General features: G+C 71.8%; 404 protein-coding genes, 1 tRNA gene, 21 pseudogenes and 1 riboswitch (2 of these 427 cut by a window edge). Of the genes and pseudogenes, 229 read left to right on the top strand and 197 right to left on the bottom strand.

Annotated elements, in window-relative coordinates:
• A protein-coding gene (locus AB5L52_RS43025) for a hypothetical protein (protein WP_369368508.1) crosses the window boundary here: on the top strand, positions 1-1,146 show its 3' portion. It extends 72 nt beyond the left edge of the window; the window shows 1,146 of its 1,218 coding nt (coding positions 73-1,218); its start codon lies beyond the left edge, outside the window; the stop codon is at positions 1,144-1,146.
• A gap of 176 nt (positions 1,147-1,322) precedes the next feature.
• On the top strand, positions 1,323-1,757 hold the full coding sequence (locus tag AB5L52_RS43020) for a VOC family protein (RefSeq protein WP_369368507.1): 435 nt from the start codon (positions 1,323-1,325) through the stop codon (positions 1,755-1,757).
• Between the two features lie 24 nt (positions 1,758-1,781).
• Here the strand turns inward: AB5L52_RS43020 and AB5L52_RS43015 are convergent, their stop codons facing one another.
• The 4 genes from AB5L52_RS43015 to AB5L52_RS43000 are packed head-to-tail and all read right to left on the bottom strand — an operon-like array spanning position 1,782 to position 6,667.
• Complete coding sequence (locus tag AB5L52_RS43015) at positions 1,782-2,810, bottom strand: GNAT family N-acetyltransferase (protein ID WP_369368506.1); 1,029 nt, start codon at positions 2,808-2,810, stop codon at positions 1,782-1,784.
• Complete coding sequence (locus tag AB5L52_RS43010) at positions 2,807-4,186, bottom strand: MFS transporter (RefSeq protein ID WP_369368505.1); 1,380 nt, start codon at positions 4,184-4,186, stop codon at positions 2,807-2,809. Before AB5L52_RS43010 ends, AB5L52_RS43015 begins: the two co-directional genes overlap by 4 nt.
• Positions 4,183-5,433 carry an acetyl-CoA carboxylase biotin carboxylase subunit family protein gene (locus tag AB5L52_RS43005; protein ID WP_369368504.1) on the bottom strand — a complete coding sequence of 417 codons (1,251 nt, stop codon included), beginning with the start codon at positions 5,431-5,433 and terminating at the stop codon, positions 4,183-4,185. Before AB5L52_RS43005 ends, AB5L52_RS43010 begins: the two co-directional genes overlap by 4 nt.
• 1 nt (position 5,434) lies before the next feature.
• Complete coding sequence (locus AB5L52_RS43000; RefSeq protein ID WP_351027274.1) at positions 5,435-6,667, bottom strand: ATP-grasp domain-containing protein; 1,233 nt, start codon at positions 6,665-6,667, stop codon at positions 5,435-5,437.
• A 285-nt stretch (positions 6,668-6,952) separates the two neighbouring features.
• On the opposite strand from AB5L52_RS43000, the gene AB5L52_RS42995 reads away from it, so the two are divergent.
• Both AB5L52_RS42995 and AB5L52_RS42990 read left to right on the top strand, forming a co-directional pair.
• Complete coding sequence (locus AB5L52_RS42995) at positions 6,953-7,468, top strand: hypothetical protein (RefSeq protein WP_369368503.1); 516 nt, start codon at positions 6,953-6,955, stop codon at positions 7,466-7,468.
• Positions 7,465-8,559, top strand: a complete 1,095-nt coding sequence (locus AB5L52_RS42990; RefSeq protein ID WP_369368502.1) for a DUF1152 domain-containing protein — start codon at positions 7,465-7,467, stop codon at positions 8,557-8,559. Before AB5L52_RS42995 ends, AB5L52_RS42990 begins: the two co-directional genes overlap by 4 nt.
• A gap of 149 nt (positions 8,560-8,708) precedes the next feature.
• Here the strand turns inward: AB5L52_RS42990 and AB5L52_RS42985 are convergent, their stop codons facing one another.
• The 5 genes from AB5L52_RS42985 to AB5L52_RS42965 form a co-directional block, all read right to left on the bottom strand.
• On the bottom strand, positions 8,709-9,233 hold the full coding sequence (locus AB5L52_RS42985) for a transglycosylase SLT domain-containing protein (protein ID WP_351027269.1): 525 nt from the start codon (positions 9,231-9,233) through the stop codon (positions 8,709-8,711).
• Between the two features lie 621 nt (positions 9,234-9,854).
• The gene (locus AB5L52_RS42980) at positions 9,855-11,087 is read right to left on the bottom strand and encodes a cytochrome P450 (protein WP_369368501.1); all 1,233 of its coding nucleotides are present in this window, start codon (positions 11,085-11,087) and stop codon (positions 9,855-9,857) included.
• A 291-nt stretch (positions 11,088-11,378) separates the two neighbouring features.
• Positions 11,379-12,245, bottom strand: a complete 867-nt coding sequence (locus AB5L52_RS42975; protein ID WP_369368500.1) for an acyl-CoA thioester hydrolase/BAAT C-terminal domain-containing protein — start codon at positions 12,243-12,245, stop codon at positions 11,379-11,381.
• 365 nt (positions 12,246-12,610) lie between these two features.
• Entirely contained in the window at positions 12,611-13,756 is a 1,146-nt protein-coding gene (locus AB5L52_RS42970) for an RNA polymerase sigma factor (protein ID WP_369368499.1), read from the bottom strand.
• Positions 13,757-13,773: 17 nt separating this feature from the next.
• The gene (locus AB5L52_RS42965) at positions 13,774-14,181 is read right to left on the bottom strand and encodes a YciI family protein (protein WP_369368498.1); all 408 of its coding nucleotides are present in this window, start codon (positions 14,179-14,181) and stop codon (positions 13,774-13,776) included.
• Between the two features lie 194 nt (positions 14,182-14,375).
• Here AB5L52_RS42965 and AB5L52_RS42960 point away from each other — a divergent pair, with 194 nt between their 5' ends.
• From AB5L52_RS42960 to AB5L52_RS42950, 3 genes are all read left to right on the top strand, one after another.
• A complete protein-coding gene (locus tag AB5L52_RS42960) occupies positions 14,376-15,338 on the top strand; it encodes a PLP-dependent cysteine synthase family protein (RefSeq protein ID WP_369368497.1) in 963 nt (320 codons plus the stop codon).
• Positions 15,339-15,418: 80 nt separating this feature from the next.
• On the top strand, positions 15,419-15,712 hold the full coding sequence (locus AB5L52_RS42955) for a hypothetical protein (protein ID WP_351027259.1): 294 nt from the start codon (positions 15,419-15,421) through the stop codon (positions 15,710-15,712).
• Positions 15,713-15,825: 113 nt separating this feature from the next.
• Positions 15,826-16,056 carry a hypothetical protein gene (locus AB5L52_RS42950; protein WP_351027257.1) on the top strand — a complete coding sequence of 77 codons (231 nt, stop codon included), beginning with the start codon at positions 15,826-15,828 and terminating at the stop codon, positions 16,054-16,056.
• Between the two features lie 36 nt (positions 16,057-16,092).
• Here AB5L52_RS42950 and AB5L52_RS42945 read toward each other — a convergent pair whose 3' ends face one another.
• On the bottom strand, positions 16,093-16,914 hold the full coding sequence (locus AB5L52_RS42945; protein WP_351027255.1) for a helix-turn-helix domain-containing protein: 822 nt from the start codon (positions 16,912-16,914) through the stop codon (positions 16,093-16,095).
• Between the two features lie 180 nt (positions 16,915-17,094).
• Here AB5L52_RS42945 and AB5L52_RS42940 point away from each other — a divergent pair, with 180 nt between their 5' ends.
• Positions 17,095-18,414 carry a S53 family peptidase gene (locus AB5L52_RS42940; protein ID WP_351027253.1) on the top strand — a complete coding sequence of 440 codons (1,320 nt, stop codon included), beginning with the start codon at positions 17,095-17,097 and terminating at the stop codon, positions 18,412-18,414.
• Positions 18,415-18,564: 150 nt separating this feature from the next.
• Here the strand turns inward: AB5L52_RS42940 and AB5L52_RS42935 are convergent, their stop codons facing one another.
• Complete coding sequence (locus AB5L52_RS42935) at positions 18,565-18,807, bottom strand: Smr/MutS family protein (protein ID WP_369368495.1); 243 nt, start codon at positions 18,805-18,807, stop codon at positions 18,565-18,567.
• 176 nt (positions 18,808-18,983) lie between these two features.
• Here AB5L52_RS42935 and AB5L52_RS42930 point away from each other — a divergent pair, with 176 nt between their 5' ends.
• Positions 18,984-19,997: an urea transporter gene (locus AB5L52_RS42930; protein WP_351027250.1), complete on the top strand. Its 1,014-nt coding sequence runs from the start codon at positions 18,984-18,986 to the stop codon at positions 19,995-19,997.
• A gap of 113 nt (positions 19,998-20,110) precedes the next feature.
• On the opposite strand, the gene AB5L52_RS42925 is transcribed toward AB5L52_RS42930, so the two are convergent.
• Positions 20,111-20,773, bottom strand: coding sequence for a hypothetical protein (locus tag AB5L52_RS42925; protein WP_369368494.1), 663 nt, complete (start codon positions 20,771-20,773; stop codon positions 20,111-20,113).
• Positions 20,774-20,956: 183 nt separating this feature from the next.
• On the opposite strand from AB5L52_RS42925, the gene AB5L52_RS42920 reads away from it, so the two are divergent.
• Positions 20,957-21,394 (top strand): VOC family protein, encoded by a 438-nt coding sequence (locus AB5L52_RS42920; RefSeq protein ID WP_369368493.1) that lies wholly within the window; start codon positions 20,957-20,959, stop codon positions 21,392-21,394.
• A 69-nt stretch (positions 21,395-21,463) separates the two neighbouring features.
• Here AB5L52_RS42920 and AB5L52_RS42915 read toward each other — a convergent pair whose 3' ends face one another.
• Together AB5L52_RS42915 and AB5L52_RS42910 are read right to left on the bottom strand one after the other, a co-directional pair.
• Entirely contained in the window at positions 21,464-22,189 is a 726-nt protein-coding gene (locus AB5L52_RS42915; RefSeq protein ID WP_351027246.1) for a hypothetical protein, read from the bottom strand.
• 154 nt (positions 22,190-22,343) lie between these two features.
• On the bottom strand, positions 22,344-22,835 hold the full coding sequence (locus tag AB5L52_RS42910; protein ID WP_351027245.1) for a peptidylprolyl isomerase: 492 nt from the start codon (positions 22,833-22,835) through the stop codon (positions 22,344-22,346).
• Positions 22,836-23,425: 590 nt separating this feature from the next.
• Here AB5L52_RS42910 and AB5L52_RS42905 point away from each other — a divergent pair.
• Positions 23,426-24,238 carry an amidohydrolase family protein gene (locus AB5L52_RS42905; protein ID WP_351027243.1) on the top strand — a complete coding sequence of 271 codons (813 nt, stop codon included), beginning with the start codon at positions 23,426-23,428 and terminating at the stop codon, positions 24,236-24,238.
• A 48-nt stretch (positions 24,239-24,286) separates the two neighbouring features.
• Here AB5L52_RS42905 and AB5L52_RS42900 read toward each other — a convergent pair whose 3' ends face one another.
• Entirely contained in the window at positions 24,287-24,955 is a 669-nt protein-coding gene (locus tag AB5L52_RS42900) for a hypothetical protein (protein WP_369368492.1), read from the bottom strand.
• A 76-nt stretch (positions 24,956-25,031) separates the two neighbouring features.
• Here AB5L52_RS42900 and AB5L52_RS42895 point away from each other — a divergent pair.
• Positions 25,032-25,946: pseudogene (locus AB5L52_RS42895) on the top strand (gluconate permease); the annotation flags it as partial.
• A gap of 435 nt (positions 25,947-26,381) precedes the next feature.
• Complete coding sequence (locus tag AB5L52_RS42890) at positions 26,382-27,527, top strand: DUF2993 domain-containing protein (RefSeq protein WP_369368491.1); 1,146 nt, start codon at positions 26,382-26,384, stop codon at positions 27,525-27,527.
• A gap of 147 nt (positions 27,528-27,674) precedes the next feature.
• Here the strand turns inward: AB5L52_RS42890 and AB5L52_RS42885 are convergent, their stop codons facing one another.
• A complete protein-coding gene (locus tag AB5L52_RS42885) occupies positions 27,675-28,652 on the bottom strand; it encodes an asparaginase (RefSeq protein ID WP_369368490.1) in 978 nt (325 codons plus the stop codon).
• A 151-nt stretch (positions 28,653-28,803) separates the two neighbouring features.
• On the opposite strand from AB5L52_RS42885, the gene AB5L52_RS42880 reads away from it, so the two are divergent.
• Positions 28,804-29,226 carry a hypothetical protein gene (locus AB5L52_RS42880; RefSeq protein ID WP_351027236.1) on the top strand — a complete coding sequence of 141 codons (423 nt, stop codon included), beginning with the start codon at positions 28,804-28,806 and terminating at the stop codon, positions 29,224-29,226.
• 86 nt (positions 29,227-29,312) lie between these two features.
• Here AB5L52_RS42880 and AB5L52_RS42875 read toward each other — a convergent pair whose 3' ends face one another.
• Positions 29,313-30,674: an aminopeptidase C gene (locus AB5L52_RS42875; protein ID WP_369368489.1), complete on the bottom strand. Its 1,362-nt coding sequence runs from the start codon at positions 30,672-30,674 to the stop codon at positions 29,313-29,315.
• A gap of 212 nt (positions 30,675-30,886) precedes the next feature.
• On the opposite strand from AB5L52_RS42875, the gene AB5L52_RS42870 reads away from it, so the two are divergent.
• The gene (locus AB5L52_RS42870; RefSeq protein ID WP_369368488.1) at positions 30,887-31,729 is read left to right on the top strand and encodes a lipocalin-like domain-containing protein; all 843 of its coding nucleotides are present in this window, start codon (positions 30,887-30,889) and stop codon (positions 31,727-31,729) included.
• Positions 31,730-31,800: 71 nt separating this feature from the next.
• On the opposite strand, the gene AB5L52_RS42865 is transcribed toward AB5L52_RS42870, so the two are convergent.
• Positions 31,801-32,970, bottom strand: coding sequence for a glutamate--cysteine ligase (locus tag AB5L52_RS42865; RefSeq protein ID WP_369368487.1), 1,170 nt, complete (start codon positions 32,968-32,970; stop codon positions 31,801-31,803).
• Between the two features lie 458 nt (positions 32,971-33,428).
• On the opposite strand from AB5L52_RS42865, the gene AB5L52_RS42860 reads away from it, so the two are divergent.
• From AB5L52_RS42860 to AB5L52_RS42850, 3 genes are all read left to right on the top strand, one after another.
• Entirely contained in the window at positions 33,429-35,771 is a 2,343-nt protein-coding gene (locus AB5L52_RS42860; protein ID WP_369368486.1) for an ArnT family glycosyltransferase, read from the top strand.
• Positions 35,772-35,880: 109 nt separating this feature from the next.
• Complete coding sequence (locus tag AB5L52_RS42855; protein ID WP_369368485.1) at positions 35,881-36,006, top strand: DUF4177 domain-containing protein; 126 nt, start codon at positions 35,881-35,883, stop codon at positions 36,004-36,006.
• Between the two features lie 270 nt (positions 36,007-36,276).
• Positions 36,277-38,682, top strand: coding sequence for a SpoIIE family protein phosphatase (locus AB5L52_RS42850; protein WP_369368484.1), 2,406 nt, complete (start codon positions 36,277-36,279; stop codon positions 38,680-38,682).
• Positions 38,683-38,804: 122 nt separating this feature from the next.
• On the opposite strand, the gene AB5L52_RS42845 is transcribed toward AB5L52_RS42850, so the two are convergent.
• From AB5L52_RS42845 to AB5L52_RS42830, 4 genes are all read right to left on the bottom strand, one after another.
• Positions 38,805-39,152, bottom strand: coding sequence for a DUF1330 domain-containing protein (locus AB5L52_RS42845; protein ID WP_369368483.1), 348 nt, complete (start codon positions 39,150-39,152; stop codon positions 38,805-38,807).
• Positions 39,153-39,313: 161 nt separating this feature from the next.
• Entirely contained in the window at positions 39,314-40,201 is an 888-nt protein-coding gene (locus AB5L52_RS42840) for an alpha/beta hydrolase (protein WP_351027224.1), read from the bottom strand.
• Positions 40,201-40,419, bottom strand: a complete 219-nt coding sequence (locus AB5L52_RS42835) for a hypothetical protein (protein WP_351027223.1) — start codon at positions 40,417-40,419, stop codon at positions 40,201-40,203. Before AB5L52_RS42835 ends, AB5L52_RS42840 begins: the two co-directional genes overlap by 1 nt.
• Before the next feature lie 354 nt (positions 40,420-40,773).
• Entirely contained in the window at positions 40,774-41,391 is a 618-nt protein-coding gene (locus AB5L52_RS42830; protein WP_369368482.1) for a TOPRIM nucleotidyl transferase/hydrolase domain-containing protein, read from the bottom strand.
• A 171-nt stretch (positions 41,392-41,562) separates the two neighbouring features.
• Between AB5L52_RS42830 and AB5L52_RS42825 the strand changes: the two genes are divergently transcribed.
• The 3 genes from AB5L52_RS42825 (at position 41,563) to AB5L52_RS42815 (ending at position 43,766) form a co-directional block, all read left to right on the top strand.
• The gene (locus AB5L52_RS42825) at positions 41,563-42,063 is read left to right on the top strand and encodes a winged helix-turn-helix transcriptional regulator (protein ID WP_369368481.1); all 501 of its coding nucleotides are present in this window, start codon (positions 41,563-41,565) and stop codon (positions 42,061-42,063) included.
• Positions 42,064-42,201: 138 nt separating this feature from the next.
• The gene (locus tag AB5L52_RS42820; RefSeq protein ID WP_369368480.1) at positions 42,202-42,708 is read left to right on the top strand and encodes an SRPBCC family protein; all 507 of its coding nucleotides are present in this window, start codon (positions 42,202-42,204) and stop codon (positions 42,706-42,708) included.
• Positions 42,708-43,766 carry an LLM class flavin-dependent oxidoreductase gene (locus AB5L52_RS42815; RefSeq protein ID WP_369368479.1) on the top strand — a complete coding sequence of 353 codons (1,059 nt, stop codon included), beginning with the start codon at positions 42,708-42,710 and terminating at the stop codon, positions 43,764-43,766. The genes AB5L52_RS42820 and AB5L52_RS42815 overlap by 1 nt, the downstream gene beginning before the upstream one ends.
• Positions 43,767-43,839: 73 nt before the next feature.
• On the opposite strand, the gene AB5L52_RS42810 is transcribed toward AB5L52_RS42815, so the two are convergent.
• Together AB5L52_RS42810 and AB5L52_RS42805 are read right to left on the bottom strand one after the other, a co-directional pair.
• Positions 43,840-44,583: an SDR family NAD(P)-dependent oxidoreductase gene (locus AB5L52_RS42810; RefSeq protein ID WP_351027214.1), complete on the bottom strand. Its 744-nt coding sequence runs from the start codon at positions 44,581-44,583 to the stop codon at positions 43,840-43,842.
• A 32-nt stretch (positions 44,584-44,615) separates the two neighbouring features.
• The gene (locus AB5L52_RS42805) at positions 44,616-45,290 is read right to left on the bottom strand and encodes a VC0807 family protein (protein ID WP_351027213.1); all 675 of its coding nucleotides are present in this window, start codon (positions 45,288-45,290) and stop codon (positions 44,616-44,618) included.
• Positions 45,291-45,541: 251 nt separating this feature from the next.
• On the opposite strand from AB5L52_RS42805, the gene AB5L52_RS42800 reads away from it, so the two are divergent.
• The 7 genes and pseudogenes from AB5L52_RS42800 (at position 45,542) to AB5L52_RS42770 (ending at position 51,712) form a co-directional block, all read left to right on the top strand.
• Complete coding sequence (locus AB5L52_RS42800; protein WP_369368478.1) at positions 45,542-46,855, top strand: sensor histidine kinase; 1,314 nt, start codon at positions 45,542-45,544, stop codon at positions 46,853-46,855.
• Complete coding sequence (locus AB5L52_RS42795) at positions 46,795-47,451, top strand: LuxR C-terminal-related transcriptional regulator (protein ID WP_369368477.1); 657 nt, start codon at positions 46,795-46,797, stop codon at positions 47,449-47,451. The genes AB5L52_RS42800 and AB5L52_RS42795 overlap by 61 nt, the downstream gene beginning before the upstream one ends.
• Before the next feature lie 35 nt (positions 47,452-47,486).
• Positions 47,487-48,068, top strand: a pseudogene (locus AB5L52_RS42790) (ROK family protein); the annotation flags it as partial.
• 415 nt (positions 48,069-48,483) lie between these two features.
• Positions 48,484-49,041, top strand: a pseudogene (locus AB5L52_RS42785) (carbohydrate-binding protein); the annotation flags it as partial.
• Position 49,042: 1 nt separating this feature from the next.
• Positions 49,043-49,685, top strand: a pseudogene (locus AB5L52_RS42780) (glycoside hydrolase family 95-like protein); the annotation flags it as partial.
• 36 nt (positions 49,686-49,721) lie between these two features.
• Positions 49,722-51,005 carry an SGNH/GDSL hydrolase family protein gene (locus tag AB5L52_RS42775; protein ID WP_369368476.1) on the top strand — a complete coding sequence of 428 codons (1,284 nt, stop codon included), beginning with the start codon at positions 49,722-49,724 and terminating at the stop codon, positions 51,003-51,005.
• 110 nt (positions 51,006-51,115) lie between these two features.
• Positions 51,116-51,712 (top strand): phosphotransferase, encoded by a 597-nt coding sequence (locus AB5L52_RS42770; RefSeq protein ID WP_369369067.1) that lies wholly within the window; start codon positions 51,116-51,118, stop codon positions 51,710-51,712.
• On the opposite strand, the gene AB5L52_RS42765 is transcribed toward AB5L52_RS42770, so the two are convergent.
• The 4 genes from AB5L52_RS42765 to AB5L52_RS42750 all read right to left on the bottom strand — a co-directional run bounded on the left by AB5L52_RS42765 (position 51,694) and on the right by AB5L52_RS42750 (position 55,499).
• Complete coding sequence (locus AB5L52_RS42765) at positions 51,694-51,816, bottom strand: hypothetical protein (protein WP_369368475.1); 123 nt, start codon at positions 51,814-51,816, stop codon at positions 51,694-51,696. The two genes, AB5L52_RS42770 and AB5L52_RS42765, sit on opposite strands and share 19 nt — an antisense overlap.
• Before the next feature lie 155 nt (positions 51,817-51,971).
• The gene (locus AB5L52_RS42760; protein ID WP_369368474.1) at positions 51,972-53,276 is read right to left on the bottom strand and encodes a methyltransferase domain-containing protein; all 1,305 of its coding nucleotides are present in this window, start codon (positions 53,274-53,276) and stop codon (positions 51,972-51,974) included.
• A 262-nt stretch (positions 53,277-53,538) separates the two neighbouring features.
• Positions 53,539-54,531 (bottom strand): XdhC family protein, encoded by a 993-nt coding sequence (locus AB5L52_RS42755; protein ID WP_369368473.1) that lies wholly within the window; start codon positions 54,529-54,531, stop codon positions 53,539-53,541.
• Between the two features lie 218 nt (positions 54,532-54,749).
• Positions 54,750-55,499, bottom strand: coding sequence for a class I SAM-dependent methyltransferase (locus tag AB5L52_RS42750; protein WP_369368472.1), 750 nt, complete (start codon positions 55,497-55,499; stop codon positions 54,750-54,752).
• Between the two features lie 138 nt (positions 55,500-55,637).
• On the opposite strand from AB5L52_RS42750, the gene AB5L52_RS42745 reads away from it, so the two are divergent.
• The gene (locus tag AB5L52_RS42745) at positions 55,638-56,225 is read left to right on the top strand and encodes a TetR/AcrR family transcriptional regulator (RefSeq protein WP_369368471.1); all 588 of its coding nucleotides are present in this window, start codon (positions 55,638-55,640) and stop codon (positions 56,223-56,225) included.
• 101 nt (positions 56,226-56,326) lie between these two features.
• Here AB5L52_RS42745 and AB5L52_RS42740 read toward each other — a convergent pair whose 3' ends face one another.
• The gene (locus AB5L52_RS42740) at positions 56,327-57,493 is read right to left on the bottom strand and encodes an FAD-dependent oxidoreductase (RefSeq protein ID WP_369368470.1); all 1,167 of its coding nucleotides are present in this window, start codon (positions 57,491-57,493) and stop codon (positions 56,327-56,329) included.
• Position 57,494: 1 nt separating this feature from the next.
• Complete coding sequence (locus tag AB5L52_RS42735) at positions 57,495-57,965, bottom strand: hypothetical protein (protein WP_351027197.1); 471 nt, start codon at positions 57,963-57,965, stop codon at positions 57,495-57,497.
• Between the two features lie 73 nt (positions 57,966-58,038).
• On the opposite strand from AB5L52_RS42735, the gene AB5L52_RS42730 reads away from it, so the two are divergent.
• On the top strand, positions 58,039-58,632 hold the full coding sequence (locus AB5L52_RS42730) for a PadR family transcriptional regulator (protein WP_369368469.1): 594 nt from the start codon (positions 58,039-58,041) through the stop codon (positions 58,630-58,632).
• An 87-nt stretch (positions 58,633-58,719) separates the two neighbouring features.
• On the opposite strand, the gene AB5L52_RS42725 is transcribed toward AB5L52_RS42730, so the two are convergent.
• Positions 58,720-59,664 (bottom strand): LysR substrate-binding domain-containing protein, encoded by a 945-nt coding sequence (locus tag AB5L52_RS42725; RefSeq protein ID WP_369368468.1) that lies wholly within the window; start codon positions 59,662-59,664, stop codon positions 58,720-58,722.
• Positions 59,665-59,833: 169 nt separating this feature from the next.
• Between AB5L52_RS42725 and AB5L52_RS42720 the strand changes: the two genes are divergently transcribed.
• The 3 genes from AB5L52_RS42720 to AB5L52_RS42710 are packed head-to-tail and all read left to right on the top strand — an operon-like array spanning position 59,834 to position 63,992.
• Entirely contained in the window at positions 59,834-61,006 is a 1,173-nt protein-coding gene (locus tag AB5L52_RS42720) for an NAD(P)/FAD-dependent oxidoreductase (RefSeq protein ID WP_369368467.1), read from the top strand.
• A 50-nt stretch (positions 61,007-61,056) separates the two neighbouring features.
• Positions 61,057-62,466 carry a DUF1338 family protein gene (locus AB5L52_RS42715; RefSeq protein WP_369369066.1) on the top strand — a complete coding sequence of 470 codons (1,410 nt, stop codon included), beginning with the start codon at positions 61,057-61,059 and terminating at the stop codon, positions 62,464-62,466.
• Positions 62,463-63,992: an aldehyde dehydrogenase family protein gene (locus AB5L52_RS42710; RefSeq protein ID WP_369368466.1), complete on the top strand. Its 1,530-nt coding sequence runs from the start codon at positions 62,463-62,465 to the stop codon at positions 63,990-63,992. Before AB5L52_RS42715 ends, AB5L52_RS42710 begins: the two co-directional genes overlap by 4 nt.
• 63 nt (positions 63,993-64,055) lie before the next feature.
• Here AB5L52_RS42710 and AB5L52_RS42705 read toward each other — a convergent pair whose 3' ends face one another.
• Positions 64,056-65,390 (bottom strand): alpha/beta fold hydrolase, encoded by a 1,335-nt coding sequence (locus tag AB5L52_RS42705; protein ID WP_369368465.1) that lies wholly within the window; start codon positions 65,388-65,390, stop codon positions 64,056-64,058.
• Positions 65,391-65,469: 79 nt separating this feature from the next.
• Between AB5L52_RS42705 and AB5L52_RS42700 the strand changes: the two genes are divergently transcribed.
• The 3 genes from AB5L52_RS42700 to AB5L52_RS42690 all read left to right on the top strand — a co-directional run bounded on the left by AB5L52_RS42700 (position 65,470) and on the right by AB5L52_RS42690 (position 69,725).
• Complete coding sequence (locus AB5L52_RS42700; protein WP_369368464.1) at positions 65,470-66,087, top strand: TetR/AcrR family transcriptional regulator; 618 nt, start codon at positions 65,470-65,472, stop codon at positions 66,085-66,087.
• Positions 66,088-66,493: 406 nt separating this feature from the next.
• Entirely contained in the window at positions 66,494-68,260 is a 1,767-nt protein-coding gene (locus AB5L52_RS42695) for an ABC transporter permease subunit (RefSeq protein ID WP_351027183.1), read from the top strand.
• Positions 68,261-68,294: 34 nt separating this feature from the next.
• Positions 68,295-69,725, top strand: a complete 1,431-nt coding sequence (locus AB5L52_RS42690) for a nitrate/sulfonate/bicarbonate ABC transporter ATP-binding protein (RefSeq protein WP_351576140.1) — start codon at positions 68,295-68,297, stop codon at positions 69,723-69,725.
• Positions 69,726-69,734: 9 nt separating this feature from the next.
• Here the strand turns inward: AB5L52_RS42690 and AB5L52_RS42685 are convergent, their stop codons facing one another.
• Positions 69,735-70,148, bottom strand: coding sequence for a metalloregulator ArsR/SmtB family transcription factor (locus AB5L52_RS42685; protein ID WP_351576137.1), 414 nt, complete (start codon positions 70,146-70,148; stop codon positions 69,735-69,737).
• A 303-nt stretch (positions 70,149-70,451) separates the two neighbouring features.
• Here AB5L52_RS42685 and AB5L52_RS42680 point away from each other — a divergent pair, with 303 nt between their 5' ends.
• Both AB5L52_RS42680 and AB5L52_RS42675 read left to right on the top strand, forming a co-directional pair.
• Positions 70,452-71,180, top strand: coding sequence for an MgtC/SapB family protein (locus AB5L52_RS42680; RefSeq protein ID WP_351576134.1), 729 nt, complete (start codon positions 70,452-70,454; stop codon positions 71,178-71,180).
• Positions 71,177-71,455 (top strand): hypothetical protein, encoded by a 279-nt coding sequence (locus tag AB5L52_RS42675; RefSeq protein WP_351027177.1) that lies wholly within the window; start codon positions 71,177-71,179, stop codon positions 71,453-71,455. The genes AB5L52_RS42680 and AB5L52_RS42675 overlap by 4 nt, the downstream gene beginning before the upstream one ends.
• Positions 71,456-71,500: 45 nt before the next feature.
• On the opposite strand, the gene AB5L52_RS42670 is transcribed toward AB5L52_RS42675, so the two are convergent.
• Entirely contained in the window at positions 71,501-72,022 is a 522-nt protein-coding gene (locus AB5L52_RS42670) for an N-acetyltransferase family protein (protein WP_369368463.1), read from the bottom strand.
• On the opposite strand from AB5L52_RS42670, the gene AB5L52_RS42665 reads away from it, so the two are divergent.
• The 4 genes from AB5L52_RS42665 (at position 72,021) to AB5L52_RS42650 (ending at position 74,430) form a co-directional block, all read left to right on the top strand.
• Positions 72,021-72,611: a helix-turn-helix domain-containing protein gene (locus AB5L52_RS42665; RefSeq protein ID WP_351027173.1), complete on the top strand. Its 591-nt coding sequence runs from the start codon at positions 72,021-72,023 to the stop codon at positions 72,609-72,611. The genes AB5L52_RS42670 and AB5L52_RS42665 overlap by 2 nt on opposite strands.
• Before the next feature lie 41 nt (positions 72,612-72,652).
• Complete coding sequence (locus AB5L52_RS42660; protein ID WP_369368462.1) at positions 72,653-73,234, top strand: MFS transporter; 582 nt, start codon at positions 72,653-72,655, stop codon at positions 73,232-73,234.
• Positions 73,215-73,778 carry a hypothetical protein gene (locus tag AB5L52_RS42655; RefSeq protein ID WP_369368461.1) on the top strand — a complete coding sequence of 188 codons (564 nt, stop codon included), beginning with the start codon at positions 73,215-73,217 and terminating at the stop codon, positions 73,776-73,778. The genes AB5L52_RS42660 and AB5L52_RS42655 overlap by 20 nt, the downstream gene beginning before the upstream one ends.
• 79 nt (positions 73,779-73,857) lie before the next feature.
• Entirely contained in the window at positions 73,858-74,430 is a 573-nt protein-coding gene (locus AB5L52_RS42650; RefSeq protein WP_369368460.1) for a DinB family protein, read from the top strand.
• Between the two features lie 141 nt (positions 74,431-74,571).
• On the opposite strand, the gene AB5L52_RS42645 is transcribed toward AB5L52_RS42650, so the two are convergent.
• The gene (locus tag AB5L52_RS42645) at positions 74,572-75,021 is read right to left on the bottom strand and encodes an Lrp/AsnC family transcriptional regulator (protein ID WP_351576898.1); all 450 of its coding nucleotides are present in this window, start codon (positions 75,019-75,021) and stop codon (positions 74,572-74,574) included.
• 120 nt (positions 75,022-75,141) lie between these two features.
• Here AB5L52_RS42645 and AB5L52_RS42640 point away from each other — a divergent pair, with 120 nt between their 5' ends.
• From AB5L52_RS42640 to AB5L52_RS42630, 3 genes are all read left to right on the top strand, one after another.
• Positions 75,142-75,834 (top strand): hypothetical protein, encoded by a 693-nt coding sequence (locus AB5L52_RS42640; protein WP_369368459.1) that lies wholly within the window; start codon positions 75,142-75,144, stop codon positions 75,832-75,834.
• A 73-nt stretch (positions 75,835-75,907) separates the two neighbouring features.
• The gene (locus tag AB5L52_RS42635; protein ID WP_351576904.1) at positions 75,908-76,300 is read left to right on the top strand and encodes a VOC family protein; all 393 of its coding nucleotides are present in this window, start codon (positions 75,908-75,910) and stop codon (positions 76,298-76,300) included.
• A gap of 32 nt (positions 76,301-76,332) precedes the next feature.
• A complete protein-coding gene (locus tag AB5L52_RS42630; protein WP_369368458.1) occupies positions 76,333-76,890 on the top strand; it encodes an alpha/beta hydrolase in 558 nt (185 codons plus the stop codon).
• Here the strand turns inward: AB5L52_RS42630 and AB5L52_RS42625 are convergent.
• Positions 76,868-77,230 (bottom strand): hypothetical protein, encoded by a 363-nt coding sequence (locus tag AB5L52_RS42625; RefSeq protein WP_351576910.1) that lies wholly within the window; start codon positions 77,228-77,230, stop codon positions 76,868-76,870. The two genes, AB5L52_RS42630 and AB5L52_RS42625, sit on opposite strands and share 23 nt — an antisense overlap.
• A 48-nt stretch (positions 77,231-77,278) precedes the next feature.
• Between AB5L52_RS42625 and AB5L52_RS42620 the strand changes: the two genes are divergently transcribed.
• Entirely contained in the window at positions 77,279-77,494 is a 216-nt protein-coding gene (locus AB5L52_RS42620; RefSeq protein ID WP_351027160.1) for a hypothetical protein, read from the top strand.
• Between the two features lie 191 nt (positions 77,495-77,685).
• Entirely contained in the window at positions 77,686-78,381 is a 696-nt protein-coding gene (pyrF, locus tag AB5L52_RS42615; protein ID WP_369368457.1) for an orotidine-5'-phosphate decarboxylase, read from the top strand.
• Between the two features lie 179 nt (positions 78,382-78,560).
• On the opposite strand, the gene AB5L52_RS42610 is transcribed toward pyrF, so the two are convergent.
• Positions 78,561-79,706, bottom strand: coding sequence for an alginate lyase family protein (locus AB5L52_RS42610; RefSeq protein ID WP_369368456.1), 1,146 nt, complete (start codon positions 79,704-79,706; stop codon positions 78,561-78,563).
• A 326-nt stretch (positions 79,707-80,032) separates the two neighbouring features.
• On the opposite strand from AB5L52_RS42610, the pseudogene AB5L52_RS42605 reads away from it, so the two are divergent.
• Both AB5L52_RS42605 and AB5L52_RS42600 read left to right on the top strand, forming a co-directional pair.
• A pseudogene (locus tag AB5L52_RS42605) lies at positions 80,033-80,511 on the top strand (hypothetical protein); the annotation flags it as partial.
• Between the two features lie 106 nt (positions 80,512-80,617).
• Positions 80,618-81,079, top strand: coding sequence for a hypothetical protein (locus AB5L52_RS42600; RefSeq protein ID WP_369368455.1), 462 nt, complete (start codon positions 80,618-80,620; stop codon positions 81,077-81,079).
• A gap of 104 nt (positions 81,080-81,183) precedes the next feature.
• On the opposite strand, the gene AB5L52_RS42595 is transcribed toward AB5L52_RS42600, so the two are convergent.
• Entirely contained in the window at positions 81,184-81,606 is a 423-nt protein-coding gene (locus AB5L52_RS42595) for a CBS domain-containing protein (RefSeq protein ID WP_351027151.1), read from the bottom strand.
• A 236-nt stretch (positions 81,607-81,842) separates the two neighbouring features.
• Here AB5L52_RS42595 and AB5L52_RS42590 point away from each other — a divergent pair, with 236 nt between their 5' ends.
• Positions 81,843-82,520, top strand: a complete 678-nt coding sequence (locus tag AB5L52_RS42590) for a dienelactone hydrolase family protein (RefSeq protein ID WP_369369065.1) — start codon at positions 81,843-81,845, stop codon at positions 82,518-82,520.
• 52 nt (positions 82,521-82,572) lie between these two features.
• Here AB5L52_RS42590 and AB5L52_RS42585 read toward each other — a convergent pair whose 3' ends face one another.
• Together AB5L52_RS42585 and AB5L52_RS42580 are read right to left on the bottom strand one after the other, a co-directional pair.
• Positions 82,573-83,691 carry a CapA family protein gene (locus tag AB5L52_RS42585; RefSeq protein WP_369368454.1) on the bottom strand — a complete coding sequence of 373 codons (1,119 nt, stop codon included), beginning with the start codon at positions 83,689-83,691 and terminating at the stop codon, positions 82,573-82,575.
• 36 nt (positions 83,692-83,727) lie between these two features.
• The gene (locus AB5L52_RS42580) at positions 83,728-84,423 is read right to left on the bottom strand and encodes a class I SAM-dependent methyltransferase (RefSeq protein WP_369368453.1); all 696 of its coding nucleotides are present in this window, start codon (positions 84,421-84,423) and stop codon (positions 83,728-83,730) included.
• Positions 84,424-84,677: 254 nt separating this feature from the next.
• On the opposite strand from AB5L52_RS42580, the gene AB5L52_RS42575 reads away from it, so the two are divergent.
• Positions 84,678-85,712 carry a sphingomyelin phosphodiesterase gene (locus AB5L52_RS42575; protein WP_351027144.1) on the top strand — a complete coding sequence of 345 codons (1,035 nt, stop codon included), beginning with the start codon at positions 84,678-84,680 and terminating at the stop codon, positions 85,710-85,712.
• Between the two features lie 290 nt (positions 85,713-86,002).
• Here AB5L52_RS42575 and AB5L52_RS42570 read toward each other — a convergent pair whose 3' ends face one another.
• Positions 86,003-87,583 carry an alpha/beta hydrolase gene (locus AB5L52_RS42570; protein WP_369368452.1) on the bottom strand — a complete coding sequence of 527 codons (1,581 nt, stop codon included), beginning with the start codon at positions 87,581-87,583 and terminating at the stop codon, positions 86,003-86,005.
• Positions 87,584-87,844: 261 nt separating this feature from the next.
• On the opposite strand from AB5L52_RS42570, the pseudogene AB5L52_RS42565 reads away from it, so the two are divergent.
• The 5 genes and pseudogenes from AB5L52_RS42565 to AB5L52_RS42545 form a co-directional block, all read left to right on the top strand.
• Positions 87,845-87,934 (top strand): annotated as a pseudogene (locus AB5L52_RS42565) (SAM-dependent methyltransferase); the annotation flags it as partial.
• Between the two features lie 119 nt (positions 87,935-88,053).
• Complete coding sequence (locus AB5L52_RS42560; RefSeq protein WP_369368451.1) at positions 88,054-88,959, top strand: rhodanese-like domain-containing protein; 906 nt, start codon at positions 88,054-88,056, stop codon at positions 88,957-88,959.
• Positions 88,956-90,218 carry an MFS transporter gene (locus tag AB5L52_RS42555; RefSeq protein ID WP_369368450.1) on the top strand — a complete coding sequence of 421 codons (1,263 nt, stop codon included), beginning with the start codon at positions 88,956-88,958 and terminating at the stop codon, positions 90,216-90,218. The genes AB5L52_RS42560 and AB5L52_RS42555 overlap by 4 nt, the downstream gene beginning before the upstream one ends.
• Before the next feature lie 231 nt (positions 90,219-90,449).
• Positions 90,450-90,908, top strand: a complete 459-nt coding sequence (locus AB5L52_RS42550) for a cyclic nucleotide-binding domain-containing protein (protein WP_351576937.1) — start codon at positions 90,450-90,452, stop codon at positions 90,906-90,908.
• Positions 90,909-90,947: 39 nt separating this feature from the next.
• Positions 90,948-91,589, top strand: a complete 642-nt coding sequence (locus tag AB5L52_RS42545) for a CBS domain-containing protein (protein WP_369368449.1) — start codon at positions 90,948-90,950, stop codon at positions 91,587-91,589.
• 64 nt (positions 91,590-91,653) lie between these two features.
• Here AB5L52_RS42545 and AB5L52_RS42540 read toward each other — a convergent pair whose 3' ends face one another.
• From AB5L52_RS42540 to AB5L52_RS42525, 4 genes are all read right to left on the bottom strand, one after another.
• Positions 91,654-92,355, bottom strand: a complete 702-nt coding sequence (locus tag AB5L52_RS42540; RefSeq protein WP_369368448.1) for a CBS domain-containing protein — start codon at positions 92,353-92,355, stop codon at positions 91,654-91,656.
• A gap of 143 nt (positions 92,356-92,498) precedes the next feature.
• Positions 92,499-94,220: a GAF domain-containing protein gene (locus AB5L52_RS42535; RefSeq protein ID WP_369369064.1), complete on the bottom strand. Its 1,722-nt coding sequence runs from the start codon at positions 94,218-94,220 to the stop codon at positions 92,499-92,501.
• A gap of 501 nt (positions 94,221-94,721) precedes the next feature.
• Positions 94,722-95,399, bottom strand: coding sequence for a helix-turn-helix domain-containing protein (locus AB5L52_RS42530; protein ID WP_369369063.1), 678 nt, complete (start codon positions 95,397-95,399; stop codon positions 94,722-94,724).
• Positions 95,400-95,486: 87 nt separating this feature from the next.
• Positions 95,487-96,557: a zinc-dependent alcohol dehydrogenase family protein gene (locus AB5L52_RS42525; RefSeq protein ID WP_369368447.1), complete on the bottom strand. Its 1,071-nt coding sequence runs from the start codon at positions 96,555-96,557 to the stop codon at positions 95,487-95,489.
• Positions 96,558-96,883: 326 nt separating this feature from the next.
• Between AB5L52_RS42525 and AB5L52_RS42520 the strand changes: the two genes are divergently transcribed.
• From AB5L52_RS42520 to AB5L52_RS42510, 3 genes are all read left to right on the top strand, one after another.
• A complete protein-coding gene (locus AB5L52_RS42520) occupies positions 96,884-97,285 on the top strand; it encodes an STAS domain-containing protein (protein ID WP_369368446.1) in 402 nt (133 codons plus the stop codon).
• 180 nt (positions 97,286-97,465) lie between these two features.
• Entirely contained in the window at positions 97,466-98,158 is a 693-nt protein-coding gene (locus tag AB5L52_RS42515) for a CBS domain-containing protein (protein ID WP_369368445.1), read from the top strand.
• Between the two features lie 80 nt (positions 98,159-98,238).
• On the top strand, positions 98,239-98,940 hold the full coding sequence (locus tag AB5L52_RS42510) for a response regulator transcription factor (RefSeq protein WP_351576951.1): 702 nt from the start codon (positions 98,239-98,241) through the stop codon (positions 98,938-98,940).
• 30 nt (positions 98,941-98,970) lie between these two features.
• Here AB5L52_RS42510 and AB5L52_RS42505 read toward each other — a convergent pair whose 3' ends face one another.
• The 4 genes from AB5L52_RS42505 to AB5L52_RS42490 form a co-directional block, all read right to left on the bottom strand.
• Positions 98,971-99,414, bottom strand: a complete 444-nt coding sequence (locus tag AB5L52_RS42505) for a universal stress protein (protein WP_351027120.1) — start codon at positions 99,412-99,414, stop codon at positions 98,971-98,973.
• 216 nt (positions 99,415-99,630) lie between these two features.
• Positions 99,631-102,381, bottom strand: a complete 2,751-nt coding sequence (locus tag AB5L52_RS42500; protein WP_369368444.1) for an alkaline phosphatase family protein — start codon at positions 102,379-102,381, stop codon at positions 99,631-99,633.
• Between the two features lie 7 nt (positions 102,382-102,388).
• Entirely contained in the window at positions 102,389-103,771 is a 1,383-nt protein-coding gene (locus AB5L52_RS42495) for an ABC transporter permease (protein WP_369368443.1), read from the bottom strand.
• Entirely contained in the window at positions 103,768-104,778 is a 1,011-nt protein-coding gene (locus tag AB5L52_RS42490; RefSeq protein WP_369368442.1) for an ABC transporter ATP-binding protein, read from the bottom strand. Before AB5L52_RS42490 ends, AB5L52_RS42495 begins: the two co-directional genes overlap by 4 nt.
• A gap of 284 nt (positions 104,779-105,062) precedes the next feature.
• Between AB5L52_RS42490 and AB5L52_RS42485 the strand changes: the two genes are divergently transcribed.
• The 5 genes from AB5L52_RS42485 to AB5L52_RS42465 all read left to right on the top strand — a co-directional run bounded on the left by AB5L52_RS42485 (position 105,063) and on the right by AB5L52_RS42465 (position 108,515).
• A complete protein-coding gene (locus AB5L52_RS42485; RefSeq protein ID WP_369368441.1) occupies positions 105,063-106,337 on the top strand; it encodes a glycoside hydrolase family 88 protein in 1,275 nt (424 codons plus the stop codon).
• A gap of 108 nt (positions 106,338-106,445) precedes the next feature.
• Entirely contained in the window at positions 106,446-107,315 is an 870-nt protein-coding gene (locus AB5L52_RS42480; RefSeq protein ID WP_351027112.1) for an alpha/beta hydrolase, read from the top strand.
• A gap of 28 nt (positions 107,316-107,343) precedes the next feature.
• Positions 107,344-107,634, top strand: coding sequence for a DUF427 domain-containing protein (locus AB5L52_RS42475; protein ID WP_351027111.1), 291 nt, complete (start codon positions 107,344-107,346; stop codon positions 107,632-107,634).
• Positions 107,631-107,984 (top strand): DUF427 domain-containing protein, encoded by a 354-nt coding sequence (locus AB5L52_RS42470; protein ID WP_351027110.1) that lies wholly within the window; start codon positions 107,631-107,633, stop codon positions 107,982-107,984. The genes AB5L52_RS42475 and AB5L52_RS42470 overlap by 4 nt, the downstream gene beginning before the upstream one ends.
• A 51-nt stretch (positions 107,985-108,035) precedes the next feature.
• Complete coding sequence (locus tag AB5L52_RS42465; protein ID WP_351027108.1) at positions 108,036-108,515, top strand: diadenosine tetraphosphate hydrolase; 480 nt, start codon at positions 108,036-108,038, stop codon at positions 108,513-108,515.
• 86 nt (positions 108,516-108,601) lie between these two features.
• On the opposite strand, the gene AB5L52_RS42460 is transcribed toward AB5L52_RS42465, so the two are convergent.
• Positions 108,602-110,008 (bottom strand): hypothetical protein, encoded by a 1,407-nt coding sequence (locus AB5L52_RS42460; RefSeq protein WP_369368440.1) that lies wholly within the window; start codon positions 110,006-110,008, stop codon positions 108,602-108,604.
• A 259-nt stretch (positions 110,009-110,267) separates the two neighbouring features.
• Here AB5L52_RS42460 and AB5L52_RS42455 point away from each other — a divergent pair, with 259 nt between their 5' ends.
• Complete coding sequence (locus tag AB5L52_RS42455; RefSeq protein ID WP_369368439.1) at positions 110,268-111,176, top strand: hypothetical protein; 909 nt, start codon at positions 110,268-110,270, stop codon at positions 111,174-111,176.
• 48 nt (positions 111,177-111,224) lie between these two features.
• Here the strand turns inward: AB5L52_RS42455 and AB5L52_RS42450 are convergent, their stop codons facing one another.
• Positions 111,225-111,740: a hypothetical protein gene (locus AB5L52_RS42450; protein WP_369368438.1), complete on the bottom strand. Its 516-nt coding sequence runs from the start codon at positions 111,738-111,740 to the stop codon at positions 111,225-111,227.
• 185 nt (positions 111,741-111,925) lie between these two features.
• On the opposite strand from AB5L52_RS42450, the gene AB5L52_RS42445 reads away from it, so the two are divergent.
• Entirely contained in the window at positions 111,926-112,975 is a 1,050-nt protein-coding gene (locus tag AB5L52_RS42445; protein WP_369368437.1) for an alpha/beta hydrolase, read from the top strand.
• Between the two features lie 22 nt (positions 112,976-112,997).
• Here AB5L52_RS42445 and AB5L52_RS42440 read toward each other — a convergent pair whose 3' ends face one another.
• From AB5L52_RS42440 to AB5L52_RS42425, 4 genes are all read right to left on the bottom strand, one after another.
• A complete protein-coding gene (locus AB5L52_RS42440; protein WP_369368436.1) occupies positions 112,998-115,124 on the bottom strand; it encodes an FUSC family protein in 2,127 nt (708 codons plus the stop codon).
• Between the two features lie 118 nt (positions 115,125-115,242).
• Complete coding sequence (locus AB5L52_RS42435; protein ID WP_351027098.1) at positions 115,243-116,100, bottom strand: biotin-dependent carboxyltransferase family protein; 858 nt, start codon at positions 116,098-116,100, stop codon at positions 115,243-115,245.
• A complete protein-coding gene (locus AB5L52_RS42430) occupies positions 116,097-116,771 on the bottom strand; it encodes an allophanate hydrolase subunit 1 (RefSeq protein ID WP_351027096.1) in 675 nt (224 codons plus the stop codon). Before AB5L52_RS42430 ends, AB5L52_RS42435 begins: the two co-directional genes overlap by 4 nt.
• Entirely contained in the window at positions 116,768-117,520 is a 753-nt protein-coding gene (locus AB5L52_RS42425; protein WP_351027095.1) for a 5-oxoprolinase subunit PxpA, read from the bottom strand. The genes AB5L52_RS42430 and AB5L52_RS42425 overlap by 4 nt, the downstream gene beginning before the upstream one ends.
• A 170-nt stretch (positions 117,521-117,690) precedes the next feature.
• Here AB5L52_RS42425 and AB5L52_RS42420 point away from each other — a divergent pair, with 170 nt between their 5' ends.
• The 4 genes and pseudogenes from AB5L52_RS42420 to AB5L52_RS42405 form a co-directional block, all read left to right on the top strand.
• A complete protein-coding gene (locus AB5L52_RS42420; protein ID WP_351027093.1) occupies positions 117,691-118,410 on the top strand; it encodes a DUF969 domain-containing protein in 720 nt (239 codons plus the stop codon).
• The gene (locus AB5L52_RS42415; protein WP_369368435.1) at positions 118,407-119,381 is read left to right on the top strand and encodes a DUF979 domain-containing protein; all 975 of its coding nucleotides are present in this window, start codon (positions 118,407-118,409) and stop codon (positions 119,379-119,381) included. The genes AB5L52_RS42420 and AB5L52_RS42415 overlap by 4 nt, the downstream gene beginning before the upstream one ends.
• A gap of 67 nt (positions 119,382-119,448) precedes the next feature.
• Complete coding sequence (pcp, locus tag AB5L52_RS42410; protein ID WP_369368434.1) at positions 119,449-120,099, top strand: pyroglutamyl-peptidase I; 651 nt, start codon at positions 119,449-119,451, stop codon at positions 120,097-120,099.
• Positions 120,100-120,450: 351 nt separating this feature from the next.
• Positions 120,451-120,947: pseudogene (locus AB5L52_RS42405) on the top strand (FAD-dependent oxidoreductase); the annotation flags it as partial.
• Between the two features lie 103 nt (positions 120,948-121,050).
• Here the strand turns inward: AB5L52_RS42405 and AB5L52_RS42400 are convergent.
• Positions 121,051-121,629 carry a hypothetical protein gene (locus AB5L52_RS42400; protein WP_351027088.1) on the bottom strand — a complete coding sequence of 193 codons (579 nt, stop codon included), beginning with the start codon at positions 121,627-121,629 and terminating at the stop codon, positions 121,051-121,053.
• A 307-nt stretch (positions 121,630-121,936) separates the two neighbouring features.
• On the opposite strand from AB5L52_RS42400, the pseudogene AB5L52_RS42395 reads away from it, so the two are divergent.
• Positions 121,937-122,083 (top strand): annotated as a pseudogene (locus AB5L52_RS42395) (epimerase); the annotation flags it as partial.
• A 9-nt stretch (positions 122,084-122,092) separates the two neighbouring features.
• Here AB5L52_RS42395 and AB5L52_RS42390 read toward each other — a convergent pair.
• The gene (locus AB5L52_RS42390; RefSeq protein ID WP_369368433.1) at positions 122,093-123,562 is read right to left on the bottom strand and encodes an ArnT family glycosyltransferase; all 1,470 of its coding nucleotides are present in this window, start codon (positions 123,560-123,562) and stop codon (positions 122,093-122,095) included.
• Between the two features lie 168 nt (positions 123,563-123,730).
• Positions 123,731-124,387, bottom strand: a complete 657-nt coding sequence (locus AB5L52_RS42385) for a TetR/AcrR family transcriptional regulator (RefSeq protein ID WP_369368432.1) — start codon at positions 124,385-124,387, stop codon at positions 123,731-123,733.
• A 141-nt stretch (positions 124,388-124,528) separates the two neighbouring features.
• On the opposite strand from AB5L52_RS42385, the gene AB5L52_RS42380 reads away from it, so the two are divergent.
• Positions 124,529-125,368, top strand: coding sequence for a patatin-like phospholipase family protein (locus AB5L52_RS42380; RefSeq protein WP_369368431.1), 840 nt, complete (start codon positions 124,529-124,531; stop codon positions 125,366-125,368).
• Between the two features lie 283 nt (positions 125,369-125,651).
• On the opposite strand, the gene AB5L52_RS42375 is transcribed toward AB5L52_RS42380, so the two are convergent.
• The 3 genes from AB5L52_RS42375 to AB5L52_RS42365 form a co-directional block, all read right to left on the bottom strand.
• A complete protein-coding gene (locus AB5L52_RS42375) occupies positions 125,652-126,062 on the bottom strand; it encodes a hypothetical protein (protein WP_369368430.1) in 411 nt (136 codons plus the stop codon).
• Positions 126,063-126,148: 86 nt separating this feature from the next.
• A complete protein-coding gene (locus AB5L52_RS42370) occupies positions 126,149-127,261 on the bottom strand; it encodes an ABC transporter substrate-binding protein (RefSeq protein WP_369368429.1) in 1,113 nt (370 codons plus the stop codon).
• A gap of 66 nt (positions 127,262-127,327) precedes the next feature.
• Positions 127,328-127,672 (bottom strand): GNAT family N-acetyltransferase, encoded by a 345-nt coding sequence (locus AB5L52_RS42365; RefSeq protein ID WP_369368428.1) that lies wholly within the window; start codon positions 127,670-127,672, stop codon positions 127,328-127,330.
• 886 nt (positions 127,673-128,558) lie between these two features.
• On the opposite strand from AB5L52_RS42365, the gene AB5L52_RS42360 reads away from it, so the two are divergent.
• The 3 genes from AB5L52_RS42360 to AB5L52_RS42350 all read left to right on the top strand — a co-directional run bounded on the left by AB5L52_RS42360 (position 128,559) and on the right by AB5L52_RS42350 (position 134,043).
• A complete protein-coding gene (locus AB5L52_RS42360; protein ID WP_369368427.1) occupies positions 128,559-130,013 on the top strand; it encodes a benzaldehyde dehydrogenase in 1,455 nt (484 codons plus the stop codon).
• A gap of 479 nt (positions 130,014-130,492) precedes the next feature.
• Positions 130,493-132,043 (top strand): hypothetical protein, encoded by a 1,551-nt coding sequence (locus AB5L52_RS42355; protein ID WP_369368426.1) that lies wholly within the window; start codon positions 130,493-130,495, stop codon positions 132,041-132,043.
• Between the two features lie 35 nt (positions 132,044-132,078).
• Positions 132,079-134,043: a phosphocholine-specific phospholipase C gene (locus tag AB5L52_RS42350; protein WP_369368425.1), complete on the top strand. Its 1,965-nt coding sequence runs from the start codon at positions 132,079-132,081 to the stop codon at positions 134,041-134,043.
• An 80-nt stretch (positions 134,044-134,123) separates the two neighbouring features.
• On the opposite strand, the pseudogene AB5L52_RS42345 reads toward AB5L52_RS42350, so the two are convergent.
• The 3 genes and pseudogenes from AB5L52_RS42345 to AB5L52_RS42335 form a co-directional block, all read right to left on the bottom strand.
• A pseudogene (locus tag AB5L52_RS42345) lies at positions 134,124-134,384 on the bottom strand (GNAT family N-acetyltransferase); the annotation flags it as partial.
• Positions 134,385-134,581: 197 nt separating this feature from the next.
• Complete coding sequence (locus tag AB5L52_RS42340; protein ID WP_369368424.1) at positions 134,582-135,391, bottom strand: trans-aconitate 2-methyltransferase; 810 nt, start codon at positions 135,389-135,391, stop codon at positions 134,582-134,584.
• Between the two features lie 232 nt (positions 135,392-135,623).
• Positions 135,624-136,028 (bottom strand): annotated as a pseudogene (locus AB5L52_RS42335) (cytochrome P450); the annotation flags it as partial.
• A gap of 133 nt (positions 136,029-136,161) precedes the next feature.
• Here AB5L52_RS42335 and AB5L52_RS42330 point away from each other — a divergent pair.
• On the top strand, positions 136,162-136,311 hold the full coding sequence (locus tag AB5L52_RS42330) for a hypothetical protein (protein ID WP_369368423.1): 150 nt from the start codon (positions 136,162-136,164) through the stop codon (positions 136,309-136,311).
• Here the strand turns inward: AB5L52_RS42330 and AB5L52_RS42325 are convergent.
• Entirely contained in the window at positions 136,295-136,831 is a 537-nt protein-coding gene (locus AB5L52_RS42325) for a GNAT family N-acetyltransferase (protein WP_369368422.1), read from the bottom strand. The genes AB5L52_RS42330 and AB5L52_RS42325 overlap by 17 nt on opposite strands.
• Positions 136,832-137,233: 402 nt before the next feature.
• Positions 137,234-138,256: a DNA-directed RNA polymerase subunit alpha gene (locus AB5L52_RS42320; RefSeq protein ID WP_369368421.1), complete on the bottom strand. Its 1,023-nt coding sequence runs from the start codon at positions 138,254-138,256 to the stop codon at positions 137,234-137,236.
• Positions 138,257-138,482: 226 nt separating this feature from the next.
• On the opposite strand from AB5L52_RS42320, the gene AB5L52_RS42315 reads away from it, so the two are divergent.
• Entirely contained in the window at positions 138,483-138,704 is a 222-nt protein-coding gene (locus AB5L52_RS42315) for a hypothetical protein (RefSeq protein ID WP_351023623.1), read from the top strand.
• 745 nt (positions 138,705-139,449) lie between these two features.
• Here AB5L52_RS42315 and AB5L52_RS42310 read toward each other — a convergent pair.
• Positions 139,450-140,196: a phosphotransferase family protein gene (locus AB5L52_RS42310; RefSeq protein WP_369368420.1), complete on the bottom strand. Its 747-nt coding sequence runs from the start codon at positions 140,194-140,196 to the stop codon at positions 139,450-139,452.
• A gap of 49 nt (positions 140,197-140,245) precedes the next feature.
• Between AB5L52_RS42310 and AB5L52_RS42305 the strand changes: the two are divergent.
• The 4 genes and pseudogenes from AB5L52_RS42305 to AB5L52_RS42290 all read left to right on the top strand — a co-directional run.
• Positions 140,246-140,419: pseudogene (locus AB5L52_RS42305) on the top strand (IS701 family transposase); the annotation flags it as partial.
• A 96-nt stretch (positions 140,420-140,515) separates the two neighbouring features.
• Entirely contained in the window at positions 140,516-140,803 is a 288-nt protein-coding gene (locus tag AB5L52_RS42300; protein WP_351578176.1) for a hypothetical protein, read from the top strand.
• A gap of 18 nt (positions 140,804-140,821) precedes the next feature.
• A complete protein-coding gene (locus AB5L52_RS42295) occupies positions 140,822-140,980 on the top strand; it encodes a hypothetical protein (RefSeq protein WP_369368419.1) in 159 nt (52 codons plus the stop codon).
• Between the two features lie 553 nt (positions 140,981-141,533).
• Positions 141,534-143,921 carry a SpoIIE family protein phosphatase gene (locus AB5L52_RS42290; RefSeq protein ID WP_369368418.1) on the top strand — a complete coding sequence of 796 codons (2,388 nt, stop codon included), beginning with the start codon at positions 141,534-141,536 and terminating at the stop codon, positions 143,919-143,921.
• A gap of 37 nt (positions 143,922-143,958) precedes the next feature.
• Here the strand turns inward: AB5L52_RS42290 and AB5L52_RS42285 are convergent, their stop codons facing one another.
• The gene (locus AB5L52_RS42285) at positions 143,959-146,028 is read right to left on the bottom strand and encodes a SpoIIE family protein phosphatase (protein ID WP_369368417.1); all 2,070 of its coding nucleotides are present in this window, start codon (positions 146,026-146,028) and stop codon (positions 143,959-143,961) included.
• A 175-nt stretch (positions 146,029-146,203) separates the two neighbouring features.
• On the opposite strand from AB5L52_RS42285, the gene AB5L52_RS42280 reads away from it, so the two are divergent.
• From AB5L52_RS42280 to AB5L52_RS42260, 5 genes and pseudogenes are all read left to right on the top strand, one after another.
• Positions 146,204-147,172 carry a cyclase family protein gene (locus AB5L52_RS42280; protein ID WP_369368416.1) on the top strand — a complete coding sequence of 323 codons (969 nt, stop codon included), beginning with the start codon at positions 146,204-146,206 and terminating at the stop codon, positions 147,170-147,172.
• Between the two features lie 124 nt (positions 147,173-147,296).
• Positions 147,297-150,116, top strand: coding sequence for a SpoIIE family protein phosphatase (locus tag AB5L52_RS42275; RefSeq protein ID WP_369368415.1), 2,820 nt, complete (start codon positions 147,297-147,299; stop codon positions 150,114-150,116).
• A 122-nt stretch (positions 150,117-150,238) separates the two neighbouring features.
• Complete coding sequence (locus AB5L52_RS42270; RefSeq protein ID WP_369368414.1) at positions 150,239-151,768, top strand: sugar ABC transporter ATP-binding protein; 1,530 nt, start codon at positions 150,239-150,241, stop codon at positions 151,766-151,768.
• 53 nt (positions 151,769-151,821) lie between these two features.
• Positions 151,822-152,859: pseudogene (locus AB5L52_RS42265) on the top strand (ABC transporter permease); the annotation flags it as partial.
• 66 nt (positions 152,860-152,925) lie between these two features.
• Entirely contained in the window at positions 152,926-154,089 is a 1,164-nt protein-coding gene (locus tag AB5L52_RS42260; RefSeq protein WP_369368413.1) for a substrate-binding domain-containing protein, read from the top strand.
• A gap of 7 nt (positions 154,090-154,096) precedes the next feature.
• Here AB5L52_RS42260 and AB5L52_RS42255 read toward each other — a convergent pair whose 3' ends face one another.
• The 5 genes from AB5L52_RS42255 to AB5L52_RS42235 form a co-directional block, all read right to left on the bottom strand.
• A complete protein-coding gene (locus tag AB5L52_RS42255; protein ID WP_369368412.1) occupies positions 154,097-155,305 on the bottom strand; it encodes a PP2C family protein-serine/threonine phosphatase in 1,209 nt (402 codons plus the stop codon).
• Between the two features lie 218 nt (positions 155,306-155,523).
• Positions 155,524-158,808 carry a lectin gene (locus AB5L52_RS42250; protein WP_369368411.1) on the bottom strand — a complete coding sequence of 1,095 codons (3,285 nt, stop codon included), beginning with the start codon at positions 158,806-158,808 and terminating at the stop codon, positions 155,524-155,526.
• Positions 158,809-159,162: 354 nt separating this feature from the next.
• The gene (locus AB5L52_RS42245; protein WP_369368410.1) at positions 159,163-160,221 is read right to left on the bottom strand and encodes a serine hydrolase domain-containing protein; all 1,059 of its coding nucleotides are present in this window, start codon (positions 160,219-160,221) and stop codon (positions 159,163-159,165) included.
• Between the two features lie 195 nt (positions 160,222-160,416).
• On the bottom strand, positions 160,417-160,623 hold the full coding sequence (locus AB5L52_RS42240; protein WP_369368409.1) for a hypothetical protein: 207 nt from the start codon (positions 160,621-160,623) through the stop codon (positions 160,417-160,419).
• A 53-nt stretch (positions 160,624-160,676) separates the two neighbouring features.
• Positions 160,677-161,189, bottom strand: a complete 513-nt coding sequence (locus AB5L52_RS42235; protein WP_369368408.1) for a hypothetical protein — start codon at positions 161,187-161,189, stop codon at positions 160,677-160,679.
• A gap of 789 nt (positions 161,190-161,978) precedes the next feature.
• Between AB5L52_RS42235 and AB5L52_RS42230 the strand changes: the two genes are divergently transcribed.
• Positions 161,979-164,045, top strand: coding sequence for an ABC transporter ATP-binding protein (locus AB5L52_RS42230; RefSeq protein WP_369368407.1), 2,067 nt, complete (start codon positions 161,979-161,981; stop codon positions 164,043-164,045).
• Between the two features lie 241 nt (positions 164,046-164,286).
• Here AB5L52_RS42230 and AB5L52_RS42225 read toward each other — a convergent pair whose 3' ends face one another.
• The 3 genes from AB5L52_RS42225 to AB5L52_RS42215 all read right to left on the bottom strand — a co-directional run bounded on the left by AB5L52_RS42225 (position 164,287) and on the right by AB5L52_RS42215 (position 167,570).
• Positions 164,287-165,498 (bottom strand): polysaccharide pyruvyl transferase family protein, encoded by a 1,212-nt coding sequence (locus tag AB5L52_RS42225; RefSeq protein ID WP_369368406.1) that lies wholly within the window; start codon positions 165,496-165,498, stop codon positions 164,287-164,289.
• A 123-nt stretch (positions 165,499-165,621) separates the two neighbouring features.
• Complete coding sequence (locus tag AB5L52_RS42220; protein ID WP_369368405.1) at positions 165,622-166,611, bottom strand: NADPH:quinone reductase; 990 nt, start codon at positions 166,609-166,611, stop codon at positions 165,622-165,624.
• Positions 166,612-166,682: 71 nt separating this feature from the next.
• Positions 166,683-167,570 (bottom strand): MBL fold metallo-hydrolase, encoded by an 888-nt coding sequence (locus AB5L52_RS42215; RefSeq protein WP_369368404.1) that lies wholly within the window; start codon positions 167,568-167,570, stop codon positions 166,683-166,685.
• A 359-nt stretch (positions 167,571-167,929) separates the two neighbouring features.
• On the opposite strand from AB5L52_RS42215, the gene AB5L52_RS42210 reads away from it, so the two are divergent.
• On the top strand, positions 167,930-169,381 hold the full coding sequence (locus AB5L52_RS42210) for an OmpA family protein (RefSeq protein WP_369368403.1): 1,452 nt from the start codon (positions 167,930-167,932) through the stop codon (positions 169,379-169,381).
• A gap of 293 nt (positions 169,382-169,674) precedes the next feature.
• Positions 169,675-169,851 carry a dihydrofolate reductase family protein gene (locus AB5L52_RS42205; RefSeq protein ID WP_369368402.1) on the top strand — a complete coding sequence of 59 codons (177 nt, stop codon included), beginning with the start codon at positions 169,675-169,677 and terminating at the stop codon, positions 169,849-169,851.
• Between the two features lie 151 nt (positions 169,852-170,002).
• On the opposite strand, the gene AB5L52_RS42200 is transcribed toward AB5L52_RS42205, so the two are convergent.
• Positions 170,003-171,193: an acyl-CoA dehydrogenase family protein gene (locus tag AB5L52_RS42200; RefSeq protein WP_369368401.1), complete on the bottom strand. Its 1,191-nt coding sequence runs from the start codon at positions 171,191-171,193 to the stop codon at positions 170,003-170,005.
• Positions 171,194-171,409: 216 nt separating this feature from the next.
• A riboswitch (cobalamin riboswitch) is annotated at positions 171,410-171,633 on the top strand.
• A gap of 153 nt (positions 171,634-171,786) precedes the next feature.
• Between AB5L52_RS42200 and metE the strand changes: the two genes are divergently transcribed.
• Entirely contained in the window at positions 171,787-174,096 is a 2,310-nt protein-coding gene (metE, locus tag AB5L52_RS42195) for a 5-methyltetrahydropteroyltriglutamate--homocysteine S-methyltransferase (protein ID WP_369368400.1), read from the top strand.
• Here the strand turns inward: metE and AB5L52_RS42190 are convergent.
• Together AB5L52_RS42190 and AB5L52_RS42185 are read right to left on the bottom strand one after the other, a co-directional pair.
• Positions 173,996-174,781 (bottom strand): annotated as a pseudogene (locus AB5L52_RS42190) (FCD domain-containing protein); the annotation flags it as partial. The gene metE and the pseudogene AB5L52_RS42190 sit on opposite strands and share 101 nt — an antisense overlap.
• Positions 174,782-174,948: 167 nt before the next feature.
• Complete coding sequence (locus AB5L52_RS42185; protein ID WP_369368399.1) at positions 174,949-175,716, bottom strand: dienelactone hydrolase family protein; 768 nt, start codon at positions 175,714-175,716, stop codon at positions 174,949-174,951.
• Positions 175,717-176,180: 464 nt separating this feature from the next.
• Here AB5L52_RS42185 and AB5L52_RS42180 point away from each other — a divergent pair, with 464 nt between their 5' ends.
• Entirely contained in the window at positions 176,181-177,362 is a 1,182-nt protein-coding gene (locus AB5L52_RS42180) for a hypothetical protein (protein WP_369369062.1), read from the top strand.
• A gap of 154 nt (positions 177,363-177,516) precedes the next feature.
• Here AB5L52_RS42180 and AB5L52_RS42175 read toward each other — a convergent pair whose 3' ends face one another.
• Complete coding sequence (locus AB5L52_RS42175) at positions 177,517-178,380, bottom strand: NmrA family NAD(P)-binding protein (protein ID WP_369368398.1); 864 nt, start codon at positions 178,378-178,380, stop codon at positions 177,517-177,519.
• A 146-nt stretch (positions 178,381-178,526) separates the two neighbouring features.
• On the opposite strand from AB5L52_RS42175, the gene AB5L52_RS42170 reads away from it, so the two are divergent.
• Positions 178,527-179,273 carry a TetR/AcrR family transcriptional regulator gene (locus AB5L52_RS42170; protein WP_369368397.1) on the top strand — a complete coding sequence of 249 codons (747 nt, stop codon included), beginning with the start codon at positions 178,527-178,529 and terminating at the stop codon, positions 179,271-179,273.
• A gap of 49 nt (positions 179,274-179,322) precedes the next feature.
• Here AB5L52_RS42170 and AB5L52_RS42165 read toward each other — a convergent pair whose 3' ends face one another.
• Together AB5L52_RS42165 and AB5L52_RS42160 are read right to left on the bottom strand one after the other, a co-directional pair.
• Positions 179,323-180,387, bottom strand: a complete 1,065-nt coding sequence (locus AB5L52_RS42165; RefSeq protein ID WP_369368396.1) for a hypothetical protein — start codon at positions 180,385-180,387, stop codon at positions 179,323-179,325.
• Between the two features lie 50 nt (positions 180,388-180,437).
• The gene (locus AB5L52_RS42160; protein ID WP_369368395.1) at positions 180,438-180,587 is read right to left on the bottom strand and encodes a hypothetical protein; all 150 of its coding nucleotides are present in this window, start codon (positions 180,585-180,587) and stop codon (positions 180,438-180,440) included.
• 125 nt (positions 180,588-180,712) lie between these two features.
• On the opposite strand from AB5L52_RS42160, the gene AB5L52_RS42155 reads away from it, so the two are divergent.
• Entirely contained in the window at positions 180,713-181,270 is a 558-nt protein-coding gene (locus AB5L52_RS42155) for a GNAT family N-acetyltransferase (RefSeq protein WP_369368394.1), read from the top strand.
• Positions 181,271-181,472: 202 nt separating this feature from the next.
• Here AB5L52_RS42155 and AB5L52_RS42150 read toward each other — a convergent pair whose 3' ends face one another.
• The 6 genes from AB5L52_RS42150 to AB5L52_RS42125 form a co-directional block, all read right to left on the bottom strand.
• The gene (locus AB5L52_RS42150) at positions 181,473-181,949 is read right to left on the bottom strand and encodes a PPOX class F420-dependent oxidoreductase (RefSeq protein ID WP_351023546.1); all 477 of its coding nucleotides are present in this window, start codon (positions 181,947-181,949) and stop codon (positions 181,473-181,475) included.
• A gap of 7 nt (positions 181,950-181,956) precedes the next feature.
• Entirely contained in the window at positions 181,957-182,325 is a 369-nt protein-coding gene (locus tag AB5L52_RS42145) for a phosphodiester glycosidase family protein (RefSeq protein ID WP_369368393.1), read from the bottom strand.
• Entirely contained in the window at positions 182,322-183,056 is a 735-nt protein-coding gene (locus AB5L52_RS42140; protein WP_369368392.1) for a hypothetical protein, read from the bottom strand. Before AB5L52_RS42140 ends, AB5L52_RS42145 begins: the two co-directional genes overlap by 4 nt.
• Positions 183,057-183,235: 179 nt before the next feature.
• The gene (locus AB5L52_RS42135) at positions 183,236-185,428 is read right to left on the bottom strand and encodes an MMPL family transporter (protein ID WP_369368391.1); all 2,193 of its coding nucleotides are present in this window, start codon (positions 185,426-185,428) and stop codon (positions 183,236-183,238) included.
• A 245-nt stretch (positions 185,429-185,673) separates the two neighbouring features.
• Entirely contained in the window at positions 185,674-186,324 is a 651-nt protein-coding gene (locus AB5L52_RS42130) for a maleylpyruvate isomerase N-terminal domain-containing protein (protein ID WP_369368390.1), read from the bottom strand.
• Positions 186,325-186,416: 92 nt separating this feature from the next.
• A complete protein-coding gene (locus AB5L52_RS42125; protein ID WP_369368389.1) occupies positions 186,417-186,782 on the bottom strand; it encodes a 5-carboxymethyl-2-hydroxymuconate Delta-isomerase in 366 nt (121 codons plus the stop codon).
• A gap of 280 nt (positions 186,783-187,062) precedes the next feature.
• Between AB5L52_RS42125 and AB5L52_RS42120 the strand changes: the two genes are divergently transcribed.
• Together AB5L52_RS42120 and AB5L52_RS42115 are read left to right on the top strand one after the other, a co-directional pair.
• Positions 187,063-187,485 (top strand): septal ring lytic transglycosylase RlpA family protein, encoded by a 423-nt coding sequence (locus AB5L52_RS42120; protein WP_351023531.1) that lies wholly within the window; start codon positions 187,063-187,065, stop codon positions 187,483-187,485.
• 159 nt (positions 187,486-187,644) lie between these two features.
• Positions 187,645-188,751, top strand: a complete 1,107-nt coding sequence (locus tag AB5L52_RS42115) for a glycoside hydrolase family 19 protein (RefSeq protein WP_369368388.1) — start codon at positions 187,645-187,647, stop codon at positions 188,749-188,751.
• Between the two features lie 51 nt (positions 188,752-188,802).
• Here the strand turns inward: AB5L52_RS42115 and AB5L52_RS42110 are convergent, their stop codons facing one another.
• Positions 188,803-189,453 (bottom strand): DUF6518 family protein, encoded by a 651-nt coding sequence (locus AB5L52_RS42110; protein ID WP_351578661.1) that lies wholly within the window; start codon positions 189,451-189,453, stop codon positions 188,803-188,805.
• A 96-nt stretch (positions 189,454-189,549) separates the two neighbouring features.
• Entirely contained in the window at positions 189,550-191,919 is a 2,370-nt protein-coding gene (locus AB5L52_RS42105; RefSeq protein ID WP_369368387.1) for an MMPL family transporter, read from the bottom strand.
• 185 nt (positions 191,920-192,104) lie between these two features.
• Here AB5L52_RS42105 and AB5L52_RS42100 point away from each other — a divergent pair, with 185 nt between their 5' ends.
• Complete coding sequence (locus AB5L52_RS42100; protein WP_369368386.1) at positions 192,105-192,749, top strand: TetR family transcriptional regulator; 645 nt, start codon at positions 192,105-192,107, stop codon at positions 192,747-192,749.
• A 269-nt stretch (positions 192,750-193,018) separates the two neighbouring features.
• On the opposite strand, the gene AB5L52_RS42095 is transcribed toward AB5L52_RS42100, so the two are convergent.
• Complete coding sequence (locus AB5L52_RS42095) at positions 193,019-194,305, bottom strand: hydrolytic protein (RefSeq protein ID WP_369369061.1); 1,287 nt, start codon at positions 194,303-194,305, stop codon at positions 193,019-193,021.
• Between the two features lie 271 nt (positions 194,306-194,576).
• On the opposite strand from AB5L52_RS42095, the gene AB5L52_RS42090 reads away from it, so the two are divergent.
• The 17 genes from AB5L52_RS42090 to AB5L52_RS42010 all read left to right on the top strand — a co-directional run bounded on the left by AB5L52_RS42090 (position 194,577) and on the right by AB5L52_RS42010 (position 215,584).
• A complete protein-coding gene (locus AB5L52_RS42090; protein ID WP_351023521.1) occupies positions 194,577-195,245 on the top strand; it encodes a response regulator transcription factor in 669 nt (222 codons plus the stop codon).
• A 151-nt stretch (positions 195,246-195,396) separates the two neighbouring features.
• Positions 195,397-198,570: a hypothetical protein gene (locus tag AB5L52_RS42085; protein WP_369368385.1), complete on the top strand. Its 3,174-nt coding sequence runs from the start codon at positions 195,397-195,399 to the stop codon at positions 198,568-198,570.
• Positions 198,567-199,301: a DUF4255 domain-containing protein gene (locus tag AB5L52_RS42080; RefSeq protein WP_369368384.1), complete on the top strand. Its 735-nt coding sequence runs from the start codon at positions 198,567-198,569 to the stop codon at positions 199,299-199,301. Before AB5L52_RS42085 ends, AB5L52_RS42080 begins: the two co-directional genes overlap by 4 nt.
• Positions 199,298-201,616, top strand: a complete 2,319-nt coding sequence (locus AB5L52_RS42075; protein ID WP_369368383.1) for an AAA family ATPase — start codon at positions 199,298-199,300, stop codon at positions 201,614-201,616. Before AB5L52_RS42080 ends, AB5L52_RS42075 begins: the two co-directional genes overlap by 4 nt.
• Positions 201,617-201,835: 219 nt before the next feature.
• A complete protein-coding gene (locus AB5L52_RS42070; RefSeq protein ID WP_351023511.1) occupies positions 201,836-203,395 on the top strand; it encodes a phage tail sheath family protein in 1,560 nt (519 codons plus the stop codon).
• 35 nt (positions 203,396-203,430) lie between these two features.
• On the top strand, positions 203,431-203,871 hold the full coding sequence (locus AB5L52_RS42065; RefSeq protein WP_351023509.1) for a phage tail protein: 441 nt from the start codon (positions 203,431-203,433) through the stop codon (positions 203,869-203,871).
• Complete coding sequence (locus AB5L52_RS42060; protein ID WP_351023506.1) at positions 203,868-204,368, top strand: hypothetical protein; 501 nt, start codon at positions 203,868-203,870, stop codon at positions 204,366-204,368. The genes AB5L52_RS42065 and AB5L52_RS42060 overlap by 4 nt, the downstream gene beginning before the upstream one ends.
• A complete protein-coding gene (locus AB5L52_RS42055) occupies positions 204,365-204,523 on the top strand; it encodes a DUF6760 family protein (RefSeq protein WP_351023504.1) in 159 nt (52 codons plus the stop codon). Before AB5L52_RS42060 ends, AB5L52_RS42055 begins: the two co-directional genes overlap by 4 nt.
• A 4-nt stretch (positions 204,524-204,527) precedes the next feature.
• Positions 204,528-207,692, top strand: a complete 3,165-nt coding sequence (locus AB5L52_RS42050; RefSeq protein ID WP_369368382.1) for a hypothetical protein — start codon at positions 204,528-204,530, stop codon at positions 207,690-207,692.
• 24 nt (positions 207,693-207,716) lie between these two features.
• The gene (locus AB5L52_RS42045; RefSeq protein WP_351023498.1) at positions 207,717-208,142 is read left to right on the top strand and encodes a phage tail protein; all 426 of its coding nucleotides are present in this window, start codon (positions 207,717-207,719) and stop codon (positions 208,140-208,142) included.
• The gene (locus AB5L52_RS42040; RefSeq protein ID WP_351023652.1) at positions 208,139-208,861 is read left to right on the top strand and encodes a LysM peptidoglycan-binding domain-containing protein; all 723 of its coding nucleotides are present in this window, start codon (positions 208,139-208,141) and stop codon (positions 208,859-208,861) included. The genes AB5L52_RS42045 and AB5L52_RS42040 overlap by 4 nt, the downstream gene beginning before the upstream one ends.
• On the top strand, positions 208,858-210,681 hold the full coding sequence (locus tag AB5L52_RS42035; protein WP_369368381.1) for a VgrG-related protein: 1,824 nt from the start codon (positions 208,858-208,860) through the stop codon (positions 210,679-210,681). The genes AB5L52_RS42040 and AB5L52_RS42035 overlap by 4 nt, the downstream gene beginning before the upstream one ends.
• Before the next feature lie 66 nt (positions 210,682-210,747).
• Positions 210,748-211,065, top strand: coding sequence for a PAAR domain-containing protein (locus tag AB5L52_RS42030; RefSeq protein ID WP_351023493.1), 318 nt, complete (start codon positions 210,748-210,750; stop codon positions 211,063-211,065).
• A complete protein-coding gene (locus AB5L52_RS42025; RefSeq protein WP_351023490.1) occupies positions 211,065-211,487 on the top strand; it encodes a GPW/gp25 family protein in 423 nt (140 codons plus the stop codon). Before AB5L52_RS42030 ends, AB5L52_RS42025 begins: the two co-directional genes overlap by 1 nt.
• A complete protein-coding gene (locus AB5L52_RS42020; RefSeq protein ID WP_369368380.1) occupies positions 211,487-213,445 on the top strand; it encodes a putative baseplate assembly protein in 1,959 nt (652 codons plus the stop codon). The genes AB5L52_RS42025 and AB5L52_RS42020 overlap by 1 nt, the downstream gene beginning before the upstream one ends.
• On the top strand, positions 213,442-214,005 hold the full coding sequence (locus AB5L52_RS42015) for a phage tail protein (RefSeq protein WP_369368379.1): 564 nt from the start codon (positions 213,442-213,444) through the stop codon (positions 214,003-214,005). Before AB5L52_RS42020 ends, AB5L52_RS42015 begins: the two co-directional genes overlap by 4 nt.
• Before the next feature lie 859 nt (positions 214,006-214,864).
• On the top strand, positions 214,865-215,584 hold the full coding sequence (locus AB5L52_RS42010) for a zinc ribbon domain-containing protein (protein ID WP_369368378.1): 720 nt from the start codon (positions 214,865-214,867) through the stop codon (positions 215,582-215,584).
• 151 nt (positions 215,585-215,735) lie between these two features.
• On the opposite strand, the gene AB5L52_RS42005 is transcribed toward AB5L52_RS42010, so the two are convergent.
• Positions 215,736-216,608, bottom strand: coding sequence for an SGNH/GDSL hydrolase family protein (locus AB5L52_RS42005; protein WP_351023480.1), 873 nt, complete (start codon positions 216,606-216,608; stop codon positions 215,736-215,738).
• Between the two features lie 331 nt (positions 216,609-216,939).
• Between AB5L52_RS42005 and AB5L52_RS42000 the strand changes: the two genes are divergently transcribed.
• The gene (locus tag AB5L52_RS42000) at positions 216,940-217,935 is read left to right on the top strand and encodes an NAD-dependent epimerase/dehydratase family protein (protein ID WP_369368377.1); all 996 of its coding nucleotides are present in this window, start codon (positions 216,940-216,942) and stop codon (positions 217,933-217,935) included.
• A gap of 41 nt (positions 217,936-217,976) precedes the next feature.
• Here AB5L52_RS42000 and AB5L52_RS41995 read toward each other — a convergent pair whose 3' ends face one another.
• Complete coding sequence (locus AB5L52_RS41995) at positions 217,977-219,086, bottom strand: HAMP domain-containing sensor histidine kinase (RefSeq protein ID WP_351578702.1); 1,110 nt, start codon at positions 219,084-219,086, stop codon at positions 217,977-217,979.
• 2 nt (positions 219,087-219,088) lie between these two features.
• Positions 219,089-219,820 (bottom strand): response regulator transcription factor, encoded by a 732-nt coding sequence (locus tag AB5L52_RS41990; protein ID WP_351023475.1) that lies wholly within the window; start codon positions 219,818-219,820, stop codon positions 219,089-219,091.
• Positions 219,821-219,931: 111 nt separating this feature from the next.
• Here AB5L52_RS41990 and AB5L52_RS41985 point away from each other — a divergent pair, with 111 nt between their 5' ends.
• From AB5L52_RS41985 to AB5L52_RS41975, 3 genes are read left to right on the top strand one after another with little or no spacing between them, the layout of a single operon-like run.
• Complete coding sequence (locus AB5L52_RS41985; protein WP_351023473.1) at positions 219,932-220,624, top strand: glycosyltransferase family 2 protein; 693 nt, start codon at positions 219,932-219,934, stop codon at positions 220,622-220,624.
• On the top strand, positions 220,621-221,235 hold the full coding sequence (locus AB5L52_RS41980; protein ID WP_369368376.1) for a DUF2064 domain-containing protein: 615 nt from the start codon (positions 220,621-220,623) through the stop codon (positions 221,233-221,235). The genes AB5L52_RS41985 and AB5L52_RS41980 overlap by 4 nt, the downstream gene beginning before the upstream one ends.
• Positions 221,235-221,987, top strand: a complete 753-nt coding sequence (locus AB5L52_RS41975) for a class I SAM-dependent methyltransferase (protein WP_369368375.1) — start codon at positions 221,235-221,237, stop codon at positions 221,985-221,987. The genes AB5L52_RS41980 and AB5L52_RS41975 overlap by 1 nt, the downstream gene beginning before the upstream one ends.
• A gap of 328 nt (positions 221,988-222,315) precedes the next feature.
• On the opposite strand, the gene AB5L52_RS41970 is transcribed toward AB5L52_RS41975, so the two are convergent.
• Positions 222,316-223,548 (bottom strand): molybdopterin-dependent oxidoreductase, encoded by a 1,233-nt coding sequence (locus AB5L52_RS41970; RefSeq protein WP_351023467.1) that lies wholly within the window; start codon positions 223,546-223,548, stop codon positions 222,316-222,318.
• Between the two features lie 113 nt (positions 223,549-223,661).
• Between AB5L52_RS41970 and AB5L52_RS41965 the strand changes: the two genes are divergently transcribed.
• Together AB5L52_RS41965 and AB5L52_RS41960 are read left to right on the top strand one after the other, a co-directional pair.
• Positions 223,662-224,996 (top strand): hypothetical protein, encoded by a 1,335-nt coding sequence (locus AB5L52_RS41965; protein ID WP_369368374.1) that lies wholly within the window; start codon positions 223,662-223,664, stop codon positions 224,994-224,996.
• Positions 224,997-225,185: 189 nt separating this feature from the next.
• Positions 225,186-228,365, top strand: a complete 3,180-nt coding sequence (locus AB5L52_RS41960; protein WP_369368373.1) for an amidohydrolase family protein — start codon at positions 225,186-225,188, stop codon at positions 228,363-228,365.
• Between the two features lie 53 nt (positions 228,366-228,418).
• On the opposite strand, the gene AB5L52_RS41955 is transcribed toward AB5L52_RS41960, so the two are convergent.
• Entirely contained in the window at positions 228,419-228,889 is a 471-nt protein-coding gene (locus AB5L52_RS41955) for a DNA-binding protein (RefSeq protein WP_351023459.1), read from the bottom strand.
• Positions 228,890-228,967: 78 nt separating this feature from the next.
• The gene (locus tag AB5L52_RS41950; RefSeq protein WP_351023457.1) at positions 228,968-230,461 is read right to left on the bottom strand and encodes a long-chain fatty acid--CoA ligase; all 1,494 of its coding nucleotides are present in this window, start codon (positions 230,459-230,461) and stop codon (positions 228,968-228,970) included.
• A 158-nt stretch (positions 230,462-230,619) separates the two neighbouring features.
• Here AB5L52_RS41950 and AB5L52_RS41945 point away from each other — a divergent pair, with 158 nt between their 5' ends.
• Positions 230,620-231,786 carry a helix-turn-helix domain-containing protein gene (locus tag AB5L52_RS41945; RefSeq protein WP_351570192.1) on the top strand — a complete coding sequence of 389 codons (1,167 nt, stop codon included), beginning with the start codon at positions 230,620-230,622 and terminating at the stop codon, positions 231,784-231,786.
• A gap of 24 nt (positions 231,787-231,810) precedes the next feature.
• Here AB5L52_RS41945 and AB5L52_RS41940 read toward each other — a convergent pair whose 3' ends face one another.
• Entirely contained in the window at positions 231,811-232,554 is a 744-nt protein-coding gene (locus AB5L52_RS41940; RefSeq protein ID WP_369368372.1) for a class I SAM-dependent methyltransferase, read from the bottom strand.
• Positions 232,555-232,766: 212 nt separating this feature from the next.
• Here AB5L52_RS41940 and AB5L52_RS41935 point away from each other — a divergent pair, with 212 nt between their 5' ends.
• Together AB5L52_RS41935 and AB5L52_RS41930 are read left to right on the top strand one after the other, a co-directional pair.
• Positions 232,767-235,298 carry a beta-L-arabinofuranosidase domain-containing protein gene (locus tag AB5L52_RS41935; protein ID WP_369368371.1) on the top strand — a complete coding sequence of 844 codons (2,532 nt, stop codon included), beginning with the start codon at positions 232,767-232,769 and terminating at the stop codon, positions 235,296-235,298.
• A 261-nt stretch (positions 235,299-235,559) separates the two neighbouring features.
• The gene (locus AB5L52_RS41930) at positions 235,560-236,546 is read left to right on the top strand and encodes an epimerase (protein WP_369368370.1); all 987 of its coding nucleotides are present in this window, start codon (positions 235,560-235,562) and stop codon (positions 236,544-236,546) included.
• Here the strand turns inward: AB5L52_RS41930 and AB5L52_RS41925 are convergent.
• The 11 genes from AB5L52_RS41925 to AB5L52_RS41875 form a co-directional block, all read right to left on the bottom strand.
• Positions 236,537-237,472 carry an L-tyrosine/L-tryptophan isonitrile synthase family protein gene (locus AB5L52_RS41925; protein WP_369368369.1) on the bottom strand — a complete coding sequence of 312 codons (936 nt, stop codon included), beginning with the start codon at positions 237,470-237,472 and terminating at the stop codon, positions 236,537-236,539. The genes AB5L52_RS41930 and AB5L52_RS41925 overlap by 10 nt on opposite strands.
• A gap of 75 nt (positions 237,473-237,547) precedes the next feature.
• Entirely contained in the window at positions 237,548-238,747 is a 1,200-nt protein-coding gene (locus tag AB5L52_RS41920) for a cytochrome P450 (protein WP_369369060.1), read from the bottom strand.
• 76 nt (positions 238,748-238,823) lie between these two features.
• Complete coding sequence (gene asnB / locus AB5L52_RS41915; RefSeq protein WP_369368368.1) at positions 238,824-240,650, bottom strand: asparagine synthase (glutamine-hydrolyzing); 1,827 nt, start codon at positions 240,648-240,650, stop codon at positions 238,824-238,826.
• A 38-nt stretch (positions 240,651-240,688) separates the two neighbouring features.
• A complete protein-coding gene (locus AB5L52_RS41910; RefSeq protein ID WP_369368367.1) occupies positions 240,689-241,489 on the bottom strand; it encodes an ABC transporter ATP-binding protein in 801 nt (266 codons plus the stop codon).
• A complete protein-coding gene (locus AB5L52_RS41905; protein ID WP_369368366.1) occupies positions 241,486-242,562 on the bottom strand; it encodes a FecCD family ABC transporter permease in 1,077 nt (358 codons plus the stop codon). The genes AB5L52_RS41910 and AB5L52_RS41905 overlap by 4 nt, the downstream gene beginning before the upstream one ends.
• Positions 242,563-242,564: 2 nt before the next feature.
• Positions 242,565-243,638 carry an ABC transporter substrate-binding protein gene (locus tag AB5L52_RS41900; protein ID WP_369368365.1) on the bottom strand — a complete coding sequence of 358 codons (1,074 nt, stop codon included), beginning with the start codon at positions 243,636-243,638 and terminating at the stop codon, positions 242,565-242,567.
• Between the two features lie 207 nt (positions 243,639-243,845).
• The gene (locus tag AB5L52_RS41895) at positions 243,846-244,454 is read right to left on the bottom strand and encodes a sigma-70 family RNA polymerase sigma factor (protein WP_351023431.1); all 609 of its coding nucleotides are present in this window, start codon (positions 244,452-244,454) and stop codon (positions 243,846-243,848) included.
• Positions 244,455-244,762: 308 nt separating this feature from the next.
• On the bottom strand, positions 244,763-245,521 hold the full coding sequence (locus AB5L52_RS41890; protein ID WP_369368364.1) for a hypothetical protein: 759 nt from the start codon (positions 245,519-245,521) through the stop codon (positions 244,763-244,765).
• Between the two features lie 178 nt (positions 245,522-245,699).
• The gene (locus AB5L52_RS41885; RefSeq protein WP_351023427.1) at positions 245,700-246,242 is read right to left on the bottom strand and encodes a copper chaperone PCu(A)C; all 543 of its coding nucleotides are present in this window, start codon (positions 246,240-246,242) and stop codon (positions 245,700-245,702) included.
• Positions 246,239-248,488: a heavy metal translocating P-type ATPase gene (locus AB5L52_RS41880; protein ID WP_369368363.1), complete on the bottom strand. Its 2,250-nt coding sequence runs from the start codon at positions 248,486-248,488 to the stop codon at positions 246,239-246,241. The genes AB5L52_RS41885 and AB5L52_RS41880 overlap by 4 nt, the downstream gene beginning before the upstream one ends.
• Positions 248,485-248,715 carry a hypothetical protein gene (locus AB5L52_RS41875; RefSeq protein ID WP_351570218.1) on the bottom strand — a complete coding sequence of 77 codons (231 nt, stop codon included), beginning with the start codon at positions 248,713-248,715 and terminating at the stop codon, positions 248,485-248,487. Before AB5L52_RS41875 ends, AB5L52_RS41880 begins: the two co-directional genes overlap by 4 nt.
• A gap of 225 nt (positions 248,716-248,940) precedes the next feature.
• Between AB5L52_RS41875 and AB5L52_RS41870 the strand changes: the two genes are divergently transcribed.
• From AB5L52_RS41870 to AB5L52_RS41855, 4 genes are all read left to right on the top strand, one after another.
• Positions 248,941-249,855, top strand: coding sequence for a TIGR01777 family oxidoreductase (locus tag AB5L52_RS41870; RefSeq protein ID WP_369368362.1), 915 nt, complete (start codon positions 248,941-248,943; stop codon positions 249,853-249,855).
• Between the two features lie 159 nt (positions 249,856-250,014).
• Positions 250,015-250,884, top strand: coding sequence for a class II glutamine amidotransferase (locus tag AB5L52_RS41865; RefSeq protein WP_369368361.1), 870 nt, complete (start codon positions 250,015-250,017; stop codon positions 250,882-250,884).
• Between the two features lie 140 nt (positions 250,885-251,024).
• Entirely contained in the window at positions 251,025-251,600 is a 576-nt protein-coding gene (locus AB5L52_RS41860) for a GNAT family N-acetyltransferase (protein ID WP_369368360.1), read from the top strand.
• 74 nt (positions 251,601-251,674) lie between these two features.
• The gene (locus tag AB5L52_RS41855; protein ID WP_369368359.1) at positions 251,675-251,908 is read left to right on the top strand and encodes a hypothetical protein; all 234 of its coding nucleotides are present in this window, start codon (positions 251,675-251,677) and stop codon (positions 251,906-251,908) included.
• A 77-nt stretch (positions 251,909-251,985) separates the two neighbouring features.
• On the opposite strand, the gene AB5L52_RS41850 is transcribed toward AB5L52_RS41855, so the two are convergent.
• The 3 genes from AB5L52_RS41850 to AB5L52_RS41840 all read right to left on the bottom strand — a co-directional run bounded on the left by AB5L52_RS41850 (position 251,986) and on the right by AB5L52_RS41840 (position 255,713).
• Positions 251,986-253,692, bottom strand: coding sequence for an LCP family protein (locus AB5L52_RS41850; RefSeq protein ID WP_369368358.1), 1,707 nt, complete (start codon positions 253,690-253,692; stop codon positions 251,986-251,988).
• A 346-nt stretch (positions 253,693-254,038) separates the two neighbouring features.
• Positions 254,039-254,401, bottom strand: coding sequence for an ArsR/SmtB family transcription factor (locus AB5L52_RS41845; protein ID WP_369368357.1), 363 nt, complete (start codon positions 254,399-254,401; stop codon positions 254,039-254,041).
• Between the two features lie 205 nt (positions 254,402-254,606).
• On the bottom strand, positions 254,607-255,713 hold the full coding sequence (locus tag AB5L52_RS41840) for a TerD family protein (RefSeq protein WP_351023407.1): 1,107 nt from the start codon (positions 255,711-255,713) through the stop codon (positions 254,607-254,609).
• Positions 255,714-255,956: 243 nt separating this feature from the next.
• Between AB5L52_RS41840 and AB5L52_RS41835 the strand changes: the two genes are divergently transcribed.
• Positions 255,957-256,223: a GlsB/YeaQ/YmgE family stress response membrane protein gene (locus AB5L52_RS41835; protein ID WP_351023404.1), complete on the top strand. Its 267-nt coding sequence runs from the start codon at positions 255,957-255,959 to the stop codon at positions 256,221-256,223.
• Positions 256,224-256,245: 22 nt separating this feature from the next.
• Here AB5L52_RS41835 and AB5L52_RS41830 read toward each other — a convergent pair whose 3' ends face one another.
• Both AB5L52_RS41830 and AB5L52_RS41825 read right to left on the bottom strand, forming a co-directional pair.
• Positions 256,246-256,830 (bottom strand): TerD family protein, encoded by a 585-nt coding sequence (locus AB5L52_RS41830; protein WP_369368356.1) that lies wholly within the window; start codon positions 256,828-256,830, stop codon positions 256,246-256,248.
• 44 nt (positions 256,831-256,874) lie between these two features.
• Positions 256,875-257,450, bottom strand: coding sequence for a TerD family protein (locus AB5L52_RS41825; RefSeq protein ID WP_351570134.1), 576 nt, complete (start codon positions 257,448-257,450; stop codon positions 256,875-256,877).
• 216 nt (positions 257,451-257,666) lie between these two features.
• Between AB5L52_RS41825 and AB5L52_RS41820 the strand changes: the two genes are divergently transcribed.
• Together AB5L52_RS41820 and AB5L52_RS41815 are read left to right on the top strand one after the other, a co-directional pair.
• A complete protein-coding gene (locus AB5L52_RS41820; RefSeq protein WP_351023396.1) occupies positions 257,667-258,050 on the top strand; it encodes a BlaI/MecI/CopY family transcriptional regulator in 384 nt (127 codons plus the stop codon).
• A gap of 7 nt (positions 258,051-258,057) precedes the next feature.
• Positions 258,058-258,990 carry a M56 family metallopeptidase gene (locus AB5L52_RS41815; RefSeq protein WP_369368355.1) on the top strand — a complete coding sequence of 311 codons (933 nt, stop codon included), beginning with the start codon at positions 258,058-258,060 and terminating at the stop codon, positions 258,988-258,990.
• Positions 258,991-259,242: 252 nt separating this feature from the next.
• On the opposite strand, the gene AB5L52_RS41810 is transcribed toward AB5L52_RS41815, so the two are convergent.
• Positions 259,243-259,845 carry a hypothetical protein gene (locus AB5L52_RS41810; RefSeq protein WP_369368354.1) on the bottom strand — a complete coding sequence of 201 codons (603 nt, stop codon included), beginning with the start codon at positions 259,843-259,845 and terminating at the stop codon, positions 259,243-259,245.
• A gap of 406 nt (positions 259,846-260,251) precedes the next feature.
• Between AB5L52_RS41810 and AB5L52_RS41805 the strand changes: the two genes are divergently transcribed.
• Positions 260,252-260,716: a pyridoxamine 5'-phosphate oxidase family protein gene (locus AB5L52_RS41805; protein ID WP_369368353.1), complete on the top strand. Its 465-nt coding sequence runs from the start codon at positions 260,252-260,254 to the stop codon at positions 260,714-260,716.
• On the opposite strand, the gene AB5L52_RS41800 is transcribed toward AB5L52_RS41805, so the two are convergent.
• The gene (locus AB5L52_RS41800) at positions 260,703-261,494 is read right to left on the bottom strand and encodes a TIGR03943 family protein (RefSeq protein ID WP_369368352.1); all 792 of its coding nucleotides are present in this window, start codon (positions 261,492-261,494) and stop codon (positions 260,703-260,705) included. The genes AB5L52_RS41805 and AB5L52_RS41800 overlap by 14 nt on opposite strands.
• Positions 261,491-262,510 carry a permease gene (locus AB5L52_RS41795; RefSeq protein ID WP_351023381.1) on the bottom strand — a complete coding sequence of 340 codons (1,020 nt, stop codon included), beginning with the start codon at positions 262,508-262,510 and terminating at the stop codon, positions 261,491-261,493. The genes AB5L52_RS41800 and AB5L52_RS41795 overlap by 4 nt, the downstream gene beginning before the upstream one ends.
• A 220-nt stretch (positions 262,511-262,730) precedes the next feature.
• Here AB5L52_RS41795 and AB5L52_RS41790 point away from each other — a divergent pair, with 220 nt between their 5' ends.
• Complete coding sequence (locus AB5L52_RS41790) at positions 262,731-263,558, top strand: serine hydrolase (protein WP_351570118.1); 828 nt, start codon at positions 262,731-262,733, stop codon at positions 263,556-263,558.
• Between the two features lie 63 nt (positions 263,559-263,621).
• Here the strand turns inward: AB5L52_RS41790 and AB5L52_RS41785 are convergent, their stop codons facing one another.
• The gene (locus AB5L52_RS41785; protein ID WP_369368351.1) at positions 263,622-265,160 is read right to left on the bottom strand and encodes a nitrilase-related carbon-nitrogen hydrolase; all 1,539 of its coding nucleotides are present in this window, start codon (positions 265,158-265,160) and stop codon (positions 263,622-263,624) included.
• Positions 265,161-265,296: 136 nt separating this feature from the next.
• Here AB5L52_RS41785 and AB5L52_RS41780 point away from each other — a divergent pair, with 136 nt between their 5' ends.
• The 3 genes from AB5L52_RS41780 (at position 265,297) to AB5L52_RS41770 (ending at position 267,598) form a co-directional block, all read left to right on the top strand.
• Positions 265,297-266,523 (top strand): sensor histidine kinase, encoded by a 1,227-nt coding sequence (locus AB5L52_RS41780; protein WP_369368350.1) that lies wholly within the window; start codon positions 265,297-265,299, stop codon positions 266,521-266,523.
• Complete coding sequence (locus tag AB5L52_RS41775; protein ID WP_369368349.1) at positions 266,520-267,197, top strand: response regulator; 678 nt, start codon at positions 266,520-266,522, stop codon at positions 267,195-267,197. The genes AB5L52_RS41780 and AB5L52_RS41775 overlap by 4 nt, the downstream gene beginning before the upstream one ends.
• Before the next feature lie 170 nt (positions 267,198-267,367).
• On the top strand, positions 267,368-267,598 hold the full coding sequence (locus AB5L52_RS41770) for a response regulator transcription factor (RefSeq protein WP_076096164.1): 231 nt from the start codon (positions 267,368-267,370) through the stop codon (positions 267,596-267,598).
• 132 nt (positions 267,599-267,730) lie between these two features.
• On the opposite strand, the gene AB5L52_RS41765 is transcribed toward AB5L52_RS41770, so the two are convergent.
• Positions 267,731-269,536, bottom strand: coding sequence for an alkaline phosphatase family protein (locus tag AB5L52_RS41765; protein WP_369368348.1), 1,806 nt, complete (start codon positions 269,534-269,536; stop codon positions 267,731-267,733).
• A 283-nt stretch (positions 269,537-269,819) separates the two neighbouring features.
• On the opposite strand from AB5L52_RS41765, the gene AB5L52_RS41760 reads away from it, so the two are divergent.
• Both AB5L52_RS41760 and AB5L52_RS41755 read left to right on the top strand, forming a co-directional pair.
• A complete protein-coding gene (locus AB5L52_RS41760; RefSeq protein ID WP_369368347.1) occupies positions 269,820-270,920 on the top strand; it encodes an aromatic acid exporter family protein in 1,101 nt (366 codons plus the stop codon).
• Positions 270,917-272,119, top strand: a complete 1,203-nt coding sequence (locus AB5L52_RS41755; RefSeq protein ID WP_351570100.1) for a PP2C family protein-serine/threonine phosphatase — start codon at positions 270,917-270,919, stop codon at positions 272,117-272,119. Before AB5L52_RS41760 ends, AB5L52_RS41755 begins: the two co-directional genes overlap by 4 nt.
• A gap of 33 nt (positions 272,120-272,152) precedes the next feature.
• Here AB5L52_RS41755 and AB5L52_RS41750 read toward each other — a convergent pair whose 3' ends face one another.
• The gene (locus AB5L52_RS41750; protein WP_369368346.1) at positions 272,153-272,503 is read right to left on the bottom strand and encodes a DoxX family protein; all 351 of its coding nucleotides are present in this window, start codon (positions 272,501-272,503) and stop codon (positions 272,153-272,155) included.
• A 95-nt stretch (positions 272,504-272,598) separates the two neighbouring features.
• Between AB5L52_RS41750 and AB5L52_RS41745 the strand changes: the two genes are divergently transcribed.
• Complete coding sequence (locus AB5L52_RS41745) at positions 272,599-273,495, top strand: LysR family transcriptional regulator (protein WP_369368345.1); 897 nt, start codon at positions 272,599-272,601, stop codon at positions 273,493-273,495.
• A 19-nt stretch (positions 273,496-273,514) separates the two neighbouring features.
• Here the strand turns inward: AB5L52_RS41745 and AB5L52_RS41740 are convergent, their stop codons facing one another.
• Entirely contained in the window at positions 273,515-273,718 is a 204-nt protein-coding gene (locus tag AB5L52_RS41740) for an antitoxin (RefSeq protein ID WP_351023356.1), read from the bottom strand.
• Between the two features lie 305 nt (positions 273,719-274,023).
• On the opposite strand from AB5L52_RS41740, the gene AB5L52_RS41735 reads away from it, so the two are divergent.
• The 8 genes from AB5L52_RS41735 (at position 274,024) to hypA (ending at position 280,316) form a co-directional block, all read left to right on the top strand.
• Positions 274,024-275,469, top strand: a complete 1,446-nt coding sequence (locus AB5L52_RS41735; protein WP_369369059.1) for a hypothetical protein — start codon at positions 274,024-274,026, stop codon at positions 275,467-275,469.
• Positions 275,466-276,533 (top strand): hydrogenase expression protein HypE, encoded by a 1,068-nt coding sequence (locus AB5L52_RS41730; RefSeq protein ID WP_369368344.1) that lies wholly within the window; start codon positions 275,466-275,468, stop codon positions 276,531-276,533. Before AB5L52_RS41735 ends, AB5L52_RS41730 begins: the two co-directional genes overlap by 4 nt.
• 73 nt (positions 276,534-276,606) lie before the next feature.
• Positions 276,607-278,400 (top strand): nickel-dependent hydrogenase large subunit, encoded by a 1,794-nt coding sequence (locus AB5L52_RS41725; RefSeq protein WP_351023351.1) that lies wholly within the window; start codon positions 276,607-276,609, stop codon positions 278,398-278,400.
• Complete coding sequence (locus AB5L52_RS41720; RefSeq protein WP_351570087.1) at positions 278,393-278,944, top strand: NifU family protein; 552 nt, start codon at positions 278,393-278,395, stop codon at positions 278,942-278,944. The genes AB5L52_RS41725 and AB5L52_RS41720 overlap by 8 nt, the downstream gene beginning before the upstream one ends.
• Positions 278,941-279,531, top strand: coding sequence for a DUF5947 family protein (locus AB5L52_RS41715; RefSeq protein WP_369368342.1), 591 nt, complete (start codon positions 278,941-278,943; stop codon positions 279,529-279,531). Before AB5L52_RS41720 ends, AB5L52_RS41715 begins: the two co-directional genes overlap by 4 nt.
• Before the next feature lie 20 nt (positions 279,532-279,551).
• Positions 279,552-279,758: a hypothetical protein gene (locus tag AB5L52_RS41710; protein WP_351023343.1), complete on the top strand. Its 207-nt coding sequence runs from the start codon at positions 279,552-279,554 to the stop codon at positions 279,756-279,758.
• Positions 279,755-279,967 (top strand): hypothetical protein, encoded by a 213-nt coding sequence (locus tag AB5L52_RS41705; protein ID WP_351766353.1) that lies wholly within the window; start codon positions 279,755-279,757, stop codon positions 279,965-279,967. Before AB5L52_RS41710 ends, AB5L52_RS41705 begins: the two co-directional genes overlap by 4 nt.
• 7 nt (positions 279,968-279,974) lie before the next feature.
• Positions 279,975-280,316, top strand: coding sequence for a hydrogenase maturation nickel metallochaperone HypA (hypA, locus tag AB5L52_RS41700; protein ID WP_351023338.1), 342 nt, complete (start codon positions 279,975-279,977; stop codon positions 280,314-280,316).
• Positions 280,317-280,356: 40 nt separating this feature from the next.
• Here hypA and hypE read toward each other — a convergent pair whose 3' ends face one another.
• From hypE to AB5L52_RS41660, 8 genes are all read right to left on the bottom strand, one after another.
• Positions 280,357-281,430 carry a hydrogenase expression/formation protein HypE gene (gene hypE / locus AB5L52_RS41695; RefSeq protein ID WP_369368341.1) on the bottom strand — a complete coding sequence of 358 codons (1,074 nt, stop codon included), beginning with the start codon at positions 281,428-281,430 and terminating at the stop codon, positions 280,357-280,359.
• Positions 281,423-282,568: a hydrogenase formation protein HypD gene (gene hypD / locus AB5L52_RS41690; RefSeq protein ID WP_369368340.1), complete on the bottom strand. Its 1,146-nt coding sequence runs from the start codon at positions 282,566-282,568 to the stop codon at positions 281,423-281,425. Before hypD ends, hypE begins: the two co-directional genes overlap by 8 nt.
• Positions 282,565-282,855, bottom strand: coding sequence for a HypC/HybG/HupF family hydrogenase formation chaperone (locus tag AB5L52_RS41685; RefSeq protein ID WP_369368339.1), 291 nt, complete (start codon positions 282,853-282,855; stop codon positions 282,565-282,567). The genes hypD and AB5L52_RS41685 overlap by 4 nt, the downstream gene beginning before the upstream one ends.
• Positions 282,856-282,858: 3 nt before the next feature.
• A complete protein-coding gene (gene hypF, locus AB5L52_RS41680) occupies positions 282,859-285,201 on the bottom strand; it encodes a carbamoyltransferase HypF (RefSeq protein WP_369368338.1) in 2,343 nt (780 codons plus the stop codon).
• Positions 285,198-285,920, bottom strand: a complete 723-nt coding sequence (gene hypB / locus AB5L52_RS41675; protein ID WP_369368337.1) for a hydrogenase nickel incorporation protein HypB — start codon at positions 285,918-285,920, stop codon at positions 285,198-285,200. The genes hypF and hypB overlap by 4 nt, the downstream gene beginning before the upstream one ends.
• A gap of 73 nt (positions 285,921-285,993) precedes the next feature.
• Complete coding sequence (locus AB5L52_RS41670) at positions 285,994-286,560, bottom strand: hydrogenase maturation protease (RefSeq protein ID WP_369368336.1); 567 nt, start codon at positions 286,558-286,560, stop codon at positions 285,994-285,996.
• Positions 286,557-288,266: a hydrogenase maturation protein gene (locus AB5L52_RS41665; RefSeq protein WP_351023322.1), complete on the bottom strand. Its 1,710-nt coding sequence runs from the start codon at positions 288,264-288,266 to the stop codon at positions 286,557-286,559. Before AB5L52_RS41665 ends, AB5L52_RS41670 begins: the two co-directional genes overlap by 4 nt.
• A gap of 124 nt (positions 288,267-288,390) precedes the next feature.
• Positions 288,391-289,128, bottom strand: coding sequence for an MgtC/SapB family protein (locus tag AB5L52_RS41660; RefSeq protein ID WP_351570063.1), 738 nt, complete (start codon positions 289,126-289,128; stop codon positions 288,391-288,393).
• A 110-nt stretch (positions 289,129-289,238) separates the two neighbouring features.
• On the opposite strand from AB5L52_RS41660, the gene AB5L52_RS41655 reads away from it, so the two are divergent.
• The 3 genes from AB5L52_RS41655 (at position 289,239) to AB5L52_RS41645 (ending at position 291,813) form a co-directional block, all read left to right on the top strand.
• Positions 289,239-289,607 carry an ANTAR domain-containing protein gene (locus tag AB5L52_RS41655; RefSeq protein WP_351023317.1) on the top strand — a complete coding sequence of 123 codons (369 nt, stop codon included), beginning with the start codon at positions 289,239-289,241 and terminating at the stop codon, positions 289,605-289,607.
• Positions 289,608-289,750: 143 nt separating this feature from the next.
• The gene (locus AB5L52_RS41650; protein ID WP_369368335.1) at positions 289,751-290,470 is read left to right on the top strand and encodes a nitroreductase; all 720 of its coding nucleotides are present in this window, start codon (positions 289,751-289,753) and stop codon (positions 290,468-290,470) included.
• Between the two features lie 173 nt (positions 290,471-290,643).
• A complete protein-coding gene (locus AB5L52_RS41645; RefSeq protein ID WP_369368334.1) occupies positions 290,644-291,813 on the top strand; it encodes an AI-2E family transporter in 1,170 nt (389 codons plus the stop codon).
• Positions 291,814-292,170: 357 nt separating this feature from the next.
• Here AB5L52_RS41645 and AB5L52_RS41640 read toward each other — a convergent pair whose 3' ends face one another.
• Positions 292,171-292,728 carry a TetR family transcriptional regulator C-terminal domain-containing protein gene (locus tag AB5L52_RS41640; protein WP_351570054.1) on the bottom strand — a complete coding sequence of 186 codons (558 nt, stop codon included), beginning with the start codon at positions 292,726-292,728 and terminating at the stop codon, positions 292,171-292,173.
• A gap of 118 nt (positions 292,729-292,846) precedes the next feature.
• Here AB5L52_RS41640 and AB5L52_RS41635 point away from each other — a divergent pair, with 118 nt between their 5' ends.
• Entirely contained in the window at positions 292,847-294,004 is a 1,158-nt protein-coding gene (locus AB5L52_RS41635) for an FAD-dependent monooxygenase (protein WP_369368333.1), read from the top strand.
• 513 nt (positions 294,005-294,517) lie between these two features.
• On the top strand, positions 294,518-294,661 hold the full coding sequence (locus tag AB5L52_RS41630) for a hypothetical protein (RefSeq protein ID WP_351570048.1): 144 nt from the start codon (positions 294,518-294,520) through the stop codon (positions 294,659-294,661).
• A 104-nt stretch (positions 294,662-294,765) separates the two neighbouring features.
• Here AB5L52_RS41630 and AB5L52_RS41625 read toward each other — a convergent pair whose 3' ends face one another.
• The 14 genes from AB5L52_RS41625 to AB5L52_RS41560 all read right to left on the bottom strand — a co-directional run bounded on the left by AB5L52_RS41625 (position 294,766) and on the right by AB5L52_RS41560 (position 311,393).
• Positions 294,766-295,275: a hypothetical protein gene (locus tag AB5L52_RS41625; protein WP_369368332.1), complete on the bottom strand. Its 510-nt coding sequence runs from the start codon at positions 295,273-295,275 to the stop codon at positions 294,766-294,768.
• A 561-nt stretch (positions 295,276-295,836) separates the two neighbouring features.
• The gene (locus AB5L52_RS41620) at positions 295,837-296,103 is read right to left on the bottom strand and encodes a hypothetical protein (RefSeq protein ID WP_369368331.1); all 267 of its coding nucleotides are present in this window, start codon (positions 296,101-296,103) and stop codon (positions 295,837-295,839) included.
• 388 nt (positions 296,104-296,491) lie between these two features.
• Positions 296,492-297,328 (bottom strand): lysozyme, encoded by an 837-nt coding sequence (locus AB5L52_RS41615; RefSeq protein ID WP_351023292.1) that lies wholly within the window; start codon positions 297,326-297,328, stop codon positions 296,492-296,494.
• Positions 297,329-297,501: 173 nt separating this feature from the next.
• Positions 297,502-299,373, bottom strand: a complete 1,872-nt coding sequence (locus tag AB5L52_RS41610) for a M1 family aminopeptidase (RefSeq protein WP_369368330.1) — start codon at positions 299,371-299,373, stop codon at positions 297,502-297,504.
• 266 nt (positions 299,374-299,639) lie between these two features.
• Complete coding sequence (locus AB5L52_RS41605; RefSeq protein WP_351023287.1) at positions 299,640-300,296, bottom strand: 1,4-alpha-glucan branching protein; 657 nt, start codon at positions 300,294-300,296, stop codon at positions 299,640-299,642.
• Positions 300,297-300,360: 64 nt separating this feature from the next.
• Positions 300,361-301,023: a spherulation-specific family 4 protein gene (locus AB5L52_RS41600; protein WP_369368329.1), complete on the bottom strand. Its 663-nt coding sequence runs from the start codon at positions 301,021-301,023 to the stop codon at positions 300,361-300,363.
• The gene (locus AB5L52_RS41595; protein WP_369368328.1) at positions 301,020-301,919 is read right to left on the bottom strand and encodes an NAD-dependent epimerase/dehydratase family protein; all 900 of its coding nucleotides are present in this window, start codon (positions 301,917-301,919) and stop codon (positions 301,020-301,022) included. The genes AB5L52_RS41600 and AB5L52_RS41595 overlap by 4 nt, the downstream gene beginning before the upstream one ends.
• A gap of 7 nt (positions 301,920-301,926) precedes the next feature.
• Positions 301,927-302,640, bottom strand: coding sequence for an NDP-sugar synthase (locus AB5L52_RS41590; RefSeq protein ID WP_369368327.1), 714 nt, complete (start codon positions 302,638-302,640; stop codon positions 301,927-301,929).
• Positions 302,641-302,680: 40 nt separating this feature from the next.
• Entirely contained in the window at positions 302,681-303,682 is a 1,002-nt protein-coding gene (locus AB5L52_RS41585) for a GDP-mannose 4,6-dehydratase (protein ID WP_369368326.1), read from the bottom strand.
• A 41-nt stretch (positions 303,683-303,723) separates the two neighbouring features.
• Positions 303,724-305,094 carry a hypothetical protein gene (locus AB5L52_RS41580; protein WP_369368325.1) on the bottom strand — a complete coding sequence of 457 codons (1,371 nt, stop codon included), beginning with the start codon at positions 305,092-305,094 and terminating at the stop codon, positions 303,724-303,726.
• Positions 305,091-306,587 (bottom strand): GT4 family glycosyltransferase PelF, encoded by a 1,497-nt coding sequence (gene pelF / locus AB5L52_RS41575; RefSeq protein WP_369368324.1) that lies wholly within the window; start codon positions 306,585-306,587, stop codon positions 305,091-305,093. Before pelF ends, AB5L52_RS41580 begins: the two co-directional genes overlap by 4 nt.
• Positions 306,588-306,695: 108 nt before the next feature.
• Positions 306,696-308,822 carry a hypothetical protein gene (locus AB5L52_RS41570; RefSeq protein ID WP_369368323.1) on the bottom strand — a complete coding sequence of 709 codons (2,127 nt, stop codon included), beginning with the start codon at positions 308,820-308,822 and terminating at the stop codon, positions 306,696-306,698.
• A gap of 397 nt (positions 308,823-309,219) precedes the next feature.
• The gene (locus tag AB5L52_RS41565; protein WP_369368322.1) at positions 309,220-309,747 is read right to left on the bottom strand and encodes a hypothetical protein; all 528 of its coding nucleotides are present in this window, start codon (positions 309,745-309,747) and stop codon (positions 309,220-309,222) included.
• 410 nt (positions 309,748-310,157) lie between these two features.
• A complete protein-coding gene (locus AB5L52_RS41560) occupies positions 310,158-311,393 on the bottom strand; it encodes a hypothetical protein (protein ID WP_369368321.1) in 1,236 nt (411 codons plus the stop codon).
• 285 nt (positions 311,394-311,678) lie between these two features.
• Here AB5L52_RS41560 and AB5L52_RS41555 point away from each other — a divergent pair, with 285 nt between their 5' ends.
• Entirely contained in the window at positions 311,679-312,596 is a 918-nt protein-coding gene (locus AB5L52_RS41555; protein WP_351023260.1) for an SGNH/GDSL hydrolase family protein, read from the top strand.
• A 77-nt stretch (positions 312,597-312,673) separates the two neighbouring features.
• Here the strand turns inward: AB5L52_RS41555 and pgm are convergent, their stop codons facing one another.
• The gene (gene pgm, locus AB5L52_RS41550; RefSeq protein ID WP_369368320.1) at positions 312,674-314,314 is read right to left on the bottom strand and encodes a phosphoglucomutase (alpha-D-glucose-1,6-bisphosphate-dependent); all 1,641 of its coding nucleotides are present in this window, start codon (positions 314,312-314,314) and stop codon (positions 312,674-312,676) included.
• Between the two features lie 278 nt (positions 314,315-314,592).
• Positions 314,593-315,441 carry a chitosanase gene (locus tag AB5L52_RS41545; protein WP_351023255.1) on the bottom strand — a complete coding sequence of 283 codons (849 nt, stop codon included), beginning with the start codon at positions 315,439-315,441 and terminating at the stop codon, positions 314,593-314,595.
• A gap of 283 nt (positions 315,442-315,724) precedes the next feature.
• Here AB5L52_RS41545 and mgrA point away from each other — a divergent pair, with 283 nt between their 5' ends.
• From mgrA to AB5L52_RS41520, 5 genes are all read left to right on the top strand, one after another.
• Positions 315,725-316,768, top strand: a complete 1,044-nt coding sequence (mgrA, locus tag AB5L52_RS41540; protein WP_369368319.1) for an L-glyceraldehyde 3-phosphate reductase — start codon at positions 315,725-315,727, stop codon at positions 316,766-316,768.
• A gap of 164 nt (positions 316,769-316,932) precedes the next feature.
• Positions 316,933-317,115, top strand: coding sequence for a hypothetical protein (locus tag AB5L52_RS41535; protein WP_369368318.1), 183 nt, complete (start codon positions 316,933-316,935; stop codon positions 317,113-317,115).
• Between the two features lie 206 nt (positions 317,116-317,321).
• A complete protein-coding gene (locus AB5L52_RS41530) occupies positions 317,322-317,807 on the top strand; it encodes a cation:proton antiporter regulatory subunit (protein ID WP_369368317.1) in 486 nt (161 codons plus the stop codon).
• A 5-nt stretch (positions 317,808-317,812) separates the two neighbouring features.
• The gene (locus AB5L52_RS41525; protein ID WP_369368316.1) at positions 317,813-319,066 is read left to right on the top strand and encodes a cation:proton antiporter; all 1,254 of its coding nucleotides are present in this window, start codon (positions 317,813-317,815) and stop codon (positions 319,064-319,066) included.
• Between the two features lie 170 nt (positions 319,067-319,236).
• Positions 319,237-319,857, top strand: a complete 621-nt coding sequence (locus tag AB5L52_RS41520) for a DedA family protein (RefSeq protein ID WP_351023245.1) — start codon at positions 319,237-319,239, stop codon at positions 319,855-319,857.
• A gap of 239 nt (positions 319,858-320,096) precedes the next feature.
• On the opposite strand, the gene AB5L52_RS41515 is transcribed toward AB5L52_RS41520, so the two are convergent.
• Both AB5L52_RS41515 and AB5L52_RS41510 read right to left on the bottom strand, forming a co-directional pair.
• A complete protein-coding gene (locus tag AB5L52_RS41515) occupies positions 320,097-321,761 on the bottom strand; it encodes an MFS transporter (RefSeq protein WP_351570214.1) in 1,665 nt (554 codons plus the stop codon).
• 176 nt (positions 321,762-321,937) lie between these two features.
• A complete protein-coding gene (locus AB5L52_RS41510) occupies positions 321,938-322,360 on the bottom strand; it encodes a MarR family winged helix-turn-helix transcriptional regulator (protein WP_369368315.1) in 423 nt (140 codons plus the stop codon).
• A 277-nt stretch (positions 322,361-322,637) separates the two neighbouring features.
• Here AB5L52_RS41510 and AB5L52_RS41505 point away from each other — a divergent pair, with 277 nt between their 5' ends.
• From AB5L52_RS41505 to nrfD, 4 genes are all read left to right on the top strand, one after another.
• A complete protein-coding gene (locus tag AB5L52_RS41505; RefSeq protein WP_369368314.1) occupies positions 322,638-323,084 on the top strand; it encodes an ATP-binding protein in 447 nt (148 codons plus the stop codon).
• A gap of 40 nt (positions 323,085-323,124) precedes the next feature.
• Complete coding sequence (locus tag AB5L52_RS41500) at positions 323,125-323,346, top strand: hypothetical protein (RefSeq protein WP_351023236.1); 222 nt, start codon at positions 323,125-323,127, stop codon at positions 323,344-323,346.
• Between the two features lie 268 nt (positions 323,347-323,614).
• Positions 323,615-324,625 (top strand): 4Fe-4S dicluster domain-containing protein, encoded by a 1,011-nt coding sequence (locus AB5L52_RS41495; RefSeq protein ID WP_369369058.1) that lies wholly within the window; start codon positions 323,615-323,617, stop codon positions 324,623-324,625.
• 89 nt (positions 324,626-324,714) lie between these two features.
• Positions 324,715-325,611, top strand: a complete 897-nt coding sequence (gene nrfD / locus AB5L52_RS41490; protein ID WP_369369057.1) for an NrfD/PsrC family molybdoenzyme membrane anchor subunit — start codon at positions 324,715-324,717, stop codon at positions 325,609-325,611.
• Between the two features lie 53 nt (positions 325,612-325,664).
• On the opposite strand, the gene AB5L52_RS41485 is transcribed toward nrfD, so the two are convergent.
• Positions 325,665-326,261: a DUF4232 domain-containing protein gene (locus AB5L52_RS41485; protein ID WP_369368313.1), complete on the bottom strand. Its 597-nt coding sequence runs from the start codon at positions 326,259-326,261 to the stop codon at positions 325,665-325,667.
• Between the two features lie 342 nt (positions 326,262-326,603).
• Here AB5L52_RS41485 and AB5L52_RS41480 point away from each other — a divergent pair, with 342 nt between their 5' ends.
• The gene (locus AB5L52_RS41480) at positions 326,604-328,121 is read left to right on the top strand and encodes an MFS transporter (RefSeq protein ID WP_369368312.1); all 1,518 of its coding nucleotides are present in this window, start codon (positions 326,604-326,606) and stop codon (positions 328,119-328,121) included.
• 129 nt (positions 328,122-328,250) lie between these two features.
• Here AB5L52_RS41480 and AB5L52_RS41475 read toward each other — a convergent pair whose 3' ends face one another.
• Positions 328,251-329,150: an MBL fold metallo-hydrolase gene (locus tag AB5L52_RS41475; protein ID WP_369368311.1), complete on the bottom strand. Its 900-nt coding sequence runs from the start codon at positions 329,148-329,150 to the stop codon at positions 328,251-328,253.
• Positions 329,151-329,341: 191 nt separating this feature from the next.
• Between AB5L52_RS41475 and AB5L52_RS41470 the strand changes: the two genes are divergently transcribed.
• Positions 329,342-329,917 carry a TetR/AcrR family transcriptional regulator gene (locus AB5L52_RS41470; RefSeq protein WP_369368310.1) on the top strand — a complete coding sequence of 192 codons (576 nt, stop codon included), beginning with the start codon at positions 329,342-329,344 and terminating at the stop codon, positions 329,915-329,917.
• Positions 329,918-329,999: 82 nt separating this feature from the next.
• Positions 330,000-333,139 (top strand): annotated as a pseudogene (fdnG, locus tag AB5L52_RS41465) (formate dehydrogenase-N subunit alpha).
• A gap of 1 nt (position 333,140) precedes the next feature.
• Here the strand turns inward: fdnG and selD are convergent.
• A complete protein-coding gene (selD, locus tag AB5L52_RS41460) occupies positions 333,141-334,160 on the bottom strand; it encodes a selenide, water dikinase SelD (RefSeq protein ID WP_369368309.1) in 1,020 nt (339 codons plus the stop codon).
• A 37-nt stretch (positions 334,161-334,197) separates the two neighbouring features.
• Between selD and AB5L52_RS41455 the strand changes: the two genes are divergently transcribed.
• Together AB5L52_RS41455 and AB5L52_RS41450 are read left to right on the top strand one after the other, a co-directional pair.
• Positions 334,198-334,290: transfer RNA gene (locus AB5L52_RS41455), tRNA-Sec, on the top strand.
• A 251-nt stretch (positions 334,291-334,541) separates the two neighbouring features.
• Positions 334,542-335,093 (top strand): peptidoglycan recognition family protein, encoded by a 552-nt coding sequence (locus AB5L52_RS41450; RefSeq protein ID WP_369368308.1) that lies wholly within the window; start codon positions 334,542-334,544, stop codon positions 335,091-335,093.
• Between the two features lie 76 nt (positions 335,094-335,169).
• Here AB5L52_RS41450 and AB5L52_RS41445 read toward each other — a convergent pair whose 3' ends face one another.
• From AB5L52_RS41445 to AB5L52_RS41430, 4 genes are all read right to left on the bottom strand, one after another.
• Positions 335,170-336,990 (bottom strand): SelB C-terminal domain-containing protein, encoded by a 1,821-nt coding sequence (locus AB5L52_RS41445; RefSeq protein WP_369368307.1) that lies wholly within the window; start codon positions 336,988-336,990, stop codon positions 335,170-335,172.
• A complete protein-coding gene (gene selA, locus AB5L52_RS41440; protein ID WP_369368306.1) occupies positions 336,990-338,423 on the bottom strand; it encodes an L-seryl-tRNA(Sec) selenium transferase in 1,434 nt (477 codons plus the stop codon). Before selA ends, AB5L52_RS41445 begins: the two co-directional genes overlap by 1 nt.
• A 146-nt stretch (positions 338,424-338,569) precedes the next feature.
• The gene (locus tag AB5L52_RS41435; RefSeq protein WP_369368305.1) at positions 338,570-339,658 is read right to left on the bottom strand and encodes an MASE1 domain-containing protein; all 1,089 of its coding nucleotides are present in this window, start codon (positions 339,656-339,658) and stop codon (positions 338,570-338,572) included.
• An 83-nt stretch (positions 339,659-339,741) separates the two neighbouring features.
• Positions 339,742-340,572, bottom strand: coding sequence for a PP2C family protein-serine/threonine phosphatase (locus AB5L52_RS41430; RefSeq protein ID WP_369368304.1), 831 nt, complete (start codon positions 340,570-340,572; stop codon positions 339,742-339,744).
• 395 nt (positions 340,573-340,967) lie between these two features.
• Here AB5L52_RS41430 and AB5L52_RS41425 point away from each other — a divergent pair, with 395 nt between their 5' ends.
• Complete coding sequence (locus tag AB5L52_RS41425; RefSeq protein ID WP_369368303.1) at positions 340,968-342,131, top strand: Cmx/CmrA family chloramphenicol efflux MFS transporter; 1,164 nt, start codon at positions 340,968-340,970, stop codon at positions 342,129-342,131.
• 15 nt (positions 342,132-342,146) lie between these two features.
• On the opposite strand, the gene AB5L52_RS41420 is transcribed toward AB5L52_RS41425, so the two are convergent.
• On the bottom strand, positions 342,147-343,355 hold the full coding sequence (locus tag AB5L52_RS41420; protein WP_369368302.1) for a hypothetical protein: 1,209 nt from the start codon (positions 343,353-343,355) through the stop codon (positions 342,147-342,149).
• Positions 343,356-343,539: 184 nt separating this feature from the next.
• Here AB5L52_RS41420 and AB5L52_RS41415 point away from each other — a divergent pair, with 184 nt between their 5' ends.
• Complete coding sequence (locus AB5L52_RS41415; protein ID WP_351023195.1) at positions 343,540-344,994, top strand: glyceraldehyde-3-phosphate dehydrogenase; 1,455 nt, start codon at positions 343,540-343,542, stop codon at positions 344,992-344,994.
• Positions 344,995-345,101: 107 nt separating this feature from the next.
• Here AB5L52_RS41415 and AB5L52_RS41410 read toward each other — a convergent pair whose 3' ends face one another.
• The 4 genes from AB5L52_RS41410 to AB5L52_RS41395 form a co-directional block, all read right to left on the bottom strand.
• Positions 345,102-347,060 carry a collagenase gene (locus tag AB5L52_RS41410; RefSeq protein ID WP_369368301.1) on the bottom strand — a complete coding sequence of 653 codons (1,959 nt, stop codon included), beginning with the start codon at positions 347,058-347,060 and terminating at the stop codon, positions 345,102-345,104.
• A 199-nt stretch (positions 347,061-347,259) separates the two neighbouring features.
• Entirely contained in the window at positions 347,260-348,213 is a 954-nt protein-coding gene (locus AB5L52_RS41405) for a LysR family transcriptional regulator (RefSeq protein ID WP_351569944.1), read from the bottom strand.
• Positions 348,214-348,283: 70 nt separating this feature from the next.
• Complete coding sequence (locus tag AB5L52_RS41400; protein WP_369368300.1) at positions 348,284-348,577, bottom strand: pentapeptide repeat-containing protein; 294 nt, start codon at positions 348,575-348,577, stop codon at positions 348,284-348,286.
• 356 nt (positions 348,578-348,933) lie between these two features.
• Positions 348,934-349,821 (bottom strand): NAD(P)-dependent oxidoreductase, encoded by an 888-nt coding sequence (locus AB5L52_RS41395; RefSeq protein ID WP_369368299.1) that lies wholly within the window; start codon positions 349,819-349,821, stop codon positions 348,934-348,936.
• A 64-nt stretch (positions 349,822-349,885) separates the two neighbouring features.
• On the opposite strand from AB5L52_RS41395, the gene AB5L52_RS41390 reads away from it, so the two are divergent.
• Positions 349,886-350,236 (top strand): helix-turn-helix domain-containing protein, encoded by a 351-nt coding sequence (locus AB5L52_RS41390; RefSeq protein ID WP_351023181.1) that lies wholly within the window; start codon positions 349,886-349,888, stop codon positions 350,234-350,236.
• A 138-nt stretch (positions 350,237-350,374) separates the two neighbouring features.
• Here AB5L52_RS41390 and proS read toward each other — a convergent pair whose 3' ends face one another.
• Positions 350,375-351,787 carry a proline--tRNA ligase gene (gene proS / locus AB5L52_RS41385; RefSeq protein WP_351569935.1) on the bottom strand — a complete coding sequence of 471 codons (1,413 nt, stop codon included), beginning with the start codon at positions 351,785-351,787 and terminating at the stop codon, positions 350,375-350,377.
• Positions 351,788-352,160: 373 nt separating this feature from the next.
• Between proS and AB5L52_RS41380 the strand changes: the two genes are divergently transcribed.
• Both AB5L52_RS41380 and AB5L52_RS41375 read left to right on the top strand, forming a co-directional pair.
• A complete protein-coding gene (locus tag AB5L52_RS41380; RefSeq protein WP_351023174.1) occupies positions 352,161-352,730 on the top strand; it encodes a WHG domain-containing protein in 570 nt (189 codons plus the stop codon).
• Between the two features lie 35 nt (positions 352,731-352,765).
• Positions 352,766-353,932: a GDSL-type esterase/lipase family protein gene (locus AB5L52_RS41375; protein WP_369368298.1), complete on the top strand. Its 1,167-nt coding sequence runs from the start codon at positions 352,766-352,768 to the stop codon at positions 353,930-353,932.
• A 39-nt stretch (positions 353,933-353,971) separates the two neighbouring features.
• On the opposite strand, the gene AB5L52_RS41370 is transcribed toward AB5L52_RS41375, so the two are convergent.
• Together AB5L52_RS41370 and AB5L52_RS41365 are read right to left on the bottom strand one after the other, a co-directional pair.
• Positions 353,972-354,670, bottom strand: a complete 699-nt coding sequence (locus AB5L52_RS41370) for a class F sortase (protein WP_351023168.1) — start codon at positions 354,668-354,670, stop codon at positions 353,972-353,974.
• A gap of 220 nt (positions 354,671-354,890) precedes the next feature.
• Complete coding sequence (locus AB5L52_RS41365; RefSeq protein WP_351023165.1) at positions 354,891-355,013, bottom strand: hypothetical protein; 123 nt, start codon at positions 355,011-355,013, stop codon at positions 354,891-354,893.
• Positions 355,014-355,019: 6 nt separating this feature from the next.
• On the opposite strand from AB5L52_RS41365, the gene AB5L52_RS41360 reads away from it, so the two are divergent.
• Together AB5L52_RS41360 and AB5L52_RS41355 are read left to right on the top strand one after the other, a co-directional pair.
• Positions 355,020-355,976 (top strand): hypothetical protein, encoded by a 957-nt coding sequence (locus AB5L52_RS41360; protein ID WP_369368297.1) that lies wholly within the window; start codon positions 355,020-355,022, stop codon positions 355,974-355,976.
• Between the two features lie 549 nt (positions 355,977-356,525).
• On the top strand, positions 356,526-357,428 hold the full coding sequence (locus AB5L52_RS41355) for a hypothetical protein (protein WP_369368296.1): 903 nt from the start codon (positions 356,526-356,528) through the stop codon (positions 357,426-357,428).
• 70 nt (positions 357,429-357,498) lie between these two features.
• Here the strand turns inward: AB5L52_RS41355 and AB5L52_RS41350 are convergent, their stop codons facing one another.
• Both AB5L52_RS41350 and AB5L52_RS41345 read right to left on the bottom strand, forming a co-directional pair.
• Positions 357,499-358,710, bottom strand: coding sequence for a cytochrome P450 (locus tag AB5L52_RS41350; RefSeq protein WP_369368295.1), 1,212 nt, complete (start codon positions 358,708-358,710; stop codon positions 357,499-357,501).
• A complete protein-coding gene (locus tag AB5L52_RS41345) occupies positions 358,707-359,417 on the bottom strand; it encodes a tRNA-dependent cyclodipeptide synthase (protein WP_351023155.1) in 711 nt (236 codons plus the stop codon). The genes AB5L52_RS41350 and AB5L52_RS41345 overlap by 4 nt, the downstream gene beginning before the upstream one ends.
• A 188-nt stretch (positions 359,418-359,605) precedes the next feature.
• On the opposite strand from AB5L52_RS41345, the gene AB5L52_RS41340 reads away from it, so the two are divergent.
• From AB5L52_RS41340 to AB5L52_RS41325, 4 genes are all read left to right on the top strand, one after another.
• Positions 359,606-360,481, top strand: coding sequence for a fructosamine kinase family protein (locus AB5L52_RS41340; protein WP_351569912.1), 876 nt, complete (start codon positions 359,606-359,608; stop codon positions 360,479-360,481).
• 431 nt (positions 360,482-360,912) lie between these two features.
• Positions 360,913-361,104 (top strand): putative ATP-grasp-modified RiPP, encoded by a 192-nt coding sequence (gene tgmA, locus AB5L52_RS41335; protein ID WP_351023151.1) that lies wholly within the window; start codon positions 360,913-360,915, stop codon positions 361,102-361,104.
• Between the two features lie 17 nt (positions 361,105-361,121).
• Positions 361,122-362,105 carry an ATP-grasp ribosomal peptide maturase gene (gene tgmB / locus AB5L52_RS41330; RefSeq protein WP_369368294.1) on the top strand — a complete coding sequence of 328 codons (984 nt, stop codon included), beginning with the start codon at positions 361,122-361,124 and terminating at the stop codon, positions 362,103-362,105.
• A gap of 35 nt (positions 362,106-362,140) precedes the next feature.
• Positions 362,141-363,028 carry a Gfo/Idh/MocA family protein gene (locus tag AB5L52_RS41325; protein WP_369368293.1) on the top strand — a complete coding sequence of 296 codons (888 nt, stop codon included), beginning with the start codon at positions 362,141-362,143 and terminating at the stop codon, positions 363,026-363,028.
• A 230-nt stretch (positions 363,029-363,258) separates the two neighbouring features.
• On the opposite strand, the gene AB5L52_RS41320 is transcribed toward AB5L52_RS41325, so the two are convergent.
• Complete coding sequence (locus AB5L52_RS41320) at positions 363,259-364,167, bottom strand: GNAT family N-acetyltransferase (protein ID WP_369368292.1); 909 nt, start codon at positions 364,165-364,167, stop codon at positions 363,259-363,261.
• Between the two features lie 1,000 nt (positions 364,168-365,167).
• Here AB5L52_RS41320 and AB5L52_RS41315 point away from each other — a divergent pair.
• The 3 genes from AB5L52_RS41315 (at position 365,168) to AB5L52_RS41305 (ending at position 368,669) form a co-directional block, all read left to right on the top strand.
• Positions 365,168-366,274, top strand: a complete 1,107-nt coding sequence (locus AB5L52_RS41315) for a PP2C family protein-serine/threonine phosphatase (protein WP_369368291.1) — start codon at positions 365,168-365,170, stop codon at positions 366,272-366,274.
• 213 nt (positions 366,275-366,487) lie between these two features.
• The gene (locus tag AB5L52_RS41310; RefSeq protein ID WP_369368290.1) at positions 366,488-366,955 is read left to right on the top strand and encodes a hypothetical protein; all 468 of its coding nucleotides are present in this window, start codon (positions 366,488-366,490) and stop codon (positions 366,953-366,955) included.
• A gap of 436 nt (positions 366,956-367,391) precedes the next feature.
• Entirely contained in the window at positions 367,392-368,669 is a 1,278-nt protein-coding gene (locus AB5L52_RS41305; protein ID WP_369368289.1) for a serine hydrolase domain-containing protein, read from the top strand.
• Positions 368,670-368,871: 202 nt separating this feature from the next.
• Here the strand turns inward: AB5L52_RS41305 and AB5L52_RS41300 are convergent, their stop codons facing one another.
• Positions 368,872-370,437: a helix-turn-helix domain-containing protein gene (locus tag AB5L52_RS41300; protein WP_351569891.1), complete on the bottom strand. Its 1,566-nt coding sequence runs from the start codon at positions 370,435-370,437 to the stop codon at positions 368,872-368,874.
• Positions 370,438-371,007: 570 nt separating this feature from the next.
• On the opposite strand from AB5L52_RS41300, the gene AB5L52_RS41295 reads away from it, so the two are divergent.
• The 3 genes from AB5L52_RS41295 to AB5L52_RS41285 all read left to right on the top strand — a co-directional run bounded on the left by AB5L52_RS41295 (position 371,008) and on the right by AB5L52_RS41285 (position 373,936).
• The gene (locus AB5L52_RS41295) at positions 371,008-371,628 is read left to right on the top strand and encodes an L-threonylcarbamoyladenylate synthase (RefSeq protein WP_351023130.1); all 621 of its coding nucleotides are present in this window, start codon (positions 371,008-371,010) and stop codon (positions 371,626-371,628) included.
• A gap of 116 nt (positions 371,629-371,744) precedes the next feature.
• Positions 371,745-372,503, top strand: coding sequence for a dienelactone hydrolase family protein (locus AB5L52_RS41290; RefSeq protein ID WP_351569888.1), 759 nt, complete (start codon positions 371,745-371,747; stop codon positions 372,501-372,503).
• A 233-nt stretch (positions 372,504-372,736) separates the two neighbouring features.
• A complete protein-coding gene (locus tag AB5L52_RS41285) occupies positions 372,737-373,936 on the top strand; it encodes a glycoside hydrolase family 64 protein (RefSeq protein WP_369368288.1) in 1,200 nt (399 codons plus the stop codon).
• A gap of 70 nt (positions 373,937-374,006) precedes the next feature.
• Here AB5L52_RS41285 and AB5L52_RS41280 read toward each other — a convergent pair.
• The 3 genes and pseudogenes from AB5L52_RS41280 to AB5L52_RS41270 all read right to left on the bottom strand — a co-directional run.
• Positions 374,007-374,457, bottom strand: a pseudogene (locus AB5L52_RS41280) (hypothetical protein); the annotation flags it as partial.
• 5 nt (positions 374,458-374,462) lie between these two features.
• Complete coding sequence (locus tag AB5L52_RS41275; RefSeq protein ID WP_369368287.1) at positions 374,463-374,795, bottom strand: hypothetical protein; 333 nt, start codon at positions 374,793-374,795, stop codon at positions 374,463-374,465.
• 18 nt (positions 374,796-374,813) lie between these two features.
• The gene (locus AB5L52_RS41270) at positions 374,814-375,482 is read right to left on the bottom strand and encodes an HAD family hydrolase (RefSeq protein ID WP_369368286.1); all 669 of its coding nucleotides are present in this window, start codon (positions 375,480-375,482) and stop codon (positions 374,814-374,816) included.
• A 114-nt stretch (positions 375,483-375,596) separates the two neighbouring features.
• Here AB5L52_RS41270 and AB5L52_RS41265 point away from each other — a divergent pair, with 114 nt between their 5' ends.
• Positions 375,597-376,397 (top strand): alpha/beta fold hydrolase, encoded by an 801-nt coding sequence (locus AB5L52_RS41265; protein ID WP_369368285.1) that lies wholly within the window; start codon positions 375,597-375,599, stop codon positions 376,395-376,397.
• Positions 376,398-376,408: 11 nt separating this feature from the next.
• Here the strand turns inward: AB5L52_RS41265 and AB5L52_RS41260 are convergent, their stop codons facing one another.
• Positions 376,409-377,209 (bottom strand): HisA/HisF-related TIM barrel protein, encoded by an 801-nt coding sequence (locus tag AB5L52_RS41260; protein ID WP_351569878.1) that lies wholly within the window; start codon positions 377,207-377,209, stop codon positions 376,409-376,411.
• Positions 377,210-377,390: 181 nt separating this feature from the next.
• Between AB5L52_RS41260 and AB5L52_RS41255 the strand changes: the two genes are divergently transcribed.
• The 3 genes from AB5L52_RS41255 to AB5L52_RS41245 all read left to right on the top strand — a co-directional run bounded on the left by AB5L52_RS41255 (position 377,391) and on the right by AB5L52_RS41245 (position 378,682).
• Positions 377,391-377,585 (top strand): hypothetical protein, encoded by a 195-nt coding sequence (locus AB5L52_RS41255; protein WP_351569876.1) that lies wholly within the window; start codon positions 377,391-377,393, stop codon positions 377,583-377,585.
• Positions 377,586-377,649: 64 nt separating this feature from the next.
• On the top strand, positions 377,650-378,162 hold the full coding sequence (locus AB5L52_RS41250) for a hypothetical protein (RefSeq protein WP_369368284.1): 513 nt from the start codon (positions 377,650-377,652) through the stop codon (positions 378,160-378,162).
• Between the two features lie 52 nt (positions 378,163-378,214).
• Positions 378,215-378,682, top strand: a complete 468-nt coding sequence (locus AB5L52_RS41245; RefSeq protein WP_369369056.1) for an isochorismatase family protein — start codon at positions 378,215-378,217, stop codon at positions 378,680-378,682.
• Positions 378,683-378,741: 59 nt separating this feature from the next.
• On the opposite strand, the gene AB5L52_RS41240 is transcribed toward AB5L52_RS41245, so the two are convergent.
• Entirely contained in the window at positions 378,742-379,206 is a 465-nt protein-coding gene (locus AB5L52_RS41240) for a winged helix-turn-helix transcriptional regulator (RefSeq protein WP_369368283.1), read from the bottom strand.
• A gap of 100 nt (positions 379,207-379,306) precedes the next feature.
• On the opposite strand from AB5L52_RS41240, the gene AB5L52_RS41235 reads away from it, so the two are divergent.
• The 5 genes from AB5L52_RS41235 (at position 379,307) to AB5L52_RS41215 (ending at position 384,349) form a co-directional block, all read left to right on the top strand.
• Positions 379,307-380,539, top strand: coding sequence for an MFS transporter (locus tag AB5L52_RS41235; RefSeq protein WP_369368282.1), 1,233 nt, complete (start codon positions 379,307-379,309; stop codon positions 380,537-380,539).
• Between the two features lie 110 nt (positions 380,540-380,649).
• Entirely contained in the window at positions 380,650-380,952 is a 303-nt protein-coding gene (locus AB5L52_RS41230; RefSeq protein WP_369368281.1) for a hypothetical protein, read from the top strand.
• Positions 380,953-381,261: 309 nt separating this feature from the next.
• The gene (locus AB5L52_RS41225; RefSeq protein WP_369368280.1) at positions 381,262-381,471 is read left to right on the top strand and encodes a hypothetical protein; all 210 of its coding nucleotides are present in this window, start codon (positions 381,262-381,264) and stop codon (positions 381,469-381,471) included.
• 191 nt (positions 381,472-381,662) lie between these two features.
• Positions 381,663-383,165, top strand: coding sequence for a metallophosphoesterase (locus AB5L52_RS41220; protein WP_369368279.1), 1,503 nt, complete (start codon positions 381,663-381,665; stop codon positions 383,163-383,165).
• Between the two features lie 155 nt (positions 383,166-383,320).
• On the top strand, positions 383,321-384,349 hold the full coding sequence (locus AB5L52_RS41215) for an LLM class flavin-dependent oxidoreductase (protein WP_351023104.1): 1,029 nt from the start codon (positions 383,321-383,323) through the stop codon (positions 384,347-384,349).
• Between the two features lies 1 nt (position 384,350).
• Here the strand turns inward: AB5L52_RS41215 and AB5L52_RS41210 are convergent, their stop codons facing one another.
• A complete protein-coding gene (locus AB5L52_RS41210) occupies positions 384,351-385,325 on the bottom strand; it encodes a TauD/TfdA dioxygenase family protein (RefSeq protein ID WP_369368278.1) in 975 nt (324 codons plus the stop codon).
• Positions 385,326-385,845: 520 nt separating this feature from the next.
• A pseudogene (locus AB5L52_RS41205) lies at positions 385,846-386,587 on the bottom strand (LacI family DNA-binding transcriptional regulator); the annotation flags it as partial.
• A 94-nt stretch (positions 386,588-386,681) separates the two neighbouring features.
• On the opposite strand from AB5L52_RS41205, the gene AB5L52_RS41200 reads away from it, so the two are divergent.
• Positions 386,682-387,512 (top strand): aldo/keto reductase, encoded by an 831-nt coding sequence (locus tag AB5L52_RS41200; RefSeq protein ID WP_369368277.1) that lies wholly within the window; start codon positions 386,682-386,684, stop codon positions 387,510-387,512.
• 30 nt (positions 387,513-387,542) lie between these two features.
• Here AB5L52_RS41200 and AB5L52_RS41195 read toward each other — a convergent pair whose 3' ends face one another.
• Positions 387,543-388,418, bottom strand: a complete 876-nt coding sequence (locus AB5L52_RS41195) for a helix-turn-helix domain-containing protein (protein ID WP_369368276.1) — start codon at positions 388,416-388,418, stop codon at positions 387,543-387,545.
• A 180-nt stretch (positions 388,419-388,598) separates the two neighbouring features.
• On the opposite strand from AB5L52_RS41195, the gene AB5L52_RS41190 reads away from it, so the two are divergent.
• The gene (locus AB5L52_RS41190; protein WP_369368275.1) at positions 388,599-389,462 is read left to right on the top strand and encodes an oxidoreductase; all 864 of its coding nucleotides are present in this window, start codon (positions 388,599-388,601) and stop codon (positions 389,460-389,462) included.
• A gap of 57 nt (positions 389,463-389,519) precedes the next feature.
• Positions 389,520-390,128: a DNA polymerase ligase N-terminal domain-containing protein gene (locus AB5L52_RS41185; protein WP_369368274.1), complete on the top strand. Its 609-nt coding sequence runs from the start codon at positions 389,520-389,522 to the stop codon at positions 390,126-390,128.
• A gap of 94 nt (positions 390,129-390,222) precedes the next feature.
• Here AB5L52_RS41185 and AB5L52_RS41180 read toward each other — a convergent pair whose 3' ends face one another.
• The gene (locus AB5L52_RS41180) at positions 390,223-392,550 is read right to left on the bottom strand and encodes a SpoIIE family protein phosphatase (protein ID WP_369368273.1); all 2,328 of its coding nucleotides are present in this window, start codon (positions 392,548-392,550) and stop codon (positions 390,223-390,225) included.
• A 79-nt stretch (positions 392,551-392,629) separates the two neighbouring features.
• Entirely contained in the window at positions 392,630-393,097 is a 468-nt protein-coding gene (locus AB5L52_RS41175; RefSeq protein WP_369368272.1) for a peroxiredoxin, read from the bottom strand.
• 309 nt (positions 393,098-393,406) lie between these two features.
• On the opposite strand from AB5L52_RS41175, the gene AB5L52_RS41170 reads away from it, so the two are divergent.
• The 3 genes from AB5L52_RS41170 (at position 393,407) to AB5L52_RS41160 (ending at position 395,447) form a co-directional block, all read left to right on the top strand.
• Positions 393,407-393,694 carry an antibiotic biosynthesis monooxygenase gene (locus tag AB5L52_RS41170; protein WP_351023083.1) on the top strand — a complete coding sequence of 96 codons (288 nt, stop codon included), beginning with the start codon at positions 393,407-393,409 and terminating at the stop codon, positions 393,692-393,694.
• 208 nt (positions 393,695-393,902) lie between these two features.
• Positions 393,903-394,472, top strand: a complete 570-nt coding sequence (locus AB5L52_RS41165) for an SH3 domain-containing protein (RefSeq protein WP_369368271.1) — start codon at positions 393,903-393,905, stop codon at positions 394,470-394,472.
• A gap of 189 nt (positions 394,473-394,661) precedes the next feature.
• Positions 394,662-395,447 carry an XRE family transcriptional regulator gene (locus AB5L52_RS41160; RefSeq protein WP_369368270.1) on the top strand — a complete coding sequence of 262 codons (786 nt, stop codon included), beginning with the start codon at positions 394,662-394,664 and terminating at the stop codon, positions 395,445-395,447.
• 25 nt (positions 395,448-395,472) lie between these two features.
• Here the strand turns inward: AB5L52_RS41160 and AB5L52_RS41155 are convergent.
• From AB5L52_RS41155 to AB5L52_RS41145, 3 genes and pseudogenes are all read right to left on the bottom strand, one after another.
• A pseudogene (locus AB5L52_RS41155) lies at positions 395,473-395,628 on the bottom strand (PIG-L family deacetylase); the annotation flags it as partial.
• 12 nt (positions 395,629-395,640) lie between these two features.
• Positions 395,641-395,817, bottom strand: a pseudogene (locus AB5L52_RS41150) (GntR family transcriptional regulator); the annotation flags it as partial.
• A gap of 19 nt (positions 395,818-395,836) precedes the next feature.
• Positions 395,837-396,694 carry a LysR family transcriptional regulator gene (locus AB5L52_RS41145; protein WP_369368269.1) on the bottom strand — a complete coding sequence of 286 codons (858 nt, stop codon included), beginning with the start codon at positions 396,692-396,694 and terminating at the stop codon, positions 395,837-395,839.
• Positions 396,695-396,840: 146 nt separating this feature from the next.
• Between AB5L52_RS41145 and AB5L52_RS41140 the strand changes: the two genes are divergently transcribed.
• Positions 396,841-397,653 carry a DMT family transporter gene (locus AB5L52_RS41140; RefSeq protein ID WP_369369055.1) on the top strand — a complete coding sequence of 271 codons (813 nt, stop codon included), beginning with the start codon at positions 396,841-396,843 and terminating at the stop codon, positions 397,651-397,653.
• 303 nt (positions 397,654-397,956) lie between these two features.
• On the opposite strand, the pseudogene AB5L52_RS41135 reads toward AB5L52_RS41140, so the two are convergent.
• Positions 397,957-398,124: pseudogene (locus tag AB5L52_RS41135) on the bottom strand (TetR/AcrR family transcriptional regulator); the annotation flags it as partial.
• Between the two features lies 1 nt (position 398,125).
• Between AB5L52_RS41135 and AB5L52_RS41130 the strand changes: the two are divergent.
• The 3 genes and pseudogenes from AB5L52_RS41130 to hemC form a co-directional block, all read left to right on the top strand.
• A pseudogene (locus AB5L52_RS41130) lies at positions 398,126-399,064 on the top strand (MFS transporter); the annotation flags it as partial.
• Between the two features lie 316 nt (positions 399,065-399,380).
• Positions 399,381-400,361 (top strand): ATP-dependent DNA ligase, encoded by a 981-nt coding sequence (locus AB5L52_RS41125; RefSeq protein WP_369369054.1) that lies wholly within the window; start codon positions 399,381-399,383, stop codon positions 400,359-400,361.
• Between the two features lie 18 nt (positions 400,362-400,379).
• Positions 400,380-401,321, top strand: coding sequence for a hydroxymethylbilane synthase (hemC, locus tag AB5L52_RS41120; RefSeq protein ID WP_369368268.1), 942 nt, complete (start codon positions 400,380-400,382; stop codon positions 401,319-401,321).
• A gap of 105 nt (positions 401,322-401,426) precedes the next feature.
• Here the strand turns inward: hemC and AB5L52_RS41115 are convergent, their stop codons facing one another.
• The 4 genes from AB5L52_RS41115 to AB5L52_RS41100 all read right to left on the bottom strand — a co-directional run bounded on the left by AB5L52_RS41115 (position 401,427) and on the right by AB5L52_RS41100 (position 404,691).
• Positions 401,427-401,951: a hypothetical protein gene (locus AB5L52_RS41115; protein WP_369368267.1), complete on the bottom strand. Its 525-nt coding sequence runs from the start codon at positions 401,949-401,951 to the stop codon at positions 401,427-401,429.
• A gap of 189 nt (positions 401,952-402,140) precedes the next feature.
• Positions 402,141-403,001, bottom strand: coding sequence for an ABC transporter permease (locus AB5L52_RS41110; protein WP_369368266.1), 861 nt, complete (start codon positions 402,999-403,001; stop codon positions 402,141-402,143).
• Positions 402,961-403,725, bottom strand: coding sequence for an ATP-binding cassette domain-containing protein (locus AB5L52_RS41105; RefSeq protein ID WP_351023626.1), 765 nt, complete (start codon positions 403,723-403,725; stop codon positions 402,961-402,963). The genes AB5L52_RS41110 and AB5L52_RS41105 overlap by 41 nt, the downstream gene beginning before the upstream one ends.
• A 480-nt stretch (positions 403,726-404,205) precedes the next feature.
• Positions 404,206-404,691: a MarR family winged helix-turn-helix transcriptional regulator gene (locus AB5L52_RS41100; RefSeq protein ID WP_369369053.1), complete on the bottom strand. Its 486-nt coding sequence runs from the start codon at positions 404,689-404,691 to the stop codon at positions 404,206-404,208.
• Positions 404,692-404,958: 267 nt separating this feature from the next.
• On the opposite strand from AB5L52_RS41100, the gene AB5L52_RS41095 reads away from it, so the two are divergent.
• Positions 404,959-405,750 carry an RNA polymerase sigma factor SigF gene (locus AB5L52_RS41095; protein WP_351023062.1) on the top strand — a complete coding sequence of 264 codons (792 nt, stop codon included), beginning with the start codon at positions 404,959-404,961 and terminating at the stop codon, positions 405,748-405,750.
• An 87-nt stretch (positions 405,751-405,837) separates the two neighbouring features.
• Here the strand turns inward: AB5L52_RS41095 and AB5L52_RS41090 are convergent, their stop codons facing one another.
• Positions 405,838-406,152 carry an ANTAR domain-containing protein gene (locus tag AB5L52_RS41090; protein ID WP_369368265.1) on the bottom strand — a complete coding sequence of 105 codons (315 nt, stop codon included), beginning with the start codon at positions 406,150-406,152 and terminating at the stop codon, positions 405,838-405,840.
• Between the two features lie 128 nt (positions 406,153-406,280).
• On the opposite strand from AB5L52_RS41090, the gene AB5L52_RS41085 reads away from it, so the two are divergent.
• Positions 406,281-407,093, top strand: coding sequence for a VOC family protein (locus AB5L52_RS41085; RefSeq protein WP_351023057.1), 813 nt, complete (start codon positions 406,281-406,283; stop codon positions 407,091-407,093).
• A 48-nt stretch (positions 407,094-407,141) separates the two neighbouring features.
• On the opposite strand, the gene glgX is transcribed toward AB5L52_RS41085, so the two are convergent.
• On the bottom strand, positions 407,142-409,286 hold the full coding sequence (glgX, locus tag AB5L52_RS41080; protein ID WP_369368264.1) for a glycogen debranching protein GlgX: 2,145 nt from the start codon (positions 409,284-409,286) through the stop codon (positions 407,142-407,144).
• A 197-nt stretch (positions 409,287-409,483) separates the two neighbouring features.
• Positions 409,484-409,951: pseudogene (locus tag AB5L52_RS41075) on the bottom strand (pep a2); the annotation flags it as partial.
• Between the two features lie 339 nt (positions 409,952-410,290).
• On the opposite strand from AB5L52_RS41075, the gene AB5L52_RS41070 reads away from it, so the two are divergent.
• The 10 genes from AB5L52_RS41070 (at position 410,291) to AB5L52_RS41025 (ending at position 425,865) form a co-directional block, all read left to right on the top strand.
• Positions 410,291-410,590, top strand: a complete 300-nt coding sequence (locus AB5L52_RS41070; RefSeq protein WP_351023051.1) for a DUF5133 domain-containing protein — start codon at positions 410,291-410,293, stop codon at positions 410,588-410,590.
• 106 nt (positions 410,591-410,696) lie between these two features.
• Positions 410,697-412,688, top strand: a complete 1,992-nt coding sequence (locus tag AB5L52_RS41065; RefSeq protein WP_369368263.1) for an alpha-1,4-glucan--maltose-1-phosphate maltosyltransferase — start codon at positions 410,697-410,699, stop codon at positions 412,686-412,688.
• Positions 412,685-414,403, top strand: a complete 1,719-nt coding sequence (gene treS / locus AB5L52_RS41060; RefSeq protein ID WP_369368262.1) for a maltose alpha-D-glucosyltransferase — start codon at positions 412,685-412,687, stop codon at positions 414,401-414,403. The genes AB5L52_RS41065 and treS overlap by 4 nt, the downstream gene beginning before the upstream one ends.
• Before the next feature lie 28 nt (positions 414,404-414,431).
• Positions 414,432-415,796, top strand: a complete 1,365-nt coding sequence (locus AB5L52_RS41055) for a maltokinase (protein ID WP_369368261.1) — start codon at positions 414,432-414,434, stop codon at positions 415,794-415,796.
• A gap of 4 nt (positions 415,797-415,800) precedes the next feature.
• The gene (gene glgB / locus AB5L52_RS41050; RefSeq protein WP_351033131.1) at positions 415,801-418,044 is read left to right on the top strand and encodes a 1,4-alpha-glucan branching enzyme; all 2,244 of its coding nucleotides are present in this window, start codon (positions 415,801-415,803) and stop codon (positions 418,042-418,044) included.
• Positions 418,045-418,133: 89 nt separating this feature from the next.
• The gene (locus tag AB5L52_RS41045; protein ID WP_351033186.1) at positions 418,134-419,222 is read left to right on the top strand and encodes a glutamate--cysteine ligase; all 1,089 of its coding nucleotides are present in this window, start codon (positions 418,134-418,136) and stop codon (positions 419,220-419,222) included.
• Positions 419,223-419,403: 181 nt separating this feature from the next.
• On the top strand, positions 419,404-421,302 hold the full coding sequence (locus AB5L52_RS41040; RefSeq protein WP_369368260.1) for a long-chain fatty acid--CoA ligase: 1,899 nt from the start codon (positions 419,404-419,406) through the stop codon (positions 421,300-421,302).
• A 138-nt stretch (positions 421,303-421,440) separates the two neighbouring features.
• The gene (locus AB5L52_RS41035) at positions 421,441-421,872 is read left to right on the top strand and encodes an ATP-binding protein (RefSeq protein ID WP_351033134.1); all 432 of its coding nucleotides are present in this window, start codon (positions 421,441-421,443) and stop codon (positions 421,870-421,872) included.
• Positions 421,873-422,108: 236 nt separating this feature from the next.
• The gene (locus AB5L52_RS41030; RefSeq protein WP_351033136.1) at positions 422,109-423,473 is read left to right on the top strand and encodes an NAD(P)/FAD-dependent oxidoreductase; all 1,365 of its coding nucleotides are present in this window, start codon (positions 422,109-422,111) and stop codon (positions 423,471-423,473) included.
• Positions 423,474-423,642: 169 nt separating this feature from the next.
• Entirely contained in the window at positions 423,643-425,865 is a 2,223-nt protein-coding gene (locus AB5L52_RS41025; RefSeq protein WP_369369052.1) for an FUSC family protein, read from the top strand.
• A 19-nt stretch (positions 425,866-425,884) separates the two neighbouring features.
• On the opposite strand, the gene AB5L52_RS41020 is transcribed toward AB5L52_RS41025, so the two are convergent.
• Positions 425,885-426,742, bottom strand: coding sequence for a SigB/SigF/SigG family RNA polymerase sigma factor (locus tag AB5L52_RS41020; protein WP_369368259.1), 858 nt, complete (start codon positions 426,740-426,742; stop codon positions 425,885-425,887).
• Positions 426,743-427,288: 546 nt separating this feature from the next.
• On the opposite strand from AB5L52_RS41020, the gene AB5L52_RS41015 reads away from it, so the two are divergent.
• Positions 427,289-427,747, top strand: coding sequence for a cyclic nucleotide-binding domain-containing protein (locus AB5L52_RS41015; RefSeq protein WP_351033141.1), 459 nt, complete (start codon positions 427,289-427,291; stop codon positions 427,745-427,747).
• 1 nt (position 427,748) lies between these two features.
• Here AB5L52_RS41015 and AB5L52_RS41010 read toward each other — a convergent pair whose 3' ends face one another.
• Complete coding sequence (locus AB5L52_RS41010) at positions 427,749-429,083, bottom strand: MFS transporter (RefSeq protein WP_351033143.1); 1,335 nt, start codon at positions 429,081-429,083, stop codon at positions 427,749-427,751.
• Positions 429,084-429,177: 94 nt separating this feature from the next.
• Positions 429,178-429,795, bottom strand: a complete 618-nt coding sequence (locus AB5L52_RS41005; RefSeq protein ID WP_351033144.1) for a LysE/ArgO family amino acid transporter — start codon at positions 429,793-429,795, stop codon at positions 429,178-429,180.
• A 67-nt stretch (positions 429,796-429,862) separates the two neighbouring features.
• On the opposite strand from AB5L52_RS41005, the gene AB5L52_RS41000 reads away from it, so the two are divergent.
• The gene (locus tag AB5L52_RS41000) at positions 429,863-430,750 is read left to right on the top strand and encodes a LysR family transcriptional regulator ArgP (protein ID WP_369368258.1); all 888 of its coding nucleotides are present in this window, start codon (positions 429,863-429,865) and stop codon (positions 430,748-430,750) included.
• 334 nt (positions 430,751-431,084) lie between these two features.
• Positions 431,085-431,336 carry a WhiB family transcriptional regulator gene (locus AB5L52_RS40995; protein WP_369368257.1) on the top strand — a complete coding sequence of 84 codons (252 nt, stop codon included), beginning with the start codon at positions 431,085-431,087 and terminating at the stop codon, positions 431,334-431,336.
• A gap of 467 nt (positions 431,337-431,803) precedes the next feature.
• Here the strand turns inward: AB5L52_RS40995 and AB5L52_RS40990 are convergent, their stop codons facing one another.
• Positions 431,804-433,231 carry a M1 family metallopeptidase gene (locus AB5L52_RS40990; RefSeq protein WP_369368256.1) on the bottom strand — a complete coding sequence of 476 codons (1,428 nt, stop codon included), beginning with the start codon at positions 433,229-433,231 and terminating at the stop codon, positions 431,804-431,806.
• Between the two features lie 171 nt (positions 433,232-433,402).
• Between AB5L52_RS40990 and AB5L52_RS40985 the strand changes: the two genes are divergently transcribed.
• Positions 433,403-433,750 (top strand): DUF488 domain-containing protein, encoded by a 348-nt coding sequence (locus tag AB5L52_RS40985; protein ID WP_369368255.1) that lies wholly within the window; start codon positions 433,403-433,405, stop codon positions 433,748-433,750.
• An 18-nt stretch (positions 433,751-433,768) separates the two neighbouring features.
• Here the strand turns inward: AB5L52_RS40985 and AB5L52_RS40980 are convergent, their stop codons facing one another.
• Both AB5L52_RS40980 and AB5L52_RS40975 read right to left on the bottom strand, forming a co-directional pair.
• On the bottom strand, positions 433,769-435,442 hold the full coding sequence (locus AB5L52_RS40980; protein WP_369369051.1) for an FAD-binding dehydrogenase: 1,674 nt from the start codon (positions 435,440-435,442) through the stop codon (positions 433,769-433,771).
• Positions 435,443-435,542: 100 nt separating this feature from the next.
• Positions 435,543-436,205 (bottom strand): TetR/AcrR family transcriptional regulator, encoded by a 663-nt coding sequence (locus AB5L52_RS40975; RefSeq protein WP_369368254.1) that lies wholly within the window; start codon positions 436,203-436,205, stop codon positions 435,543-435,545.
• Positions 436,206-436,269: 64 nt separating this feature from the next.
• Between AB5L52_RS40975 and AB5L52_RS40970 the strand changes: the two genes are divergently transcribed.
• The 3 genes from AB5L52_RS40970 (at position 436,270) to AB5L52_RS40960 (ending at position 439,021) form a co-directional block, all read left to right on the top strand.
• A complete protein-coding gene (locus tag AB5L52_RS40970; protein ID WP_351033158.1) occupies positions 436,270-436,899 on the top strand; it encodes an alpha-ketoglutarate-dependent dioxygenase AlkB in 630 nt (209 codons plus the stop codon).
• Positions 436,900-437,007: 108 nt separating this feature from the next.
• Positions 437,008-437,754 carry an MBL fold metallo-hydrolase gene (locus AB5L52_RS40965; RefSeq protein WP_351033159.1) on the top strand — a complete coding sequence of 249 codons (747 nt, stop codon included), beginning with the start codon at positions 437,008-437,010 and terminating at the stop codon, positions 437,752-437,754.
• A gap of 31 nt (positions 437,755-437,785) precedes the next feature.
• The gene (locus AB5L52_RS40960) at positions 437,786-439,021 is read left to right on the top strand and encodes a DUF4032 domain-containing protein (RefSeq protein ID WP_369368253.1); all 1,236 of its coding nucleotides are present in this window, start codon (positions 437,786-437,788) and stop codon (positions 439,019-439,021) included.
• A gap of 1 nt (position 439,022) precedes the next feature.
• On the opposite strand, the gene AB5L52_RS40955 is transcribed toward AB5L52_RS40960, so the two are convergent.
• Complete coding sequence (locus AB5L52_RS40955) at positions 439,023-439,889, bottom strand: universal stress protein (protein ID WP_351562248.1); 867 nt, start codon at positions 439,887-439,889, stop codon at positions 439,023-439,025.
• Positions 439,890-440,101: 212 nt separating this feature from the next.
• Between AB5L52_RS40955 and AB5L52_RS40950 the strand changes: the two genes are divergently transcribed.
• From AB5L52_RS40950 to AB5L52_RS40940, 3 genes are read left to right on the top strand one after another with little or no spacing between them, the layout of a single operon-like run.
• Positions 440,102-441,778: an FAD-dependent oxidoreductase gene (locus AB5L52_RS40950; RefSeq protein WP_369368252.1), complete on the top strand. Its 1,677-nt coding sequence runs from the start codon at positions 440,102-440,104 to the stop codon at positions 441,776-441,778.
• Positions 441,775-443,253, top strand: a complete 1,479-nt coding sequence (locus AB5L52_RS40945; RefSeq protein ID WP_351562254.1) for an ATP-binding protein — start codon at positions 441,775-441,777, stop codon at positions 443,251-443,253. The genes AB5L52_RS40950 and AB5L52_RS40945 overlap by 4 nt, the downstream gene beginning before the upstream one ends.
• Complete coding sequence (locus AB5L52_RS40940) at positions 443,250-443,600, top strand: UBP-type zinc finger domain-containing protein (protein ID WP_351031470.1); 351 nt, start codon at positions 443,250-443,252, stop codon at positions 443,598-443,600. Before AB5L52_RS40945 ends, AB5L52_RS40940 begins: the two co-directional genes overlap by 4 nt.
• A gap of 30 nt (positions 443,601-443,630) precedes the next feature.
• Here AB5L52_RS40940 and AB5L52_RS40935 read toward each other — a convergent pair whose 3' ends face one another.
• Together AB5L52_RS40935 and AB5L52_RS40930 are read right to left on the bottom strand one after the other, a co-directional pair.
• A complete protein-coding gene (locus AB5L52_RS40935; RefSeq protein WP_369368251.1) occupies positions 443,631-444,848 on the bottom strand; it encodes an SGNH/GDSL hydrolase family protein in 1,218 nt (405 codons plus the stop codon).
• Positions 444,849-445,038: 190 nt separating this feature from the next.
• The gene (locus AB5L52_RS40930) at positions 445,039-446,817 is read right to left on the bottom strand and encodes a M4 family metallopeptidase (RefSeq protein ID WP_351031472.1); all 1,779 of its coding nucleotides are present in this window, start codon (positions 446,815-446,817) and stop codon (positions 445,039-445,041) included.
• Positions 446,818-447,182: 365 nt separating this feature from the next.
• Here AB5L52_RS40930 and AB5L52_RS40925 point away from each other — a divergent pair, with 365 nt between their 5' ends.
• From AB5L52_RS40925 to AB5L52_RS40900, 6 genes are all read left to right on the top strand, one after another.
• Entirely contained in the window at positions 447,183-448,949 is a 1,767-nt protein-coding gene (locus AB5L52_RS40925; protein WP_369368250.1) for a CAP domain-containing protein, read from the top strand.
• Between the two features lie 56 nt (positions 448,950-449,005).
• Entirely contained in the window at positions 449,006-449,683 is a 678-nt protein-coding gene (locus AB5L52_RS40920) for an AIM24 family protein (protein WP_369368249.1), read from the top strand.
• Between the two features lie 188 nt (positions 449,684-449,871).
• Positions 449,872-450,912 carry a tetratricopeptide repeat protein gene (locus AB5L52_RS40915; RefSeq protein WP_351031480.1) on the top strand — a complete coding sequence of 347 codons (1,041 nt, stop codon included), beginning with the start codon at positions 449,872-449,874 and terminating at the stop codon, positions 450,910-450,912.
• Positions 450,909-451,928, top strand: a complete 1,020-nt coding sequence (locus AB5L52_RS40910) for a polyprenyl synthetase family protein (protein ID WP_369368248.1) — start codon at positions 450,909-450,911, stop codon at positions 451,926-451,928. Before AB5L52_RS40915 ends, AB5L52_RS40910 begins: the two co-directional genes overlap by 4 nt.
• Positions 451,929-452,030: 102 nt before the next feature.
• Complete coding sequence (locus AB5L52_RS40905; protein WP_369368247.1) at positions 452,031-452,996, top strand: threonine/serine dehydratase; 966 nt, start codon at positions 452,031-452,033, stop codon at positions 452,994-452,996.
• A 207-nt stretch (positions 452,997-453,203) separates the two neighbouring features.
• Positions 453,204-453,621 carry the beginning of a protein kinase gene (locus AB5L52_RS40900; RefSeq protein ID WP_369368246.1) on the top strand. The gene runs 1,166 nt beyond the window's last position, so 418 of the gene's 1,584 nt are visible here — the first part of the coding sequence; it begins with the start codon at positions 453,204-453,206; the stop codon falls past the right edge of the window.

Below are 453,621 nucleotides of genomic sequence, written 5' to 3'. Positions count from 1 at the left end.
CTCGCCTACGGCGGCGGCGCGGAGCAGAGCGTGCGGGTTCCGCTGGCTCGCGAGGGCTGGTACGACCTCGCGGTCGGGATCGCGGGCGAGCCGTTCTTCCGGCGCCACTGGGCCGGGCGTGTCCCAACCTCGCTGCAGGGCGTGACCGATCCGGCGATGGGTCTGCCCGACGCCCTCGGCGTCACCGTCGCCCTCGCCGCCGCCTCCGCCACGATCGACGAGGCGGTCCTCGTCCCCGGGCACACCGCCCGGATCGGCGTCGAGCTGAGCGCGCGGGAGAAGGTGACCGCCCTGGAGGTGGCTCCCGTCGTCCCGCCGGGCTGGCCGGTGCGCACCGTGACCGCGCCGCCCGTGTCGCTGGCCGCCGGCGCCTCGGCGAAGGCCGTCTACGCCATCTCGGTCCCCGGCGATGTCACCGGGGACGGGCACCGGTTGCTCGTCACCGCGCGGGGCCGGACCGGAGAGCGGTATGTGCTGGCCGACGACGAGATCAGTGCCCGCACCGCCGTGTCCGTCGCGGGCCATCCGCTCGGCGAGGACTTCGAGTCCGTCGCCAACGCCCTGCAGCCGTCGGGCGGCGTCCTCGGCTGGACAGCAACCGCCCCGTCCGGCTGGAAGGTGGTCAACGCCGCCGGTATGCCGCGGGGCACGCCGCGTCTGCAGGGCTGGACCTTCCACACCAAGCGGCTGTGGCAGACCGGTGGGCAGGACCGCGCCGACTTCACTCGCGCGCTCGGGGTCGTCGCCGTCGCCGACCCGGACGACTGGGACGACAGCGGCTCGCCGTCCAGCAAGGGCCGCTTCGACTCCTCACTCGTCTCCCCGCCGGTCGAGCTACCCGAGGGCGCCACCAGGCTGTATGTCTCCTTCGACTCCCACTACCGCCAGGAGGCCCCGCAGGAGGCGGAGTTGACCGCCGCCTTCGACGACGGAACCACCGTACGACTGCTCCACTACTCCTCGGCCACGTCCGGCAACGACAACCTCGGCAAGGACGCGGAAGACACCTACGTCGCCCGCGACACCGCCATCCCCGCCGGCACCCGCTCGGTCACCCTGACCTGGCGTGTCTTCAACGCGGCCAACAACTGGTACTGGGCCGTCGACCACGTCCGCGCCGACGTGACCCCGCTGCCGCGGTACTGAGGCGCGCTGGCGGCGCGGCGGTGGGAGAGGTGCGGTGCCCGATTGGCAGGTAGCCGAGAGACAGCCCCGCTAGGGAAATTTTGAGTGGCTTTAATGTGGGCGCAGACCTGGATCGTCATCAACGCGCTTGTCATCACGGGGAATTGAGCAGCAGAGACCCTTGCTATGGTGGACCGATGGCATCCGTCAAGCAATTCCAAGTCACCTTCGACTGCGCAGAACCTGAGCGCGTCGCTCGCTTTTGGTGCGAGGTGTTGGGGTACGTCATCCCGCCGCCACCGAAGGGGTTTGCCACTTGGGACGATTTCGACCGCTCGCTGCCGCCTGGGAATCAGGGTTCATGGTTCGCATGCATTGATCCCTCAGGTGTGGGACCGCGACTGTTTTTCCAGCGCGTTCCCGAAGGCAAGGTCGTCAAGAATCGGCTGCATCTTGACGTGCGGGTCGGCACCGGACTCGTGGGGGAAGAGCGGGTGGCCACGCTTGAGGCCGAATGCGCACGACTGGTCGCGCTCGGCGCGGTACGCGTGCGACTGCTGCTTGCCGATGACGACAACGAGTCGTGCCTCCTTATGCAGGACATCGAGGGCAACGAGTTCTGTCTCGACTGAGCATCCTCCGAGACGGGGAGGTGTTCAGGAGCGCCCCGGGCTGTCCGCTCCCCCAGGCCCCTCGATCGCCCAGAGCGGTGAAGTGACCGCTCCCCGGAGGGTCTTGGCGCGGAGGGACTCCATGCCGAGGTGGAGGGCGGTGGCGCCGTGGGTGTAGGCGTACTCGATGGGGAGGTAGTAGACGAGGTTGAAGTACTCGTGCGCTCCCCGCAGTTGGGCGTAGTCGTAGCCGGTGGCACGGAGCCAGACGGTGTCCGCGTGGCGGTAGAAGAGGCTGAAGGCGACCATGCGGTCTTCGGTATAGGCGGCGAGGACGGTTCCGCTGTCGGCCATGCCCTCGGCCTGGTCGCGCAGCAGGCGGGCCATGGCGGAGGGGTCGGCCGGGTGTCCATGGCGCTCCTGGAGCTGGGCGAGGAGTGCGCCGGCGGGGTCGGCGCACTCGGAGAGTCGTAGGGTGCGCAGCTCGTATCCGGCTTCGACGAAGGCTCGGCGTTCGCGGCGGATGGCGACCCGTCGTTTGGACGGCAGGCCGGCGAGATAGTCGTCGAACCTGGTGCCGGGCAGGGGGATGCGGGCATCCTCGCCCAGCCGCACGGGTTTGGTGCCGCAAGCATCGGCGAGTTCGGCGGCTGCCGTATCGGTGACGTACAACCACCATGGCTGCGCCTTGTGGACGTCAGCGAGCGAACTGGCGGCCTTCACCAGTGCGTTCAGGGCTCCGTGCCGTCGGTCGGGGGTGAGGCGGGGGTGCAGGAGTGGGCCGTTGAGGTAGCCGCGGCGGGCCCCTGCGAGCAGGGTCCTGACCGGTGTGCGGTCGGGGATGAGGGCGTGGACGCGGTAGAGGGCGTTGGGTTCTGCGTCGACCGCGTACAGCGGTGCGGCGGCGATCAGTCGGCCGTCGTCGTGGACGAGGGCGTAGCGGACCTGGGCGGTGGGGTCGTGCTGCTGGGCGGCGAGCCACTGGTGGGAGAGGTAGAGGCCCGCCTCGGCGGCGAGGGCGTCCCACTCGGCGGCGGGGACCTCCATGATGTCCTGGACGAGGGTGAGGATCACGGCTGAGCTTCCTCCCGTTCGGGTGGGGCGAGGGCGTGGGCTGCGGGGACGGCGAGCACGCTGAGGGAGGTGAGGAGCAGCCAGGGCAGCACGGGTTGCCGGCTCAGCAGCGCGGTGAGGACGACGGGAGCGGCGGCGCCGCCGATGGACCAGGACAGCTGGAAGGCGACCTGGTGGCGGCCGTTGGCCGCGGTGGGGGCCAGGGCGACAGAGAGTTCGCTCAGTGCGGGAGAGCTGAGGATCTCGGACAGGGTGAACAGCAGCGTCGCCACCACCAGGACGGCGGCCACGGTCCAGCGGGGGGCGCCCTGCAAGGCGAGGGGCGCGGCGAAGAGGGCGAAGGAGACGGCGCCGACGAGGAACCCGCCGGCGATCGCGCGGTGCGGGCGGTGGCGTGCCGAGCGGCGGGTGATGGCCGGGGTGAGGACGGCGACGACGGCCGTGTTGACGACCAGGAGGGTGCCGGGGATCCACGCGCCGGCGTGCAGGGTGCCGGTGACGTACACGGCGAGCAGGACCGGTGGGACCATCTGCGCGAGGACGAAGGCCAGGTTGGTCGCGACGAGCAGGAGGTAGCGGCCGTCCCGGAGAACCGCCTGCCGGCTGCCCTGCCGGTTCGCTTGCCGGCTGCCCCGCCGGGCCGGCCCGCCGCTGTCCTGCGCCGGGCCGGAGGTGTCAGGCGTGCCGCCGTCCCCTGCGGCGCCGGAGATGTCCGGCCCGGCCGGGCTTCTGGTGGGCTTCCAGGTGAGGAACAGGAGCGCCGCGCACAGGAACGTGCCAGCGTTCGCGGCGATGAGCGCGTACAGGCTGTCCGGGCCGAACAGGGCCAGCGCGACGGCGGAGACGGCCGCGCCGACACCGATGCCGAGGTTGCGCAGCGAGGAGATGAACCCGAACCAGAGCCGCTCCTCGCCGGGCAGGCAGGCCAGGGGCACCAGGTTGCGGGCGGCCGTCCAGTACAGGTTGATACCGGCCTGTACGACGAGGTAGGCGAGGCTGATCTGCCACGCGGAGCGGGCGACGAGGAACGCCGCGAATCCGGCGGCGGAGACGAGGTTGGCGAGCGCGACGACCGTCTTCGGGCCGCAGCGGTCCAGGAGGATCCCGCCGAGTGCGGGGACGGGCAGTGCGAGGAGGTTGCCCAGGGTGAGGGACGCGCCGATCTCCGCGAGGGAGAGGTGGGTGGCGTGGGTGAGGTAGACGACCGTGAAGGCGAAGACGAGCCCGGTGCCGAGGCTGTCGACCGCGTGAGCGGCGACGAAGCGGCTCGCTCCGGTGAGCGCGGGCAGCCCGGCCCGAGCCCGCAGTCCGCGGCGCCGGCCGGGGCCCGGCGGGGCGCCGCGGCGGGCCGTTCGCCTGCCGGTGGGGATGTTCACCGGCCCGCGGGGGTCAGCAGACGGCGGATCTTGTCGAGCCTGGCGGCCGTGATGAAGCCGGTCCGCTCGTACAGCCCGGTGAGTTCCTTCACCGCCCGCTGCTCGTCGCCCGGGTTCACGGTGAACGTGAGGATGCCGCCGTGGTCGTGGCCGTCGATGATCAGGTCGTGGCAGGTCACGAGGTCGATTCGGGCGCGGAGTTCGGCGAGGAGGGCGGGGGTGGGGTTCGCGGTGAGGCACTCGATCGCGAATCGCTCGGCCGGGGCGCCGGTCCGGGTCGGCCAGGTGCCGTGGAGGATGTCGAGGAGGGCGGCGAAGGTGTTGAGTCCACTGGCGGCGATGGACAGGGTGGTGGCGCCGCCGATCCGGGGGTTGATCTCCAGGACGTGGTAGGCGCCGTCGGCGTAGATCATGTCGACGTTCACGGACCCCTCCACACTGAGCGCCGTGCACAGGTCCACGAGGCGCTGCGCGGTGGGCCGGAAGTCGTCGCCCGAGGCGGGGTGGACGTAGCGGAGGTCTTCGAAGGTGAAGGCGGGCGGGCCGCCCGCGGTGCCGGTCCAGATGAGCGGCATGACGGTGTAGTGGCCGCCGGCGCCGACGATGTCGACCGAGCAGAGCCGGCCGCTGACGCACTTCTCGAGGACCGCGTGTGCCGTCGGCCGGGCGGCGAGGTGGCGGTCGAGGGCGGCCGGGTCGGGGAGGAACTCGATGCCCATGCTGGTGGAGTCCCACAGCGGCTTGGCCATGAGGGGGTAGCCGAGATCCTGGGCGGCGAGGCGGACGGCGTCCGGGTAGGCCGGGACGGGCAACGCGCGGTCGTTGAGGAGGTCACTGTCGACCAGGACGGCGGGCGGGGTGGTGAGGCCGTGCGCGTCGAGGGCCCGCTTGGTCTCCCACTTGTCGCACAGGACGCGCGTGGCGGCGAGGGGGGTCATGACGGTGCGGATGCCGAGGGCTTCGAGCTTGGCCTTGACGACGGCGTCACGCAGGGCGTTCTCGTCCGGCAGGGAGATCGCCACGGCCGCGTCGGCCCCCCAGGCGCGCACGCGCTCGACGAACTCGTCCGGTGTGGCCGCGGGGTCGAGCCGTTCGCTCGTGCCCGGGAACAGGTCCGGGCCGCAGTCGCCGTGGGTGTGGAAGAGGCGGGCCTCGGCGCCGAGCCGCGCCAGGGCGGGGGTGATGCCGTGGATGTACGGGTCGGCGCGCTGGATGTCGACGGACCGGAGGAAGGCGATGCGCTGCATGTCAGCTCACTTCTATGCGGGTGTGGGCGAGTGCGCGGGCGGCGTCGGCGTTGACCTGCGCGGGCGTGGCGGCGGTGAAGATCAGGTGGCCGATGCGGGCCGAGTTGTCGTGGGCGCTGCCGACGACGGCGCCGGGCGGGGTGGTGATGTCCCCGTCGACCAGGCCGTCGTGCGGTCCGTCGATGGTCACCCCGTGGAAGGTGCCGGCGCGCGGCGGGGTGAGGAACCGGATCGCGCACGCCCCTTCCCGGGGCGCGGGTACGTCGGGCTTCTCGTCGAGGACGGCCTGGAGGTAGGCGCGGGCCTCGTCGATGCCGGAGGCCCGGCGTACGACGTCCACGAGGTGGTCTCCCGGCAGGCGGGCGCCGACCTCGATGACGACGGGACCCGTGTCGGGTGAGATCTTGAGTTCGGTGTGGGCGACGCCGTTGCGGATGCCGAGCGCCCGGAGCGCCCGTTCGGCGGCGGCCCGCACGGCGCTCAGCTCGGCGGCCGGCAGAGCGGCGGGGCAGGTGTGGCCGGTCTCGGCCCGGTAGGCGCCGGCGGTGGTGTGCTTCTCGACCGGGGGCAGATGGAAGTACGCGTCGCGCCAGACGACGGTGTCGAGGCTGAACTCGGGTCCGGGGACGTACTCCTGGACGACGACGCGCTGATCCATGGCCAGGCCGTGCGGGGCGGCGATCGGCCAGGACTGGGCGTGTTGTACGGCGGTGTCGAGCTGTTCGGGGCTCTCGACGACGCTGACGCCCCAGGAGCCGCCCTGCTCGGCGGGTTTGACGACGACCGGGAATGCCATGCCGATGCGGCCGAGGGCACGTGCCGCCTCCCCGGCCGTGCGCACGCTGATCGTTGCCGGCGCGGGCACCTGGCCCGCGTAGAAGGCCTGGGCCATCTCGGCCTTGTTCCGGCATGCCTGGGCGAGCCGGGGGTCGTTGCCGGGCAGCCCCAGGCGCTCGGCCAGGTGCGCGACGAGCGGGGTGAAGAACTCCCAGCAGCCGGCCACCGCGTCGATCTCCGTCGCCTCGGCGAACCCGGCCAGGTCCGCCAGCGCCCGGTCCGGGTCGGTGAGGTCGGTGAACACCGCGCCGTGGATCTTGTCGCGCAGCGCGGCGGGGTAACTCTCGTAGACGTCCTCGTGGGTGGCGACGAAGACATGCGCGCCGAGTTCGCGGGCGGCATCCAGCACATAAGGGCCCGAGTTTGCTAGCGCCTCGATCAGCAGGATCTTCTTCACGCCGCGCAGTAGACCGCACCCGCCGGGCCAGGGCCATGAACGTAACAACCAGAGCAGGACAGTGATTTCGCGACAACGGTTGTAGCAAGCTCCAGCAACCCGTCGGGGCACGGATCCTAGGGGTTTCGTCTTTGCGGAAGCGACCTTTCCGGTGGAGTTCGGGTCATCGCACAGGAGTGTGCGCTCCCAACGGGCCCGGGTTCGTGGGGACCGGGCCTGGGTCCCGGCCGCCGATCGCGGATTGACTCTCGGACGAAGCCCGGCCGCGGCGGCTACAAGCAGAAGGTGCTCACCTTCCACGGCGTGCCGCTGCTCGGGCTCGGCGTCGGCGCCCGCTCCTACACCGGCGTGCTCGACTACATGGTGGGCTCCGTCAAACCGTCCATGACCGAAGTCGCCGACTACATCAGCAGGGCCGAGGCCCACGCGCTGCGGCCCGTCACCGGGTTCGTCCTCGATGACGAGGAGATCATCCGCAAGCGCCTCGTCCTGGACACTTTCGACCTGGACCTCGCCGAACTGGACCGCTTCGGCTACCGGGACAAGGCCCACCTGTTCGAGCCGATCCTGGACGCCGCCGAGGAGACCGGGCTGCTGCGCCGCCTCGGCCGCCGCGTGCAGCTCACCCCCGAGGGCTTCAAATACCGCGACATCCTGTCCTGGATGTTCTTCTCCGACAACGTCGTACAGCTCGACCGCGACTACTACGAGCGCCTGCACCAGCAGAATCAGCGCGCCCGGAAGCACATGGGTACGCCGGTCGGCATCTCGGGGATCCGCACCGCGCGGGCGGCTTCGTGACCGAGCTGTTCATCGCGGCGGGCGGCGGCGGTGATCCGATCGGCACGGCCCTCACCCACGCCACGCTGGGCGCCGACGCCGATGCCGTCGTCCTCACCTACGCCTGGGAACGGCTCACCGTGGATCCGCTTCCCGGCCCCCTCGCCCCGCACGACTTCACCGGCCTCGACCGCGACACCCTGCCGGTGCCACTCGTCACGACCGGATCGCAGCCGCGCGGGCCACGCGGATGCACCCTCCCCCGACTGGCCGGAGACCTGCCGACGAGGCTCGCGCTCCTCGACCCCTACGCCGGAGTCGCGGGGCTCGCCGAGCAGATCGGGCGGACCGCCCGCGCACTCGGCGCCGACCACATCAGCGTCGTGGACATGGGCGGCGACATCCTCGCCCATGGCGACGAACCCACCCTCGTCAGCCCCCTGCCGGACGCGCTCGCCCTGGCGTCCTGCCAGCTGGCCGGCGTCCCCGCCACCGTCTACGTCGCCGGCCCCGGCCTCGACGGCGAGGTGCCCGAAGCAACCCTGCTGACCCGTGTCGCAGGCGACGGCACGGACCTCGACGGCACCCTCCCCATGTGGGCGGCGACCGTCTTCCGCTGGCACCCGTCCGAGGCCAGCACCCTGCTCGCCGCAGCCGCTGCCGGGCTGCGCGGTCCCTGCCTCACGAGGGAAGGCGCGGGCCCGATACCGCTCACCGACCGCAGCGGCCGCTTCTGGGACCTGCCGCTCACCCGGGCCCTGGACCACAACCGCCTCGCCCAAGGCCTCCTGGAGGCCCGCCCCGACACCCTGACCGGCGCGGAGGACGTAAGTCTAAGGCTGTACGGATTCAACGAGGTCGAACGCGAGCGGCAACGCGCGATCCGTCGCCACACCGCCCGCGACCTCATCGACGACGAGACCTTCCTAAGCGAACTGGACAGCTGGCTCCACGTACAGCGCGCCGGCCACCCCGACGCGCGGTACGTGAGCGTCCGTTGCGCAGTCGAGTCCCTGGGCTACGACTGGCGCCTGACCGAACAGGTCCGGGACCTGCTGACCAAGCACCGTCCCGGTCTTGACGCCTTCCCGCTCCTGTCACTGACGAACTGACCGACCCGAGCACGCGCGAGAGCGGCCCCCGGTGACGGGGGCCGCTCTCAACGTGGTTGCCGTGCCCTGCTCGTAGGCCGCCGGCCGCTGTCAGCGGCTGGATGCGACGGCCTAGAGGGGCAGTGGGTCGACGCTCGCCTGAGTCCGGGTCAGTACGCGGAGTTGACGTTGTCGATGGAGCCGTAGCGGTGGGCGGCGTAGTTGGCGGCCGCGGTGATGTTGGCGACCGGGTCGGTGATGCTCTGCGCGGTGCCGGAGACGTGGTAGGCGTGGAAGGTGGGGTCGATGACCTGCAGCAGGCCCTTGGACGGGGTGCCCTGCTTGGCGTTGACGTCCCAGTTGTTCTGCGCGTTGGGGTTACCGGCGGATTCGCGCATGATGTTGCGCTTGAGGCCCTCGTAGCTGCCGGGGATGCCCTTGGACTTCATGATCTGCAGAGACTGCTTGATCCAGCCGTCGAGGTTGTTGCCGTAGCCGGTCTTCTGCCCGGAGGTGGCGCGGCTGTCGCTGCCGGAGACCTTGACCACGGAGGAGGCGTGCACCTGCGTTGCTTCGGCGGCCTGTGCGTTCGTCGGCATCAGGGTGATGGCGGCGGCTGCGGCACCGGTCGTGGCGATGCCGGTGAGGCCGAGGGTGCGGAGACGAGCGATGCGGGTGCGAGTGGTCATGGTCATGCGAAAGGGACTCTCCGTTGGGGGACGTCGTCATTGCCGGCTGCTGCCGGCGGCGGCGTGGGGCGGAGCCCCGCGCTGCGGACGGGAGCGGACAGACCTCGCAGGAATTCACTCGGTCCGTCGCCGTGCTCCCGGCAACGACAGCAATGGTTAGCGGCGGACGCGGCGGGGCGCAATGATGTGACGTACTATCCCACTTCGGAGTAATGCCTGAAATAGACCCTTATGACAGCTTTCCGTGCTGTTCAGGGCGCTCTGTACCTACGATGCCGCTTAGGATGTGATCCGCGCCCTATGGGTGGCGTCACTCCTGCAGGCCCCTTGAACGGCCCTTTTGGACGCGCAATCGGGAAGACGGAGGGGGCGGCGCCGGGCCGGCGCGCGTACTCCGGGTCGGCGGTCAGGAGGCTGCGCCGCAGCGGGCACGCGCGGCCAGCAGGTCGGCTTCGTGGGCGACCGCCCGTTGCCCGAGCGCGATCAGCGGTTCCGCAGTGAACGGCCGAGGCCGGTCAGGGCGTACTCGGCTCGTGGAGGTGCACCTCGCTCGCCCGTGCGTAGTCCTGCCCAGCAACAGCCGGGACGGACACATCGGCCACATCACTCGGCCGACCAGGGTGGAGTTCAGGTTGTCCGGTCGCCCAGGGGCGCGAACGTGACGGGCAGCTGCACCGGGCCGCGGAGACCGCCGGGCCGCCGGCGCAGCTCGGCCGGAGGGACGGCCAGAGCCAGGTCCGGGAGGCGGCGCAGCACCGTCCCGATGGCGATCTGGCCCTCCAGCCGGGCGAGCGGTGCGCCCAGGCAGTAGTGGATGCCGTGCCCGAAGGCCAGGTGGCCGTTGTTCTGCCGGGTGATGTCCAGCCTGTCGGGGTCGGGGTACCGAGCCGGATCACGGTCGGCGATCGCGGACGCGATCAGCACGGTCGCCCCGCGTGGGACGGTCACGCCCGCGATCTCGACGTCTTCGCGGGCGAACCGGGCGATGCCCGGGTTGACCGGGCCGTCGTAGCGGAGGCACTCCTCGATCGCGTCGGGCAGCAGTTCCGGATGATCGCGCAACAGGGTCAGCTGGTCGGGGTGGGCGAGCAGCGCCGCGATGCCACCGCCGATCAGGTTGACCGTCGTGACGTACCCGGCCACCAGCAGCAGGAAGGTCATGGCAATCAGCTCGTCGTCGTTCAGCCGCCGTTCCTCATCGTGGGCGCTGATCAGCGCGCTGAGCAGATCATCCCCCGGCCGGGCGCGTTTGGCTTCGAGCTGCTTCGTCACGTACGCGCGCATGTGTTGCCAGGCCTCGTTGACGACGACAGGGTCGGGCATCGTCTCACCGCGCACGAGCATGGCGTCGGTCCACCGCTGGAAGTCCTGTCGGTCGTCCACCGGCACGCCGAGCAGCTCGCTGATGACGGTGACCGGCAGCGGCAACGCGAAGTCCGCCACGAGATCGGCCCGGCCGGCCGGCACCACGGCGTCGAGCAGCCGGTCGGATATCTCCTGGATACGGGGCCGCAGCTCGGCGACCCGGCGTGCGGTGAACGCCTTCGACACCAGGCGGCGCAGCCGGGTGTGGTCGGGCGGGTCGGAACGGAGCATGTTGCTGATCATCGACTCGCGCTCGAACTCGGGCAGCTGCTCGATGAGGCGGGGGTCCGAGGCATCACGCACATCGCTGCTCAGCCGGGGGTCGGACAGGGCGGCGAGCCCGTCCTCGTAGCGCGTGACCAACCAGGCGTCCAGGCCCCCGGCGATGACCGCGCGCCGGACCGGGCCGTCCTCGCGCAGCCGCCTGTAGAGGGGGTAGGGATCCGCCACGAAGCCCGGATCGGCGTAAGGAAGAAGGACCGGCTGCTGGCTCATCATGCCTCCCGGGGGCAGCGTCGACCGCACTCGTCCCTCTGCTGACATCCAGGGGGCATATACCCAGATTGTCCGACCGGGCAATCGTCATGGCCGGGCGGGCACGGGCATCGGCCGCTTCCGGCAGGGCAGGTGAAACCGGGGTGAGCCGTGAATTTCCCGTGGTGCGTCATGACGACGGTGCAGAGGCCTTGCCCAGGGTCATGCTCAGGGTCATGCCCGTCCTCAGGGTCATGCCCGTCGTGGCCGCCGCTCAGCCTTACGCAGCCCGGTGCGTCGTCGCGGTCGCGATCAGACGTCCGCGCCGCGCACCGCCCGCAGCACATGCGGCCAGGCCGCCGCGCCGAGTGCCGCGCCGGCTTCGGCTGTCCCGCCGTGGTCGAAGTGCACGGACGCGGGCGGCGCCACCTCGCCGGGGAACAGGGTGCGGTGGCCCGCGTCCTGCCTGGTGACCAGCCGCACCGGGCGCCCGGCTGCCGTTCGCCGGTCGGCCAGCTCGCGGGCGAAGGACAGCGCCGGCCACATGCGGTCGGCGCCGCCCGCGACCAGGACGAGGTCGCCGGCTGCCTTCTCCACCGGGATGGCCGCGGCGGCCAGTCGGTCGGCGTAGGTTGCCAGGCTGCGCTCGTACCAGCCCAGCACCGACACAGGCGCGCCCTCCGGCTCCGTGGGGGTCCAGGTGTCGTCGTAAGGGACGAAGGGCAGGGGCTGCCCCCGCCAGGTCCAGCAGGAGCGGTACGGGCGATCCAGGCCATCGCTGCCGGGGCCGACGTTGGCCCAGGTGACCGAGGTCGGGGCGAGCGCGATCACGGCGTCGGCGCAGTCCGAGAGGACGGACAGGTGCAGCGCCGCCTCGGCGCCCTTCGAGACGCCGAGGACGCTGACTCGCCGGGCGCCACGATCACGCAGCAGCCCGGTCGCGGCCACGAAGGTCTCCAGCGGGATCTCGCAGATGCCCGGTGACTGGCCGCGGCCGCCGAACCATCGGATCGACGCCGCGATGATGCCCTCACGTGCGAACAGTCGGCATCGCTCGCGTTCGACCCGGCCGCTGGAGCCGGAGAGTACGAGGACGCCGTTACTGCTTCCGGAGGCCGGCTCGACGAGGAAGCTCTCCCACGGCTCAGCCAGCTCATGCTCGGTGATCTCTATGGCCATGCGGCCAACTTACGGCAGACGGTTCTCCGCATCCGCCATGGGCGCGGGTGCGCCCCGTGTATCGCCATACGGCACAGCCATCGCCAACGATCCAACTCCCGCGGCAAGCAAGCAACTTCTTAGACAGGCCGGTCGGTCATCATGCTGGCTTCGCATCGCCGGCTGAGTACAGGCGTCGGCGGCGGCAGCAGTGCTGGTGGGCAAACGCCCGCTCCACGGCCGAGCGTTGGGTGCCCGGTCCGGAGCCGTGCTCGGTGCCCCGGCGGGCCTGGCAAGGCTCGGCGGACAGGTCTCAGGGCTGGACGTGGACAAGCCCGAGTGAGCCGCTTTCGGGCGGCCGGGCGGGGTATTCCGAGCGTGGGCTGTCAGCGGCGTCGGTGGGCGTTGAGTCGGGCCGCCTGGCGTGTCAGGTGGTTGCGCTCGGCGACGTTCGGGGCCTTCTGGGCCGCCTCGGCGTACAGGCGTGCCGCCGTCGCCAGGTCGCCGTCGCGCTCGTGGAGGTACGCCGCCACCGCGGTGTGGCGGGGCAGTGAGTCGTCCAGCGCCGCGAGCGCCGCCAGGCCGGCGCGCGGTCCGTCGGCCTCACCGACGGCGACGGCGCGGTTGAGCCGTACGACCGGGCTGTCACTCAGGCGCGTGAGCTCGTCGTACCACTCGACGATCTGTACCCAGTCGGTCTCCTCGGCGGTGGGCGCGTCGGCGTGGAGTGCCGCGATGGCGGCCTGGGCCTGGAATTCGCCCGGCCGGTCGCGGGCGAGGGCCGACTGCAGGATCTTGACGCCCTCGGCGATCAATGTGGTGTCCCACCGGCCGCGGTCCTGCTCGGCCAGCGGCACCAGGTTGCCGTCGGATGCCGTGCGGGCGGCGCGCCGGGCGTGGTGGAGCAGCATGAGGGCGAGCAACCCCGCCACCTCGGGGTGGTCGACCTGGGCCGCGAGCTGCCGGGTGAGCCGGATGGCCTCGGCCGCGAGGTCGACGTCGCCGGAGTAGCCCTCGTTGAAGACCAGGTAGAGGACGCGCAGCACGGTGGCGACGTCTCCGGGCCGGTCGAACCGTACGCCGGAGACGGTGCGCTTGGCCCGGCTGATCCGCTGGGCCATGGTCGCTTCGGGCACCAGGTAGGCCTGGGCGATCTGGCGGGTGGTCAGCCCGCCGACGGCGCGCAGCGTGAGCGCGACCGCGGACGACGGTGTCAACGAGGGGTGCGCGCACAGGAAGTAGAGCTGGAGCGTGTCGTCGCCGGTGGGCGTGGGACCGGGGTCCGGCTCCGCGTCGAGGCGTTCCTCACGCCGGCGGCGGGCGGTGTCCGCGCGGGTCGCGTCGAGGAACCGGCGCCAGGCCGCGGTGACCAGCCAGCCCTTCGGGTCCCGCGGCGGGCTGGTCGGCCAGACGCGGACCGCCTCGACCAGCGCGTCCTGGACGGCGTCCTCGGCCGCCGCGAAGTCGGCTCCGCGGCGGACGAGGATGCCGAGCACGCTCGGCGTGAGGCTCCTCAGCAGGGCCTCGTCCATCTGAGACACCTGAGAACTCACTCGGTGATGGTGGGCGGGGCGGTCAGGAACGGGCGCACCTCGAGCCACTCGTGGATCGGCTTGCCGCCCGCCCCGGGGGCGGCCGACAGCTCCCCGGCCAGCTCTACGGCGCGCTCGTAGGTGTCGACGTCGATCACCATCCAGCCGGCGATGAGGTCCTTGGTCTCGGCGAACGGGCCGTCGGTGACCGGCGGGCGTCCCTCACCGTCGTACCGGATCCAAGACCCCTCGGGGGCGAGCGCCTGTCCGTCGACGAACTCGCCGGTCTTCTCGAGCCGGGCCGCGAAGTCCTGCATGTACCGCACGTGCGCCGAGATCTCCTCCTGCGTCCACTGGTCCATGGGCACGTCGTTGACCGGAGCCGGAGCGCCGCGGTAGTGCTTGAGCAGCAGGTATTTGGCCATCGTGGTTCTCCTCGGTGCTGGTGCGACCCATTGTGGCCGCATGCACCACGGGGACGGAGCCGGTTACGGGTTCTCGACATCACCGTCCGAATCAGCGCCTGAAATTTTTCACGCCGGCTCACTCCGCTGTTCGGCATGGGACGATGAACGTTCGGCTTGACGAACACCCATGAGTGCGAAACAGAGGATTGACGATGAACGACGTCCTGTCCTCCGCCGTGGAAGCGATCGGGGCGACCCCGCTGGTGCGGCTCGACCGGATCACGAGCGGGCTGGACGGGACCGTTCTGGCCAAGCTCGACTACCTCAACCCGGGCGGGTCCAAGAAGGACCGTGCCGCGAAAGGGATCATCGAGGAGGCCGAACGTTCCGGACTGCTCCGGCCCGGACAACCGGTCGTCGAGCTGACCAGCGGCAATATGGGCACCGGACTGGCCATCGTGTGCGCCGTCAAGGGCTACCCGTTCATCGCGGTGATGTCCAGGGGAAACTCACCGGAACGGGCCCGGATGATGGCCGCGCTCGGCGCCGAGGTGGTCCTCGTCGACCAGCTGCCCGGCTCCGTACCGGGGCAGGTTTCCGGCGGAGACCTGGAACGCGTCGATGCCGCCGCGCGGGAGGTCGCCCGGAGCCGCGGCGCATTCCGCGCCGACCAGTTCCACCGCGCCGGCAACTGGCTCGCCCACTACCACGGCACAGGCCGGGAACTGTGGCAGCAGACGGGCGGCGCCCTCGACGGCTTCGTCGACTTCCTCGGCTCGGGCGGGACATACGCGGGCGTCACCAAAGCCCTCAAGGAACACAACCCGGCCGCACGCTGCTACGTCGTCGAACCGGCCGGCGCCGCGGTTCTGGCCGGACGGCCCCTCAGCCACCCCGATCACCCGATACAGGGCGGCGGCTACGCCATGAGCGACCTGGACTTCCTGGCCGGTGTGCCGATCGACGGCTTCGTCCAGGTCACCGGTGACGAGGCGAGAAGCGCCGCCCGCCAACTGGCCGGCCGGGAAGGCATCTTCGGGGGCTACTCCTCCGGCGCCAACCTCGCCGCGGCCCTGAAGCTGCTCGACGGCGAGATGCGGGGAAAGACCCTCGCCGTCATCGTCTGCGACTCCGGCCTCAAGTACCTGTCCACCGATCTCTGGGCAGATGTCTGAGCCACCGCACGACACCGACCCGCACCCGCCCGGCCGGCGGCGCAGGCATCCCGCTGTGATCAGGCGCGGTTGACTCACTCGTGGCCCACGTGGTCGCCCAGGTCGGCTCCAGTGTGGTCGCCTTGGGCTTGGCGCGGTGGCGAGCCGCACGGTCCAGTGCGCACTGGGCGGCGAGGCAGGCGGCCATCGCCACTCGCTACCGGCGCTTCCCCCACCGCGACGCGCTGATCGCGCAGGTCGTCGTCGACGGATTCGGCATCGTGCTGAACGCCGCCCGGACGGCGGCGACGTCGGCGCGGACGGATCCGCCCGCCGCCGTCCAGGCGTTCCTGCAGAGCGTGGTCGACAGCCGGGACAGCTGGTTCTGCCCCTGATCGGCGGGCCCCAGACCGGCGCCCCCGAGGCGCGTGAACTGCAACGGGACATCGCCGCCGCTCTGGAAGAGATCCCCGAGCAGGGGCGCCGGCGCAAGGTGATCCGTGCGGACGTGACCGCAGTGGACCTGATCACCACGACCGCGCTGCTGTGCCGCCCCCTCCCCCACCTTCCGCCCGAGCAGGCCGCCGCGCTGACCGCACGTCACCTCGGCATCTTTCTCGACGGGCCGCGTCCCGACCCCTCGGTCACCCTGCCCCCACCCCCGAGCCACGAAGAAATGGCCCGTCATCCCCTTGCGGACCCCGCCGAAACCGACAGGGCCCGGAGCGGACAGCGCTGACGGGCCGGGGCACACATCGGCGCCGAGGACATGCGCTTACGGCGCCAGGCTGGACTCCGGAGCGGGGACGGCATCCTTCCAGACCGTGTGGAAGGCCAACCGCAGGCAGCCCGCGAGGGCCGGGTGCTCGATGAAGAGTGTGGTGGTGGTGCCCGCGCCGGCCACCGGATCGGGCATGTCGCACAGGACGAGGGAGGCGTCGGCGATGACGAGTTTCAGGGGTAGTTCGGGAGCGAAGCGGGCCTCCTCCCCGGCGGCGGCGAAGCGCCGTACGTGCTCGACCGTCTCGGGGTCGCTCAGGGCGTCGTCGAGGTAGAGCGCCCGGACGGTACCGCCCGCCCGGTGGAGTCGGCGGACCACCGCCAGGCCCTCCGTGTTCTCGGCGGGGGCGACGAACGGCGGCTTGCAGAAGGTGAGCAGCTCGTGTCGCGCCTGTCGCTGGATGTCGGCGAAGCGCTCGGAGATCGCCTTGGGGTCGCGCAGGATCTCGATGTAGTCCAGCGGATCGGTGTGTTCCCGCCCCAGGGACCAGAGCGGCTGCAGGGCACCGGCCAGCTCCTGGGAGACCCGCTCCAGCCGGTCGACGGACTCGCGTTGCACGGTCATCAGTCGGGCGAGGGCCAGCTCGGGCGTGACGGCGGAGTACGTGGCCACCCGGCCGGGGTGGGCGGTGACCAGTTGCCGTCGTACGAGCGCGTCCAGCACGTCGTACACGCGCTGGCGCGGCACGTCGGCCTCCCGTGCCACCTCGGCGGCCGTGTAGGAACCACGCCTGATGAGCGACAGGTAGACCCGCGCCTCGTACCGCGCCAGCCCAAGTGACATGAGGTCGTTGATGGTTCCATCTTCCAGCTCCATGGCTGCACAAGGTATATGCCCACGCCGAGAAGTTGGAGGCAAAGTTTTCGCAACTGCCTCTGTTCTCTTCGGCAAACAGTCAATAGCCTCGTGTGGAGCCACCACTGACCGTGGTGGCAGCACCAGCAGTATGCCCAGAAGCAGGCTCCGCACGGCTACCCCCAACGGAAAGCGTTTGTCATGTACGCGGCATCGCCGACCGGCCGCCGTCGCGGAGCCACCCATCCCCCCACGGAGGGCAGTTCATTGCATTCTCATCGCAGAAGGAACCCCATACGTCGCGGCGCGCCCGCACTCCTGTCTGCAGCAGCTCTGATAACCGGCGGCCTGGCCGCCGCCTCCTACTCGACGGCCTTCGCGACGACGACCACCACCGCCTCGTCCACGGCCTCCGCGGTGCACACGCACCGGCTCTGTTCGCAGCCGAGCAAGCCCGGTTACATGGCCTGCCAGGCAGAGGTCCGCACCGACCTCGCGCCGCAGAAGTCCCTCGGCCGGCACGACACCCCCAAGGGTTTCGGACCGGCCGACCTGCAGGCCGCCTACAACCTCCCCAAGGACGGCGGCAAGGGCGCCACCGTCGCGATCGTCGACGCGAACGACGACCCGAACGCCGAGAAGGACCTGGCGGCCTACCGCTCGCAGTACGGCCTGCCGGAGTGCAGCACGAGCAACGGCTGCTTCAAGAAGATCGACCAGGACGGCGGCTCCAACTACCCGACGCCCGATGCGGGTTGGGCCGGTGAGATCTCCCTCGACGTGGACATGGTCAGCGCGGCCTGCCCGCAGTGCAAGATCCTGCTCGTCGAGGCCAAGTCGGCCAACATGGACGACCTCGGTGCGGCCGTGAACCAGGCCGTCAAGCAGGGCGCCAAGTACGTCTCCAACAGCTACGGCGGCGGCGAGGACGCCAACAACGCCAAGGCCGACGAACAGTACTTCAAGCACCCCGGCGTCGCCATCACCGTCAGCTCCGGTGACAGCGGTTACGGCGTCGAGTACCCGGCGGCCTCCCAGTACGTGACCGCCGTCGGCGGCACCTCGCTCAAGAAGGACGGCAGCACCCGCGGCTACTCCGAGTCCGTCTGGGGCACGTCCGCCGGCGGCGACGGAGCGGGCTCGGGCTGCTCGCAGTACGACGCCAAGCCGTCCTGGCAGAAGGACACCGACTGCAAGAAGCGCAGCGTCGCCGACGTCGCGGCCGTCGCAGACCCGGCCACCGGGCTCGCCGTCTACGACACCTACCAGGCGAGCGGCTGGAACGTGTACGGCGGCACCAGCGCCTCCTCCCCGTTCATCGCCGGCGTCTACGCCCTCGCGGGCACCCCGGGTTCCGGTGACGTTCCGGCCTCGTACCCGTACGCCCACCCGGACAAGCTGAACGACGTCACCGACGGCGCCAACGGGTCCTGCAGCAACTACCTGTGCAAGGCGGGCAAGGGTTACGACGGCCCGACGGGTCTGGGTACCCCGAACGGTGTCGCGGCCTTCACCAAGTAGGCAGCGCATGATCACAACACAGCGGGCCTGAGCCGACACCAGCGGCCACCGCAGGTCGCTCCAGGCTCCGCAGCGCTTCGCCCCGTCGCTCACCCGGCGGGGCGAAGTGCTGTTTTCAGCGATGCCGGAGACAGGCGTGGCCGCCACGCCTCACTGGAAGTAGACAAGGATGCGTCCGGTGTTTCCCGTGTCCACCTCACGCCGGACGTACAGCTTCCTGATGTGCTTCTGGTCCAGGAACGCGAGAACACGAGCCTTCAGGCGCCCGGACCCCTTGCCCGGAATGATCTCCACGACCGACTCGCCCGTGTGGTTGGCCCTGAAGAGGAACTGGCGCAGCGCCAGCTCGATGTCGCGGTTGTTCCGGAAGATCGGGTGGAGATCGAGCGACATCATGCGGAGCCTCCGGGTGATACGGCACGGGTGAGGGTCACCGCCGTAGAGCCTCCCATGCGGCAGCCGCCCATCAGGCCGTCCCGAGGCACCACTATGCCGCAATGTCGCATTGTGGAATTATGATGCCGCCAAGCGGAAAGTAGGGCTGGGGGGGCTGGGGTATGCGGCGTCGCATGCGGAGACGCGGCCTGGAGTTCGGGGTGTGCGTGCTGCGCGGCCTCGCCCAGGTCATGTTCCTGGACAACGCCTGGTCGGGCGCCGCCTTCGGCACTGTGCTGTTCCTCGCGGACTGGCGGTACGGCACCTACGGCGTGGGAGGCGCCGTCCTCGGTACCGGTGCCGCATCTCTGCTGGGCGTGCCCCGCGACCGGGTGCGGGCGGGGCTGGAGGGCTTCAACTCCTGCCTGACCGCGCTCTGCTTCGCCGTGTTCCTCGATGCGGGCAGGCCGGCCACGGCACTGCTCGCCGCCGCGGCCTGCCTCGTAGTCACGGTCGTCACGGCGGCCGTGAGCCAACTGCTGCGGGTCTGGGACCTGCCGACGCTGACCCTGCCTTTCTGCCTGCTGGCGGGCGCCGTCACCGTTGCCGCGCCCGCCTTCCAGCGGATCCGGGCCCATGGCGGGAGCGGCGCCGCACTCCCCCACACGGCATCCGGGCCCACCGTCCTGGGACCGTACGACGTGGCAGGAGCGTTCTTGCGCAGTCTGTCCCAAGTCTTCTTCATGGAGCAGTGGTACGCGGGTGCCCTGCTGCTCGCGGGCCTCTTCCTGGCGAGCCGGACGGCGGGTTGGGTGGCCTGTTGCGGCAGCGCGACCGGCATCGTGACGGCCTGGGCGCTCGGGGCGCCGGCCGCGCGCATCGCCGACGGCACGATGGGCTGCAACGCGGTGCTCGTCGCGCTGGCGCTCTGCGGGGTGTTCCTGACGGCCACCCGGGCGACGCTGCTGTACGCGCTGCTCGGCGCGGCGACCGCGACCGCCCTCACACCGGCCGCCGCCGCCCTGCTCGCCCCGTCCGGCGGCCACCCGTTCACGTGGCCGTTCGTGCTCACCGCACTCGGCTTCCTGCTGGCCGCCCACCGCTTCCCGCACCTCACCGGCCCGAGCACGCGCCGCAGTCCGGACCGTCCCGCCGCCCCGCTCCGCGACGACCAGACCGCGGCCCGCGGGCAGTTCGGATCCGCCTGAAGAAGGCCCCGCTCGGCTACGCGCGGACAGGCCTGCCCGGCCACGCTCGCCGACGGAGCGGGCGGTCCGCTGGTACGACCCCCGTTCCTGTCACGCCCAGGTGTGACCCCCGGTCACAACCGCCAGGCGAAGACCATCCACCCCACGCCGAAAGCGCCGATCAGCCCGGCCCAGACCAGCTCGGAGACGTCACCGAGCAGGACGCCATGCACGAGCATGCCGAACGGGATGGTCAGCCACAGCCACCCGAAGTTCGGGAACGCGATCAGACCCGACGGGCGCCCGCTCACGACCGCCCACAACGCCAGACCCAGGAACAGCCAGGCTCCGCTGAGCCGCCACGCCATCGAGTCCGAGGACGGCGGAGAGTAGGTCTCGGTGTGGCCGTCCACCGTCATGCGCACCACCGCACCGTGCCAGGTCCGCAGGTCCGAGGGGTCGCCGCGGTGCGCGTCCTCGTACGTGCCGCCGCCGACGCCGAGCCACTGCGTGCGGTCCGGGCGGCGCACCCGGAGCTCGTAGGTGGTGGTGCAGGACTGGACGCCGTTGCTGTCCGTGGTGCAGGACTCGCCGGTGCGCCGGTCGACGACCGTACCCGCCACCGGCGCCAGACACCCGTGGTCCGTCGTGCCATGGCAGACGGAGGCGTGCCGGAAGGCCGTGACGTCGTCGTACTGCCCGGCAGCCCACAGCACACACGCCACGATCCCGCCCGCCGCCACCAGAAGGACCAGCACCCGCACCCACAGCCACAACGGCTCACGCCAGAACATCATCGCCGCGCCCCCCGTGCTTCTTCGCCGACCGGGTCGCCCTCTCTGTCAGATGACGCCCACCGTCCCCGCCCGGTTTCCGGCGTCCGCTTCGCCCGGCCACCACCGGACAGACCAAGCGCCGGTCTCCCGTCGTAGGTCCAAAGGCCGATTCGGCTCTCGGTGGGCGCGTGACAGCATCGTCGCATGTCGCATTCCTGGCCCGACCATCTCGACGTGGGAGCGGTCCGCTTCGCCCGCCCGACCGCCAAGTACGACGATGTACTCGTCTTCTACCGTGATGTCCTCGGCCTGCTGGTTCTCGCCCAATGGCGCGGCCACCAGGGCTACGACGGCGTCGTCCTCGGCCTGCCGGGCACTCCGGTGCACATGGAGCTGCTGCAGCACGGTGACCCGCCCCGCGTCCCCGAGCCGCATCCGGAGAACCAGTTGGTGCTCTACCTTCGCGGCCCCGAGGCCGTCGCCGTCGCCGCCCGGCGGCTCGTCGAGCACGGTCACAGTCCGGTGCCCGCCGCGAACCCCTACTGGCCGGAACACGGCGCCGTCCTCTTCGAGGACCCGGACGGCTGGCAAGTCGTGCTGGCGCCCTGGGTCTTCGGTGAAGAGCCCCCACCGGCCGGTTGAGTGGAGGATCACCGAAGTCCCATACACGGGCGCCCAGTTCGCGCTGACTCCGGCCCGGGACGGGACCGGTCAGGGTGGGCCGCCCGGGTTGGGGCCGCGGTAGCCGGGGCGGGAGGAGGCATCGATGCCGACTTCGTAACGGACGTGGGGGTTCGTCCTATTGGCGTGGACGTGGGCGTTCGTGGAGTGGATGGCCAGGCCCATGGCGTGGTCGGTGGGTGCGGCGAAGGTGTTGCCGGCGATGGTGAGGTGCTGCACGTCCTCGAACATCAGGGCCTGGGACGCTTTCAGGGTCTCGCAGTAGTTGTCGCAGATGGTGAAGTCCAGGGTGTGGCCGTGCCCGTCGCCTTCCCCGTCGTTGGGGCCCTCGGCCATCACACACATGTTGTCGACGTGCTCGCAGCGGTTCCCCTCGATCAGCACATGACGGCTGGGCGGAGTGTCGCTGGCGAAGGTCTGCATGCAGTCGGCGTGACCGTAGCGGTTGGACGTGCCGGGGACCGTGTTGTGCTGGATCTTCAGGTCGTCGCCGAAGAAGCGCATCCCGTCTCCGTCGCCGCCGTGCGGACTGACGAGGGTGTTGTTCCGTACGGTGATGTCATCGCCGGTGATCTCGACGCCGGGCGCCTTGGGCCGGGTGACCCCGTAGTTCTCCACGATCACGTGGCTCGCCACGACCATGATGCCGACGACGCTGCGGCCGTGGCCGTCGTACACGGCCGGGTGTGCGGTGGTGCCGCCGTGGGTGACGACGAGCCGTGGGCGCGCGGCGGCCGACGCTGAGGCCGGGTGCAACGCGGTCGCACCCAGGGCCGCGGCGGCGGTGAGCAGGGCTGCGCGCCGGAGCGCACGGCGCTTGGCCGGCGCTCTGCTCGCCCGGGGGCCGTCGAGGGTGGCATGTGTTCACTGCGTGGCCTCGGCGAGAGGCCACGCAGTGAAGACACTGATGTCAGGCCAGCTGAGCGGACAAGATCGTCACCGGCTCCACCGGCACATCGCCATGCCCGGCTCGGGACGTGGTGGGAACCCCATCGATCTGATCCACGACATCGGTGCCGGCGACGACCTTCCCGAACACCGTGTAACCCCAGCCGTCCTGGCCGGGGTAGTTCAGAAAGTCGTTGTCGCTGGTGTTGATGAAGAACTGCGCGCTCGCCGAGTGCGGATCCGAGGTCCGCGCCATCGCCACCGTGTACTTGTCGTTGCGCAGGCCGTTCTTGGCTTCGTTCTCCACCCGCTGCGGTGCCGGCTTCTGCCGCATGTCGGCGGTCAGGCCGCCGCCCTGAACCATGAAACCGGAGATCACCCGATGGAAGATGGTGCCCTCGTAGTGGCCGGACTTGACGTACTCGAGGAAGTTCGCCACGGTCTTCGGCGCCTTCGACTCGTCGAGCTCCAGGGTGATGTCCCCGGCGGAGGTATTCAACTGAACTGTGGTCATTCGGCCATCGTAGGTCTCCGTCCGGAGGAACCGAGGGAACGGCCCGGAGCCATTCGAGGCCGTGTCCGGTGAGCGTGTTCGCCCGGGGCGGGGCGACCGGTGGAGCGCAGGTCCGGCCCACCCCGACCCCGCGAAGGCGAAGCCCGGCGATGACGGTCCACGCCCCGACCGGACCAACGTGAGCTGGACCACACACCTGTAGGGCTTCCGTCACGAACGAGGGAAGCGTAGGTTCCGGTTACCCCGCAAGAGCGTCCGCAAGGGCGCCGGTCCGCCAGTCCCGGGACGGCGGACCAGCGGGGGCCAAAACCGCACACGCCATCGGGCCGGGCGACAGCCCGGCGGGCCGCCGTTCACCGTGCTCGTGATCCCCACGCACCCTGTTCGCAAAGCGGCCCGGAGCGGGGCTTCGACGCGCCCTGCTCCCCGATCGGCGAGAGATGGGCAGCTCCTCACCGAGCGAAGTTGCCTTGCTACCGCCTCTCAGGGTAGCCGTCGGTGACACACAGCGACTAGGGTTGCGATAAGCGATTGCTCAGCCGCTTTGGGTGCCCCATGGGCGGCGCCGCCAGGAGAGAGGCGAGGAGTCCGTGCCGGTCGTCGACGTATGGATGCAGCACCCCACGCTCCGTCACTCCCGTCACGAGATGTTCGCGTCGTTGCGGCGCTGGACGGGGCAGGCACTCCTGGAGGAGCCATTGCCGGTCGAGGCCACCGTGGCCGCCATGGCCGCGGCCGATGTGGAGATCGGCCTCTCGGCGGCCTGGTACGGCCCACAGGGCCCGCTGATCAGCAATGACGAGGTGGCCGAGTTCGTCGCCCAGTCCGACGGACGGCTGCGCGGGGTCGCCGGCGCGGACCTCACCCGGCCCGTCCAGGCCGTGCGCGAACTGCGCCGGGCCGTTGAGGAACTCGGCTTCATCGCCCTGCGGATCGTGCCCTGGCTGTGGCAACTGCCGCCCACCGACCGGCTGTACTACCCGCTGTACGCCGCCTGCGTCGACCTCGGCATCCCCTTCTGCACCCAGGTCGGCCACACCGGCCCACTGCGCCCCTCCGAAACCGGCCGCCCCATCCCCTACATCGACCAGGTCGCGCTCGACTTCCCCGAACTGACCGTCGTCTGCGGGCACATCGGCTACCCATGGACCACGGAGATGATCGCCGTGGCCGACAAACACGCCAACGTCTACATCGACACCAGCGCCTACACCACTCGCCGCTACCCACGAGAACTGGTCGACTACCTGCGCGGCCGGGGCCGTAGCAAAGTGCTGTTCGGCACCAACTACCCCATGATCACCCCGGCCCAGGCACTGGAACACCTCGATGATCTGGAGCTGGACGAGGAGGCCACCGAGCTTTTCCTGTCCGGGAACGCCCGCCGGATCTTCAGCCTCTGATCAACGAGCTCGGGCCGGCCCGGGACAGGAGGCCGCGTCCCGGCCGGCTCAGAGCCCGAACGCCGTCGTCACCCGCTCAGCGAGATCGTCTTCCGTCATCGTGGTGTCGACCCGGATGGCGCACAGCCGCAGACGCTCGGCTTCCTCCTGGAGGCGTGTCGTGAACATGCGGTCACGCTCGGCGAGATTGCGGCCGGCCTTGGCGGGATCGCTGGTCTTCCCTACAAAGCCTGCGCCAGCAGCGGCACGGCTGCGGAAGGCGGCCGCACGGAAATCAGGCGTGGGAAGCAGCCAGACGGCCTGGTCAGGAGCGGCGAGCAGGGGCTTCACGAGGTGGGGCAGGAGCCGGAAGCCCTCGACGATGACGCAGGGCTCCTGGGGCAGGCGGAGGAGATCTTCGATGATCAGGCCGAAACCTTCCCCTCGAAACCAATGGAATGTCTCCAGCATGACGTGCGGTGAACGGTTCACCCAGCGCTCGTCCATGTCCATGCTCATGAACTGATGCAGCAAGGGAGCCTCCCCTGGCGTGGTCCGCCCCGCGTGATCGCGCATCATGTCATCGGTCGCGTAGAGGCGCCAGCCGTAGTGGTCGGCGAGCCGGCGGGCGATCGTCGACTTGCCTGCGCCACTCCCGCCCCCGATCCAGTAGACGTGCTGCAGCCGTGGCGGCAGCTTTGCGGGGGTTGCCACCTCTTCGGACTGTCCGGGCCGCATACCTCTCCTCTCCGAAGGGGCGAACCAGGCAAGCGTCATCGTGCTCGCCATTGTGGGCGACCAGGGGGACTGGCCCATGCCACTTGTCGTCGTAGCCATCGCCGTGCTGATCCTGCTCTTCCTGATGACGAAGCTGAAGCTCAACGGCTTCGCCGCCCTGCTCCTCGTGGCCGTGGGAGTCGGCCTCGCCCGGGGCATCCCGCTGGAGAAGATCCCCGACGTGCTCTCCGAGGGCATCGGCGGACAGATGGGCGACACCATGCTCACCATCGGACTCGGCGCGATGGTGGGCCGGGTGATGGGCGACTCCGGCGCGGCCCAGCGGATCGCCGGCAGACTGCTCGATCTCTGCGGCCCACGCTGGGTCCAGGTCGCCATGGGTCTGTCCGCCATGCTGACCGGCGTCACGATATTCTACGAGGTCGCCTTCGTCATCATCGTGCCGGTCGCCTTCACCCTCGTACGCGTCACCCGGGCGAATCTGCTCTGGGTCGGGCTGCCGATGTCGATCGCCCTGTCCACGATGCACAGCTTCCTGCCGCCGCACCCCGGTCCGACCTCGGTCGCCGCGACCTTCCACGCTTCCGTCGGACTGACCCTGCTCTACGGCCTGTTCATCGCCGTCCCGGCCGGCGCGCTGATCGCCCTGGTGTGGCCGCGTCTTCCGTTCATCCGGAAGATGAACCCCTCCATACCCACCGGCCTGGTCAGTGACCGCGTCTTCACCGACGAGGAGATACCGGGCATGGGCTGGTCGCTGTCGATGACCCTGCTGCCCGTGGTGCTCATCGCCGGAGCCGCAGTGACCGACCTGGCCACCTCCGGGTCGGGGCCCGTCCCGCACTTCATCGCCTTCATCGGTTCCGCACCCGTCGCGCTGCTGCTCACGCTGGGCGTCGCCATCTGGGCGTTCGGCCCGCGGATCGGCCGCAGCCTGGAAGAGGTCAGCGCCTCCTGCCGGTCGGCCGCCCAGGCGATGGCGATGATCCTGGGAGTCGATCCTGGACGCCCTCACGGTGTGAGCCCAACCGGACATCAGCCGAACGCCTCGCGGACGGCCAAGCCGTCCTCGTACATGTGGTGTGGCACGATCAGTCCGTCCTTCGATCGGGATCCGGTCGACTGACACGGCGGCCTCTCGGGGCACGCAAGTCCCGGCACACGTCACGAGGTGGTCGGCCACGGCGGCGCGGGTCGTGCGGGAGACGAGCCGGCCCACCCACCGGTCGAGCCGGTTCGCGTACCAGTGGTGAAGTGACTCATTTCGCCTCTTACTTCAAGTAGGACTTGCGGACCGGGTGTGACTATGTGATGAAATCTGCCGATGCGTACCCCCCACAAACAGACGCATCAACCTGCTCAGTCGGACGGGCCACCTACCGCTCCGGTTCCGTCCGGCCGCAATCCATACGACGAATTGGCGTCGTTGGCAGACAATCCGCTGGAGGACTTCCTCACCGAGGACGACGAGGACGGCAGGGCGGCCCAGTACGACGACAACGAACCCTGGGAGCCGCCCAATCACCGGCGCGGCAGCCGCCGCCGTAATCGCGCCACCGGTCTGCCCATCATCGTCCGCTTCCTCGTCTGGGTGCTGACCCTCGCCTGCCTCCTCGTCCTGGCCGACAGATGGGCGCTGCTCTACGCCGAGCACAAGGCGTCCGAACGGCTCAAGGCCACGATGCATCTCGCCGCGGCCCCCGAGGTCTCGATCGGCGGGTTTCCGTTCCTCACTCAGGTGGCCGCAGGGCGCCTGGACTCGGTCCGGGTCACCGTCCCCGACATCCCGGCTCACCGCGTCACCCTCACCCAAGTGACCGCGACGGCCAACGACATACGCATCGACGGCGACGGACCGACGACGGTGCGCGGCGCACTCGTTCGCGAGATGCACGGCCAGGTACTGCTCTCCTTCGACGACATGAACCGCGAACTCGGCGCCTCGCAGGTGGCCTTCACGGCCCAGGGACCCGACCGCGTGCAAGCCCACGGCACCCTGCGCATCGCGGGACGCGACCTGAGCGTACGGGCCGATGCCCGCATCCAGCGCGACGGCGAACGCGGCATCGCCACCTCCGTGGACGGCATACGGCTCGACATCGACGACCTCGCGACGTACCGGCCCGGCACCAAGCCCACCGAGGGCCTCCACCTCACCCCCGCCTCAGCGCGCCGGATCAGCCGGGAGGAGGAGCAGATCAAGTCCTTCCTGACGGTCCCCGCGATCGTGCACCGTCTGGGTGTTCCCGACAGCGTCGTGAACGCCGCGCTCCACGACGAGGACAAACTCCATCAACTCACCGGCGCCCCGCGCTTCCTGCACGAGCTGACCAAGATCAACCTCGTGGACGTGGCACTCGCGCACCCGGGCCTTCTCAAGCGGCTGGGCCTCGACCCGTCCCTGCTCACCACGCTGACCAAGCTCACCCGTCCCCAGATCGCCGACCGCTTCTCCTTCGCCTTCCAGCTCCCGAAACCCCCCGGAGGCACGCTGCGCCTACAGAGCGTGACCGTGGGCAAGGACGGCATCCGCGCCGATGTGGCGGGGACGGGACTGCTTCTGGGGCACTGAACGCACCCTCGTACCAGCAGTCACCTCACCCGCACCCGACGGCATTTCGCGACCGCCGCCGTCGGGTGGTTCGCCGTTGGGCGGTTCGCCGTCGGGTGATTTGCGGTCGGGTGGTTCGCCGTCGGACGGTTGCGAGGCAGAGCGGGCTCAGCCGCGCAGGGCGAAGGCTTCCGCGATGTCATCGGGCCCGGCACCGGCCGCCAGCAACAGCCGGAGCAGCACCCGGGCCTTGTACGGGTCGAGGAATCCGCCGTCGATCAGGCCGCGCTGCCGCAGGTCCTGCTCCGAGCCGGGCGCACTGTAGGTGTCCCGCAGGACCGAACCGCTCCCGGTGCGCGAGGCAAGCACGACCGGCATGCGCTCGGCCAGCGCGCCAAGCCGGGGCGCGAGCACACCGGGTACGTGACCGACACCGAAGCCGGCGACGACCAGTCCCCCGTGCGTGGTCTCGAGCCCCTGGAGCTGCATGCCGTCGTCGTCCAGGGTGACCACGTGCAGAGCGACACGCGCGGCCGCGAGCCGCTCCCGGTCCAACCCGGCCGACAGCGGCGCGTGCCGGGGCGGGGCGAGGAGCATCCGGACCCGGCCCTCGACGACGTGCCCGAGCGGACCGGCACTGGGCGAGGCGAAGGTCGCGGTGCTCGTGCTGTGCGTCTTGCGGACCCATCGGGCCGCGTGCACCTCGTCGTTGAGGACGACCAGCGCACCCGCGCCGCGCGCCTCCCGCGCCATGGCGACACGCACGGCGGCGAGTACGTTGGCCGGCCCGTCCGCCCCCGCCATGGCGGGCTGCCGCATCGCACCGGTCAGCACGAACGGCGCCTCGTGCGGCCACACGAGGTCGGCCAGGAAGGCCGTCTCCTCCAGGGTGTCGGTGCCCTGCGTGACGACCACGCCGTCCGCGCCCTCGGCCACGGCCCTTGAAGCGACGGTGACGACGTCGAGGACCTGAGCGAAGGTGAGACTTCCGCTGGGCACGGCCCGCACGTCCCGGACGTCCAGAGGGATCCCCAGCTCCGCCAGGCCCGGTACGGCCGCAGTGATCTCCGCACCGCTCAACCGCGCTCCCCGCGCGCCACCCGGCACCGATATCGTCCCGCCGAGTGCCAGCAGTACGACGCCCAACGCCCGCCTCCTCGCCCGCATTCCGCCAAGCGGAATCCCGCAAGGCAGCCCCCAACCTACTGGTCGACGCGAACATCCGCGGCTGTGTGCAACGTCGATGACATTGGGGCCCGTGTCTCATGCCCTCCCTGTGCCACCTATGATCATGGGCATGTCCGCCCTCCGTGAGCGTTCCGCTCTCAGTCAACTGGCCCCCGGTGAGCAACTCCTGGGGTACGGCTCCGTCGTCCCCGCCAAGAGTGCCAAAGGAATCGGCATCGGCGGGATCATCGCGAACCAGCTGGTCAACAACATCGGCGCGCGGTCCGGCCAGGGCGGCAGCATCGCGGCGGGGATGCCACGCACCTCCGGCGCGCTGCTGCTGCGCGTGACCGACCAGCGCGTCGGACTGGTCCGTCCCCTGGACGGCACCCCCGTGTGGGAGGTGCCGCGGGCCTGGGTGGTTCGGGTCGAACGCCGGCCGCGAACACAGCTGATGGCCCGTTTCCGGCTGCACTACGCCGACGGCTCCTGGCTCGCCTTCCTCACCATGCGGCGCCGCACGCTCGAACAGTTCCGCGCACTCATCGGCTGATCCCCGACCCGAGAGCTTTTCCTCAGCATGGAACGCCGGAAGCCTGCCACCTGAAGGCGGCGTACGAGCCCTCCTCCTCGGCCTTCTCAGTCGGCGAGGGCGCCCATGGGGTCCCAGGCAGGGAGGACGATCGGCGGTTGGTCGAGGGCGGCGGACAGCTCCGGCGGCAGCGCGGAACGCCGGACCGCGATCTCGAAGACATGCTCACCGAACCATGAGTCGTTCATGGTCCAGAAGCCCCTGTCGGCCTTCTCCTCGCCCCAGCTGTTCTCCACCCGCCAGCGACGCGGGCCGCCGTCGACCACGTCGACGCCGGTGAACAGCATGGCGTGGGTCATCTGCGTGTCGTGGTGCAGCAGCCGGGTGGCCTTGTCCATGGTGAAGGGGGTGTCGTAGACGGCCGCGTAGTCGAAGAGCCCGGCGTCCCAGACGCCGGCGTCCGAGCGCATCATTTTGGTCACGTCGCAGCCGAACCACACCGGCTCGCCGCCGACGATCGTGTCCATCGCCAGCCGCTTCAGCAGCTCCATCTCCACGTTGAGGTAGACGACCGGCGGGGCGTCCACGATGTTGCCCAGGTACTCGACGGTGAAGGTACGGCCGACCGGGCTCGACTCCCGCGGGTCGTGCACCAGGCAGACGTACTCGTCCAGCGGGAGCTGCACATACGCGGCGGCGAACTCCGCCGGGGTGAGCCAGCCGTCGCGGTGGAACTGCTTGTCCTTGTCCTCCCACTGCCACAGGAACCGCTGGGGAGGCGTGCCGAGGTGGATGCTGAGCACCCGGTGGACGGCGGCCAGCACCTCCCGCTTGTGCTCCCGCTGCGCTGCGACCCCCTCGGCGGCCCGCCCGCGCAGTTCGTGGGCGCCTTGGCGGAGGAGGGTCTTCAGGGCGCGGTTCATCGCCCGTGTCGCGGAGGAGCTGTCGGTCTCCGGCATGGCCGATTTGGGTACGAGACCGTGCTTGGCGACCAGCGCCACGAACATGTTCCACTGGCCGCCGTCGCCGATCGGGTCCGCCAGCAGGTGCGCGACCGTACGGTCGTCCACGTCACGGTCGGAGGTTTCGATGATCGCCTCGAGGACATGGTTCGCCCGCTCGAACTTGTCCCACCAGAGCAGGTAGTTCTGGGAGAACTCGAAGTCCTTCACTCCCAGCTTCCGCGCGGCGCCGACCCGGAGCAGGTTGAGCCCGGCGAACATCCAGCAGCGCCCGCTCTGCTTCTGGTTGGTGGCCTTCCAGTCGTCCAGGTGGTGGGAGACGGAGTGGTCGATGCCGGTGAGGATCCGACGGTCCAGGGCCACATCGTCCACGGGTGTCTGGGTGACGGCGTTCTGCATCAGCCGGTTCTGCGGACGGGCGGCGAACTCCTTCTCGAAGACTTCGATCTGATCTGACGTCAGACTGCGATCCATGGCCTGGCGGGAGTCGTCGTTTCCGAAGGTCACAGGGTTCAGCCTCCCGTACCGGTGATTCTCGAGAAGAGCGCGCCTTCACCGTTACACGCCGTTCAGTCGGAGTCAACGGAGTATCGGGGGTGAGCCACCGCCGCCGCGAAGTGCCGCCGGGTTCCCGTGGCGCGTGCGCGCCCACTGGTCGGCAGCGGCCCTTTGGTTCAATGAGGTCAGGCGGCAACTACCGCCCGGTGACAGGAGATTCGATGACCACCACCCGCCCCACATTGATCGACGCCGCCCATGGCCTCGCCCCGACCTCCCCCGACAACGCGGACTCCTGGTGGTTCTGTGCCAGGCTGCGGGAGGGTGAGAAGGTCTTCTGGGTGAAGATCCACACGATGACGATGGAGGGTGTCTGTCACAGCACGGTCGCGATGCTCGAGGAAGGCGACGGCCATACCAGCGGCAAGTACGCCGGTGAAGCCGTCGACGAAGTGAAGGTGTCCGCGGATTCTCTCGATGTGCAGACGTCGGTCCTGGCCGTGAGCGGAGACCTGGACCGACTCGACATCTCGGGTACGACGGACACCGCGTCGATTCGGCTCGTCCTTCGGCGCGAGGATCCCGTCCTCTACAACGGCGGCGGCGGAGTCTTCCCCTTCTTCGGCGGGACGACCGGGCAATACGCGCTGCCCGGTCTGATCACGTCGGGAACCATCACCGTCGAGGGCACCACGCATCAGGTCGACGGACGCACCTGGTTCGACCGGCAGTGGGTTGCCGGCATCACCCAGCCGCCGCGCTTCACCTGGCTCGGGCTCGACCTCGGTGCGGGCCGGTATCTGAGTGTCTGGGACACCGTGGGAGACGGCACGTCCTGGCTCACCCAGCTCACTGCCGACGGCTCGCACCTGATCACCCACGCTCAGCGAACCGACCACAACGGGAACTGGGTTCTCGCCATCCCCGCCCTTGACGCCTCCCTCGAAGTCTCGCATCACGCGCTCTCCGACGCCCCGGGCGCCTACACCGGCGCATGTCACGCGACCGGCACTCTCGCGGGCGAGGACATCACCGGACACGGCTTCACCGACGTCATCGGCTGACACGGATGCCGCCGACCGGCTCCGACGCCATCGGCCGGCTCGGACGAGTTCGGATCTACGGATCTACAGATCTACGGAAGCTCTACTGCCAGGTCGTCCACCACAGCCCGTAAGCCGTCCTCATGCTGTCGTGCGACATGCCTCTGCCGCGCGGAGCCTGAGCCTTTGTGCTGGACATCGCTCAGCCAGTCGCCGACGCGCTGGTCGTCGCCGTGCCGGCTGAGGTGTGGCTCGACCCGTTTCCACAGCTCCTCGATCAGCCGGCCGACCGGCAAGGGGGCACAGTCGCGGGTGTGGGTGCCGGGCAGGGTGCCGATGGGCCCCTGCCGGGCGGCCTGCCAGGACGCCGCCCTCAAGAGCAGGTCGGGGACGTCCGGTGCGGGTTCGCCGGCGCGTACCGTCTCGACGGCGTGCGCGACGAGGGCGCGGACGAGCAGCGCGTACGCGGTGGTGATTCCGGCGTCGGGCAGCACGTCCGCGACGCGTACCTCGATGGTGGGCAGGTGCGCCGAGGGGCGCACGTGCCAGTAGAGCATGGCCGGATCCATCGCCGCGCCGCCGGCCACGAGTTGGGCGACGAGCCATTCGTAGTGGGCCACCCCGCGCAGGTAGGGCGGGGGTCCCGCCGAGGGCCAGCGGTTCCAGACCATCGAGCGCCAGCTGGCATAGCCGGTGTCCGACCCGTCGCTGTACGGGGAGTTGGCCGTGAGGGCCAGCAGCAGGGGCATCCAGCCGCGCAGATGGTTGACCGCCTGTATGGCTTCGTCGCGGTCGGTCACGCCGACGTGCACGTGGCAGGAGTTCACACCCTGCCCGTGGACGAGGGGCCCGAAGCGGCGGGCGAGGGCGCGGTAACGTGCCTGGTCGAGGAGGGGCGGTGGCCCGGGACGGCCGAGGACCGGCATGCCGCTGGGCACCAGCAGGCAGTCGTACTCGGCCGCGGCGGCGGCCGCTCCGGTGCGTAATCGCACGATTTCCGCTTCCAGTTCTGCGGCGGTACGACACACCGCGCTGACGGTCTCCAGCTGCGACAGCGAGAGTTCCGGGGTGGCGTGCGGGCCGCCGAGGTGAGCGCGAGCGGCGTCCACGACGGAAGGGGACCTGTAGACGGCCGACCGGCTGTGCCGGTCGGCCAGGACGAACTCCTCCTCGACCCCGACCGTCGGCGGTGCGGGCACCTCCGGTGGGAACCCGGGTCCGCCGACGACGGCAGGAGTCACGGCATCAAACGGCTCTGGCACGTCCAGCCCCTTCCGGAAGGACACAGGACACCGGCATCCGCCCGTCGCGTTCCGCGCGGTCGGCGGCCGGTACGCACACGCTCGGGCGCATGGGCCACTCCCTGCCGAACAACGGGTGGGAAAGGCCATGCTGAGGGTTCGGCGGGGTCGCTGCAAGCGGTTGCCCGGCCACCATCTGAGCGCGCAGACCGCCCGTGACCTGTGCGGCGGCCGTGGGCCAAAGCACCGTAGGTGCACGTGGGGCGAGAGAACCGACTCGCCCGGCTCCTTCTCCGTCATCTGTGTATCGCCTGTTGAATTCCTGTGTACGGATTCATTGTGCGGGAGGCAATGCAATGCACTTCCGGGATATAAGACCGGGCAAGGCCAGTAAAGGACTTCCCTCGATCTGACAAGAATCTTCTTGAAATCCACCACTTCGCCGGGACGGGCTCCGGTGGTGCCGAAGAATGCCGGTCATGGCTACGACAGTTCTCAGGCCGACCGCCTCCCTCCGCATCATGCGTCGCGCCCCTTGGAGGTCGCCGGCGTACCAGCCCGGATATGCGCGTCCGACCCTCCTGGTCATCACCGTGCTCGCGGCCGTGCTGTACACATGGGGTATCGAACACAGCCAATACCACACTTTTTACGCGACCGCCGCACGCAGCATGACGGAGAGCTGGAAGGCATTCTTCTACGGCTCTTTCGATCCGGGAAACTCCATCACTCTGGACAAGTTGCCGGGATTCCTTTGGCCGCAAGCTCTTTCTGCCCGTCTCTTCGGATTTCATCCGTGGGCGCTGGTCCTGCCCCAGGTCCTTGAGGGGGTGGCCGGCCTGTTGGTGCTGCACCGCGTGGTGAACCGCTGGGCCGGTGCCCACGCGGCGCTGATAGCCGACGCGGCGTTCCTGGTGACCCCGGTGGCCGTGGGGCTCTTCCGTACCGCCGTCGAGGACCCCGCTTTCACGCTCTGCGTGCTGCTGGCCGCTGAGGCCACCCAGCGCGCCGCCGTGCACGGCCGGCTGCGTCCCCTGGTGGCCGCCGGTGTGTGGGTCGGCGTCGGCTTCCAGGCCAAGATGCTGGAAGCCTGGGCGGTGCTGCCGGCGCTCGCCCTTGTCTACCTCGTGTCGGCGCCGGTCACCCTGCGGAAGCGGCTGGCACACCTGGCGCTGTCCGCCGTGGTGATGACCGCGGTCTCGGCTTCGTGGATGCTCGCGGTGACGCTCGTCCCGGCCAAGGATCGCCCCTATGTGGATGGCACCACCAACAACTCCGCGTTCAGCATGGTGGTCGGCTATAACTTCCTGAACCGCTTCTCCTCGCTCGGTATCAGCGCCGCTTCCACCGGCAGTGTGAGCGCCACACAGGGCGGCGGCGCGGGCGGGCACGGGCAGGCGTCGCTATCGATCGCCGGAGCCGGCGGTGCCGTGAGCCACAGGGGCGGCTTCGATGGCTCTACCGGGGCGAGCGGGGCCCAGGGGGTGCGGAACTCCGGGGGCCGGGCACTCGGGCCTGCGGCGGGATCCGGGCCGGGCGCCGGGAGCGGGTTCCGCGCCGGTGGCGGGTGGGGCGGTGGCCAGAACGGCTGGTCGAAGATGTTCGGCGCGTCGTTGGCCTCGCAGACCGGTTGGCTGTATCCGATGGGTGCCTTCGCCTGCGTCTGCGGTCTCCTGTGGCGCCGCGGCAAGCCCCTCACCGACCGCTCGCGTGCCGGATTCGTGCTGTGGGGCACCTGGCTGGCGACGTATTTCCTGGTCTTCAGCGCGGGCAGCGTCGGCGGCCACACGTACTACATGGGGGTGATCGCGGTTCCCCTCGCCGCGCTCACCGGTGCCGGTGTCGTGCTGCTGTGGCGCGCCTACCGGGCGGGCGGCCCTCGCGCATGGGCACTGCCCGGAGCGGTGGCGGCGACGGCCGCGTGGAGCGCGTACGTCGCGGACCGGTTCCCGTCGTTCCTGCCGTGGCTGGCGCCCGTGGTGGGCCTGCTCGGTCTCGCCGCCGTTGTCCTGCTGGTGCTGGCGAGGACCGTGCGTGCGGCGTCCGGCGGCCGGCTCGCCCTGGTCGGGCTGGTCGTGTCCCTCGTGGCGATGCTCATCGCGCCCAGTGCATGGGCGGCACAGGTGCTCAGGCCTTCGTACCGGGACTCGGGGATGGGCGCGGTCGGCCCGTCCGGCATGACCCGCGGCCACGGTTCTGTGAGGTCAGCGGGCCGCCCTGGCGGGCGGGTGTCCTGGGCAGGTGGCACGGAGCGCCGCCGGGTGGCAGGAACCGACGGGGCGCGCGGCCTCAGCGATCTCGGCGACTTCAGCGATCCTGCCGGTGCCGGCGACTTCGCCGATGCCGTTGGCTCGGGCGGCTTCGGTGGCCCCAACGCAGACGGCCAACTCACCGCCAGCCAGCGCAAGTTGCTCGCCTACACGTCCGCGCACCGGGGATCGGCCACGTACGTCTTCGCCACCGCGAGTTGGAGCGGCGCGGCTCCCTACATCCTCGCCACCGGGGCCCATGTACTGCCGCTCGGCGGCTTCAGCGGCAGGGTGCCGTTCCCGAGCACGGCGCAGTTCCGGCAACTGGTCGACTCCGGCAAGCTGAAGTACGTGGTGCTGGGCGGCACGGGGCGCGGTGGGGGCGGCATGTTCGGGGAAGCCGGCGGGACTTCGGCCGGCGCGCAGATCACCGCGTGGGTTCAGTCGTCCTGCCGCCGTATCCCGAACGCGGCCTATGGCGTCGCCTCCGGCCTCATCTCCGGCCCCGCTGCCGGCCGTAGCGGCGCCCGTGCCACCGAGCAGGCCCTCTACCAGTGCCGTCCCGGCAGGTGACGGAGAGACGAACGCCGGCGCCTGCCATGCATCTTGGCGGGAGCACGGCCGCGGTTCTGGTCATGGCCGAGCCGCGGACCGTCCTTCTGCTGCGCGACCCGTGGAGAAGGTGCTGAACAAGCATGCCGAGGACGGTTGGGGCCTGAAGGCCATCACGGCCGCCGACGTCAAGGGCCGCATAGGGCCGGGAGCCGTGGAGGGTCTGCTGCTGACCTTAGAGCGTCCGCGCGGCTGACACTCGCGCCGCACCACCGCGCGACGGCTGAATCTCGCGCCGTCGGACCGGCTGCGACGGCTGACGCTCGCGCCGTCGGACCGGCGCCCCCGCGCCTCGTACGGCGGTGCCTGCCGGCCTGCGGCCTGGGCGCATGCCCGGGCCGTCGGTCCGAAGACACTCCCGGGTCCATGTGAGACCGTGGTGTCAGGAAGCCCTCCTGCGGATGCGGCCGACACGATGGATCTCAGGGATCTGGCTGACAAGGACCGGGGCGATCCGTTCGGCATCATGTCTGCCGCCGTCGCCCTCGTGGACGTACACGGTCTGATCCGGTACTGGAGTCAGCGGGCGGAAGACCTTCTCGGGTATCCGGCGTCCAGTGTGCTGGGGCGGTCCGTGGCTTCGCTCCTCGCCAGGGTCCCGAGCGAGGCCCTGAGTGAGCAGTCGGCGACGTCCGTGCCGTCCGCGGCGGAGCGGATCGGGGCGGGCTGGGAGGGTCTGATCACCGCGCGTCACCGTGCGGGTCACCCGGTCGAGCTGGCCGTACGGGTGTGTCCGCTGCACGCGGAGCAGGGCTCCGTCTGGCTCGCCGCGGCGTGCGAAGCCTCCGACTCGCGCCGGTGGGAACTCGATCAGGCGGTGCTGCACGGTCTCCTGGAGGAGTCACCGATCGGTATCGCCGTCCTCGACAGCGAGCTGCGCTTCCAGTGGGTGAACCAGGTGCTGGCTGCCATGGAGGGCCTGCCCGCCCCCCTCGGGGGCCACCGGGCAGCCGGGGCTGCCGGACCGGGCCCGGTGCCGCCGGCCGTGGACTGGCAGGCGCGCCAGGCTCTGCTGTCGGGTCGGGTCACCCCGGCCGTGGAGCATGTGCCGCCCCCGCAGGGCAGGTCTCGCCGGAACTCGCAGGGGCAGCTCCGGCTCCGCTCCTCGTTCCCGCTGCGGGACGGCGACGGCAAGACCCTCGGGGTGTGTCACACCGCCGTCGACTTCACCGCCCAGGACCGGGCACACGAGCGGCTCGCGCTGGTCAACGAGGCGGGACAGCGCATCGGCACCACGCTGGACCTGGACCGCACGGTGCAGGAACTGGCCGAGGTCCTTGTGCCGCAGCTCGCCGACTTCGTGGCGATCGACCTCTTCCAGGGCGTCCTCGCGGCCAGGGACCTCACCCCGGGGCCGGTCACCGGTGGCACGCTGCAGCGGGCGGCACATGTGTCGATCCACGTGGAGCGGCCGGAGGCGATCGTGCCGATCGGGGAGCCCACCGGGTACCCGGCCAAGTCTCCGCAGCGTCGTTGCCTGACCACGGGCCGGCCCATCCTCGATCCGGTGCTGGACACGACGACATGGTGGCTGGCCGACGACCCGCAGCGCCTGGCCAAGCTCGTCAGTCTCGGTGTGCACACCCACCTGGTGGTGCCGCTGCGGGCGCGGGGCACCACCATGGGCGTGGTCAGTCTGCTGCGCTGGGAGAACCCCAATCCGTTCGACGAGGACGACCTGCTGCTCGTGGAGGAACTCGTGGCGCGGGCCGCGGTGTGTGTGGACAACGCCCGGCGTTTCGTCCGCGAGCACCACGCGGCGCTCGCCCTTCAGACCAGTCTGCTGCCCCCGGATCTGCCCGATCACTGCGCCGTCGAGGTCGCCTACCGCTATCTGCCGACCGACGCCGAGGCCGGCGTGGGCGGCGACTGGTTCGACGTCATACCGCTGTCCGGCGCCCGCGTCGCCCTGGTGGTGGGGGATGTCGTCGGCCATGGCATCCACGCCGCGGCCAGCATGGGCCGGCTGCGGGCGTCGGTGCAGACACTCGCCGACCTGGATCTGCCCCCGGACGAATTGCTCGCGCATGTCGACGACCTGGTCCTTCGGCTGGCGGACGAGGCGGAGGCGGCCACGGACGGGCCGGTCGTGATCGGGGCGACCTGCGTCTACGCGGTCTACGACCCGATCTCGCGGAAACTCAATGTGGCGCGGGCCGGACATCCCACCCCCGCCATCGCCCACCTGAGCGAGCCGGTGGAACTGCCCGACGTCCCCGCCGGTCCCCCTCTGGGACTGGGCGGTCTGCCCTTCGAGTCCGCCGAATTCGAGCTGGAGGAAGGCAGCGTCGTCGCCCTCTACACCGACGGCCTGATCGAGGCCTCGGACCGCGATGTCGATGTCGGTTTCGAGCGTCTCTGCTTCGCCCTGGCCCACCCCGACCGGCCGCTGGAGGAGATCTGCGACACGATGGTCCGCATTCTGCTGCCGGACCATCCCCACGACGATGTCGCCTTCCTCATCGCCCGGACTCGCGCCCTGGCGCCCGACCACGTGGTCTCCTGGGAGGTTCCCGCCGATCCGCAGGCGGTGCACGACGCGCGGGACAACGCCACCCGTCAGTTGGCGGCGTGGGGGCTGGAGGACATCGCCTTCACCACCGAGCTGATCGTGAGCGAGCTCATCACCAACGCCATCACGCATGCCTGCGGACCGATCAGCCTGCGTCTGATCCACGAACGGACCCTCATCTGTGAGGTGTCGGACGCCAGCAACACCTCGCCCCATCTGCGCCGTGCCCGCAACACGGATGAGGGCGGGCGAGGTCTCTTCCTGGTCGCGCAGGTCGCCCAGCGCTGGGGCACGCGGTACACGGAGACGGGCAAGACCATCTGGACGGAGCAGCAGCTACCGGCTGACACACCCCGCTGACGGCCGACCGGCCGTGCAGGCACCGGCCGCCGAATTCGCCCGAATCGTAGGGGAGTTCGTGGCGATCGCCCGCTGCCGCAGTCGTACCACGATCAATTCGGCAGGCACTGCCACCTGCCTCGTCAACGGGCGGCAAGCGCCTCCAGCATCGTCTGTGCGGTGTCCGTCGCGTCGTAGTTCTCACTCACGCCCGGGACCAGGACGATGTCGCCCTCGATGTGCCGGGCACGCAGGGGCGCGATGGCCTGGTACGCATCGGAGTCCCACCAGGCGCGTGCCTTCGCGATCGACGGGAAGCCGATCACGACGACCTGTCCGGGCCATGCGCCCTCCTTCACCTCGTGCGCGGAGCCGTGGACGAGGAAGCGGCCGCCGTGCGGCTCGAAGGTGGCGGTGATGCGCGCGATGTACTCGGCGATCTCCGGGTGCGGGGCGGCTTCCCGCAGGTGAGCTATCGCGTAGGCGGTCATGGCGGCGTCCTTCCGGCTGGTCGGCTGCTGATGTCCACGATCCTGCCCCGGGGGCGGGCCGCGGTCGATGACCTGCCGGGTAATCGACGCGAGGGCAGATGTCCGCGCCTGGCACGGCCCGCCCGGTGTGCTCGCCGGGTCATCGGTGCGCAGCAGCCGGATCACCGGGAGTCGAGGAAGTCGACGAGGTGCGTGGCGATCTCGTCCGGGGCTTCCACCTGGGGGTAGTGGCCGACGGCGGGTGGTCCGGCGAGTTCGGTGACGGTGGCGGACGGCATGCGCTGTCTGATGCGGGCGAGGACATGCGCGCCGCTGATCGGGTCGGCGGGTCCCCAGAGGAACAGGGTGGGGCCCGAGTAGCCCTCCAGCGCAGGGACCCAGCGGGCTTCATGGGTGCGCCGCTCGTCGATGTAGCGGAGCAGTCGCGGAGCCAGCAGGCGGCCCCCGTCATGGCTGATGCTCTCCCACATGGCGTGCAGATCGCCGTCCGGGACGGGCCGGCCCAGCACCTGGCGCATCGTCGCGCGGAAACCGCGTTCGGTGACCGCGTGGGCGAGGAGCGGACCGAGCGGGCCGTGGAGCAGCCGCTGCACGCGTACGGGCCGGTGGAGGTCCGGGTAGAGGCCGCCGTTCAACCAAGCCATGCGGGTGATCCGGGCGGGGCCGCGGGCGAGCAGTTCCTGGGCCACGCTGACGCCGTAGTCGTGGGCGACCAGTACGGTGTCGTCGATGTCGAGGTGGCGCCAGATGTCCTCCACCAGGTCGGCCTGTTCCAGCACCGAGTAGGTGTGCCGTCGTGGCTTGTCGCTGTGTCCGAAGCCGAGCAGGTCGAAGGTGATGACCCGGTGCCCCCGCGCCGCCAGCCGGGGCACGATCAGGGACCAGTCGTGGGAGGAGGTGGGAAAGCCGTGGACGAGTGTCACGGGCGGGCCGGCCACGGGACCGTCCTGGCGGACGAACAGTGAGTGCGGCCCCGTGCGGCCGTGAACGGTGATCCGGCTCCCTCCCGTGGCCCAGTGCGCATTGCTGGGCATGGCGTTCCGGGACATCAGCGGCCCTCCGGTGTCGCGGCGATTCCGTCCAGCAGGCAGCACGGCCCGAAGCCCAACTCCCCGCCACCGTCCAGGTAGTTGAGCAGTGACACGTGGGTGGTGAGCAGCGGATGCGTCCGGGCCGGCAGCGAGGCGAACAGGCTGGTCATGGCGGCGCGTCCACCCCCGCGCCCGGCCTCGGTTCCGGCGCGCCGGTCCGGGAGAGCAACATCCACTGGACGCACCTTAGGCGTCCAGTGGACGCGCCACAAGCAAGTGCTCCGCACCCGGCCGGTCTCCGCTCGCCGTTCCTGCCCCGCCCCACGGTTCGGACGGCCGCGGGCCAGCCGGCGAAGACCCTGCCCTGCTTCACGACGTAGTGCGCCGGCTCGGAGCAGCCGATGGACGGTGTGACCAGCGGGCTCACGGTGAGCGGCGCGGGCTCGGTGCTCGCGGTCGAGAACTCACGGAGGGCGCTCGGCCGCTCTCTTCTGCGCGCTGCTGGCGGTGACGGCTCTGCGAGGGCGTACGGTGCGGGAGGGCGGCTCGGGAACGGACGACGGTGCGGAGCGATCGACGTCGCCGAGGGGTCAGAGGCTGGTGAGGAGGCCGTCGAGCGGGGCGGGTACGCGGTCGGGGTCGAGGGCTTCGACCAGGACGCACCCGTAACGGATCTTGCGCCCCTTCTTCGTGCCGAGGAAGCGCCGCAACTGCTGCTGTGCGGTGCGGCCTTGCTGTGCGGGCTGGCGCAGAAAGGTCTGCAGGGCGCGCAAGTCGCCCTCAGCCCGGACGAGTTCCTCCACGCGGGCCACGCCCAGCGCGCGGATCAGCTCCTCCTCCAAGTCCGCCGCGCAGACGAAGAACCCTTGCTCTGCCGCGCCGGCCCGCTCCAAGCCGCGGGCGTAGTAGCGGCGCTCCCGCTCGTCGCACAGTCCCGTGAGGCCGAGCCCCAGGCCTGTCGGCCCGAGAAGGTGCGCGAAACGCCCGACGTTCATCGCACCGCCCATCGGCAGGACACAGACTCCCTCGGCCGCCAGATCCCGGCCGCGACGGGAGGCCAGCGCGTCGAGCGCAGCGACATCGCTGGGTCCTTCGAGCAGGACGACCGTCCGGACGGACAGCCGTACGGCCAGCTCCCGCGCGGGGCCGCCGGTACCGCCGGCCGCCCACGCGGCGACCGCCTCCCGAAACGCCCCCATGCCGGCCATGCAACGAGCCTCCGCCCTTTCCGGCCACCACGCCAGGGGTTTTCCGCCGGACGTGGACCGAGGGGGCCACGAAGACATCGGGTCGTGCCCTGGCCCGGCAGGTCGCGGTGGGTCGGGGAGCGGGGATTCCATCTGCTGAGTTTCTTTGTGAGACTGCCTATCATCGGGAACATGAAACGTACGTCGTTCGCCAGCTGGCCGTGTTCCATCGCTCGCACCCTTGACCTGTTGGGTGACCACTGGACGCCTCTCGTCGTGCGGGAGGCGTTCTACGGCGTTCGCCGGTTCGACGAGTTCCAGCAGGAGCTGGGCATCGCGCGCAATACCTTGACCGACCGGCTGCGTCGCCTGGTGGAGGAGGGGGTGCTGAAGAAGCGGCTCTACGAGAGCGAGCCGCCGCGTTATGACTACGTTCTCACGGAGAAGGGCCGTGACCTGTTCACCGTGCTGGCCGCCATGTCCAGATGGGGCGACCGCTGGCTGGCCGGTGAGGAGGGCGTCCCGGTGGTGTTTCACCATGATGCGTGCGGACACGACAGCAGCGCCGAGGTGGTGTGCTCCGTCTGCCGCAGGCCCCTGGCGGCGCAGGAGACGTCGATGCGGATGGGGCCCGGCTACCCCGAGCGGCTCAGGCGTCGACCGGACGTCGTGCGCCGGTTCGGGGCGGGCTGATCAGTACCGTTGGCCTCTTCCGCTCCACCGCCGACCTCTTCAACTCTACCGCCGAGCTCTTCGGCTGTCCTCTTGACAGGTAAGTCTCATGACGCAACTCTGGAGGTCACACCCCTTATGGCAAGGAGGCCTGTGGACGTGGAGTGGACGGGCGCGCGCTATGCGGACAAACCCACGGTCGAGGTGCGGACCTGGATCGACGCTCCGCCGGCACGGGTGTGGGCCCTGGTCAGTGACATCGCCTTGATGCCGGACATGAGCAAGGAACTCCAGTCCGTCGCCTGGCTCGACGGTGCCGCCGGACCGACCGTGGGCGCCAGGTTCGTCGGTCACAGCAGGCACGAGGCGTTCGGCGCGTGGTCGACCACCTCGCATGTGATCGAGTGCGACCCGGAGCGGGCTTTCGCCTGGGCGGTGCAGGACCCCGCCGAACCCTCCGCGCTCTGGCGCTTCCGCCTCCGGCCAGAGAAGGGCGGCACGGAACTGTCGCAGTGGATGCAGTTGGGCCCGGGGCGCTCCGGACTGTCGGTCGCGATCGACCGGATGCCGGAGAAGGAGCAGAAGATCGTGTTCGTACGGCTGCGTGAGTTCGAGCGGAGCATCGCCTCGACGCTCGAGCACATCAAGAAGCAGGCGGAGGCGTGATGCGCACGGCCACCACGATCGAGGCCTCGGGCGGCGGGAGCTGGGCTCGGCTCGCGGACTTCGTCGTCGAGGCGGAGAAGCTGGGCCTGGACATCTGCTGGGTGGCCGAGGCCTGGGGCTCCGACGCTCCCTCCGCGCTGGGCTACTACGCCGCCCGCACCGACCGCATGCTCCTGGGCTCCGGTGTCATGCAGCTGGGCACCCGTACCCCGGCCGCCCTCGCGCAGACCGCCATCACGTTGTCCAATCTCTCCGGTGGGCGCTTCCTGCTCGGTCTCGGGGCATCCGGCCCGCAGGTGATGGAGGGACTGCACGGGGTGCCGTTCGCCCGGCCGCTGCGCCGTATGCGGGAGACCGTCGAGATCGTCCGGCGGCTCTTCGACGGCGGCAAACTCGCCTACTCGGGAGCGGAGTTCACCATCCCGCTGCCCGGCGGCGAAGCGGTCCCCATGCGGCTGTCGATGCGGCCCGAGCATCGCATCCCCCTGTACCTGGCGGCGCTGTCACCGGCCATGCTGCGTCTCACCGGGGAAGTCGCCGACGGCTGGCTGGGCACCAGCTTCGTCCCCGAAGGCGCGGACGGCGCGTACTTCGCGCACCTCGACGAGGGCCTGGCCCGCAGCGGTCGTATCCGCGCCGACCTGGACGTCTGCCAGGGCGCAGAGGTCGCCTTCGCGCCCGACGAGGACGCCCTCGGTGCGATGACCGCCCGACGCAAGAAGGAACTCGCCTTCAGTCTGGGCGGCATGGGGTCGGCGTCCACCAACTTCTACAACAACGCCTACAGCCGTCAGGGCTGGGCCGAGGTCGCCGCCGAGGTGCGCGAGCGGTGGCAGGCCGGTGACCGGGACGGCGCGGCGGCGCTGGTGACCGACGAGATGGTCTTGGGCACCACGCTGATCGGCACCGAAGCCATGGTGCGCGAACGGCTCCGGGTATGGCGCGCCGCCGGCGTCGACACCGTCCGCCTGTACCCGGCCGGCGACTCCTTGGATGCCCGGCTCACCACCCTGGCCAGGGCGATCGAGCTGGTGCGGGAGGTTGACGGCGCGTCGTGAGCCGGATGGCCCGACGCCGAGCTGGTCGGGTACGACACAGGCAGCGGTCCCGTGCCCGGCTCGCGGACGGCGTTCAGCTGTCGGTACGTACCAGTTCCAGCTGCGGGAAGGCCACAGGCTCGGGGGTGCGGCCCGCCTGCAGCACATACGCACGGCCCGCCTCCTCGCTCGCCGCGATCTCGGCCACCGATGCCGCGATCTCGGCGGGCTCCGCCAGGGCGAAGCCCTCGCCGAGGATGTAGTCGATCGCCTCCGGCGGCAGGATCGGCGTACGCACGAACCCAGGGCAGATCGCGTTGATCCGCACCCCCCGCTCCTGCCAGGTCGGGGCCAGCGAGCGGACCAGCCCGATCACGCCGTACTTGGTCGCCGCGTACACCGGGTCGAAGGGGGCCACGCCGACCCCGGCCATGCTGGAGGTCACCAGCAGCGAGCCACCGCCGTGCGCGGCCAGCGCCGGCAGCGCGGCGTGCAGGCCGGACATCACGCCTTGCAGGTTCACCGCCAGTACCCGGTGCTGGCGCTCCGCGTCGTAGTCGTCCTGGCCGAAGCCGCCGCCGTCGCCGATCCCGGCGTTGAGATGGACGAAGTCCAGCCCGCCGTAGGCCGCCACGGCGGCGTCGATCAGCGCCAGATTGTCCTCCTCGCGCGTGGTGTCGGTACGGACGAACAGCCCGCCCACCTCCTCGGCGACAGCGGAGCCGCCCGCCTCGTCGATGTCCGCCACGACCACCTGCGCACCGAGGCGGCCGAAGTGCCGCGCCACCGCCGCACCGATCCCGCTCGCCGCCCCCGTAACCACTACCACCTGCGCCATGATCCCGCTCCCCTGCTACTTCTGATGGCCCGTCAGGCCGCTGTCGCCGCCGCCGCGGCCTCGTGGTGAATGAGGGTGATCCGGGCCGGCTTGCGTCCGTAGCGACGGCTGAAGACCTCCAAGCCCACGAACAGCGCGACGTACTGGAGCGTGGTCACCAGCATCACCGAGTCGAGGGGCAGCGTGTACGCGAGCACCACCCGTACCACCGAGTCCAGCAGCAGACCCACGCCCCAGACCGCGGTCAGCAGCCGCATCACATGACGGAAGGTCGGCGACGCCTGCCAGTTGTGTTCCAGCTCGGCACGCTTCTCTCCCTTCGTCACGGACGAAAGGACCCGGTAGATGATCGGCTGTCCGCGCAGCGAGGCCAGGAACACCAACCCGACGATCCCCGTCATCCAGCCGTCCTTGGCGAACATGAACCGCGGGCTCCCGGTCACCAGCGACAGCGCCGCGCCCAGGGCCACCATGCCGAGCACCAGGACGCCCAGCATCCCGACGCGCCGCTCCCGCGCCACTGTCAGCACCGCCTCCACGGTCGGCGGAACGGCGCTCGCCAGCACCGCCCACCACAGGCCGGCCCCGGCCGCCCGCAAGCCGTAGAACACGGCCAGCGGCGCGGCGACGTTCAGTACCGCGCTCTGCAGCAGTGGCCCATTCGCCGACGACCCCTTGTGCTTGTTCACGCCTTGCATCCCGGTCATGTCCTTCACCCTGGCCCCTGGTCCGTGATCCGTGTTGGTGTCCGTTCCTGATGTCTTCGACGCTACGGACCTGCGGGGACACGCACATTGGGCTCAGGTGCCGAGTCGGGGTGGGGCTAGGCCCACCCCCGTGCGGGACCCGGACACACCCTGTCCGGCCGCCGGGCGCGGCACACTGGTGCACCGGTGCAGGCGACGAACCGCACGACCCTTTCAGGAGGCAGGCCCGTGATCGCTGGGGAGGCAGGCCCATGACCACGGCTGTCGGACGCGCCGCAGGCACCGCCCTGCGCCGCTTCGGGCGGCGGCACCGGGAACTGGGGTACTGCTGGGCGATCGGCTGGTGCAGCCCGGCGGCTCTGGTGATGCTGTTCGTCTGTCTGCCGGCCCGGCTCTTCACGGCTGGTGACCCGGACCAGGGCTGGCTGCACGCGATGCGCCGGCTGACCGGCATCTACCGCAGGGTGCCCGGGCGCTGGGGCGGTACGGTCATCGTGAGCCCCTATCTCCACGACCGCACCCCGCGCGAGGACCCGGCCAACCGCCGTGACCTGCTCTTCCTCGCGCTGGAGCCACTCGTCGCGGCGGTGGTGCTGCTCGGCCCCAGCGCGATGGTGTGGTACGGCCTCTTCGGCCTGATCACCCCGGGCATCCTCGCGCTGTCCGGCAGCGGCGGCGGCGTGTCATACGCCCCGGTGTTCGACTCGCCGGCCGTGGCGCTGCCCAGCGGCCTTCTGCTCTACTACGCCGGTCTGCGGCTGGCCGCCCCCGCCTCCCGGCTGCATGCCCGCCGCTGGCTGCCCCGGCTGCTCGGCCCGGCCCCGTCCGTCGCCGCCGAGGTGGAACGCCACCGGCTGGCCGAACGGGTCGAGGAGCTGACCCAGACGCGCGCCGCCGCCGTGGACAGCCGCGAGGCGGAACTGCGCCGCATCGAACGCGACCTGCACGACGGAGCGCAGGCCCGGCTCGTGGCGATGGGCCTCGCCCTCGGCGCGCTGGAGACGCTGATGGAGACGGACCCGGACCGGGCGCGTGAGCTGGTGCGGCAGACGCGCGAGAACTCGGCACGGGCCCTGACAGAGCTGCGCGCCCTGGTACGCGGCATCCACCCACCGGTGCTGGCCGAGCGCGGGCTGGTCGACGCGCTGCGTGCGCTCGCCCTGGACGCCCCGCTGGCGGCAGAGGTAGGTGCCGACGGTCTGACCGGCCGTCCGGAGGGGCCGATCGAGGCGGCCCTGTACTTCGCCGTCGCCGAGTTGCTGACCAACGCCGCCCGGCACGGGGACGCGGCACACGCACGCGTCGAACTGAGCCACACCGGTCACGTGTTGCGCTGCACGGTGTGGGACGACGGCCACGGAGGCGCCCATGAGGAGGAAGGGCCCGTACTCGGGGCGGGCGGCAGCGGCCTGCGCGGCATCCGCCGCCGCCTGTCGGCCTTCGACGGTAGCATCGCCATCCAGAGCCCGGCCGGAGGGCCGACCCTGGTGACGATGGAGCTGCCTTGCGTGTTGTCCTCGCCGAAGACCTCTTCCTCCTCCGCGAAGGGCTCTGCACGCTCCTGACGGCACATGGCTTCACCGTGGCCGCCGCGGTGGCCAGCGGGCCGGAGCTGCGCCGCGCGCTGGCCGAGGAGGAGTTGGACGTCGCCGTGGTGGACGTACGGCTGCCGCCCACCTTCACCGACGAGGGTCTGCAGGCGGCGCTGGAAGCCCGCCGCGGCCGGCCGGGACTGCCCGTGCTCGTCCTCTCACAGCACGTCGAGCAGCTCTACGCACGCGAGTTGCTGGCCGACGGCACAGGAGGCGTCGGCTACCTCCTCAAGGACCGCGTGCTCGGCGCCGCGGAGTTCGTCGAGGCCGTACGACGTGTGGCGGACGGCGGCACCGCCATGGACCCGGAGGTCGTGGCCAAACTGCTCGGCGGCCGCCACCGCGACGACCCCCTCGCCACACTCACACCGCGCGAGCGGGAGGTGCTGGCGCTCATGGCCGAGGGCTACTCCAACGCCGCCGTCGCCGCCCGCCTGTTCGTCAGCGAAAGCGCCGTCGGCAAGCACTCGGCAAACATCTTCACCAAGCTCGGCATCACCGCCTCCGAGGAGACCAACCGCCGGGTACTGGCCGTACTCGCCTACCTGAACGGGACCGCCAACCCCTGACCCGCCGTCAGCCCAAGTATCGGCCAGGTCAGCACTGGTTCGGGGCCGGTGTCGGACTCTCGGACTTCGCCCTGGTGACGGTGGGCGCCGGTATCGGTTGTGGCCTGGTGGTGTACGGGCGAGTGGTGTCGGGCGCGCACGGCGTGGCCGGCGAGACCGGGTACCTGTCGCTCGACCCGCACGGCCCACGGTGCCACTGCGGCAACCGGGGGTGTGTGGAGGCGATCGCGTCGGGCCCCGCCATCCTGCGCGCGGTGCGCGCGGCCACGGACCAGCAGGTGACCGATGCGGCCGATGCGCTGGCCCTGGCCCTGGCCCACAAGGGAGACCCCGCTGTCAGAGGAGTCTGCGCACGAGCCGACGAGGAGATCGGCCAGGCCATCGGCTTCCTGGTGAACATCCTCGGTCCCGAGCGGGTGATCATCTCCGGAGAAGGCCTGGCCGCCTACGGACTGGTCCCCGAGGGCATCCGGGACGCGTTCGCCGCGTCCGCCTTCGGTACCGCCGCCGCGCAGTGCGATCTGACGACACGTCCCCTGCCCTTCGAGGAGTGGGCGCGCGGGGCCACGGCCACCGCCATCCAGTCGTTGATGGGCTCGGGTGCGTGGGAGGAGTAGCGATGAATGATGCCGTAGAGCCGCGGATCGCTGACCGCCGCAGGGGCAGGGCGCCCAACGGTGCTCCGGGTGCCGCCCGGTGTCGGGCCGAGGCCGGCGCCGTGGCCGTGCCACTCCCGACGCCTGCTGCGCGGGGGGGCCGGGTCCGGTTACAAGGCGGTGACCGAACCCACCTCATCGCGGCAGGTCCGCCCCTCACGGCGATTCCGTCGCTCCTCATGTGCCTCACGCTGCGGCGATGGCTCAACAGTGGGCCGAACGGCGGGCTCACCATCGGCCCGGCGGCGGCTGAGCCACCGGTGCGGCTCCCTGGTGGTCGCCCGCACACCGACCGCCTCTCCCCCGGCGTCCAGCCGCCAAGTCCACGACCCCGGCCGCCGCCTCCGCCGCGACCACCGACGACGGCTCCTCCGGAATGGCGGCCAAACCGTACATGGGCTGGTCCAGCTGGAGCATGCAGTCCTCCCACTACCCGGGCCTGGAACTGGACCTCCGAGTTCGACCAGTTCGGCCGGCAGACACCCGACCCGGTCCGGTTTCCCCACGGGATGAAGTCGGTCGCCGACCACATTCACGCCAAGGGTCTCAAGGCCGGTATCCACCTGCCCGTCGGTTTGGAGAAGGGGGCGTACGGAGACGGCAAGGTTGCGCACAGAAGTACATCGACTCGCAGGCGCAACTGCTCGCGGACTGGGGGTACGACTTCCTGAGGCTGGACGGCGTGGGCCCCGGCTCGGCCAAGTCCGGTGACAACTACGACAACGTCGCGGACGTCGTGGCCTGGCACCAGGCCATCACCGCCACCAGCCGCCCGATCCACCTGGAGATCTCCTGGTCGCTCGATATCGCTCACTCGGCCGACTGGAGGAAGTACGCCAACGGCTGGCGCATCGACACCGACGCCGAGTGCTACTGCAACACCCTGGTCACCTGGGAGAACTCGGTCAACGACCGGTGGAACGACACGCCCGCCCTGGATGGCCGACCGCGCCGGACTCTCCCACTGCTTCGACGCCTGCGCGAACTGCTGCCTCGCCCAGCTGCCTTCCTGGACGGACGTCACACAGCGGCTGCTCAACAGCCCGGCCAACACATAGCGCAACTCCTCTGGGAGGATCACCGGTTGGACCGTCACCATCTCCTCGGCGAGACCATGCACCGGCATCTCTCTCCTCTCTCTCCGCTCTTCGGTCTCTTCCCCGGTGACCGGATCCGCCCGGACGGCTCCACGCCGAAGGGCATCCTCGCGTGGGCGGCGGCAACGGCAGCACGCCGAACCTCTTCGACATCATGGACATGGGGCAGGACCGCGGCATCTTCCAGGTGGAAGCGAACTTCGGCACCCTCTCCGCGATGCTCGAGATGCTGGCCTATTCACGGCCGGGCCACGTCGAGTTGCTGCCCGTGCTGCCCGCCGCATGGGCGGCTTCCGGCCCGGTGTCGGGCGTCGGTGTCCGTGGCGGCTTCGTCGCCGGTGTCAGGTGGAAGAACGGAAGTATCACGCAGGTGACGCTGACGAGCGTCGGCGGCCGTGACACGACCGTGTTCGCGGGCGCCGCCTCACGGAGCGTCAGCCTCAAGCCCGGCGAGTCCATCGCGCTGCGCACCTTCGACTGAGACCGGGTCGGCACACAGAGACTGGAGGGATCGAGGATGTCCCCGAAGAAGGAAAGAACGGCGGCCGGCCGCCGACTGCGTCGCAGACCCTTGCTGTCCGTGCTCGGTGCCGTGACCGGCATCGCCCTGACGGTCGTTCCGCTGAGCACCGCCCACATGGCGAGCGCCGCAACGTCGTCGGCGCAGGCCAAGGGCAGGCGGGTCAGTGCCTGGTCGCCCAGCATGACGACCGGCGGCCGGTCCTTCCACGACCAGACGATTCGGATGGTGGTGCACAGCAGCGTCCCGGGCTCGGGCGCCCGCATCACCCTGTCCAACCGGTACGGCACCACCCCACTCGTGGTCGGTGCCGTGGACGTGGCCGTCCAGGCGCGCGGTGGCGACGCGACGCGCGGCACCATCCGGAACGTCACCTTCGGCAAGTCCCGGCGTCTCACGATCCCCGCCGGCGCGGAGGAGGTCAGCGACGTCGTCCCGATCTCGGTCGGCGCCGGGGAGAACCTGCTCGTCAGTCTCTACCTCCCCGGCCGCACGGGGATCTCGACCTGGCACTCCGACGCGTTCGACACCACCTACCTCGCCTCCGGCAACCACACCGGTGACACCGATGCCGCCGCGTTCGGCACCACCACGTCCTCCTGGTACTACCTGGCCGGGCTGGACGTCGTATCAGCGACCGCGAAGGGCACCGTCGTCGCGTTCGGCGACTCCATCACGGACGGCTACCGCTCCTCGACCGGCACCTACAGCCGGTGGCCGGACTTCCTCGGACGCCGACTGGGCGCCGGACCCGGCCCGCAGCGGCTGAGTGTCGTGGACGCCGGTATCGGCGGCAACCGGGTCCTCACCGACGCCCCGATCCTGTGGCGGGGGGTCAGCGCCCTCAAGCGCTTCGGCCACGACGCCCTCGGCCAGCCGGGCGTCAAGAACGTCATCCTCTTCGAGGGCATCAACGACATCGGCAACAACGCCGGGCCCGACGGACAGCCGCTGACCGCCCAGGATCTCATCGACGGGTACCGCATCCTGATCACCGAGGCTCATGCCGACCACGTGCGCATCATCGGCGCGACCCTGATGCCCGACGAGGGCAACAGTTACTACACGCCTGCCGCCGAGGCGATCCGGCAGGACGTCAACCACTGGATCCGTACCAGTGCCGCCTTCGACGGCGTCATCGACTTCGACCGGGCCATGCGTGACCCCGCCGACCCGGCCGCCCTCTACCCGCCCTACGATTCGGGCGACCATCTCCACCCCGGCGACGTGGGCATGAAGGCGTTGGCCGACGCGATCGACCTGCGTCTTCTGCGTGCCTGACGTGCCTGACGTGCCTTCGGGGCTGGTGCCCGGCACCAGCCCCGGGGCCATCCGCAGGCCTGAGCCGACCCGGGGAAATACGATTGCCGGCCACCATGCCCGCTGACACGATGGCGGGCGTGCATACGGCTGAGAGACCGGACTGTCTGATCGTGACCGGGATGCCGGGGGCCGGGAAGTCGACGGTGACCAGGCTCATCGCCGATCGTCTGCCCCGCTCGGCCCGGCTCGACGGCGATTTCATCAGCAGGCTCGTCGTCAGCGGTCGCGTCGGAGCGCTGGGCGAGCCCGCCGAGGAGGCCGCGCGGCAAGTCGAGTTGTGCAACCGCAATCTGTGCACGCTGGCGAACAACTTCTCCGACGCCGGGTTCACGCCGGTCGTCGACTGGGTGATCCCCGACGGCGCTCAGCTGGACTTCTTCGTCTCCCTCCTGCCGGCTCGCCGGGTCCTGTTCGTCGTGCTCGCGCCCGGGATCGACGTGTGCCGGTACCGCAACACCCTCCGTGATCCACGGGAGCGGTTCGACTTCGACGGCTACGAAGATCTCGAATCCGCCATGAAGCGCGAACTCGGCGATGTGGGTTGGTGGTTCGACACCTCGGCGCTTTCTCCGGAGCAGACCGCGGATCGCATCGTCCGGGAAGCAGGTGTGAAGGCCGCCACCGGGCAGCGGCGGCCGCCAGGGGGTCACTGGGTGACCGAGTAGAAGTGCGCGCCGGTTCCGATCAGGGCGCTGCCGGCGGCTGTCGCGCGGGCGAAGTGGCGCTCCCGGGCGAGCGCGACGAGGTACTCCGGTTGGCGCAGCAGCATGCGCGGCCTCCCAGTCGGGGTGCCGCGGTGTTCACGCACAGCGTCGCGTGACGCCGGAAGGGTCTCTGAGCGATCGGCGCGCTCGGTGTCCGAGGGATTCCGGGTTCGCGGCTGGCTGCGAGCTGCGGCGCGGGGCTGTCGGTGGGGCGTCGGAGTCAGGCGTCTTGGCGGGACGCGTGCGCCAGGAAGTGGTGTGGGCCGTCCTCGTAGGACGTCAGGTCCCAGCCGGCGGTCAGCAGTGCGGGGCGCAGGTTGTCCTCGGCCAGCGAGTCGTCCGGGTCGGGGGGATACCCGTGGCGGGCGGCGCGTTCGGCGCGGCCGGAAGGGTGGAACAGCAGGAGCACGCCGCCGGAGGTGGTCACCCGGGCCCACTCGCGCAGTGCCGCGGCGGGATCGGGCACGTGGTTGATCAGGCCCGCGCTGAAGACGCCGTCCATCGCGCCCGCCGGCAGCGGCAGCCGACAGGCGTCGGCCAGCAGCAAGGAGCCGTCGCCGGCACGGCCTTCGCGGACCGCGGCCGTGAGCATCGCCGGTGTGAGGTCGACTCCGACGACGACACCCCGGTCGCCGACTTGGGTGCGCAGTGTGGGCAGGACCCGTCCGGTGCCGCAGCCCACGTCCAGGACGCGCTGGCCGGGGCGCAGTCGCATCCGCTCGGCGGCGGCCGCGTACCTGGGGGCGTCGTCGGCGAAGCGTTCCTCCCAGGTGGCTGCCCGCCGGGTGAAGAACGCGCGGATCGTGGTCTGTTCGGCCCGCTCCGCGACGTACGCGGCGAAGCACGTGAGCACGGTGTCGCGGTGCCGGGTCAGGGCTGCCCGTGCCATCGGCTCCGTCGGCGCGGCCGTCGTCGGCGCGGCCGCCGTCGGGTCCGCAGCCGAGGCCGCTCCTTCCGGGTGAGCCCCGGCCAGGGCGTATGCCGCCGCCGCGGCCGCCTCCAGGGGGAACGGGATCCCCCATGCCGAGCCACCGATCCGGAACGCCTGCACCGGGTGGTGCTCGCAGGACGCCAGCAACGTCGCCGTCGCCGGAAGGTCCACCGTGCCGCCGCTGTGCCAGTGTGGCACCCGCAGCCGCTGCGGCACGGCCGCGAACAGGGGGTCGGTGAGCGCGGCAGCTGTCGTGCGTACGTCACCCCAGCCGATCCGCGCGCCGGTACCGGGCCGAGCGGCGCCGCCCGCCGCGATCGCCAGCAGCTGAGCGCCCAGGCACACGCCGAGCACGGGTACCTCGGCCGCCAGCGCGGCGCGCAGCAGCGCCAGTTCCGCACCATGCCCTACGGTGTCCGCGTCGACGGAGTCCGGGCCGCCCATCACCACCAGGGCCACCATGTCGTCCACCCGGTCCGGTACCCGATCCCCGGCCCAGGTCCGGCAGACCTCGACCGGCAACCCGGCCCTCCCGAGCGTGGTGCCGACGGCGTACGGCCCTTCCTGCGGTGTGTGCTCCACGACCTGGATCACCGGCCACCACCTCCCGCTCGACCGTACCCGGACAGCGGGATCGGACAAACGCAGATGCGAGAACGACAACCCGAGACGGGGTGTATTTGCGGAGTCTTCTCTCAGTACCACCCGGCAAATGCGCTCGGCATCGCGCGCGGACGCAAAGCGGCAGGCCAACACCCGGCCCAGCAGCCTGCCTTCTTCTGTGCGGCGTCTCGCCAGGGCTCAACTCCTGGCCGGAGGCGTGCCGTCCGGTGGCCGGTGTGAGGGTGGGCGCCGGTCAGGCGTTGATCGGCCCGTCCGCCTCGCGCAGCACGCGGGCCTCGCGCCCGTCGAGCGCGGCGAGCACCTCGGCGCAGATGGCGAGCGCCGTCTCGGCCGGGGTGCGGGCGCCCAGGTCGAGGCCGATGGGGCCGTGGACAGACGCGAGTTGCTTCTCGTCGAGGCCGGCTTTGACGAGGTCTGCAGCTCGTCGGGCCTGGGTGCGGCGTGAGCCCAGCGCGCCCACGTAGGGGATGCCGCTGGTCAGCGCGGCGGACAGGACGGGGACGTCGACGTCCGGTTCATGGCTGAGGACGATGAGGCAGGCGGCGGCCGGGCGTTCGGCGAGCCGCCGGACGGCGTCCTGAGCGGCTGTCTCCACCGTGGCGTGCCAGCCCAGCAGGTGGGCCTGTGCGGTGAGCAGGTCGGCGAGTTCGCCTCCGCCCACGACGACCAGGTGGGGTACGGCCGGGAACGTCTCGATGAGGACGAGTCCGTCGTCCGTGTAGCGGGCGTCCCGACCGGCCCGGCGGCGGGTGAGCAGTTCCCGAGCGCGTTCGACGGCCTGGGCCGGCCCGTCACCGCCCTCCGGCGCGGTCGTCGCCACGGTGCTGGCCACCTGGGTCTGCTGCTCGTCCAGCTGGGTGATCAGCGCGGCATCGGCCCCTTCGGCCAGCAGGTCCCACCAGCGGGCGGGCACGGTGTGCAGGGACTGCAGCAGTACCTCGGCCTGGCCGCCGCAGGTCATGCCCGCCCGCTTCACGTCGTCGTCGTGGACGGACACCTCACGCACGCACGCGGTGTGCCCCGCGGGCAGGGCGGCGGCTTCCGCGGCCAAGTAGTCGTCGAACACGCCGCGGTACAGGGTGCCGTAGCACTGGCCGTCCTGGTCGATCAGGACCGCGTCGGCGGGGTGCCGGGGGCCGAAGCCCTGCTCGGTGAGGGGGCGGGCCAGAACGCCCGTACGTCCCTGTGCCGCCCACCGCCGTGCCGTCTCCGCCAGCTCACGCATGATCGCGGCCCTCCTCGTTCAAGGCGTCGGCACCGGGAACCGCCCGCTCAGCGGCGGCACCGTTACGCGAATTGTAGTGAGGCGCCCCGGACCGCGACCGGCACGCCCCGGTCAAGCTCCGCAGCCGCTCAGCCGACGGCGGTCGGCAGTTCCCGCAGCTCTTCGCGCTGCGCCGCGCCCGCCTGGTACGGTCCGAGGGCGGTCGAGGCCGAGTCCGCTCAACGCACGCTGGTGAGCACCAGCGCGGTGTAGTGCATGGTGAAGCTGCCGCCCATCGCGTCGATGGCGTCTGCGAGGCCGGCGAGGAGCGCGTCCAGCTCGGCCGGGGGAAGCCGGCCGTGGCCGCCGAAGGTCGGCACCTGGTCCAGCCATGCGTCGCGGGTGTAGCGGCGGTCCCAGTCGAAGTGCCACTGCTCGGGTGCGTCGAACGCGCCTGACCGCGCGAGCCCGTCGGACATCCTGGCGACCATGCCCGCATAGCTCTCGGGACCGGCCATCGCGCGCTGATAGATCGGCGAGGCGGGCAGCACCCGGGCATAGACCGCGGCGAACGCCTCGGCCACGTCGCGGGTGGGCCGGAAGGCGTTCCAGAACAGCGCCAGCCGGCCGCCGGGGCGCAGCGTGCGGGCCGCCTTGGCGGCGCCGGCCACCGGGTCGATCCAGTGCCAGGCCGTCCCGGCGATCAGCGTGTCGAAGGTCCGGCCGGCCGGGTCCCAGTCCTCGAAGGTGGCGACCTCGACCTCAAGTCCCTTGCGGCGGGCGAACTCTGCCATCCGCGGGTCGGGTTCGACGCCCAGCACCCGGCAACCGGCGGCCTGGAAGGCCAGTCCGGCGATACCGGTGCCCGCGCCCACGTCGAGGACGTCGCGGCCCTGGCCGGCGGCGATGATGCGCTCCACCATGGCGTCGGGGTAGCGGGGCCGGGTCCGGTCGTATCGTTCGGCGTCCGTGCCGTACGACTGCGCCACGTGCCGCTGTGTATGTGCCTCGTGCTCGGTAAGGCGCCCATCGTGCGCCGGAGGTAGAGTGGGCATGCGCCCACTCTAAGTGGGCACGTGCCCACTCGACAACGGACGGGCGCGTTTTCGTGAGAAGTGAGGTGTGCGGTGCCGACAGGGATCGCTCTGCGCGACGCCCGTGCGCAACTGTTCGCCGCCGCGGAACGCGTGCTGCTCCGGGACGGGGCGAACGCGCTGACCAGCCGGGCGGTCACCACCGAGGCGGGCGTCGCCAAAGGCCTGTTGCACCGGCACTTCGCGGACTTCGACGACTTCCTCGTCCAGTTCGTCCTGGACGGCATCGGCCGGGTCGAGGCTCAGGCCGCCGCGCTGTGCGAGTCCGCCGGCACCGGCACCGTCGTCGCCAACGTGACCCGCGCGCTGACCGACCTCTTCGCATCGATCGCCCTGCACATCGTCGGCCTGGTCATCTCCCGCGACGCCGTACGCACGAGGCTGCGCGAGGTCACCGGCGCCGGTATTCCGGTGCTGAGGGAGGCCACCGACATGATCCGCTCCTACCTCGAAGCCGAGCGCGAGCGGGGTCGCTTCGCAGCCGACGCCGACATCGACGCGCTCGCACCCACGCTGATCGGGGCCGCCCATCTCCTGTTCGCCGGCCGGGAAGGTACGCCACCGGCGGCCGACGAGGTCGAAAGGGTCGTCACCACGGTCATCACCGATGCCGTGACCTAGGCCGCTTCCTCCGCAACGGGTTGCCCCCGGCCGCAGTCAATCGTCCGTCCCCGCGGCACGGTCGCGGACACAACGCCGTCAAGTGATGCGTCAACGCGTCGTCATGCGGCGAGGGGGTCCTCCCAGCGGATCCGGTGGTCGTACTGCCAGGCCATCTTCTCGGGCGTGGAGAGGCGGGCGAACAGCGGCAGGAGAGCGTCCCGGACCAGCCGGCCCACCGGCCCGGCAGCCTTGCCGCTGTTGCTGCGGGCGCCCAGGGCGATCACTCGCTCGACGCGGGCGCGGCGAACGCCCTCGTAGGCCGCGAACGCCTGGGGATACGGCAGGTCCCGCAGCGCGCGGGCCAGTTCGACGGCGCTCTCCGCGGCCAGCGAGACGCCCTGGCCGGAGCTGGGCGAGGTGGCGTGGGCGGAGTCGCCGACCAGCACCATGCGGCCGCGGTGCCAGTGCGGGACGTGCGGGAGATCCTCCATGGGACCGGCGGTGATCAGCGCGTCGGGCGAGGTGCGCCGCAGCAGTTCCAGGGCGGGGACGCTGTCCCCGGCGAAGGTCTCGCCCAGCCGGTGCAGCCACTCCTCGTTCGAGGTCTGCCGCACCTGCTGCCAGGTCAGGTAGGGATGGGGGAGGTTGGCGAACCAGACGCCGGTGCCGTCGTCGAACGACTGGTAGCCGAAGAACGCCCGGCGGCCGAAGGCCATGTACATACGGTCGCCGGTCGGCGGCAGTCCGGCGCCGTGGACCTCGGCGCCGAAGCCCAGCAGTCCCGAGTAGCGCGGCTGGGGCGCCTGAGGGTCGATCAGCCTGCGTACGGTGGAGCGCAGGCCGTCGGCGCCGATCAGCACGTCGGCCTCTGCGCTGGTGGTGCCGTCGGCGAAGACGGCCCGGATGCCGGTGTCGCTCTCGCGTACGTCGACCAGCTGATGGCCGTGGTGCACTTCGACGCCCTGGCTGAGAGTCAGGTCGTAGAGCCGTCGGTACAGATCGGTGCGCCAGCTGAACTGCATGGGCTGGCGGATCTCGGTGATGGTCCTGCCCTTGTGGTTCTGCAGCACGATGGCGTTCATCGGGGCGCCGACCCGGTCGAGTCCGACCAGGCCGAGTGCGGCACGGCCGTTGGGTGCGATGCCGAGGCCGCCGCCGACGCCGTCGGCGGTCGTCGCATAGGACTCGTGCACGGTGGCCTCGATCCCGGCCCGGCGCAGCGCGAGGGCTGCGACGGGGCCGGCGATGCCACCGCCCACGACGAGGGCGGTGCGGGTGCGGGACATGTCAGTGGGTCCTCTCACGGGTGGGGTCGTCGATGACGGGCAGGCCGCCCTCGCGGTGGGCGCGGCGCAGGTCGTCCAGGTAGGCGCGGGAGCACATGGCGGTGAGCTGGGCGGAGCCGGCGCGCCGGACCCGGATCTCGCCGTCGGTGACCGCTCCGAGCAGTCGCAGCAGCGCCGGACCGGTACCGGGCTGGGCGTCCTTCACCCGCCCACGGCGGACGAAGGCGAGGTCCCAGCCGTCCACGGCGACGCCTTCGGGCAGCAGCAGGGTGACCGCGGCGGAGACGAGAGACAGTCGCACGGTGACCGGTTCGTCCCAGCCGATCCGGGGGGAGCGGAGGTCCAGGACGACGCCGGCGCGGCGGGCGCGTACGTCGAACCCGGTGGCCTCGGTCCAGTGACCCAGGTGCTTCACGTTGGCGTGGTCCGCGTGGATGCGCTCGGCGGACTCGAGCGGAGTCGTTGTCGTCACGCCGAGATAGTTGCAGTGAAACTAGTCTCCAGTCAACTAGTTCTCCTGAGAGTGGTTCCGGTAGGCTCTGGGCATGCGCAGCTCCCCTCTCGGCCTCACCGTTCTCTCGCTGCTGCACCTGCAGCCGCTGCACCCGTACGGCATCCAGCGGCTGATCAAGCAGTGGGGGAAGGACCAGGTCGTCAACGTCAGTCAGCGGGCGAGCCTGTACCGGACCATCGACCGGCTGCTCGAGGCGGGGCTGATCGCCGTACGCGAGACCAGCCGGGATCAGCAGTACCCGGAGCGCACGGTCTACGAGGTGACCGACACGGGCCGTACGGCAACGCGCGAGTGGCTGCGGGAGATGCTGGTCGCGCCACGGGCGGAGTACCCGGAATTCCCCGCCGCGCTCTCCTTCACCATGATGCTGCTGCCGCAGGAGGTGGCGGCCGATCTGTCCGCCCGCGCCGGACAAGTACGCGCCCGGCTGGCCGAGTTGGAGGCCGCCGCCGAGGGAGCCCGCCAACTCGCCTTGCCACGGGTCACCATGCTGGAGGACGAGTACCGCCGCGCCGTACTGACCGCAGAGCTCGACTGGCTCGACGCGGTCACCTCCGACCTCCGTTCAGGCGCACTCACCTGGGACTTCGAAACCCTGGCGGCTCTCGCCCGGACTACGGCCTAGGGAGCCCGAACACACCGGCCCCCCTGGCATCGGCATCGGCTACAACAACGACTGGGCGCCGGTCACCCCGGGGCCGGACGGCACCGCCTACATCGGCCTCTTCGACGGCCTGGCCGCCGTACCCGACGGTGACTGATCTGCGCGGGCTGTGCGGGCCAGGACATCGATCAGCGCCGCCACCGTCGGCCGGTGTTCGGCGAAGGAGCGGCAGACGACGACGATGTGACGCTCCATCGTCTCCCGCAGCTCCAGGACGTCGAGGCAGGACGGGCGCAGCCGGAGCATCAGATCGGTCACCACGCTGACCCCGACACCGGCCTCCACCAGGGCCAGGGTGGCGGCCGTGTCCGTCACCTCGTGCAGCACCTGCGGCTCGAAACCGGCCCGTCGGCAGGCGGTGAGCACGGCACGGCCGTAATAGCTGCCGGCCGACGGCAGGATCCAGTCCAGTCCGCCCGCGTCGGCGAGCGAGACCTTCTTCCGGCCGGGCACGGCTCCCGCAGGGACCGCGAGCGAGAAGCGTTCCCTGGACAACTCGGTCACCCGCAGGGACGGATCGCGTGGGATCGGCACGTCCGGGTAGTCCAGGCCCAGGGCCAGGTCCACGGCGCCGCCTGCGACCGCGTCGTACACCTCGTCCACGTCCATGTCCCGGCTGCGCACGGTCACGCCGGGATGCCGCTCGCGCACCCGGCGCAGGGCCGGCGGCAGGATCTCGGCGGCGGCCGTGGCGAAGAGCCCCACCCGCAGCGTTCCGGATATCTCGTTCCGTGTGCGCTCCAGCGCCTCGACGGCCTCGGCCTCCGTCGTGAGGATGCGCTCGGCGTGCACAGCCAGGGTGGCCCCGGCGTCGGTGAGTTCCACGCGCCGTCCCACCCGTCTCAGCAGGTGCATCCCGGTGGCCTTCTCCAGCGCGGCGATCTGCTGCGAGACGCCGCCGGGCGTGTATCCCAGGGCCTCCGCGACCGCGGTGATGGTGCCGCGCCTGGTCAGTTCCACCAGTGAGCGCAGCTGCGCACTCGTCCAGTCCATATAGGGACCCTAAAAGGTCAACGGCATGAATCGTTGATGGACGTCAACGGTCGGCTTGCTGCACGATGACGCGGAGACGGCTGATCGGCATCACTCTGTCACTGACAGCCCCGCCGCCCGCGGACACGGCCCCCGACCGGCGGGGTGGCCTCCGGAAGGGAGTGGCCCGTTGTCCTCCTCCGCCTTCCGCACCGTTCCGGCCGCCGCCGATGTCGTGATCATCGGTGGTGGCGTCATGGGTGCGAGCACCGCGTTCCATCTCGCCGAGGCCGGCGTGACGAACATCGTCGTCGTCGAGCGCGGCGACCTGGGCTGCGGCAGTTCGGGCAAGCCGATCGGCGGTGTCCGCGCCCAGTTCTCCGATCCGCTCAACATCGAGCTGGGCAGCCGCAGCCTTCGGGCCTATCGTGACTTCCCCCGCCGGCCCGGCGCCGGCATCGGGCTCGACACCGTCGGCTACCTCTTCCTCCTCGACAGCGCACAGCAGGCGGACGCCTTCGCAGCCGGGGTCGAGCTCCAGAACAGCCTCGACGTGCCGAGCCGCATGATCGGCCCCGACGAGGCTCGGCGCCTGTGTCCCTACCTCAGCACGGACGGACTCGTGGCCGCCGCGTACTCCCCCGCCGACGGGCACGCGCGCCCCGCCCTGGTCGTCCAGGGGTATGCGCGGGCCGCGGCCCGGGCCGGCGTCACCCTCGCCACCCACACCGCGGTCCTGGGCCTCGACACGGCCGGAGACCGGGTCGTCGCAGTACACACCAGCCACGGCCGTATCGCGTGCCCCACCGTCATCTGCACGGCCGGGGCATGGTCGGCGCGGATCGGCGCCATGGCCGGCGTCGACCTGCCCATCCGGCCGGTGAAACGGCAGCTGTCCTTCACCGTGCCGCTCACGCCGCCCGCCCCGCGCATCCCGTTCACGATCGACTTCTCCTCGACCGCGTACTTCCACAACAGCGACGACGGCCTGCTGTTCGGGCTGGCCGACCCCGACCAGGAGGACGGCTTCGACACGACCTGGACGCCGGAGTGGCTGGACATGTTCCGCGCCGTCGTCCGTCACCGCGCCCCGGCCCTGGCCGACATGCGGACCGGCGACGGCTGGGCGGGCCTGTACGAGGTCACACCGGACCACAACGCGCTCATCGGCCGCTCCGCCAAGCTGCCCAACTTCCTTTACGCCGCCGGGTTTTCCGGTCACGGTTTCCTGCAGGCACCCGCGGTCGGCGAGGTCGTCCGCGACCTGTACCTGGAGCGCGAGCCGTTCACCGACATCTCCCCGCTCAGCGCCGACCGGTTCCGCCCCGGCGCCGGCGCCCGCCCCGAAGCCCACGTCGTGTGAACACCGATGGCCCACTCCGTGTGCCCCGACCGAAAGGCCGAACCATGCCGATGATCAGTCAGTGGCGGCTGCGGGCCGCCTTCGCGGAGCGGCTGTCACGGATGTACGGGCGGGAGGTGCCCGCCTACACCACGCTCGTGGACGTCTCGCGCGAGGTCAACGAAGACGTGCTGCGCGCGCGGGGAGCCGAGGCCGAACGCCTGGGGTCCATCAGCCGGGTGACCGCCGAGCGGCACGGGGCCGTCCGCGTCGGCACACCCCGCGAACTGCGGCAGGTCGCCCGTGTCTTCGGTGCTCTCGGCATGCACCCGGTCGGCTTCTACGACCTGCGGGAGGCCGCCGCCAGCGCCGTGCCCGTCGTCTCCACCGCCTTCCGGCCGGTCGACGGCGAGGAACTGGCACGCAACCCCTTCCGGGTGTTCACCTCCCTGCTCACCCCGGCCGACCCCCGTTTCTTCGACGCCGGCCTGCGTGCGCGCCTGGAGGCCTTCCTCGCAGCTCGCGAACTCTTCCCGCCCGAGCTGCTCGCGCTGGCCGACCGGGCCGCCGCCGAGCGGGAACTGCCCGAGCAGGAGGCCGAGCGGTTCCTGCGGCTCGCCGTGGCGGCCTTCGAGCTGTCCGCCGAGCCGGTCGACAAGGCCTGGTACGAGACCCTGGAGCAGGTCTCCGCCGTGGCCGCGGACATCGGCGGCGTGCGCAGCACGCACATCAACCACCTCACCCCCCGCGTCCTGGACATCGACGAGCTGTACCGGCGGATGACCGAGCGCGGCATCGAGATGATCGACACCATCCAGGGCCCGCCGGCCTGGAAGGGCCCCGATGTCCTGCTGCGGCAGACCTCCTTCCGTGCCCTGGCCGAGCCCCGCGCGCTGCGCACCCCGGACGGCGATGTCGTCACCGGCGCCCTGCGGGTCCGCTTCGGCGAGGTCGAAGCCCGCGGCATCGCCCTGACCCGCCAGGGCCGCGCCCTGTACGACGACCTGCTGGGCCGCGTGGACGAGCAGGCCGCGCAGCACGCCGCGGAGTCCCGCGGTGACATCGCGCGCGCCGTGTGGGAGCGGCACATGCCCGGCAGCGAACAGGAACTCGCCGCCGAGGGACTGGCCTACTTCTCCTACCGGCTCGGCCCGGACCGGCCGCGCGACGGCAGCCGCCCGCCCGCCGGCCTCGGCGAACTGGTGCGGCAGGGCTGGGTGCGCGCCGAGCCCATCGTCTACGAGGACTTCCTGCCCCGCTCCGCCGCCGGCATCTTCCAGTCCAACCTCGGCGGCGCGGGCACCCGCGACAACGCCCAGCAGGGCGCCGCGTACGACGCCGCCTGGCTCTCCGGCGCCATCGGCCGCGACGTCCTGGACCCCTTCACCCTCTACGAGCGGCAGCAGAACCGCTCCCTCGAAGAGGTCGCCCGCGCACTCGACCTCGCCGACACCCCCTCACCCCTTCAAGGACGGCCATGACCAGCACCCCACTGCCCAGCACGGACGAGCTGCGCACCCGCGCCCGTGCGTCCCTCCGGAACATCGGCGTCGACGTGCCCCAGGGCGACGACTTCCACGCCCGTACGCCGCTCACCGGCGAGCACCTCTTCGGGCTGGCGGCCGCCACCGGCGCCGAGACCGAGGAGGCCGTCGCCGCCACCCGCACGGCCTTCCTCACCTGGCGCACCACACCGGCACCGCGGCGCGGTGAACTCGTGCGCCGCCTGGGCGAGTTGCTGCGCGCGCACAAGAGCGACCTGGCCGATCTCGTCACCATCGAGGCAGGCAAGATCCGCTCCGAGGCGCTCGGTGAGATCCAGGAGATGATCGACATCTGCGACTTCGCGGTCGGCCTGTCCCGGCAGTTGTACGGCCGTACGATCGCCTCCGAGCGCCCCGGCCACCGGCTGGCGGAGACCTGGCATCCGCTCGGCGTGGTCGGCGTCATCTCCGCGTTCAACTTCCCCGCCGCCGTGTGGTCCTGGAACACCGCGGTCGCCCTGGTCTGTGGCGACACGGTGATCTGGAAGCCCTCGGAGTTCACGCCGCTGATCTCCCTGGCCTGCGACCACCTGCTCGCCAGCGCCGCCGAGGAGGTCGGCGCGCCGCGTGATGTGCACCGGCTGCTGCTCGGTGACCGGGCGGTCGGCGAGCAGCTGGTCGACGACCCCCGCGTCGCCCTCGTCAGCGCCACCGGCTCGACCCGTATGGGCCGTGAGGTCGGCCCGCGCGTCGCCGCCCGCTTCGGCCGCAGCCTGCTGGAACTCGGCGGCAACAACGCCGCGATCGTCGCCCCCTCCGCCGACCTGGACCTGGCCGTCCCGGCCATCGTCTTCGCCGCGGCCGGCACCGCGGGCCAGCGCTGTACGACACTGCGCCGCCTCATCGTCCACCGCGACATCGCCGACCCCCTCATCGAGCGGCTGACCAGCGCCTACACCAAGCTGCCCCTCGGCAACCCGTTCGACGACACGACGCTCGTCGGCCCGCTCATCTCCACGACGGCTCTCGACGCCATGGGCCACGCCCTCACCCGCGTCCAGGCCCAGGGCGGCAAGATCCTCGCCGGCGGAAACCGGCGCCTCGCCGAGGCTGCGCCCGCCGCGGCCTACACCGAGCCGGTCCTCGTCCGCGTCGGCGAACAGACCGACGTCGTAAGGGAGGAGACCTTCGCACCGATCCTGTACGTCCTCACCTACGACACCCTCGACGAGGCGATCGCCGTGCACAACGACGTCCCGCAGGGCCTGTCGTCCAGCATCTTCACCCGCGACCAGCAGGAGGCCGAGGTCTTCCTGTCCGCCGCCGGCTCCGACTGCGGCATCGCCAACGTGAACATCGGCACCTCCGGAGCCGAGATCGGCGGCGCCTTCGGCGGCGAGAAGGACACCGGCGGCGGCCGGGAGTCCGGCTCCGACGCCTGGAAGTCCTATATGCGCTCGGCCACCAACACCATCAACTACTCCGGCGAACTCGCCCTCGCCCAGGGCGTGAGCTTCCTCTGATCCTCGCCGCCGGCGAGCGGCGTGCCGTCCGCACGCGACGCACGCCGCCACGCCGTCACGGCGTCACTGGTGAGCGCGCAGGAACGCGGGGATGTCGGCGCGGGTCGGGTAGTTCGGCAGGGGTGCCGGCCTGCCTTGCAGGAACGCGGTGATGACAGCGGCGGCTCGCGCGTTGTTGTCGTCCAGACCGTTCCACAGGTGATGCCCGACTCCGGGCAGGTACTGCGTGCGCTCGATGGCGGGGTCGGCGGCGAGGACGGCGGTCTCCCACTGCCGGACCTGGGAGGAACACTCGGCGATCATCAGCATGGCGGGCGTCTGCGAACGCCTCAGTCGCGGCGCGATGGAGGGCGCGTCGTTCACCGTCTGCTGGATACGGAGGCTGGCCGCCGGGCTGAAGGAGAAGTTCCGCGCGGTGTCTTCGCGTGGGATGCGGTGCGCGTCGCGGGCGCAGTAGGCGGACGCGGTGTCACTGCCGAGGTCGGCGGCGGTGAACGCGTTGTCGCCCTCGGCCTGTCCGATCAGTGCGGTGTCAGGGCTGAGGAGGCCGAGTCGCATGAGGCCGAAGGCGACGGCGTACCGGGGGACGTGGGTCGATCGCGGTCCGGTCGCGGCCGGCGCGAGGCCGCGCGCGGACGGACGCCCCTTCTGCCCCTTGATCCTCGCCGTGGGGCCGTCCATCGGGCCGGGTTCGGCGATGATCGCCCGGTGCAGCTGCACGGCGACGGCGGGAGCGGCCAGGGCGCGGGTGAGCACGACCGCTCCCGACGAGAAGCCGAGGACGTCGGCCTTCCCCTTGTTCAGGCGGTGGAGGAAGGCGCCAAGGTCACGGACCGACCGGGAGATCGTGTACTGGTCCATGGGGAGCAGGTCGCTGCGTCCGCCGCCGGCCTGTTCGTAGGTGTAGACGTCGTAGCCCTGGCGCGCCAGGAGTTGCAGGAACCGGTGGTCGAGCAGCGAGATGCCGCGGACCGGTCCGCCGTTGAGGTACACGAGCGGGACGGGATGCCGGGTCCCGGATTTCGCGGGCGGGTAGTGATACACCGCGACCCGGCTGCCGGTGGCCAGGCTCCAGTGCTGCGTGGCCACGAACGGCAGGGCGGGCGGGTAGCGCCGGTCCGTCGGGACGGTCGGAACACAGACCGACGCCGTCAGTGCCGCCACGACGACCACCGGCACGAACGGCACGAGCCGCGCCGCTCCCCTGCGCCTGCGACCCCACCACAGTGCGGCGCCAGCGGCCACTGCCACCGTCGTCAGCCATGCGGCGAGTCCCGACCCGGCCCCGTCCGTGACGACGATCAGCAGGAGAAACGCGACGGCCGACGCCGTGACGGCAGTCAGCGTCAGAAGCAGGCGTCCGGCGATACGGACCAGGCGCAGGGCGAACGTGGACACAGTGGACCCCCAAGTTTCGGAACAACGTTTCGGAACGGCGTTTCAAAACGACGTTATCAAAGACGGTAGGCTTCTGGTCATGGGCAGGCCCAGAACGAACGACGAGACCGTCAAAGAGCGCCTGGTGGCGTGCGCGACCGAGATGCTCGCCACCCACCCGCAGGATTCGGTCACCCTCCGCGCCCTGGCCACGGCCGCCGGGACGTCGACGACGGCGGTGTACTCCCTCTTCGGCGGCAAGGACGGGCTGATCGCAGCGGTGCGCGACAGAGCCGTCGCCGGCCTGTTCCAGGACCTGTCGGCAGTACCGGCCTCCGGGGATCCCCTCGCCGACATCTACGCGCTGGCCGTGGCGTACCGGCGCTGGGGATGCGCACACCGCCACCTGTACACCGTGCTGTTCGGCGGGGTGCAGTCCTTCGAGCCGACGGGCCCGGTCGGCGGCCGTGACCCGATCGGGCCGCTCCTCGCGGCGATCGAACGGGGTGTGACCGGCGCCGTCCTCGCCGGCGAGGTCACGTCGATCGCCCTCTCGCTCTGGGTGACCCTGCATGGACTCGTGACGCTCGAACTGGCCGGTGCCTTCGACGCCCCCACGGCCGAGGCCGCGTTCCGGCCCACGATCCAGGCGGCGCTGCGCGGCTGGGCGACCCCGGCCGTGTTCCGCAGCCTCCGGCCCGCCGAACCCGCCCCGTGACGGCGGCCGTCCAGGATATTTGCGCATCAACGCAACAAGGGGCACACTCTTGGAGTCGGGTCCTGTGCGCGCGCTGAGCGTGCCCGGGGCGGAACCACATCACGGAACGGAGGCAGCCATGGGTGCAGACCCTCCCAGTCCGTGCTGCCTCCAGGGCATTCGCTGACTTTTACCAGCCGCGTTCCCTTGTCCCCCGCCCGCTCACACCGGCCGGGGCACAGCGGCACCGGCGTCCCGCGCCGGGCCCGGCCTTGAGTCTCGACGAGGCGGCCGTGGCCCGCCCGGGCGGGCCCTTCCTACTTACCTGTATTTCCCATGCTGCCTGGGTGCCCCCTGTCCTGCCGTCGGTGCGTTGGCCGCGGCGGGGCATGCCGACGTGCCCAGAGTGGGGGCGGAGGTCTTCGTGATGTCGATCCGTACGGACAACAAGCCCGCCGAGTCGGTGGAGCGCACGCCGCTGGTGGCGCGGCTGCCCGGGCGCCTGTCCCAGTTCTCCTGGGTGGACGCGGCGGTGGCCGCGGCCGTGCTGGTGATCCTCTATGTGGTGCTGCGTGTGGGGCACGGCACCACCGTCGCCTTCAACACCCACCAGAACGTCAGGGTCGACACCGATCCGGCGCAGCTGCCGTACGACGCGGCCCGCTCGCTGCTGCGGATGTTCGCCGCGCTGGCGCTGTCGATCGTGTTCACCTTCGGCTATGCCTACGCCGCCGCCAAGAGCAGAAGGCTGGAGCGGATCCTCGTCCCGGCCCTGGACATCCTGCAGTCCGTGCCGGTGCTGGGCTTTCTGACGGTCGCGGTGACGGGGTTCATCGCCCTGTTCCCCGGCTCGATGCTGGGCCTGGAGTGCGCGTCGATCTTCGCGATCTTCACCTCGCAGGCCTGGAACATGACGTTCGGCTTCTACTACTCCCTCACCTCCCTCCCGCGTGAACTCGACGAGCTGTCCCGGTCGTTCGGCTTCACGCGCTGGATGCGGTTCTGGAAGGTGGAGCTGCCGGCCGGGATGATCGGCCTGGTCTGGAACGGCATGATGAGCTTCGGCGGCGGCTGGTTCTTCCTGGTCGCCTCGGAGGCGATCAGCGTCGACAACCAGCGGTACGCGCTGCCCGGCGTCGGCTCGTACGCCGGTGCCGCGATCGCCGACGGCGATCTGGGCAAGGTCGGCTGGGCCATCCTCACCATGGCCGTGATGGTGATCGGCGTGAACTTCCTGTTCTGGCGGCCGCTGACCGCGTGGGCGGAGAAGTTCAAGAACGAGCAGTCCGAGGCGAGCGAGGTCCAGCGGTCCGTCGTCCTGGACTTCCTGCGCCGCTCGCACTGGCCGCAGCTGCTCGGCCGGGTGCTGCGCCCGGCGGGGCGCGCGCTCGGCGCGGCCGGAAGGGTCTTCGGCCGCGACGACCGTCCGCTCGTCGTCGACCGCACACGGCAGCGCACCGGAGACATCGCCTTCACCGTCGTCGCCGGCGGGCTGATCCTGTGGGGTCTGCTCGACCTCGGCCACTACCTCCACGACAGCACCGGCCTCGGCGTCTTCGGCGAACCGCTGCTGCTCGGCCTGGCCACCCTCGCCCGCGTGGTGGTGCTGGTGGCCCTGGCCACCGTGGTCTGGGTGCCGATCGGCGTGAAGATCGGCTTCTCGCCGCGGCTGACCCGGATCGCCCAGCCGGTGGTGCAGGTGCTGGCGTCCTTCCCGGCCAACTTCCTCTTCCCGCTCGCGGTGTGGTTCTTCCTGAAGACCGGCCTGTCCATCAACATCGGCGGCACGCTGCTGATGGCCCTCGGAGCCCAGTGGTACATCCTGTTCAACACCATCGCCGGTGCCATGGCCGTCCCCAGCGATCTGCGCGAGGCCATGGACGACCTGGGCGTGCGCGGCTGGCAGCGGTGGCGGCGGCTGATCATCCCGGGGATCTTCCCGTCGTACGTCACCGGCGGGATCACCGCGTCCGGCGGTGCCTGGAACGCCTCGATCGTCTCCGAGGTGGTCACCTTCGGCGGCACCACGCTCACGGCCACCGGCCTGGGCGCGTACATCGCGAAGGCCACCGAGAGCGGCGACTACCCGCACCTCATCGCGGGGGTCGCGGTGATGAGCCTCTACGTCGTCGGGCTGAACCGGCTGCTGTGGCGCCGCCTGTACCGGCTGGCCGAGACCCGCTACTCCCTCTGAACTTCCCTTCCCTGACCAGGATTTGGAGCACGTCATGGTGCTGAACGCCCTGCGCAACCTCCGCGCCGACCGCCAGGCCCGGGCCGGCCTCGCCCACCTGACCGCCGACAGGCCCCGCCGTCCCGCCGACGGCGAACTGCTGCTGGAGACCGTCGGCCTGACCAAGTCGTACGCCGGTGCCGACGGCGAACTGCCCGTCCTGTCCGGCATCGACCTGCAGGTCCGCGCCGGTGAGGTGGTCGCCCTGCTCGGCAAGTCGGGCTCGGGCAAGTCCACGCTGCTGCGCTGCCTGGCCGGGCTGGTGCCCGCCAGTTCCGGCACCGTCGCCTACAAGGGCACCCCGCTCACCGGCGCCAACCCGGGTACCGCCATGGTGTTCCAGACGTTCGCGCTGCTGCCCTGGCTGACCGTGCAGCAGAACGTCGAACTGGGCTTGGAGGCCAAGGGAGTTCCGGCCGCCGAACGTGCGGACGCCGCCCGGCAGGCCATCGACCTGATCGGCCTGGACGGCTTCGAGTCCGCCTACCCCAAGGAGCTGTCCGGCGGTATGCGCCAGCGCGTCGGCTTCGCCCGTGCGCTCGTCGTGGAGCCGGACGTGCTGATGATGGACGAGCCGTTCTCCGCCCTGGACGTGCTGACCGCCGAGAATCTGCGCGGCGAGCTGATGGAGCTGTGGGAGTCCGGCCAGTTCCCCACCCGCGCCATCGTCCTGGTCACCCACAACATCGAGGAGGCCGTGCTGATGGCCGACCGGATCGTCGTCCTCGGCGCCCGGCCCTACGGCACGATCCGCGAGGTCTTCGAGGTCGGCCTGGACCGCCCCCGGGACCGCAACTCGGCCGCCTTCGACGACTTGATCGACCGCGTCTACCGCACCATGACCGGCCGCCAGAAGGAGGGCCGTGTCCCCGGCCGGCACGAGGCCGTCGAGCTGGAGAAGCGCACCCCGGCGAACACCCCGCTGCCCCCGGCCAGCGTCGACGGACTGTCCGGGCTCGCGGAGATGGTGCTCCACCGCGGCGGCCGGTGCGACCTGGCCGACCTCGCCGACGACCTCGGCCTGGCGGTGGACGACCTGCTCCCCCAGGTCGACGCGCTCGACCTGCTCGGCTTCACCACGCTCAGCGGGGACGACCTGCTGCTGACCGACACCGGAACGGCGTTCGCGGGTGCCGACGTGCAGGAGTCGAAGAAGATCTTCGCCGAGGCGGTCCAGCATGCCCCGCTGGTCACGCTGATCACCAGGAGTCTGCGGACCAACCCCGGCGGCACCCTGCGCACCGGCTTCTTCCGTGACCTGCTCGCCCACCACTTCACGGCCGAACAGGTCACCCGCCAGCTGGAGACGGCCACCGACTGGGGCCGCTACGCCGAGTTGTACTCCTACGACGCCGAACCGCAGGAGTACCACCTCGACGAGAACGACGACGCACGGCTGGCCGCGACCGCCGCAGGGCGGGACTGAGCCGAGGTGTCAGTGTTCCGTGGCCGGCCGCCGGGCCCGGGCCACCCGCGCCGGGGCACTGCGCTCCGGCACGGCGGCCGCACCCACGGCCTCGGGCGCCTCTCGGTCCGCTGCGCCCGTGGCCTCGTCGGTGGCCAGCACCGCGCTCTCCAGCAGCGCCCGCACCCGCGGGCCGGTGGCCCGGTAGAAGATGCGCGTGCCCTCCCGCCGCGAGGTGACCAGTCCCGCGGCACGCAGCTTCGACAGGTGCTGGGAGGTCGCCGCGACATGCGCCTCGATCAGCTCGGCGAGCCGGCTGACCGGCAGCTCCCGCTCGCTCAGCGCCCACAGCAGCCGGTAGCGCGACGGGTCCGCGACAGCCTTGAGCACCGCCACCGACCGTTCGGCCCGCTCCTCGTCCCATGACGCTACTTGCGCTTCCATGCAAATATGGTAGCCGGTGATGCACACGACATCTCAGGGCGCGCTAGTTGCATGGATGTGCAAATATAGGAGAGCGTCGTTCGAGGACATGTCGCCGAGGACATTTGTTGCCCAGGACATGTCGCCCAGGAACCGAGGAGGAGGTGAGCGACATGGATCGCAGTAGTAGTCCGGGCCACCATCGGCCCCACACCCCCGTGTCCCCCCACTCCTCGGGCATCCGGTAGCCCCCGGCCCACGGCTGGGCAGCTGACCGCCATGCCCTCGACCTGTCCCGCTCCGGCGGGGCGAGGGGAGGTTCCCATGGCGAACCTGACCACCTTCGACTTCGCACTCCGCCTCGCCGTCGGCGTCTCCTGCGGCGCCCTGATCGGCGTAGAGCGGCAGTGGCGCGCCCGGATGGCCGGGCTGCGCACCAACGCACTGGTGGCCGTCGGCGCCACACTCTTCGTCCTCTACAGCGAGGCCGTCGGCGACGCCGGCAGCCCCACCAGGGTCGCCTCCTACGTCGTCTCCGGCATCGGCTTCCTCGGCGGCGGGGTCATCCTGCGCGAGGGCGGAGGCGTGCGCGGCCTCAACACCGCGGCCACGCTGTGGTGTTCGGCCGCGGTCGGCGTGCTCGCCGCCTCCGGCCGACTGGAGCTGTGCCTCATCGGCACGGCCACCGTGCTCGCCGTACACGTGCTGCTGCGCCCCGCGGGCCGGCTGATCGACCGCGTTCCGCAGCGCGACCCCGACAACGAGGGGGTACGGGCCACCGTCCACCTGATCTGCGAGCGCAACGACGAGACGCATGTCCGGGCGCTGCTGTCCCAGGCCCTCGCGACCGGCGGGCTCGCGCCCACCGGGCTGCGGGTACGGCGCGACGACGAGGGGAGCACCAGCCTGCGGGCCGCGGTCGCCCTCAACGGCGACCCGGCCCGGGCCCTGGAGCAGCTCATCGCCCGCCTGTCACTGGAACCGGGCGTGCGGGACCTGCACTGGCATCTGGACGACACGGCCGTCGACACGGAGCGGGAGGCGGTGGCATGAGCGCCCTGGACACCCGGACCGCCCGAGACGCCGTGCGCCAGGCCGCCCGGCAGCTGGCAGCGGACGCCCCCAGCCTCACCGCCGGCTCCGCGAGTGCGCTGCGGGCCGGGCTCGCCGTCCGCTCCGCCTGTCTGCGCCGAGCCGCACTCGCGGCCTGGCACACCGGCGTACCGGAACACGTGATCGCCGCCGACGGCCGCGTGCCCGTCACGGTCGTACGCCGCTGGATCGCGGAGGGGTGCCCGAGGCGCCGCGAGGAGGGGCAGGCGGGCTGACGCGCACGCCGGGCGAACTCCTCAAGGCCGCGCGCGGGGTGACGGTCAGGTCAGGGGCAGGCGCATGAGCGTGAGGTCGAGCCAGCGGCCGAACTTGGTGCCGACCTCGGGCACCGTGCCGACGTGCTGGAACCCGAACCGTCCATGGAGCCGGATCGAGGCGGCGTTCCCGGCTTCGATACCGGCGATCATGACATGGTGGCCGCCCTCGCGGGCGGCGGCGATCAGGGTCGCCAGCAGCACGGATCCGATGCCGAGTCCGTGCCGGCCCGCGCGGACGTAGACCGAGTTCTCCACGGTGTACCGGTATCCGTCGAGCTCCCGCCACGGGCCGTAGACCGCGAAGCCGGCCACCTCGCCGTCGGCCTCGGCGACGAACGCCGAGCCGCGCGCCAGGTGGGCGGCCAGCCAGGTGACGGCCTGGGCGGGGGGCTGCGGGGTCTCGGTCCACAGGGCCGTCGAGTGCGCGATCGCGTCGTTGCGGATCTCGCGGACGGCCTCCACGTCGTCGGGGCGGGCGGGGCGCACCGTGACGGCGGCCGCGCCTCTTGCGTATATTGATGCCATGTCCAACATAGTAGATCCCCTGGTGGAGCGGATCGCGGCGCGCGTCCGCACCGAACGGGAACGCCGCCGGTGGACGCTGGCTCAGCTCGCCGATGCCTCCGGCGTGTCCCAAGCCATGATCAGCCGGATCGAGCGCGGCGAGAGCAACCCCACGGCCGTCGTCCTCGGCAAGCTGTCCGCGGCCTTCCAGCTCAGCGTCGCCTCCTTGCTCGCCCTCGCCGAAGGGACGCAGGACGACGTCGAGGGTGCGGCAGGTGTGCGCCGCGGATCCGGCACGGCCGAGTGGCGCGACCCCGCGACCGGCTACCGGCGCCGCCAGATCACCGGCCCGCACTTCCCCGCGGAGATCGCCGAGATCCTCCTGCCCGCCGGCGCCCGGGTGCCGTATCCGGCCGCCGCCTTCGCCTTCGTACGACAGGTCGTCTGGGTGCTCGACGGACGGCTGACCTTCCATGACGGCGACACGGTCCATGAACTCGACGCGGGTGACACCATCGAACTCGGCGAGCCCGCCGAGCGTGTCTTCGCCAACACCACCGACACCGCATGCCGTTACGCCGTCGTCCTCGCCCGCGTCACCACACCGTGACCCGGCCTCTCCCCCGCGGCGGCACGCTTCTCCTGGCCTCCATGGCCGGCACGGCGATCGCGAACAACTACGCCATCCAGCCCGAACTGACCGCGGTCGCCGCCGACTTGAATGTCCCGCTCTCGGTGATCGGCCTCGTGCCGTCCGCCGCGCTCGTCGGCTGTATGGCCGGATTCGCCCTCCTGCTGCCGCTCACCGACCGCCTCGCACCCAACCGCCTGGTCGGCGTTCAGCTCACCGCGCTGGCCGCCGCGCTCGCTCTCGCCGCGGCCGCACCCGGCGCGGGCCTGCTCCTGGCCGCCTACCTGCTCATCGGCGCGGCCGCCAGTGTCGCGGCCCAGGCCGGGAGCATCGCCGGCCGGTACGCCCCAACAGGGCGCCGGGGAACGGGCGTTGCCACGGTGACCGCCGGCATGTCGGCCGGGATCCTGCTCAGCCGCCTGGCGGGAGGAACGCTCGCCGACCTCCTCGGCCGGCGGCGGATGCTCCTGGTCTTCGCGGGCCTCGCCCTGCTCGGCGCGATCGCCGCCGCCGCGCTCCTGCCCCGGCAGCGGCCCCGCTCGGACCGCGGCTACCCGTGCCGCGCTCACGGCGCTGCCACCATTGCTGCGTCAGTTTCCTGAGCTGCGCCGCGCGGTGACCACCGGCGGGCTGTGGTACTTCGCCTTCAACGTCGTCCGGGTCGCGCTCGTCCTCGCCCTGGCCCAGCCGCCCCACTCCCTCGACCCCAGCGCCATCGGCCTGTACAGCCTGGCCGGGCTCCTCGGTTTCACGGCGCTCCCCCTCACCGGACGCCTCACCGACCGGTACACCCCGGCCGTGGTGATCACCACCAGCATGCTGGCCGCCGCGTCCGGCACGGCACTGCTCGCCCTCGGCCTCGGCAGCCCACTCGTGACCGGACTCGGACTCGCCCTCTTCGACGCCGGCTGCTTCGCCGCCCAGGCCGCCAACCAGAGCCGCGTCATGGCCCTCGCCCCCGAACGATCCGGCAGCCTCAGCAGCGTCTACCTCGTGCTGTACTTCACCATCGGGGCGCTCGGTACGGCCCTCGCCGCACCCCTGCTCGACACCCTCGGCCGACAGGGCACCGCCCTCACCGCCGTGGCCGCACTGCTCCTCGCCGCCACGCTCGGCAACCGTACGCGGTCCCGGGCCAACCGCTGATGACGCCGTGCGGGCGGAATCGCCGACGTCGCGGGTGGCACCCAAACCGTCGTGGACATGCCCATTTAGCGTGAGAGGCATGGCACTCGACTGGAACACCCTGCTCGCCGACCAACTCGACTGGCACTGGCAGCATCAGCTGCGGCCCAGGCTGACCGGCCTCACCGACGAGGAGTACTTCTGGGAGCCGGTCCCGGACTGCTGGAGCGTCCGCTCGCGCGGCACCGGCACGGCTCCCGTCCAGGGCGGCTCCGGCGACTTCACCATCGACTTCGCACACCCGGAGCCGGTGCCCGCGCCGGTCACGACGATCGCCTGGCGACTCGGTCACATCCTGGTCGGCGTACTCGGCGCCCGCAGCGCGTCGCACTTCGGGGCAGCCCCCGTCGACTACATGTCATACGCGTATCCAGGCACGGCGACGGAGGCACTGGACCGCCTCGACGCGGCGTACACCCAGTGGATCACCGGCGTACGCGGCCTCGGCGACGCGGGCCTCACACGCGAGTGCGGCCCGGCCGAGGGCCCGTACGCGAAGGAGCCGCTGGCGACGCTCGTACTGCACATCAACCGCGAGACGATCCACCACGGCGCGGAGATCTCCCTGCTCAGGGATCTGTACGCGCACGGTGCGGCCGGCTGGTGCGGTTGACCGCCCGGGTTCGGGGGCCAGGAATCCCCGGACGACGGCATGGAACGCGTGCGGTGGCGTCATGGGCATCAGATGCCAGTGTGTGGAACCACGGTTGTCGGGCTCACCGGCGCTCGGACCAGCCGCGGGCCTGCCCTGCCATCAGGGCTCCAGGACGCGGTCCGGTCCCAGTGGGACCTCGTGCAGGAGGAGCCGGCTGCGCAACTCGCGTACCCCGAAGTCGGCCTTGAGCCGGTCGATGACCGTTTCGAACTCGCGGGCGTCGGTGCAGGCCATGCGCAGCTGGTAGTCGTAGTCCCCGGTCAGCCGCATCGCGCCGACGATCTGCGGGACTTGGTCCAGTTGGGCCTCGAAGGCCTGGCGGTCGACGCCCTCGCGCAGGCGGATGTCGCTGAGCAACTCCAGCCCGCGCCCGAACGCCGCCAGATTCAGCTCGGCGCGGTATCCGCGCACGACTCCGGCGGACTGGAGCCGGCGTACGCGGTCGGCGACGGTGTTGGCCGAGAGCCGGACCTGACGGCCCAGCTCCTGGTAGGTCGCCCGGCCGTCCACGAGGAGGAGCGCCAGGATTTGCCGGTCGATACGGTCCATGGCGCCATGCTACAAATACTCGGCAGGATAGCGCCATGGCCGAGATATCCTCGGCCGATCCGCCTCATACGCCGAGAAGTCCGAGCCAAAATCGGCGTCCTTGGTGCCAGGCTCACAGGCATGGAGATACTGCTCCTCCGGACCGCCCTCGCCCCCTCCCTCGTACTCCTCGTCTCCGTCGTCGCCCGGCGCTCGGGCCCGCGTCGCGGCGGGCTCCTGCTGGGCGCGCCGACGACGTCAGGACCGTTTCTGGCCCTGATGTGGTTCAGCGGCGGGAACGCGGCGGCCGCGCGTGCCGCGCAGGGCAATGTCGCGGCACAACTGATCGTCGCGGCCTTCTGCCTCGGCTACGGCCGGCTCGCACCCGTCCTGCGTCCCGCCCGGACACTGACGGCGGCCCTGGTCTGCGCGGCCGGAGCCGGTCTGCTCGCGGCGTTGTGCGCAAACGTCTGGCTCACCGCGGCGCTGGCCCTGGCCGTGATCTTCGCCGGTCTGCGGACCTGGCCCGCCCCCGCCCACCCGGACCGGCCGCCGCACCGCGCCCGGCGCTGGGACCTCCCGGTGCGGATGGCGGTGTCGGGCACGACCGTCCTGCTCGCCGTGCACGCGGCGGACGCCCTCGGCTCCTTCACCGGCGGCATCCTCGCCGCGCTCCCGGTCCTGCTGGCCGTGATGGCCCTCTCGACCCACCGCTCGGCCGGCGCGCCGGCCGCCGCCGTGATGATGCGTGCCGCACTGACCGTCGCCCCGTGCACCCTCGGCTTCCTCCTGACGACCTATACGGTCCTTGCCGCTTCCGTGACGAGGGGGTAGGCGAAGAGTCCCCAACGGCGCGATGCTTTCCGACGTGCGCGGACGACCCCACCACGAGCCCGGTACTCCTCGGATGTCGAGACACGACTGGTGGGGCCTCGTGCTCGAGGCACCCGATCCGCGGGCGCTGGCGCGCTTCTACTCGGAGCTGCTGGGTTGGGAGATCGCCAAGGAAGACTCCGACGAAGCGGCCATCGCGCCGCCGGAGGGCGTGACATATATCGCCTTCCAGCGCGCGGACGGGTATGTCGCTCCGGTCTGGCCCGCTCAGGAGGGCTGTCAGCGGATCACGATGCACCTCGACTTCGAAGTCGAGGATCTGCGGGCGGCCGTCGCGCACGCGCTCGAACTCGGCGCGCGGGAGAGCGACCACCAGCCGCAGGACAACGTCCGAGTGATGCTCGACCCGGCCGGCCATCCCTTCTGTCTCTACTTGGACGGGAGCACGAGTTCTGAAACCCATTGAGACAGTTCGAGATCTCTTCCAGCCTCGCCCACGTGACGATCGAAGTGCCCCATCAGCCGCTTCCGATTGACCAGTCGGACGTTCGCTACGTCCACGGCCCCGACTCGACCGTAGAGCCCGGCGTGCCCGTCGGCGAGACGATCGAGTTCGAGTGGAACGACAGCGTCATCTACCCGGGAACGTCCCGGAAGTTCTGGGTCCATGTGCCCGCGCGGTACGGCCCGTCCAGGCCGGCGTCGCTGATGGTGTTCCAGGACGGGTGGTGGTACCTGGACCCTGTGGGAGAGATCCGGGGCGCGATCGTCCTGGACAACCTGGTCCACCGTGGCCACATCCGGGTCACCATCGGCGTGTTCGTCGACCCGGGCGTCCTGCCCGGCCCCGTGCATCGGCACCACCGCGGTGCCGAGTACGACGCATTCGACCATCGGTACGTCAGTTTCCTGCTGAGCGAGATCATCCCCGAGGTCACGAAGCGGTACTCGATCGCCGAGGACCCCGATCGCCGCGTCCTGGGAAACCTGTCCAGCTCCGCGCAGTTGTCGGGCGGCAATCGCTACCCCGACCTCATCCCCGCCGTTCCCCCGTAAACCGCTCCGTGTCTTCCTGCAAGCGGGCCACCGTGACCTGCGCTGGAACCAGCCCGAGGCGAACTGGCTCGCCCACAACCTCCGCGTCGCGGCCGCGCTCGCGGAAGCCGGCTACGACTTCCGCCTCGTCCTGGGCGACGGCGGCCACAGCCGCAACCATTGCGGAGTCCTCCTCCCCGATGCCTTGCGCCGGATGTGGAGGACGGACGATCGTCCGGGCCAGGCGGTCGGTTGAGCCTGCGCCTCCGGGCAGGCGCCGTCCCGATTGCGCGGTGGGCGGCAGGGCCATCAGGATGTTTTCAGGTGGTGTCCATCGGTCGGCGCGGGCCCGTTCGGTCATGGTGGGCCAGGACGTGGCGCGCACCCGCCCTGGGGCAAGGAGCACGGTATGGCCACGGACTCGCTGGGACGATTCATGGCGGCCCTGGACCCGGATCACCGGGAGGCCGTCCGCACCAAGCCGCCCAAGGAGCAGAAGCGGCTCGCGGCGGCCTGGGAACGAGAACTGGAAACGGATGACGAGCTCGACACCCTCGACGAGTTGTCTCCACCCGCGGCAGAGGCCGAGGCGGCCCGCCGCGTCCTGGACAAGGGGACCGGCTAGAAACCCGGGGGCTCCCCCGAGCCCCCCAGGGGGCTGCTCCCCGGCCTTCGGTCGAGTCATGAGCGCCTGACACCACACGGTCACATAGAGTTGTCAGCCCGCTACGGAACCGGAGTCGCGGGGCCGAAGACTCGCCTTCGGCGGGTGGATGGCGCATCTGGCCGGTGCGTAGCGGCGGGCACAATGGCGTCGTGGACCCGAACCAGCAGATCATCGTCGCGCTGGACTGCGACAGCCGTCGCACCGCTGAGGACATCGTCGCTCGGCTGGGCGACGAGTGCCGTTTCTACAAGGTCGGTCTGGAACTTCTCACCGTGGCCGGCCCTGACCTCATCACGCACCTGGTCGCTCAAGGCAAGGAGGTCTTCCTCGACCTCAAGCTCTTCGAGATCCCGAACTCGGTCGCCGGTGCCGTGCGCGCTGCGGGGGCTCTGGGTGTCTCGATGGTGACGGTGCACAGCATGGGCGGTACGGCCATCATGGCCGCCGCTGTCGATGCCGCGCGCGCCTTCCCCGAGTTGCGGGTCCTTGCCCTGACCGTGGTCACCAGCATGACCGACGCGGATCTCGCCGACATCGGCGTCGCCTCCCCGGCCGAAGAACAGGTGGTCAGACTGGCCCGCCTGGCCCGCAAGGCCGGCTGTCACGGTGTCATCGCCTCGCCGCAGGACGTCGCGGCCTTGCGGGGCGCCCTGGGCAGTGGGGCTCTGATCGTCACTCCCGGAGTCACCCTGCCCGGCGACTCGCCGGCCGAGCATGCCCGTCCCGGCACACCACGTGCCGCCGTCGCCGCCGGCGCGTCACACGTCATCGTGGGACGAACGGTCACACGGGCCACCGACCCGGCAGCCGCGTTCCGCCACGTCCGCACCAACATCGCTCCGTAAGCGACGCGCGCAGGGAGCCGTCCAAGGCTGCACGTCGCCGTCGGTGCTGGCCGTTCCGATACCCGGCGTCGTGGGTGCGGGTGGGCGGAGGAAGACGTCTCGCCCATGTTCTCCGATCCGAGGGTTGGGCAGACCGTCGTCCAGGAGCAGCCCACCCTGCCGTTGTCCACCTACGAGCGTCAGTTGGGGTTGTCGCCGTCGGTGAGGGTCTCCCACGCCACGAAGAGGTTGTTGGTGCCGGCCGGGCGGTTCCGCTCGGTCAGGGTCCGGGTGTTGGCCATGGCGATGCCCAGGCGGTTGTGCAGGGCGTTGTAGCCGACCTCGGTGATCGGGCCGAGTCCTCGCTTGACGGATCCGCCGCACAGCCAGCTCGGGACCGCCGCGCCCAGCTCGTACTTGGACTGGAAGCCGAGCGCCTGCCGCAGCCGCTCGCCGACGTCGCTGCCGTAGAGATCCTGCCCCTGGATCCGGCTGGTCTCTGCCACATGCGACACGGCGGAGATGCCGTATCCGGTGTGTACGAAGTCGCGGCAGGTCTCCTGGGTCAGTCCGGTCACAAAGGTGGACTGGCCCTGCCAGTACGCGATGATCTTGTCCCGGGTGTTCAGGTTCTGGCTCGGCACGGTCTTCGGCACATCGCCGTCGGAGGAGAGGTACACATAGGCGGCGGTGCGGGTGCGGAAGCGTGCCATGGCCGAGTCGTAGGAGGCCTTGTCCTCAAGGAAGACGGAGATGCCGACGGCTGCCTCCATCATCGTCAGTTCCCAGTTCCCGTTGGAGTTCGAGCCGTTGACGACCTTGGCCAGGTAGACATTCCGGAGCAGGGTGGCGAAGCGGCCGGCGTTCGACCAGGTGCCGGTGTACGTGTACTTGATGAGTTCGGCGGCCTTGGCCCAGGAGGCTCCGGCCCAGGCGGTCTGCAGGGGCGCGTTGCTGTTGGTGTGGTTCGTGAGCATGGCGGACCAGGCGTCCATCAGCTCGATGGCCTTTTTCGCGTACCGGTCGTCCCGGGTGATGTACCAGGCGAGCGCGTCGGTGTAGGCCGCGATGGCGTCCTCGCGCTCGTCCGTGCAGCCGTAGTTGGGGTCGGAATAGGGACCGCACTCGACGACTGCGCGGGGCTTGGGGGTGCGGCTGAGGCTTGCGTACGGGCTCGCCATCATCTGGTCGTACGCGCCCTTCCAGGGCTGGGCACCGGCGAGCACCTCGGCACGCGCGAAGTCGAGTTGAGCACGCGAGACGGTGACGCCCGGGTGGACGAACACGGTGGGAGCGGCCTGCGCCCGCTGAGTGCCGGGCCAGGTGAGGACTCCGGTTGTCAGCATGGCGGCAGCGGCGGCGAGCGCGAGAGCGGATCGTGGGGACTTGCGGTGACGTGGTGTGGGTCTGTCCTGCGCATCCTGCATGTCCTGCATAGGTCACGCCCTCATATGTGAACGATAAGCGGCTCCTTGAACAGCACGCTGACCGATGACCATAGGTACGGACCAACGGATCGTCAAGTGCCCAGGGAACGCGCAACGTTCACGATGCCGGAACCGACGCCACCGCCGTGCGAGGGTGCCGGTAGCGGACCCCCGCTCGCTGCTGATGGGCAGATCCTCCTACAGGCCGTAGTGAAGCCGTGGAGCTGCGCCGACTCCGCTACGACGACACCGGCGATGTGCCCGCCCGTGACACCGCCGTCCTGATCGACGGCGACACCACCTCGTGTTCGTCCTGGAACGCCTACGCCGGACAGCCGGCCCGGGACACGGGGCCCGCGCGGTCCATGTCTCCGACGGTGGCATCACCGGGCCCGCGTTCTTCGACCACGTGCGTCGCAGCGATCGCCCGGTCATCAACTCCCCCAAGGGCCAGACCAGTTCTCTCCCGCCCGATCTGGTCCGCCGGCCGATCGTGGCGCCGGAGATCTACTGGACCTGGTCCGTGGTCCGGCGTGCCGACGAGGCGCGTCCCCCGGTCCTCGGCGTCGTCGTCGCCCTGTGCGACGACCCGGCCGGACACCTTGGCGTCCACGGCCCGGACGCCTGGCTGCCCACCGGCGATCCGCACCGCAACCGATCCTCCGGCGACCCGGGCATCGAGCGGGGCGTCAGCGCGCACCTCGGCCGGCTGAGAGGGAATTGAGAGGTGGCTGTGCCAGGCTGACGCGCCCCGTCCCCCTCAGGAGCGCCTGGATGACTCTCGTCAACGGTCTCTGCCCGCCCATGTCCTGCTGGTCCATGTGGTCGTCGTGCTGATACCGCTCACCGCGCTGGCCCTGGTGGCGGCCGCGCTGTGGCCACGCGCCGCCCAGCGGCTGGGCGTGCTGCTGCCCCTGGTGGCGTTCATCGCCCTGACCAGTGTGCCCCTGACCACGCACGCGGGTGAATGGCTGGAACGGCACGTGGCGGACGACGCCCTGGTACGCCGGCACACCGAGCTGGGCGACGGCCTGCTGCCGTGGGCACTGGGCCTGTTCGTACTGGCGGGCGTCGTGTGGTGGGCGGGGCGGCGCGCACCGGCGGAGTCCGGACAGGGCGGCAGCGGCATGCGCTGGTCCGCCCTGCCCGTACGGATCGTCGTCGGCGTGTTCTCCCTGGCCGTCGCGGTGGGAGCGGTCGTGGACGTCTACCGGATCGGTGACTCCGGAGCGAAGGCCGCCTGGCACGACGCCTACTCGAAGACGGCGACCGGGTCAGCGGACGGCTCCTGAAGGTCAGCGGACGGCTCCTGAATCGGCTGAATCGGCGGCCTTCCGGACGGCACCGCCGCGCCGATGGTCGGCAGCGCCCTGCCGATGGGTCGTCTCGCGCGGGTTCACGTTGCGTAGACGCGATGTACGAACTCCGCGAGCTGGTCGTCGGTGAGGTGCCGGGCGATGTCCGTCTCGCTGATCATCCCGATCATTCGCTTGTTCTCGACCACCGGGAGCCGCTTGATCTGGTGGCTCCCCATCTCCTGCAGGGCGTCGGAGATGTCGGCGGCGGCGTCGATCCAGCGCGGGGTGCCCTCGCACAGGTCACCACATGTCATCTGCGCGGGGTCGTGGCCATAGGCGACACACTTCACGACGATGTCGCGGTCGGTGATGATGCCGCACATCCGGTCCTTGTTGTCGGGGTCGCTGACCGGGAGTGCGCCCAGCTCGTGGTCCCGCATCATCTGTGCCGCACGGTCCAGCGTCTCGTGCCGGGGTATCCACTGGGCACCCTCGTGCATGATGTCCTTCGCAGTCGTCATCGCTCGTCCCTCCATCTTGAGCATGGAGAATCCGGTTCCCTCGGGAATGCCGGTGCCGTGCACACACATCCAGTGCCCCTCGCACGGCCTGTAGCCATCGTGCGCGCGGCGCGTCGCGCATGTCTTGTTGGGCATTCAATCGTGGGCTCGGCGAGCACACGGGCCAGGTGTGGGGTACGCAGTGAGTACGAGGAGACAACCGAGGTCTTCGGAGTCTTTCGGGAAAGTTGATGGCCATGAAGTCCGAGACGGTTGTGGTGCCGGCCGACGGCGCCGCACTCCCAGGTGATCTCGTGGTGCCGGAGTCCGCGCGCGCCGTGGTGCTGTTCGCGCACGGCAGCGGCAGCTCCCGGCACAGTCCGCGCAACCAGGCGGTCGCCGCGGCCCTGCGGGAGGCCGCGCTGGGCACCTTGCTGATCGACCTGCTCACCGCGGAGGAGGAACGCCGGGACGTCGTCACCGCCGAGCACCGCTTCGATGTCGCGTTGCTGGGGCGTCGTCTGGTGGCGGCCATGGAGTGGCTGGGCGCGCGGCCCGGCACTCGTGGGCTGCCGATCATCCTCTTCGGTGCCAGTACCGGCGCCGCCGCTGCCCTCCGGGCCGCCGCCGAGCACCCCGACCATGTCCTGACCGTCGTGTCCCGGGGCGGACGGCCCGATCTGGCGGGGGACGCGCTGCCCGGCGTACGCGCACCCGTGCTGCTGGTCGTCGGCGGCAACGACGCCCAGGTGCTGCGGCTCAACGAGGAGGCCGCGCGGCAGCTCCAGGCCCCGAACACCCTGCGGGTGATCCCGGGAGCCACCCACCTCTTCGAGGAACCCGGCGCACTGGAGCAGGTCGCCGACGCGGTGCGGGAGTGGTGCACGGAGTGTCTGGGCGCGGCGTCGGGTGACGAGGGGCAGCCGAGAGGCTGAGCAGCAGCCGAGAAGTGAGTGCTCGGACGCCGGACGCCGACGGGGTCTCCGGTCAGGGAACGGCGGCCGGGGGTACGAGGCCGAGCATGCCGTCGGCCGCCTCCTCGATGCGTACGCCCTTGCTGATCCGGCCGAGGGTCGCGCGCAGCCATGCGCGGTCCTGGTCCGCCGCGCTCTCCAGCCGCATCCGGCGCGCCTGCAGGGGGAACATCCGCATGCCGGTCGGGCACCCGGAGTCGGGCGCCACCGAGACGAGGTAGCCGAGCCGGAGGTCGTCGCGGTACTCCTCGTAGCCCGAGATGCCCTCGTAGTCGTCGATGAAGTCGCCGCAGCCGTAGAGGATCAGCCGCCCGCGGTACAGCTCGACGGGGCGGGGATGGTGCGAGGAGTGTCCGTGGACGATGTCGACGCCGCCGTCGATCAGGGCGCGTGCGAAGTGCTTCTGGTCGCGGGGGACGAGATAGCCCCAGTTGGAGCCCCAGTGCACCGACACGACGACGATGTCCCCCGGTCGCTTCACCCGCCGTACTCGCTGGAGGAGGGCCTCGGCGGCCGCCGACGACAGCTCATGGACGTAGGCGACGCCGGGCCGGTCGGGGCTCGCGGCCCAGTCGGGCGGGATGCCGCTGGACAGCGCTCCGAGGGCGAAGACCAGGATGCGACGGCCGGGGCCGACCGGGATGTCCACGGGCGCGTGGGCCTCGTCGGCGTTCCGTCCCGCGCCCGCGGTCCGCAGTCCCGCATCCGCGAGCGAGTCGAGCGTTTCCTCCAGGCCCGGCAGGCCGAAGTCCAGCACATGATTGTTGGCCAGGACGCACACATCGGGGCGGGCCGCCGTCAGGGCGGGCAGGTTGGCCGGGTGCATCCGGTAGTGGACCCCCTTGCCGGGCGCGAACACGTCACTGCGAGTGACCGAGGTTTCCAGATTCACGATCCGGGCGTCCGGGGCGGCGCGCTCCAGCAGCCGCAGCGCCTCGCCCCACGGCCAGCCGGGGTCGACCGGAGCGGGAATCGGGCCGCTGACCGCCTCGGCCAGTTCCACGTACGAGCGGGCGTCCGTGACGTACCCCTCGCGCAGCTCCGGATTTCCGGGGTGCGGGAGGATCTGGTCGACGCCGCGCCCGAGCATGACATCACCGCACAGGAACAGCCTCACCACACCGCCGCCCATACCTCCACCCTAAGCTCGCTTGCCGGAACGGCTGTGTCAGAGGCGGCGGAGCCTGACGGCCAGGAAGTGCGGCTGCCGCTGGGTCTTGTCGTAGCGGCGGGGATCGAGCGGGCGGGACTCCGGCTCGGCGCGTGGTTCCGTCAGCTCCTCCAGCGCGAATCCCGCGCCGAGCAGTTCGCCGAGGAACGTCTCCAGCGTCATCCGTACATAGCTGAGCGCGAACCCGTCACCGAAGGGCAGCCGGACGCGTTCCTCGGCGAAGTAGGACCCGCCGAAGTAGGCCCAGTCTCCGGTGGGGTGGGTGGTGGAGACGAGGAGCTTGCCGCCCGGCCGCAGCACCCGCCGGATCTCCGCCAGCAGCTGACCGCGCGCGTCGATGTGGTGGTAGACGAGGGCCATCACGGCGAGGTCGAACGACTGGTCCTCCAGGAAGTCCAGCGGCTCCTCCAGATCGTGCCGACGCAGCACGACTCGGTCTCCGAGCCGCTCCCGCGCGGCCTGCAGCAGGGTTTCGCTTCCCTCTACGCCGACGACCCGCACGGCACCGAGCCGCAGCAGTTCGGCGGCGTAGTGGCCGGCTCCGCAGCCGACGTCCAGAACGTGTAGGCCGCTCACGTCACCGGCGAGCCTGAGCATGGCCGGCCGGTCGGTGTGGGCGTTGTAGACGCTGTCCGTGGCCTGCAGCGCGAACTGCCTGCCCATGTCACCGTGATACGCCGTCTCGGCTGTCATGGGCGCATCCTCGCAGGCACCTTGCCCGTCTCATCACGCGGTTCCGGTGCGATGTGCGCACGGTGGGGACGGCCGGTAGTGCTGGCCGGTGGGATCCTTCGGCGACGAGGCGAACTTGTCCATACACCTTTTCTCCACGGACAGATCGATCGAAGTTCCCTCAGCCGTACCGGCAAACACCTAGAGTCACGCTGTCATGTACGCGACCCGACCGTTCAGGGGTCGGGACTACCCCACTGCCACCAGGAGAGCGCATGGTCTCGCGTCGTACAGCTACCGCCCTCACGTCCACAGCGGCAGCCGCGCTGCTCGGCCTCAGCGGCTTCGCGGCCCCCACCGCGAGCGCGGGGACCAGCACCGACCTCTCGGTGTTCGCATGGAACGTCGATCTCGGCACCGCGATCGTCGACAGTACCCAGCACGAGAAGGCCGCCCAGCGCACCCCGGTCATCGAGTCGATCATCCGCAAGCACAGTGCGGACGTGGTGGTGCTGGACGAGAACTTCAACAACACCTCGACCCCCGACATCATCAGCAAGCTCGCCGACCTCTACCCGTACCACACCCCGGTCGTCGGCCAGACCTGCTCCGGTGGCGGCTGGACGGGCATCAGCGGTGACTGCTCCAACTCGCTGTTCGTCATCAACGGCGGCACGATGATCCTGTCCAAGTACCCGATCACCGCGCAGTACGCCCACGTCTTCAGCAACTCGACCTACGGCACCTGGGACTACCACGCCAACAAGGGCGCCGCGCTGGTGCAGATCGACAAGGACGGGGCGAAGAGCTGGGTGGTCGGCACCCATCTGCAGGCCGACGAGTCCGGCACCTCCACCGACACGACCCAGTCCACCCGGCTCGCCCAGCTCAAGGAGATCCGCTCCTGGGCCGACGGCATCGCCGGGTCGAGTGCGCCGGTGCTGATCGGCGGAGACATGAACGTGGAGTACTACGGCGGCCAGTCGCGCGGCGACTACGCCAACGCCCAGAGCGCGGTGAACGGTGTGCTCGGTACCCCGGCCACCGACCCCGACCAGAGCCTGCGCACCATGGACTGCCCGGTCTCCGCCTGGTGCCAGTACATGTCCGGCGTCGAGTCCTTCCCCAAGGACTACCGGGACGACCTCGACTACATCGGCTATCTGAACGCGCCGGGCCGCCCGACGCCGGCCGCGATGTCCGCCGTCAAGGTGGACTTCGACCCCCAGTCCGGCTGGACCACCGGCCAGATCGACACCAACGCTCCCAGCGACCACTACCCTGTCGAGGCGACGTTCCAGCTCAACTGAGCCTGGCCGTACGGACGGTGACGCATGCGGAACCCCCAGGTCTCACCTGGGGGTTCCGCGGCCACGGTCGGTCGCGTGGCGGGCCCGCCAAGGCGCCCGCCGAAAGTACCGCCCGGCCCGCTTCAGCCCGCACGCTCTTGGTGGCGCTGAAGGCCGTCTCCGTCCGCGCCGGGTCTCGCCAGGAGGCGAGCACCACGCCCTGCTGTACGACGACTCCACTGGCCCCCCGCCCGTCGAGCAGGGGGCTCAGCACCTCCCGATGGGAGAGGTCGGAGACCTGGGAGGCCGGGTCAGAAACGCGGCGCTTGCGGTGTGTGCTGCGGGGCCGGGACGATGCCCTGGTTCACGCCGGGGCTCTGCCGACCGGACACCTTGCAGGTGACATCCTTCGCCGGGAGCTGTCCGGTGCTCAGGTAGGCGTTCACGGCGATGTTGGCGCAGGCGCGCTGGTCGGCGGAGTAGACGCCGTGGCCTTCGCCGCCCTGGACGTACACCATGCGTGAGCCCTTCAGGGCGCGGTGCATGCCCAGGCCGCTGACCAGGGGTGTCTGGGAGTCCCACTGGTTCTGGACGGTGAGCACACCCACGTTGTTGTTCACGGCGGTAACGGGTTCGGCCGGCTTGTTCCAGAACGCGCAGGGCGTGATGTTGGAGCCGAAGTCGCCGTAGACGGGGTACTTGGCCTTGTCCCGGATCGCGTCACGGCGGTACTGCTCGGGATCGCGCGGCCAGGCCGCGGTGTCCCCGCAGACGACCGTCCAGAAGGCGGCCGACTCGTTGTCGGCCGGCGCCTGTCCGGCGAAGGCCGCGGACCGGGGCGTTCCCTGCCGATCGGCCGGTACGAGCGAACGGCCGGAGGTGGCACGGCCGTCGGCGGCCTTCTTGAGGTTCATGACCGACTCGGCCGCGGACTTCGGGCGGAAGAACTCGGCGCGCAGCATGGCGCGGATGTCGTCGCCGGTGAGTTTCTGGCCACCGTCGTCGATGGGAGAGCGGTCGGCCCGGGCGATCAGGTTCCAGAACGTCTTCTTCACCTTGGCCGGGGTGTCGCCCAGGTGGTAGGTGCGGTCGTGCTGCGCGGTCCACTTCGTCCAGCGGGTGAACGCCGGCTCGGTGCCCTCCGCCCAGACCTGGATCATGCCGCGCCAGACCCGTGCGGGGTCGATCGAGCTGTCCAGCACCCAGCGGTCGATCCGCTGGGGGAACAGCTGCGCGTAGACGGCGCCCAGGTACGTGCCGTAGGAGAAGCCCAGGTAGGACAGCTTCTTCTCGCCGAGCACGGCGCGGATGACGTCCATGTCGCGGGCGGTGTTGCGGGTGGTGATGTACGGCAGCTTGTCGCCGTTCTTGGCACGGCACTTCTCGGCTACGGTGCGGGCCCAGGTGACGTCACGCTGGAACGTGGCCGACCGGTAGGCGTGTTCCACGGTCTGCTCGGTGCCCGTGAGACCGCAGGTGACGGGGCTGCTGCGGCCCACACCGCGCGGGTCGAAGCCGATGAGGTCGTACTGCTCGAGGACCTTCTTGGGCATCGCGTCCTTCATCATCGCCGGCATGTCCAGGCCCTCGCCGCCCGGACCGCCGGGGTTGAAGAGAATCACGCCGTGCCGCTTGCCCGGGACGCTGGTCTTCACACGCGAGATGGCCAGCTTGATCGTCTTGCCACCGGGGTGGCTGTAGTCGAGCGGGACATCGATCGTCGCGCACTGTAAGGCGGCGGGCTGCGACGCGTCGCATCGCTGCCACGCCGGCTTCTGGTTCGCGAATCTGTTCAGGGGTTCCGCCGCGGATGCCTGCGCCGGAGTGAGGGTGGCGACCAGTGTTGCCGTGATCCCCACGGTGAACAAAGGCGCCACGCGTCCTATCCGCACGATGGCCGTTCCTTTCGGTCAAGTTCCAGGACGGTACGACCCTTTCGCGTCCGCGGCGGTGTGCGGATCCGTCTGCCGGGCGATCTCTCTCCGACTCCAGGCGTACGGGGAAAGAGACGTACGGAGGAGAACCCACAAGGGTTGTTCACCGGCAGGTCCGCCGCTGGAGCCGCACGGAATCCGAACCGGCAGCCGAAAGGCGCGCTCTGGCAGGTAAGTTGGGCACGGAGTGATCGCTCCCCACCACGACCGAGAGCACGTGACCACACTCAGGCCCGTTCCATCGCGACCCGCCTGATGGACGCCCTGCCGTCGGTCAGTTACCTCTCCGACAACGACGGTTCCCTCGGCACACGGCGGCCTCGCCCGCAAGCCGTAACCGAGCCTGATACGTCCGCAGTTCGAGGAGGGCCGTCCGAGCGCGCGTCAGAGCCCCTGGACGGCGAGCCCCGGCCTCGTTCCGGCGTGCAGTGTACGCCGGTTCCCGCGCGCAGTACCGCTCTCTGCGGCGGCTGACCCGGCTGCCGGACGAGACGGCCGTATGGCCCACCCACGGAGCGGGCTCGTTCTGCTCCGCCCCGCCCGGCACCGAGCGCACCACCAGCATCGGCGCCGAGAAGCAGGCGAACCCGCTGCTCGCCGCGCCCGACGAGGAAGCCTTCGTGTCCCGGCTGAGCGCGAGCCTCGGCAGCTACCCCGCCTACTTCGACCGACTCGCCGAGCTCAACCGGCGCGGCCCCGCCGTCCTGACCGCCGTACCGTCGCTGCCTGCCCTGACGGCCGGGCAGGTGCGCGCGCTGCTCGCCGACGGCGGTCACGTGGTCGACGTCCGTCCCGCGGCGCGCTACGCCGCCGGGCACATACCGGGGTCGCTCTCGATACCCCTGCGCGACCAGTTCGCCACCTGGCTGGGCTGGCTCCTGCCCGGCGAGGCCCCCATCGCCTTCGTCACCGACGAGGACCAGGATGTGTCGGAGATCGTCTGGCAGGCGTACAAGATCGGCTACGAGCGCCTGGCCGGCCGTCTGCCGGGCGGCATGGCCGCCTGGCAGCAGGCGGGCTTCCCCGCCTGTGCCACCGCGTTCGTCACACCCGACCAGGCGCCGGCGGCCCCGTACGTCGATGTCCGGCAGGAGGCCGAGTACGTCGCCGGGCACGTGCCCGGCGCCCTCCACCTCGAACTCGGTGCCCTCGCCGCCCACGCCGCCGAGGTCCCGCACGGCGCCGTCGTGGCCTGCGGGCACGGGGAGCGCGCCATGACCGCCGCCAGCGTCCTGGAAGGCGCGGGCCACATCAGCCTCACCGTGCTGAACGGCGGGCCCGCGGATTACGCCGCCGCTCATGGCCGACACCTCACCGAGGGCGGCGCCCGATGAGCACGACCACCGAGTCCGCGGCCAGGCCTGTCCGGCTGGGACTCCGGGAGAACTGGCTGCAGTTCACGCTGCTCGTCGTCGTCAACGTCTGTGTCGGCGGCCTGGTCGGACTGGAACGCACCACCGTCCCACTCATCGGTGCCCACACCTTCCGCCTCACCAATGACCTGGCCGTCTTCTCCTTCATCATCGCCTTCGGCCTCACCAAGGCCCTGACGAACCTCGCCGCCGGAGCGCTCACGGCCCGCTTCCGCCGCAAGCAGCTCCTCGTGGCCGGCTGGCTGATCGGCATCCCCGTGCCGTTCGCCCTCGCGTGGGCGCCGTCCTGGGGCTGGATCGTCGCCGCGAATGTGCTGCTCTGCCTCAACCAGGGCCTGACCTGGTCGATGACCGTCAACATGAAGATCGACCTCGTCGGTCCGGCCCGGCGCGGACTGGCCACCGGCCTCAACGAAGCGGCCGGTTACACCGCCGTCGGGGCCACCGCCCTGGTCACCGGCTTTCTCGCCACCGCCTACGGCCTGCGGCCCGTCCCGGAGCTGATCGGGGTGATCTTCGTCGTCGCCGGGCTCGGCCTCGCCCTGATCGTGCGCGACACCGCCGCGCATGTGGCCCTCGAACTCGCGCAGCACACCAAGCCCCTGCCGTCGAGCGAGAGCACCGTACTGGCCGCCACCTTCGCCCGGACCTCCTGGCGGCACCGGTCGCTGCGCGGTGCCAGCCAGGCCGGCCTGGTCAACAACCTCAACGACGGCCTCACCTGGGGCGTCTTCCCGCTGCTCTTCACCGACCACGGGCTCGGCCTCGCCGCCGTAGGCCTCATCAAGGGCCTCTATCCCATCCTCTGGGGCCTCGGCCAAATCCCCACCGGTCATCTCTCGGACCGTATCGGCCGCAAGCCGCTCATCGTCACCGGCATGCTCGTGCAGGCCGCCGGGTTCCTGCTGGCCCTCGCCCTGTTGGACACCCCGCTCCTCGCGGGCGTCCTCTCCGCGATCGCGCTCGGACTCGGCACCGCCATGGTCTATCCGGCTCTGATCGCCTCGGTCTCCGACCACGCCCACCCGGCCTGGCGGGCCGGCTCGCTGGGCACCTACCGCTTCTGGCGCGACATCGGCTACGCCGCCGGCGCCCTCGTCGCGGGCATCCTCGCGGACGCCCTCGGCCTGAACGCCACGGTCATCGCCGCCGCCGTCCTCACCGCCGGCTCCGGCCTCCTCGCCGCCCGCTGGATCAGCGAACACGACACCGCCCGCTGACCGCCGCCGACCGCACAGGGCTCCGCGCGGCCCACGGCACCGGAAGAAGGGCGTCGCCGTCCAACGAGAGTTACGCGCGCCCGGCATGTGTGAATGTCATGGATGGCGTGCCCTGGGCCGAAGGGCCTTCCGGCCGGGCCCATGTGGCCCGTGGTGCCCTGGGCCAGGCGCGCCCACGCTGGGAGCAGCAGCCAAGAGCTGGGAGCAGCAGCCCGGAAGGGAGCCGGTGCGATGACCTCCGCCACCACCATGAACACGGCTCTGGAGCCCGTGCACCGCGAACGGTTGATGCGGCTCGCCCGCGAGGTCTCCTTCGAGGCCGGGGCCCGGCTGTTCGAGGAGGGCCGGCGCGCCGACCGCTTCTGGATCGTGCGCACCGGCAGCGTCGCGCTGGACCTGCATGTGCCCGGCCGCCGGTCCGCCGTCATCGAGACCCTCGGTCCCGGCGAACTGATCGGCTGGTCCTGGCACTTCGAGCCCTGCCTCTGGCACCTGGGCGGCGAGGCCATGAGCCCGGTCCGGGCCTGGCAGTTCGACGCCGACGCCGTGCGGGCGCAGTGCGCCGAGGACTCCGAGTTCGGCCGGGCGATCGCCGTCTGGGTCGGACGCGTGGTCGCCCAGCGGCTGCACGCCTCCCGGGTCCGGCTGCTCGATCTCTACGCCCCTTATGGCAGCGGTGGTCTGCTCTGACCCCGGCCCGGTGAGGAGAACCCTGGTGAGGAGAACCCCATGGACCGCAGCCCGCACCGGGTGAGTGACGTGATGACGCGCGCTGTCGTCGCCGTGGGCCGCAGGGCTCTCTTCAAGGACGTCGTCGAGCGCATGGCGCAGTGGCAGGTCAGTGCCCTTCCGGTGCTGGAGGGCGACGGTCGGGTGGTCGGCGTGGTGTCCGAGGCGGATCTGCTGCCCAAGGAGGAGTTCCGGGACAGCGACCCGGACCGGTGCACGCAGCGGCGCCGGCTGTCCGACCTGGCCAAGGCCGGGGCCGTGTGCGCCGAGGAGCTGATGAGCGCGCCGGCCGTCACCGTGCACGCCGACGCCACACTGGCCGAGGCCGCGCGCATCATGGCGCTGCGGCACGTCAAGCGGCTTCCTGTCGTGAACGCCGAAGGGGTACTTGAAGGCGTGGTCAGCCGTGGCGATCTGCTGAAGGTGTTCCTGCGCTCGGACGAAGACCTCGCCGACGAGATCCGGCGCGACGTCCTCGACCCGCTCTTCCCCGCCCCGGCCGAGCCCGTCCACGTCGTGGTCACCGACGGCATCGTCACCCTGACCGGAAAGGTGCGGGACCCCGCCCGGATTCCCCTCGCCGCACGCCTGGCACGCGGTGTGAAGGGGGTCGTGGGCGTGGACTGCATGCTCACCGGGTGAACTCCAGCAACGGGCAACGGTGGGATCGGGAAGACCTACTTCGGCGTGTCGACGCCGTCGTCGGTCACGCCGTGTGGGCTCGGTGGGGCTCGGGAAGGTCGGGGTCGAGGTTCGGACGGCGAGGTGGTCCGGCCAGTGCGCAGTGCACGTCCACCACGCCGGGCACGGCCCGCGCGAGTCGCGCCGCGAGCGGGATCAGTGCGGTTTCGCGGACCCGGCCGGCCAGTGTGACGACGCCGTCGTGCACCTCGACGCGGACGGTGGCGGCGTACGGGCCGAAGAGACGGACGACGGCCTCGCGCCGGACCTCCCCGGCGATGTCCTCGTCGTTCCGCAGGAACACTTTCAGCAGGTCGGAGCGGCTGACCATGCCCCGGAGAAGGCCGTCGCGGCCGACGACCGGCAGCCGCTTGACCCGGGTGCGGGCCATGAGGCGCGCGGCGTGGGCGAGCGTGGCGTCGGGCGCCACGGTCACCGCCGGAGCCGTCATCAGCTCGGCCGCGGTCACGGCGTCCGCCTTGCGGACCTCGGTGGGGTGGCGCACCCGCCCGTACCGGCCGATGTCCGCGTCGCCGTACGCCTCCTTGAGCAGCAGATCGGCCTCGGAGACGACACCGACGACGCGTCCGGCGCCGTCCAGCACCGGCAGGGCGCTGACCCGCCATTCGCGCATGACCTGCACGATGTCCTTGAAGGACGCCCCTTCGCGCAGGGCGACGACCCGGTGGGTCATCACGTCGTTCACGAGGGCCGGAGTGCCGTTCATGGCGCCCTCCAGAGGCTCGGGTGCCGCCTTTTCGGACAGCTTCAGGCTGCGACGGCGGACCGGCCTGTGCCATGGGCCGAGTGGGCCCGATCGCATGTCCCGTCGGCCCGGCCCAGCCGGCACACGGACTCCGGCGCGCAGGCTCATTCGGCGGACAGTGGCACCCACCAGTCCAGTGCGGCGCCGCCGCCCTCGGGACGGGTCACCTCGAGCCGCCCGCCGAACCTTTCGGCCCGCTCGGCCATGTTGAGCAGTCCGCTGCGCCGGCCGCCGGAGGGGATGCCGACGCCGTTGTCCGAGACCTTCAGGCGCACCTCGTGGCCGTCGGTCATCAGGACCACCTGGGCCCGGTCGGCGTGGGCGTGGCGGGCGATGTTGGTGAGGGCCTCGGTCAGCACGGCCACGACGTCGTCGGCGATCTCGGGCGGCACATCGGTGTCGACCAGGCCTTCCATGCGCACGCTCGGGGCGAAGCCCAGCACGGGGGCGGCCTCGCCGACCGTGCGGACGACCCTCGCCCGCAGTCCGCTGCCGGTGCTTCCCAGCCTGGTCCGCAGCCCGAAGATCGTCGACCTGATGATCTTGATGGTCTCGTCGAGGTCGTCCACGGCCCGCAACACCCGCTCGGCGGCCTCGGGATGATCGATGAACCGGCCCGCGCTCTGCAGGGTCATCCCGGTCGCGAACAGCCGCTGGATGGCGAGGTCGTGCAGGTCCCGCGCGATGCGGTCGCGGTCCTCCAGCAGCGCGATCTGCTGGGCGTCCTGTCTGCGTTCGGCCAGTTCCATGGCGATGGCGGCCTGGGCGGCGAATCCCAGCAGCAGCTCGGTCTCCTGCTGGAGGAAGACCGGCCGGCCGGCTTCGCGGGCGACAAGGACCACGCCGCGGATCCCCCTCTCCCCCGTGCCGATCGGGACGGCCACGGCGGGGCCGAGCCCGGCGAAGCGCGGCGGCTCAGAGGTGATCCGCAGATCGTGGACGACGTCGTCGCTGGTGACAGGGGCGGCGGCGGCGTACGCCAGCCCCATCAGGCTTTCGTGCAGGGGCAGGACCAGACCGCGATGTGCCTCCGCGTCGACTCCGACGGCGATCTCCACGGTGACCGACTTGGTGCCCTCCATGGGCAGGCCGACGGCGGCCAGGGCCGAGCCGGAGATCTCCCGGGCGCGTTCGGCGATCAGGCCCAGCGACCCGGCGCGGTCGCTGCCGGACATCAGGCTGTGGCTGATCTCCGCGTTCGCGCGCAGCCAGCGCTCGCGCAGCCTGGTGATCTCGTACAGGCGCGCGTTGTCGATGGCCACGCCGGCCGCGACGGCCAGCGTGGACAGCACCGACTCGTCCTCCTCGTCGAACTCGGCGCCGCCCCTCTTCTCCGTCAGGTACAGATTGCCGAACACCTGGTCGCGGACCCGGATCGGGACGCCGAGGAAGCTGTTCATCGGCGGATGGCCCGGCGGGAAGCCGTACGAGGCCGGGTGCCCGGAGATCCTCGCGAGCCGGAGCGGATGCGGGTGCCGGATCAGCTCGCCGAGGATGCCGTGGCCTTCCGGAAAGGGGCCGATCTCGGAGATCTGTTCCTCGGTGACGCCCACCGTGTGGAAGGCGGACAGCCGTCTGCCGTCCGGTCCGATGACGCCGAGGGCGGCGTACTTGGCGTCCACGAGGATCGCGGCCGCCTCCACGATGGAGTGCAGGACCTGCTCCAGGTCCAGCTCCCGACCGACCGAGAGGACGGCCTCCAGCAGACTGTGCACGCGATCCTGGGTGCTGCGGGCCGCGTCGATCCGGGCCTGCAGCTCCTCCAGCAGCTCGTCGAGTTTCAGCTGCGGCAGTCGTACACGAGGCTCCTCGGGGCCTGCCACCATGTCCTCCAGATCCCGTCGGCACAGGGACCACGCACCGGCGGATCTCTCCACGGTATCGGCTCCGGGCCGGCGCCGGTACGCCGAGCCGGAACCCCGCCCCAGCCGGTCCGACCGGCCCGGACAGGAAGACCGAGAGCGGACCGGGGGCGACCGGCCCGTGGCCGGGGACCGAGCGGCACTGGAGCGAGACGGGGCCCTCGGCGACAGTGGAGTCAGGCGCGGCACGGCATCGTTCGCGGTGTCACTCCGTCCGCGCGACGCCATCGACCCCGACACCCGTCTCGGCCGGCGGGTGATGGTCACCGGCTACGCCCGTCTGGTCACCGGACCCTCTGAACTGGCGTGCCTGCGTGGGCTGTTGGCCCGGAGTACCACAGCAGAGGACGGACCACGCCGTGCGGATCCGTCCCGGACTGGTCACGGGTGTACTGCTCACCGAGGGGGACGCGGACCCGGCACCGGAGGGCAACTGACCGACGGCTGAAGGGAGTACAGCCGCGCTCAGGCCGTGATCCGGCGCCCGGTCACCGTGTAGGGCTCGATGCTCACCCACATGTCACGCTTCCCGCCTGCCCATGGGGTGCTGTACGCCAGCTCGGCGAACCACCGCATGTCGTGCAGGTCCGTCACCGCCCGCGCGTGTCCGCGCACCAGAACGCTCCAGCCCTGGCTGAAGGCGTCGTCGATACGGTCGACCTCCAAGGCCACTTCCTGACCGGCCGCGAGGGACGGGGTCGCGCCGCGGCTGGTCCGGAAGACGACCGAACCGTCGATGACGCTGTAGTTGACGGGCACGATCACCGGCCCGGTGACGGTGAGTACCGCGAGCCGGCCCACTCCGTGCGAACCCAGCAGCGCCCGGCACTCGCCGGATGCCATCTCGGTCATGCGGGGTTCGCGTACGGCACGTCCGAAACCGGGCGGCAGATCGACGGCGCCGCCGGTCAGCTCGGTCACCGTGGTCTCCAGCGCGTCGGCCAGCCGGTGCAGGGGGCCGGTGCCCGGGGTGACACCGGGATGCTCCTCCAGATAACCGAGGTAGCTGACGGACATGTCGGCACGGTCGGCCACCTCGCCCCGGGTCAGGCCGAGCCGTGCCCGCCGGGCGGCCAGCCGCCGGCTCAGGTCGCCCACCGGAACCTCGGTCGCCACGTGCACTCTCGCCGCCTGCTCGGTCATGGCCGGCCCGCTCCCTTCGCCCAACGGCACCCCGTTCACCACGTTCACTTTCGTCTGCTCGGTCATGGCCTGCGCGCTCCTTCTCGATCAGGCCGCGGGAACGGCGACTTCCGCGTGCTGCTCCCCGCCGAGCACCACCTTGAGGGCGCCGGTCTCGGCGGCCTTGGCGAAGACGTCGTAGGCCTCCGCCATCTGCTCCAGCGGGAAGGTGTGGGTGACCAGTTGCCCGGTTGGCAGCCGGCCGGCCGCGGCCATCCGCAGCAGGGTCGGCGTGGACGAGGTGTCCACCAGGCCGGTCGTGATCGTCACGTTCTTCATCCACAGGTCTTCGAGGTGCAGCGTGGCGGGCCTGCCGTGCACGCCGATGTTGGCCACATGCCCGCAGGGGCGAACCATGCGCGTGCACAGCTCGAAGCTCTCCGGTACGCCGACCGCCTCCATGACCACGTCCGCGCCGAGCCCGTCGGTCAGGTCGTCGACCAGCTGGGCGGGTGCCTCGTGGACGTCGGCCACGGCGTCGGCGCCGAGCCGCCGGGCGGCCTCCAGCCGGGCCGGTGCCAGGTCGATCGCGATGATCCGTTCCGGAGCGAACAGGCGGGCTGTCGCGATGGCCGCGAGCCCGATGGGTCCGGCACCGACGATGACCACGGTGTCTCCGGGGCGTACGTGCCCGTTGAGCACGCCCACCTCGTAGGAGGTCGGGAAGATGTCCGCGAGCAGGACGGCGTCCTCGCTGCGGAGGGTGGCGGACAGTGGGTGGACGGACAGGTCGGTGCAGGGCACGCGGACGTACTCGGCCTGGGTGCCGTCGATCAGGTGGCCGAGGATCCAGCCTCCGCCGCCCCGGCACTGCCCGTAGGCGCCGTCCCGGCAGAACCGGCACCGGCCGCAGGAGGTGATGCAGGAGATCAGCACCCGGTCGCCGGGCCGTACGCCGCGCACGTCGCCGCCGATCTCGACGACCTCGCCGACCGCCTCATGGCCGAGCACCGTTCCGGGCCGGACCTCCGGTAGGTCGCCCTTGAGGATGTGCAGGTCCGTCCCGCAGATGGTGACGGCGCCGACCTTCACGATGGCGTCGGTGGGTTCCTTGATGGCGGGGTCCGGGACGTCCTGCCAGGACGCCTGTCCCGGACCGTGGAAGACGAAGGCCTTCATGGCAGCACCCTGTTCCTCTTCGTACCTCTTCGGTACCTCTTCGTCGGTCCGCCGCGGGTCCGGTGGTTCCGGGACGAGGCCGGGATCGCCCCGTACATCCAGCTTCGGCGCTGGACCGGCGGTCCCGCTTGGGCCGTCCGGCCCTTACCTGCGGCTGGCCATACCTGCGGCCGGGCGGGGCCCGTCGACGCAGGCGGCGGTCGCGGCGCCAGGTGCGCCCGTCGACGTCCGTGACCGTCGCGGGGCCGGGCGGTGCCCCGAATGGACCGGCACCCAGGGCCGAACGGCCCTTCCGCTCGCTCCGGCATCCCCGGTTCCCTCGTGCCATGCCCGAGAGCGACCCGGACCGCGTGGCGGCGGACCACACCCGACAGGACGTGGTCGTGGCCCACCATGTGGCCGGCGGAACAACCGTCGTGTCCCTGCACGGCGAGATCGATACGCTGACCGCACCGACCCTGTCGGAGCGGCTCGACGCCCTCACCGCGGGCCCCCGCCCCGACCTGGTGCTGGACCTGCGTACGGTCACGTTCATCGACTGCGCCGGCCTCGGGGTCCTGTGCCGCACCCGCAACCGGACGCTGGCCCGGCGGGGCCGGCTGAGGCTGGTCACGGAGAGCACGGTCTTCCGGCGGATCCTGCGGGTGACGGGACTGAGCGACGTCTTCGAGCTGCACGCCAGGCTCCCCCACCCTCTGCCAGGGCCCCAAGAGGCTGCCGCGCAGTGAGGGCCACGACGCGACTGCCGCGTCGGCGGAGCAGTCCACCGCGGCGGCGTGAGGACGTCACGTGTCCGGCCGACGGGGAGCCGAACGGCCCGCCCGGGGGCCTGGTGGCCCCTGGTCCGCCCTCCGGGCGCGGAACATGCTGAAGACGGACTGGCCGCCACGGACCTCACGGAGTTCACGATGTACGGCGACTCGTACCGCGTCAGCGATGTCATGACCCACACGGTGGCTGCCGTCGGGCGGCACGCGCCCTTCAAGGAGATCGTGCGGCTGCTGCAGGACTGGCAGGTCAGCGCCCTGCCCGTGCTCGAGGACGGGGGTCGGGTCGTCGGCGTGGTCTCCGAGGGCGACCTGCTGCCCAAGGAGGAATTCCGGGACGAGGAGGCATTCCGGGACGCCCCGGACACGGGGTGTCTCCGGCCGCACCGACCGGTCGGCGTGGCGAAGGCCGACGCGCGCACCGCCGGGGACCTCATGTCGTCCCCCGCCATCACCGTCCGGGCCGACACCACCCTTGCCGAGGCCGCGCACACCATGGCGCGGGAGGGCGCCAAGAGGCTGCCGGTGGTGGACGGGGCGGGGCTGCTCCAGGGCATCGTCAGCCGCGCCGATCTGCTCAAGGTCTTCCTGCGCGCGGACGGCGACATCGCCGAGGAGGTGCGGTGCGCGATCGTGTCGTACCTGTTCCCGCCGCCGGCCTCGGCGATCCAGGTGGAGGTGCACGACGGAGTCGTGACACTCACCGGGCGGATCCGCGACACCGCCCTGGTCCCGGTGGCCGCGCGTCTGGTTCGGGCGGTGGAGGGCGTGGTGGACGTGCAGTTCGACCTCGCACGCGACGATCATGGAGTGAGTGGGGCCGGTCGGCCCTAGTCCGTACGGCGCGGGCGGATGGATGATCAGCGGCGTGGGCAGCCCGCAGTCTGTCCGTCCCCGGGGAACGAGAGGTCGTCATGACCGAGACACGCACCTTCACGGAGCAGCACCCGATCCGCGTGTTCCTGCTGGACGATCACGAGGTCGTACGACGCGGTCTCACGGACCTGCTCGACGCCGAACCGGACATCTCGGTCGTCGGCGACGCGGACACCGCCGAGCACGCCCTCGTCCGCGGCCCCGCGCTGCGGCCCCACGTGGCCGTGCTGGACGTACGGCTGCCGGACGGGGACGGCATCTCGGTCTGCCGTGAGCTGCGCAGCCGGATGCCGGAGCTCGCGTGTCTGATGCTGACGTCGTTCGACGACGAGGACGCCCTGCTGGACGCCATCATGGCCGGCGCCTCCGGTTATGTGCTGAAGCAGATCAAGGGCTCCGATCTCATCTCCGCGGTCCGCACCGTCGCCTCGGGCCAGTCGATGCTCGACCCGGCGACCACCGCCCGCCTGATGCGCTCCCTGCGCACCGACCCGGCGCAGACTCCCGCGCCGCCGACCGAACTGGCGAGCCTGTCGCCGCGCGAACGGGACATCCTCGCGCTGATCGGGGACGGTCTCACCAACCGTGAGATCGGCAGGAAGCTGTACCTGTCGGAGAAGACCGTCAAGAACCACATCTCCCGGATGCTGTCCAAACTCGGCGTCCAGCGCCGTGTCCAGGCGGCGGTCCTCGCGACCCACCTGGAACCGCAGGGCTCCGCGGGCCACACGGACCACTGAAGAGCCGAACAGCGGACTCAGGGGATCAGGTCACTGCTTCTGGGCCCGTACGATCACGACCGGGCAGCTCGCGTGCTGCGACACGTGCTGGCTGACCGAGCCCAGCAGGGCGGCCGCGAACCCGCCCCTGCCCCGGCTGCCGACGACCACGACGTCGGCTCCTTCGGCGGCCCGCAGCAGCACGTCGGCGGGGTTGCCGTGCACCACATGGCTGCGGACCGAGCCGGCCGCGTCCGCGCCGAGCACGTCGGTCAGCTCCTTCCGCATCCGCTGCCGGGCCTCTTCCTCGTCGACGTCCATGTCGACGGCCGGCGCGGACCAGCCGTACAGGCCCGGCAGCTCCCACACGGCGACCGCCTCCACGGTGGCGCCGACGAGGCTCGCGTACCGCACGGCCCAGCGCAGCGCCTCGTACGAGGACGGCGACCCGTCGACTCCGACGACCACCCGGCGCTCGGAGGCATCCCGTTCCATGTGTCCCACCTCTCCTACGGCTCACCCGCCCCGTCGACCGGCCCCCTCCGTTTCCACGCTGCACGCGGTCTCCCCATCCCGCCAGGCCAACGAGGCCGATCCGGGTGCCGGTGGTCATGTGCATCTCGGTCGGACGACTTCCGTGCCTGCTACGACGGCGAGGACCCCTGGCCGGCGGTGAAGCCTGCCAAGGGTCCTCGATTCGGGCTGGCCGTGTCAGCCGTCGTTCTCCGCGGACGGGATGTACGCGCCCGGTACGTCGTTCGGGGCGTAGATCTTCTTCTCACCGGGGTACGGGGTGGTCCAGTTGTGCCTCTCGTACCAGGTGAGGTGGTTCATCTGCGCGGGGTTGGCGTAGTCGGGCACGGCGTTGGTACCGGTCAGCCGCTGCTGCGCCTTCCAGGCGTTCCACTGGGCCGCGAGCGACTGCTTGTCCGCTGGCACCTTCGCCGACGGGACGACCGCCGCCTTGGAGTCCTGTGCGGCCGGGTTGTCCACGCCGCAGGAGGGCGGGGTCTTCAGGCCGTCGGTCAGCGAGGTCCGGTTGGGCAGCGCGGTGAACGGCGTGTAGTCCGGCTTCCGGCTGAACGCCCCGGTCATCGGCGTGGCCGCGCTGTCCTTCTGGTTCATCGGGTGGATCCCGAGGATCTGCTCGATGGTCCGGATCATTGTGATCTGCGAGTAGTAGTGGTCGTCGACGGTGCCGTGCTGGGCCCAGGGGCTGATGATCTGGATCGGGGCACGGTGGCCGTCGATGTGGTCGAGGCCGGCCTGGGAGTCGTCCTCGACGACGAAGATCGCCGAGTCCTTCCAGTACTTGCTGTGGGAGATCTTGTCGACGATCCGGCCGGTCGCGAGGTCGTTGTCGGCGACCTGGGCGGCCGGGCTCGCCGGACCACCGGTGTGGTCGCTGGAGAGCCAGAACATGTTCAGGTTCGCCGGACCGTTCTTCTCGAAGTCCTGGTTCCAGATCTGCTCCCGGTAGATGTCCGGGACGCTGGTGTCGAACTTCGGGAAGCCGGGCACCGACACGCTGTTGAGCGACGGGATCGGCGAGGACGAGTTCAGCGGGTAGGCGGTGCCCTGCCCGGTCGCGGCCATGTTCTTGGCGTCGCAGTACAGGTTCTGCCAGCTCGCGTCGGCCGGCTTGGTCAGGAACTGCTGGAACTCGCCGAAGTCTCGCACGCTGTTGCCGGCCGCCTGCGCACCGCTCCACAGGAAGCCCGACTTCTGGTGGCCGAGAGCGTCGTCCTCGGTGTCGTAGCTGCGCGCGTACTCGCCGGCGGAGGACTCGGTGTACTCGGGGTTGTCGGCCTGCATCAGCCAGTTGTGGCCCTCGGCGGAGTTCGTGCCGATGTCGTAGGTGTTGTCGTACAGCCCGAACTGCTCCGCCAGGGCGTGCTGGTTCGGCGTCACGTTCTCGCCGAACTGCGTCAGCGACGGGTCGCCGTTGCCCTTCGCGATGTCGCCGTACACCTGGTCGTAGGTCCGGTTCTCCTTGACGATGAGGAAGACGTGCTTGATCGTCGAGGGGTCGCCGATCCGCCGCGGGACCGGCACCGGCTGCGCGTGGCTCGTGCCCTGGGCCAGTCTGACCGAGCCGGGGGTCCAGCCGTTCTGCCGGAAGACCTTGGCGGTCTCGGCCCTGATGACCCGGTCGCTGGGCAGCGTGAACTGGGTCAGGCTGGACGTCGTGTCATGGGTGCCGTGGCCGGCGCTGTCGGGGCGACGGGCGTCGATACCACGGGTGTTGGAGACGACGACCTTCTTGCCCACGGTGGTGATCTCCGCGGGGAAGTAGTCCGTCGGGAGCAGGCCGACGTAGCTGACCGGTTCCTGGGGGGAGGTGTAGCGGTAGACGGCAACGGCGTTGGCGCGGCCGAGCGTCACCAGGAGGTGGCCGTCGTCGGTGAGCGTCACCGCGTCGGGCTCGTAGCCGACGGACGCCTCCGGCCACGGCTGGGTGGAGATGGTCTGGACGACCTTGTCCTTGGCGGTGTTGATGACGGATACGTTGTTGTCCGCGGTGTTGGTGACGAACACCGCTCCGTGCTTGGCGTACACGGCGGTCGGGTGCAGACCGACGTCGATGGTGCCTACGGCGGCGGACGGGTCCTTCAGGTCGATGACGCTGACCGTGCCGGTGGTGGTGGCGCCGGTCTTCGGGTTGGCCGGCACCTGGGTGCCGTAGGAGTTGATCGTGGTGTCGCCGGGCTTCGCCGGGCGCCCGCCCTCGTTGCTGACGTAGAGCTTGTCGCCGACCTGGACCATGCCGCGCGGGGCGTTGCCGACGGACCAGCTCTGCTTGACGGTCCCGGTCGCCGCGTCGATGGCGACCACCTTGTTCTGGCCGTTGACCGCGGAGTACACGGTGGAGCCGTCGGCCGAGAACACCGCCGCGGCCACCAGGGCGTGCATGCTGCCGTCAGCGGGAATCCTGACGGCCGTCGGGTTGGCGAGCGTGCCGTCCGCGTTCACGGTGAACTTGGTGTAGCCGTCGGTCTGGCCGAGCCAGAGCTGCTTGCCGTCGGGCGAGTACGTCGGGCCTTCCTGGCCGACGGACGCGCTGCTGATGCGCAGGTCGTCCGCGGCGTTGGTGCCGATGCGCTGCTTGACCTGCCCGGTCTCGAGGTCCACGACGACCAGGGCCGCATCGCCGTCGGCGACCGCGGCCGCGAGGTGACTGCCGTCCGGGCTGACCGTGGAGGACATGATCTTGCCGTCGTTGATGACGGCGCGGTTGCCGTACGGGGAGATGTACTGGTCGCCGGCGACGACCTGGCCCCTGGCGGTGACCTGGCCGACCTGATCGGTGCCGAACTGGCGGGTGGACGCGACGGCGGTGCCGGTCGCCAGGGCGACCGTGGTGATGCACGCCGTGACCAGGGTCGCCCGGCGGCCGACTCGTCTGCCGAGCAAGACGTAGTACTCCTTCTCGACTTGCCGGCGGCGGCGAGTTACCTGCATGGAGGAGTCATCCCTTCGCGGTGGCGGGAAGCAGGTCGACAGTGCCGTCGAACTGCCAGAGCGGGTTCGGTGCGTCTCCGGTGACGGTCCGCACCAGGAAGTAGCCGTTCACTTCCTTCGGTCCGTCGCCATCGGCCACGAACCGCCCGTCTGCGGTGATGTCGAGCTGGTAGATGGCCTGCCCCGGGGCCTGGACGCCGGGCAGATGCCAGGACACGACGCAGCGCCAGTCGTTGCCGGCGCCCTCGGCGTCGTCCTTGACGTCGCCCTTGGTGCAGGCCGCCGTGGACCTCAGCTGCGCCTCGGTGACCTCCGGGCGGTGCAGCTGTGCGGTCTGCATGCGGTACAGGTGGGCGAAGTCCTCGGCGAGCGAGGCCTGTACCTTGTCCTGCTGGATCCCGGAGCCCGTGGTCGCACCGGTCGTCGCGGCGACGACCGCGACCGTGGCGGTGACCAGCCCGGCGAGCGGGAGCAGCCCGGCGGTGACCGCGCGGCGCGCCGATCCGTCGTCGGTCAGGTTGGTGAAGTCGCGGCGCAGGAAGAGCAGATAGGCGATCAGCGTCGCCAGCACGGCCCACACCAGGCTGACCACGACGCCGATGACGAGCGGGCCGAGCTGTGCCGGGCTGGTGAACAGTCCGTTCCAGGCGATGAACGCCCAGCTGGGCAGGGCGAGTCGGACGGCGACGGGCAGCGGCAGCATCTGGGCGAGCTGCATCGCGAGCGCGACGAGCGCCGGCAGCAGCAGCCCCATCGGGGACCGCCCCAGCGCGACGGACCCGAGGAGGCCGATCCCGGCGAGGGCGAGGGTCGGGGCGAGTACGCAGACCCAGGCGAGCAGGACCTTGCCGGCGGCGTCTCCCGGGGAGAGCAGATGGCCGTCGAGACCGACGAGCGGATGATCGCCGACTGCCACCAGCCCGCCGACCGTACTCGAAGCGGCCAGTCCGGCCACGAGCAGCAGAATCACGGTGAGGCTCGACAGCGCCTTCGCCGCGAAGATGCGACGGGGCGAGCGGATCGCCACCAGCAGATGGCGCCATGTGCCCAGCCGGTCCTCGGAGGCGAACACATCACCGGCGACCACGGAGGTCAACAGCGGCAGTGCCCAGGTGCCCGAGAAGCCGAGGATCACCAGCGGCCCGGCCCAGCCCGTGGCCAGCATCCACCGGCCGAAGAGGGTGTCGGCCGGCAGCGTGCTCTGCTGACTCACTCCGGCGACGAAGAGCGCCGGCGCGATCCAACAGGCGAGGACCAGCAGGCGGATCCGCCATTGCGAGACGAGCTTGACCAGTTCGAAGCGGTAGCCGCGGGCCACCGAGACACGAGGGGAGCCGGCATTGGACGCGGGGGTGGGGGCGACGGCGGTCGTGGATGCGGATGCGGTCATCGGCCGGCCTCCTGCTGCTGGGCATCGGTCTCCGGCTGCTTGGCGTCGACGTCCTGGGGCTGGGCCTCGGTCTCCTGCTGCTGCCGCTCCGTGAGGGCCAGGAACGCGGCCTCCAGCGGGGACACCACGGGGGCGAGTTCACGCAGGGGGAGGCCCGACTGCACCAGTCGCACCACCAGTTCGTCGAGGGCGGGCACCAATGCCCGTACGACGAGCACCTCGGCGCCGTGGCGTCCGCCCGCGGCGTCGACCACGCGCACCCCGGGCGTGTCGGCGGCCAGCCCGCGGGCGGCCTGCGGGTCGGAGGTGACCAGTCGGTAGTCGAGTTCACGGTTCTCGGCGGCCAGCTTGCTCAGCGGACCGGAGAAGACGACCCGCCCGGTGGCGAGGATGGTGACCTCGGAACACAGTGCCTCGAGGTCGTCCATGCGGTGGCTCGACAGCACGACGCCGGTGCCCTCCGCCGCGAGCCGGGCGAGAACCCCGTGCACATGTTTCTTGCCGGCCGGGTCGAGGCCGTTGGACGGCTCGTCGAGCACGAGCAGCCGGGGCTTGGTGAGCAGGGCGGCGGCGAGTCCGAGCCGTTGCCGCATGCCCAGCGAGAAGCCGCGGGCCCGTTCGTCGGCGACCTCGGCGAGGCCGACCTGTTCGAGCGCGTCGTCGACCCCCGCCGTGCGCGCGTCCTGGCCGCGCAGCGCGGCCAGCGCGGCGAGGTTCTGCCGCGCGGTGAGCGAGGGATAGAGCCCCGGTCCGTCCACGAACCCGGAGACACCGTCGGGAGCGGCGAACGTCCGGCCCACCGGCGAACCCAGGATCTCCAGCCGACCGCTGTCGGCCACGGCCAGGCCGAGCATGAGCCCGAGAAGCGTCGTCTTGCCGGCACCGTTCGGTCCGACCAGGCCGTGGATCTGTCCCTGCGCCACGTCCAGATCGATGCCGTCGAGTGCGACGACATCACCGAAACACTTGGTGAGCCCCCGTGCCCGGATCGCGAGGAGTGAGTCCATGAGCCCCTTCTTTCGAAACCCTCAGGGACCCTAGGGACGGCACACAACGCTCACAGCAATAGCCAGTTGAACGCTCAGGGAACGGAAGACAACAGACATCCGCCGCGCCGATAGCCAGCAGTCCCCGCCAACACCCTTGCAATATAGGCGATTTGACTGAGCATTAGATACATCAGTCACGTTCATATGCATGAACTCCGAACAGGTGGGTGTACTCCGCCACCTTCCCGTGCCAGACTCGCCGCTCAACGCCCCAGCCGCATTGCCTACTTGGAGGCCCGCCCATGAGCATTCCCCGGCGTACCGTGCTGGCCGCCGCAGCCGGCGCCACGGCAACGGCCGCCTCGCCCGCACAGGCCTCGGCAGCGTCCGACGGACAGGCTCTGGCGGCGTCCGTCGGCCAGGCCCCGGCGGCGTCCGTCAGCCAGGTCAGGGCATCCGCCGTGCCCGCGTTCCGCGCGGCGGCCGACTACGCGGTGGAGAAGCTGCGCGCTGTCGCGCCGGGGGTGAGTGCCTTTCCCGTGGGCACGAAGTTCGAGAAGTGGGTCTTCTCCCAGAGCGGCGACTGGGTGGGCGGATTCTGGCCCGGGACCCTGTGGATGGCGTATCTGTACAGCAAGGACGAAACGTTCCGCACGCTGGCCCTGGACTCCGCCCGCAAGCTCGCTCCGCGCCGGTACGACACCAGCACCCACGATCTCGGCTTCCTCTTCTACCCCTCATGGGTGACCGCCTGGCGGCTCACGGGTGACGACAGCTGGCGTGCGGGCGCCGTGCAGGCGGCCGACTCGCTGATCCAGCGGTACAACCCACGCGGCCACTTCATCCGGGCCTGGGGAGCCTTGAACGACCCGGACAACGCGGGCCGGGTCATCATGGATACGATCATGAACCTCGATCTGCTGGCCTTTGCCAGCCGGCAGACGGGCGACGAGAAATACCTCCACGTCGCCGTCGAGCATGCCAAAACGGCGCAACGGGCCTTTCCCCGCCAGGACGGTTCCACGCCCCACGTCTTCGACTTCGACCCCGCGACCGGCGCACCGATCGGCCCGAACACCGTCCAGGGCTACAGCCCCGCCTCCTGCTGGTCCCGCGGGCAGGCATGGGGCATCTACGGATTCACCACGATGTATCGCCGTACCGGAGATCAGCAGTTCCTGTCCACGGCACGCAAGCTCGCCGACTTCGCGGTGGGGGCGCTGACTTCGGACTACGTTCCCGCGTGGGACTACCGTGCGCCGCAACAGCCGTACGACATCAAGGACGCGTCGGCGGGTGCGGTCATGGCCTGCGGGCTGCTCGATCTGTCCGCCGCGACCGGCAGGCCCGAATACCGGCAGGTCGCCCTGCGCATCCTCACCGCGCTGTCGGACACGTGCCTGACGAGGAAATCCACCCGCGCGGAGGCGATAGTCGCCCGCTGCACCCGCAACCGGCCGGCCGAGGACGGAATCGAGGTCTCCCTGCCCTACGGCGACTACTACCTACTGGAAGGCATCCTGCGCGTGCTCCAGCCACAGGACGTCGACCGGGCCATCGACCTGTCGACGGTGTGACGCATACCTTCCCCATCAGAACTAACCAGTCAACTCTTCTTGACAGGTTAGATCAAGCATGCCGCACTGGATTCGTAACCACTAAAACTCGATAAAGAGGTTAGTGACATGATCTCTGCAGTCCACCACCGCACCGCCGCCATCGGGGGTCTTGAGGTGTTCTACCGGGAGGCCGGCGACCGGACGGCACCCACGGTGCTGCTTCTGCACGGCTTCCCGACCAGCTCGCACATGTTCCGCCACCTGATCCCGGCGCTCGCCGACCGCTACCACGTGATCGCCCCCGATCACATCGGGTTCGGTCAGTCCGCGATGCCCGCCGCGCAGGACTTCCCGTACACCTTCGACGCCCTCGCCGAGGTGACCTCCGGCCTGCTCCGGCACCTGGGCGTCGAACGGTTCGCGATGTACGTCCAGGACTACGGCGCCCCCATCGGCTGGCGGCTCGCACTGCAGTCCCCGGACAGTGTCACCGCGATCATCACCCAGAACGGCAACGCCTACGAAGAGGGCTTCATCAAGCCCTTCTGGGAGAACGTCTTCGCCTACGGCAAGGCCCCGGGACCGGACACCGAGGCCCCCATGCGCGGTGCCCTGACCGCCGAGACGACCCGATGGCAGTACGTGACCGGAGTCGCCGACCCCAGCCTGGTCAGCCCCGACAACTGGCTCCACGACCAGGCGCTGCTGGACCGCCCCGGAAACGACGAGATCCAGCTCAAGCTCTTCCGCGACTACCCCGCCAACGTGGACCTCTACCCGCGCGTGCACCAGTACTTCCGCGATTCCCGGGTCCCGCTGCTGGCGGTCTGGGGAGCGAACGACGAGATCTTCGGCCCCGAGGGCGCCAAGGCGTTCAGTCAGGACCTGCCCGACGCGGAGATCCATCTGCTCGACTCCGGACACTTCGCCCTGGAGAGCCACCTCGACGTCATCACCGCGCGCATCCACGACTTCCTCGCCCGCGTCCTCGTCTGACGCCTGACACTCACTGCCCGAGCGACTCATGCAGGCCCTGGTCGCGACCGCCAGGGTCACCCGGCACCGGGATCTCGGTGAGACGGCCTGGTACTCGGTGCGGGCCGGCGACCGCACCGCCGAGTGCGCCGCCTGGGAGTTCACCGCGCTCCCCACGCACGCGGCCGGCCTCCAGGGCCGTATCGCCTTCGCCTGGCGGGCCATGGACGCCTACTACGAAGAGGACGATCGGATCCTCGGACACGCCGCCGACCCGTACCACCGCATCGACATCCGCGACACTCCCGCCTGCTGGAGGTACGGCTCGGCGACACCGTGATCGCCCGCTCCGAACGCCCGGTGGTGCTCTACGAATCCGGCTTCGCCCCGCGCTGGTACGTGCCGCGCGCCGACATCGACGAGCGGTGGCTGCGCCCCGTAGCAGGGCAGACGTTCTGCCCCTACAAGGGGCTGTGCGACTACTACGACATCGCGGACGCGCGACGCGCGGCCTGGTCGTACCGCAGCGCCTACCGGGAGGTCGACCGGATCGACGGCCTGGTCTCGTTCGAACCGGACAAGGTCGAGGTCCGCCTCGGCGGCGAGCGGCTGCACCTGGAGCCCGGGCAGACGGTCGTCCCGCACGGCGTCGACCGTGGGCTCGACGTCGACGCGGTCAAGGCCCGTTGAGGACGCCGGCCGGGCGATCGGCCTGTCGGTCGGGCGGGATACGTTGGGTCCATGGGCGACGACTGGCGGAGGGATCGGATCGCAGCTGCGCTGCGCGGGGAGAACCCGACCGTGCTACGGCACCTCGATGCGGGGTTCGCGGTGATCGGCGACGTGCAGTTCCTGCCGGGCTACTCGGTCCTGCTCGTAGACGAGCCCGGTGTGCAGAGGCTGTCCGACCTGCCCCGGGGCAGGCGGCTGGCGTTCCTGTCCGACATGGACAGGCTCGGCGAAGCCGTGGAGCGGGCCTGCAGGCGTCTGGACCCCGCATTCCGCCGGGTCAACCTGGAGATCCTCGGCAACACCGACCCGTTCCTCCACGCCCACGTCTGGCCTCGGTTCGCGTGGGAGCCGCCCGAGTTGGTGGGGAAGCCCGTATGGCTGTATCCGGCCGACCGGTGGAGCGATGAACGGTTCGGACTCGGGTCGCGGCACGACGAGGTGCGGCAGGCCATCGGGAGCGAGCTGGATCGGTTGGGTGGCATGGCCTGACGGGCGGGCAGGCGCCGGTTGCCCGGCGGATCGCCGATGCCGAGCAGGGGGTGCTGTTCGGCATCGGCGGGCGGCCGTTGGTCCACTCAGTTCAGCGTGAGGGCCGCCGAGTCGTTGCCGCCGTTCGGGTCGAACGCGGGCCGCTGGGAGTGGGCCGGATCGGGGCCCCAGACCAGTTGCACGCTGCCCTTGGCATGCGGGACCGATTGGTCGACCCGGACGGTCAGGGAGAACTTGGTGACCTGTCCCTTGGGCAGTTCGATGCCTGGCGGAAAGCAGATGTACGGCCCGTGGGCCTCGGCCGTCGGGTTGTGCAACTGCCAGGGTGAGCAGTTGGCCGAGTGGCCGACAGCGGTGGTGCCGGCCGGCAGCGTCGCCCAGACCGTGGGCACGCCGTCACCGCCGCTGCGGTCGAACAGGGTTGCCGGGCCGTTGGCGGACAGGCGGAAGGCGAAGGTCGCGTTCTTGCCCACGCCCGCTTGCGCGCTCGCGCCGGTGACACCGAAGTCGGCCGTGTTGCGGGCCTGGAGGGAGGTGATCCGGTAGTCGGTGACGTTGCCCGTCTGCGGCAGGGACACCGAGCCGGCCGGGGCCGAGGACTTACGGCCCGCCTTGACCACCTTCAGCGCGAGCGTCGCCCCCTTGCCCCAGGTCCACTTGACTCCCTGGCCCAGTCCGCTGGGGCCGCCGAGCGGGGTGGTCATCGTGTCGAGGTACGTGAACAGCGCGGCGGAGTTCACGCGCAGCCGCACCGGTGCGGCCAGGGCAGCCGTCTCTCCGAGATTGATCGCACCCTTGGGATAGCACTCCGCGTAGTGGGCCGTGCCGATGTTCCCGTACTTGCAGTTGGCGTAGTGGTCGGAGAAGTCCAGGCCCGGTGAGAGGGCCAGGACGGTCTGGACGCCCTTGGCCGGCCGGTTGCCCACGTTGGTGAAGCGGACCGGTTCGCTCACGGTGCTGCCGACCTTCAGGCCGGTGTGGTCGGTGAGCTGGTCGAGGCCGAAGGAGGGGCCTCCCACCTCGACCCTGCCGGTGGCGCCCACGACCTGCGCGTGCGCGGACCGGCCGGTGACCTGGTACGTCCCCGTGGCACCGAGCGCGGCACCCTTGAGCGGGGTCAGGGTCAGCCGGGTCTCGGAGCCGATGTGCGTGGTGGGCGAGGAGCCGGACTCGAACATCTCCGAGCACGTGGCCACCAGGCCCTTGGCCGTGCAGTTGTCCGAGAACGTCACCTTGGCGACCTTCGACAGCCCCCGGGCGTCCACGGTCAGCGTGGTGTCGTACGCCTTGAGGTTCTTCGTCCTGGTCTGGAATTCGAAGGACACGTCCGCGGTGGCGGGCGCGGCCGGCAGGGCGACCGGAGCCGGGGCGTCCAGCGTGATCACCGGCTGGACGCTCGCCGCGCCGGCCGGGGCAGCGCCCAGCAGCCCCGCGGTCAGCCCTGCAGCGGTCAGGAACACCGCGGCCGGACCGGCGAGGGATCTTCGTCTCATCAACATCCCCTGATCTGAAGGAGCTTCACAGGATCGTCACAACGATCAGGGGGACCTTAGCCCCCACGTGCCGCGCTCCGATCACCGGGCGGCGGGTGCCGGGCCCAACCCGTGTCCCGAGCGGCCCTACCTTCCCCGTCAGGTGTGTTACGCCCCTGTGACACCGAACGGACGATTCAAAGATCGACAGCTGTCACGCTCGGGGCAGGCGCCGGTGTACCGCGCTGCCCGACCTTCCATGTTCCTGGGGGAATACTTCATGACCACCCGTACCCGCAAGATCGCGGCCGCCATCTCCGTGGCCGCCGCCGTCACCGGCACGGCACTCCTGGGCGCCTCCGGCGCCGCCTCGGCCGCCACCGGCGCCGCGCACGGCACCCTGACCATCAGCAACGGCACCAAGTACGTGCTGATCGGCGGCCACAAGGTCGACTTCGGCGTGCCGGTCCGGGACCTCGCCTGGTCCCCGAACGGCGCCAAGGCGGCCTTCATCGACGGCTCCGGCAACCTGGACGTCGCCAACCCCGACGGCAGCGGGCGTGTCGTCGTCGCCAAGAACCCCGGAAACCAGAACTGGTCCCACCCCACGTGGCAGGTGACCGCGAAGGACACCCAGAACGGCATCCCCGCCAAGGACAACCTCATCTTCGCGGCCCGGGACAACGGTGTCTCCCGGCTGAAGTACGTCTCCGCCAAGGCGATCCACGGCACGCCCAAGACGCTGTCCCTGAACGGCGACCCCGGCCCGGGCGGGGCGATCCCGCAGACCGGCAACGTGTGGCCCAACGCGGCCGGGCAGTACGGCACTTCGGTCTACGCCAACGTCGACACCGGCGCGGTCTACATCCGTGACGACTACACGCGCCAGCAGGGCGGCAAGCTCACCAAGGGCTCCCAGCCGGCCCTCTCCCCGAACGACGAGGAAGTCGTCTTCGTGCGCTCGGTCGCCGGCCACGACCACGTGCTCGTCGAGGACCTCATGCACGGCAACCACATCAAGGACCTCACCCCGCACGCCACCACCGACTACACCGAGCCGGCCTGGTCCCCCGACGGCAAGACCCTCGCGGTGCGCACCCCGTCCGGCACGGTGACCCTGCCGTCCGACGGCTCGAGCCACCCGACCAAGGTCACCTCGACGGCCGGCCTGGCGGCGTACCGCCCCTGACGTCGTACGACGGGACGGGCCGGGCGCGTCCGGGGCGCGGAGTGCGGGTCACTTCGCGGTCCGGGCGAGCTCGGCCCGCAGTTCGTCCAGGTGCGCGTCGGCCGTGTCGTGCGGCAGGAACTCGACGACGTCGAGGAACCGGAAGAGCACCCGGCTGTCGGTGACGGCGTACTCGTACTCGGCGAATCCCACCACCGCTCCCATGGCGCCCCGGACGGCACCGCGCACCACATGGGCGGTCAGGTCGTCCGGCTCCTCCGCCGACATGCCTCGTCGGGCGTTGGGCCGGGCCAGATACGGGCACACCATCGAGGCGTAGAGCATGCAGGCGCGGTGCCCGGGTCCTTCGAGGGTCGGCGCGAGATTGCGGTAGGGCCGGCCGGCGGCCAGCGCCTCGCCGATCGCCGCGCTCTCCGCGGCCCCCACCACACGCCACACCGGCCCCTGCGGCATGCCCTGATTGCACACCGAGCACAGACGCTTCCTCGCGCACGCGGCGCTGCGTTCGTAGTCGGTCAGCGCGAACTGGGGCTCGTCCCCCTCCCAGGGCGTGATTGCCGGCACGGGATATCCACGGGCGTCACGGGGCCGTGCCTCGACCCCCGTCGGCATGGGAACACTCTCGAATCGCACAAAGCCATGCCTACCAGGCCCGACGCCCTCCGGCAAAGGCCGGCGGCGGCCCCGAAGCCAGCACGAGGCTGCGGGAGCCCGGAGGGTCCGATCCGGTGGGTGATTGACTGGGCCGCATGGACCTCGCGGATGACGTGCCCTTCGAGAACGGCCCCGTCGCGACGGCGTGGAGCGCACCGCCGCTCGACCCCGAACTGGCTGCGGCACTTGCCGAGTTGGGGCGCGGAGCTCGGGAGCCGTTCACCCCGGAGAACCTCGCCGACCGGCAGGCGCGGGACGCGGCGGTCCGGCCCCGGCCGACGGTGCGGGAGCTTCGGGCCGACGGCCGTTTCGCGGTGGAGGAGTTGCGGGTGCCAGGGCCGCCGGGCGGGCCGGACGTCACGCTCGTGAGCGCACGGCCCGCCGGACTCGCCGGGCCGCTGCCCCTGCTGTTCTACCTGCACGGCGGCGGCATGATCATGGGCAATGCGTGGTCGGTACTTCCGCGACTGCTGCGCGAGTGGGCTGTCGGCCTGGAGCTGGCCGTGGTCTCCGTCGAGTACCGGCTGGCGCCCCGGGCGCGGTATCCGGCAGCGGTGGAGGACTGTTACGCCGGGCTCGTCTGGGTGGCCGCGCGCGCGGCGGAGCTGGCCGTCGACGCCGACCGCATCGTCGTCGGGGGAAAGAGCGCCGGCGGCGGACTCGCCGCGGCGCTCGCCCTGCTCACCCGTGACCGGGGCGGGCCCACACCGGTCGGGCAACTGCTGCTGTGCCCCATGCTCGACGACCGCAACGACACCGTCTCCAGCCACCAGTTGGCCGGCCTCGACCCCTGGGACCGGACGTCGAACGCCACCGCGTGGCAGGCACTGCTGGGCGACCGGCACGGCGCCACGGACCTGTCGCCCTACGCCGCTCCCGCCCGCGCCACGGATCTGTCCCGTCTGCCGCCCGCCTACATCGACGTCGGTTCGGCCGAGACCCTGCGGGACGAGGGCGTGGCCTACGCCCAGGCGATCTGGCAGGCGGGCGGCCAGGCCGAGCTGCATGTCTGGCCCGGTGCCTTCCACGGCTTCGACACCGTCGCCCCGCGGGCGAAGCTCAGCCAGGACGCCCGCGAGGCCCGTACCCGCTGGCTCCGGCGCGTCCTCTCCCCGTCCGACGCCCATGGGGGACCTGTCTGCTGACCCTGGCCCTCGGTTCGGGCGACTAAGGCGTCCGCAGACCCCGCCCGGGTGCGGTGCCGCCATGGGCGATCCGTGTCAGGTCGGTCATCAGCGACTCCAGCCATGACACGGTCGCGTAGTAGAGGCGCGGAGCGCCCGGCGGTTCGGTGACGGACTCGTCGAAGGCAGAGTCGATCAGCGGAATCTGCCCGGTCGGGGTGTCCGCACCGGGATCCAGCGCGGCCGAGACCAGCAGCACCCGCCCGGCCACCCGCTCCCCCAGCCCGCTGACCGACTCGGCCGCAGCGGGCCCCAGCCCGGCGAGCGGCGGCGTCAGCAGCCGGTCGGAACCCCACAGCGTGTGGTGCCCGGCCATCAGGGTGGCCTGCCAGTCCACGGTGCGTGTGATGCCCCCGCGCGCCGGGCCGCCGAAGGGCGTCGGCTCGCTCTGGTACTGCGCGTACGCGGATTCCGCGAGGACGACGGCGCGCTGCAGAGACCGGTGGCCGGGCTGCCCCGACGCCGCGGCGACCGCACCGCCGCCCGCCACCGAGGCGCCGGTGGCCACCACGATCTCGGCTGCCCTGCGCAGCAGTTCCGCCGCCACGTAGCGCAGTTCGTCATGGGCTCCGCGCGGCCAGGCCAGCAGCCCGAAGACGGCGCCGATCGCACTGCCGACCAGCACGTCCAGCATCCTGACCTCGGCCAGTCGCCAGGTCGGCACGGACAGCTGAGCAAAGACCAGGGCCACGAGCACGGTGAACAGTCCCTGTGCCCAGCCGACGCCCCTGACCGGCCCCACCGTGAAGGCGAACAGCATCCACACCGGCAGCACGACGGCATAGACGGCGAGGTGGGGCCCGGCCAGGATCAGGACCCCGGCGGTGACGAGGGCCCCGGCCAGAGTGCCCGCGAGCGCCAGACGGATGGTGTGCCAGGTCTCGTCCATGGTGGTCCGGGTGAGGGTGAGCGTCGCCAGCGTGGCCCAGAATCCATGAGGGAGCGTGTCCACTCCGGCCACCAGCCGGGCGGCGGTCAGGGCCAGGGCGATACGGGCCGCGTTCTGAAAGAACACCGACCGGCGCCCGGCATGGCCGCGCAGCCGGTGCCACCACAGCAGCGGCGCCCAGGTCCTGGCGTACCAGAAGCGGTTCTGCGCGGCCCGCACCGCGGCGTGCCGGCCGCGTACCGCCAGATCGGCCGCCGCGGCCATGGCGAGCGCGGCGTCGGCGATCTCCAGCACGGCGGCGTGCCGGCGCAGCACGGCGGGCGGGATGTCCGGTGCGCGGGCGGTTCCCGGCGCGGGATCCCCGACGGGGCTCAGGGACACGGCCGACAGCCGGGCGCGTGCCCGGACCAGGTCCTCGTACGGTGCCACGGGGGACGGCCCGCTTCCCAGGCAGGTCGCGGTCGCCGTGGCCAGCTGGGCCACGGCTCGCAGTACAGCGGTCACCTCGGGGTCCGGGTGCCCGTCCGGCGGGCCGGGCAGTTGCGTCAGGCGGCTGATGAGGGTGCGCGTGGCGAGACCGGTGTGGGCGAGGGCGCGGTCGCGCACTCCGGGTCCGGCCGGGCGTTCCGCCTCCGGCACCATCAGGGACCGGAGCGACCGGCTCGTCTCCCCGGCCGACCGGATGTCCGCTCCGGTCAGCGCGTACGGCGGGGTGGCGAGGAGGGTCGCGCAGTGTACGGCGGTGCGCGCGGCGTGGGCGGCCCGTTGCCGGTACGACGGCGGGGTGGGTTCGGGAAGGATCAGTGCCTCGGCGGCGATGAAGAGGACCAGTCCGGTGGTCGTACCGATGAGGCGCTCACCGAGGGTGCCGGGGGCGTACGGCGGGAACGACGGGAGAATGTAAAGGAGTTGGAGGCCCGGTACCGCCCCCGCCGGGCGCGGGCCGCCGACGGCGGCGAAGGCCAGGGCGAAGCCGACCGCCAGCATGCCGACGACGGCGCTCCAGGTCCGCACCGACAGACAGGTGCCGATGACGACCAGCAGCCAGCACACCGGCAGCAGCCGCAGCCCGGTCGCGGCCCGCTGCCGGCCGGTGCCGGGGATCTTGGCGAGTCCGCCGAGTGCGACGGCGGTGAACAGCGCATAGGTGGCCGCCACCGGGCGGTCGAGGCCGTAGCGGAAGAGATAGAAACCGGCCGCGGCGACCAGCGTGACGCGCACCGCCCGTCGACCCGAGACGGCGTAGTCCGCCGGAATCCGACGGACCGGGACACGACCCACCCGTCCAGAATCGCCCACCGCCGAAGGCCCGGCACGCCGCCGCCGGGAGGAAGGGGCATCACTCCGCGGTGAAGCGGATCGGCGTGCCCGCCGCGGCCTGGGCCGCCGCCGCCAGCGCCGGCTCGGCGACGACGCCGATCACCGGGTAGCCGCCGGTGGTCGGGTGGTCGTGCAGGAACACCACCGGACGCCCGTCCGGGGGCACCTGCACGGCACCGAGCACCATGCCCTCGCTCGGCAGCTCGCCCGCCGACACGCGCTCCAGCGGCGGTCCTTCGGTGCGCAGGCCGATGCGGTTGCTGTGCTGCGACACGCGGTACGTCGCCGAGGTGAGGGTGCGCAGCGCGGCGGGGGTGAACCAGTCGGCGCGGGGGCCGAGGCGCAGCGGGAGGGTCAGTTCGGTGGGTGGCGCCGGCCAAGGGGCGGCATCGGGGAGCACCGGTTGCCGGGCGGGAGCGCCCAGGGGGAGGACGTCCCCGTCGCGCAGGGGCGCCGGGCCGAGTCCGGAGAGCAGATCCGTCGAACGGCTGCCGAGTACCGGTTCGACGGCGATGCCGCCGGCGACGGCCACGTAGGAGCGCACGCCCGCGCTCACACCGCCGGCGTTCAGGACGGCGCCCGCGGGCAGCCGTACGGGCACGCCCCAGGCGGCCGGCCGGCCGTCGACCGTCACCGGGCAGGGCGCACCGCCGACCACGACGGTGACGCCGCGGTCGGGGCGCAGCGCGCAGCCGGTCAGGGTGGTCTCCAGCACGGCGGCGTCGGGGGCGTTGCCGAGGAGCCGGTTGGCCAGGGTCATGGCGGGGGCGTCCACGGCGCCGGAGCGGGGAACGCCCAGGTGGGCATGGCCGCGCCGGCCCCGGTCCTGGACCGTGGTGAGGGCACCGGAGCGTACGACGGTGAGCTTGGCGGTCATGGTGTGCCGCCCTCGGGTACGAACCGCACCCGTGTGCCCGGCGTGAGGAGGGCCGGCGTCTCCCCGCCGAGGTCCCACAGCGGAGTCGGGTCCGGCATGGTGCCGATCAGCTGCCAGCCGCCGGGGGTGGCGCGCGGGTACACCGCGCTGTAGGGGCCGGCGAGCGCGACCGCGCCGGCCGGGACCCGAGTGCGGGGTGTGGCGTGGCGCGGGACGTGCAGTTCGGCGGGCAGGCCGGTGAGGTAGCCGAAGCCGGGGGCGAAGCCGCAGAAGGCGACGCGGTAGGTGTACGCGCAGTGCCGGGCGGCGGCCTCGTCGACGCCGACGCCCCACAGGGCAGCCACCTGGGCCAGGTCCGGTCCGTCGTAGCGTACGGGGATCTCCACCACTCCCCCGGCGTCGTCGGCGGGGGACGGCACGTCCCAGTCGGCGATCCGGCGCGCGAGTTCGCGCGGGTGCGCGACGCCGTCCAGGAGTACGGTGCGCGCGCCCGGCACGATGTCCGCGACCGGCGGCAGGGTGCCCGCGGCGCGCCGGCGCAGGATTTCGGCGTGGAAGGCTCCGGTGCGCTCGGCGTCCGGCAGTTCGACGAGCAGGGCGTGCCGCCCGGCGGGGCGCACCTTCACCGACCGACTCTGCGTCGGCAAGTCCACGGACCGGCCCGGGGTCATGCGAAGGCCCCGACCTCGACCCCGGCCGCCGTGAGAGCCTCGCGCACCCGCACCGCGATCCGGGCGGCGCCCGGAGTGTCGCCGTGCACGCACAGGGAGCGGGCGGCCACCGGGACGGTCGTACCGTCCACGGCCTCGACGGCTCCGTGCATCGCGAAGGCGAGCGCGCGCCGGACCACCGTGTCCTCGTCGCTCACCACGGCATCGGGCTCGCGGCGCGGCACGAGGGTGCCGGCGGGGGTGTAGGCGCGGTCCGCGAAGGCCTCCGGTACGGCGGTGAGACCCACCTCCTCGGCGGCGGTCAGCAGCGGTGACCCGGGCAGGCCGAGCACCGGGAGCGCTCCGCCGGCCATGCGTACGCCGGCCACCACGGCCGCGGCCTGTTCGGCGTCGTGCACCGTGCGGTTGTAGAGCGCGCCGTGCGGCTTGACGTAGGCGACCTCGGCCCCGGCGGCCTGGGCGAAGACCCGCAGCGCCCCGATCTGGTAGGCCGTCTCGGCGGCCAGTTCGTCGGCCGGTACGTCCATGGCGCGGCGGCCGAAGCCGGCCAGGTCGCGGTAGGACACCTGGGCGCCGATGCGGACGCCGCGTGCGGCGGCGAGGTCGCAGACGCGGCGCATCACCGAGGGGTCGCCCGCGTGGAATCCGCAGGCGACGTTGGCGCTGGTCACGACGGAGAGCAGGGCGTCGTCGTCGGTGAGGGTCCAGCGGCCGAAGCCTTCACCGAGGTCCGCGTTGAGGTCGATCACCCATGGAACGTAATCGATTGTTGAACGATCCGACAAGGGGTGGATTTTCCGGCCGGCCTCTTGTTCGATCGTTGAACGATCCCCTAGGGTCCCTGCACATCCCTCACGGGTCCGGACCCCCGGATCCGCGCCGCTCGGGCGTCCCGCCCGCTCACGCCTAAGGCCACCGCATGATCGTTCTCCTCGGCGTGGTCGTGGTGATCCTCGGATTCGTCACGCGCCGCAATCCCGTCCTCGTGGTGGGCGTCGCCGGTGTCTTCACCGGACTGATCGGCGGAATGAACCCGCTGGAGGTCCTCGCGGCCTTCGGCCGGTCCTTCGCCGACAGCCGCTCGGTCACCGTCTTCGCCGTCGTCCTGCCCGTGATCGGCCTCCTGGAGCGCTACGGCCTGCGGGAACAGGCACGCAGACTGATCGGCCGGCTCGGCAGCCTCAGCGCCGGCCGGTTCCTCACGGTCTATCTGCTGGTCCGTCAGGTCACGGCGGCGTTCGGCCTCAACAGCATCGGCGGTCCCGCGCAGACGGTACGGCCCCTCGTCGCCCCCATGGCCGAGGCCGCCGCCGAGCGCTCGACCGGCGCGCCGCTGCCCGAACGCCTCCGCGAGAAGGTGCGTTCCTACGCCGCGTCGGCCGACACCGTGGGCGTGTTCTTCGGTGAGGACTGTTTCATCGCGATCGGCTCGATCCTCCTGATCACGGGATTCGTCAACTCGACGTACCACCAGAACCTGGAGCCGACGCAGCTGGCCCTGTGGGCGATACCGCTCGCCGTCTGCGCCTTCCTCGTCCACGGTGCCCGCCTGCTGCTCCTGGACCGCCAGTTGCAGCGGGACATGGCGCTCGCCGTCGCCGAACACGAGTTGCCGCTGCCGAAGGGATCCGACAAGTGATCAAGGTCGAATGGCTCTACTGGCTGGTGGGTCTCGTCTTCGTCGTCATGGCCGTGCAGATGGCCGCCGACCGCAGCAACCCCAAGCGGTGGACGTCCGCCGCGTTCTGGGGTCTGCTCGGGCTGGCCTTCCCCTACGGCACCGGTGTCGCCAACGCCACCGCGAAGAACGGCGGTTGGACCCTGCCCGCCGAACCGCTCGGCGTCGCGGTCCTCGCCCTGATCGTGCTCGCCGGCTTCAACTTCCTCGGCAAGGGCACCCCGGTCACCAGCACCACCGAGGAACGCGAGGCCTCCGCGACCCGGCTCGGCAGCAGGATCTTCATCCCCGCCCTGACGATCCCGCTCGTGGCCATCGTCTGCGCCTCCGTGCTCGACACGTCCGGCCTGTTCGAGACGGGCAAGGCCACCCTCCTCGGGCTCGGCGTCGGCTGCCTCGTCGGCCTCGTCGTCGGCATGCTGGTCACCGGCGAGCGGAAGCTGTCCGTGCCGCTGCACTCCGGGCGTTCCATGCTGGAGGCGATGGGCTCCGCCCTGCTGCTGCCCCAACTCCTCGCCGTACTAGGCTCGATCTTCGCGCTGGCCGGGGTCGGCACCCAGGTCGGCAAGATCGTGCACGACGTCCTGCCGGACAACTCCAAGTACCTCGCCGTCATCGCGTACTGCGTCGGCATGTTCCTGTTCACCGTGATCATGGGCAACGCGTTCGCCGCGTTCCCCGTGATGACCGCGGCGATCGGCTGGCCCGTCCTCATCCAGCAGATGCACGGAAATCCGCCGGCCGTCCTCGCGATCGGCATGCTGGCCGGCTTCTCGGGGACGCTGTGCACGCCGATGGCCGCGAACTTCAACATCGTCCCGGCCACCCTGCTCGAACTGAAGGACCAGTACGGCCCGATCAAGGCCCAGATCCCGACCGCCCTCCCGCTCCTGGTCTGCTCCACCGTGACCATGGCGGTGTTCGCGTTCTGACCGATAACGGCCCCTGCTTTCGTGCTGTCGTGCCTTCGTGCTGTCGGGCTTTCGTGAAGGAAGTGCCATGACCCGCGTGCTCATCACCGGCTTCGCCCCGTTCGACGGCGAGCGGATCAACCCGTCCTGGCAGGCCGCCTCCCTCGTCGCCGCCGAGCCGCCCACCGGGCTCACGGTCACCGCCACCGAACTCCCCTGTGTCTTCGGCGAGTCCCTCGACACCCTGCGCGACGCCATCCGCGAGACGAACCCCGACCTGGTCCTGTGTCTGGGCCAGGCAGGGGGCCGCCCCGGCGTCACCGTGGAACGCGTCGGCATCAACGTCGACGACGCCCGTATCCCCGACAACGCCGGCCACCAGCCCGTCGACGAGCCCGTGGTCCCGGGTGGCCCCGCCGCGTACTTCTCCACCCTGCCCGTGAAGGCCTGCGTTGCCGCGATGCGCACGGCCGGGGTCCCGGCCTCCGTCTCCAACACGGCCGGTACGTTCGTGTGCAACCACGTCGCGTACGGCCTCGGCCACCTCATCGCCACCGAATTCCCGCACGCCCGGGGCGGTTTCGTGCACGTCCCCTGGGCACCGGAACAGATCACGGACGGCGCCGCCCCGGCCCTGGAGCCCACCACGGTCGCCCATGGACTGCGCGCCCTGCTGATCGCCGCCGCCCACACCCCCGCGGGGCACGACCTGAAGGTCACGGAGGGAGCCACCCACTGATACCGCTCACCGCGTACGCGGCCGGCTTCGCCCGGCTCGCCCTCGCCAACATCACCCTGGCTCATGGCGAGCGGGGCGGCCACCGTTCATCGGGCCGGGCCAAGGCCGTGCACGGCTTGGGCGCAATTTCCTGAACAGCGGCTCCAACCGGGTCCGTGTCGGCAGTTTGTCGGCGGTGGACTGTGGCTTGTCAGTGAGATGTCGGTGGCTGCCGGGACATTGGAGCTGGCCGGCGCCGGCCATCAACGGCACCGGCCACCAGCATCACATTGTCCCGGTTACTGGGACAGCGCTCCAGGCGTCACCTGCCGGGGTGTCCGCCCAGCGGTCCACGATCCCGAAGGAAGCCCCATGACCACTGACGTCACGATCATCGGCGCCGGGCTCGGCGGCCTCACGCTCGCCCGCGTTCTGCACGTCCACGAAATACCGGCCACGGCCTACGAGGCGGAGCCCTCCCCGGCCGCGCGATCACAAGGCGGGTAATGCGGATCCTCGACCCGGACGGGACCGTCCTCTTCGACAAAGCCGACGACGGCACGGGGGGACGCCCCGAGGTGCAACGCGGCGAGCTGCGACAGATGCTGCTCGACTCACTGCCCGCCGGGACCGTCCGGTGGGGGCACAAGGGCAGCGGCACCCGCGCCCTCGGCGAGGGCCGCCACGAGGTGACGTTCGCAGGCGGAGGTGCCGTCGTCACGAGCCTGCTCGTCGGCGCGGACGGCGCCTGGTCACGGGTCCGGCCGCTGCTCTCCACCGCCACACCCGAGTACATCGGCAAGTCGGTCGTCGAGACCTACCTGTTCGAGGCCGACACCCGGCACCCCGCCGTCGCGAAGGCGGTCGGGGATGCGCGGGAAGATGCGCTGCGGATCGGCCGGGGTGTGCGGGTGAGGGCCGCGAGCGCGTGGAGGCCGGCCACGACGGAGAAGTCGAACAGCTCTTGAGCGTTCAGCGTCCGAAGCTGTAGTGGAACAGGCGGGAGCGGGCGTCCTCCTCCGTCAGGCCGAGCGCCTTTGCGACCGTCTCCCAGGACAGTTCGTCGGCCTGTACGTCGTAGGCTGCCTGACGCCCGACGTTCTCGGCGATGCGTTCCAGTGCCGCTACGGCCTTCAGAGCGGCCAGTGGAGCCTGGTCGGCCAATGAGCTCAGCCTCTCGTCCAGCCGGTCCACCAGGTCCGTGATGTCCTCGGGCAGCGGTACGGATCGTGCCTCGACCTCGGCGATGTGCTGTGCCCAGTCCTCGTACGGGCCGGAGGTGTCGTACTCGTACGGATGGAAACGGTCGACCTGGGACCAGTCGATGGGGTAGCGGGACGCGCCACGCCAACCGCATGAACACGAACCGCGCAGATCGCTGGCCTCCGGGGCACCCAGTGTGCCGTCGTACACCCACCAGTCACTGCTCTTGGGGACGTAACTGCCGCTTCCCACGTCGAAGTACACCGGCTCGGGCTCACTGCCGTCGGCAAGAACCGATCCTGCCCTGCCCTCGTGCGACGACCCGAACTGCTCGGTCTTCCACTCCATGGTCCAAATCCCCCTCGTTGCTTCAGTGCCGATGCCCGATTCACAAGTCCGGTGACCGGTGAATACCCAGATCGGTACAAGCCATGAGGCGCCCTGGGGAGCGTCTTTCAGCCAGGGCTGCGGGCCCAGCGTAGTTCGAGGAGCCTGACGGCGCTTCGGGCGTTCAACTCCGGCGCGGGATGCCCAGCATCCGTACGAGCTGGGCGAGTTCCTCGTGGTCTGGGTGCGCATGTGGCCGTAGACCTCCAGTGACACCAGGCCGTGCAGGAGTCCCCAGAGACGCAGGGCGAGAGCGACGGCTGCGGGCACCGGTCGCTTCAGGATCGGCGGCGACCAGCCGGTCCTGGACGCCGATGGCCGCAGCCGCATCTCGGTGGAGGACGCGGCCGTCGCCCTGATCGACGAGGCGGAGCTGCCTCGCTTCGTCCAGCGCCGCTTCACCATCGGTTATTGAGACGGCGGATCAGTACTGGCGCAGGGACGGCCAGAGCACGGACCACTGCTGGTGTGCGCCTTCGCACAGCACGACATCTGCGTGCTGCTCCTGGTTGCCGATGCCATGGCCGTTGTCGATCCGGCCAGCGGCGTGGCAGTTGGTGAAGGGCCGTTCCAGGCGGTGCTGACCGTCGGCCTGTTCCACCAGCAGGACGGGGCCGTCGTAACTGTCCGGGGGCGGGCCCCAGTCGTACAGGCTCATGTGACCGGAGTAGGCGATGGGGAGCCCGTAGGCGGGCCCATAGCGGGCGAGGGCGCCCGCCTCGCCGTAGTTCGAGGTGAGCAGGACAGCGTGGGCGCGCTGTGCTGCGGGGATCGCGGTCCAGGCGGCCGCGGTGGTACGGGTGAATTGGGGCCAGCCGACCTGCTCGCCCTGGTCGATGTCGATGGCGTTGGTCGCGGCGACCGCCGAGACCGGCAGCACGGGCAGGGCGGCCAGGGCGCTGGTGGTCGCCGCCAGGAGAAGGAGGGGGGTGAGGGTTCGCCAGGACCGTCGGGCACGGTGGACGACGGGTTCGCAGCCGGCCGCCGTCACGGCGAGCAGCAGCGGGAGCGGGTAGTACGGCTTTCCACCGCCGATGAGCACCAGGATGCAGAGCACCGGGTAGGCGAGCGCCAGCGGCCGGGCCCAGCGCAGTTCGTCATCGCGGAGCAGCCGGCGCAGGCCGACTATCGCGACCGGAACGAGGATCGGGGAGAACTGGAGCAACTGGAGCGGTAGGAACAGCAGCCGTCCCGACACGCCTTGGACGTGGCTGAGAACGCGGGCCACCTTCAGCTCGGGCCAGCCGTGCGTGGCCTGCCACCAGAGTGTGGGTGCGCCGATGAGGAGCGCGAGGAACAACGCCAGCAGCGGTCCGAGCAGCAGCCCTGCGCTGCCGAGCCGGGGGCGCCGCGCGAGCTCGCGCCAGGGGCGGGTCACCAGCAGATCCAGCGGCAGCGCGAGGAGCAATGCGACGAGCAGCGACAGGACGAGCTGTTTGTTCAGCAGCGTCACCCCGGTCACCACGCCCAGAGCCGGCCACCAGCGGGGGTCTCTGGTCCGCAGCAGCCGGAGCGTCAGGAGCAGAACGCCCAGCTCTGCCGTCAGATCGAAGGTACTGGTGGACAGCAAGTGGCCCATGGCCAGGACATACCCGGAGCAGGCACAGCATCCTGCCGCGAAGATCTGCCCGCCACGACCGGCTCCCAACTCCCGGGCCAGCAGGGCCGTCAGCACCACGGAGCATGCGGAGAGCAGTGCGGGTATGACCCGCAGACCTGTCGGGCTCGCGCCGAAGACGGCAGCGCCGACCCGGGCGAGCAACGGGGTCAGCGGCGGCTGGTCGACGTAGCCCCAGGCCGGATGCCGGCCGGCGAGCAGGAAGTAGAGCTCGTCGCGGTGAAAGCCGTACCGCCCGGACAGCGCGACCAACACTGCGGCGAGAACAGCCGCCACCGAGGCGACCGGCCGTAACGCGAACGGTTGCGGACCAACCCGCCCATCCACATCCCCCCGAATGTTCACTGCCGCAGTCTGGCAGCCACGACCGGCGCGGCCAAGGGGGCCACCGCAGACCACCAAGTGGGGAGATCGACCGGCGGCGCCGGGCGAGCCCGGAACCTCTCAACGCCGCCTGTGCGGACCCAGTGTGAGCAGCACCGTGCCGAGCTGGGCGGAAGTGAGTGCCGGCGCGGGCAGAGGGGGCGTGGCCGAGCGGGCGCGAAGGCCGTCGAGGAGCAGGGCGAGCGGGCGGAGCCAGGCATCCGGGGCGACCGTGGTGAGCGCGGGAACGGCCCGGCCCAGCGCTGCCAGGGTGAAGAGCAGGTCCTCGGTGGTGATGTCCGGGCGGATGGTGCCCTGCTCCTGACCGCGCCGGAGCAACCCGTCGATGGTTTCGCGGTTGTGGGCGTGGATCGCCTCCAGGGCAGTGACGCCTTCCAGGTTCGTGGTCATGAGGTCGTTGGTGCCGCGGTCCGCGGCCAGGCCCGCGAACACTGTGCGTAGGTACTCCGTCAGTCCTGCCCATGCGTCTTCGGCGGTTCGTGCCCGTTCGCCCGCCACTGTGGTGTCAGCGAACGCATCCCGGAAGACCTCGTCGACCAGCGCGGCACGGGTCGGGAAGTGGCGGTAGAGGGTGGCGTTGCCGACACCCGCCCGCCGGGCGATTTCGTCAAGCGGGGCATCCAAGCCCTGTTCGGCGAAGACCTCGCGGGCCTTGTCCGTCAGCAACCTCCGGTTGCGCAGCGCATCGCGGCGTCCTGCCGGCGGACGGTCGCCCATCGTGTCTCCCCTCATCTCACTCCTCGTACCGGGGTGCACTCCCCGGTACTGATGCTATCGTCAACCGACCAACCGGGGACCGTTCCCCGTTTGTCTCCCGCGGACGAGGCGTTCGCGGTCGTGCACAGGGAGGGGGAAAGCGTGTCCGGCACCGCACTCGTGCTCGGCGGCGGTGGACCGGTGGGCGGAGCCTGGTTGGCCGGAGTGCTGGCCGGGCTCACCGAAGCCGGGATCGATCTCAGCAGCGCCGACGTCGTGATCGGTACCTCCGCGGGTGCCGTCTTCGGATCCCGGCTCCTGTCCGGCGTCCCGGCCGCAGAGCTGTACGAGCGCCAGCTCTCTGGAGCAGACGCGATCCGTCTGCCCGTGACAGCGCGCCAGACGGCGCACTTCTTGTGGGCGGCGCTCGGCTCCCGCGATCCTCAGCGGTCCATCGAACGCCTCGCCCGGGCAGCGGTACGCGCCCGGACCGGCCCGGAATCGGAGGTCTTCGACACAGTCGGCGCACTCCTGGGCGACGTACGTGACTGGCCTGAGCGAGAGCTGAGGATCACCGCGATCGACGCGCGGACCGGACAGCTCGGGGTGTTCGACTCGCCTTCCGGGGTGACGCTCCTCGAAGCGGTCGCGGCGAGCTGCGCCGTGCCCGTCGTATGGCCGCCGGTTACCGTAGCGGGCCGGCGCTGGATGGATGGTGGCAGTCGCTCGACCGCCAACCTCCAGCTCGCACGCGGGTACCGGCGGGTGCTGGCGCTCGTGCCGATCCCCCGGGCGGTTGGGCCGCATCCGAGCGCCTCGCAGCAGGCCGCGGAACTGTCCGACGGCGGGGCACGCGTCGTCCTGCTGTCCCCGGACCGTACCGCGCGCCGCATCATGGGCCGCAACATGACGGACGACACACGCCGGCCGGCTGCCGCCCAGGCGGGCCACGCCCAGGCCCGTGCACTGGCCCCTTCGGTAGCCGACCTCTGGCAAGGGTGACGTGCGGTCCAACTGCGCGTCGGCGCACTCACCTTGACCGCGTGAAGTTGGCCCAACCGATGACACGGCCGCGTGCCAGGACCTTGGGGCCGGGTCGGCCAGACGCCGGTCGTGCGGGTGAAGGGCCGGGGCTCCAGGCGGGTGTCGATGGCAGGCATGGCCAGCTACGAGCCGGGGGCGACGGTCGCGGTTCATCCGTGACACAGCCGGTCGTCCACCGGCTGCGGCCCGGGTGCCCTCTACGGCCGGGGCGGCAGTAGCAGATCAATCGTGTCACGAACTCTTAGGCTGCTCCGGTCTGCTTCTTGCCCTTCTCGTCGTTTTTCTTGAAGCAGACGACGAACCATTTTCCGGGGCCTGTCTGGGTGAGCGAGCCGGTCGTGCCCGGGACGCCGGAGCACGAGAACGTATCGACGACTCCGTTCTTGTCCATCTTCAGGACTTTGTAGTCGGCGTGCGGGTCAGTGCAGTCGAGCTTCTTGGTCTTCGCTTCCTTGTCCGTCCCGATGTTCTGGAAGCAGTCACCGGCCTTGAGCGTCGCGGACTGGTCCTTCGTGTCGTACGGGCCCAAGGCCCAGAACGTCACCATGCCCGCGATGACAAGGACCAGACCGAGGAAGATCAGGCGGTTGCGTCGTATCTGCGCCGAGGTGTACGAGGCGTTCAGGCCGCCCTGGGGCGGTAGTTGGGACACGGGCGGTTCCTCGGGCAGTGTGGGCTTGCGAAGGCGACCACGAATCTAGCCCACCTGCCGGTACTCGTCGGGACTCGGGTGGGCCCTCAACTGGCGTGGAGGATCCGGAAGCGATCGGGTTCCGCCGGATCTCGATCGACGACTTGGATCGGCGTCGACGCCCATTGCCAGACACTGACGCCTGGCGTGCGGGAGAACTGGATCTTTCCGCGGGTGCCTTCGACTGCGACGCGCGGCCAGGATGCGGCAGTGCTCGACCGGTCCGTGCCGTATGAACGCAGCACATCGGCGAGGACGGCGATCGTGTCGTAACCCTCGAAGGCGACGAAGGAGGGCGCTTCGGCCAGCTGCTCGCGGAGGGCTGTCTCAACTCGTGCACCGAGTGGGCTGAGGCGTTCGGGCAGGTAGCGCAGGAACGGAACCCCGGCGCTGTCCGCGCCCAGCATGGTCGCCCACTCGGGGAGTTCGGGTTGCCCGGCTGGAGCACCGATCATGATCTCGGTGAGGCGCTGGTCGCGGCGCACAGACTTGACGATCGGCACTGCCGGGTCCGGGTGGCCGACCAGGAGAAGGAGGGCTGTCGCGCGATGGTCGACGAGTGCGTCGCACACGGTCGTGGGGGTGAGCGTGCGCATGTCGAGTTCGATGACGGTGCCGCCGCGTGGAGCGAGATGGTCACGCAGGATGCGGGTCCCAGCGGCCCAGTAGACACTGGACTGGGTTGCGACGGCGATGCGACGGTGGCCCGCGCCGAGGAGAAAGTCCGCGTAGACCTGCCAGCCGCGGGACTGCGGCGGGGAGAGGCGCGCTACCCAATCCGTCGGCTGTTCGGTGAGCGCGTCGAGAACCGCTGACGAGCAGAGGAACGGAAGGCCGAGGGCGTCGGCCCTGGTGGCAATGGCACGAGCGACGACGCTGTGGTACTCCCCCGCCAAGGCGGCCACGCCCAGGTGAGCCAAGTCGTCCACGGCCGTCGCGGCCCTCTCTGGATCGGCCGCGGTGTCTCTGACCACCACCTCAAGTGGTCTTCCGCCGATCCCGCCGGTGTCATTGACATCGCGAGCGGCCAACTCAAGTCCAGCGAGCACGTGTTGACCTGCCTCGACCCAGCCGGGCCGAGTCAGCGGAACGAGAGCGCCGATCCGGACGGATGATCCGTCAGCCCGCTCCGCTCCAGATGGTGATGGTGGCGTACGCATGCGTGGGTGTCTCCCGTTGTCCTCGAACTCGACGCCTGCCATCGTCCGCGATGACCAGTGGTCAGTTCACCGTGCCTCCAACAACTCGGTCGGAGACTGGAACCCGGATCGATGGTAGAGCGGCACACTGCGTTCGGACGGCCAGACGATCAGTACGTCCATGCCGCTGCCCTGCGCATGCCTTCTCAGGGCTTGAAGAAGGGCTGCCCCGAACCCTCGATTGCGACGTTCGGGAACCACGTAGAAGTTCGTGACGTAGCCGAGCGGGGTGTTGTTCTCGTAGGGTTCCGGCACCCTCTCCACCGGGTGGAGGAAGACATGCCCGCAGACCTCGCCGTCGCTTTCGGCGACCCAGGCCAGCCAGCGTTTGCTCGCAAGCCGCTCCCGGATCCAGTCCTCAGCGTGGTTCACGGGCCGAACCGGCTCGGAGAGGTCCCCGTCATGGTCCTCCAGCTTGAATGCCAGCGCAGACGGGCCAGTACTGGAGCATCAGCCGCGTCAGCGTCACGCACCGTGACGTCAGTGATCATCAGGCAAGTCTCGCGCACCCCGTGTTGTCGCGCTCCCGGATTTCTGGACCCAGCACCGTCAGCCGGCCGGTCCGCGTCGGCGACTCTCGTCGACTTGGGCTACACAGAAGACCTCATCCGCGCTGAAGCAGACGGCCTCGGCCCTCCGCCGATGGAACGAAGTTCCTGGTGGGGCGTCGTCGGTCTCGCGTACGCCCGCCCCTGGTGGCCGGGGCCGTGCTGGACCGTCAGGTGTGGCAGGGCGGTGCGCCCGACGCGGAGCAGGGGCGCCGGCTGGTCGGGGCGGTGGCCGGCGCGCAGTGCGGCCCGCCTTCGTCCTGGGCGGTGACATCGACTCGGCCGGGCTCTTCGACGACGCGGTGCGACTGGCCGAGCGGCTCGGTGGTCCGGTGTGGGCGGCGCCCTTACTCTTCCTGCTGCCCTTTCCCAGCCGCCACGCGCTGCTCCGAGGTGTGCTGCCCGCCGGAATCACACCGATCTCGCGGCCTCCGAGGGCCACGACCTCGTGCTGCCGCTAGGCGCCGGCTCCCTCCCCTGCTGAGACATCACGAACCTGAGATTCACCCGCATCGCTCAGGGATACGGAGTACCCGCCCGGCACGTCGACGGCGTGGACGAGCTTCGCGCCGTACTGTCCGAAGTCCCGGACGGCCCCGGCTCGTCCAGGTCGGCGCGGCGCTCACCACATCCTCCGGAGAAGCGCTAGCCGACCAACTCCCCCTCCCCCGCGGAGAGTTCACCCGGCACGGGTGACGGAAGGGACATCGATGGCACTCCTGGACAGCGACGTCTGGGGCAAGAGGCTCTTCAGTGACGGTTGGAAGGACGCCGGCCGCGAGCAGCCGGTGATCGAGCCGGCGACCGGGGCTCAGCTCGGCACCGTGGGCCTGGCCTCGGCCGAGGACGTGGGCCGCGCCGCCGCCCGCGCCGCCGAGGCCCAGCAGTCCTGGGGGGCCGCTTCCCCGCAGCAGCGGGCGGCCGTACTGCGCCGCGCGGGCGAGCTGTTCACCGAGCACGCCGCCGAGATCGAGGACTGGCTGGTGCGGGAGGCGGGCTCCGTACGGGCCAAGGCGGCCTTCGAGGTGCAGTTGGCGCTGGGCGAGTGCTTCGAGTGCGCGGGTCTGCCGACGCATCCGCAGGGTGAGGTGCTCACGTCGGAGGACGCCCGCTGGTCGCTGGCCCGGCGGCGCCCGGCGGGCGTGGTGAGCGTGATCGCGCCGTTCAACTTCCCGCTCATCCTGGGGCTGCGCTCGGTGGCACCCGCGCTGGCGCTGGGCAACGCGGTGCTGCTCAAGCCGGATCCGCGCACCGCGGTCAGCGGCGGAGTCGTCATCGCCCGGGTCTTCGAGGAGGCCGGGCTGCCCGCCGGCGTGCTCCATCTGCTCCCGGGCGACGGCTCGGTCGGCCGGGCGGTCGTAGCGGCGCCCGAGGTACGGGTCGTCTCCTTCACCGGATCCACGCCGGTCGGGCGGGCGATCGGCGAGCAGGCCGGCCGGCTGCTCAAGCGGGCCCACCTCGAACTCGGCGGGAACAACGCCCTGGTGGTGCTGCCCGGGACGGATGTACACAAGGCGGCCTCGGCCGGTGCGTTCGGCTCGTACCTGCACCAGGGGCAGATCTGTATGACGACCGGCCGGCACATCGTGCACGAGTCGCTCCTGGCGCAGTACACCGCCGCGCTCACGGCGAAGGCCGAGGCGCTGCCCGTGGGCGACCCCGCCCGGGAGAACGTGGCGCTGGGGCCGCTCATCGACCGGCGGCAGCTGGAGCGGGTGCATGGAATCGTCACCGAGAGCGTCGCGGCGGGCGCGACCGTGGCCGCGGGCGGCGAGATCGTGGGCGCCGGGTACCGGGCCACCGTACTGACCGGGCTCACCACCGACATGCCCGCATGGCGCGAGGAGATCTTCGGGCCCGTGGCACCCGTCATCGGCTTCTCGACGTTGGAAGAGGCCGCGCGGATCGTCAACGACTGCGAGTACGGGCTGTCCGTCGGCATTCTCGGCGACGTCGGTACGGCGATGAAGCTCGCCGACCGGATCGACTCCGGCAAGGTCCACATCAACGAGCAGACGGTCAGCGACGAACCGAACGCGCCCTTCGGCGGGGTCAAGGCGTCCGGCACCGGGTCCCGGCTCGGCGGCGCCGCCGCCAACATCGAGGCCTTCACCGAGACTCAGTGGCTCACCGTCCGCCCGGACATCGCCGACTACCCGTTCTGAACCAACCGTTCCGCATCACCTCCCCCCAGTCCCTCTCGCGTAGCCGCTCCAAGGAGGACGCGTCGTCATGCCGTCTTTCACCTCGTCCCATGCGTCCGGTGCCTCAGCAGCGACCGGAGTCGCCGGACGCGTTCGTACGTGCTGTGCACAGCGCGGCTTGAGCTGGCGTCGATTGCGAGGTGCCCGCGCAGCCCTGGGGGCGCCATACGGAAGCATGTGATCCGGTCCGCTTCCGGGTGTGCGGCAAAGGGCCGGATCTGCCGAAATGTAGCTGGTCACTTGGTATTTCGGGGTCGGATCGCCGTCGCTCGGCATGCTCGGGACACTCTCAGATTTCCGCATCCGCACCAGGCGATGGCAACCCGGCGTTCACGGGGACGTCGCCGGGGGACGGCTTGCTGGGGAGTCGAGTTATCTAGACAACTTTGCTCATCCGGGCGCCGTCACGGCGGTGCCCGGAGCGGAGAGGACCCAACCCCGTGTCATCCCTCTCACAAGCCGCCGCATCCGGAAGCAGCCTCGGCACCGACTCCCCGACACAGTCCCAGCACGGCGACAAGCTGACCTTCGCCCGGGCGGCGGACGCGCCCACCGGCGACTCGATCGCGCTGACGACGCCCTCCCCGCACGAGGGCGACAAGGTCTCCTTCCACTGGACGACGGACGCGCCCGACGCGAAGAACTGGATCGGTGTCTACGACGGCGACCGGCAGCCGGGGCACGGCTCCTCCCTCGCCTGGCAGTACACCCCCGGTGCCTCCGGCGACCTCACCATCGACACCTCGGGCCTGAGCGGCGGGCCGTACACCGCCTACCTGTTGGCCAAGGACGGCTACGGCATCCTCGCCAAGACAGCCCCGTTCAGCTTCCTGATCCGCCCCGTGATCACGCGTCCGCACGCGGTGGTGGACGCCGTCACCACCGAGCCGCAGACGGCGGGCACCGACTTCTCCGTGAAGCTGGGCGGGCTGTGGATCCGGCCCCAGGGCAATGCCGCGGGCGGCGCGGCCTTCCAGCGCGTCGCGGGCGACCCGTGGCTGTCGGTCGCCGCGGACGGCACGGTCAGCGGCAAGGCCCCGGTCCTCGCGCCCCGCACGCCCGGCCGGATCGTGGTCGCCGTCACCGACAGCGCCGTCGGCACCGACACCGTCACCGTCCAGGTGCCCGTACGCGCCTCCCGGGACCGGCTGCGGCTGAAGGTCGCCACGCTGAACCTCTGGGACGCGGGCGCGCACATCGACGGTTTCCTGGAGAAGCAGCTGCGGCTGGTGCTGACGCAGGGGCTGGACGTCGTAGCGCTGCAGGAATGCGGTGACAGCGGCGCCGAAAAGCTCGCCGGAGCGCTCGGCTGGCAGGTGTACCAGGTCGGCGGGCTGGGCATCGTCAGCCGCTATCCGCTCGGCGACGTCGTCGCCCCGACCGCGGCACTGCCGGCCGCCGCGGCGACGCTGCGCCTGCCCGGCGACCGCACGGTGCGGCTGTGGACGGCCCAGCTGGACGAGGCCGACTACGGGCCGTACGCGCTGTCGGCGGGCCGGACGCCCGCGCAGGTCGAGGCCTCGGAGCGGGGGACGGCACGCTACCGGCAGGTGCAGGCGCTGGTGACCGCGCTGCGGCCGGAGCTGGCCTCCCGCACACCGCTGGTGCTGGCGGCCGGGCTCGCCTCGCCCTCGCACCACGACTGGACGAGCCGGACGGCGTCCGCGCACAGCGGAGTGGGCCGGGTCCGCTGGCCCGTCACGGAGGCCCTGGAGAAGGCCGGCCTCGTCGACGCCTTCCGCGAGGACCACCCCAACCCGGTGAAGGCACCCGGCATCACCTGGTCCCCCGTCCGGCCGCAGCACGAGGGCGGGGGCGCGGAACCGCAGGACCGGATCGACCAGATCCAGTTCGCGGGGCGGCTCAAGGTCCTTGAGGCACACACCCTGTTCACCGGCTGGCCCCGCCCGGTGCCGAACACGAACGGCAACGGCTGGCCCTCCGACCACGCGGCCGCCGTCGTCACCTTCTCCCTGCCCGCCCGCGGCTGACCCCCGAACCGAAGGACCACTCTCCCGTGACTCCCATGCCCGAGATCAGCCGCCGCTCCTTCATCGGCACCGCCGCGGCCGGAGCCGCCCTCGCCGCCGGCCTCCCCGGCTCGGCCGAGGCCGCCGACGTCCGGCACGGCGGCATCGCCGATGTCAAGCACGTCGTCATCCTGATGCAGGAGAACCGCAGCTTCGACCACTACTTCGGCACCCTGAGCGGTGTACGCGGCTTCGGCGACCGTCAGGCCACCGTGCTGTCGAGCGGCGACCCGGTGTTCCGCCAGCCCGACAGAGGCCGCAAGGACGGCTACCTTCTGCCCTTCCGCATGGACACCACGAAGTACAACGCGCAGAACGCGGCCGGGCTCCCGCACGACTGGGACACCGGCCACACGGCTGTCAACGGCGGCGCCATGGACAAGTGGGTCGCGGCCAAGGGCGAGCGCACGATGGGCTACTTCACCCGCGAGGACATCCCCTACCAGTACGCCCTGGCGGATGCGTTCACCCTGTGCGACGGCTACTTCTGCTCGCTGAACGGCCCCACCGACCCCAACCGCCTCTACCTGTGGACCGGCACCGCGGGCCCGGGTGTCGACGGCACCACCGGCCCGTGGACCGACAACACGCCGGTCACGAACAACCCAGTGGCCGACTGGACGACGTACGCCGAGCGCCTGGAGAAGGCGGGCGTCACCTGGCGCGTCTATCACAACCCGGACGGCTCCGACGACCGGTACGGCGACTACGACGACAACGCGCTGTCGTACTTCAAGCAGTTCCACGAGTTCCCCAAGGACGACCCGCGTTACGTCAACGCCATGACGAAGTGGGACCTCACGGCCTTCGACCAGCACTGCAAGGACGGCACGCTGCCCACCGTCTCCTGGTTGGTCGCGCCGTACCTGTTCTGCGAACACCCCAACGCCAGCCCCGACTACGGCGCCCACTGGGTGGACACCGCGCTGCGGTCGCTGTTCTCCAACCCCGAGGTGTGGAAGCACACGGTCTTCCTGCTCATGTACGACGAGAACGACGGCTACTTCGACCATGTCATCCCGCCGTTCCCGGAACCGGGGACCAAGGACGAGTTCGCGAACGGCAAGCCCATAGGCCTCGGCAGCCGGGTGCCGCTGTGGGTCGTCTCGCCCTGGTCGCGCGGGGGCTGGGTCAACTCCCAGGTGTTCGACCACACTTCGGTGCTGCGCTTCCTGGAGCGCGTCACCGGTGTGCGCGAGCCCAACATCTCCGACTGGCGGCGCACCGTCTGCGGGGACCTCACCAGCTGCTTCGATTTCACCAGGCCCGACTACGGCATCCCCCAACTGCCCGACACGGTCGCCCTGATGGCCAAGGCGGACGCCGGCGCCTCCCTGCCGGCGGTCAGGGTCCCTGACCAGCAGTCCATGCCGGCGCAAGAGGAGGGCCGCCGCCCGCACCGGGCACTGCCGTACCGCCCCTGGGCCGATGTGACGGTCGACCGGGCCACCGGCAAGGTCACCTGCACCCTCACCAACGACGGCAGTGTCGGCTACCACTTCACCGTGCTGCCGAACCTCGCCCTGCCCTTCACCGGCACCCCGTTCACGGTCCCTGCGCACGCGTCCCGCGCCTACGTCTGGGACGGCGCCGACACCGACGGCCGCTACGACTTCTCCGTGTACGGCGCCGACGGGTTCGTCCGCCGTTTCTCCGGCACGGTCGTCCGCGAGGGCCAGGACGATGTGGCGGTGCCCACGGTCACGGCGGCACTGCGGCAGTCCCGGCGGCCCGAGGCCGCGTCGATCGAGCTGGAGCTGCGCAACTCCGGCGGCTCCGAGGTCGCCTTCACGCTCACGCCGAACGACTTCGCGGGCAAGGAGCGGACCGTATGGGTCGGTGCCGGCGACCGCACGCGGCTGACGTGGCGCACCGACGAGGGGCGCTACGACTTCACGGTCACCGCGGGAACGGGCACCCGCTTCGCCCAGCGGTACGCGGGCACCGTGCACACGGGCTGATCCGACGCCGGGTGGGACCGCGCGCGTGTCGCACGGTCCCACTCCACCCCGTGCGCCCGTACCCCGCTGTGTGCGGGCGATCAGCCCAGTTCGGCGTCCAGCCATTGCAGGACGTCGGGGGTCACCTCGTCGGTGATGTCGCCGAACCCCTCATGCTTCTTCAGGAACTTGGCCACGTACGGGCAGACGGGCACGATCCGCTTCCCGGACGCCCGTACGTCGGTGAGCGCCTCCTCGACCAGCCGGGAGGCCAGGCCCTGTCCGGCGAAGGCGTCGTCGATCTCGGTGTGGTAGAACACGTGCTGCTCGCCGCGGTCGCGGTAGACGGTCAGCCCGGCGCGACTGCAGTACGTACGCTCCCAGAGCGGCGTTGGCGGGGCTCCTCATGGCCGGGCGCCGCCGGCCAGGGATCACTCGGTGCCGCTCTCGTACACCATGTAGGGACGGAACAGGCCGCTGCGGGCGAGCCGGGCCATCAGCGGCAGCGGCTCCTCGGCCGAGGGCAGGCGTGCTTCGAGCTAGGGGCCGGATTGGCTCATCAGGGCGCCTCCTGCGTCTCGGCGGGACGCCGGCCCCGCACGCTGACCATCGGATAGGAGTTCACGACGAAGGCGGGATCCGTCAACAGGGCGCGGAACCGGGCCAGTTCCTCATCGGTGATGCCTGCCGCGGCCAGGGCGTCCGCGATCTGGTCGGTGTTGTGGCGGTGCAGCGCGATGCCGGCGCCGCCGCCCGCCCACGCCTCGGCGTACGTGGTCGCGGTGAGGTCGGTCAGCCCGGCCTGCCGCATCGCGCCGAACACACGGCGGCCCCACAGCGGATCGCCACCCGCCTGCTCCACCAGCCCCAGCAGGGTCGCGTGCACGTGCTCGAAAACTCTCGCGGTCTCCTCGTCGGGTGCGGCCAGTACGGGCGTCCAGCCGCAGTCGAACTCCTCCAGGACCAGCCAGCCGCCCGGCCGCAGCGCCGACACCAGCCGCCGTAGCACGCTCAGCCGCTCGGGCAGGTGCAACAGCACCAGCCGCGCGTGTACAAGGTCGTAGTCGCGGCCGGGCAGCGGATCACGCACGATGTCGTGCTGCAGCAGGCGCACCTGAGCCGGATGGGACCGCGAGGCCGCCCAGCGGGGCTCCAGATCGGTGACCGTGACCTCGCCGTCCGGGCCCACCTGCGCACCGAGCCAATCCCCGAGCGAACCGCCGCCACCGCCGACCTCCAGGCATCTCCAGCCCGAGGTGACTCCGGTGAGCGCCAACTGGTAGGTGGAGACAGGGTCGTAGCACTCCTCCAGGACGGAGAAGCGGCCCGCCGTCTCGGGGGCAACGTTGTCGAAGAGGTAGTCGGGCACGTTCGCCTCTCAAGGGGACGCGGTGGGCGGGCAGACGGATGCGCGGCGCTGTGGTGCCGGTGGCCATGTGTGCGGAGACATCAGCGTAGACCGAGTTCAGGTCGCGAGTTCGCGTCTGAGGATGAAGGGGATGAAGGAGATGAAGGCGCTGTGGTGCGGGTGTGTGCCGCGCTCGGGGCGGGCGGTCGGGGTCGCAGGAGGCGGAGTCGGGACAGAGTCGGGGATCGTGGTCGAAGGCGGTCGGGCTGAAGAGCACGTCAGTATCCGTGGGGAAGCGGATGCCGCCGAGGTGCGCCTCTTCCCGGCTGCGGCGTATCAACAGCCAGGTCAGCGTGTGCAAACGGGTGCATTCGAGGATGACGCGCCGTACGTACTCCAGCCGGGGGATGTCCTCGTAGGCGCACCGACGTCCGCCCAGCACGGAGCGGGCCTCGTCGCGGAAGCGGCGTTGCACCGCGGGCCGCCGGCTCAGCTCGTGGAAGAGCCAGTAGCGACGGTTGGCCGTGATGAGCACGCGCTCCAGCCGGGTCGTCGGATACAGCGCGCGCAGGATGAAGCCGCGCAGGACGGCCGGGGTGGCGCGGCGAATCTCGGCGACGTCCTCGTCCACGAGCCTCGTGGAGAAGAGGATCACCATGACGACGTCCAGGGCGGCCGGTGCATCTCCTCGTTGAACTCCAGCTGTTGACCCGGCCGCCAGGGGGGCGTCCGGGCCTCGGCCTGGGCGCGGTCGGTGACGTCGCTCTGGGCTTTTCGACCAGCGCTGCTGGGTGCAGGAAACGGCCAACATCGTCGACAGCCTGCCGAAGTCCGCGCAGTCGGCGGCCAAGCGGGCGACCGCCGACATCTACAACACCGAAGACCGATCGGTGGCCTGGCGGATCCGCGCTGTGGAGCAGGAGCTCAACCGGACGGCGTAACCGAGGACCACATGCCGAACCACTGCTCGGCGCCGTAGGCCTCAAACCGCTCTACCTCGATGAACCCCAGCTTCGCCGCTAGGCGCATCGAGCGGACGTTGGCGGTCTGCGTGGCGAGCACCACTGGTTCGCCGGGAAGCGCGCCGGCGAACCAGTCGAGTGCCGCTGCGCACGACTCGGCGGCGTACCCGTATCCCCACGCCTCCGGCAGGAACAGGTAGCCGAGCTCTGCCTTCCCGGCAGCCTGACGAATGTGCCCCGTTTCTCTGGTGAGTGTGATCTGGCCGATCATCGCTCCGTCGAGGTCGACTGTGAAAAGGCCGGGGCGCCGGCTGGGTGCCCCGGGCATCGCGCGCTCGAGCTCGTCACGGGGTCGGGGGCCACCGAGGTAGGTGTTCACCTCTGGCAAGGCATGCAACTCGATGACCGCCGCCCGGTCCCGGGCCTCGGGCTCACGGAGCACGAGCCGCTCGGTCCTGATCGGGGCAGGTGGCCAGGAGACGGGTCCGAGCTCACTCATGCCGGCCAACCTACCCAGCAGGCTCGGCAGTGATCAAGGTTCGCAGGCCTGTCAACCCACCGGCCGGGCCCGCCCCACCCTCACCAGCGGGGCCGGGCCCTACACGCCACTCCGGTCAGGGACGCGGCCGGAAGGATCCGCGCCACCCGCGCCACCTGAGACGGATGGACGACTGTGCCGCATGGCGCTGACCAGGTAAGACAGCGCCACGCGGCAGCGTCGAGCAATCGTGCCGGGGGCAACAAGGTGGAGATGGCGGCCGCCTTCGCCACCTTGATCAGGCTCGGAGGGCTTGGGCGTCCGCATCTCCGCAAGTGGGCCCTCGGGGAGCCGGGTGCGGTCGGCCGGTGCTCATCGCCGGCCGCTCTGCCTCCCTGGCTCCCCCGCGACCCGGCGCAGCGTTCAGTACTGCTCGGTCCCCCCGAACCCGGTGCCCGCGTCGTCGTCGGCACCGAAGGCGTCCACGGCGGCCGTCGGGTCGAATCCGGGCGGGCTGTCCTTCAGGGCCAGGCCCATGCCGGCCAGCTTCGCCTTGACCTCGTCGATGGACTTCGCACCGAAGTTGCGGATGTCCAGCAGGTCGGCCTCGGAGCGCGCCATGAGCTCACCCACCGAGTGCACACCCTCGCGCTTGAGGCAGTTGTACGACCGAACGGTGAGCTCCAGCTCCTCGATCGGCAGCGCCAGGTCGGCGGCAAGGGCGGCGTCCGTCGGGGACGGGCCCATGTCGATGCCCTCGGCGTCGATGTTCAGCTCGCGGGCGAGACCGAACAGCTCGACCAGCGTCTTACCGGCGGAGGCCATGGCGTCACGCGGACGCATCGCCTGCTTGGTCTCGACGTCGACGATCAGCTTGTCGAAGTCGGTGCGCTGCTCGACACGCGTGGCCTCGACCTTGTACGTGACCTTCAGAACCGGCGAGTAGATCGAGTCGACCGGGATACGGCCGATCTCCTGGCCCACCTGCTTGTTCTGCACGGCGGAGACGTAGCCGCGACCGCGCTCGACGGTCAGCTCCATCTCCAGCTTGCCCTTGCCGTTGAGCGTGGCGAGGACCAGGTCGGGGTTGTGCACCTCGACACCGGCCGGCGGCGCGATGTCGGCGGCGGTGACCAGACCCGGGCCCTGCTTGCGCAGGTACATCACGACCGGCTCGTCGTGCTCCGAGGAGACGACCAGCTGCTTGATGTTGAGGATCAGGTCGGTGACGTCCTCCTTGACGCCCGGCACGGTGGTGAACTCGTGCAGGACACCGTCGACGCGGATGCTGGTGACAGCAGCGCCGGGGATCGACGACAGGAGCGTACGGCGCAGGGAGTTGCCGAGGGTGTAACCGAAGCCCGGCTCCAGCGGCTCGATCACGAACCGGGAGCGGAACTCGTCGACGACCTCTTCGGTCAGTGACGGACGCTGAGCAATCAGCACGGGGTATTGCCTCCAATGTCTGGCGCCCGTTATGTGACGCCGTAGACACGAAGGGTACGGGCGTTTCGGCCTCCGATGAGTCCGAACCGCCCGACCCCGCCCGGCTGCCCGCCGGTCGGCAGGCTCAGCTCGTGCGGGAGTCGTGCAGGAGTGGAGTCCAGCAATCAGCTGTTCCTGCCCCTGAGCGGCAGCCACCAGCACCGTTCGTAGGTGCATACTAGGGGCGATGACAAAGCCTGCTGCACCGAAGCGTCATTTGCCTACCAGCCCTTTCAAGGCCCCGGCCCCGCCGGCTCCCAAGCACTTCGCCGTGGGCGACCAGGTCACACACGACGTGTACGGCCTCGGCCGGGTAATCGGCATCGAGGATGGAATCGCTGCGCTCGTGGACTTCGGCTCGGCACAGATGCGGATCCTGAGCCCGTACGCCAAGATGACCAAGCTGTAGGACCGCTGTGCCCGGTCACGGCACACCAGGCCCGTTCAGGGTTCTGTAACGAAAGAGAGACCTCTCATCGATCCGACGTCGCTGTTCTCCGCCGTGGAAGGGCAGCCCCGTTGCTCCACCGCGGCATCGCCGCCTCCGACGACAAACCCCTTCCAGGCCCCGGACTTCGGGGAAGACGAGACCTTCCCGCTCGACGATGCGCCTTAGCCCGGCCTTAGCCCGCCTTGGGCATCCCCTGCACACAGCCCAGCACCCCACCAACACAGTTGGAAAGCGTGTTGGGGGCAACCCCTCACGCCTTCGCATCTCGTTTCCTCCGCCTCAGCCCATCAGGGCAGACGAAGGTCCCGACCGCTCGGCGGTCGGGACCTTCGTCGTTCCGTGGTTGCAGTTCCCTGGCTGCGCGCCCAGTCACCACGCCGGAGCGGCAAACGGTGGACCAAGATCGTTTCCTTCAGGTGAATACGCACGCCCGGGGCGGTCCGTCCCGTGTGCCGGCGCGGGTGTGGCGTTAGTCAGCTGCGGGCCGCAGACCCCGCGCTGGTGCACTGGTGCCGCCGCCTGCGCACCCGTTGGGAGATCCGCGACGACATCCACCCCGCGTTCGTCACCCTCGGCTGCGCCGTCATCTGCCGGCGCCGCCTACGCACCGCACTTTGCCGGGAGTAAGAGCAGGCAACGCGCCCCAGGAGATGGCCTGCTCGCTGTGTCAGAACGCACTCATGGCAGTCGGGCCCGCGCAGCCTCACATCCGGGATCTCAGTACGTCGACTTCACAGCCGGGCGCGAACGGGTCGAAGCCGTGCTCGATCAGCCAGCGAACTGCCAGCAGGCTCCGCAACGACCACCACGCGCGGATTACGTCGAGGTCGACGTCGGTGCCATAGCCAGCGATGACGTCGTCGATGTGCTCCTCGTGTCCGAGCGTGAAGGTGGCGAGGTCGTACAGGGCATCACCCTGGCCCGCCTCGGACCAGTCGATGATGCCGGTGACCTCGCCGCCGTCGACGAACACGTGCGCGATCTGCAGGTCGCCGTGCGTGAACACGGCAGTCCACGGCCGGAGCGCGGCCTCGGCGACCTGGCGGTTGCGGGTGACCAGGTCGGCGGGCAGGACGCCGTTCGTCACGAGCCACTCGCACGCGCCGTCGAGATCCGCCGCCAACTCGTCGAGGCCCCGGCCGCCTCGGCCGGGCCAGGGCGGCAACGGCGCGTCGTGCAACTTCCGGATGGCGGCACCCGCCGCGGCCCACGCCGCCGGCGACGCGGTCGACGGCTCGCCGAGGCGGCCGAGCGCCGTCCCCGGGACCGCGGCGATCGCCAGCACGGGCGGCTTGCGCCACAGGACTTTCGGAGTCGGGACCGGCGCCAGGGCCATCGCCTCGATCTCGACCTCGATGCGCGCCTGATCGGCGTCCACCTTCAGGAACACGTCACCGACGCGCAGCGTCGCACGCTCGGAATGGGCGACCACGACTTTGACCTCGTCCATGGGCGACCAGTATCCCGGGGATGATCGTCGACGTCGCCGGGTTCATCGCGTGGGTGGGGACCTTGCCGATGTCAGGTCGTGGACCGGCGAACTGAGTGCCTTGCAAGAGCGGTTCGTACACCGGTTCAACAGGGCGGAGCCGAGGGAGTCGGCGCTGACCTGTATGCGCGGGCTGATCGCTCCGCTGGAGCGGAAGAGCGGCTGGACGTCGGCCGAACAGGCGTCATCTCGGCGCGGACGTAGCAGAGGAATGGAGGAGCTGAATGTACGAGCGCAGAGTCCAGGAGCAGCCCTCCAAACCCCTCCGCCTGTCGGAACCATGGGAGCCACCAGGCCCCCGACCGACGTCGGCATTGACGACTTCATCTTCCTGCCCACCGGCCATCCGCCGACCGACCGGGGCGGTCTCACCCGGTCCGACCCGCACGGCCTGCCGGTCGTGCCGTGGCCGAGGGAGGCGGGCCCGGTGCTGTACGAGGAGCTGCTCGCCAACGTCCTGCCGGACGGGCCGCCGCACAACGTCGCCGAGGAGCCGGACGTCAAGCAGGTCGTCGCGTCGGTCGCCGAGGGGCCGGACTTCGAACAGGTCGTCGCGTCGGTCGCCTAGGGGACCGGAGTCTCGGTGATGGGTCTCGGCCGCACCCGCAAACTCTGCCCACTTGCGGTCGACATCCGCCGCTTCATCGACTACCCGCCCCGCTGCGCCATCTCCTTCGCCCGGCGCATGGACGACCCGAGCCCCGTACTGACCCGGTTCGCGGCGCACGTGACGCGGCCGGAGTGACCTTCACCCCCCTCGGCCAGCCTTGACCTTCGAACTCCCGAACGCCAACGGACCATGCTCATCGCGGCCGATGTCGAGCCGTTCGCTGGTGTTACGACTCTCGGACGAGCAGCCGTTTCCTGAACGGGGCCGCCACCAGGTCAGGAGCGTGGATGTTGCGATCCTCGGCCGCCCTTGAGGGCAACCGCGACCGGCCGGGCATACGAGCCCGGGTACCGGCCGGGAGCGGTCCGGCTGATCCACCGAGGACGGCGACGGCGCACCCACCGCTGCCCCGCGCCACCGAGCGACGATACTCCCCGGTGCCATCGAGTCGGCATGATTCAAGGTGCGCCCCACGGGCCACGGGTGCCGGGGAATGGCCGGGCCCCCAGCCTCCCTCACAGGTCAAACGCGATCGGGCGCATCCTACGTGCCGGCCACGTCCGTCGAGGCCCAGAAGGGCACCGGGCCGGGCGCGCAGCCCCGCCGAGCCGCAGGCCCCGCTCGGACGTGCGGTTGTCGTCCGTCGTGTGGCACGGGATGCTGAGGGGGCACGAAGGGAAGCGGTGCCATGGATCGTTTTCCGAATGCGGCCAACGTCGATTTCCATAGTCCTCTGGACCTCTCCAAGGCCGCCGCCGCAGTACTGGACGCCGAAGGCCGCATTTCCGGGTGGGGATCCTCGGCCCAGCGCCTTCTGGGACATTCACCCGAGGACGTGCTCGGCCGGCCGGCCGCCCGGCTGCTGGCTGCGGCCCCCGAGCAGCGGCTGTCCGCCCTCTGCAAGGCGCTCAAGCCCCGCGGTACGGTCTTGGACCTCTGCTGCCGGGACGGACGTACCCTGCGCGCGGCCGTGACGTTCAGTCCGCTCTCGCACCGCGGCGTCGCGGCGACCGTCGTGGTCGCGGCCGACCTGGAGGCGCAGCGCGGCTGGGAGGCACAGCTGGCGATGCTGCAGGGGCTGGCGACCGAGTCTCCCGTGGGCCTGACGATCTTCGACACCGACATGCGCGTCGTCTGGGGGAACGTCTCCACCGATCTGGAGCTCGCGGGGATCGCCCAGTACATCGGCCGACCGGCCGCGGATCTCTTTCCCGAAGGCGAATTCATCTCCCGCCACCACCCTCCGGACGAAGACCAGATCATGGAGCACGTGCTGACGACGGGGGAACCGATCATGGGCATGCACTATCGCGGGCGCGCCCCCGCCGATCCGGTGCGCGAGCACGTCTGGTCCTGCTCGTACCACCGGCTGGTGGACGCCCGGGGCGAACCGCTGGGGCTGTTCGAGGAGTCCCTGGACATCACCGACCGCTACCGCGCCCAGGAACGACTGTCGCTGCTCGTGCGGGCAGGAAAGCGCATCGGTGCCTCGCTGGACGTGCGTCGTACGGCCGCTGAGCTTGCCGATGTGGCGGTACCACAGCTGGCCGACGAGGTGCTGGTAGACCTGCCGTCGGCGGTCATCGAGGGACGGCAGCCACCGACGGGCTCGGCGCCGGGGCACAGTCTGCTGCGGATGCACGGTCGCACCCGGGAGGAGTTCCGGACCAGTCCCGTCTCCTACCCGCCCTCGTCACCGCAGGCTCTGAGTCTGGCCAGCGGCCGCCCCGTCGTCGACGCCGCCCCGGCCGAGGCACCGACCGCTGCGGGATCGGCCGCCGCGGGATCGGCTGCCCCGCACTCCTGCCTCTTCGTCCCGCTGCTCACCCGCGATGCGGTCCTGGGCCTTGTCACCTTCCGGCGCGTCAGCAACCCCGACCCCTTCGGGCCGGAGGAGCAGACGCTTGCCGTGGAACTGGCCGAGCGAGCCGCCGTCGGGATCGACAACGCCCGCCGTTACACCAGTCAGCATGCGGCAGCCCTGGTTCTGCAGCGAAGCCTGCTGCCACAGCGCCTGGCCGAGCAGAGCGCGGTCGACGTGGCGTACCGCTATCTGCCTGCCGACAGCCGCGTGGGCGTGGGCGGCGACTGGTTCGACCTGATCCCGCTGTCCGGTGCCCGAGTGGGCCTGACCGTCGGAGACGTGGTGGGCCACGGCATGCACGCTGCCGCGACCATGGGCCGGCTGCGCGGTACCGTACGGACCCTGGCCCTGCTGGACTTGGACCCGGCCGAACTGCTCACCCGGCTGGACGGCCTGGTCGCGCAGGACTCGGAGCCCCACGGCGATGACGGGCTGAGCGACGAGGCGCTCGGGGTGACGTGCCTGTACGCGATCTATGACCCGGTCAGCGGCCGGTGTGTCTGGGCGAGCGCGGGCCATCCGCCGCCGATCGTGGCCGATGCGAGCGGCGCGGTGGCCTTGTCCGCGCTGGCACCGGGACCGCCCCTGGGGCTGGGCGGCCTGCCCTACGAGAACGTCGAGCTGAACTTGTCCAGCGGCAGCGTGGTGGCCTTCTTCACGGATGGCGTCGTGGAGGACCGGCGCACCGACATCGACAGCGGAATCGACCGCCTTGCCCATGTGCTCACCTGGCACCGGTGCCCACTGGAGGAACTGTGCGACCGGGCGCTGTCGGTCCTGCCGCCCGGACCGCAGGCGGACGATGCCACGCTGCTGCTCGTCCGCACCCGGCGGCTCGACGCCGACCAGGTGGCTGACCTGGAGCTGCCGCCCGACCCGGCCATGGTGGCTCACGCCCGCACAGTCAGCGAGCGCCAACTGGAGACCTGGGGCCTGTCCGAACTGGCGTTCACCGCCGAACTCGTGGTCAGCGAGCTGGTCACCAACAGCATCCGGTACGCCACCGGGCCCGTCCTGCTGAGGCTGATCAGGGACCGCGGCCTGCTGTGCGAGGTTTCCGACAACGCGCACACCGCACCTCACCTGCGGCGAGCGCGCCGGGACGATGAGGGGGGCCGCGGCCTGTTCCTCGTGGCTCAGGTGTCCCAGCGCTGGGGCACGCGATACACCTCGTCCGGGAAGACCATCTGGGCCGAGCTGGCCATCCCTTAGCAGCTCTATGCGCCGAAGCAGAAGCTGATGTGACCGTTCAGGGCTGAGACCGGGCGATGAGCAGGGCGACGTCGTCCTCACCACCGGGCGGCCGGAGAATCTCCAGGACGCGGTCACAGGTCTCTTCCAGGTCATGTCCGCGTGTCGCCGCGAGGGCGTCGAGCAGGGTGTCGAGGCGGGCGTCGATGGGTTCGCTTCGCGTTTCGACCAGGCCATCGGTGTAGAGAACCAGCTCGTCGCCGGGTCGGAAGGCGATGGTGGCGGCCTCGAAGGGGACCCCGCCGACGCCCAGCGGTGCGCCGGTCGGGAGGTCGAGAAGCTGCGGCGCTTGGCCGACCCGCAGCAGGGCCGGGGGCAGGTGTCCGGCGAGGCATATCCGGCACTGGCTCCGGTGCGGGTCGTAGACGCAGTAGATGCAGGTGGTGATGGCCTGCTCGACTCCTTCGGTCAAGTGGCCGAGGTGATACATGGCCTCGGCCGGGGAGAGATCGAGTTCGGCGAAGGCGCGGGCAGCGCTGCGGAGTTGCCCCATGGTGGCCGCGGCGTTGATGCCGCTGCCCATGACGTCCCCGACGACCAGGGCGGTCTTGTCTGCCTGCAGAGGGATGGCGTCGTACCAGTCGCCGCCGATCTCGATCGTGGCGCCGGCGGGCTGGTAGCGGCAGGCGACCTCCAAGCCCGGCAGGTGCGAGGTGAGCTGGGGGAGCATGCTGCGCTGGAGGGTGAGGGCCGCACGGCGCTGGGCCTGGTATCCACGGGCATTGTCGATGCAGACCGCGGCTCGGGCGGCCAACTCCAGGGCGAGGACCACGTCGTCGTCATCGAAGGGAGCGGGGTTCCGGGTGCGAGCGAGGTCGAGGGCGCCGAGGACTTGGCCCCGGGCCATCAGCGGTACGGCCAGGTAGGAGTGCACGCCGGCCGTCGCCAGGAGGGAGGCGGCCTCGCCATGGCGGGCGATGCGCTCCAGATCCCGACGGGTGGTGTGGGGCACCAGTACCGGTTGGCGGGTGCGCACACACCGGGTGATGAGGCGGTCGCTGTCATAGGTGGCGAGTCCGCCGAGCGGGTCGGCCGCGCGGGCTGCCTCGGTGGAATGGGCCGCGCTCACGGCAAGGGCGCGGAAGCGAGCCGGTCCCTCGTCCGGCGCGGTCCGGCCGTCCAGGGCGCTGTCGAGTACGTCCACGGCGGCCACATCGGCCAGGACCGGTACGACGACGTCGGCGAGCTCGCGCGCCGTCGTCTCCAGATCGAGGGTGGAACCCACGCAGGCGGAGGCCTGTGCGATCAGTGCCAGCCGTTGCCGGGCCCGTGCCGCCTCGGCAGCGGCTCGGTGACGTTCGGTGACGTCGATGACCGAATAGGCCAGGCCCAGCACCCGCCCCCCGGAATCCTCCAGCCGGTAGTACGAGACGGACCAGGCATGCTCGTGCTCCGGGTCGCCGGGGGGACGGCAGACGATGTCCCGGTCCACGACCGACTCGCCCGTCTCCAGGACACGGCGCAGACGCGCCTCGGGGTCGGTGTCCAGGAAGGTCAGGATCTCGCCGACCGGTCGGCCAAGACGCTCGGCGGCGGACTGGCCGGTGATGCGTTCGAGGGCGGGATTCACGGCCACGTACCGCAGGTCCGAGTCCAGGATGGCGAGCCCGACCGGGGACTGGGACACCAGACGCACGGCCAGGGCGGCATCTCGCTCGACCCGCTCCACAGCGGCTTGATCCGCGGCAAGTCCGAGGGCGTAGACGTCACCGAGATCGTCCAGCAACCGCATGTTGCGGAACTCCACCAGGCGGGTACTGCCGTCCTTGTGCCGGATCGGGAACGCCCCGGCCCAATCGGTGCCGGATTCCATGACCTCGGTGAACAGCTGGGTCACCTCGTCGCGATGCTCCTCGTGGACCGTCAGCCGAGCTGCGGACTGACCCAGCGCCTCCGCGGCGGTGTAGCCGAACAGTTCCTCGGCCTTGGGACTCCAGAAGACCACCTGGCCGTCCGCGTTGAGCACCACCGCAGCGACACTGAGCAGATCAAGCAGGCCACTGGGCGGCGCGGCGAGATCGGCCACCGACCGGCCGGCGACTGCTCGGGAGGAGTCCGTCGTGCCCATGCCTCATTTTGCCTCCCGCTCGGCGCCTTTGGCTCGTGCCGGAGCGGGATGCTCGGCATCCGCACCGCGGCGGGACCCGAGTTCCCGGGCCGAGCGGCGCGGCCACTGTGCCAAGCTGGTGTTGATCACGAGCGCCACGCTCCTCTGCGTCGCGCCGGGAGGACGGTGAGTACAGATGACGTCGAAGTCCGCCGGTGCCCCCGATCCCGGATCAGCCGCTACCGGAAACGGGCCCGCCGTCTCCCGTCGGGAGTTCGACCTGCTCTTCGAGGCGGTCCGCACATGGGGGCGGTGGGACCCGGCCGACCGCGGTGCCTGGAACCGGGTGACCGCGGACCATGTGCGGCGGGCCACGGCCGCAGTGCGCTCCGGCACGGTCGTCCCGTTGGCGCTGCCCTGGAACACCCGCCCCGGGCCCGACAACCGCAAGCCCGCTGTGCACCACATGACCGATCTCGGTGACGTGGAGAGCCCAGAACCCTCGACCCACAAGGACTTCATCGCCGCCGACTACCACGGCAAGGGCATCACCCATCTCGACGCCCTGTGCCATATCGCCTACCGGGGGCAGCTCTACGGAGGCCGGGCGGCCGGCGACGTCGTCGACACCGCGGGCGCCCGCTTCGGAGCGGTGTCGGCGCTCGGGCCCCTCGTCACCAGGGGTGTGCTCCTCGACCTTCCCGCTGTCCTAGGGATCGGCTGGCTGGAGCCGGGACAAGCGGTGCACGCACCGGACATCACCGCCGCGGAGCAGGCGCTCGATGTGACGATCGGCGAGGGCGACGCGGTGCTGCTGCGGTCCGGGCAGGTCCGCCGCCGCATGGCGCTCGGGGCCTGGGACCCGGACATGGCGAGCGCGGGCTTCCACGTGGACGCACTGCCGCTGCTCGCCGAGCGTGGCATCGCGCTGCTGGGCGGCGACGGCGACAGTGATGTACGGCCCTCGCCCGTGGAGGGCGTGCACTCGCCGGTTCACGCCCTGGCCGTGGCCGCGATGGGGGTCCCGCTGCTGGACAACCTCGATCTGGAGGCCCTCTCCGCCGCCACCGCGGAGGCCGGGCGATATGAGTTCCTGCTGGTCGTGGCGCCACTGAACGTCCCAGGCGGGACGGGCTCACCCGTCACTCCGGTGGCGGTCCTGTGACGACCGGCCCGACGAGTCATGCACATGAAGAACTGCCATATTGTGACCAACGCCCACAATGTTTCGTATTCTCATATATGCCAGACAATTTCCGAAAAACGGACTACCGCAGGTGAGGCGAAGCGTGGTTCGGTTCGGCGGAGCACCGGCATCCACGGGACGTGCGACAGACGGCACCGGGCCCGTACGTTCGCGTGAGCGATTTCTGGAGGGTGGGCCGGTCGAAGCGGGCGTGCGCGCGCCCATCTCGGATTCCTGGCAGCGCTGCCGGTCCCTCGGGCTCTCGCCGGACCAGTCCGACCTCCCCTTCCTCGACGATTTCGATACGGACGCACGGATCATCCGCGCGGCCGTGCCGGTGCTCGACCGGCTGCAGTACAGCTTCGCCGGCAGTCAGATGAACATCTGCGTCGCCGACGCGCGTGGCACGGTCCTCCTGCGTCGTTTCGGCGAGCCGTCCCTGGCGAGAAGCCTCCCGGCGATCCAGCGCGTGCCGGGGTTCGTGTTCGCCGAGCAGGTCGCCGGCACGAACGGCGTCGGCCTCGCGTTGGCGGAGCGGCAGCTCATCCGGGTCTACGGTGCCGAGCACTTCGCCGAGCGCTCCCAGGGAAGCGCCTGCCGCGCGCTCCCGGTCCGCGACCCGCTCAGCGGCCGTATCGAGGGCGTCCTGTGCTTCGGCTATCCGCGCAGCTTCGACCATCCCGCGCTGGCCACCGTGATACGCAAGGCGGCGCGAGCCATCGAACGGCGGCTGCTGAGCCAGAGTTCCGCGCGCGAGCGTGCCCTGCTGCGGGCCTACCTGGACACCGAGGCCGAAGCCGCCGTCGGCCGTCACCACACCGTCGGACTGGACGAACTGGCTCTCGGACAGCACCCTCATGACCGTGCGCTCCTCATGGAGAGGGCCACCGAGTTGATCTCCTGCGCCCAGCGGGCCGCTGTCCACGTCGCCCTCTCCGGCGGAGAGTGCATCACGCTGCTGAGCCGTCCGATGACGAGTGCCACCGGGGTACAGGGCCTGGCCATCGAGGCCGTCCTCCCCGGCCCCGCGCCACGAAATCCCCTCATCGCGCGGCAGATCGAGGAGTTGCCGGGCTCCCCCGCCGAGCCTGCCGCCTACCGTGACGTCCCGCCGTCCGGGTCCCTCGCCACCGGGGCGCTCGGCCAGGTCGCCGTGGGCGGCAAGGGTGTCACCGTCGTCGGAGCGGGAGACACGCACCCTGCCCCCGCGCCGCCGTCGCGAGCGCTGCTGCTCGTGGGGACGCCGGAGGTGGCACGGCACGCCCTCGCCGCACGACGCCGCCTGGAGCTGCTGTCCGAGGCCAGTACGCGCATCGGCACCACCCTGGACGTGCGCCGCACGGCCCAGGAACTGGCGGAGACGGCGGTGCCCCGGCTCGCCGACTACGTCACGATCGACCTGCCCGAGGCCGTACTGCGCGGAGAGGAGTCCAGCGACCCGCACGGCGACCTGTGTCGTACGGTCGTCCACGGCGTCCACGACGACTGCCCCTTCCACCCGGTCGGCAAGCAGGTCGACTACGGCCCGACCACGCCACAGCTGCGCTGTCTGACCAGCGGGGAAGCGGTGCTGGAACCGGACCTGAAGGTCGCCGCGGGCTGGCTCGCCCACGACCCCGAGCACACCCAGGAGCTGCTGGCCCACGTCAGCTCCCTCATCACGGTCCCTCTGGTGGCCCGCGGTGTCGTGCTCGGCGTCGCCGCCTTCTACCGCGGACAGGACACCGCACCCTTCGGCGACGACGACCGTTCGCTGGCCCAGGAACTCGCCACCCGCGCCGCCCTGTCCATCGACAACGCCCGGCGCTACACACGTGAACGCACCATGGTCCTGGCCCTGCAGCGCAGCCTGCTCCCCCAGGGGCTGCCCGACCAGGACGCCGTCGAGGTCGCCCACCGCTACCTGCCCGCCGAATCCGACGTGGGCGGGGACTGGTACGACGTCATCCCCCTCTCCGGCACCCGTATCGGCCTCATGGTCGGGGACGTCGTCGGCCACGGCATGCTCTCCGCCGCCACCATGGGCCGGCTGCGCACTGCCGCGCGCAGCTTCGCGGAACTCGACTTCGCCCCGGACGAAGTCCTCACCCACCTCGACAATCTGGTGGGACGCCTGGACCGCGAGGACCCAGCCGCCGACGAAGCGGACATCATCGGCGCGACCTGCCTGTATGCCATCTACGACCCGACCACCCAGCGGTGCACCATGGCCCGCGCCGGGCATCCTCCCCCCGCGCTGGTCCGCCCCGACGGCACGGTGTCCTTCCCCGAACTGCCCGCCGGGCCTCCCCTCGGCCTCGGGGGCCTGCCCTTCGAAGCCGTCGAGCTGGACCTCCCCGAGGGCAGCCAGCTGGTCCTCTACACCGACGGACTCATCGAGGACCGGTACCGCGACGTCGACGGGGTCCTCGACCAATTGCGCAAGGTGCTGGCCCACCCGGAACGCACGCCCGAGGAGACCTGCCAGGTGGTCCTGAACAGCGTGGCGCCCACCCACCCCGCCGACGACATCGCCCTGCTCGTCGCCCGCACCCACGCCCTGGACCCCGATCGGATCGCCTCCTGGGACCTGCGGCCCGACCCGGCCCTCGTCAGCGAAGTCCGCGCCCGCGCCATGCGACAGCTGGCCGACTGGGGACTCGACGAAGCCGCGTTCGCCGCGGAGCTGATGCTCAGCGAGCTGGTCACCAACGCCATCCGCCACGGCTCCGGACCCATCCGCGTACGGCTGCTCCACCACCGCACCCTGATCTGCGAGGTCTCCGACACCAGCAACACCGCCCCGCACCTACGCCGGGCGGCCAGCACCGACGAAGGCGGCAGGGGCCTGTTCCTCGTCGCTCAGCTGGCTCAGAGCTGGGGCACGCGCTATCTGCCGCAGGGCAAGGTCATCTGGGCCGAGTGCGGCCTCGACGCCGTCTGAGACCAGCGGCGCCACTGACCCGTTGGTGTCACAGACGGCACCACATATCCCAAACGCCCTGGATCACCCCACTAGGATCGGTGGCGACAGTCGGGAAGAACTCGCCACGCAGCCCCTCGGAGATGTCCGTGCACGACCCTCCCGACGCCTCCGCGGAACCGCTGGTCCGCGTCCGCGGGCTCGCCAAGCGGTTCGGCGGGACCCTCGCCCTGGACGAGGTCGACCTCGACGTCCACGCGGGCAGCGTCCTCGCCCTCCTCGGTCCCAACGGAGCCGGAAAGTCCACACTCATCAAGGTGCTCGCCGGCATCCACCACGCCGACGCGGGACAGGTCACGGTGGACGGGCACCCACTCGGAAGTCATGCCGCCTCCCGCGCCATGTCCTTCATCCACCAGGACCTCGGCCTCGTGGAATGGATGACGGTCGCCGAGAACATCGCCCTGAGCACCGGATATCAGCGCCGGGCCGGACTCATCTCCTGGCAGCGCACCCAGGAGCGCTGCACCGACGCCCTGCGGATCATCGCCGGACACCTCGACCCCGCCACGCCGATCGCCCGCCTCTCCCCCGCCGAGCGCTCACTGGTCGCCATCGCCCGAGCCCTGGCCACGCAGGCGAAACTCATCGTCCTCGACGAGCCGACCGCGCGCCTGCCCGCCACGGACTGCGCCCGGCTCTTCGGCGTCCTGCGCGCCCTGCGCGACCAGGGGCACGGCCTCCTCTACGTCAGCCACCGCCTGGACGAGGTGTACAGGGTCGCCGACGCCTTCGCCGTCCTGCGCGACGGCCGCCTGATCAGCCACGGCACCCTGGCCGGCCACAGCCCCGCCCGGCTGGTGCATGACATCGTCGGCGACGAACCGGCCCACTACCGCCCCGCCACTGTCCCCGCCGGCGGCCCGGCCCTCCTGACCCTCGACGGCGTACGGACCGCCGGCACGGGACCGGTCGGCCTGGAACTCCGGGCCGGGGAGGTCCTGGGCCTGGTCGGCCTCTCCGGCGCCGGGCACATGGACCTGGGCCGGGCACTCGCCGGTACCCGGCCCCTCCTCGGCGGCCGAGCACTCCTCGGCGGCCGGCCGTACCGGCCCCGCACGGTCGCCCACGCCGTCCGCCTCGGCGTCGGCTTCGTGCCCGGCGACAGACAGCGCGAGGGCTGCGCCGCCGAGCTGACCGTAAGGGAGAACCTCCTGGCCAACCCGCGCGCCGGAGGCCTGCCGGCGCTGCACTGGATCGCTCCACGCCGTGAACGCGCCGAGGCCGCCCGCCTGATCGAACGGTTCTCGGTGCGTCCCCGCGACAGCGAGGCCCCCATCGGCACGCTGTCCGGCGGAAACCAGCAGAAGGTCATGATCGGACGGTGGCTCCGGGTGGGCCTGCGCCTGCTGGTCCTGGAGGAACCAACCGCGAGCGTGGACGTCGGAGCCAAGGCCGCCGTCTACCGGCTGCTCGACGAGGCACTGGCCACCGGCCTCGCGGTGCTGCTCGTCTCCACGGACTTCGAGGAGATCGCGGGCGTGTGCCGGCGCGCCCTGGTGTTCGTCCGCGGGTCCGTGACGGCCGAGCTGAGCGGTCCGGCCCTCACGGTCGCCGGGCTCACCAGGGCGGCCTCGGCCCTGCCCTCCGCCGGAACCGCGACCGCCTCATGAGCGCCTCGCCCTCTTCCTCCACGTCCCCGTCCCGGCCGCACCGACGGCGCCACGCCGGACAGCTCGTCAGCGCCTACGGCCTCCTGGCCCTCACCGCTCTGCTCTTCCTGGTCTTCTCTCTCCTCCTGCCGCATACGTTTCCCACGCGGGACACGCTCGACTCGACCCTGTTCAACCAGTCGATCCCCGCCGTCCTCGCGCTCGCCGCCACCGTCCCCATCGTGACCGGCGCGTTCGACCTCTCCATCGGCTACGGCCTCGGCCTGGCGCACGTGATGGTGATGCAGCTCATCGTCAACGAGCGGTGGCCCTGGCCATGGGCCTGCCTCGTGGTGATCGCCGGAGGGGTGGTCGTGGGCGCCCTCAACGGTGCCGTCGTCGAGTTCGGCCGGATCGACTCCTTCATCGCCACCCTCGGGACCGGCGGCATGATGTACGCCGTGACCGGCTGGGTCACCGGCGGCGGACGGATCGTCCCCGGCCCACAGGGGCTCCCCGCCGCCTTCACCGATCTCTACGACTCCAGGTTCCTCGGCCTTCCGGTGCCCGCCTTCTACGTGCTCGCTCTCGCCGTCGCCCTCTGGCTGGTGCTGGAGCGGCTGCCGCTCGGCCGGTACCTCTACGTCGTCGGCTCGAACCCGCGCGCCGCCGACCTGGTCGGCATCCCGACCCGCAGGTACACCGTCTACGCGTTCACCGCTTCGGGACTGCTCGTCGGCTTCGCCGGTGTGCTGCTCGCGGCCCAGCAGCAGATCGGCAATCCCGACGTCGGCCTCGACTATCTGCTGCCCGCCTTCGTCGGCGCTCTCCTCGGCTCCACCGCGGTCAAACCCGGCCGCCCCAACGCCCTGGGAACGCTCGTCGCCGTCGCCGTCCTCGCCGTCGGCCTCACCGGGATCGGCCAGATGGGCGCCGACTTCTGGACGATCCCCCTGTTCCACGGCGGCACCCTCCTTCTCGCCGTCGGCCTGGCCGGCTACTCCGCCCGCCGCCTGTGTGCCGGGGCGGGCGCATCGCGTGACATGCCCGCCCCGCCCCCGGAACCGCCGTCCCCGACACCGGAAGAGGGCACGACGAGCACCCCTCCATGACCCGCGCCACGGTCCTCTCCGTCCCCCTCCGGCCGCGTCACCCTCATTCCTCGGCGAGGAGCTCCCGTGAACCGCAACCGCAAAGCCATCCCCGGCGTCGTCAAGGTGCGATCCGTCTCCCTCGCCCTGCTGGCGGCCGCAACCACCCTCGCGGGATGCCAACGCGGCTCGTCGAACGGCCCCGCGGTCTCCACCACCGGTCCGAGCGGCTGCCCCGCGGCCCAGGCCAGGGCCCAGACCGCCGTCACCCGGGCGGAGAAGACCGACATCCGCTGGAACGGGCCGACGAGTGGCCCCGCAGCGGTGTCCGGCAAGACGATCGTCTACGTCGCACAGACGATGACCAACCCCGGAGTCGCAGGCGTCGCGCAGGGTGTCCGGGAGGCCGCCAGGGTCATCGGCTGGGACGTCCGGGTGATCGACGGCGAGGGCACCCCCGCCGGCATCCAGGCGGCGCTGAGCGAGGCAGTGGCCCTCAGGCCCTCGGGCATCGTCATCGGCGGGTTCGACCCCAACTCCACCTCGCAGCAAGTCGCGCAGGCCACCACCGCGGGCATCCCGCTCATCGGATGGCACGCGGTCGCCTCCCCCGGGCCCAGCGCGAAACCCAGGCTCTTCACCAACATCACCACCAACGTCGACGACGTCGCCGCGATCAGCGCGCAGTGGGTCATCTCACGCTCCCACGGCCACGCCGGAGTCGTCCTGTTCACCGACGCCTCGATCCCCTTCGCCAAGCACAAGTCCGAGCTGATCAGGAAGGGGCTGGCCACGTGTGCGGGCGTGCGGATGCTGGCGTACGAGAACATCCCGATCCCGGACGCGAGCAGCCGTACCCCCAGGGAGGTCTCCTTCCTGCTCTCCCGCTTCGGGAGCCGGTGGACCTACTCCGTCGCGATCAACGACCTGTACTTCGCCGATGCCGCCCCCGCCTTCCGCTCGTCCGGTGAGAAGGGCTCCGGCCCGCCCTTCAACATCGGCGCCGGCGACGGCGACCCGTCCGCCTTCCAGCGCATCAACAGCGAGCAGTTCCAGGCGGCCACCGTCCCCGAACCGCTGTCGCTGCAGGGCTGGCAGATCCTCGACGAGTTCAACCGCGCCTTCTCCGGCCGTCCGGCGAGCGGATATGTCGCACCCGTGCACGTCTCCACCGCGGCCAACAGCGAAGGAGCCACGACCTGGGACCCCTCGGGCTACCGGGACGCGTACCGGAAGATCTGGGGCAAGTGACCGAGAGTCACCGGCGCTGCGGGCGCCATTCGAAGAGCAGGATGGTCGCGTCGTCCCGCAGTCGGTTGCGCTGGTAGTCGAGGATGGCGTGGATGAGCAGCCGCAGCACTTCGGCCGGGCGCTGGCCGGCGGCGTTGGAGCGGATGATGAAGTCGGTGAACCGGTCCAGGCCGAACTCCGCGCCCTCCGCATCGCGAGCCTCCACGACACCGTCGGTGTAGAGCAGGACGCAGTCACCCGGTTCCAGTTTCGTCTCGTGGACCTGCCGGGCTACCGGGGCGAGCGGGCCGGCCAGGCCGATCGGCGGCTGCGGGGGGCTGTCCAGCGCCCCGGCGAGCACCCGCTCGGCACGGATCAGCAGCGGTGGGGGGTGACCGCAATTGACCCAGCGCAGCACTCCGGTCACGGCATCGAGCCGGCACAGCACACCGGTGCAGAATTGGTCGGGCAGCCACTCGGCGAGCGCCCGGTCGACGGAGTCGACGACGTCGGCCAGGTCGCCGCCGCCGCGGCGGGCGTTGCGCGCCGCCGCCATGGCCACCGACGTGGTCAGGCCGGCGGTCAGATCGTGACCCATCGAGTCGAGGATCATGGTGTGCAGCACGTTCTTGATCACCGAGTGGTCGTAGGCGTCGCCGGCGATGTCGTACGCCGGTTCCAGGACCGCGGTCGACACGCACCTTCTGCTGCCGACGGTGCGGGGTGGCAGGAAGGCCCGCAGCATTTCGGCCGGCAACTGCATGGGCGCGGTGCGGGAGCGGGCGTGGAGCCAGTCGCTGCAGGCGCGCTTGGAGGTGATCAGCATGGCGAAGAGATGGGCCAGCATCCGGCTGCGGCGCATCCGCACCTCGTCCTGCGTGGCGGTCCGTACCGCGAGCACGCCCAGCCGCTCCGCACCGTCGATCAGCGGCATCCAGATGATCAGGCCGTCGTCGGCCGCGTCCACCCGCGGGGAGACCGTGCGGTACGCCCAGCCGGCCGGCGAGTGGTCCACCGGCAGCGGATCCAAGGCCTCGTCGAGCGGGATGAGGAGCCGTTGCTGCAGGTCGACGAGGTAGATCGACGCGGTGTCCAGGCCGAGGGCCGAGGCGCACCGGTTCGCCAGGTCGGTCAGTTCGAAGGGCAGGGCCTTCTGCGCCTCGCTGATCAGCTCTTCCAGCCGATTCTCGTCGACGGCGGTGTCGGGACCGGAGAACGGGTGCGATGGGTCCGACACACGGATCACCCCTTCCGTGCCCAGTCTCACACCGATTCCGCCCTCTCTCACGTCAGACACGACCGCGGCGAGGGCGGGAACGGGCCCGGCACGGCGGGGTCGTGTCGTCGGGGCGCCCTGCGCGGCCGGAACGGCCGGGCTCGCACGCCCGGCGAGGCCGGTTTCCCGCGGCTCGCGCCCCGGGAACCGGCCCCCTCGTCGTCAGTGTCTGCCGGGGGTCACTGGCCGAAGGCGTAGGCGAACAGGTGGTCGGTGCCTGTCGAGCCCGTCACCGGCAGGGTGATCGACGCCACCTGCTTGGACGCGTCGAGCGGGAGCTTCGTGGCGAAGACGTAGGTCTTCACACCGTCCCGGCCCCCGCTGCCGGTGTTGCGGTAGCCCGTCGTGACGGCCGTGGTGTCACCCGCGATCGGCTTGCTCGAACCCCCGTTGAGCGTCCAGTCGGAGAAGCCGACCGTCGCCTTCGAGGTGGTGCCGTCGGTATAGGTGACGGTCATCGTGCCCGAGACCCCGCTGCCGTCGGTCGGTGCGTTGGCCGCCGTGCCCAGCAGGCCCAGCGACGCACCCGACGTGCCGGCCGGCATCGGGATGGTCTGGCCGGCCATCTCCAGGTTGTCCAGCTGACCGGACGTCACCGTCGGCCAGGTGTAGGAGATGCCGTCGACCGTGACGGTGGAGCCGCTGGTGACGCCGGCCGCCGCCAGCGCATTCTGCGAGAACGCCCAGCCACCGTTGTCGAAGCCGCCCGAGAAGTTCGTGCCGTCGGGGTAGATGCCTTCGTTGGTGTCGTACGGCCACAGCTCGCCGGCCTTGGCCACGGCCACGCGGAGGGCCGCCCCGCTCAGTGCCGCCCCGGTGCCGTGGTCGGTCAGCGCGAAGGTGACCGGGAACGTTCCTTCACTCGCGCCCGCGGTCACGTGGACTTTCGCCTGGGCGCTTCCCGAGGCGGGCACCTGCACCGAGCCGGACGCGGGGGCCAGTGTGACGCCGGAGGGCGCGGTCGCCTTCCAGTCGACGGTGATGTCCTTGCCGCCGAGGTTGGTGAGGTCGAGCGTGCCGTCACCGGACGCGCCCGGCGGGAGCACCAGGCCGTCACTGGAAGGGCCGGTCGCGGCCAGGACGCGGTCGCCGCCCGTGGTGTCCGACGGCGGCACCGCCGACGCGTCGGCGGCCCAGGACTTGTCCGGCTGGGTGCCGAGGGTGAAGTCGAGCGTGCCCGCGCCCTTGAACTGCTGGTACGTCAGCCAGGATGTCTTCCACTCCTTGCCCTTGACGTCGAGGGACTGCACGTACGGGGCCTCGGGTGCCGCCTGCGGCGCGTTGATCCGCACCGTCCTGCCGCCCGCGAAGGTCACCTCGGCCAACGGGAACGCCGGGCTGCCGAGCGCCAGGGTGTCCGTGCCCGGCGTCTCGGGGTACATGCCCAGCTCGGACCAGACGTACCAGGAGCTCATCGCGCCGAGGTCGTCGTTGCCGAACGAGCCGACCGGGGCATTGAAGTACAGCTTCTGCTGGGCCGCGCGGACGGCCTCCTGGGTCTTCCACGGCTCGCCCGTGTAGTCGTACTCCCAGGGGATCTCCACGCTGGGCTCGTTGCTCAGGTCGGCATTGGTGTTGCCGGGGTCGGTGATGTTGGCGAGCAGGCTGTCCAGGTAGGACGAGTACGCCTTGGCACCGCCGCGTGCCTGGATGAGCTGCCGCAGGTTGAACGGGACCATCGGCGTGTACTGGGCCGACGTGCCCTCCACGAAGCCGTTGGAGGTACCCGGGGTGAAACCGCCCGCGAACTGGCCGTCCTTGTCCTTTGCCTGCATGTAGCCGGTCTGCGGGTTGAAGACGTTCATCCAGTCCTGGGCACGGGTGGCGAACTTCTGGTGGACGGCCGTCCTGCCCAGCGACTTCGCGAAGGCGGCGAGGGCGTAGTCGGCGGAGTCGTACTCCAGCTGCGTGGAAACGGGGCCGTAGAAGTTGCAGCAGCCGTAATCGTTCTCGTCCAGCGGGAGGTAGCCCTTGGTGTCCCGGACCGACTCGCCCGGGCGGTCGTTGTTCGGGACGGTGGCCTCGTGCTGCAGGGCGGCCAGCGCCTTGTCCGCATCGAAGCTCCGGGCGCCGAAGGCATACGCGTCGGCGATGATGCCGGCTGCCGGATCACCGACCATGACGTAGCTCTCGCCGTTGTTCGAGGCCCACTTGGGCAGCAGGCCCGTCTGGTCATAGCCGTTGAGCATCGAGGTGACGACGTCGCCGGCGACCTTGGGCTCGACCATCGCCATCAGCTGGGTCTGGGAACGGTAGGTGTCCCAGCCCGAGTAGTTGGCGTACTGGGCCTGCTGGCCCCTGGCCAGCTCATGGATCTGGTTGTCCATGCCCATGTACTGGCCGTTGTCGTCCGAGAAGACGTTGGGGTGCAGCAGCGCGTGGTAGAGCGCGGTGTAGAACTGCACCTGCTGGTCCGCGGAGCCGCCGCCGATCCGGATCTTGTTCAGCACCGCGTTCCAGGCGTCGTGGTTCGCCTGCTTCACGGCGTCGAAGTCCCAGTTCCTGATCTCGGTGGCGAGGTTGTCCGCCGCGTTGGCGTCGCTGGTGTAGGAGATGCCGACCTTCGCTCTCACCGTCGTATGCGTGGAGGTGTCAAACGTCACGTACATGCCGTTCGCGCCCGTCGTGGGGGGCTCGTCGGACTTGCCGACGTTCCCGTGCACGGTGGGGGACGGGGCGGTGGGAACGGTGAAGTGCCTTTCCTTCAGCGGTTTTGACGGGTGTGCCGGCAGGTTCTGCCGGGCCTTGCCCGCTTTCAGCGACGTCGCTTCGGGGTGGATGGTGCTGCCGACCCAGGTGCCGCTGGTGGTGAACGGCTGGTCGAACTTGACGTCGAAGTGCAGGGTGTAGTGGTTGTTCGCGCCGCAGAAGTGACCGCTGTCGACCGACCCGCTGATCTCCTTCTTGTTCACCACCTGGACGCGGGTGCCGTCCACCTGTGTGGCGCCGCCGCTGAGCTTGAACAGCAGGTTCGCCTGCCGGCCTGCCGGGAAGGTGAACGCGCCCAGGCCGGCGCGGGTGGTGTCGGTCAGTTGGGTCGTGACCCCGCCCGCGTCGGTGACCTTGTACTGCCCGATGCCGGTCTGCTCGTCGCCGTGGTTGAAGCCGACGGACGCGTTGCCGAGGTCGCCCGACAGGGTGCCGGTCAACGGCAGGACGGGCAGGTCTCCCGCGACGCCGCAGCCTGGTCCCGAGACATGGGTGAGGCTGAAGCCCGACAGTTTGCCGTCGTTGTACTCGTAGCCGCCGCCGGAGGGGCGGTCGGGCGTCGTGTCGGGACCCCACTGCACCATGCCGGCCGGCATGTCGGGGCCGGGGAAGGTGTCCACCTCTCCGGAGGTGCCGATGAGGGGGTTGACGAGGGACGCGGGGTCCTTCACCAAGGCCGGTGTCGCGGCGCTCGCGGCATGGGCGTCGCCGATCGCCGGGAGCGGGAGTGCCGCGATGCCCAGGACGGAGATCACGGCCAGGCGTTGCCGGAGTCTTCTTCGGTTACGTGGCGCAGCTGAACGTCGGGGTCGGACCATCGGTTGCCTCCGCAGCGGTTCGTGCTTCGCACAGGGGGTGACGTGTCGAAGGACGGGGACGTCAGTGACAGGCAACGGTGCCGGTCGCCTCGGACGGCCTGACAACGTTGCCATCAACGAGTGTCGAGTGAAACGCGTGGGCTTAGGACATGTCAACGAGGTCAACAGCAGTTTCTGAGCGCGAAGTTCGCAGCGGGGCGCTTGGGGCCACGCCGCCGAGGTGGCGCGGAAACGGTCATGCCGTTTCCGGCTCTCCCTCGGCGGCAGGGTCAACGGACGGGTCAGGCCGCACTATTGATCGCACAGCACATGGTCGGTGAGGGTCTGTACCGCCTTGTTGAGCCGGTCCTCGTTGACGAGCGCGGTGGTGGACGTCACCGACACGGTCACCGCCCGACGGCCGTCCGCGCCGACCGCCGGCCTTCCGTACACTCCGAAGCCATCACCCTCGTGCATGGAGTAGACGCCCCCGCAGGTCAGGGGCACGACCCGCAGTCCGAGTCCGTATCCGCCCTGCTTGCCCGCGGGCGGTACCGGCAGGTCGTCGTACGCGACCGTCCGGCGCATCAGCGCCCACTGGTCGGCGGGCAGCAGCCGTCCGCCGGCCAGGGCGCGGAAGAACGTGTCGAGGTCCGACGGGGTGCTCACCACACCGGAGTCCGCGGTGTGCTGGAAGCTCTCGTCGGTCAGGTCCACCGGCTCGCCTCCGGGCCCGTCGATGGTCACCCGCTCGTGCGGGCCGATCAGATAGGGGTTCTCGCCGGGGATATAGGTGTGCCGCAGGCCGAGCGGGGCGTGTCGCATTGCGATCGCGACGAGTTGGGACGGCGGGGTGGCGTCGTACCGTGCCTTGTTGAAATGGTGCAGCAGCTCGTCCCGTATGCCGGGATCGTTGATGTAGTCGTAGATCCCGCTGGTGTGCTGGAGCAGGTCGCGTACGGTGATCCGACAGCCGTCGTTCCCCTTTCCGTGCACCACTCCGGGCAGCCACCGTTCCACCGTGTCGTCCAGCGAAAGCCGCCCTTCTGCGGCGAGTTGGAGCATCACCACCGCCGTGAACGTCTTGCTGGTGCTTGCCACCCGGAACTCCGGGTCCCACGGCACGGGCGCGGTCGAGCCCGTGCCCGCTGTCCCGTACCGTGCCCGGAGCACAGCGCGGCCCGGCCCGTCCACCCGGGCCACCACGTTCACATCACCTCCGCCGGCGGCCCGGACCGCCGCCAGATCCCGCCTCAACTCCCCTGCCGAGTAGCCCCCACCCACCGCGTGCGCCCCGGCAGGCGCCTCGCCCACCCCGCACGCCATGAGTGCCGCGACACACGCCATGACCGCCGTACGCTTCCCCGCCACGCTGACACCTCTGTGCTCGGCCCGACTCTCTCCTGACCCATGTCAGTCAACTGGCCGCCGCCTTCCCGGTCGATGGAGCTGCCACCCGGGCCCTGGTGGGGCCGGCCCCCGTAGCGCAGACCGGATTGACGTGAAGTCATGAAGCCCTGCTTGAACTCGCTGGTGTCCGGGAGTCCTTCGACCCCGTCCTGTGGGTCAGCGCAAGCGTGCGAGTTCCTGGCGGGTCTTGACGGTGTCCCGGTGGTGTTCGCCCAGCACTCGTGTCCGCAGGGGCAGCAGGTCGGCGTCGGCGGCTGCCGACCCTGAGGTGTCCCCCGCTCTGCCCCGCCACTCGGCGAGGTAGCTCCAGGCCTTGAGGGTGTCGGGATGCTCCTGGCCCAGCAGCCGCGCACAGTCCTGCACGAATTCACCGAGAGCGGTGGCGGCCCGGACCGCGTCGCCCGCCTCCCCCCGCCTCAGGGCGAGATTGCCGCGGGCTCTGAGGGTGGCGGGGCGCCCGTCGCCCCGCCTCCGCCTGCTGTCCTCGACCAGGGGTGGCGTGCTGCCACTTCCGGCCGCTCCACATAGCAGTCAGCTTCGAACGGCACATCCCCCAACACCCGGCACACGACCGCCGCCTGTCCTTTCTCATCGGCGGTTCGCCGTAGATCCAGCAACTCCTTTCTCTCCGCTTGCTTCAGACGCATTGCCTCCGCCAAGGCCGCAACCGTCTTGTCCGAAGGAACTCCCCCGCCCTTTCTCAGGGCGTTCCACACGGTGGTACGGATCAGGCGTGCGTTACGAGCGAGTTCGGTCTGGCTCATCCGGGCGTTGACCGCTGCGTCGTTGAGCCTGTTGCGCAGCTCTGTCAGTGCGCGCTCGCGCCTCTCCTTCTGCACTCTGCCCCCCAACTGGTGTTCAGCAGTGTTCATTTTCTCCGGCTGCACCACGGCGAACACCTTTTCCGAGACGTTGGTCCACGTCGCCATCCCACCGACTACAGGGAGCTGGTCATGTCCGACCTCGCAGCCGTTCTGTTCGCTGCCGCGCTGGGGCTGATCCTGGCATCGCTGGTCGCCGCCGCAGCGGGCAAGCTCGCACGCCGGGAGGGAGCCTCCTACCCCACCGCCATCAGGCACGCCGCCCTCGCCTTCGCCGGGAGCCTGACTCTCGCCGCCGCCGTCACCGGTGCCCTCGCAGCGATCCTCTCTGACCCCAGGGAGGCAGGCCGGCGACGGCTGCAGCCACTGCCCTCCGCGCCCACCGAGTACGCCTGCACCACCACCTCGCACTTCATGCGCCACTGCCCGGACGCACCGGCCGCCATGACCACGAACAACGCGCTCGGCGTTTCGGCCACCACCGTGCCGAACCCGACCCCGTGCGCAGCAAGGGTCGGTGCATTCCGCACACACCAACGCGCGCTCTATTCCGGAGTTCGGCGTCCGACCGAAACACGTGTGTTCGAAATTCCCGCGGATTCGTTGAGCCCCACGAGTCGGCCAACTTCCGTCGAAGGAAGCCACGTTGACTATGGGCCACAACACAAGAGGAACCGATCGGGAGGCACCGGACGCGAGCGCGATGGACGCGTTCTCACAGCGCCCCGGTCATTCCGAACCACTCATGGAGGACTTCATGAACCCCGTGCCTGTCACCCTGAATCAGCCCGCTGGATTCGAACAGCATCAGCCTGGCGCCCTCCACAGCGTCAGCCCTGTAGAGCACGCCGGCGCCGCCGGCCCGCGCTCGGCACGACCGGATACGAGGTGGGGTGCATGACCGGCGCCTCACACCGGAAGCAGCAGGCCCAGCCCTCCGGTGAACCGTCGTCGTCCGAGAAACTGCTCTTCGGCGGCGAGCTGGAGTACGACCTGGGCTGGAACCAGCACCGAGGGGCATGGCTGAAGCTCGGCATGCGGAACATGGCCGCGAGCCTGCCCCGCCAGATCGCCATCGCCGTCCGCCTGGCCCGGCAAGCCGACCCCCGCGCCCTGTACGTTCTGGCGGCTGCCGAGATCGGACGCGGTGTCACCCAGGCGGTCTCACTGGTCGCGGTCAACAGACTGCTGACCGAGATCCTCGCCGCCGGCACCACCGTCGACCGGCTCCGGGGAGCGCTCCCCTCGATGGCCTTCGTCGCCGTGATGGCGGTGCTGGGCTCGATGCTGCACTCGGCTTCGACTGCCGCCACAGGGATGTTGGAGCCAAAGGTCCAGCGGGTCGCCACGGAACGGTATCTGGGCCTGGTGGCGCGGGTGGAGATGAAGGCGGTCGAGGACGATGCCTTCCACAAGCTGATGGACTCGGCGCAGTGGGGCGCGGACTCGGCCCGCCGCATGGTCAAGTACTCGACGACCGTGGTCAACGCCGCCATCTCCCTGATCACCGCCGCCGGAGTGCTGACGGTGCTGCACCCGGTGATGCTGCCTCTGCTGACCGCCATGGCGCTGCCGAGTGCCTGGGGCTCGCTGGAGATGGCCCGCCAGCGCTACACCAGCTGGCAGAGGTTCGTCCAGCACGCCCGGGCCGCACAGTTGCTGAGCCAGCTGCTGATCGACCAGAAGGCCGCCGGCGAGGTCCGGGTGCACAACGTCGGCCCGTTCCTGCTGGAGCATTTCCACGGTATGGCGGAGACCAGCGAGCGGGAGCAGACGCGGCTGGCGTGGGTCGGGGCCCGGACGGGCCTGACCGCTGACGCGGCACGTGGGCTGGCCACACTGGCCACCTATGGGGTGCTCGGGCTGCTGCTGTGGAACGGGTCGATGCCGCTGGCGGTGGGCGGCACGGCCGTCCTCGCGATCCGTACCGGCTCGACCAGCATCAACAACCTGGTACTGACCGTCGCGGACGTACAGGAGGAGTCCTTGTTCGTCGCCGATCTCGACCGGCTGTGCACCGAGGCGGAACGCCAGGCCATCCCGGCCACCGGGCGCGACGTACCGTCCTCCTGCAAAGAAGTCCGCTTCGAGAACGTCACCTTCACCTATCACGGCGCCGACCAGCCGTCCCTGCGGGACGTGGACCTGGTCTTCCCGCTGGGCAAGACCATCGCGCTGGTGGGCCGGAACGGCTCGGGCAAGACGACCCTCACCAAACTGCTGTCCGGCCTGTACCTCCCGGACAGCGGCCGCATCGTGTGGGGCGACGTCGACGCGGCGCAGGCCCGCCGCGCCTCGATCTTCGCCCGGATCGCCATGGTCGCCCAGGACTTCCAGCGCTGGCCCTTCACCGCACGGGTCAACATCGGCATCGGCAGTCCTGGCCGCCCCATCGACGACGCCCTCGTGGACGCCGCGGCGGCGTACTCCGGCGCCGACGAGGTCCTGGCGAAGCTGCTCCACGGCAAGAACACACTTCTGGTCCGCGGCTACCAGGGAGGACAGGACATCTCCGGCGGGCAGTGGCAGAAGGTCGGACTGGCCAGGGCCAGATACCGCACCGGGCGCGACACGAGCCGGCCCAGTAGCGCACCGTGGGGCACGGGCGGGTCGGAGCCGGGAGCCGACATCCTCATCGTGGACGAGCCGACCAGCGCGCTCGACCCCGAGTCCGAGCAGCGGGTCTTCGACCAGATCCACCGCCTCGCCGGAACCGGGCAGACCACCGTGCTGGTCACCCACCGCCTCCACAGCGTCCGGCACGCCGACCTCATCTACGTCCTGGACGAAGGCCGCGTCGTCGAGCACGGCACCTTCGACCAGCTCATGGACCCCGACCTCACCGGCGGCATCTTCCGCAGGGTGTACGAACGCCAGGCCCAGCAGTTCCAGACCGCCCAGGTACCCGAGCAGAGCGGCGTCCCGGCCCCGGCGATGGAACCCGCCGGCGAAGGAGCCGAATGACAATCCGGTTCGGTGTCTGTCTCGCCACCGGCGCACTCGCCACGCTCGACGCGATCCGCGGCAGCAGACCGCTGCTGCGGAAGATGACCGCCGACGGAGCACGAGCGGCCGGCTGACCGCCGCCGGTGGCCCGTCGCTGCGACCGCAGCGGCGGGCCACCGGCGGCGGTCGCGGCGGCCCTGCTGCGGCACATCACCTGACACCGGGGCCGGCGCGTCGCCCCGGGGGAACGCGGGTGTCGTCAACAACCGGTGCTGAGCAGCGAGTTGAGTGTCGCGGTGAAGGTGGTCGCCGAGTAGTCGGCGTGTGCGCGGATCCGGGCGGCGATGGCGTCGGCTCCGCCGGCCTCCACGAGGTGGACGAGCCGGTCGGCGCCTCGCTCGTGGGCTTCCCGGGTGTCGGGGAGGGTGGAGAGGTAGAAGTCGCCGGCGTCGTAAGCGATGTGGAACACATGCTTCTTCACGTCGCTCAGCGTGAGGTAGTCGTCGTCGGTCGTCGGACGGGGTTCGGGGGCGCCGACGCACAGCACCGGGGTGCCGGCGCCCCAGGCGTTGACACACAGGTGATAGGTGTCCGTGATCACCAGGCGGTAGCGGGAGAGGACGCGGACCAGGTCGCCCATGGTGTACTCACCCGGGCGGGTCGGGATGTGGCCGACCTGGGAAGGGATGTCGCGGTCGAACCACGGCAGCCATTCGAGGGGCGCTCCGAAACGAGCGGACAGTCCCTGGCAGAAGGCGGGCAGCCAGCCGGGGATCGGAGTACGGGCGCCGAGGAACACACCGATCGCACCGCCCTCCGGGACCTCCTCGGACCACCGCGTGGCCGGGAGGTGGTCGAGGTCGCCGGGGCGGGACAGCAGCGCCGCGTCCGAACCGAAGTAGTCGGTCGCACGGTCCCCCCGCAGGTGGGCGATCTTGGCCGCCGAGAGCGGGTCGCGCATCCAGACGCGGTGGCTTCGCGTCATCAGGCGGGAGAAGCGAGGGCCGTACTCCTTGTCCTCGTAGTCGGACTGCGTGTTGTGCAGGATCGTGCCGCCGTAGCTGAGTGTGCGGGCGAGGAGTTCGTCCGGCTGGTCCGCCAGCAGCAGGGTGCGGTGCAGCAGCGCCCGGGCGGCGTCGCGGTCCCCGGCGATGCCGAAGTCGAGCAGGCGGTTCGTCGCGTCCTGCGCCAGATAGTGCCGGGTATGCAGGAAGTCGCCCCAGAAGACGACCGCGTCGTGGTCGCGGAGCGAGCCGAGGTGCTCGGTGAGCGCATGGAAACGGAACGGGACATCGGCCGCTCGCACACCCGCGCGCAGCGGCACGGTCTCCGGCGGATGGAGCGTGTACCAGGTCGCGTCGGTCTCGACCCCCATACGCCGTCGCAGGGACTCGAAGGCCAGGTCGACGGTCAGCATTCCTGTGTTGCGGTAGCCGATGTTGGGCGCGGTGATGACGGCGACGCGTGCCATGTGTTCGTCTCCCCTGAGCCGTTGCCGACGCCTCGGCATGTGGCGCTGACAGCGGCCAACGTACCCAGTGACGCCGCTGCGACGTCGGCCCGCCCCTTGACTGGCTGCTTTCCGACGGGCAGGTCACTCGCCGGCTGTCAGGTCCGTGCGCAGGACCGCACGGCGTCCGTGCAGTTCGCCCTTCTCCATCCGGGCGTGCAGGTCGGCCGCCGCGCTCAGCGGGAAGACCTCGATGCCGCCCGAGCGCAGAGCGTCCTGGCGGAGGAGGTCGTTGATGCAGGCGGCGGCTTCGGCGAGTTCCGCGGAGGTCGCGTGGGAGATCACGAACCCCACGACGGAGCGGTCGTTCATGTAGAGCGCCCCGGCGGGCAGTACGGGACGGGTCGCGGCGCCGGCGAACAGCACCACGCGGCCTCTGCGGGCGAGGAGGCCGACCGTGGTCTCCAGGTCGTTGACGCCCGCCGTGTCCAGGTACAGGTCGAGCCCCGAGGGCGCGGCCCCGCGGATCCTCTCGGTCAGGTCCGGATCCCGGTAGTCGAACACCTCGGCAGCGCCCAGCTCCGCGCAGTAGTGCGCGTCGCGCGCAGCGGCCGTCGCGAGGACCCGGGCGCCGGCCCGTACCGCCATGGTCAGCAGGGCGCTGCCGACGCGGCCCGCGCCGCCGGCGACCAGCACGGTCTCCCCCACGCGGAGCCGCCCGTGGACGAACAGCGCCAGATACGCGGTCGCCGCCGGATGGAGCACGGCGACTGCGGCGTACGGGTCGACGCTGTGGGGCAGGTGGTACAGCCGGTCGGCCGCCACCACCCGCTCCGCCGCCGCGCCCTGCCTGCCGCCGTGTCCGAGGCTGTTGCACCACACCCGGTCCCCGGCGCGGAAGCCGGTGACACCGGGGCCCGTCTCGGCGACCCTGCCGACCAGGTCACGGCTCACGACGAAGGGGAAGTCCATGTGTGTGGGGAAGAGGCCCGACCGCACGAACGTGTCCACCGGATTGACCGTGGTGGCCAGGACGTCGACCAGCACATCGGTGGGGCCGGGCCGGGGAGCGGCGATCTCGCCGTACCGGATGACGTCCGCCGGACCCAGCTCTTCGATGTAGGCAGCACGCATGGGATGACATGGTTCCACATACGTCCGCTCAACCACCGGATCGTCTCGTTACGACGGCTTCGACCGGACCGCTACCAGCGCACCGCAGTGAAGTCGACGGGTCGCGGCTTCAGTTCACCCGTGTGCTCCGTCAGCCTGCGCAGTCGCCTGGCCATCTCGTCGGCGGGCAGGTGCCAGCGGTCGCCGTGGCCCGGCAGCAGCCACTCGAAGCGCAGCCGGCCGGCGGTCCGCGCCAAGGAGGCGGCCAGCTCGGTGATGGAGTACCAGGTGACGCTCTCGGCCACCTCGAGGTCCCCGGTCGTACGTGACCAGTAGAAGCTGTCGCCGCTGAAGCAGTACCGCTCGTCGACGACGTAGAGCACGCTGCCCTGGGTGTGGCCGGGCAGCGGGTGGGCGATCACACCGTCCGCGATCTCCGCCGGGTCGGTGCCGTGCAGGACGTGGTCGGCGTCCGGGACGGCGTCGAGGTCTCCCTCGTGGATCCACAGCCGCGCGCCGAAGCGGTCGGCGTAGCGCCGGCCGTGCGCGACATGGTCGCGGTGGGTGAGCAGGACGTCGGTGACGGCGCCCAGTTCCTCGTAGCGGGCGGCCAGCTCGTTGCTCCAGCGCGGGGTGTCCACCATCATCACGGTACCGCCGGGGCGACGTAACAGGTAGGAGTTGGCGGCCGCGGTGTGCGTGGAGTTGTGTCCGCACAGGTACACGGTGTCGTCGAGGGCCAGCGGGAAGGGGTCCTGTGCCGTGTCCAGCCGTCCGCCCGGGGGACGGATGGAGCGGGTGTGGCAGGCATGCGCGGCGGCGTTCAGGAGCCGTACCTCGGCGCGGTCGCGTGGCTGGCGCAGGACGACCGAACGGCCGTCGGCCTCGCCGATCAGGTCGGGCGCGAGCTGCCGTGCGACATCGCAGTTGGTGCATCGCTCGTCCACGTACCAGCCGTCCTCGAACCGTTCCTCGCCCATGGCTCGTCCATTCCGCGTCTCTTCCGCCATCCGGTTTCTCTGTCTCCAGAGGTATCCACGCCCCTCGGATAAAGGAAGAGGGCCCGGATCTTGTGCTTGCGGCGGGGCGCTGCTCTGAGCGGGCCGCCCTGGGGAACGGCATGCGTTTCAGGTCAGGGGGCGGCGGGTCGCCTCGGCAGGGGTCCGGATGTCCCCGGAGGGCACTGCCGGGTGCACCGCGGACTGCCCCGCCGGGTCCCGACGCCAGCCTGGGAGGGGGGTATGCACGCGACAGCAGGCGGACGGACAGCGCCGCCGAAACGCAGCGCACCGCCGGCAATCGCGCGGCCACCTCCTACGTCCATCGGATCCAGCGATACGTGGACGACTCCGCCCCGGCCACGCCCCAGTTCGACGCGGCGTCCGGCGACCGGCTGCCGGCCTTCGCGCTGAACGAACCCGCGGTCACCGTGACCCTCGACCAGGGCGGCTTCCAAGGCACGGTCGGACGACACGGCCCGGCGACGGCCCCGGTCACCCTGACCTGGTCCAACGACCCTTCGCTGGCCATGAATTCCGAGTTCGGGGCCAAGGAGTTCTACGCCGTTCCGGCCGTCGTGGCCGCCGCGAACCGGTCGCTGGCCGACTCAGGCAGCTACGTCCGGCTGGCCCCGGGCGGCCACTCACTGCCCAACGCCGACGGGGAGCGGCTCGTGGTGGTCCGGCCGCGGCTGGCGAACGATCTGGACGACGTCGTCCTGACGAGGTTCATGCACCTGGTCCAGCACGAGTGCGTGGAGGTCGCCCAGAAGCTGACCGGCGGGCCCCTGGGCCATGCGGTCTTCCGCGGGCCCGGCGGCGAGGCCGTCGCTTCGGGCATCGGCCCCAAGGGGGTCACCGGGCTCCCGCGGCTCGCCGGCGCGCTGACCTCGGCCCGGCCGCCGAGGAATCCGCGCGAGGCGGCCGGGGCGACGCAGAGCGCCGATCCGGAGCAGGCGCCCGGAGAGGCCTACGGCACGAGCCTGTACCACCAGGAGCTCCAGGACAACGAGTACGCCATCGGCCTCAACGAGCACGCCCGGGCCCGGGTCGGCGAGGCGCTCACCACGCAGACCATCGGTTCCGAGCCGCGCCCGGGCGTCCCCGGGAACTTCGACTTCTCCCGCAACCGAGTGCCCGCCGAGCGCATCTGGGTCTACCACTACGCCGCCGTGGTGGCCGAGAGCAGCGACGGCGGCGACCAGATCACCCTGGAGAACTTCAACCGCAACACACTGATGGAGCAGTTGCTGCGCGAGGCCGCACGGCAGACCGCCGAGGCCTACGCGGGCGCCAACCCCGGACAGGTCATGCCGCCGCCGCAGGCCATGCGGGCGGCCCGCGAGGTGCTGGAGCGGGAGACCAGGTCCGCGATGGGCGACATGTGGTACTTCAAGATGTACGAGCCCGGTGGCGAGCGCAGCTTTCACGCCAAGAACCGCATCACCGCGCTCAATCCGCTGACGGTGGCCACCACGACCGTCCCGCACCTACTGTTCGAGAACCACTCGGACGTCCTGCTGCCCAACAGCGCCGCCCTGCTCGACCGGGTCGCCCCGGCGTGGCGGCAGTCGGCGGCACCGATCGTCATCGAAGGGCACGCCCGCGGTGGTCCGCTCCCGCCGCGGAACCTGGCGCGCAAGCGGGCCGACGCCGTGGTGGCCCAACTCGTCGGGCTCGGCATCGCCCGCGACCGCATCACCGTCAGGACCCGGGCGCACAGCGATCGTCCGATGGCGGCGGTCTACCCGGCGGACCGCCCCGAGGAGTACGTACCGGGCAACCGCGCCTGACCGCGCCGCGGCCCGGCTCGTCACCCGGTTCTCAAGGATGTCGTACGGGTCTGTCGAATGCGCGGGCTCCCGATCGACGTGAGGGTGAAGGCAGGACACCCCACGGACTTCAGGAGCATCCATCGTGACCGTGACCGCGGACATGGCCATCTCCCTCGACGGCTACGTCGCCGGCACCGGCGTCCGCGTCGACAACCCGGGAGGAGACAGCGCCGAGCCGCTCTTCGAGTGGATCCACAGCCTGGCGAGCTGGCGGGGACCGGAATGTCGACATCGCGGGCGGGGCGAGCACGGTGCGGCAGTACCTCGGGGAGGGCTTCATCGACGAGCTGCAGCTGCACGTGGTGCCGGCGCTCCTCGGCGCGGGGCAGCGGCTCTTCGAGGGAGTGGGCGCCGGGGGGCGGAGCCTCAAGCGGGTCAGGGTGGTCGACACACCTCTCGCCACCCACCTGAAGTACCGCTTCGTGTAGCGATCCCGGACGCATGCGTGTACCCGCCGGATGCAGGGGGCTGTGCGACCGCGAAACCGCGGACGCCGTAGCGCCACCGCCACGGCGTCCGCGGTCTCGCGCGGTGTTCTACCGCGATCTCGCCGCGCGGCGTCCTACCTCGTCGGCGAGGTCACCGCTTCGGCTCCGCGCTCTCGGCGCCCAGCGCCCAGGCGCCATAGGCCGCCCCGGCGGCCTCGAAGGAGAAGATCACGTGGGACGCGGCGGTGTTGACGTCCCGCCAGAACCGCTGGACGGGGTCGGACTCGAAGTGGCCCGTCGTGCCGGTACCACGGAAGAGGCGTTCGGCGGCCGACACGGACAGTTCGACCGCCAGCGCGAAGTCCCGGGGCCCGCGGACCGCCGCCTCGCCGTCCCTGGTCTCCTCGACGCCGTCGGCGACCCGCGCGGCCCGCTGGACGAGGAGCTCGGCGGCGTCCACCTCGGCCGCCGAGCGGGCCAGGTCGATCTGCACCGGCGGCTTCTCGCGCAGCGGGGCGCCGCGCCGGTCGGTCCGGCGGAGGTTCTGCTCGGCCGCGGCGCGGACCGTGCCCCGCGCGGCGCCCACCACGGGGACGGCGAGCGGCAGGGCGTTCAAGGCGTGCACGGGGACCGTGTGGCACCGGGCCTCGGAGGCCGTGGCCCGCCCCGCGTTGATGTCGAACCGGGACAGGGTCAGCTCCTCGGGCACGAACACGTCGTCGAGGACCATGGTGTCGCTGCCCGTCCCGCGCATGCCCAGGGTGAACCAGGTGTCCTTCACGGTGATGTCGGCCCGCGGCACCGCGAAGAACCGCACCTCGCCCCGCCCGTCGGGGCCCGTCTTGCCGGGTACGGCGGAGCAGGCGAAGACCCAGTCGGCGAAGCGCACCCCGCTGATGTACTTCCACTCACCGCTGAGCCGCCAGCCGCCGGAGACGCGCTCCGCCTTGCCGGCCGGCATGAGCGCACCCGCCATCAGGGCGTCCGGCCCGTCGGCCCAGAGCACCGCCTGCCCCTCCGGGGGCAGGAACGCCCCGTAACGAGCCGCGTAGGCGGACAGCGAGGCGGCCCAGGCCGCCGAGGCGCAGCCCTCGCCGACCAGGATCACCGCCGAGGTCATGTCCACGAAGCCGCCTTGCGTGCCGCCGAAGGCCGCGGGCACGAAGTGCCGGGCGAACCCGGCCTCCCGCACCGCCTCGACCACCTCGGGCGCAAGCCGCCGGGCGGCCTCCGTCTCCTCGCTGCACCGCGCCGCGATCTGCGCCACGCGCGGAGCAGCGGCGACGACCTCCGCCACGCTCGCCCTCTCGGCCAGGATCGCCGCTGTGCTGTCGCTGAGCATATATTCGCCACCTCCACTGGGATGGCCGCAGTCTCTCCGGCCGAGCCCGCGACGGGCCGCACCCAAGCCGGGAGCGGCCCGTCAATCACCCGACCGGCTTCAGGCCGCCGCGGCCCGCCGGCGGGCCGCGGGGACGCGCGGGGCACGCCACGGCCGCGTGTCTCACCTCACCTTCCGAATGCCGGACGTGTGCCACCGCACCGCGGGTGGCCCCGTAGGGTGTCCCCTGCAGCTGGTTCGCCCCGTCAGCCAGGCGGGACGCGTCGTAAGAGGGAACCCGGTGGGAATCCGGGACTGCCCCGCAGCGGTGAGCGGGAACGACCGCCGTCATACGCACTGGGTCCGAGGTACCGGGCCTGGGAAGCGACGGCCAGTAGGTGTCCTCCTGGGGGAGGACGTGCCCGCGAGTCCGAAGACCTGCCAACTGCCCGCGTGCGGGACACCTCGTGCGCGGACATCCCGGTGACCTCGAGGGCGGGTCGGCGTACCGAACCGAACGGACGGCGTGAGCCGTTGCCGTGCGGTCCGTCACCCCTTCGCGCTCGCGTCCCGTCGCCGGGATCTCAGGGATTCATCTCGCGAAGGAGATCTCCGTGACCAGCAGGTCCGCAGCCGCGGCAGCACGGGCCACCGTGTACGGCTACCCCCGTCAGGGCCGAAACCGTGAACTGAAGAAGGCGATCGAGGGCTACTGGAAGGGCCGCGTCACCGCCGACGCCCTCCGGGCCACCGCCGCCGGACTGCGCCGAAGCACCTGGCGGCAGTTGGCGGACACCGGCGTCGACGAGGTGCCGACCGGCGACTTCTCGTACTACGACCATGTACTCGACACCACCGTCATGCTCGGCGCGATCCCCGCACGCCACCAGGAGGCGGTCGCCGCGGATCCGCTCGCCGGGTACTTCGCCATGGCGCGCGGCACCCAGGACGTCGCCCCGCTGGAGATGACGAAGTGGTTCGACACCAACTACCACTATCTGGTACCCGAGTTGGGCCCGGACACGGTGTTCACGGCCGACTCGGCCAAGCAGGTGGCGGAGCTGACGGAGGCCCTCGCGCTGGGCCTGAGCGCCCGGCCCGTCCTCGTCGGGCCGGTCACCTATCTGCTGCTGGCCAAGCCCGCACCGGGCGTGCCGGCCGACTTCGAACCGCTCACGCTGCTGGACCGGCTGCTGCCGGTGTACGGCGAGATCCTCGCCGACCTGCGCGCGGCCGGTGCCGAGTGGGTCCAGCTCGACGAGCCCACGCTCGTACAGGACCGCACCCCGGCCGAACTGAACGCCGCCGCCCGCGCCTACCGCGACCTCGGCGCCCTCACCGACCGGCCCCGGCTGCTGGTCGCCTCCTACTTCGACCGGCTCGGCGAAGCCCTGCCCGTGCTGGCGAAGGCCCCGGTCGAGGGCCTGGCCCTGGACTTCACCGAGGCGGCCGCCGCCAACCTGGACGCGCTCGCCGCCGTCGGCGGGCTGCCCGGCAAGCGCCTGGTCGCCGGCGTCGTCAACGGCCGTAACATCTGGGTCAACGATCTCAAGCAGTCCCTCGCCACGCTCGGCACCCTGCTCGGTCTCGCGGACCGGGTGGACGTGTCGGCGTCCTGCTCCCTGTTGCACGTGCCGCTCGACGCCGGCCTGGAACGGGACATCGAGCCGCAGATCCTGCGCTGGCTCGCCTTCGCCCGGCAGAAGACCGCCGAGGTCGTCACCCTCGCCAAGGGCCTCGCCCAGGGCAGCGACACGATCGCCGCGGAGCTGGCCGCGAACCGGGCCGACCTGGCCTCGCGCGCCCACTCCCCCATCACCCGCGACGCGGCCGTACGGTCCCGGGCGGCCTCCGTCACCGAGGCCGACGTCCGCCGTTCCCAGCCGTACGCCGAACGGGCCTCGGCGCAGCGGGCCCGGCTCGGTCTGCCGCTGCTGCCCACGACCACGATCGGTTCGTTCCCGCAGACCGCCGACCTGCGCACCGCCCGCGCCGACCTGCGCGCCGGCCGCATCGGCACGACCGGCTACGAGGAGCGCATCGAGGCGGAGATCCGGGAGGTGATCTCCTTCCAGGAGAAGACCGGACTGGACGTCCTGGTCCACGGTGAGCCCGAACGCAACGACATGGTGCAGTACTTCGCGGAGCAGCTCACCGGTTACCTCGCCACCCAGCACGGCTGGGTCCAGTCCTACGGCACCCGGTACGTCCGCCCGCCGATCCTCGCCGGTGACATCGCGCGACCGGCGCCGATGACCGTGCGCTGGACGCGGTACGCCCAGTCGCTCACGGACCGCCCCGTCAAGGGCATGCTCACCGGCCCCGTCACGATGCTCGCCTGGTCCTTCGTCCGGGACGACCAGCCCCTGGCCGAGACCGCCCGGCAGGTCGCCCTCGCCCTGCGCGACGAGGTGAACGACCTGGAGGAGGCGGGGACTTCGGTCATCCAGGTCGACGAGCCCGCGCTGCGCGAGACCCTGCCGCTGCGCGCCGCCGACCGCCCCGCCTATCTCGCCTGGGCCACCGAGGCGTTCCGGCTCACCACCGGTGGCGTTCGGCCGGACACCCAGATCCACACCCACATGTGCTACGCCGAGTTCGGTGACATCGTCCAGGCCATCGACGACCTCGACGCCGATGTCATCAGCCTGGAGGCGGCTCGCTCCCATATGCAGGTCGCCCGGGAACTGGCCGCCCACGGCTACCCGCGCGAGGCCGGCCCCGGCGTCTACGACATCCACTCCCCCCGCGTCCCCGGCACGCAGGAGGCGGCCGGACTCCTGCGCACCGGCCTGCGGGCGATCCCCGCCGAACGGCTGTGGGTCAACCCCGACTGCGGCCTGAAGACCCGCGGGTGGCCGGAGACCCGCGCCTCCCTGGAGAACCTGGTCGCGGCCGCCCGCGCGGTACGAGCGGAGCTGTAGCGGACCCACAGCGGACATCCGGCCCGGGCCACCCCGTGGCAGCGGGGCTGGGAGGATGCGGCACATGGTCACGGCTGTGGAGTGGGGGCGGATCCGGGAGACTCTGCGCTTCGGGCAGGTCTTCCGGGGCACCGTCGTGAAGGTGCCCCGACCCGGCGCGATCGGGATCTTCGTGGACATCGGCCTGCCCGTAGGAGGCTTCGTCGACGTCCTGCTGCTGCCCGAACAGGAGGAACGCTGGCCGCCGGAGGGTACGGTCGCCGATTTCGAGGTCTGGTGGGTGGACGACCGTCAGCAGGTGCGGCTGAAGCCGTCCGATCCGCTGTATCTGCGGGCGGACTTCGCGGAGTTCGCCGCGCGGGTCAGGCCCGGTTGGCCCTCCGACATCGGCCGGCTGGTGCCGGTCCGCGACCCCGCCGGTCCGGATGAACTCGCGGTGTGCGGCGAGCATTTGGCGAACGCGCGGGGGCTCGCCGTGCTCGAAGGCGGTGACAATGGCGTCGTGCTGGGCGAGGATCGCCTCGGCGCGGGCGAAGTCTCCGGCTGCCGCGGAACGTCCGTAGGACTGGGCGCGGTGCGGCTCAAGGACCTCCCACAGCCGGGTGACGAAGCGCAGCAGCCACTGGTTGTCGCACCGGTCTGGCAGGGCGAAGTGGAAACTCCGGTGGCGGCGATCACTGCCGGTACGTCGTCGGCGGCGGTGGCGGCGCGCTGGGCGTCGACGGCGGCGCGAGCGCCCCTACCGGCCGCGAACATCGAGCGGCAGCTCACTGACCGCGTGCGGGCAGGGGCCCGGCTCCCGCCGACGGGCGAGAGCTGGGCCGGTATCTTCTGGCCGGAGAAGGCGCCGCGTCAGCCGACCGGTGACGTGACGTCCCGGCCGAGGTGCCGGACGAAGAATCGGACCGCGCTGTCCGCCTCGAACCGGGGGTGCTCCTTGTGGCGGCCCGCGTTGGCGTGCAACGTCTTCTTCTTCGAGGCGAAGGCGTCGAACAGCGCCAGACCGGAGTCGCGCGGGATGTGCTCGTCGTCCCACTGGAGCATGAACGCGATCGGGATGGTGATCCGCTGCGCCGTCTCGGCCAGGGCATCGGGCCAGTGGAGGCCGAAGACCGCGGCGCTGATCCTGGGCTCGACCGCCGCCAACGGCACGCCGATCGCGGTGCCCATGTTCAGGCCGTAGTAGCCGACCGGCCCGTCCGCGCCGATCTCCGGCAGCTCCTGGAGGGCGTCCAGGGTCCGCCGCCACTCCGGCACGGCGCGCTCCGCCAGTTGAGCGTTGTAGCGGACGACGACCGGGCCCTCCGGCTCGCCCGCCGCCCTCGCCCGGTACAGCTCGGCGATCTCCTGCTCGTCGTACGCCGTGCGCGGCCGGCTGCCGTGGGCGGGGGCGTCGATGACAGCGACGTGGAAACCGCCCCCGGTCACGAGGCGGTGTGCCCGGCCCGCCATCGCAGGCCACTTCTTATGTGTGCCGCCACCGTGGCCCATGAGCACCAGGGGGGCGCGTTCGGGGCCGGATGCGGGCGACCAGAGTACGCCGGGGATCTCGCCGACAGTGAAGTCGCGTTCGATGACACCGTCGGCCGATGTCTCGGCAGTGAAATGCACAGTACGCATGATGTGTTGCCTTTCGGGAGTCCTTGTTGTCGAGGGGCTCCCGGCGACACCTATGTCATGCGCCGACCGTGGAGACGAGGGGGAGCACCCACACTGCTGCAGCGTTCATGGGTCTCACCTCCTCGGGTGGCGTCACGGTCGAGTGGAAACTATCAGCGCGAGCGTCGCCCAGCCCACCTCTTTTTCTCTCTGCGGATTTTTTCTCTCTGCGGGCGGCGTGGTGGCATGGCATGGAATTGCGGCATCCGGTCGGCCGAGATCGACCGGCCGGATCCCGGAGGGCTTGTCCGTGGGCGGATGACGGTCGCCGACGCTCAGTAAGACAGGACTGCTTCCGTGCCAGGGGTAGCGCGAACGGGTGACTCCGCCGGATCGGCGACACATCACGCTGCCGGGGTCGCTCCCCTCCGGGGGTGTTCCGGATTGCGCTCGTGTTCTTCGCCGCTCATGGTCGGAGAGTGAGCATGTCCTCCGCGCTGCGGCGGTCCGACGACCCTCGTGAGACCGGCCGCGGCCGGCTGGCGGGTCCTCCCGGCGTTCTCCGGGCGCTCGCCGTCTTCGCGGCGGTCCGTCTTGCCGGGGTGGTTGTCCTGGTGTTGGTCGACGCAGTCGCCGGCCGCCCGTTCGGGATGAGCCTCGCCCACCGGTGGGACTCGGTCTGGTACCTGCACATCGCCGAGCACGGCTACGGCACCCGGCTGCGCATCACCGCCTCGGGCGCGGTCCAGACCGACTGGGCGTTCTTTCCGCTGTATCCGGGGCTCATCCGGGCCCTGCGCGGCTTACTGCCCGTGACCGCGGGGCGGGCCGGGCTGCTGATCGCCTGGGGTTCCGCGGCGCTCGCCGCGTGGGGCATCTACGCGATCGGCCATCACCTCTACGGCCGGCGGGTCGCCACCGCTCTCGTCGCCCTGTGGGCCGTACTGCCGCAATCGGTCGTCCTCGGCCTGGCCTACACCGAGCCGCTGTTCACGGCGTGTGCCGCCTGGTCCCTGTACGCCGTGCTGCGCCGCCGCTGGCCGGCCGCGGGCTCGCTGGCGCTGCTGGCCGGCCTCGCACGGCCGAACGGCATCGCGGCCGCCGTGGCCGTCGCCGTCACGGCCGTGCACGAGGTCGTACGGCAGCGGGGACGCGCCTCCCCGGGCCTCCTGGCCGGCGCGGTCCTCGGTCCGCTGGGCTGGGCCGGCTATGTGCTGTGGGTGGGCGGGCGGACCGGCGATCTTGTTCACGGCTATCTGCAGGTGCAGAGTGCCTGGAACTCACACCTGGATCTCTCGGCCGGGCCCCTGCGGTTTCTGGAGTCGATGCCGTTGCGGGGCAGTTGGGTGACCTATCCGGTGGCCGTGTTCGTCGTCGTGGCGGGCATCGTGTCGTTCTGCCGGCTGTATCTGGACCGCGCCCCGCTGCCGCTGCTCGTCTTCGCGGGCGTGCTGCTGTTGCTCGTGGTCGCGGTGTCCGGCCCCTTCTCGTGCAAGCCGCGCTTCCTCCTGCCGGCGTTCCCTCTGCTCATCCCCCCGGCCCGCGCCCTCGCCCGGGCGTGGCCCTCGGTCCCCTCTCCTCGCGCCCGACTGCTGTGCGGCGGCCTCACGGCCGTGTCCCTGGTGTACGGCGCCTACCTGGCGAGCCTCGCCGGCCAGCCCCTGTGAGGACGCCTCAGCCGAGCGGCGTCGCACCGGCGCCGAGACGGTCACGGCCGTATCGCCACCGGCACCTACCAGAACCGGCCTGGTGCCGGACCCCGCGTGCGCCGGGCGTGCGGGCGGCCGCCTCGTCACCGGTGCCCTCGACGGCCTGCCGGCCTCAGTTGCCGGACAGCCGCTCCCGCAGCACCGCCTGCAGGGTGAAGGGTGCGCGGCCGATGAGGGTGGACAGGGTCGGATCGACTGCCGTGAATTCGCCGGCGCGGGCGGCGGTGAAGATGCCCAGCAACTGGTCGGCCCTCTCGGCGGGTACGCCTCGGCCGACCATCTGCTCCCGGAACTGGTCGTCGGGCACGGTGGTCCTCTTGATGACGCGGCCCGTGAGTGCACCGGCGAGGGCGGCCATGTCATCGAAGGTGAGCGCCTCGGCGGCGGTGAGGGGCGGGGTGGGGCCGTCGAACCGGCCCTCGTCGGCCAGGATGGCGGCCGCCGCGTCGGCGAGGTCGGCGTGCGCGGTCCAGCAGACCGGTCCGTCGGCGGGGAGTGCGACCTCGCCGGTCTCCAGGCCGGGACCGAGGAACTGCAGCGCGCTGGCGGCGTGGAAGCCGTTGCGCAGCGAGGTGAACGGCACACCGCAGACGCGCAGCGCCTCTTCCGTGGCGGCGTGGTCGCGGCAGGCCTGGAAGTGTGAGGTGGCTCCGGCGCCCATGTGGCTGGTGTAGAGGATGCGGCGAGCACCCGCCACGACGGCCGCGTCGACGGCGGTCCGGTGCTCCCGCACGGCCTCTTCGCCGAGCTTGTCGACCGAGACGACGAGCACCTGTGTGGCGCCCTCGAAGGCGTGGGCGAGGCTCGTGGGATCGCTGAAACTGCCCTGCCGTACGCGCACCCCTCGATCAGCCAGGGACTGCGCCTTGCGCGGGTCGCGGACGCTCACGCCGATCTGCTGCGCGGGCACACGCGCGAGCAGCCCGTCGACGATATGGCGCCCGAGCTGTCCGGTGCCTCCGGTCACGATGATCACGATGACCTCCTGATCAGGATGTTCTCCAGGAATCCGAGCCGGATCCGAGCCGGATCCGAACCCGGTCCGAGCAGAATACCGTTGATAACAAGTGTACGATATCAGCGATATTAACGGGGGAATCAATGATCCGGTAGCATCGATACATGCCAGTGCGTTCACAAGGTCGCGGCAGCGGCCCCGCCGCCGACTCCGACACCGCTCCCCCGGTCCGCGAGCAGACCCGGCAGCGAGTCATCGAGGCCGCCGTCGACCTGCTGGAGCGCGAGGGCCGGGACGCGGTCACGACACGCGGGGTCGCCGACGCGGCAGGGGTGCAGCCGCCGGCCATCTACCGGCTGTTCGGCGACAAGGACGGGCTGCTGGAAGCCGTGGCCGAGCACGGTTTCGCCACGTTTCTCGCGAGCAAGCGCGTCGACCGCGAGCCGCAGGACCTCGTGGAGGATCTGCGGGCGGGCTGGGACCTGGCGGTCGAGTTCGGCCTGGCCCATCCCGCGCTCTACACGCTGATGTACAGCGAGCCGACCAGGGCCGCGTCGCCCGCTTTCCAGGCCGGCATGAAGATCCTGAGGGGCCGGGTCCGGCGCCTGGCCGCCGGTGGCTGGCTGCGCGTGGACGAGGAACTCGCGACCGCGATCATCCATGCCACGGCACGCGGAGCGGTGCTCACCTGGCTGTCCCTGCCCGAGGACGGCCGCCCTGCGGCCCTGCTGACCGCGCTCCGGGAATCCATGGTCTCCGCCGTCACCCGCCAGGAGCCCGCCGTACAAGACACCGGCCCGGCCGGCGCCGCCCGGGCCCTGCGCGCCACGCTGCCCGAGCAGACGGCTCTCAGCGCCGCTGAGCGGCATCTGCTCCGCGAGTGGCTCGACCGTCTCGCCACCGACGGCTGAAGAACGGCCGGTTCGGGCGCCGGCCGACGGGGCCCGGCACCGCCGTCTTTCAATTGGCCTGGACAGACCACCGGTTGAGCGTCTCGCCGCCCGCGTCGTAGGTGAGCCAGGTCCCGTCGCCGAGCGGGCGTGCGTAGACGTCGACGGGGCCCTGGGGGTAGGCGACCGGCCCGCGTATCTCCAGGGTGTGGGCGTCGAGGATCCAGTGGCGGGGACGGTTCTCGCCCTCTGCGGAGTCGAGCGTCGAGGCGATGACGGTATCGGCGTCCACGAAGCCGCATGTGTAGTCCCAGTCGAGCGGGCCCTCGTCGTCGCCCGGCTCGGCCGGTCTCTCGGCGAGGACGGTGCCGTCGAGGGCGTGCAGTCGCAGGTCCGCACCATAGTGCTGGACCGTCAGGAAGCCCTCGTGCCCGGCATGGACGTCCATCAGGATGCGGTCCATGCTCGCGTTCAGGTCCCAGTCGGTCAGCTCCTTGCCGTCCCATCGTGCCCAGTGCAGCAGGATGCCGTCCTGGCCCATGCCGATGCACAGGCCCATGTGGATGCCGTCCGGGTGGGAGAGGTGATGCGAGCCTTCGGCGGCGCTGTCCAGCGGCAGCGCGGCCAGCTCGCGTCCGTCGCGGGCGTCCAGGACGACCCAGCGCTCCTCCCAGTCGCCCTCGGCCGGCTCGGCCACGATGTACGCCCACACGAGCCGGCCGTCGTCCGAGACCCGGCAGGATCCATGCTCCAGTCCCCGGCACACCTCCTGCTCGTCCCCCGTGTGCGGGTGACCTATTTCCGGGCCCCAACAGCCGTGCCGGTACTCCCACAGCGTCTCGCCGCCCGAGCCCACGGCCCGCACCGCGCGCTGGCCCGAGAACACCGCGAACGTGCCGTCGGGACTCACCGAGTGGACGCCGCGGTCCCAGCCCGGCCAGGGCAACGGGAACACGGCGCGGGGCACGTGCTCTCCCGCGAATACTGCGCCCAGGTCGTACACCTCCAGCTCATACCCGTTCCGGAGGAGGGCGCGGCATGTGTCCGTCCCGCGGCTCTCCAGGGCGAATCCGTTGGTCAGAGCATCTCCGCCGGGCAGCCGGACCGAGCCGCGCGGGTGTGCAGTGATCGACATGGCTCCGACGGTATCCGTGTCGGACAGGCACCGAAGCGGGCCCGGGCCCGTCAGCCGTCCCCGGACTGTTCGTCCCATGTGGCCGTGCGCTCGTGGGCGACATCGCGCAGGAGGCCGAGGAACACCTCGACCAGCGGGGATCGGGCCGGATTTCGGAGCGGCTGGGCGACGGGATCCGGTACGAGTATCGGCAACCCCAAGGCCGGAGTCTTCAAGAACGGGCCCAAGACCGTGCCTGACGGGTGATCATCTAACGCGCGGAGCGCAGAGTGCTCCCCGTCGGCATGCCGGAAGTCGCAGAAACGCGGCCGTCTATGCTGTTCGGATGTCCGAAAGCGATGCTGTCCTGTCCGGCGAGGTACGCATTCGTCCTCTGGAGGAATCCGATGCCCGGCCCCTCGCTGAGGCATACGTCCTCAACCGTGACTACCTCAGGCCCTGGGAGCCGAACCGGGCCGAGGAGTTCTTCACCACCGAGGGCCAGAAGGCCCGGATTCGCCAGCGGCTGCAGCTTCGGGAGACCGGCCAGGCACTGCCCTGGGTGCTGACCGAGGCTGGGCAGGTCGTCGGGACGGCCACCCTCTCGAACATTTCGATGGGCCCTTTCCGAAGCGCCAACCTCGGCTACTGGATCGACGAGGGGCACATCGGCCGAGGTCTGGCGACCCTGGCCGCCCGGTACGTGTGCCGCTTTGCCGACGAGGAGGTCGGCCTGCACCGGATAGAGGCAGGCACGCTCCTGGACAACGTCGGCTCCCAGCGCGTGCTGGCGAAGGCGGGATTCGAGCAGATCGGTATCGCGCCCAAGTACCTGCAAATCAATGGAGCCTGGCGCGACCACGTGCTCTTCCAGCACATCCTCAACGACCGGCCCGCGGCCTAGCCACATCCGACAATTGATGACGGCCGGTGGACGACCGCCGGCCTGTGATACCAGGCAGTACAAGATCCGCAACGTGATCGAACGCTGCTTCAGCAGCCTGCAGCAGCTCTGAGCCGTGACCACCCGCTACGACAAGCCGGCCGTCCGCCACCTCACCGGCCTCCGCGCAGCCTCACTCACCCCATGGCTCCGCGAACGCTGATCATTGGTCGGACGGGCCCTGGCCGTCGATGTCCAGCACCGTGCCGTACAGCCGTTCCACGCGCAGCCGGATCACGAGCCGGCGCTCGGCGACCTGCTGGGTGAGGAAGGCGTCCGCGTCCTCCGGTCGCGCGGCCGGCGGAATCATGGCGAGCAGTTCTTGCCCGACCGCGTCACCGGGTACCGTCGTGGTCTCGGAGACCTCGGCGGAGCCCTCGGCGACGGCGAACGACCACACGTCACCGCCCTGTACATGCAGCGCCGCCCGCGGATTGCGCCGCAGATGCCGTGCCTTCACGCGGTCGGCGGTCGTGGACAGCCGGACGACGCGGGTCTCGGGGTCCCAGGTGTAGAGCATGGTGGTCAGGTGCGGGTGGCCGCTCTGCTTCACCGTGGCGAGCGTCCCGAACTGCTGCTTGGCGAGCAGGTCCGAGAGGGCTGCGTCGGACAGGGGGCGCGGCGCTGGTCCTTGAGTCATGGGGTGATCAACTCCCGGCAGCGGGACGGTATTCCAGGGGGCGGCGAGGGTCGGGTACGAAGACCAGGGCGTCGCCCACGGCGCGTTCGGTGGGCCCGCTGGGGTGGTTGACCAGTGTGCCCTGGACGGACATCGTGGTCGAGCCGCCGCCGTCCAGGTTGACTGCGTCGGTCAGGCCCAGCGCGTGGGCCACGACCGCCGTGTCGTCCAGCGTGGTGCCGACGCTGGTCGTCATGCGGCCGTCGATGGTCGCGAGCACGACCTTGCCGTCGCGGGTCGTACCGGCGACGGTGCGCGGGTTGCGTGCGAAGAAGCCGCCCGAGCCGGCGGGCACCACGATGCGGCCGTGCGCGGTGAGGCGATAGCGGCCATTCACGCCGAACAGTCCCGGGTGGACGGGCAGTCGGCGGCCCTGCTCGTCGGTGAGCACGGAGTCGGTGCGCAGGCAGCCCCCGGCCGCTCGGTCGGGCCGGCGCAGGCGGGCGGCACGACGGGCGGATGGTTCACGTACTTCAGTGGCAGCGTGGCCCCCGTCCGCCGGTTGTGCAGGCTTCCGGTCCAGCTCACCCTGCCCATCACAACGCGGTTGCCGTGGGTGTCCACGACGAAGTCGGCCTCCGTGTCGTCGCCGGTGGGCTCGCTGAGCAGCCGTCCGTCGTAGAGGCCGAGCCCCACCGGGTCACCGGGGTACTCCGCGCTGGCGGTGTAGGTGAAGAAGGAGGCGTTGACGCCGGCCAGAGCCTGGGCGGAGCGCACCAGTTCGGTCGTCTTCTCCGTGCGGGCCAGGTCGGGGCCGTACGTCGCCCGCAGGTGCCCGTGTGCCCGGTGCGGGTCGATCGTCAGGACGTCGACCTTCCAGGGGCCGTGGGTCGTGGTGTCGATCTGGCCGGGCGGGGCGGGCTCGGTCCCCCGGACGATACGCGTGAGGGTCACGCCGTCGGCCAGTGTCCGCGTCGTACGGGTCTCGGCGAGGCCGGGATCGCCGAGCGGAAGGGTCGCCGCGGCGGCCGTGGCCCGGCCGGCGGGCGGAGCGAGGAGGACGAGCAGGGCCGTCAGCGTGACGGCCGCCGCGCGCGTGGGTCCGGGTCTGTACGCGGTCGATGCCATGCACGCGAGCGTGCTCGCCGCGTCGGACGTCCGGCCGTGCGGCGGTTGATGCGAGGGTCCCGATTGGGTTAACTGCCGGTGCCGCGCGCCCAGTTGATGGGGGGAGCGTGGCGCGACGCGTGGGCGGGGAGTCCTGCCGGGCCGTGGTGGCTCGGCAGGACTCCCCCGTCACGCTGCCGCTAGTCGCGGCGTCCCGCGTGATCGTGGGCCATGGAGTCCCGTTCGGTGGCGTAGGCCGAGACAGGTCCGTTCGGTCCGGTGCCCGCCCCGGGCGTCGTCACCTCGCTCCGGTCGCCGTGCCCCGGCCACCAAGCGGCGTGGCCGATGAGTGCGGTGAGGCTCGGGGTGAAGAACATCGCCATGACGAAGGCGGCGACGGCGATGCCGAAGGACACCGCGAATCCCATCTCCGTGAGCAGCGAGTTGCCCGCCAGCATCATCGTGGCGAAGGTCGCCGCCAGGATGAAGCCGGCCGCGGCGACGGTCGGCCCGGCGTGCCGCAGTGCCATGCCGGCCGCCTCGCGCGGCTCGCGGCCCTCGCGGGCCTCCTCACGAAGCCGGGCGATCATGAGGATGTTGTAGTCCGTGCCGATGGCGACCACGAACAGATACATGATCACCGGGAGCATGAACATCAGGCCAGAGTGCCCCTCTCCCTTCTGGAAGATCCACACGGTGGCGCCGAGGGTGGCGCCGAAGCCGAGGCCGACCGAGGCCATCAGGTACAAGGGCGCGACGACGCTGCGCAGCAGCAGGCCCAGGATGACCATGATGAGGACGGCGGCGACCGGGAAGACCGTCTTGTAGTCGTGGTTCACCGCGGTGTTGATGTCCTTGTAGATCGAGGACATGCCACCGACGACGGCCTTGGTGCCGTCAGGCGCGTCGGAGTGGGCGACGTCGCGCACCTTGCCCACGGTGTCGATCGCCTTGTCCGTCGACGCCTCGTACTTGAGCGTGACGGTGAAGTCGGCAGTGGTGCCTTCCTTGTTGAGCTGCGTCACCCGGGCGCTGGCGACCCCGTCCACGGCTCCCAGCTTCTGCGCGTACGTGTCGAAGCCGGCCTTGTCCAGCGGCTTGCCGTCGGCACTGGACAGATAGACGTCGGTGGGTGCCGCGGCGCCCGCCGAGTACGCCTGCTGCATCTGGTCCTGGACGACCATGGACTCCTTGGTCTTCGGCATGGAGCCCGATGCCAGGTCGAACGTGGCGTGGAAGCTGAAGATGCCGAGCGACAGCGCGACCAGGATGAGGCCGGACACCGCGGCGGTAAGCGCCGGGCGGCGCTGCACACCGCGGCCGAACGCGGCGAACCGGGCGTTGTCCGGCTCCTTCTGCCAGGACTTGGACGGCCAGAAGACCTTCGGTCCGATGAGCGAGACCACCGCCGGGATCAGGGTCAGACCCGCGACGAGGGTCGCGCCGACCGCGATGGCGAGCGCCGGGCCCATCTGCTTGAGGAAGCCGAGGGTGGACAGCACCAGCGCGAGGAAGGCGATGATGACGGCGCCGGCCGCCGAGGCGATGGCCTCACCGACCCGCCCGACCGCGTTGACCATGGCTTCCTTGGGTTCGTCACCGGCGCGCAGGCGTTCGCGGTAGCGGAACATCAGGAAGAGGAAGTAGTCCGTACCCACGCCGAAGAGCACGACGATCAGGATCGACGAGATCGAGCTGTTGGCCTGGAGGTCGAACAGCTTGGTGGCGTAGGCGATCAGACCGTTGGCGACGGCCGACACCAGGCCGATCAGCACCAGGGGCAGTACGGCCAGGATCGGTGCCCGGAAGATGATCAGCAGGGTCACCAGGATGATGGCGAAGGTGCCGAAGCCGATCAGGGCCTGACCCCGCTTGGACGAATCCTGCTGGTCGAGGGCCTGGGCGGCGGAGCCGCCGAGCTTGACGTCGAGGTGCGTGCCCTTGGCCAGTTGTTTGACGTCGTCGCGCAACGTCTTGGCCGCGTCCGCCTGTTTGGGCTGACCCGCGTTCTTGCTGTCCATCTGGACCAGGGTCAGGTGGTACCTGCCGTCCTTGGACGGCGGGCCGGGGACGACCTTCTGCACCTGGTCGATGTGCTTGTTGCCCAGTTCGGTGGTGATCCGGGCGATGTCCTGCTTGTCGGCGGCGGTCAACTTCCCGCCGTCGGTGCGTTGGTAGAGCGCGATCGCGGACGGGGTGAAGGCGCTGGGGAACGCCTTCTGCTGCAGATCCGCCGCTTTGATCGACTCGTAACTCTTGGGTAGAAAGCTGCTCTCGTCACTGTTCGAGGGCAGACTCGGCGCGGTGGCGACGATCGCCACCGCGGCGATCAGCCATGCCACTATCGTCCACACAGGATGTCGGACGACGGTACTGCCAATACGTCGGAACATGCGGAAGGTCCTCCTGGACAGGAAGATCACCGCAGCCCGGGGAGCGGTCCCTGGCATCGGCGACCCTGACCGACCCGTGTTCGACGAGCCGGTCGAATGGTTGTCTTGCGGCCATATGGTAGTGACCGGACACGAAGATCATCTCATAAGGTGCTCTCGGTTTGGGCTACTCCCTTACGCTCAGGGGACGTTGGAGCAGGCAGGGGAAACGCGAGCCGCTCGACCGAGGGACGCGGACGGGCCATTCAGCCGAGAACGAACGGGAGTTCGGCGGCGAGATCGCCCAGTACGGCCTTCTCGGCGTCGGTAGGTGTACGGCGCCCGGTGCCGATCAGCAGCGCGTCCGTGTCGGAGAACGCGGCGGGGAACGCCGTACCGGCGATCTTCTCCAGCGACGCGCGGGCCGCCGAGAGGGTCTCGGCGGGCGGCTCGGCGGCCGCCGGCAGATGGGCGAGGTCGAGGTGATGCAGGGTCCACTCGACCACGTACGAGGACAGGTAGTCGCCGACGGTCAAAACCTCGTCGCGGGTGCCGACGCGGGCGGCCGGATCGGCGAGTTCCGCGGCGCGGGCCGCCGCGGAACCGACGTCGTCCAGGTGGAACTTCAGCCACCGTGGCTCACCATAGGCGGCGGCCAGCCGGGGGATCAGCGCATCGAGCGGATCCTCGCCGGTCGGGGGCTCGACCAGCTTCCAGTAGGTGACCGCGTCCACGGTCGGTTCGGTGTCGGCGGGAGTGACCAGGGTGATCAGGACGTCCTGCGCGTCGATGACCAGGTGGCACGCCAAGTCCCGGACCAGCCAGCCGCGACAGCCCGAGGGCTGTGCGAAGTCCGCGTCCGGGAGTTCGGCGACCGCCGTGCGCAGCGCCGTCCAAGAACGTGAGAAAAGTTCCACCGCTGCACGGTAGAGCGGGCGCGACGCGGGGGACAACCGAATTCGGGCGGGCCGGACCGCCGTAGGGCCATGTCCGGATCCGGGTCGGCGGCTCAGCGCGCGGACGGTGAGAGGCGGTAGGAGCCGGCGAGGTCCCGCACCTCGACGGAGATGACCGTCCGCCCCTCCGTACCCTCAACCGCGGGGACATGTCTGGCCAGCAGGGCCAGCACGCTCTCGGACAGCCGTGCCTTCTGCGTCTCGGAGCGGCCGGGCATGAGGCCGACTTCCACGTGGACGAAGGCGGCTTCCCTGCTCGCCGGGTCCCCGACATAGGTCTCCACGGGACGGACCAGCGTCTTGCACACGCCCGACGAACCGGACTCCTCGACCACGAGCGGGTGCAGCTCCTTCACAAGGGCGCATGCATCGAAGGCTCCGGCCAGGTGGGCGGAGTGGTCGATGGTGAGGTGCGGCATGGCGGGCCTTTCACGCGTTCCCTGTGGTTTCTCCAGGCAACGATTTTCCCTCATGCCGCGACCGGATTCCGCCACGCCCCCTCCGGACCGCGTCACCCCCTTGCCGGTCAGTCCCAACCCCCTTACTTCATGGCTTACTTCAGCACTTGACGCAATTGGTCTGGACCTCTAACTTCGCGGTTCGGCCACATCTCGTACGCCGCGTTCACCGTTGACCGCTCGTTCCAGAGGCGAACGCCGCTCGCTGCCCACCCCCTCCCTCCGAAAGGGCCCCGTCTCCATGGCCAGGTCCCTCCCCGCCGCCGTCCCCGCCGCCGTCCTCGCTGCCGCACTGGGTGTCTCCGCCTGCCTGCTCAGCGCCTCCCCCGCCCAGGCGTCGTCCGACCAGTGCTGGGCGACCCACTACGGCCCCCAGCCGCCCGGTGCTCTGACGGCCAGCGGCGAACTCTTCGACAACGACGCCGACACCGCGGCGACATCGCTCAGCCGCCGGCCCCAGCTGCCCTTCGGGACCAGAGTGCAGGTGCTCAACGTCGCCAACGGCGCGTCCCTGGTGGTCCGCATCAACGACCGGGGCACGTTCGCCTCGACTCCGCAGGAGCCCAAGTGCCTGGACCTGACGGACGGCGCCTTCAGCCGGCTCGGCGGGAGCCTCGATCCCGACGCCGGCCACATCGTCGTCACGGAGACGGTCCTCGACTGACCCCCGCGTGATCACTCCGCAAGCGACTCCGCTTGCCCCTTCAGCCGGCCGGCGGCTCGACACACCCGCCGGTGCCGGCCCGGCCCATCCGCTCGACCGGGACAGGAGCACCCTTCGTTGCACCTCCGCCTCGCCGAACTCCCGTACAGACGCCCGCGCTTGAGACGTCTCGGACGCTTCTTGGCCGGCGGTGTCGCCGCCGCCGTCCTCACCGCGCTGTTCACCGTTTCCCCCGCGCAGGCGGCGGACGGCCGGATCACCGGACTGGCCGGCAAGTGCGTCGACGTGGCCGGAGCCAACAGCACCAACGGCACCGCCGTACAGCTTTACGACTGCAATGGAACCAACGCCCAGATCTGGTCGAACCCGGGGGACGGCACCCTGCGGGCGCTCGGCAAGTGCCTGGACGTCGTCGACCGCGGCACCGCCGACGGCGCGGCGGTCCAGCTGTGGGACTGCAGCGGCGGCACCAACCAGCAGTGGGTGGTCACCGCGGCGCACGACATCGTCAACCCGGCCGCGAACAAGTGCCTGGACGTGCGGGACAACAGCAGCGCCAACAGTACGCGGCTGCAGATCTGGACCTGTACGGGTGGCGCGAACCAGAAGTGGAACGCCCCGGACGGCGGCGGTAGCGGCACGCCCTCCGGATTCGTCGTCTCCGAGGGGCAGTTCAATCAGATGTTCCCGCACCGGAACTCCTTCTACACCTACAGCGGTCTCACCGCCGCCCTGAGCGCCTACCCCGGTTTCGCGAACACCGGCAGCGACACGGTCAGGAAACAGGAAGCCGCCGCCTTCCTCGCCAACGTCAGCCACGAGACCGGCGGCCTCGTCTACGTCGTCGAGCAGAACACCGCCAACTACCCCACCTACTGCGACTGGAGCCGGCCCTACGGCTGCCCGGCCGGACAAGCCGCATACTACGGACGCGGCCCCCTCCAGCTGTCCTGGAACTTCAACTACAAAGCCGCCGGCGACGCCCTCGGCATCGACCTCCTCGACAACCCCTGGCAGGTCGAGAACGACCCCGCCATCGCCTGGAAGACCGGCCTCTGGTACTGGAACACCCAGTCCGGACCCGGCACCATGACCCCCCACGACGCCATGGTCGACAGCGCCGGCTTCGGCCAGACCATCCGCTCCATCAACGGCTCCCTCGAATGCGACGGCAAAAACCCGGCACAGGTCCAAAGCCGCGTCGACGCCTACCAGCGCTTCACCCAGATCCTCGGCGTCGCACCGGGCGACAACCTCACCTGCTGATCACATCTCGCCGCCCTGCCGGAACGCGCGGCGGGGCAGCGAACGAGCGGATCAGGCGGAGAGCATCTGGAGGGGCAGCTCGATGACGGCGTAGGCAAGCAGTGCGCAGACCACGGCGGCACCCAGCGTCATGGCCCGTTCTTTGTGAGTGCGGGCCATGAGCAGCGGGAACAGGACGAAGAGCGCCAGGCATGCCCAGGCCTGCGGGGCGTAGTGGAGTGTCCAGGCGTAGGCCAGGCCCTCCATGCCGAAGAGCCCGGCGAAGGCGGCCAGGCCGGTGGCGCGGCGGCGCATGTCCGGACCGCGCCGCCACCAGTGCCCCGCGACACCGAACAGCGGCCCCGCCACGCACGACATGCCCAGCCAGACGAGCGGGAAGAAGAGGCTCCCCGCGCCGTCGCGCCCGAACTCGGCATAGCCGTAGTACCCGACGACCAGACCGGTCTCCGCGCCGAGGCCTCCGATCGCGGCCCTGGACGCGGAGCCTTGGGGGTACAGCAGCGCTCCGGCGGCGAAGGCGACGGCGGACCACACGGCACCGGAGTTGGCGATCTGCTGCCATGCTCCGGGCAGCCACCCCTGGGCCAGGTTGGTCAGTACGCCGAGCAGCAGCCCGGCACCCGACGCCGTCGCCGCGGGGCCGCCCCACGCTCGCAGTCGGTGCCGCACGCCGACGGCCCGGCCGGGAGTTGTCGCCGTCATCGCCGTCCCCACTGTCGCAGTCTCACAGCAGGCACTATACACATCGCGTATACACGGCGTGTAGACCCGTATCGGGCCTCGGCGGAGCGGGTGTGGTCAGGGCCTGCTCGGTCCGGTCACGGTGGGCACGGCGGCCGGCTCGGCCTCCGGCTCGACGGATCCGGTTTCGGGTCCGGGTGCGAGTCCGGGTGCGGGTCCGGGTGCGGATCGGGGCGCGGCCGCGAGGCGCTCTCCTTCGATGTCGAGGTCGGGCAGCAGCCGGTCCAGCCACTTCGGCAGCCACCAGCCCGCCCGTCCCACGAGCGCGAGGACCGCCGGGACCAGGGTCATCCGCACGACGAAGGCGTCGATCAGCACGCCCACGGCGAGCGCGAAGGCGATCGGCTTGAGGATGGTGCTGCCGCCGGGGATGAAGCTCGCGAACACCGCGAACATGATCAGCGCGGCGGCCGTGACCACGCGGGAGGCGTGCCGTGAGCCGGCGAGGACGGCCTCGCGCGGTGCGGCGCCGTGCACATACGCCTCGCGCATACGGCTGACCATGAACACCTCGTAGTCCATGGCGAGTCCGAACAGGACCGCCATCACCAGGATGGGCAGGATGCTGACGACCGGTCCGGTCTCCGCGACGCCGAGCGCGCTCGCGAGCCAGCCCCACTGGAACACGGCGACGACCGCGCCAAAGGTGGCGGCCACCGAGAGGAGAAAGCCGAGGCTGGCCTTCAACGGCACGACGACGGAACGGAAGACGAGCAGCAACAGCAGCAGCGACAGGCCGACGACGACCAGGGCGAACGGCACGAGCGAGGCGGCCAGCCGGTCGGAGACGTCGATGTTCACGGCCGTCGTACCCGTGACGGACACCTCCGCCCCTGTCCGCTCGCGCCAGTCGGGCGCCTCGTCGCGGATGTGCTCGACGAGGTTCTTGGTCCGCTCGTCCGCGGGTCCCGTCCTCGGCACGACTTGAATGACGGCGGCGTCCTGGTCCGGGACGAGCTGCGGCTCGCCGACCATGGCAACGCCGTCGACGGCCTTCAGGTCCTTGACCAGGGTGGCGGTCGCCTGGTGCGGGCTGCCGGCGCGGGAGGTGTCGGCGAGCACCAGCAGCGGGCCGTTGAAGCCGGGGCCGAACTTCTCGGAGACCGTGTCGTACGTCTGCCGCTGACCGCTGCCCGTCGGGGCGGAACCGTTGTCCGGAAGGGCCAGTTGGAGGTCTCGGGCAGGGAGCGCGACGGTCAGCAGACAGACGAGGACGGCCAGGAGGGTGAACAGAGGGCGGCGGATGGCGATCCTGCCCCAGCGCTCCCCCATGGGCCTGCGCGTGCCATGTCCGGCGGCGTGCCCGGGTCCGTGTCCGTGTCCGCCACGCCCGTCGTCGTACCCGGCCGAGTGCTCGGCACCCTGCGCGCCGAACTCGGCCTCGTGGGCGGCTTGTTCGCGGCGTGCGGCGCGTGAGCCCGGCTTCGGGCGCAGCCGTTCGCCCGCGAAGCCCATCACGGCCGGGAGGAGAGTCGTGGAGACGCCGACCGCGATGAGGACGGCGGCGGCGCCGGCGATGCCCATGACGGTCAGGAACGGGATGCGTACGACGGCCAGCCCGCACAGCGCGATGATCACCGTCAGGCCGGCGAAGACGACCGCGCTGCCCGCGGTGGCGGTGGCCCGGGCCGCCGACTCCTCGGTGTCCATGCCGGTGGCGAGCTGGGAGCGGTGGCGGGAGAGGATGAACAGGGCGTAGTCGATGCCGACGGCGAGGCCCAGCATGGACGCCAGCGAGGGCGCGGTGCTGGAGATGGTCAGCGCGCCGGTCAGCGCCGACAGGCCGAGCAGGGTGACGGCCACACCGGTGACCGCCGTCAGCAGGGGCATGCCCGCCGCGAACAGCGAGCCGAAGGTGATCGTGAGAACGACGAGGGCGACGGCCACGCCCATCAGTTCCTTCGCATGACCCGTGCTCTTGCCGCTGCCGTACGCGGATCCGCCGACCTCGACCGTGAGCCCGGCGTCCTTCGCCGGCCCGGTGCTCTTCTCCAGCGCGGGCAGGCTGTCGTCGTGCAGGCCGGCCCGGCCGACCTGGTAGCGGACCTGGCCGAGCGCGGTCGTGCGGTCCGGCGATATGACCTTGGCGCGCACCGGGTCGGTGACGGCGACGACCTGGGGAGCCTTGCCGGCCTCGGCCATGGTGGAGCTGATCGCGCGGGCGTAGCGCGGCTCGGTGACGGCGTGCCCGTGGGGTGCGACGAAGACGATCTGGGCGCTGGCGCCGGCCGCCGAGGGCAGTTCGCGCTCAAGGGTGTCCATCGCGGTCTGGGCCGGTGAGCCCGGCACGGTGAATTCGTCGTCGGTCGTGCCGCCGAAGGTGATCACGCAGGTCACGACCGCGGTCAGCACCAGCAGCCAGGCGGCCAGCACGGCCCGGCGGCGCCGGAAGGCACCGCGGCCGAGCCGATAGAGCAGGGAAGCCATGAGAGGTGCTCCTTGAAGGGGGTCTTGCCGGGAACGAGCGGCACGTACGGGGAGGCTTCAGCGCCGGGGGCAGCGACGGCCGCCGGAAAGTGTCATGACTGACACCATACATAAAGTGTCAGGACTGACACTTTCCATGCACATGTCATATCGGCGCTCGATGCGGAGCGTGGCAGGATGATCCCGTGAGTGAGCAGGGGACACAGGAGCCGGAGCCGGGGCGGCGGGACCGCATGAAGGCCGCCACGCGGCGCACTCTGCTCCACACGGCGACCCGTATGTTCGCCGAGCGCGGCTACCAGGAGACGACGGTCAAGGACATCGCCGCGGAGGCCGGCGTCACCGAGCGCACGTTCTTCCGCTACTTCCCCTCGAAGGAAGACCTCGTCTTCGCCGAGATCCTGGACTTCGTCCCCCTGGTCGCGCAGGAGATCCTGCGTCGCCCGGCCGGCGAACCGCCCCTCACCGCCGTGCACAACAGCCTGCTCGCGGCCGCGGGCCGGCTGGACGGCGGGCTCGCCATCCTCTTCGTGGGCGCACCGCCTCGCGCGCTGACCGGCCGGACCCGGCGCACGCACGTCCTGACCGACTTCGAGGACGGCATCAGTACGGCACTGGCCGCACGCTTCGCCGAACAGGCCCCCGAAGAACCGGCCCGCCGGCGCGCCCTGCGCGCCTCGGTCCTGGCCCGGGCCGCCGTCGGCGCCGTGCGCAGCGCCCTGCTGATCCACGCCCGGGGCCACGTGGAGACCGGCTCGCGCAAGGTCGAGGACTACGCCGCACTGCTCGACGAGGCGTTCACGGTCCTGCGGACGGCGGACGGCGGCTGACGCCGGACCGGCCGGTCACGCCCCGACGTCTCCGCGGGGCGCCTTCGCGGCTGCACGTCCCGGCGCCGGGTGCGTGAACCGGCCAATCGTGTACGGCAGCTATTCTCCGGCCACTCCGTACGGGGTCCGTTGGATGCCCGTGGTTCCGGGCTCCTGATGCGACGTGAAACGTGTCGGTCGCATTCAACACTCTGTCGATTTTCGGACGGAGTGGGACGCTCCTCTTCCGCTCGCGCCCCGTGGGGCGAACGATGTTCGAGGGAGCGATGTCACCGGGTGACGTCGCTGAGTACGCCACTGACGTTCAGGACCTCATGACACTGCTGCGCCTGCCGGCCGGTCGCCGGGGTCCCGGGCTTCGCGCATGTCACCTTCATGGTGACCTTGGCGTCCTCGGGGATCTTGATGGGGGTGACCCAGTGGTAGTCCTGATTGCGGAAGGTCTCCAGGGCGATCGTGGTGATCTTCCGGTCGCCGAAGGTGATGGTCATGAGGCCCTCGTCGCCCTGGAAGTTGGCGACGACGATGTCCGTGATCCCGAACACCTTGCCCTTCGGCACCACATAGGTCCCGGTCTCGTCCTGCCCGCCGGACGTCTGTACGTCGATGGTGGTCGAGCTCTGCTGGCCGGTCCCGGCATCGCCGCCGCCTCCGCCGGAGCCGCCACCGTTGCCCGACGTCGTGCCCTTGCCGCCCTGGGTACCCGTACCCGGCTTGCCCCCGGAGCCGGCCCCCGGAGACTGCCCGTTCTGTCCGCTCTGTCCGCCGGGCGTGAGCCGCGGCTGGACCACCTCGTTGGCGGCCTGCTTGGCGGCGCTGCGCACGGCCGGACGGACCAGTGCGAACCACGCCAGCAGCAGCGCGATCAGGGCGGCGAGGAGCGCCAGCAGCCACTTGGGGAAGACCGGGATCTGGACGAACTCGGCTTCCAGCGGCGGCCGTACGAGGGCGCCGGGCCGCTCGCCGCCCTCCGCGGCCGCGGTGTCCGTGGCCCGTACGCTGAATGGCCAGACCACAGGCTTGCCGAACCAGACCGGCCTTCCGGTGCGCACCCGCAGCCGGCTCTCCGCCGATTCGCCCGGCTCCAGGGGCAGTTCGGCGGGCGTGAACGCGAACCGCAGCTCCTCGCCCGGCTGTTGCGGGGTCAGGGCGACCCGGACGGGGGCGTTGCCCTCGTTGCGCACCGCCATCCGGTAGCGGCCGCGCAGCCAGCCGCGGCGGCGGCGCGGGAGCAGCTCGGTGCGCAGCTCGTGGAACTCCTCGATGTGCACCGTCGTTTCGGGCACCGTGACGGATTCGGGATGCTCGGCCGGCAGTACGCGTACACCCAGCGGTACGTCGCCCGCGCGGACCTCCGGCGAGCGGGGCGGGTCCAGCCGGATGGTCACCGTCTCGGAGGTGCCGGGATACAGCGACACCCGCTCGGGTTCCACGGTGGCCCAGGCGGCACAGTCGCCGACGACCTCCAGGGTGTACGCCTCGACGATGTCACTGTCGTTGCGGACGGTCAGACGGGTCGAGGCGGTACCGCCCGGCGTCACCGTCACGGCGGGCATGTCGAGCCCGGGCAGTCCGGGGCCGGAAGAGGCTGCAGAAGGCGTCACTCGACGACCGTAGAACCGTGGCCGGGCGACTACGAGAGGTGCGAGGGCAACGCCCGGGCAGTCGACGTGCCCCGGACGGTCAAGGTCAACTCGCCGGATCGGACCGCCTGTTGAGTGCCTCGCATGCCGCCCGCGGTCCCCCCGGCGGGCGTCGCCGCCGTCCCCCTTCCCGGCTCATGTGTCATCCGCTTCCTTCGTTCCTCCATCTGAATCAGGAACCTCCATGCCCCTCTCCGTGACAGAGCATCCGACCGGCCCGGCCGGTCGCCCGCACCGGGTCTCCGTCGCCGTCTACGCCCAGGACCTCGTGCTGCGCATCGGCGTCGTCCACCAGCTCCGCCAGCGCCCCGAGGTGGAGCTGCTCGACGACGCCGATGCGGAACGGGCCCGCACGTCCCTCGTGATCGTCGACTCCGTGGACGACGAAGTCATAGCCCTGCTGCAGCGGTTACAGCGCAACGCGACCACCCGCACCGGGCTCGTGGTCGGCAGCTTCGAGTCCGCCGCGCTGCAGCGGGTCATAGAGTGCGGTGTCGCGGCGGTGCTGCGGCGCGCCGAGGCGGACCAGGACCGGCTCCTGCACCTCGTACTCGCGCTGGCCAACGGCGAAGGCGTGCTCCCCGGCGACCTGCTCGGCAAGCTGCTCAGCCATGTCGGCAGCCTGCAGCGCTCGGCGCTCGACCCGCACGGGCTGGCCCTGTCCACGCTCACCGCGCGCGAGGCGGACATGCTGCGCCTGGTGGCGGAGGGGTTCGACACCGCGGAGATCGCGCAGAAGACGTCGTACTCCGAACGGACCGTCAAGAACGTGCTGCATGAGATCACCACCCGGCTCCAACTGCGCAACCGGGCCCACGCCGTCGGGTACGCGCTGCGCAACGGACTGATCTGACGCCAGATCAATTACGGTCCGGCACGCGGACGCTGCCCGAAAGCGCAGCCCGTGCTTCCCCCGGGCACGGCCCCGCCGCCCTGCCGCGCGCCGCACGCGCGAAGGCAGAGTGGCGGGGCGACCCTGGTGTTCCGAGACTGCGAGGTGGACCGTGAACGGCACCGATGGCCCCGGCGGGCAGCGCCGGCTGGGGAGATTCGGCGCGTCGTTGCTCCTGCTGGTCCCGCTGCTCGCGGTGACGGCGGCCTCGGGGCCGGGCAGCGCCGAGGCCCAGCCGAGGGCGACCGCCGCCTCCGCCACCCGGATCGCCTACGCCGGCACCGGGCACCGCAGCCTCGGCAAGGTGATCGACACCAAGGACAGCGACCCGCTGTTCGGGGCGGGTCCGGCGCACTACGACGTCCAGCCGTCCGCGCTGGGCGACACGATGGTGTTCGCCAGCCGCCGCGACGAGAAGAACCCGCAGATCTATCTGCGCGCCCCCGACGGCTCGGTGCGCAAACTGACCAGCGGCCGGGACGCGGCACATCCCCGGCTGACCCCCGACGGCAAAGCCGTGGTGTTCGACTCGGCGGAGCCCGGCGGCCCGGACGGCAAGAAACAGCGCGACCTGTGGCTGGTGCACACCGACGGCACCGGACTGACCCGGCTGACCGACACGCCGGCGAACGAGGAGAGCCCGACGGTGTCGCCGGACGGGCAGCGCCTGGCGTACTCCTGCGACAGCGATGTGGTGTTCGGGACCCAGATCTTCGTACGTCCGCTGGCCGGCGGCACCGCGACCCGGGTGACCGGCACGCTCGGCAGCAGGGCGACGGAGCCCGTGTGGAACCCGGTGAACGACGCGGCGCACCGGGACCTCATCGCGTACACCTCCACCCCCACCGGCTCCGACAACTCGGCGGGCCCCCGCTTGCGGGTGACCGGCGGCCCCGCCGGCGACCAGCCGCTGCTCACCGGCACACCAACCGACTGGCGGACCCATGGGGCAGCCTGGTTGCCCGATGGGGAGAGCGTGCTGTTCCTCAGCCCGGACCGCACCTGCGGCTGCGAGGGCGACTGGGACCACGTGTACCAGGTGCAGAACCGTACGGCGGGCCCGAACCTGGTGCTCATGGAGGACCGCGCGGTCGGCACGCCGACCTGGGTCGGCCCGCGGAACGGCGGTTACGTCGTGGTGGACCGGACCTCGGCGAAGGGAAGCAACACGGCGAACGGTGTGCACGGTCCGCACGTGGTGACCCTCCAGGACGTCCGGATGGACGGCGCCGACCCGCGCGACCTCGGGCTGACGATCCTGAACGAGGATCCGGCGGCCGACACCAACACCGATCCGACCAAGGATCCGCTGTTCAACCCGGCCTCCGGGTACGACCCGTGGACCGAGCGGCAGAACTACACCCCGGACGGCCGCCGCATCGTCGTGACCCGGTTCGAGGACAGTGCCGACGGACGGATCGAGCGGATCTGGACGGTGGACGCCGACGGTTCCAACCCGGCGCCGATGCCGCTGGCCGGACGCGGCCCGAAGGACTGGGACACCGACCCCACGTATTCGCCGGACGGCAAGTACATCGCGTTCACGCGGACTTCGCCGGGCGGGGTCGGGTCCGCGTCCGGTCCCGGGCGCATCCTGATCGCCGACGCCGGGACCGGGGCGATCGTCCACGAGATCGTGCCGCCGGCCGGGCAGCAGACGGGCGGCGACGCCCAGCCCACCTGGTCCTCCGACGGCACCACCCTCGCCTTCACCCGCAACATGACCATCGACGGCAACGGCGGCAACAAGCACATCTGGACCGTGCCGGTGGACAACCTCGGCCGGCAGCGCGATCTGAGCGCGGCGATCTGCCCCGGCAACTGCGCGGTCATCGACGACAGTCCCGCGTTCTCGCCGGACGGACGGCAGATCGCCTTCAACCGGAAGAACGGCGGCGGCCGGGTCGACGAGCAGAACGGCATGGTGCTCACCTCCGCGTCCGGCGACGACTGCCGGGTGCTGCTGCCCGAGTCGGCGCGGAGCACCGCCGACGCCTGCCACCAGGAGCTGCCCGACAGCTCGGCCACCGGACCGCACCAGCCGCGTGACGCGGCCTGGACGGCGGACGGCACCGGAATCGTCTACAGCTCCCGCACCGACACACCGCCCAACTGCCCTGAGAAGCTGCACCTGTTGAACGTCACGACCGGTCATGAGACCGCGCTCACCCTGGAGCTGCCGGGGCGGCAGAAGGAACCCGGTGTGCAGCAGTCGGTGGACCTGGCCGTGCACGCCCCGGGCACGGTGCCCGTGGTCACCGTCGGCCACTCCACCGACATCCGCGTCGACGTCGTCAACCACGGCCCGGCCGCCTCGCCCGGCACCCGGCTGACCATCGCGCCGCCGGACGGCGTGAGCGTCACCCGGATCCGCCGTCCGGGCGGCACCTGTGACGCCGCCTCCCTGCAGTGCGACATCGGGGTGGTGCCGCCCGGCGCGACCGTACCGGTGACCGTGACGCTGACCGGGCGCACCGTCGGCGACCAGCCCGTGGACTGGTCGGTCACCGGCAGCGTGATCGATCCTCAGCCCGGCGACAACAGCGCGCGGACCGTGGTGCCGGTACGCAAGGCCGTCCCGCCCACCCCGCCTCCGACACCGCCCACGCCCCCGACGCCTCCGACACCGCCCGCCCCGAAGGCCGGCCCCGGCGTCCGGGTGACCGCCCAGCCCGACCCGGGCTATGTCGGCGGCCGGGTCGTGGTGACGTACACCGTGCGCAACGGCCGTAACGCGCTGGCGACCGGGCTGCGGCTGCGGATCGGGCTGCCCGCCGGGATCCCGAACGGCGGGCCGCCGGCGGGCTGCGACGACCACTGGGTGTGCGCGCTGCCCGACCTGGCGCCGGGCGTCTCCACCGTCGTACGGGTGGTGCTCTCCCCCGACCACGCGCTGACCGGTCGCGCCACCGGCGTCCTGACCACCACCGGCACGGACGCCGACCCGCGCGACAACAGGACGCACACGACGCTGCGGATCCTGCAGCCGCGGATCGTCGCCGTCCCACCGATCGGCAAGCCCGGCTTCGTCACCTCCGTACGCGGCAAGGACTTCCCGCCGGGCGTCCCGGTGCGGTTCACCTGGAAGCCGGGGATCACCGCCGCGGCGGCACCGACCGTGCCGGGGCCGGACGGTACGTTCATCGGCCAGTTGCTCATCCTCACCAAGGACCAGACGGGTCCGCGGACGATCACCGCGAGCGGGCCCGGGTTCTCCCCGGTGAAGACCGACTTCCTGGTGGTGAACGGCAGTGTGCAGCCGCCGGACGAGGTGACGCGCCGGTGATCCACGAGGTCGACGAGGCACTGCGGGGACTGCTCGCCGAGTCCGGGCTGGAGGCGTCCGGAGTCGAGATCGTCCTCGACGCGCCGACCCGCGAGTGGGCCGCGCGCCGCAACGCCCCCACCGTCTGTGTGTTCCTGTACGACATCCGGGAGGACCCGACCCGGCGCGGCAGCGGCGCCGGGGAGGTGTACGACGCGGACGGGTACGTGATGGCACGGCGCACCCCACCCCGCTGGTTCGAGCTGACATACCTGGTCACGGCGTGGGCCAGCCGTCCGCAGGACGAGCACCGGCTGCTGTCTCAGGTGCTGGCCACGCTGGTGGCCGTCGACGCGCTGCCGGAGCGGCTGCTCACCGGCTCGCTGGCCGATTTGGGTCTGACCGTCCCGCTGGACACCGCCGGGACGGGCGGACCCGACGGACCGGCCGCCTCGGACGTGTGGTCGGCGCTGGGCGGCGAGTTGAAGGCGTCGCTCGGCGTACGGGTGTGCGCGCCGCTCGCCGGCGTGAACAAGGCGGCCGCGCCGCCCGTCACCGAGGGGCTCGTGGTGCGTGCCACGGATCACCGGCAGGACCCGGACGCGGCGGATCGACGGCAGGACGCGGATCCGGTGCCGGGGCGCCGGCTGCGGTACGAGGGCGTGAGCGATCCGGGGCCGGACGGTTTCGCGGGTCCGCGCGAGCGGCGCCCGGCGCCGGCCCGCCGCCGCAGAGGGGGCCGCCAGCCGTGACGTACACCGCCGATGTCGGCACGGCGGTCGGCACGGATCCGCTGTGGGCGCGGCTGCGGCTGGTCGAGGAGCGGGTCCGGCACGCGGTGGCGGCCCGCCGCGCCGTCGATCCCGACCCCGACGACCCCTACCGCGGGCAGTACCTCTCCCCCGAGGCCGTGCAGCGGATCCTGAACGAGCCGGGCGGGCTCGGCGTACCCGGATACGAGCCGCTGCCCCCGCCGCCCGAGTCCGTACTCGGCGCGCTCGCCGCGCGGTTCGGCCTGTCCCCGCTGGACACCGATCTGCTGCTGATTGCGCTGGCACCGGATCTGGACGCCCGCTTCGAGCGGCTCTACGGCTATCTCAACGACGATCTGACCCGCCGTCGGCCCACGGTCGCGCTGGCGCTGGAGCTGTGCGGGCTCGCCTCGGCGTCGGCCGCCCGGTTCCGTCTCGCGCCGGGCGCACCGCTGGTCGCGGGCGGACTGGTGGAGGTCACCGAGCCCGAGCGTCCGCCGCTGTCGCGGGTGCTCGCGGTGCCGGACCGGGTGACCGCCCATCTGCTGGGCGGCACCGGCCCCGACGCCCGGCTCGCCGGAGTGCTCGGCGAGCCCGCGCCCGACCCGACCGCCGAGGCGGACGAGGTGCACCGGGCGGCCCGCGCCGCCCGCTCCGGAACGGGGCTGGTGCATCTGCTCGACCGGGGCGGGGACGCGCCGGGTCTCGCCGTGGCCGCCCTGCACGCGGCGGGGCGGCGCGCGCTGGTCCTCGATGCGGCGGCACTCGCTCCACGTTCCGGCGATGTGCCCGCACTCGCCCGGGTCACGGCGCTGGAGGCCCGCCTCACCGATGCCGGTGTCGTCCTGGGCCCCCTGGAGTCCCTGCCCGCCGCACCACCCGAACGGGCCCGTGCCACCAGCGAGTTGTGTGCGGCACTGCGCGGCATCCCGCTGTTCACCCACGGCAAGGACGGCTGGGACCCGGCGTGGGCGGCCGACACACCGGTCGTCCTGCCGGTGACCCCGCCCTCTCCGGAGCGGCAGGCGGCGCGCTGGCGGCATGCCTTGGCCTTGGCGGACGCCGAGGGTTCGCTGATCGGTGAGGCTGACAACCGGGGGACGGGTGACGCCGACGGCTCCGTGCCGGGCGGCGACGACGGCTCCGTGCCGGGCGACGAGGGTGGCTCCGCGCATGGCGACGACCATGGCTCCGTGCCCAGCGACGACGGTGGCTCCGCACAGGGCGACGACCATGGCTCCGTGCCAGGCGACGGCCGTGTGACGGGCGCGGTTGGTGGCTTCTTGACCGGCGTCGCCGGTGAATCCGTGCAGGGCGACACCGGCGCCCACGCCCTCGCCCGGGCCGTCGCCGCGCACCGTCTCGACGGTGCGCAGCTGCGGCGCGCCGCGCACGCGGCGGTGCGCTCCGCCGCGCTCGCGGGCCGCCCGGTCTCCCCCGACGATCTGCGGGCCGCCGTACGCGCGCAGAACGGCGCGGGGCTGGCGCGGCTGGCCCGCCGGGTGGAGCCGGCGGTCGGTTGGGACGCCCTGGTGCTGCCCGCGCCGACCCATCGCAGGCTGCGCGAACTCGCCGTGCGGGCACGCCATCGCGAGCAGGTGCTCGGACAGTGGCGGATGCGGCCGGGCGGCGGCCGGGGACGCGGGGTGATCGCGCTGTTCGCGGGCGAGTCGGGCACCGGCAAGACCATGTCCGCCGAGGTGGTCGCCGCCGACCTCGGCATGGACCTGTATGTGGTCGACCTGTCCACGGTCGTGGACAAGTACGTCGGCGAGACCGAGAAGAACCTGGAGCGGATCTTCACCGAGGCGTCCGCGGTCAACGCGGTGCTGCTCTTCGACGAGGCCGACGCGATCTTCGGGAAGCGCTCGGAGGTCAAGGACGCGCACGACCGGCACGCCAACATCGAGTCGGCGTATCTGCTGCAGCGTATGGAGTCCTTCGACGGGATCGCCGTGCTGACCACGAATCTGCGAGCCAACCTGGACGAGGCGTTCACCCGCCGGCTCGATGTGGTGGCGGAGTTCCCCATGCCCGACGCGGCCCAGCGGCTCGCCCTGTGGGAGCGGTGCCTGGGCGACCGGCTGCCACGCGCCGAGGACCTGGACCTCGGCTTCTGCGCCGACCGCTTCGAGCTGGCCGGCGGCTCCATCCGGGCCTGCGCCGTCACCGCCGCCTATCTCGCGGCGGAGTCCGGACAGCCGCTCACCATGCGGCAGTTGGTGACGTCGGTGGTGCAGGAGTACCGCAAGCTCGGCCGGCTGGTCCTGGAGAGCGAGTTCGGGCCGTATCTGGCGGACGTCCTCAGCTCCTGAGCGCCCCTGTCGGCCTCTCCTGAGGACCCCTGCCGACCCGCTGTGCGAGGCACCCCGGCTCACGCGGGCCCGGGTGCCTTCCCCTGCGGTCCGCGCGGGCGTCCCAAAAGGCAGTGCGGTTGCCCCCGGCAAGGTACCCGCGCCCCTGTCGCCGGGCCCGAGCGGCCTCGGAGACTCGGCATCGACGCAGGTGACCCGATGGAACGCGAAGGAGCGAGCATGCCGACGTACCTCACCCCGGGTGTGTACGTGGAGGAGGTGCAGTCCGGTGCCCGCCCGATCGAGGGGGTCGGCACCGCCGTCGCCGCGTTCGTCGGGTTCGCCCAGAGCGGGCCCTTCCACGAACCGACCCTGGTCACCAACTGGGACCAGTACACCCAGCTGTTCGGCGGCTTCACCGAGGGCACCTACCTCGCCCACGCCGTGTACGGCTACTTCTCCAACGGCGGCGGCGCGGCCTACGTGGTGCGCATCGGCGGCTCCGCGGACGGCGCCGCCCCGGCGGCCGGCGGGGGCCGGGGAGCCCGGGAGGTGCGGGCGGCCGAGCCGGTCGCGCTCGGCGGGTTCCAGGTCACGGCCAAGCCCGGCACCTCCGGGGTGTCGGTGGAGATCGCCGACGCGGACGGCGAGAACCCGCCCGAGGACCGCTTCAAACTGCTGGTCCGCCAGGGCGAGCAGGTCGTCGAGACGTACGACGTCTCCACCCGCAAGAACGTCAAGGGCTACGTCGTCACCCAGCTGCGCGCCTCGAAGCTGATCGAGGTCACCGAGCAGCGCGACGCCGGCCAGACCCGGCCCGCGAGCCAGACGGTGGCCGTGCCCGACGCGCCGGCCGCGCCCGCGGTCCCCGGCTCCGGCACGGTGTCCCGGCTCGACCCGGCCGAGTACGTCGGTGACGCCGCCGCCCGGACCGGCTTCGCCGGCCTGGAGGCCATCGACGAGATCACCATGGTCGCGGTCCCGGACCTGATGGGTGCCCACCAGCGCGGTGACATCGACGCCGAGGGCGTGCGCACCGTGCAGCTCGCGGTCATCTCGCACTGTGAGCAGATGGGCGACCGGGTCGCCGTCCTGGACTCACCGCCCGGGCTCACCGCCCAGCAGGTGCGGCACTGGCGCAACGAGGAGGCGGGGTACGACTCCCGGTACGCCACCCTCTACTACCCGTGGGTGCGGGTCTTCGACCCGGCGGCCGGCCGCAACACCACGGTCCCGCCGAGTGGTCACATCGCCGGTGTGTGGGCGCGCAGCGACGCCGAGCGCGGTGTGCACAAGGCGCCCGCCAACGAGGTGATCCGCGGCGCGGTGGACCTGGAGGTCCGGCTCAGCAAGGGCGAGCAGGATCTGCTGAACCCGATCGGCGTGAACTGCGTACGGGCCTTCCCCGGTCGCGGCATCCGGATCTGGGGCGCCCGCACGCTGTCCTCCGACCCGGCCTGGCGCTATCTGAACGTGCGCCGCCTCTTCAACTACCTTGAGGAATCCATCCTGTTGGGCACCCAGTGGGTGGTCTTCGAGCCGAACGACGACCGGCTGTGGTCGAGCATCCGGCGCAACGTCACCGCGTTCCTCACCGAGGAATGGCGCCGGGGTGCGCTCTTCGGCCGTACCGCCGAGGAAGCGTTCTACGTCAAGTGCGACCGCGAAAACAACCCGCAGACCTCGATCGACCAGGGCCGGGTCGTCTGCGACATCGGCGTCGCCCCGGTGAAGCCCGCCGAGTTCGTGGTGTTCCGGCTGGCCCAGTTCTCCGACAGCACCAGCCTCATCGACGAGTGACCCGCGGGTCAGCCAAGGAAAGGTGACAGACAGTCATGGCAGAGGGCGATGCTCTTTCCACCCACGTCTTCGGCGTGCAGCTCGGCGGGTACATGGTCGAGTCGATCCAGGAGATCAGCGGGTTCTCCGTCGAGGAGGAGGTCGTCGAGGTCAAGCAGGTCACGTCGACGGGCAAGCAGATCATCCGGAAGCAGCCCGGGGCACGGCAGGCCGGCGAGATCACGATCACCCGGGGACTCGACAAGAGCAGCGAATTCACCAAGTGGATCAAGGAGACGCTCAACAACGGTGCCGTCGACACCGCCCGGCAGAACCTGACGATCGAGATCAAGGACACCAAGGGCGAGACGGTCCGCCGTATCCAGCTGATGAACGGCTGGGCCTCCAAGTGGGAGGGCCCCTCCCTCAAGGCCGGCGAGTCCTCCCCGGCCACCGAGACCGTCACGATCGTGTTCGAGGAGATCGTCGTCGAATGAGGCGCCGTACCGTCACGGCGGGCAACCTGGAGGAGTTCCTGGAGGCGACGGCGCCGACCGCCCAGGCGGCCGAGCAACCCCAGCCCCAGGCTCCGGCGGCCCGCCCCGCCCCGCCTCGGGACCACGGGCTGCGCACGGAGTTCGAGTTCGAGCTGCCGCGCGGGTACGTGGACGAGGCGGGCACGCTCCACCGGCACGGCGCGATGCGCCTGGCCACCGCCCGGGACGAACTGCGGCCGCAGATCGATCTGCGGGTCAAGGAGAACCCGGCCTATCTGAGCGTGGTGCTGCTGAGCCAGGTGATCACCCGGCTCGGCACCATCACCGATGTGCACGCGGGGATCGTGGAGCGTATGTACGCCACCGACGTCGCGTTCCTCCAGGACTTCTACCGCCGCGTCAACAGCGAGGGACACACCCGGGCGGCGGTGACCTGCCCGCACTGCGAGGGCGGCTTCGAGGTCGACCTCTCGGGTGGGCGCCTGGGGGAATCGTGACGTACGCACTCCCCCGGCTGCGGGAGGAGATCGCGTACATCGCCTACCACTTCCACTGGCAGCGCCAGGAGATCCTCGACCTCACCCACGCCGAGCGCCGGCAGTGGGTGACCGAGATCGCCCGAATCAACACCCGCGTGAACGAAGGTGGTTGAGCTCATGGCATGGCGGGACAGACTGCGCCGCCGGGCCACGGCGCCGGGTGCCGGCGGCACTCCGGCCGGCACCGGGTCCGCGCAGCCGGCCGCGCCGGGTGCCATGAGCACGCCCGCGACCGACGCGGCCGGTCCATCCGTCCCCGGGGACTGGGACGGCGGGTGGCGCCGTACCCCGCCGCCGACGCTGACGGTTGCCCGCTCCGCACTCGGCGTCAGCGACGGCCTCACCTTCCGCTCGGGGCTCGCGTCCTGGCAGAACCCGTCCTTCGACGCCGGCCTCGGCCACGCGGTGCTTCCCGCCGCCCCGGCCGGCCTGGTCCACGGCGTCACCGGCCCGGCCACCCCGCACGCCACCTACGCCGACGGCGGCCCCCTGCTGCTGCGCGTCCAGCGCCCGCAGCCAGAGGAGGCCGCCGAGTCCGGCCCGCCTACGGAGGAGTCCGCCGACTCCCTTCCCACGGCCGGCACGGAACGGCCTTCCGCCCCGGCCGCTCCCCAGGTGTCCCGCAGGACACGACCGGGGGCGGCGCCGCGCGACACGGGGAAGCGGGCCGGCTCCGGGTCTCGACAGCAAGTGAGCAACGGCACGTCTGGTCCCGCCGGAACGACGTCCGCGGATCCGAGTCCGGCGACAGGCGATGCCCCGCACGTGCAAGGCGGTGCCGGGCCGACGCAGGGAGGTTCCGGGCCGGTGCAAGGTGGCTCCGGGAGCGGTGGCAGCGGCGGCGCGGCGGGTACGGCATCCTCGGGCGGGGTCGGGGGGTCCGGGGCGGCAGCTTCCCCTTCCGTCCAGCGGTCGGCCGTGGCTCCGGCGAGCCGTTCCCTCGTCGCTGCCGACCCTCTCGTGACCGTCTCCGCACCGGAGGCGGCCGTGCAGCGCTCCGCCGCCGGTTCCGGCCCCTCGGCACCCGTGCCCGAGCTGCCGGTCGTACGACGGATCGCTGTGGTGCCCCACGCGGCGGGGGACGGCCCCGCACCCCGGACGCCTTCCGCCGGGCCTGGTACGACTCCGCACGCCGCACACACCGCACACACCGCGCCGCAGCTCCGGCACACGACTGACACCGCGCCGCAGGACGCCTCCGCGGAACGGGCGCGCGCGGCAGAGCCCGGCGGCCCCCGCTCCGTCCGCCCTTCGGCGCTGGGCCCTTCACTGACCGTCGCCCGACGCCCGACCGCACCGATGCGCCGGATAGCGGCCCTGCGGCCCGATCGTGCGGCCACTAGCGCCACCGCGGGGAGGGACATCACGCCGACAGCCCGCGCGGAAGAGACTCCGAACGCCGCGCCTCCCGTACCGGAGACTCCGAACGCCGCGCCTCCCGTAGCGGAGACTCCCAGCGCCGCGCCTCTCATAGCGGAGACTCCACGCCCCGCACCTTCGGTACGAGAGACCCCGAACGCCACGCCTCCGGTGCAGCGGACCGCGGACCCGGTGCGCCCGGGAAGCCGGCCACCGCTGGGTGCGCCCGTGCCGGAACTGCCCTCCACCGCCCGGCCGTTGACCGAAAGCGGGCCGGAGACGCCCCGCCCGGCCACCGACGCACACCTGACGACCGACCCGGCGCTCCCGATCGTGCAGCGCCAGGCGGGCGACGCTGCAGGTGCCGGTGCCACAACGAGCCCGTACGTCGCGGGCACCGCGACGACACCGCAGACCCGCGCGACCGGAGGCGCCGACGCCGCACCGACCGCTCCCGAGCCGCCCGGCCAGGCCACCCGGTCCCGGCCGTCCGGCACCCGTGCGCGTGGGGGACTCGGAGCGCCGTTGCCCGAAATGCCGTCGACCGCGGACCTGCCTCGACAGCCCGGCGCCCGTGGGCGTGGCCGTGGCGGCCCTGGGGCGCCGCTGCCCGGGATTCCACCGACAGCAGACGCCTCGCGCACGGCCGGACCCGGTGGCCAGGCAAGCCTCCAGAGCGTCCAGCGCACGCGCACCGCAGTGCACCCGGACCGCACCACCGGACAGGCACCCGCGAATTCCTCCGGCCCCGAGGCCCCCACCGCACCCCTGCTGGGCACGCCGGGCTCCGAGGATCGCAGCACGGACCTCAACTCCTCGGTGGATCAGGAGACTTCAGGCCTCGCGACGCCGGGCGCCTCGCCTGTTCTAGCCGCTCCCCTCGTCTCCCCGCTCGCCTCAGGGAGTGCGTCTTCCAGCGCGACCGAACCCGGTCCCGCAGTACAACGCACGACCACGTCACAGGCTCAGCCGACCCCTGCAACAGGCACAGCGTCCTCGCCTGTCGAAGCCTCGGCACCGAGCGGCGCGGGCATGGCCGCCCCCGGAACGGTGGTCGTCGCACGGGCCATCGACCGCCATCGTCCAGGTCCGGGCGCCGTGGATGCGCAGCGGCCCGGTGCCATCCGGCGTCAGCCGCTCGCAGTGTGGCGTCAGCAGTCCGCACCCCGCACCCTCGCGCTGCTCGCCGCACGTCCGCTCACCGTCAACACCCGTGCGCCGGAAGCTGTCGCGCCGCCCTCGGGCACCCACGCACCCGAGCCTCCCGTCGTGGCCGCGTCCTGGCGCCGTGACCCGGACCCAGGCGCGAGGACATCGCACACGGAGCGCGAACCGCATCGCGGGGTGCCGCACGTCCAGCGGACCGCTACCGGTTCCGTACCGTCGGCGTCGGCGTCGGACAACTCGCCCTCCACGTACGCCAGTTCGCCGACGCGTCGGCGGGCCGTTCCCGTCGTGCGGCCGAATCCGTCCGTCCAGCGGTCCGCTGCCGGCGGCGACAAGGCCGTCCGGCCGCTCGCGCTGCCGTTGTCCGATCCGCAGGCAGCCCCGCTCCAGGACCGGCCGGGCCACGCGGCTCCCGGCACCCCGCCGGTGCCGGTGGTCCGGGCCGCCCGTACGACACCGGCCCCGGCAGCCCCCGTGCAGCGCGAGGTGGGCCGAACCGGTGGTCGCGGTGCGGCTTCCGCCGGGGTGCCGGTGACCGGCGTGCCCACGCGGGGTCGGCAGCGGTCGGCGTCCGCGCCGCCTGCGCCCGGGTCGGTCGCCGCCAGGGAGACGGCGTCGGCCGGGACGCGGCAGGAGCCCGTGATCGACCTGGACGAGCTGGCGCGGCGCCTGCTGGACCCGATGGCCCGGCTGCTGCGCGCAGATCTGCGGCGCGGCCGCGAACGTGCGGGCCGGCCCTACGACGGACGCCGCTGAGGACAGGGAACGGATGGCCAAGGGATGACGGACAACATCTTCGCGACGAGCGTGTTCTTCCGGCTCGCGATCGGCGGCAACGACCTGGGTGCCTTCCACACCTGCTCCGGCATGGGGGCGGAGGTCGAGATGGAGAGCTACGCCGAGGGCGGCAACAACGGCTTCACCTGGCAGCTGCCCGGCCGGGTCACCTGGTCGAACATCACCCTCACCCGGCCGGTCACCGCCGACACGGCGAAGATCGGCCGCTGGCTGGACGAGACGCTGCGGCGCGTGGAGCCCAAGGACGGGGAGATCGTGGCGCTGAAACCGGATCTGACCCGGATCATCAGCTGGCAGGTGCTCGGCATCGTGCCGGTGCGCTGGCAGGGGCCGTCGTTCGACCCGTCGTCCTCGCAGGCCGCGGTGGAAACTCTGGAGATCGCCCACGAGGGACTGAGGCCTTCCTGATGCCTGCCGTTCGCACCAGCCGGGCCAGGGCCCAGTTGACCCTGAAGGAACCCCCGGCGGCGGTCGGCGCGAAGCCCGGTGGGACGATCGCGCGACTGAACCTCCAGTTCAATCCCAACACGCTCCAGCTGCGCAAGACCACCGAGTGGCGGCGCAGCCCGTCCCGGATGGCCGGGCAGTCGGCGCTGCCGGAGTTCGTGGGCAGCGGGCCGCGGGAGCTGAGTCTGGAGGTCTTCCTCGACGCGACCTCCAAGCACGACAACTCGGTGGAGCAGGCGGTCGAGACGCTGATGAAGGCGTGTGTGCCGAGCCCGGCGAGCCTCGCGCGGAAGAAGCCGGCCAGTCCCTGGGTGCGGTTCGAGTGGGGTACGGCGCGGACGACGTCGTTCGACGGGGTGCTGTCGAGCCTGTCGGTGACGTACTCGCTGTTCGACGTGGACGGCAAACCGCTGCGGGCGACCTGTGCGCTGTCGATCGAGGAGGCGAGCGTCGACCCGCCGGGGCAGAACCCCACCTCGGGTGCGCGGACGGCCCGCAGCACGCACACGGTGGTGGCCGGGGACAGCCTCGCGCTGCTGGCCTGGCGGGAGTACGGCGACGCGACCGCGTGGCGGGTCATCGCGGAGGCGAACGGGATCGACGACCCGCTGGCCCTGGCGCCCGGCACCGAACTGGTGGTGCCGGCGCTCGGGGACGCGGGCGGTGAGGAGGAGCGGTGACCACACCCGAGGCGCGGGGAGGCCGGTCCTTCGCGGCGGACCCCGTCGTGGAGGCCCCCGGCGAGCTGCCGCGGATCTGGGCGGCGCAGCTGGTGAGCTGTGTGGTGGACGAGAACGTGGGCCTGCCGGATGCCGCGGTACTGACCTATCGCGATCCCGACAACGAGTTCCTGAAGTCGACCGGCATCACGCTCGGCACCCCGCTGCGGGTGTCGGTGGTGACGGTGGCCGGGCAGGCACGCGAGCGGCTGTTCAACGGCGAGGTCACGGCCGTGGAGATCGACCGGGACTCGACCGGGTCGTTCACCGTCGTACGCGCCTATTCCGTCGCGCACCGACTGCAGCGCGGGCGGAAGGTGGTGGCGTACCGGAACATGACGGCCGCGGCCATCGTCCGCAAGGTGGCCGCCGGGGCGGGGCTGCCGTGCGGGAAGGTGGAGGCGGCACCGGTCACGTTCAAGCAGTTGTCGCAGGCCAACGTGTCCGACTGGGACTTCCTGCAGTATCTGGCGGGCGAGAGCGGTGCGCAGGTGCGGGTCGACGACAAGGGCGTGCTGCAGTTCACCAAGCCCGAGAAGGCCTCCGGTGCGCCCGCGCCGTCGACGCCGGCCACGCAGAGCCCGATGGTCCTGGAGTACGGGCGGAATCTGCTGGCGCTGCGGGCCGCGCTGTCGGGTGCGGACGGGGCGTCCCAGGTCGAGGTGCGCGGCTGGGACGTCACCACCAAGACTCCGTTGGTGGCCCGGCAGCAGTCGGTGACCAGCGACACCGTACTGCCCGGCCTCGCCCCGCAGTTCGGCGCCCGGTTCGGGAAGTCGGCGAAACTGACGGTGACGGACACGCCGTACCGTACGCAGGCCGAGACGACCGCGGTCGCCACCGCGGTCGCCGGTCATGTGAGCGCGGGCTTCGGGGAGTTGGAGGCCGTGGCCGAGGGCAATCCGCGGCTGCGGGCGGGCAAGCCGGTCGCGCTCGGCAACGTGGGGCCCTCGTTCTCCGGCCGGTACACGGCCACGGCCGTGCAGCACAGCCTGGAGCCGCACGGCGGCTATCGGACCACGGTGTGGGTGAGCGCCAGCCCGGACCGGTCCCTGGCCGGCCTGGTGACCGGCGCGAACGCGCCCGGGCGCGGCCCGCGCATGCCGGGCCTCGCGATCGGGGTGGTGACGGACGTGCGCGAGCCGGGCGGTGCGCAGAGCGGCGGGGTCCGGCTCAAGTTCCCCTGGCTGGACGACACTTATGTGACCGACTGGGTGCGTACGGTGCAGTGGGGCGGCAAGGGCGGCGGGGGTGTGGTGAGCCCCGAGGTCAACGACGAGGTGCTGGTCGGCTTCGAACAGGGCCTGCTGGACAGCCCGTACGTCATCGGCGGTCTGTACAACGGCGTGGACCGGCCCTCGCCGCACGACGTTCCGCTGGTCGACAGGACCAGCGGCAAGGTCAACCGCCGCTCGGTGGTGTCGCGTTCGGGGCATCGGCTGGAGCTGCTGGATCCCCCGACGGGACCGTCCGGGGTACGCCTGCGCACCGCGGACGAGCGGCTGGAGGTGCTGCTGGACGACCGGAACAACCGGATCGAGGTGACGGTGTACGCGGCCGGTGGCCGACGGGCGTTGTCCTCGGTGCTGCTGGACGCCCAGGGCATCACGCTCGACGCGAAGACCGGCAAGGTCAGTGTGAAGGGCGGCACCGTGGAGATCGACGGCACCAACGCGGTCAGGGTCGGCGGGCGTTCGGTGAACGTGTCCGGGCAGACGGACCTCACGCTCGACGGCGGACTGCTCGGCGTACTGAAGGCGGATAGCGTGCGCATCAACTGACCTATCGTCAACTTCTCCATTTCCCCAGGCCCTTGAGGGCCGTGACCCCTTCGAGGAGCTAGTTGCATGCCCGCCGCAGCCCGTACCGGCGACCCCACCAGCCATGGGGGTGTGATCGCCACCCCGCCGCCCGGCGCAGCCATGGCGGTGGCGCGTGTGCTGATCGGCGGCCGGCCCGCCGCCGTCGTGGGCAGCCTGCACACCTGTGTGATGCCCCCGCACGCCGCCCTGGGCCCGGCCAATGTGATCCTGCCCAACCCTGCCGCGCTCGTCTCGGGCGAGGTGCTCATCGGCGGGTTGCCGGCCGCGCGGGCGGGCGACACCACCGCCTGTGGCGCGACGATCCAGATCGGCGCCCTGAACGTGCTGATCGGGGGATTGTGATGAGCGACCGGTTCATCGGGCGCGGCTGGGCGTTCCCGCTGCGGGTCGGGCCGACCGGCGGGATCGCCATGGTGGAGCGGGAGCGGGAGATCGAGGAGGCGATCCGGCTGGTGCTCGGCACCGCGCCCGGAGAGCGCCCGATGCGCCCGGAGTTCGGCTGCGGCATCCACGACTACGTCTTCGCGCCCGGCGACGGCGCCACCGCGGGGCGGATCGCCCAGCAGGTGCGGGAGGCTCTGGAGCGGTGGGAGCCGCGGATCACCGTGGACGACGTGGTGGTGGCCTTCGACGCGGTGGACGACGGAACCCTCTACATCGACGTGCGCTACACGGTGCGCTCCACCAACGACCGGCGCAACCTGGTGTTTCCCTTCTACACGATCCCCTCCGAGGAGGGGGCCGAGGAAGCGGTCGCGGACTGATGGCCCTGCCCTCCCCCAACCTGGACGACCGGCGGTTCCAGCAACTCGTCGACGAGGCGAAGCGGTATGTGCAGCAGCGCGCCCCGGAGTGGACCGACCACAACGTCTCCGATCCGGGTGTCACCCTGATCGAGACCTTCGCGTATCTCGTGGACCAGCTGCTGTACCGGCTGAACCGGGTGCCGGACAAGAACTACACCGCGTTTCTGGACCTGTTGGGCATCCGGCTGTTTCCACCGGCGGCCGCCGGGGCCGAGGTCGACTTCTGGCTGTCGGCGCCGCAGCCCGACACGGTGACGCTGCCCGCCGGCACGGAGGTGACCACGGCGGACGGCGAGACCGAGGAGCCCGTGGTGTTCGCGACCGTTGACGAACTGCGCGTCATCCCCAGCGAGTTGATCCGGCTGGTGACCGCGCCCCGCACTGGTGACCAGGCCGACCGGACCGGTGAGCTGGCCGAGGGCCGCGACGTCCGGTGCTTCCAGGCGGCGCCCGAGCCGGGCGACGCGCTGCTGTTCGGGCTGCCCACCGCCGTACCCCGCTGCATCGTCGCCGTACGGCTGGACAGCCGGGTGGAGGGCGTCGGCGTCGACCCGCGTCAGCCGCCGCTGGTGTGGGAGGCCTGGGACGGCGGCCGTTGGCAGGTGTGCGAGACCGGCTCGGACACGACGGGCGGTCTGAACCGGCCCGGCGAGGTGATCGTGTACGTCCCCGCCGGGCACACGGCGTCCGTGATCGGCGGGACGCGCGGGGGCTGGCTGCGCTGCCGGGTCACCGAGCCGGAGCCGGGCCAGCCGTTCTACTCGGAGTCCCCGACGGTGCGCGAGGCATCCGTGTTCACGGTCGGCGGCACCATCGCCGTCGAGCACGCCGAGACCGTCACGGACGTGCCGCTCGGCACGTCGGAGGGGGTGCCGGGGCAGACGTTCCGGCTCGGCCGCCCGCCGGTGCTGCTGGACGGCGAGCCGCCCGCGGTGGAGGTCTCGTCGGCCGACGGCTGGCAGCGCTGGAGCGTCGTGGAGCACTTCGGCCGCTCCCGTCCCGACGACCGGCATGTCCGAGTCGACGCGACCACCGGCGAGTTCACCTTCCCGCCGGCCCTGCGCGAGGCGGACGGCACGCTCCGGCTGTGCGGCGCGGTGCCCGAGAAGGGCGCCCACATCCGGGTGTCCCGCTACCGCACCGGCGGCGGCCCGGCCGGCAACGTGGCGCGGGGCGCGATCTCCGTGCTGCGCAGTTCCGTGCCGTACATCGCCCGCGTCACCAACCGGGAGGCGGCGCGCGGCGGGGTGGACGGGGAGACGATCGCCAACGCCAAGCTGCGGGCGCCGGACGCGCTGCGCATGCAGGAGCGCGCGGTGACCGCCGAGGACTACGAGATCATCAGCCGGCAGGCGGCGCCCTCGGTGCGCCGGGTGCGCTGTCTGCCCGCGGCGGACGGAGCGGGCGCGGTACGGGTGCTGGTGGTGCCGGACGCCGTGCCGGACGACGGAGACCGGCTCCGTTTCGAGCAGTTGATCCCCTCGGACCAGGTGCTCGCCGCGATCACCGAGAGCCTGGACGAGCGGCGGCTGATCGGCACCCGGCTGGTGGTGGAGCCTCCCGTGTACCAGGGTGTCACGGTCGTCGCCCGGCTCGCGGCGGCGCCCGAGGACACCGACCGGGTGCGTGACGCTGCCCTCGCCGAGCTGTTCCGGTACCTCAACCCGCTGGACGGCGGGCCGGACGGCACCGGGTGGCCGTTCGGGCGGCCGGTGCAGTACGGCGAGATCTTCGGGCTGCTGCAACGCGCCACCGGCAACGCGCTGGTGGACGAGATCCGGCTGTTCGCCGCCGACCCGATCACCGGGCGGCGCGGCACTCCGGTGGACCGCATCGACGTGGCCGCGGGCGCGCTGGTCTTCTCGTACCAGCACCAGGTCGTCGTACAGCCCCGGGAGCCGGAGGCCCGCCCATGAGCCGTGCCGCCGTACCCGGCCTGCCGAGCCGGCATCCGATCGGCGGGCTGCTGCCCGCGCTCTACGCCGACGACGACTTCGCGCAGCGGTTCACCGCCGGGCTGGACACCGTCCTCGCCCCGGTGTTCGCGACCCTCGACAATCTGCCCGCGTATCTCGACCCCCGCGTGGCGCCGCTGGACTTCGTGACCTGGCTGGCGTCGTGGGTGGGTGCGGACGACGACGGCGAGTGGCCGGCGGAACTGCGCCGGGAGGCGGTGGTCCGCGCGGTGGAGCTGCACCGCTGGCGCGGCACCCGCTGCGGCCTGGTGGAGCGGCTGCGGCTCACCCTCGGGGTGAACGCCGACGTCGTCGGCGACGGCGGGGCGGTGTGGTCCCCCACCGCGGGCACCGAGCTGCCGCCGGCACCGTCCGGCGCGGTGCTGATCCGGGTGTGGCCGGGCCGCGATCCGGAGGTGGACGCGGGCCGGGTCCGGGAGGTCGTCCGGTCCCTGTGCCCGGTGCATGTCCCGTGCCGGGTGGAGATCCTGCCCGGCCCGCCCACCGACGAAGGGAGCTGACGCCATGCGCGCCTGTCCCGTGTGCGGGGCGTCCAACGCCCCCGACGACGACTTCTGCAGCAACTGCGGCTCGTACCTGGGCTGGTCCGAGGAGGGCTCGCGGGGTACGTCCGCGTCGACGACCACGCCGACGCCTCCGTCGGAGGGCGGGCCGACGGCGGCCGCCGGCCCGGGAGCGGAGGCCGATCCGAGGCCTGCGCCGACACCGACACCGGCACCCGCACCCGCACCCGCTCCGGCACCGGCACCGGCACCGGAGGGTGACGTGGGTGCCGGGGCGAACGGTGGCCGACGCATGGGCCGAGCCGACGAAGGACAGCGCGGGACTCCCGCGGGAACCGGCACCGGCACCGATGCGCACAGCGGCAACCGGACCGGCACCGACGGCGGACCCCGTGGCAACCTCGGCGCTGCGGACCGCTCCTCCGCGCCCGCGACACCCCCGGAGCGCCCCGGCGGCGAGTCGTCGTCCACGCCACAACCGTCCGCCTCCGCACCACCACCCGCCTCGGCACAACCCCCGGCCTCCGCACAACGGCCCAGCTCGCCGCCGGCACCCGCACAACCGCCCGCGGCTCCGTCGGCCCCCGCACCATCGCGTACCTCGCAGCCGAGCCCCGAACGCCCGCCCACCTCGTCGTCACCCCGGACGCAGCCCCCCACTTCATCCCCGGCCCCCGCAGAGCCACCTGCCTCGCCCCCAGCCCCCGCCCAGCCACCCGCCGCACAGCCGGCCCCCGCTCATCCGCCTGCCTCGCCCCTGGCGCCCACACAGCCACGGACCCCGCAACCGGCTCCCGCCCAGCCCGCCCCCGTGCAGCCCGCGAAGCCGGTCGCGCCGCGGCCTGTCGTGCGGTCGGTGGCGGAGCCGGAGGAGGTGTCCGGGGTGCCGTGCCGGGTGTGCGGGACGCCCAATCCGCCGGGGCGGCGGTTCTGCCGTCGCTGTGCCAGTCCGCTCGCCCCGGCGGAGGATCGGGCCCCGCTGCCCTGGTGGCGGACGATCTGGCCGTTCCGGCGCCGGGTGCGTGCAGGGTCCGGGCGGTGGATCCGGGTGCTGGTGACGCTGGCCGTGATCCTGGCGCTGTGCGTGGGCGGGTTCTTCCTGCTCCCGGCCGGGCGCGCCCTGTTCGAGGACACCCGGGACAAGCTCAGCGCCCCCAAGGCCGTCACACCGGTGGGCATCCACGCCAGCGCCGCGGTGCCCGGGCATCCGGCGAAGAACACCACCGACGGGCTCAGCAACCGCTACTGGGGGGCGCCGGGGGCCGGAGCCTCGATCACGTACACCTTCGCCAAGCCGTTCCGGATGGTCGACCTCATCATCACCAACGGCGCGTCGAAGGAGCCCGAGGAGTACGCCCGTGAGGCGCGGGCGCTGCGCATGGACATGGAGGTCACCTCGGCGGACGGCTCGGTGCACCACAAGGAGATCGACCTCAGTGACAAGGCGGGAAACCAGACCGTCGTGACCGGGATCGACGACGTGGTGAAGGTACGGCTGGTGCTGGGCTCGGTCACGGGACTCACCGGGCAGCGTGTGGTGGCGGTCGGCGAGGTGGAGTTCTTCCAGCGGAGCTGACCCGCGGCCGACCGCGGCCCGCAGCCCCGCGAACTCCGCGCCGTCGGCGAGGAGTTCGCGGATCAGCGCGCCGACCTCGGGATCGTCCGGACAGCGGGCGGCGGCGCACGGGCCTGATCTCAGGGTCGCGGACGATCGGCGGGGCGATCGGTCAGTCGAGGCCGAGGACGCTCAGGGTGCGCTCGGCCATGCGCTGTTCACCGAGCGCGTTGGGGTGCACGGGCACGATGTTCGTGCCGAACAGCAGCGGCTCGATCCACCGGGTGCCGGCGGCCTGGCACGCGTCGTGCCCCTCGGAGGCCTGGGAGAAGTCGACGTACGTCGCCCCACTCTCCTCGGCGGCGCGCTCGACCACGGCGTTCAGGTGGGCCTGCAGGGCGTGCAGGTACGGCACGTCGCCGGAGGCGACGGGCAGTTGGGCGAAGCAGGACGGGTCGGCCTCGGCGGGGGTGATCCACGGGTAGCCGAGCACCGCCACACGGGCGCCCGGCGCCTTGGCCCGGACGTCGTGCAGCGCGCTCTTCAGCGCGGGGTAGGTGTGGGCGTCGATGGCGTCGTCGAAGGTGCTGCCGTACAGGTCCTTGCAGGGGCTGCCGTGGCCTCCGGTGAGGACGCCCGCGCTGCCGCAGGCGAGCATGGCGTTGACGAAGGTGCCGTTGTCGTTGCCGCCGATCGTGAATGTCACCAGGTCGGTGTGCGCGCTGACGGCGTCCAGTTGCGGGGTGACTCCGGGGTACTGCGACTTGGTGAAGTCCTTGGTCTGGGCGGCGCCACAGGTGACGTCGGTCAGCTGGGCGCCGGTGCGGGCGGCGATGGCGTGGGGGTAGTTGGCCGTGGAGCGCAGGCAGATCAGATTGCTCGTGTCAACGGGCAGCACGCCCGAGGCGGCGCTGTAACTGTCGCCGAGGGCGACGTAGTTCAGGGGGGTGGCGGCCTGGGCGGGTACGGCGGTGAGGCCGAGGGTCAGCGCACCGGCGAGTGCGGAGGCTCCGGCGATGGCACGGCGCAGGGCAGGCTTGAGCATGGGCAGGGGGCTCCTTGTTCTCGGGGTTCTCGGGATGGGGACACCGAGCGGCGGGCATGGCGATGCCCGCCCGTGTGCTGGTGCACGAGAATGCGGCGGCTCAGAGCAGGGGGAAGTACCGGAACTCGTTATTACTTCACGGTTCTACTGGAAGGTAATGTGAGGGCGCCGTACCCAGGAGTCAACGTTGTTGACAGAGATTCTTGAAACGCTCGCGGAAGCCCACCCGAGTCCTGCGCCCCGCCGCACCGGGCGCGGCCACCTCTTACGGAGTCGTGACGCGACGGCCGTGTCGGCCGGTAGCGGTGCCGTCCGCGTCTAGCGTGGCCGTATGCGTGTACTGGTCACCGGCGGTGCCGGGTTCATCGGGTCCCATGTCGTCGAGGCGCTGCGGGCGCGCGGGCACGAGCCGCTCGTGTACGACGTCCGCGAGGATCCCGGTGCGGACGTGCGCAATCCGGCAGCCGTCGCCCGGGCGCTGGCCGGGGTGGACGCCGTCTGCCATCAGGCGGCGATGGTCGGGCTCGGCAACGGTGTCGCCGACGCGGCGGAGTACGTCTCGCGCAACGATCTCGGCACGGCCGTGCTGGTCGCGGCCCTGGCGGAGGCGGGGGTACGGCGCCTGGTGCTCGCGGGGTCGATGGTGGTGTACGGCGAGGGACGTTACGCATGCCCGCGGCACGGGGTCGTACGGCCCGGCCCCCGGAGCGTCGCCGACCTCGATGCGGGACGGTTCGAGCCCTTGTGTCCGCGCTGCGGGGCGGAGCTGAGCCCCGGGCTCGTCGACGAGGACGCTCCGGCCGATCCGCGCAACGTGTACGCCGCGACCAAGCTGGCCCAGGAGCACCTGGCCGCCGCCTGGGCCCGCAGCACGGGCGGGTCGGCGGTGTCGTTGCGCTACCACAATGTGTACGGGCCCCGGATGCCGCGGGACACCCCGTACGCCGGGGTCGCGTCCTTCTTCCGCTCGGCGCTGGCCCGCGGGGAGGCTCCCCGGGTGTTCGAGGACGGGCGGCAGCGGCGGGACTTCGTGCACGTCCGGGACGTGGCGGAGGCGAACGTGATGGCGCTGGAGGCGGAGGCCGCCCCGGGTGTCCTCACGGTGTACAACACCGGCAGCGGTGAGCCGCGTACCGTCGGCGAGCTGGCCGGGGCGCTGGCGGCCGCGTGCGGCGGACCGGAGCCCGTGGTCACCGGGGAGTACCGGCTGGGGGACGTACGGCACATCACGGCCGACTCCTCCCGCCTGCGCTCCGCGCTGGGGTGGAAGCCGCAGGTCGGGTTCGCGGAGGGGATGCGGGAGTTCGCGGCGGACGGGTCTGCCTGAGGCGGCCGTGGATCGGTTTACCGGGGGGTGTGGGTACCCCGCTACGGTGCTGCGGGCAGGGTCACCTCGAAGCGGCAGCCGCCGGGGATGTTGTGGACGGTGGCGCGGCCCTGGTGGGCCTCCACGATGCCGCGGACGATCGCCAGGCCGAGGCCCGCGCCCGCCGGGGGTGTGCGGGCGTCGGTGCCGCGCCAGCCGGTGTCGAAGACGCGGGGCAGGTCCTCCTCGGGGATGCCGCCGCAGCCGTCCGTGACGGACAGCACCACGCCGTCGGCGGTGCGTTCGGCGGCGATCGCGACCGTGCCGTCGGCGGGGGTCCGGCGGATGGCGTTGACCAGGAGGTTGCCGAGCACCCGGGTCATCTCCTTGCCGTCCACCTCGACCGGCACGGGTTCGACGCCGTCGCCCACGAGCCGGACGCCGTGTTCCCGGGCGAGCGGGTCGGCGCCCGCGAGCGCGTCGCCGACCAGGTCGTACAGGGAGATCCGGGAGGGGCTCAGCGGGAGGGTGCCCGCATGGATGCGGGAGAGTTCGAAGAGGTCGCCGACCATGTCGTTGAGCCGTTCGACCTCGGTGCGGATCTGCTTGAGATAGCGGCCGGGGTCGGCGGCCACGCCGTCCTCCAGCGCCTCGGACATGGCGCGCAGTCCGGCCAGCGGGGTGCGCAGGTCGTGCGAGATCCAGGCGACCAGTTCGCGGCGGGACTTCTCCAACGCCCGCTCCCGTTCCCGGGATTCGGCGAGCCGTGCGCTGGTCGTGGCCAACTCGCGGCTGAGGGCGTCCAGTTCGGCGGTGGCGGGGCCGTGCGGGGCGGCGAAGGCGCCGGCGTCACCGAAGGAGCGGGCGGCGTCGGTGAGGGCGCGGCTGCGGGCGACCACCCAGCGGCCCAGGAGCAGCGCGGTGACGAGGGAGACGACGGCCGCCATCGCCACGACCGTGGTGACCACCGTGAGGTCGTGCGAGGAGAGGAACATCGCCCAGGCCACGGCGAGCGTGCCGGCGAGCATCGCGCCGACGGCGACGGCCGCGACCACGGCGACGGAGGCGGTCAGCGAGCGGCGCCGGATCAGGCGCAGCACGCCCGCTCCCGCGGCCCCGGCGGCCGCGGCGCCGGCGAAGGCGTAGAGGGCGATGAGCAGGATGTCGCGCATGGTCAGAGCACCGCCCCAGAGGGCTCGAAGCGGTAGCCCACGCCCCAGACCGTCTGGATCAGGCGGGGCCGGGCCGGGTCGTCCTCGACCTTGCCGCGCAGTCTGCGGACATGGACGGTGACGGTGGACAGGTCGCCGAAGTCCCAGCCCCAGACCTCGCGCATCAGGTCCTCGCGGCTGTAGGCCCGGCCGGGATGGCGCAGGAAGAAGGCGAGCAGGTCGAACTCGCGGAGGGTGAGGGCGAGTTCGCCGCCGTTCTTGGTGGCCCTGCGGGCGTCGGGGTCGAGGGCGAGTCCGGCCGCGGCCAGCCGGTGCCCCGTGGCGGCGGGGCGGCTGCGGCGCAGCACCGACTCCACGCGCAGGACCAGTTCGCGGGGGCTGAAGGGCTTGGTGACATAGTCGTCGGCGCCCACCTCCAGGCCCAGGATGCGGTCGTCCTCGTCGCCGCGGGCGGTGAGCATGATGACCGGCACCGGGCCGCGGTCCCGCAGCCGCCGGCACACCTCCAGTCCGTCCATGCCGGGCAGCATCAGGTCGAGCACCACGAGGTCGGGCCGGTGCGCGGCGGCGCGGGTGAGGGCGGTCGGGCCGTCGTCGGCGCGGTCGACCAGATGGCCGGCGCGGTGCAGATATCCGGTGACCACCTCGGCGACGGTCGGGTCGTCGTCCACGACCAGGATCCGGGCCGTCTCGCCTGCGGTTCCGGTCTCATGGGGCTCGTACAGCGGTTGCATGCCTCAAGCGTCGCACCGCGCGCCCGGCCTCGGTGCGCCGCGGGCCGGGCGTCCGCGTTTCGTAAGGACCATGAGTCCGATATGCCCGATTCGCGTTCGTAGGGTGAAACCGTGACGACCCTTTCAACAGACGTCGACGTGGTGCTGCCCTGCCTGGACGAGGCGGAGGCCCTGCCCTGGGTGCTCGGCCGGATTCCGGCCGGCTGGCGCGCCCTCGTCGTCGACAACGGTTCCACCGACGGCTCACCGGACATCGCCCGCGCGCTCGGCGCGACGGTGGTGCACGAGCCGCGGCGCGGCTTCGGTGCCGCCTGCCATGCCGGGCTGACCGCGGCCACCAGCGACATCGTGTGCTTCTGCGACTGCGATGCCTCCCTCGATCCCGCGCTGCTCGTCCCGTTCGTGCGGGAGATCCGGGAGGGCGCGGCCGACCTGGTGCTCGGCCGACGGCGGCCCGAGGGCCGGGGTGCCTGGCCCGCGCACGCCCGCGTGGGCAATCTCGCACTGGCCCGGATGCTGCGCCGCCGTACCGGGCTGCGCCTGCACGATCTCGGCCCGCTGCGCGCCGCCCGCCGCGAGCCGCTGCTCGCGCTGGACCTCACCGACCGCCGCAACGGCTATCCGCTGCAGATGGTGGTCCGCGCGGCCGACGCCGGCTGGCGCATCGCCGAGCACGACGTGCCCTACCGGCCGCGCACCGGCGCCTCCAAGGTGACGGGCACCTGGCGCGGCACCTGGCAGGCGGTGCGGGACATGAGCCGCGTGCTCGCCGAGACCCCGGCCGACGGGGGGCTCGTACGATGACCACGCTGCTCGTCATCGCCAAGGAACCGCTCCCGGGGCGGGTCAAGACCCGGCTCACCCCGCCGTTCACCCCGCGGCAGGCGGCCCGCCTCGCGGAGGCGGCGCTCGTCGACACCCTGCACGCCGTGGCGGCGGCGCCCGCGACCCGGCGGGTCCTCGTCCTCGACGGGGCGCCGGGACCGTGGCTGCCGTCCGGCTTCGAGGTGCTGCCGCAGTGCGCGGGCGGGCTGGACGAACGGCTGGCGGACGCCTTCGCGCACTGCTCAGGACCGGCCCTGCTGATCGGCATGGACACCCCGCAGGTGACGCCGGAGTTGCTCACCGTGGACTTCGCGGGCTGCGACGCGTACCTCGGTCCGGCCGAGGACGGCGGCTTCTGGGCGCTGGGGCTGGCCGAGCCCGACCCCGCGCTCCTGCGAGGCGTGCCCATGTCCACGCCGGAGACCGGGGCGGTGCAGCGGCAGCGGCTGCTGGCCGCCGGGCTGCGGGCGCGCGAGCTGCCCCGGCTGCGGGACGTCGACACCGCCGCCGACGCGCACGCCGTCGCCGCGCTGGCCCCGCACGGGCGGTTCGCCGCCCGGCTGGCCCGCTGTACGCCGGTCGTCCGGTGATGGGCGCCTCCGTCGCCTGGGCGGCCGCCGACCCCTATGCGGCCGCGCTGCGCACCGGCCGCGGCCCGCTGTTCCTGCGCCGGGCCGACGGCTGGCTGCTGCCGCTGGAGGTGGAGCGCTGGTGCGCCGACGCGGACACCGTGGACCGGGCGGTGCTGGACCGCTGCGAGGGCGCTGTCCTGGACGTGGGCTGCGGCCCCGGCCGGCTGGTCGCCGAGCTGGCCGCCCGCGGCCGTACCGTGCTCGGCATCGACGTCAGCGCGGCCGCCGTCGACCACACGGTCGGGCTCGGCGGGCAAGCACTGCGGCGCTCGGTGTTCGAGCCGCTGCCCGGCGAGGGCCGCTGGGACACCGTGCTGCTCATGGACGGCAACATCGGCATCGGCGGGGAGCCGGCCGCCCTGCTGGAGCGGGTGGCGGCGCTGCTGCGTCCGGGCGGTCTGCTGATCGCCGAGACGGTGCCGGGACGCGTCGACGAACGCGCCCGGGTCCAGGTCGTCGACAGCACCGGCGCGCCCCGGGCCACCGGTGCCCCCTTCCCCTGGGCGCGCCTCGGCACCCCGGCCCTGCTGCGGTACGCGCGCAGGGCCGGGTGGCGGCCCGTGGCTCAGTGGGGCGCGGACGGCCGCTGCTTCGTCGCCCTGCGCAGCCGCCACAGGAGCAGCAGCGCCGAGCCGCCGAAGAGCACGGCGCTGATCAGCAGCCAGCGGGTGAGGAAGCCGTCCGGGGAGAGCCCGGTGGCCAGCCGGTAGGGCTCGTCCACCATGCCGCTGATCAGCGGGAACCAGACGAGCAGGAGCAGTCCGGACAGCAGCGCCGGGACGCGTACGTAGAGCGTCCAGCCGCGCCGTCCGGCCGCTCCGAGGCTGCCTGCGACCGCCCGGTCGGCCAGTGTGTACAGCGGCAGCAGGACGAGGTCGTGCAGCAGGGCGGCGCCCACGATCCACAGCGTCACTCCGAGCCAGTCACCGGCGAGCAGCCGGATCCCGGCGTACGCGGCGAGCGCGAACGAGCAGGCGAGCAGCAGCAGTTGGAAGGGGCTGCCGAGAGGAACGCGCTTCAGGGTTACGCGGCGCGGCATCACAGGTCTCCGAAGGTCAGTCGGGCCACCCACTTGGTGTTGAGCACACCGGGTGCCGCGGGGACGATGATCCGCGCCGGATGGCCGTGGTCGGGGGAGAGTTCCTCGCCGTTGACGTACAGGGCGAGCAGGGAGCGCCCGTCGGCCACCTGGTTGGCGCGCAGGGCCGCGCGGCGGAACGCCCCGTGCCGTTGCAGGGACTCCACGAACACGTCCGGCGGGTCGCCGTCGTATCCGACGAGCGCCGCGAGGTCGCGCAGCCTGACCCCGCGCCACCACTGGTCGGCGGTCGACCAGCCCTCCACACAGGCGATGGGCAACGACGCGCTGTGCTGGGGCAGTTGGAGCAGCTGGGCGCGGCTGAGCCGGACGGTTCCGGTGCGCCCGGTGACGACGAGCCGCCAGGCGTCCTCGTGGGTGTCGGCCGCGGTGACGCCGGCGTAGGCGGCCGTCTTGTTGATCTGGAAGCCGTTCGGGCCGCCGCCGGGATCGGCCGTGCCGTGCGGCGCGAGCAGGGCCGTACGGCGGAAGGGCCCGCCGAGGCTCTGTCCGACCGTGGTCAGGAACAGCAGCAGGGAACCCCCGCCGACCAGCCCCAGCGCGCCGCGCCGGGACACGGTGGGCGGCGCGGGGCGCGGGGAGACCAGGTCGCTCTCCTCGTGCCGTCGGCTGCGTACGGTGCGCACCGCTGCCGGTGTCTTGAGCGCGGCGTGGGCGAGGAAGGCGGCGAAGAACACCCACGCCCCGTAGAAGTGCAGCGGGTAGAACGAGCCGGGGAAGAGGTAGTCCAGCTGGACGTTGAGGACCCCGGTGGTGAACTCGAACAGACCGCCGCCGACCAGCAGCAACAACGAGATCCGCTCCAGTGCGTGAGCCACCGAGCGGGCCGGCGGCAGGGTGAAGAGCCGTGGCACCACCGACCACAGCTTGGCCAGCAGGACGGGGATCAGGGTGATGCCGAGCGTCACATGGACGCCCTGGTTGAGCCGGTAGAGCCAGACCGGGCCGGTGGGCCAGGCGAACAGATAGAAGCCCAGGATGCCCTTGTCCGGTGTCTGGTCGTTCACCCGGGACAGGCCCGGGTTGTAGGCGGCGTACGACACCAGACCGGTCACGAACAGCACGGTGATGCCGACGAGCAGCACGAGGCCGAGCACCGAGGTGAACCAGGGGCCGCGCAGCGGGCTGCGCCAGAAGCCTGGGGACGTGGGAAGACGGGAATGGTCGCGCATGTCCCGACGGTAGGCCGGGGCACCCCCCGAAAAGGGGCCGCGACCGGTGACGAAACGCTGACGTCCTGCCCGTACGAGGGCCGGTCACCGATCTTCCGGCCTAGCGTTCCGGTGTGACTCGATCTCTCCGCCGCGACCTGTACGCCGCCGGTGCCGCCGCCCTGCTCGTGACGGCGGCCGTCGTCGTCGGCCGGCACATCCAGGACACCCGCCACACCCTGTTCGTCCACTGGCCACCGGTGTTCGCCGACTGGGACCCGCATGTCGGGCCCGGCACTCCGGCAGCCCTGGCGATGGCGGCGGCCACCGTGGCCTACGGCCCCACGGTCGCGGCCCGGCTGCCCTGGCGTACGCTGCTCGCGGCGGCCTGGGCGAGTGCCCTGGCCTGGATCCTGTCGCTCGCCCTGATCGACGGCTGGCACCAGGGCATCGCGGTCCGGCTGACCACCAGCAACGAGTATCTCCGGGTCATCGGCCGCTTCCACGACATCCCGGCCACCCTGCGCGACTTCACGCATCACATCGTCAGCGGCACCCCCGACCCCTGGCCCGCCCATATCGCCGGGCATCCGCCGGCCGCCACGCTCACCTTCGTCCTGCTGGACCGGATCGGGCTGCGGGGCGGCGGCTGGGCCGGGATGTGGTGCATCGTCGTGGGGGCCACGGGATGCGTGGCCGTGCTGATCGCGCTGCGCGCGCTGGCCGACGAGACGCTCGCCCGCCGGGCCGCGCCGTTCCTGGTGCTGGCTCCGGCCGCGGTGTGGCAGGGCACGTCCGCCGACGGCTACTTCGCGGCCGTCGCCGCCTGGTCCCTGGCGCTGTTCGCCCTGGCCCTGACCCGCCGGTCGCACATCTGCGCGGCGGCCTCGGGCCTCCTCTTCGGCCTGACCTGCTATCTCTCCTACGGCCTCACGCTGTTCGCGCTGATCGCCGCGGCGGTCCTCGCACTCGGCCGCTCCGGACTGCGCGAACGCCCCGCCCTCCTCCTCTCCCTGCTCGCCGGACTGGCCGTGTTCCCCTTGCTGTTCACGCTCGCCGGCTTCGACTGGTGGCAGGCGTACCACCTGCTCGTCACGCGCTACTACCAGGGCGTCGGTGGCACCCGCCCCTACGGCTACTGGGTCTGGGCCAACCTGGCCTGCACCGTGCTGATCACCGGCCCGGCCACGGCGGCGGGCCTGCGCCGGACGACCACGGCGCTGCTCCCCCGCCCCGACCGCACCCACCCGGCGCGGACACGGCTGGCCCTCCTCGTCACCGCCGCGCTGCTCGCCCTGCTGGTCGCGGACCTGTCCGGCCTGAGCAAGGCGGAGACGGAACGCATCTGGCTGCCCTTCGCCCTGTGGCTCCTCCCGGCCTGTGCACTGCTCCCCCGCCCCCGCGCCTGGCTCACCGCCCAGGCGATCCTGGCCCTGCTCCTCAACCATCTGCTGCTGACGGGGTGGTGAGACGGGGACACGGGCGACTCCCCTGCCGGCTGCTCCCGTACGCCCGTGCCGGTGCGACTCCGCGTGACCACCGGTCGGTACGGGCGTTGCGCTGGGCGTGGGACGGGGCGGGTGTGGCCGAAATCGCGTACTGGTGCGGGACGTACCTCTGCCGCTTCGCTGGACGGAAACGGGAGGAAGGGACACGGGATGGACTTCGGCAACGTCGATCGGCGGCGGTTTCTCGGGACGGCGGCGGCAGGGCTGGTCGCCGGCGCCTCCGCGCGGGCGGCGGCGGCCGTGGAGGTGCCGGAGGCATCCGGTGCGCAGGTCAGCCACGCCGGGCGGTTCCTCGACTACACCCGGATGACCGGGGGTTCGGTGACCGGCTGCCGAGCGGACGGCGCGTTGATCGCCGAGGTGCAGGGGGTGCTGTGGCGCGTGCCCCATGACGGGGGAAGCGCCGTGCAGGTGACGGGCTGGGAGCTGGAGGCGACCCGACCCGCCCTGTCCCCGGACGGGAAGACACTGGCCGTGTGCGGCTATCGCGGGGGCGGCTTCCATCTGTGGACGCTGCGCCCGGACGGCGGCGGACTGCGGCAGGTGACGGACGGGCCCTGGGACGACCGCGGGGTCGCCTGGTCACCGGACGGCACCCGGCTGGCCTTCTCCTCGGAACGCGGCGGCGACGCCACCGCCGGTTCCTCCTACGGGCTGTGGGTGCTGGACCTGGCCGACGGCCGGCCGCACCGGGTCACCGGCGGGGACCACGAGGACTTCGATCCGGCCTGGTCGGCCGACGGGCGGTCGCTGGTGTGCGTACGCGCCGCCCACACCCCGGGCGGCGGGAACGACGGCGGGCTGTCGCTGGTCCGGGTACCGGTCACGGGCGGCCCGGCGGAGGTGCTGCACACGGTGGCCTCGGGCCGGCTGGTGGGCCCGTCCGTGTCGCCCTCGGGGCGCCTCGCGTATGTGCATCTGACGGGCTCGGGCACCCCCGGGCTACCGGCCGACGCGGCGCGGCTGATGGTCGACGGGGAGATCGTCACGGCGGACGAGGACCTGGCGGCCGCGCCGCCGTGCTGGCTGGGCGAGAACGAGCTGCTCTACGTCGGCGACGGCCGGATCCGCGTCCGCTCGCCGGCCGGCTCCACCATGCGGGAGGTGCCCTTCACCGCACGGATGCCGGTGCCCGATCCGTCCGAGCGGCGGCCACGGCGTCCGCTCGCCCCGGAGCGGCCGGCTCCGGTGCTCGGGCTGCACCGGCCGGTCCTGTCCCCCGACGGGCGCAGTGTGGCCTTCGTGGCGCTGAACGCCCTGTGGCTGATGCCGGTCGGCGGCACACCGCGCAAGCTGCTCCAGGCAGCCGACGTCCACCTGCTGCAGATGCCCGCGTGGGCGCCGGACGGGCGCAGCCTGCTGTACTGCACGGACCAGGACGGGCTGGTGGCCGTACGCCGTCACCGGCTGGACGGCGGCGCCGACGAGCCGTTGACCGACGGCGGGCGGCTGTATCCCGCGCTGTCGCCGGACGGTACCCGCCTGGCCTGCCTGGACGTGACCGGGAACCTGCTGGTGCGCACCCTGGCCACGGGCGCCGAGGAGCAGTTCGCCAAGCCGCTGGCCACCGACGGGCCGCCCGGCGCGCCCACCTGGTCGCCCGACGGCCGGTACGTCGCCTTCTGCGACCGCAACCGGCTCAACCAGCGCTTCCGCGAGGGATACAACCTCATCCGGGTCATCGACACCCGCACCGGCGGCGAACGCCGTCATCTGCCCGCCGAGCACCAGTCGTTGTCCGACCGGGTCGCCTCCGGGCCCGTCTGGTCGCCCGACGGCCGCTGGATGGCGCTGGTGGCCGAGTCGGCGCTCTGGCTGCTGCCGGTGACGGCGGACGGCACCCCGGCCGGTCCCGCACGCCGGCTCACCGACGAACCGGCCGACCATCCCAGCTGGTCGGCGGAGTCCGACGCCCTCCTCTACCTGTCCGACGGCCGCCTTCGCCGCGTCTCCCTCAGCACCGCACGGACGCACACCCTCCCGCTCCGCCTGACCACCGGGCGAGGTACGAGCGGTTCCGCCGAGCCGCTGCGGATCCACGCCGGGCAGCTGTGGGACGGCACCGGCGCGCCGCCGCGGCACGACGTCGACATCCTCGTCACCGGCAAACGGATCACCGCCGTCGAACCGCACCGCGCCCGCCGCCCCGGACACCGCACCGTCGACGCCTCGGACCGCACTGTCGTCCCCGGTCTCTTCGACAGCCACACCCACCCGTATGCGGCCACCTACGGCGCCCGGCAGAGTCTCACCGCGCTCGCGTACGGCATCACGACCACGGCCTGTCTGGGCAGTCCGCTGTACGAGGCGGTCCGGCTCCGCGAGGCGGCCGGCTCCGGGCAGTTGCTCGGCCCGCGGCAGCTCGCCTGCGCCGAACTCATCGACGGCGCGCGCACCGCGTACAGCATGGGCCGCGCCCACCGCACCCGCGGCGGTGTTCGGCGCACGTTCCGGCGCGCCGCGGCCCTGGACGTCGACTTCGTGAAGACGTATGTGCGGGCCCCGGGCGAGGTCATGGCCGAGGCCGCCGAGGTCGCCCGGGCGCTCGGCGTGCCCAGCGGCAGCCATCTGTGCGCTCCCGGCCGGGCGGCGGGCCAGAGCCTGACCACCCATCTGCAGGCCACCCAGCGCCTGGAGTTCGGGCATGCCACCACCCCGCTCGGCCGCATCGGCCAGGATCTGGTGCAGCAGTACGCCGACGGCTCCTTCGCGTTGATCATCACACCGTTCTCGGCGCAGATCCTGCTCGCCGCCGACCCTCGGCTGGCTAACGATCCGCGCGTGACGCGCCTGATGCCGCCCTGGGACGTCGCCGTCGTACGCAACCACGCCGGGACCGCGCCCACCGAGGCCCAACAGCGGGCCCTCGCCACCGAGATGGCCGACTACCGGCGCCTCACGACGCAGGGTGCCCGCATCGCGCTGGGCACCGACGCGCCGCTGGTCCCCGTCGGCCTCTCCCTGCATCTGGCGCTGCGCGCCCTGCACGCCCACGGCTTCACACCCGCCGAGGTTCTGCACAGCGCGACCACCGTGCCGGCCCGCCTCTTCGGTCTCGACGCGGATCTCGGCACGGTGGAGGAGGGCAGGATCGCCGACTTGACGCTCGTCGACGGCGATCCGTTCTCCGACTTCGACACCCTCGTCGACATCCCGGTCGTGGTGCGCGAGGGAATCCCGCACGAGCAGGCCGACTTGACGTCCGCGCACGGCTCCGACCGGTCCGACCGGTCCGGTGCGCATGAGCCTCCGCCCGGGATGACCTGGCTCGACGTGGCCGATCACCTCCGCCGGGGATCGTGCTGCCACCTCGGCACGGACGGCGGATAGGACGTGGGTAGAACGCTGGTAGAACGCGGACGGGACCGGCGGACAGGACGGCGTCAGCCGGTCTCGGCCCCCGCCCCGGCCCCGGCGTCCGCGTCGTCGACAGCGGTACGGCCGGCGAGTCGTTCGTAGCGCTGGCGGGCGGCCTGCGGAGTGCCGAGGCCGAGGCCGAAGGCGATGTCGGGCCAGGTCATGCCCCGGCCCCGCGCCATCTGCAGGAGCCCGGCCTCCAGTTCGTCCATCTCCGCCCGCATCAGTGGAACGAGGCTCAGCGCGGCCGTGATGTCGGCGTGGTCCACCTCCGGTTCGCCGTCCTCCGCCAGCGCGGCCCCGCTGAGCAGGAAGGCCACGAGCCGGACGGCCTCGTGCGGCGCGAGGACCGACGGGTGTGTCTGCCGGCGCCGCTGCTCGTCCGTCGCGGCATGCCGCTCGGCGATGCGCAGCAGCGAGGCGTACACCCGTTGGGCGCGCGCCTGCTCCGGCTGCGGGGGCGTGAAGGGATCGGTGCGGTCAGTGGTCGATGACATGAGATCAGCATGGGATCGCACACAACATGGCGTCAACGGATTATTGTGAACGACCTGTTCACCTCTGACCTCTGTCCCTCAGGACAGCGGCGCGCTGATCTCCCGCTTGAGGATCTTGCCGCTGGGGCCCATGGGCAGTGCGTCCGTCAGCCAGAGCCGGCGCGGGTACTTGTAGGCAGCGACCCGGTCCCGGACGAACTCCCGCAGCTCCTCGGTGTCCGCCTCGGCTCCCGGGCGCAGGACGACCGCGGCCGCCACCTCCTCGCCGAGCCGCTCGTCGGGCACGCCGAGGACCGCGGCGAGGGCGACGGCGGGATGCTCGTGCAGCACCTCCTCGATCTCGCGCGGGTAGACGTTGTAGCCGCCGCGGATGATGAGGTCCTTCTTCCGGTCGACGATGTACAGATAGCCGTCCTCGTCCCGGCGCGCCATGTCGCCGGTGCGCAGCCAGCCGTCGGGGACGGTAGCGGCGGTCTCCTCGGGACGGTGCCAGTACCCCTTCATCAAGTTGGGCCCGCGCACGGCCAGTTCACCCACCTCGCCCGGAGCGACGTCCCGGCCGTTGTCGTCGAGCAGCCGGACCTCGACGTCGCGGATGGGGGTGCCCACGGATCCGGGTTTGCGGGGGCGGTCGGGGTGGTTGAAAGAGACGACCGGGCTGGTCTCGGACATGCCGAAGCCCTCCAGCACCATGCAGCCGAAGCGCCGCTCGAACCCATGCAGGATCTCGACCGGCAGGGAGGCGCCGCCCGAGATGCACATGCGCAGGCTGGACACGTCGGTGTCGGCGGCGCCCGGGTGCTGGAGCAGCGCCGCGTACATGGTGGGCACGCCCTCGAAGACGGTGGCCCGGTCCCGGGCGATGGCGTCGAGCACCGCACCCGGCTCGAAACGGGGGACGAGGGTCAGCGACGCCCCGCTGTACACGGCGACGTTCATGGTGCAGGTCTGCCCGAAGATGTGGAACAGCGGCAGACAGCCGACGATCACGTCGTCGGAGGTGAGCCGCTGGACCTCGGTGACGTTGACCTCGGTGTTGTGGCGGAGCCCGGCGTGGGTGAGCGCGGCGCCCTTGGGGCGGCCGGTGGTGCCCGACGTGTACAGCAGGACGGCGATGTCGTCCCCGGCCGCGGCGGTCACCTGGAACTGCGGCTCCAGGCACGCCAGTTCGACGGTGAAGGCGGCCGGTTCGACCGCCAGGTGCCGGACCCCGGCGGCGGCCGCGCCCGCGGCGCCCTCGCCGGGTGCCCGATGCCACTCGAAGAGCAGGACGGCGCCGGAGTCCCGCAGGTGGTACGCGGTTTCACGCTCCTTCAGCAGCGGGTTCATCGGTACGACGATGCCGCCGGCGCGCAGGACGGCGTAGTACAGGACGACGAACTCGGGCACGTTCGGGAGCATCAGGGCGACCCGGTCGCCGGTGCGCAGGCCCTCGGTGCGCAGCAGCGCGGCGGCCTGGGCGGAAAGCCGGTCCAGCTCGGCATAGGTGGTGGTCGCCGTCCCCAGGCGCAGCGCCGGACTGTCGGGCGCGCGCCGCGCAGTGTCCACCAGGAATTCCGCCAGATTGGCCATGATGCCTCCTCGCACCCCTGCTCACGGCGCTCACGGGTCCCGTCGTGGGCGCTCACGGCATGGTGGCCCGGACGGTCGCGGGGGTCCATGGTGACGCCGACAGTTCGCCCCTGCCCAAGTTGGTCCTGGGAACAAACAGAACGCCGTACGCTGCGGGTATGGGTCTGTCGAATGTGGGCGCCGCCCTGCGTACGCGCCTTCCGGAGCTGGGCGAGCGGATGGCCGAGCGCATCCGCGCGGAGGTCGAGTCGTACGCGGACGACTCGCTCACCCCCTTCGCGTCGCTGCGGGAGTCCTGCGCGGACAACGCGGATCTGCTCCTGGGGCGTTTCGCGGACGGAGCCGAACCGGACGTGAAGGCCGCTCAGCAGACCGGACGGCTCCGCGCCGAGCAGGGTGTGCCGCTCGCGGACACCCTGCACGCCTACCGGGTCGGTTTCGAGCTGTTCTGGTCGGAGGTGGTCGACGAGGCGCGCAGACATCCGGAGGTGACGGATGCCGAGCTGGTAGCCGGTTCCTCGGAGATCTGGGCCCTGTTCGGCCGGTACGCGGAGGCGGTGGCGGCCGCCTATCGCGAGGCGAGCGCGGAGCTGGCGCTGCAGCGCGAGGCCCGTCGCTCGGCGCTGGCCGAGGCCCTGTTCACGGGCGCCCTCGCAGATCGTACGACACCGTGGGAGGCGGCCCGGCAGCTCGGTCTGCCCGAGCGCGGCCCGTACGCGGTGGTGGCGGCGTCGGTGCCGGATCCCGGCCAGGAGCCACTGTCCGGTATCGAGGCGGCGCTGCGCCGCTCGGGGGTGGCGTCGGTGTGGCGACTGCTGCCGGACGAGCAGATCGGGCTGGTCTCGCTCGGGCACCGGGACGCGGAGACGGTGAGCCTGCGGGCGCTGCGCCGCCGGCGCGCCCGGGTCGGCGTCAGTCCCCGGTTCGACTCGCTGCGGGACACCCCGCAGGCGCTCCGGTTCGCCCGGCTGGCCCTGGCCGGGCTGCCCGGCGACGGGCCGGGCCTCACCCGGTTCGACGACAGCCCGCTGGCGATGCTGGTCGCGGCGGCCCCGGCGGAGGCGAGCCGGCTGGTCGAGGTCTCCCTCGGGCCCCTCCTCGCGCTGCCCGAGGCGGAACGCGCCCGGCTGCTGCAGACCCTCGGCCACTGGTTCGCCTCGGGCGGGGTGGCCGCCGGGGCCGCGGAGCGGCTCTTCGTCCACCCCAACACCGTGCGCTACCGGCTGCGCCGCATCGAGGAGTTGACGGGGCGGGCACTCACCGACCCGATCGCCCTCGCCGACCTGGGCGCGGCCTTGTACGCCCTGCGCCTGCTGCCTTCCTGAGCGGCCGGACGGGTCGCTCCCCGGCTACCGTGCCGCCGGCAGCCGGTACACCGAGACATGGGAGCGGGAGTCGGCGGTGAACTCGGTGCCCGCCCAGTCCGCGTGCCTGGACTCCCGCTCGAATCCGGTCAGTTGGGCCATGAGATCGAGTTCGGCGGGCCAGATGTAGCGGTGCGGACTGCGGTACAGCCGGGCCTCCTCGGTCCCGTCGAAGTGGAAGTGGTGCGAGACGACCCGCTGGGTGAGGACGTCGTAGGTGTCCAGCCCGATGTATGTGGCGTCGCTCTGCCACACGGTGGCCGACGTGCCCGGGGGCAGCGTGCGCAGCTCGGGCACCCACAGCTCGATCACGAACCGGCCGCCGGGCGCGAGGTGGCGGGCGGCGTTGCGGAAGCACTCGACCTGCTCGGCCTGGGTGAGGAGGTTGGAGATCGTGTTGTAGACGAGGTAGACGAGGTGGTAGGTCCCCGGGGCGGAAGCCGTCGCCATGTCGCCGACGACCACGGGGATCGCTGCTTCGTCGGCCTTGGTCCGCAGTTGCTCCACCATCGGCTCGGACAGCTCGATACCGGTGACGGGGACGCCGCGCTCGGCGAGGGGGACGGCGATCCGGCCGGTCCCGATCGCGAACTCCAGTGCCGCGCCGCCGTCCGCCAGCTCGGCGAGGCGCGTCACCGCGGGCTCCAGGACCTCCGGCGCGAACATGCCGGCGCCGGGCGTGTCGTAGCGCCGGGCGGTGGCCGCATCCCAGATGTTCTGTTGCTCCATTGCATCAACGGTGCTCGTCGGCCCGGGAGTTGTCCAGCGAGTATCGTCCCGGCGCTGCGGCCTCCCGCGCGCCATTGACACCAGGAGTCAGTCCTCTACGGTAGACCTCCGCACAGCATGTCGCACAGCATTCGATATTTCGGACGACTAGTTCCCTGGGGGCGGGAGGCCGGGACCCTCCTCCCCCGAGCCATCGACATGCGGAGGACTTCGTGACCCCACCCCTTGGCAGACGGTCCTTCCTCGGCGCTGCCGGCGCGGCCGCGGCGGCCCTGACGGTGACGGACGCGACCGTCGCCCGGTCGGCACCGCACCGCGCCGGTTCGCCTCACCAACAGGCCGCCCGGGTAACCCCGTTCCCGTTGACCGCGGTGACCCTGCTGGCCGGACCGTTCCAGGACAACCAGCGCCGCAACACCGCCTACCTGCGCTTCGTCGACATCGACCGACTGCTGCACACCTTCCGCCGCAACGTCGGCCTGCCCAGCACCGCCCAGCCCTGCGGCGGCTGGGAGGCGCCGACCGTCGAGTTGCGCGGGCACTCCACCGGCCATCTGCTCTCCGGTCTCGCGCTCACCTACGCCAACACGGGCGACACCGGGTTGCGCGACAAGGGCCGCCGGCTCGTCGCCGCCCTGGCCGCCTGCCAGGCCGCGTCGCCGTCGGCGGGCTACGGCAAGGGCTACCTCTCGGCCTTCCCGGAGAGCTTCTTCGACCGGCTGGAAGCCGGAACGGGTGTCTGGGCGCCGTACTACACGCTGCACAAGATCATGGCAGGACTGGTCGAGCAGTACCGGCTGGCCGGGAATGACCAGGCCCTCGATGTGCTGCTCCAGCTCGGCGAGTGGGTCGACACCCGTACGGGAAAACTGAGTTACGCGCAGATGCAGCGGGTGCTGGAGACCGAGTTCGGCGGTATGAACGACGTCCTCGCCGATCTGCACGCGCTCACCGGCGACGCCGTCTGGCTGGACGTCGCCCAACGCTTCACCCACGCCCGGGTCTTCGATCCGCTGGCCGCCGGCGAGGACCGGCTGGCGGGGCTGCACGCCAACACGCAGATACCGAAGATGGTGGGCGCGCTGCGGCTGTGGCAGGAGGGCCTACCCGACCGCTACCGCACCATCGCCGCGAACTTCTGGCAGATCGTCACCGCCCACCACTCGTACGTCATCGGCGGCAACAGCAACGGCGAGGCCTTCCACGAACCGGACGTCGTCGCGGGCCAGTTGTCCAACCGCACCTGCGAGAACTGCAACAGCTACAACATGCTGAAGCTGACCAGGCTGCTGCACTGCGAGGATCCGGACCGCGCGGACCTGCTCGACTCCTACGAACGCACCCTGTTCAACCAGATGCTCGGCGAGCAGGACCCCGGCTCCGCGCACGGCTTCAACATCTACTACACGGGCCTCGGCCCCGGCTCCTTCAAGCAGCAGCCGTCCTTCATGGGCACCGACCCGAACGCCTACTCCACGGACTACGACAACTTCTCCTGCGACCACGGCACCGGCATGGAGACCCACGCGAAGTTCGCGGACACGATCTACACGCACGACGAACGGCGCCTGCTGGTCAACCTGTTCATCCCGTCCGAGGTGCGCTGGCAGGAGCAGGGGATCACCTGGCGGCAGTCCACCCGACTGCCCGACTCCGCCTCGACCGTGCTCACCGTCACGGCCGGGAGCGCGCACCACGAGCTCCTGGTCCGCATCCCCGGCTGGGCCTCGGGCGCCCGCGTCAAGCTGAACGGCCGTGCACTGCCGGACCGTCCGGCCGCGGGCAGCCGGCTGAGCCTCGACCGGGCCTGGCAGACCGGTGACCGGGTCGAGGTGACCCTGCCGATGCGTACGACCGTGGCGGCGGCCCCCGACGACCCGGACGTACAGGCCGTGCTGCACGGTCCCGTGGTGCTGGCCGGGGCGTACGGCTCCACGGCGAGCAGCTGGATGCCCCGCCTGGACACCACGTCGGTCCGGCAGGCATCGGCCGATCCGCTGCGGTTCACCGCGACCGCCGACGACGAGACGGTCACGCTGCTGCCCATCGCCCGCGTCCACCACCAGCACTACACCGTGTACTGGCTGACCGGCCGACCCCCGTCCCCGCCACCGCAGTTCGCCGCCTGGCATCGCTTCGACGAGACGTCCGGCAGCTCGGCCGCCGACGCCACCGGCAACGGCAGGACGGCGACACTGACGGGCGGGGCCGCCTGGGCCCAGGGGCACATCGGCGGAGCCGTGACCCTCGACGGCACGGACGGGCATGTCGCGCTCGCCGAGGACCTGCTGGCGGGGGCGTCCGCCTACTCGGTGGCGACCTGGGTGAACCTGACCGGACAGCCGGCCACCTGGAGCCGGATCTTCGACCTCGGGACCGGGGTGAGCGCCAACATGTTCCTCACCCCGCTGAGCGACGCGGGGACCCTGCGCTACGCGATCACCACGAGCGGCGGAGGAGCGGAGCAGCGCATCGACACCGCTCCACTGCCGACGGACCGCTGGGTCCATGTGACCGTCACCTACGGCTCCGGCACCGCCGTGCTGTACGCCGACGGCCACGAGGTGGGCCGGAACACGGCCGTCACCGTCGAACCCCGGTACTTCGGCAACCACATCCGGTCCGCGTACATCGGCAGGTCCCAGTACCCGGACCCCTATCTGAAGGCGGCGGTCGACGACTTCCGGGTCTACGGCAGGACGCTCACCGCCGCCGAGGTCGCGGCTCTGGCCCAGGGTTCCTAGCCGCAGGTGCGGAGCCGAGTACGACGTCGAGAACGTCCACGCCACCACGTCGTCCACCGTGCGCCGCAGTTCCTGTCCGCCGGGGCGCGGCATGCCGCGCACGGTCCGGGCCACCCGCTCCCGGTCCGTCCAGTGGATGATCCGTGTCCCTTCGCGGGGTCGTAGCGAGATGCCGAACCACCACCCTCCCTTTGGGTACGCGCCATTTTGAACGCGTTCAAATCTACGGCTACGCTGTGCGCACCGAACCGAGGGGGCTCGATGAAGATAGTTCTGCCCGGGGGCACCGGTCAGGCCGGCACGGTTCTCGACCGTGCGCTGACGGCAGCCGGTCACGAGGTCACCGTGGTGACCCGGCATCCGGTGCGGGCGCGGCAGGTCGGCTGGGACGGGGTCACGCTCGGCCGCTGGGCCGAGGTGATCGACGGCAGCGATGTGGTGATCAACCTGGCCGGACGCAGCGTCTCCTGCCGCTACACCGCCGAGAACCTGCGGGCCATGATGGATTCGCGGGTGGACTCGGCGCGGGTGGTCGGGGAGGCGATCTCGGCCGCCGCGCGGCCACCGCGAGTGTGGCTGCAGATGAGCACGGCGACGATCTACTCCCACCGCTTCGACGCGGCGAACGACGAGGCGACAGGGGTGATCGGCGGCTCGGAAGCCGGGGTTCCGGACTACTGGTCCTACAGCGTCGACATCGCGAAGAACTGGGAGCGGGCGCAGGCCGAGTCGTCCACACCGGCGACCCGGAAGGTGGCACTGCGCTCGGCGATGGTGATGAGCCCGGACCGGGGCGGGGTCTTCGACGTCCTGCTGGGGCTGGCCCGGCTGGGGCTGGGCGGGCCGGTCGCCGGCGGTGCGCAGTACGTCTCCTGGATCCATGACGAGGACTTCGTCCGCGCGGTGGAGTTCCTGATCGACCGGGACGACATCGACGGGCCGGTGAACCTCGCCTCCCCCGGCCCGCTCCCGCAACGGGACCTCATGCGGGCACTGCGCGCGGCCTGGGGCGTCCCCGTGGGCCTGCCGGCGACGCGGTGGATGGCCGAGCTGGGCGCGTTCGCATTGCGCTCGGACACGGAGTTGCTGCTCAAGAGCCGCCGGGTGGTCCCGGGCCGGCTGCGCGACGCCGGGTTCGGATTCGCCTATCGCGCCTGGCAGCCGGCCGCCCTGGACCTCGTACAGCGGGTCAGGCTGTCCCGTGCGGGCCACCGCGGTCGGACGGGAGCGCACGCGGCTCACTCCTGACGGAAGTGGCTCGGTCTGCCGTCGACCGTCACCAGCCGCCCCAGCCGTGCGGCCCTGGTACGCGGCATCAGCGTCCAGGTTCCGTCCGCTCGGTGCAGGGCGGCCGAGTGCCAGGGGGTGGTCCAGGCGTCCGGCGCGTCCAGCAGGCGGATGCCGAACTTCGCGGCACCGATCGGCTGCGGATGGATGGACAGCCGTACGGCGGCTGGGTGGTGTTCGGCGATCAGGGCGCCCCACGCGCGACTGCGCTGGAGGACGCCGTACGCCCGCTGCCGGCACGCGCGTTGGAGGGTGGAGCGAGTGCCCGGGAAGTCGGCGGTGTCCTCGACGAGGAAGCGGGTGACGCCCCGGTACAGGGCGCGTGTCTGGTCGTCGGTGTGCACCTCGGCTCGCAGTGCCTCGACGCTGGGTGCGTACTGCCGGTGGATGTGGGCGCGCTTCCTGTCGTACGGCAGGTCGCCCAGCACGTCGCGCAGGTCGAAGGCGGAGAGTCTGGTGAGGCCCAGGCCGGTGATGAGACCGCGCAGTTCGTCGGCGTAGGCGTCGATGTGGAGGTCGGGGACCTGGATGACGTCGCCGAAGACGTGTCCGTCGGAGCAGATGACGATGCGCGCGCCGGGCGGGTGGATCCGCTCGATGTCCGTGCAGAGCCGGTGCAGGAAGCCGAGGGAGAGGCGTTCGCCCTGGTCGGGCAGGTGGCCCAGGACCTTGGCCGGGTTGGGGGACTTGCAGGGGAAGCCGGGGAGGGTGAAGACGACCGGGGCGCCGCGGCGTACGAAGTCGGCGATGCGGCGTAGCTGGTGCGGGAATGCCGTCAGGGGCGCGGGGGCCGCCGGGTCGGTGGTGCGGTGGTGGGGCAGGAGCAGGTCCAGGACGGCGGCGCTGATGCTCGTGATGCGGGTGTCCGGCGCGGTCGCCAATGGCATACGGGTCTCCGGGAGGCGTACGGATGTGTGGGAGGGGGGGGCCGGGGGTGACACCACCCCCGTCCGGGGACCTCGTCAGAGGCCGCGGTCGTAGTCGGCCGGCAGGTGGTTGGTGCCGCGGCCGAGGACCGCCGGGATCCACTGGATCTCCTCGTCCGCGATGGCCAGACGCAGGCCGGGCAGCCGGGTGAGGAGCGTGCCGAGGGCGATCTGGAGTTCGGCGCGGGCGAGGGCCGCGCCGGGGCAGAAGTGGATGCCGTGGCCGAAGGCGAGATGCGCGTTGGGGGCGCGGTCGAGGTCGAGGGTGTCGGGATCGGGAAAACGGCGCGGGTCGCGGTTGGCGGCGCACAGGGACACGATCACGGAGTCGCCGGCCGGGACCGGGGTGCCGTGCAGGTCGCTGTCCTGGTCGAAGAAGCGCCAGGTGGTGAGCTCGAAGGCGCTGTCGTAGCGCAGGAGTTCCTCGACCGCGCGGGGCAGCAGGGAGGGGTCGTCGCGGAGCCGGTCGAGCTGGGCCGGGTGGCGGAACAGGGCGATCAGGGCGGTGGTGATCTGGTTGGTGACCGGTTCCTGGCCCGCGACCAGGAGCTGGAAGATCATCGAGTCCAGCTCCTCCTGGGACAGTTCGCCCTGGTCGCAGGCCACGACGAGGCGGCTGAGGAGGTCGTCGTCCGGGTGTGCGCGTTTGTGGGCGACAACCTCGGCGATGTAGCTCTGCAGGCCGTGCAGGCGGGTCTCGTACAGCGGTCGGCCCGGGTCGGTCGGGCCGACCGGCTGGACCACCTTGCCCCAGTCGCGGTCGAAGCGGACGGCCAGGTCCTGCGGCAGGCCGATGACCTCGGCCAGCACCTGGAAGGGGAAGTGCGCCGCGAAACCGCCGACGAGATCGGCGGGGCCGGTGTCGGGCAGGGCGTCGACGAGCCGGTCCGCCAGTTCCTGCATCCTCGGGCGGAGTTGTTCGATCCGGCGGGGTGTGAAGGCTTCGGTGACGAAGCGCCGCATCCGGGTGTGCCGCGGCGGGTCCTGATGCAGCAGATGGACCTGAAGCTGCGAGTGCTGCGGCTCGGGCATGATCGAGGCGCGGGCGCGCCAGCGGTCGTTGCCCCGGTCGTGGTTCTTGCCCAGCCGGTCGTCGCCCAGGGCGGCGTGGGCGGCGTCGTATCCGGTGACGAGCCAGGCCTGTACGCCGCTCGGGAAGAGGACGGGGTGGACCGGCCCGGCCTCGCGCATCCGCTCGTAGAGCGGGTAGGGGTTGCTCTTGTAGGGGCAGCCCATGAGGGGGACGGGTTCCGGGACGGGTTCCTGGATGTCGGTGGCGGTGGTCGGTTCGTGGGCGGTCACGCCGGGCTCCTCAGAGGGCGAGTTCGGGTCGGTGGTGGTCCAGCCACAGGGCGAGGTCGACGACGCGTTCGAGGCGCAGCCGGTGGCCCCACCGCAGTCGGTCGGGCGGGGTGTCGAGGCAGGGTTTGATGCGGGTCTCGTCGGCCAGGGCGCGTACCTGTGGTTCGGCGAGGGCGTCCCGGGCCAGCTGCTGCAGGCCTCGGTTGTAGTCGGGGTGGTGCGTGGCCGGGTAGTGGTTCTTGGGGCGGTGCAGGACCGACTCGGGGGCGAGGCCGGCGCCCATGGCGCGCAGCAGGCTCTTCTCCCGGCCGTCGTGGCTCTTCAGCGACCAGGGCACGTTGAAGGCGTACTCGACCAGCCGGTGGTCGCAGTACGGGACCCGCACCTCCAGTCCCCGAGCCATGCTCAACCGGTCCTTGCGGTGCAGGAGTTGGCGCAGCCAGCGAGTCAGGGACAGATGCTGCAGCTCGCGTTGCCGGTGCTCGGCCGGCGTTTCCTCGTCGAGGTGCGGTACGGCGGCCAGGGCACTGCGATAGGTGTCGGCACGGAACTCGCCGATGCGCAGGTCGAGTTCGGGGTTGAGGGGCATGGCGGCCTCGTCCCCGGTCACCAGCAGCCAGGGGAAGGTGTCGGCGGCGAGGGCCTGGGCCTGGTGGAACCAGGGGTAGCCGCCGAAGACCTCGTCCGCGGCCTCGCCGGACAGGGCCACCGTGGAGTGCCGGCGGATCTCGCCGAACAGCAGATACAGCGAGGTGTCCATGTCGCCGACGCCGATGGGCGAATCCCGGGCCACGACCACGGCCGTGCGGTGCTCGGGATCCAGCAGGGTGCGCGGGTCGAGGACGACCGTGCTGTGGTCGGTGCCGATGAAGGCGCCGGCCTCGATGGCGTACGGGGTGTCGTGACCGGTGCGCAGGACGTCACCGGTGAACCGCTCGGCCTGGTCGCTGTAGTCGACGGCGTAGGAGCGGATCCGGGCGTCCGGGCCTTCGCGCAGCCGGAGTTCGTCGGCGAGCAGGGCGGTCAGGACGGTGGAGTCGATGCCGCCGGACAGCAGACTGCACAGCGGGACGTCCGCCTCCAGCTGGGCGCGCGCCGCGCCGCCGACCAGGGTGCGGATCCGCTCGACGGTGGTGTCCAGGTCGTCGGTGTGGGGCGCGGCCTCCAGGTTCCAGTACCGGCGCTCATGGACGCCGTCGCGGTCCAGGACGAGGAGTCCGCCGGGCTGCACCTCCCGGACTCCGGCCCACAGCGTCGGCCCGGTCTCGAAGAGCAGGCTGTACGCCTGCCGGAGTCCGTCGGCGTCCACGCGCGGCCGTAGCTCCGGGTGGGCGAAGAGGGCCTTGGGCTCGGAGGCGAAGGCGAGGCCGCCGGCCACCCGTGCCCAGTAGAGGGGTTTGACGCCCAGCCGGTCCCGTACCAGCACCAGCTTCTGGGCACGCTCGTCCCAGACGGCGAAGGCGAACATGCCGTCCAGGTGCTCGGCGGCGGCCTCGCCCCATTCGGCGTAGGCGCGCAGCACGACCTCGGTGTCGCTGCGGGTGCGGAAGTGGTGCCCACGAGCGCGCAGTTCGGTCCGCAGCTCGTGGTGGTTGTAGATCTCGCCGCTGTGGCTGAGGACGAGGGCGGGTGCGTCGGGCCGGTCCGGCATGGGCTGGGTGCCGCCCTCGATGTCGATGACGGCCAGCCGGCGGTGGCCGATGGCGGCCCGCTCGCCGAGCCAGATGCCGCCGGCGTCGGGGCCGCGCGGGGCGAGCGTGGCGGTCATGGCCTCGATGACCGGGACCTGGGCACGGGCGTCGCCGTGGAAGGACGCCCAGCCGGTGATTCCGCACATGGGAACTCCTGGATCAGCGGGGGACGGGGTGGGGCGTGCTAACGAGTCGGTGCACAGCTCGTCGGGCGAGCCGGTGTGCGGTGGTCGAACGCGATCAGCGGGTCGCCGGTGAGCGGGTGGTCGACCACGGCCGCACGCACCCCGAACACGTCGGCCAGCAACGGCGGGGTGAGCACCTCGCGGGGCGGCCCCGAGGCGACCACGGACCCGGCGTGCAGCACATGCAGCCGGTCGCAGACGGACGCGGCGGCGTTGAGGTCGTGCAGCGACACCAGGGTCGTACGGCGCCGGGTGCGCAGCAGGGCGAGGAGGTCGACCTGGTGCCGGATGTCGAGGTGGTTGGTGGGCTCGTCCAGCACCAGGACGTCCGCTTCCTGGGCGAACGCCCGGGCCAGCAGCACGCGTTGACGTTCACCACCGGAGAGGGCGGTGAAGCGGCGTCCGGCCTGGCCGGCCATGCCGACGTAGGCGAGAGCGCGGGCGACGACGTCCCGGTCGGTGGCGTCCTCGCCCGCGAACGCCCGTTTGTACGGGGTGCGCCCCATGGCGACGACCTCACGCACCGTCAGTTCGAAGTCGCTGTCGCGTTCTTGGGGCAGCGCGGCGACATGCCGGGCGGAACGGGCCGGAGACAGTTCGCGGAGGTCGGTCCCGGCCAGCAGCACCCGGCCGGCGGCCGGTCGCAGGTGCCGGTACACCGTGCGCAGCAGGGTGGACTTGCCGCTGCCGTTCGGGCCGACGAGGCCCGTGATCTCGCCCTCGGCCGCCACCAGATGCGCGCCCGCCACGACCGTACGGCCCGCGTACGCCACCCGCAGGTCCTCGATCTCGATCCTCAACTGCCGCTCCCCAGGCGCCGGTCCAGCAGATACAGCAGCGCCGGAGCCCCGAGCAGGGAGGTGACCACCCCGACCGGCAGCTCCTGCGTGTCCATGGCCGTACGGCAGACGATGTCGACCACCACGAGCAGTACGGCCCCGGCCAGCGCGGAGACGGGCAGCAGCCGTCGGTGGTCGCCGCCGACCAGCAGCCGGCAGACGTGCGGCACCATCAGCGCGACGAACGCGATCGCCCCGGAGACGGCGACCAGTACGCCGGTGAGCAGGCTGGTCACCGTGAACAGTTCGCGGCGCAGCCGGCCGACGTCGATCCCGAGTCCGGCGGCCGTCTCGTCGCCCATCAGCAGGGCGTTCAGACCGCGGGCGCGGGCCTGCAGGCAGAGCCAGGCGCCGGGTACGGCGACGGCCGGGACCGCGAGGAGGTCCCAGTTCGCCCCGCCGAGGCTGCCCATGAGCCAGAACAGCACGCTGTGGGTCTGCTGTTCGTCGCCGGACCGCAGCACCAGATAGCTGGTGAAGCCGGACAGGAACTGGCCGATGGCGACCCCGGCCAGCACCAGGCGCAGCGGCGCGAACCCGCCGCGCCGGGCGGCCACCGCCCACACCAGGGCGAAGGTGGCGAGCGCTCCGGCGAAGGCCGCTCCGGACAGCCCGAGGCCCAGGACGCCGCCGGTACCGAGGCCGAGCACGAGGGCGCCGACGGCACCGAGCGAGGCACCGTTGGAGATGCCCAGCAGATAGGGATCGGCGAGCGGGTTGCGCACCAGCGCCTGCACCGCCGTACCCACGAGGCCGAGACCCGCGCCGACGAGCGCGGCGAGCAGGGCGCGGGGCACACGGAGCTGCCAGACGATCAGGTCGTCGGTGCCGGGCCGGGGGGCCGCGCCGGACAGCCTGCGCCCGACCACGTTCCACACCTCGGCGGGCGGGACGGACGTCGACCCCCAGGCCACGGCCGTCGTCAGGGCCACGAGCAGGACGGCTCCCAGGACCAGCAGCAACGGTCCGGCGGGCAGGATGCGCGCGCCGTCGGCGGCGGCCGCGTCCTCGCGTCGCGACAGAGCGGTACGCACGGTCACGCGACCTTGCCGGGGTAGAGGGTGCGGGCGATCTCCCGTACGGTGTCGGCGTTCTCGACGCCGGCGATGGTGGTCCGCTCGGAGCCGATCCGCAGGAAGTGGCCCGCCTTGACGGCCTTGAGGCCCTTGGTGGCCGGGGTGGCCTTCAGCCACTGTTCCGCCTCGCCGAACGCCTTCTCGTTCGCCGCCGCACTGCCCCGGTCGCGCACGCCGAGCTGGATCCAGTCGGGGTTCTTGGCGATGACGTCCTCCCAGCCGACCTGCCGGTAGTCACCGGCGCAGTCGGCGAAGGCGTTGCGGGCGCCCGCGAGGGTGATCACGGCGTTGGCGACCTGGCGGTCGCAGACGACGGTGGGCTGCTTGGTCCCGGCGTCGTAGTCGAAGAAGAAGTACGAGGGGCGGCTGCGCGGCGGTGTGTTCCCGATCGCCTTGCCGACCGCGTCGGTCTTCTCACGCATACCGGCGACGAGTTCCTTGGCCCGTGCGCTCGTGCCGGTGACCGCGCCGAGGGTGGTGATGTCCGACTCGACGCCCGACAGGTCGGTGACCGGCTTCTTGCTCCGCGCGGCGCAGGCGGTGGACTTCAGGTAGATGTGCTGGATGCCGGCCGCCTTGAACTCGTCCTCGGTCGGCGCGTCGCCCATCCCACCACCGCCCATGGCGCCCATGTCGGCGAACGTGTCGAGGTGGAGGTCGGCGCCGGAGCCGAGCAGCTTCTCCTTCGGGATGACGCTCCGGCTGAGCACCTCGACCTTGCGCGCCTGTGCGTCGAGGGCGCCGGGCAGCGTGCCCTTGCCGGGCGGGAATCCGGTGCCGATCACCCGGTCCCCCGCCCCCAGGCGCAGCAGCAGCTCCAAGCTGGCGGCGTTGCTGGTGACGATCCTCTTGGGGGCCTTGGCGAAGGTGGTCGCGGCGCCGGCGCAGTCGGTCACGGTCACCGGGTGGGCGCCGGATCCGGTCGCCCCCGGGCCGGTGTCCGCGGCGTCCTCCTTCGTCCCGCCGCCGCAGCCCGTCACCAGCAGGGCGCCCAGTACGACGGCCGCCGTACCGCCCCACGCACGGGAACGCATCGAAAAACTCCCGGATCCACTCGGTACACGGGTGAACCTCCGTCACCCGGTCCAGTAGTCGGGGCGGACGTGCCGCGAGTTCCCGCGCACCGGTGATCCGGTGCGGAGGGTGACGCCGGCCGCGTGCGACGGGCGTCACCCTCCGGGCGTCACCCTCCGGGCGGCTCAGGCCGCCGGCGCGGCGGCGGGCCGCTCCTCCCTCACCGCCTAAAGGGCGGGGGAGGTGCCCCCACCGTCGAGCAGGTCCATCAACGTCGCCCGGGCCCGGGCCACTCGGGAGCGGACCGTGCCGACGGGACAGGCGCTGATCTCGGCGGCCTCCGCATAGGGCAGGCCGAGCAGCTGGGTGAGCACGAACGCCTCGCGGCGCTCGTCGGGCAGACAGGCCAGCAGGTCCAGCAGGGCGACGCCGTCGTCGAATCCGGGCAGGCCCCGCGGCTGCGCGGACTCCACCGCCAGCTGCCAGTCCGGCACGTCGGACAGCCGGGGCCGCGCGGCGGCGTACCGATAGCTGTCGATCACCGCGCGGCGCGCGATGGACAACAGCCAGGTCCGTGCTGAGGAGCGGCCCTCGAAGCGGTGCAGGCTGCTGATGGCACGCAGGAAGGTGTCCTGCGCGAGGTCGTCGACGGCCTGGGGATCGGTGCAGAGATGGGCGACATAGCGCTGGACGTCGCGCTGCAGGGCGCGGACGAAGTGCTCGACCGCGTCCGCGTCACCGCCGCGGGCGGCCAGCGCCCAAGCGGTTATCGACTCGTCGGGGGATGCCGCCGGGTCGCATGCGGTCCGCGCTGCGGGCAGGACAGGAGTGATCACCTGGTGTCCTTCTCGGGTCAACCGTGACCGGACCGGGGCACGGCTGAGCGCGCACGGTCCGGTGAGGGGGGAGACGGCCCTACGGCGCGCGGGGCGCACAGCACGGGGCTGCGGCCGGAGCGCGAACGGCACCCCGACTGCGGCGACACCGACGTGCTGCGGCGCGGAAGATGCGGCTGCGCAGGAGTGCCGCAGCGCGGAAGTGCTACGGCACAGCGGTGCGGCGGCCCAGGCGTGCTGCGGCGCGGGCGCGGGCGTACGACCGTGGCCCGAGGCGCACTGGGGCGGCCTCGGGATACCGGCTGTCGTCAGGCGACAGCGGTCCCCACGGGTGGGCCGCGCGAGGTGATCGCATGGATGAGGAGGTCGAGGCTCGGCGCCCGGTCGGAGCGGGGCCGGCACAGCCGCTGGTCCGGACGCTCGCCGGTGACGGGCAGGGCCCCCAGCAGCAGCCGCAGCGGCGCGGCCAGCCATCCGGCCACGGCCCGCAGGATCCGGAAGACAGCCTTCTCGCCATGGGCCAGCCAGAGCCCGGTGAAGAGCGCCGCCAGCAGGTGGGCCGCGGCCATCCCGAACGACGACGCGTCGCCGACGCCCAGGGAATGCCCCAGGTGCTGCAGGGGATTCATGGACGCGTGCCCCATGTGGCCCATGCCCATGTGACCCATGTCCATGTGGCCCATGCCCATGTGGCCCATGCCCATGTGGCCCATGCCCATGGAGTCCACGGAGTGCGTGGAGCCCATGGGCATCGACCCCATGCCCATGTCCATGCCGGTGTGTCCGGCTGCCAGGGGCGGGGTGCTCCCGGATACCGACTGGGCGAAGGAGAACGCCGTGTGCAGCGCCGTCTGGGCGGCGGCCACGAGCGGCACGATCAGCCGCGGCCCGCGCTCACGCCCCGTCAGGCACCAGCCCACCGCACCGGTGGCAAGGAGACCTGCGGCCAGCGCCCAGGCGGGCACATCCTGGCCGGACATCAGGACGTGGCCGAGGGCGGCGAGCACGACACAGACGGCCGCGAACACCGCGGCCCGAACCGTGCGCGAACACCACCCTGCTGTCATCGCGGCCCATCCTCGCATCCCGGCTTTCGTCGTCGTGCGGGGGTACGGACATCACCCCTCCCCCGCACTCACCGCGCCGGATATGACACATGTCACCGAGGAATCCGCGAAGTCCGGGAACCGGCGTGCCGTCGCCTACGACCGCCACAGAAGGCGGAAGAACGGGTCCGCGGGTTCGTCAGGCGGCGCCGTCGCCCGGGCGGACCACCACGGCGAGCGTGCGGACCGCCCCGCTGTGGGCGAAGTGCAGCGTGAACGGCACGAGGTCGCCCGCGCGCCAGCCGGGGCGTGCCCGCAGCGTCACGGCCGGCCCGCGCGGCGACATGGCCACCGCACCGCCCGCGGGAACGGACACGGAGTCCACGGCGTCCCGGTAGGCGGCCGTACGACCGCTCATCCGGTGCCGGCTGAGGCCGATGTCCCCGCCGGTGCGGGAGGACGTCACCCGGACCAGCCGGTCGTCCGCGCCGCCGCTGTTGGTGACGGTGAAGAAGGCGGCCGTCTCGGTGGTGGCGCCGTAGGGCAGCAGGACCCGCCCGGAGGTGACGGCGATCCTGGCCGGGCGGCCCGCCTGGCCCGCCGTCACCCAGGTGGTCAGGCCGGCCAGCGCGAGGCTGAAGGCGGCCACGGGCGCGAGTGCGGCGAGTAGCGAGTCGGTCAGCCGACGGCGACTGGGCCGCCACGAGGGACCGGCCACGCCGTCGGTCGTGCTGGTGGTCATCGGGCGGTCCTCCGGGCGGGTGCGGGCTGCCAGGTGCGCAGGTGCAGGCTGTGCCCGACGACCAGCAGGGAGCTGGCGGACATCGCCGCCGCGGCGAGCATCGGGTTGAGCAGGCCGGTCATGGCGAGCGGGACGGTGGCGGCGTTGTAGCCGAAGGCCCACGCCAGGTTGGCGCGGATCGTGCCGAGCGCCCGGCGGGCCAGCCGTACCGCGTCGGGGAGCGCGTCGATGTCCCCGCGGACGAGGGTCACGTCGGCGGCGCCGATCGCTACGTCCGTGCCGCCGCCCAGTGCGATGCCCAGGTCGGCGCGGGCCAGGGCGGCCGCGTCGTTGACCCCGTCGCCGACGACCGCCACACGGCAGCCCTGTTCCTGGAGCTCGCGCACGAGCCGGGCCTTGTCTTCGGGGGTGCAGCGGGCGTGGATCTCCTCGATGCCCAGTTCCGCGGCGACGGCGGTGGCGGGCCCTTCGCGGTCGCCGGTGGCGAGCACCGGGCGGATGCCGAGGCGCCGCATCCGGTGGACGGCCCGGTAACTGCCGGAGCGCACGGCGTCCCCGACCTCGATCAGGGCCTCGGCGACGCCGTCCACGCGGACGAGGACGGCGGTGTGCCCGGCGGCCTCGGCGTGCGGCAGCGCCGCGGCCAGCGAGGTGGGCAACTCCCCGTCGGGGGCGACGACTTCGACCAGCCGCCCCTCGACGGTACCGCGCACCCCGACCCCCGGTACGGCCCTGAACTCGGCCACCTCGGGCAGTCCGGCCCCGCCCGCGTGGGCCACGATCGCCCGCCCCAGCGGGTGCTCCGAGCCCTGTTCGACGGCCCCGGCCAGACGCAGCACCGTCCCGCCGCCGAGTCCGTCCGGTACGGCGGTGACCCGGGCGACGCTCATCCGGCCCGAGGTGAGCGTGCCGGTCTTGTCGAGGACGACCGCGTCGAGGTGGCGCAGCCCCTCCAGGGCCTGCGGGCCGGTGACGAGCACGCCGAGCTGGGCGCCCCGGCCCGTCGCGGCCATCAGCGCGGTCGGGGTCGCCAGCCCGAGCGCGCAGGGGCAGGCCACCACGAGCACGGCCACGCACGCGGTGACGGCCGCCTGCGGATCGGCTCCGGCACCCAGCCAGAACCCGAGTGTCGTGACGGCCAGCACCAGCACGACCGGCACGAACACGCCGGCCACCGCATCGGCGAGCCGCTGCGCCCGTGCCTTGCCGGTCTGGGCCTCGGTCACCATCCGCGCGATGTGGGCGAGCCGGGTGTCGGCGCCGACCGCCGTGGCCCGCACGAGCAACAGCCCACCGCAGTTGACGGCACCGCCGACCACGGCCGCGCCCGGCCCGACCTCGACGGGTTCGCTCTCGCCGGTCACCAGGGAGAGGTCCACAGCCGAACTGCCTTCCGTCACCTCCCCGTCGGTGGCGACGCGCTCTCCGGGACGTACGACGAAGACGTGCCCGACGTCCAACTCCTCGGCGGGGATGAGCCGTTCGGTGCCTTGCTGCCGTACGGCCACTTCTTTGACCGCGAGTCGGGCGAGTGAGCGCAGGGCCGCCCCGGTGCCCCGCCGGGCCCTGGCCTCCAGGTACCGGCCCGCCAGCACGAACAGGGGGACGCCGACGGCGGCTTCCAGGTAGAGGTGCGCGACCCCGTCGGTCGCGGACGGCACCAGAGTGAACGGCATGCGCATCCCGGGAGCACCCGCGCCGCCGAGGAACAGCGCGTACGCCGACCAGGAGAAGGACGCCGTCACACCGAGCGAGACGAGCGTGTCCATGGTCGCGGCCGCGTGCCGGAGTCCGCGCAGCGCCCGCACATGGAAGGGCCAGGCTCCCCACACGGCGACGGGCGCGGCCAGGACGAAGCACAGCCACTGCCAGTTCCGGAACTGCCAGGCCGGCACCATCGACAGCACCAGCACGGGCACCGCCAGCAGCGCGGTGATCAGCAGCCGCCCGCGTTCCGGCCCGGCGTCGGCGGTCTCGTCGTGGTCGCCGTCCGCGGCGCGCCTCTTCTTCTCCGGCTCGGGGAGTTCGGCGGTGTAACCGGCCTTCTCCACGACCGCGACGAGTTCCGCCGGGCTGATCTGCGGCGGATGACTGACCCGGGCGCGCCCGGTGGCCAGGTTGACGGTCGCCGTGACGCCGTCGAGTCCGGCGAGCTTCTTCTCGACGCGCTGGACGCAGGCCGCGCAGGTCATGCCGCCGACGGTCAGGTCCGTCGTGGTCGCGGGGGCGGCGGATTCCGTGGTCATCGGCCGCCTCCCCCATGCATCCCGCCCATGTCCATGCCGCCGTCGCCCGCTCGGCCGGGGCTCGTGCCGTGCATGCCGGGGGCGACGGGTCCGGCGGCCGCGCCGACGGCGTAGGCCACCGTGAACATCAGCGCCAGCAGCAGGAGGAAGCCGCACAGGGCGGGCGGTGGTGCGGCCTTCCGCCACACCGATCCCGCGCCCGAGGCGGATTGCCGGGACTCGTCCATCAACCGCGTCTCCAGGTCCTGTCGTACGGCGGCGGCCGGTTGGCGCCGCGACGATTCAGGAGTCGGGCCGAAGAGCGGGCGAGTTCCGGGCGGCGCCTGTGGCTCCGGTCACGGGACGAACACCGTCAAACACGAGCCCTTTACTTGAACTTACAAGCACCCCGTGTATCGTGCGCGCGTGATTCAAATTTGAATCACGGACACGAAGCTCTTCGGGAGGACGCCATGCGCGTCGCGATCACCGGGTCCACCGGACTCATCGGCTCCGCCCTCACCCGCTCACTCCTCGCGGACGGCCACCAGGTGGTCCGGCTCGTCCGCGACCGCTCCGCCGCCGCCTCTGGGGACGCCGGCGCGTCCGCGCACTGGGATCCGGTCGCGGGCCGGGTCGAGCCGGGCGCGCTGGACGGCGTAGACGCGGTCGTGCATCTGGCCGGTGCGGGAGTCGGCGACCAGCGGTGGACCGCCGCCTACAAGCAGGAGATCCACGACAGCCGGGTACGGGGCACCGACACCATCGCGCGGGCCTGCGCCGCTTCGGCCGCCCCGCCGCGGGTCCTGGTGTCCGCGTCGGCGACCGGCTACTACGGCGACACCGGCGAACGGACCGTCGACGAGAGCGAGTCCCCCGGGCACGACTTCCTGTCCCGCGTCTGTGTCGGCTGGGAGGCGGCGGCCGACCCGGCCCGGCAGGCCGGCATCCGCGTGGTGCACCCGCGCACCGGACTGGTCGTGTCCGCCGAGGGCGGCGCCTTCGGGCGTCTGTTCCCGCTGTTCCGTCTCGGTCTGGGCGGCCGGCTCGGCTCCGGCGACCAGTACTGGCCGTTCATCTCGCTGACGGACCACATCGCGGCCCTGCGCTTCGCCCTCGACGCCGAGGAACTCTCCGGGCCCGTCAACTTCACGGCCCCCGAGCCGCTCACCAACCGCGAGGTGACCCGGGCACTCGGCCGTGCCCTGCACCGCCCGGCGTTCGCCGCCGTACCCGCCTTCGCCCTGCGCGCGGCGCTCGGCGGGTTCGCCGCGAGCGTCACCTGCAGCGCACGCGTCGTACCGGCCGCCCTGCACAAGGCCGGGTTCGCTTTCACCCACTCGACGATCGACGGGGCACTCGACTCGGTGCTGCGACCGGCCGGTTGAGGAGGTCCGCGGCGGGGCCGACTGCCGTACCCCGCCGCCGGTGCGCGACCGAATGCCATCGGTGCCGCCGGGTGCGGGAACGGCCGGCGCGCGGGACGATGGTCGTCCGGGCGTCCGGGGTCGGGGCCCGAACGCAAGACGGGTGACGAGGAGGTTGCCGTGTGCCGGCTGTTCGGGCTGATCAGCTCCCCGCTCCGCACGCACGCCACGTTCTGGCTGCTGGACGCCCCCGACAGCCTCAGCGCCCAGAGTCACCGCGAACCCGACGGCACCGGACTCGGGTACTTCGACGCGGACGGCACCGCGGAGGTGCACAAGGCACCGATCGCCGCCTACGAGGACCGCGCGTTCGCCCAGGAGGCCCGCGAGGTGGAGTCGGCCACCTTCCTCGCACACATCCGGTACGCCTCCACCGGCGGGCTGGACCTGCGCAACACGCACCCCTTCGAGCAGCAGGGGCGGCTGTTCGCGCACAACGGCGTGATCGAGGGGCTCGACGCACTCGACCGCCATCTGGGCACGGACCGCTCGCTCGTGCACGGCGACACCGACTCCGAGCGCTTCTTCGCCCTGGTGACGCGGGAGACCGCGGCGCACGGCGGGGACGTGTCGGCCGGCATCGGTGCCGCCGCACGCTGGGTCGCCGCCCATCTGCCCCTGTACGCCCTGAACATCGTCCTCGTCACCGCGCGGGAACTGTGGGCCCTGCGCTATCCCGACACCCATGAGCTGTACGTCCTGCGGCGCCCGGCCGGAGGCCACGAGGGATCGCGGCATCTGGACCACACCGGCCGGGGCGGACGTCTGCGGGTGCGCTCAGCGCATCTGGGCGATGCTCCGTCCGTCGTCGTGGCCAGCGAGCGCATGGACGAGAGCCCGCACTGGCAGCTCATGGCGCCCGGCGAGCTGCTCCATGTCGGCCCCGAGCAGGAGGTGACCTCACGCATCGCCCTGCCCGAACCCCCGGCCCACCTGCTCACCCTGTCCGATCTGCGTCCCGAGGCCGCGGCCTCCCAGCGGCCCGCGTAGTCCGACGCCGGCTGCGGGACTCGGCGGGGACGTCCCCCGTGCCGGGCAACGGTTCCGTGCCGTCGAGGTGTGACGGCCTCAAGTGCCGTGCGCACACGCTCAGTTCCTCGTTCGGCCTGCACTCTTTGTAGGGTCGGGCCATGAGGACGACTGGAGACGACGCGATGGTTTCCGGCGAGGCCGGGCCCGTCGCCTACCGGCCCGCACGGGCCGAGGACTTCGCGGCCATGGCGGAGATCGACGGGTCCTTCACCACGGACTCGGTGTTCGAAGTGACCGCCGCGGACGGGGTGTTCGCGATCCGGGAGACCGCGCTGGACGTACCCCTCCACAAGACCTTCCCGGATGAGCCCGATGACGACGACGGCGATGCGGAGCCGACGCGGACGGTGGTCGCCGTCGCCGGCGACGAACTGTGCGGTTTCCTCCAGGCCTCCTTCGCGCCCTGGAACGCGCGCGTGACCATCCGCGACGTCGAGGTGGCACCGCGGTGGCGCGGCAGGGGTATCGGATCGGCCCTGATGCGGCACGCCTTCGACTTCGCGCGGGAGTGCGGGGCGGTTCATGTGTGGCTGGAGGTCAGCAACATCAACGCTCCCGCCGTCCGCGCCTATCTGCGCATGGGCTTCGCCTTCTGCGGACTGGACACCACGCTCTACGACGGCACGGAGTCGGCGGGCGAGCGGGCACTCTTCATGTCCCGCCGGGTCGACTGACGGGCGGCACGCCGGACGTACCCGTGACCCGGCTCACCGTTTCGAATATTTGCGCAACCCTTAAACTGTCGGCTGTGGAGACTACCGAAGTGAAGGGCTGGGAGACCGCCGTGCTCGACGGAGGGCCGGCGGACGGGCTGCGGATGAAGGTCTCCGACCGGCCGCGCGTGATCCAGGTGACGTACCCCTGCCGCATCGAGGCCGCACCGCCCGGCGGCGTGCGCGCCGAGGCGGTGTACCTGTACCGCAGGGACTACACCATCACCACCGAGCCCCTGCGCTACGGCTTCGACATCGCCAGCCCCTGACCGGCCGGGAGCGGCACGCGGCCGCGCCGCCCGCCGCTCCCGCTGTGCCACCGGTGCGCCAGGTCCCTCGCCGCCGGTCAGGCGTCCGAGTCGGGCTTGCCGCGCGCCGCCGCGTACGCCTCGGACGGTGTCATGGAGACGCCGTTGACGCTGACCGTCTTGTAGGGGCTGACCTTGGCGCAGGTCTTGGCCTGATCGGCCGTGGAGGCGTGCGCGTTGGACACCGCGGCATGGGTGTCGGCGGGTGCCGGTGCGGAACTGCCGCCCGGGAAACTGGTGCCGCTCGGCCAGTCGCCGCCGATCACCAGGGTCAGGCCCCTGCCGGTGCCCTGCTTCAGGTGTCCGGAGGACAGACCGAGCGCCTTGGCCACCGTCTGTGCCTCGTCCTTCTGGTCGGCGCCGTAGGTGAGGGTGGTGGTCGTCGCGGGGCTCGGGGCGTTGGCCGTGGTCGTGGCGGAGCTGAAGCCCTGGTCGGTCAGCGCGGACGCGATGTCCGAGGCACGGCCGGTGACCGCGGTGCCGTTCTCGACCGTGACGGCGATCTGCGCCGCCGGTACGGCCGGGGCGGTGGCCTTCGCGGTCGCCGAGGCCGCCGCGGCCTTCTGGCCGGAACCGGTGGTCAGCGACTGGTCGTTGGAGATGGTGGCGAAGAGGGTCTTGGCACCCGGGCCCACGACCAGGCGTTCCTTGTTGCCCGGATCGGGGGCCGTCTGCATCGTCGTGAACGTCATCCGTTGCGTCGGCACCTTGTTCACGTCCGACGCGAGCGAGATCAGCTTCTTCACCGTGCCCAGACCGTCGTCCACGGTCAACGCCTTGGTCGCGGCGTCGGCCAGGCCGTAGACCGCGGTGGGGTCGATGAGTGTGCCCGCGCTCTTGAACTTGCGGATCATCGCGCTGAGGAAGATGTGCTGGGTCGTCGTACGGCCGAGGTCACTGCCGTCGCCGAAGCCGTGCCGGGAGCGGACGAACTCCAGCGCCCCGTCGCCCTTGAGGGTGTGGGTGCCCTTGGAGAGCTTCAGGTGCGAGTAGGTGTCGTAGACGTTGTCGCTGACACACACGGAGACACCGCCGACCGCGTCGGACATCTGCACGACGCCGGAGAAGTCGAGCTTGACGAAGTGGTCGATCGGGATGCCGGTGAGCTGGTGGACGGTGGCCACCTGGCAGGCGGGGCCGTACTGCAGTGCGCTGTTGATCTGACCGTAGTAGCCGGACGTGGACTGGCCCGACTCGCTGTCCTTGCAGGCCGGGACCTTGGTCATGGTGTCGCGCGGGATGCTCATCACCGTCGCGTTGGAGCGGTCGGCGGATATGTGCAGCACCATCTCCACGTCCGCGTTGCTGCCGGTCTGCACGCCGGTCTTCGAACAGCCGCCGCCGAGCTTGCAGTCGGCCGCACTGGTGCGGCCGTCGGAGCCCATGACCAGGATGTTGATCGGGGTGCGGCCGAAGGCGTCGGCCTTCTCGCTGCCGCCCTCGCCGTCCAGCGAGAGGCTGTGGATGTTGCCGTTCAGGTGCTCGTAGAACCACCAGCCGGCACCGGCCGTGACCACGATGATGGTCGACAGGCCGATCCCGAGGATCTTCAGCACCTTCCGGCCGCGACCCACCTGACGGGCCCGGCGTGCCCGCTTGCCGCCGCGCGCGCGGGCGGCCGCTCTGGCCGCCGCCCGGCCGCCGGTCGGACGCGCCCCGTCGGGCTCGGCCGCTCGCTGTCCGGGCACCCGCGCATTACGGCTGCGCGTGGCCTGGCCGGAGGGCCCGTCCCACGGGTCGCTCATCTCCCACTCCCATGAACGGTCGGGCCCGTCAGTCCGGGCCGTGGGGTGTACGGCCCGGCCCGCGCGGCGAGGTACGGGGCGGGCGGAGCATGCCGCTCCACCTTGCTTGCGTAGTTGCGCAATCTAGCAAACCAGCTGCCCGAACAGCGCAGATACACACACGCTTCACAGGTGAGGCGTGACATGGAACTGCCGTGCGGACCAGGCCGGTACGGAAGCGGGAGTCTACGCGTCATACATAAGAACGGGTATAAGAATGGAGATGGGTCACTTCAATATGGGGGCAAAGCGGATACAAGGGTCGTAAGAGGACCCGTACATCGCGGCAGTACACATCGCGTCGATCTCAGCCACATGTCCGGCGCAGGCTGTGGACGGGCGAGGTGGTGTGGTGCGAGCGCGCGGTCAGCTGGCCCACCATCACCCGGACCAGGGTCATGACGTCGGGGTCGTCGACGAAGTAGACCTGTCGCCGGCCCTCGCGACGGGCGCGGACGAGTCCGGCCAGCTTGAGCTTCGCCAGGTGCTGGCTGACCGCGGGCAGCGCGCCTCCGACCCGGTCGGCGAGATGCGTGACATCGCTCTCCCCCTGCGACAGGGCCCACATCAGATGCAGACGCGCGGGGGAGGCGAGCAGGCCGAACGCCGCCGCGGCCTCCGCCAGCACCTCGGCGGGCGGATCCTCGAAGCCGACGGCGTTCTCCGTCACAGTCTTCTCCCGTCCCCGCCCTCGTCACGGCCGGCGCACACGCGCCCGCCCAGTGTAGGCGGCCGGGCGGCTGCGGGACGGCCCGCACGCGAGCACGCGACACGAGCACGGGCGAGGACTCAGCCCTTCCGGACCAAGGACTCAGCGCTCTCGGACCGGGGACCCGGTCCTCGCAGCCGGGGACTCGATCCTCGTGGGAGAAGTGTCAGTCCTCGTAGTAGTTGTTGACCACGACCTCCGGCTCGTCGTCGTCGAACGCTTCGTTGAGCAGCGCGCCACCGATGAGACCGGCCGCGCCGGCGCCGATGAGCGCGCCCGTGCCGAAGCGCCGGCCGCCGCCCTGCTGGTGATGGTCCTGGTCCCCGTACGGCTGCCCATACCCCTGCTGCGGGTAGCCCTGCTGCGGATAACCCTGCTGCACCGGCTGCGGATAGCCCTGCTGGGGCGGGGTGTAGAACGGCGGCGGCGTGGTCTGCACTCTCTGTGCGCAGGCGCCGCAGGTCTGGACGGGGCGGGGCACGCCCCACTGCGGGGACCAGGTCACCGTGGTGACGCCCGGGCCGTGGTTGGGGTCGAAGAAGCAGGTCACAGGAGAACTCCCGGTGTTGTGCGGGGATGTGGTGAAAGCCGGGGCCGACGGGGCGACCGGCGGCTGCGGCGGGACGGGCGGCACAGGTGCACCGCCGGTCGGCTTCGAGATGGTGACCGGGGCCGGACCCGGTGTCGGACTCGGCGATGCGGGCGCCTCCTCCAGCACGGAGACGCCGTAGTCCGTGGCGATGCCGGCGAGTCCCGAGGCGTACCCCTGCCCGATCGCGCGGAACTTCCACTCCGCGCCGTGCCGGTACAGCTCGCCGAAGACCAGCGCCGTCTCGGTCGACAGGCCACCGGGCGCGAGGTCGTAGCGAGCCAGTTCGGCGCCGCTGTCCCGGTCGAGGACGCGGATGTGCGCCCGCCGCACCTGACCGAAGGACTGACCACGCCGTGCGCCGTCGTAGAGGGCCGCCGGGAAGACGATCTTCTCGACCCGGTCCGGGACCCTGGTCAGGTCGATCTCGATCCGCTGGTCGTCGCCGTCGACCGCGCTGCCGCCGCCGGAGTGGCGGACCGAACCGTCGGGACTGCTCAGGTTGTTGAAGAAGACGAAGTGCTCGTCGGACAGCACCGTGCCCGACGGGTCGCACAGGAGCGCGCCGGCGTCCGGTTCGTACCCGGTGTTCGCCTGCCAGCCCAGCCCGACCGTCACCGCAGTCAGGCCCGGGGCCTGCTTGCTCAGCGACACATTGCCGCCCTTGGTCAGGGACACACTCATCCTCGTCCTCCGCAGCCGCTCACATTTACCGCGTCCATCATGATCGACGGCTCTTGACCGCTCTCAGTTCCATGATTGCGCAATGTCTTAATCATGTAGCAGAACCTTTACGGATCATCACCAGGGGCCGGACCCCCTGCCCGGAGCACGTCAAGAGCCCCTAGGCTTGCGCAAACAGGCAAACCGCAGTGTCGGCGTCCGGCGCACCCGGCGCGGATCCCGACCCGACTGAAGGACAACACCGTGGGCATCATCAGCTGGATCATCCTCGGCCTGCTCGCCGGAGCCATCGCCAAGATCCTGCTGCCCGGCCGCGACCCGGGCGGCCTGATCGGCACCACCCTGATCGGCGTCGCGGGCGCCTTCGTCGGAGGCTGGCTCTCCGCCCACTTCCTCCACCGCCCGTTCGAGAAGCACTTCTTCGACCTCTACACCTGGGGCGCGGCGATCGGCGGCTCCCTGGTGCTGCTCATCGGATACCGCATCCTGTTCGGCAACTCCCGCGACTGACCCCGCTCCTGGGGTCCGCCGCTCACAGGTGAGCGGTTACGGCGGGCAGCAGATCCTGGAACGTCCGCCCCGCGGCCGGCTCGCCCAGGGCCGTCAACTGCCAGCCGGAGCCGCCGCGGTGGAGCTTCGCCATGATCTGGGCCGTGTACGCGCCACCGCCGCTGAGGGTGTAGCGGGCGAGCTCCTGGCCGGTGCGCTCGTCGACCAGCCGGCAGAACGCGTTCTGCACCTCGGTGAAGGTCTGGCCGGTGAACGAGTTCACCGTGAAGACGATCTGGTCGACATGCCCGGGGACGCGCGACAGGTCCACCAGGATGACCTCGTCGTCGTCCCCGGCGCCCGCGCCGCCGGTCAGGTTGTCGCCGAGGTGCCGTACCGAGCCGTCCTCGCTGACCAGGTGCCGGAAGAAGACGACGTCCGCCAGCTCGCCGCCCGCGAACAGCAGGGCGGAGGCGTCCAGGTCGATCTCGCGGGTGCCGGCCAGCTTGGCCAGGAACCCCTTGCGCGGTGCGGCCTGCCAGCCCAGGCCCATACGGACGGCGGCCAGCGCACCGCCGTCGGACTTGCTCAGACTGATCCGCTGGCCCTTGCTCAGGTTGACCGACACCGGTCGCCTCGCTCTCTGTCGCTCTCTCGCCGTGTCGTGCCGGATCAGACGTTGACGCCGAAGTCGCCCGCGATGCCCGCGAGTCCGGAGGCGTAGCCCTGCCCCACGGCCCGGAACTTCCACTCGGCGCCGTTGCGGTACAACTCGCCGAAGACCATCGCGGTCTCGGTCGAGGCGTCCTCCGACAGGTCGTAGCGGGCGAGTTCGGCGCCGCCGGACTGGTTGACCACGCGGATGAAGGCGTTGCGCACCTGGCCGAAGCTCTGGCCGCGCGCGTCGGCGTCGTGGATGGACACCGGGAAGACGATCCGGTCGACCTCGGCGGGTACGGCGACGAGGTTCACCTTGATGCTCTCGTCGTCCCCCTCGCCCTCACCGGTGAGGTTGTCGCCGGTGTGCTCGACGGAGCCGTCCGGGCTGGTGAGGTTGTTGTAGAAGACGAAATGACGGTCGGAGACGACCTTGCCCGCGTCGCTCAGCAGCAGGGCGGAGGCGTCGAGGTCGAAGTCGGCGCCGGTGGTGGTCCGCACGTCCCAGCCCAGTCCCACGACGACCGCGCTCAGGCCCGGTGCCTCCTTGCTCAGCGACACGTTCCCACCCTTGGCCAGGGAAACACCCATGGTTCGTCCCTCCACGCACACGATCGGTTCGGGTCCGCTTCCCGGACCCGTATTGAATCTACAACACTGTAGAAGTTACGGGCTGTACGGCACGGCGGCGCCGCCGCGCACAGCGGCAACCGGCCGGCGATGTACCGCTCTGTACGATGTGACGTTCCTCCGGCACGAGGGGTTGAGGCGAGCCCGGCATTCAGGCTCGGCAGAAGGGAGACAGCGGTGACCGAGCCCGAGGCGGGCCGTCGGCGCAGGGCGCGGGGCGCGCTGGAGACACGGGTGCTGGCGGCGCTGCACGAGGCCGGGGCGCCGGTGACCGCAGGCTGGGTGCAGAAGCACCTGGCGGCCGACCTCGCCTACACGACCGTGATGACGGTCCTCGCGCGCCTGCTGGCGAAGAACGCCGTCACCCGCAGGCGGGAGGGCCGGTCGTTCGTGTGGCTGCCCGCCGCGGACGAGGCGGGGCTCGCCGCGCTGAAGATGCGCAAGGTCCTGGACGGCGAGCAGGACCGCCGGGCGGTGCTGGCGAGTTTCCTCACCGCGTTGCCGGAGGGCGACGAGCGACTGCTGCGCGAACTGCTGGACCAGGCCGCCGACGAGAACTGAGCACCCGATGGGAATCTTCGTCTTCCTGCCCCTGATCCTGCCGCTCACGGCCTGGCCGATCGCGCGCCTGGCCGAGCAGCGCCTCCATCCGCGCACCGCCACCGTGCTGCTGACCGGCGTCGCCACGGTGATGGCGCTGTGCAGCACGGTGTGTCTGGCGCTGCTGATGGTCGTCGGCACGGCCCAGCTGCCGGGCAATCCGCTGCCGGACGGCTGGTCGGACCCCGAGGTGCGCGAGAGCGTTCCCCGGCACGAGGTCGCCGGGAAGGCCGCGATTCCCGCGCTGCTCACCGTCGTGGCGACCTGCCTCCGGTCCCTGCTGCGGCACCGCCGGGTACGGCGCCGGGCCCATGCGGCACTGCGGGGACTGCCGCCCACGCAGGTGGCCGTGCTGCCGGACACCTCCCCGTACGCTTACGCCCTGCCGGGCGGCCCGCGCGACCGGATCGTCGTGTCCACGGCGATGCTCGACTCCCTCCCGTCCCGGGAGCGCCGCGCGCTCTTCGCACACGAGCGCGCCCATCTCTCCGCCCGGCACCACCGGCATCTGCTGCTCGTCCAACTCGCCGCCGGCGCCAACCCGTTCCTCCGGCCGCTGCGGACGGCGGTCGCCTACACGGCGGAGCGCTGGGCGGACGAGGAGGCGGCCCGGGCCGTCGGCAGCCGCAAGGCGGTCGCCCGGGCGATCGGCACCGCCGCGCTCGTCTCCGGTGCCGCACCGGCACCGACGCTCGCCGCGCTGGCCGCGCCCGGACCACTCCCCCGGCGGGTCGCCGCACTCCTCGCCCCGGCGCCGAGCGGGCGCGCCTGGCCGTCCGTCTTCACTGCGGTGGGCCTGGCGCTGTGGACCGCGGCCACCGGAGCCGTCCTCTCCGCGACGTGCTCAGCCAACTCCGCGGTCACGCTGCTGCTCCTGCTACGGGCGGCAACCCCGCTCTGAGCCAGTCGGTTCCGGGCAGGCGGATCCACTGGCTGTGCCGGAAGACGTTGCGGGGGCCCGGCTCACGCACTGGCGGACCGCCGACGGATCTCTCTCCTCGGAGACACCGAGCACGCCCCGGCCTGGTGGGATGACGGTTTCCGTGGTGTGCTGGTGGTGGCGGGAAGGACCGTGAACAGACGCGGGGAAGCGGCCGCCGTGCCGTGCACCGCGCAATCCGGATCCGCGAGAAGCGGGTGGCCCTTTCCGCCCTCAGCCTCGTCCGCCGCTGAGGTTGCCCCAGCGGGGTCCGATCTGCTTCCACTCCTCGTCCCACTCGGCCATGCGCCGCCGGATCATCCGGGTGCGGACCAGCCAGCCCGCGCTCCAGACCGCCGCGCCGGCCGACGGGGCGACGAGGGCGCCGGTGAGGGCGGCCTGCAGGTCCGCCGCGGCGCCGGTGACGGGCGCGGAGACCACGTGGCCGGCGCGGTTGGTCCACACGTTCACCTGGGATCCGACGGGGGTGCCGGGCCGGACCTTGGCCCGGTCGGTGTGCACGGTGCCGTGGGTGTCCGTCCAGCGCACGGTGGCCCAGACCCGGCCGTCGTCGTAGCCGGTCCCGGAGGTCGGGTTGCTCGCCACGCTGTCGGTGAGCACGGCGGTCACGGCGTGCACCCGCGCCTGCCGGGCGGAGAGCGCGGCCTCGGCGTTGTGGGCCGCCGCGAGTCCGGCGACGGCGCCGCCGAGGACGGCGAGCACCCAGGTCACGAGGACGATCCAGGCCTCGATGACATCGCTGTGCCGTCTGAGCGGATTGCGCCGCCAGCGCCACAGCCGTACCCGGGCGACCGTCGTGGGAGGTGTCCGGTTCATCGTCACCGCCTCCTCTCGCGCACCGGCGGCTTCGCCGCACACTCCGCGTCCGCCTCGCCGGGCGGGGTCATGCCGGGCGGGCGGCGAGCGCGGTCGGGGCGGTCTCCCGGGCCCGGCCGTCGAGTGTCACCCCACCATCGTGCACCTCATTCCGGGCGGTGGCGGGGTGAGTGCCGTAGTGATGCCCGGCGACGTGCGACCCGACCCCTTTGACCAGCGAGATCGGGACATCCGGCCCTGCAGCCGGGGCCGAAGGGCACTGGGTGGCTCACGGGCCATGCGCGACCGTGGACACCAGGAGCGGCACCGGCTCCCCCGCGGTGCCGCTCCGTCCCCGGCGGTTCGCCACGCGCGCCGGGGGCCGGAGGAGCGAGCAGACCGTCACGCACCTGCGGAGAAGCCAGCCATGATCCGTCACGACGAGCCGGTGCACCGGCGCATCGACCTGGGCCCCAGCGAGGCACTGCGGCTGCTGGGCACCGTGTCGCTGGGGAGGATCGTCTTCACCCGGCAGGCGCTGCCCACCGTCCGCCCGGTCAACCACGTCCTCGACGGCGGCGACATCGTCATCCGCACGCACGAGGGCGCCGCGCTCACCGCGCACGCCCAGCAGGACGGCGGCAAAGGCGTCGTCGTCGCCTACGAGGCCGACGCGATCGATCCGGACACACAGCTCGGCTGGAGCGTCGTCGTCACCGGCTACGCACGGCTCGTCACGGACCCCGCGGACCTGGCCCGGGTCCGGACGCTGCTCACCCCCTGGGCGCCGCACGAGGACATGGACCACGCCGTGCGCATCCGCCCCCATCTGGTCACGGGCGTGCTCCTCACGGACGGGGTGGGGGCCGGTACGGCGGTCAGGACGGCGTGAGCGGCAGGTCGTCGGTGTAGGCGTTCACCGGCTGGGCGATGGGGCGCGCGGCCCTGGCGTCGAGAGCCACCCGCGCGGTCCTCGTGCCGAGGGCGCCCTGGGGGTGCCAGGTGCCGGTCACCGCGAGCCAGGTGTTCGCGGGAGGTGCCTCGGGGCCGTACACCCGGATCTTGACGGTCTGTGAGTCGGCCGCGCAGCACGTGAAGATGATCCGGGTCAGATACCAGCCGTCCTCGTCCTCGGCCGGGGTGACGAAGCCCGTGAGCTGGACGACGCGGTCCTTGATGGCTCGGGTGCGATCCTGTTGGACGCGCTTGGTGAAGTCGGTGAGGGTCAGGGGCAGCGGTGAGGTCGCGGGCAGCGGAGCGAATCCTGTCCTCTGCACCGCCACCGGCTTGTTGTTCGAACGTGCCGCCGTGTACGCGCCGAGGGCGGGCGGCGCGTAGAAGAGCAGGCTGAGCGCCGGGAGGAACAGCAGCCAGGCGATGCGTGGGGCGCCGGAGTGGTCGTGGCCGTGCGTGTTTCCGTACGCGTCGCCGTGCTCGTCGCTGTACTCGTCGCTGTGTGCGTGTTCTCGGTCGTCGTGGGTGGTGTGCCGCTGTTCGCCGCGGAGGGCCGCCGCGGCGAGGCCGAGCAGCAGGAGGACGACGCCGGAGGCGATCAGCAGGGGTCGCAGACCGGCCTTGACGTAGCGCAGATAGGTGTCGGTGAACAGGGCCGTGTGCAGCAGGCCGATGCCGGTCAGCGTCAGGAGGAGGGTCTGGGCAGGGCGTTTCACAGCAGGGCGCCTCCGATCAGGACGCTCGCGGCGACCGCCACGACGGTGGTGGCCGTGGAGAACCGCCAGGCGAAGGCCCGTCCGAAGGTGCCCGCCTGAAGGGCGATCAGCTTCAGGTCGACCATCGGCCCGACCACCATGAACGCGAGCCGCGCGGTCGGCGAGAACCCGGCGAGCGAGGCGGCGACGAAGGCGTCGGCCTCCGAGCAGACCGCGAGCAGCACGGCGAGCCCGGCCAGGAAGAGCACCGAGAGCCAGGGTGAGCCGGAGAAGGCGTCGAGGACAGAGCGCGGCACCGCGACGTTGAAGGTGGCGGCGGCCATGGCGCCGAGGACGAGGAAGCCGCCGGCGTGCAGGAAGTCGTGCTGGAAGCCGAGCCGGAACTCGGTCCAGCGGCTGTGGCCGGGGCGGTGGCCCGTGTGTCCGTGCCGCAGGATGCGCTGCAGCCACTTCTCCTTGCCCAGCCAGAGCCAGAGCCAGCCCATCACGGCCGCCGTGGCGAGGGAGGCGAGCAGCCGGGCGACGACCATCGCGGGGCTGCCGGGGAAGGCGACGGCGGTGGCGGTGAGCACGACGGGGTTGATGGCGGGCGCGGAGAGCAGGAAGGCGAAGGCGGCGGCCGGGGTGACACCGCGTCGGATGAGGCTGTTGGCGACCGGGACGGAGGCGCACTCACAGCCAGGCAGCACCGCGCCCGCCACGCCGGCGACCGGCACGGCGAGAGCGGCCCGCTTCGGCAGGACCTTGGTGAACAGCTCGGCCGGCACGAAGGCGTTGATGGCGCCGGACAGCGCGGTGCCGAGCAGCAGGAAGGGGAGCGCCTGGACGGTGATGGCCAGGCAGACGGTGCGCCAGGCCTGGACGGCCGGTTGGGTCAGCCACTGCGTACCGGCGAGGAGGAGGACGGCCGCCGCGCAGGCCGTGAACACGAGGACGGCGACCGGCCATGGCCGGATGCGGCGTACGGGCGGCGAGCCGGCGGGAGCGACCGCCACGCCCTCGACCACGCCAACCATTTCATCCGTTTTTTCCATTATCACCCCGGATGTCAGTGTCTGGCCGACGATAGGCGAGCCACCGGTTCCGGCCGCGCGTACACGCCGCCGCACGACCAACCCTTGCCTCGCAATGCGCCCATTGGTGGCGCAGGTGGCGCTCCTCACAATTCGCCGCCGTCAGGCGTGAAGGTGACGGGTGCCACTTCGCCCGGCGCACGATGTGCCTACGTTCTGAGCCATGTCGTGTCGCCCCTTCCCCGCCACCGCACGCACGCGGACCGGTGTGGTCCCGGCCTCGGCCGCGGCGCTCCTCTCCGCCGGCGCGATGCTCCCGGCACCGGCCGTGGCCGCCGCCCCGGTCACGTCCCCGCGCGCCACGGCCGCCGTGCTGGACCTGGACGCCGACCGCACTCCCGTGGTGCGCGGAGCGGACAGTGCGTACGACACCGCCAGCATCGTGAAGGTCGACATCCTCGCGGCGCTGCTGCTCCGGGCACAGGACGCGGGCAGACAGCTCACCGCCGAGGAGCGGGGCCACGCCGAGCCGATGATCAAGCGCAGCGACAACACGGCCGCCGACGCGCTCTGGCGGAAGATCGGCCGGGCCTCGGGGCTGGCGACGGCCAACAAGCGGCTGGGCCTGAGCTCGACCACGGGCGGGTCCGCCGGGAAGTGGGGGCTGACCCGGACGACCGCCAGCGACCAGATACGGCTGCTCAGGGCCGTGTTCGAGGGCGACACGACGACACAGCCCGGCACCCCCTCGACACCACTCGGCGCCACCGCGCTGAACGCCCGGTCCCGGGCCTACGTCCGCTCCCTCATGGGCCAGGTCGTCCCGGAGCAGACCTGGGGAGTCTCGGCCGCCGACTCCTCCGGCTCCTCGCCCGCCCTGAAGAACGGCTGGCTGCAGCGCACCACCTCCGGCCTCTGGGACGTCAACAGCGTCGGCCAGGTCACCGTGAAGGGACACCGGTATCTCGTCGCGGTCCTGTCGAACGGCAGCGCCTCGATGAGCGACGGGATCTCCCTGGTGGAGCGGACGGCACGCCAGGCCGTCGCCTAGGCCCGCCTGCCGTCACGGGCCCACCGCCCGCCGCCGTCACCGGCCCACCGCTGGCCGCCGTCGTCACCGGGCCTCCGGGCGGCGGGGTCGGACGAGGGCGGTGGCGGTGAGTGCCGCCAGGGCGGCCAGACAGAGCCAGGCGAAGGTGTCGCCGACGCGGTCGTAGACCGTGGTGCCGCCGCGCACGGGCACGTTGGCCACCATGGTCTGCCGGCCGGTCGTGAAGTAGTCGGCGGTGGCGAGGACGCGGCCCTCGGCGTCGTACGCGGCCGAGACGCCCTCCGCGTCCTGGCGGATCAGGGAGTAGCCGCCCTCGACGGCGGCCAGGGCCGCCTTGTCGGTGTGCGCGCCGCCGTACTCCTTCCAGTCGTGCGCGGGCACGAGCATGATGTCGGCCCGGGTGCGCATCAGAGCCGGGTAGTCGGCGTCGGCGCAGATGACGTTGGCGAGCCGGCCGTACGGGGTGCGGACGACCGGTACATGGCCGTCGCCGGGCGTGTACCGCTCCGAGCCGGGGATGGGGTGGGCCTTCTGGTAGGTCCACAGGACCGTGCCGCGCGGGTCGATGAGGAGTGCCTCGTCCCGGCCGTAGGCGGGCGCGGTGGTGCTGAAGACACGGACTCCGATCTCCAGGTAGATGCCCGAACGGCGGGCCTCGGCCCGGGCGACGGCGATGGCAGCGGGCTCCTGCGACTCCTGCGTCCTGACGGCGTTCTCGGGCCAGATCACGATCTTCGCGCCGGCGGCGGCCTCACGGCGGGTCGAGGCCAGCAGGTCGTCCTCGACGGCCGTCATGGCGGGCCGTACCACCGCGACGGGCGCCGCGGCGACGCCGCCCGGACCGTCGGCGAACCGGGCGAGCGTGGTCTGCAGCCGCTCGGTCACGGTGCGGGCCGGGCTGACGCCGGCGATCCGTACGGTCGTGCCCTGGGGCGGGAAGAAGGCGAGCCGGGCGCCGCCGGCGAGCACCACGCTCAGCACGACGGCGGTGCAGACGATGCCGCCGCGCCAGGAGGGGCGGTCCCAGACGCGGTTGACCGTGCTCGCGACACAGCCGATGAGGAAGCCGATGCCCCAGGGGCCCGTGACCGAGACGACCTGGAGGAGGGGCAGGTCCGCGCGCTGGGTGACGGCCAGGGACCCGTAGGCCGTGCCGAACGGGGACACCAGCGTGATCAGGAACTCGGCGGCGGCGACACCGGCCGGGAAGACCAGGGCGGCCGGCGCCGGCCGCAGCCGGTGCGCCAGCAGCCTGTCGGCGAGGAAGGGCAGTGTCTGTACGGCGGCCAGGGCGAGGGCCCCGGCGAGCACCACGGCGTTGAAGCCGAGTGCCGACTCCTGGACCCAGAAGACGGCGGCCCCGAGGTGCGCCAGCCAGATCCACAGCGTTCCGGACCAGGCGCGGCTCAGCCGGGTGAAGCGCAGCAGGAGGACGGGGAAGATCCAGGCGGCGGCCGCGATGTCCCACCGGCCGCCGACCGCGAGGAGCATCGCCCCGGTGCCGAGCAGCAGGAGGAGCCAGGTGTGGCGGTGGGCGCGGGTCGGCGGCGCGGGCGGTGGTGCCGTCGGGTGAGTCGGGGCCGGTACGGCTGTGTTCGTCATGTCCGGGACGCTAGGGCGGCGCGCCCCGGCCGCGCCTCGGGCGCGGTGCCGATCCTCGGCGCGCCGACGCATCTTTCGATGCCCGCCCGGCGGCGGATCCGCCCGGCCCCCGTGTCGTCTAGCCTGACGGACCGAGATGACTTCCCAGGTGAACGCCCTGCCCCGAGCCGCACAGCACTGGCTCACCGACCGACCGCGGCTGACGGACACGCTGTGGGTCGGCGGTCTCACCCTGCTCGACATGGTCACGGTGCTGGACCGGACACCGCGGCCGCCGGGCTGGGGGGTGGCGCTGTGGGGCGCGCAGACCGTGCCGCTGCTGTGGCGGCGGACTCGTCCGCGGGCCGTCCTGGTCGCGATGACCGCGCTGTACGTCCTCTTCCAGGCGCTCGCCCCGATCTACGGGAAGGTCCCCGGGCCGTTTCTGCTGATGATCGGCGTGTACGCCGTGGCCCGGTACGCGCCGGCGCCGGCGAGCGGGCCGCTCACCCTGTGCTGCCTCGCCACCACCGCCGTCACGGATGCCCTGACCGGGCACTGGCAGCCGCCCCGCCTGGGCTCGCTGGAGCCGATCAGCTTCACGACCTTCGCGTTCTTCTTCGCCGCGGCCTGGCTGCTGGGGTACGGGCGGCGCAGGATCGGCGCCGACGCGGAACGACTGCGCGAACTCAACCGGCGGCTCGCGGCCGAGCAGGAGCTCAACGCCCGGCAGGCGGTGCTCACCGAGCGGGCCCGGATCGCCCGCGACCTGCACGATGTCGTCGCCCACCACGTCAGCGCGATCGCTCTCCAGGCCCGCGCCGCCGAGGACGTACTGGCCACCGATCCGCCCGACGCGGGCGAGGCCGCGCACGGTGTCGGCGTCATCGCGCGGACCGCCGACACGGCGCTCACCGAGATGCGGCGGCTGCTCGGGCTGCTGTCGTTCGACGAACGCGATCTCGCGCCCGAGCCGTCCCTGGACCATCTCGACTTGCTCGTCGGCGTCGCGGCCTCGGCGGGGTGCCGTGTCACCTGTGTCGCCGAGACTCGCGCCGGCAACGCCCTCCCGGCCGGTATGCAGGTCTCGGCCTACCGGATCGTCCAGGAGGCGCTGACCAACGTGGTCAAGCACGCCGGTCCGGTCGGTGTGCGGGTCGCCGTACGCGGGGACGAGAGGCGCCTGACGATCGAGGTGGAGAACGACGCGCCGGCCCCGGGCCACCGGCCCGTGCCCGGCACCGGACGCGGGCTCGTCGGCATGCGGGAACGGGTGGCGGCCTTCGACGGCGCCCTGCACGCGGGGCCGCGTCCGGACGGCGGCTGGCGGCTGCAGGCCGTCCTGTCCGGGCGGGATTCCGGATCGGCACAGGGGGACCGATGACCGTACGCGTGCTCGTCGTGGACGACCAGGAGATCGTACGGACCGCGCTGCGGCTCGTCATCGACCGCCGGGAGGGTCTGACCGTCGTCGGGGAGGCGGCCGACGGCGACCAGGCCGTCGCCCGGGCTGTGGCGCTGCGGCCGGACGTGGTGCTGATGGACGTACGGATGCCGGGCACGACCGGCGTCGAGGCGACCCGGCGGATCGTGCAGGACTGGCCGGGGCCGGGGCCGGTACCGCGGGTGCTGGTGCTGACCACCTTCGACCTGGACGAGTATGTGCACGCGGCGCTGCGCGCCGGGGCCGTCGGCTTCCTGCTGAAGAACAGCCGGCCCGACCAGCTCGCCGGGGCGCTCCGCGCCGCGGCCGACGGCGAGTCCGTACTCGCCCCGAGCGTCACCCGGCGCCTGATCGACACCGTCACCGCGCTGCCGCCCGCCCTCGTCTCCCCCGCGCCGGCCCCGGTACCGGAGGCCGGCGCGCTCACCGAGCGCGAGATCGAGGTCCTCGTGCTGGTCGCGCGGGGGCTGTCCAACGCGCGGATCGCGGTGGACCTGGGGCTCAGTGAGGCGACCGTGAAGAGCCGGGTCAACCGCATCCTGACCCGGCTGGGTCTGGAAAACCGGGTCCAGGCGGCCCTGTTCGCCCACCGGGCCGGTCTCGCAGGGCCCTGACCCGGAGTGGTGTAGACCACGTCCCGTACATCATGTCCGGTAAACCATGTGCCGTTCCCTGTGACGCGCCTGTGACAGTCGACGGACAGCGCCATGACGTCCGGCCAGCAATCTGGAGCAACAAGGGCAAAACGCCCAAACGGTCAGATACCTCGCCGGAGGACAGCACCATGAGCGCCACTCTCGCCACGCCGCACACCGAGGCCCCCGCCCCCGCGCTGGCTCCGCGCGAGCGGGAGACGCTCCGGCACATCGCCGCCGGCCGCACATATCTCCAGACCGCCCGCCACATGGGGCTGTCCACCCACACCGTGGACGCCTACCTTCGCCGGATCCGGGCCAAGCTGAACATCACCAACACGGCCGAGCTGACCCGCGTGGCCATCTCCCTGGGCCTGTGAGCCAAGAGGACCACCGGGCCCACGCGCCGGCCGCCTGGACATGGCGGAGGAATCAGCAGGCCACGGCGGGAGAGTCCGTGGGCTGGTCCGCCGGGCGGCGGCGCGTGGGCCCGGTGTCTCGAGGAGGGGCGGTCAGCCGACGGTCACCGAGAACGGTCCGGCCAGGACCGAGTAGCCGTCATTGGCGAGGTAGTACACGTCGTACGTCCCCGGGCCGCTCAGCTTGCCGGTGGGGAAGGTGAGGGCGCCGCTGGCGTTCGGGGCGTAGGACCAGGTGAGCGAGGACTGCTTGCCGGGGGTGACGCCCGCCGGGTAGATGCCGATCCAGTTCTTGGCGTTCGCCTGGGCCGCCGACGGCACCGCGTAGCGGAAGGTGACGTTGCCGCCGTCCGCGACCGCGTTCAGGTCGCCGGTGAGCGTGGGCCTGGTCGCGGTGGACGGGGCGAACGCGGCGTTGAGCGGTGTCGCATAGGTGTCGTTGGCCGTGAGGCCCGGCAGGCCGAGCGCGTCCTCGACGGTGCGGCCGATGCCGTAGTGGTCGTAGTGGGCCGGGCTGCTGGTGCCGGCCGGGACGGTGCCCTGGGAGCCGACGACCGTGGTGGCGACGTGGTTGTACGCCTCGCCGGAGCTCTCGTCCCAGGTGAGGACGAGCAGGGAGCGCTGCTGGGTCCAGGCCGGGGAGGACAGGACCGGGGCGAGGGTCTGCTTCAGCCAGCCGTCCTGCGTCCTGAGGCTGGTGGCGTTGCCGTTGCCGGAGGCCTCGCCGTCGTAGTAGTCGTCGGCGGCGATCCAGGAGAAGTCCGGGGTGGTGGCCGCGGACTTCAGGTCGGTGGTCAGCTGTGTGGTGTCGAACAGGTGGGCCGCGCAGCGGGAGGCGTCGCCGCTGATGTCGGTGTAGTTGATGAAGGGCGCGTCGTCGGGCTGGTAGTAACTGTCGTTGTTGTTCTTGGTGTTGCAGGGGGTGCCCATGCCCTGCTCGTAGGCCTTCCAGCTCTTGCCGGCCGCCTCCAGGGTGTCACCGAGGTTGCGCTCGGGGGAGTTGATGTTCGGGAAGTAGGTGGCGCCCTTGGTGTAGGTGTCACCTCCCGAGATGGCGAGGTAGTTCTCGTCGCTCGGGTGGTAGACGCCGTGGAAGTCGGTGAGCGTGGCGCCCTGGGTCATGAGGCTGTGCATGTACGGCGTGTCCGCCGGGTCGTTCATGACCTGGGAGTAGTCGGTGTTCTCCATCATGACCATGAACACGTGGTCGTAGCCCGGGACCTGGGAGGCGGGCGGAGCGAGCGCGGCGGGGGCGGCGACCGGGGTGTCCAGGGTGAGGGAGAGGTTGTCGAGATAGCCGGTCTCACTGCTCGTCGACAGGAACTGCACCTCGACCTGGATGGACCGGGTCCCGGCCGGGACCGCGCCGGTGGCGCTGCGCGAGAGGAACTTGGTGGCCTGGCCCCGGTCACTCGCGGACACGGTGGGCAGCTTGGCGGTGGCGCCGACGGGATGCCCGCCGCCGTCGTGGAAGTGCAGGCTCACCGCGACATGACCGGCGTAGGTGGTCCAGCCGCCGAGCCAGCCGGAGAGGTCGTAGTGCACTCCGCCGCCGTCGATGGCCGTGGCCGCGGAGGAGACGTCCACGGTCTGGGTCATCGCGCCGTCGCCGAAGTTGCCGGGTGCGAAGAAGGCCTTGCCGGGCGTCTTGCCGTCGCCGGGCAGCCCGAAGGAGGCGACGGAGTGGCACATGACGTTCGGGCCGCCGGCCTCGGTGGTCCAGCCGGGCACGGTGGTGGCGGCCGCCCAGTCGCCGGTGCAGTAACCGCCGCTCTCCGCATCGCCGTTGACGATGAGATTGCCGCTGCCGCCGGCCGCCTGGGCGGGGGCGGGAGCGGCGACGAGCAGTGCGCCGTGGAGGGCGAGCAGCCCGCCGAGGGATCTCCAGCGCAGTCGCATACGTGGTACCTCGTCCCGTTGGTGAGGGTGCCGTGCGGTGCGAAGGCCGCACGGCCTGACTGTGCGCAACGAACGGGACATGAGTAGTGGGCGCCGCTGTCGGGCGGAAGAACCACGACCAAACTTGACCAGACAAGTTCGGGGAGAGTGAGCCCTCTCCCCCATCGACACGGGTGACGGCCGCCCATACAAATTCCTTATTTGGCATATGGCCTATTTGTCCGTTTACCCTTGGCGGTCTTGCTCGTCGAAGGGACCTGCCGTGGAAAGGGACGTACGAGACATGCACGGCGCACGATGGCCCGCACTCCTGGCACGGATCAGACAGACCGGCGGCGCCGAGGCCGCGCGGGCAACGGTGGCGGCCGGGCTGACCTGGCAGACCTGTGCGCTGCTGCTGCACGTCAGCGACCCCTACGCGGGTGCCGTCGCGGCCGTCCTCATCGTCGAGACAACGGTCGTTGCCACGGTCTCGGCCGCCACCCGGTACGCCGCCGGATGTCTGCTCGGCGTTCTCGTCGCCGTACCCGGCGCGCTGTACGCCGAGCCCGGCATGGTGGGACTGGCCGTCGTCGTCTTCGCTTCCGCGCTGCTGGCCCGGCATGGATTCCTCGGCCACTACGGCCTTCACGTGCCGACGACCGCCCTGATCACCTTCGCCCTGGTCCGTGGCCGCCAGCCCGCCGAGCTGGCCACGCACCTCGCGGAGATCGTCGTGGGCATCGCGTTCGGGCTGGCGTGCAGCGTGCTGCTGTTCCCCACCGTGCGGGTGCGGTCCGCCGAGCGGGCGCTGGAGGACCTGCGGCTGCTGATCGCCCGGCACCTCGACGGCCTGGCCGACGCGGTCCTGCGGCACGAGCAGCCGCGGAAGGTCCTCGGCCCATCCTGGGAGGACGACCTCGGCACGGCGCTGACCCGCGCCCGGACCGCCATCGACGAAGCGCACGAGAGCATGCGCTGGAACCCCCGGCCGACCGCCCGGCGCCGCCGCTCGCACCTGGACCACCGGGTGCTGCGCACGCTGAGCGACGTGGCCGGGCAGGTGAGCGCGACGGGCCGGGTCCTGGACAGCCAGCCCGACGCGGCCGAGGAGTCACGCCCCGGCTCCGGGTTCGCGCGGCCGTACGCCCGTCTGCTGCGGGCGACCGCCCTGTGCGCCTACTCCTGCCGCGGCGGCCGGCCGCACCCGGCCCTGCCCGCCGCCCGACAGGCCCTCGCCCGGCTGGAGGCCCCCGCCCGCGAGGCCCCGGACCGGGCCGCCCGGGACGAGCGTCTTCTGCGCCCGCTGGAGTCGGCCCTGACCTGCCTGTCGGCGCCCGTGCCCACGCCATCCGCGCGATCCCACCGGATCCTCGACCCGCTACGGCCCACACCACGACGATGACCTCTCACACCACTGATCTTCAGGACACCCCCACCGGGCACGCCGCACCTGCGCGCCGGAAGCCGAAGGCACGGTCCCCGAGAGCCTGGAACCGCCCCACCGGCTCCCGCGCGCTCCTGGCCACGGCCCCCGTGGTGCTCATGGTGGTCGTCACCGCCACCGATGTGATCACCCCGGACTGGCTGCACGTCTCACCGGTCATGGCCGCCGTCCCGGTGCTGGCCGCCGTACTGCTGCCGTGGTGGGCGACGTCGGTGCTGGCCCTCGCCGTGCTCGTGATCGCGGCGCTGCTCCACCGGGACGCGGGCGGCTGGGGACATCCGGACACGAATGTCGCTCTGGCCAGCCTGTTCGTCGTCGGGCTGACCTCGCTGGCCGCGTGTTCCCTGCGCCAGCGCCGGGAACGGCAGCTCCAGCGGATCCGCTTCGTGGCCGAGACCGCGCAGTGCGCCCTGATGCATCCACTCCCCCAGCGGATCGGCTCGCTCGCCCTGAGCGGCGTCTATCTGCCGGCCGAGTCGGAGGCGCGGATCGGCGGCGACTTCTACGAGGCGCTGCGCACGCCGTACGGCACGCGGATCGTGATCGGCGACGTACGGGGCAAGGGACTCGAGGCCGTCGGCGCCTCGGCGACCCTGCTCGGCGCGTTCCGTGACCTGGCGTTCCGGGAGCCTTCGCTGACGAAGGTCGCGGAGCAACTCGACGCACGGGCCCGTCGGCACATCGCCGCGCTCGACGGCGACCCGGACGCGGAGAGCTTCGACGACCGTGACACGAGCGCCCTGTTCACGGAGCGGTTCGCCACGGCACTCCTGGTGGAGTTCCCGCCCGGCGAGCCCGTCGCCCGCATGGTGCACTGCGGCCACCCCGAGCCGTACGCCGTCCACGCGGGCGAGGTGCGGGCGTCCGAGCCGGAACAGCCCGGCGCACCGCTCGGTCTGGGCGATCTGCTGGCCGCACGGCCGGTCGCCCAGACCGTGCCGTTCGGTCCGGGCGACCGGCTCGTGCTGTACACCGACGGATTCATCGAGGCCCGCGACCGCCAGGGCCGCTTCCACGACCTGGGCGCCCAGGTGCAGGCGCACGCCGGGCGCACGCTGGAGGCGATGGTGGCCGCCCTGCGCCGCGATCTGCTGCGCCATGTGCGCGGCGACCTCGACGACGACGCGGCGCTGGTCGCTCTGGAGCGCCTGCCGTGAGCGGGCTCCGAAGCCGCTCCGCGCGGCCCTGGGTCACCGGGTCGCCGCCAGGGCCAGGGCGCCCGCGGCCAGGGCGAGGTAGAGGCCCGGGAACGCCATGGTGCGGAACACCCGCGCCCGCACATGCGCGGCCATCGCCCCCAGGTAGAACAGCACCAGGCCGGCACCGGCCGCGATCCCGAGCGGGCGTACGCCGAACAGGCCGAGGAGCAGCCCGGCCGCTCCTGCGGCCTTCAGCAGCGCCAGCGAGGGGAGCCAGGCGGGTGCGATGCCGACCTCGGCCGAGTTGGCGAGCACGAAGCGCGCCTTCGCGAGGTCGGCCGCCGCGATGCCCGCGTTGGCCAGGACGGCGGCGCAGGTGACGGTCACATAGGCGAGTTCCATGACGGCGGACCTTTCGCAGCGTGGTTCCGGGGGTGAATCCACCCTCTCCGCGGGGTCGGCATGACGTCCAATACCAGCGTCTATAACCTGTCGGAATGGATGTCGACACGCGTCTGCTGCGTTCCTTCCTCGCCGTCGCCGAGGACGGCAGCCTCACCCGGGCCGCCGAGCGCGTGTTCGTGTCCCAGCCGGCCCTGACCAAGCAGATCCGGCAGTTGGAGACCCAGCTCGGCGTACGGCTCTTCGAGCGCTCGCGCGCCGGCATGGCGCTGACGGACGCGGGCCGTGCACTCGCGCGCCGGGCCCCGGCGCTGCTCGCCTCCTGGGACGAGACCCTGCGCGCCACGAGGGCCGCCGGACGGCAGGCCGCACGGGTCTTGCGCGTGGGGTTCGTGGCGAGCGCGGCCAACGAGGCGACGCGGGAGATCGTCGCCGAGTTCGCCCGGCGGCGGCCCGGGTGGCGGGCCGAACTGCGCCAGGCGGCCTGGACGAACCCGAGTGCGGGGCTGGCCGACGGTGAGGTGGACGCGGCGCTGCTGCGGCTGCCCTTCCCGGGCCAGGCCGCACTGCGGGTCGAGATGCTGTTCAGCGAGGCGCGATGGGTGGCGTTGCCGAGCGGGCATCGGCTCGCGGGGCGCGCCGAGATCGCCTTCCGCGAGCTGTGGGACGAGCCGTTCGTCGCCGCGCCCGAGGAGACCGGCGCCTGGCGCGATCACTGGCTGGCCGCCGACGAGCGCGAGGGGCACCCGGTCCGCGTCGGCGCGGTCACCGAACAGCCCGACGACTGGCTGAGCGCCATCGCCAACGGATACGGCATCGCGCTCGCGCCCGAGTCCGCCGCGCGGTTCTACTCCCGCCCCGGCGTGGTCTACCGCCCGGTCACGGGAGTGAGCCCGACGCGGGTGGGTGTGGCCTGGTCACCGGCCGACGACGGCAATCCCGTCGTACGGGACTTCGTCCGCTGCTGTCTGGAGCTCGCGCGACCCGTCTGACCGGATCCGGGGCCGGCGGTCAGTGCTCGGCGCCGTTCTCGCCCAGCTTCTCGACGAGGTCCTGCGCCTTGTCGACGGCCGTGTCGATCGTGTCGCTGTGCTTGCCCCCGGTCCGCTCGTCGATGACGTCACCGGCTTTCTCCAGGCCGACGGCGATCTTGTCCCCGTGCTCCTCCGCGATGTCCTCGGCCTTGTCCTTCAGGTTCTTCAGGGCGTCGAACATGTCCGGATCCTCTCCCTCGGCTGCCTGCGCGGACCCGGACCACGATCCCACGCCCGCGGTGCCGGGGGAGGCGGCTCCGGGCGGTGCTTCGAAGCACCAGGGGTGGCACCCGGAGCGCACGAAACCGGCTCGCCGTCCCCTGCCCGGCGCAATCGGGGTGCGCCGGAGGGGCGAGGGGCTGTGACGGGTGTGACGGTGGTGGAAGGAGTCTGCGCGGGGACCGGTGACGAGGAGGCTGGATGTCGGATGGACCCGGCGAGGGCGGCGCGACGCCGGCCACCGTGCTGGACAACGACGACGACGGTATGCCGTACGGCGTCTTCGAGCAGCTCGGTGCGGTCGCGGACGCCGTGCTCTACGAGGGGTACCTGCTCTATCCGTACCGCCGGTCCTCGCCGAAGAACCGGGTCCGCTGGCAGTTCGGTGTACTGCTGCCCCGTGACTGGGTGGAGCGGGACGGACCAGTGACGCCCGGCGTCTCCGGCTCCGCGGACTCCTGGTACCAGCGGTACGAGTGCCTGTTCCGGGCCTCGCACGCGGATGCGGTCGTACGGGTGCGGGTGCGGTATCTGCAGCTGCAGGAGAAGCGGGTCGAGGCGGCCGACCGGGACGGCCGGTACCGCCCGGTCGAGTCGTTGCGGACGGCCGACGGCACCGCCCATCTGTCGTTCGGGGAGGCGGTGCCGCGCGCGACCGAACTGGTGCTGCCGCTGGCGGAGCTGGTGCGCGGCGGCCGTACCGTCCCGGTGGGCGCGCCCGCGGGCGCCGAGTCCGAGCCGCTGCCGGACGGCGCGGGGCGGACGGTCCGGCAGCGCCGGGAGGTGCGGGCCGCCACGACGGTCGCGGCGGAGCAGCTCGCACCGGAGCTGTACCGGCTGCGGGTGCGCACCGAGAACACCGGCGAGGCGACGGACCCGCAGGCCCCGCGCGACACGGCACTGCGACAGGCGCTGATCGCCACGCACACCCTCGTCGGCGGGGACGGCATGGAGTTCGTGTCCCTGATCGACCCTCCCGGGGAACTGGCGCAGCACGCACGGGGCTGCCGGAACGCGTTCACGTTCCCCGTGCTCGGCGGCGCGCCCGAGGAGGGCGCGACGGGCTCCGTGATGCTCTCCGCGCCGATCATCCTGCCGGACCGGCCGCAGGTGGCGCCGGAGAGTCCGGGCGATCTGCACGACGCGGCGGAGATCGACGAGATCCTCACCCTGCGCACGATGCTGCTGACCGACGAGGAGAAGGCGGAGGCCCGGGCCACCGATCCACGGGCCGCCCGGATCGTCGACCGGGTGGACTCGATGCCCCGGGAGGTCTACGAGCGCCTGCACGGAGCGATCCGTTCCCTGACACCTTCCGCGACGCCCGCCGCGCCACGCGAGAGCGCCAGGCCCGCCTGGTGGCAGGAGGGCGGCGACGACGGGCTGTCCCCGACGACCGACAGGGTGCTCGTGGCCGGGGCGTCCGTCGGCGCCGGCAGCCCGGTGCGGCTGCGCCCACACCCGCGCGGCGCCGACGCCCAGGACATGTTCCTCGACGGGCGGAGCGCGACGGTCGCCGCGGTCTTCCACGACGTCGACGGCAGCGTGCGGCTCGCCGTCACGGTCGACGACGATCCCGCAGCCGAACTGCACGGCTGGTACGGCCGTTTCCACTACTTCCGGCCCGACGAGGTCGAACCCCTCGCGCCCCCGGACCCGCCGGCCCCCGCCGGCCAGGCCCACGACCGACTGCGACGGAGGCCGCAGACATGACCACACAGAGCGCTACCACCGAGGCCAAGGCATCGAACGGCTTCAACGAGATCACCATCCTCTGGATCTCGGAGGGCATGAGCTGCGACGGCGACACCGTGTCGCTGACCGCCGCGGGACAGCCGTCCATCGAGGACGTGGTCCTCGGCCTCATCCCGGGCCTGCCGAAGGTGAACCTCGTCAACAAGGTGCTCTCGCCGAGCCTCGGCGGCGAGGACTTCCTGGCCCCGTACCGGGCGGCGGCCCGCGGCGAGCTGGAGCCGTTCATCCTGGTGATCGAGGGGTCCATCCCGAACCAGAACATCATCGAGGGCGACGGCTACTGGACGTCGTTCGGCAACGACCCCGACACCGGCGAGCCGCAGACCCTGAACTCGTGGATCGACCAACTCGCGCCCCGGGCCTGGGCGGTGGTGGCCGCCGGGACCTGTGCGACGTTCGGCGGCATCCACGCCATGGCCGGCAACCCGACCGGCTGCATGGGCCTCGCGGACTACCTGGGCTGGGAGTTCAAGGCGCGCTCGGGGCTGCCCGTGGTCAACGTGCCCGGCTGCCCGATCCAGCCGGAGAACTTCATGGAGACCCTGGTCTGGGTGCTGCAGCACGCGGCCGGTACCGCTCCCCCGCCGCCGCTGGACCACATGCTGCGTCCGCAGTGGCTGTTCGGGAAGACCGTGCACGAGGGCTGCGACCGGGCCGCGTACTACGAGCAGGCCGACTTCGCCAAGGACTACAACTCGCCCAAGTGCCAGGTGAAGGTGGGCTGTTGGGGTCCGGTCGTCAACTGCAACGTGCCCAAGCGCGGCTGGATGGCCGGCGTCGGCGGCTGCCCGAACGTCGGCGGCATCTGCATCGGCTGCACGATGCCCAGCTTCCCCGACGCCTTCATGCCGTTCATGGACGAACCCCCGGGCGGCACGCTGTCGACCATGCTCGTCAAGCCGTACGGAGCGGTCATCCGCCGGCTGCGCGGCCTGACCAACGACGTGGTGAACCACGAGCCCAAGTGGCGCCACAACAAGCGCAAGCTCACCAGCGGTTACAACCCGTACTGGCGCGCCTGACCCCGGCCCGCCTCGGCCCACCCCGTCCCGCCGACGAACCGCCCGACCCGAACAGCGAGGGGCACCACCGCAGATGACCACCACCGAGTCCCGTGCCGCAGGACGCAAACCCGCCCAGATCGTGGACATGTCCTGGGATCCGATCACCCGGATCATCGGCAACCTGGGTATCTACACGAAGATCGACTTCGCCAACCGGGAAGTCATGGAATGCCACAGCACCTCGTCGCTGTTCCGCGGCTATTCGGTGTTCATGAAGGGCAAGGACCCGCGCGACGCCGGGTTCATCACCTCGCGGATCTGCGGTATCTGCGGCGACAACCACACCACCTGCTCCAACTACGCCCAGCAGATGGCCTACGGCGTCAAGCCGCCGAAGCTGGCCGAGCACATCACCAACCTCGGCGAGGCGGCGGAGTACATCTTCGACCACACGATCTTCCAGGACAACCTGGTCTTCGTGGACTTCTGCGAGGCGATGGTCAAGGCCACCAACCCCGGTGTCCTGGCCCGCGCCGAGCGCACCCACGCGCCCCGCGGGGACGTCCACGGCTACCGCACCGTCGCCGACATCATGAAGGCCTTCAACCCCTTCGAGGGCGAGGTCTACAAGGAGGCGCTGAAGGTCAGCCGGATCACCCGGGAGATGTTCTGCCTGATGGAGGGGCGCCATGTGCACCCCTCCACGATGTACCCGGGCGGCGTCGGCACGATGCCGCAGCCGAACACCTTCACCGACTACCTCAGCCGCCTCATGCGCGTCATCGACTTCATCAAGAAGGCGGTGGCGATGAACGACGACGTCTTCGACTTCTTCTACGAGGCGCTGCCGGGCTATGAGGAGGTCGGCAGGCGGCGCGTCCTGCTGGGCTGCTGGGGGGCCTTCCAGAACCCGGACGTGGTCGACTACCGCTACGCCACCATGAACGAGTGGGGCCGGGCCATGTACGTCACCCCGGGCATCATCGTGGACGGCGAGCTGGTCACCAACAACCTGATCGACATCAACCTCGGGCTGCGCATCATGCTGGGCAGCTCGTTCTACGAGGACTGGGTGAACGAGGAGCCGTTCGTCACCCACGACCCGCTCGGCAACCCCGTCGACATGCGCCACCCGTGGAACCAGACCACGGTGCCGGTGCCGCAGAAACGGGACTTCGAAGGCAACTACAGCTGGGTGATGAGCCCGCGCTGGTACAACCCGCAGAGCGGCGAGCACCTCGCCCTGGACACGGGCGGCGGGCCGCTCGCCCGGCTCTGGTCGACCGCGCTCAGCGGCCTGGTCGACACGCCGTACGTCAAGGCGGCCGACGGCACCGTCCGGATCACCCTGCCCAAGGGCGAGACGCTGCCGGAGACGACCCTGGAGTGGCGCATCCCGAAGTGGAGCAACACCCTCGAACGGGACCGCGCCCGGCCGTACTTCATCGCCTACGCCGCCGCCATGGCCCTGCAGTTCCTGGAGGAGGCCATGGGGATGCTCAAGAGCGGCGACACGAAGGTGTACGAGAACTTCGAGGTGCCGGACGAGTCGATCGGCTGCGGCTTCCACGAGGCGGTGCGCGGTGTGCTCTCCCACCACCTGGTGATCCGGGACAAGAAGATCGCCAACTACCACCCGTACCCGCCGACCCCGTGGAACGCCAGCCCCCGCGACATGTACGGCACCCCGGGCCCGTACGAGGACGCCGTCCAGGGCCAGCCGATCTTCGAGGAGAACGGGCCGGACGACTTCAAGGGCGTCGACATCATGCGCACCGTGCGCAGCTTCGACCCCTGTCTGCCCTGCGGGGTGCACATGTACATGGGCAAGGGCAAGACCCTGACCACGGTGCACTCGCCGACGTACGGGGCGAACCATGGCTGATGCCGGACGGCTGTCCGACCCGGTGGTGGAGGCACGGCTCGCCCGTCTCGACGAGGTGCTGGCCGCGCTGGAGGCCACGCCCGGCCCGGCCCTGGAGGCGGTCCGGCTGCTCACCGAGGTCTATGGCGAGGCGCTCGCCCGGGTGCTGGACCACGCGGACGAGCGGCTGCAGGAGCGGCTCGCCGACGACGAGCTGGCCGGGCATCTGCTGGTCCTGCACGGGATCCACCCCGAGTCCCCGGAGCGCCGAGCCGCTCGTGCGGTGGAGAAGCTGCGGCCCGCGGTGCGTGAAGCCGGCGGTGACCTGGAGTGGGCCGGCGTCGAGGGGCAGGTGGCGCGGGTGCGGCTGAGCTCCGGCGGCGGGTGCGGCTCCGGGTGCGGCGCCGGCTCCCTCGACGTCACCGAGGCGGTCCGGGCGGCGGTGCTGGCCGTCGCCCCCGAGCTGACCTCGGTGGAGACGGTGCCGAAGGAGCGCCGGGCGGCACCGGCCTTCGTACCGCTGAGCACGATCGGGCGCCGGGCCGTGCCGCAGAAGGCGCGGTGACCGTGGACGGAGCACTGGCCCGGGTCATCCGCTCCGCGGGCCGGCGCGCGGCGACGGCCGAGGCCGAGGTCTGCGAGCTGTGCGCCGCCCGCGTGGCCGAGGAACACGCCCATCTGTACGACATCGATGCCGCGAAGGTGCGGTGTGTGTGCCGTCCCTGCTCGGTGCTGTTCGCCGACGACGCGGCGGGCCGCTACCGGCTGGTGCCCCGGCGGCGGCTGCGGCTGCCGCCGGTCGACACGGGGCTGCTGGGCGTCCCGGTGGGCCTGGTGTTCTTCGTCCCGCGCTCCGACGGCACGGTCACCGCGCAGGGGCCGAGCCCCGCCGGGGCCATGCGCTGGGAGGTGGACGCGGCGGCCTGGCGGCGGCTGGCCGGCACGGCCCCACCGCTCGCGTCCATGGCTCCCGACGTGGAGGCGCTGCTCGTGAACACCGTGCGCGGCCTCGACGAACACTGGATCGTGCCGGTCGACGACTGCTACCGGATGATCGCCCTGGTGCGCCGCGAGTGGCGGGGGCTGTCGGGTGGCGGACGGGTCTGGCCGGCCGTAGAACAGTTCTTCAAGGAGCTGACCGAGCGGTCGTGAGACCCGGAAGGAGAACCGACATGGGCAGCATCCGCGTGGGCCGCCCCCAGGCGAAGCCCGACACGCCGTCCCACGTGCGGGGACTGCATCAGGGCAACCAGGGCCCCTACCAGCATCAGCCCGGACATCACAGGGACGGCACCTCCGACGCGCGCCGTTCCACCGGTATCCACTCCAAACGGCATGACGCCCTGGTGCAGGACATGCCGAACATCTCCCCGGGATGAGAGAGCAGGAAGTGACCGCCATGAACCTTGGCAGGAGACACAGGACCGCGCGTGCGGGGATGTCGGGACGGCAGTTGCTCGTGGCGCAGGTCGCGCTCGTCGGCACCCTCTGCGCCGCCGTGTTCGTCAGGGAACTGCCCAGCATCATGCGGGAGTTGCGCATCTACCGGATGACCGGTGGGCTGCGCGCCAACCGCCGGTATCCGTGAGCCGCGGGTGCACGAGTTGTCGATCGCGACCGCGATCGTGGAGCAGGCCGGGGAGATCGCCCGCGCGGACGGGACGGACCGGGTGACCGCGGTGACCGTCCGCGTCGGGGAGCTGGCCGGGGTCGTGCCGGACGCGTTGCGCTTCGCCTTCGAGGTGGCCCGCGACGGCACGGCGCTCGCCGGGGCGCGGCTGGTCGTGGAGCAGGTGCCCGCGCGGGCCTGGTGCGGCGGGTGTGCCGAGGAGTTCGCGGTCGGTATGCCGCCGTTCTTCTGGTGCCCGTCCTGCGACCGGCCCTCGCAGGAGCTGCGCGGCGGCCGGGAGCTGGAGATCTCGGGCCTCGAAGGGTGACTGACCCGGCCCCGGCCTGAGGGCGGGGCCGGGCGGCCGTTCAGCAGATCCGGGGCAGCTGCTCACCGAGCGGCAGGTCCACCACACGGGTGCCGCCGAGGCCGGTGGCGACGACCACCATGCCCGGGTGGTCCTCGACGCACTCCCCGATGACCGCCGCTCCGGCGCCGTGCCGGTGGGCGCGCATGGCCGCGAGGACGGCCTCGGCGTGCCGCGGGGGCACGAAGGCGACGAGCCGGCCCTCGTTGGCGACGTACAGCGGGTCCAGGCCGAGGAACCCGCAGGCGTTCGCGACCGCGTCGGGGACCGGGACGGCCCGCTCGCGCAGCCGGACTCCGGTACCGGAGGCGCGGGCGATCTCGTTCAGGGAGGCGGCGAGCCCGCCCCGGGTCGGGTCGCGCAGGACGTGGACGTCCTTGGTGACCGCCAGCATGGCCGCCACGAGGCCGGCCAGCGGCGCGGTGTCGGAGGCGATCTCGACGCCGAACTCCAGGCCCTCGCGGACGCTCATGACGGCCACGCCGTGCAGCCCGATGGGTCCGCTGACGATGACGGCGTCGCCCGGCCGGGCGCGCTGCGGGCGGATGTCGACACCGTCCGGTACCAGGCCGACGCCGGCGGTGGTGACATAGACGCCGTCGCCGTGCCCGGATTCGACCACCTTCGTGTCGCCGGTGGCGATGGTGACGCCGGCGGCTTCGGCCGCCGCGCCGATGGCCTGTGCGACCCGGCCGACGACCTCCAGCCGCACGCCCTCCTCCAGCACGAAGGCAGTGGACAGGTAGGCGGGCCGGGCGCCGCTCATCGCCAGGTCGTTGACGGTGCCGTTGACGGCGAGGTCGCCGAGGCTGCCGCCGGGGAAGAACAGCGGGCGTACGACGTAGGAGTCGGTGGAGAAGGCCAGCCGGGCGCCGCCGAGGTCGAGGACGGCCGAGTCGGTGAGGGCGGCCAGGGTGGGGTTGCCGTAGGCGGGGGCGAAGACCTGCTCGATCAGTTCCGCGGACAGGGCACCGCCTCCGCCGTGGCCCATGACGACGACCGGCTGGTCGCGCATGGGTGCGGGGCAGGTCCAGTTCGCGGGGTCCACGGCCGCTTCGGTCGCGAGGTCAGCCAACGGTGTTCAGCTCCTCCCGTGGGATGCGGGATCCCCGCGGTGCCGGGCCGTCGGTCATCCGGCGGTAGAGGTAGTAGGCGGCGCAGGCGCCCTCGCTGGAGACCATGGTGGCGCCGAGCGGGGTACGCGGGGTGCAGGCCCTGCCGAAGGCCTCGCACTCGGTCGGCTTGATCAGCCCCTGCAGCACCTCGCCGGCCCGGCACACGGCGGGCTCCTCGGTGCGGATCCCGGTGACGTCGAAGCGGTGTTCGGCGTCGTAGTCCCGGTAGGTCTCGGACAGCCGCCAGCCGCTGGCGGGGATGGGCCCGATGCCGCGCCAGTTGCGGTCGGTGACCTCGAAGACCTCCTCCAGCATGCTCAGGGCGGCCGGATTGCCCTGCTCGCGTACGGCGCGCGGGTAGGCGTTCTCCACCCGGTGTTCGCCGCGCTCCAGTTGACGGACGGCACGGCGGATGCCTTCGAGGATGTCCAGCGGCTCGAAGCCGGTCACGACGACGGGCACGCGGTGCCGGTCGGCGAGCTCGGGGTACTCGGCGGTGCCCATCACGCTGCAGACGTGCCCGGCGGCGAGGAAGGCCTGCACCCGGCACTGCGGTGCCCGCATGATGGCTTCGATCGCGGGTGGGACCCGGACATGGGAGACCAGCAGGGTGAAGTTGCCGAGGCCGAGGCGGCGGGCCTGGTGGACGGCCATGGCGTTGGCGGGGGCGGTCGTCTCGAAGCCGATGGCGAAGAACACGACCTGGCGGTCCGGGTTCTTGCGGGCGAGGTCGAGCGCGTCCAGCGGTGAGTACACCACGCGTACGTCGCCGCCCTCGCCCTTGACCCGGAACAGATCGCGGTCGGTGCCGGGCACGCGCAGCATGTCCCCGAAGGAACAGAAGATCACTTCGGGGCGGGCGGCGATCTCCAGGGCCTTGTCGATGACGTCGAGCGGCGTGACACACACCGGACAGCCGGGGCCATGGATCAACTCCACCTGTTCCGGGAGGAGTTGGTCGACGCCGTGGCGGATGATGGAGTGGGTCTGGCCGCCGCACACCTCCATCAGCGCCCAGGGACGGGTGACCGTGGCATGGATCTCGTCCAGCAGCCGGCGCGCCAGGTCCGGATCGTTGAACTCGTCGATGTACTTCACCGGGCCTCACTCCCGCTCTCCTGCCGGGCCGCCTGCTCCCAGGCATCCCCGAACTCCTCTTCCAGCAGCCCCAGTTGCTTGAACAGCTCCAGGGACGCCCGGGCCGACTCCTCGTCCAGGCGCTGCAGGGCGAAGCCGACGTGGACGATGACGTACTCCCCCACCCGTACGTCGGGCACGTACTCGAGGCACGCCCGCTTGCGCACTCCGCCGAAGTCGATCAGCCCGGTCATGGGGTCGGCTCGATGGTCGATGGACACGACCTTGCCGGGCACTGCCAGACACATGGGTCACTCCGTCTCGTGGTGGGTTGCCGTTCCCGCGACCATGAGCTGACCGAGCGCCAGCCCTCCGTCGTTCGGGGGGACTTCACGGTGCCGCAGGACCGCGAACCCGTCCCTGGTGAGCAGCGCGGCCGTCTCCTCCTCCAGCAGGGCGTTGGCGAAGACTCCTCCGGTGAGGGCGACGGTGGTCAGTCCGGTCTCCGCGCGGGCGCGCCGGCAGATCTCGGCCACGGCCCGGGCGACGCCGCGGTGGAAGCGGGCCGCCAGGACCGGTGCGGGGATGCCGCGCCGCCGGTCCGCGAGCAGGGCCCTCAGCATCGGCGTGGGATCGCAGGCGAGGACGTCCGCACCGGTGAGGCCGAAGGGGTACGCCACACCGTCCGCGTCCCTGGCCGCCAGCGCCGCCGCCTCCAGCTCCAACGCGGCCTGCGCCTCGTATCCCGCCCGGTGACACACACCGGCCAGGGACGACACCGCGTCGAACAGACGGCCCATGCTGGACGTCGGCACACACGCTACCTGCCGTTCCAACTGCTGCCGCAGCACGGTGCGTTCGCCGTCCGTGCAGGCCCGAACGCTCGGCAGATCCGGCTCCCAGGCCACACCGGCCGCCCACAGCCGGGCCAGCGCCAGCCGGCAGGGGTTGGCCACGCCGGCGTCGCCGCCGGGCAGCGGGGCCGGGGTGAGGTGGGCGAAGCGCCGGTAGCCGGTGTAGTCGGCGAGCAGGATCTCACCGCCCCACACGGTGGCGTCGTCGCCGTATCCGGTGCCGTCGAAGGCGACGCCGATCACCGGGGTGGTGCCGGGCAGGCCGTGCTCGGCCATCGCGGAGGCGATGTGGGCGTGATGGTGCTGGACCAGCCGCAGCGGCATCCGCGAGGCGCGACGCCGGGCCCGGCCCGTCGAGTGGTAGCCGGGGTGCCGGTCGGCGGCCACCAGCCGGGGGCTGACGCCGGTCAGGCGGATCAGATGCCGCTCGGCACGCTCGGCGGCCTCCAGGGTGGCCAGTGCGCCCATGTCACCGATGTGCGGTCCGAACCAGGCGTGATCGCCCTCGCCGAGGCACGGGACGTTCTTCAGGTCTCCGCCGATGGCGAGGGTGGGGCGGACCGGGACCGGGAGGCGCAGCGGGCGGGGGACGTAGCCGCGGGAGCGTCTGAGGACCTGTTCGGTGCCGTCCGGGCGCACCCGCAGCAGGGAGTCGTCGCACGGCGCGGCGATGGGCCGGTCGTGGGTGAGCCAGGCGTCGGCCAGTCCGGCCAGCCGGGTCAGCGCCTCGGCGTCGTCGGTGACGATGGGCTCGCCGGAGCGGTTGCCGCTCGTCATCACCAGCGTCCGGGGGCCGGGCGGATCGCCGGGCAGGCCGAACAGCAGGGTGTGGACCGGGGTGTAGGGCAGCAGCAGGCCCACGTGCGGGTTGCCCGGGCAGACCTGGCCGGCGAGGCGGAGGCCGTGCGCCGCGGTGCGTCTGCGGAGCAGCACGATGGGGCGGCGGGCGCTGGTCAGCGCGGCCCGCTCGGCGGCGGAGAGGACCGCGAGCCGCTCCGCGGTGGCGAGGTCCGCGCACATCACCGCGAAGGCCTTGCCGCCCCGTTCCTTGCGGCTGCGCAGGGTGGCCACGGCCCGTTCGTCGGTGGCGTCGCAGGCCAGGTGGTAGCCGCCGAGTCCCTTGACGGCGACGATCCGGCCGGCGGCCAGCAGCGCCCGCGCGGTGGCGAGGGCGTTCGCGCCCTGTGCCGCTCGCAGGCCGCTCAGGGCCGGGATCAGGGTGAGCCGCGGCCCGCAGCCGGGGCAGGCGACCGGCTGGGCGTGGAAGCGCCGGTCGGCGGGGGCGGCGTACTCGCGGGAGCAGTCCGGACACATCGGGAAGCCGGCCATGGTGGTGGCCACGCGGTCGTACGGCATCGCGATGGCGATGGTGAAGCGCGGGCCGCAGTGGGTGCAGGTGACGAACGGGTGCCGGTACCGGCGGTCGGCCGGATCGGCCAGTTCGCGCAGGCAGTCGGCGCAGGTCGCGGTGTCCGGCGGCAGGTGGGTGCGGCCCCCGGCCCGCTCGGTGGAGCGGATCGCGAAGGGACCGGTGTCGCCGGTGACGGGCAGGTTCTCACCGGCGATGCCGCTCACGGCGGCGAGCGGCGGCGGCTGTTCGGCCAGCGCGGCGCAGAAGCGGTCGACCTCGTCCGTCTGCCCCTCGACCTCGACGAGCACGCCGTCGCCGGTGTTGCCGACGAACCCGGACAGGCCGAGGCCGGCGGCGAGCCGGTGCACATACGGCCGGAAGCCCACGCCCTGCACGGTTCCCCGCACGGTGATCCGGCGGCGCACGAGGCCGGTGGCGGGGGCGGTCATACGGCGGGAGCGCCGCTGGTGTGGTGGTGGCCGTGCGGATGCGGCGCGAGGGGCGGCCGGTGCAGGGTGCCGTCCCGGGCGGCGAGGGCGCGGTCCAGGAGGGTGCCGACTCCGGAGCCGGTACGGGCGCAGGACCGTACGATCCGCACGCCCGGGTTGACCCGGTGCACATTGGTCCGGAAGGCGCTCTCGTCGAAGCCGGCCGGTTCGGCGAGGTCGGTCTTGGTGATCACGACCAGATGGGCGGAGCCGAACGCGGTCGGGTACTTCAGTGGTTTGTCCTCGCCCTCGGTGACCGCCATGAGCACGACCCGCAGGGTCTCGCCGAGGTCGTAGGCGGCCGGGCAGACGAGATTGCCGACGTTCTCCACGAAGAGCACGGAGGTGTCCGCCGGCAGCCAGCCGGTCAGCCGGGCGCGGAGCTGGCGGGCCTCCAGGTGGCACAGTCCGTCGGTGAGGAGCTGCTGCACGGGGGCGCCGGAGCGGGCCAGCCGTACGGCGTCGTTCTCGGTGGCCAGGTCGGCGGTCAGGGCGGCCACCGGGACGCCCTGTTCCACCGCGCGGGCCAGGACCCGGCCGAGGAGTTCGGTCTTTCCGCTGCCGGGGCTGGACAGCAGGTTGACGACGGTGACGCCCTCCCGGGCGAGGTCGTCGCGCAGCCCAGCGGCCAGGTCGTCGTTCTTGGCCAGGACGGCCTGTCTGACGTCGGACCGGCACATGGGCGCTGCTCCTCGGGTGCGGCGGCGGGGCCCGGGACGCTTCCGTGCGGCCCGGACCTCAACGATCTTCCGCTCACCGGGCCGCCGTGCCGGGCAGCGCAGCCGAGCGCGCGGGCGCGGATTCCACCGGGTGGCCCAATGGGGGTGCGGGCGCGGCGGGGTCGGCGAGCAGGGCCGGGATCAGCGTGTGCAGGGCGTCGACGGCCCGGCCGACCGCTGCCCGGACCGGTGTGCTGAGCCCCGGCTGGAGGTCCGCGTCGCCCGCCGGCAGCACCTCGGGCTCGCAGGCCAGCACCAGGACGCGGGGCAGGGGCTCGTCACCGAGGCGGGTGGCCAGGGCCAGCACCTTCGCCGGGTCCATGCCGTGGGCCTCGGGCACGGCGGTGCCGTCCGGCGGTTCGGCCTCGATCAGGCAGAGGGTGCCGGGGTCGTGGCCGCGGCGCGCGGTGTCGACCAGGACGGCGGTGTCGTACCCGTCGAGCAGGTCGTAGGCGAGGTCCATGCCCCGGATGCCGTAGTCGTGCACCCGTGCCTCGGGCGGCAGCGGGCGCTCGTCGAGGGCGCGGATCACTTCGGGGCCGAAGGCGTCGTCGGCGAGGAAGATGTTGCCGACGCCCGCCACCAGGAGGCGCGGTGTCACCGGACGTCTCCGGCGGGCGGGGTCAGGGGCCGCGGCGAGCCGGACGGGGTCTTGCGGACGAAGGCGGAGCGCAGGGCGTGGTAGGGAGCCTCCGGGTCGAAGAAGAGGGCGTGCATGCGGGCCAGTTCGGCCTCGCGGTACGTGGCGAGCGGGCGTTCGACCTCGCCTGCGGCGCGGGCCGCGGACTTGGCGGCGATCCGTGCGTCCACGAAGGGTGAGGAGGCGAGTTCGGCCGCCAACGCCTGGACCTCGGCCGGGAAGGCCCTGGGTGCGGCCGGTACGAGCCGGTCCACGAGGCCCAGCCGTTCGGCGGACGCGGCGCTGACGGGCAGGGCCTCGGTGGTCAGCCGGTGGGTGTGCTCCGCTCCGACGCGGCGGGGCAGGGTGTACGTCCAGAACTCCGAGCCGTACAGGCCCATCCGCCGGTAGTGCGGGTTGAGGACGACACCGGTACGGCACCACACCTCGTCGGCGGCGAGGGCGAGCATGGCGCCGCCGGCCGCCGCGTTGCCGGCGAGCGCGGCCACGACCAGCCGGTCGGTGGTCCGCAGGACCGCCTCGACCAGGTCGTCCATGGCGAGGAGGTTGGTCCACGACTCCTCGGCCGGGTCCGGCGCCGCCTCGATGACGTTCAGATGGATGCCGTTGGAGAAGAAGTCGCGGTCCCCGCCGAGCACGAGGATCCGGGTGGGGTGCGAGAGCGCGTGCCGGTAGGCGGCGAGCAGCCGCCGGCACTGGTCGGTGCTCATCGCGCCGCCCGGGAAGGAGAAGCCGAGGAAGCCGACGTCATCGCGCTGCCGGTAGCGGATGTCGGTCCAGGTGCGCCGGTCGGCGGGCAGGTTCAGCGGGACGGGCGCTTCGGGGAGTTGGAGAGAGGGCTCCCAGGCGGCGACCACGGAGGCGGCCGGGCGGCGGAAGGGCGCGGGGTCGCCGGAATTCTTGCGGGGGCGCAGTTCCGGGATCCAGACGGCGCCGTCGCGGGTGGCCCGGCAGACGGCGCCCGCCCGCTGGGCGAGGAGTTCGCCGGGGTGGCCGCGCAGCCGGTCCTCGGGGTGCCCGCCGTGCAGGAACACCTCCCGGCCGAGGAGTTCGTCCCGGACGCCCGGCTGCGAGTCGGCTCCCCGGAGTTTGCGCAGGACCGTCTCGGTGTCGTCCCGCTCCCAGTCGATGCGCCGGCGCTCCTGCCGGAAGGCATCGCGCCAGACCACGCTGATCGACTCATCGGTCTGCGGCCGGGGCTTGTAGGAGCCTTCGGCGTAGCGCCGTACGGCGGTGCGGACGGCGGTGACGGCGGCGTCGGAGACCTCGTTGCGGTACAGGTCGCTCTTGCCGACGGGTGCCACGGGGAACGACTCCGCGGCCCAGATCACGCCCGCGTCCATCGCCGCCTCCGCCTGCAGGACCGTCACGCCCCACTCGGGGGCCCGCTCGGCCACGGCCCAGTCCAGCGAGGAGGGGCCGCGGTCGCCGGGCGGCCCAGGGTGCACGATCAGACAGGTGTGTTCGCGCCACACGTCCTCGGGCAGGGCCGTCCTGAGCATCGGCGCGATCACCAGTTCCGGACGCAGCTCCTGTACGGCGGCCCGGACCTGTTCCACGCCGTGCGAGGCGAGGACGACGTCCACACGGTGGCCGAGATCCGACAGTTCGGCGTACATCCGCTGGGAGAGGCTGTTGAACGCACTGGCCACGAGCAAAATGTTCATGACATGGAATCGTGGCGCCTGGCCGGGGCGGCGGGAAGCACCGCCGCGCGGAAACGTCCGCCCGCGTCGGGTCCCGTCCGCCATCCGGATCGCCCGCCGCGGACGCCGCCGACGGACGTACCCGCTATTCGTCGTCCGCCGCGGCGCTCACCTCGACGTCGAGCACGCCCTCCTCGTGGAACAGCTCCGAAGCCAGCGCCGTCGGATCCTCGGCGCCCTCCAGTTTCAGCAGCACCCGGGCCGCGTCGTCCGTGCGGCCGGGCAGCCGTTCGACCTTGACCTGCACGATCTGGAAGCCGCGCCGGGTGCAGGTCTCCATCAGGCGTGGCAGCAGCGCCGACCCGGTGCGGTAGGTCAGCCGTGCCTCGAAGCCGGCGGCGGCCGTCTCGGGGATCAGCCGGGACGTGAAGAGCGGATAGCCCCGCACCACGAGGAAGTGCAGGGCGGTCACCGCCAGCGCCAGGATGGGCAGCCCGCCGCCGCAGGCCATACCGACCGCGCAGGTCAGCCAGATGGTGGCGGCCGTCGTCAGACCCATCACGGCGTCCCGCCGTACGAAGATCAGGCCGCCGCCGATGAAGCCGATGCCGGACACGATCTGCGCGGCGACCCGGGAGGGGTCGTAGGAGACGTGCTCCAGCCCGAGGACCGCCGTGAAGCCGTGCTGGGACACCTCCATCATCAGCGCGCTCGCGATGCCGACCAGCGTGTGCGTGCGCAGTCCGGCGCTCTTCTGCTGGGCCGCCCTCTCCCAGCCGATCAGGCTGGACAGCAGCAGCGCCAGCCCCAGCTCGGCCAGCTGCCGCACCCCTTGTCCGTTGTGGACGTCCCACAACGGTGCCGCGAGCCCCGCTCCTGCCATGCACACCTCGCACGTCGCTCCGCCCGTGTCCGGGTCCTTCGATGGTCCGCCGCCGACGCCTACCCCGCGACGGCGCCGCGATTCCTCGGGTCCGGGTGGGTCAATCGGGCATGGCCTTCTTCGCCCTCTCCCGGCACCAGCCGCTGACCCTGCTCTCCGTCACCGAACTGGTCTCGGACAACGACCGGCTGGTGCACGAGAACCAGCAGTTGCGGCGCGCCGTGTCCTCGCACGCGGTGATCGACCAGGCCGTCGGAGCCGTGGTCGTCCTCGGGCGAATCGCCCCGGAGGAGGCCTGGCGGGGGCTGCGGGACGTCTCCCTGCGCACCAACATCAAACTGCGGACGTTCGCCGAGCACATCCTGGTCTGCGCCCAGGGCGGGACGTTCCCGGAACCGCAGCGGACCGAGCTCGGCAGGGCGATCGCACGCCACCGGCGATGCGCCGATGTGGGTGGACCCCCGGCGCCGGGCCGGTGACGGGCCGTCCGCCCCCGTCCGGCAGCCGGCCTCCCTCCCTGGCCCACGAGCAGGTCACGGCAGGGTGAGGATGCGACGGTCACATCCACGCCCCGGCCTCCGTCAGTACGGCGGAAGACGGAGTCGGACAGGAGGTCGTACGGGTGGATGTGTACGAAGCGGTGGCGAGTCGGCGGGCGGTGCGGGCCTTCACGGACGCCCCGGTCCCGCACGCGGCGCTGGACCGGGTCCTGGCCGCCGCCGCGCGCGCCCCGTCGGGCGGCAATCTCCAGCCGTGGCACGTCTATGTGCTGACCGGCGCCCCGCTGAACGAGCTGAAGAAGCGCACCGCCGAGCGCGCCGAGGCCGGTGATCCGGGGGACGAGCGGCAGTACCGGATGTATCCGCCGGAGCCGGGGTCCCCCTACCGGGAGCGGCGGTCGGCGGCGGCCGCCCGGCGTTTCGAGGCGCTCGGGATCCGGCGCGGCGACGCGGCGGCCCGCCGGGCGGCCGTGGCGGCGAACTGGCGGTGTTTCGGTGCCCCGTGCCTCGTACTGTGCTACATCGACCGCGACATGGGCGCGGCGCAGTGGGCCGACCTCGGGATGTATCTGCAGACGGTGATGCTGCTGCTGCGCGCCGAGGGGCTGCACAGCTGTGCGCAGATGGCGTGGTCGGTGTACCACCGCACGGTCGCGGACGTGGTGGCCCCGCCGGAGGGGCTGGTCCTGTTCGCGGGCCTGTCGATCGGCTTCGCGGACCCGTCGGCGCCGTTCGCCCGCATCGACCGGGCACCGCTCGCGGAGACCGTCACGTTCCTCGGCAACGGCGCGATTCCCGGCGACGGCGCGGACGGTGGGCCGGGGCAGCCTGCCTCGTCGTAGGTCTCGCCGCAAGCCGTGGGCCGGGGAATGGTACCGCTCCTGCCGCGCCGAAACGTCGCCGTCCGGGGGAAACCGCCTGCGGGCGCCTTCCGCGCGCCCCGTGCCCGAGCTGTGCTTACGGTTCTCCCATGTGACCGACCGTCATCCGGGGTGGCGGAGAGGAGCCGAGAGCGGTGGTGGGCGATGCGCGTCGGCGGGCGGCCCGGCCGGGCGGCCGACGCCGCAGCGGGCGGGCGCCGGGCAGCCGGCCGGCGTACACCGTGCGGCGCGCGGCCGCCCCGCGCCCCAGGCCGGTACCGGCGGCCGAGCGGGTGGTGCCCTGGCTGCGCGTCGGGGCGGCCTATGCCTGGCGGCTCATCCTCATCGGGATCGTCGTCTACGGCGTCTTCAGCGTCCTCGGCAGCTTCCAGCTCATCGCCGTCGCCCTCTTCCTCGCGCTGATCGTCACCTCCGTACTGCGCCCGCTGACGGACCTGCTCGACCGGTTCCTGCCGCGGCCGTTGTGCGTCGCCGTGACGCTGGTGGGCAGTCTGCTGCTCCTGCTGGCGCTGCTGGCCCTGGTGGGCAACGCGGTGGCCGGCGAGTCGACCCGGCTGGCGGGTGAGTTCCGCGGCGGGGTGCACCGGATCGAGGAGTGGTTGCGGCGGCCGCCGTTCCGGCTGGGTCCGGGCCGGCTGTCCGAGTGGGAGAACCAGGTGACGCACTACATCGCCACGCACCGGTACAGCCTGCTCAGCCGCGCCGTCAGCGGACTGGGCCGGGTCGTCGAGGTGGTCACCGGGGTCGCGCTCGCGCTGTTCTCCTCGGTGTTCTTCATCCATTCCGGCGAGCGGCTGTGGGGCTGGATGCGCGACCATCTGCTGCCGAGCGGTGCCCGTCCGGGGTGGGACCGGGCGGGGCGGGCGGCCTGGCGGGCCTTCGCCGGGTACACGCGCGGCATCATCATCGTGGCCGCCACCAATGCCGTGCTCGTCGGCATCGCCCTGCTCGTGCTGCGGGTGCCGCTCGCGCTGCCGCTGACGCTGCTGGAGTTCTTCGCCGCGTTCGTGCCGCTGGTCGGCTCGCCGGTCGCGCTCGGCGTCGCCACGATCGTCGCGCTGGCCGGACGCGGGCCGATCACGGCGTTGGCCGTACTGGCCCTGATCGTGGTGATCGGCCAGTTGGAGGGCCATGTGCTGCATCCGCTGGTGATGAGCTGGGCGGTACGGCTGCACCCGCTCGTCGTCGCCGTGTCGGTGATCGCGGGCAGCATCATCGCGGGGGTGATCGGTGCCGTGGTGGCCGTACCGCTGGTCTCCGTGGTCTGGGCGGTGCTGCGGGCATCGCGTGCGGTGCCGCCGTGACGACTGACGGGTCGACACCCGTAGCCCCCAACTACCCGACTGCACAAGGGTTTTGCTCACGATCCGAACACGGGATCAGTTGTTCCCTGGAACAGGTGATCGTCACCCGGAAGAGTGCCGTGACGGGAGTGACGGGACCATACTTACGGTGTGCGAGCGACGGGCTGCAGACCGTGGCCGACGCACAGGTCCCACTCACAGTTACACCGCAAGGAGCAGTACGACCATGAACGTCCTCACCGACATCCTCGCCGGACTCGTCCACTTCATCGGGTGGCTGGTCTGACGCCGCGGGGCGTGTGAAGAAGCGCGGCGCCGTCTCCTCGTCCCAAGGAGACGGCGCCGTCGTCGTACCGCTCACCGCAAAGCCGCTGCCACAAGCCCCCGGACCTCCTCCTCGCGAACGTCTCCCCCGTTCACCAGCCGGTCGAAGACCAGGCCGTCCACACAGGTCAGCAGCGTGACCGTACGCTCCGCCGGGTCGGCCACGCCCCGCCCGGCGAGGAAGTCGCACACCACCTGCCGCCCCAGGTTCGCGCGCGGCACCAGGATCTCACGCAGCTCGGGATGGCGCGCACTCTCCACGGCACAGGCGTAGCGCGCCAGCGAACGCCTCCGACCCGCCCCAGTGAGCCGCGTCTCGGTCAACTCCACGATTCCCGCGACCAGTTCCTCCACGGTCTGCGGCACGGGCACCCTGGCCCCGGCCTCCTGCAGCTCGGCCTGGTCCAGCGCCACCAGGCGCCGGACCAGCGCGGCGAGCAGGGCCTGGCGGGTGCGGAAGTAGGCGGAGGTGGTACCGGGAGGAAGCCGTGCCGCCCGGTCCACCGCGCGATGCGTCAGCCCCCGCATCCCGGTGTCGGCGAGCACGCCGATGGCCGCGTCGGCGAGGAGAGTACGTCGGTCTGTGGACACCCCCACTTTCTACACCCCCCGCTTCTACACCTGTAGAGCACCCGCGGTAGGGTCTTCTACACCTGTAGAAACCGGCTGCGGCCGGAGTGACGAGGACCGAGCGCGAAGGGGGACCGGAATGAGCGGTACGGCGGTGGTGGTCGGGGGTGGCATCGGCGGTCTCGCGGCCGCGATCGGGCTGCACCGGATCGGCTGGGACGTACGGGTGGTGGAGCGGGCCGGTGCCCTGGCCGACGCGGGCGCCGGCATCTCGCTGCACGCCAACGGGCTGCGCGCCCTGGACGCCCTCGGCGTCGGAGCGGCGGTACGCGTGGCGGCCCGTCCCCAGTACAGCGGCGGCACCCGCACCCCCGAGGGCGGTCGGCTGAGCCGGATGGACGGCGCGGCCCTCGAACGCGCACTGGGTACGCCGATCGTCGGCATCCGACGGTCGGTCCTGCACCGTCTGCTGCGCGAGGCCCTGCCGGCCGGGTGTCTGCGCATCGGCGACACGGTGACGGAGCTGGACCGCACGGTCCCCGACCGGGTGGGGGTGCCGGTCGGCGACGACATGCTGGACGCGGACCTGGTCGTCGCGGCCGACGGGGTCCGCAGCCGCCTGCGCGGCCTGCTCTTCCCCGACCATCCCGGGCCGGTCTACGCCGGCTCGACGGTGCTGCGGGCCATCACCGAACGGCCGTTGCCGTTGCGCGGTGACTTCGAGCTGACCTGGGGCGAGGGTGCGGAGTTCGGGCACATCGCCTTTACCGACGGCCGGGCCGAGTGGCATGCGGTGCTCACCGCACCGGCCGGCGTCCGCCACGCCGACCCGCTCGACATGCTGCGCCGGCGCTTCGGCCGCTGGCACGACCCGATCCCCCAGCTCCTGGACGGCACCCGGCCGGAGGCCGTGCTCCACCACGACATCCATGAACTGGCCACCCCCTTGCGGTCGTTCACGGCCGGGCGGGTCGCGCTCCTCGGTGACGCGGCGCACGCCATGACGCCGAACCTCGGCCAGGGCGCCTGCCAGGCCCTGGAGGACGCGGCAACGCTGGCAGCCGCGCTCGCCCATGAGCCCTCGGTCACCTCGGCCCTGGCCCGCTACGACGCCGAGCGCCGCCCGCGCTCACAGGCGGTCGCCCGCGCCGCACGGCAGGCGGGCCGGATGGGCCAGCAGCTCTCCCACCCGCTGGCCGTCGCCCTGCGCAACACCGCGCTACGACTCACCCCGTCCCGCGTGGCGATGCGAGCGATCCTGCGCCACGCCGACTGGGCGCCGCCCGGGCTGGGTTGACCTCCTCGCCGGGGCGTCGGGGCGACTCGCCGGGGAGCGTTCACCCCTACCCGGCCACCGGCCTTGCGCTCGGCGCCGCGACCACCGCACGGGAAGTCGCCGGAAGGGCGGGATTGCTGGTGCTGATCGGGGTGAGCGGGGGCCGTCCTGCCGCTTCAAGTACGGCCGGCGTGCGGGCGAGTCGATGCGCTGCGGAATCAGCTCGGCGTCTCGCCCGAGTCGGCGCAGACGCCCACCGGAGAGGATGTCCACCACGAGAGTGCGGACGTGGGCCCCATGGCCGGACGCGGTGCCGATCTCAGCTGGTCAGCACGGAACATGGCGTACCGGCGTATCGGACAGGGCCCACGACTGGCTCCGGGATCTGTGCCCGACGGTTGCACGGGTGGATGTGCGCCGACTGCGCGTGCTGCCACCGAGCGGCTGAATCGGCAGGGTGAACGGTGTGTCCGGGCAGGCGGGGCGGGCGGTTCGGCGCAGGGTGGTCGGGGCTGTCGCCGTCGAGGAGGAATCGTGAAGCGTCGTGTCATCGCCGTCTTGGCCGCTGCCATCGCCGGGCTGATGCTGTCGGCGGTACCGGCCGCGCCCCGGGACGGTCATGGTCACCTGGGGAGCGACGACTGGAACGTCCCGCTCACCAACGTCGGGCTGCTGTAGCGGGGCGACAGCTCTTCAGCCGAGCGCCGCTGTCCGCCCCGCGTTCCTCCTGAGCAGCAGCCGTCCGCTCGCCCCGACCGCCAGCAGTCCGGCCACCATGGCGATCAGGCCCAGGCCGGGACCGAGGACAAGTCGACGTGAGGGGCGCGGGCCGCCAGGACGACCGCGAGGGCGAGGGCCGTGCCGGGCAGGGACAGCAGGGCGCGGCGCGTACGGGCCAGGTCGTCCTCGGCGAGGGAGCCAAGGACGCCCACGCCGAGGGCCAGGGCCCAGACGCCGAGTGCCTGCGCGTCCACGCGGTTGGTGTGCAAGGGCACGAAGCCGGCCCAGAATCCCGGCTGCACGAGCAGTCCCGTGCCGATGCCCAGCCAGGAGGATCCGAGCACGGCGAGCGGCGGCTTGGCCCAACCGGGCAGGGGCGCCGTACGCTCTGCGGGCGGGCCGGACCGGGTGAAGGCCTGTGCCGCGAGGCAGATCGCCCCCGCCACGCACAGCAGGCCGAGGGTGAACAGCCGGCCGAGGCTGAACAGCACCGAGACGATCGGACCGCCGTGGGCGATGTACAGCCGGCTCGCGTTGAGCAGGCTGACCGTGAAGAGTCCGGTCAGGACCACGGCGACCGGCAGGACGAGGGTGCGCGCCTCCTGCCAGGTACCGGCGCGGCCCAGGACGAAGAGCGCCGGCGCTGTGCCCAGCCTCGCGGCACCGAGCAGTCCGGGGCTGAGCGGATCCGGTGACGGCCAGGCCCCGAGGACGTGTCAGGTCAGGGCGACGACCGTGAGGACACTGCCGACGAGCAGGTTGATCACCGCGACCGCCACGGCCAGCAGCGCCACTCCGGGCGAGAGCGGACGGCCGTGCGGGGGCGCGGTGAGGAGCTGGGGCAGCGCAGAGGTCCCTGGTGTCTCAGAGCTCTGGGAGCGTGGACGTCGTAGCCGATGCGGCGGGGTCGGTCGGTTGGGTCATGGCTGGCCTTCCGTTTCCGGGGAGGCGACGAGCAGATCGGCGTGGGTCCCTCGTGTCGGGGGTCCGGACTGCCGAGGGCGACGCGACGCGCCGCGGGCATCTCGGTCGAGCCGGGACGACCGAGCACAGCAGTCCCGCGAGCGCGCGAGCGGGCAGGGCCGGGAAGCGGGCGCCGCGCAGGTGCGCAGGAGACCGGCGCCACGGCACCGTCACGGCATCGCAGTGGCCGCCCGGGGTATGGGCAGCGGGGCCGGCAGGGAGCGCCGGCGTACCTCGCGGGCGTACATGAGCCGCAGGCTGACCGCGAGCGCGGCGCCGAAGGCGGCGAGCCCGCAGCCGATGGCGACGCCGGCGGTGAGCGCGGTGATGCTCCGGTGTTCGGCGAGCCGGCCCCGCCCGCTCTCCTGCCGTACCTGGGTGAGCAGGCCCGCCGCGAGCAACCGGTCGCGCTGCGCGTACACCTGCGCGTGCGGCACCGACCAGAAGGGTGCGACCGTGCGGCCCGCCTCCACTACCCCGAAACACCGTACGCTCGACCGCCCGCCGCCTCTATGCCCACCTCGCCGACCACGAGGACACACTTCCACTTCGCGGAATTCACATTCCGCACAACGACAAGTCGCCCTGCCTGCTCTCCAACACGGCAACCGATGACAACGGGGTGGGACATGAGCGGCAGTCGCGTGGCACTGGTCACCGGATCGGCGGATGCCATGCCCGCCCTGATCACCCGTGTGGTCGCGGCCGGTGCCCTGGGCCGGTGTCACGAGGACAGGCCGGCCGAGCACGTCGGGCGCTCCTGTCACACCGTCAGCAGGGCCGGGCTGCGGCTGACGCCGGCCCAGGGCAGGCTCTGCGGCCGGGTCAGCCGGTGGCCAGGACCTTCAGCCGGTCCTGGTTGCCGTTGAAGCGGTCGTGGTCCCCTACGGTCTTGCCGGACGAGGTGTACTGCCACATCGTGTACAGCGACCAGCCCGCCGGCAGTGCCCCCACGCTCGCCGCGAAGCGGGCGATCCACAACGGATTGGTCTTGCCGAAACCGGCGTAGTTGCCGGTGCAGTCGGTCCACCAGCTGGTGGCCGTGTAGATGACCGCGTCGCGGCCGGTGCGGGACTTGTAGCGGTTCAGGAAGTCGCGGATCCAGGTGACCATGGCGCTCTTGGACTTGCCGTAGCAGCTGCCGCCGTACGGATTCCACTCGATGTCGAGCACGCCGGGCAGGGTCTTGGCGTCCTTGGTCCAGCCGCCGCCGTGCGCCAGGAAGTAGTCGGCCTGAGTGGCGCCGTCGGACGTGTCCGGGGTCGCGAAGTGATACGCGCCGCGGACCATGCCCGCCTTGTACGGGCCGTCGTACTGCTGGGTGAAGTAGGGGTTGGTGTAGGACGTCCCCTCGGTGGCCTTCGTGTACGCCCACTTGGTGGCATCGCCCCACAGCGTCGGCCAGCTGACGGCGGCCTGGTGGCTGGCGACGTCGACGCCTTCGAGCTGGTTCGCACGGATGGGGGGTGCCGTGTCGGCGCCGACGGCGCGACCGTCGTGGGCCAGGACGCCCATGCCCATGTAGGCACTGCCGCGCCGGGGTACGGGCGGGGGCGACGCGGGCTGGGCAACGGGGCTGGACAGGGTCAGGAGAAGGCCGGTCAGGACGCCCGTCAGAGCCAGGCGTGCGCGGCCGCGCTGGGGGGAGAGGGAGCTTCGCACAAGACCATCTGACACGTCGTCGGGCGGTACCGCACTCCGGGTACCGCCCAACTGAGCCATCCCGGGCGGTTCTTGGTCCGTATGGGTGGCCCCGTGGCCCCGGACGGCATACGGGCCGGTCGTGGGGCGGCATCCCCGGGAGGTGCCTGCCACGACCGGCCATCGTGCGTGGGTCAGCCGTCGATGTGGTGCTGGGTCCAGAAGGAGGTGAGGTCGGTGCTCGTGGCGGCCTGGGCGGCGGCCTTGAACTCGGCCGTGGTCGACACGCCGTACCAGTGCGCGGTCGCGTAGTCCTTCAGCACCTTGGCCATGGCGGTGTCACCGAGGACGCGGCGCAGGTCGTGCAGGGCGCACTTGCCGTAGCCGTAGACGACGGTGGAGTAGCGGGAGGAGTGCGCGTCCCAGTAGGCCATGGAGTTGGTGATCTTCTCGGCGCTGGAGGCCCAGGAGACGCTGTTCCAGCAGTTGGCGCCGGTCTTGCCGAGGGCGAGGTCGGTGGCGTAGTCGGTGAACGCCTCGTCCAGCCAGGGGCTGTTGTACTCGTCGTCGCCGACGATGCCGTACCACCACTGGTGGCCGATCTCGTGGGTGAGGGCGGTACTGCTGACCACGTCCAGGACGAAGCCGGGGTACTCCATACCGCCGAACCAGTAGTTGTCGTCGAGCACGGCGTCCAGCTCGCCGTAGGGGTAGGCGCCGAAGCGGCCCGCATGCGCGTCCACGGCCGTCTCGGCGGTGGCGAGCATGGACTGGGCGCTGGAGGAGCTGATCCCCGCGACGGAGTAGACGTTCACCGCGACGCCGGCGGAGGAGGTGCCGGAGATCTTGGTGAAGGGTCCGGCGGCCCAGGCGAAGTCACGGACCTTGGACGCCGTCGCCGTCGTCACCGTACGACCGCTGGTGCCGGGCGTGTCGGTGGCGGTGCCGGTGGCCGGGACCAGCAGGCCGCTGGGGTGGTCGAGGGTCACCTTGAAGTCGGCGGCCAGGGAGTAGAACGACTCGCCGTTGTTGGTGTAGGGGTCCAGGTGCCAGCCGGCGCTGTCGCGGATGGCGAGGACGGGCAGGGCGTTGCCGATGAAGCTGTAGGCGCCGTCGTGGCCGAAGCGGTCGGCGCCGCTGGGCACGCTGATGCCGAGGTCGAAGCCGATGGTGGCGCTCTGGCCCTGGGCGAGCGGGGCCGGCAGGTCGACCTTCAGTGCGGTGCAGTCCACGGTGGGCGCCTCGGCCGTGCCGCCGGTGACGCCCGTGACCCGGATCGGCATGGCGTCGCAGCTGCCGTGGTAGTTGTCCCACAGCCGCAGATAGACCTCGTTCAGCGCGGTGGCGGAGGCGTTGGTGAAGGTCGCGCTCTCGTGTCCGGTCCACTCGGTGCCGCTGCTGTCGCTGCTGAGGTTCACGGTGTACGAGGGCGCGGCCGGGGTGCGGGTCGTGTCGCCCGGCGGTGGCGTGGTGCCGCCGGAGGTGTCGAGCGCGATGTCGTCGAGCACGAAGCTCGTCTGCAGGCTGGAGTCCTCGGTCCCGGTGAAGGAGAGAGTGACGGTCCGGCCCGCGTACGCCGACACGTCGATGGACTTCTTCACGTACCCGGTGTTCTTGTCGAGGTTGGAGTAGGTGGCCAGCGTCGCGCTGCCGATCTTGGCCGTGAGCTTGTCGTAGGCGGTGGACGAGGTCGTCTCCGCCGTGTCGATGTGCAGCCAGAAGGTGAGGGTGGCCGTGTCGCACCCGGCCGGGATCGTGATGCTCTGGCTCAGGGTGTCGGTATGGGTGCTGCCGACTCCGTCCAGCCAGGCGTAGGAGCTGCCGCCGTGGGCGGTCTGTCCCGAGCGGCTGGTGATGACCGTGGCGGAGGACGTCGACCACGGCGATGTCCCGCTCTCGAAGCCGCCGTTGCCGACGATCTGCGCCGGAGTGCAGGCGGCGGGTGCCGTGGCCGGAGGGGCTGCGGCCGGGCGGGCTGCGGCGGGCGTGCCGGGGAGCACGAGGGCGACCACCGCGGCGACGGTGAGGGCACCGGCGCCGAGGGCCTTGTGGGGGGTCGATCTCACACGCTTCTCCTTTGCGGCGGCCGGGATTCCCGGCCTGCTCGATGGCCGCGGGCCGGCTGGGGGTACGCCGGGGCGGCCACGGACGGGGCTTGCGCGATCGCTGCACCGAGAGGTGCGCCGCGCCCTCATGGGGTCGGGGCACGGGCTGTCGGACTGTCGAGAGAGTGCCAGATTTGACGGGATCATGCCAGAAGGCGCGGGACGCTTCGCGGGGGCGTGCCGCGTCAGGTGCCGGGCGGGCCGGGCAGGTTGGGTGAACGCGCCGTTCAGGCGGTACGCAGCGTCACGAAGACGGCCGCCAGCGGGTTGCCCTGCGGGTCCTGCCAGCCGCGTGCCACATGGCCGAGCGCTCCCCCGGGGCGCTGCGGAGGCTGCCCGGGGACGGGGTGCAGGACCCGGTGCACGTGCAGGGTCGTGCCGTGCGGTGCGGACAGGCGGGTGCCTTCCTGGTCGTCGGTCGGCTCGGGGGTGATGCCGTCCAGGGCGAAGGGTGCGCCGGTGCAGGAGCGGATCACCTCGTGGTCGGGGGTGTCGTCGATGCTCTGGGCCTGCGCCTGGGTCCTGCCCTCGATCAGGGACAGCAGCCCGGCGACCAGCACCGGGTCGTGGCAGCCGTCGTAGGCCCAGCGCTTGCCGAGCACGCCGTGCTCCATCGTGCCGACGAGCGCGGGCTCCGCGCCCTCCAGCGGTGCGCCGCGGTACGTCAACGGGACGAGATAGGCGGTCGGTTCGGGGGTGGAGGTGTCGGTGGCCACCATGAACTCGATGCCGACCTCGCCCTCGGGGTCGTCCAGCCGGAAGCCGCCGGACTTGGTCAGCACCGGGGCGTCCGGGCCGCCGCGGTACCAGGGGCGGGTGGGCAGCCAGCCGGTGAGCAGCTCCAGCTTCGTGGGCTGGAGCGTGGTGTGGTGGATGATGGCCATGCCGGCGCCTCTCCTCCGGTGCGCGAATGCTGACCTCCGCAGCTTCGCACACCGTTCCCGCAGCTCAGCGGAGCGCCCCGCCCAGCGCCGGGGTCAACTCGGCCCATGGATTGGGTGGTTCGCCCGTGACCGGGCCGCACACCGCCGCACCGCGCTCGTGTGCGGTCCGTACGGCGAGCGGGACCAGCGCCTCGGGGACGCCGTAGACGAGGTGGCAGAACCGGTCGGGCGGGTGGCGGCCCGTCCAGGCCGGCCGGGTGAACGCGGAGACGTACGTGGACCAGTGGCCCTCGAAGGTGACGGTCAGGTCGGCGAGGCGGGCGTACCCCGGCGCCGGGTGGACGCCCGGGTTGAGCACGACCGGGGCCGCGCCCAGCCGGCGGATCTCCCGGACCAGCCGGCGGCAGGCCGTAAGGCCCTGCGGGGTGGCGGTCACGCGGTCCAGGAAGCAGCCGTCGGTCCGGTACCAGGCCTGGTACCTGCGCATGTCGTCGGTGATGTCGGCCCGGTCCCGGACGCCGTAGTCGGTGTCGACGTACCCGAGCAGCCGGGCCCCGGCGGTGTGCAGCGCGCGGGCGGCCGCGGTGTACGCGGGGTCCGGGGCGGTGCCGGGTCCGCTCGCCGGGTTGAGGACGACCGCGTGGGTGCGGGCGGCCGCCGTGATCAGCCGGTGCCAGGCGCCGGGGTCCTCGGCCGGGTGCACATACAGCGGGACCAGCAGACTCATGGTGCGCTCTCCGTCGTGGCCGACCACAGCGCGGTGAGCGCGTCGTCGAGGGTGTGGGCCGGCCGCCAGCCGAGGGCCCGGGCCGCGGCGGAGATGTCCGAGCACTGCCAGGACACCGGAGCGGAGCGCACCGAGCCGCCCGTGCTCTCCTCCAACTGCCCGCGAAATCCCGCCTGTCCGGCCAGCATGCATACCAACTCCCGTACGGCAGTTGCTGTTCCCCCGCCGATATTGAGAACAGCGGGCAGACGGCGGGGAGTGGTGACGGCGAGCGTCACGGCCTGGGCGACATCGCGTACGTCGACGAAGTCGCGGTGCGCGGACAGGTCACCGAGCCGCAGGACCGCGTCCGGGTTCGGGCCGGCCGAGCGGAGCAGGGAGACCATCCGGCCGGGCAGGCTCGCCACGGGGGCGCCGGGGCCCACCGGGTTGCCGACGCGGAGCACCACCGCGTCCAGGGCCGAGGTGGTGATCGCGAGCGTGCCGGCGAGCTTGGTCGCACCGTAGAGGGTGACCGGGCGGGCGGGCGCCGACTCGGTGACCGGGGTGCCGGGGACTCCCGGACCGTACTCGGCGGCCGAGCCCAGGTGCACCAGCCGGGCGGTGGGGGCCGCCTCTCGCAACGCGGCGCACAGCACGGCGGGGCCGCGTGCGTTGGCCTCGGCCAGCGTCACCGGGTCGCCGCCGGTGGTGCCCGCGCAGCTGACCACGGCGTCGGGCGCGGCCGCCGCCAGGGTCTTCGCGAGCCGCTCGACCGGGTCGACGGCGATGTCGACGCCGAACTCGGCGGTGGCGGAACGGCCGGCGGCGAGGATCCGCGCGCCCGGCAGGGCGCGCAGCCGCGCGGCCACATGGCGGCCCAGATATCCGGTGCCGCCCAGCACGAGAATGCGCATACGGTCCTCAGGCCCCCTTGAGCAGCAGGGACTTGCGGCTGGTGAACTCGGCGTTGGCCCGGTCGTAGTCGTCGGGGCGGCCGATGTCCAGCCAGTAGCCGTCGAACTCGTAGGCGTACGGCGGGTTCTGGGACCTCAGTAGGTCGAGGACGAGTTCGTCGAAGCCGAGCGGCAGGCCCGGTGTGTAGCCGTCGAAGGTGGCGCGGCTGAGGCCGTAGACGCCCATGGAGACCCGGTAGTCCATGCTGGGCTTCTCGGTGAAGGCGACGACCCTGCTCGCGTCCGTGGTGAGGACGCCGAAGTCGATGTGCACCTTGCGGGCGTAGGTGCAGATGGTCAGCGGCGCGCCCGATGCCCGGTGCCGGCGCAGCACGTCGGCGTAGTCGAGGTCGGTGAGGATGTCGCCGTTCATCACGAGGAACGTCTCGGGCAGCCTGTCTCTGAGGCCGAGCAGCGGGCCCATGGTGCCGAGCGGGCTGTCCTCCGTGGCGTAGTCGACCGCCATGCCCCACTGGGAGCCGTCGCCGACATAGGCACGGATGATCTCGCCGAGGTGGCCTATGGCGAGGGTGCAGCGGGTGAAGCCGGCCGCGGACAGCTGGCGCAGCACGATCTCCAGGATGGCGTGCTGGTCGCCGATGGGGACGAGTGGCTTGGGCAGCGCGGTGGTGTAGGGCCGCAGCCGGACGCCCTTGCCTCCCGCCAGGATCACTGCGTGCATGAGGCTTCTCCTTCGAAGAAGACGAGACGTGCCGGAAGGGTCAGATGTTGTAGATGCCGGTCTTGTAGCGGGCGAGGTTGGCCGGGTCGCGGAAGAACTCCACGGTGTGTGCGAGGCCCTGCTCCAGGCTGTGGACGGGCTGCCAGCCGGTGGCCCGGTGGAGCCGGGAGGCATCGGCGACGAGCCGCATCACCTCGGAGTTCGCGGGCCGGACGCGGGCCGGGTCCGCGTGTACGTCGAGGGCGGTGTCCATCACCTTGCCGATCAGCGCGACGAGGTCGCCGACCGAGATCTCGCCGCCCGTACCGGCGTTGAAGGTGCGTCCGACAACCTGTTCGGCGGACGCGGTGCCGACCGCGAGGAACGCCCGCGCGGTGTCCTTGACGAAGGTGAAGTCACGGGTGGGCCGCAGATCGCCGAGGGTGATCGTGCGCTCCCCCGCCGCGACCTGGCCGATGACGGTGGGGATGACCGCGCGCATCGACTGGCGCGGGCCGAAGGTGTTGAACGGCCTGAGCGTGACGACCGGGGTGCCGAAGCTCGCGTGGTAGCTGTCGGCCAGCCGGTCGGCGCCGGCCTTCGAAGCGGCGTACGGGGACTGGGTGTTGACGGGGTGGTCCTCGGTGATCGGCACGGTCTGCGCGGTGCCGTAGGTCTCGCTGGTGGAGGTGTGCACGAGGCGGGGTGTGCCGAGCGCCCGGACGGCTTCGAGGACGTTGAGGGTGCCGGTGACGTTGGTCTCCACGTAGCTGTGCGGAGCCTGGTAGGAGTACGGGATCGCGATCAGGGCCGCCAAGTGGTAGGCGACGTCGGCGCCTTCGAGCAGTCCGCGGACCGAGCCGGGGTCGCGGACGTCCCCGAGGACGATCTCCACGTGGTCGAGGACGTCCGGGGCGAGAGTCTCCAGCCAGCCGTAGGAGGAGAAGGAGTTGTACTGGGCCATGGCTCTGACCCGGTGCCCGGAGGCCACGAGGGCCTCGGTGAGGTGGGAGCCGATGAATCCCTCGGCCCCGGTGACGGCAGTGAGCGGTGCGGGGGTCAACTGGTCGGTCCTTCCGGTGGGTTGGGCGAGTGAGGCCGGCATCAGGTGTGCCGGGCGGGGCGGCCGAGCAGCCGCAGGGCGTACGCGACGAGACACAGGGCAGCGGCGCCGCAGCACAGCGGCAGCGCGGCCGGGCCGGGCGGCAGGCGCAGCGGCGGGACCGGGCCGGCGGCTGCCGCGGCGGTCAGACAGACGGCGGCCGGCGGCCAGGCGGCGCCGAACGCCTGGAGGAGCAGCGCGGTCCACAACGTGGCCGCGAGCAGCAGCAGGGTGGCCGGTGCGGCACCGGTGAGACGGGCGGCGGGCAGCAGCGGCAGCAGATAGCCGAGCAGGCACAGGCCGAGGACGGCGGCCGAACGCAGCAGGAATCCGGTCGGCGTGGCGGTGGCCCTCAGGGCCGCGACGGCGAGACCCCGATAGCGGTACAGCAGCCACTCGGCGGGCCCCATGCTCACGGTGAGCACGATCACGGCGTACGGCGCCTGCCGACCCTCCAGCAGCACGAGCAGGCCCGCGGCCAGCCCGAACAGCCCGTACGGCAGGGAGGCGAGCAGCCGGGGCCGGGTGCCGTCGGCCGCGGCGGGGGTGGCGAGGGCACCGCGCAGGGCGTGGGCGGTCACGGCGAGCGTGGCCGACAGGGCGAGCAGGGGCAGTCCGGTGCGCAGTGCCGGGCCGGGCTCCCACCAGGGCAGGACGGTGGCGCCCGCAATGAGCGGGGTGAGCGCGGCGAGCAGCAGCCGTTCCCGGGCCAGCACCAGCAGGACGCCCGCCGCCGCGAGGTACAGCGACTGGGCCGCCACCGCGAGGAGCACGGGCGGGCTGCCGGCGAACGGGACGGCGGCGGCCGTGGCGCATGCCGCGCCCAGGGGTGCGCCGGTCCGCAGGGTGCGCGCGGCCTCCCGGCGGCCGGTGGCCATCCGGACGTGGGCCCGGTGGCCGAGCGCCTGGCCCCACGCCCAGGACACCAGGCCGGCGAGTACCGGCCCGGTCGCGTGCCGGCCGGGGTGCCACAGGGGTGCGGTCAGCAGATAGGCCAGCCCCGGCAGGGCGAACAGCACCCCGCGCAGCAGACAGCGGAGATGGTCGGGTCGCCAGGGGTCGGCAGGACGCGCGGGCTCCGGGAAGCTGCGGGGCACCTGGTCGTAGAGGGCGGCCGCGAGGGCGAACAGGTCGGGGTGGCCGTACCGTTCCTTGATCTGGTCGCCGGTGAGCCCCTCGGCCTCCAGCAGGGCGGCCACCTCGTAGGGGTGGACGGCGGGGCCGATGCCGTCGGCAAGTTCTGCGGCGAGCCCGCTGACGGCCTTCGGCGCGGGGGCCTGGTCGTCGTGGGCGCGGGCGGACGGGACGGCGAGCCGCAGCATGAGCGTGTCGCGTTCGGTGCCGCCCGGTTCGAGAGCCATGGGTCCGCTCATCCGGCCAGGCTCCGCACGCCGGCCGGCTGCGGCGGGACTGCCAACTTCCGCTCGGATATGGGCAGTTCGAGGTAGATGGAGCGGAAGGTGTCGATGGTCCGGCGCAGGGTGAACTGGTCGATCACGCGCAGCCGGGCCGCCTCCCCCATCGCCCTGCGGCGCCCGGGGTCGCCCAGCAGCTCCACCGCTGCCGTCGCCATCCCGGCGGGGTCGCGCGGCGGGACGACGAGCCCGGTGTCACCGACGGCCTCGCGTACGCCGCCGACGTCGGTGGAGACGGTGACCCGGCCGCAGGACATGGCCTCGATGAGGGTGAACGGGAAGCCTTCGCTGATGCTGGAGAGCATCACGACGTTCCCGGCCGCGTAGGCGTCCTTGATGTCGTCGACGCGGCCTTCGAAGGTGACGGCGTCCGCGTGCCCCAGCTCGGCGGCCAGCGCCGCGCAGCGGTCCCGGTACGCTTCTCCGCCGCGCGGTGTGCCGCCGAACAGCCGCAGCCGGGCCGCGGGTATCTCCGCCCGGACCAGGGCGAAGGCACGGATCAGGGTCTCCAGGTCCTTGATGGGGTCCACCCGGCCCGCCCAGCTGAGGGTCGGCACGTCGGGTTCGGGGCCGGCCGGCGGGAAGGCGGCGGGGTCGACCCCGTTGTAGACGGTGCGGATGGCCTCGGGGTCGGCGCCGCCCTGCTCCTCCCACAGCCGGTTGTACCGGTTGCCCGGGGTGATCAGGGCGGCCCGGCGGTAGCTCTCCTCGGCGAGCAGCCGGAAGAAGCCGAGGACGACGGCCTTCACCGGCCAGCGGTAGGGGGCGGTGCGGTAGCCCAGGTAGCGCTCGCGCAGATAGACGCCGTGCTCGGTGAGCAGCAGCGGAACGTCGTGGCGTGCCAGTCCGGCGAGTCCGGGCAGGACGGCGACGCCGCCGCTGACCGCGTGGGCCACGCCGTGCCGGGGCGGTGGTGCGGCGAGCGGGCGCAGGGCGTGTTCCAGCAGGGCGGTGGCGGTGACCGCGTCGTGCAGGGTGGGCCGGGCCTCGCGGACGGCGAGACCGGGGCGGTTCCACACCGCGGCCAGGACGGCGATGGCCCGGTCACCGCGCAGGAACGGGCTCAGGGTGCCCTCGGCCGCGGCCCCGGCCATGCTGTACAGCCCGGGTGCGAACTGGTCCTCGGCGTGCGGGTCGAGCAGCGCGGTCAGGAAGCGTTCGTAGGCGGCGGCGAGCCGACGCAGGGCGCGGCCCCGGGGTGTACGTCCCTGCGGCGGGGCTCCCCACATCGGCACGGAGAGCACGCGCCGGACATGGGCGGGCAGGTCCCATACGACGGGTTCGCGGCCGGTGCCGGTGATGGCGACGACCTCGAAGTCGAGGTCGGGCATGCCCTGGACGAGCTGGTCGCACCAGACGCTGACGCCGCCGTGGCTGTGCGGATAGGTGCCTTCGGTGAGCAGGGTGACGTGCGCCGCGCCGGGGCGGCGCACGCCGTGCTGAACGTGCATCGATGGGGCTCCACGGCCTCGGTGTGGGGTGGTCGTACGGGCTCCGGCCGACGGGCCTCCCGGGCAGCCGGGAGGTGTCGCACCGACCCTCGTGTTCCGGTGCGCCGTTCAGTTGTCCGGGGTGTACGGGACCTGCTCGGTCACGCCGGCCGGCACGTTGGTGCGCGGGGCCGGGGTGGTGGCCGCCGGGGTGTTCCCGGTCGCGGCCGGTGCGGCGGTGGAGGACGTGAGGGTGAAGGTGAGTCCGGCGCCGGGGGAGGCCGTCCAGCCGGACACCTGGCCCGCGTAGGCGGTGCCGAAGGCGCGGCCGCCGGAGGTGGTGCCGGTGGGCAGGGTGGCGGTGACGTCGGTGCCGTTCGGCGCCTGCACGGTGACGGTGTCGCCGATGCGGTAGGCGGTGACCTGGCCGGCCTGCACGGCGCTCTTCCAGGCGGCGCGGCGGCGCAGTTCGGTGCCGATGTCCTTCATACGCAGGTTGACCAGCGGGGTGGTGTCCGCGAACAGGGCGTCGTAACCGTCGAGCACGCCGTTCAGGACCGGGTAGGCGATGCGGTCCTCGGTGAGGTTGGACTGGTGGATGAAGTGCGGCTTGGGGTCGCCCGAGAGCACATGGCCGAGGGCGAGACGGGTCTCCAGCGGCACGATGTAGTCCTGGTACCCGGTGTTCGTGTCCAGCGGGGCCGGGAGGCATGTGGTCGTGGCGGGGTTGTCCTCGCAGATGCCGCTGCCGCCCTGAGCGCGGGAGGTGTAGAGCCAGTTGTACTCGTCGGCCTCTTCGCTCGCCCTGCCCGCGTTGTAGAAGACGTTCATCGGGTAGCGCGAGACGGTTGCCGCCGGTCCGACCTGGCGCTGGTCGGGATCGCGGGAGCTGTCCGAGCCGAGCCACTCGACGCCGTTGTCGGAGAGCGCCGGCGCCAGGTTGGGGTTGTCCTGGGGCTGCTGCGGCAGGATCCGCAGGCCGGAATGCTCACCGGTCACCAACTCGTCGTTCTGCAGCGGGAGTCCGGCGACCTGACCCCAGGTGCGGTTGGTGGCGATCTCGTAGTCGATGGTGGCGCGGCCGACCCACTTGGTGCTGCCGTCGGGGTTGGTCCGGCACCTCCACGGCACGACCGTGGTGTCCTGCTCGCAGCCGAGGAAGGCGTGCGTGTAGGTGTGGTTGACCCAGCGGAACTGGTTCCGGTCGGCGATGAGCTTGTCGGCGAGCTGGTCGACACCGTTGTTGTCCTCGCGCTGGTCGACGCTGCCCGCGCCGTTGTAGACGAGGTCGAGAGTGAAGTGGTGGCTGTTCTGCCAGGCAGTGGCGTAGTCGACGTCGGCCGGGGTCATCCGGATCGGGCGGGGCGTGGCCGAGCTGTTGGTGCAGTCGACGTCGCCGGGTGTGCAGTTCAGCACGGTGTCCCAGCGGTCGTCGGCGGCGAACACGTCGTCCACGTGCACGGCGAAGTAGTTGCGGGCGGCGCCGAGGTGCACCCCGCCGGTCATCCATTCCACGATGCCGCGGGACAGCAGCCGGAACTGCTCCTGGTACTGGTTGTAGACGAACGTGACGACCAGCTCGCGCCGCCCGTCGTGCCGGTACTCGCCGATCAGCGAGCCCTGTTGGGAACTGCCGGGGATGGGGGCTTGGACGTACGGGGTGAAGTCGGCACCGGGCGCGGGAGCCGACAGATAGGCGTAACTCTCGCCCACCGAGGGCGAGTTGTCCTCGAAGGGCACGGCGCCCTTGAGGTAGCCGAAGGGCCCGGCCTTGCCCGCGGCGGTGACCTGGGCCTGGACGCCGTCGATGCTGCCGGAGTAACCACCGGAGGTCGGGACCTGCAGGCCGGCCTGGGGCCGGGCGTAGGTGTAGGCATCGACCTGCGGGATCGCATAGGTCTGCTCGTAGGAGGCCAGCGCGGCCATCTCTGCGCTGCCGGCCGCGAACGGGTTGTCGTCGGGCAGGACGACGGCCTGGAACCTGGCCCGCGGCCGGCCGTCGACGGTGTCGGCGAGGAAGCCGGCGTCGACGGCGGGCCGGGCGGAGTCGGTGAGGTCGACCTTGGTGTACGGCGTTCCGGCGGCGTCGAGTTCGGCGGCGATGGCGTCGGTGGCCGGGCCGCCGTCGCTCACCACCAGGACTCTGAGGTCGGTGCGCGGTGCGGTGGCGCCGGCCTGGGCCGGGCCGGCCTGCAGGCCGAGCGCGGTGGTGAGCGCCCCCAAGGCCAGCGCGGTGGTGCGGATGGTCCCCTTCATGCGGTGCAGTCCCCTCCCCGGGCAGGGGTGAGCACGGCTCCGCGGAGCGGACCCACCCCCTTGCGTGACGCCGGCGTCCCCCTCAGAAGCCGGTCGTCGACGCATCCGTCGCGTCACATGGTGATGGTCCTGTGTAGCTTTTGTGGTCGTGTTACGAAACCTGACGGAAAATCACAGGTATCCAACAACCCCTGGGAGCAACCCCGTTGACGATTTTCCCGTCGCCCGCGTGAGGGGCACCGCGCACGGACGGATCCGTTCCGCAGGTACAGCCGCAGTACGGCGCACCGGCGGACCTTGAGGGTCCGCCGGGCGCGGTGTGCATGGTCCGTGCCGCGCGAGACGTCGGGCGGGGAGGCCGGATCCCGTCCCCCGGGCCGCGGAACCGGGGTGTCCGTCAGGCGCAGAGCACGCGCGTCTCGGGCGTGTAGACAGGCCCGCCGCTGGTGTTGGTCTTGTCGCCGAACTCGGCGTAGAAGTACGAGTAGAAGCCGATGTTGCCGTTGCAGCCGGAGTCGGCGGCGATCCGCAGGGTGAGCGTGACGGTGCGGCTCTGACCGGGCGGGATGGTTGCGCCGTAGTTGCCGCCCAGGTTGCTCGGGCCGGTGCCGGAACAGGGCGTGTCACCGGCAACCGTGGCCAGGCTGCAGCCGGTGAAGCTGTACTTCAGGTCCGGGCGCTGCGTGGTCAGCCAGGTCGGGTCGATGGTCTGGTACACGAACCAGATGTCGTAGGTCTTGTTGTTGGTGATCGTCATCGACAGCTTCACGGTGCCGCCGGGGGTCGTGGTGGCACCGTCGGTGGCGAAGGCCAGTGCGGCCGGGGCGGGTTCGGCGGCACTGGCGCCGGGGGCGAATCCGAAGAGAGCCAGGACGAACGCGAGGACGGCGGTGAGACCGAGACGTCTCATCAGAGGTGGTCGCATGGCCCGGGAGGCTAGGCAGGCGATCCGCGCGCCGTCTGCCCCGCGGGCGAGCCTCCGCGCACCGATCGACCGAAAGTGATCCCCTCGTGAAGATCCCGTGAGGAAGGCGTGGTGAATACTCGCGAGCCGCATCCCCGCACCCCGGGGACGGGTGCCGGGAGGACCGGGGCGGGCGCGTCGGACGGGTGGTGCGGCGGCCGGAGTATTGGCGGGGACGAGATGCCTCACCTTCGGCGGAACGCGGACCACCGGTTGTGCACGGAGGCACTTCTCGGCCAACTGCTAGATTTTTAGCCAGGAGTTGAAAAGAGGTCAGGCCGCCCTGTGCGGGGCGGCCCGACCATCTCTCACGGAACTTCCGGCTTGCCTGAGCCGGTCGGCGTCACCGCCGTTCACACATCCAGCAAGCCTCAGTCCTCGTCGTCGCCCTCGTGGTGCTTCTTGTCGTGCTTCTTCTCGTGGTGCTCCTCATGCGGCTTCGAGGGCTTTGTCGGGGGCGTGGGGTAGTCGGGCTTCACGGGGTGCTGCGGGTATTCCGGCTTCACCGGGTGGGTGGGGTACTCCGGCTTCACCGGGTGCTGCGGGTACTCCGGCTTCACCGGATGCTGCGGGTACTCCGGCTTCACCGGATGCTGCGGGTACTCCGGCTTCACCGGATGCTGCGGGTACTCCGGCTTCACCGGATGCTGCGGGTACTCCGGCTTCACCGGATGCTGCGGGTACTCCGGCTTCACCGGATGCTGCGGGTACTCCGGCTTGACCGGGTACGCGGGCTTCACGGGACGCTGCGGGTATTCCGGCTTGACCGGATACGCAGGCTTCACCGGACGCTGCGGGTATTCCGGCTTCACCGGATACGCAGGCTTCACCGGACGCTGCGGGTATTCCGGCTTCACCGGACGCTGCGGATACTCAGGCTTCACCGGGTACGCGGGCTTCACGGGACGCTGCGGATACTCGGGCTTGACCGGGTACTCCGGCTTCACCGGGTAGGCAGGCTTCACGGGACGCTGCGGGTACTCGGGCTTGACCGGGTACGCGGGCTTCACCGGACGCTGGGGGTACTCGGGCTTGACCGGGTACTCCGGCCTCACCGGACGCTGCGGATACTCAGGTTTGACCGGGTACTCCGGCTTCACCGGGTGCTGCGGGTACTCAGGCTTGACCGGATACGCAGGCTTCACCGGACGCTGGGGGTACTCGGGCTTAACCGGGTACTCCGGCTTCACCGGGTGCTGCGGGTATTCAGGCTTCACCGGATGAACGGGCTTCTCCGGATAGACCGGCTTCACCGGGTGCTGCGGATACTCCGGCTTCACCGGAACGGCGGGCTTCACCGGGTGAACCGGATATTCGGGCTTCACCGGATGAACAGGCTTCTCCGGATAGACCGGCTTCACCGGGTGCTGCGGGTACTCGGGTTTCACCGGGGCGAAAGGCTTCTCCGGATGCGCCGGGTACTCAGGCTTCATCGGAGACACGGGCTTCTGCACGTGACGCGGGTGCGCAGGCTCGTTCGGGTAAGGCTGCGGGGTGGTGTGGTCCTGGGCGTAGGCGGATCCCGCGGTCGCCAGCGTGGCTGCGGCCAGCGCTGCGGCTGTGGCGGCCGAGGCCAGAACGGATCGCCGTCGCGGCGATGTCGTCATTCTCTCCACTCTCCTCGAATTGGGTCAGAGCTTGATGACGGCTGGTCAGTCCCAAGGGCTCGATAGTGGAATGATCAGGAAATCGGTGCCGCGAATAACGCTCCGGTGGCGAGAAGCCACCGGATGGTGTAGTGCAGAACACCGGTTGGCCCCCGCCCCCTGAACTCGTTGCGTCCCGCTTCTGGTCCGCGAGACCTACCGGGCGGTATACAGACCCAGTCGAACGCGCGAGGGGCGCCCTCCAGTGCGCCGACCGCGCGATGCACCGGTTCAGGGGGAGGATTCATGGCGAACGACACGCGTCCGGCGAGCGAAGCGAGAGGTCGGCGGCGGACCGCCGTGGTGGCGGCGGCACTGGGCGGTTGCGCCCTCGTCGCGGCCTCGACGACACCGGCCGCCGCGCACCCCGCCCGCCCCGGCCACGACGTCCGTTACGTGGCTCTCGGCGATTCCTACACCTCGGGCCCGGGCATCCCGGGCCAGGTGGACGCCAACTGCGCGCGCTCCGACCACAACTACCCGACGCTGGTGGCGGCGCAGCGGCAGGTGACCGCCTTCACGGATGTCAGCTGCGCCGGCGCGACGACCGCCGAGATGTGGCAGGCGCAGGGCACCAACAAGCCCCAACTCGACGCACTGGGGCGCGCCACGGATCTGGTGACCGTTCAGATCGGCGGCAACGACGTCGGGTTCGGCCCGATCATCAGCACCTGCGCCCGCCTCGCCGCCCAGGACCCGACGGGCAACCCCTGCGAGCGCTCGTACCACGCCTCCGGCTACGACCAGCTCACCCTCGCGATCGTACGGACCGCCCCGAAGGTCGACCGGGTACTGCGGGCCGTGCACGCCCGGGCGCCGCACGCGCGCGTGGTCGTCGTCGGCTACCCGGACCTGCTGCCCGACGACGGCAGCGGCTGCTTCCCGCAGGTCCCCTTCGCGCGGCAGGATTTCGCCTACCTGCGCGACACCGAGAAGCGGCTCAACCTGATGCTGCGCCTGGTGGCCGGCCTCAACCGGGCGCAGTACGTCGACACCTACACCCCTACGGTCGGCCACGACATGTGCAAGGCACCCGCGGACCGCTGGATCGAACCACTGCGACCGACCGCCCCCGCGGCCCCGGCCCACCCCAACGCCAAGGGCGAGCAGGCCATGGCGCAGGCGGTCCTGGCCCGGCTGGACGAGGGGCACCGGCACGGCTGAGCCGACGTCCCCCGAGCCGGCACAGCCGAGCGACGGCGGCCACCGGTACGCGATGCCGGAGGCCGCCGTACGACGTCTCAGCCGCCGAGCGCGCCCAGCACCACGGCCTGGGCCTCCTCCTGCACCCGAGCGAGATGGGCGGGGCCGAGGAAGGACTCGGCGTAGACCTTGTAGACCTCCTCGGTGCCCGAAGGGCGGGCCGCGAACCAGGCGTTCTCCGTGGTGACCTTGATACCGCCGATGGCGGCGCCGTTGCCGGGCGCCTCGGTGAGGACGGCCGTGACGGCCTCTCCGGCGAGCGTGTGGGCGGTGACCTGCGCCGGTGACAACCTGCCCAGCAACACCTTCTGCTCGCGGGTCGCGGACGCGTCGACGCGGGCGTAGGCGGGTCGGCCGAAGCGGGCGGTCAGTCCCGCGTAGTGCTCCGACGGGGTGCGGTCCGTGACGGCCGTGATCTCGGAGGCGAGCAGGGCCAGGAGGATGCCGTCCTTGTCGGTGGTCCACACCGAGCCGTCGCGGCGCAGGAAGGACGCGCCGGCCGACTCCTCGCCGCCGAATCCGAGGGTGCCGCCGGCCAGTCCGTCCACGAACCACTTGAACCCGACGGGGACCTCGACCAGGTGACGGCCGAGGTCGGCGGCGACCCGGTCGATCATCGTCGAGGAGACCAGCGTCTTGCCGATGCCCGCGTCGGCGGGCCACCGGTCGCGGTGCCGGTAGAGGTAGGAGATGGCGACCGCGAGGTAGTGGTTGGGGTTCATCAGGCCGGCGTCCGGGGTGACGATGCCATGCCGGTCGGCGTCGGCGTCGTTGCCGGTGGCGATGCGGAACCGGTCGCGCTGCTCGATGAGGGAGGCCATCGCGTACGGCGAGGAGCAGTCCATACGGATCCGGCCGTCCCAGTCCAGCGTCATGAACCGCCAGGTGGGATCGGTGTGCGGGTTGACCACGGTGAGGTCGATGCCGTGCTGTTCGGCGATGCGCCCCCAGTAGGCGACGGAGGCGCCGCCGAGCGGGTCGGCGCCGATCCGCACACCGGCCGCGCGGACGGCGTCCAGGTCGAGCACGCTCGGCAGATCGCCGACATAGGCGCCTAGGAAGTCGTACCGGCCGGTCGTCTCCGCGGCGAGGGCCCGGGTGTACGCCACCCGGCGTACGTCCTTCAGGCCGCCCGTGATGATCTCGTTGGCGCGGTCCTGGATCCAGGAGGTGGCGTCCGAGGCCGCGGGGCCACCGCTCGGCGGGTTGTACTTGAAGCCGCCGTCGGCGGGCGGGTTGTGGGAGGGGGTGACGACCACACCGTCGGCGCGGCCGGAGGCGTGGCCGCGGTTGTGGGTGAGGATCGCGTGCGAGACGGCGGGGGTGGGCGTGTAGCCGTCGGCGCTGTCGACCAGCACGGTCACGCCGTTCGCGGCGAACACCTCCAGCGCGGTGGCCTTCGCGGGCTCGGACAGGGCGTGGGTGTCGGCGCCGAGGAAGAGGGGGCCGTCGGTGCCCTGGGCCGTGCGGTACTCGCAGATGGCCTGACTGGTGGCGGCGATGTGGTCCTCGTTGAAGGCGGTCGCCAGGGACGAACCCCGGTGCCCGGAGGTGCCGAACGTCACCCGCTGGGCCGGGTCGGCCGGGTCCGGGTGCAGTGCGAAGTACGCCGTGACCAGCCGGGCCACGTCGACAAGGTCCTCGGGACCGGCCGGCCGGCCGGCTCGCTCGTGCGGCATGGGTCCGTTCCTCCGCATCGTCGGATCGATCGCTCACCGCCCATCTTTGCCCGGCGGGACCCCGACCCGCGAGTGCGCCCCGCCCGCTGATCCGGTGCCCCGGTCTTCGCGCCGTGCTGCCGCCCGTGCCGGACGCCTTCCGCAGTCGGGTCCGCGGCGCGCCCGGACGCACCTGCACGGCCCGATGGTTCGCGGGCCGTCGGGCTGCGCCCCGGTGTCCCGGGATCCGATCCGCGCCCGACGGCCCGCCGCAGGCTTCGTTGCCGACGCCTCGTGGGTCAGCCGATGTGGTAACTGTCCCCGTACACCTTCCAGTCGAGCGGCGTGTTCAGGTCGAGGTTGCCCTTGCGCAGGAAGACCCGTTGCTCGGTGTCGACCCGGCTGGTGTCGCTGTGCGCCTCCTCCTGCTTCATGGCCCAGACCCGGGCGTCGAGGAAGGCGTTGAGGTACGCCGTCTCGTCGCCGCCCTGCGCCGGCGGCTTGGCGCTGCGCAGGGCCCGCCCCCGGATGTTGCGGAAGCTGGTCGGGTCGTCACCGTCGCCGTGCATGACGAGGGCGTCGTAGTAGCAGAACTGACCGAGGGCGCGCAGGCCGTCGGCCTTGCCCTGGCTGACCGCGGGGTTGAAGTAGACCCGGTCGCGCTCGTCGTTCTGGCACTGCTGGAACACCGTGTCCTGAGCGGCTTTGCGCCAGTCCTTGGGGTAGTTCGGGTCGAGGCCGTCGTGCGAGTCGGAGCCGTTGACCTTGCGCAGGGCGGGCAGGTACTTGGCGAGGACGTTGCCGGGCTTGCGGTCGGCGTAGAGCTGGACGAGGTCGAGCATGTCGCCGGTGCCGGAGCAGAAGCCGATGATGCCGGCGGTGTAGCCGCGGCCGTCGCCGATGTCCTCGATGTACTTGTACTGGGCCTTCCAGTCGAGCGAGGAGTTCTCCGCGCTCGACACCAGCTCCATGGCGATCTCCTTCTTCGCCGGGTCGTCGAGGCCCGACGCGGCCGCGCGGGCCGCGGGTGCCGCGAGGGCGCGCTGGGTTCCGAGGAGCGCGCCGGAGGCGACGGCGGCGCCGAGCGCGGCGACGACGGTCCGGCGGGAGACGGTGGCAGGGGCTGTGTCGCGGTCTGCGTGCACCACTGGGACTCCAAGTCGATGCGGGGGGTGGGGAGTTGGTTCGTTCCGCTACTGGTAGGAAAGTTTCCTATCAAAGCCAGCGAGGCCCGGTAACCCGGTCTGCGCGAAGTTCGTAGGATCGAACAAGCGCGGTCGGCGGGCGAATCGGGCGCGGCCGATTCAGAAACGGAAGCGCTCAATCCCATCCGGGACGGCGGTTGGACTTGCGCGGCACGAGGACACAGGGTGGACGGGCCCGTCCGGACACGGAGCGGCACCCCCTACGGCACCACCCGGAGAAGACCCGATGACCCACGTCGCGGACCCCGCACGCTACGACGGCACCATGCGCTACCGGCGCACCGGCCGCTCGGGACTGGACCTGCCGGTCCTGTCGCTCGGCTACTGGCACAACTTCGGCGACGATCGCCCCTTCGAGACCCAGCGCGAGATCGCCCTGCGCGCCTTCGACCTCGGAATCACCCACCACGACCTGGCCAACAACTACGGCCCGCCGTACGGCGCGGCCGAGCTGAACTTCGGACGGCTGCTGCATCGGGACCTGGCGCCGTACCGGGACGAGCTGGTGATCTCCACCAAGGCCGGCTGGGACATGTGGCCCGGCCCCTACGGGCAGGGCGGCGGCTCCCGTAAGTACGTACTGGCCTCACTGGACCAGTCGCTGCGCCGGATGGGAGTGGACTACGTGGACATCTTCTACTCCCACCGGCTGGACGCGAGCACGCCGTTGGAGGAGACGATGGGGGCGCTCGACACCGCCGTACGCCAGGGCAAGGCCCTCTACGTCGGCATCTCCTCCTACGACGCCGAGCGCACCCGGCAGGCGGTGGCGATCCTGCGGGAGTTGGGCACACCGATGCTGATCCACCAGCCGTCGTACAGCATGCTGAACCGCTGGATCGAGACCGACGGTCTGCTGGACGCGGCCGAGGAGGAGGGTTTCGGGGTCATCGGTTTCACGGCGCTCGCCCAGGGCCTGCTGACGGGGCGTTACCTGCACGGCGTGCCGGAGGACTCGCGGGCGGCGCGCGGGGCGTCGTTCGACACGTCCTGGCTGACGGACGACATGCTGCGGCGACTGCGCGCCCTGAACGACATCGCGGCCCGGCGCGGGCAGACCCTGGCGCAGCTGGCGCTGGCCTGGGCGCTGCGCGACGAGCGGGTGACGTCCCTTGTCATCGGCGCCTCCCGCACCGAGCAGCTGGAGCAGAACGTCGCCGCGCTGGAGAACCTCGACTTCACGGCGGAGGAGCTGGCCGAGATCGACAAGCACGCGACCGAGGGCGGCGTGGACCTGTGGCGAGAGGCCCGGCTGGGCCGGCTCGGGTGATCCGCCGGATCACCGACAGACTCCACAGAGAAGTGCTCAAAGTGACGTTCGTCACAGACAGAACGGATAAGTCAGACATACTTAGAGGCGCACCGACAGCGTTGTCATCACCCACGGCGACGCCGTCGCATCTCCTCCGCGACCTCCAAGGAGCCACCACCCCCATGGCACACGGAGCCCACCGCAGCCCACTCCTTCCTCCCCGTCCCAACCTGGGGCTCGCCCGCGAATGCGAGGTGTGCCTCGGCTGGGGCACCGTCGTCACCCGCGACGGGGAGCACGAGCTGTGTCACGCATGCCAGACAGCCGCCGATGACGACGAGGGCACCGCCCTCGCCGACCCATAGACCGCGGCATTCCCTTCCCGAACGGTTCGCGCCGCGCTGCCCGTGTGACCGATTCACGACCGGTTCACAGCCGATGCGCGATCGTCTCGCCATCACCACGCCGCACCCCTGCCCGACCGGGGCCTTTCCGTCGGCCGCATGCCGCCGGGTTAAGCTCCGAGCAATGGTTTCACCAAGAAACATTCAAGTCGGACAGGGGGGCAGCCATGGGCGCCGTACGCACGAGTAGGACGCCGTTGCCGGGCATCGGCGTCCGGTACGACCTCACGACCCGCGAGCAGCACAGACTGTCGGTGGTAGCCCACCGGGACGGGTCGAGAACGCTCAGCGCGTATCGGGGCGCGGATCCCGACGCCTGTGCGCTGTCGGTCCGGCTGTCCGGCCAGGAGGCCGAGGCCCTTGCCGACACGCTGAAGCCGGCGCACCACAGCTCCAGCCTGCTGTCCACGACGGAACTGGGACTGGTCGCCGAGCGGACCGCGCTGTCCGCGGCGTCGTACTGGAACGGCCGGCTGCTCGGCGACACCCGGATGCGCACCGAGACCGGTGTGTCGATCGTGGCCGTCCTGCGGCGCGCCGAGGCGATCCCCTCCCCCGGCCCCGACTTCCGGCTGGCCGGCGGGGACACTCTGATCGTGATCGGCACCCGCGAGGGCGTCGACGCGGCCGCGGCGATACTCGGGCGGGAGTGATCCGCGTGCACTCCTCGGCTGTCTTCCTGATCGAGTTCGGCGCCATCATCCTGGGCCTCGGACTGCTCGGCCGGCTCGCCGCCCGTCTGCGGTTCTCGCCGATCCCGCTCTATCTGCTGGCCGGTCTGGCCTTCGGTGAGGGCGGGCTGCTGCCACTCGGAGCCAGCGGGGAGTTCGTGGCGATCGGCGCCGAGATCGGCGTGATACTGCTGCTGCTCATGCTGGGACTGGAGTACACGGCCAGCGATCTCGTCTCCAACCTCAGGACCCAGTACCCGGCCGGCATCGTCGACGCCACCCTCAACGCGCTGCCGGGCGCGGCAATGGCCCTGCTGCTGGGCTGGGGCCCGATCGCCGCCGTCGTCCTCGCCGGCATCACCTGGATCTCCTCGTCCGGGGTGATTGCCAAGGTCCTCGGCGACCTCGGCCGGATCGGCAACCGGGAGACTCCGGTGATCCTCAGCATCCTGGTGCTGGAGGACCTGTCCATGGCGGTCTATCTGCCGGTCGTCACGGCGCTGCTGGCCGGCACGGGCTTCGCCGCCGGCAGCGTCACCCTGGCCATCGCTCTCGGCGTGGCGGGCCTGGTCCTGGTGCTCGCGGTGCGCTACGGCCGGCACATCTCCCGCTTCGTCTCCACTGACGACCCGGAGAAGCTGCTGCTGGTGGTGCTCGGTCTGACGCTGGTGGTCGCCGGTGTCGCACAGCAGCTCCAGGTCTCGGCGGCCGTCGGCGCGTTCCTCGTCGGCATCGCCCTGTCCGGGGAGGTCGCCGAGGGCGCCCACCATCTGCTCGCACCGCTGCGGGATCTGTTCGCGGCGGTGTTCTTCGTCTTCTTCGGGCTGCACACCGACCCGGCGAGCATCCCGCCGGTGCTGCTGCCCGCGCTGGCCCTCGCCGTCGTGACCACGTTCACCAAGATCGCGACCGGGTACTGGGCGGCCCGGCGGGCTGGCATCTCGGCCAAGGGGCGCTGGCGGGCCGGCGGCACCCTGGTCGCGCGCGGCGAGTTCTCCATCGTCATCGCCGGTCTCGCGGTCACCGCCGGCATCGACTCCGACCTGGGGCCGCTGGCCACGGCCTACGTGCTGATCCTCGTCGTCCTCGGCCCGCTGACGGCCCGTTACACCGAGCCGCTCGCCCTGCGGCTGACCGGCCTCCGCTCCGGGCGTACGGCAGCGCAGTCCGCGGGCGCGGTCCCGCCGGAGGACAGCACGGGCGGTGCGGTGCGGGACCAGGACACGGTCGGGCGGCCGTAGCAGCGGGGGCGGTGCCGGTCGCGCACACCTCCGTGATCGTCACCGACGGGCGACCGTGATCCGAGCCGGCCGGTAATCGCCGTGCGACGCCACCGTGCCCGGTCAGCCCGCAACACTGGGCCGCGGGACCGGCTGACGGCCTCCTTACCCGTGCGCCGTACCGTGGAGGCATGGTCCCTCCGCTTCCGGGTCCGCTCGCGCATCTGGCGCCGCTGCTCGGCCGCTACGGCTACTGGGCTGTGGGGGCCGTGATCCTGGTGGAGGACTTCGGAGTGCCCGCGCCCGGCGAGACGATCCTGCTGGCCGCGGGCGTGTACGCGGGCGCGGGGCGGCTGAACGTCGTGGCCGTGGCACTCATCGCGTTCGCCGCGGCCGTCCTCGGGGACAACATCGGCTATCTGATCGGCCGGGTCGGCGGGCGGGCCTTCGTGCACCGGTGGGGGCGGTACGTCTTCCTGACGCCGCGGCGGTTCGCGGCGGCCGAGGCGTTCTTCGGCCGGCACGGCGGCAAGATCGTGACCGTGGCCCGGTTCATCGAGGGCCTGCGCCAGGCCAACGGCATCATCGCCGGCACCACGGGCATGCACTGGCGCCGCTTCCTCGCCTTCAACGCACTCGGCGCGGCCCTGTGGGTCGGTCTCTGGACGACCCTGGCCTATGTGGTCGGCACCCACATCACGACCGTCTACGCCGAGGTCTCGCGCTACCAGCTCTACGTCCTCGTCGCCGCCGCCGTACTGATCGCGGCCTTCGTCGTCCAGCACGTCGTACGGCGGCGTCGCGAGCAGTGACCACTCTTGCGCCGCCCGCCCTGAGCCCCCGGGTCGCCTCCGGGTCGCCCTCGGCGAACGGCCGGAGTCGGCGATCGCACTGAACCCCTTGTTGCGCGGGCTGACTTGGGGATAGCGGAGACCGACGACCACGCAGAGCACCGGACGCCCGGCCGCGCGTGCGGCGTCGACGGCCTCGGCGAGGCGCGGCAGGTGGTCGTCCTCGTCGAAGCGGTCCACCAGGGAGCGCTGGACGTCCCTCACGAGGAGCGCGCGGTGCGCCGTGTCGGCTGTCCTTCCGTGCTGGAGTCCGACCCGGACCCGGGCGTGTCGTCGTCGGTGCGTTCGTGGCCGCCGCGCAGGGCGGAGGCGAGCGCGGAGACCAGGGCCATGCCCGCGGCGACGCCGAAGACGACGGTCAGGCCGTGGTGGAAGGGGCCGGAGACCAGTTCGGGGAAGAAGGTGTGGCCGGTCAGGGTGGCGCGCTGGGCGGCGGTCAGATGGTCCAGGGTGCCGCCGTCGCCGAGCAGATGGCCGATCGGGTTGTTGCCGAGGAACGTGGCGAACAGGGTGCTGACCGGCGGCAGCGAGGCCACCTCGTGCGCGGTTCCGGCGGGCACGCCGTGTGCCTGGAGTCCGCTGCTGAGCGTCTTCGGCAGGGTGCTCGCGAGCCCGGAGACCATCAGGGAGAAGAACACGCCGATGGACAGGGCCGTACCCGAGTTCTGGAAGGTGGAGCGCATCCCGGAGGCCACGCCCCGGTGGCGGGCCGGCACGCTGCCCATGATGGAGGAGGTGTTGGGCGAGGAGAACATGCCCTGGCCCAGGCCGCTGAGCAGCAACAGGGCCGCGAAGACGCCGTAGTCGAAGTTGACGGGCAGGGCCAGCAGGCCCAGGAAGGACGCGGCGACGAGGAGCAGTCCGGCGGTGGAGAAGAGGCGGGCGCCGAACCGGTCGGACAGATAGCCGCAGACCGGTCCGGCGACGAGGAAGCCGAGGGTGAGCGGCAACATGAAGATGCCGGCCCACAGCGGGGTGTCCTCGAAGTCGTACCCGTGCAGCGGCAGCCAGATGCCCTGCAGCCAGATGATCAGCATGAACTGGAGTCCGCCGCGGGCGATCGCGGTCAGCAGGGCGGCCAGGTTCCCGGCGGCGAACGCCCGCACCTTGAACAGCGACAGCCGGAACATCGGCTCGGCGACCCGGGTCTCGACGACACAGAACACCAGCAGCAGGAGAGCGCCGCCGATCAGGCCCGTGAGCACCCAGGGGTTGGTCCAGCCGGTGGGGTGGCCGCCGTAGGGCTGGATGCCGTAGGTGATGCCCGCCAGCAGAATGCCGGCGCCGGTGGCGAACGTGAGGTTGCCGAGCCAGTCGATGCGGCCGCGGGCGCCGGCCGAGGTCTCGCGCAGGCTGAGATACGACCAGACGGTGCCGGTGATGCTGACCGGGACGCTCACCCAGAACACCGCGCGCCAGTCGACCGCGGCGAGCAGACCGCCGGCGAGCAGGCCGAGGAACTGTCCGGCGAGCGCGGTGATCTGGTTGATGCCGAGGGCCGTGCCGCGCTGCCGGGCCGGGAAGGCGTCGGTGAGGATGGCCGCCGAGTTGGCGGTGAGCATGGAGCCGCCGAAGGCCTGCACGATGCGCCACAGGATCAGCCACAGCGCGCCGGCACCCGCCCGGAACGGATCGAGGGACAGGGCGACCGAGGCACACGCGAAGACCAGGAAGCCAAGGTTGTAGATCCGGACCCGACCGAACATGTCGCCGAGTCGGCCGAGAACGACCACGAGGACCGCCGACACCAGCAGATAGCCGAGGATCATCCAGAGCAGATAGCCGATGTTGCCGGCCGCGAGCGGGTCGAGGCCGATCCCGCGGAAGATCGCCGGCAGCGAGATGATCACGATGGAGGCGTCCATCGTGGCTATCAGCACGCCGAGCGTGGTGTTGGAGAGGGCGACCCACTTGTAGCCGGGCCCCGGGGGTGTGTCGCGCAGTCGGGCGGAACGGGCGAGCAGCCGGGCGCGTATACCGGCCGCGGCGGGGCCGGTATACGGGTCGGGTGTGGGCCCGTGCGGGGCGGGTGCGGGGCCGGTCACAGCCGTTCCGCCAGTCGGTCGAGCAGCGGCAGGACGTCCTGGAGGGCCTGCCGCTCCTGCGGGGTGAGCTCGTCCAGGGCGTGCGCGAGACGGCTCACGGACTCGGAACGGCGCTGCTCCAGCATGGTCCGTCCCTCGTCGGTGATCGACACGATGGCCCGGCGGCCGTCGGCCGTGTCGGGGGTACGGCTCACCAGTCCGCGTTGTTCGAGTCCGGCGAGGGTGCTGGCCATCGCCTGTGGCCGGACGCGTTCCGACTCGGCGAGCGAACCGGGCGAGTGCGGACCCGTACGGGCCAGTCGGGCCAGCACCGAGACGCCGGACAGCGTGACGTCCCCGACCGCGTGTGCCTGGCGCAGTCGGCGGACGGTCCGGCCCATGGTCAGCCGCAGCGCGGCGGCGAGTGCAACCGTGTCCATGTTTACTAACGATAGGTTTATCAGTCTGGACTGTTCAACCAAGTGTAAGTAATTCGCGCGGGTCGGGCACGGACGCACCCGGTGTTCTGACGACGGTGACCAGCGGCTCGTGGGCAATCGGCGGAATCCCGGCGAATGCCGCCTTGTGGGACGGGCCAGCGGGTAACCGGGCATCGACGGGACGATCCCGGATACCCGGCCCGTACGCACGGCCCGTATGCGCAGGAAGAGAGCCCGGCCCGGAGGGAGAGAGCGACCCCGTATGGACATTCCGCGTATGGACATTCCGCTCGGGACGCACGCGACGACGCGGACCCGCCCCAAGCCGCTCTGCTACAGCCGGATCTGGGACACCGGCGTACCCCGCATCGGCGACGCCAGGGACGCCGTCGCCGCCCTGCTCTCGCGGGTGCGGCCCGCGCCCGGGCAGCACTCGGTGCAGGATGCGCGGCTCGTCGTCAGCGAACTCGTCACCAACGCGGCCCGGCACGCGCCCGGCCCGTGCGCGCTGCGCCTGGAGGTGCCGCCCGACGGAGCCGTGCTGCGCGTCTCGGTGACGGACACCTCCACCGAGTCTCCCCGTCAGGAGCCTCCCGATCCCTGCCGGATCGGCGGGCACGGCCTGTTTCTCGTCGCGATGTTCTCCCACGACCTCTCGGTGACCTGGCTGCCGCACGGCAAGCGGGTCACGGCCACCGTGCCGCTCACCCCCGACGAGGGGTGAGCGCGGGAGTCCATCGAGGGCCGGGCCAGTCCCGGGCGAGGTGGCCGAGGAACCGGCCGACCAGGTCCAGGCCGGTGCGCAGGGTCTCGCTGTCGTCCGCGAAGCCGATGCGCACGGTGTGCCCGATGCCGAACGCGGCGCCGGGGGTGAACAGGCCGCCGGCCTGCTCCAGCAGCCGGGTGCAGAACTCGTAGGAGCCGATCGGGGTGCGATGGCGCAGGGCGGGGCCGACGATCCAGCCCGGGCGCAGCCCGGCCAGTGAGAAGGGCTTGGACCATGCTGCCGGTGGAGATGCCTCGCTCGTATGGCAGGCCGCGGACGGCAGTCAGGCCCTGCTCCTGGGGGCGACGCGGGAACCGCGAGCCGAACTGTGGCGCTGGACCCTGGCCCCCGGCGGCCGCTGCGGCCTGCTCCGGGCCGACTGCCGGTGTGCCGTCCGTCCGCCCGGACCGCTCTGCGCGCGGAGCGCGGGCGCCCGTGCCACCCTCAAGACCGGGGAGTGCGCGGGTCCCGAGCGAGGAGGTGCGGCGATGCCGGAGGGCGACGAGGTCCGCGGACATCTGCTGTACGGCCCCGAGCCGGACGTGGCCGGTGCCTCCGGCTACCCCGACGCCCCGCCCAGGACGGGCTTCTTCACCGATACCTCGGTGTGCATCGGCTGCAAGGCGTGCGAGGTGGCGTGCAAGGAGTGGAACGCCGTCCCGGAGGACGGGCTCGTCCTGACCGGCATGTCCTACGACAACACCGTCGGCCTCGGCGCGGACACCTGGCGGCACGTGGCCTTCGTCGAGCAGCGCAGGCAGTTCGGCGGACTGGAGTCCTCGGTCGCGCACGACGACGTCGACGTCTTCGCGGCCGCCGCACGCCTCGGCACCGACACCGCCTCCCCGGGCACGACCGCTCCCCCGCCCGGCCGGGCCCCCGAGCCCGCGTCCGCCGGGCGGATCTCCCCGGTCGCGCCCGAGGGCCGGACCGAACTGCGCTGGCTGATGGCCTCCGACGTGTGCAAGCACTGCACGCACGCCGCCTGCCTGGACGTGTGCCCCACCGGGGCGCTGTTCCGCACCGAGTTCGGCACGGTCGTCGTCCAGCCCGACGTCTGCAACGGCTGTGGCTACTGCGTGCCCGCCTGCCCGTACGGCGTCATCGACCAGCGCGAGGGCGACGGCCGGGTGTGGAAGTGCACCCTGTGCTACGACCGGCTCGGCGCTGGCATGGAACCGGCCTGCGCGAAGTCCTGCCCGACCGAATCGATCCAGTTCGGGCCGCTGGAGGAACTGCGGGAGCGGGCGCGGGACCGGGTGGCACAGTTGCATGCCGCGGGCGTGACCGACGCGCGGCTGTACGGCGAGAGCCCGGACGACGGGGTCGGCGGTGCCGGGGCGTTCTTCCTGCTGCTGGACGAGCCGGAGGTCTACGGTCTGCCCCCGGACCCGGTGGTCACCACCCGGGACCTGCCCAGTATGTGGCGGCACGCGGCTCTGGCCGCCGCCTCCCTGGCCGCCCTCGCCCTGAGCGGTTTCGTGCGGAGGTCCCGGTGACAGAGCCGGACGCCAGGCGCGACCAGGGCTCGGGCCGCCGCAGGCGTCGGCGCGGGCGGGGCGAGCAGCGCGGACGGGGCGAGCAGCGGATGGTGCCGGACGCCGCGTTCTCGTCGTACTACGGCAGTCCCGTGCTGACCAGACCGACGTGGAAGGCCCTGGACATCGCCGGGTATCTGTTCCTCGGTGGGCTGGCCGGGGCCTCCTCGCTGCTGGCGGCCGGGGCGCAGGCCACCGGCCGGCCGGGGCTCGCGGCACCGGCGAAGCTCGGGGCGGCCGGGGCCATCTCGCTGTCGCTGGCCGCGCTCGTGCACGACCTGGGCCGCCCGGCCCGCTTCCTGAACATGCTCCGGGTCCTCAAGCCCACCTCCCCGATGAGCGTGGGCTCATGGCTGCTGGCGGGATACGCGCCGCTGACGCTGACCGCGGCGGCCACCGAAGTGGCGGGCCGCTACCGGCTGTTGGGCTCGGCGGCGACGGTGGCGGCCGCCGCACTCGGCCCGGCGCTGGCGACGTACACCGCGGTGCTGCTCTCGGACACGGCGGTGCCCTCCTGGCACGAGGGCTACCGCGAACTGCCGTACGTCTTCGCGGGCTCCGCCGCCACCGCGGCATCGGGCCTGGCCCTGGCCGCGGCGCCGGCCGCGCAGGCGGGACCGGCCCGTCGGCTGGCCGTGCTCGGGGCCGCTCTGGAACTGGGCGCCTTCCGCACGATGAAGCGGCGTATGGGCCTGGCCGCCGAGCCCTTCGACCAGGGCAGGCCGCGGCTCTTGCTGTGCGCGGCGGAGTTGCTCACGGCGGGCGGCGCGGCCCTCGCCCTGGCGTCCGGGCGGGACCGGCGGCCGGCCCTGGCGGCCGCGGCCGCACTGCTCACCGGCTCGGCGGCCCTGCGCTTCGGCCTGTTCCACGCCGGGGTGGCCTCCGCCGAGGACCCCAAGTACACCGTCGTACCCCAGCGGGAGCGGCTGTCCGAGCCCGGCCGCTAGGAGGCGCCTCCGCCTCCGGCGGAGACACCTCCCGTGTCAGGCCCGGACCGTCGTCAGGGAGTGACGTTGATCCGGTACGCGAGGGCGGTGACCTGAAGGTCGCCGTTGTCCACCCACTGGGGGAACTTGAGCGTCTTGTGGCTGGTCGCCGCGGGCGGGGTGACCTGGAGATAGGAGGCGTGGACGGCGTCGGGGGTGCCGGTGTTGGCGTGCGTCCACGCTATGACCGCCTCCGCGCTCTGGCCCTTGCGGAGGGTCAGGGTGGTCTTGGCGGGGCTCTTCGCGTACCAGGTGTCGCCCCACTGGGTGGTCGAGTGGAGCGTACGGTGCGAGCCGTTCTCCAGACCGAGGCCGGGGAAGCCTCGCAGCAGGCAGGTGTGAGCTCCGGTGTTCGTCAGCCTCAGCACCACGCCCTGATGGTTCATGCCGCCGGCCAGTCCCTCGCCGAACGAGGCGCTCAGCGCGGAGACGGCGCAGGTGGGCGTCGCCGCGGCGGCACCGGTCTGGGCGGCCTGTGCCGCCCCGGCGCCGACGATGCCCAGTCCTGCGGCGGTGGCCACGGCGAGCATCGCGCGCCCGCGGCGCCGACGCCGGCCGGACCGGGGAACCACAGCGGTCTGAGGCGTGTGGCTCTGGTGCTGGTGAGTCATGGTGAGCGTTCGTCCCTTCGTTCGCGGCTCGGTACTCGCCTTACCTCAGGTGTGATGCGGGAGGTATGGGAAAAGTTCGGGAGATTTTCGGCCATGGACAGAACCGTCCGTGGACAGCACGTCGGCCGCGGGCAGCCCGGCCACCGACGGTCACGGTCGCGCCCTTTCGGTGCGTGCGAGCGTCGGCTACGGTCCACCGGTCTCGGTGATCCGTCCGGTCCGCCTTTGCCGCGGGCAGGTTGCGGTAGCAGGCTGAATGGGGTGCCCGCGCCCAGGCGGGAGAACGGGGTTCTCCCGGGCGGCGCCGGCGATCCGGGTGCGGCCTTCGTGAGAGGAGCCCAGGTGACAGCGGCGGCGTCAGCGGCGGACGGCGGGAACCTGGGCGCTCAGGAGGCCGGGTACGAGCCCGATCCGCGCCGGTGGCGGGCCCTGTGGGTCACTCTGGTGGCCGGCTTCATGAGCCTGCTGGACGTGACGATCGTGGCGGTCGCCCTGCCCACCATCCAGCGGGATCTGCACGCCTCCCCAGCGCAGGTGCAGTGGGTGGTGTCCGGATACGCGCTCACCTTCGCCCTCGCCCTCGTCACCGCCGGCCGGCTCGGTGACGCCCTGGACCGGCGGCGCATCTTCCTGCTCGCGCTCAGCGGCTTCGTCGTCTTCAGCGCGGCCTGCGGGGCGGCGCCCGACATCACGCTGCTGGTGGTGGCCCGGCTCGCCCAAGGGCTGGCGGCCGGTGCCATGGCTCCGCAGAACTCCGCACTCATCCAGCAGATGTTCCGCGGCGCCGAGCGCGGTCGCGCCTTCGGCTTCTTCGGCTCCACCGTCGGCATATCCTCCGCCGTCGGCCCCCTCACCGGCGGCGCCATCCTCGCCCTCGCCTCCGGCCCCCAGGGCTGGCGGTGGATCTTCTACGTCAACGTCCCGATCGGCATCCTCGCCGTCCTGCTCGGCCGCCGGCTGCTGCCCAGCACCCGGCGCTCCGGCCGGGGCCACGTGGACCTGCCCGGCGTCCTGCTCCTCGGCCTCGGTGTCCTCGCGCTGATGTTCCCGCTGGTCCAAGCGGCCTCCGGCGGCATCACCCGCCTGTGGTGGCTGTTCCCGGCCGGCGCCGCGATCCTCGTCGGCTTCGTCCAGTGGCAGCGCCGGCTCGTCGCCCGGGGCGCCCAGCCGCTGCTCGACCCGCGCCTGTTCACCAGTGTGCGCGGCTATGCCGTCGGCGCCGGGCTGGGCACGCTGTACTTCATCGGGTTCAGCGGCGTGTGGCTGGTCTTCGCTCTCTTCTTCCAGCACGGCCTGGGCTTCTCCCCGCTCCGGTCCGGTCTCGCCGTGACGCCTTTCGCCCTGGGCTCGGCGAGCGCGGCCGTGGTCGCGGGCCGGCTGGTGGGCCGGTTCGGCCGGCTGCTCACGGTGTGCGGCCTCACGGGGGTGCTCCTCGGCCTGGGCGGTGCCGCGCTGCTGCTCCGTTTCGCACCCTTGGGCATCGCGCCGTGGGTCGCAGCCCCCGTCCTCTTCCTCGGCGGCATCGGCGGCGGCTTTGTGGTGTCCCCCAACATCACCATGACCCTGCGGGACGTGCCCGTGCACATGGCGGGCGCGGCGGGCGGCGCCCTGCAGACCGGACAGCGGCTCGGCGCCGCGATGGGCACCGCCGCCCTGCCCGGCCTCTTCTACCTGGTGCTCGGCAGGAGCCACGACTACCGGGGCGCCCTCGTCGCCGCGCTGGGCGCCGCGCTCGTCGGCATGGTGGCGTCGCTGGCCCTCGCGACGTTCGACTGGCAGCGCGACCGGCGGCTGCGCGGCTCGCACCGCAGATGCCCGGACGAGGTCGCCCACGACCCGACGCGCGCCCGGCAGAGCTGACGCGCGGACGGGTTCGGTGTACGGGCTCGGCGCCCGGCTCCTCATTCCACCGCGGGTCGGCTCTTCCTCTCGCCGCAGGCCGCTTCTCCCTCTCGGCGCCGCCCGCTCTTCGTCTGTCGCCAGGCCCGCTCACTCTGCGGGAACGGGCAGGAGCCGGTAGCCGTCCCCCTGGGTGATCACATGGCCGGCGGTGGGCGGGGCGAAGTGGGTGCCGAGGACGAGGGTGTCCGTGTCGGCGACCGAGCGGAGCAGCGCGCGGCGCGAGACCTCGGACTGCAGCGGGTCGATGTCGACGCAGGCTCCGATGCCGGGATGGGCGAGCTGGACCGGGTGGTGGATGCAGTCGCCGGTGATCAGGGCCCGCTCCCCCTGACTGGTCAGCTCGACGGCGACATGGCCGGGGGTGTGCCCCGGCGTGGGCCTCAGGCGCAGGCCCGGGGCGAGCTCGGCACCCTCGGCCGGTACGTCGATGAGATCCAGCAACCCCGCCTGCTCGACGGGGATCACGGAGTCGCGGAACATCTGCCGGCGCGCCTCGTCCATGTCGTACCCGGCCCAGAACTCCCGCTCGGCGCGTGCGGTGACGTAGCGGGCGTGGGGAAACGTGGGGACCCACTCGCCGTTCCGTTCCCGCGTGTTCCAGCCGACGTGGTCGGCGTGCAGGTGGGTGAGGATCACCAGGTCGACGGAGTCCGGGGGGAAGCCGGAGGCGGTGAGGCGCTCCAGGTACGGGGTGTGCAGCTGGTGCCAGGCCGGGTTGGCCCGCTCCTTGCCGTTGCCGATGCCGGTGTCGACGAGGACGCGCATCCCGTGCACGACGAACGCGAAGCTGTGGCTGTCGGCGCGCAGGATGCCCTCGCGGTCGGCGAAGTGCGGATACAGCCAGCCCTGCCCGGTCACCACCTCAGGGCGGGCGTCGGGCAGGAGCCACGCTCCGGTCGCGGGCGGCAGCGGGACCTCGTCGACACGGTGGACCGTGAGGTCGCCCAGGGTCCAGGAGGGGTGGGGGCTGGCGAGTGAGTCCTGCACGATCCGTCGACTCCTCCGAACTAAATGCAATCGGTTTGCTTTAATGCACCTTAGAACCTACAGCCCCCTAAAGCAAACCGTAGGCTTTAGGGGCGCCGCTTCGTCGCATCCCCTCACGCCCCGCCGATCAAGGGCGTCAGCCCACAAAAGGCGACCCGCTAAAAGCAAGGACTGCGCTTTAAAGTGGGTTCATGAGTCGCAAGCAGATGGTGCGCCCCGGCGGGCGCAGCGCCCGGGTCCAGGCAGCGGTGCACACCGCTGTCCGCGCACTCATGTCGGAGGTGGGGCGCGACGCGCTGACGGTGCCGCTGGTCGCCCAGCGCGCGGGAGTCACACCGTCGACGATCTACCGCCGCTGGGGCGACCTGCAGGAACTGCTGTCCGACGTCGCGGTGGAGCGCCTGCGCCCCGAGACCGCGCCGCAGGACCTCGGGGACCTGCGGGCCGATCTGACGGCCTGGGCCGAACAGTTCCTCGACGAGATGGCCTCTCCGCCGGGCCGCGCGTACCTCCGCGACGCCCTGCTCGGCAACCCGGACGGCAGCAACGCCGGCCAGTGCTCGGCTTACGCGGCCGAACAGATCGAGGTCATTCTCGCCCGGGCGGCCGACCGCGCGGAGCGCGCTCCCGGCGTCGAGACGGTCATGGACCGCGTCGTCGCCCCCCTGGTGTACCGCATCCTCTTCCGCCCGGCCGATCTCGACACCGCGTACGCGCGTGACCTGGTGACCGGGCTCCTGGACACGAGGGCGCATCCCGGCCGGTGACGAGCCGGCCGACCGCACGTCCCAGAGATGCCGGGCCCGCTCGCGTGCGCGAAAATCAAGGAACCGAGCGGAAGGAGTGCCCGTGGGCGCACGCACCTGGATCGGCTCCTGGCCCGTCTACCGCCAGCTGACCGGCACCGATCCACTGGGCCGGGGCGCCGCGGCGAAGAGCGGGCGCAGCGAGCGGCTCGCGCCCCGGGTGGCCGCCGCCGACCGGGTGGTGAAGTCGGTCTGCCCGTACTGCGCGGTGGGCTGCGGCCAGAACGTGTACGTCCAGGACGAGAAGGTCACCCAGATCGAGGGCGACCCGGACTCACCCATCTCACGCGGCCGGCTGTGCCCCAAGGGAGCCGCGAGCCTGCAGCTGACCACCGGGGACGCGCGCGAGCACCAGGTCCTCTACCGGCGCCCGCACGGCACCGCGTGGGAGCGGCTGGACCTCCACACCGCGATGGACATGATCGCCGACCGGGTGATCGAGGCGCGCCGGGCGGGCTGGGAGTGGGCGGTCGACGAGACCCGCACCCGGCGCACCCTCGGCATCGCGAGCCTCGGCGGAGCCACGCTCGACAACGAAGAGAACTACCTGATCAAGAAGTTGTTCACCGCGCTCGGGGCGATCCAGATCGAGAACCAGGCGCGGGTTTGACACTCCTCCACCGTTCCCGGTCTGGGAACCTCGTTCGGACGCGGCGGCGCGACCACCTTCCAGCAGGATCTGCGGAACGCGGACTGCATCGTCATCGAGGGCTCGAACATGGCCGAGTGCCATCCGGTCGGGTTCCAGTGGGTGATGGAGGCCAAGGCGCGAGGCGCGCAACTGATCCACGTCGACCCGCGGTTCACCCGCACCAGCGCGCTGGCCGACGTCCACGTGCCGCTGCGCGCGGGCACGGACATCGCGTTCCTCGGCGGGATCATCCACTACGTCCTGGAGCAGGAGAAGTACTTCCGTGAATACGTCGTGGCGTACACCAACGCCTCGACGATCGTGCGGGCGGACTTCCGCGACACCGAGGACCTGGCGGGGGTGTTCTCCGGCCTCGACGCCGCCAACCGCACCTATGTCAAAGGCAGTTGGCAGTACGAAGGCACTGAGGGCGAACCGGCGCGGGACGAGACGCTGACGCATCCGCGCTGTGTGTTCCAGGTGCTCAAGCGGCACTACGCCCGCTACACACCGGAGTTGGTCGAGCAGATCTGCGGGGTGCCGCAGGACCTGTTCCGGCAGGTGTGCGAGCTGGTCACGGACAACTCCGGCCGCGACCGCACGACGGCCTTCGCCTACGCGGTCGGCTGGACGCAGCACACGGTGGGGGTGCAGTACATCCGTGCGGCGGCGGTGCTGCAGATGCTGCTCGGCAACATCGGCCGGCCGGGCGGCGGCATCCTGGCCCTGCGCGGGCACGCCTCCATCCAGGGCTCCACGGACATCCCGACGCTGTTCCACCTGCTGCCGGGCTACATCCCGATGCCGCACGCCCACCGGCACCCGGACCTGGCCGCCTTCCTCGATGCCGAGACGGCTCCCAAGGGCTACTGGGGCAACATGCGCGCGTACCTGGTGAGCCTGCTCAAGGCGTACTGGGGTGCCGCGGCGACGGAAGAGAACGACTTCTGCTTCGACTACCTGCCCCGGCTGACCGGCTCCCACTCGGCGTACGAGACGACCCTGGCCCAGCTGGAGGGCGTCTGCTCGGGCTACTTGCTCTTCGGCGAGAACCCGGCGGTGGGCAACGCCGACTCCAAGCTGAGCGGCTCGGGATGGCCAACCTGGACTGGCTGGTCGTCCGCGACTTCTCACTGATCGAGTCGGCGACCTGGTGGCAGGACGGGCCCGAGATCGAGACCGGCGAGCTGCGCACCGAGGACGTCCGTACCGAGGTGTTCTTCCTGCCGGCCGCCGCGCACACCGAGAAGGACGGCAGCTTCACCAACACCCAGCGGCTGCTGCAGTGGCACCACCAGGCGGTCGAGCCGCCCGGCGACGCGCGCAGCGACCTGTGGTTCACCTACCACCTGGGGCGGATCATCCGGCAGAAACTCGCGGGGTCCGCCGACGCGATGGACCGGCCCGTGCTCGATCTGGCCTGGGACTATCCGACGAAGGGCCCGCTCGCCGAACCGGACGCGGCAGCCGTGCTCGCCGAGATCAACGGCCATGACGCCGAGGGCACCCCGCTTTCCTCCTACGAACAGCTGAAGCCCGACGGCTCCACCAGCTGCGGCTGCTGGATCTACTGCGGCGTCTACGCCGACGGCGTCAACCAGGCCGCCCGCCGCAAACCCGGCCGGGAGCAGGACTGGGTCGCGGCCGAGTGGGCATGGGCCTGGCCGGCCAACCGCCGCATCCTGTACAACCGCGCCTCCGCCGACCCGGAGGGCAGACCGTGGAGCGAACGGAAGGCGCTGGTGTGGTGGGACCCGGAGAAGGGCGAGTGGTCCGGGCACGACGTTCCCGACTTCAAGAGGGACAAGGCACCCGGCCATCAGCCGCCCGAGGACGCGACCGGCCCGGAGGCCCTGTCGGGCACGGACCCGTTCCTCATGCAGACCGACGGCAAGGCCTCGCTGTACGTACCGACCGGACTCGCCGACGGCCCGCTCCCAGCCCATTACGAGCCACAGGACTCGCCGTTCGCGAATCTTCTCTACGACCAACAGCGCAATCCAGTACGGCAGTTGCTCCCCTCGCTGCCCGACAACCGCTACCAGCCGAGCGGTGACGAACCCGGCTCCGAGGTGTTCCCGTACGTGGCGACCACCTACCGGCTGACCGAGCACCACACGGCGGGTGGTATGTCCCGCTGGCTGCCGTATCTGGCCGAGCTGCAACCGGAGTTCTTCTGCGAGGTCTCCCCCGAGCTGGCGGCGGAGCGGGGCCTGGCACACACCGGGTGGGCGACGATCGTCAGCGCACGCGCGGTGATCGAGGCGCGGGTCCTGGCCACCGAACGGATGGCACCGCTGACGGTGCAGGGCCGCAGGCTGCACCAGGTGGGGCTGCCGTACCACTGGGGTCCCAACGGCTACAGCACCGGGGACGCGGCCAACGAGCTGCTGCATCTGTCCCTGGACCCGAACGTGCACATCCAGGAGTCGAAGGCGTTCGCCGTGGACATCCGCCCGGGCCGCCGGCCCCGCGGTCCGGCCGCCGTGGAGCTGGTACGGGGCTACCGGCGGCGGGCGGGCATCGACGAGCACACCGGTACGGAGCCCTGAGTCACCGGAGCACGAGGGAATGGCTCCCCCGGGGCACCAGCTCCCCCACCACCGGTGCTCCGGGCACCTCGCCGGCGACGAGCAGTCCGCCGGAGGTCTGGGCGTCGGCCAGCAGCAGCCGGGTGTCGCCGTCGGCGGCCCCGAAGTCGGTGTGCGGGGCGACCCAGGCGAGGTTGCGCCGGGTGCCGCCGCTGACGTACCCGTCCCGGACGGCCTTGCGTGCCCCCTCCAGACAGGGGACGGCGGCCGTGTCCACCACGGCGGTCACCCCGGAGGCACGGGCGAGCTTGTGCAGATGGCCGAGGAAGCCGAACCCGGTGACGTCGGTGGCACAGGTGGCCCCGGCGGCCAGCGCGGCCTCGGACGCCTCCCGGTTCAGGGCCGTCATCGTGGCGACGGCCTGCTCGAACCACTCGCCGGTGACCTTGTGCCGGTTGTTCAGCACGCCCACGCCCAGCGGCTTGGTCAGCGACAGCGGCAGCCCCGGCCGGCCGGCGTCGTTGCGGAGCAGCCGCGCGGGATCGGCGAATCCGGTGACGGCCATGCCGTACTTGGGTTCCGGGTCGTCGACGCTGTGTCCGCCGCCGACATGGCAGCCGGCCTCGGTGGCGACGGCCAGTCCACCGCGCAGCACCTCGCGGGCCAGCTCGAACGGAAGCCGGTCGCGCGGCCAGGCCAGCAGGTTCACGGCGAGCACCGGGCGGCCGCCCATCGCGTACACGTCCGACAGGGCGTTGGCGGCGGCGATGCGTCCCCAGTCGTAGGGGTCGTCCACGACCGGGGTGAAGAAGTCGGCCGTAGAGACGACCGCGGTTCCCCCGTGGGCGACCACGGCGGCGTCGTCACCGGTGGCGAGCCCGACGAGCAGCGGGGTGTCGCCCCCGGCCACTTCCTGGACCGTCAGCCCGGCGACCACCTCCTCCAGCTCTCCGGGCGGGATCTTGCAGGCGCAGCCGCCGCCGCGGGCGTACTGCGTGAGCCGGACGGGGGCCTGGCGGATCGGTGGGGATGTCGCTGTCATTCCGGCGGTCTCCTGGGGCGCTAGCCTGACGGGCGGTGGAGGCGTGTGGGTGCCTGGTGGCCCTCCCGGTCTTCAAATCCGAGGGGCCCGAGGATCTCGGGCCGGCGGGTTCGATTCCCGTCCGTCTCCGACATCTACCTGTACCGATGGAAATCCCGGCCAAAACACGGGCCTGACACTCCTGCCGCCCGGCACCCCGCTCGTCAGGGCTGACTGCCGCTTTTCACGATCTGTTTCGCAGGGCATCTCACCTGTGGGATCTGGCAGCACCGGCTATGAGCGGGACCTTCTTCGGACCGCAGAACTGCGCATGTGGGCCCTGCCGTTCGCCGGTTCGCCGAAGCCGCCGTTCGATCGCCGCCGTCTCGATGAGGAGGTCCGGTGAAACTCGTCTCTCGCGCCCAGTGGGGTGCCCGGCCATGGCGGGAGCCCAACGGCTCCATACCCTATGCCGGGCCACGGAAGGGAACGAAGGTCCACTACCTGGGGACCGCCTACACGTTCGGCCCACACGACACGTGTCCTGCCTATGTGCGCAAGCTGCAGGCATCCCACATGGATGTCGAGGGCTGGTCGGACATCGGCTACTCGTTCGTGGTCTGTGAGCACGGCTACGTCTTCGAGGGCCGCGGCCTGGTCCGCCGCAACAGCGCCAACGGCAACGTGCCGCTCAACGAAGCTCACTACGCCGTCGCCGCCCTGCTGGGGGCCTCGGGCTCGACGCACCCGACCCACGTGCAGCTGGACGGGCTCCGGGATGCGATCGACTACTGCCGCGCCCAAGGCCCCGCAGGCCCTGAGATCAAGGGCCACCGGGACGGCTACCCAACCGAATGCCCTGGCGGCGTCCTGTATGCCTGGGTCCGCGCCGGGGCACCCCGGCCCAACGCCCCCGCCAGTGACCGGCGGAGACTCGACGAAGGGGTAACGTGACGGCGCTCGTCGTTCCCGGCCCAGGCGCGGCACTCAGGTCGCAGGCCCCCGGGTCGCATCGCGGGTCACCCTAGGGTCAGAGAACGGGTTCGATTCCCGTCCGTCTCCGTCCGTCTCCGTTCGCCACGTCCGTACGGCAGCGGCGGTGCTGGTCGTCGACGCGCTGGGTGTACCCCCGCGCGTCCAGGAACTCCAGCAGCGGTACGGCCACCCGGCGGGTGGTGTCGAGCGCGCGCCGGGCCTCGCTGACCGTGAACGGCTGTGGCAGTGCCCGCAGTTCGGCGGCGGCCCGGGCGTCCGCGCCCGGCAGCAGGACGATCCCGTCGGCGATCCGCAGCAGGGCACCGGCCGTGATGGAGGCCGCCAACGCCCTGTGTTCCAGGCCGAGTTCGGCGAGCCGGTCGGCCTCGGGCGCGCGGAACGGCGTACGGGCAAGGTCCCGGCGTACGGCGTCCACGGCGGCGCGGACGGCCGGGGGCAGAGCGGGGCCGGGGCCGTCCGCGGCGTACAACCGGCCTTGTTTGCTGCTGAGTTGGGGTGCCGCGTCAGCCAGCGCGGCGACAAGGGCCCGGTCGGGCAGGCCGAGCAGACGGCGAGCAGCCTCGGTGGGCAGGCCCGGCTCCAGCGGATGCTCCCGCGCGTGGCGCTCGACCTCGGCGGCCAGCCGATCCATCAGCGCGGTCCAGTGCGCGTCGTCCACCAGCCAGTCCCCAGCGACCGGTTCGACGCGTGCCGAGACGCCCATCGCGACCAGGTCCGCGCGCCGGATCAGCTTGCGGCGGCGCAGTTCGCCGGCGCCGTCGGGGCGGCCGGTCAGGGCGGCGAGTTCGGCGGCGCGGGCCCGGCCGTCGCCGCGCCGGGTCAGCCGGGGCGGTCGTACGTCGAGGACGGTGACCCCGCACGGCATGCGGCTGCCGCCCGGTTCGCGCAACACCGCGCGGTCACCGACCCGCAGGGGCAGGCCCCGGGCGAGGGTGAGGCGGGCGGTGTCGTCGCCGAGCGGGCGGACGGTGACGGGTACGGCGGCAGTGCCGAGGTGCAGAGTGAGGGAGCGCGGCAGGTCGGCGACCGGCTCCCCGACGACCCGGACGTCGAGCACCTCGCTGTGCGTCCAGCGGCCCGGGGTCAGCAGCACCTGCCCCCGGCGCAGGCCGTCGGCACCGGGGCCGTGCAGGTTGACGGCCACGCGGGCCACGCCACTGACCGCCGTCCGCTCCTCGTGCAGGGTCTGCAGCCCGCGCACCCGGAGCACGGCCGAGCCGTCCCCGGTGACCAGCCGGTCGCCGGCACGCAGGGTGCCCGCGCCGAGCGTGCCGGTCACGACGGTGCCGTGCCCGCGCACGGTGAACGCCCGGTCGAGCCACAGCCGTACGTCGGCGTCCGGGTCGGGATCGGTCAACTCGTCGGCCAGCAGCTGAAGTTCGGCGCGCAGCGCATCGAGTCCGGCACCGGTGACCGCGCTCACCGCGACCGCGGGCACCTTCCCGAGTGAGGTCCGGGCCAGCCGCTCGACGGTGTCGGCGCGTACGGGTCCGGGGTCGGCGAGGTCGCTGCGGGTGATCGCGAGGACGGCATGCCGGACGCCGAGCGCGTCGAGGACCGCCAGGTGCTCCTGGGACTGGGGCTGCCAGCCCTGGTCGGCGGCGACCACGAACAGCATGGCGGGCACCGGTCCGACGCCGGCCAGCATGGTCGGCACGAAGCGTTCGTGCCCGGGTACGTCGACGAAGGCCACGTGGTCCCCGTCCGGGCCGAGCCGCGTCCACACGAAGCCCAGGTCGAGGGTGAGCCCCCGACGACGCTCCTCCGGGTGCCGGTCCGGCTCCATGCCGGTGAGGGCCCGCACCAGGGCGGACTTGCCGTGGTCGACATGACCGGCGGTGGCGAGCACCCGCATCACGCCCGCCCTTCCACGGCAGGCTGTCCTGCTACGGCGGGCCGGGCCGCACGCACGGCCCCGGTCAGCCGCTCGTCGTCCTGGTCGGGCACCGCGCGCAGATCCAGCAGACAGCGGCCCGACTCCAGCCGTCCGACGACGGGGACCGGGCCGGTGCGCAGCGCGACGGCGTACGGCTCCGGCAGGGACACCGCCGCGCTGGGCAGGGTGACTCCGGGGGCGCCTCCGCCACCGACGGTGGCCGCGCACGCGACGGCCCGTGCGTCGACGCCGTCGGCGACGAGGCTCGCGGCGATCCGGTCGGCGCGGGCACACAGTTCGGCCAGGTCTGCGGTGAGGGCGCGGGCGGTCGGGGTGGGCGGGCCGGTGAGGGTGGCCTCCAGCGCAGCGAGGGTCAGTTTGTCGACGCGCAGCGCGCGGGCCAGCGGGTGCCGGGCGAGGGCGTGGACCAGGTCCCGGTCGCCGAGCAGCAGTCCGCACTGCGGGCCGCCGAGCAGTTTGTCGCCGCTCGCGGTGACGAGCGAAGCGCCCGCGCGCAACTCGGTGTCGGCGTCGGGTTCCTCGGGCAGCGCCGGATGCGGGGCGAGCAGTCCGGAGCCGATGTCGACGACGACCGGGACGCCGAGAGCGGCGAGTTCCGCGGTCCCGGCGGACCGGGTGAAGCCGGTGACACGGAAGTTGGACGGATGCACCTTGAGCACGAAGGCGGTGTCCGGGCCGAGGACGGCGGCGTGGTCGGCGGCGGTCGTGCGGTTGGTCGTACCGACCTCGCGGAGCCGGGCGCCGGTCGAGACGAGCAGGTCGGGCAGCCGGAAGCCGTCGCCGATCTCCACCAGCTCGCCCCGGCTGACGACGATCTCCTTGCCGGCCGCGAGCGCGGTGGCGGCGAGGAGGAGCGCGGCGGCGCCGTTGTTGACGACGTGCACGGCGTCGGCGCGGGGCACACGTGCGCGCAGGGCGGCGAGGGCGGAGCGGCCACGGCGGGCGCGGGCACCGGTCGCCAGGTCCAGTTCGACGTCCGTGGGCCCGGCGGCCTCCTGAACGGCCTGCCGAGCGGCGGCCGACAGCGGGGCCCGGCCGAGGTTGGTGTGCAACAGCACCCCAGTGGCGTTGATCACCGGGCACAGGCCGCTCGCGCTGTCGCGCAACAGCGCGAAGGCCGTCTCCGCCACCTGCTCGGGGGAGACGGTGCCCGCGCGGGCCCGCTCCTGCGCCGCACGTACGGCGGCCTTCACCGCTCCGGCGCCGAGCCGGTCCACCGCCACGGCCAGCCGGGGGTCACGCAACAGGTGGTCGGTGCGCGGGATGCGACGTCGTACGTCGATGGCGTCGGGCAACGGTACGACAGCGCCGTCGGGCCGCCCCGTGCGCCCGGAGCGGGTCCGGTCCGCCCCGGTCCGCCGGTCCGCCGTGCTCGCCGTCCGCTGCTCCATGCCGCGTCTGTCCCTCCGGTCCGGACCTCGCTCCTTCCGGGCACCGCCCATCGTCTCCCAGCACCGCTGACCTGGACTCCGACACACCGGAAGAGGCGGTGAGGTCGGCAGCACGCGGGGCCCCGCACCCGGCCGTCGCCGACGAGTCACCGGGGCCCGGTGGGCCGGATCTGGTCATCGTCGGTGCCGTCAGTGCCGTCGATGTCCTTGGTGGTCTTGGTGGTCTTGATGGTCTTGGTGGTCTTGGTGTCGCCGGTGTCCGGCAGTGGCCGGGGCGGTGGGGAATCGCCCGTGGTGAGGTGTTCCAGTACCTCGACCAGTTCCTGGCAGGCCTTCTCCACCGAGCTGCGGGTGTTGCGCTGCTCGGTGATCAACGCGGACAGCAGCAGGGCGGTCAGGGCCATCGAGCCGTTGAACGTCTGGAGCTTCGCCATGATCTCGATCCGGCTCAGTCCGGCGAAGGCCCCGACGCCGTCCGTCGCGGCGACGGTGGCCAGCACGGACGTCAGCAGCGCGCACAGCACACTGCCCTCAAGCTGGAACCGCAGGGCGGCCCAGATGAGGAGCGGGTAGACGAGGTAGAGCATGCTGATCGAGCTGTACACGGCCACCGGCACGAGACAGCAGGCCACGACGGTCAGCGCAACCGCTTCCGGCCAGCGGGCCAGCGACGGCGGCCAGCGCGCGCCGTGCAGCAACAGCAGCAGCGGGGTGACGAGCAGGACGCCCATGGCATCGCCCACCCACCAGGCCAGCCAGACGGGATAGAAGCTGTCCGCGCCCAGCTTGCCCGTGAGGACGAGAAGGCCGACGGCGGCGGTCGAGCTGATCAGCATCGCGGTCAGCGCGCCGAGGAACACCAGGGCGACGCCGTCCCGTAACCGGCTGAGGTCGGTGTGGAAGCGAGCCCGGCGCAGCAGGAGGACCGCGGCCACCGGTGCGCCGGTCTGGGCGGCGAGAGTGCCGAGCACATCGAGGCGGGGGGCGGTGAGGTACATCACGGTGAGAAAGGCGCCGATCGTGATGCCGGGCCAGCAGCGCAGGCCCAGGATCAGCAGCGCGGCGACCGCGACGCCGGTCGGCGGCCAGATGGGGCTGACGACGGCCCCCTCCACGGTGAGTCCGCGCAGGAGCCCGAGCCGGGCGACGGCGTAGTAGCAGGCCGCGACGGCCAGTACCTGGACGGCGTAGCCGCCCGGCCGGCGCAGTTCCTCGATACCCACCACAGCAGCCATCTCACACCGGCGGCCCCGGGTCGGCGAGGCGAGACCCGCTGCTGTCCGGCCCTATGGCTGAATCGGCGATCGGGCGGGCCCGGTCACGGGTGGCCTGCGGGATCGTCCAGGCCGACGACGAGGACGGCCGCGTCGTCCTCGTGGCCGACGCTCTCGGCGCACTTGATCACAGCGGCGGCCAGCGCATGGGCCTCCAGGCCGGCGACGGCGGCGATGCCGGCGAGACGTACCACCTGATCCAGGCCGTCCTCGATGTTCAGCGAGGGGCCCTCGACCACGCCGTCGGTGACCAGGACGAACACTCCGCCCGTGGTGAGCCGGTGCCGGCTCACGGGGAAGCCCATGCCCTCGTCGATGCCGAGCGGCGGCCCTCCCTCGTCGTCGACGACGCCGGACTTGCCCTCTGCCGTGGCCCACACGAACGGGATGTGGCCGGCCCGGGCGCTCTCCAGCACTCCGGTGGCCGGGTCGAGGCGCATGAAGGTGCAGGTGGCGAAGAGTTCGGTGCCCAGCGAGAGCAGCAGGTCGTTGGTGCGGGCGAGCAGTTCGCCCGGCTCGCCGGTCACGGAGGCGAGGGCGCGCAGTCCGGCGCGCACCTGGCCCATGAAGGCGGCGGCCTCGATGTTGTGCCCCTGTACGTCACCGATGGACAGCCCGATCCGCCCGTCGGGCAGGGCGAACGCGTCGTACCAGTCGCCGCCGACGTTGAGCCCGAGGTTGGCCGGTGCGTAGCGGACGGCGAGGTGCAGGCCGGGCGCGGTGGGCAGGTCACGGGGCAGCATGCCGCGCTGCAGGGCGATGGCCAGTTCGACCTGGGTGCGCTGCAGCACCGCGCGCTCGCGTGCCTGGGCGGTGAGCGAACCGAGTCTGGCCAGCAGCTCGTCGCCTTCGTCCGTGGAGCGCTTGCGGGCCATCGATCACTTCCGACGGGGCGGTGGCCTGCGATGACCTGCCGCCTGCATGTTCAGCAAACGCCTAGATTTTACCTATTTCATAGGATCCCGCCCCATGAGCAGGCACACGGGCGGGCGGCGGTACGGCTCCGGTCCCGCGTCGAAAACCCGGTGGCACGCACCCGCGCTCGCACGTTAACGTGCCGCCCATGTCCAGTCCCGAGGCATCCAGGCGCTAGCCACCGGCCGTCCGGTGGCGTTCTCGTCGTACCCCTCTACGCCACCACCGGACCGCCGTCCCGCGCGCTGTGGCCCGCGCCCTCGGCTGGATGTCGCTTCCGACTGCACTCACCGGTCGTGTCCTTCGCGGGTCCGCGTTCACGCTGCCCGTCCACGACACGGTGTGTGGAGTCCTGATGCCTTTCGCTCTCTATCTGCTCGCCCTGGCCGTCTTCGCCCAGAGCACATCCGAGTTCATGCTGTCCGGGCTGCTGCCGGACATCGCCCGGGACCTCGGGGTCTCGGTCCCCGCCGCGGGCACGCTCACGTCCGCCTTCGCCCTTGGCATGATCGCGGGAGCGCCGCTGATGGCGCTGCTGGGCCGCCGCCGGCCGAGGCGGCAGGCCCTGCTGGTGTTCCTGAGCGTGTTCCTGCTGGTCCATGTCGTCGGCGCGCTGACCGACGACTTCGGTGTGCTGCTGGCCACACGCGTGCTCGCGGCGCTGGCCCATGCCGGCTTCCTGGCCATCGGGCTGACGGCGGCGACCGGCATGGTCGCACCGGACGCCAAGGGCCGGGCCACCTCGGTCCTGCTGGGCGGCACCACGCTGGCCTGTGTGGTGGGCGTGCCCGCCGGTGCCGGGCTCGGGCACCTGTTCGGCTGGCGGTCGGCGTTCTGGGCGGTGGCCCTGCTGTCCGCGCCCGCGCTGGCGGCGATCGCCCGGTCGGTGCCGGGCGACCGGGCCGAGCCGGCCGGTGCCGGCCCCGGCGTGCGCGCGGAGCTGCGGGTGCTGCGCCGGCCCCGGCTGCTGGTGACGCTCGCTCTCGCCGCGCTCGTGAACGGCGCGACGTTCTGCACGTTCACCTACCTCGCGCCGCTTGCCACGGAGGTGACCGGGCTCGGTGCCGCGTGGGTGCCGGGTGTGCTGGCCCTGTTCGGCGTCGGCGCGTTCGCCGGGGTGACGTGGGCGGGCCGGCTGGCGGACCGGCGCCCGCTGCCGGTCCTGGCGGCGGGAGGGGCAGCGCTGCTCATCGGCTGGCTGCTGCTCGCCCTGGGCGCCGGGAACGCCGTGGCGACCCTCCTGCTGGTGCCGGTGCTGGGTGCCCTGGCGTTCGGGGTCGGTTCGACGCTGATCACGCGGGTGCTGTACGAGGCGGTGGACGCCCCGTCCCTCGCGGGTGCGTTCGCGACGTCGGCGCTGAATGTCGGCGCCGCCCTGGGTCCGGTCCTGGGCGGCGCGGCGCTCGACGGCGGGCTCGGCTACCGGGCGCCGGTCTGGGTCAGCGCCCTGCTGGTGGGCGCGGCGCCGGCCGCCCTGGGCTTCGTGCGCCGGGGCGGCCGGGAGCGGCAGGTCGGGTGACGTGCCGGTGGTGGCTTACAGCGGGGAGCGGGCCACCACCGCAACATAGGCGCCGAACAGCAGGGACACGATGGTGAGGCCGGTGTAGACGATCACGACGTGGGCCGGCCGGACCCGCCAGGTCCGGGTCAGCGCGCGGGCCATGGGGATGAGGAGCGGGAAGGCGGGCAGCAGGAACCGCGGCTTGGAGGAGAAGGAGCCGGAGCCGCCGACCACGAGCAGGATCAGGACGCCCGCGAAGACCACCAGGGCCAGCGGGGCGCGTTCGAGGCAGAGCAGGGCGAAGAGCAGCACTCCGGCCGCGACTATGACCAGGGCCGCCGGGTAGACGACGCCTCCGCCGTGCAGCAGCAGGCCCTTCAGGAAGCGCGCCGAGCCGAGACCGAAGTCGAACTTGGAGTCCCAGGCGCTCTGCACCTTGAAGTAGCCGCCGAGCAGGTCCCCCGTCTGCCCGCCGACCCAGAGCACATAGCCGAGCCAGCCCAGCGGGGCGATGACGGCACCGGCCCACAGGCTCACCGGGACACGGCCGCGCTGCTGCCACGCCTCGTGGGCGGCGGCGAGGGAGACGGCCAGCGCGATCGCGAAGCCGCTCGGCCGGGACAGCCCGGCCAGCGCGGCCAGTGTCCCGGCCCACAGCCAGCGGCGCTTGAGTACGAAGTAGAGGGACCAGATGGCAAGCGCGGCGAACAGGGACTCGGTGTAGGCGATGGTCAGCTCGACCGCGTGCGGCAGAGCGGCCCACAGGGCGACCAGTGCGGTGGCGACGCCGCGCCCGTAGAGGTGGTGGCCGATGACGTACACGCCGTAGGCCGCCACGCCCGCGGCGATCCAGGAGATGAGCAGTGCGGCCATGCCGGGGCTGAGTGGCAGGACCGTGCTCAGTGCCCTGATGAGTCCGGGATACAGGGGGAAGAACGCCCAGTCGCTCTGGACGGCGCCCTGCGGGGTGATCCAGATGCGGTGGCCGTAGCCCTGGGCGGCGATGTGCAGATACCAGCGGGAGTCCCATGAGTGGGCGAAGCTCTTGACCAGCGGATGGCCGCGGACCGCGTTGGTGAGGATCACCACGAGGATCCCGGCGACGCGTACGGCCGCGAACAGGGCGAGGGCCCGTAGCGCCCCCTCGGGGACACCGCGCCGGGCGATCCGGGAAAGGACCGGGCGTCGGAGGGTGGCGGACGGGGCGGCCGACTCGGGCCGGGGAACGGAAGAGGTGCTCACTCTTTTGACCTTGGGCACGCCAGGTAAGACGTGCAAATCGCGACCCGGGTTTCTTACGCACTTCCACCCCGATTCAGGAATCAGTCAAGGAATAGGTGCAAATCCCTTACCCCCTGCCCCACGGATGGAGCAGCTGAGGGGTGCGGTTAGCATATGAGCGCTCCCTAGCTCGAAAGATGGATCAGTGACTGTCAACGACGACTCGTTCACCAACTGGAAGATCCGCGAGGAGATCGCGGAGTCGATGATCCCGCTCATCGGGAAGCTGCACCGCGAGCGGGACGTGACCGTCCTGCTGCACAGCCGCTCCTTGGTGAACAAGTCGGTGGTCAGCATCCTCAAGACGCACCGCTTCGCCCGGCAGATCGCCGGCGCGGAGCTGTCGGTCACCGAGACGATGCCGTTCCTGCAGGCCCTGACCGCCCTCGACCTCGGGCCCTCGCAGATCGACCTCGGCATGCTCGCCACCACCTACCAGGCCGACGACCGCGGCCTGAGTGTGGCGGAATTCACGGCCGAGGCCGTCGCCGGAGCCACCGGCGCCAACAAGATCGAGCGCCGTGAGCCGCGCGACGTCGTCCTCTACGGCTTCGGCCGCATCGGCCGGCTCGTCGCCCGTCTGCTGATCGAGAAGGCCGGCTCCGGCAACGGCCTCATGCTGCGCGCCATCGTGGTGCGCGGCGGCGGCGGCCGGGCCGCCGAGGACCTCGTCAAGCGCGCCTCGCTGCTGCGCCGTGACTCCATCCACGGCCAGTTCCAGGGCACGATCACCGTCGACGAGGCCAGCAGCACGATCGTCGCCAACGGCAACGCCATCAAGGTGATCTACGCCGACGACCCGTCGCACGTGGACTACACCGAGTACGGCATCCGGGACGCCATCCTCATCGACAACACCGGCAAGTGGCGCGACCGCGAGGGCCTGTCCCAGCACCTGCGCCCCGGTATCGAGAAGGTCGTCCTGACCGCGCCGGGCAAGGGTGACGTCCCGAACATCGTGCATGGCGTCAACCACGACACCGTGAAGCCGGACGAGCAGATCCTGTCCTGCGCCTCCTGCACCACCAACGCGATCGTCCCGCCGCTGAAGGCGATGGACGACGAGTACGGCGTGCTGCGCGGCCACGTGGAGACCGTCCACTCGTTCACCAACGACCAGAACCTGCTGGACAACTACCACAAGTCCGAGCGCCGCGGCCGCTCCGCGCCGCTCAACATGGTGATCACCGAGACGGGTGCCGCCTCCGCGGTCGCCAAGGCGCTGCCGGACCTCAAGGCGAAGATCAGCGGCAGCTCGATCCGCGTGCCCGTGCCGGACGTGTCGATCGCGATCCTGAACCTGCAGCTGGCCCGCGAGGCCACCCGCGAGGAGGTCCACGACTACCTGCGCGAGGTCTCGCTGACCTCGCCGCTCAAGCGCCAGATCGACTTCATCACGGCGCCCGACGCGGTCTCCAGCGACTTCATCGGCTCGCGCCACGCCTCGATCGTGGACGCCGGCGCCCTCAAGGTCGACGGCGACAACGCGATCCTCTACCTCTGGTACGACAACGAGTTCGGCTACTCCTGCCAGGTCGTGCGGGTCGTCCAGCATGTGTCGGGTGTCGAGTACCCAACGTTCCCGGCCACTGCGGTCTGACGACTTCTCGTGGTAGGCCGCGGCCGCCGACCGGGGTTTCCGGTCGGCGGCCGTCGTGCTGCGGCGCGTGCGCCCAGACCCTGACGGGACTCAGGCCCTGGCGGGGGTCAGGCCCTGGCGTGCTTGGCGCAGGAGCCCGCGGCGCACGCCGTGAGCCACTGGTCGAAGCCGGCGTCGTACCGGGTGCCGATGCCGTCGTGGTAGACGGCGTATCCGCCGGCGTAGTCACCGACGCGGAAGCGGGCGAGCATGTTCTGGATGTCGTCGGGGTGGTTCTCGGCCATGTAGCGCACGGCGAGGTAGCCCCACGGGTAGGTGCGGATCGTGTCGCTGTTGTCGTAGGTGTTCTCGAAGAGGGTGCTCAGCTTGTACGTGTGCTTGGCCGCCTCCTGGGTCGCCTGGTCGTCGGCGATGCCCCGGTAGCTGTAGGACACGTACTCGGCGAGGCCCTCGATCCACCACACGTCGGGCACCGAGATCTGCTGGTCGAAGGGGCCCTTCATGTCGTCACGGCCGTCGAGGAAGTGCGTGTACTCGTGGTTGAGGTTCCAGATCCGGGCCGTGAAGCCGTCGTCGGAGTCCTTCTGGTACATGATCGACGTGGCGTGGTTGCCGGGGTCGGACGGGTTGCCGTCGAGCGTGATGCCGCCGTTGTCGGTGCTCACGCCCCAGATCGCGCCGGCGTAGGTCTGGTAGTCGGCGCGGCTGGCGAAGACCACGAGCTGGATGGTGGAGACGTACTGGCCGGGTATCGCGCCGTCGGCCTTCACCAGCCCGCGGAAGTAGGCGTCCTGGTGCAGCACGCTGGCGCAGACCGCGTCGAGGTCGGCGTCCGTGAGGTCCTGGGCGAGGATGGTGTGGTCCGCGTCGCAGGAGTGGGTGATCGGCAGGGCGGCGGCGGTGAGCTTGGCGGGCAGGTCGCAGACGTCGTAGTACCCGCAGTCAGTGCCGTCGTAGGCGTTGGCCTGCGTGGCGACGGCCACCCAGAGCGCGGCCGTCGGGCCGGTGATCGCGGACTGGTCCAGCAGGTCCTTGGCGAGAGGCTTGACGGTCGCCTGGAGCTCCGGGTGCTCGACGTAACGGGCCAGGTTCATCCCTGCGTTGGAGTCCAGGAAGGCATTGCCGGTGCCGAGCAGGTCCGTGTGGTCCAGGGCGAACTCGTGCAGGGTGTCGGTGATCGACGGGTCCGCGACGACCGCCTTGACGTAGTCGGGGTTCCAATTGCCGCGCCACAGCGGGGTGTAGACGTCGTTGATCGCCCTGACCATGCTGTCCACGGAGTCGTACGAACTGTCGTAGGCGCTCAACAACCGCTCGTAGACGGGGAGATAGCGGCCCTGGAGGTCGGCGCTGTCGGTGAGGATGAGCGTCTCGCCGAGGATGTCGCCGTTCACCGCCGTCACGTCGTTCGAGTGCGACCGGGCGAAGAACGCGTCCAGGCCCGCCCTGACGGCCGTGGTGAGGCGGGTACTGTACTGGCCCACGTCTCCGGGGTGGTTGAACTGCACGTAGTAGCCGGCCCGCAGGAAGAGGACCAGCTGTTCCAGGCCGCCGGAGTTGTCGCCGCGGTACTGCCCGGCCGTGCGCGTGAAGGCGTCCGAGATGGTGAGCATCTGGGACTGCTGGAAGATGTTGTGCGCGTCCGAGCCGGTGACCGCGAAGAGGGTGTTGACGCAGTCCGTGGTCGAGGCCTGCACGAAGGACACGAGGGCGGAGCCGCTGCGGCTGCCGAAGTCGGCCGGGGCGCAGGAGGCCGCCTTGGCCGCCCTTCGGGCCGGTTGGGCCGACAGGGGCTGCAGGGGCGGGAGTTGAGCCGGGTTGAGCCGCCGGGCCTGGGTCGCGGGGCGCTCGGTGACGGCGGTGGTCGCACCGGTCGGCGACGGCACCGACAGGTGCTTGCGGGGCGCGGGGGCGGCACCGGTGTGCGGCTGCGGCGCCGCCTGCGCGGGCATGGACAGCAGCCCGGCCAGGGTGACACAGACGGCCGCGGCGCCGGCCATGCGTCCGGTCGTACGGGGGAGCGGGCGACCGGGTGTGCGTCTGGGCAGCGCGAAGCGATAGCGCATCTGGATTCCTCCACGAAGGGATGCGCCTCGGTGGGGTGCTGAGGCGTGTGAGGCAGGGTCTCAGCGGCCCGCCCGCCTCAACAATGCCGTGTGACATAGCACATGCCACTGGATACTCATAACATCCCGGCGCACCTTTGACACATCGTCATGACTCAACACCCGTTCATTTACTGGTAATTGGGCGCCGGGCGACGCGCTACGCCCCGGTGACGCTCCAGGTGCGTGAGGCCCAGGCCCGCAGGTGAGGGGCCTGGGCGACGAGATCGCGGTAGGCGGAGTTGGCGGACTGGGACAGAGCCTCCACGACTTCCCCGGTGACGGCATCAGGCCGCCAGACCAGCACATAACGGCACCACAGCGGGGAACCGACCAGCGGCTTGACCACGACATGCGGAATCGGCCGCAGCGTCGGCTGGACGAGGGACACCCCCAGACCGTCGGCGATCATGCTCTGCAGCTGGTTCTGGTCGCCCAGGAACTCATGGACGGTGACCGGGGTGAACCCGGCCGCCGCACAGGCGTCGTAGAACACGCCGGGCCAGCCGGCCCCGTCGTCCGGGGTCACGAACCAGGCGTCCTCGGCCAGGTCGGCGAGGTGCACCTGGGCGCACTGCCGTAGCCGGTGCCGGGAGGGCAGGGCGACGAACGTCGGTTCCGTCACGATCCCGCGGTGCCGCACCGCGTCCGAGTGGCGCAGCTCCATACCCGGATAGTCGGCGGCGATGGCCGCGTCCACCGCGCCCTCCTCCAGCAGCTCCACGATCCGCGAGGAGGCGTAGACGCTGGTGACCGCGACGGACAGTTCCGGCAGCCGGGTGCGGACCCGGGAGACGGTGCCGGACAGCATGGGCGAGTTGGTCGCCGCGACGCGCAGGGTACGGCGGGCTCGTGCGGCGGCCGGGCGGTGGCCGATGGCGTCGGCGCGGGTCAGCACGTCGCGGGCCTGGGCGACGACCTCGGCGCCGTAGCGGGTGGGCCGTACTCCGCTCGTGCCGCGTTCGAAGAGGGGCTCGCCCAAGTGGCGCTCGATGCGCCGTAGTTGGGTGCTCACGGCGGGCTGCGAGTAGCCGAGCTGTGCCGCGGCGCGGCCCACGCTGCCGGCGTCGGCGATCGCGCACAGCACCCGCAGGTGCCGCAGCTCCAGCTCCATCGCGCCACTCCCCGTCTCGGTCCACGGCCGGTTCCGGAGGGGCCGTTCGCCGCTCCGGCAAAACCGGTGCTCACAGGCACCGCCGACCGTGGTCGCGGCCGGCGGACCGAAGCGTCGCACTGTGCCGCCCCCGACACAAGTCGCAGGTCCGCCGACCTCGGAGGCCGGTTGCGTTGCGGGACGGTGCCTTGTGGGGCGGTGGTTTGCGGCGCGGTGGCTCGCAGCGCCGTGCCCTGCGAGGCCGTGCCCTGCGGAGCCGTGCCCTGCGGAGCCGTGCCCTGCGGAGCCGTGCCCTGCGGAGCCGTGCCCTGCGGAGCGCGGAGCCTGAGCAGGTCCGTCCGCCGCATTGACTCCGCGCCCGCAAGGGTTCCGCGCCCGCCTCGGCTTCCGCACATGCGCCGCCTTCCGGACCCCATCAGCACCCGAGCACCCATCACCTCCCACACCCGCATCACCTCCCGTGCCCGCATCGCCTCCCGTACCCGGCTTCGGCTTCCTGGCCCTGCATCGGCTTCCATGCCGGTATCCGCACGTCCGGCCCCTTCCGTTCGCCCCCCACTGGTGCCTGAGCCACTCGCACGCGGCTCATCCGCGCCGGGCGAGCAGGACCGCCTCGGGGCCGGTCCCCGTTCGCGCGCCCCGACCGGGCGGGACCTCGGGTCCGCGTAGGTGCCGACCCGACGCCGTACGCGCCCCGACCGATGCCGACCAGCCGTCGTCTCAGTGCCGGCCCAGTACCTCAGCGACCCGGATGAAACCGTCCCTGCCGTGGCCGAGGCCAATGGTGCGGCGAGCCAGGCCTTCCACCGCGCGCATCACGCCCGCGTCGATGCCGTGGGCCTCGGAGACATCGATGACGTGGGCCATGGTCGAGGCGGCCGAGGTGAGGGGGTTGATCTCCCCGGAGTAGGTGCCGTCGTCGGCGTCCTGTGCGAACTCCGCGAACAGCGGGGGCAGGATCGCGCCGATGCCCTGCGCGAAAGGTGCGAGTTCCCCGGCGGTGACTCCCTCGGCCCGGGCGATCGCGACGGCGTGCGCATAGCCCGCCATCGCCGTCCAGAAGAGGTCGAGCAGCGCGACGTCGAAGGTGGCGGCGCGTCCGATCTCCTCGCCGAGGTGCGTGTGACTGCCGCCCAATGCCTCCAGCACGGTCCGGTACTCCTCGTACAGGGCGCGCGGTCCGCTGTGCAGGAAGACGGCCTCGGGTGTTCCGATGCTGGGGGCGGGGGTCATGATCGCGCCGTCCAGGTAGCGGATGCCGTGGTCGGCCGCCCAGTCCGCGGTGCTGCGGGCTCGGTGCGGGGTGTCGGCGGTGAGGCTCACGACGGTACGGCCCTTGAGGGCGCGGGTGACGGGCTCGGGGCGCAGGAGGGCGTCGACGGCGTCGTGGTTCACCACACAGACCACGATCAGGTCACCGGCCGCGACGGCCTCCTCGGCCGATCCGGCGCCGGCCGCGCCCTGCTCGATCAGCTCCCGGTCCTTGCCCGGGGTGCGGTTCCAGACCGTGGTCCGCAGCCCCGCCTTCAGGAACGCGCCGGCCAGCGAGCGGCCCATCGGGCCGAGCCCGAGCACGGTGACGGCAGGAAGATTCGTGGACGTGGACATGTTTCAACTCCCGTATAGGTAAGACAAGGTGGCCGTACGGCCTGCTGGGGAACAGAGGACACCGATGACACGCAGCCGCGCCCAGGATCCGGACGTCTGCGGAGTGACCGCCGCGATCGCCGTGATCGACGGCAAGTGGAAGACGTCCCTGCTGTGGCTGCTGGAGTCCGGCCCGCACCGGCCCGCCGAACTACGGCGCCGGCTACCGGGGTTGAGCGAGAAGGTACTGACTCAGGCGCTGCGCGAGATGGAGGAGGACGGCCTGGTGCACCGGAAGGTGTACGACGTGCTGCCGCCGAAGACGGAGTACACGCTGACCCGCTTCGGCCAAGACCTGTCCGAGGCCCTGGGCCCTGTGTCCGACTGGGGACACCGCCGCCTGCAACGGCTCCGCGCACCCGGTACGACGCCCTGACACACCGCCACGGTCACCTCCTCTCCCCCGGTCGTCGCCTTGCCCCTGACCTCGAGAAACAGCCTCTCCTGTCCGGCTACGGCCGCCAAGTACGCACAAAAAGGTGGGTATGCGGGAACGACCTGACCGAAGTCCCCGTCAGTACGCTCGCGCCAGGATGGCCACGTTGCCCGGCTGGTCGTCGCTTTCCGGGACCGTGCCGTCCGGGGTGACCAGGCAGCGTACCGAGACGCCCTGCTCGGCGAGGCCGGCCTCGCCCTCGGGGCCGAGTGTCGCCCAGGGGATGCGGGCCCAGCCGGTGCTCGCGGCCTCCGCGGCCTCCTCAATGGTGGTCGTCTCGACCGTGCGGTCCTCGCGGCGCCGACGGGACTGTGCGAGCAGCAGCGCCTGGTCGTCCTGCAGCACCCCGGGCAGCAGCGCGGCCAGCGCCTCGGTGGCGACCGGCTCCTTCGTGCCCGGGACACGGCGGACCAGCACGGCGGTGCGGTTCTTCAGGTCGCGCGGTCCCACCTCGATGCGTACCGGCACACCCTTCAGCTCCCAGTCGACCGCGCGCCGGCCGAACGGCACGTCCGTGCGGTCGTCGACCTGGACGCGCACCCCCGCCGCCGTCAGCCGCGCGCCGATCGCACGGACCTCGGCCAGCACCTCCGGGTCTCCCTTGACGGCGACGACCACCGCCTGCACCGGGGCCAGCCGGGGCGGCACGCGCAGCCCGTCGTCGTCCCCGTGCATCATCACCAGCGCGCCGACCATACGGGTGGTCGAGCCCCAGGAGGTCTGCCAGACGTACTCCTGCCGGCCGTCCTGCGACAGGTACCGCGTATGGAAGGCCTTGGCGAAGTTCTGGCCCAGCTCATGGCTGGTGCCCAGTTGGAGGGCCTTGCCGTCGCCCATCATGCCCTCCAGGGTGAGCGTGTTGATCGCACCGGCGAACCGCTCCCGTACCGTCTTGCGTCCCGGTACGACGTCCATGGCGAGGACGTTCTCCATGAAGTCGGCGTACACCTCGCGGTGGATACGCGCCGCGTAGTCGCGGGCGTCCTCGTAGCTGGCATGGGCGGTGTGCCCCTCCTGCCACAGGAACTCCGTTGTCCGCAGGAAGACACGCGGGCGCAGCTCCCAGCGCACCACGTTCGCCCACTGGTTGATCAGCAGCGGCAGGTCGCGGTAGCTCTGCACCCACTTCGAGAAGTATGCGTTGACGATCGTCTCAGAGGTGGGGCGGACCACGACGGGCTCCTCCAGCTCCTTGCCGCCGCCGTGGGTGACGACGGCCAGCTCGGGAGCGAAGCCCTCGACGTGCTCGGCCTCCTTCGTCAGATACGACTGCGGGATGAAGAGCGGGAAGTAGGCGTTCTGCGCGCCCGCGTCCTTGATCCGGGCGTCCAACTCCCGCTGCATCCGCTCCCACAGGCCGTACCCGTACGGTCGGATGACCATGGTGCCGCGCACCGGGCCGTTGTCGGCCAGCTCCGCCTTGGCGATCAGATCCTGGTACCAGCGCGGGAAGTCGTCCGCCCGGGGTGTGAGCACAGGTGCCTTTGCCATGGCGGGCAGGCTAGGGCGACCGGTCGCCGGTGCGCGAACCAATTCCCGCCCTCTTCACCCACCCGTGGAGCACCGTCACCGGCGGCTGCGGCCTCCGATGGGCTGGAACAGCTGGGACTGCTACGGCACGACCGTCACCGAGGACGAGGTGCTCGCCAACGCCGTGTTCCTGCGGGATCGCCTCCTCCCCCACGGCTGGGATACGGGGGCGGTGGGCATCCAGTGGTACGCGCCGGCGGCATGGGCCCGGCCCGACGCCGAGGCGCTGACCTGCGTGGCCGGCTACCCCGCCCCCTACATCACTCCACCATTTGCCCTTTGCCTAAAAGCTTTAGGAAGGCCCATAATCTATTTTGGCAGATGGGAGAAGAGCATGGTGCGCGCAGGCCTGTCCACCGGGCGTCTCGTCCGGGCCGGTGCCGAGCTGGCCGACGAGGTCGGCTTCGAGCAGGTGACCGTGTCCGCGCTGGCCCGGCGGTTCGACGTCAAGGTCGCGAGCCTGTACTCGCACCTGAAGAACTCCCAGGACCTCAAGACCCGGATCGCGTTGCTGGCGTTGGAGGAGCTGGCCGACCGCGCCGCCGACGCGCTCGCCGGCCGGGCCGGCAAGGACGCCCTCACCGCGTTCGCCGACGTGTACCGCGACTACGCCCGCGAGCATCCCGGCCGCTACGCGGCGACCCGTCACCCGCTGGATGCCGAGGCGGCGGCCGCGAGCGCGGGCGGCCGGCACGCGCAGATGACCCGCGCGATCCTGCGCGGCTACGACCTGGCCGAACCCGAACAGACCCACGCGGTCCGGCTCCTCGGCAGCGTCTTCCACGGCTACGTCGGCCTGGAGCTGGCCGGCGGATTCAGCCACAGCGCCCCCGACTCCCAGGAGTCCTGGACCCGGATCCTGGACGCCCTCGACTCCCTGCTGCGCGACTGGCCCACCCCCTGACCCTCTTCGACCCCTTCGAAACGCAGGCCGACACCATGCACACCATCCCGCTGACCCCCGACCTCCTGCGCGGCGCGCTGGACGTGGAACGCACCGGGCACGGACTGCTGCCGCACCGGCTGCCCGCCCGCGCCCGCGCACAGTGCGCCGACCCGCAGCTGGCCCTGGCGGAGTCCCAGCCCTCCGGCGTACGGCTGGTCTTCCGCACCCGTGCGACCACCATCGAGCTGGACACCCTGCCGACCAAGCGGGTCTACGTCGGCGCTCCGCCCCGTCCGGAGGGCTGCTACGACCTGATCGTCGACGGCCGTCCGGCCGGCAGCGGCCTAGTCGCCGGCGGCCACACGCTCACCATCGACCTGGCCACCGGCACCGCCGCGCACCGGCCGGGCCCCGTCGGCACCCTGCGCTTCAGCGGGCTGCCCGGCACCGTCAAGGACGTGGAGATCTGGCTGCCGCACAACGAGACGACCGAGCTGGTCGCGCTGCGCACCGACGCACCCGTGGAGCCCGTACCGGACCGGGGCCGCACGGTGTGGCTGCACCACGGCAGTTCGATCAGCCACGGCTCCGACGCCGCGAGCCCGACCACCACCTGGCCGGCGCTCGCCGCGTCCCTCGGCGGGGCGGAACTGATCAATCTGGGGCTGGGCGGCAGCGCGCTGCTCGACCCGTTCACCGCGCGCGCACTGCGCGACACGCCCACCGACCTGATCAGCGTCAAGCTCGGCATCAACGTGGTCAACGCCGATCTGATGCGGCTGCGCGCGTTCGGGCCCGCGGTGCACGGCTTCCTCGACACCATCCGTGACGGGCACCCCGACATCCCGCTGCTCGTCGTCTCGCCGATCCTGTGCCCGATGCACGAGGACACGCCGGGCCCCACCCTCATGGACGTCTCCGCCCTGCACGAGGGGCGACTGCTGTTCCGGGCGACCGGGGATCCGGCGGAGCAGGCGAGCGGGAAACTCACCCTGGGCGTCATCCGGGAGGAGCTGGCCCGGATCGTGCGCGCGCGAGCGGCCGAGGACCCGCACCTGCACTACCTCGACGGGCGTGAGCTGTACGGCGCGGCCGACTCCGGCGAACTGCCGCTGCCCGACGGCATCCACCCGGACGCCGCCGCGCACCGCCGCATCGGCGAGCGGTTCGCGGCGCGCGCGTTCGCTCCGGGCGGGCCCTTCGCGGAGGGCGCCGCCTGAGCCGTACGGGCTCGGCTCACCCGGCCCGTACGGGTCGGCTCACTCCAGGTGGGCGTAGACCACGAGGTTGTTGGTGTAGTCCTTCGCCGCCTTGTCGTACGGCCCCGCACAGGTGATCAGCCGGACCTCGGCGCGCTGGGCGTCGCCGAAGACGCGGTTGCTGGGGAAGTTGTCCTTGGCGTAGGTCTCGGCGTCGTCCACGACGAAGTCGGCATCGCGTCCGTCGGCGCGCTGCACCGTGAACTCGTCGCCCGCGGTCAGGTCGTCGAGGTTGGCGAAGACGGCCGGGGAGGTCGTCGTGTCCAGGTGCCCGGCGATGATCGCGGTGCCGATCTCCCCGGGCGAGACACCCTCGGAGTACCAGCCGACGAGGTTGGTGTCACCGGCCGGTGGCGGCTTGAGCGTACCCGAGGCGTCCATGGCCAGGGTGGTGAAGGGGGCGTCCACGGAGATCTTGGGGATGAGCAGGCGGGTCGGTTCGGATCTGGGCAGTTCGTTGACCACCTCGTGCTCTTGCGGTTGGGCTTTGAACGGGGTGCTCCCGCCCGTGTGATGGGTACGCTGCGGCGCGTGGGCCCGGGAGACCCGCGGTGTGTCGTCCGAGCCGTGGTGGCCGCCGAACACGCTGACGAAGAGGAGGACGATCGCCGCGCCCCACAGCGTCAGCCGCCCACGGCCGGAACTCCGCCCGCCCTCCGGCGGTTCCGCGGGGGTCTGGGGGGAGGGATCTGCTGCCATCGGACACCACCTCACTTGGGCACGGCAGCACGGGGATCAGGACAGGGGCGCCGGTCACGCGGCCGACGCGCAAGGAGTGACGTACAGGGCGCCGGTGCGCGGGGACCCGGCGCGGAGGGGTACGTACGGGCGGGGCGGCCGCGGGGGCCGCCCGGCTGGGCGGGCCGCCGACGCGGTGGGCGCGTCGACGGCAGCCGCAGCCTCTGGAAGGAGTGTCAGTTCAGGACGGCTGGCCGGCCCTCTTGCGGCGCAGCACGTACATGCCGCCCGCTCCTAGCGCCAGGACGGCCAGGCCGCCCGCGGTGACGCTCGGCGCAGCGAGCGCGCCGCCACCCGTGTGCATACCGCCGTGCGGACGCTCGCGTTCGTCGCCCCGGCCGCGCTCGTCACCACGCCCGTGGTCCTCGCCACGTCCATGGTCCTCACCGCGCCCGTGGTCGTCGTCCCCGTGCTCGTCACCACGCCCGTGGTCCTCGTCATGGCCCGAGCCCCACTCGTCGCTGCGCAGCATCGCGAGCGCGCCGCCACCGGTGTGCACACCACCACGCGGCTTGCCGTGCTCATCACCGCCGCCCTTGCCACGGTCCTCACCACGCCCGTGGTCCTCACCACGCCCATGGTCCTCATCCCCGCGGTCGTCGCCCTTGCCGTGGTCCTCACCACGCCCGTGGTCCTCACCACGCCCGTGGTCCTCACCACGCCCGTGGTCCTCGTCCCCGCGGTCGTCGCCCTTGCCGTGGTCCTCACCACGCCCATGGTCGTCGTCCCCGCGCTCGTCACCACGCCCGTGGTCGTCATCCCCGCGGTCGTCGCTGCGCAGCATCGCGAGCGCACCGCCACCGGTGTGCACACCACCACGCGGCTTGCCGTGCTCATCACCGCCGCCCTTGCCACGGTCCTCACCACGCCCGTGGTCCTCACCACGCCCGTGGTCCTCGTCCCCGCGGTCGTCGCCCTTGCCGTGGTCCTCACCACGCCCATGGTCGTCGTCCCCGCGCTCGTCACCACGCCCGTGGTCGTCGTCAGAACCCCGGTCGTCACTCCGCACCAGGGTCAGCGCTCCGCCACCCGTGTGCATTCCGCCGCGCGGCTCGTCGTGTCCGCGGCCGTTGTCGTGGTTGTTTCCGTGATCATTGTCGTGGTCGCGGCCCGAGTCGTCGCGGCCGTGGTCGTCGCCGGAACCACGGTCATGGTCCCGGCTGTAAGAGGAGTTGTCACGGCCTCCGTCGTCACCCGCGGGAACGGCGAGCGCCGCACTGGGAACCGCGAAGGCGAGAGCGGCGGTTGCTGCCGCCGAGGCCAGTAGCATGCGGGCAGATCGCATAGCGAAGTCCTTCCGTCGTGGCCGGGCAGCGGATACCTCATCAGCTGAATGGACCCGGCCTCGACATGAACCACCGTCAGCGAGCGCGCAAGCTCCCACCATCCGAGCCACCCAGCCGGGTCATCGAGCCACCCGTCTGTCCCAGTGATCGCGCCCCGCATGCCATCTTCCGGGCGAATCTCCCGGCGTGGCGCCCCCACACACAGCCCTGAGTGGCCTACGTCACACTTTCTGGTGACAGCCCGCCGTGCGACCCGGCCCCGGGCCCGGCAACTCCCCCTAGGGTCCCCTCAGTTGCCACCAACGGCAGTTCTCGCATACAGCTTTCTCTTGCCAGAAATATGCAACAAGCTGGTGCGGTCCTGCCCCCTCCCCGGAACGGGCTCGACAGCTGCCGGAGTGGCCGCGCGCAGTCCGCTCATCCGGCACTACGGCGGGCACCGGGCGGGGAGCGGGTGGCGTCCGCCTTCTGACGCACACTCGCATGCACAGTCACCCCTCTTGTTATGACCGGCGTCATAACGCAGTCTGGTGCCGACAGTACGGCAGGCCGACGTGGTGGAGGAAGCGGTGGCGGACGGATGGGCGCGGGCCCTGTGGGAGCGGTACGAGCCGGTGCACGATCTCGTGTACTTCGCACCGGAGGTCCGCCGAACCGCGGCAACGCTCGGGATGCGCGGCTACTGGATGGGGTACTTCGCGCTGCGCGCCGCACCACTCGGCGCGGTCCCCGCGTCCGTCGTGACGAGTTCTTTCTACGTCTTCCACCCCGCCCGGGTTGAACGGGCTCTGCCGGACGCCTGGGCGTACGCGACCCCAGCCGCTGTACTGGCCGCCCGTCTGGACGCCCTGGACGCGGCGATGAACGGCCTGTTCGGACCGGACGTCGTCGGCTCGGCCGAGTTCGCCGAGGCCGCCGACCTCGCCTGGGAGGCCGCCGCGGGTGCGGACACCGCGGGCCGGGTGCTGGCCGCCGCCAACCAGGCGCTGGCACGCCCGGACCGGCCCACCGCCCGGTTGTGGCAGGGCCTGACGACGCTGCGCGAGCACCGCGGCGACTCGCATGTCGCGGTGCTGGTGGGTCAGGGGCTCGGGCCGGTCGAGGCCATGGTGCTCAAGGCGGCGTCCGGCGAGTCCGACGGGGCGTTTCTGCGGGAGACCCGCAAGTGGGACCGGGCGGACTGGGACGCGGCCACGGCACGGCTGCGCCGGCGTGGGCTGCTCGCGGCCGACGGGGCGCTCACCCCGGCCGGGGCGGCCGTACGCACGGAGGTGGAGGCGCTGACGGACGCGGCGGCCGAAGGCCCCTGGACCGCGCTCGGCGCCGACCGCGCCTCGCGGCTCGCCGGTCTGCTGGACCCACTGGCTCACCTGGTCGAGGGCTCGGGCCTGCTGCCCCCGGGCAATCCGGTGGGACTGACCCGGGGCTCGTAGCCGAGTCCGTACGGCGCCCCCGCCCGCTGTGGTGGGCCGGGGCGCCGTACGGACGGCTGTGGATCGCCGGCTACCAGGTCACCGGCAGCCGCTCGGGGATCCGCTTCATGAAGCCGGTGCGCCAGACCAGTTGGCCGGGCGGTACGGCGAGCGCGAGGTCCGGGAGCCGGTCGAGGAGGACCTCCAGGGCGATCCGGGCGTGCGCGCGGCCGAGTGCGGTCGCGGGGCAGTAGTGGGCGCCGCCGCCGAAGGAGAGGTGGTCGGCGGTGTTGTCGCGGTGGACGTCGAAGCGGTGCGGGTCGGGGAACTTCTCGGGGTCGAGGTTCGCGCCCTCCACCAGCACCAGGACGAGTTCGCCCTGCTTCACGTCGACGTCACCCAGCCGGACGTCCTCCAGCGCCAGGCGGGGCAGGGCGTCCCCGATGGAGAGGTTGACCCGCAGCAGCTCCTCCACGCCCGGGCCGGTCAGGTCGGGGCGGTCCCGCAGGAGGTCGCGGGCGATGGGATGAGTGAGCAGATAGACGAGGGCCATCGCGAGGAAACCGGAGGTGGAGATCACACCGGCGCCGAACATGGTGACCCCGACGGTGGCCAGCATCTCGTCGCTGAGATGCGCGTACTCGGGGTCGTCGCGCAGCGCGGCGATCTCGCCCATCAGGCCGTGCGTCGCCGGGTCGTCGAGCAGGGCCGTCATCCGGGCGATGTCCCGGTCCCAGTTGATCTTCGCGCCGGTGATCGGGCACGGCGCGTTCATGAAGGCGATGTCCAGGCTGCGCAGGAAGGCCGGGGCCTCGGTCTGCGGGATGCCGAGGATGCGGCAGTGCATGCCCGCCGAGTACGGATCGCAGAACGCGGCGCGCAGATCGACCGTGGGGCCGTCGGCCACCATCCGGTCCACCAGCCGGTGCGCTTCCTCGCGCAGCCACTCCAGCAGTCCGGGCGCTTTCGGGTTGAGCGCCTTCATCACCGCCCGGCGCAGCCCGGCGCCGGTGATGTTGCCCATGTTGTTCACGACCTCGGGCGGGATCGTGAGCGCGTACTGCCGGGGCACTCCGGGGGCGGAGGTGTCCTTCAGCGAGAACCGGTCGTCCTTCAGAACCTGCGCGCACAGGTCGTACGACGACACCAGCCAGGCCTCGGCGCCGGCGATGGTCCGTACGCGCCGTACGGGGGTGGCGGCGCGTATGTCCTCGACCTCGGCGGGGACCTGGGTGCCGTCCCAGGAGAACGGGAAATCGAGCAGGTGCGGGGCGTCGGTGCGGGTGCCGGGGGCGGCGGTCATGCCACGGCTCCTTCCAGGGCAGCGGGGGTGACGATGGCGTGACCCTGGTTGCGGGAGGCGCGCAGGCCGGCGCCGCGGGAGTACAACAGCTCGGCCATCGGCAGCAGTTGGTGGTAGCAGTTGAGCGAGGAGGGCACCTTGAGAATGGCGGGGGTGTCCAGGAACAGCGGAGCCTCGGCGCACACGTATTCCAGGCACACGGCACGCTGACGTTCGGTCGGCGTCTCGCCCCGTGCACTGAGGAAACGATTCACCAAGGCATCGCAAACAGCCCGGAAGGCACCGTCGGACGACAGGCGGGCCTTGAGCTGCTGGTGGATTTCCTGGTACGCGGGGTTGGTACGGAACTCCGACATCGGGTGCCAGTCCAGCCGCAGTCCCTCCGGATCCGCCACCGCCACCGCGTCCCGGACCTTGGCGCGCACACCGCGCAGGTTCTTCACCGCCTTGCGCCGGGCTTCGTCCGGCGGATAGCCGGAGGCCTCGTACATCTCGGCGACGTACAGGTCGGTGTAGACGAAGTCGACCCTGTCGAAGTGGTCCAGTCCCCAGCGGGCGAGGTCGTGCAGGCGACGGGCGGAGAAGTAGCTGTTGCCCGGGGACACACCGATCACGGCATGTGCGCCCTCACCCAGAATGACTTCGCAGTGGGTGGTGTACGGCTGGACTTCGAAGACGTCGGCCATCAGCACGGATGCTGTGGTCAAAGGGGAAAGCCTCCGCCGCGCGCTAGTCCCGGCGGGGCCCTGTGCCCCTGGTGTGGCTGCGCGGCGCCCTCACGCTAACCGTACCGGATCAGCACGGGCAGTTACTGCTTGGTTTTGGCTGAAAACAGTCGTAGTAATGCTCGAAGTTCCATGCACCGCGCATCTGTTGCGGGCCGTACCCTGAGGCCGTGGTCAACCGAGACGAGGCATACGAGGATCCGGGCCGGGCGGCGTCCCGGCTCACCGGACGCCCGGTCACCGGGGCGCGGACCGCGTCCGGCTCGCCCGCCGAGGTCACCCTGGACGGCGGCGACCGCGTGATGGTCAAGCGCGGTGACGCGCCCGGGGCGGTACGGGCCGAGGTGGCCGGACTGCGCTGGCTGGCCGCGGCGGACGCGGTCCGGGTGCCGGCGGTGCTCGGTCACGACGAACGCTGGATGGTGACGGAGCGGGTGCCGACCGGGCGGCCGGATCCGACGGCGGCCCTCCGTTTCGGTCGGGCCCTCGCGATCCTGCACGCGGCCGGTGCACCGCATTTCGGGGCGGCACCGCCCGACGGCCCCGAGGAGGCGTTCATCGGCCTCGCCCCCATGCGCAACGCGCCGGGCACCGACTGGCCCCGCTGGTACGCCGAGTACCGCGTGCTCCCGTACGTACGCGGCGCGGTCGACCGCGGCACGCTCCGCCCGGACGAGGCGGCCGTCTTCGAGCGGGTCTGCGCACGGCTGCCGGATCTGGCGGGCCCCGCCGAGCCGCCCGCGCGGCTGCACGGCGACCTGTGGAACGGAAACGTGCTGTGGGGCGCCGACGGCGAGGTCCGGCTCATCGACCCGGCCGCGCACGGCGGACACCGGGAGACCGACCTGGCGATGCTCCAGCTGTTCGGCTGCCCTCATCTGGACCGGGTGCTCGCCGGGTACGAGGAGACGGCACCGCTCGCGCCCGGCCGACAGGACCGGGTGGGCGTGCATCAGCTCTTCCCGCTGCTGGTGCACGCGGTGCTGTTCGGCCGCGGGTATGCGGAACAGGCCCTGACGGCGGCGCGGGGCGCGCTCGCGGCGTGATGCGGGCATCGGGTATGACGACCGTCTGCGAGATGCGGGCTCGACGGCCATCGATGTGATGCGGGTTCGGCGGCCGTCGGCGTGATACGGGTTCGGCGACGGTCGGCGCAGTGCTGGTTGGGCGGCCGTCGACCCGATGATGGTTCAGCGGCCGTCGGCTTGATACGACTTCGAGGGCAGGCGGGCAGGCTCCTTGTTCCTCCCCGATCGCCCGCCTCCCCAGCCGCTCCGGTCGGTGGCGCAGCCCCTCGACCAGGCGGAGCCCTGACGCACGGACAGAGCCGCAACCGGGCAACGTCATGGGCGTCTTCGGCGTCCTGAGCCATGCGGGCCCTTCTGGCACCCCCTCCGACCTGCGATTACGCAGAGTGAGGAAACCAATCACCCGTTCGATTCGTATAAGGACGTGAAAGCCGAATCAGGGAGAGACCATGCAACCGTTCACGCTCAACTACGCGCGCCCCACTGTGCAGTTGGACGTCACCACTCCGTATGCGTACGACTCCGGACTGCAGTTGAACGTCCTCCCGGACGGGCGGATCGCCGCCACCGACCACGTGACCATGAGAGCTCTGGGGACCACGACGTCGACCGCCGGGTCCAAGACCCACTTCGACGACTGAACCGCGGACTTCGAGATATGACCGTGCTCATCCTGACCAGTGATGAAGACGTGACAGCGGACATGGTGGTCCTCCGGTTGAGGGAAGCCGGTGTGCCCGTCGTCCGGCTCGATCCCGCCGATCTGACCAAGGGGGTGGCGCTGTCGGGCGAGTACGTGCAGGGCGCCTACCGTGGGCATCTGTCCGTCGGCGGGCGCCTGGTGACCATGAGCGGTCTGCGCTCCGTCTGGGTGCGCCGGCCCGGGGAGGCGGCCGCTCGCGCCGCCCAGCCGTCCGCCTGGCTGACGGAGGAGTCGTCGCAGGCGCTGTACGGCATGCTGCGCGCCACCGACGCACGCTGGATGAACCATCCGGACGCGGCCCGCCGGGGTCGGCACAAGCCCTGGCAGCTGCACCTCGCACAGCGCAGCGGCCTCGCGGTGCCGGCCACACTGATCACAACGTTCCCGCAGGCGGCGCGGGAGTTCGCGGAGCGCTTCCCGGACCTGGTGGTCAAGCCGGTGTCCGGTGCGCACCCGCAGGAGCCGCCGCGTGCGGTGCCGACCAGCCGGGTCGCGCCGGACGCCGACTTCTCGGCGGTGGCCTTCGGTCCGACGCTGCTGCAGCGGCGGGTCACCAAGCGGGCCGACATCCGGCTCACCGTCGTCGGCGACACTCTGCTGGCCGCGCGCAAGCCCGCCGACCCCGACGCTCACCCGGACGATGTGGACGTCCGTTTCGCCCCCTCGGTCTCTCCCTGGCTGCCCGCGGACGTGCCCGCGCGCGTCACCGAGGGCGTGCGGCGGTATATGAGGGGCGCGGAACTGGCCTACGGCGCATTCGACTTCGCCGAGGACACCGACGGGATCTGGTGGTTCCTGGAGTGCAACCAGTCGGGCCAGTTCGGGTTCGTCGAGATGGACACAGGTCAGCCCATCGCCGGGACGATCGCCAAGTGGCTTGCGGGGGACGGGGACCCGGACGACAGGTGTGCGGAGGGCGACCGGAGCGCAGCCTCTTGAGGGTGCGGGGATCGGCACGGAGAAAGGAACGCTTCATGCGCATCGGACTGCTGGGGACGGGCCCGTGGGCCCAGGCGGCGTACGCTCCCGCTCTCTCCGGGCATCCCGGCGTGGAGTTCGCCGGAGTGTGGGGCCGCCGGCCGGCGGCGGCCACGGCGCTGGCCGGGCAGTACGGCGTCCCCGCGCACGACGACGTGGACGCGCTGCTGGCCGAGGTGGACGCGGTGGCCGTGGCGCTGCCGCCGTCCGTGCAGGCCGAGTTGGCGGTGCGGGCGGCGCGGGCGGGCCGGCATCTGCTGCTGGACAAGCCACTCGGGGTGGCGGTCGCCGAGGGCCGGGCCGTGGTGGCCGCGGCGGAGCGGGCCGGGGTGGCCTCGGTGGTGTTCTTCACCGCCCGCTTCCAGAAGGAGCCGGAGGCCTGGATCGAGGAACAGGCGGCCGTGGCGGGCTGGTTCACGGCCCGCGCGCAGTGGCTGGGGGCCGTGTTCACCTCCGACAGTCCGTTCGCGGCCTCGCCGTGGCGGCGGGAGAAGGGCGCGCTGTGGGACGTCGGCCCGCACGCCCTGTCGGTGCTGCTGCCGGTCCTCGGCGACGTACGACAGGTGGTGTCGGCGGCGCACGGTCCCTCGGACACCGTGCACCTGGTCCTCGACCACGCCACGGGCGCGTCGAGCACGCTCACCCTGAGCCTGACGGCGCCGCCGGCGGCGGCCGGCGCCGATGTGGAGCTTCGGGGCGAGGCGGGCGTGGCGCTGATGCCGGGAAGCTCCGAGGGAGCGGTCCCGGCGCTGGCCCGGGCCGTCGACACCCTTCTGACGGCCGCCCGCACGGGCCGCCCGCACGCCTGCGACGCCGCGTTCGGCCTCCGCGTCACCGAAATCCTCGCAACGGCCCAGGCCCGCCTGGCAGCCGACGGCGACTAGCCGGGGTCTGACCGGGCATCAGGTCGCAGGAAACCTGCGGCACCTCATAGGCACTGGTGAGCGGGGGTTGGCGCGTCCAGCCGCAGGGCGGAGCCGGCCCCCGCGTCTGCGACAGGATCGCCGGACAGGTCCTGGTCCACAGGTCCTGGTCCACAGTCCCCGCACCACACCGCTCCCCCACGCCCACGGCCCCTCCCCGTCCCGTCGCCGATCACCACTTCGCCAGCATGTCACCCGGCACTGACAACGGGGTCGGCACAGAAGCTGAGGCGCTCCCGCACGACGGGGTAGCCGGCCGTGGTGAAGTGGGCGGCCATGGGGAAGTTGGTCTGGTCGGTGGCGGCGGCGATGAACTCGGCGCCCTGGCCGGCCAGGAAGTGGGTGCACACGGCGAGCAGGTCGTAGGCGTAGCCGTGCCCGCGCTGTTCCGGCACGACTCCGATGAAGCCGACGCAGGGTCCGGACGAATTGCGCGCCGGGATGTGGATGCCGACGGTCTCGCCCTCGGGCGTGCGGGCGATCTGCCACCACGTGCGCGGGGACGGAAGCCAGTGGAGGACGTCCAGTTCCTGCTGTGCGGCCATCTCGGCGCCGCCGCGCTCGGCGGCCCGGCGGGCGTGGGCGTCGAGGGTGACGGAGTGGATGCGGCGCAGCAGGTCGAAGAAGACGGCGTCGTCCGGCTCCGGGGCGAAGACGAGGCGGCCGGGCCGCTCGGGCAGGCCCCGGTCCGGGGTCCAGCGGTACAGGAAGCGCTCCACCAGCGGCGCATAGCCGGCGGCACGCGCGGCAGCGGTCCTGATGTCTGTGGCGGCATGCAGCCTGGGGTCGGTGCGCCAGCCGGAGGGCAGGTCGAGTTCGAGTTCGTCGGTCAGCCAGGGTGCCGTGCGCAGGAGTGCGGCTCCGGCCTCCTCCTCGCCCTCGGCCACATCGAACCAGTTGATCAGGAGCGGTGCGGGGTCCTCGGGCCCGCCCCACCAGGCGGCGCGGGCCACGGTACGGCCGTCGCGCACGGCGATGCGCTGCCAGTCGGGGCGGTAGCGGGTGTTCCGGTGCTTGTCCTGGAACGCCAGCGGGTCGGGCATGGTGCCGAAAAGGTGGGCGCTGCTCTCGTCGAGCGTGCGGATGACCAAGGCGGTCATGGGTTCCTCCGGGATGCGTGCCGCTTCGCGGCGGGGCTGCGCTCCCGGTCAGGCGTGGCACACCCGGGGGACGGGGAGGTGGGAGCGCGGGATGACTGTGGCCATGACGCTCGCCTCCTTCCGTCCGTCTCGGGCGTGCCGACACAGGCTATGAGGGCCGGGGCGGGAGCGTCCACCGAATTTCGCCGACCCGGCGTTCTGCCCGACCGCAGGTTCTCGCCGACCACGCGTTTCGCCGACCGTGTGCGGAACGTCCCGTTCATCGCCCCGTCCCGGCCGCCCCGGCACACGCAAGGGCAGACCCGCACCGGGCGGGTGCCGGGGCGGCCGGGCGATGACCGAGCGTCCAGGGCCGGAGGCCCTGGTACGCCCCGACCGAGCCCTGTGCAGCACCAAGCCGGAGGCTCCGGAACCGCCCCGCCGGGGGACCACTGTCACCCCACGCCGGAAACCCCGGAACCGCCCCGCCGGACGGCACTGTCGCCCGAGGCGGGAGGCCCTGGTACCGCCCCGGACCGGGCCCAGCGTCACTCCGGGCAGGAAGGCCGGCGCCACCCGGGCCGAAAGCCCAGGGCCACCCCGGGCCGGAAGACTGGCGCCACCCGAGCCGAAATCGCAGGGCCACCCTGAGCTGGAAGGTCAGCACCACCCCAGCCGAAGCCCCAGGACCACCCCGAGCCGAAAGACCAGCGGCCCCCAGCCGAAATCCCAGGACCACCCCGAGCCGGAAGACCGGCACCATCCCGGCCGAAGCCCCAGGACCACCCCGAGCCGGAAGACCGACTCCGCCCCAGCCGAAGCCCAGTGCCGCCTCAGCCCGGAAGCCCAGTGCCGACGCAAGCCAGAAGCCCCGCCTCACCCCGGCCCGAAAGCCCAGAGCCACCCCAGCCCCGGACCCCGGCCTCACCCCAGCCCGGAGACCAGCTGCCGCCCCGCGCCAGGCCCCCGGTGTCGTCGCAGGCGGGAGGCCCGAGGGCGGGGGGCGGCGTAGCTTGGGGATGTGAGATCGGTGCGCGGCGGGGTGTCGCGTCGGAACCGGGAGGAACGCGGCTGGTTGCGGGGCGCGCCGCCACCGCGCTGGGTACGGGTGCTGCCCGTGCTGCTGCTGGTGGCCGTCGCCTGCGCCACCCTGGTCACCCCCCACGCCCGCGATCTGGGCTTTCTGCTCGGGGCCATCCCGCCGCTGGCCGTCCTGTCGTACGGCCCGACGGCCACCGCGGTCCTCGGCGTCGGCGTGGTCGTGGTGCTGAACGTCCCGGCCACCCATCTCAACCGCCCCGGCAACACCGATCTGCTCACCATCGTCTTCGTGGCCGCCCTGAGCGTGTTCGTGTCGTATGTGCGCAGTCGCCGGGACGCCCAGCTGGACACGGAGCGGGCGATCGGTGAGGCGGTGCAGCGCGCCGTGATGCCGCCGCTGCCGGAGCGGGTCGGGAGCGTGGGGTGCGCGGGTTTCTACCGGGCCGCGGAGAACGGCACGCTGGTGGGCGGGGACTTCTTCGACGTGCGGGCCGGGCCGTACGGCGTGCGCGCGGTGATGGGCGATGTGCAGGGGCACGGGCTGGCGGCGGTCGCGACGGTGGTGTCGCTGCTGGGCGCGTTCCGGGAGGCCGTGCTGGACCAGCCGGACCTGGAGTCGGTCGCCGCGCGGATGGACCGCAGGCTGGCGGTGGACTCGACGGGCGTACGGAACGGGGAGTTGTTCGCCACCGGGGTACTGCTGGAGTTCTCCTCCGACGGGCGCGCGGTGCGTGTGGTGGCCTGCGGTCATCCGGTGCCCGTCCTGCTGCATGAGCGACACGCCGTGGAGCTGACGGTCGCGCCGGGCCCGCCGCTGGGGCTCGGGCTGGTCGGCGTCGACCCGCCGAAGGAGGTCACCGTGCCGCTCGCGCCGGGCGACCGGCTCTTTCTGGCCTCCGACGGGGTGTGGGAGGCGCGGAACGCCGCCCGCGCCTTCTATCCTCTGCCCGCGCGCCTGACCGCCCTGACCGGTACGGTCTCCGCCGAGCTGCCCGAGGTGGTGTGGGGGGACCTCGCGCGGCTGCGCTACGAGGTCCGGGACGACGTCACGATGCTGGTGCTGACACCCGAACCACCGGCCGCCTGACGGTTCCGCCGGTCGTCCCACGTCCCCAAGTGCCGAATGCACAGCCGGAGTTCGAACGTCCCGACTCAAACGCCAGGGCTCGCCACCCTTTCCGCCGCGTAGAGATGTCTACGAGCATGCATATGCCGGGTTGGTGTGCAGGCGCACGTGGATTCCCGGTCACGACGGTTCCCCGCGGCGAGCGTGGGCGAGCGAGGACACCCGGAGCAGCGCATGACGAAGACGATGTGGACGCGGGGCGTGAGGTGGCTGGCCGCCGCGGCGGCGGACCCACGCTCCTGCACAGGGGACTGGGATCACGGCGAGGGCATCGCGCTGATGGAGGCGGGCCGCTTGTGGGACGTGCTGAGCGTTCCCGACCGGCTCGGCCTGTTCGCCCTCGACCTGCTGTGGCGGCCCGGGACGCCGGTACCGGGGCCGACGCTGGTCGACACGGCGGCCGGCCGCGTCGGGTTCTTCCTGCCGCCGGCGCGGTCCGTTGGCTGGGCGGGGGCCGGTCTGCGGTACGCGACCAAGGGCGCCTGGGTCGCCGTACCGCCGCCGTATCGCCCCGCGCGTTTCCTGGAGTGGCTCGTGCCGCCCGACGGCACCGGCACGCTGCACTCGCCCGGTGCCCTGGCAAGGGCGCTGCGGCAGGCCAGCGGCGCCCTCGCCGTTCTCGCGCCGCTGTGCGGGCGGTGACGGGTCAGGCGTGCGGGGGCGTGCCGCGCGTACCCGTCCTGGGCCCGGGGAAGGCGGCTCCCAGCGGGTCCGGTCCCGCGGGCACGGTCCGCCCCTGTGCCCGCCACTCGGCGACGAGCCCGGCATAGATCGGCCCCCGGCCCGATCCACCTGCGCCGACCGGGCCGCCCGAGCCGCCCGAGCCGTCTGGCGCATCCGCTCCAACCGGTCCAGGCGGTCGACCCCGGCATGAACCGCTGTGAAGACCGGGTCGGGTGAGGACGCCCCGCGAACGGCCCCCATCCGTCCGACAAGCACCCCGACGGCAGACGGCCAGCGGCGCCCCGCGTCCGTCCGCCCGACGGGCACGGCGGGATGAGCGCTCCTATGCTGGGAAGGTCCGGGCTCCGACGTCCGCTCAGCGCGCGTTCGTGTCTCACGTGCTTGGAGTCAGCCCATGTCGATGTCGTCCGCACGCCTGCGCCGGGGGGCCACCATCGCCGTGCTGGCGGGAACACTGGCGGTGCCGCTCACCACCGGGACCGCGAGCACCATCGGCACCACCGGAACCGCGGGCGCGGCGCCCGCCGCCGTGCCGGCCGCGCTCACCGCGGACTTGCCGAGCCCCTCCTCCTCGGAGCCGGCCGTCCGTCCGCTCACCCCGCAGGTGGCGCGCCAACTCGACGCCGCCGTACAGAAGGTGATGCACGAGGCGAACGTGCCCGGCGTGACCGTCGGCATCTGGACGCCGGGACAGCCACGTTACGTCCGCTCGTTCGGGGTCTCCGACAAGAGCACGGGCCAGAAGATGACTCCGGACATGTACATGCGCATCGGCAGTGAGACGAAGACCTTCACCGTGACGGCGCTGCTGCAGCTGGTGGACCAGAAGAAGGTCGGCCTGGACGACCCGATCGCCAAGTACATCGGCGGCGTGCCCGGCGAGAACAGGATCACGCTGCGCCAACTGGCCGATATGCGCAGCGGACTGTTCAACTACACGGAAGACCCCGACTTCTTCAAGGCACTCACCTCCGACCCGCAACGCGGCTTCACGCCCGAGCAGTTGCTCGCCTACGCTTTCCGGCACCCGGTGACGTTCCAGCCCGGGCAGAAGTTCTCCTACTGCAACACCAATCTGATCCTGCTGGGATTGGTGGTGGAGAAGGTGAGCGGGCAGCACCTCGGGGACTACATCAAGCAGCACATCCTCGATCCGGCCGGCATGCGGCACACCCTCTTCCCAGCCGGCAACGAGCTCCCCGCCCCGCACGCGCAGGGCTACACGCGGCAGACGGCGAACGGCAAGGAGGCCGACGCGGCCGACTGGAATCCGTCCTGGGGCTGGGCGGCCGGCGCGATCATCTCGAACCTGAACGATCTGCGCACCTGGGCGCCCACGGTGGCCACGGGCCGATTCCCGGGCGGGCAGTGGATGGTCAGTGCCGCCACCCAGAAGCAGCGGCTGATCACATCGCAGACCGGCTCGGTCAAGGGCGCCGGGTACGGCCTGGGCATCTTCGACGTCCAGGGCTGGATCGGCCACAACGGCTCCCTGCCGGGCTACGAGTCGTTGACCGTCTACCTGCCGTCGACCCGGACGACGCTCGTCGCGCTCCTCAACACCGACACCGGCTACCGGTCCCAGGAGCCCAGCACCGTACTCGGCAAGGCGATCACTCAGGTCATCTCTCCCGGGCACGTGTACAACCTGCCGGTCACACGCATCGGTTGAGGCACCGGCCCGGCCGGATCGCCGCCCCGGCGGAGCCCGCGCGACGGCTTCGGCACACTGCGCAAAGCCGCGGCATCCCGCAAGGCGGAGCGCGGGGCCGCGACCGGTCCCCCGTTCCGGTCGTGCCCCGCGGACTGTCGACGTTACGTGCGCTGCCGGAGACGGGGTAGCGCACCGGTGCCCGGCGCGGCCCGCACGGCACTCACCGGTGCACAGGCGCGTCCGGTTGGTCCGGGTTCGCGGCGCCGGCTGCGGGTACGGCCCCGGCGCCGAGGTCGGGTACGGGCAGTTCGCCGGTGACGAGGTGGGCGAGGACGACCTCGTACAGGTCGGTGCCGCCGGCCGTCAGCCGGCGTTCCAGGACGGGTTCGACCGCCCGGAGGTGTTCGCGCACGGTCTGGGCGTGTACGCCGAGCACCTGGGCGGCGCGTTCGGCGTGCGCGTCGGCGCCGGTCCAGGCGCGCAGGGTACGGCGCAGGTCCCGGCCGTCTTCGTCGAGCCGGCCGAGGAGCCCTTCGGCCCAGGCCCCGAGCGCGCTCGTCCGGAGGAGCTCGGTGAGCCGGACTCGGGACGGCGGATCGGATGCGGCACCACGGGAGTCGCACGGGCCGTGCGCGGCCTCGGTGTTGAGGGCGGCGTGGGTGACAGCGCGCACCGCCAGCCGGGAGAAGTCGGCGCCGAGCAGTGCGGCGACCCGGTCCATCCGGGCGCGGACCGTGTTGCGGCTGACGCCGAGCACCTTGGCGGCGCTCACGGCGGTGAACTCGAGGCCGAGCCGGGTGGTGGCGAGCAGTTCGGCACGCACATGGTGCGGCAGCGCGTCGAGCGGGCGCAGCACCGCACCGGCCCAGGCCCGCAGCGCGACGGGGTCCATGAGCTGCGCGGGGCGGGTGCGGGCGGCGTAGACGGCGGCCCGGTCGGGCCGGAAGCGGGCCACGGCGAGGGCGGTGACGGCCTGCCCGTAGGCGGTGGCGGTCAGGGCGAGGCGCTGGCGGGGGCTGCCGCCGAGAAAGGTGCCGGGCCGGTCGGTGACGAGGGACCGCAGCCGCTCCCCCACCTCGGTGGCCGGGCCGACAACGATGACGTGTTCGTCCACCGCGGGGCAGCGCACGACGAGCGCCCTGCCGTCGGTGACGTCCACGCATGCGTCGGCGAGCCGGTCGCGTTCGGCGGCGGCGCCCTCGAGCACGTACACGCGGGCGGTGTCCTCCTCCAGCAGGCCCGGCCACAGCCCGGCGGCGACCCGGCGGGCGGAGACGGTGTCCTCCACCATGAGCAGTTGCAGGATCGCCAGCCGCAGATCGGCGGTGGCCCGCCGCAACCGCCGCCCTGATGCCGCCAACTCCCTTTCTCTCAGGAGCAGTTCGAGCACACCGGCAGTGTGGCCGAGGATGTCCGCGGTATGCCGGTCGAAGGGTGCCGGGCGGGCCACGGCGAGGACGGCTGCCGCCGCAGGGTCGGGCCCCGGGTGCCGGATGCCGACCAGACGCACGTGCCGTACGCCGTCGTCGAGGGCCGCGGCGGAGACCCGCCCGGTGGCGACGTCGGCGACCACGGCCGCGTCGAGCGACAGGCGCTCACCGGCGAGCAGGCCGCCGCGCGCGTCCTGGAGGCCCACCGCTGCCTCCACGGTCCGGGCGAGCCAGGCGACGAGCCGGCGAGGATCGCGTCCCGCGGGCCGCAGATGGTCCAGCAACTCCTGCGCCCAGGCGCTGTCGCCGCCGTGCGGCCGCGGGAACGCCGGGCCCTCGTCCGGTCGGCCGGGCACGTGCCTCTCTCCTCGTCTCCGTGTTGACCTGCGATGACGGATCGGGACACGATACCCGACGCGACCCGCTCCCGGGCCGGACATGGCTCCGCCGGCGCCCCGGGGGGGGTGGGACGCCGGCGGAGACCGCTCGTCCGGAGCGGGGGGGTGCCCAGGACGGCTCAGATTCGGATTCCCCCGAATCCGGAAAGTACTCCCACGAATCCGGACTCACCTGAATCCGCGGCGTACTCACGCGAATCCGGTGACTACTGATGAATATTCAGACCCTCGGCCGAACGCTCCGCAGCCGGCCCCCGCCGCCGTACCTCCGAACCGCCCCACCGCCGCGAGCACCGCTCCCACCAGGCACAGCGCCGCCTCGGCGGGCGACCGGCAAGAACCGCGGGGCGTCAGCGCACGGCTCCCAAGTTCGGCTTCCGGGGCGGGAACAGCGCGCGCAGCAGGTGACGGGCGACAAGGTGCAGCCGGTGGGCCGGTGAGCGGAGCGCGTCCACGTCGCCTTCAAACCGAGGGGACGGCCGGGGCGTGGGTGCGTGTGTGGCGCCCGGGACGGCATAAGCTCGACGCGTGGCGAAGTACTTCGACGTGCACCCCGAGAACCCGCAACCGCGCAGCATCGCCCAGATCGCCGACGCGGTGCGCTCGGAAGCGCTGATCGCATACCCGACCGACTCCTGTTACGCACTGGGCTGCCGGCTGGGCAGCCGGGACGGCATGGACCGGATCCGCTCCATCCGCCATCTGGACGACCGGCACCACTTCACGCTGATGTGCCGGGACTTCGCGCAGCTCGGCCAGTTCGTGCGGGTGGACAACGACGTGTTCCGCGCCGTGAAGGCGTCCACGCCCGGCAGTTACACCTTCATCCTCCCGGCCACCCGCGAGGTGCCGCGCAAACTGCTGCACCCGAAGAAGAAGACCGTGGGTGTGCGCATCCCCGACCATGTGGTCACCCAGGCGTTGCTGGCGGAGCTGGGCGAGCCGCTGCTGTCCAGCACGCTGTTGCTGCCGGACGAGGCGGAGCCGCTGACGCAGGGCTGGGAGATCAAGGACCGGCTCGATCACGTGGTGGACGCGGTGGTCGACTCGGGCGAGTGCGGCACCGAGCCGACGACGGTCGTGGACTTCTCCGGCGGCGAGGCGGAGATCGTACGGCGGGGCGCCGGAGACACTCTCCGCTTCGAGTGAGGGCGCGGCACACCCGGTGCGAGGGTCCCGATCTTGCGTGACAGCATGGGCCGTAGCCATGGCGTCGAGAAGCACCCCGCCCCGGCGCCGGTCCCCCGAGGGAGGGTCTGCTCATCATGACCGACGATGTCCAGGGACACGATGTCGACATCCGGACCGAGGACGGCGTCGCGGACGCCTATCTCGCCCATCCCGCCGACGGACGCCCCCGTCCGGGTGTGCTGTTCTACCAGGACGCCTTTGGGATTCGCCCGCATCTGAGGTCGATGGCCGACCGGCTGGCCGCCGCCGGCTACACCGTGCTGGTGCCGAACGTGTTCTACCGCCTCGGCCGGACCCCGGTCGTCGAGCTGCCCGAGTTCATCGACCCGGGCGCCGACCCGACGCTCTGGGAGCGGCTCGGCCCGGTCGTTTCCTCGCTGACGCCGGATCTGGTCGCGCGCGACTCGGGCGCCTATCTGCGCCGGCTCGCCGACAGCCCGCTGGTCGCCGACGGGCCGGTCGCGCTCACCGGTTACTGCATGGGCGCCCGGCTGGTCCTGTGGACGGCGGCCGCGCACCCGGACCGGGTCGCCGCGGCGGCCGGGTTCCACGGCGGAGGGCTCGCCACCGACGAGCCGACCAGCCCGCATCTGGGTGCTCCGGACATCACGGCGGAGCTGTACTTCGGGCACGCCGACAACGACCGGTCGCTGCCCCCGGAGCAGATCGCGCGCTTCGAGGAGGCCCTGACCGCGGCCGGCGTCCGGCACACCTGCGAGGTGTATCCGGGCGCGCACCACGGCTACACCCAGGCGGACACGCCCGCGTACGACGGCGAGGCCGACGAGCGGCACTGGGCGGCCCTGCTGGACCTGCTCAAGCGTACGTTCTGACACCGGGCCAGGCGCCCGCCCGAGTCCGGCTCGCGGCGGGCGCCGCCCCGAAGCCGCCCCATAGCCGTCCCACTCCGCCTCGCCCCACTCCGCCTCGCTCCAATCGGGCTTGCCCCACTCCATCTTGTCCATTTCATTGACATGCTCGCGCCCCGAGTACGAGTCTGAGAGCGCTCTCAGAACAGGTACGGACCAGCATCCGTACGACCCCGACCCCCACACGGAGGTAGAGAGTGCCCCAGACACGCACACGCCCGGCGCTGCCCCTGGCGGCCGCCGCGGCCCTGGTCGGCGGAGTGCTCGCGTTCGGCACCCCGGACCGCGCCGGTGCCGCCGTACCGGACACCATCCCCCTGCAGATCACCAACAACTCGGGCCGTTCCGAACCGGTCTACGTCTACGACCTCGGCACCCAGCTGTCCTCCGGTACGCAGGGCTGGGCCGACGAGAACGGCGCCTTCCAGGCCTGGCCGGCGGGCGGAAACCCCCCAACACCCGCTCCGGACGCGGCGATCGACGGCCCGGCCCCCGGACAGTCGAAGACGATCCGGATACCGAAGTTCTCCGGCCGGATCTACTTCTCCTACGGCCAGAAACTCGACTTCCGGCTGGCCAGCGGCGGCCTGGTGCAGCCGGCCGTGCAGAACCCCTCCGACCCCAACCGGAACATCCTGTTCAACTGGTCCGAGTACACCCTGAACGACGCCGGGCTGTGGCTGAACAGCACCCAGGTGGACATGTTCTCGGCGCCGTACGCGGTCGGGGTGCAGCGCTCCGACGGCAGTGTGAGCACCACCGGGCATCTGAAGTCCGGTGGTTACACGGGCTTCTTCAACGCGCTGCACGGCCAGTCGGGCGGCTGGTCAGGGCTGGTCCAGACCCGCTCCGACGGGACGGTGCTGCGCGCGCTCTCGCCGCTGTACGGCGTGGAGACCGGCGCCCTGCCGGCGAACGTGATGGACGACTACGTGAGCCGCGTCTGGCAGAAGTACACGACGTCGACGCTGACCGTGACGCCGTTCACCGACCAGCCGAACACCAAGTACTACGGCCGGGTCTCGGGCGACGTCATGAACTTCACCGACGCCTCGGGCGCGGTCGTCACCAGCTTCCAGAAGCCCGACGCGGACAGCGTCTTCGGCTGCCACAAGCTGCTCGACGCGCCCAATGACAAGGTCCGCGGCCCCATCTCCCGCACCCTGTGCGCCGGTTTCAACCGCTCCACGCTGCTGACCAATCCCAACCAGCCGGACACCACGACAACCGGCTTCTACCAGGACGCCGTCACGAACCAGTACGCGCGAGCCGTGCACGCCGAGATGGCCGACGGCAAGGCCTACGCGTTTGCCTTCGACGACGTCGGGAACCAGGAGTCGCTGGTCCACGACGGCAGCCCGCAGCAGGCGTATCTCACACTGGATCCGCTGAGCTGACATGCCACGGCCCCGCACCGCTCGGGTGCGGGGCCGCGACGGGTGACTCAATCGGGCACCTGCGGGTGGCTCAGCCGGTCGTCAGGGCGGTGTCGTCCACGACGAAGCTGGTCTGCAGCGAGGAGTCCTCGACGCCGTTGAACTTCAGCGTGACCGTCGAGCCCGCCGGCGAGGACAGGTCGAAGGACTTCTGGCTGTAGCCGGCGGCCTTGTTGAGGTTCGAGTAGGTCGCGAGGGTCTTCGAACCCGCCGTCACCGTCAACTTGTCGTACTGCGTGCCGGTGGTCGTCTCCGCGGTGTCGATGTGCAGATAGAAGGTCAGGGTCGCCTTGCAGCCCGCGGGGATCGTCACCGACTGGGGACAGGGTGTCGGTGTGCGAGCTGCCGTAGCCGTCCAGCCAGGCCTTGTACGAGCCGCCGTGGGCCACCTCACCGCTGTCGCTGGTGATGACGCCGCTGGTGGCGGTCCAGCCGGTGCCGCCGGACTCGAAGCCGGGGTTGGCCAGCAGCTGGGTCGAAGTCGGTGTTAGGAGGGCAGATACAGGGCGGCCCGCAGCGCCCGCGGGCCGAGCCGCAGCAGGCTCCGGCACACGCCCAGCACCGGCGACTCGGCATACGACGGCACCGCCAGGACCGGCCGCGCGGCGCGCACCACCTTCGGCACGCGGGGCATCGGCGGTGAGGTACCGCGTCTCGGCTCGATCCGCATGGGCAAGTACGGCTCAGGAGTTGGTACGGGCCGGCGGCCCCGCACCAACTCCACCCAGCGGGCGTCCCGTTGCTCGTGCGACACCGTCGTACGGCCGTCCGCCGGATCGATACCGAGAAGCCGGACCGTGCACTGGTCACGGGACTGCACGACGGCGTAAGACCCGGCTCAGGCCACGGCGTTGACGGTGGATCCGGACGCGAAGGCCAGGATGTGTGGGACTGCTTCGCGCAGGTTCTCGAAGTGGCGGTGCATGCCCTCCACCGGGGCAGCGGCGTTCACGCCCCACACCGTCATACCGGCGCGCAGTCCGGACTGCACTCCGGACGGGGCATCCTCGATGACCAGGCAGTCTCCCGGCTCGGCACCCAGTCGCGCAGCGGCCCGCAGATACGGAACGGGAGCGGGCTTGCCCTCGTCAACAGCGGCTGCGTCGACGATCAGGTCCGGCAGCGGCAGGCCTGTCCGCAGGAATCGGCCGCGCACCCGGTGTTCGTAGTTCGAGGTCACCAGCGCCCAGGACCCCGGTGGCAGGCCGTGCAGCACCTCTGCCGCACCGTCGAAGGCCGCGTAGCGGCCGGTCCGGACGTCCTCGTCCTCCAGCTCGTGCAGCCTGGCCAGGCACTCGTGCGGATCGTGGCACGCGGCGACCTGCGCGAAGGTTTCGGAGGGTCTGGTCCGAAGGGCCACTCTGTAGACCTCGTCCGGGTCCAGTCCGTAGTGCTCCGCCCACGCTCGCCATACCTGCCGCTGGTTGTCCAGGGCGTTGATCAACGTGCCGTCGACATCGAACAGGACATATCTCGTCCGGCCGGGCTGCTCAGATTCGTTCCTCACACATTGATCGTGCCAGGCGCCGGGCAACCGACTACGGGACATCCCTGTAAGCATGTTCAATGGCTGCTCACAGTCGGCCGCAAGCGGCCGTGCGAGCCTGGACAGGCTCACGGTATGACGGATGTGGCAGAGGCACGATTTCATGTCACGAGCTGGGGAAGCCAGGCCGACCCCGGGCGTCGGCCGGCCGTTCTGATCCACGGCGCGCAGACCTGGGGGACCGCGCCACCGCCGTACGGCTTCACCACGCGGCGGCCGCTGGCCACGCACCGTCGGCTCCTGGTGGTCGACCGCCGTGGGCACGGCGCGAGCGGGGACGCACCCGGCGACTTCTCCAGTGACTTCGAGGTGGACGCCGAGGACGTGCTCGCCCTGTTGGAGGAGGTCGGCGGCGCCCACCTGGTGGGACACTCCTACGGCGGCGTGGTCGCGCTGCTCGCCGCCGGGCGTCGCCCTGACCTTGTGGCCTCGCTCGTCGTGATCGAACACGGCGGACTGAAAGTGGCCGAGGACGAACCGCTTGTCGCCGAGGCCCTCCAGCGCAACCGCGAGGGCATGAGCAAACTGCCGACGGACCTCGACCCCGAGGTCTATCTGCGCGCCACCGCCAGCGCGTTGCGTGAGCGGTCATGCTGGACCGCGGACATTCCGCTGTCCCCACTGGCCGCTGCTGCCTGGCCCAAGCTGGTGATCTCGGGAACCTGGGAGGGCGTCCATGAGCTCTACCGGACCTACGCCGGTGAACCGCTCATGCTCGTCAACCGGATCACCGCCGACCGCATGGGTGCCGATCATCTGCGCCTGCGGGCCACGGACCACTACCCGCACGGCCAGCGGCCCGACGTCGTCAATGCCGTGCTGACCGCCGTATGGGAGGACGGAGATACGCGGGCCGCAGGCCAGAGGGCTGGCTGAGGACGCCACCGCTACGTGCTGGTGGCCACACGGGCCAGCGCCTGGGACAGGGTGAAGGCACCGGAGTACAGCGCGCGGCCGATGAGGGCGCCGTCGACTCCGCGCGGGGCCAGCGCGGCGACTGCGCGCAGGTCGTCCAGGGTGGCGATGCCACCCGCGACCAGCACGGCGGCGTCGGTCCGGTCGCATACCTCGCCGAAGAGCTCCAGGTTGGGGGTGGAGAGGCTCCCTTCCCGGCTGACGTCGGTGACCACGTAGCGGGCGCAGCCGGCCTCGTCGAGCACGGTGAGCGCCTGCCACAGGTCTCCGGCGTCCGTGCCCCGCCCCGGCCCGGCCAGGCGCGGGCCGCGCTCGGTCAGGCGGACGGGCAGGCTGACGCCGATCCGCCCGCCGTGCCGGGCGATCGCCTCGGCGCACCAGTGGAGGTCGGTCAGGGCGCTTCGGCCGAGGTTGAAGCGGGCGCATCCGGTGGTGAGCACCTGCTCAAGGGCGGCTTCGTCGTCGACGCCGGCCCGGCACATCAGCTGGACATCGATGCGGACGGACTCGATGACGCGCCGGGCTTGCCCGAGGTCGAAGCCCCCGTCCTCCTCTTCGGCCATCACCAGGTGCAGCCACGTGGCACCCTGCTCCTGGAAAGCCAGTGCGGCCTCGACCGGATCGATCCGGTCGAGTTCAGCCACCTGACCATCTCCGACCAGGTGCACCACCCGGCCACCGGCCACATGCACCGAGGGAAAGAGCTCGAACCGGGCGCCGGCATCGGTCCCTTCCGCACTCACCGCGCCCTGCGACATTCGTGGTACCCCCACCGCCGTCTCCTCCCGAACCACACCGAACGACCCCACACGCTCCGGCGGCGGTGGGCGGCGCGCGGTGTGGCGTGGATGCCTCCGGTGATCTCCGCGCGCCGTGGTGGCAGCGATGCCGCCTGTTCTAGATTCACTACGCGTCTGGATTCACTACGCGATGCACGGTGCATCGTCGCATCGCTTGGCCCTGTACGTGGCATCAGGCGGCTGGGAGGACATGGCCACCCTGAACTTCACCGGGCAGCACGCGCAGACCATCACCTACGACTGCGCGGGCACGGGCATCCACGACTTCCGAACGTACATCAACTCACAGCATGCCGACGGCAGTTACGAGTTCCACGAGTCGAACCACATCAACGCGAACTGCGGCTGACTTCCTGCGTCTCGCGTCTTGTGATGCATGAGGGATGCACGAGGGATGCATGAGAGGAGAACCCATGCCCGCCGCCTTGGGTGGTGTCCGGCGCCGTGTCGTCCTCGCGGCCGCCACGCTGCTGGCCCTGTCGGCCGCCTCCGGTACCGCCTCGGCCTCGTCAGGGGCGCCCGCGCCCGCCGCGGTCGACGATGTCGCCGTGTGCACCGCCCAGATCGACAACCCGCACTTCTCCAACGGCGCGGGCAGCGTCATCTTCAAGGCGCGGATGAGCTGCACGACCAACGGCAACGTGCCCTCGGTCAACCTCCGGGTCCGGGGCGTCCTGGGCTACGTCCCCGGTGGCTCACCCGGCCATCCGGCGCAGGGACCGCCGGGCACCGCCGCGACCTCCGACCAGACCCAGACCGTGCCGACCAACGGGCAGCAGGTGACGTACTACACGCCGGTGCCGGACGACCCCAAGAAGATCACCGCCTCCGGCACATACGTCGGCTCGGTGACCTTCCAGATCGTCGCCCCCGCCGTCGGCACCGTGGGCCGGGAGCAGGGGAACTACGTCTACGTGCAGCGGTGACCGGCCCCCGGCAGGCCGATCCGGCGTCGGCGGGCGGCGGCGGCCGCGGTGGCTGTCACGGCCGACGCCGGGCACCGGGCACCGGACGCCAGAACCCTGGGCCGGCCGAGGGACGTATGCGGACCGACTCGAAGATCCACGACTGGCGGATCGAACCCCGGGAGTACGCACGGCAGGAGGAGAGACGCGGGAGGCGGCATGCGTACGAGAGCCTCGTCCCGGCGTGGTGGAGAAGACCGCGTACAGCGCCTTCTTCCCGGGCCGTTCGCCGCTCCCGGGACTGCTGGCGGAGCGCGGCATCGACACCGTCCTCATCACGGGCACGCTCACGAATGTCTGCTGCGAGTCCTCGGCCCGGGACGCGGCCACCACGGGTCTGCGCGTGCTGATGATCGCCGACGCGAACGCGGCCCGGCGCGACCAGGACCACAACGCAGCGCTGCACACGATCTACCGGTCGTTCGGCGACGTACGCACCACGGACGAGACCCTGGGTCTGATCGGACCGCACTCGAACTGACAACCACCAGCTCCGGCGCCCCCGTTCAGGGTGCAGCCGTGCCGTGGCTGTCGGCCGAGTCAGCCGGCGCCGTCCGTAGCGGAGAGCTTTTCGACGACGGTTTCGTCCGGGCCGACGAGGCGCCCGTCGCTGGAGCGGATCTCCAGCGGGCTCAGCGGGCGCCCACTGCGACGGTCGAGGAGTCGGGAGTGCGGCTGCCCGGGGTCGAAGCAGTGCGCCTCGCCCCACTGCCGCAGTGCGACGATGACAGGGAAGAGCGCTCGCCCCTTTTCCGTGAGCACGTATTCCTGGTGGCGGCTGCCGTCGGAGGCGGGCGCGGTTCTCATCACTCCGGCTTCCTCCAGCGTGCGCAGGCGGCTGGTGAGAATGTTCTTGGCGATGCCCAGGCTTCGCTGGAACTCGCCGAAGCGGCGACTGCCGTCGAACGCGTCGCGCACGATCAGCAGCGACCACCAGTCGCCGATGGCGTCGATCGACCGGGCAACGGGACACGGGTCTGCGTCGAACCGCGTACGGGTGACCATCCCACTCTCCTCCTCGGCACCACACATGGTTGCAACATGCTACCTCGCCATCTAGGGTCCACCGGGTAGCAAGTTGCAACCATCATGAAGAGGGCTCCGTATGCCAAGCGACTGCTCGACGGCCGGCGGCCAGAAGGCCGCGAACACCACACTCGCACCGTCCGGGCCGCCGTCCGCGCGCCTGACCCTGCTCTTCGCCATCGCCTGCGGCAGCGCGGTGGCCAACGTCTACTTCGCCCAGCCCCTGCTGGTCACGCTCGGCGAGCAGTTCTCGCTCGGCTCCGGACTGCTCGGCGCCATCGTCGCCGTCACCCAACTCGGATACGCCGCAGGGCTGTTCCTGCTCGTCCCGCTCGGCGATCTCGTCGACAGACGCAGGCTGATCACGCTCCAGCTCGGCCTGCTCGCTGCCGCGCTGCTGGCTGTCGCCCTGGCGCCCGGGACCACGGCACTGCTCGCCGCCCTGGCAGTGGTCGGTGCGCTCGCCGTCGTCGCCCAGACCATGGTGGCCGCAGCGGCCCATCTCACCGCTCCGGCCTTCCGGGGGCGGGTCGTCGGAGCGGTGACCAGCGGGGTCATCACCGGCATTCTGTTGGCCCGCACGGTGGCGGGCGCAGTGGCCGACCTGGCCGGATGGCGCGCCGTCTATCTCTTCTCGGCCGTCGTGACCGCGACACTCACGGTGCTCCTGCGGCGCGCCCTGCCGGCCGGCCGACCGCCGACGGTCGCCATGCCGTACCGGCGTCTGCCGGCATCGACCGTCGTCCTGTTCGCCCGCCACCCCCTGCTCCGGGCGCGCGGCGGGCTGGCACTGCTGGTCTTCGCGGCCTTCAGCACGCTGTGGAGCAGCGTCGTCCAGCCGCTCAGCAGTCCGCCTTGGTCGCTGACACACACGGCGATCGGCGCGTTCGGGCTCGCCGGAGCGGCCGGAGCCGCGGCCGCGGGCGCCGCCGGCCGATGGAACGACCGCGGACTCGCCCAGCGGACCACGGGTGCCGCGCTGGTCCTGCTCGCCGTGTCGTGGCTCCCCCTGGCGTTCACCCGGCAGTCGCTCTGGGCGCTGGCGGCCGGAGCCGTCCTCCTGGACTTCGCCGTTCAGGCCGTACACGTCACCAACCAGTCCCTCATCTACGCCGTACACCCGGATGCGGGAAGCCGGATCATCGACGGCTACATGGTCTTCTACTCGGCCGGCAGCGCCCTCGGCGCCATCGGCTCCTCACTGGCGTACGCGACGACCGGGTGGACAGGGGTGTCCGCCCTGGGAACGGCATTCAGCTGCGCCGCCCTGCTGCTGTGGGCGACGACCCGGCACCTGGGCCCCACAGCGTGACTTCCTGATACGGCCACGACAAGTACCGACAAAGAGCAAGGCAGGGAGAAAGCAGAGAACGTTCCTCCCTGCCGCTCGGCCCGCCGCTCGGCCCGCCGGTGCGAGCGGTGGTGAGCGGCGAGAGGCCGCCGACGGCGCAGGACGCGTTCCGGCTCGCGCCCGAGTTGGTCGCCGCGCGATTCGACACGCTCACCGCGGCGGCCGAGGGATGCGACGCGCTCCTGGCAACCGGTCTGATGCCGGCCGGCGCACGGGACGTGGCCGAGAAGCTCGGCATCCGCTACGTGTTCGCGTGCTGCGACATCTTCGGACTGCCCTCGCCGCACCACCCTCCGGGGGCACGGCCCGGTACGCCGTCCCGCGGGAGGAGACCGACCTCAAGGTGCTGTGGGAGCAGGACGCCCAGCGGGTGAACGCGTTGTACGGCGAAGCGCTCAACCGGCACCGGGCGGGGCTCGGGCCGGCACCGGTGGACGACGTCCGCGACCACGTCCTGACCGACCAGCCGTGGCCGGCGGCAGACCCGGTCCTGGGCCCGTGGCAGGAGTTGACGGACTTCGACCTGGTGCAGACGGGGGCATGGATCCTGCCCGACGACCGTCCGCTCCCGGAGCGGCTGGAGGCGTTCCTGGACACGGGCGCACCACCGGTGTACGTGGGCTTCGGCAGCATGGCCGCTCATGCCCCGAAGGACATCGCCCGGGTGGCCGTGGAAGCGAGCCGTGCGCAAGGCCACCGCGCCCTCCTCGCCCGCGGCTGGGTGGACCTGGCCCCGATCGACGACGCCGACCTCCGCCTCCCTGTCCGCCGCCCTCACCGCGGCCCTCACCCCCGAGACACGTGCACGGGCGAGGGCCGCGGCCGGCACGATCCGCACCGACGGGGCCACGGTGGCCGCGCATCTGCTGCTCGACACGGTCAGGCACAACTAGCCTGTCCACAAGGGGACTTCGTAGCAAGGCAGGCAGCCGCGTCGTACGATCATGACGACCCACCAGATCGAGCAACGAACCGCGGACCCAGTCGGCGGCGCCGCAGTCGCCTCGCGTTGCTCCCTGGGCGACACGCGCGAGCGCCTGGGGCGCCGACCGCCGCTGGGCGGTGCGTTGTTACGGTGCAACGTGTGTCTGACTCCTCGCGCGATACCGCACAGGGCGCCGGCTGGGGCTCGGCCGAACCCGGCGCCTACAAGCAGCTGATGCCGCACCACGTCGAGAAGCTGTCGTGGCTGAATCCGCGGACGCTGTGGGCCGCCCGCAACGGCGTGCTGGCGTCCTGGTTCGGTGATCCGACCGGTCGTACCCGTAGCCACTGGGTGGCACGCCGGGCAGCGGCCGGGGCGCCGGGCGACAAGGTGATCCGGCGGGACGGCACCGACGCGTTCTCGTTCATGGTCATCGGGGACACCGGCGAGGGTGACGACAGCCAATACGCCGTCGTACCGGGCTTCCTGAAGACCAGTCAGGACACCGATTTCGCGGTGATCGCGAGCGATGTGATCTATCCGGTGGGCAGCGCCCGGGACTACGGCGACAAGTTCTTCCGGCCCTATCAGGACTATCCGTCGCCGATCTATGCGATACCGGGCAATCATGACTGGTACGAGGACCTCGGCGCGTTCATGCGGGTCTTCTGCGCCGACACCCCGCCGCTCGACCCCGAGCCCCGGCCGCGCCCGCTCAGCCGCGCCTGGTGGCGTGCCCTGCTGTGGCACCGGCCCGGTCCGACCGACGAGCAACGGCTCGCCGCCGCACGGGCCTTGCGGTCCGCCCCCGGTCAACAGGCCGCGCAGCCCGGGCCGTACTGGGCGATCGACGCGGGTCCGGTGCGGATCGTCGGCATCGACACCGGTCTGCTCGGCACGATCGACGCCGAACAGGGCGCCTGGCTGCGCGAGGTGTCCCGGGATCCGAAGCCGAAGATCCTGATCACCGGATCACCGCTGTACGTCGACGGCGAACACCACCCGTGCGCGATCGAGGGCGGCGGGACGGTGGACGAGATCGTGCGGGACCCGGACCACCACTATGTGGCCGCGATCGGCGGCGACATCCACAACTACCAGCGCTATCCGGTCGACGTGGACGGCCGCACCATCCAGTACGTGGTCGCGGGCGGCGGCGGGGCGTTCATGCACGCCACGCACACCATCCCGCGGGTGTCGGTCGGCGGTGTCACCGAGCGCGACTTCCGCTGCTATCCGCTGCGCGGCGATTCGCTCGCCTTCTACAGCCATCTGTACGGCCGCCGGCTGCGGCTGCCCCGCCTCCTCGACCTGACCGAGGCCGAGGCAATCGCGGTGGTCGCCGAACGGCTCGGCATCGAGCCGGGCCGCAAGCCGGACCCCGACGCCCGGGTCACCCGGCGCACCCGACTGGTCGCGAGTCTGCTCGGCACCGGCGGCCGCCCGGACCGTACGTCCCGCTTCCGGCTGCCCGTGCGCAAGGCCTACACCCAGCTGTTCTCGCCCGGCTCGGCCACCTACAGCCCGCCGTTCTTCAAGTGCTTCCTGCGTCTCGACGTGGCTCCGGAGGCGGTCCGGCTGCGCTGCTTCGCCGCCACCGGCAACCGCGCACAGGAGGTCGATCCGCCGGTCGAGGACGAGGTCGTCATCCCGCTCAAGTGACCGGCTGAAGCGACCGGCTGAAGTGGTCGGCTGAAGTGGTCGGCTGAAGTGGTCGGCTGAAGTGGTCGGCTGAAGCGACCGCCGGCGATCACACGGTTGTCACATCGGCCTGCGAGAATCGGAGCAGAGCCGTCGTACGACCGCTGGAGGAGCCCGTGCCGCCCACCCCTCGCCCGCTGCGCAAGCTGGGCTTTCTCACCATCGGCCTGTTCGACGCGGCGGATCCGGCCCGGGGTCACGAGTCCACACTGCAGATCATCGAGCTGGGCGAGCGGCTGGGCTTCGACAGCGCCTGGGTCCGCCATCGCCATCTGCAGTACGGCATCTCCTCCCCGGTCGCGGTCCTCGCGGCGGCCTCCCAGCGCACCCGGCGCATCGAGCTGGGCACGGCGGTGATCCCACTGGGCTGGGAGAACCCGCTGCGGCTGGCCGAGGATCTGGCGACCGTGGACCTGCTGTCCGGCGGCCGGCTGAACCCGGGCGTGAGCGTGGGCCCGCCGATGCACTACGAGCAGATCAAGGAGGCGCTGTACCCGGACACCGCCGCCGTGGAGGACTTCTCCTACGAGCGGGTACGGCGGCTGCTGGACTTCGTGCGCGGCAAGCCCGCCAGCGACTTCAGCGGGGTCGAGGGCTTCGAGGTGTTCTCGGACGTGGTCCAGCCGCACTCCCCCGGGCTGGGCCGACGCCTGTGGTACGGCGGTGCCAGTGCCGGCTCGGCACGCTGGGCGGGCGAGCACGGCATGAACTTCCTGACCAGCAGCGTGGTCAGGGCGGAACAGCCGGACGGGCCATGGGACTTCGCCGCTATCCAGCTGTCCCTCATCAGGGAGTTCCGCGACCGTCACCCCGAGGGCGAGGCGGCCCGGGTCTCACAGGGCCTGGTCGTGATCCCCACCGACTCCGCGAGCCCGGAGCAGCGCGCCAAGTACGCGGCGTATGCGGCGCAGCGCCTGCCCCGTACGGCCTCCCCGCAGGGTCCGGGCCGGCTGCTGTTCGCCCCGGACCTGGTCGGCACCTCGGCGGAGATCGCCGAACGGCTGCATGCGCACGCCGCGTTCCGTGAGGTGGACGAGGTGGCGTTCGCGCTGCCGTTCACCTTCGAGCACGCGGACTACATACAGATCCTGACGGACATGGCGACGAAGCTGGGTCCGGCGCTGGGGTGGCGGCCGGCCGGCTGAGTCACCAGCGGCCCGGCTGCGTGCCGGTGACCGGTTCCGACGGCTTGCCGTCCACCCCTACCGGGACGTCCCCGGCGAGCATCACCCGGTGCATGATCCGGGGAAAGCCGAGGTGGGTGTTGTCGCCGGGGGCGAGGTGGATGGTGGCCCGGTTGTCCCAGAAGGCGACGCTGCCCGGTTCCCAGCGGAAGCGGACGGTGTACTCGGGGCGGACGGCCTGCTCCAGCAGCATCTCCAGCAGCGCCGCGCTCTCCGGGCGGGAGACGTCGCTGATCTGTTCCACGTAGTAGCCGTTGACGAACAGCACGCGTTCCCCGGTCTCCGGATGCACCCGCACCAGCGGGTGGACTGCGGCGACTTGGTGGTCGAGGAGGTGGCGGACGTACGCGTCGTCGCCGGGCCTGGGCTGGTAGCCGACGCCGAGGCGGTGTTCGGCGCGCAGTCCGTCCACGAAGGCGCGGACCGGTGCCGAGAGGCCGGCGTAGGCGGCCGCCAGATTGGCCCAGGTCGTGTCGCCGCCGTAGGGCGGGACGGTCTCGGCGCGCAGGATGGTCGCGGCCGGGGGGTCGATCCGGGCACCGTGGTCGCAGTGCCAGCCGCGCAGCAGGGTGTGCCGGCGCCGGCGCAGCCACTCGTCGTGCTCCATGCCGAACCGGCCGCCCAACTCCAGCCGGTCCGCGGTGGTCTCCACCTCGGGGAAGCCGGCCGGTGAGGCGCTGCCCCGCCGGCCCGGCACGACCGGTTCGCCGAAACGGCGGGCGAAGGAGACGTGCCCTGCGTGGTCCAGCTCCTGCCCGCGGAAGAACACCACCTTCCAGCGCAGCACCGTCTGCCGGATCAGGGCCACCACGGCGTCGTCCAGCGGCCCGGCGAGATCGAAGCCGGTGATCTCGGCTCCGATGTGCCCGGCGACCGGCTTCACCTCCACGCCCTCGACCCGCTCCGTGTGGTCCGCGGTGGTCCTGTGCATCGTCATACGCGCTCCGATGTTCGTCGGTACCGGCTTCCCACCGATCGTGGCATCCCGGCCCTCACACGGTGAACTCCCGGATGACCGTGTTCCGGAACACCGCCGTGCCGCCGGCCGCGAAGAGCGCCGGGCGGGCCCTGATGTGAGGCTGGTCGTGGGAGGCGCGGGAGGCGGCGGAGGTGGTGGCGGCGGGCTGGGCGGGCACGCTCACCGCGCCGCGGGTGGTCGGTGTCCATACGGACGGTTCGCTGCGGGTGACGCCGGCACCGGAACTGGAACTGCCGCGCGCGCCCGAACCGTTCGCGACCACGCCGGGCCCCGTGCCGCTCCCGGTGTCGTACGACCTCACCGTCACCGCGCACGGACGTACGGCGTCACCCTGCTGCGGGCGGCGGACCGGGCGCTGACGGTCCGGCTGGGTCCGGCGTCGGGCACCGTCGTCCTGGGCCGCGACAGCCGGCCGCGCACGGGCGCCGAGGGATCGGCTCCCGTCACCGTGCGCGTCCCGCCCTGTCCGGCTCTCGGTATCCGGGTCCTCGTAGCCGACCACCGACAACTCGCCGGGTACGGCCATCCCGAGCCGGGTCGTGGCATGCAACACGCCTGCCGCGACCGGGTCGTTGCAGCAGAAGATTCCGGTGGGCCGGCGCCGCGGGTCGGCGCCGTCGAGCAGCCTGGTCGCGCCCTCGTCACCGCTGGTGATCTTGTCTCCGGTGCGTACGGCCCACTCCTTGCGCACGGTGACGCCCTGGGCGCGCAGGGCGTCCCGGGTGCGTCCGCCGACCCGCTCGGCCGGGACAACGGCGGGCAGCGAGTCGTCCTCGGGCCGGCAGTTGGTGAGCACGGAGCGGGTGCGGTGCAGCCCTTCGGGGACCCGGACCCGGCGCAGGGACATGGCGGCGTAGATGATGCCGCGGCCGGGTCGCCGCCGGAGTCCACCGTGACCATCAGGTGGTCGCTGTCCCAGGCGGTCTCCACCGCGCCGCGCAGCAGCCGGCCGGCGAACGGGGACGAGGCGATCTCGTCGGTGACCAGACCGATCACGGCCGCACGGCGGCGGCGCAGGCCGCGGGCGACGGGGTAGGGCCGGTAGCCGAGCCGGGTGGCGGCCTGCCGGATGCGCTCCTGGGTGGCGGGCGACAGGTTGCCCTCGGCACGGCCGTTGAAGACGAAGGAGACGGCGGTGTGCGAGACGCCGGCGAGCCGGGTGACGTCCCGGACGTGGGCCGTCCACAGCCCGCGCCGCCCCGCTCCGTGCCGCCGCCCATGCCGTTCGCTGCCCTCGCCCCACCCGCCCGCTTGATCACGGCTCGCCCTATCCGTGAGGCTGGAGGGACGACACAGTCGAGGGAAGGTCCCATCGTGAACGGTATTCCGGCGTACACGCTCAACGACGGTACGGCGATCCCCGCCATCGGCCTCGGCACCTGGCCGCTCGACGACGCGGCCGCCGAGCGGGCCGTGGGCTCCGCGCTCGGCCTGGGCTACCGGCTGGTGGACACCGCGACGAACTACCGCAACGAGACCGGTGTCGGGCGGGGCATAGCGGGCAGCGGCGTGCCCCGCGAGGAGGTGGTGGTGACCACCAAGCTGCCCGGCCGGCACCATGGCTACGAGGAGACCCTCGCCTCCTTCGAGGAGTCCCGGCGGCGGCTGGGCCTGGAGTATGTGGACCTGTATCTGATCCACTGGCCCAATCCCCGGGTCGGCAAGTACGTCGACTCCTGGAAGGCCATGATCAAGCTGCGCGAGGACGGGCTGGTCCGCTCGATCGGCGTCTCGAACTTCACTGCGGAGCACATCACGCTGCTGGAGAAGGAGACCGGTGTGCTGCCGTCGGTGAACCAGATCGAGTTGCACCCGCTGTTCCCGCAGGAGGAGCTGCGCGTCTTTCACGCGGACAAGGGCATCGTCACCGAGAGCTGGAGTCCGCTGGGCCGGGGCAGCGGACTGCTGGACGACCCCGCGGTCGGGCGGATCGCCGAGTTGCACGGGGTGACTCCGGGCCAGGTGCTGCTGCGCTGGCACCTCCAGATGGGCGCGCTGCCCATTCCGAAGTCGGCCGATCCGGGCCGGCAGCGCGCCAACCTCGACGTCTTCGGCTTCACGCTGGACTCCGGCCAGCTGGCGGCGATCGCCCGCCACGCCCCGCGCCGGCTCGGCGGGGACCCCGAGGAGCACGAGGAGTTCTGAGGCCACCGGCAGCAAACGAGCCGCGCCGGGCTACGGCTCCTCGATGTGCTCGTGCGCGCCGCGCTTCCGGGCGGCGTCGCTCGGGGGCGCGGCGAGGCTGCCGAGGATGTCCAGGAGTTCGGCGCTGCGGCTGCCGGGTTCGGCGTGGAAGACGACCAGGGTGAGTCCGTCGGTGCCGTCCACGGACAGCTTGTTCGACTGCAGGTCGAGGTCGCCGACCTGCGGATGGGTCAGCCGGCTCACCCGGCCGCGCCGGGGCCGTACCTCGTGCCGGGCCCACAGGGTGCGGAAGCGGTCACTGCGCAGGGACAGCTCGCCGACCAGATCGCGCAGCCGTGGGTCGTCCGCGTCCGCCCCGGCCTCGGACCGCAGCACGGCCACGCCCTCCTCGGTGAGGTCCGCCCAGTCCCGGCGCAGCGCCCGCTCGGCCGGGTCGAGGAAGACGCCCCGCAGGATGTTCACGCCGGGCCGGTAGTTCGGGGTGAGCGCGGTGGCGAGGGCGTTGGCGGCCAGGCAGTCGGTGCAGCGGTTCTGGACGTAGGCGGGATTGCGCGGCCAGCCGTCGATGAGCTGCAGCAGGCTCGCCGGCACCTGCTGTGTGCGGCGCCCGGACCGTACACCCGCGCTGGGCCGGTCCTGGGCAAGGCCCACGAGGTGGGCCGTGGCGTCGGCGTCGAGCTTCAGCACACGCGCGACGGCTTCGAGGACCTGCACGGACGGGTTGCGGTCCCGGCCCTGTTCCAGCCGCAGGTAGTAGTCGGAGCTGATGCCGGCCAGCAGCGCGACCTCCTCGCGGCGCAGCCCGGGCACCCGGCGCAGGCCGCCGCCGGGCAGCCCCACGTCCTCGGGCCGCACCAGCGCCCGGCGGGCGCGCAGGAACTCGCCGAGCGCGTTCGATCCGGCCATGGGCCCACCTCCGTCCATGGCCTCACCGTACGGCCGCCCGGCAGGCGGTGACTGGCCCTGCCACTCCCAGGATCGCCGGGGTACTGCAACGGCGGGCGCCGGGGACGCAGGGTGGACACCGAGGCCGCCGGAACGAGAGCGGTGGCCCGGACACCCTGGGCACCACCTGAGAGGTACGACATGACTGCACAGCTCGGCGGCACGATCACCCCGGCCGACGGCCTGACCCTGACCCGCGTCGGCTACGGCGCCATGCAGCTGGCCGGGCCCCATGTGTTCGGCGCGCCGAAGGACCGTGACCGGGCCGTCGCGGTGCTCCGCGCGGTGGTGGAGGCGGGCATCACGCACATCGACACCGCCGACTTCTACGGTCCCGTGGTCGTCAACGAGATCATCCGGGAGGCCCTGCACCCCTACCCCGAGGAACTGCACATCGTCACCAAGGTCGGCGCCCGCCGGGGAGCCGACGGCAGCTGGATCCTGTCGCGGCATCCCGAGGACCTGAAGGCGCAGGTGTACGACAACCTGCGGAGCCTCGCCGTGGAGGCCCTGGACGTCGTCAATCTGCGGCTGGGCGAGGTGGACGCCCCGAACGACGACTCCCTGGCCGAGCAGTTCGGCGCGCTGGCCGAGCTGCGCGAGCGGGGGCTGATCCGGCACCTGGGGCTGAGCACGGTGACCGCCGCGCAACTGGACGAGGCGCGGGCGATCGCGCCCGTGGTGTGCGTGCAGAACCTGTACAACCTGGCCAACCGGCAGGACGACGCCCTCGTGGCGCGCACGGCCGCCGAGAACATCGCCTTCGTGCCGTACTTCCCGCTGGGCGGCTTCACCCCGCTGCAGTCCGAGACGCTGGCGAAGGTCGCCGCCCGGCTGGAGGCGTCACCGCAGCAGGTGGCGCTGGCCTGGCTGCTGCGCCGGTCGCCGAACATCGCGCTCATCCCCGGTACGTCCTCGCCGGAGCACTTGCGGGAGAACATCGCCGCGGCGAGCCTGGTGCTGCCGGACGAGGCGGTCACCGAGCTGGACGGCATCGCGGGCTGACCGGCCCGGCCCGGGGTACTCGGGGCCCGTGGGGCGGACGCACGGAAGGAGCCGCACGTGGCAGCGCAGGACCGGCTGCGGACGTACCGCGGCAGGCGTGACTTCGAGCGGACCCGTGAACCGTCCGGACGGGAGCCCGGGGCCGGGGGCGACGCGCCCCGGTTCGTGGTGCAGATCCACGACGCGCGGCGGATGCACTTCGACTTCCGGCTCCAGGTGGACGACGTCCTGAAGTCCTGGTCGGTCCCGAAGGGCCCGTCCCCCGACCCCGGGGACAAGCGGCTGGCCGTGCCGACCGAGGACCATCCGCTGGAGTACGAGGACTTCGAGGGCGTGGTCCCGAAGGGCGAGTACGGCGGCGGCACGGTGATCGTGTGGGACCGCGGCACCTATGAGCCGCTCAGCCACGACCGCGCGGGCCGTCCGGTGGAGTTCGCGGAGTCCCTGGAGCGTGGACACGCCACGTTCCGGTTGCACGGGACGAAGTTGCACGGGGAGTACGCGCTGACCCGGTTCCGCAGCGGTGCGGACGAGGAGGAGGCCTGGCTGCTGATACGCAAGGGCCCGGCGCACGCGAACGGTCACGGCACCCCCGACCCCCGGCGAGCCCGCTCCGTGCGCACCGGCCGCACCCTCGCACAGGTCGCGGCCGCCGACGGGGGGTGAGCGGCGGCGCCGGGACCGGTCCGACTGCCCGTTCCAGTGCTCAGGTTGATCAGGTCGATGGGGCCGATGGGGCCGATGGGGCCGATGAGGTCGATCAGATGTCGGGCAGCGCCTGCTCGGCCCAGATCGTCTTGCCCCGGCCGGTCTGCCGACTGCCCCATCGCTGGGTGAGCTGGGCGACCAGCAGCAGGCCGCGGCCGCCCTCGTCGTAGGCGTGCGCCCGGCGCAGATGCGGTGAGGTGGAACTGGCGTCGGAGACCTCGCAGATGAGCGCGCGGTCGCGGATCAGCCGGAGCTGGATGGGCGGTTCGCCGTAGCGGATGGCGTTGGTGACGAGTTCGCTGACGACGAGCTCGGTGATGAAGGCGGCCTCCTCCAGCCCCCAGGTGGCCAGTTGCTCGCCGACCGCCTGCCGGAAGGCGGCCACCTCGGCAGGGTCGGGCGGGACGTCCCAGGTGGCGACCCGGTCGGCGCCGAGGGCGCGGGTGCGCGCGAGCAGCAGGGCGACGTCGTCGCTGTGCTGGTCGGGCAGGACGGCCTTCAGGACGTTGTCGCACAGGGCCTCGAGCGAGGAGGCGGGCGCGCTGAGGGCTCTGCGCAGCTCGTCGGCGGCGCCGTCGAGTTCCCGGTCGCGGTCCTCGATCAGGCCGTCGGTGTAGAGCGCGACGACGGAGCCCGCGGGCAGTTCCAGTTCCGTCGCCTCGAACGGCAGCCCGCCGACGCCGAGCGGTGGTCCGGCGCTCATGTCGACGGACTCGGCGGTGCCGCCCGGCAGGACGACGGCCGGGGCCGGGTGGCCGGCGGCGGCCAGGCTGAGGTGCCGGGAGACGGGGTCGTACACGGCGTACAGGCAGGTGGCGCCGAGTTCGGCGACCTCCTCGCCGCTGTCGTCGGCGGCCAGGTGGGTGACCAGGTCGTCCAGGTGCGTGAGGAGTTCGTCGGGCGGCAGGTCGACGTCGGCGAGGGTGCGTACGGCCGTGCGCAGCCGGCCCATGGTGGCCGAGGACTGGATGCCATGGCCGACGACGTCGCCCACGACGAGGCCGACCCGGCCGCCGGAGAGCGGGATGACGTCGAACCAGTCGCCGCCGATGCCGGCCAGCGATCCGCACGGCAGATAGCGGTGGGCCACCTCGACCGCGGCCTGCCCGGGCAGACCTCTGGGCAGCAGGCTGTGCTGGAGGGCGAGGGCGGTGGTGCGCTCGCGGGCGAAGCGGCGGGCGTTGTCGATGGAGACGGCGGCGCGGCTGCCGAGCTCCTCGGCGAAGACGGCGTCGTCGGGGCCGTAGCTGTCGGGGTGGGCCATGCGGACACAGACCGCGACGCCCAGCGTGGTGCCGCGGGCCCGCAGGGGCACCGCGATCAGGGAATGGATGCCCTGCCGATAGGGGCGGCCCTCCGGCGAGCGGGCGTTGCGCTCCTCCAGCCATTCGACGAACTCCGGCTCACCGGCCTGGCTGAGCACCGCGCGCCCCTCGCGCAGGGCGCGGGCGGGCGGCGAGTCCGGCGGATAGTCGTCGATCTCGCCGATGCGGACGGCCGCGCCGGGGTCGCCCTCGCGGGTCGAGCCGTGGGCGATGCGGTGCAGTACGACACCGCCGGCCGGCATCATCGGCGGCTCGTCCGCGCCCAGCACCCAGTCGAGCAGGTCGACACTGGCGAAGTCGGCGTAGCGCGGGACGAGGATGTCGACCAGTTCCTCGGCGGTGCGCACCACGTCCAGGGTGGTGCCGACGGCGGTCGTCGCCTCGTTGAGGAGGGCGAGACGGCGCCGGGCCCAGTACTGCTCGGTGTTGTCGAAGGCGGCCATGCCGACCCCGGTCAGCTCGCCGGAGGCGGCGCGCAGCGGCCACATCTCGATGCTCCAGAGGTGCTCCCGGTTCAGCGCGGGGGCGCCGGCGAAGCTCTCGTAGCGGACGGGCCGGCCGGTCTCGGCGACCTCCCGGAGGTGGCGCAGGAAGCCCTGGTTGTATGGGGTCTCCTCCACGGTCTCCGGGAAGAAACGGCCGGTCAGCGCGGACTCGGGGACGCCCAACACCTTGCAGGCGGTGTCGTTGACGCGCAGATAGCGCTGCTGGAGGTCGAAGACCGACATGGACATGGAGGCCTGCTCGAAGGTCTCGGCCGCCAGGGAGCCCGGCGGGTCGGCCGTTACGGCGAAGCCGGTGGACTGTCCGTCGGCTCCGGTGACCGGGCAGGCGGTGACGGCCAGGTCGACACGGTGGCCGTCACGGTGACGCAGCGCGACGGTGCCGGTGCGCGCGGCAAGCGTGTCGTCCGGGATGTCCTCGGCGAGCAGTTCGGCCGCGGGTCGGCCCACGACGTCCGCGGCCGAGCGGCCCGTGAGCCGCCACGCACCCTCGCTCCACCCGGTCACCGTGCCCCGGGCGTCGATGACCGCCACGGCGGCGCCATGCTTCATATGCCCAAGGATGTTCCGATTGCGGCGGCACATCAAGCGCGGGAGCATGACGCAGCGTGCGGTGCGGGTCGGGAGCCGTTCAGCCCTGGTGCGCGCGCAGGGCGGCGAGAGCCCGGTCGGCGTGGGTGTTCATGCGCAGCTCGCTGCGGACGATCTCCAGCACGGTGCGGTCCTGGGCGATCACGAACGTGACGCGTTTGGTGGGGACGAGGGAGAAACCGCGCTTGACGCCGAACCGCTCGCGGACCGTGCCGTCGGCGTCGGAGAGCAGCGGCATGCCGAGGCCGTGCCGGCCGGCGAACTCCTGCTGTTTGTCGACGCCGTCGCCGCTGATGCCGACGGGCTGGGCGCCGACGGCGGCGAACTCTGCGGCGAGGTCGCGGAAGTGGCAGGCCTCGGCGGTGCAGCCCGGGGAGAGTGCGGCGGGGTAGAAGAAGAGGACCACCGGCCCGTCGGCCAGCAGCTCGTCGAGCCGGCGGGTGACGCCGGTCTCGTCGGGCAGGGCGAAGTCCTCTGCCTTGTCCCCGACCTCGATGCGTTCCGTCATGACCGTCCCTCCTTGTACGGGCGCCTGCCGGGCCCGCCTCGTTCCGGGCGGCTCCCCGCGTCGTACGGGGGCCGGTGCCGCGCCGGATATTACTGGACGGTAGACGCGACGGTGCCCTTGCCGCAGAACTCCGACCGTCGGACCGTCGCGCAGTCCGGCGACCTCCGAGGACTCGAAGGCGCCCGCCCCCGCCCCCTGTCGGCCGTCGACCGGCGGCGGACATCCCCCTGCGTGTCGCACAGGCCGCCGCCCGCCATGAGCGTGCTGGAATCAGCGAGTCCACTGCCGTTCCTGACACCGGAGGAACCCATGGCCTTCGCCGTCGTCGCCCAGTACCAGTGCGCCCCCGCCGACGCGGACACCGTGCGCGACGCGCTGCGGAAGATGCGCGAACTGGTCCCGTCGGAACCGGCGAACCTCGCCTACGAGGCGCACGAGGTCGTCGACCGGCCGGGGGCGTTCGTGCTGTACGAGCGCTACACCGACCGGAGCGGGTTCGAGGCGCACAAGGAGACGGACCATTTCGCGGAACTGATCCGGGGAACGGTGTTCCCCCTGCTCAAAGAGCGGTCCATCACCTTCGCCGAGACGGTCTGACGCGTCACCCGGACGCCCGCCGGGACGGGCGGGACGGCGGGACACCGCTGTGCCGCGGACGGGACGGGCCCCGGTGGGGGGCGCCCGTCCCACGGGACGTCCCGGCCGTCCCCGGGGACGACGGGACGGCATCCTGACGGCCCGTCACGGAAACGCTTGCTGTCGTGATCACTGCTCGTGGTCACGAGAACGACAGCCGGAGGTTTCCATGTTCCCACGGACTCTGAAGGGCGGTCTGCTGGCCACGGCCATGGTGCTGGCGTTGCTGCCCACGGCGACCGGGGCCACCGCGGCGAGCGCCACCGCCCAGCACCCGGCGCCCAGCGCCGTCGCCCAGTCCGACACCCACCACCGCGTCCACCACTACCGCCACCACCTCCGCAGGCAGCACGCACACCGCGTGCACCGCGGCCACCGCTACACGAGCCAGGGAGCGGTGTACCGCTCCGTCCAGCGGGCGACGGCCTACCGGATCGCCTCGCACATGACGCCGTACCGTCTGCACCACCACCTCTCGGCGCAGCCGGTGTCGCACCGGCGCGTCCTGCCCGTCACCGGCCGGGTCACCACACGTCACGCCTGGCTGAACGTCCGCTCGGGGCCGGGCACCGGCTACCGGGTGATCGGCCACCGGCAGTCGGGCCGGCAGGTGGGTCTCGTCTGCGAGACCCGCGGCTCCTGGGTGCACGGGAACCGCATCTGGTACCGACTGCGGCACCACGCCGGATACGTCTCGGCCCACTATGTCCGCGCCAGCCGCACCCTCCCCTGGTGCTGACGGCACGACACCGCCGCACCGCCTAGTCACCGAAGGCCCGTTCGACGACCCCCGAACGGGCCTTCGGTACGCCCGCACGCCTCACCCTCCTCATACCTCACCGGGCGTTGCAGTCGCCGCGCCGCTGGGAAGCCATTCCGACAACAGGGGCTAAACCGCCCATAGCGGAAACCGAGTCGAGGACGGACGATGCGGGACCCTCAAGCGTCGACCACACCGGACGAGCCACTGGCGGTGGGGCTGCGCGAGTTGAAGGACCGTACGGGGCTGAGCCTCGCGGCGCTGGCCGCGCGCACTCCGTACAGCAAGTCCGCGTGGCACCGCTATCTGTCCGGCGGCACGCCGCCGCCGAGGGCCGCCGTGGAGGCGCTGTGCCGGCTCGCGGGCGCCGATCCCGAGGCCGTACTGGCGCTGTGGGAGGCGGCCGACGTCCCACCGGCCACGGCGGGGCCCGAGAAGCCCGGCCGGACGCACCGGCTGCGGCGGCTCGCGTCCTGGCGGGCGCCCTGGCTGCCGATGTCCGCGCTCGCGCTGTTCGGCGTGGCGACGGCGGTGACCGCTGCCGTCGCCCTGTACACGCGGCCGGGCAACGCACCCGCCGAACAGCCCGTGTCGGCGGTGCCCCGCTGCCACGGCCGGTCCTGCCAGGGCGAGTTGCCCGACGCGTCGGTGTGCGCCAAGGACGCGCGGACCACGAGCACGGTCACCGACCCCGGTTACACGGTCCGGCTGCGCTACTCGCCCGCCTGCGGGACCGCCTGGTCCGAGGTACGGCTGCGGTCGGCCAAGCCGCACGAGGTGTCGGTGCGGGCCGGGCAGGATGTGCTCACGGCCAGCTATCCGGCGGACGACTCCGCCGAGGACAGCAGCCCGATGCTCTCGGTGTTCTCGCCCCGGGGCGTGGAGGCCTGCGCCGAGGTGAACGAGGAGCTGGCCTGCACGGGCCTGGACGTGGAGCCGGACGCGCAGCGGTGAGCGACAGCCAGCAGGCACGGCCCCGGCCGGGCTGGCCGACGGCCCGGGCGAGGATGCGGGCCTCCAGTGCCATGCGGTTGGCGGCCGGATGGTCGCCGTTGTACGAGTCCTCCGCCGGGTGGGTGAGGACGACGTCGGGCTCGGTCCCGCGGTAGACCGCGACGAGTTGGTCGGTCAGTTCGGTCAGCAGCTAGTCGCCGGCGGCGACGGCGGCATTGGCCGCGCACAGTCCCTCCAGGACCATTCGGCACTCCGTGATCGCGACCGCTTCCTCCACGGTCACCACCCGTACCCGCGAACCACGGTTGCGGATCCGCTCCGCCGGCCGCTGAGCCGCTGCCATCTCGCCGTACAGGATCGCCTGTCCTACCCATCGGGCCCCTGGCTCATCAGCCCGTGCGGTACAGCTCGGTGAGCAGTTCGAGGACCGCCTGGAGGGCGGGGTGGGGATCGTCGCGCCACCAGGCGAGCCGTACGGCGACGGGTTCGGCGTCGCGCACCGGCCGGTAGACGATGCCGGGCCGCGGGTACTGGTTCGCGGTCGACTCGGCGGTGACGCCGATGCCGCGTCCGGCGGCGATGACGGTGAGCCAGTCGTCGACGTCGTGTGTCTCCTCGACGGTGGGGCGGGTGTCCGGCGGCCACAGTTCGGGGGTGGTGGTGCCGGTGCGCCGGTCGACCAGCAGGGTCCGGCCGGTGAGGTCGGCGAGCCGTACGGAGCGGCGCCGGGCCAGCGGATCGTCGGCGGCCATCGCGCACAGGCGCCGCTCCAGGCCCACGATGGCCGAGTCGAACCGCCGGTCCTCCAGCGGCCGACGCACCACCGCGAGGTCGCAGCCGCCTTCGCCGAGGCCGGCGGACGCCGTGTTGACGCGGACGAGATGCAGATCGATCCCGGGGTGTGCGGAGCTCCAGCGACGCTGGAAGGCGACGGTGTGGCCGCCGACCGCCGACCACGCGTAGCCGATCCGCAGCCGGGTGTGCCCCGAGGTGGCCTCCTGGACCAGGGCGGCGACGTCCGCCAGCACCCGTCGGGCCTGCGCCACCACCCGCATTCCGGTCGCGGTCGGGGCCACCTCGCGCGAGGTGCGCCGCAACAGCCGTACCCCCAGGGCTCGTTCGAGCCCCGCCAGGGTACGGGACACCGCCGCCTGGGACACCCCCAGGGCGATCGCCGCATCGGTGAAGGTGCCCTCGTCGACGATGGCGACGAGACAGCGCAGCTGCCGCAGTTCGACCTCATCCATGCGTTCAGCGTATAGATCGAGTCGTGCATGCATTTTGCGCAAGCAGCCGGCAGGCGGACGCTCCTGTCATGCGACGAGCTCTCCGACAGCCGGCGGTCATGGTGTCCCCGATGGTCCAGAATCCCGCCCCGGGGCGGTCGGCCGGTGTGGCGACCATGTTCGGCAGCGGCCTCTCCAACCAGACCGGCGCGGCGATCGGCTCGCTGGCCTTCCCGGTGCTCGGCCCGCTCGGGGTGGTGGCGGTGCGCCAGTACGTCGCCGCGCTGGTCCTCGTGGCCGTCGGCCGGCCGCGGCTGCGCGACTTCACCTGGCGGCAGTGGTGGCCGGTGCTGCTGCTCGCCGGGGTCTTCGGCACCATGAACCTGACCCTGTACAGCGCGATCGAGCGGATCGGCCTGGGGCTGGCGGTGACGCTGGAGTTCCTGGGCCCGCTGAGCATCGCGCTGGCCGCCGCGCGGCGCCGGCTGGACGCCGGGTGCGCGGTGCTGGCGGCGGCCGGTGTCGTGGTGCTGATGCGCCCTCAGTCGTCCACCGACTACCTGGGGATGGGGCTGGGCCTGGTGGCCGCCTGCTGCTGGGCGTCGTACATCCTGCTCAACCGGACCGTCGGGCGGCGCATCCCGGGCGCGCAGGGTTCGGCGGCGGCCGCGTGTGTCTCCGCGGTGACCTTCCTGCCGATCGGGATCGTCGTCGCCGTACGGCATCCGCCGACGGTCTCGGCCGTGCTGTGCGCGGTGGCGGCGGGCGTGCTGTCGTCGGCCGTGCCGTACCTCGCCGATCTGCTCACCCTGCGCACGGTGCCGGCCAGGACCTTCGGTCTGTTCATGAGCGTCAACCCGATGCTGGCCGCCGTGGTCGGCTGGGTGATCCTCGGACAGGGGCTGGGCCTGCCGGAGTGGGCGGGGATCGGGGCGGTGGTCGCCGCCAACGCGGTCAGCATCGCCACCACCCGCACCTGATGGAGCGTCATGTATCAGGCATACGGCGCTGGGTCACGAGGTGTGCTCGTGGTGACCTGCAGGGACCCGCTCCCTCGCCGGGAGCCGGATACGTGGCGAACTGCCCAATCCCCCCACTCAGTCCGCATGCACGGCCAGACCCGTGCCGACCGTCGCGGCCAGCGGGGTGGCCGCGACGGCGGCGACCGCGGTGAGAGAACTTCCCAAGCCTTGAAGGGAAGAAGGGCATCGAGCCTGGCCGCCGACCGAAACGCCCGGCGTGCGGACCGCCGCACGGACGGACCGCCGTACCGGCGCGGGTGTTCAGTGAGCGGGGCCGACCGGGGCCAGCCACAGGCACAGGACGGCGTCCGCGAGGCCGTCGGCCGCCTCCGCCCAGGTGGCGCGTGGGGTCGGGGCGCCCTCGGCGAGGGCCCGTTCCCGCTCGGCGCAGGTGTGCAGGATCAACAGGCGGACCATCTGGCCGCGTTCGACCTCCGCCTCGCTCGGCGTCGTCGCCTTCGCGCTCGTCCTGGCCCTGGTGCCGGAGTCCGGCGTGCGCACCGGTGGCCGCTTCGACCTCGTCGGAACGCTCGGCATGGCGGTCGGACTCGTCTCGCTGCTGCTCGCCGTCCCCAAGGGCGCCGACTGGCGCTGGGGCAGCGGCACCGCCCTGGGTCTGTTCGCGCTCTCCGTGGTGACCCTCGTGGCCTGGGGCTTCTTCGAGCTGCGTACGGCGGCGCCGCTGGTGGACCTGCGCACCACGGTCCGCCGCCAGGTGCTCTTCACCAATCTGGCGTCGATCGCGTTCGGCTTCTCGATGTTCGCGATGTCGCTGCTCCTGCCGCAGCTGCTCCAGCTGCCCCCGCAGACCGGCTACGGCCTCGGCAGGTCCATGCTCACCGTGGGTCTGGTCATGGCCCCGCAGGGCCTGGTGATGATGGCCATGGCTCCGGTGTCCGCCCTGATCACCAAGTCCCGGGGCCCGAAGATCACGCTGATGATCGGAGCAGTGATCGTCGCCGTCGGCTACGGGCTCAACATCGTGCTGATGAGCGAGGTCTGGCACCTGGTGCTGGTGTCCTGTGTCATCGGCGCGGGCGTCGGCTTCGCCTACGGCGCCATGCCGGCACTGATCATGGGGGCGGTCCCGCCGTCGGAGACGGCCGCCACGAACAGCCTCGACACGCTGATGCGGTCCATCGGGACGTCCGTGGCCAGCGCGGTGGCCGGGGTGATCCTGGCGCAGCTGACGATCAGCCTCGGCGGGCATGCGCTGCCGTCCGAGAACGGCTTCAAGGTCGTCATGGCGTTCGGCGCGGGCGCGGCTGTGCTCGCCTTCGTCCTCGCGTCCTTCCTCCCCCGCCACCGCCCCGCCGCGCCGGCCCCGGCCCCTGCGGCCGCCGAGCCCTCGGCGGAGGCAGTGGGCTGAGGTGCGGCCGGAGCGGGCAGCTTCCCCGAGCGACCCGCTCCCTGGGCACACAGGCGTGTCGTAGGACATCAGGTACGACCGCCGCGACGACGGGGGCCTAAGCAGGAGCGACCGCCGCACGCGCCGCCGGCGTACGCACCGGCAACGCCCTTCTGGCGCCGGGCCCGCGCGCGAGGCGACGGCGGATGCCGGCCGCGCTCGCCGGTTCGCACCGCGCCCGGCGTCTCCGGTCCCGATGCGGGCCCGTTCAGGGGAACCCGTGGCCGATGGTGCGTGAGGCCGGCGGGCGTGGTCGAGACCTTCAGCCGTGACCGCCGTGCCGCTGCCGCTCATCGCGCCGATGCTCGCCACTCCCGGCTCCCTGCCGCCCGCCGCCCAGGACGAGCGGTGGGCGTACGAGACCAAGCAGGACGGCCAGCGGGTGATGGTCTATCTGCCGGGCGACGGCAGTGTGCTGCTGCGTGCCCGTTCGGGCGAGGACATCACGGGGGCCTATCCCGAACTGCGGCCGCTCGCGGGCGCGCTGGGCAGCACGCCCGCCGTCCTGGACGGTGAGGTGCTGGCCCTGGACGCACGGGGGCGGGCCGACTTCCAGTTGCTGCAGAGCCGGATGGGTCTCGCACACGCCCCCGCACGGGCGGCGCGCCGGGCCGCCCAGGTGCCGGTGCACCTGGTGCTGTTCGACGTGCCCTACCTGGCGGAGTCCCTGCTACGGCTGCCGTACGTACGGCGGCGGGCCCGGCTCACGGAGCTGGCTCTGGCCGGGCCGTACTGGTCGACGCCGGGTGCCGTGACCGGGCACGGCGCCGAGGCGCTCGCGGCGACCAGGGAGCACGGTCTGGAGGGCCTGGTGTGCAAGCGGCTGGACTCGGTGTACGAGCCCGGAGTGCGCTCCCGCGCCTGGATCAAGATCCGGAACATGCGTGCCGAGGACGTGGTCGTCGGCGGCTGGCTGCCGGGCAAGGGGCGGCTGAGTGGGCTGCCCGGCGCGCTGCTGCTCGGCCAGCACGACGCGCGACGCCGGCTGCGCTACGTCGGCGGGGTGGGCACCGGCTGGAGCGAGGCGGAGCGGACCGAACTGGCCCGGCTGCTGGCGGCCGCCGCGAGCAACCGGTGCCCCTTCGACCCGGCGCCCCGGATCCCGGACGCCCGCTGGGTGCTGCCCCGGCTGGTGGGCGAGGTCTCCTACAGCACCCGTACCCGGGCCGGGCTGTTGCGCCAGCCGTCCTGGCTGCGGCTGCGTCCGGAGCTGACGCCAAAGGAGTCTGCGGCGGACCTGCCCGGGGAGTTCGACTGAGGAGTTGGGGTCTATCGTGTGCTCATGCCGGTTCCCGAACTGATCCGAATCGTCTCCCGCGACTCCCCCATGGCCCTGGCCCAAGTCGAGCGGGTCCGCGCCGAGTTGGCCGTACTGCACCCGGGTGTGCGCACCGAGGTGGTTCCGGTGAAGACCACCGGCGACAAGTGGCTCGGCGATCTGTCCAAGGTCGAGGGCAAGGGGGCGTTCACCAAGGAGGTGGACGCGGCCCTGCTGGCCGGGGAGGCCGATCTCGCGGTGCACTGCGTCAAGGACGTGCCCGCCGACCGGCCACTGCCCGCCGGGACGGTGTTCGCCGCGTTCCTGAAGCGGGACGACATCCGTGACGCGCTGATCCACCCGGACGGCCTCACCCTGGACGAACTGCCGGCCGGCACCCGGATCGGCACCTCCTCGGTGCGCCGGGTGGCCCAACTGGCCGCCACGCACCCGCACCTGGAATGCGTGCCGTTCCGCGGCAACGCCAACCGCCGGCTGCAGAAGCTGGCCGAGGGGGAGGCGGACGCGCTGCTGCTGGCGGTGTCCGGTCTGGAGCGGATCGACCGGACGGACGTGATCAGCGAGGTGCTGTCGACGGAGACGATGATGCCGCCGATCGGCGCGGGCATCCTCGCCCTGCAGTGCCGTGCGGACGACAGCGAGCTGATCGACGCCGTCAGCGGGCTCGGCGACCCGGAAACCTACCGTGAGGCCACGGCCGAGCGCATGTTCCTGCACGTGCTGCAGGGCCACTGCAACAGCCCCATCGCCGGCTACGCGCGCGTGGACCGCGGCGGCGAACTGTCCCTGCGGGCCTGTGTGTTCACCCCGGACGGCAAGACCCGGCTGAACGCCCACGAGTGGGCGGGCCGGCTCGACCCGGCCACCCTCGGTACCTCGGTCGCGGTGGCGCTGCTGCGCCAGGGCGCCCGGGAGATCATCGACGGCATCCCGCACTGAGGCGCCGGGCCGCGTACGGCGGCCCGGTACCGGTGGTACGGCGTGCGGCGTACCGGTGGTACGGCGTGCGGCCGGGGCTCGTGCGCCGTACGGCCGCGTCCAGGGTCAGGCGGTGCCGGGCTCCGTCTGGTCCCGCAGAAAGGCGCTGACCTGGTGGGCGAGGCTGCCCTGCCCGGCGGCCGTGGGGGCCGACGCCGGGGTCGACTCCAGGACGCCGATGCCGCCCGTCCACAGCCGGCGGTCCGCCCACTCCTCCTCGACCCGCAGCTGCACCTGTACATCCACGTGGGTCAGGGCGGCCTCGGGGGCGGCGGCATAGATCACGGCGGTGGCCCGGCGCAGCGGGTAGACGTCGAAGCCCTCGATGAACTGGGAGTTGCGCCAGTCGATGAACGCGCCCTCACCGTCGGGGCCGACGCGGACGTCGATCTGGCCGTCCTCCAGGTGGATGCCGTAGTGCCGCGCGCCGCGGTTCTCGACGGTCACCCGGACACTGAAGTACGTCAGGCCGGCGGCGGCGTCGTCGCGTCCGCGCGGCGGCTCGGCGGCCTCCAGGCGGTGGACGCGGACCCGCAGACCGGCATGCTCGTCGTACTCGTGCCAGTCCCCGACCACGTTCGGCTCGTACACAGTGCCCCTCTCGACCTTCGAGAGCTGCTGTCTATCTGTGCGCCGAGTGCACTGTCAAATGAGCAGAATGCGCTATGGCCAGGGGGTTCGCCCGCTTTGATCGCTGATCAAGCGCTGCCCAGGAAGGATGCGGACACGGCACTTCCGACGGGGTACGCGCGCGTGCCGCACATCACGTCCGGGACAAGATCAACGGGCCAGGCGGCCGAGCAGTGAGGAGGCCGCGGCGATGCCGAGCGCGGCGGCCACGAGCAGGACGGCGAAGTCGGTGCCGAGGTGCGCGGGTGTGCCGAGCAGCAGCCCGCGCAGGGCGTCGACTTGATAACTCAGTGGGTTGACCTTGCTGACGGCCTGCAGCCAGCCCGGCATCACCGAGACGGGGTACAGGGCGTTGGAGCCGAAGAACAGCGGCATGGTGATCGCCTGCCCGAAACCCATCAGCCGGTCGCGGTTGAGCACGATGCCCGCGATGGTCATCGACAGACAGGAGAAGAAGACGGAGGCGAGGACCACCGCGGCCCCGACGCCGAGCAGCTTCAGCGGGTTCCAGGTGAGGGCCACGCCGAGCACGGCGGCGATGGCGATGACGACGATCGCCTGGATCAGCGACTTCACCCCGGCGGCGAACGCCTTGCCGGTGATCAGTGCGGAGCGCGGGGTCGGGGTGACGAGAAGCTTGTTCAGGATGCCCGCGTCGCGTTCCCAGATGATCTGGATGCCGTAGAAGATCGCGATGAACATCGCCGACTGGGCGATGATGCCGGGCGCCATGAAGTCGATGTACGGGACGCCGCCGGTGGGTATCGCCCGGATCCGGGTGAAGGTCTGGCCGAAGATCAGCAGCCACAGGGCGGGCTGGACCGCGCGGGTGTAGAGCTCGGTCCGGTCGTGCCGCAGCTTCTGCAGCTCGACCGCGCACATGGCGATGACCCGGGCGGGGAGCAGCCGCCAGCCGGCGCGCGGCACGGGCGGGCTGAGCAGCAGGTCGGTGATGGTGCCGGGGGTGCGGTCAGCCGACGCGGCGCGCGGTGCGGCGGGTGCTGCGGACATCGCGGAAACCTCCTCCGGAGTTGTCGTCGAGGCTGCTGCCGGCCACGTGGCGGAAGACGTCCTCCAGCGTGGGCAGGGCGTCGGAACCCTGGCGTTCGGCCAGGCCCCGGCGCAGCTCGACGGGGGTGCCGAGGGCGCGGATACGGCCGCGGTGCATCAGGGCGACCCGGTCGCAGTACTGGTCGGCCTCGTCCATGGAGTGGGTGGTGACGAGGACGGTCATGCCGGTGGCCGCGCGGACGGCGTTGATGTGCTCCCAGACGCCGGTGCGGGCGATCGGGTCCAGACCGATGGTGGGTTCGTCCAGGATCAGCAGCCGGGGGGCGCTGATCAGGGCCTGGGCGAGTTCGAGGCGGCGGACCATGCCGCCGGAGTAGGTGCCGGCGAGCCGGTCGGCGGCTTCGGCGAGGCCGACGGCGGCCAGCGCCCGGGCGACCCGTGCGGCGCGCTCGCGGCGGGGCACGTCGAAGACGCGGGCGAACAGCGCGACGTTCTCCCGGCCGGTGAGCCCGCTGTCGGCGGACAGCTGCTGCGGGACGTAGCCGAGCAGCCGGCGCACCGCCATCCGCTCCTTGGCGGCGTCGTGCCCGAAGACGCGGACCATGCCGGTGGGGACGGGCAGGAGGGTCGTGATGCAGCGGATCGCAGTGGTCTTGCCGGCCCCGTTCGGCCCGAGCAGCCCGAACACCTCCCCCTCACGAACACCGAGGTCGAGCCCATCCACGGCGTGGGTGTCACCGAAGGCGTAGACGAGCCGGGTACAGCTGACGGCCTCGGCGACGGGGGCAGGGGCCGACCCGTGGGCGGCTGCGGCGGGCGAGCCGACGGCATCGTCGGTACCGAGGGGTGCGGTGGGCGCGCCGGCGGTCTCGACGATGCCCGCGGCTGCGGGGGCCGCCGGGTCGGTGCCCTCGGCGGACGCGCCGACGATTTCGATCGAGCCCCTGGCTTCGGCGAGTACGTCGGGCGTCGAGGCGGTGTCGGCGGCTGCGCCAGCACTGTCGGCGGTGCCGGCGGCTGCGGCCGCCGGGTCGGCGGACGCATCGGGAGTCGAGGCCATATCGACGGTTGTGCTCGGACTGTCGGCGGTGCCGGTGGCGTCGGCTGGGGTGTCGGTGGTGTCCCTCGTCATGGTGTCTGGGCCTCCGTCACGGTGTCTGGACCTCCGTCATGCGCGGCGGCATCCGTCATGAGCGCGAACCCGTCATCCGTCCTCGGCCTCCTCGTGCAGGCCGGCGGCCAGCTTGCGCAGGGCCGGCAGGGCCGCGCGCAGGGCCTCCCGGTCGGCCTCGTCGAGCCGGGACACATGCCGGACGACCAGTTCGGCGCGGCGTCGCCGCCAGTCACCGAGACGTTTCTCGGCGGCCTCGGTCAGCCGCAGCCGCGCGGCGCGCCGGTCGGCGGGGTCGGTCTCGCGGAGCAGGAACCCGTCCCGGACGAGCTGGTTGACCAGGGTCGACACGGAGTTGCCCGCCAGATGCAGGGCCCTCGCCGCGCCCGAGATGCCGATGCCGGGCCGGGACTCGACCAGCCGCAGCAGCTCCACCTCGGCACCGCGCAGGCGAGGCAGGTTCATCCCGCCGCGCAGTCGCCGCCGGATCAGTCGCTGGATGCGCACCAGCGTGTCCGCCAGCTCTTCCGAGAGGGGCTCGGAATCCGTCGCCGCTTGCCGCGCCGTCTCGGATTCCACAGCGGATTCCACATTGGATTCCACATAAGAAGATTACTTCTCCTACAGAGGTAATGCCCGCCAGGAGCGAGCCAAGGACAGCCGATCGCGTCCCAATTGCATCTGTTTGTTTGATGATGTCCGTTAACGGGAAGGCGCTCAGCAGTGCTTCGGACCGGAGGCACGCCCGTGGGAGCCGGCCTCTTCGGCCGCCCCGGTGTCGGTACCCGGTCCAAGCGCACCTCCCACGGTGTCTGTTCATCCAGCACCTGTTGAGAGAGCTGCATTATGCGTGTCACCGGCAGCACGAAATCCCATCCGCACGACGACGCCCCCGACACGACGGCGTCCTTCGAGCTGCTCGCGCGGCTGCCCGACGGCCCCGAGCGGCGGGCGCTGCGCGACGAGCTGGTCCGGCTCTGGCTGCCCATGGCCGAGCGGATCGCCGTGCGGTTCCGCGGTCGCGGGGAGGCCCTGGAGGACCTGTACCAGGTGGCCGCCCTCGGCCTGGTGAAGGCCGTCGACCACTACGACCCGCAGCGCGGCCGCGCCTTCGAGGCGTACGCCGTACCCACCGTCACCGGTGAGATCAAGCGCCACTTCCGCGACCACATGTGGACCCTGCACGTACCCCGCCGAGTGCAGGACCTGCGCAACCGGGTCCGCTCGGCCGCCAAGGAGCTGGCTCAGAGCGGCTCGGGGGGCGCGCCCACCGTGGCGGAGATCGCCGCCCATACGCGGCTCAGCGAGGACGAGGTGCGCACCGGTATGGAGGCCCTGGAGTGCTACTCCGCGCTGTCCCTGGACGCCGCGGTGGCCGGCAGCGACGGCTTCGCCCTCGGGGACTCGCTCGGCGACGCCGACCCGGGCTACGACCTCGTGATCGACCGGGCCGCCGTGAAGCCGTTTCTCGAGGCGCTGCCGGAACGCGAGCGCGTCATCCTCTATCTGCGGTTCTTCCGCGGGATGACGCAGAGCCGGATCGCCGAGCAGCTCGGCATCTCGCAGATGCATGTCTCCCGGCTGCTCACCGGCTGCTGCGACCGGCTGCGCGAGGAACTGCTCGCCGAGGTCCGCTGACCGGCCCCGCCGGACCCGGCAGCACGACCACCCGCACCGCCCCCGCACCGCCCCCGCACCGCCCACACCTCCCGCGCCGCCCCCGCGTCACGCTTCCGGGGCGCCGGGCACCTGTGTGGGGCCGTACTGGTCGAGGGCGTCCTCCAGGGCGGCGCAGACGTCGGGCGGGATGTCCCCGCGGCGGCCCCAGATGAGGATCAGCTCGGCGATGTTGCGCAACTTGATGTTGGTGTGCTGGGACACTTCCTTCAGCACCTCCCAGCCCTCGTCCGGGGTCACCCGGCCCAGGGCCACCATCATCCCGATCGCCTGGTCGACGACCGCATGGGAGGCCACGGCCTCCTTCAACTGGTCGACTTGCGCCTGCAGCTCGGAGATCCGTTCGGGCTCGCTCGCACCCATGCCCCCATCGTCGTCGGTGACCTGCACCGATGCCACCGGGGGTACTCGACAGGCACCCGACCCCCTTCCGGTTGGACACTGGTGCCAGACCGGTGGCCGCCCGGCCCCGAGAGCAGGACGCGACTGCCATGAACCACAACGCCCCCGCCGGCGGTGGAGCGGCGCGCAGGCGAGACATCGTCTCCACGCACTCCGTCTTCGGCGCCCCGTGCTGGGTGAGCCTGACCAGCCGTGATCTCCAGGCCACCCAGGAGTTCTACACGGCCGTGCTCGGCTGGCGCTGGCGCGGCGCCAAGCTCGGCGAGCACTTCCGCATAGCGCTGGCGGACGGGGTGCCGGTGGCGGGGATCGCCGCCGTCGCCGCCATGTGGCAAATGGCGGTGGCGTGGACGCCGTACTTCGCCGTGCCGGACGCCGATGTGGCGGTGGCCCGGGCCCGCGAGCGCGGCGGCACGGCGGCCGTCGGGCCGCTGTCCTTCCCGCCGGGCCGGGCCGCGCTGCTCGCCGACCGGGACGGGGCCACCTTCGGGATCTGGCAGGGGGAGCTGGTCGGCAACTGGGAGGCGTGGCGGCGGGCGTCGCCGACCTTCATCCGGCTGCACACCCGCGACGCCTTCGACGCCGCGCTGTTCTACGGCGAGATCCTCGACTGGGCGTCCGGGCTGCCGGGCTGCTGCGAGGTGGAGTACGAGGGCGGCGAGGTGGTGCTGCGCAGCCAGGGTGACATCGTTGCCCGGATCGACTCGGGCGCGGTGGAGTCGGCACCGGATCCCTCCGTGCGGCCGCACTGGCAGATCCACTTCGCCGTGACGGACGTCCTGGACTGTGCCCGCACGGCCGAGAAGCACGGGGGCAGTGTGCTGAGCGAGGAGGAGGACGAGGCGATCCTCCGGGATCCGGACGGCGCGCAGTTCACGGTGACGTCACGCCGCGCTCGCTGAGCCCGTTGGGATCTACAGCGACGGCTGACAGGGCAGTGTCGCCGCGCCCTACTTCGCCGCCCGCGACGGACGCGACAGCAGAATCAGGCTGCGCGCCTCCGCGCGGACCCCCGTGCCGGCCTTGCGTTCACGTTCGTCGGGGACGCCGTCCGGGTCGGCGGTGTCGATCAGGGTCGTCCAGCGGTCGCCGAAGGAGGAGTCGGGGAGGCGGAAGTCGACCGGTTCCCAGTAGCCGTTGACGAGGAGGAGGAAGGAGTCGTCGGTCATCCGGCGCCCGTAGGCGTCGCGTTCGGCGATGGCGTCGCCGTTGAGGAACACACCCACCGAGTGCCCGTCTTCGCGCTGCCAGTCCCGGTCGGTCATCTCGCGGGCGTCGGGTCTGAGCCACATCAGGTCGGCCAGCGGCTGTGCGGCGTTGGTCGCGGTCTCGCCGCGGAAGAAGCGGCGCCGGCGCAGCACCGGGTGCGCGGAGCGCAGTGCGATCACATGCCGGGTGAACTCCTTCAACGACCGCTGCTCGTCCGTCAGTTCCCAGTCGACCCAGGAGAGCGCGTTGTCCTGGCAGTAGGCGTTGTTGTTGCCCCGCTGGGTGCGGCCGAGCTCGTCGCCGTGGCAGAGCATGGGAATGCCCTGCGACAGCAGCAGCGTGGCCAGCAGATTGCGCTGCTGGCGGGCGCGCAGTTCGAGGACGGCCGGGTCCTTGGTGTCGCCCTCCACCCCGCAGTTCCAGGACCGGTTGTGGCTCTCGCCGTCCCGGTTCTCCTCGCCGTTCGCCGCGTTGTGCTTGTCGTTGTACGACACCAGGTCGCGCAGCGTGAACCCGTCGTGCGCGGTGACGAAGTTGACGCTCGCGCGCGGCCGGCGCCGGCTGCGCTGGTACAGGTCGGAGGAGCCGGTCAGCCGGGAGGCGAACTCGCCGAGCGAGCCGGGCTCGGCCCGCCAGAAATCCCGTACGGCGTCCCGGTACTTGCCGTTCCACTCCGACCACAGCGGCGGGAAGTTGCCGACCTGGTAGCCGCCCTCCCCCACGTCCCAGGGCTCGGCGATGAGCTTCACGCGGCTGATCACCGGGTCCTGCTGGATCAGGTCGAAGAACGCCGACAGCCGGTCCACCTCGTGGAACTGCCGGGCCAGCGTGGCCGCGAGGTCGAAGCGGAAGCCGTCGACATGCATCTCGGTGACCCAGTAGCGCAGCGAGTCCATGATGAGCTGGAGCACGTAGGGGTGGCGCATCAGCAGGCTGTTGCCGGTGCCGGTGGTGTCGTAGTAGTGCGCCCAGTCGCCGTCCACCAGCCGGTAGTAGGAGGCGTTGTCGATGCCCCGGAAGGACAGGGTCGGGCCCCGCTCGTCGCCCTCGGCCGTGTGGTTGTAGACCACGTCGAGGATCACTTCGAGGCCGGCCGCGTGCAGCGCCTTCACCATGGCCTTGAACTCGTTGACCTGCTGGCCCAGGGTGCCGAAGGCCGCGTAGGCGTTGTGCGGGGCGAAGAAGCCGATGGTGTTGTAGCCCCAGTAGTTGGACAGGCCCTGGTCCTGGAGCACCCCGTCCTGCGCGAACTGGTGCACCGGCATCAGCTCCACCGCGGTCACCCCGAGCGAGGTCAGATGCTCGATGACGGCGGGGTGCGCGAGGCCCGCGTAGCTGCCGCGCAGCCGCTCGGGGACCTCGGGGTGGGTGCGGGTCAGGCCGCGTACGTGAGCCTCGTAGATCACCGAGTCCGCGTACGGCGTCCTGGGCGGGCGGTCGTCGCCCCAGTCGAAGTACGGGTCGGTGACGACGCCCAGCATGGAGTGCCCGGCGCTGTCGGCGGGGGCGGGGCCGTCCGGGGCGCGCTCGTACAGCGAGGGGTGGTTGTCGGTCTGGCCGTCCACGGCCCGGGCGTACGGGTCGAGCAGCAGCTTCGCCGGATTGCACCGGTGGCCGAGCGAGGGCTGCCAGGGGCCGTGCACCCGGAAGCCGTAGCGCTGGCCGGGGGTGATGCCGGGCAGATAGGCGTGCCAGACGAAGCCGTCGACCTCGTGCAGCGGGACGGGTGTCTCGGTGCCCGCGTCGTCGACGAGGATCAGCTCGACCCGCTCGGCCACCTCGCTGAACAGGGCGAAGTTCGTGCCCTGTCCGTCGAACGCGGCGCCCAAAGGGTAGGGCTGCCCGCTCCACACGGGCAGCCCTTTCCGCGTGGAGCGGGCGGTCACCGGCTGCCCTCCAGGGCGCCGCCCAGCGCAGCGGCCGACGCGGCGAACGCCCAGTCAGGAACAGGGGCAGGCACGGCGACCACCTCGTCCGGAACGGCGGCCCGCGCTTCACCCGGACCCGCAGCCGGCGCGGCAAGCACCTCCTGGGGAAGATCAGCCGCCGCGGCGAACGCCTCGTCCACCGCTGCCGCCGCGGCGGCCAGCACCGCCACCGGCAGTTCGCGCGGCACCTCCAGGCCCTGCCGCAGCGTGGGCGCGGGGGCGGTCGGCACCAGCGGGACGCGCTCGCCGGCGCGGGCGCGCTGCGAGAACCAGATGATCTTGCTGCCGCTGTCCGAGGCGCAGCAGCCCCAGCCGTCGCTCATGGCGGCGATGTCGGCGAGGCAGGCGCGCAGTTCCTGGTCGGGGCGCAGGTCCGGGTCGTCGTCCCCGAAGGCGGTGATGAGGTGCTGGCCGTTCCACCACAGCTCGATCGACGTGTGCTTGTCGGTGGCGTGCTGGTCGATCGCCCGCAGCAGCAGTTCGGCGCCGCGGCAGACGGGGACCGCGAGGTTGTCGAGGTCCCAGTAGCGAAGGTGGGCGGCCAGGATGCGGCTGACCTGTCCCACCCGTTCCGGGCTGACTTCCACGTCGATGTGGTAGTAGCAGGGCACTGCGGTCTTCATCGTCGCTTGCTCCTCACCGGCGAAGCTCTCGCTCCCCTCGCCCGTCCGGGAGGGATCCCGTCGGCCCGTCCGGAAGCGGTCCCGGACACATAGCGTGAGCGCTGATCGCGTCTGAGTCACCTCTACGGTGCGGCCACTACGCCATTCGTGCAACACGAGCATCCGGCGCCACACGTCGCCATCACTCATCGTTGAAGATCCAACAAGACGCTGCGTCGCCGTCCGTGCACCATAAGTGAAAGCCTCGATCGCCGTAACGGTGCCGTGCGCTCCCGCGCGCGGACACCACCCGACCGTCGGGAACGCGCCCAGTCGAGAGCGTGGAAGGTGAAGAGGGCAATGCTGCTACCCGCCAAGGCCGAAGTGGCCCGGGCGTTGCGGCGTTACCGGGCGTGGGAGCGCGTGATGCTCGCCTCGCCCCACGACCGCACGGTCCGGGGCACCTTCGAGGACTCGGGCTACACACTGTGCGTGCTGATGGGCAAACGCTGCGCCCGCGAGGCCGCGGACGCCGCCGAACGCTATCTGCGCACCACTCTGGTCAGCTACCTGCGCGAGCAGGACGGACGGCCGCGGTCACGCCGGTCGGCCAGAAGAGCGCCGCCATCGGAGCGGCGTTCCACGGCGCCAAGCCCCTGAGCTGGCACCGTACAAGGCGTTCCCCACGGGCCGGCGTCGGTCGGCCCCTCTCGGATCGCGAAGCCGGGCCGGGTGCCCGGCTTCGCGCACGGCGGAGGTGAAATGCATGCGGAGGACCCCGGCCATCGGCCGTGTACCGGTACGTGACGTCCGGCCGGCCGTGGAGTGCGGCAGGCGCCCGGCGAAAGCGGTGGCCGGGGAGACCATCCAGGTGACGGCGACCGTGTTCCGGGAAGGGCACGACGCCGTGGGCGCCAATGTGGTCCTGCGCGATCCGAAGGGCCGTCGCGGCCCGTGGACGCCGATGCGTGAGCTGTCTCCCGGCAGCGACCTGTGGGGGGCGGACATCACCCCGGACGCGACGGGCCGTTGGACCTTTCGGGTGGAGGCCTGGAGCCATCCGCTGGCGACCTGGCGGCACACCGCCGCGGCCAAGGTGCCGGCCGGGATCGACATCGGGGTGGTCCTGGAGGACGGCGCCGCGCTGTACGAGCGCGCGGCCGCCGGGGTGCCGAAGGGCCCGGAGCGAAGCCTCGTCCTCGCCGCCGCACGGGCCCTCGACGACGACTCCCTGTCGGTGCACGAGCGTCTGGCGGCGGCCCTCTCGCCCGAGGTGGAAGCGCTGCTGGCCCGTCACCCGTTGCGGGACCTGGTCACCGCCTCCGACCCGATGCCGCTGCTGGTGGAACGCGAACGCGCCCTGTACGGCTCCTGGTACGAGTTCTTCCCCCGCTCCGAAGGCACCGCCGAACGGCCGCACGGCACCTTCCGTACGGCCGCGCGCCGACTGCGGCCCATCGCGGAGATGGGCTTCGACGTCGTCTACCTCCCGCCCGTCCACCCCATCGGCACGACCTTCCGCAAAGGGCCCGACAACACCCTCACCGCCGGCCCCGACGACGTGGGCGTGCCCTGGGCGATCGGCTCTCCCGAGGGCGGCCACGACAGCGTCCACCCCGCTCTCGGCACGATCGAGGACTTCGACTTCTTCGTCGGCGAGGCCCGCAAGCTGGGCCTGGAGGTGGCGCTGGACTTCGCGTTGCAGTGTTCGCCCGACCATCCCTGGGTGCACAAGCATCCCGAGTGGTTCCATCACCGCCCCGACGGCACGATCGCGTATGCCGAGAACCCGCCGAAGAAGTACCAGGACATCTACCCGGTCGCCTTCGACGCGGACCTGGACGGGCTGGTCGCCGAGACGGTACGGATCCTGCGGCACTGGATGGGGCACGGGGTGCGGATCTTCCGGGTCGACAACCCGCACACCAAGCCCGTCGTGTTCTGGGAGCGGGTCCTCGCCGAGGTCAACGGCCGCGACCCGGACGTGATCTTCCTGGCCGAGGCGTTCACCCGCCCGGCCATGATGCACACCCTGGCGCAGATCGGGTTCCAGCAGTCGTACACCTACTTCACCTGGCGCAACAGCAAGCAGGAACTCACCGAGTATTTCGGTGAGTTGGCGGGTGAGGCGGCGGCCTACATGCGGCCGAACCTCTTCGCCAACACCCCGGACATCCTGCACGCGTATCTGCAGCACGGCGGCCGGCCCGCCTTCGAGGTCCGCGCCGTGCTCGCCGCGACCCTCTCCCCCACCTGGGGCATCTACAGCGGCTACGAACTGTGCGAGAACACCCCGCTGCGCGAAGGCAGCGAGGAATACCTCAACTCCGAGAAATACCAGCTCAAGCCGCGCGACTGGGAGGCCGCCGCCCGCGAGGGCCGCACCATCGCACCCCTCATCACCAAGCTCAACACCATCCGCCGTGAGCACCCCGCGCTACAGCGCCTGCGGAATCTTCGCTTCCATCAGACCGACAACGATGCCGTGCTCGCCTACAGCAAGAGCACGGACACGGACTCGGTCATCGTGGTCGTCAATCTCGACCCGCACCACACCCAGGAGGCCACGGTCTCGTTGGACATGCCGCAACTCGGCCTGGACTGGCACGCCGCCCTGTCCGTACACGATGAGCTGACGGGCGAGACGTACCACTGGGGCAGGACCAACTACGTGCGTCTGACGCCGGGCAGCGCGCCGGCGCACGTACTCCACGTCGGGCGCTCGGCGCCCCGGATCGGAGGGCCCGCAGCGTCATGACCGTCAACGAACCCGTACTGGACACCTTCGAGGACACTCCCGCGGGGGACCGGGACCCGGAGTGGTTCAAACGCGCCGTCTTCTACGAGGTCCTGGTCCGCTCCTTCCAGGACAGCGACGGCGACGGCATCGGCGACCTGAAGGGTCTGACCGCCAAGCTGGACTACCTGCAGTGGCTCGGCGTGGACTGCCTGTGGCTGCCGCCGTTCTTCAAGTCCCCGCTCAGGGACGGCGGTTACGACGTCTCCGACTACACCGCCGTACTCCCGGACTTCGGCGACCTCGCCGACTTCGTGGAGTTCGTGGACGCCGCCCACCAACGCGGCATGCGCGTCATCATCGACTTCGTCATGAACCACACCAGCGACCAGCACCCGTGGTTCCAGGAGTCCCGCAGGAACCCCGAGGGCCCGTACGGGGACTATTACATGTGGGCCGACGACGACAAGCAGTACGAGGACGCCCGGATCATCTTCGTCGACACGGAGGCCTCCAACTGGACCTTCGACCCGGTCCGCGGCCAGTACTACTTCCACCGCTTCTTCTCGCACCAGCCGGACCTCAACTACGAGAACCCGGCCGTGCAGGAGGAGATCCTGGCGGCGCTGCGCTTCTGGCTCGACCTCGGCATCGACGGCTACCGGCTCGACGCGGTCCCGTACCTCTACGCGGAAGAGGGCACGCACTGCGAGAACCTGCCCGCCACGCACGCCTTCCTCAAGCGGGTCCGCCGTGAGATCGACGCGATGTACCCGGACACCGTGCTGCTGGCCGAGGCCAACCAGTGGCCGGAGGACGTCGTCGACTACTTCGGCGACTACGGCTCCGGCGGCGACGAGTGCCACATGGCCTTCCACTTCCCGGTCATGCCACGCATCTTCATGGCCGTCCGCCGCGAATCCCGCTACCCCGTCTCCGAGATCCTCGCCAAGACACCGGCCATCCCCTCCGGCTGCCAGTGGGGCATCTTCCTGCGCAACCACGACGAGCTGACCCTCGAAATGGTCACCGACGAAGAGCGCGACTACATGTGGGCCGAATACGCCAAGGACCCACGGATGCGGGCCAACATCGGCATCCGCCGCCGCCTCGCCCCCCTGCTCGACAACGACCGCAACCAGATCGAGCTGTTCACCGCCCTGTTGCTCTCCCTGCCCGGCTCGCCGATCCTCTACTACGGCGACGAGATCGGCATGGGCGACAACATCTGGCTCGGCGACCGCGACGCCGTCCGCACCCCGATGCAGTGGACCCCCGACCGCAACGCCGGATTCTCCACGTCCGATCCGGGACGCCTGTTCCTCCCGACGATCATGGACCCGGTCTACGGCTACCAGGTCACCAACGTCGAGGCCTCCATGTCCTCGCCCTCCTCGCTGCTGCACTGGACCCGCCGCATGATCGAGATCCGCAAGCAGAATCCTGCCTTCGGACTTGGGTCCTACAACGAGCTGCAGTCCTCCAACCCGGCGGTGCTCGCGTTCCTGCGCGAGTACGAGGACGACCTCGTCCTGTGCGTCCACAACTTCTCCCGCTTCGCCCAGCCCACCGAACTCGATCTGCGCGCCTACGACGGGCGGCATCCGGTGGAGCTGATCGGTGGGGTGCGCTTCCCGGCGATCGGTGAACTGCCCTACCTGCTGACCCTGCAAGGCCACGGTTTCTACTGGTTCCGGCTCACCCGAGTCGCATCCCGCATCGGCCGCCGTCGCTGAGACGCCCGGGCCGAGGAAAGGACGCGTCATGCCGAAGACCATCACCGTTCGGCCGAGAACCGCGGCGGCCTTCGACGGGCCTCTTGTCTCCCTGGGCGGGCTGCTGCGCGCGTGGCTGCCGCGGCAACGGTGGTTCGCGGGCAAGGACCGGCCGGTCACCGATCTGTCGGTGCTGTCCATGACAGAGCTGTTCCGGGGGTGTCTGCATCTGCTGGTGCACGCCTCGCACGCGCCCGTACCGACGCCGGGCGGCACTCCCCCGCCGGGCGACTGCTACCAGCTGCTGCTCGGGGTGCGCGAGCAGCATTCGGGGCGGCTGGAGCGGGCGTTCATCGGGCGGGCCGAGCAGGGTCCGCTCGCCGGGCTCGCGGTGTACGACGCGCTGCACGACCCGCGCTCGGCCCATCTGCTGCTGGAGCGGCTGCGGCAGCCCGGTGCGGCGGGGCCGTTGCGGTTCGAGGCCGATCCGGGCGCCCGGGTGCCCGGCGGTCTGCCGCCGCGGCTGCTGGACGTCGAGCAGTCCAACTCCTCGATCGTGTACGGCGACGCGTACATCCTGAAGGTCTTCCGCCGTATCCAGCCGGGTGTCAACCCGGACCTGGAGGTGACGGCCGCGCTGGCCGCGCAGGGCTGCACCCGGGTACCCGCGCCGGTGGCCTGGTTCGGTACGACGGCGCCGCGGCCGACCACGCTGGGCGTGCTGCAGCCGTTCCTGCCGGACGCGACCGACGGCTGGACGCTGGCGCTGCGCGCGCTCGCCGCGGGCGAGGACTTCACCACCGAGGCCCGTGAACTGGGGCGGGCCATGGCGGAGGTGCACGTGGCGCTGGCCGAGGCGTTCGGCCCGGCCGGTCCTGGTGAGAACGGCCGTACGGCACGGGCGATGTGCGCCCGGCTGGACGCGGCCGCGCACGCCGTACCGGGGCTCAAGCCCTTCGTGCCGGGGCTGCGGGCCGCGTTCGGGGCCCTGGCCACCTGCGACACCGGGCCGCCCGCGCAGCGCATCCACGGTGATCTGCACCTCGGGCAGGTGCTGCGGGCGGGCCGCGACTGGTTCGTCATCGACTTCGAGGGCGAACCGTCCCGGCCGCTGGCCGAGCGGCAGGCCGCGCACTCCCCGGTGCGGGACGTGGCGGGGATGCTGCGCTCCTTCGACTACGCGGCCCGGCAGCGCCGCCCCTGGCGACCCGAGTGGGCGCGCCGCTGCCGGGAGGCGTTCTGCGCGGGCTACGCGGCCCGCGCGGGCTGGGATCCACGGAAGAAGCACGCGTTGCTGCGCGCGCACGAGACGGACAGGGCGGTGTACGAGGTGCTGTACGAGGCGAGACACCGGCCGGACTGGCTGCCGGTTCCAATGGCGGCGATCAAACGACTCGCCGTGTGGGGAGGCTGACGTCATGGCTCTGCGCGACACCTCACTGCCCGAGACCGCCGGCCCCACGCCGGTCAGGGCCGTTCCTCCCCCAGACTACGTCCGGGGGGACCCCCATCTCGCTGCGCTCGATCCGGCCGAGCGCGGCCGACTGCTCGGCGGCGCCCACCATGATCCGCACGCCCTGCTGGGCGCCCACCCGGTGCCGGGCGGCACCGTGTTCCGGGCGCTGCGCCCGCACGCGCGGGCGGTGAGCGTCATGGCCGACGGCACGCGCCATCCGCTCGTGTCGGAGGGCGACGGTCTGTTCGCGGCCGTGCTGCCGTACCCGGAGATCCCGTCCTCGTACACGCTGCTGGTGGCGTACGACGACGTCGAGCACGAGGTGCACGATCCGTACCGCTTTCTGCCCGCGCTCGGTGAGCTGGATCTGCATCTGATCCGGGAGGGCCGGCACGAGCAGCTGTGGCAGGCGCTCGGCGCCGAGCCGATGACGCTCCAGGGCGTGACCGGCACCCGCTTCACCGTGTGGGCGCCCAACGCCCAAGGGGTGCGGGTGGCCGGGGACTTCACCTACTGGGACGGCACCCAGTACCCGATGCGCTCGCTCGGCGCGTCCGGGGTGTGGGAGCTGTTCCTGCCCGGGATCGGCGAGGGCGCCCGGTACAAGTTCGAGATCACCTCGCGGTACGGCGATCGGTTCCTCAAGGCCGACCCGATGGCGCGGCGTACGGAGGTGCCGCCCGACACGGCGTCGGTCGTCGCGGTGTCGCGGTACGAGTGGGGCGACGCTGAGTGGATGGCGCACCGGGGCGACACACCCGTGCACCAGGCGCCGTTCTCGGTGTACGAGGTCCATCTGCCGTCCTGGCGGCCCGGACTGACGTACCGGCAGCTCGCCGATGAACTGCCCGCCTATGTCAAGGAGTTGGGCTTCACGCATGTCGAGCTGATGCCGGTCGCCGGGCATCCGTTCAGCGGGTCCTGGGGCTACCAGGTCACCTCGTACTACGCGCCGACGCCGCGTCTCGGCTCCCCGGACGACTTCAAGTACCTGGTGGACGCGCTGCACCGGGTCGGCCTCGGTGTGATCATGGACTGGGTGCCGGCGCACTTCCCGAAGGACGACTGGGCGCTGGCCCGGTTCGACGGGGAACCGCTGTATGAACCCGGGGACTGGCGGCGGGCCGAGCATCCGGACTGGGGGACGTACGAGTTCGACTTCGGCCGGACCGAGGTGCGCAACTTCCTCGTCGCCAACGCGGTGTACTGGTGCCAGGAGTTCCACATCGACGGGCTGCGTGTGGACGCCGTCGCCTCGATGCTCTACCTCGACTACTCGCGGGACTCCGGCCAGTGGCAGCCGAACGTCTTCGGCGGGCGGGAGGATCTGGACGCGGTCGCCTTCCTGCAGGAGATGAACGCGACCGTCTACCGGCGCTGCCCGGGGGTGGTGACCATCGCGGAGGAGTCCACCGCCTGGGACGGGGTGACCCGGCCGACGGACAGCGGCGGGCTCGGCTTCGGGCTGAAGTGGAACATGGGCTGGATGCACGACTCGCTGCAGTACATCCAGAAGGAGCCGGTGCACCGCAAGTACCACCATCACGAGATGACCTTCTCGATGGTGTACGCGTACAGCGAGAACTACGTGCTGCCGATCTCCCACGACGAGGTCGTGCACGGCAAACAGGCACTGGTCTCGAAGATGCCGGGCGACTGGTGGCAGCGCCGGGCCAACCACCGCGCCTATCTCGGCTTCATGTGGGCCCATCCGGGCAAACAGCTGTTGTTCATGGGGCAGGAGTTCGCCCAGGGGGCCGAGTGGTCCGAGGCGCACGGTCCCGAGTGGTGGCTGCTCGGCGACGACTACCACTCGGCCGGCGATCACCGGGGCGTGCGGGATCTCGTACGGGATCTGAACACGCTGTACCGGGACGCCCCGGCCCTGTGGCAGCGGGACTGCGACCCGGGCGGGTTCCGGTGGGTGCTGTGCGACGCGGCGGACGACAACGTCTTCGCGTTCCTGCGCTTCGCCGCCGACGGCTCCCCACTGCTCGCGGTGTCGAACTTCTCCCCGGTCGTCCGGCACGACTACGGACTGTGGGTGCCGGACGGGTTCCCCGCCTGGCGGGAGGCGCTGAACACCGACGACGTCCGCTACGGCGGCGGCGGGGTCGGCAGCGCCGGGTCGCTCGTAACCGAGGAGAATGTCCTGAGGGTCACGCTTCCGCCGCTGGCCACGGTCTGGCTGGCGCCGGAGCGCTGAACCACAGGCGCCGGCGGCCCGCCCAGGGCGGTCGGGGTCTGCCTGCCACGGCTGTCCCGCGTGGCATGAACACGGAAGGGTGGCACCACGTGCGCACCGTCGGTGTGGAGGAGGAACTCCTTCTGGTCGACCCCGAGAGCGGCGACCCGAGGGCGCTGGCGGCGGCCGTCCTCGCCCAGGTCGCCCATGACGATCCCGGGCAGGACGTGTTCGACAAGGAGCTGTTCGGGCAGATGCTGGAGTTCGCCACACATCCGCAGGCGGACATGGCGGACCTCGGCGAGGAGATCGTTCGCTGCCGCAAGGAGGCGGCCCGGCACGCCGGGCAGTTCGGCTGCGCGGTCGCGGCGCTCGCCGTCTCCCCGCTCCCGGTCAGTCCCTTGCTGACCGTGAACGACCGCTATGCGTGGCTGGCCGAGCGGTACGGGGTCGGCACCCGGGACCAGCTCGTCTGCGGCTGCCATGTACATGTAGCAGTGGAGTCCGACGAGGAGGGTGTCGCGGTGCTCGACCGGCTGCGCCCCTGGCTGCCCGTGCTCGTGGCGATGAGCGCCAACTCCCCGTTCTGGCAGGGCAGCGACACGGGCTACGCCAGCTACCGCACCCGGGTCTGGGAGCGCTGGCCGTCGGCCGGCCCGACCGAGTTGTTCGTCTCCCCCGAGCGGTACCACCAAAGGGTGAAGGAGATGGTGGCCACCGGCGTCATCCTGGACGAGGCCATGGCCTACTTCGACGCGCGGCTGTCCACCCACTGCCCGACCGTGGAGATCCGGGTGGCGGACGTCTGCCTGTGCGCGCAGACCGCCGTCCTCGTCGCCACCCTGATCCGCGCCCTGGTGGAGACGGCGGCGCGCGACTGGCGGGCCGGCCGGTCCGCGCCGGACCACAGCGTGAGCGTGCTCCGGCTGGGCGTCTGGCAGGCGGCCCGGTCGGGACTGGACCAGGATCTGCTCGACCCCGTGACCATGCAGCCCCGCCCCGCGCCGGAGGTGCTGCGCTCGCTCCTGGAGTACACCGCCGACGCCCTCACCGCCTACGGCGACGCCGAGCGCGCCGAGCAGGGCGTCGCGGAGCTGCTGCGGCGCGGCAACGGGGCACGTCAGCAGCGCCGGCTGCTGGAGCGGGCCGGCAGTCTGCGGGAGGTCGTGATCGAGTGCGTACGGCACACCCAGGGCTGAGCGCCCGGCCCGACACCCCGGTCCGCATGCGGCCTCCCCGCGACCCCGGACACGCCCACGTCATCAGCTGATCACGACTTCACCGTTCCCCATACCGAACGCGCTCACCTCGGCTACATTCGAGCACCGCCGACACAGAGCCGATCGGCGGTGTGACCCTCCGTACACCCTGGAGCAGCGCATGCGCGACGTCGCCCTCGCTCGCCCCGTTGCCCCGCCGCTCACCGGCGGCCTCGCCGACAGCGTCTTCGACACCGCGGAGCGCAGCCCGGCCCTGCCGGTGCTCGCGCACCGCACGGATCCCACGGCCGGCGGCTGGCAGGAGACGACTGCCGTCGAGCTGCGGGACGAGGTGGTCGACCTGGCCAAGGGGCTGGTCGCCGCGGGGATCTCCCCCGGCCACCGGGTGGCCCTGATGTCCCGCACCCGCCGCGAGTGGACCGTGTTCAGCCTTGCGCTGTGGACCATTGGCGCGGAGGTGGTGCCGATCCATCCGGCCTCCTCGCGCGACCAGGCCGAGTGGATCCTGCGGGACGCCGGTTGTGTGGCCGTGCTGATCGAGGACGAGCAGGGGGTCATGACCATCGGCACGGTGTGCGCCGGACTGCCGCGGCTGCGGCACGTCTGGCAGCTGGACGCGGGCGCGGTGCCCGAGCTCGTCCGGCACGGCGCCGAGGTGCCGTACACGACGGTGGAGTCACTGCGCCGGATCGTGCTGCCGGACGCCACGGCGGCGGTCGTCTACACCTCCGGCACCTCCGGCCGCCCTCAAGGCTGCGCGCTGAGCCACCGCGGCCTCGCCTACCCCTGCGACACGCTGCTGGCCGGCTGGGCGCACGTCGCGGCACCGCCGGGACAGCAGCCGTCCGTGCTGGCGTTCCTGCCGTTCTCGCATGTGTACGGCATCATGATCATGCTCACCTGTGTCCGCGGCGGTGCGCTGATGGCACACGAGCCGGAGCTGACCGAGGCCTCGCTGGCATCGGCGCTGAGCACCTTCCGGCCGACGTATCTGTACGGCGTGCCGTCGGTGTTCGAGAAGCTCTACAAGAACGTCCTGCGGACCGCGCAGCAGGCGGGCCGGGGTGCCCTGTTCGAGCGGGCCGCGCAGACCGCGCGGGACTTCGCCGCGGCCGAGGAGCGCCGCCGGCTGGGCACCGGGCCGGGTCCGGGACTCGAGCTCAGGCTGCAGCACGCCGTGTTCGAGCGGACGGTGTACCGCAGGCTGCGGGCCGCGCTCGGCGGGCGGGTGGTGCGCGGCACCTCCGGCGGTTCCTCGCTCAGCCGTGAACTGACCCTGTTCTACGAGGGCATCGGAGTGGCCATCAACGACGGCTACGGCCTGACCGAGTCCTCCGGCGGGATCACCATGCAGCCGCTCGGCCGGGAGAAGTCCGGGACGGTCGGCCGGCCGTTGCCGGGCACCGAGGTCCAGGTGGCCGACGACGGGGAGATCCTGGTGCGCGGTCCGTCGGTGTTCCAGGGCTACGTCGGCGACGAGGCGGCGACGCGGGCCGTGCTGCGCGGCGGCTGGCTTGCCACCGGGGACATCGGGCGGGTGGACTCCGAGGGCTATCTGACGATCACCGGGCGCAAGAAGGACATCATCGTCACCAGCGGCGGCAAGAGCGTCGCCCCGGCCCCGCTGGAGCAGCGGCTGCGCATGCATCCGCTCATCCACCAGGCGGTCGTGATCGGCGACGACCGGCCCTGTGTCGGCGCCCTCATCACCCTGGACCCGGGCTTCCTCGCGCACTGGCGGGCCGCGCTGGCACTCCAGGGCGGCGGTCCGGGCCGCGAGACCCGTGAGGAGAACGCCCTGCGGGAGGAGATCGCGCGGGCCGTCGCCACCGCGAACAGCCCGGTGTCCCGTGCGGAGTCCATCCGGGTCTACCGGGTCCTGCCGGAGCCGTTCGCCGCGGACAACGGACTGCTCACCCCGTCGATGAAGCTGCGCCGGGACGCGATAGTCCGGCACCACGCCGCCGAGATCGACGCGATGTACCAGGCACGCTCCAGGGCGCCGCGGAGCCCGCAGGAGCCGGCGGACTGGGACGAGCCGGACGACGTCTTCCGCTGACGCCCCGCACCACACGGCCGCCCGCGTACATAGCCGCCCGGCTGCGGGGAACCCGCACACGCAGAAGGAGATCAGACCGACGACCGGCTCGGCGCAGGGTCCTTAGGGAGCGCACCGGCCGGAACCAGGGAATGCGAGATGTCGACGGAGCGGCGTGGGGGCGGCAAACCGCCTACGGAGGACAGCTACGAGCGCGCCTTCTCCTTCGCGGGTGAGCTGCACAATGTCACGGAGGCGCGGCTCGCCGCGGAGGAGTTCCTGGGCACGCTCGCCATGCGGTCGCCGCCGGCCGCCCACGACCACTGGGACGACATCCTGCTGGTCGTGACGGAGCTGGCCGCCAACGCGATCCAGTACGCGCCCGGGCCGTTCGGTCTGCGGCTGCGCCGCACCTTCGACGGCGTGCACGTGACGATGCACGACACGAGCAGGGTCCGGCCGGAACCGCGGCCCTTCCACCCGGGCCGGGGCGGCGGCATCGGCTGGCATCTGATGCACACGCTGTGCACGCAGGTCAGCGTCGTCGTGGACGACGAGGGCAAGGACATCCACGCGTTCCTGCCCTGGTGACGGCGTACGGTCCGGCGGCCGCATCCCCGGCGCACGCCGCCCGCGCGTACGACGCGCATGCGTGCGATCCCCGGTTTCTCCGCGCTGTGCGGGGGCATGCTGGTGCCCACGCGTTCGTCTGCCTGCCGCGCCCGGCTGGCGGAACGGCTCGGGGCACGGTGGGATCGAAGGTGGTGCGCCTCGATCCAGGGCGGGCGAACGGCGTCGAGTCGGACCGCCTGGAGCCGCAGAAAGGGATGAACACCGTGACACGACCCAGGATCCTGGTGGTTGGCGCAGGCTTCGCCGGAGTGGGGTGCGTCCGCCGCCTGGAGCGGAAGCTCGCTCCCGCCGAGGCGGACGTCACCCTGGTGACGCCGTACTCCTACCAGCTGTATCTGCCCCTGCTGCCCCAGGTCGCCTCCGGTGTGCTCACGCCGCAGTCGATCGCCCTGAGCCTGCGCCGCAGCAAGAAGTACCGGACCCGGATCCTGCCCGGCGGCGCGATCGGGGTGGATCTGAAGGCCAAGGTGTGCGTCGTCCGCACCATCACCGACAAGATCGTCAACGAGCCCTACGACTACATCGTGCTGGCCCCCGGCAGCGTCACCCGCACCTTCGACATCCCCGGGCTGACCGACCACGCCTTCGGGATGAAGACCCTCGCCGAGGCCGCCTACATCCGCGACCACGTCATCACCCAGCTCGACCTCGCCGACGCCAGCGACGACCCGGCCGAGCGGGCCGCGCGGCTGCAGTTCGTGGTGGTCGGCGGCGGATACGCCGGCACCGAGACCGCCGCCTGTCTGCAGCGGCTCACGCACGCGGCCGTCACCCGGTACCCGCGGCTGGACCCCGGCCTGATCAAGTGGCATCTGATCGACATCGCGCCCAGGCTCATGCCGGAGCTGGGCGAGAAGCTCGGCCGCAGCGCGCAGGAGATCCTCGGGCGGCGCGGCATCGAGGTGTCGCTGGGGGTGTCGATCGAGAAGGCCGGGGCGGAGGAGGTCACCTTCACCGACGGCCGGGTGGTGCCGACGCACACACTGATCTGGACGGCCGGTGTGGTCGCGAGCCCGCTGATCGGCACGCTCGGCGCGGAGACGGTCCGCGGCCGGCTGGCGGTCACCCCGGAACTGACCCTGCCGGGCTACGACGGCGTGTTCTCGCTCGGCGACTCGGCGGCCGTACCGGACCTGGCCAAGGGCGAGGAGGGCGCGGTCTGCCCGCCCACCGCGCAGCACGCCATGCGCCAGGGCAGGACGGTCGCCGACAACGTGATCGCGACCCTGCGGGGTCAGCCGCTGCAGCCGTATGTGCACCACGACCTGGGCCTCGTCGTCGACCTCGGCGGCAAGGACGCGGTGTCCAAGCCGCTCGGCATCGAGCTGCGCGGACTGCCGGCCCAGGCGGTGGCCCGCGGGTACCACTGGTCGGCGCTGCGCACCAATGTCGCCAAGACCCGGGTGATGACCAACTGGCTGCTGAACGCGGTCGCGGGCGACGATTTCGTCCGCACCGGCTTCCAGGCCCGCAAGCCCGCCCGGCTGAAGGACTTCGAGTTCACCGACTCGTATCTGACCCCGGAACAGGTACGGGCCCGGGCGGAGGGGACGGCGTAGAGGCAGGCGAGCCGCAGCTCGGTCCAGGGACGCGGGGAACCGCGCGCCCAGCCACCTGGCCGAGAGCAAGTAATTCGGACCGTCGTGCGATGCTGGGGCGTAGATCGATTTCTGGCACGGGAGAGAGCGCGGCGGCGTGGGCACAGCGGGGCGGTCGGGGCGGGTACGGATGTGGGACCGGCTCGCGGCGTCCGATCCCGGGCTGCTCAGGCTCACCGCCGGCCTGCGCACGGTCACCGCCATCGCGCTGACCCTCGCCGTGCTGGCCGCCCTGCGGGTGCCGGTGTCCCAGCTGGTCGCCGGGGCCATGGCGGCGATGGTGGCGACCTTCGCGATCCGCGAGACGCAGCGCTCCCAGCAGGCCGTGACGCTCGCGCTCGGCCTGCCGGTGGCGCTGGCCTCGGTGTCGCTTGGCGCGCTGCTGAACCAACGAGTCGTCGTCGGGGACCTGTTCTTCGTCGCCCTCATCTTCTGCGCGGTCTACGGCCGCCGGTTCGGCGACCGCGGCACGGCGCTCGGCCTGATCGGTTTCCAGGTCTACTTCCTCTCCCTGTTCGTGCACGCGACGACCGCCACGCTGCCCACGCTGTACGGCGTCCTGTGCGTGGCGTTCGTCTCCAGTGCCGCCGCGCGCTTCGTGCTGCTGCCCGAGACCCCGGCCGGCACCCTGGACCGGCTGCGGCGGGCGTTCCGCGCCCGGCTCGCCCAGCTGATCGCCGTCCAGGCCGAGTTGCTGGACGCCGGCCCGGACGGCGTGGAGAAGGTCCTGGAGGATCTGCGCACCGCCACCGCGCGGCTGCACGAGACGGCGCTGATGATCCAGGGCCGCCTGGAGGACGGCACCTCCGACGCGGCCGTGGCCCGGCTGCTGCAGCGCCGGATCGCCGACGCCGAGATCGCCTCCGAACGGCTCGGCCTGCTGCTGCTCACCGCGCGCAGCGCCGAGCGGACCGACACCCTGACCCTGCATCTGCCGGGCGCCCCACTGCCCTTGGGCGGTGAGCAGCCGGTCCGGGACGAGGCGACGGAGGCCCTGCGCCGGGACCTGCAGGCGCTGCGCGTGCTGATGCTGCGGCCGCTCGGCGAGGCCCGGGGCACCGCGCTGGCCCAGGTACGCAACCGGCTGCTCGGCTACCGCGAGGAGGAGAACCTGCCCAAGGCCTCGCCGGCCGTGCAGGACGTCTTCCGGGGGCTCGGCGAGGCCGCCCGTGCCGCCCTGGGGCTGCGGCTGGCGCTGGACGGGCCGCAGGACGAGTCGGACGACACCCCGGCGACGGCCCGCTCACGCGAGGAGCTGGACGCGGAGGACGCCGCGATCGAGGCGGGCGAGGAGAGCGAGGCGGAGGAGGCGGAGCAGACCGGGCTGCGCCGGCCCACGACGCGGGCCGCGGTCCAGGTGGCCGTCGGCTCCGCGCTGGCCATCGTCGGCGGCGAGCTGCTGTCCAGTCAGCGCTGGTACTGGGCGGTGCTGACCTGCTGGATCGTGTTCCTCAACACCGCCTCGACCGGCGAGATCCTGGTGAAGGGCTACCGTCGGCTGCTGGGCACCGTGCTCGGCGTGGTGGCCGGTATCGGCCTCGCCGGGCTGGTCGGGCACCACACGTGGACGGCGTTCGCGCTGGTGCTGGTGTTCATCTTCGCGATGTTCTACACGGCGCCCCTGTCGTACACGCTGATGTCGTTCTTCGTCACGGCGATGCTGGGGCTGCTGTACACGCTGCTGAACACCTACAGCCTCTCGGTGCTGGTGCTGCGGGTGGAGGAGACGGCGCTCGGCGCGGCCTGCGGGGTGATCGCGGCGGCGGTGGTGCTGCCGATCCACACCGATCGCCGTACCAACGAACTCCTCGTCGAGGTGCTGAACCGGCTCGCCGATGTCACGCGGGCCGCCGTTGACCAGTTGAGCGGCGGGGCGGGCGACGATCTCGTGGAGCAGGCCCGCGATCTGGACCAGGCGCTGGCCGATCTGCGCGCGGCCACCGAGCCGCTGACCCATCCGATCGCCCCGCTGCGCGCCCGCCGGGACACCGCCCGGTACGTGGTGGCGCTGCTGGAGACGTGCGCCTACCACGGGCGTTCGCTCGCGGCCACGGCCGAGCTGTTGCCGACGCATCCCTCCATAGCGGCGGACCCCCGGCTGCGCGGGGCGTGCGCGCGGATCGTGCACAACATCGAGGCGATCTCCGCCCATGTCGCCGACCCGCGCGCCACGGCGGAGATCGAGCGGGGCCCCAGCATCGCGTCGATGCTGGAGCCGGGCACCCTGCGCACCCCGCGCTACGGCCGGGTCACCGACCGGGTGCTGCGCCATCTGCAGCGGCTGGACGAGGGGGTCTCGGGCCTGGCCCGGCCGCTGGGCATCACGACCGGGGCGGCCCAGGCGAAGAGGTGACGTTCCCTCGGCAGCGCGCTCACGCCGGTCGGGTGCCGCGCGGGCACCCGCCCAGCGCCTCGTCGCGGACGCGGGCGCAGCTTCGGCTGATCAGCCGGGAGACGTGCATCTGGGAGATGCCCAGCCGGTCGGCGATGCGGCTCTGCGTCATGTCCTCGAAGAAGCGCATGTAGAGGATGGCCCGCTCCCGCTCGGGCAGCCGGCGCAGTCCCGCTTTCGCGGCCTCGCGGTCGACCACGACGTCGTAGGAGGTGTCCGGCTCGCCGAGGGTGTCGGCGAGGCTGCTGCCGCCGTCGTCGCCGCCGGCGGACAGTACGGCGTCCAGCGACAGGGAGCTGTAGCTCTCCAGCGCCGCCAGGCCCGCGCCGACCTCCTCCTCGGTGAGGCCGGTGTGGGCGGCCACGGCGGCGACGGTGGGTTCGGGGCTGCCGGGGTGCTGGGTGAGTTCACGGCGGGCCACGCGCACCCGGTTGCGCAGGTCCTGGATCCGGCGCGGCACTCTGACGGCCCACGTCCGGTCCCGGAAGTGCCGTTTGACCTCGCCGGTGACGGTCGGCACGGCATAGCTCTCGAAGGCCCCGCGGGCGGGGTCGAACCGGTCCACGGCCTTGACCAGCCCGAGCGCGGCCACCTGCCGAAGGTCCTCGACGGACTCGCCCCGGTCGCGGAAGCGGCCGGCGATGCGGTGGGCCATGGGCAGCCAGGCGGCGACGAGTTCGGCGCGCACGGCGTCCCGTTCGGGGCCGTCGCCCAGGGATGCCAGCCGGACGAACAGCTGCGTGGTGTCGGGTGCGTCGTCGTGGGTTCTGCGGGCGGGTGCGGCGTCGGCGGTCGTTGCGGGCGTGCCGGGGCGGCTTGTCGACAAGTCGGTCAGCATGCGAATCGCTCCTGAACGTGATGTCAGGGCACGCGTCCGGCGGGAGGGTGTTTCCGGGCCCCGCCCGAACCGTGAGGTCAGGATTGGCCGCAGGCGGGCCGCCCGGTCCACCGGAAGGGAGACCCCGGCGGCCTTACGGTTCCCGCTGGGCGCGCGCCTCCGGTCCGAAGCACGAGATTCCGCCTGCCCGTCGGTCAGGCGCGCAAACACCGCGACGCGGACGGCGTGAAACGGGTCACGTGACCTACTTCTGAGTACCGGTCCGCCCACCAGATGATTTATCGTTCATGCATACGTGATGCGCGGGGTGACCGGAACCGTCCTTCCTCCCCCGACCGCATCACCGCAGACGGCCCTGGCTGGCCTCCCCCGTCCAGCCAGGGCTCCTTGCTGTCCGGAACCGGCGGCGGAACGGGCATGCGACCGGCGGCGGAACGGGCATGCGGCGAGGAAAACCGCGTCCTTCGAGGTGCCCGCAGGGGCGGCAGCGGCTGAAATGGGCTTAGCGAAAGCACCCGAACCGCCGCCGGCGAGGAGCCCCGCGCCATGACCAAAGCGATAAAACTGCTGACCGCCCTGCCCCAGGCACAGCGCGAGCGCCTGATGGAACTGGCCGAGGAGGTCTCGTTCCCGGAGGACACGCGCATCTTCGAGGCAGGCGGCACCGCCGACCGGTTCTGGGTGATCCGGTCGGGCGCGGTCCACCTGGACCAGGAGGTCACCTCTCGGCAGCGGGTGACGGTGGCTTCGCTCGGCGCCGGCGACCTGCTCGGCTGGTCCTGGCTGTTCCCGCCGTACCGGTGGGACTTCGGCGCGGTGGCCTTCAGCAACGTACGGGCCTACGAGTTCGACGGGCCCTCCGTGCTCGCGCTCAGCGTGGAGGACCCGCTGCTCGGGCTCTCGCTGGTCCGGACGGTGGCCGAGATCCTCGCCCACCGCCTGGAGACGACCCGCGGCAAGCTGATGGACCAGTACTCGATCCAGCGCCGCACCGGCCTGCTGTGACTCAGATCCGGTACCGGCGCAGTGCCGGTACGGCGGCGGTCAGGGCCAGCATCACCACGACGACCAGTGCGCCGCCGCCCGCCACGGCGGCCCGCGGGCCGAACACCGAGCCCGCCGTGCCGTGCAGCACGTCGGCCAGGCGCGGCCCGCCCGCCACGACCACGGTGAACACGCCCTGCATCCGGCCGCGCATCTCGTCGGTCGCCGCCGACAGCAGGATCGCGCCGCGGAACACCATCGAGACCATGTCGGCGACCCCGGCCGCGGCGAGGAAGGCCAGGGCCACCCACAGATTGCCGCTCAGCCCGAAGCCGGCGACGGCCACGCCCCAGGCGACGACCGCGCCGACGACCATCCAGCCGTGCCGGCGGGCCCGGGAGAACACCCCGGAGAACAGGCCGCCGAGCACCGCGCCGACCGGGATGCCGGCGAACAGCACGCCGAGCGCGAGCCCCTCGCCGTAGGAGTGGTAGGTCTGGGCGGCCAGCTGCGGGAACAGTGCGCGGGGCATGCCGAGGACCATCGCGACGACGTCGGCGAGGAAGGACAGCAGCAGCACCTTGTGCCGGGAGATGTACTGGAACCCGGCGGCTATCTCGCGTATCCCGGCCCGGCGCGCGGCGACCTCGCCGAGCGGCGGCAGCGCGGGCAGCCGGAAGACGGCCCACACGGTCACGCACAGCGCCAGGGCGTCGATCAGGTACAGCTCGGGGAGCCCGATGACCGGGATCAGCGCACCGGCGAGCAGCGGGCCCGCCACCAGGCCGGTCTGCATCACCGTGGAGCCGAGCGCGCCCGCGGCGGGCAGCTCCTCGGCGGGGACAAGCCGGGCGATGGAGGCGTTGCGGGCGGGGGCGTTCAGCCCGAAGAACGCCTGCTGCACCGCGAGCAGCAGCATCAGTACGACGACCGAGTCCAGCCCGGTGACGGCCTGCGCCCAGAACAGCAGCGAGGTCACCGCGATGCCGGAGTTGGTGACCAGCAGCAGTTTGCGGCGGTCCACGGTGTCGGCGACCGCCCCGCCCCACAGCGCGAACACCACCATGGGCACGAGGCCGGCCAGGCTCGCGTAGCCGACCCACGCCGAGGAGTGCGTGATGTCGTAGATCTGCTTCGGCACGGCGACAGCGGTGAGCTGGCTGCCGACGGCGGTGACGATGGTCGACGTCCACAGGCGCCGGTAGGCGGGGCGGCGCAGCGGACGGGTGTCCATCGCCCAGCGGCGCCAGCCGCGCCGGGGCGGGGGCGCCGCGCCGGTCGCGTCCGGCGCGTCCGGCGCGTTCGTCGTCTTCGGCGCGGAGTCGGGTTCGGTGGTACTGCTCTCGCTTGTGTCCACGGGTGTCCAGGTGGCTCGCTGCTTGCCGGCTACATCTTTTCGCTTCGAAAGCCTAACTATCCCGGGACGCCGTGTACATGTTCAAAATGCACGCTCAGGATCCGGTCATGAGCGTGGCCCCGAGCGCCAGCATGGTGACGGCCACCAGTCCGTCCAGGACGCGCCAGGCCGCCGGACGGGCCAGGAAGCGGCCGAGCAGCCGGGCGCCGAAGCCCAGCGCGGCGAACCAGCACAGGCTGGCGCACGCGGCGCCGAGCCCGAAGGTCCAGCGCAGCGCGCCCCGGTCGGCGGCGAGGGAACCGAGCAGGAACACGGTGTCCAGGTAGACGTGCGGGTTGAGCCAGGTCATCGCGAGGCAGGTGAGCACCGCCCGGCGCCGGGAGCCGGCGGTCTCCCCCTCCGCACTCAGTCCGGCGGCGCTCGGCCTGAGCACCCGGCGGGTGGCGAGAGCGCCGTAGCAGAGCAGGAAGGCACCGCCGACGATGCCGACCGCCCGGACCGCCCCCGGCCACGCGACCACGACGGCCCCGACCCCGCCGACGCCGAGCGCGATGAGCAGCGCGTCGGACAGCGCGCAGATGCCGACCACGGCGAAGACCGCGTCCCGGCGCACCCCCTGGCGCAGGACGAAGGCGTTCTGGGCGCCGATGGCGACGATCAGGGAGAGGCCGGTGCCGAACCCGGCGGCCGCGGCGGTCAGGGCGTGGTTCATGCCGTCGACGCTAGAAAACGCGGTATCCGCAAGTCCAGCTAATGATTCTTACGTATCCTTAGCGCTCGTGATGACCGAGCTTCCCCTCGACCAGGTGCGAACCCTGCTCGCCGTGGTGGACGAGGGCACCTTCGACGCCGCCGCGGCCGCCCTGCATGTGACGCCGTCGGCGGTCAGCCAGCGGGTCAAGGCACTGGAACAGCGCACTGGCCGGGTGCTGCTGCAGCGCACCAAACCGGTGCGGGCCACCGAGTCCGGCGCGGTACTGGTGCGCTACGCCCGGCAGCTCGCGCGGCTGGAGCGGGACGCCTGGGGTGAGCTGGGGCTGAGCGGGGCCGGGGAGCCGACGCGGGTGTCGGTGGCGGTGAACGCGGACTCCCTGGCGACCTGGTTCCTGCCGGCGCTGACCCGGGTGGCGGGGCTCTGCTACGAACTGCACCGCGAGGACGAGGCCCATACGGCGGCCCTGCTGCGCGAGGGCCTGGTGATGGCGGCCGTGACCTCCGCGTCGGATCCGGTGCCGGGCTGTACCGTGCGGCTGCTCGGCCGGATGCGCTATCTGCCGGTCGCCGCACCGGAGTTCACCGGCACACACCTGAGCGGGCGACCACTGCCGGAGGCCCTGCCCCAGGCCCCGGTGGTCAACTTCGACCGCAAGGACGACTACCAGGACGCCTTCGTACGGCGGCTGGGCCGCGGCCCGGCCGGCCCGTTCCGGCACCAGGTGCCCACCTCGGAGGGGTTCCTGGACGCGGTCGCCGCGGGGCTCGGCTGGGGCATGGTGCCCGAGGTCCAGGCGCAGCCGCTGCTCGCGGCGGGCCGGCTGGCGCTGCTCGCCCCCGACGTGTGGATGGACGTCGCGCTGTACTGGCAGCAGTGGAAGCTCGACTCCCCCGCGCTCGCGGCACTGGCCGAGGCGGTGGCGGCGACGGCGGCCGAGACGCTGCGCCGCTGACGGCCGCGTCACGTTTCGTCCGTTTCGCACCGATGCGAGCTCCCTACGGAGTACGGTGGTCGGACGGTGGCGCGGCGCACGGCGGTCCCCAAGGGGTCCTGTCCGCCAACTCCGCGCCGCCGGTGCCCGGTCGGGCACGGGTGTCCGCGGTCCGGTGGCCGATCCGCCCCGTTTTCCGGCCTGTTGAGCGCTGACGGCTCGTTCTCGGTCCGTACGCGCGCCCATGACCGGATCACGGCCCTCGCGCGATCCCCTGCCGGCCGCGCCGTTTCACACCGCCCCGACCGGTCACCCGAACCCGGACCACGCATTCCCTCCGATCCAGGAGACTTCGATGGACCACTGGCGCGACTACGCCGCCTGCCGTCACGAAGATCCCGACCTCTTCTTCCCCATCGGCACCACCGGGCCCGCCCTGGTGCAGACCGAGCGGGCCAAGGCGGTGTGCGGGCACTGCCCCGTCCGGGAGCAGTGCCTGGACTGGGCGTTGGCGACGGCCCAGAGCATGGGCATCTGGGGCGGGACGACCGAGCTGGACCGGCGTGCGCTGCGCCGCCGGGCCCGCTCCCGGCCGCGCTCCCTGTGACCGGGACAGCCGCCGCGGGCCTCAGGGTCTGTCGCCGGGTGGTGCGGCGGCGGACAGCAGGGTGAACACCGCGCCCGCGCCGCGCCTGCCGATCGTGCGCCACCAAGGAGAATGTCCCGAGGGTCACGCTTCCGCCACCGGCCACGGTCTGGCCGGCGCCGGAACGCTGAACCACAGGCGCCGGCGGCCCGCCCAGGACGGTCTGGGTCCAGCCAGGCCGCGTCATCGGCCGCGGCGCGCAGGGCGACCCCGGCGGCGACCGAGACCGAGCAGCAGATCCTCCTCGGTGGTGCGGGCGGTGAGCATGACCACCGGGATGTCCGGGGCGGTGCCGCCGCGCAGCGCCGGGCACACACAGGCTGCCAGGGTCCGGGAGGAGGCCGCCCGCGCCGGAGGAGCGCGACGGCGGTGCTGCGCTGGATCATCGTGTCGGCCCTGGCCGGCACTTGTTTGGAACCGGTCAGGGTTCAGGCGCTGTTCGGCTTGCCGTTCGCGAACAGCCAGGTGTGGAACAGCCCGTCCAACCGCTTCCCCGAGATCTGCTCGGCCAGCCGCACGAACTGGGCCGTCGTACCGTGGCCGTTGCGGTGTACGGTCGGCCAGGCGTGCACGATCCGGAAGAAGTCCCCGTCCCCGACGGCCTTGCGCAGTTCGTGCAGGGCCATGGCACCCCGCTGGTAGACGGGCGCGCCGAAGATGTTCTTGCCGCTGCCCGGATCGCCCGGCGGGTAGGCCCACAGCGGGTCGCTCGCCGGGCGGGCGTAGAGCGCGTCGAAGGTCTCCTGGGCGCTGTCGCCGTCGTGCTGTTCGTCGTACAGCCACTCCGTGTAGACGGCGAAGCCCTCGTTGAGCCAGATGTCCTTCCAGGTGGTCAGTGAGACGGAGTCGCCGAACCACTGGTGGGCGTTCTCGTGGACGAGGGTGTGCAGGTCGGGTGCGGCGTCGTAGAGCGGGCGGGTCTGGGTCTCCAGGGCGTAGCCGACGTCCGGGGCGTGGTCGACGATCGAACCGGCGGAGCGGTACGGGTAGGGCCCGAACAGCTTGCTCTCCCATTCGAGGACGGACGGCAGCTGCTTCAGCACCGGAGCGGCCGCGCTCGCCTCGCGCGGGTCGACGGCGTTGTACACCTGTATGCCGTCGTCGGTGCTGTACCGCTCGACCTTGAAGTTTCCGATGGTCGCGGTGGCGAGGTAGGAGGCCATCGGCTGGCTCTCGCGCCAGCGGAAGGTCGTACGGCCGTGGGCGGTGCGCTGTCCGAGGAGAACACCGTTGGCGACGGCCGTGCTCCCCTGCGGGACGGTGATGGTGAAGTCGTACGACGCCTTGTCCTTGGGGTGGTTGTTCGCCGGGAACCAGGTCATCGCGCCCTGCGGTTCGCCCGCGACGAAGGCGCCGTCGTCGGTGGGGATCCAGCCGTCCGCGCTGCCGTCGGGGTCGGTGACCGGCTTCGGGGTGCCGTTGTAGGCGACGGCGACCCGGAAGTCCCGGCCCGTACGCAGGGTGTGGCGCGAGGTGACGACGAGTTCCTGGCCGACGCGCCGGAAGGCCGCGGGCGCGCCGTCGACAGCGACGCCGGTGACCTGCAGACCCGTGAGGTCGAGGTCGAAGCGGCTGAGGTCCTGGGTGGCGCGGGCGGTGAGCACGGCCTTGCCGTCGAGGTGCCGGGAGGAGGTCTCGTAGCGGAGTGTCAGGTCGTAGTGCCGGACGTGGTAGCCGCCGTTGCCGCTGAGCGGGAAGTAGGGGTCGCCCGCGCCGGGTGCGCCGGTCGTGTCGGCCGCCGTGGGTCCGGCGGCGCCGATGAGTGCCGCCACGGCGACGGGGACGGTGGCGAGGAGCGTCTCGCGGCGCGGGCCGACGCCACGGCGCCGGGCGGGCTGTCTGCCGGGTCGCGTCACGGGCGCTCCTCGGGAGATGGCTGGTGATCGTCTGGCCGACAGACTAGGCGCGCGGGTGTCCCGGACTCCCTCTCATTCAGGTCAAGTCTCGCCGCGTCGTCACCCGGTGGGACGGGGCGCGCCGAAGTAGGCTCACAGCACCGTCCGCCGTCCCGAGCTGGAGTGACGACCGTGAACGTGCGTGTGCGCCGGATCTACGAACCACCCGAGCCCGATGACGGCCGGCGCGTGCTGGTCGACCGGCTGTGGCCGCGCGGCATCGCCAAGGCCGAGGCGCACGTCGACGAGTGGCCCAAGGGGCTCACCCCCTCCACCGAGCTGCGCAAGTGGTACCACGGCGGCGGCTCGTACGAGGAGTTCCGCCGCCGTTACGAGGCGGAACTGGCCGCTCCCGAGGCCGCCGAACTGCTCGACGGCCTCCGGAAGGCGGCCCGCAAGGGGCCGCTGACCCTGCTCACGGCGTCGAAGACGCCCGAGCGGAGTCACGCAGAGGTGCTCGCGGAGCTGCTGAGAGGCTGACCCCCGAAGGGCCGGCCGTCAGGCCGTGTGCCGGGCCGCGTGCCGGCCCGCCGCCCGGCCCGAGAAGAGGCAGCCGCCGAGGAAGGTGCCCTCCAGCGCGTTGTAGCCGTGCACCCCGCCGCCGCCGAAGCCGGCCACCTCGCCCGCCGCGTACAGCCCGTCGATCGGCGTGCCGTCGGCGGCGAGGGCCCGGGAGTCGAGGTCGGTCTGGATGCCGCCGAGGGTCTTGCGGGTCAGCACATGCAGCCGGACGCCGATCAGGGGGCCCGCCGCCGGGTCGAGGATGCGATGCGGGGTGGCGACCCGGCCGAGCCGGTCGCCGATGTAGCGGCGGGCGTTGTGGATGCCCTGGATCTGGGAGTCCTTGCTGTAGGGGTTGGCGAGCTGCAGGTCGCGGGCCTCGATCTGGCGGCGCACCTCGGCCGCGTCCAGCAGTGGTTTGTCGGTCAGCGCGTTCATCTTGCCGACCAGCTGCTCCAGGTTGCCGGCGGTCACGAAGTCCGCGCCCTTGTCGACGAAGGCCCGCACCGGTGCGGGCGCGCCCTTGCCGAGCAGCCGGTCGCGCAGGACGGCCCCCCGGTCCTTGGCGGTGATGTCCGGGTTCTGCTCGGAGCCGGAGAGCGCGAACTCCTTCTCGATGATCTTCCGGGTGAGGATGAACCAGGAATGGTCGTAGTCCGCGATGTCCTCGGTGGTGCGCAGGTACTGGAGGGTGCTGAGGGTGTCGTATCCCGGCAGGCAGGGGTCGGGAAGGCGGCGGCCGAGGGCGTCCAGCCAGATGGAGGACGGGCCGGGCAGGATGCGGATGCCGTGGCCGGGCCAGATCGGGTCCCAGTTCTGCAGGCCCTCGGTGTAGTGCCACATGCGGTCCCGGTTGACCAGCCGGACGCCCGCCTCGGCACTGATGTCGAGCATCCGGCCGTCGACGTAGGCCGGGACGCCGGTGACCATCTCGGCGGGCGGGGTGCCGAGCCGCGCGGGCCAGTAGCGGCGGACGATGTCGTGGTTCGCGCCGATGCCGCCGGTGGTGACGACGACCGCCTGGGCGGTGAGGGCGAAATCGCCGACGCGGTCGCGGTTGGAGGCGACGCCGCGCGGCGAGCTGTCCTCGGCCAGCACGGTGCCGCGCACCCCGCGCGCCGCGCCGTCCTCCACGACCAGCTCGTCGACCCGGTGGCGGTGGTGGAAGGTGAGCAGTCCGTCGCGGGCGGCCTGGCGGGCGTGGCGCACGAAGGGTTCGACCACGCCGGTGCCGGTGCCCCAGGCGATGTGGAAGCGGGGTACGGAGTTGCCGTGCCCGCCCGCCCTCAGGTCGCCGCGCTCGGCCCAGCCGACGGTCGGCAGCAGCTCGATGCCGTGGCTGCGGAGCCAGGACCGCTTCTCGCCGGCTGCGAACTCGACATAGGCGCGGGCCCAGCGCACGGCCCAGGAGTCCTCGTCGTCGAGCCGGTCGAACCGGGCGCTGCCCCGCCAGTCGTTCCAGGCGAGGTCGAAGGAGTCCTTGATGCCGAGGCGGCGCTGCTCCGGGGAGCCGACGAGGAAGAGCCCGCCGAAGGACCAGTACGCCTGTCCGCCGAGGTTGGCGGCGTTCTCCTGGTCGACCAGGGCCACCCGGCGGCCCCGGCTGGTGAGTTCGTGCGCCGCGACCAGGCCGGCGAGGCCCGCTCCGACGACGATGACGTCCGCGTCCATCGTGACTGTGTCCTTCCTGACGGTCCTCATGCCTGACGGTCCACCTGCGGGTGGTACGGGGTCCTGCGCCCCTGCACGGGTCGTGCAGGGGTGTGCGGGGTCATGCGGGGCTGCGGCTGCCGTCCGTGAGCAGGGCGGTGAGCAGCCGGCCCAGCCAGGCCCGGGCGGCCTCGACGTCCTTGTCCAGCAGCAGCTGGACGGTGACGCCGTCGTACGCGGCGACCACGGCGTGCGCGGCGCCTTCCGCGTCGCCGAGCACGGCGGGCAGTTCGGTGTGGCCGCGGGCCCGGCGCAGCCGGTCGGCGATCGCCTCCCGGAGCCGGGCGCGATGGCCAAGGAGGGCCCGGGCCACTTCCGGGTCGCGGGCGGCGTGCACCAGGAAGTCGGTCTTGACCAGCAGCCAGTCCACGTCGAGGAGCAGCACCTCGGTGACCCGGTCCACGGAGGCCGGCACGTCGAGTCCGGGGCGGTCCTGGGCGAGGGCCTCGGCCACCTGGGAGGCGATGAGGTCGGCGCGCTCCTGGTAGAGCGCGAAGAACAGCTCGTCCAGCGTGGCGAAGTTCGAGTAGAACGCGCCGCGGCTGAAACCGGCCGCTTCGCAGACCTCCTCGATCGACACGCGTCCGAAGCCCCTGGCCGCGAACACCTCGAACGCGGCCTCCAGCAGCCTGGCCCGGGTGGCGGCCCGGCGCCGGGTGACGCGCTTGGGGGTGTCTTCCACCGCCGCACCTCCCCTTTGGATACGCAAATGTATCCGATACATCGATGTATCGAAACCCTTCGCATGCTATGGGAACACATTTTCGATTGCGGAGTACTCTGGACCCATGTCCACGCACCTCCAGGCCTCCCTGTTCGACCAGACCGACGAGCTGCGCCTCGGCCCGCTCGACGGGCTGCGCCGGACCGAGCTGGGCGCCGGAGCCTGGATCGACGTGCTGCCGGACTGGCTGAGCGGGGCCGACGCCCTGTTCGAGCAGCTGGCAGCGGACGTGCCGTGGCGCGCCGAGCGCCGCAAGATGTACGACAACGTGGTGGCCGTACCGCGCCTGCTGGCCTTCTACGGGGCGCGGGACCCGCTCCCCCACCCGCTGCTGGACGAGGCGCGCGCGGCCCTGTCCCGGCACTACGCCGCGGAGCTGGGCGAGCCGTTCACGACCGCCGGTCTGTGCTTCTACCGTGACGGCCGGGACAGCGTGGCCTGGCACGGGGACCGGATCGGCCGGGGCGCCCGTGAGGACACGATGGTCGCGATCCTCTCCGTCGGCGCGCCCCGGGACCTGCTGCTGCGTCCGGCCGGCGGAGGCGGCACGACGGTGCGGCGGCCGCTCGGGCACGGCGACCTGATCGTGATGGGCGGCTCCTGCCAGCGCACCTGGGAGCACTGCGTACCGAAGACCGCGCGAGCCGCGGGGCCGCGCATCAGCATCCAGTTCCGGCCGCACGGCGTACGCTGACGCGCCCGATCCCCCGGCGTCCTCGCGTCCGGTCACCCCCTGGTGCGAGGCGTCCGCACATCTGGTTGGCTGTCCCCGACGGCCAGCCGCACAGCGCTCGGGGAGATCATGCGGGCAGAGGTACACCAAGTCGCCGACGGCACCTTTCTGGTGCACGGCCACCACGTCAACTGGGTGATCCTCAAGGAGGGCGACGCGGTCACGCTCGTGGACACCGGCTACCCCGGGGACCGGGAGGGAGTCCTGGAGTCCCTGGCCGCGGTGGGCAGTTCGCCGGAGGCGGTCGCCGCCGTACTGATCACCCACGCCCACAACGACCATCTGGGCTCGGCCGAGTACCTGCGCGCCACCCACGGCACCCCCGTCTATCTGCACCCGGCCGAAGTGCCGCACGCGCGGCGGGAGTTCCTGCAGCAGGCCACCATCGGCGACGTGGTGCGCAACGCCTGGCGGCCCGGGGTCGTGTCATGGGCGCGACACGTCCTCCAGGTCGGCGGCACCGACCACAACCCGGTCACCGCGCCCGAGCCGTTCCCGGGCGAGGGCCCGCTGGACCTGCCCGGCCGCCCGGTGCCCGTGCACACCCCCGGTCACACGGACGGACACTGCGTCTACCACCTCCCCGAGGCCGGCCTCGTGATCTCCGGCGACGCGCTGGTCAGCGGGCACGCGACCTCGCGCATCCAGGGACCGCAGATCCTGCCCGACTTCTTCCACCACGAGCGCGCCCGGGTCGTGGACTCGCTGGCGCTGATCGGCGCGCTCGACGGCGACACCCTGCTGCCGGGACACGGGCCGGTCCACCGGGGTTCGGTGCGCGCGGCGGCCGACCGGGCCCGGGAACGGGCCTCCTAGAACACCCGAGCGGGGCCTTAGGGTTCGTGCCATGGCCTTGCAGATCAGTGCCACGAACCCGGAGCATCCCGCGCTCCTGCTCGCCCTTCCCTGGGACGTGCCCCTGGAGCAGTGGCCGCAGGAGTACCTCGTGCCGCTTCCGCGGGGCATCTCGCGGCATGTCGTGCGGTACGCGCACGCCGGTGACGAGGTGATCGCCGTCAAGGAGCTGGCCGAGCGGCCGGCGCTGCGCGAGTACGGGCTGCTGCGCGACCTGGACCGGCTCGGCATCCCCGCCGTCGACCCGCTCGCGGTCGTCACCGGCCGCACCGACGGCGCGGGCGCCCCGCTGGAGCCGGTGCTGATCACCCGGCATCTGCGCGGCTCGATGCCGTACCGCTCGATGTTCGAGACCACCATGCGCCCGGCGACCATGCACCGGCTGATGGACGCCCTGGCCGTGCTGCTGGTCCGGCTCCACCTCGCCGGGTTCGCCTGGGGCGACTGCTCGCTGTCCAACACCCTCTTCCGGCGGGACGCGGGCGCCTACGCCGCCTATCTGGTCGACGCCGAGACCGGAGAACTGCATCCCCGGCTGAGCCCCGGGCAGCGGGAGTACGACCTGGATCTGGCCCGGGTCAACATCAGCGGCGAACTGCTGGACCTGGAGGCGTCCGGCGCGCTGCACCCGTCCGTCGATCCAGTGGAGTTCGGGCACGAGATCTGCACCCGGTACCAGGGGCTGTGGCAGGAGCTGACCCGTACCTCGGTGTACCCGGCGGGCAAGTACCACTACATCGAGCGCCGGATCCGTCGCCTGAACGAACTCGGCTTCGACGTCGCCGAGATGCAGATCGAGCACTCCTCCACCGGCGACACGGTCACCTTCGTGCCGAAGGTCGTCGACGCCGGCCACCACCAGCGCCAGCTGCTGCGGCTGACCGGCCTGGACACCGAGGAGAACCAGGCGCGGCGGCTGCTCGGCGACCTGGAGAGCTGGATGGCCACCCAGGAGGACTACGCGCCCGGCGATCCCCTCGCCGCCCGTCCGGAGGTGCTCGCCCACCGCTGGGTGCGGGACGTGTTCCGGCCGACCGTGCGGGCCGTGCCGCCCGAGCTGCGCGGCGCCATGGACCCGGCCGAGATCTACCACCAGCTCCTCGAACACCGCTGGTACCTGTCCGAACACGCACAGCACGACATGGGCCTCGACACCGCCGTCAAGGACTACATCGCGCACGTCCTGCCCGAGGCGCGGGCCGCCCTGGGGCCGGTCGACGCCGAGTGACTCAGGCGTGCGGGACCACGGCCACCGGGCAGTCGGCGTGGTGCAGCACCCCGTGCGCGACCGAGCCGATCCGGCCGCCCACGGCGCTGCGGTGCGCCCGGCGGCCGACGACCATGAGCTGGGCCCGGCCGGCCATCGACAGCAGTACCTGGCCCGCGCTGCCCATCTCGACGTGCTCGGCCACGGGCACGCCGGGGAACCGCTCCCGCCACGGCCGCAGCGCCTCGGCCAGCGCCTCCCGCTCGTACGGCTCCAGACCACCGGCGTCGTCCAGCAGTCCGAGCGAGCCGGGGCTGTAGGCGAAGACCGGTGGCAGCGTCCACGCCCGTACGGCCCGGACGGTGGCGCCCCGGGCCGCCGCCGTCTCGAAGGCGAACCGCAGCGTGGCCGCGCTGTCCTCGGGGTCGCCGTGCTGGCCGACGACGACGTCCCGCCCGGCCGCCTCCGCCGCCGGCTGGTCCCCGGCGCGCACCAGGACCACCGGCCGGGCCGCCTCGGCGATCACCTGCTGTCCGACCGAGCCGACCAGGAAGCCGATGACGGGCCCGTGCCCGCGCGAGCCCAGCACCAGCATTTCGGCCTCCGCCGCCGCGCGGGCCAGCGCGTGCGCGGGCTCGCCCTCGACCAGGTCGACGCTCACCGCCAGCCCCGGGTGCCGTTCGCAGACCGTGCGCACGGCCTCCCGCACGCCCTCCGCCACCCATCCGTGCTGGGTGTCCCGGTCGGCGGTGGCGAGCGAGGCGGCGTAGCGCCAGGCGTGCAGCACGCGCACCGGCAGCCCGCGCCGAACGGCCTCCCGGCCGGCCCAGTCCAGCGCGGCGAGGCTCTCCTCCGTGCCGTCCACCCCTGCCGTGATCGGACGTGTCATGCGTGGGCCTCCTCGTCGTCGCGGCGTGTCTCGCGGGAACGATCATCTCGCGGTCGCGCCACGACCGCAGAAACACAGGCGCCGGGCCTGATCAGGGGGCTCGCGACGTATCCGGAGCGAAGCCGGGCGATCGAACATACGATGGCTGCGAACCGGTGCGGTGGTCTCCACGGCACCGGCCCGTGGAACCAGACGCTCGGGGTGGGAGACGTATGGCACAGGCCGCCGATACAGCGCGGACCGTCATCCTGACCGTGGACGACGACCCCGGGGTCTCCCGCGCCGTCGCCCGCGATCTGCGGCGGCGCTACGGCGAGTCGTACCGCATCGTGCGCGCGGAGTCCGGGGAGTCCGCGCTGCAGGCGCTGCGCGAGCTGAAGCTGCGCGGCGACCTCGTGGCGGTCATCCTGGCCGACTTCCGGATGCCGCAGATGAACGGCATCGAGTTCCTGGAACAGGCACTGGACGTCTATCCGGGGGCGCGCCGGGTGCTGCTCACCGCGTACGCGGACACCAACGCGGCGATCGACGCGATCAACGTGGTCGATCTGGACCACTATCTGCTCAAGCCCTGGGACCCCCCGGAGGAGAAGCTCTACCCGGTCCTGGACGACCTGCTGGAGGCCTGGCGCACCAGCGCCTACCGGCCCGTGCCCAGCACGAAGGTCGTCGGGCACCGCTGGTCGGCGCGGTCGTCGGACGTGCGCGAGTTCCTGGCCCGCAACCAGGTGCCGTACCGCTGGTACTCGGTGGAGGAGCCCGAGGGGCAGCGGCTGCTGGCGGCCGCCGGGCAGGACGGGCAGCGGCTGCCGCTGGTGATCACCCCGGACGGCAGCACGCTGGTCGAGCCGGAGGCACCCGAGCTGGCGGCGCGGGTGGGCCTGGCGACAACGCCGACGGCGGACTTCTACGACCTCATCGTGATCGGCGGCGGGCCGGCCGGGCTCGGCGCGGCCGTGTACGGGGCCTCCGAAGGGCTGCGGACCGTGCTCGTGGAGCGGTCGGCGACCGGCGGGCAGGCCGGGCAGAGCTCCCGGATCGAGAACTATCTGGGCTTTCCCGACGGGGTCTCCGGCGCCCAGCTCACCGACCGGGCGCGGCGGCAGGCGGCCAAGTTCGGCGCGGAGATCCTGACCGCCCGTGAGGTGACGGGACTCGAGGTCAACGGCGCCGCCCGGGTCGTGCGGTTCGCGGACGGCTCGGCGATCGCCGCGCACAGCGTGATCCTCGCGACCGGCGTGCAGTACCGGCAGCTGGAGGCCGCGGGCTGCACCGATCTGACCGGCTGCGGGGTGTTCTACGGCTCGGCGCTGACCGAGGCGGCGGCCTGCCAGGGACAGGACATCTACATCGTGGGCGGCGCCAACTCGGCGGGCCAGGCTGCGATGTATCTGTCCCGGGGCGCGAAGTCGGTGACGCTGCTGGTGCGCGGCGCCGACCTGTCGGCCTCGATGTCGCACTACCTGATCCAGCAGATCAACGAGGCGCCGAACATCTCGGTGCGCCCGCACACGGTGGTGGACGCGGCGCACGGCGCGGACCGCCTGGAGCAGCTGACGCTGCGTCACACAGTGAGCGGGGACAGCGAACGGGTCGAGGCGCACTGGATGTTCGTGTTCATCGGTGCCGCTCCGCTGACCGACTGGCTGGGCGATGCGGTGCTGCGCGACGAGCGCGGGTTCATCCTCGCCGGGCCCGACCTGACCGCCGACGGGCGGCCGCCGGCCGGTTGGGAGCTGGACCGGCCGCCGTACCACCTGGAGACCAGCGTTCCCGGCGTGTTCGTGGCGGGTGACGCACGCGCCGAGTCCGCGAAGCGCGTCGCGTCCGCCGTCGGCGAGGGAGCGATGGCCGTGATGCTCGTCCACCGGTATCTGGAGCAGTCATGAGCGGTCGGATCGTGCCGTGCAGCCCCAAGGAGATCGGCGCGCTGTTCCTCTTCGAGAAGCTGAGCCCCGAGCAGCTCGGGCGGTTGTGCACGGAAGGCCGGGTGGAGCTGTTCCAGCCCGGCCCGGTGTACACCGAGGGCGCGCCCGCCACCTGCTTCTTCGTGATGATCGAGGGCACGGTCGTGCTCTCCCGCCGGGTCGCCGGTGACGACGTGGAGGTCACCCGCACCTCGCAGCCCGGTGTGTACGCGGGCGCGATGCAGGCCTACCTCGGCGACCGGGTGCGGCAGGTCTACAACAACTCGATGCGGGTGACCGAGCCGACGCGGTTCTTCGTGCTGCCGGCGGACATCTTCGCGGAGGTCATGACCGAGTGGTTCCCGATGGCCGTGCATCTGCTGGAGGGCCTGTTCTTCGGGGCGAAGAACACCCAGGCGACGATCGGGCAGCGGGAGCGGCTGCTGGCGCTGGGCTCGCTGTCGGCGGGGCTGACGCACGAGCTGAACAACCCCGCCGCGGCGGCCGTACGGGCCACGGCCACGCTCCGCGAACGGGTCGCGAAGATGCGGCACAAGCTCGCCGTCATCACCGAAGGCCCCTTCTCCCGCGACCAGTTGGCGAGCCTGATCGAGATCCAGGAGCGCACCGCCGAGCGGGTCGCCAAGGCCCCGGTGCTCAGTCCTCTGGAGGCCGCCGACCGGGAGGACCTGCTCACCGACTGGCTGGAGGACCACGGGATCGACTACGGCTGGCAGGCGGCGCCCACCTTCGTGCAGGCCGGGCTGGACGTCGACTGGCTGGAGCAGGTCGCGGCGGCCGTCGACGAGGAGATCCTGGTCAACGCGGTCGCCTGGCTCAACTACACCATCGAGACCGAGCTGTTGATGAACGAGATCGAGGACTCCACCACCCGTATCTCGCATCTCGTCGACGCGGCCAAGCAGTACTCGCAGCTGGACCGGGCGCCCTACCGGGCGGTGGACGTGCACGAACTCCTCGACAGCACCCTGCTGATGCTGTCCGGCAAGATCGGCGCCGGGATCGAGGTCGTCAAGGAGTACGACCGCACGCTCCCGCCGGTGCCCGCCTATCCGGCGGAGCTGAACCAGGTGTGGACCAACCTGATCGACAACGCGGTCTCGGCCATCAACAGCGCGGGGGGCACGGGTACGTTGACCGTGCGGACCGGACTCGACCACGAGCGGCTGCTGGTGGAGTTCCGGGACACCGGGACCGGCATCCCGCCCGAGATCAAGGACCGGATCTTCGACCCGTTCTTCACCACGAAGCCGGTCGGCGAGGGCACCGGGCTCGGCCTGGACATCTCCTGGCGGATCGTCGTCAACAAGCACCACGGCACCCTGCGGGTGGAGTCGGTGCCCGGCGACACCCGCTTCCAGGTGCTGCTGCCCCTGACCGCCGACCCGTCCGAGTCGCCCGAGGAGCAAGCGGAGGAAGCGGAGGAAGCCGTATGAGAATCGTCGAGGGCTTCGATGTGAACGTCCCGCCCAGCGGCACCGGGTGTGTGGAGTGCGAGGAGGCGGGCGGCTGGTGGTTCCATCTGCGTCGCTGCGCGCAATGCGGGCACATCGGCTGCTGCGACGACTCCCCCGCCAAGCATGCCACCGCCCACTACCAGGCCACGGGGCACCCGGTGATCCGGAGCTTCGAGCCGGGCGAGGACTGGTTCTGGAACTACGCGACCGACGAGCTGTACCCCACCGGCCCCGAACTGGCCCCACCCGCCAGCCACCCCGCGGACCAGCCGGTCCCGGGCCCGGCGGGGCGGGTGCCGGAGAACTGGGCCGAGACGCTGCGCTGAGCCGGGGCGAGGTGAAGGGGCCGGCCCGGGTCAGCGCGCGCAGTTCAGGCGGTCCGGGTCGACGGCGTCGGCCAGGGCCCGCATCCCCCGGTCGTCGGGGTGCAGATGGTCGCCGCTGTCGAAGTACGGCAGGATCCGCTCAGGGTCCCGCGGGCTGCGCAGGACGCGGTCGAAGTCGGTGACGGCGTCGAAGTCCCGGCTGCCGCGCAGGAGTCGGTTGACGTCCTGGCGTACCGACTCGGCGGCCGGATCCCATTCGGGCCAGCCCTTGAACGGCCCGAGCGTCGCGACGACCACGCACTTCCCGGCGCTGTGCACCCGCCGGGCGATCTCCCGGTATCCGGCGATCAGGTCGGCCGCGGTGACGCCGGTGTGCGCCTTGACGTCGTTCACGCCCTCGAAGAGGAACACCGTGCGCAGCCCGGGCTGGGACAGGACGTCGCGGTCCAGCCGGTCGAGGGCGCTCGGCCCGGCGTCGTCCGCGAGGACCTGGTTGCCCGAGACTCCTGCGTCGGCGACGCCTTCGACGTCCGTGCGGGCGGTGTGCAGGCGCCGGGCGAGGTAGTCGGGCCAGCGGCGGTTCAGGCCGGGGGTGGACCGCCGGCCGTCGGTGAGGGAGTCGCCGAGCGCCACGACGGCCCCGGTGGCCGCGCGGGAGGGCCGTACGGACGCGGCGTCCAGGTACCACCAGGAGCCTGTCGTCCGGCCCCAGTTGCGGGCGCTCTCCTCAGCGGTGTGGTCGCCCGGGCCGGTGTACGACGTCTGCATCGCGAGCAAGTGGCCGCTGGCCGGGCCGGCCGCGTCGGGGGTGTGCAGGCTGACGGCCAGGTCGGTGCCGGCCGGCCAGGTGCCGGGCAGCGGGTCGCTCCAGGCGACGGCGCCCACGGGCACGGTGACCGTGCGGGCGCCGCCGAAGGTGAGCCGCCGGTTGCTGCCGGGGCGCAGTGCGGCGCCCCGGTCGCGCAGGCCGGCGTAGCCGCTGTCCAGAGTGAGCGGCCGGTCGCCGAAGGCGTTGGTGACGCGGACGCGCAGGGCGGTGCCGCCGACGCTGGTGTGCACGATCAGCCGGTAGCTCCGGTCGGCGGCGCCCTCGCCCAGGAGGTCGGCGCTGGCCGCCCAGGTGACGACGCCGGAGACCCGTTCCGCGGACGCGGGCAGGGCGTCCGCCCCGGCGGCCGGGGGCTGGCAGGCCACAGTCGTGAGCAGGGCGGCGGCGATGCGGCAGCCGCGTCCGGTGCGGCCGGTCACCGGGCGGGGTCCCGGAACGTGACGGACCCGCCCGGTCGCCTGTGGACCGTCCGGGACACACCTGCGTACTCCACGCAGGACATGTTCCCGCCAACGCGGCGGCTGCGCACCTCGGTAGGGATTTCCGCCGCTGTACCGGGACATGCGGATGCCCCGCGCGAGGCGGGGCATCCGGTGGTGCGGTCGTACGTCAGTGACGGGGAGCCGGCGTGTTGGCGGCGGTGACGTTGACCGCCGCCCACGCCTTGTCCACCGTCTTGTACTCGGTGCTGTTCGCTCCGTACAGGTCCTTGGCCGCCTTCAGTGTCGCGGCGCGCGCGTCGTGGAAGTCCGTCGTGGAGACCATGTAGCGGGTGAGCGCACGGTAGAAGATCGCGGTGGCCTTGGCGCGGCCGATGCCCTTGACCGTGGAGTGGTCGTAGGTCGGCGAGTCGTAGGCGACCCCGTTGATCGTCTTCTTGCCGCTGCCCTCCGCGAGGAGGTAGTAGGCGTGCGAGGAGACACCGGAACCGGCGTGCACCTCCGCGTTGTACGTGGCCGACGACCAGTAGTCGATCGTGCCCTCGAGCTTGTCGAGCGACGGGTGGTCGAGGCGGCGCAGGAACTTCTGGGCGAGGCCCAGCTTCTCGCCGATCAGGTAGTCCGGCGTGTCCTTCGGGTTGTTGGCGTAGAACTCGACGTTCGAGCCGAAGATGTCCGCGAGGGACTCGTTCAGGGCGCCGGGCTCACCGTACTGGTTGCCGTCGGCGTCGACGTAGGTCGGCTGCAGCTTGGCGGTCGCGTCGACCACGCCGTGCGTCAGCTCGTGGCCGGTGACGTCCAGGACGACCAGCGGCTTCTTGAAGGTCTTGCCGTCGCCGTCGCCGTACAGCATGCAGTTGCAGGCCGGGTCCCAGAAGGCGTTGGCGACCTTGTTGCCCCAGTGGACCATGCCCTGGGCTGCCTTGCTGTTGTCGGCTATGCCCTTGCGCCCGAAGGTGGACTTGTAGAAGTCCAGGGTCTTGGTGATGCCGTACTGGGCGTCCGCGGCGGCGCTGGCCCGGTCGCCCGTGGTGCCGTTGCCCCACACGTCGGTCGTGTTGGTGAACGACGTGCCCGCGCTGAACTTCTCGCTGGTCTTGCCCTTGGCGTCCCGGGTCTCGGTGCCGTACCGGCTCGGGTCCTTGAGCTGGTAGTGGCCGCGCGAGGTCTGCGTGGTGGTCAGGGGGACGTTGCCGACGAAGAGGGTCTTGCCGGTGCCCTTCGCCGCCGACGGGAAGCCCGTGGCGCCGGAACCGACGAGGCCGGCCTCGGGGGAGGCGGCGGCCGTGCCGGTGGCCGGGTCGATCGTCTCGCCCTGCCGGTGCAGGTTCGCGAGCAGCTTCGGCGACAGGAACTCGTCGCTGTCGGGGGTGTTGCTGCGCACCTTGCCGGTGACGGCGTCGACGACGACGGTGTTGGTGCCCTGCTCGTCGGTCACCGTCACCTGGTAGGCCAGGGCGGCGGAGCCGTCGCGGGCGTCGACGACGAGCTGCGCGTCGCCCGCGTCGCCCTTGGCGGCCTCGGCGGCCTTGCCGGCGGCCTGGTCCGCGGTCAGCTTGGCCTGCGTGGTGGCCGGCGTGACGGTGTGGCCGGCGGCGCGGGTCACACCGGTGTAGGCCAGCTGGTGGTCGAGGTGGACGACGAGGTCACCGCCGAGGACGGGCAGGCCGTCGTGCGTGCGGACGAACCGGACGTGCCGCGCGCCCTCGGGGTCGAGCATCACGTCCTGGGCGTGCAGTTCGTCGCCCTTGGAGACGCCGGTCGCCGCGTCGTGGGCGAAGGCCGCGGTGCGCGCCGCCTCCACCACCGCCGTGGCGTTCGTCGTGGCGGAGGCCGAGGACCGCTCAACCTCCGTGGTGGGACCCGCGAAAGCCGTGCCGGCCAGGCCCGTGGCAGCCGTCGTCACCGCGATGGCGACAGCGACGCTGCGTATGTGGGGTCTACGCAAGGATCAGGGTTCCTTTGTGCGAAGGCAGCAGGGGTCACCAACCGCCTTGAGACGTGGCGCGGTTGAGCGTCACGAGGGCTGGTCGGGCCCTGGGGCGTAACCCTTACGGATCAGTCATGTGCACGTAAAGCCGGAATGATCGGTTTCGTGGTCTTCTATGACAATCCTTTACGAATGTCGACCACAGAGTGATCACCAGCTGACCAGCTGTGTGTCGGTTGTGGAGACGTTGGCTCAATCCCCGGGGTTCCAGAGCCGGAATGTGACCCACGGCACTGTGGTTGACGGCGCTGCGAAACCGCCCCGCGCCCCTTTCGGGCCGGTTCGCGGGAACTTCCCCACGAGGTGCGGGCGTTGTCCTGTGTGTGACGAGCGAGCTGGCTGCCGGGGGCAATGTGCCGCTGCCCGCGGGTGTGGTGCTGCTGCGGGTGACCGGGCCGTTCGACGTGTCCGGGCTCGTCGGCGGCGCGGACGGCAAGGTCGGATCCGACGCCGACTTCGTGTTCTACAACCAGCCGCGGGCGCCGGGGGTCCGGCTGCGCGATGACGGCCTGGACGTCGACCCGGCCCGGCTGCGCGGCGGCGCCTGCCGCGTCACGGTCGTGGTGAGCGCCGCCGAGCCCGGTACGCCACTGGGGCGGCTGCCCGCTCCCCGGCTCCAGGTCACGGACGGCTCCGGGCGTACGGTGGCCCGGTTCACGCCGCCCCGCCCCGGCCCGGAGACCGTCCTGCTGCTCGCCGAGCTGTATCTCCGACCGGGCACCGGCTGGAAGCTGCGGGCGATCGGGCAGGGCTACGCGGACGGACTGGCCGGACTCGCCAGGGACTTCGGCGTGAACATCACGGACGACGGCAGCCAGCCACCGCCGACCACAGGCACCCCACCCACGGCAATGGGCTCCCGCACGAAGACCGGCCAACTCCAGGACGGCCCCATGGCCCCACCGCCCCACCAACTCGCGAACGGCTCCACAACCCCGCCATCCGGCCGACCTACGCGAGGAGCTGCGGGCCCGACGACCACCAAACCCACGGGCGGCCCCGCAGGCCCGACGTCCCGCCGACTCGCGGACAGGGCCGCGGGGCCAACACCCACCCCGCCCACGCAAAGCCCCGCAGACCGGACAACCCGCCGCCCCACGGACAGGGCGGCAGGCCCGACGGCAACCCCGCCCACGCACAGCCCCGCAGCTCCACCGCCCCGCCGACCCACGAACGACTCCACAAGCCCGCCATCCGGCCGACCCACGGACGGCACCGCAGGTCCGACACCCCGCCGACTCGCGGACAGGGCCGCAGGCCCGATGCCCACCCCACCCACGCAAAGCCCCGCAGGACCACCGCCCCGTCGACCCACGGACGCCGTCACGGGCGAGTTTCTCCGGCTGGTCAACTCCGCCCGGGCGCAAGCCGGTTCGGTGGCCGTCGGCGACGATCCCCGGCTCGGCTCCGCCGCGTGGGCTCATGCGCAGGCCATGGCGGATGCCGGACGGCTCGCGGCCGAGGGGCGGGACGGTGTCTCGGTGCATCAGCGGATCACCGCCGCCGGGTACGCGTACGCCACCGTGGGCGAGCATCTCGTGTCCGGCCCGCGCTCACCGGCCGAGTTCGTGGAGTACTGCCTGGGCTCGGACCGGTCCCGGCGCACCCTGCTCGACCCGGCCTTCCGGCACGCCGCCCTGGCCCACGCCGAGGCCGGCGACCGGTACTGGACCGCACTGTGGGCCGCGCCGCTCACCCCGGACGCGCTGTCGCGCTCGGCCGCCGAGGTGGTCGCGCTCACCAATGCCGAGCGCGGCCGGGCCGGCCTGCCGCCGCTCGCGACGGACCCGCTGCTCACGGCAGCCGCGCAGGCGCACTGCGCGGACATGGTGGCCCGCGACTTCTACGACCACACCTCCCCCGACGGCTCCCGGCCCTGGGACCGGGCCGCGGCCGCGGGATCCCGCCTGCTCACCATCGGCGAGAACATCGCCTGCGGCCAGCGCTCCCCCGCCGAGGTCGTGGACGGCTGGATGAACAGTCCGGGCCATCGCGCCAACATCCTGAAGCGGGAGTTCGGCCGCATGGGCGTCGGCTTCGCGGGCGGCGGCCGGGCGGGCACCTACTGGACCCAGCTGTTCGGTGGCTGACCGGGCACGCTCCGTGATCTTGGCGGAACGGCCTCCCTCGGGACACCATGCCCCGCATGAAAGGTGACCTCTTTTCCAGTGCGCACGTGGTGCAGCCGGCCGTGGAGCCGGGCATGTCCGTCGAGAACGCCAAGTGCGTCAGGTACACCGTGAGCGGTGAGATGTACGCCCGCCAGGGTGCGATGGTCGCCTATCGGGGCGACCTCAAGTTCGAGCGCAAGGTCCAGGGCGTCGGCGGCATGCTGAAGCGTGCGGTCACCGGCGAGGGGCTGCCCCTCATGGCGGTGCGCGGCCAGGGTGAGGCCTGGTTCGCGCACGAGGCACAGAACTGTTTCATCATCGAGGTCGAGCCCGGTGACCAGTTCACGGTCAATGGCCGCAACGTCCTGTGCTTCGACGCCTCACTGTCGTACGACATCAGGACGGTGAAGGGCTCGGGCATCGCCGGCGGCGGCCTGTTCAACAGCGTGTTCACCGGGCAGGGCCGGCTCGGTCTGGTCTGCGAGGGAAACCCGCTGGTCATCCCGGTCTCCGCGCAGTCCCCTGTGTACGTCGACACGGACGCGGTGGTCGGCTGGACCGCGCATCTGCAGACCTCGCTGCACCGCTCCCAGTCCATCGGCTCGATGCTCCGCGGCGGTTCGAGGGAAGCCGTGCAGCTGATGCTCCAGGGCGAGGGCTTCGTCGTGGTACGGCCGAGCGAGCTGACCCCGCAGAAGAACCAGCAGCACTGATCACCCAGAGGCACCGAAAACCCGGTGGCACGAACCTTCACAGCGTGATCCGCGCCGCACGGGCAACCCCCGTCGCCGTACCCGCGTCTTGATCGGTACAGACCGACACGCCCCGGTCCCTTCGGCCGGGGCGTATTTCCCCCACCCTATACACGCGATGTATACATGCCGTGTATAGAAAGGTACACATGTACGGCAAGGCTTTCGCCCCGGAGTACCAGGGCGCCCTGACCACCCTGTCCGTGAACTCCTCGCTGGTCGATGTGCTGGCGGAGGGCACCGAGAAGCTGCGCGAGGCCGAGCGGTCCGGGCGCCCCGCCGAGGCGGCCCGCTGCGGGCTGGCCGTCGCCGAGGCGCACCGGCGGCTCGGCCATGTGGGAGACGCGGACCGGGCCTGGAAGGCGAGCTACCGCGCCGCCCGCGCGGCCGACGACACCGCGGCGATGGCGTGGGCCCTGTGGAGCGGCGGCACCCTGGCCCGCCAGCGCGGAGCCTTCCCGCTGGCCTGGCGGCTGCTCGGGCTCGCGGCCGAACTGGGCGAGCGCGGCGGGGACATCGTCGTCCGGGGCTACTCACTGGCCGGGCTCGCGGAGACCGGCCGGATCCAGGGCGACTACGCGGCGGTCGGCCGGCTGCACGAGCAGCTGCTGGCCGAGGCGCGCAAGCGCGGTGAGGCCCGGCACACCGTGTGGGCGCTGGAGGGCATAGCGCAGATGCACCGCAACACCGGTGACCACGACCGGGCGTACGCGCTGTTCGAAGAGGCGGCGGAGATAGCCGAGCGCGCGGAGGACCGGCGCGGGCACGCCTGGGCGCTGCGCGGGCTCGCCGACATCCTCTCGGTGCGCGACAAGGACACCGAGGGCGCCCTGGAACTGCTGTCCCGGGCGGAGGCCGGCTGCCGGGCGATGAACCTCACCAGCGCGCTCGCCTACAACCACAAGATGCGCGGCAACGTCCTGTACCGGGCCGGGCGTTACGCGGAGGCGCGGGACCTGTACGAGCTGGCGCTGGAGGAGTTCCGGGCGATGAGTGAGCCGCGCGGTGAGGCACTGGCCCGGCTGGGCCTCGCCAAGTCGCTGGCGCAGCTGGGCCGGGACCGCGCGGAGACGGCGGCCGAACTCGCCGATCTTGCAGGAACGTTGGAGCGGAGCGGGCTGAAGCACGCCCGGGAGATGGTGGCCCGGGCGCAGGAGGAGTTCGGCCTCGCCGCGGCGGTGGCTCGGTGACCGCGATCCAGGCCCCGCCGGCGGCGCCCGAAGTCCTCACCCGCTGCCGGGACTTGGTGCGGCCTGCGCTGCGGGAGGCGGTGGAGCGGCTGCATCCGTGGGTGGCCGAGATGGCCGCGTACTCCTTCGGCTGGTGCGAGGTCGGCGGGGCGCCCGCCGCCGCGCCGGGCGGCAAGGGCGTACGGCAGGCGCTGGCGGTGCTGGGCGCCGAGGCGGCGGGCGCCGACGGGCGGGCCGGCGTCCCGGCGGCGGTGGCGGTGGAGCTGGTCCATGCCTTCTCGCTGCTGCACGACGACATCATGGACGGCGACCCGATGCGGCGCGGGCGCCCCGCCGTGTGGAAGGCGTACGGCACGGGCCCCGCGGTGCTCGCCGGGGACGCCCTGTTCGCGCTGGCCGTGGAGACCCTCGCGACCACGCCGCAAGGAGCCGCCGCCGTACGACTGCTGTCGGCGGCGCTCGCCGATCTGGTCCGCGGGCAGGCCGACGACCTACTGTTCGCCACCCGGCCGTGCACCGGCCCGGAGCGGGTGACGCCCGGGGAGTACCGGGCGATGGCGGAGGGCAAGACGGGCGCGCTGCTGGGCTGTGCCGCCGCGCTGGGCGCCGTGCTCGGCGGGGCGGACGAGGCCACGGCCGCTGCGCTGGACCGGGCCGGACGGCATCTCGGCGTCGCCTTCCAGCTGGTCGACGACGTGCTGGCCCTGTGGGGCGACCCGGCCGTCACCGGCAAGCCCGTGGGCGGAGATCTGCGCGAGCGCAAGAAGACGTACCCCGTGCTGGCCGCGCTCGGCTCCCCGAAGGCCCAGAGACTGCCCGAGCTGCTCGACGCGCCGGGACGGGCCGAGGAGGCCGCCGCGCTGATCGAGGCGGCGGGCGGCCGTACGGCGGCACTGGCCGAGGCCCGGGCGCACACGGCCGCTGCCCGGACGCTGCTCGCACAGGCGCCGCTGGCCGGCGAAGCCGTCGCGGATCTGGGCCGGCTGCTGGACCAGCTGGCGGACCGCGCGTTCTGATCGCGCGGTCGCCCGGTGAAACCGTGTTGACCGCGGCCGTCCGCGCGGGTCAGGGTGCGAAACGGCGCGGCCCCCACCCCCGCGCCGGAAGGGTGAAGCACCTTGATCGGCAGCAAGGAGATCGAAGCCGCGGCGAAGCGGATCGCCGGACATGTCGTACGGACACCGACCGTGGCGAGTCCGGGCCTGACCGCGCTGCTCGGCGTCCCGGTCACCGCCAAGCTGGAACTGCTCCAGCGCACCGGCTCGTTCAAGGCCCGCGGGGCGACGGCGAAGCTGCTGTCGCTGAGCGAGGCGGAGCGGGCGGCGGGCGTGGTCGCGGTCAGCGGCGGCAACCACGGCATCGCCCTCGCGGTGATGGCCGCCGCCCTCGATGTGAAGGCGACCGTGGTCATGCCCCGTACCGCGCCCGCGCGTTCCCTCGCGCTCGCCGAGGCGGCGGGGGCGTCGGTGCGGCTGACCGACGGCATGGACAGCGCGTTCCAGCTGGTGACGCGGTTGCGGGACGAGGGTCTCACCCTGGTCCACCCGTTCGACGACCCGGTGGTGATCGCCGGACAGGGCACGGTCGGCATGGAGTTGGCCGAGGACGTCGAGGACGGGGAGCTGACGGACGTCGTCGTCAGCATCGGTGGCGGCGGGCTGATCGCGGGGATCGCTGCGGCCCTCGCCGCCCGGCGTCCCGGGGTGCGTGTGTGGGGCGCGGAGACCGAGGGCGCCGAGGCGATGTCGGCCGCGCTGAAGGCGGGCGGCCCGGTGCCGGTGCCCCTGTCGTCCGTGGTCACCACGCTCAGCGCGCCCTCCGCGTCCCAGCTGACGTACGACCATGTGTCCGCGCTGGTCGAGGAGGTGCTGGTGGTCCCGGACCGGGACGCGGTGCAGGGCTGTCTGGACCTCGCCGAGCACGCCAAGGTCTGGGCCGAGCCGGCCGCGGGCTGTCTGCTGCCGGCGGCCCGGCAGGTGGTGGCCCGGGTCGGCGGCGGCGCCCGGATCGGACTCGTGGTGTGCGGCGGCAATACGACTCCGCTTGAACTCACCGGCTGGGGCGAGCGGTTCGGGCTGCTGTGAGACGGGGCCGCGCCCGGCCATTTACCCTCGGTTACCCGCAGGTCGAACGACCGCCGGGTGCGGTCATCGCAAACTCGAAAGCCCTTTCGAAGAATTGAATGAAAGGCAGGAATGGCACCCGAGTCACGGATTCTTTGAACGCATCCCCGCGTGCGGCGCGTACCCCCTGTGAGACACACAACAGGGGTCCATCAGCGAGGGGTGACCATGGTCAAGGCGCACGTCTCCGCACATGAGTTGGTCGCCGGACGGTACCGGCTGCTGGAGGTCCTCGCCCGCGAGACGAACCGTCTGTGGTGGTTCGCCGAGGACGTGGCGGCGGAGCAGCCCCGGCTGGTGGCCCAGACCGCCCTGCCGGAGCCTGCCGGGGACGACGACGCGCGCCGGGTCACGGCCCGCGTCGTACGGACCTCCGAGACCATGCGGCTGCTGTGCCCCGGCCAGGTCGCCACGGTCGTCGACGCGGTGGTGCAGGCCGGTGCTCTGTGGACGGTCACCGAGTGGATCGACGGCACGCCGCTGTGCGAACTCCTCGACCGTGAGGGCGCGTTCAACCCGGTGGTGGCTGCCCGGATCGGCCTGGAGCTGCTCGATGTGCTGCAGGCCGCGCACGACGAGGGCATCA

Source organism: Streptomyces sp. CG4 (genome assembly GCF_041080655.1).
Taxonomy (GTDB): domain Bacteria; phylum Actinomycetota; class Actinomycetes; order Streptomycetales; family Streptomycetaceae; genus Streptomyces.
Note: the sequence above shows the minus strand (reverse complement) of the source record. Positions and strands in the feature narration are given on the sequence as shown.

Bases quoted from the DNA above. Each gene is read 5' to 3' on its own strand.
- AB5L52_RS40975 (WP_369368254.1), bottom strand. From the start codon at position 436,205: ATGTATCGGATACATTTGCGTATCCAAAGGGGAGGTGCGGCGGTGGAA.
- AB5L52_RS41305 (WP_369368289.1), top strand. From the start codon at position 367,392: ATGTCGATGTCGTCCGCACGCCTGCGCCGGGGGGCCACCATCGCCGTG.
- AB5L52_RS42535 (WP_369369064.1), bottom strand. From the start codon at position 94,220: ATGGTGGCAGGCCCCGAGGAGCCTCGTGTACGACTGCCGCAGCTGAAA.
- pcp (WP_369368434.1), top strand. From the start codon at position 119,449: ATGACCCGCGTGCTCATCACCGGCTTCGCCCCGTTCGACGGCGAGCGG.
- AB5L52_RS41945 (WP_351570192.1), top strand. From the start codon at position 230,620: ATGGGTCTGTCGAATGTGGGCGCCGCCCTGCGTACGCGCCTTCCGGAG.
- AB5L52_RS42550 (WP_351576937.1), top strand. From the start codon at position 90,450: ATGACCTCCGCCACCACCATGAACACGGCTCTGGAGCCCGTGCACCGC.
- AB5L52_RS42455 (WP_369368439.1), top strand. From the start codon at position 110,268: ATGACCACCCGTACCCGCAAGATCGCGGCCGCCATCTCCGTGGCCGCC.
- AB5L52_RS41090 (WP_369368265.1), bottom strand. From the start codon at position 406,152: ATGGGTGCGAGCGAGCCCGAACGGATCTCCGAGCTGCAGGCGCAAGTC.
- AB5L52_RS41015 (WP_351033141.1), top strand. From the start codon at position 427,289: ATGACCAAAGCGATAAAACTGCTGACCGCCCTGCCCCAGGCACAGCGC.
- AB5L52_RS41560 (WP_369368321.1), bottom strand. From the start codon at position 311,393: ATGACGACATCGCCGCGACGGCGATCCGTTCTGGCCTCGGCCGCCACA.
- AB5L52_RS42770 (WP_369369067.1), top strand. From the start codon at position 51,116: ATGGCGGGCGTGCATACGGCTGAGAGACCGGACTGTCTGATCGTGACC.
- AB5L52_RS42580 (WP_369368453.1), bottom strand. From the start codon at position 84,423: ATGACAGCCGAGACGGCGTATCACGGTGACATGGGCAGGCAGTTCGCG.
- AB5L52_RS42940 (WP_351027253.1), top strand. From the start codon at position 17,095: ATGTACGCGGCATCGCCGACCGGCCGCCGTCGCGGAGCCACCCATCCC.
- AB5L52_RS42315 (WP_351023623.1), top strand. From the start codon at position 138,483: ATGACAAAGCCTGCTGCACCGAAGCGTCATTTGCCTACCAGCCCTTTC.
- AB5L52_RS41600 (WP_369368329.1), bottom strand. From the start codon at position 301,023: ATGAGTCTGCTGGTCCCGCTGTATGTGCACCCGGCCGAGGACCCCGGC.
- AB5L52_RS41235 (WP_369368282.1), top strand. From the start codon at position 379,307: ATGCCAAGCGACTGCTCGACGGCCGGCGGCCAGAAGGCCGCGAACACC.
- AB5L52_RS41430 (WP_369368304.1), bottom strand. From the start codon at position 340,572: ATGGCCCGCAAGCGCTCCACGGACGAAGGCGACGAGCTGCTGGCCAGA.
- AB5L52_RS42220 (WP_369368405.1), bottom strand. From the start codon at position 166,611: ATGCGTGCTGCCTACATCGAAGAGCTGGGTCCGGCGGACGTCATCCGG.
- AB5L52_RS41035 (WP_351033134.1), top strand. From the start codon at position 421,441: ATGTCGACGGAGCGGCGTGGGGGCGGCAAACCGCCTACGGAGGACAGC.
- AB5L52_RS41210 (WP_369368278.1), bottom strand. From the start codon at position 385,325: ATGACGATGCACAGGACCACCGCGGACCACACGGAGCGGGTCGAGGGC.
- AB5L52_RS42230 (WP_369368407.1), top strand. From the start codon at position 161,979: ATGACCGGCGCCTCACACCGGAAGCAGCAGGCCCAGCCCTCCGGTGAA.
- AB5L52_RS41735 (WP_369369059.1), top strand. From the start codon at position 274,024: ATGCCGTACGGCGTCTTCGAGCAGCTCGGTGCGGTCGCGGACGCCGTG.
- AB5L52_RS41290 (WP_351569888.1), top strand. From the start codon at position 371,745: ATGACCGACGATGTCCAGGGACACGATGTCGACATCCGGACCGAGGAC.
- asnB (WP_369368368.1), bottom strand. From the start codon at position 240,650: ATGTGCGGAATCACCGGCTGGGCGTCCTTCCACGGCGACGCCCGTGCC.
- AB5L52_RS41790 (WP_351570118.1), top strand. From the start codon at position 262,731: ATGTCGTGTCGCCCCTTCCCCGCCACCGCACGCACGCGGACCGGTGTG.
- AB5L52_RS42635 (WP_351576904.1), top strand. From the start codon at position 75,908: ATGTCGAGACACGACTGGTGGGGCCTCGTGCTCGAGGCACCCGATCCG.
- AB5L52_RS42285 (WP_369368417.1), bottom strand. From the start codon at position 146,028: ATGGGCACGACGGACTCCTCCCGAGCAGTCGCCGGCCGGTCGGTGGCC.
- AB5L52_RS42005 (WP_351023480.1), bottom strand. From the start codon at position 216,608: ATGCTCAAGCCTGCCCTGCGCCGTGCCATCGCCGGAGCCTCCGCACTC.
- AB5L52_RS42685 (WP_351576137.1), bottom strand. From the start codon at position 70,148: ATGGAAGCGCAAGTAGCGTCATGGGACGAGGAGCGGGCCGAACGGTCG.
- AB5L52_RS42235 (WP_369368408.1), bottom strand. From the start codon at position 161,189: ATGGCGACGTGGACCAACGTCTCGGAAAAGGTGTTCGCCGTGGTGCAG.
- AB5L52_RS41815 (WP_369368355.1), top strand. From the start codon at position 258,058: ATGGGAATCTTCGTCTTCCTGCCCCTGATCCTGCCGCTCACGGCCTGG.
- AB5L52_RS41975 (WP_369368375.1), top strand. From the start codon at position 221,235: ATGGGCGCCTCCGTCGCCTGGGCGGCCGCCGACCCCTATGCGGCCGCG.
- AB5L52_RS42515 (WP_369368445.1), top strand. From the start codon at position 97,466: ATGTACGGCGACTCGTACCGCGTCAGCGATGTCATGACCCACACGGTG.
- AB5L52_RS42015 (WP_369368379.1), top strand. From the start codon at position 213,442: ATGAGCCGTGCCGCCGTACCCGGCCTGCCGAGCCGGCATCCGATCGGC.
- AB5L52_RS42575 (WP_351027144.1), top strand. From the start codon at position 84,678: ATGGTCTCGCGTCGTACAGCTACCGCCCTCACGTCCACAGCGGCAGCC.
- AB5L52_RS42360 (WP_369368427.1), top strand. From the start codon at position 128,559: ATGGCACTCCTGGACAGCGACGTCTGGGGCAAGAGGCTCTTCAGTGAC.
- AB5L52_RS41920 (WP_369369060.1), bottom strand. From the start codon at position 238,747: ATGGGCTGCCCCTACAAGAGCAACCCCTACCCGCTCTACGAGCGGATG.
- AB5L52_RS42310 (WP_369368420.1), bottom strand. From the start codon at position 140,196: ATGGACGAGGTCAAAGTCGTGGTCGCCCATTCCGAGCGTGCGACGCTG.
- AB5L52_RS41765 (WP_369368348.1), bottom strand. From the start codon at position 269,536: ATGCGACTGCGCTGGAGATCCCTCGGCGGGCTGCTCGCCCTCCACGGC.
- AB5L52_RS42225 (WP_369368406.1), bottom strand. From the start codon at position 165,498: ATGGCACGCGTCGCCGTCATCACCGCGCCCAACATCGGCTACCGCAAC.
- AB5L52_RS42755 (WP_369368473.1), bottom strand. From the start codon at position 54,531: ATGCGTGAGCTGGCGGAGACGGCACGGCGGTGGGCGGCACAGGGACGT.
- AB5L52_RS42825 (WP_369368481.1), top strand. From the start codon at position 41,563: ATGAAACGTACGTCGTTCGCCAGCTGGCCGTGTTCCATCGCTCGCACC.
- AB5L52_RS41930 (WP_369368370.1), top strand. From the start codon at position 235,560: ATGAAGATAGTTCTGCCCGGGGGCACCGGTCAGGCCGGCACGGTTCTC.
- AB5L52_RS40965 (WP_351033159.1), top strand. From the start codon at position 437,008: ATGCGGGCAGAGGTACACCAAGTCGCCGACGGCACCTTTCTGGTGCAC.
- AB5L52_RS41955 (WP_351023459.1), bottom strand. From the start codon at position 228,889: ATGTCATCGACCACTGACCGCACCGATCCCTTCACGCCCCCGCAGCCG.
- AB5L52_RS41495 (WP_369369058.1), top strand. From the start codon at position 323,615: ATGCCGGAGGGCGACGAGGTCCGCGGACATCTGCTGTACGGCCCCGAG.
- AB5L52_RS42830 (WP_369368482.1), bottom strand. From the start codon at position 41,391: ATGGCCGGCATGGGGGCGTTTCGGGAGGCGGTCGCCGCGTGGGCGGCC.
- AB5L52_RS42270 (WP_369368414.1), top strand. From the start codon at position 150,239: ATGTCCGTGCACGACCCTCCCGACGCCTCCGCGGAACCGCTGGTCCGC.
- AB5L52_RS41665 (WP_351023322.1), bottom strand. From the start codon at position 288,266: ATGAACATTTTGCTCGTGGCCAGTGCGTTCAACAGCCTCTCCCAGCGG.
- AB5L52_RS42290 (WP_369368418.1), top strand. From the start codon at position 141,534: ATGGATCGTTTTCCGAATGCGGCCAACGTCGATTTCCATAGTCCTCTG.
- AB5L52_RS41070 (WP_351023051.1), top strand. From the start codon at position 410,291: ATGCTGCTACCCGCCAAGGCCGAAGTGGCCCGGGCGTTGCGGCGTTAC.
- AB5L52_RS42945 (WP_351027255.1), bottom strand. From the start codon at position 16,914: ATGGAGCTGGAAGATGGAACCATCAACGACCTCATGTCACTTGGGCTG.
- AB5L52_RS42300 (WP_351578176.1), top strand. From the start codon at position 140,516: ATGGGAGCCACCAGGCCCCCGACCGACGTCGGCATTGACGACTTCATC.
- AB5L52_RS42180 (WP_369369062.1), top strand. From the start codon at position 176,181: ATGTCCTCCGCGCTGCGGCGGTCCGACGACCCTCGTGAGACCGGCCGC.
- AB5L52_RS41755 (WP_351570100.1), top strand. From the start codon at position 270,917: ATGACCTCTCACACCACTGATCTTCAGGACACCCCCACCGGGCACGCC.
- AB5L52_RS41395 (WP_369368299.1), bottom strand. From the start codon at position 349,821: ATGTCCACGTCCACGAATCTTCCTGCCGTCACCGTGCTCGGGCTCGGC.
- AB5L52_RS41990 (WP_351023475.1), bottom strand. From the start codon at position 219,820: ATGCAACCGCTGTACGAGCCCCATGAGACCGGAACCGCAGGCGAGACG.
- AB5L52_RS42325 (WP_369368422.1), bottom strand. From the start codon at position 136,831: ATGAGTGAGCTCGGACCCGTCTCCTGGCCACCTGCCCCGATCAGGACC.
- AB5L52_RS42510 (WP_351576951.1), top strand. From the start codon at position 98,239: ATGACCGAGACACGCACCTTCACGGAGCAGCACCCGATCCGCGTGTTC.
- AB5L52_RS41320 (WP_369368292.1), bottom strand. From the start codon at position 364,167: ATGACCGCCTTGGTCATCCGCACGCTCGACGAGAGCAGCGCCCACCTT.
- AB5L52_RS41470 (WP_369368310.1), top strand. From the start codon at position 329,342: ATGAGTCGCAAGCAGATGGTGCGCCCCGGCGGGCGCAGCGCCCGGGTC.
- AB5L52_RS41960 (WP_369368373.1), top strand. From the start codon at position 225,186: ATGGACTTCGGCAACGTCGATCGGCGGCGGTTTCTCGGGACGGCGGCG.
- AB5L52_RS41170 (WP_351023083.1), top strand. From the start codon at position 393,407: ATGGCCTTCGCCGTCGTCGCCCAGTACCAGTGCGCCCCCGCCGACGCG.
- AB5L52_RS40960 (WP_369368253.1), top strand. From the start codon at position 437,786: ATGGCCTTGCAGATCAGTGCCACGAACCCGGAGCATCCCGCGCTCCTG.
- AB5L52_RS40950 (WP_369368252.1), top strand. From the start codon at position 440,102: ATGGCACAGGCCGCCGATACAGCGCGGACCGTCATCCTGACCGTGGAC.
- AB5L52_RS41875 (WP_351570218.1), bottom strand. From the start codon at position 248,715: ATGGACGAGTCCCGGCAATCCGCCTCGGGCGCGGGATCGGTGTGGCGG.
- AB5L52_RS42420 (WP_351027093.1), top strand. From the start codon at position 117,691: ATGATCGTTCTCCTCGGCGTGGTCGTGGTGATCCTCGGATTCGTCACG.
- AB5L52_RS42680 (WP_351576134.1), top strand. From the start codon at position 70,452: ATGGCGAACCTGACCACCTTCGACTTCGCACTCCGCCTCGCCGTCGGC.
- AB5L52_RS42200 (WP_369368401.1), bottom strand. From the start codon at position 171,193: ATGCTCAGCGACAGCACAGCGGCGATCCTGGCCGAGAGGGCGAGCGTG.
- AB5L52_RS41850 (WP_369368358.1), bottom strand. From the start codon at position 253,692: ATGAGCGACCCGTGGGACGGGCCCTCCGGCCAGGCCACGCGCAGCCGT.
- AB5L52_RS41900 (WP_369368365.1), bottom strand. From the start codon at position 243,638: ATGCGTTCCCGTGCGTGGGGCGGTACGGCGGCCGTCGTACTGGGCGCC.
- AB5L52_RS42030 (WP_351023493.1), top strand. From the start codon at position 210,748: ATGCCCGCCGCAGCCCGTACCGGCGACCCCACCAGCCATGGGGGTGTG.
- AB5L52_RS41685 (WP_369368339.1), bottom strand. From the start codon at position 282,855: ATGTGTCTGGCAGTGCCCGGCAAGGTCGTGTCCATCGACCATCGAGCC.
- AB5L52_RS42765 (WP_369368475.1), bottom strand. From the start codon at position 51,816: ATGCTGCTGCGCCAACCGGAGTACCTCGTCGCGCTCGCCCGGGAGCGC.
- AB5L52_RS42050 (WP_369368382.1), top strand. From the start codon at position 204,528: ATGGCATGGCGGGACAGACTGCGCCGCCGGGCCACGGCGCCGGGTGCC.
- AB5L52_RS42520 (WP_369368446.1), top strand. From the start codon at position 96,884: ATGCCCGAGAGCGACCCGGACCGCGTGGCGGCGGACCACACCCGACAG.
- pelF (WP_369368324.1), bottom strand. From the start codon at position 306,587: ATGCACGTTCAGCACGGCGTGCGCCGCCCCGGCGCGGCGCACGTCACC.
- AB5L52_RS42670 (WP_369368463.1), bottom strand. From the start codon at position 72,022: ATGGCATCAATATACGCAAGAGGCGCGGCCGCCGTCACGGTGCGCCCC.
- AB5L52_RS42555 (WP_369368450.1), top strand. From the start codon at position 88,956: ATGAGCACGACCACCGAGTCCGCGGCCAGGCCTGTCCGGCTGGGACTC.
- hypB (WP_369368337.1), bottom strand. From the start codon at position 285,920: ATGTGCCGGTCCGACGTCAGACAGGCCGTCCTGGCCAAGAACGACGAC.
- AB5L52_RS41840 (WP_351023407.1), bottom strand. From the start codon at position 255,713: ATGAGTGTGTCCCTGACCAAGGGCGGCAATGTGTCGCTGAGCAAGCAG.
- AB5L52_RS40945 (WP_351562254.1), top strand. From the start codon at position 441,775: ATGAGCGGTCGGATCGTGCCGTGCAGCCCCAAGGAGATCGGCGCGCTG.
- AB5L52_RS42970 (WP_369368499.1), bottom strand. From the start codon at position 13,756: ATGGACGAGGCCCTGCTGAGGAGCCTCACGCCGAGCGTGCTCGGCATC.
- AB5L52_RS42650 (WP_369368460.1), top strand. From the start codon at position 73,858: ATGGCACTCGACTGGAACACCCTGCTCGCCGACCAACTCGACTGGCAC.
- AB5L52_RS42625 (WP_351576910.1), bottom strand. From the start codon at position 77,230: ATGACCGAACGGGCCCGCGCCGACCGATGGACACCACCTGAAAACATC.
- AB5L52_RS42730 (WP_369368469.1), top strand. From the start codon at position 58,039: ATGCGCAGCTCCCCTCTCGGCCTCACCGTTCTCTCGCTGCTGCACCTG.
- AB5L52_RS42675 (WP_351027177.1), top strand. From the start codon at position 71,177: ATGAGCGCCCTGGACACCCGGACCGCCCGAGACGCCGTGCGCCAGGCC.
- AB5L52_RS41515 (WP_351570214.1), bottom strand. From the start codon at position 321,761: ATGGACGCCTCCATCGTGATCATCTCGCTGCCGGCGATCTTCCGCGGG.
- hypF (WP_369368338.1), bottom strand. From the start codon at position 285,201: ATGACCGCCCCCGCCACCGGCCTCGTGCGCCGCCGGATCACCGTGCGG.
- AB5L52_RS42810 (WP_351027214.1), bottom strand. From the start codon at position 44,583: ATGGCGCAGGTGGTAGTGGTTACGGGGGCGGCGAGCGGGATCGGTGCG.
- AB5L52_RS42740 (WP_369368470.1), bottom strand. From the start codon at position 57,493: ATGTCCCGCACCCGCACCGCCCTCGTCGTGGGCGGTGGCATCGCCGGC.
- AB5L52_RS42150 (WP_351023546.1), bottom strand. From the start codon at position 181,949: ATGACTCAAGGACCAGCGCCGCGCCCCCTGTCCGACGCAGCCCTCTCG.
- AB5L52_RS41705 (WP_351766353.1), top strand. From the start codon at position 279,755: ATGAGAGAGCAGGAAGTGACCGCCATGAACCTTGGCAGGAGACACAGG.
- AB5L52_RS41520 (WP_351023245.1), top strand. From the start codon at position 319,237: ATGGTCCCTCCGCTTCCGGGTCCGCTCGCGCATCTGGCGCCGCTGCTC.
- AB5L52_RS41085 (WP_351023057.1), top strand. From the start codon at position 406,281: ATGAACCACAACGCCCCCGCCGGCGGTGGAGCGGCGCGCAGGCGAGAC.
- AB5L52_RS41365 (WP_351023165.1), bottom strand. From the start codon at position 355,013: ATGCACACGGGTGGCGGCGCGCTCGCTGCGCCGAGCGTCACCGCGGGC.
- AB5L52_RS41485 (WP_369368313.1), bottom strand. From the start codon at position 326,261: ATGACTCACCAGCACCAGAGCCACACGCCTCAGACCGCTGTGGTTCCC.
- AB5L52_RS41925 (WP_369368369.1), bottom strand. From the start codon at position 237,472: ATGCCATTGGCGACCGCGCCGGACACCCGCATCACGAGCATCAGCGCC.
- AB5L52_RS41805 (WP_369368353.1), top strand. From the start codon at position 260,252: ATGATCCGTCACGACGAGCCGGTGCACCGGCGCATCGACCTGGGCCCC.
- AB5L52_RS42640 (WP_369368459.1), top strand. From the start codon at position 75,142: ATGGAGATACTGCTCCTCCGGACCGCCCTCGCCCCCTCCCTCGTACTC.
- AB5L52_RS40920 (WP_369368249.1), top strand. From the start codon at position 449,006: ATGAAAGGTGACCTCTTTTCCAGTGCGCACGTGGTGCAGCCGGCCGTG.
- AB5L52_RS42900 (WP_369368492.1), bottom strand. From the start codon at position 24,955: ATGCGGCCCGGACAGTCCGAAGAGGTGGCAACCCCCGCAAAGCTGCCG.
- AB5L52_RS42545 (WP_369368449.1), top strand. From the start codon at position 90,948: ATGGACCGCAGCCCGCACCGGGTGAGTGACGTGATGACGCGCGCTGTC.
- AB5L52_RS41040 (WP_369368260.1), top strand. From the start codon at position 419,404: ATGCGCGACGTCGCCCTCGCTCGCCCCGTTGCCCCGCCGCTCACCGGC.
- AB5L52_RS42925 (WP_369368494.1), bottom strand. From the start codon at position 20,773: ATGATGTTCTGGCGTGAGCCGTTGTGGCTGTGGGTGCGGGTGCTGGTC.
- AB5L52_RS42480 (WP_351027112.1), top strand. From the start codon at position 106,446: ATGATCTCTGCAGTCCACCACCGCACCGCCGCCATCGGGGGTCTTGAG.
- AB5L52_RS42045 (WP_351023498.1), top strand. From the start codon at position 207,717: ATGACGGACAACATCTTCGCGACGAGCGTGTTCTTCCGGCTCGCGATC.
- AB5L52_RS41160 (WP_369368270.1), top strand. From the start codon at position 394,662: ATGCGGGACCCTCAAGCGTCGACCACACCGGACGAGCCACTGGCGGTG.
- mgrA (WP_369368319.1), top strand. From the start codon at position 315,725: ATGACCCACGTCGCGGACCCCGCACGCTACGACGGCACCATGCGCTAC.
- AB5L52_RS40995 (WP_369368257.1), top strand. From the start codon at position 431,085: ATGGACCACTGGCGCGACTACGCCGCCTGCCGTCACGAAGATCCCGAC.
- AB5L52_RS41020 (WP_369368259.1), bottom strand. From the start codon at position 426,742: ATGCTGACCGACTTGTCGACAAGCCGCCCCGGCACGCCCGCAACGACC.
- AB5L52_RS41605 (WP_351023287.1), bottom strand. From the start codon at position 300,296: ATGGCCATCATCCACCACACCACGCTCCAGCCCACGAAGCTGGAGCTG.
- AB5L52_RS41375 (WP_369368298.1), top strand. From the start codon at position 352,766: ATGCACACCATCCCGCTGACCCCCGACCTCCTGCGCGGCGCGCTGGAC.
- AB5L52_RS41505 (WP_369368314.1), top strand. From the start codon at position 322,638: ATGGACATTCCGCTCGGGACGCACGCGACGACGCGGACCCGCCCCAAG.
- AB5L52_RS42935 (WP_369368495.1), bottom strand. From the start codon at position 18,807: ATGTCGCTCGATCTCCACCCGATCTTCCGGAACAACCGCGACATCGAG.
- AB5L52_RS41740 (WP_351023356.1), bottom strand. From the start codon at position 273,718: ATGTTCGACGCCCTGAAGAACCTGAAGGACAAGGCCGAGGACATCGCG.
- AB5L52_RS41880 (WP_369368363.1), bottom strand. From the start codon at position 248,488: ATGACCACGGAATCCGCCGCCCCCGCGACCACGACGGACCTGACCGTC.
- tgmA (WP_351023151.1), top strand. From the start codon at position 360,913: ATGCAACCGTTCACGCTCAACTACGCGCGCCCCACTGTGCAGTTGGAC.
- AB5L52_RS41435 (WP_369368305.1), bottom strand. From the start codon at position 339,658: ATGGCTGCTGTGGTGGGTATCGAGGAACTGCGCCGGCCGGGCGGCTAC.
- AB5L52_RS41970 (WP_351023467.1), bottom strand. From the start codon at position 223,548: ATGCGCGACCATTCCCGTCTTCCCACGTCCCCAGGCTTCTGGCGCAGC.
- AB5L52_RS41795 (WP_351023381.1), bottom strand. From the start codon at position 262,510: ATGGTTGGCGTGGTCGAGGGCGTGGCGGTCGCTCCCGCCGGCTCGCCG.
- AB5L52_RS42870 (WP_369368488.1), top strand. From the start codon at position 30,887: ATGACCACCACCCGCCCCACATTGATCGACGCCGCCCATGGCCTCGCC.
- AB5L52_RS42020 (WP_369368380.1), top strand. From the start codon at position 211,487: ATGGCCCTGCCCTCCCCCAACCTGGACGACCGGCGGTTCCAGCAACTC.
- AB5L52_RS42965 (WP_369368498.1), bottom strand. From the start codon at position 14,181: ATGGCCAAATACCTGCTGCTCAAGCACTACCGCGGCGCTCCGGCTCCG.
- AB5L52_RS40980 (WP_369369051.1), bottom strand. From the start codon at position 435,442: ATGGACGCGGACGTCATCGTCGTCGGAGCGGGCCTCGCCGGCCTGGTC.
- AB5L52_RS41005 (WP_351033144.1), bottom strand. From the start codon at position 429,795: ATGAACCACGCCCTGACCGCCGCGGCCGCCGGGTTCGGCACCGGCCTC.
- AB5L52_RS41580 (WP_369368325.1), bottom strand. From the start codon at position 305,094: ATGAGCGGACCCATGGCTCTCGAACCGGGCGGCACCGAACGCGACACG.
- AB5L52_RS41810 (WP_369368354.1), bottom strand. From the start codon at position 259,845: ATGAACCGGACACCTCCCACGACGGTCGCCCGGGTACGGCTGTGGCGC.
- AB5L52_RS42170 (WP_369368397.1), top strand. From the start codon at position 178,527: ATGCCAGTGCGTTCACAAGGTCGCGGCAGCGGCCCCGCCGCCGACTCC.
- AB5L52_RS42930 (WP_351027250.1), top strand. From the start codon at position 18,984: ATGCGGAGACGCGGCCTGGAGTTCGGGGTGTGCGTGCTGCGCGGCCTC.
- AB5L52_RS41940 (WP_369368372.1), bottom strand. From the start codon at position 232,554: ATGGAGCAACAGAACATCTGGGATGCGGCCACCGCCCGGCGCTACGAC.
- selD (WP_369368309.1), bottom strand. From the start codon at position 334,160: ATGACAGCGACATCCCCACCGATCCGCCAGGCCCCCGTCCGGCTCACG.
- AB5L52_RS41725 (WP_351023351.1), top strand. From the start codon at position 276,607: ATGACCACCACCGAGTCCCGTGCCGCAGGACGCAAACCCGCCCAGATC.
- AB5L52_RS41180 (WP_369368273.1), bottom strand. From the start codon at position 392,550: ATGAAGCATGGCGCCGCCGTGGCGGTCATCGACGCCCGGGGCACGGTG.
- AB5L52_RS41995 (WP_351578702.1), bottom strand. From the start codon at position 219,086: ATGCGCGACATCCTGCTCATCGCCCTCTACGCCTTCGCCGGCGCCGCG.
- AB5L52_RS42530 (WP_369369063.1), bottom strand. From the start codon at position 95,399: ATGACCGAGCAGGCGGCGAGAGTGCACGTGGCGACCGAGGTTCCGGTG.
- AB5L52_RS42475 (WP_351027111.1), top strand. From the start codon at position 107,344: ATGCAGGCCCTGGTCGCGACCGCCAGGGTCACCCGGCACCGGGATCTC.
- glgB (WP_351033131.1), top strand. From the start codon at position 415,801: ATGGCTCTGCGCGACACCTCACTGCCCGAGACCGCCGGCCCCACGCCG.
- AB5L52_RS41240 (WP_369368283.1), bottom strand. From the start codon at position 379,206: ATGGTCACCCGTACGCGGTTCGACGCAGACCCGTGTCCCGTTGCCCGG.
- AB5L52_RS41825 (WP_351570134.1), bottom strand. From the start codon at position 257,450: ATGGGTGTTTCCCTGGCCAAGGGTGGGAACGTGTCGCTGAGCAAGGAG.
- AB5L52_RS41570 (WP_369368323.1), bottom strand. From the start codon at position 308,822: ATGAAGGGGACCATCCGCACCACCGCGCTGGCCTTGGGGGCGCTCACC.
- AB5L52_RS42460 (WP_369368440.1), bottom strand. From the start codon at position 110,008: ATGAGACGAAGATCCCTCGCCGGTCCGGCCGCGGTGTTCCTGACCGCT.
- AB5L52_RS42215 (WP_369368404.1), bottom strand. From the start codon at position 167,570: ATGGGCGAGGAACGGTTCGAGGACGGCTGGTACGTGGACGAGCGATGC.
- AB5L52_RS42350 (WP_369368425.1), top strand. From the start codon at position 132,079: ATGCCCGAGATCAGCCGCCGCTCCTTCATCGGCACCGCCGCGGCCGGA.
- AB5L52_RS40970 (WP_351033158.1), top strand. From the start codon at position 436,270: ATGTCCACGCACCTCCAGGCCTCCCTGTTCGACCAGACCGACGAGCTG.
- AB5L52_RS42850 (WP_369368484.1), top strand. From the start codon at position 36,277: ATGTCTGCCGCCGTCGCCCTCGTGGACGTACACGGTCTGATCCGGTAC.
- AB5L52_RS41950 (WP_351023457.1), bottom strand. From the start codon at position 230,461: ATGGCCAATCTGGCGGAATTCCTGGTGGACACTGCGCGGCGCGCGCCC.
- AB5L52_RS42690 (WP_351576140.1), top strand. From the start codon at position 68,295: ATGGTGCTGAACGCCCTGCGCAACCTCCGCGCCGACCGCCAGGCCCGG.
- AB5L52_RS41890 (WP_369368364.1), bottom strand. From the start codon at position 245,521: ATGACAGCAGGGTGGTGTTCGCGCACGGTTCGGGCCGCGGTGTTCGCG.
- AB5L52_RS41980 (WP_369368376.1), top strand. From the start codon at position 220,621: ATGACCACGCTGCTCGTCATCGCCAAGGAACCGCTCCCGGGGCGGGTC.
- AB5L52_RS42185 (WP_369368399.1), bottom strand. From the start codon at position 175,716: ATGCGTACTGTGCATTTCACTGCCGAGACATCGGCCGACGGTGTCATC.
- AB5L52_RS42095 (WP_369369061.1), bottom strand. From the start codon at position 194,305: ATGCCCGCCGTGACGGTGACGCCGGGCGGTACCGCCTCGACCCGTCTG.
- AB5L52_RS42465 (WP_351027108.1), top strand. From the start codon at position 108,036: ATGGGCGACGACTGGCGGAGGGATCGGATCGCAGCTGCGCTGCGCGGG.
- tgmB (WP_369368294.1), top strand. From the start codon at position 361,122: ATGACCGTGCTCATCCTGACCAGTGATGAAGACGTGACAGCGGACATG.
- AB5L52_RS42135 (WP_369368391.1), bottom strand. From the start codon at position 185,428: ATGTTCCGACGTATTGGCAGTACCGTCGTCCGACATCCTGTGTGGACG.
- AB5L52_RS42860 (WP_369368486.1), top strand. From the start codon at position 33,429: ATGGCTACGACAGTTCTCAGGCCGACCGCCTCCCTCCGCATCATGCGT.
- AB5L52_RS40940 (WP_351031470.1), top strand. From the start codon at position 443,250: ATGAGAATCGTCGAGGGCTTCGATGTGAACGTCCCGCCCAGCGGCACC.
- AB5L52_RS42805 (WP_351027213.1), bottom strand. From the start codon at position 45,290: ATGACCGGGATGCAAGGCGTGAACAAGCACAAGGGGTCGTCGGCGAAT.
- AB5L52_RS41745 (WP_369368345.1), top strand. From the start codon at position 272,599: ATGGATGTCGACACGCGTCTGCTGCGTTCCTTCCTCGCCGTCGCCGAG.
- AB5L52_RS41785 (WP_369368351.1), bottom strand. From the start codon at position 265,160: ATGACGAACACAGCCGTACCGGCCCCGACTCACCCGACGGCACCACCG.
- AB5L52_RS41110 (WP_369368266.1), bottom strand. From the start codon at position 403,001: ATGTCCGCAGCACCCGCCGCACCGCGCGCCGCGTCGGCTGACCGCACC.
- AB5L52_RS41885 (WP_351023427.1), bottom strand. From the start codon at position 246,242: ATGACCACCAGCACGACCGACGGCGTGGCCGGTCCCTCGTGGCGGCCC.
- AB5L52_RS41730 (WP_369368344.1), top strand. From the start codon at position 275,466: ATGACCACACAGAGCGCTACCACCGAGGCCAAGGCATCGAACGGCTTC.
- AB5L52_RS42490 (WP_369368442.1), bottom strand. From the start codon at position 104,778: ATGGACTCACTCCTCGCGATCCGGGCACGGGGGCTCACCAAGTGTTTC.
- AB5L52_RS41510 (WP_369368315.1), bottom strand. From the start codon at position 322,360: ATGGACACGGTTGCACTCGCCGCCGCGCTGCGGCTGACCATGGGCCGG.
- AB5L52_RS42505 (WP_351027120.1), bottom strand. From the start codon at position 99,414: ATGGAACGGGATGCCTCCGAGCGCCGGGTGGTCGTCGGAGTCGACGGG.
- AB5L52_RS41405 (WP_351569944.1), bottom strand. From the start codon at position 348,213: ATGGAGCTGGAGCTGCGGCACCTGCGGGTGCTGTGCGCGATCGCCGAC.
- AB5L52_RS41750 (WP_369368346.1), bottom strand. From the start codon at position 272,503: ATGGAACTCGCCTATGTGACCGTCACCTGCGCCGCCGTCCTGGCCAAC.
- AB5L52_RS42910 (WP_351027245.1), bottom strand. From the start codon at position 22,835: ATGACCACAGTTCAGTTGAATACCTCCGCCGGGGACATCACCCTGGAG.
- AB5L52_RS41595 (WP_369368328.1), bottom strand. From the start codon at position 301,919: ATGCGCATTCTCGTGCTGGGCGGCACCGGATATCTGGGCCGCCATGTG.
- AB5L52_RS41065 (WP_369368263.1), top strand. From the start codon at position 410,697: ATGCGGAGGACCCCGGCCATCGGCCGTGTACCGGTACGTGACGTCCGG.
- AB5L52_RS41445 (WP_369368307.1), bottom strand. From the start codon at position 336,990: ATGCGGGTGCTCGCCACCGCCGGTCATGTCGACCACGGCAAGTCCGCC.
- AB5L52_RS42665 (WP_351027173.1), top strand. From the start codon at position 72,021: ATGTCCAACATAGTAGATCCCCTGGTGGAGCGGATCGCGGCGCGCGTC.
- AB5L52_RS42400 (WP_351027088.1), bottom strand. From the start codon at position 121,629: ATGGAGTGGAAGACCGAGCAGTTCGGGTCGTCGCACGAGGGCAGGGCA.
- AB5L52_RS41425 (WP_369368303.1), top strand. From the start codon at position 340,968: ATGCCTTTCGCTCTCTATCTGCTCGCCCTGGCCGTCTTCGCCCAGAGC.
- AB5L52_RS40955 (WP_351562248.1), bottom strand. From the start codon at position 439,889: ATGACACGTCCGATCACGGCAGGGGTGGACGGCACGGAGGAGAGCCTC.
- AB5L52_RS41380 (WP_351023174.1), top strand. From the start codon at position 352,161: ATGGTGCGCGCAGGCCTGTCCACCGGGCGTCTCGTCCGGGCCGGTGCC.
- AB5L52_RS41535 (WP_369368318.1), top strand. From the start codon at position 316,933: ATGGCACACGGAGCCCACCGCAGCCCACTCCTTCCTCCCCGTCCCAAC.
- AB5L52_RS41370 (WP_351023168.1), bottom strand. From the start codon at position 354,670: ATGGCAGCAGATCCCTCCCCCCAGACCCCCGCGGAACCGCCGGAGGGC.
- AB5L52_RS42105 (WP_369368387.1), bottom strand. From the start codon at position 191,919: ATGGCTTCCCTGCTCTATCGGCTCGGCCGCGGTGCCTTCCGGCGCCGC.
- AB5L52_RS42845 (WP_369368483.1), bottom strand. From the start codon at position 39,152: ATGACCGCCTACGCGATAGCTCACCTGCGGGAAGCCGCCCCGCACCCG.
- AB5L52_RS42140 (WP_369368392.1), bottom strand. From the start codon at position 183,056: ATGGCATCGACCGCGTACAGACCCGGACCCACGCGCGCGGCGGCCGTC.
- AB5L52_RS42775 (WP_369368476.1), top strand. From the start codon at position 49,722: ATGTCCCCGAAGAAGGAAAGAACGGCGGCCGGCCGCCGACTGCGTCGC.
- AB5L52_RS42125 (WP_369368389.1), bottom strand. From the start codon at position 186,782: ATGCCGCACCTCACCATCGACCACTCCGCCCACCTGGCCGGAGCCTTC.
- pgm (WP_369368320.1), bottom strand. From the start codon at position 314,314: ATGCCGCACGAGCGAGCCGGCCGGCCGGCCGGTCCCGAGGACCTTGTC.
- AB5L52_RS43020 (WP_369368507.1), top strand. From the start codon at position 1,323: ATGGCATCCGTCAAGCAATTCCAAGTCACCTTCGACTGCGCAGAACCT.
- proS (WP_351569935.1), bottom strand. From the start codon at position 351,787: ATGGCAAAGGCACCTGTGCTCACACCCCGGGCGGACGACTTCCCGCGC.
- AB5L52_RS41555 (WP_351023260.1), top strand. From the start codon at position 311,679: ATGGCGAACGACACGCGTCCGGCGAGCGAAGCGAGAGGTCGGCGGCGG.
- AB5L52_RS41310 (WP_369368290.1), top strand. From the start codon at position 366,488: ATGACGAAGACGATGTGGACGCGGGGCGTGAGGTGGCTGGCCGCCGCG.
- AB5L52_RS42435 (WP_351027098.1), bottom strand. From the start codon at position 116,100: ATGACCGCCAAGCTCACCGTCGTACGCTCCGGTGCCCTCACCACGGTC.
- selA (WP_369368306.1), bottom strand. From the start codon at position 338,423: ATGGAGCAGCGGACGGCGAGCACGGCGGACCGGCGGACCGGGGCGGAC.
- AB5L52_RS42025 (WP_351023490.1), top strand. From the start codon at position 211,065: ATGAGCGACCGGTTCATCGGGCGCGGCTGGGCGTTCCCGCTGCGGGTC.
- treS (WP_369368262.1), top strand. From the start codon at position 412,685: ATGACCGTCAACGAACCCGTACTGGACACCTTCGAGGACACTCCCGCG.
- AB5L52_RS41055 (WP_369368261.1), top strand. From the start codon at position 414,432: ATGCCGAAGACCATCACCGTTCGGCCGAGAACCGCGGCGGCCTTCGAC.
- AB5L52_RS42090 (WP_351023521.1), top strand. From the start codon at position 194,577: ATGCCCCTCTCCGTGACAGAGCATCCGACCGGCCCGGCCGGTCGCCCG.
- AB5L52_RS41195 (WP_369368276.1), bottom strand. From the start codon at position 388,418: ATGGCCGGATCGAACGCGCTCGGCGAGTTCCTGCGCGCCCGCCGGGCG.
- AB5L52_RS42595 (WP_351027151.1), bottom strand. From the start codon at position 81,606: ATGACGACTGCGAAGGACATCATGCACGAGGGTGCCCAGTGGATACCC.
- AB5L52_RS42725 (WP_369368468.1), bottom strand. From the start codon at position 59,664: ATGGACTGGACGAGTGCGCAGCTGCGCTCACTGGTGGAACTGACCAGG.
- AB5L52_RS41325 (WP_369368293.1), top strand. From the start codon at position 362,141: ATGCGCATCGGACTGCTGGGGACGGGCCCGTGGGCCCAGGCGGCGTAC.
- AB5L52_RS42385 (WP_369368432.1), bottom strand. From the start codon at position 124,387: ATGGGCGACCGTCCGCCGGCAGGACGCCGCGATGCGCTGCGCAACCGG.
- AB5L52_RS41175 (WP_369368272.1), bottom strand. From the start codon at position 393,097: ATGACGGAACGCATCGAGGTCGGGGACAAGGCAGAGGACTTCGCCCTG.
- AB5L52_RS41265 (WP_369368285.1), top strand. From the start codon at position 375,597: ATGACGGATGTGGCAGAGGCACGATTTCATGTCACGAGCTGGGGAAGC.
- AB5L52_RS42110 (WP_351578661.1), bottom strand. From the start codon at position 189,453: ATGACGGCGACAACTCCCGGCCGGGCCGTCGGCGTGCGGCACCGACTG.
- AB5L52_RS42065 (WP_351023509.1), top strand. From the start codon at position 203,431: ATGGCAGAGGGCGATGCTCTTTCCACCCACGTCTTCGGCGTGCAGCTC.
- AB5L52_RS41030 (WP_351033136.1), top strand. From the start codon at position 422,109: ATGAACACCGTGACACGACCCAGGATCCTGGTGGTTGGCGCAGGCTTC.
- AB5L52_RS41410 (WP_369368301.1), bottom strand. From the start codon at position 347,060: ATGCGCTATCGCTTCGCGCTGCCCAGACGCACACCCGGTCGCCCGCTC.
- AB5L52_RS42715 (WP_369369066.1), top strand. From the start codon at position 61,057: ATGATCAGTCAGTGGCGGCTGCGGGCCGCCTTCGCGGAGCGGCTGTCA.
- AB5L52_RS42620 (WP_351027160.1), top strand. From the start codon at position 77,279: ATGGCCACGGACTCGCTGGGACGATTCATGGCGGCCCTGGACCCGGAT.
- AB5L52_RS42610 (WP_369368456.1), bottom strand. From the start codon at position 79,706: ATGCTGACAACCGGAGTCCTCACCTGGCCCGGCACTCAGCGGGCGCAG.
- AB5L52_RS41775 (WP_369368349.1), top strand. From the start codon at position 266,520: ATGACCGTACGCGTGCTCGTCGTGGACGACCAGGAGATCGTACGGACC.
- AB5L52_RS42485 (WP_369368441.1), top strand. From the start codon at position 105,063: ATGAGCATTCCCCGGCGTACCGTGCTGGCCGCCGCAGCCGGCGCCACG.
- AB5L52_RS42500 (WP_369368444.1), bottom strand. From the start codon at position 102,381: ATGCAGGTAACTCGCCGCCGCCGGCAAGTCGAGAAGGAGTACTACGTC.
- AB5L52_RS42815 (WP_369368479.1), top strand. From the start codon at position 42,708: ATGCGCACGGCCACCACGATCGAGGCCTCGGGCGGCGGGAGCTGGGCT.
- AB5L52_RS41165 (WP_369368271.1), top strand. From the start codon at position 393,903: ATGTTCCCACGGACTCTGAAGGGCGGTCTGCTGGCCACGGCCATGGTG.
- AB5L52_RS41390 (WP_351023181.1), top strand. From the start codon at position 349,886: ATGACACGCAGCCGCGCCCAGGATCCGGACGTCTGCGGAGTGACCGCC.
- AB5L52_RS42280 (WP_369368416.1), top strand. From the start codon at position 146,204: ATGACGTCGAAGTCCGCCGGTGCCCCCGATCCCGGATCAGCCGCTACC.
- AB5L52_RS42840 (WP_351027224.1), bottom strand. From the start codon at position 40,201: ATGTCCCGGAACGCCATGCCCAGCAATGCGCACTGGGCCACGGGAGGG.
- AB5L52_RS41780 (WP_369368350.1), top strand. From the start codon at position 265,297: ATGACTTCCCAGGTGAACGCCCTGCCCCGAGCCGCACAGCACTGGCTC.
- AB5L52_RS42445 (WP_369368437.1), top strand. From the start codon at position 111,926: ATGGACCTCGCGGATGACGTGCCCTTCGAGAACGGCCCCGTCGCGACG.
- AB5L52_RS41660 (WP_351570063.1), bottom strand. From the start codon at position 289,128: ATGGCAGGAGCGGGGCTCGCGGCACCGTTGTGGGACGTCCACAACGGA.
- nrfD (WP_369369057.1), top strand. From the start codon at position 324,715: ATGGTGCCGGACGCCGCGTTCTCGTCGTACTACGGCAGTCCCGTGCTG.
- AB5L52_RS41025 (WP_369369052.1), top strand. From the start codon at position 423,643: ATGTGGGACCGGCTCGCGGCGTCCGATCCCGGGCTGCTCAGGCTCACC.
- AB5L52_RS42070 (WP_351023511.1), top strand. From the start codon at position 201,836: ATGCCGACGTACCTCACCCCGGGTGTGTACGTGGAGGAGGTGCAGTCC.
- AB5L52_RS41530 (WP_369368317.1), top strand. From the start codon at position 317,322: ATGGGCGCCGTACGCACGAGTAGGACGCCGTTGCCGGGCATCGGCGTC.
- AB5L52_RS42920 (WP_369368493.1), top strand. From the start codon at position 20,957: ATGTCGCATTCCTGGCCCGACCATCTCGACGTGGGAGCGGTCCGCTTC.
- AB5L52_RS41860 (WP_369368360.1), top strand. From the start codon at position 251,025: ATGAGGACGACTGGAGACGACGCGATGGTTTCCGGCGAGGCCGGGCCC.
- AB5L52_RS41635 (WP_369368333.1), top strand. From the start codon at position 292,847: ATGAGCGGTACGGCGGTGGTGGTCGGGGGTGGCATCGGCGGTCTCGCG.
- AB5L52_RS42590 (WP_369369065.1), top strand. From the start codon at position 81,843: ATGAAGTCCGAGACGGTTGTGGTGCCGGCCGACGGCGCCGCACTCCCA.
- AB5L52_RS42165 (WP_369368396.1), bottom strand. From the start codon at position 180,387: ATGTCGATCACTGCACACCCGCGCGGCTCGGTCCGGCTGCCCGGCGGA.
- AB5L52_RS42000 (WP_369368377.1), top strand. From the start codon at position 216,940: ATGCGTGTACTGGTCACCGGCGGTGCCGGGTTCATCGGGTCCCATGTC.
- AB5L52_RS41250 (WP_369368284.1), top strand. From the start codon at position 377,650: ATGCCCGCCGCCTTGGGTGGTGTCCGGCGCCGTGTCGTCCTCGCGGCC.
- AB5L52_RS42975 (WP_369368500.1), bottom strand. From the start codon at position 12,245: ATGGCCATAGAGATCACCGAGCATGAGCTGGCTGAGCCGTGGGAGAGC.
- AB5L52_RS42700 (WP_369368464.1), top strand. From the start codon at position 65,470: ATGGGCAGGCCCAGAACGAACGACGAGACCGTCAAAGAGCGCCTGGTG.
- AB5L52_RS42120 (WP_351023531.1), top strand. From the start codon at position 187,063: ATGGCCAGGTCCCTCCCCGCCGCCGTCCCCGCCGCCGTCCTCGCTGCC.
- AB5L52_RS41590 (WP_369368327.1), bottom strand. From the start codon at position 302,640: ATGCACGCAGTGATCCTGGCGGGAGGCAAGGGCGTCCGGCTGCGGCCC.
- AB5L52_RS41655 (WP_351023317.1), top strand. From the start codon at position 289,239: ATGGCCTTCTTCGCCCTCTCCCGGCACCAGCCGCTGACCCTGCTCTCC.
- AB5L52_RS42370 (WP_369368429.1), bottom strand. From the start codon at position 127,261: ATGCGTACGCCACCATCACCATCTGGAGCGGAGCGGGCTGACGGATCA.
- AB5L52_RS42540 (WP_369368448.1), bottom strand. From the start codon at position 92,355: ATGAACGGCACTCCGGCCCTCGTGAACGACGTGATGACCCACCGGGTC.
- AB5L52_RS42295 (WP_369368419.1), top strand. From the start codon at position 140,822: ATGGGTCTCGGCCGCACCCGCAAACTCTGCCCACTTGCGGTCGACATC.
- AB5L52_RS41760 (WP_369368347.1), top strand. From the start codon at position 269,820: ATGCACGGCGCACGATGGCCCGCACTCCTGGCACGGATCAGACAGACC.
- AB5L52_RS41870 (WP_369368362.1), top strand. From the start codon at position 248,941: ATGCGCGTCGCGATCACCGGGTCCACCGGACTCATCGGCTCCGCCCTC.
- AB5L52_RS42155 (WP_369368394.1), top strand. From the start codon at position 180,713: ATGTCCGAAAGCGATGCTGTCCTGTCCGGCGAGGTACGCATTCGTCCT.
- AB5L52_RS42880 (WP_351027236.1), top strand. From the start codon at position 28,804: ATGTCCGCCCTCCGTGAGCGTTCCGCTCTCAGTCAACTGGCCCCCGGT.
- AB5L52_RS42960 (WP_369368497.1), top strand. From the start codon at position 14,376: ATGAACGACGTCCTGTCCTCCGCCGTGGAAGCGATCGGGGCGACCCCG.
- AB5L52_RS41770 (WP_076096164.1), top strand. From the start codon at position 267,368: ATGAGCGCCACTCTCGCCACGCCGCACACCGAGGCCCCCGCCCCCGCG.
- AB5L52_RS41190 (WP_369368275.1), top strand. From the start codon at position 388,599: ATGACTGCACAGCTCGGCGGCACGATCACCCCGGCCGACGGCCTGACC.
- AB5L52_RS42430 (WP_351027096.1), bottom strand. From the start codon at position 116,771: ATGACCCCGGGCCGGTCCGTGGACTTGCCGACGCAGAGTCGGTCGGTG.
- AB5L52_RS41720 (WP_351570087.1), top strand. From the start codon at position 278,393: ATGGCTGATGCCGGACGGCTGTCCGACCCGGTGGTGGAGGCACGGCTC.
- AB5L52_RS40915 (WP_351031480.1), top strand. From the start codon at position 449,872: ATGTACGGCAAGGCTTTCGCCCCGGAGTACCAGGGCGCCCTGACCACC.
- AB5L52_RS42585 (WP_369368454.1), bottom strand. From the start codon at position 83,691: ATGGGCGGCGGTGTGGTGAGGCTGTTCCTGTGCGGTGATGTCATGCTC.
- AB5L52_RS43005 (WP_369368504.1), bottom strand. From the start codon at position 5,433: ATGCAGCGCATCGCCTTCCTCCGGTCCGTCGACATCCAGCGCGCCGAC.
- AB5L52_RS41350 (WP_369368295.1), bottom strand. From the start codon at position 358,710: ATGACCGCCGCCCCCGGCACCCGCACCGACGCCCCGCACCTGCTCGAT.
- AB5L52_RS42985 (WP_351027269.1), bottom strand. From the start codon at position 9,233: ATGACCATGACCACTCGCACCCGCATCGCTCGTCTCCGCACCCTCGGC.
- AB5L52_RS42525 (WP_369368447.1), bottom strand. From the start codon at position 96,557: ATGAAGGCCTTCGTCTTCCACGGTCCGGGACAGGCGTCCTGGCAGGAC.
- AB5L52_RS42060 (WP_351023506.1), top strand. From the start codon at position 203,868: ATGAGGCGCCGTACCGTCACGGCGGGCAACCTGGAGGAGTTCCTGGAG.
- AB5L52_RS42660 (WP_369368462.1), top strand. From the start codon at position 72,653: ATGGCCGGCACGGCGATCGCGAACAACTACGCCATCCAGCCCGAACTG.
- AB5L52_RS42710 (WP_369368466.1), top strand. From the start codon at position 62,463: ATGACCAGCACCCCACTGCCCAGCACGGACGAGCTGCGCACCCGCGCC.
- AB5L52_RS41145 (WP_369368269.1), bottom strand. From the start codon at position 396,694: ATGGATGAGGTCGAACTGCGGCAGCTGCGCTGTCTCGTCGCCATCGTC.
- AB5L52_RS41095 (WP_351023062.1), top strand. From the start codon at position 404,959: ATGCGTGTCACCGGCAGCACGAAATCCCATCCGCACGACGACGCCCCC.
- AB5L52_RS42695 (WP_351027183.1), top strand. From the start codon at position 66,494: ATGTCGATCCGTACGGACAACAAGCCCGCCGAGTCGGTGGAGCGCACG.
- AB5L52_RS41710 (WP_351023343.1), top strand. From the start codon at position 279,552: ATGGGCAGCATCCGCGTGGGCCGCCCCCAGGCGAAGCCCGACACGCCG.
- AB5L52_RS42800 (WP_369368478.1), top strand. From the start codon at position 45,542: ATGACCACGGCTGTCGGACGCGCCGCAGGCACCGCCCTGCGCCGCTTC.
- AB5L52_RS42645 (WP_351576898.1), bottom strand. From the start codon at position 75,021: ATGGACCGTATCGACCGGCAAATCCTGGCGCTCCTCCTCGTGGACGGC.
- AB5L52_RS41565 (WP_369368322.1), bottom strand. From the start codon at position 309,747: ATGCGACCACCTCTGATGAGACGTCTCGGTCTCACCGCCGTCCTCGCG.
- AB5L52_RS42495 (WP_369368443.1), bottom strand. From the start codon at position 103,771: ATGACCGCATCCGCATCCACGACCGCCGTCGCCCCCACCCCCGCGTCC.
- AB5L52_RS42980 (WP_369368501.1), bottom strand. From the start codon at position 11,087: ATGAGCCAGCAGCCGGTCCTTCTTCCTTACGCCGATCCGGGCTTCGTG.